Raw genomic sequence first — 457,695 nt, 5'->3', positions numbered from 1 at the left:
GAAGGGCCTACTTTCGCGAAGTGAGCACGACGCGTCGCCTTCCGCGAAGATCAAACACGTTCAGTGAACATGCGACCGATATCCGTGCCCACTCCCCGGCGGGATCACGCCGGAACAGGACAGAGCGCCCCTGTGGGTACACCCACAGGGTGTGGACAATCGCAACCTTTTTGCAGAAAATCGCTCGAAAGAACCAAACGACAGCGTACGGGGGAAGTCCGGTGCGAATCCGGCGCTGACCCGCAACGGTGAGCTCCTGTGAGCGAGCCCGAGAACCCGGCGCTGTCGCGGCAAGCTCCACGACCGTCGAGGACCGCGGCAGGGAGCCCGAGCACGACGCCCGTGAGTGCGCCGGAGCACGCGTGCTGGGCACCTCAACGCGGTCCGACCAGCGCAGAAAGGCACCGGCGTTGTGCGACACCACTCCGACTCGTCCGCTCCTCCGTCCACGGCGGAATCCGACTCGCCGGAGGACACGGCGGACCGGACACCGCTGAGTGTCCTCACCGCTCCGACGGAGGCCGGGAACCCGACAGAGCGGGAAACACCCGCCGAGGACCCGCCACGGCCGGGGACCGGGGAAGACCGGGAACGGACACGGCTGCCGCTGCTGTGCTCTCTGCTGACGGTACTGCTGCTGGCCTCGGTGGTCTGCGGCGTGGCCCTCGGTCCGACGAGCGTCCCGCTCGGCAAAACGGTCGAGCTGCTCTGGCAGGCGCTGCGTGGAGGTGTGATCCCGGCCGAGGACGCGGGCGTGTACTACATCGTCTGGGACGTGCGGCTGCCCAGGGTGCTGCTGGCCGCCGTGGTCGGAGCCGGACTCAGCGCCGTGGGCGTGGCCACCCAGGCGATGGTGCGCAACGCCCTGGCGGACCCCTTCGTGCTGGGAATCTCCTCGGGAGCCTCGGTGGGCGCCAGTGCCGTGGCACTGTACGGAGTGCTGGGGGCGCTGGGACTGTACGCACTGTCCACGGCCGCCTTCCTCGGGGCCCTGGCGGCCACCGTGCTGGTCTATCTGATCGCCCGCACCGCCGAGGGACTCACCCCACTGCGGCTGATCCTGACCGGAACGGCGATGTCCTACGGGTTCTCGGCCGTCACCACCCTGCTGGTGTTCCAGGCACCGAACGGCAACGCGGCCAAGTCCACGATGTTCTGGCTGCTCGGCAGTCTCGGCGGGGTCACCTGGAACTCGTTGCCCGTGGCCACGGTGGTTCTCGCCTGTGGACTGTGCTACCTGCTGCTGTCGGCCGAACGTCTCAACGCGCTGGCCATGGGAGACGAGACGGCCACGACTCTGGGGGTGGATCCGGGGCGGTTCCGGCGTGAACTGTTCGTACTGGCCGCGGCGGTCACGGGGGTGCTGGTCGCCGTCAGCGGGGCGGTCGGCTTCGTCGGCCTGATGCTGCCCCACCTGGCACGGCTGATGGTGGGAGCCGACCATCGCCGGGTCCTGCTGCTGGCCCCGCTGGCCGGAGCGGTGTTCCTGGTGTGGACGGACCTGCTCGCCAGGACGGTGGCCGCTCCCGAACAACTCCCCCTCGGTGTGATCACCGCGGCGATCGGCGTGCCCTGTTTCCTGCTGCTGATGCACCGCCGCAAGGCCACGTTGGGAGGTCGCTGATGGAACTGGAACTGGCGGGTGTCGGCGTGTCGGTGGCGGGTAAACGGCTCGTAGACGACGTGGACGTGCACGTCGGTGCGGGAAACCTCGTCGGTCTGGTCGGCCCCAACGGCAGCGGCAAGTCCACCACCCTGCGGTGTGTGTACCGCTCCCTGAGCCCCGAGCGGGGTGAGGTGCGGCTCGGAGGGGAGAACGTGACCGCGATGTCACTGCGGGAGAGCGCCCGCCGCATCGCCGCGCTCACCCAGGAGTCCCAGTCGGAGTTCGACTTCACCGTCGGCGAGGTCGTCGACATGGGAAACACCCCCCACCGTGTTTCCGAAAGGTCCGACCGGGCACGCGGGCGCAGCGCGGCGCTGCGGGCCGTGGGATGCGCGCATCTGGAGCAGCGCAGTGTGCTCTCGTTGTCCGGCGGCGAGAAACAGCGGGTGCTCATCGCCCGGGCGCTGGTGCAGCGACCGGAACTGCTGGTACTGGACGAACCGACGAACCACCTGGACGTCCGTCACCAGCTGGAGATGCTCTCCCTGGTGCGCAGACTGCGCCTGACCACCCTGACCGCACTGCACGACCTGAATCTGGCCGCGGCCTGGTGCGACCACGTCTACGTGCTCTGCCAGGGGCGCGTGGTGACGGGCGGCCCACCCACCGAGGTGCTCACCCCGGAGATCATCGGCGAGGTCTTCGGGGTCCGGGTGCACGTGGTCGACCACCCGGAGACACGTGCTCCCCAGCTGCTGTTCTCCCCCGTCGAGTCGGGGACGGATCCGTCGAAAGGACACCAGAGACCATGACCGTACTCCGGAACTCCCTGGTACGGGGAGTCTGTCTGCTGATGGCGGGAACGCTGCTCGGGGGGTGTGGGGCCCGCGTGGCCGAACGTTCCTCGGGAGAGGTGCCGGAACGCTTCCCCGTCACACTGACCAACTGCGGACACGAACGCACCTACCAACGGCCCCCGGAGAAGGTGGTCACCAACGACATCGGGATCACCGAGATCATGTTCGCCCTGGGGCTACAGGACCGCATGGCCGGTTACTTCCTGCGCGACGGCCAGCGCTCCGGGGTGCGGAGCTCGCCGTGGTCGGAGAGTTTCGAGAAGGTCCCGCACCTGGGCGAGGAGATCGACATGGAGGGAGTCCGCGCGGCGAACGCGGACATGGTCTTCGCCGGCTGGAACTACGGGTTCGGGGAGACGGCACGTTTCACTCCGGAGAGGTTGAGCGGAGAGGGGATCGACGCCTACGTGCTCAGCGAGTCCTGTCGCACCGGTTCCGGGGACAAACGCGGCATCATGCCCCCGCTGGAGGCGTTGTACACCGACATCCGCAACCTGGGTGAGCTGTTCGGGGTGCGGCAGCGGGCGGAGAAGCTCGTCTCCGAGTACGAGACCACGGTCGAGCGGGCCCAGCGGGACACGGGTGAACGCCCCACCGTCTTCCTGTACGACTCGGGGCGCAGCGAACCGGTCACCTCGGGCAACGGCGGCGCGGCCGACCAGATCATCGAGAAGGCCGGCGGCAGGAACGTCTTCCACGATCTCGACGACAGCTGGACCACGGTCAGTTGGGAAACGGTGCTGCGCGCCGACCCGGACGCCATCCTGATCAACGACTACGGGGACAGGACGTCCCGGGAGAAGATCGAGTTCCTGCGTAACCATCCCACCTTCTCCAAGATCGAGGCGGTCCGCGAGAACCGGTTCCTCACCCTGCCCTACGCGGCGCTCGTGGAGGGGCCACGCAACCCCTCGGCAGTGCGCAGGACGGCCGAGTTCCTGGACACCGTTCCCATCGACGAACAGGAGTGACGGTCCGGCCCGTCCGGGAGGGGACACCGGGATCCCGTCGGTGAGCTCCTGCCAGAATGTGGCCGCGACACAGCGGGTTCGGAGGGACGATGATCGACACTGGCAGCACCGGCGGTGCGGTGCGGCTGCGGCCGCCCCGCCACCGGGTCAGCCGACGCGCTCTCCCCTGGTGGGGCTGTCGCGCCGTGGGAGAGGTACTGGTCGTGTTGGCCGGGATGCTGCTGGCCGCGTGGTGGTTCTCGCTGTGGAGGGAGCTGTTCCTCCCGCTGTTGGTGGTCGCCGTCCTCGGATGCTGCTATGTGGTGGTCATGCCCTGGTGGCGCTACCGGGTGCACCGGTGGGAGACCACCGAGTCCGCCGTGTACACCGCCAGCGGGTGGATCAGCCGTGAATGGCGGGTGGCCCCGATGTCCAGGATCCAGACCGTGGACACCGCACGCGGACCCTTGCAGCGCGTTTTCGGGCTGTCCAGTGTGACCGTCACGACCGCCTCGGCAGCCGGGCCGCTGAGCATCGACGGGCTCGATCACCGGGTGGCCGCCGAACTGGCCGAGTTGCTGACCAGAACCACCCAGGCCACTCCGGGGGACGCCACGTGAGCGGGTCCGAGACCGACCGTGTCGAACACGAGGAGCACCCCGGCCGGCAGGACCTCTCCTGTTGGCAGCGGCTGTCCCCGCGAAGCGTGCTCGCCTCGTCCGGGATGTTGGCGGTGCCGCTGCTGACCGCGCTCGTGTTACGGGTGTCCACCTCCGAGGATCCGACGCGCGGGCTGTTCGAGGCCGCCGGCCTGCTGGCAGTGGCGGTTCTGGTGGTGGCCTCCGCCTGGTGGCGGTGGTTCTTCACCCGTTTCCGGGTCACCGAGCAGCGTTTCGAACTGCGTCAGGGCAATGTGGCCCGCAGTTTCCGGTCGATTCCCCGGGAACGCATCCGCAGTGTCGACCTGACCGCCCCGGTGTTGCACCGAGTGCTGGGACTGTCCGTGGTGCGCATCGGTACCGGACAACGGTCCGAGGGGGACTCCGAGCTCCGCCTGGACGCTCTGTCCACCCCGCGGGCCGAGCTGCTGCGTGAACTGCTGCTGCGGAAAGAACCGGCCACCTCCGACACGGAGGGCAGGGGAGCGGCCCCCCGTACGGAGACGCGAAGCGGTGTCGAACTGGCCGCGATGCGGCCCAGCTGGTACGGCTACAGCACCCTGACCGCCTCGCTGCTGCTGGTCACCTGGACCGCCCTCGCCTCGGCGCTGAGCAGTCTGAGTGACCTGTTGCGGGCGTTCGGAGCCACCTCGTGGGTGCTCGAACGGTTGCCCCACACGACGGAGCAGGCACTCTCCGGGGGCGCGCTGTGGGTGGGGGTGCTCGTGCTGCTGGGGGTGCTGCTGCTCGGCGGATGGCTCGGAGCCCTGGTGATCTCGGTGGAGATGTGGTGGGGATTCCGGCTCACCCTGGAGAACGAACACACGCTGCGGGTCCGGCGGGGACTGCTGACCACACGGGCGGTGTCGCTGGAGAAACGCAGGCTCCGTGGAGTGGAGCTGGCCGAGCCGTTGCTGCTCCGGGCCGCCCGTGGGGGCAGACTCGGCGCGGTGGCCACCGGCCTCGAATCGGGGGCTTCGGCCAGCGGGGACAACAAGGCGCTGCTGCCGCCCGCTCCGCGCCGGGTGGCGACCCGGATCGGTGCCGAGGTGCTCGACGGCAGGGTGGGGTTTCCGCCCGGGGAACGGCTGCGGGGACACCCCCGGGCGGCGTTGCGCCGGAGGATGGCACGGGCGGGGCTCGTGGTGGGCGGGGTACTGGCGGCGGGAACCACGGCACCTCTCCTCGGCCCACTGCCGTGGTGGTTCCCACCGGTGACGGCAGCCCTCGTGGCCGTGCCGGCCGTGTTGTTCGCCCGGGACGCCTACCGGAGTCTCGGACACGCGCTGTGTGGAGAGTTCCTGGTCACACGCTGGGGTACCGGGGTGCGCAGGACGGTGCTGTTGCAACGTGACGCGATCATCGGGTGGCGCCTCCGACAGTCGCCGCTGCAACGACTCTCCGGGGTGTTGACGCTTGCCGCCACCACGGCGGCCGGCAACGGCTGCTACGCGATCCGCGATGTGGACGGCGCCCGCGGGGTGGAGTTCGCCGAACGGGCCGTGCCCGGGCTGCTCGCCCCGTTCCTGGAGAGGCGGGACTCCGAGGACACGACACCCACCGGGGGCGAGAGGACCGCCCCTTCGGGGGAATGACCGCCCGTGTGGGACGGAACGCCACCCGTCCCACACCCGAGTGGAGGATCTCACCCCCGGCGGGAAGGCTGGTTCCTTCCGACACGTCCGGGAATTCCTTTGACCATGTCCAGAAACGCTTTCCACTGGGGGCGATCCACGGTCAGTTGACCGGCGGGACGGTTCTTGCTGTCCCGGAGGCCTATCCGACTCTCCGAGAATCCCACTTCGACGCACTGTCCCTGCCCCTGAGTGCGACTGCTACGACGCCATGAAAAGAATTCGAACATTTACAGTTCTCCTAGTCTTCCTCTGATCACGTCCAGCGACTCCCGCGGGTCGAAGGCGTGTTTGCGTAAATGATCCATCATGGCGTTGTAGTTCGACAGATCCTTCTCACTTTCGAGGTACAGACCTCCCGCGTGTGTTTCGAGGTAGACGATGTCCGGGTCCACACTCTCGGGGTAACGCAGAATGACGAAAGGTCCTATCTGGGCGGGATGGGCCCCCGCCTCCAACGGCATGACCTGGACGGTGATGTTCGGGTACTCGGCCAGCTCCAGCACGTGGTGCAGCTGGGAACGCAGCACCGACGCACCTCCCACCCTCCTTCGTAGGGCGGTCTCTCCGACCACGGCCCACAGTTCGAGCGGCTCGGTTCCGGTGATTCTGTGCTGCCGCCGTATCCGCAGTTCCGCCCTGCGACGAATCTCGTCCTCCGAGGCGTCGATCAGGGTTTCCTTCGTGATCGAGTAGGCGTATTCCTCGGTTTGCAGCAGACCGGGAACCGCCTCCAACTCGTAGGTGTACAGCGCCGAGGCCTCGGCCTCCAGTCCCACATAGGTCTCGTACCATTCGGGGAGGATGTCGCTGTAGGACTGCCACCAACCTCGTTTCCGCGCGTCCCGCGCCAGTTCGAGCAACTCCGGTTTGACGTGCTCCTCCACCTCGTAGAAATCCAGCAGTCTGGTCACGTCGTCGACCGTCGGGGACCGTTTCGCCGTCTCGAACCGTCCGATCTTGGCCTGGGTGCATCCCAGGTGTTCGGCTGCCTGCTGCTGGGTGACCCCCCGCGAGGTACGCAGTTTTCTCAACTCCGCCGCGAGTCTGCGGCGCCGGACTGTCGGGCTCCCTGTCATGTCCCCAGTCTGCTCATGTGAGCAGCACAACGTCACCACACTGTTACCGGTCGAACAGGACGAAACCGGCACTGCCGGGGGGAACCATCGAGGGGCAAGAACCCCGGGGACCTCAGCGTCCGGGAATGTTGCGCAGGTTGCTGCGTGCCAGACGGATCATCTTGCCCACCCCACCGGAGAGCACCGTCCTGCTCACGGCCAACGCGAAGCCCTTGACCTGGGCTCCGGTGATGTGCGGCGGCAGGGACAGGGCGTTCGGATCGGTCACCACGTCCACCACCGCCGGTCCCGGATGGGAGAAGGCGTCGTGCAGGGCCACCCGCACCTCGTCCGGACGGCGGACCCGCACCGAGTACAGCCCCAACGCCCCGGCTAGGGCGGCGAAGTCCACCGGTTCGTGGTCGGTGCCGTGGTCGGGCATCCCGTCCACCAGCATCTCCAGCTTCACCATGCCCAGCGAGGCGTTGTTGAACAGCACCACCTTGACCGGCAGCTCGTGCGTACGCAGGGTCAGCAACTCGCCGAGCAGCATGGCCAGTCCGCCGTCGCCGGCCATGGCCACCACCTGCCGGTCGCGGTCGGCGAACTGCGCCCCGACGGCGTGGGGCAGGGCGTTGGCCATCGAACCGTGGATGAACGAGCCGATCATCCTGCGCCGACCGTTCGGGGTGACATAGCGCGCGGACCAGACGTTGCACATCCCGGTGTCCACGGTGAACACCGCGTCCTCGGCCGCCACGTCGTCGAGGACGTCGGCCACGTACTCCGGATGGATGGGAACCTGGGTCTCCACGTCCCTGGTGTAGGCCTCCACCACCCGTTCGAGGATCTCGGCGTGTTCGCGCAGCATCCTGTCCAGGAACTCCCGGTCGGTCTTGGTGTTCAGGTGCGGCAGCACGGCACGCACGGTCTCGGCCACGTCACCCTGCACCGCGAAGTCCAGCACGGTGCGCCGCGCCAGGTGCGCCGGTTCGATGTCCACCTGAACAGTGTTGGCCTGGGGCAGGAAGTTGTCGTAGGGGAAGTCCGTTCCGAGCAGCACGAGCAGGTCGGCCCGGTGCATGGCCTCGTGACACGCGCCGTAGCCGAGCAGGCCGCTCATGCCCACGTCGAACGGGTTGTCGTACTGGATCCACTCCTTGCCACGCAGCGCGTGCCCCACCGGGGCCTTGAGGGTCTCGGCCAGCCGCATCACCTCGTCGTGGGCCCTGCCCGCCCCCGCCCCGCAGAACAACATCACCCGGTCGGCGGAGTTCAGTGCCTGGGCCAGTTGCAGCACCTGTGACTCCGGCGGCACCACGCTCGGAGGCTCACAGTGGACCCTTCCCTCTCCGGTGGGGTTCGCCGTGGAGCGTTCCGCCACGTCCCCCGGCATGACCAGCACCGACACCCCGCGCCTGCCCGCCGCGGTCTGTAGCGCGCTGCGCAGCAGGCGCGGCATCTGCTCCGGGTGGGAGAGCACCTCGCACAGATGGCTGCACTCGTTGAACATCCGTTCCGGATGGGTTTCCTGGAAGAAGCCGGTTCCTATCTGGGCCGAGGGGATCTGCGAGGCCAGTGCCAGCACGGGCGCGCCGCTGCGGTGCGCGTCGAACAGTCCGTTGATCAGGTGCAGGTTGCCCGGGCCGCAACTTCCCGCGCACACGGCCAGCCTTCCGGTGATCTGGGCCTCCGCCGCGGCGGCGAAGGCCGCGGCCTCCTCGTGGCGCACGTGCACCCACTCGATGCCGTCGGTGCGTCTGACCGCGTCCACGACGGGGTTGAGGCTGTCCCCCACGATGCCGTAGATCCGCCGCACCCCTGCTTCGACGAGTATCTCGATGAACTGGTCGGCCACTGTCGGCATCGCTGCTCCCACGACGAGGGTCCTGTTGGTGCTCGGATGGCGGGGCCTGTCGAGGCGTTCGACGAAGGCTCCGGTTGGTGACCGTCGCCGCAGCGGCGCGGGGGCGCAACTCGAGAAGGACCTCGCGGCGAGCCCGCTCCCACCATTCCTCCTATCGAGGGATGAACGGTAACGATTCCGAACCGTTCGACGATCTTGTCCTCGAAAGACGAAAAACGATCATGCGAAGGGACCTGCGGTGAACGTCCGCGTTTACACGTTGTCCGCCATAGCGGTGACGCTCTCCGCCGCCGCGGGGTTGTGGTTCGGAGCCGTTCTCGCCACCACCGATTTCGACGCGGAACGTGCCGGTTCCGAGCCAGCTCCCGAAGCGGCGGTGGTCTCCGAGGTGCGGGGACCCACACCGTGACCACAGGGTCATGGGCTAGCGTCGGGACATGACGGAAAAACTCTCCCCGGGCGACCTCGCCCCGGACTTCACCCTGTCCGACGCCGACGACAACCCCGTGACCCTGTCCAGCTACCGGGGTAGTCCGGTGGTCGTGTACTTCTACCCTGCCGCCGGAACCCCCGGTTGCACCACGGAGGCCTGCGACTTCCGGGACAGTCTGGCCGACCTGGAGGGGGCCGGTTTCGCGGTGCTCGGTGTCTCGCCGGACAAACCGGCCAAGCTCGCCGAGTTCCGCGACTCCGAGGGGCTCACCTTCCCCCTGCTGTCCGATCCGGACCACACGGTCATGACCCGCTGGGGAGCCTACGGCGAGAAGAACAACTACGGCAAGATCGTGCAGGGCGTGATCCGCTCGACGTTCGTGGTCGACGCCGAAGGCCGTGTCCAGCAGGCGATGTACAACGTCAAGGCGACCGGCCACGTCGACCGGTTGCGTCGTGAGATCGGGGTCTGAACGAATCGTTCGACCTCCGGTTTCGCAGCGGGGCCCGTTCCCGGCGCGGGCCCGACACGCACTCGGTTCCTCCCTCACCCGGCACGGTGACCGGGTTTCCCGAACAGCCCGCCCAGCGGCCTCACGCGGCCTCCCCTCCTCGCCGCTCCGGACCGGACGGGCACCGGCCCCGGACGACGACTAGTCCAACGCCATGTAGAGCGCCACAGCCGCCGCGATCACCACCACCGTCCAGCGCAGGGCCGCGGCGGGAAGACGCCGGGCGAGCCTGCCCCCGACCATTCCCCCGAGCAACGTGGTGGGCACCAAAGCAGCGACGGCGGCCCAGTCCACCGGAGCGAGCAACGCGTAGACCACGACGGTGACCAGGCTGCCGAGCAGTCCCAACAGGTTCTTGGCCGCGTTGAGCGTGCTCAGGGCGGCGTTGGCGGTCAGCACCAGGACGACCACGAGGATGATGCTGCGTGCCCCGCCGAAGTACCCGCCGTACACCGAGGCGAGGAAGATCCCGGCGGTGAGCAGCACGCTCCTGTCCGGGCCGTGTTGGTCGGGGTTGCCGATCCACCGGCGGATACGGCCCTGGAAGGCCATCAACACGGCCGACAGTCCCACGAGCGCGGGAACCACGGCGTCGAACACCGCGCCGGGAAGGCTGAGCAGCAGGGCGCACCCTCCGAGGGAACCGAGCAGGGCCGCCACGGAGATCGGAACCAGTCGACGCCCGTTGGCGCGCAGATCCCCCCGCTGACTGAACACGGCACCCACGAACCCGGGGAACTGGGCCACCGCGTTGGTCACGTTCGCCGCCAGCGGAGGCAGCCCCGTGCCGAGCAGCGCCGGGAACACCAGCAGTGAGCCGCCACCGGCGACGGCGTTGACACAGCCGGACACGAACCCGGCGAGCGCGAGCAGTCCCAGTTCCAGCCATTCACCCAGCACGGCGGAAACCTAGCGATCCGCTCGGGGGCTTCCCACCTCGGGGAGGGAATTGTCACAACCACCCGGCACGAGCCCCTCTGACGCGCGCCCTACGGGGACGTCTCCGCGCTCACCCCGCCAAGACACGCAGGTGCGGCAGCAGCTCACGCAGCGCGCGCCCCCGGTGCGAGTCCGCGTCCTTCTCCGCCGAGGACAACTCGGCCGAGGTACGGCTCTCCCCCTCGGGCACGAAGATCGGATCGTAGCCGAAACCGTTGGTTCCGCGGGGCTCGCGCACGATACGACCCGGCCAGGTGCCACGCACCACGGTCTCCGAGCCCTCCGGGGTGACCAGGGCGGCGGCGGCCACGAAGGCCGCGCCGCGCCGCTCGTCGGGCACGTCCCGCAGCTGCCCCAGCACCAGCTCCAGGTTGGCCTGGTCGTCACCGTGTCCGCCCGCCCAGCGGGCCGAGAGCACCCCGGGCATCCCGTTGAGCGCGTCCACGCTCAGCCCCGAGTCGTCGGCCACGGCGGGCAGTCCGGTGGCCCGGACCGCGTCGGTGGCCTTGGCCAGCGCGTTCTCCTCGAAGGTGGCCCCGGTCTCGGGGGCCTCCGGGAACTCCGGCACGGCGTCGAGGCCGACCACCTCGACGCCGCCCACCCCGGCGTCGTCGAGGATGCGGCGCAGCTCGACCAGCTTCTTCGCGTTGCGGGTGGCCAGCAACAACCTGCTCATGCGGCACTCCCCGGCAACCGTCCCGGGTACGGCTCGGCCAGCGCCTCGGTCTGCAACTCGCACAACCGCGTGGAACCGGCCAGCGCCACGTCCAGCATCCGGTCCAGCGTGGAACGCGGGAAGGTCGCCCCCTCGCCGGTGCCCTGCACCTCCACGAAGGTTCCGTGATCGGTGGCCACCACGTTCATGTCCACCTCAGCCCGGGAGTCCTCCTCGTAGGGCAGGTCCAGCCGCACCCGACCGTCGACGACCCCCACGCTGACGGCCGAGACCGCGCAGGACAGCGGTTTCGGGTCGGACAGTCGTTTGGCGGCCCGCAACCAGGTGACCGCGTCGGCCAGCGCCACATAGGCCCCGGTGATCGCGGCCGTGCGCGTTCCCCCGTCGGCCTGGATCACGTCGCAGTCCAGCGTGACGGTGTTCTCCCCCAGCGCGCTCATGTCGATGCAGCTGCGCAGCGAACGCCCGATCAACCTGCTGATCTCGTGTGTGCGTCCCCCGATCTTTCCCTGGACCGACTCGCGCACCCCACGCGTGTTCGTCGCGGAAGGCAGCATCGCGTACTCGGCCGTCACCCAGCCCAGACCGGAGCCGGCGCGCCAGCGCGGCACTCCCTCCTGCACACTGGCCGCACACAGCACCCGCGTGCGGCCGAACTCCACCAGTACCGACCCGGCGGGCCACTCCTGGTATCCCCGGGTGATGCGCACGTCCCTGAGTTCGTCGTCGCTCCTGCCGTCAGCTCTAGCCACGCGCCCCACCCTAGAACGTGGCCCGGTCACGCCGGACACCGGCGGAGGGTCCGGTTCACTCCTCCACCACCACCCATTCGAGCGAGGAAGGGCGTCGTCCCGTGGTCAGGAACTCCCGCAGTGCCTCGGCCAGCGCCTCCGGCCGTAGCCCGCTTCCGGCGGGAAAGGCCACGTCCGACTCGGACACGGCCGGGGACTCCGGTTCACCGACGGGCACGGCCAGGTCGTGTTCCACGTCGATGTAACTCAGATAGCCGTACCCCTCGCGGACGAGCACGCACACGTCGTGGTCGAGCATCTCGCTGCCCTCCTCGACGGGCTCCCTCCGCTCGTGCCACACCGTGGCCGCTCCCGCGGCGGGCTCGGCCAACCGGGAGACCAGCCCGTCCACCTCCTCCGGCTCGGTCAGGGTCAGACCGTCACCGTCGTTCGGGTCGTCCGGAGAGTCGATCGGCCACACCGCCGTGATCGTCATCACGCCCCCACCAGGATCCCTCGGATCGTCACTGTCCTCGCACCGCCCGCGGCGGGAGGACAAGTGTCGCACCCGGCGAACTCCGTCGGCGCGGCCACGGGTGCCGGTGGCGGGGGCTCACACCCGGTACGTCTCGCCCGCCGCCACCACGTCGACCGGCACCGAGGTGTGCTCCCGAGCCTCGGCGTGGATCGCCTCCCCGTCCGACCAGGGTTGCAGGTGGGTCAGCAGCAGCCTCCCCACCGCGCCCTTCTCGGCCACCTCGGCGGCCTGCCTGCCGGACAGGTGCAGCCCGTCCGGGTGTTCCGGGGAGTCCGGCCAGGAAGCCTCGGCCAACAGCACGTCCGCGCCGTCGGCCAGCTCGTCGAGCCTCCCGCAGGGGCCGGTGTCGGCGGTGTAGGCCAGCACCCTGCCCTCGGCGGTCACCCGGAACCCCCAGCTGGGGCAGACGTGCTCCAGCGGGAACGCCGTGATCTCGAACGGCCCCACCCGAACGGGGACTTCCGGCACCGCTCGGAAGTCGAACACGTCCGAGAGGTCGGTGGTGGCTCGTTCGGCCGCGTTCGACGCGTACAGGGCGGCCAGCCGGTCCGGGGCCTCCGGGGGAGCGAACACGGGAAGTCGTCGCTCACGCGGATCGTACGGCGGGACGGGATGGTAGCGGCGCAGCACGGTCAGCGCGCCGAAGTCCGCACAGTGGTCGGGGTGCAGGTGGGACAGCAGCAGCGCCTCCGGCCGGAAGGGGTCGACGAACCGCTGCAGCGTCCCCAGCGTGCCGTTGCCCAGGTCCAGCAGCACACCGGTGTCACCGGACTCCACCAGGTACCCCGAGGCGGGGGTGGTGGGGCCCGGGATGCTGCCGGAACAACCGAGGATCGTCAGCTTCACACAGCCGAGCGTGACACGTCCGCCGGCAACGCAACATCGGATGTGACGGACGGCCCGAGAAAACGCCGGGCGAGTCGGGCGAAGGGCTCGGCCGACCCGGTGGCCCGGAACTCGTGTCTCGGCGGCTCGGCGGAGTCGGGTTCGGCCAGCAGGTCCCGCTCGGTGAGCACGCGCACCACGTCCTTGGCGGTCTCCTCGGCGCTGGAGACCAGCGTCACCTGCTCGCCCATGACGATCTGCAACACTCCGCTCAGCAGGGGGTAGTGGGTGCAGCCCAGCACCAGGGTGTCGACGTCGGCGCGCTGCAACGGATCCAGGTAGGCCTGCACCAACCCGAGGATCTGGCGCCCCGAGGTGGTTCCGCGCTCCACGAAGTCCACGAACCGCGGGCAGGCCACGGTGTGCGGCCGCACCCCCGGAACCGCGGCGAGGGCGTCCTCGTAGGCACGGGAGCGCACGGTGGCACTCGTGCCGATCACCCCCACGTTCCCGTTGCGGGTGGTGGCGGCGGCGCGGCGGGCGGCGGGCAGCACCACCTCCACCACGGGGATGTCGTAGCGCTCCCGCGCGTCCCGCAGGCAGGCCGCCGAGGCCGTGTTGCAGGCGACGACCAGCATCTTCACCCCCTCCTCCACGAGGGAGTCGGCCACCGCGAGGGCGTGTCGCCGCACCTGGTCGATCGGCAGCGGCCCGTAGGGACCGTGGGCGGTGTCGCCCACGTAGCGCACCCGTTCGGCGGGCAGTTGGTCCATGATCGCGCGGGCCACGGTCAGACCCCCCACGCCGGAGTCGAAGATCCCGATCGGTGCTTGGGTCACGTTCCCAGTCTGCCGGGTGGGTTCCCGGGACGCTCCACACCGGCGGTGTGTCGACGGTCACCACGGGCCACCAGCCAGGCGGCCAGCATCCCTCCGAGCACCCCGAAAAGGTGCGCCTGCCAGGAGATCCCCTGCTGGCCGGGAAGCACTCCCCAGAGCATGCCGCCCCAGTAGAAGAACAGCACCACCGCCACCAGGATCTGGCCCGGACTGCCGGTGAAGAAACCGCGCACCAGCAAAAACATCAGCCATCCGAAGGCGATGCCGGAGGCACCCAGGTGCGTGGTGGTCTCCCCGCCGAACAACCAGGTTCCGAGTCCGCCGACCAGCCAGACCACCGCGGTGACCGCCACGAACTGGCGCGTCCCCCCGGCCATGCACAACCAGCCCAGCACCAGCAGCGGCAGCGTGTTGCCGATCAGGTGTCCCCAGCCCGCGTGCAACAGCGGAGCCCAGAGGATGCCGTCCAGCCCGTCCACGTCGCGGGGTTGGATGCCGTTGGCGTCCAGTCCGTTCACCCGTGGCGTGGGCGGGCCCACCTGGAAGAACAGCTGGTCGACCAGCTCCAGCAGGTACAGCAGGGCCACGAAGGAACACACCACCAGGGCAGCCCTGCCGGGGCGCGGCGGAATCACGCGGGGTTTCCGTCGCGGAGCGGGATGCGCGGAGGCCGAACTCACACCGCCGAGCCTACGCCGGGCGCCGAAACGGCGACCAGATCGGGAAGCATCGGGGAGCGGTCGATCACGTCACGGTTCACGGTCGGAGGTCAGGCCCAGAGCTGGCCGTCCAGCCGCTGTGCGGCCTCGTCGAGCGTGCCGCCGTAGGCTCCGGTGGACAGGTACTTCCACCCCGCGTCGGCCACCAGGAACACGATCTCGGCCGACTCCCCGGCGGCCACGGCCCGCTCGCCCACCGTCAGTGCGGCGTGCAGCACCGCCCCGGTGGAGATACCGGCGAAGATGCCCTCCTGCTCCAGCAACTGACGGGTGCGCCGCAGGGCGTCGTAGGACCCCACGGAGAACCGCCTGCTGAGCACGTCGGGGTCGTAGAGCTCGGGAACGAAGCCCTCGTCGAGGTTGCGCAGCCCGTAGACGAGCTCGCCGTAGCGGGGTTCGGCGGCGACGATCTGGGTGTCGGGATTGTGCTCGCGCAGCCGACGCCCCACCCCCACCAGTGTTCCCGTGGTGCCGAGTCCGGCGACGAAGTGCGTCACCCCGGGCAGGTCACGCAGGATCTCCGGGCCGGTCCCCCGGTAGTGTGCGTCGATGTTGGCCGAGTTCCCGTACTGGTACAGCATCACCCAGTCCGGGTTCTCCTCGGCGAGCTGTTTGGCCACGGCCACGGCCTGGTTGGAACCGCCCTCGGCCGGGGAGGAGATGATGCGGGCCCCGTAGGCCTGCAGGATCTGTCTGCGTTCCTCGGAGGTGTTCTCCGGCATCACGCACACCAGCCCGTACCCCTTCAGCGAGGCGGCCATGGCCAGGGAGATGCCGGTGTTGCCCGAAGTGGGTTCGAGGATCGTGCACCCCTGGGTGAGGGTGCCCTCCTTCTCCGCCGCCTCGATCATGGCCAGTGCCGGGCGGTCCTTGACCGAGCCGGTCGGGTTGCGGTCCTCCAGTTTCGCCCACAACCGCACGTCGGACGACGGCGACAACCGGGGCAGGCCGACCAACGGTGTGTCACCGAGGGTGTCCAGCAGCGAGTCGTAGCGGGCCACGTCGATCCCCTCTCCCGCGAGATACGGGTTCGTGCGAACTCCATCGGAAACGCCCGGGCGGAGCCCCGGTGGTGGCCTCCCTGGGACCGCCACGGCACCGGCGCCCGCACGGGCGTCCCCGGACGGAACTGTTCAGCGCGTACCGCCCGCGACGGCGGGCAGGATGGTCAGGTTGTCCCCGTCGGAGACCGTGGCGTCGAGCCCCCCGACGAAACGAACGTCCTCGTCGTTGACGTAGACGTTCACGAAGCGGTGCAGACCGCCGTCCTTGACCAGCCGGTCCTTGAGTCCCGAGTGCCTGGAGTCGAGGTCGTTGATGACCTCGGCCACGGTGTTGCCGTCGGCCTCCACCGACTTCTGCCCCCCGGTGTGACTACGCAGAATAGTCGGAATCGAAACACTGACTGCCATGGCGCAACCTCCTGTGAACCACACTGATTTCGCGACATCCACCCGACGACCACGACCGCGCGCCCTTCAGCGCGACGTGGGAGTTCAGCCTCGGTCGGGGACGTCGTCGCTGCCGGTGTGGGCGAACATGTAGGACTCGACGACCTCCACCGGCTCCTCGGTGACGACGCCGTCGACGATGCGGTAGGAACGCAGCTCGTATTCGTGCGGGTCCCTGGTGGACAGGAGCACGTAGTGCGCGTTGGGTTCGGAGGCGTAGGAGACGTCGGTCCGCGAGGGGTACGCCTCCGTGGCGGTGTGGGAGTGGTAGATCACCACCGGCTCCTCGTCGGCGGCGTCCATCGCCCGCCAGACCCGCAGTTGCTCGGTGGAGTCGAAACGGTAGAACGTCGGCGAACGTTCGGCGTTGGTCATCTCGATCACCCGTTCGGGGCGATCTGACCCCTCGGGGCCCGCCACCACACCACACGCTTCGTCCGGGTGGTCCCGTCGAGCATGCGCAACCATCGCATCCACGAGGTCGCGTCGGATCACCAGCACAGCCACCATCCTACGGGGTGAGTCACCGTGGTCCCATCATGTGAACCCGGTGAGCGGTCCTTTCACGGGTCGAAACGTCCCTCGACCGTGATTCATTCCCGTTCGGGATGGTAAAGGCGCCTGTAACAGGGCACCGCCGCCACCGACTCCGCCGCCAGCACCGCGTGCACGACGGAACGGGCGGTGACCTCGGCGGCGGCCGTGCACACCGCGTCCAGTTTCTCCACCCAACCGGCCTCACCCGCCGCCGGCGTTCCGGTGTTCTGCCCGGTGTCCAGGGCGAACACGGTGTCCCCGTCGGTCATGCCGTGGGCCGGACGCACCGCCCGGGCCACCCCGTCGTGGGCGGCCACGGCGATCCGGCGGCACTCGGGTTTGCCGAACCCCGCGTCGGTGGCCACCACACCGATCGTCGTGTTCAACGGACGGACGCCGGCGCCGGACCTGTCGGTGCGGACGTCCTGTCCCCGCGCCGCCTCGATTCGCTCCGTCGGGGGTGCGGGCAGGTCGAACTCGCCGGGCAGACCACTGGACAGCGCCCACGGCAGACCGGTGTCCGGACAGACCGTGCTTCCGGAGGAGTTCACGGCGGTCAGCGCCGCCACCCTGGTCCCGTCGGCGAGCACGACACTGGCGGTTCCCAGTCCGCCCTTGAGGGCTCCCGCCACCGCACCGGCACCGGCACCGACGTTGCCCTCCGCAAGTTCCTCCGAGGTTCGCGCCCGGCAGGCGGCGTATCCGAAGGTGGCGTCCGGCCGTCGTCCCCAGTCACCCATGGGCAGGTCGAACAGCACGGCCGCGGGCACGATCGGCACCACCTCGTGCGGTGTGGTGCCCACCCGCAGCCCGTGTCCCCGCTCGGCCAGCCAACGCATCACCCCGTCGGCGGCGGAGAGCCCGTAGGCGCTGCCTCCGCCGAGCAGGACCCCGTGGACCCGCTGGACCAGGTGGTCCGGGTCGAGCACGTCGGTCTCCCGCGTTCCGGGCCCGGCTCCCCGGACGTCGACCCCCGCCGCCGCCCCCTCGGGAGTGAGCACCACCGTGCTTCCGGTGGCCCAGCGCTCGTCGAGACGGTGGCGGTGGCCCACCGTCACCCCGGGCACGTCGGTGATGGCGTTGTGCGGTCCCGCACCGGGCGGGGGTGAATCGGCCATGACTGCCACCCCATCGGGCTCTCGTGGTCTCCGGGTCCGCCGGTCTCCGGAGCTGTTCAGGAGGTCAGGGCCTGGATCATGCTGTCCTGCACCCAGGTGAGCCACTGGTACACGTAGTAGTGCTCGCGCTGCAACTCGTCCCGCGGGGGCTCGTCCGGGAAGTCCTCGGAGATCCCCAGGGCCGTGCCGAGCGCGAGTCGTACGTCGTTGATCGCGGTGAGCCAACTGTCGGCCTGGTCCTCGGTCAGCGACACCGTCCCGCCCCGCTCGGGACAGGTCTCCAGCACGGTGGTCGCCACTCCGCTCTTGTGGTCGATCAGCTCGGGCTCGTGCAGCGAACGCAGTGCCCCAGCGGTGTCGGCCTCGCCGGTCTCCGGCTCGAACGTGTCCCTGTCGGAGCGGATGAAGTCCGGAAGCAGCCTGGCCAGCACGCCCTCCTCCGGCGGCGTGCTCGGCCCGGTGCGCATCCCGGTGAGTTCCGCCAGCTCGTCCTGGGGAGCCTGTTGTGCCCGGCCGGCGAGCATGTCCCTGATCTCCCCGACGAGTCCGCGGATCACGGCGGCCTCGTTCGGTTCGAGTTCGCTCACCAGCCGACCGTTGTCGCGTGTCCAATCCTGCACTGGGTTCGCTGTCCGTTCACGAGTCGTGCTGCATGGTCGCCCAGAGGCCCGCGGCGTGCAGTTTCGCCACGTCGCCCTCCACTTTCTCCCTGGAGCCCGAGGAGACCACCGCCCTGCCCTTGTGGTGCACGTCCAGCATGAGCTTGGTGGCGTGCTCCTGGCTGTAACCGAAGATCTTCTGCAACACGTAGGTCACGTACGACATCAGGTTGACCGGGTCGTTCCACACGATGGTCACCCACGGGCGCTCGGACGCGGCGGTCTCCTCCGGTTCGACCTGGGTGTTCTCCACTTCGGCGGGGGTGGTCATGCCTCCATTCTCACACGCCGCCACCGCCCGTTGGTGTCCACACGTCCCCCTCGGACACGTAGTCTCGCCCTATGAGCGATCCAGCCAGTACCGCGCTGCGCACCGACCACTACGAGCTGACCATGCTGAGCGGCGCACTGCGCGACGGCACCGCCGAACGCGAGTGCGTGTTCGAGGTCTTCACCAGGCGACTGCCGGACGGCCGCCGCTACGGGGTGGTCGGCGGCGTCGAACGGGTCCTGGAGGCCGTGGAGAACTTCCGTTTCGACGAGCCGACGCTGGAGGCCCTGGAACGCGAGCGGGTCTGCGACGAACGCACCCTGGAGTGGCTGCGGAACTTCCGGTTCACCGGCGACGTCGACGGCTACCCGGAGGGGGAGCTGTACTTCCCAGGTTCTCCGGTACTCACCGTGCGGGGGAGTTTCGCCGAGGCGGTGCTGCTGGAGACGGTGGTGCTGTCGATCCTCAACCACGACAGCGCCGTGGCGGCCGCGGCGGCGCGGATGTCCTCGGCCGCCAACGGCAGGCGGATCATCGAGATGGGCTCGCGGCGCACCCACGAGGAGTCGGCGGTGGCCTGCGCCCGCATCGCCTACCTCGCCGGGTTCACCGCCACCTCGAACCTGGAGGCGGGGGCGCGCTACGGGATTCCCACGGCCGGAACCTCGGCGCACTCGTTCACCCTGCTGCACGACAGCGAGCGGGAGGCCTTCGAGGCCCAGGTGGGCACGCTCGGGGCCAACACCACGCTGCTGGTGGACACCTACGACATCACCGAGGGGATCCGCACCGCCGTGGACGTGGCGGGCACCGAGCTCGGCGCGGTGCGCATCGACTCCGGGGACGTGGGGGTGCTGGCCCGGCAGGCGCGGGAACAGCTCGACGCGCTCGGTGCGACGGGCACGCGGATCGTGGTCTCCGGCGATCTCGACGAGTTCGCCATAGCGGGGCTGCGGGCCGAGCCGGTGGACGTGTACGGGGTGGGCACCTCCCTGGTGGTGGGATCGGGCGCCCCCACGGCGGGGATGGTGTACAAGCTGGCCGAGGTCGACGGCAGGCCGGTGGCCAAGCGCAGCTCGCACAAGGAGTCTCGCGGCGGGAGTAAGGCGGCGCTGCGCAGGCACAAGTCGACGGGCACCGCCCTGGAGGAAGTGGTCTTCCGCAACGGCCCCGGCTGCGAGCCGCCACCGGCGGGACCACACGACAGGTTCGTGCAGATCCCGCTGATCCGCGACGGTGAACGGGTCGAGGATCTTCCCGGTCTGGAGGACAATCGGCAGCGACTCCGGCACGCGCTGGTGAGCCTGCCCTGGGAGGGGCTCAAGCTGTCCGCCGGCGAACCGGCCGTGCCCACGGTGTTCGAGAACCACTGAGGACGAGCCGGTTCGACGGGGCGGGTGACCGAGCGCGACGGCAGCCGCGAGTCGACGGGATCCCACGGGAGGTGTGTGGCGATGGCCGAGGCCCTGATCGTCGTGGACGTGCAGAACGACTTCTGCGAAGGCGGCGCGCTGGCCGTGGAGGGTGGGGCGGAGATCGCCTCGCAGATCTCGCGGTATCTCACCTCCACCGACTACGACCACGTGGTGGCCACGCGGGACTACCACATCGATCCCGGTGAGCACTTCTCCGAGCACCCGGACTTCGTGACCTCCTGGCCGGTGCACTGCGTGGCCGGCAGCGCCGGGGCGGCCTTCCACCCCGAGCTGGACGTGGCACCGATCCAGGCGGTGTTCTCCAAGGGCCAGTACAGCCACGGCTACTCGGGTTTCGAGGGCAACGGGCTGGCCGAGTGGCTGTCGGCCGGGAACGTGCGTTCGGTGGACGTGGTGGGGCTGGCCACCGACCACTGTGTGCGGGCCACGGCGTTGGACGCGGCGGCGGCCGGTTTCGACACCCGGGTTCTGCTGGATCTCACGGCAGGGGTGTCGAGCGCGACGGTGGAACGTGCGCTGGAGGAGCTGCGCACCGCCGGGGTGAGCCTGTCCGGACAGCCGGTGGTCCGGTCGGGATGAGTCCGGCGGGGCGATCTCCGTCCCGGGAGGACACCACCCGGGGCGCGCGGGCGCTGCGGTAACGTCGGCGGACGTGTCGGCTTCCGCTCCCCACTGGTCCACTCCCGACGTGTTCGAACCCGACGGTTCCGAGTCGCTGCCCCCGGAACTGGCCGCCGAGGCCGACCGGGAACCGCGGGCGGCTCCCGTGGCGAGCGGAACGGCCGAGCGGACGCGGCAGGAGGCGGAGCCGGCTGATCTGGCCACCCTGTTGGCGGTGGCCGTGCGGGCCGTGGGTGGCGCGGAACGCGACGGGCAGCGGGCGATGGCCGAGGCGGTCGGCAACGCCATCGAGACCGGCGAGCACCTCGCCGTACAGGCCGGCACCGGCACCGGCAAGTCCCTGGCCTACCTGGTTCCCGCGCTGCGGCACGCGGTGGCCGCCCACACCACCGTGGTCGTCTCCACCGCCACCATCGCCCTGCAACAGCAGCTGGTCAACCGTGACCTGCCCCGGTTGGCCACGGCGCTGACCGAGGCACTGGGCCGCAGGCCCACTTTCGCCATTCTCAAGGGACGGCGCAACTACCTGTGTCTGAACCGGGTGCACGGCAACGCCCCCGAGGAGCCGGAGGAGGCGCTGTTCGACCGTTCGGCCGCCTCCGCCCTGGAACGCGAGGTGCGGCGGCTGCGCGAGTGGGCCTCGGAGACCGACACCGGTGACCGGGACGAGCTGGCACCCGGCGTGTCGGAACGCGCGTGGCGCCAGCTGTCGGTGAGCGCCAACGAGTGTCTGGGGGCACACCGCTGTCCGGTGGGCTCGGACTGTTTCGCCGAACGGGCCCGTGGCGAGGCGGGACGGGCGGACGTCGTGGTCACCAACCACGCGTTGCTGGCCATCGACGCGTTGGACGACCGGCCGGTGCTGCCGGAGCACGACGTGGTGGTGATCGACGAGGCCCACGACCTGGTGGACCGGGTGACCTCGGCCGCCGGTGGGGAGCTGTCCGCCTCGGCGGTGAAGCAGGCGGCCCGGCGATGCGGTCGTGCCGTGGACGAGGACGTGGCCGACCGGTTGAACGAGGCCGGGGAGGGTCTGGAGTTCGTGCTCGGCGAGTCCCCGGTGGGTAAGGTGGACGAACTCTCCGCCGAGCTCTCCGCGGCCCTGGCCGGGGTGCGCGACGCGGCCGCGGCCTGCGTGACCGCGCTGGGCCCGGAACACCGGGAGGACGCGGAGACGGGCAGCGTCCGCAAACTCGCGCTGGCCCCCACCCAGGAGGTCCACGACACGGCGGTACGGCTGCTCGACGCCTTCGACGAGCCGGAGGGCGAGCGGCGCGACGTGGTCTGGATCGGCACGGACGGCGGACGGGCGCCTTCGCTGAAGGTGGCTCCGCTGGGGGTGGGCGGACTATTGCGTCAGCGGTTGTTCGAGCAGCGCACCACCGTGTTGACCTCGGCGACGCTGGCCCTGGGAGGCTCCTTCGACACCTTGGCCGGGCAGTGGGGACTTCCGCCGCGGCGTTCGGCCGATCCGGCTCCCGACACCGCCACCGGCGCGGAGCCGCCCTCCGAGGGCGCCGCGCCGAGCTGGGTGGGGGTCGACGTGGGTTCCCCGTTCGACTACCCGCGCAGCGGCATTCTCTACGTGGCACGCCACCTGCCCCCGCCGGGACGGGACGGACTCCCGGAGTCCTATCTGGACGAGCTGGCCGAGCTGGTCACGGCCGCGGGCGGCCGCACTCTGGGACTGTTCTCCTCGATGCGCGCGGCCCGGCAGGCCTGTGACGAACTGCGGCGGCGACTGTCCACGCCGGTGTTGTGCCAGGGCGAGGACAGCACCTCGCAGTTGGTCGAGTCCTTCGCCGCCGATCCGCGCACCAGCCTGTTCGGCACCCTGTCGCTGTGGCAGGGAGTCGACGTGCCGGGGGAGTCGCTGCAACTGGTGGTGATGGACCGCATCCCGTTCCCCCGCCCGGACGATCCGTTGGCTTCGGCCCGACAGCGGGCGATCTCGGCGCGTGGCGGCAACGGTTTCATCACCGTGGCCGGTACCCACGCCGCCCTGCTGCTGGCCCAGGGCGCGGGGCGACTGCTGCGTTCCTCCGCCGACCGGGGGGTGGTGGCCGTGCTCGACCCGCGCCTGGCCACCGCGCGCTACGCCGGTTTCCTGCGTGCCTCGCTGCCCCCCTTCTGGAACACCTACGATCCCGAGGTGGTGCGCGGGGCGCTGCGCCGACTGGACGCGGCGGCCTCCGAGCGTTGAGAGCTCCCGAGCGATGTGGCAGGCCGGGCCCCACTCCCCCGAGGTTCCGAGGGGAACGGGACCTCGGGGCCGGTCACTGTCCGACGCCGGAGGCGGCCCGGTCGCTCTCGTGACGGCGGGCCGACTGCTCCGGCATGTCCGGGCGCGTCTGTTCCTCCAGCCGCAGAGCCACACCGAGGACGAAGAAGGTGGGAGCCCACTCTCCGATGAAGATGCCCCAGCGGTCCGCGCGGGCCAGACTCTCCCCCTGCAACCCTCGGGAGGCCGCCCAGGAGACCACCGAGAACAGGATCGAGGCCATCCCCGCCCCGAACATCTTGTCCGAATCCATTCCGTATTTGCGCAGCAACGACAGCATGGACCCACACCCTTTCCGATCACGTCGCCGCCCGAGAGGGTCCGGCGTTTCTCACGGTCTCCCCGAGGATTTCCCACACGGTTCCCGATAAACCCGGAAGGGACCGACCACCCGACTCCCGTCCGTCCGTACCGCGACGAGCGGAACCGTCCGGGCGGCCGGGGCCTCCCGGACGATTCCCACGCCGGGGAGGCGGCACCGCCCCCGCGAACGGGGATCACCTGCTCCACCGGGGACGTGCGACGGGTACGGCCACGTAGGCGGCGAAGCACTCCTCGCAGAAACCCCCGGACTTCTCCCCCGAAGGGGAGTCCGTCTCTTCGCTCGGGGAGACCAGCACCTCCCCGTGTCCGCCGAGGCTCGGGACCGGCCCGCCCTCCGGGGGCGGGGGAACCGTACTGGCGTGTTGACGGGAGTCGCCCTCGGCTCTGATCCAGAAGATCTCGGCGTGTTCGGTGTCCTCACCGAGCTCCGTCCGGCCACCGCGCGCCAGGACCTCCCTGGCGAGTTCGTGTCCGCTGCGCATCGCCGTCCACTCGGGACCTCGTTGTTCGTTCATCACCCACAGTTTCGGCACGATTTCCTCTCGTGCACAGTGGTGACCGCGGAAACGTTCCACCGACCGGGTGGCACGCGTCGGTGCTGCCCTCCGGGCGACGACCGCCCGCGTCCCGGCCGCCGAGTCCCCTCGGGACGGCGAGTCGCGGAACGAGCACCTCCCGTGTTGTGGGATCTCCACAACCGTGTCCGCTTTTTTCTGTATCCGGCGCGATCACGGTTAGGTTGTGCGCGGCGCTCCGGCCGGACAGCCGAGCGACGTCCCGAGACCGGGTGAGCTCACCCGCTCGGGTGGCTTCCCCCGACCGTTACTCAGGTACTCAGGAGAACAGCGTGACCGACCCCGTGCAGTCTCCGGAGAGGAACTCCGGTTCCGCGCAGCCGGCGGCGGATCTGGCCCGCATCGTGGTCTTCGCCGCGTTCACCGCAGTGCTCGGCACCTTCCCCGGCATCTACCTCGCGGGGGCGGCAGTGCCGATCGTGCTGCAGAACATGGGACCGCTGCTGGCGGGCAGCGTGCTCGGTGCCCGGCGCGGAGCCGCCTCGATGCTGTTGTTCCTGGCGCTGGTCGCCCTGGGACTGCCGCTGCTGTCCGGTGGGCGCGGCGGAATAGGACAGTTCTTCGGGCAGAGCGGTGGCTTTCTGGTCGGATGGGTGTTCTCGGCCCTGGTGGTGGGGCTGATCGTCTCCGCGGTGCGCAGACCCACCCTGCCGGTGCTGCTGCTGGCCAACCTCGCCGGGGTCGCCGTGGACTACCTGTTCGGCGTTCCCTTCATGGCCTGGATCCTCGAGGACGTGCGCAGTGCGGTGATCCTCTCACTGGGCTTCGTCCCCGGCGACCTCGCCAAGGTCGTGTTGGTCTCCCTGGTGGCCGCCGCCGTGCTCCGGGCCTTCCCGAACACGGTTCCCCGGAAAGGGTCCCGGCGATGAGCACGGCCTCCCGTCCGCGCGTTCCCCCGGTCCTGGCCGATGGACTCCCCCGGAACCTCCACGACGGGACCCGCTGGCTCGACGGCGCGGAGCTGCTGCGCCACGCGCACTCCGCGGCGGCGGAGCTCGCCGCGGCCGGGGTGGGGCCCGGCAGCCGGGTCGCCGTGGAAGCCGACACCGAGCCGGCCACCCGACTGGCCCGGATGCTCGGTGCCGACCTGCTCGGAGCGGCCACCCTGTTCGTCGACCCCGACTGGAACACCACCGAGCGCGCCGGGACCCTCGCCGACGCGGCCCCCCATGTGGTGGTCGGAGGCCGGATCCGGTCCGGCCACCCGCGCCCGGACCTTCCGGAAGCCGACGGAACCTCCCTGTTCTACCTGCCCACCACATCGGGCAGTACCTCCCGGCCCCGGGTGCTCGCCCGCACCCGCTCCTCCTGGTGGCACAGCTTCGAGGCCTTCGAGGTCGGAGTCACCGGGCAGGACACGGTGCTGGTTCCCGGTCCGGTCAGCTCCTCGCTGTTCCTGTTCGGGACCCTGCACGCCATGCACCTCGGTGCCGGGCTCCGGCTGTTGCCGCGATGGTCGGCCCACGCCGCCGCGCGGGCCTGCCGGGAGGCCACCGTGGTCCACATGGTGCCGTCGATGCTGTCCGCACTGCTGGCGGTGCTCGCCCGGCAGCCGCGGCTGCGTAAGGAGTGCCGCGTCCGGCGTTTCGTCTGCGGCGGCGCCGCCGTGGACGACGGGCTGCGGGCGGAACTGGAGCGGATCCTGCCCGGCAGCGAACTCGTGGAGTACTACGGCTCGGCCGAGCACTCCCTGGTCGCGCTGCGCGGCAACGACGGTGTGCTGCACCCCGCCCGTGCCGTGGAGACGGACATCCGTGGCGGGGAGGGTTCCGTGGCCACGGGCGAGACCGGAACCCTGTGGGTACGCTCGCCGCTGGCCTGCTCCGGCCGCCTGGAGGCCGGACGGCTGGTTCCGCTGCCCGAAGGCTTCCACACCGTCGGCGACCTCGCCGTCCGCCGGGACGGCGGGGGGTTCACCGTGCTGGGACGCGGCTCCGGCACCATCGACAGCGGGGCGGAGCTCGTGCCCGCCGAAAGCGTGGAGCACGTGCTGCGCCCGGTTGCCGGGGTTCGCGACGTGGTGGTCGCGGCCACCCCGCACCCCAGGTTCGGCTCCCTGGTCACGGCGGTGATCGAAACCGATCCCAGGCATCCGCCCGACGCGGCCGAGCTGCGCCGCGTCGCCAGACGGGAGCTGAACGGCAACCGGCGTCCGCGCCGGTGGTTGACCACCGAGGCCCTTCCCCGCACCTCCACGGGCAAACCCGCGCGCGGGCTGATCACCGAACGGCTCACCGCCGGGACCCTGGCCGCCGAACCACTGCGATGACCGAAGCACCCCCGAACACTCCCGTGATCACCGCCGCCCGGCGCACTCCCGTGGGCACGGCGGGCGGAGCGCTGCGCGACATCGAGCTCGACCGGCTGACCGCCCCCGTGCTGCACGCGGTGCTGGCGGACAGTGGTTTCGGCCACGTCGACGACGTGCTGCTCGGCAACACCCGGGGTCCTGGGGGCAATCCGGCCAGGGTGGCCGCGCTGCGGGCCGGGTTCGGTCACGCCGTGCCGGGAACCACGGTGGACCGGCAGTGCGCGAGCGGACTGAGCGCTGTCGTGCTCGCCGCCGACCTGGTCACCGCCGGGGCCGGGGAGTACTACCTCGCGGGTGGGGCGGAGAGCGCCTCCACCGCCCCCTGGCGGGCCCACCGCCCACGCGTCCCCACCGAACCGCCCGTCTTCCGCGAGCGCGCGCCCTTCGCCCCGCCCGAGATCGGTGATCCCGACATGGGCCCCGCCGCGGATCTGGTCGCCGCCGAGGCGGGAATCAGCCGCCGGCGCCAGGACCGGTTCGCCGCCCGCAGCCACCGTCGGGCGGTTCGGGCGCGTGAGACCGGGGAGTTCACCCCCGAACTCGTCACGGTCAACGGGGTGGGTACCGACGAGCGCCCCCGGGCCGGTCTCGACGAACGGCGCATGGCACGGTTCCCTCCCGCGTTCACTCCGCGGGGCACCGCGACCGCAGCCAACTCCTGCGGCATCGCCGACGGGGCGGCCGTGCTCGCCGTCACCAGCGAACGTCGTCGGGCTCGGCTGGGCCTGCCGGGGATCCGGTTGTCGGCCCGGTACACCAGCGGCACCGACCCCAACCGGCCGGGCACGGCGGCGGTGCCGGCGATGCGTGCCGTGCTGGAGGAGACCGGACGTGTTCCCGAGGTGGTCGAGTTCACCGAGGCGTTCGCCGGGCAGGTGCTGGCCTGCACGGACGCCTCCGGGATCGACGAGGGGACGGTCAGTCCGGACGGGGGAGCCATCGCCCTCGGTCACCCGTGGGGGGCCTCCGGGGCGATACTGCTCGTGCGGTTGTTCCACCGGATGACCCGGCACGGGCACCGGGTGGGGATGGCCGCGTTGTCCTCGGGAGGGGGGCTCGGTGTCGCCACCGTGTGGGAACTGGTCGACTGACCCCACCGGGAGGCGCCGGCTCCGCGCTCCCGGAGGAACAGTCTCGCGCACGTCGTCGTGGAAGGAAGACGGTTGATCGAGTTCGACGGAGTGGGCCACTCCTACGGCGAGCACACCGTGCTCGACCGCATCGACCTGCGCCTGGAGGAGAAACGGGTGGCGTTCGTCGGCGCCAACGGATCCGGGAAGTCCACCCTGGCCAGAACGATCAACGGGCTGGTGCGCCCGGCCCGGGGGCGGGTGCTGGTGGACGGGCTCGACGCGGTCCGCGACGGCAGGCGCGTCCGCTCCCGGGTCGGCTTCGTGTTCACCAACCCCGACTCCCAGATCGTCATGCCCACCGCCGGTGAGGACGTGGCCTTCTCCCTGCGCGGAAAAGGTCTATCCAAACAGGAAAGACAGCGCCTCGCCGAGGCCGCGCTGGCCGAACACGGACTGCAGGGCTACGCCCAGCACCCGGCGCAGCAGCTCTCCGGAGGGCAGAAACAACTGCTCGCGCTGTGCGCCATGCTGGTGCTCGAACCGGACGTGCTGGTCTGTGACGAACCCACCACCCTGCTCGACCTGCGCAACAAACGACTCTTCGTGGAAAGGCTGCAACGCCTCGAACAACAGGTGGTGCTGGTCACCCACGACCTGGAACTGCTGGAGAACTTCGACCGCGTCGTGGTGCTCGACCAGGGGCGGGTCGTCGCCGACGACGAGCCCCACGCGGCACTGCGCCACTATCGGGAGCTCGTGACATGAGTCGCCCCCTCGGCCTGTACCAGCCCGGCAACAGCCCCCTGCACCGCGCCCCGGCCGGGGGGAAACTCCTCGGCCTGCTCGTCTTCGCCACCGTGGTGATGCTGTTCGACGAGCCGGTCCCCCTCGCGGTCGCGGCCGGGGCGGTGTTGGCCGGGTTCGTCACGGCCCGCATCCGCCCCGACCGGGTGCTGCGGATGACGGGAACGCTGCTGGTGGTGCTGGGCGCGATCTTCGCGTTGCAGTCGTGGCTGCTGGATCCGAAAAGCGCGGCCGTGGTGTGCCTGCGACTGCTCACCGCGATCAGCGCGGCCAACCTGTTCACCCTCACCACCAGGATCGACGACCTGGTCTCGGCGGTGGAACGCGGGCTGGCCCCCGCCCGCCGGCTGGGACTGCGTCCCGAGACCTTCGGGCTGCTGGTGGGACTGACCGTGCAGGCGGTGGGAGTGTTGGCGACCATCGCCGCACAGACCCGCGAGGCCCAGCGGGCCCGCGACGCGAGCCGTTCCGTGTCCGCCTTCGCCGTCCCCTTCCTGATACGCACCCTGCGTCACGCCGACGAACTGGGCGAGGCCCTGGCCGCGCGCGGCGTCGGCGACGCACGGGAGGAACGCTCGGAATCTCCCCGGAACTGAGCAGGACCGGGACTGCGCCCCGGCCCCACTCGGATCCTCAGTCCCCGCCCGGCAGCGGCACCTCGGCGGAGACCAGTCGTTCCTCCCGCAGTTGACGCCAGAACCCCTCGGGAATCGGGGTGCGGGACAACTCCAGGTTCTCGCTCACGCGCTCGGGCCGTGACATACCCGGGATCGTGGCGGCCACCGCCGGGTGGGCCGTCGGGAACCGCAGGGCCGCCGCCTTCAGGTCCACCCCGTGGTTCTCGGCGACGTCCCGCAGCCGCCGCACCCGGTCCAGCACCTCCGCGGAGGCCGGCCGGTACTCGAAGTGCTCTCCCCCGGCCAGCACACCGGAGTTGAAGGGGCCGCCCACCACCAGGTCGACGCCGCGCTCCTCGCAGGTGGGAAGCAGCCGTTGGGCGGCGTGGGCATGGTCGAACAGGGTGTAGCGTCCGGCCAGCAGGAACGCGTCGGGGCGCGGTTCCTCCAGCCCCAGCACCAGTTCGCAGGGCTCGACCGTGTTCACGCCCAGGCCCCATGCCCGGACGACCCCCTGCTCACGCAGGCTCTCCAACGCGCGGAACGCCCCGGTGCGGGCCGCGGCGAAGGCGTCGATCCAGTCGTCGCCGTGGAAGTCCGGGGAGACGTCGTGTACCCAGGCGATGTCGATGTGGTCGGTGCGCAGCCGCCGCAGGGACTGTTCGACCGCGCGCAGGGTCCCGTCGTAGGTGTAGTCGTCGACTACCCTGTTCGGGAGTCCGTGCGCGAACAGGCCGTCCCCCTCCGGGTTCGGCTCGGCCGGTCCTCCGGTCTCCTCCTCGATCACCCGGCCGACCTTCGTGCTGAGCACGTAGTCGGAGCGGGGGTACTGCGACAGCACCCGCCCCAGCCTGTCCTCGGACAGCCCGGCCCCGTAGATCGGTGCCGTGTCGTAGTAGCGGATGCCCTCCTTCCAGGCGGTCTCGACCGTGGCCAGCGCGTCCTCCTCCGGCACGGCGCGGAACATGTTGCCCAGGGGGGCCGCGCCGAAACCGAGAGTGTGCTCGGCCACTAACGAGCGGATGCTCATGTGTACTCCTCTCCACGTCGTCCACTACGACGTTAGGGTGAGTTCGTGAGACTGTCTAAGACTCGCTGGGCGAAACTTGTTTCCGCGAAGGTCTGAACATGCTGGATCTGCGTCAACTCCACTACTTCGTGGCCGTGGCCGAGACCGAACACGTGGGCCGGGCGGCCGAGGCACTGCACGTCTCCCAGTCCCCGCTGAGTCGCCGGATCGCGGACCTGGAGAAACAGCTGGGCTGCACCCTGTTCGAACGCGACCGACAACGTCTCCGTCTCACCGCCGACGGTCGGGTGTTCCGCACCGAGGCACAGGCACTGCTGCGGCACGCCGAGAGGCTGGAGTCCCTCGGACAACGTCTGGGGCGCGGTGAGACCGGAGGACTGTGCCTGGGCTACGTGGGCCACGCCCTGCACGCCGGGGTACTGCCCCGTGCACTGCGTTCCCTGCGCCAGCAGCGCCCGGAGGTGCACGTGGCGCTGTACAACCAGCCCCCGGCCGAACAGCTGGAGGGGCTGCGGCGGCGCGGTCTGGACATCGCTCTGGTGGACACGCCCCCGGAGAACGACGATCCGCTGCTCGAATCCGCGCTGGTACTGGAGGACCCGCTCATGCTGGCCGTTCCGGACCGGCATCCGCTGGCCGAGCACACCGACATCCGCCCCGAGGACGTGGACGGGCAGTCCTGGATCACCGTGGCCGACGGCGATCCGCCCGGTGGCTCCGAGGGTTTCCTGTCCTCCTGCGCGGCGGCCGGGTTCACCCCCCGCATCCGCACCACCGCCCCGGAACCGCTCGCCGCGCTGGGGCTGGTCGCCTCCGGCCTGGGCCTGGCACTGATCCAGCGCAGTATGCGGGACAGCGCTCCTCCCGAGGTGAGGCTGCGCGAGATCGCCTGGCACCCCTCACCGGTGCGGCTGTGGGCGGCGTGGCACCACATCGACCTCCGCCCCCTGGTCACCGAGTTCCGCCACCTGCTGCTGTCGGGAACCGGCTGAACCGCCCACCACGGCACGGCGTCAGTCCCGTGTCAGCACGGTGTCAGTTCCGTCACCTAGTTTCCGACCCTGAACCGACCCGAACGGAAAGAACGGGGGAGAAACGGTGACCGGACGCTTCACGGACAAGACCGCGTTGGTGGTGGGGGGGTCGCGGGGGATCGGCTACGCCATCGCCGAACAGCTCGCCCGGGAGGGAGCCAACGTGGCGATCACCGCACGCGGCGAGAGTGCCCTGGAACAGGCCGCCCGCACGATCGGCGAGCGGACCGGGGCGAAGATACTCGCTGTACCCGGACACGCCAGAAGGCCCGAGCAGCGGGAGGCCACGGTAGAACGGACCGTTGCCGAGTTCGGCAGACTGGACCTGTTGGTCCACAACACCGCCACCAACGTCTCGAAGAACGCCCCGGTTCTGGACCTCGATCCCGAAGCCATGCTCAAGGAGTACGACCTGAACGTGCTCTCCGCCCTGGAGTACGTGAAGCTGGCCTACCGGGCGAGCATGGAAGAACACGGCGGCTCGGTGATACTGCTCAGCTCCGTGGCGGGTTCGGCCAATGTCCGGGTGCCCGCCTACTCGATGACCAAAGCCGCCCTGGAAGTGCTGTGTCGCAGCCTGGCCGACCAGCTCGCCCCCGGAGTGCGGGTCAACAGCGTGGCCCCCGCGTTCGTGGACACCGAGTTCGCCACGAACCTGCAACGTATCCCCCGGGAACGGATCGACTCCTCCTATCCCCTGGGACGTGAGGCCACCCCCGAGGACGTCGCGCGTGCCGCGGCCTTCCTCGCCTCGGACGAGGCCCAGTGGATCACCGGAACCACGCTGGTGGTCGACGGCGGCAAGTCCACCTCCCCCTACCGTCACGACATCCCCCATCCCGAGGTGGGACAGGTGCTGCACTGACCACGCGGGAGCCGTCCCTACCGAGGCCACTGGGCGAGCACGGTGACCGTGCCGGGGTCGATCTCGGTGAACCCCGCGTCGCGCACGGCGGCGATGCCTCGCCGCCGCCACGCCGTCGCCGGGTCCTCCGTAGGGGAGAGTTCCTTCCACTGTTCCGGCGAGGGGGTGCGGACCGCACAGCGGAAGCCGTCCTCGACCCATCCGCGCAGTTCCTGTTCGGCCCGGGCGGACCGTTGCCCTCCGGCGCACGCGTCGCCGTGCAGCAGGGCGGCCAGGATCATCGTCGCGTGTCCCACCTGGGCGGCGGCCTTGCCCGCGCTCATGTCGACCTCGGGGTTCAGCCACAGCACCGGAACACCGGCGGGCGGTTCCCCGGGGTCGTCGTGCGGCAGCTCGCTGCCCGAGATCTGTAGTCTGGTCAACTCGCGGGGCATCTCGGAGAGTCTGGTGGGCAGCAGCGCACGCGCCTCGGCTCCACCGACGGAGACCGTGATGCCGGCGAGCTCCTCCACCGCCCGCCAGTGTGACCCGCGGGCCCGGCGGGTGACCTTGCGGATCCGCCCACCGACCCACTCGGAGACGGCTGCGTGCCACGGGCCCGCCGGCGCGCTGCGCTCGTCCAGGCAGACGGACAGCGCGCAGACGGCGGCGGCCTCCAGCAAGGCGGTACGCGCCGGAGGGGCGCCGCGTTCGATGCGCAGCACCACCGGCATCAGCACCACGTCCTCGGGGTCCTCGTCCGAGGTGTCGGCCGTGAGGTGGTCCGGCAACGCCAACCAGGAGGCGTAGCGCTCGGTCAGCGGGTGCAGCACAGCGGCGGGATCACTCACGCCCCCATTGTCCGACACCACCCGCGACCGAGACCGCCGGGCCGCCCGCGGGTTCCGCACCGGCAGCGCCGGCGGGAACCCGCACCGCCGCTCAGACCGGCACGCGTTCCTCGCTGCGCTCGCCCACGCGCACGTTGCCGAGCCAGGCCACCAGCACCGCAGCCGCGGCGATGCCCAGGGCCATGAACAGCAGGTGCAGCAGCACCCCGTCGATACCGCCGACCGCCTCCGGACGCAGGAAGGGGTACGGGAACCATCCGGTCACCGCGCCCCGCACCAGCGCGTAGGTCACGTAGGCCAGGGGAACGAACAACCAGGACAGCGCCCGGCCGTAACCCACCCGCGCACGCGGCCGGACCACCAGCCAGTCCAGGAACATCACCACGGGAACCACCCGGTGCATCACGGTGTTGACCCACGGCAACGTCAGCCCGAGGTCCCCGTCGTCCAGCAGCAGGGCGAACACGATCCCGGTGGTCGCCATGTAGACGGTCATTCCTCCACGCAGCCACTCCAGCCAGACCCGGTTGCCCAGGCCCGGCGCGACTCCGAGCCGCACCAGCAGCAGCCCGGCTGCGATGTTGCTGAGAATCGTGAAGTAGCTGAAGAAGTTCACCGGCGAGAAACCGGGCAGCCAGACCTCGACGAGGAACTGTCTGCCCACGGCGACGATCGCCAAGGCCCCGAGCAGCACCCGCGCCAGGCGCACGAACCAGCCCCCGCTGGACATCATGTACCGGTCACCTCACGTCACGTTTCCAGCGGCACACGCGCCACGAACCCGTCCTCCGCGTCGGCGGCCTCCACCTCGGCTCTGGTCACCCCGAGCACGAACAGCACCGCGTCGAGGAAGGGATGGGACAGCGCGGTGTCCGCGATCTCCCGCAGCGCGGGCTTGGCGTTGAACGCCACGCCCAGTCCGGCCGTGGCGAGCATGTCCATGTCGTTGGCACCGTCACCGACCGCCACGCACTGCGAGAGCGGCACGTTGTAGGACTCGGCGAAACGTCGCAACGCACGAGCCTTGCCTCCGCGGTCGACGATCTCGCCGACGACACGGCCCGTGAGTTTACCGTCGACGATCTCCAGGTCGTTGGCCGCGCTGAAGTCGAGACCGAGATCGTCGACGAGGTAGTCAATGATCCTGGTGAAACCGCCGGATACCACACCGGTGTGGTATCCGAGCCTGCGCAGGGTGCGCACCGTGGTCCGCGCACCGGGGGTCAGGCGGAGCTCCTTGCCGACCTCGTCCAGCACCGAGGCGGGCAGGCCCTCCAGCACCGCCACCCTGCGCCGCAGGGACTCGGCGAAGTCCACCTCGCCACGCATGGCCTGCTCGGTGACCCTGCGGACCTCCTCCTCGCGCCCGGCCTTGGCGGCCAGCATCTCGATGACCTCGCCCTGGACCAGGGTCGAGTCGACGTCGAACACCACGAGTCGCTTGGCGCGGCGGGACAGGCCGGTGCGTTCCACGGCGACGTCGACACCGATGTCCTCGGACAGGTCGGACATCTCGGAGGTGAGCCGCTCGTCGGCCCGTTCTCCCGTCTCCTCCGAGGTCACGTGCAGCTGTAGTCCGGTGACCGGGTAGTCGGCCACCCGCTGGATGGAGTCTATGTTGACGTTGATCTCGGCCAGTTTGCGGGCCACTTCCGAGAAGCTGCGCGCGGTGACCGGCTGACCGAGCACCGTGACGACGTGGGTCGAACCGAGTTTGTCGGCCTGACCGTCCTCGGCGTCGATCTCCACCTCGACAGCCATCCCCACGGTCGCCATCGCCTGCTCGATGGACTCCTGGAGCTGCTCGGGATCCTGCTCGGTGGAAACGAGTACTCCGAGGACCAGTCGTCCGCGGATCACGACCTGCTCGACATCGAGCACGTCCACCCCGTGCCTGGTCAGCGCCGCGAACAGCACCGACGTCACGCCCGGCCGGTCCTGGCCGGTCACGGTCATCAGCACGGTGGTGGGATTCGACGTGGTCACGACTGACGACACTCCCTCGATATTCGGCTCTACGGTCCACCCTACGGGGTTCGGGAAACCGTCCCGAACGACACAGAGCCCCGGACCGGTCGGCGGCCGACCGGCCGGGGCTCCCCGTCGAGCGGGTTCACCGTGACACACCCGTGAAGGATGTCGTTAGGTCGAACGTCACTTCCCGTCGCTGTTGTGTCCCGCCGAGGAGCCTTCCACCTCGGAGGGGTTGCCGGCGCCGGCGTGCGCCAGCGGCTTGCCGGACAGGCCCACGTGGCTCTCCAGCCTCATCCGCTCGCTCATGTGCGGGTAGTGCAGCTCGAAGGCGGGCCGCTCGGAACGGATGCGCGGCAGCTCGGTGAAGTTGTGCCGCGGCGGCGGGCAGGAGGTGGCCCACTCCAGCGAGTTGCCGTGACCCCACGGGTCGTCGACCTCGGCGACTTCTCCGTAGCGGTAGCTCTTGAACACGTTGTACAGGAACGGCAGCATCGACGCGCCGAGCAGGAACGCTCCCGCCGTGGAGATGGTGTTCAACGTGGTGAAGCCGTCACCGGGCAGGTAGTCGGCGTAGCGGCGGGGCATCCCCTCGTTGCCGAGCCAGTGCTGCACCAGGAACGTGGCGTGGAAGCCGATGAAGGTCAGCCAGAAGTGCAGTTTGCCCAGCCGCTCGTCCATCATCCGGCCGGTCATCTTCGGGAACCAGAAGTAGATGCCGGCGAAGGTCGCGAACACGATCGTGCCGTAGAGCACGTAGTGGAAGTGGGCCACCACGAAGTAGGTGTCCGAGACGTGGAAGTCGATGGGAGGCGAGGCCAGCAGCACGCCGGTCAGCCCGCCGAACAGGAAGGTCACCAGGAACCCGACACTGAAGATCATCGGGGTCTCGAAGGTGATCTGACCCTTCCACATGGTGCCGATCCAGTTGAAGAACTTGATGCCGGTGGGCACCGCGATCAGGAAGGTGGTGAAGGCGAAGAACGGCAGCAGCACCGCACCGGTGGCGTACATGTGGTGCGCCCAGACCACGACCGACAGCGCGGCGATGCCGAGGGTCGCGTAGACCAGTCCGGTGTAGCCGAACAGCGGCTTGCGGGAGAACACCGGGAAGATCTCGGTGACGATGCCGAAGAAGGGCAGCGCGACGATGTAGACCTCGGGGTGGCCGAAGAACCAGAACAGGTGCTGCCACAGGATCACGCCGCCGTTGGCGGGATCGAACACGTGCGCGCCCATGTGCCGGTCGGCCAGCAGCCCCATCAGGGCGGCCGTGAGGATCGGGAAGGCCATCAGGATCAGCACACTGGTGACCAGGATGTTCCAGGTGAAGATCGGCATCCGCCACATGGTCATGCCCGGGGCGCGCATGCACACCACGGTGGTCACCATGTTGACCCCGCCGAGGATGGTGCCGAGCCCGGAGACGAGCAGCCCGGTGATCCACAGATCCGCCCCGATGCCCGGCGAGTGGACCGGGTTGGACAGCGGGGTGTAGGCGAACCACCCGAAGTCGGCGGCCCCGTTGGGGGCGAGGAACCCGCTGACCACGATCAGCCCGCCGAAGAGGTACAGCCAGTAGGAGAACGAGTTCAGCCGGGGGAAGGCCACGTCGGGGGCGCCGATCTGCAGCGGCAGGATGTAGTTGGCGAAGCCGAACAGCACGGGTGTCGCGTACAGCAGCAGCATGATCGTGCCGTGCATGGTGAACAGCTGGTTGTACTGCTCCTGCGACAGGAACTGCATGCCCGGCACCGCGAGCTCGCCGCGGATCAGCATGGCCATCAGACCGCCGACCAGGAAGAAGCCTATCGAGGTGGTCAGATAGAGAATGCCGAGCTGCTTGGGATCGGTGGTGCGCAGCAGTCCCAGCAGTGTGGATCCCTTGGACGTCTTTCGCACCGGATAGGGGCGCGAAGTGATCGGCTCTGGCGCGACGGCCGTCACGGTGCCTCCTGCACTGCCTCGAAGACGTTGTCGGCCCCGATCACGGGACCGCCCGGCCCCTCCCGGGCCGGCTAACCCTGGTTGGCAGGAGCACAACGGTGTCGGCGGGGTTCGCCGTCCCACCACTGAGCCACTGCCATCTGCGGATATTAGCTCTGTCGTTCAGCTCCGCTACGTCCGGGCCGTAGTCACCCTATTCATCACGAACTCGCCGAGCATCCCGTTGAGATCCATCCGACACCCGACCACCCGGGCAGGCGCTGTCGAGGCGACCCCTTAAGCTGACTGGGACCACCCGTGACGGTGGCACGCAACAGCGGTACGAAGGGCTCCGCAGGCGTGTCGACGTGTCCGGCACTCGACCTGCCCGGGGGAGGATCAGCATGTCCGGAGGCGAAGCAACGGTGCGCACAAGCACGATCATCGGCGTCCTGGGGGCCGCGGTCCTGGCACTGACCGGCTGCTCGCCGAACTACGAAGAAGCCAGCGAGCAGTCTCCAGCTCCGGGAACTCCCCCGCCGCCGAGCGCGATCGTCCCCGCGAAGGGTGAGGAGAAGGCCGAGGCCAACATCGACCTGGAGTTCGCCCGGCAGATGAAGGCCTACCACCGCGCCGAGGAACAGCTCGTGGAGATCGCGCTGAACAACTCCGCTCAGCAGCGTGTCACCGAGTTCGCCGAGCAACTCGAACAGCACGGGCAGTACCTCGAGCGGATCGACGAGTGGCTCGCCGAGCGGCAGGAGGGCGGCGCGGACTCCGGGGAGCAGCACACCTGGATGCCGGAGACCGACGTGGCCGGTGAGATCACCGAGCTGGAGGAGGCCCCGCGCGGGGAGTTCGCCACGCTCTGGGTCAAGGCCATGATCGACCACCACGACGCCGTGCTCGAGATGACCGACACCGAGATCGAACGGGGCTCCGACCAGCAACTGCGGTCGATCGCCCGACAGATCCGCGACTCCAGGCAACAGGAGCTGGACGAGCTCAAGCAGCTGCGCGAGCAACTGTGAGTTCCGCTACGGAACTCGGACGGAACCCGGCGGCGTTCGTTCCACGGTGAACGGCGCCGCCGGTTTTTCGCGGTCCGGATCCTCCGCACTCCGGGCGTGCCGCCTTCCGGGCGAGAGTCGCCCGGAGAGGCTTTCCCTCTCCCCACGCTCCTCGGTAGGTTCCGTGCGGTCGTGTCCCCGAACCGGATGGGATGTGCGGTGATGCGCCGGAGTCTCGTGTTCGACGCCGACGACACGCTGTGGGAGAACAACGTCCTGTTCGAACGTGCCGTCGAAGCCTTCATCGACCACCTCGCCCACCCGACCCTCTCCCGCGAGCAGGTGCGTTCCCGGTTGGACGAGGTGGAACGGGTGAACTGCCGGATCCACGGTTACGGGGTGGACAGTTTCGAACGCAGTCTCATCGAGTGTCTGGCGCGGCTGCGGGACGGACAGGGGGTCACCGAGTTCGACCGCGCCGAGCTGAGCAGGGCCTGTGCCCCCATCCGACAGCGGCGGGTCGAGCTGATCGACGGGGTCGCCGAGACCCTGCGGGAGCTGGCCACCCGTCACGACCTGTACCTGCTCACCAAGGGAAACCACGCGGAGCAGAGCGGAAAGATCGAGTCCTCCGGGCTGCGGGAGCTGTTCACCGGCGTCGGAATCGTCGCCGAGAAGGAACCGGAGACCTACAAGCACTTCGTCGTCGAGCACGATCTGGACCCCACGGTCACCTGGATGATCGGCAACTCCCCGGGCTCGGACGTGTGGCCCGCGCTGGACGCGGGGCTGAACGCGGTGCTCGTGCCGCATCCGCAGACCTGGTCGCTGGAGCGGCGTGAGCTTCCCGAGCGGCGGGACGGGTTCCGGGTGGTCGAGCGTTTCGCCGAGCTCGGCGAGCACTTCTAGGAGAGCTGCCGGACTCGGCTCGGTTTCCGGGCTCTCGGCTGCCGCCGCCGGGCCCGACACGGCGGAAACGGTGTCGACCTCCGGCCCCGCCCAGGCTGGGCCCGTTCGGTGTCACGCGAAGTGACCACCGGCACACCCCTTTACTTTACGAGCCAGTAACCTACTATGGGTAACCCAGCCGGTCCGTATCCGGTCCGGCCACCGCCGTAGCCAGCTCACCGAGTTCAGGGAGAGCCCATGCCCATGTCGATGTCCGGCAGAGTCGTTGCCATCACGGGCGCAGCCCGGGGGATCGGCGCCCAGACCGCCCGGCAACTCGCCCGCCGCGGAGCGCGACTGGCGCTCATCGGCCTGGAACCGGACGAACTCGCCGCCGTGGCCGCCGAACTCGGCGACGGACACGTGTGGTTCGAGGCCGACGTCACCGACCCGGAGTCCATCGGCACCGCGATCGAGAAGACCGCACAACAGTTGGGCGGCATCGACGTGGTGGTCGCCAACGCCGGAATCGCCCCCTTCGGCACGGTCCGCCACCACGACCCGAAGGCCTTCACCAAGACCATCGACGTGAACCTCAACGGGGTGTTCCACACCGCCCAGGCGGCCATGCCCCACCTGGTCGAACGCCACGGCTACCTGCTGGTGATCTCCTCCCTGTCCGCCTTCACCCCCATCGGGGGCATGGCCGCCTACACGGCCAGCAAGGCCGGCTCGGAGGCCCTGGCCAGCGCGCTCAGCTCCGAGACCTCGCACCTGGGGGTCGCGGTGGGAAGCGCCCATCCCTCCTGGATCGACACCGACCTGGTGCGCGACGCCTCGGCGGACCTGCCGAGCTTCCGCGCGATGCGGGCGAAGCTGCCGTGGCCGATGCACTCGACCACCACGGTCGAGGACTGCGCCCGTGCGATCACCGCCGGAATCGAACGGCGGGCTCGTCGGATCTACGTCCCCCGCTCGGTCATGCTGATGCACTGGCTGCGCAACCTGCCCTCCTCCCGCCTGGTCGAACTGCTGATGAAGCCGGTGGTGCGCAGGCTGCTTCCGCAGATGGAACAGGAAGTGGCCCGGCTGGGGCGGGGCTTCAGCGCACGCAACCAGAAACTCCAGTCCGGAGACTGACTCCGGCGGGAGTCGGGTCACCGCGCCCTGCGGGCCCTCCCAGCGGGGAGGGCCCTATCCACGGCGCCGGAACAACCACGGGATCGGGTCGTAACGCCTGTCGGCCAGGCGCTCCTTGAGCGGGATCAGCGCGTTGTCGGTGATTCGGATGTGTTCCGGGCACACCTCGGTGCAGCACTTCGTGATGTTGCACAGCCCCAGGCCGTGCTCACCACGGGCCTCCTCCGCACGGTCCCCGTCGTAGTCGTCCAGTGGGTGCATCTCCAGCTCGGCCACCCGCATCAGGAAACGGGGACCGGAGAAGGCCTCCTTGTTCTCCTCGTGATCCCGGATCACGTGACAGGTGTCCTGGCACAGGAAGCACTCGATGCACTTGCGGAACTCCTGGGAACGCTCCACGTCCCGCTGCCACATCCGGTACTGGCCGGGTTCCACCCCCGCCGGAGGGGTGAAACCCGGAACCTCGCGGGCCTTCACGTAGTTGTAGGAGACGTCGCAGACGAGGTCCTTGATCACCGGGAAGGTCCGCATCGGAGTGACGGTGACGGTCTCCTCCGGGTCGAACAGCGACATCCTCGTCATACAGGTCAGCCGGGGCCTGCCGTTGACCTCCGCCGAACACGAACCGCACTTGCCCGCCTTGCAGTTCCACCGCACCGCGAGATCGGGGCAGTGGGTGGCCTGCAGACGGTGCAGCAGGTCCAACACCACCTCCCCCTCCTCGGCCTCCACCTCGTAGTCCCGCAGTTCTCCCTCGTCTCCGCTGCCGCGCCACACCCGCAGCCGCACCCGTTGTCCCATCGCACCGTTCCTTCCACGCAGCGGCTCCACGTTCCCGACCGTGGCTGTCATCGCTTTCGGGACGGTTCCCCGAGCACGCCCAGCTCCTCGGCGGTGAAGTACTTCTCCAGTTCCTCCCGGGAGAACAGACGCATCAGGTCCGGACGCATCGGTTCCTGCGGCTGCTCGGAGAGCTCCAGCTCACCCCCGCGCAACACGCAGCTCAACAGTCGGTTGCGCCAGTTGGGGTCCATCCGGGGGTGGTCCTCCCTGGTGTGCCCGCCCCGGCTCTCGGTGCGCCGCAGGGCCGCCGCGGCGACACACTCGCTGACCAGCAGCATGTTGCGCACGTCCAGGGCCAGGTGCCAGCCGGGATTGAACTGTCGGTTCCCCTCGGGGACGGTCATCCGGACAGCGCGCTGCCGGATCTCGGTCAGCTGCTCCAGGGCCGAGCACATCTCGCCGCCGTCCCGGATGATGCCGACCAGCCGGTTCATCACCTGCTGCAACTCCGCGTGCAGGGCGTAGGGGTTCTCCCCGCCCCGGACCCCCGCCGCGTCGAAGGGTTCCAGGGCGGTGTGCACGGCCTCGTCCACCTCCCCGGCGGAGACCTCGGGGCGTCGTACCAGCCCCACGACGTACTCGGCCGCCCCGATCCCGGCTCTTCTGCCGAAGACCAGCAGATCCGACAGCGAGTTCCCACCCAACCGGTTCGAACCGTGCATCCCCCCGGCCACCTCACCGGCGGCGAACAGGCCGGGCACGGCCGAGGCGGCCGAGTCGGGATCCACCTCGACCCCGCCCATCACGTAGTGGCAGGTGGGGCCCACCTCCATACTCTGGGCCGTGATGTCCACATCGGCCAGTTCCTTGAACTGGTGGTGCATCGAGGGCAGCCTGCGCAGTATCTCCTCCGTGGAGAGTCTGCTGGCCACGTCCAGGTAAACCCCTCCGTGCGGGCTGCCCCTGCCCTCCTTCACCTCGTTGTTGATCGCGCGGGCGACCTCGTCGCGGGGCAGCAGTTCGGGGGGCCTGCGGTTACGGTCCGGATCCGTGTACCAGCGGTCGGCCTCCTCCGGGGAGTCCGCGTAGGACTCCTTGAAGACCTCGGGGACGTAGTCGAACATGAACCGCCGCCCGTGCGCGTCGCGCAGCACACCCCCGTCGCCGCGCACCGATTCGGTGACCAGGATTCCCTTCACACTGGGCGGCCACACCATCCCGGTCGGGTGGAACTGGACGAACTCCATGTTGATCAGTCGTGCCCCGGCGCGCAGCGCCAGGGCGTGTCCGTCCCCGGTGTACTCCCAGGAGTTGGAGGTGACCTTGAAGGACTTGCCGATCCCTCCGGTGGCCAACACGACCGCGGGGGCCCGCAGCACCGCGAACCTGCCGCTCTCCCGCCAGTACCCGACCACCCCGGCCATCCGGTCCCCCTCCCGGAGCAGGTCGGTGACCGTGAACTCGGCGAAGACCCGCAGCCCCGCCTCGTAGTCCCCGTGTTCGGCGTGGTCCCGCTGTTGCAGCGAGACGATCCGCTGTTGCAGGGTGCGGATCAGTTCCAGCCCGGTACGGTCCCCCACGTGCGCCAGCCGGGGGTACTCGTGGCCGCCGAAGTTACGCTGGCTCACTCGCCCGTCCGGAGTGCGGTCGAACAGTGCGCCGTAGGTCTCCAGCTCCCACACCCGCTGGGGGGCCTCCAGGGCGTGCAGCTCGGCCATCCTCCAGTTGTTGAGGAACTTGCCCCCGCGCATCGTGTCGCGGAAGTGCACCCTCCAGTCGTCCCCCGCGTTGACGTTGCCCATGGCCGCGGCGATCCCGCCCTCGGCCATGACGGTGTGTGCCTTGCCGAACAGCGACTTGCACAACACCGCCGTGCGCATCCCGCGCTCCCGGGCCTCGATCGCGGCGCGGAGCCCCGCCCCGCCCGCCCCGACCACGACCACGTCGTAGTCGTGCCGTTCCGTTTCGGCCATGACTGTCCGACTCCTCCCGAGGAAATCCGGGTCAGTTGATCAAGCGGGGGTCGGGGAACGCCCCGGAGGCCACGAGCATCACGTACAGGTCCACCAGCGCCACCGAGAACAGCGAGGCCCAGGCCAGCGACATGTGCCTGCCGTTGAGCCGACTGACCCAGGTCCACAGGCGGTAGCGCACCGGATGCCGGGAGAAGTGGTTGATCCGTCCTCCCACCAGGTGCCGGCAGGAATGACACGAAAGCGTGTATCCCCACAGCAGCACCACGTTGACGACCATGAGCAGCGTGCCGAGCCCGACCCCCACGCCGCCGTTCACACCGTGGAAGGCCAGCACGGTGTCGTAGGTCAGCACGGCAGCCACCAGCACGGCGGCGTAGAAGAAGTAGCGGTGCGCGTTCTGCAGGAGCAGCGGAAGACGGGACTCGCCGGTGTACCGGCGGTGTGGCTCGGTCACCGCGCACGCGGGTGGGGACAACCAGAACGCCCTGTAGTAGGCCTTGCGGTAGTAGTAACAGGTCAGCCGGAACCCGAACACGAAGGGCAGCACGAACACCGGAGGGGGAACCCACGGGGCCAGGTCGGGGAAGGGGGTTCCGAGGTGGCTGGCCCCCGGCACACACGCCTCGCTGAGGCAGGGGGAGAAGAACGGGGCGAGATAGTGCTGTTCCGGTGCCCAGTACCACGTGTTCATGAAGGTGCGCACCAGCCCGTAGACCACGAAGGCGGACAGGCCCAGGGCGGTGCCCAAGGGGGGCAACCACCACCGATCGGTGCGCAGGGTGCGGGTGCGTCGCGGACCGGACGTGGTCGTGGGAGCGGCCATGCTCTGCTCTACCTCTGGGGTCGCGGATGTCCTGACGATGGCTGGTCCGTGCTCAGTCCTGGTGAGCCGACTGGCCCCCCACCCCCTCGTCGTCCACTCCCCGCCACCAGGAGGGGTCGTACGGGGTGTCCGGGACCTCGACGATCTCCTGCCCCCCGGAGGGCCTTCCCGCGACGCCCCCGCCCCGGGAGGTGTCCCGGCCGCCGTGGGAGCGTTGGGACGGTGGACCGGGAGCGGCCGTCGACAGCTCGGAAACGTCGATCTCCAGTCGTTGCAGGTCGTTCTCCACACGCCGCACCACGGGGGTGTCCCCGTAACGCGCGTAGAGCTCGTCCACGCCGGTGCGCAGCTGGGCGAGGGCACGCAGCACGTCCCCCAGTTCGGCCGTCGAGGACATCTCCGCCACCTCTTCCGTGTTTCCGGCCCGTGAACATCACAACCCTGCACGGACAAGTATAAGTGACGAAGAACACGTGTCATCCACAACACGCTGGAATTCTCGGAAAAGCCCCTGAAAGAGGGCCGCTCACCCGGCGAACAGGTGACGCACGAAGGTCACCAGCGACTGGAGGACGAACACCACGCTGTCGAACAGCATCGTCGCCCCCTGGCGGACGAGGCCGGCGGAGCCCACCGGGTCCCGCACCACCAGATACCCCACGGCGAGCACGGCACACGCCACCAGAACGAGCACACTTCTGCGGTCCAAGCCAGGCCTCCGTGTCTCGAACGACCGCACACCGCAGGCCACCATCGCACGATCCGCCCCGTGGAGGGAGCGGCCATGCCGGGCCTGCACCGATCGTGCGACAAGGCTAGACCACACCACCCCGTCGCCGCGGGCGGTCGCGGGAAAACGCTCGCGAAGGACGCCCCACGGCTACGTAGTCTGGACGAGCGAGCGAGAAACACCGACACGGAGGCCTCGAATGCGGCAACGCCGACTGGGCAGCCAAGGGCTGCGGGTGAGCGAGCAGGGACTCGGATGCATGGGGATGAGCTTCGCCTACGCGGGCAGGGACGACGAGGAGTCCGTGGCCACCGTCCACAGAGCCCTCGACCTCGGCATCGACTTCTTCGACACGGCGGACATGTACGGCCCGTGGAGCAACGAGAGGTTGCTGGGACGCGCGCTGTCCGGTCGCAGGGACGAGGTGGTGCTGGCCACGAAGTTCGGCAACGAGGTCGACGACGACGGGAACCTGGCGGGCAGGGTCAACGGGCGACCCGAGTACCTGCGGGCGGCGATCGACGGCTCCCTGCGCCGACTGGGAGTCGACCACGTGGACCTGTACTACCAGCACCGGGTGGACCCGGACGTTCCGGTGGAGGAGACCTGGGGAGCACTGTCCGAACTGGTGCGGGAGGGCAAGGTGCGCTTCCTCGGGATCTCCGAGGCCGCGCCGTCCTCCATCCGGCGGGCACACTCCACCCACCCCGTGACGGCGGTGCAGACCGAATACTCGCTGTTCAGCAGGGATCCCGAGGACAACGGGGTGCTGGCCACCTGCCGCGAACTCGGCATCGGCTTCGTGGCCTACTCGCCGTTGGGGCGGGGGTTCCTCTCCGGCAGGATCCGCTCGGTCGAGGACCTGGACCCCGACGACTACCGACGCGGTGCCCCGCGTTTCCAGGGGGAGAACTTCCGCCGGAACCTGGACGTGGTCGAACGGGTGCACGAGCTGGCCGCGAACAAGGGGGTCACGGCCTCCCAACTGGCCATCGCCTGGGTCCTCGCCCAGGGCGAGGACATCGTGGCCATCCCCGGGACCAAACGGCGGCCTTACCTGGAGGAGAACGCGGGTGCCTCCGAGGTCACCCTCACCGAGGAGGACCTCGACGCCATAGAACGAGTGGCTCCCCTCGGCGTCGCCTCCGGTGAACGCTACGACGAGCAGCGGATGCGCAGCGTCTACGTGTGAGTGGGTCGCGTGGTGCCGCCCCGCCCCTCCCCGAACCGGGGCGGCACCGTCTCCGAGTGTGCTCCGGAACCTCCCGCGCTGTCCCGCCGCCACGCCCGACACGCCCCGGCTCGGTGGGCGGCGGTGTTGACGAGGGGCAGGGGAAGTTGATCGGCTCGTTCCGGTGCCCGCGGGTGTGGAAGGGCTCCGACGCGGGTACGCCGGTACAGAACGTTTCCCCTTCCGGAGAGGCAGTCATGACCCAGCGACACGTCGTTCCCGGTGGCGGCGGAGGAGGCTGGAAAGTGGTCGACGCGACCACCGACTCCGCCCAGTCGAAGACCAACACCCAGGCGGACGCGATCGACGAGGCACGCAGGCAGCTGGAGAACTCCGACGGAGGAGAGATCCTCATCCACGGGATAGACGGTTCGGTTCGGGACCGTCGCACCGTGCAGCCGACCTGACGGTCGTGGGACGACGTCCGGCGCCCTGGTCCGAGCGGGCTTCCCGGCGCGGCCCCGGAGGCGCGGGACGTCGCACCCGAAGGATTGCCCGAGACACGGGGAGACGGAAACACTCCGCTAAACGGACCTTGCTCCGCCGGTAACATCCCGCTCCCAGGATGTCGCCATGAGCGACTCGGAGTTCGTCCCCCGTGAGCACGCGGCCCGCCGATTCCGACCGACATCCCTGGTCGGGATCGGTGTCCTCGTCGTCCTGCTCGGTGTGGCCCACCGGGCACTGGCCTACTGGGACGCGGGGGGAGTGTTCACCCCCGCCCTCGTGTCCGTCGGAGGTGTCCTGCTGCTGCTCGGCGTGTGCCGCACGGCGGTGCGGCACACCGGAGAGAACTCTTCCCCGCGGGCGGGAGGAACACGTCCCGCCGAGTCGAGCACGGTCGCCTCGGCGCTGACCCCGTCCCGGCAACTGTGGCGGGTGCGGGCCTCTGTGGACGACACTCCCGGTGCGCTGGCCGCGGTGGCGAGTGAACTGTCCCGGTTGGACGCTGACATCAGGACGGTGCGGGTGCACCCGGTCGCCGACGCTGCGGTCGACGAGTTCCTGCTGGACCTGCCCGTGGCCACCACGCACTCCGAGCTGGTCGCTGCCGTGGCGGGAGCCGGTGCCGGCGGGGTCACCGCGGAACGCACCGACCCGCGCGAACTGGACGACATGCCCACCCGGGCACTGCGCCTGGCCAACGAACTCGTGACCGGCACCGTCGAGCCGGAACGCGCGCTGCGTGCCCTGCTCGGAGAGGTGACGTCGCGCAGCGCGCGCCATCCGGGAGAGGCCGGAATCGAGGGGGTCGAGGGGACCGTCATGCGGCTGACCGATCCCGACGGTGGCCTGCTCACGGTACGGCGCCCCCACGGGGAGTTCACCCCCGCCGAGTTCGCCAGGGCCGGTGCCCTGCTGACGCTGGTGAGCACCCGGCGGAGGTTGCTCGGCAGGCCCGTGCGGAGCCTGCGCACCAAGCACGGCAGGCCGGTCCTGCTGCGCACCGCCGACACGTGCGATCTCGACCTGGTGCGTGCCCTGCACGGGTGGTGTTCGGGGGCCGGTATGCACCGCCGTTACTTCGGGGCGGGAACCCCCACGGAGCGCGGGCTGAGACTGCTGCTCACCCCGGAACTCGGCAGATCGCTGCTGGCCTTCTCCGTCACGGGCGAGGTCATCGGCATGGGAAACCTCGGCTACACCGCCGACGAGGGGGAACTCGCCCTGCTGGTCCGCGACGACTGGCAGGGACACGGGGTCGGATCGGTGCTGCGGGACGCGCTGCTGGAACACGCCCGACAGCGTGGGCTGGACACCGTCACCGCGCTGACCCAGCTGGACAACACCCCCATCACCCGCACCCTGCGGTCGGCGGGGTTCCGGCACGCGGGAACGGACGAACCCGGCGAGTGGTCGTGGGTGTTCGAGCCGGGACGCGAGCCCGCCGGATGCCCGGACGCGGAGCCCTATCCATCCCCTCTCGTCGGGAGCGACTGAACGTCTTGCGTCCGCCCGTGGCTCACGGCAGCTCCTCCGGGGTGGTCTCGAAACCGGGCAGGGGGTCTCCCGCGACGTCCTCGCTGCGTTCCCGTGCCTTCATACGGGCCTCGTGGACGTGTCTGGCCCCGTCGAGCAGTTCCGTGCGCAGCCAGCGTTCCAGTTCCCGGAACCGGGACCAGTACCCGTCGTCGAACTCCTCCAGGGTCTGGAAGGTCCACCTGCCGGGCAGCACGTTCCTGCCGAACAGCTCCCGCTCCAGCCGGTCGGCGAGGTCGGGACGGTCGCAGGAGCGCAGTAGTCGGATGGCCTTCCCGACTCCGGCGTCGGCGGCCCCGACGAGCTGGTGCCACTCGTAGAGCGCTCCCCTGGCCCGTTCGATCTTCTCCAACGCCTCGGTCATCCGTCCCACGGCCGTCACGGCCGGTTCCTCGTCCTCGTTCCGCCACGGCTGTCCGGTCCCGTCGCACTCGTTCATGACCGGCACGCCCCCTTTCACACGGCACACTCCTCCGAGCGTGACCGGTCCCGGCACGCGACGCACGAGCGGCGAGCACGAGAAATAACGCGCTGTGTGGAACACGTTTCCCACAGTGTGTGATCCACACCAAAAACATGAAAGCTATTGCAATCTAGTGCCCTTTTGCTAAGATCAGCACGACGTCGACACCACGACGAGAAGACTGGGGGAGTTACTACGGTCCTTTTGGCCCCACAAGGGGCCAGAATCGATGTCCAACCTAACACCCGATGGAGCAACGACAGAATCTTAATCTAGATCAGACATCTTTCACTGGGCTTCGAACAGATGACTCGGAGGAATCTCGGTCCTGCGAGCATGTGGACGGTGCCCGGAAAACGTAGAAGCGTCGTCGACGACCGACGTCAGGAATCCTTTTTTCGCGTGGGAATCGGGTAGTCCGACGAGGACACTGGTTCCGGACAGTATTCCTGGAACGGCGATTTCCCTACCGTTCTGTGTCGTGAGCTCCCGTTCGGTCACGCCGACCATTCCGCATTGTCCGGAGTATCCCCCTTCCGGACAGCACGGTTCTCCGTGGATTTTCTGCGACGTCAAGCCGAGAACACCAGGAGAGGAGACTTCTTGTGGCCGACGAAATGGTCCGCAGAGCACAACGATTCGTGAATCGCACCTACGGCGGCGTGTCCGGCGTTCCGAATCTCACGGAAGACGGAATCACGGGCTGGAACACCATGAACGCGCTGACGCGCGCGCTTCAACACGAGGTCGGTATGACCCATCTTGCCGATGAGTTCAATCCCGTGACACTCGCGAGTCTGGAACAGAAGTACCCCAGTATCGACGCGGACGTAACAGTTCCGGCGAACGTGATACGTATCCTCCAGTCCGGACTGTACTGCAAGGGCTACGACGGTGGCGGGATAGACGGGAAATTCAACGACCGCGTTTCGTCCTCGGTCACCGACATCAAGTCCGACATGGGGGTGGCGAGTGTTTACCCCGGCGACGCGGTCATGCCGAAGGTGTTCAAGGGCATCCTCAACATGGACGCCTACGTCACGGTCAACGGCGGAACGGCCGAGGTCCGGGAAATCCAACGGTGGCTCAACGGCCGCTACACCAGGCGCGCCGGATTCTTCATCTCCCCCTGCGACGGAAGGTACACGCGGGACACCGCGATAGCCATGATGGTCGCGATCCAGTACGAGAGCGGCCTGCCCGACGAGAAGGTCGACGGCTTGTACGGACCGACGACGCGGGACGAACTCAAAAAGCACGAGCTGAGTACGGGATCGACGGGGCCATGGGTACGCCTGTTCACCGCGTTGCTGATCTGCAACCAACGCGGCGGGGCGGTTTTCACGGACACCTTCGGCTCACGCGAGTCGAAAATCACCCGTAACTTCCAGGAGTTCGTGAAACTCAGTGTCACCGGTACCGGAAACTACCGGACGTGGGCCTCGCTACTCGTTTCCACCGGGGATCCCGACCGCAGGGGGTCGGCCTGCGACGGCGTCACCGAGATCACTCCCGAACGGGCCCGGGCGCTGAAGGACGCGGGATACGAGTACATCGGACGCTATCTGTACAACCCCAGCACCACGTCGTTGCCGGAGAAGCAGATACAACCCGGCGAACTGGACACCATCGCGCGGTACGGACTGCGTTGCTTCCCCATATACCAGACCTACGGAAGAGGAGCGGTCTACTTCGACCGAGCGCGAGGACAAGAGGACGCGTACTCCGCCGTTTACTGGGCACGCCACCACGGCTTCAAGCCCGGCACCCGGATCTACTTCGCGGTCGACTTCGACGTCCTGGACCACGAGGTGACGTCGAACATCATCCCCCATTTCCGGGGTATCAACGAAGTGATCTGGCGGAACTCGGGGTACAAAGTAGGAATCTATGGACCTCGTAACGTCTGTTCCCGGGTTTCCGCCGAAGGGCTGAGCACGGCGAGCTTCGTCTCCGGAATGTCCACGGCGTTTTCCGGCAACCTCGGCTATCCCCTTCCCAGGGACTGGTCGTTCGACCAGATCGCCACGGTGACGATCGGATCCGGCGAGGGCGAGATCGAGATCGACAACAACATCGCCTCCGGCCGGGACGAAGGACAGGGAAGTTTCGATCCGAGCTACCCCGACGGAAAGCCCGATGTTCCCTTCGACTTCGCCGACAAGACGGCCATGCTCAAGGACATGAGGGCCTATCTGGAATCCATCGGTGTTCCGGAGACCGGCGGAGAAGGATGGGATGATGACTGGGCGACTCTCGGAAGCAACAGCAACACCGACTCCTTCAACAAGGTTCTGGAACACGACGAGCTGTTCACCAGTCTGGCCCGGACGCTCAACATTCGTAAAGCACTCGTCCAGGCCCCCGTGCTGTGGGAGATCCGCCAGTGGAACCCCACGGACAAGGCGAAGGACGAGGCCGTCATCAACGGTGTCAGTGACGACAGTTCCACGGGGCTCGGGCAGATATTCGGCAAGACAGCCATCGAGGCGTGGAACTACTGCGTCGACGCGGGAATCGTCAACGGCAGCAAACTCAGCAAGGAGAAAGACCTCAAAGGCGTATGGACTAAGCTTCGTACCGACGAACGGTACAACATCAGGTTCGCCGCATACGTGCTGTTTCACAGCGCCCATCTGAAGAACCTAGACCGCCCCACGCTGACGACCAGTGACTGCGACACCAAGAAGATACTGGCCCGCTACAACGGGACAGGAGACAACGCCCAACAGTACGGCTGTGATGTGCTCGGTGTCTACAAGGTCTTCGAGAAGTACTACAGCATACAGCGCGCCTGACCGTCACGACTCACTCCAGGATCCGAACAGCGCGGGAAAGGTGACCGCATGACACAGGAGATATCCCGGCGCGGCTTGTTGCGGCGCGCCGCCGCCGGCGCCGGAACCACCGCCCTGGCGGTGGTGGGAGCGAGCACCGTCCTCGCCCCGGCCGCCGCGGCCAGCCCCGCCACCGAGACGACACAGGGCACGGCGGGCTCGGAAAAGCGCCGAAGAACCAGCGTGAACGGCTGGGAAACGGTGACCTCCGTCGACTCCGGCGGACCGGTCTGGACCCAGCCGGTGGTCGGCACCGGTTGCGAGGTGCCGATGCGGGTCGGAGCGGTGGCCACGGTGCTGGTGCACGTGATCCGCCGGTTCCACTACGAAGTCCGTGCCCTCGCGGAGGGCGATGTGATCGGTTGGCGTTCCCCGTCCACCGTCCCGGCGGCGACTCCGGAGAACAACCAGGCGTCCGGTACCGCCGTCGCGATCCTGCCCGGCTCCTATCCGCCGGGGGCCCGGGGAGGGTATTTCCCCAACCAACTCGCGGCGGTCCGGAAAATCACTGAGGAGTGTGACGGTGTCGTCCGCTGGGGCGGAGACGAGAACCACCCCTACGAGGCCCTGTTCTCGATCGACGTCCCTCCCGGTGACCCACGGCTGCCCGCCCTGGCGGCGACGATCCGACACCGGGAGGAGCTTGCCGGCACCGGTGCCGGCAAGCCGCGGTGAACGCTTCCCCCGGAATCCGACGGTCCGCCAGGGGCGGGACGCGAGCACTCCCCTGATCCGACCCCGCGGCGTCCTGTCCGAAAAAACCGGACACCACCTGTTCCGCCCCAGACAGAAGGAGGAAAGATGCGTCGTATCAACAAGATCGTCGGCTGTGCGGCAGCCGCGTTCAGTGTCCTGCTGGGAGCTCCCCTGGTCTCGGCAGCACCCGCCCAGGCGTTGTCCTGCCCCTACCCGTACCTGTGCCTGTACGACCCGGACTCCGGGAACCGGGTGGGCCAGTTCCAGGACGTGACCAGCGGCTGGCAGTACATCACCGAGGACGACTACCTGTTCAAGAACACACGCAACGACGATGTCGTCTACTTCCTCACCAGTGGCGGAGACGTGTTCTGCATCCCGCCCAACCAGGATGGTTGGACCAAAGGAAGCGTGAAGGCACTCCGCATCAGCTGGGAGTCGGAGTGCAACGTCAGTTGATTCCGGGATAACACCGGATTCGCCGCGGGATCCCGGTGCCGGGGGAGCTGCCGTCCTGCTCTCCCGGCACCTTTCCGTGCGCGAGAAGGAGCAGGAGACCGCCACGGGAAACCCTGTTCACGGGGCCGGAATCCGCGGCGAACCGGCCCTGCGGGTCACCCGGAACGGATCAGGCGGTTTCGGCCTCCTCGGTTTCCTCGGAACTCCGCCGGATCGCGGCCAGCAACGGCGCCAGTCGCGGGTCCAGTTCGGCGTGGGCCAGTGCCTCGCCCAACGCCTCCTCGTAGACGGGAACGGCCGCCCGCAGGGTGGCCAGTCCGTGCTCGGTGATGCCGGTGTAGATCCCCCGGCGGTCGAACTCGCACATCCTGCGTTCGGTGAGTCCGGAACGCTCCAGTCTGCCCACCAGCCTGCTGACGGAACTCTGGTTCAGGTTGACCGCCTCGGTGAGTTCCTGCATCCGCATCTCGCCGTCCTCGGCGGAGGCGCAGGCGGCCAGGGCCAGGAACTCGGAGAGCCCGATCCGACAACGGCGGTGCAGCGCCTTCTCCACCACCCCGTCCACCTGGGCGTGCAGCGCGACCAGGCGGGTCCACTGTCTGCCGGTCGCCGAGATCCCCGCCAGGGGCTCCGTGGTGGCGGTGCTCGTTTCCGGATGTGCCATGTGCTCCTCCTCACGGGGCGGGCTGGGAGGGGCGCGACGCCCCTCCCGTCCAGAAGTGCCTGTTCGGCACAGCACACTCAGTGCTTTCACAGTACATGACACAAACATGTATTCGGTTATTCGCGTGCGAACAACCGCCCGTAGCCACGGACCTCGGCGGGGTCCAGCCCCACCGTCGTCAGCGCACGCCACAGCAGTACCTGGTTGGCGCTGAGCACCGGAACGCCCAGTTCCTCCTCCAGCGGGGCTATGGTTCCGACCGCGCGCAGGCCGTTACCGGCGATGAACACCCCGTCCACCTCGCGGGGGAGGCCGCGAACCCAGTCGAACATCACGGGAGGAGTGGCGTGCCGCTGGCCGCTGGGGATTCCGCAGGGCGCGTGATGCACCACCCGGAACCCCTGCTCGGAGAAGTACCGCGCGCCCAGCTCGTCCAGCTCGGTGTCGAACCACGGGGGGTTGACCAGCGCCAGCCGTTCGACCCCACAGGCCCGCAGGGCGTCCACCGCCGCCAGGGCGGTCGATATCACCGGTATCCCCCTGGAGCTCTTGTCCAGCCTGGCCAGGAACTCCCGCTCACCCTCCACACCGTGCTTGTACGCCGAACTGGTGAAGGCACAGGCGAGCACGTCCAGGGGAGCAGCGGCCAGCGCCTCCACGCACTCGTCCACCCCCGGGGGTTCCACGAAAGCGCGCACGGGATCGTGCGGAATCGTCGGGTCCATCTCCCCTCCGGCACGCATGGCTGAGAAGTGCAGGCGACTGGCGTGCACGGACAGGCCCGCGGGGGCCATGGCGTTGAGTTCGGACTCCGGGCCCACGTCGGCGTGGGGGACGACCACCCCGAGACGGGCCCGCACGTCCCATCCGTCGTTGTTGAACCGGGTGTCGGTGTTCATCTCGTGTTCCTTTCCAGCTGCCGTTCGCGCCACGCCGTGAAGGGGTCGTGGGAGGATTCCACCGGCCAGGTGCGTACCGTCATGCCGGCCCACTTCTCCGGTGGCGCCGCGAACAGCCGGTAGGAGTCGAGATAGTTGAACCCCAGGCGGGCCACTTCGTAGCGGTCCACCGCCGAGATCACGTCGGTGACGTTGGAGTAGAGCGCGTTGACGTAACACAGGGCGCAGGGCTCGCCGGAGGCGATCAGCAGGCGTCCGGTGGTACGCAGCCCCAGCGGGTCGCCGGTGGCCGCGCGCAACGCCACCACCTCGGCGTGTGCCAGGGGATCCCGGTCGGCCAGCACCCGGTTCACGCCGGTGCCCACCACGCCGCGTTCGGGGTCGACGACGAGGGCGGAGAACGGCACCCCTCCCTCGGCGACGTTGCGCAGCGACAGTTCCACCGCCTGGTTCACGTATTCGTCGATGTGTTCCTTGTCGAACAGGGCCGATGCCATGTGTTCGTCCCTCCGTGGGGAAGACGGTCGGGTCTTGCGGCTGTCCCCGGCCCGTCACAGGGGCCGGGGACAGCCTGGAGCGGGGAGTGCGGGTCACGCCCCGGGCGCGCCGGCGGTGGCCTCGGGGGCGGGCTCCCTGGAGACGATCTTCAGGCCGAGCACGCCGCCGATGATGGCCGCGAAGCAGAGAACCTTGACCGGTGTGATGGGCTCGTCGTAGAGGAAGGACCCGACGATGACCGTGCCCACCGATCCGATACCGGTCCAGACCGCGTAGCCGATCCCGACGTCGAGGGTGCGCAGCGCCAGGCTCAGGGTGAAGATCCCCATTCCGGCCGCGCCGGCCGTGATCAGGGAGGGAACCAGCTGGGTGAATCCCTCGCTGCCTTTCGTTCCGAGCGCGAAGACGATCTCGAAGACGGCGGCTATGAGCAGGAAGGTCCACGCGCGGCCGTGGGACTGGGTTTTCTCCGTCACGCCGCCGGCGGCGGGCGACTCCACGGGCGCCTGCTGTTCGATGGTCATTTTCGCTTTCCTATCAGAATGAGGGTTCGCACTGTCCGCATGAGGAATCCACGCGGAGTGTTCGAAGGTTTCTTCTCCGAGGAGAACGTGTCACGGAACGGTCGGTGCGGACGTGGCGGGACCGCGCGGATCACACGTTCCGAAAAAGAGAACAGTGCTGTCGAGAAAAAGCGGTGTCGGGAATGATTCGGTGGGGAGAACGGAGAACTCGTTCCTCCGCGTTCAGGCGGCTCCCGTCAGACGCAGTCCGACGGCTCCCGCGATGATCGCGGCGAAACCGAGCACCTTCTTCGCGTTGATCTTCTCTCCGAAGATGAGAGCTCCCATGAGCACGATCCCGATCGATCCCACTCCGGTCCATATCGTGTAACCGACCCCGACGTCGAGGGTGCGCAGCGCCAGACTCAGGGTGAAGATCCCTCCCGCCGCGGCGAGCAGGGTGAACACCGAGGGCCACAGGCGGGTGAATCCCTTGGTGGCGTTGGTTCCCAGCGCGAAGGCGATCTCGAAGAGGATCGCGATTCCCAGATAGATCCAGGCCATTTTCGTTCCTTTCCGCGTTTCGGTTTTTCGGTGTCGACGTCCGGTCCGTGAACGGACCGGCTCATCCCGTCAGGCTCCGTGTCTCGGACAGTGCCGCCCGGAGTCGTTGTCGGTCGGGCACGCCCTCGATGCGGTGTTCACCGATGATCATCGTCGGCACGCTCGTGATCCGCAGCTGGCGGGCGTGTTCCAGGGCGGCGCGGTGGGTGGCGGCGTGGCGACGTTCGTCCAGGGCCCGCCGGAATTCCGCCCCGTCCAGGCCCACTTCCTCGGCGAGGCCGGTGAGCACCTCGACGTCGCCGATGTCCAGGTCCCGTTGGAAGAAGGCCCGCAGCACCCGGTCGTTGTAGAGCTGGCCGACTCCCCGCTCCAGGGCGTACTGGTAGCCCTCGAAGGCGGTGCCGCTGTAGGGCTGCGGGGAGATCGTGGGCAGGGTTATGTCCACGTTCTTGCGGCGGGCCATGGGGTACACGGCCCGCTGCCAGATGGCGGGCAGGTACTCGTCCTCCGGGCGCAGCGTCCTCTCCGGATAGGGACGCAGTTCGAAGGGATGCCACGCCACGTCCGCCTCGTACTCCGCGGCGACCTCGACGATGTCGTTCTCCGCGAGCAGGCAGAAGGGGCACACGTAGTCGAAGTAGACGTCCACTGCGGCCATCACCAAACCTCCATTCAATGTATGTGCATGAATTTAGTAAGCACGGGGATGGGTGTCAAGCCCATCCCCGCACTCCGATCACGCTCGCTGTACCGGGGCCTCGTCGAGCAGGCTCCCCTCGCCGGCGATCCGGACCTCGGAGCCGAACATCGCGGGGTGCTCCCGTCTCATGAGCGCCATCAGGCCCTCGTAGTCGACGTCGTCGTACTCCCCGTAACTCGCCAGGAATTCCATCCGCTCCCCTCCCCGCGAATCAAAGGGGTGATACAGACTCTCGGACGTTCCGTCGAACTCCAGAGGGGACATCCCGTACAGGCGACAGAGCAGCCTGTTGAAAACCGGCGTCGCCCGCAGCCAACGACCGTCGATCCGAACGCTGGTCAACCAGTGGACGAAAGTGTCCCCTCCCACCAGGCTCCTCAAGCGGTCCGAGGCGAGGTGGTTCCGGACCTTGGTCACCACGATCCTGCTCGGAATCCCCACCGCCCGCACGGCCGCCGCGTACAGCACGGACTTGTGCACGCAGAAACCGCGACCGTTCTCGACGATGGTGCTGGCCCGCAGGCCGTGGCGGGACATGTCGCTTCCGTAGACCTCGTAGTCCACCCCGTCCCGCACGGCGTAGTACAGCCGGACGGCCTTCTCCCTGGAGGACTCGGCTCCCTCCACGGCACAGTGGACGAAATCCCGCACCGGACCGGAGTCATGGTCGAGGAACTCGGTTGGTTCCACGCTTCCATCCTGGTCGTTTCTTTCCACGAAAACCACGTCCTTTCACTGCCCGGGAAGTCCCATGAGGGCGGCTATACGATTTCGTTGTGTCTCCGAGGTTCCCGAGTACACGGTTCCGGAAAGGGAGTCCCGGACCATGCGTTCTATTCCGCTCTCCGTGAGATAGCCACGACCGCCGAAAATCTGCATGGCCTTCCGCGCGCTCGCCGAGTTGGCCTCGCTGGTGGCCAGCTTCGTGGCCGCCACCTCGAACGTGGTGTCCTTTCGGTCCACCATCCGCCGTGCCGTGTCGTGGAGCCACCTGCACGCCGTCTCCAGTCCCAGTCTCATCTCCACCAGGGAGTGCGAGACGGCCTGGTAGGAACCGATGGGACGGCCGAACTGGTGTCGCTCGGTCGCGTACTCCAGACAGCGTTCCAGGCGATAGCGCATCTCCCCGATCTGGATCGCGGAGACGCACAGGATCTCCCTGGACATCACGTGCCCCAGGATCAGGAACCCACCTCCGGGGTGGCCGAGCATCCGCTCCCGTGGGACCCGCACGTCCTCCAGGCGCACCTCCCCCAGGGGCGAGGTGCGCAGCCCCATCGTGCTGACCGGCTCCCCGAGGGTCAGTCCGGCGGTGTCCGCGTCGACCACGAAGGCGGTGACGCTGGCCGCGGTGCCCGCCGGGCCGGTGCGCGCGTAGACCACCACCTGGTCGGCGATCGGAGCGTTGCTGATGAACACCTTGTGCCCGTTGAGCACGTACTCGTCCCCGTCCGGCTCGGCCGTGGCCCCCATGGCCAGGGCGTCGGAACCGGCTTCGGCCTCGGTGATCGCGTGCGCCCCTATGGACTCACCCGTGCGGACTCCCGGCAGGTAGCGTTCACGCAGCGCGGCGGAGCCGAAGCGGAACACGGGCAGTCCGGTGCTGGCCATGTGCGTGGCCGCGGAGAAGCTCAGCCCGCTGTCCCGGCAGCCGTAACCGAGCCCCTCCAGGGCCGCCAGCGTCGTCAGTAACCGCCCGTCGGGCTTCTCCCCCTCCCGTATCGGTAACTCGAAGAGCCCCGTGTCGGCGAGGGTTCTCCACTTCCGTGGGCAGAACTCCTCGGTGGCGTCGTCGACCAGGTGATCGGCGCTGAGTTCCTCGCCCAGTCCGGCCAGTTTCTCGTACCACTCCCGCTGTTGTTCGGAAAGGTGGTCGGTGTCCACGATTACCTCCCTCAGTAGCTGGAGAATCCGTCGGGACTGAGCACGTGTCTCTCGGTGCCGTCGATCGGCGGGTTGAACACGCTGAGCAGATGCATGTCCGCCTCGTCACCGGCGATCAGCACATGGCGGTCGTGTCGGTCGAGCACGTACAGCACACCGGGTTCGAGCGAAAAAGCGAGGTCCTCGTCGGCGGAACGGATCTCACCCTTTCCCGAAATGCAGTAGCAGGCTTCCAGATGCCTGGTGTACTGCATCCGCGACTCGGTTCCCGCCTCGACCACGGTGTGGGCGACGGCGAATCCCATCCCGTCCGACTCCACGAGGAGCCGGTAGCTGTTCCCGTTTCCCCACTCGACTCCCGGGACCTCGTAACTGCTGCGCACGAACATCGTTCCTCCTCGAAACGGAAAAAGTCACTCTTTCTCGAAACCACGCACGAACGAACACATGGAGTTCACGGACCTGAAGTTGTCCGGGGAGACGTCGACCAGATCGACGTCGATCTCGTAGCGCTTCCCGATCCACGAGACCAGCCGAACCAGCCCCAGGCTGTCCACCACTCCGCTGTCCAGCAGGTCCATGTCGTACTCGAGTTCGTCCACGGAGACGTCGGAGGCGAACTCCTCCACCACGTGCTCGGCGATCTCCTCAGCCAGCGACATCGGAAAAACCCCTCTCCTCCTCCTGTTGTATGGCTTTGCGGTCTATCTTTCCGGTCGACGTTCTCGGAAGCGGGCGCTGCACGATCCGCACTTTCCCCGGAATGGAGGTCCGTGCCAGTCGCTGCCCGCAGTACTTGCGGATCCCCAGGGTGGTGAGTTCGGCGCGCGCCGCACCCTCCAACGGGGACACATAGGCGCATATCCGCTTTCCCGCCCACTCGTCGGGAACAGCCACGACCGCCGCTTCCCGGATCTGCGGGTGCTCGTTGATGACGTGTTCTATCTCCGCGAGATTGGTACGCACACCACGCACCTTGACGTGATAGTCGTCCCTGCCCTCCAGAAATATGGTTCCCTCTTCCGAACGGGTGACTATGTCCCCGGTTCTGAAATAGATATCCTCTGTCTGCCCGGCCGGATCGGGAACGAACTTCTCCGCCGTGGCCTCCGGGTCCAGGTATCCCTCAGCCTGGAAGGGGGTGGAGACGTACAACTCCCCCGTGCCCTCGCCACGAACCACACGCGAGGCGCTGTCCACGATCCGGGTGGAGACCCCGGCAGCCGGAAACCCGAGGGGCACCCTGCCGGAGTCGCCGAGCTCCGAGGTGTCGAACTCGTGGACCAGGCTGTCGTTCGTCTCGGTGCAGCCGTAGACGTTGAACAACCGCGCGTTCGGCGCCATCGCGCCGATTTCCGCCACCAGTGACTTCCGCACGGTGTCGCCGGTGATCAGCACGTCGGTGACCGCGGGGAGTCCGCTTTCGCCGACGTGGTCGGTGAGCATCCCGAACAGCATCGGAACGGACTGCACGAGGCCGACCTCGTGCTCGACGATCAGGTCCCGCAGGTACCGCCCCTCGGTGGCCCGGCGGGGGTCGACGAGCACGGTGGTGGCTCCCGAAGCCAGCGCGCTCCACACGTCGAGCAGGCTCAGATCGAAGTTCAGGGGTGCGTAGCTGAGCACCCTCCTGCCGGGTCCCAGCGAGAACCGGTCGCTGGCCCACCGGTGGAACTCCAGCACCCCGGTGTCCGACAGCGGCACCGTCTTCGGCAGACCGGTCGAGCCCGAGGTGGTCAGCAACAGCAGTGCGTCGGTGCCCGGGGTGGCGGGCGCTTCCTCCCGTTCTCCGGGGAGACGGCGCACCGCCACGGTGAAGCGTTCGTCGGGGGTCACCGCCGGTGTCAACAACACCGAACACCCCGCCCGGGCGGCCAACGACCCGAGCACGGTGCCGCCGAGGTCCTCAGAAGGCAACAGAACGCCGCGGTCCTCGGCCCAGCAACCCAACAACAGCGCCAGGGTCTCGACCGACTTCGAGGCGGGCACACACACCGGCCCGCTCGGCACCCCACGCACCGTCTCCCGCGCGCGGTGCGCCAGCCGGTCCAGCTCACCGTACGAACAGGTGCCGCCCGACCCGATCACGGCCGGACTGTCCGGGGAGCGCTCGACCCACCGGCCGAACTCCTCCAACAGCCGTCTGGAAGGCATGACAAACCTCCGTACTTCCGAAAAAGAACTCCCCGAATCCCTTCCGGGAGGAGAGCGGGAAAGATCCGACACGGGAACGGAACAAACCGAAAGCCCGGCCGCACCGACCCGATCATCGCCCTTTCCGGAGCGAATAATTCCTTTCCCGGAATCCCGTCGGGGACGATTCACATCGTGCGGAGACCGCTCGCGTTCCGGCAACCGGACGGTTTCACTTCGTCACTTCGCCGCGAACATGGGAGGAACCTGACCGAATTACTCCCACGGACTTCCACGGAACGGAGCGTCAGGAGTACCCGGAACGGGAATTCGGTGAAGCAGGCGTGCCGGGCCGGAGGAGACGGTGACGCCGGCCGGTCCGAGGGAAAAAGCCTCCGGCCCGGGGAATGCTTCTCCGAGCGCCCCACGCCGAGCGGCCAACCGACCACGCCGTCCTCGTCGCGGCAGCGGAACCCGGATCCCCGCTCCAGAGCGCGCGGAAGTGTCTTTCGTGACACTCTTTCAGCGCATCCGCCCCCGAGGAGGGAATCGGTAGAATCCGAATTCAGGGAAAACCTGACGAAGAAGACCGTGCGCCTCAACGCGGACACGCCTGTCCACCTACCATCGGAGGGCATGATCATCGGCCCGGAGAACGACCTTCTCGACCGTCTCACGGCCGAAGGGGTGACCCCCTGGCTGGTCGGAGACGTTCGTGGGACCTCCCGTGTCCCGGAGGGCATCCGAACGACGCTGAGCCGACACTCCTGGCTCGGAGCCCTGCTCCGCACGGACGCCACCTCCCACACCACGGTCCGCGAGGTGTGCGACGCGCTGCGCCACGTCCACGAGGCCAGTGCGGGCCGCGACGGATACGTCTCCGCGGCCGTGCTTCCGTGCCACGCCCACGAGACGGAGGCGCTGGTCGACACGGCCGCGTGGTTACACGCCACGGTGGACCGGCCGAACCTGCTGGTCCGCATACCGGCCACCGAGGCCGGTATCCACGCCTACCGGAAGTGTCTGGCCCGGGGGATAGGGGTGCACAGCACCTGCGTGCTTTCCCCGGAGCGTTACCGGCGCGTGCTGGAGGCCCACGTCGTGGGCTCGGAGCAGGCGATGGCGGCGAGTACACGTTTACACAGGATCACCGCGGTCGCCTCGCTGCCCGTCGGGCTGGTCGACGCGGAGGTCAACAGACGGCTGGACGCGCTGCGCACGGAGAGGTCCACACAGCTGCGGGACCGGGCCGGCACCGCGCTGGCCCGGCTCGCCTACCGCGTTCGGGAGACCCGGCTCGACGGGTGGTGGTGGCGCGTGCTCCGCGCCGCGGGAGCACGGCCACCCCGTCTGTTGTGGACGACGCTGCGCGCCCGACACGTCTCCCGGCTCATCGGGTGGAACACCGCCCAGGCCCTGTCCCCCTCCGTGTTGGAGAGCGCCGCCCGCCACCACCCCCCGCAGGGCGACACCATGCTGGAGACGCACACACGGGCCCAGCACACCCTGGAGGAGCTGTGTGAGCTCGGCGTCGACCTGCGAGCCGTGTTCGACGATCTCGAGAACCGTTGTTTCCGCACCTCGGAGAGTCCCGAGGAGCGGGGCCTCACCGACGGCTCACCGGCGTGACCGCCGGGGCGGCGCGGGCCGCGCGGGGGATATTCCACCGTGGTCCTCAGTCCGCGCGGCGCACCTCCAGCAGCAGGTGACGCACGGAGTCGAAGCCGTACTCGTCCTCGATCACGTCCCTGTCGGCCACCGTCCGCAGGCGGCGGCCGAGGGAGCCGGCCAGCCGTTCGAGTTCGCCCAGGTCCCCCCGGCTGCTGAAGTGCAGCAGGGCGGTCCCGTTCTCGGTCAACCAGGACGGAGCCTGTTCGAGGAAGTCCCGGTGGGCGCGGTAACCGGCGTCCACATAGGCCCGTTCGTGCAGGGAGCCGTACTCGTAGTCCTCCGGGCCGTACACGTAGTTGGAACTCCAGAATATCGTGTCGAAGCGCTGCTCGGGGTCCAAGCCGAGGAAGACGTCGCTGTGGACGGCCCGCAGCCGGTCCGCGACACCGTGGCGTTCCGCGTTCAGCGCGGTGTTGAGTACCGCGTTCGGATTGATGTCGGAGGCGACCACATTCGCACACCCGTATTTCGCAGCCAACACGGCCGCCAGTCCCGCACCGCATCCCATTTCGAGCAGAGATCCGCCGAAAGGAACACGATACTGCTCCAAAAAGTCCAGTCCCACTTCCGTGGAAGGTGAGTAGACCGGAGCGAACACCCCGTCGAGCAGATCCCACTCGAATCCGCGCATGGTGAACACCCGGGGCCGGTCCTTCCGCGTCATGGAAATCCTGCTGCGTTCCAGTGAACGGACATAGCTTTTGACTTCGGTCATCCCGTTCCTCACGACTGTGGAGTAGTCCTCGCTCAACGACTCCTCGACAGGATTTCGCAGCACACGACGTGCGGGAAGGTGATCCGACTACATTCCGTCCACAGAACGGCGGTGGTCCGACACCCGTGTTTTCGGTGAACGCCGTATTCTCTGTCAGGTCGTGGGGCCGAAGGAGTCCTGTTCGTCCGATTCGGTTGCTAATCTTGGAGTTCCGCAAGGAACGAGACTAGGGGGAACGACACCGGTGACCACGCAAGACGCCGTTCCGGGCGACGAACTGCTCGAACTCCTGGAACTGTTGGCGGAAGAGGCTTCACCGACCCTGCTGGAGCGCTGGGCGCAACGGCTGCGCCGCGAACACACTTCCGTGGGGATCCTCGAACACGTCGACCGGGCCAGGAATCTGGCGCTTCGGATACGTGGCTCGGCGGCGCGCCCCCAGCAGCGGGCCGCCGGCATGGCGGCCCTGGTCGACATCGCCCGGGAACTGGCGCTTCCCCACGAGCTGGGCACCCTGTTGAAGCTGATCACCAAGCGGGCCCGACTGCTGTTGAACCTCGACATGTCGTGGATCAGTCTCCACTCCGAGGACGAGGACTGCTCCTACGTCCGGGCCGCCGACGGCCACGCCTCCACCATCACCGTGGGATTCCGGGTTCCCTCCGACGGAGGTGTGGGCAACGAGGCCACCCGCCACTGTGCCCCCTTCTGGTCCTCGAACTACCTCTCCGACGACAGGTTTCCGCACTCCGGGGTCATCGACGAGGTGGTGCGCGCCGAGAAGCTGTGCTCCATCCTGGCCGTCCCGCTTCAGGACGTCAGCACCTCGCTGGGCTCGCTCTACGTGGCCAGCCGGGAGAGCAGGAGTTTCTCCACCGACGAGATCACCCTGCTCTCCTCGCTCGGTGAGCTGGCCACGGTGGCCATCGAGAAAACCCGCGCCCTCGACCGCACCCGGGCCGAGGTCTCCGAGCTGAGAACGGACACCACCGAAGCGGTGCACACCTCCCAGGCGATGCGCAGGATCTACGAGACGCACAGCGCGCTGTTGGACCTGGTGCTGCGCGGTGAGAGCGTGCACAGCCTGGTCACGGAGGCGGCGGAGAAGCTGGGGGGAACCCTGCTGGTCTCGGACACGGTGGGCAACGTGTTGGCCTCCACCGGCGACATCCCGGAGATCGCCGACTTCGAGCACCACTGGATCTCCACCGACGTCTCCGAGCAGCACCACCCCTGTCAGCCGATCACCGGAGTCTGGTCCTGTCCCGTGGCCGCCGGCTCCGAACAGTTCGGCACGCTGGTGCTACGGCCGAACGAGACGCCGGACGAACACGAGCTGCGGCTGCTGCGGCTGGTCGCGCAGACCGTCGCGATGCTGCTGCTCATCCAACGCAGCACCGCCGTGGCCGAAGGACAGTTGCGCGAGGAGCTCTTCGAGGACCTGCTCAGTTCCCCGTGGCTGTCCCCCCAACAACACGCCGAGCGGGCCCGACGGCTGTCGATCAACCTGAACGAACCGCACGTGATCGTGGTGGCCCGCCCGGAGGGGAAGGGACACGGCCGCGCTGCCGGGTGGGCGTCCTCCTACGCGGCGCGGTGGTCCGGCCTGAAGAGTGTTCGCGGGGACAACGTGGTGTTGCTGCTGCCCGGTGCGGAAGCGGGCGCGGTGGCCAGGTCCGTCTCCAGGGAGCTGTCCGAGCTGCTCGGTCACCCGGTGACGGTGGGGGCGGCCGGACCGTTCTCCGAACCGGCCCGCCTGCCGGACACCTACCAGGAGGCGATGCGCTGTCTGGACGCCCTCACCGCGCTGGGCAACACGGGGCACGCCGCCGCTGCCGGTGAGCTGGGTTTCGTGGGGATGCTGCTGTCCGACAACCACGACGTGGACGGTTTCATCCGCACCACGATCGGGCCGGTGCTGGACTACGACTCGGCGCAGTCCACCGAACTGGTCCGCACGTTACGGGCCTACTTCGAGTCGGGGTCCAGCCCCACCAACGCGGCGGAGGCGCTGCACGTGCATCCCAACACCGTTTCCCGCAGGTTGGAGCGCGTCACCACACTGCTGGGGCCGAACTGGCAGCATCCGGAACGCTCGCTGGAGATCCAGCTGGCGCTGCGCCTGCAACGCACCAGGCACACACTGCGCGGTCCCGAACAGCCGACCTCGTTGACCGGTCACGCGGGCAGCGGGGTCCGCTGAGCGCTCCGCCCCTCCTCGGCACGGGCGAGGGCCCGCGCTGCGTGCGCGATCGAGGCGAGGGTGACGTGGCGGTGCCAGCCGGGGAAGGAGCGTCCCTCGAAGTCGCGCATTCCCACGGCGTCGCCGATCTCGCAGGCGTCGGCGGCCACCCGCGCGGTCAGCCTGGTGCTGCGCACCAGGGTCTCCACCGGCGGGGTGTGGGCGTTGGTCAGCCACAGTCGTCGCGGGGGCCGCTGCGGGTCCTCCCACTCGCCGACCAACCGGAACGGGACCCGCCGGTCCGCGCCCCCACCCGTGCCGTGGTGGTGCCCGGCCACCAGGATCTTCGCCGACACCGCCGAGCTGGCCACCGTGGCGCCGGTGTCTGGATCGGTCCACTCGACGGGTCGGCGCAGCCCCCGCACCGAGTCGAGCAGGTACCCGGCGGAGACGGGACCACAGCCGTAGCCGGGAAGCCTCGCCTCGGCCACCGTGCAGCGCAGGGAGGGTGTCGTCCCCATCAGGAAGGGGAACTCGGCCCCAGCCAGTTCCCCGCCGGAGACCGCTTCGGCGGAGCCCACACCGTCGAAGATCACCGGCGCCCCCAGTGGACCCCAGCGGCGGACCGCTTCGAGCAGCACGCTGGTCGCGCACTGGGCCGGACTCTCCGGACGCACCTCGGTGGGGATGCCCGCCTGGTGGCGTCTGTCCTCGTCGGTCACCCACTCGGGGGCGAGGAACAACCTCCAGTTGACGGGCACACTGAATCCCGGGGTGACCATCCAGAGTCCGAAGGCGTACTGGCTGTTGGAGTTCGTGCTCACTCCCACCGAGTGTCCCCCGGTTTTCGGGATGGACAGGGGACGCACCACCCAGCCCACCGGACGCACCCGCTCGCGCAGGGCGCGCACCAGCAGGTCCCGCACCGTCATCCAGTCCCACGTGGAGCTGTGCACGAAGTGGTGCAGGCTCTGGGCCGCGGCGGCCCCGCCGAGAACTCCGGCGATGTTGCGGATCGAACGTCGCCCCCGGGTGGACAACAGTCCGTGCACGTACTGGTGGCCCCGTCGTCTCTGGTCGCTTCTGCGCAGTGCCGAGAACGCCGCCGAGCACAGCTCGTCGGCGAGCTCGGAGGAATGGACAGATGTCGTGTTCATGATGACCGCGCCCCTCCGGATACGGTGCTCGTCCTCGACCTGGTTGGCGTGGCACTCGCGGCGGAATCCAGCCCCTCCCGCCGGATGAGATCCGGCGCTGGGCCGCGAGCACCTTCCACGATGCTCGTCCGAATGCCGGGGACACGAGGGAACGCGGACACACCGTTCGCTCCGGGCGCGGTGGCCCGATCACCCCGACGGGCGCTAACGGCGGAATTCATCCCGGCGCTGTCCACACGCGGGGTGGTGGCCACACCACCATTGGAGTGAGTGCGCGATCACGGTGGTGCCGTTGTTTTCCCGCCACGGATCACCGTGCGCGAGCGTGTGGTCCCGCCCTTTCCTGATCCGTCCGTGTTCTCATCGTCCTCACGTGACCAGAATGTTCGTGAACTGCCAGGGATCGTCCCGCGCCGTGGCCGCGGCAGCGGCTCCGAACAGATCCCAGGAACCGCTGGCCGGGGTCCAGTCGGTGCGTACGGAGGGGCACTCGCCGAGATACGGTTCGGCGGCGGCGAGCACCTCCTCGTCGTCGAGGTCGTCCGGCACGCACAGTCCCCGCTCGGGATGTGCGAGCATCCACCGCAGCGCCCCCAGTGCCGAGGCGGCCACCTGCACGGTCGTGGCGTTCTGACCGGGCACCAGTGCTCTGGCCCGGGTTATGTCCAGTTGGCTCCCCGTCCACCAACCGTTGAGGTCGTGCCCCAGCAGCAACACCCCGAGTTCGTCCATCCCGGCGACGATCTCGGAGCTCATGACCCGCTGGGCGGACTGCATCCGGTATCCCCGCATCCGGCACTCGTGCAGCGAGGCCAGTCCCGCGTCGCTGGGCAGGTACGCGAAGTGCACGGTGGGCCGGTACACCACCCCGCCCGATCCGTCGTGGACGGTGAGGTGTTCGCTGATCGTGTAGGTCTCGCCGTGGCTGATCATCATGCCCAGCATCGGCCCGGTGGAGGGAACCCAGGAGCGAACCCAGGTGCTCATTCCCGTGCGCGCGAGATAGATCTGGTTGCCTGGACCGGTGGCGTGGGTGACCGCCAGCGGCGGAAGCTCCCGTTCGTGCGTTCCCCAGCCCAGCTCGGCCGGGGCGGTTCCCTCCTCGTGGCAGCCTTTGACCGACCAGGTGTTGACGAACTCGTCCACCTCCTTCGGGCGGTCTCCGCGTTGGGTGTCCCGTTCGGCGATGTGAACGGACCTGGTCCCGGTCCACAGGGCCAGCCGCGCGTGGTCGTCGTCGGACAGTGCCCCTTCCAGGCGTGCGCGCCGCGCGGGCTCGATCCGCCTTCCCCGCTCGTCGAGCAGGGCGCGGGCCACCTCGCGCAGCGCCCGTTTGGTGAGGTGGCTGACCAGCCCCGGGTTGGCGCCGTGTTCGACCACGGCCGTGGGGCCGTGGTGGTCGAGGTTCTCGCCGAGGGCGCGGAGGGTGGCGTGTCTGCGGTAGGTGGTCCGGTCGGCGGGAGTGGTCTCCGGGTCTCCGTCGGAGTTCCACGTCTCGATCGAGGTGTCCAGGTAGTGCACCCCGTTCCGGTGGCACCACTCGACCAGCGCGCAGGAGTCGACGTCCCAGGTGAGGTTGATCAGCACGTCACCGGCCCCGAGTTCGGCCCCCAGCGTTCCGGCGAAGTTCTCCCTGGTGAGGCGGTGCCGCACGTAGCGCGCTCCGGCGGCGAGGGCTTGTTCCACCCCCGCCGGTGGTTCGACGAAGTCCATGACCGTGAGCCGTCGCGGGTCCAGGTCGACGTGCCGCAGCAGCAGCGGCTGGAGACATCGGGACACGGCTCCGCAGCCGAGCAGCAGCATCCGCCCGGGAAACCGGATGCGCCAGTCAGCGTCCATGTCTCGTCTTCTACCCGCTTCCGCGCGGACCGGTCCACACCGCGCCGGGCAAGGCAATCCGATCGGCCCAGTGGAGGTCCGCGGTCTCCCGACTCAGGACCGAGTCTCTCCGGGCACGACGAGGTCCAGGAAGGAACGCAGCACCGGATGCGGGGCACCGCTGCGCCAGGCGATGGCGGTCTGGGCCTGTTCGGTGACGTCGTCCAGCGCGAGGAAGGCGACACCGGGGCGTTGCAGTCTGCGCACCGAGGCGGGCACCACCGAGACCCCCATGCCTCCGGCCACCAGCCCCACGATGGTCTGGATCAGCCAGACGTCGCGTTGCACCACGTGTGGGGTGAACCCGGCCCGTTCGCAGGCTTCGACCACGATCGCGTACAGCCCGGGCATGCTGCCGTGCCGTGCGGGCAGGATGAACGGTTCGGTGACCACGTCGGACAGCTCCACCCGCTCCCGGTCGGCCAGGGGGTGGGTCGAGGGTACGGCCAGCACGAGCGACTCCTCGGCCACCGGGCGCACGTGCAGGGCGGGGTCCTCGAAGGGCAGGTAGAACAGCCCGGCGTCGATCCTGCGGTCGTGCAGCCGCTCGACGATCTCGTCGGGGCGCATCTCCTGCAGGTGCAGGGTGACCTCGGGGTACTCGGCCTTGAACCGACGCAGGATGGGTGGCAGCACCGCGTTGGAGGCCGAAGGGATGAACCCGAGGGCGAGTCTGCCGACCAGCCCGCTGCCGACCTCACGGGTCATCCGCGTGGCCTGCTCGACCTCGTGCAGGATCCGCCGTGCCTCGTCCAGCAGCACTTTCCCCGCCTCGGTGAGCTGCGCTCCCCGGGTGGTGCGGTGGAACAGGGCGGTGCCGACCTCGCTTTCGAGTTTGCGCAGCTGCGCGCTGAGCGGCGGTTGGGCCATGTGCAGCCGGGTCGCGGCCCGGGTGAGGCTCTGCTCCTCGGCGATGGTCACGAAGTAACGCAAATGGCGTAGTTCCACGGTCCGCCCCTGTCACTGCGCAGCATCAGGCCATATGTCACGGATATGAGTACCGCCACGAGATGGTATTGGACATATGACGTGGGTCAAAGTCACGCTGACTGGCCGACGGCCGCGAGTGCGACGCACCACGAGCACACGGGGTGGTGCCGTGCACGGGACACGCCCCGGTCGGCGGTTGAGGATCGTCGCGGCCGTCGGCCACTTCGAGCCACGTTCACATCGAGGAGAGAGCTGTGTCGGGTGTTGGAACGACGGGCCGCGCGGGCGCCGGATGGGTGCTGCCGCTGTGTTGGGCGGCGGTGCTTCTCGACGGCTTCGACCTCGTGGTGCTGGGAACGGTGTTGCCGGTCATGCTCGACAACGAGCTGTGGGGGCTCGACCCGGCGAGCGCCTCGGTCGTCTCCACCGTGGGCCTGATCGGGATGATGGTGGGGGCGCTGACCATCGGGGTGATCACCGATCTCATCGGGCGCCGCCGGGTGCTGCTGGTGGCGGTGACCACCTTCTCGGTGTTCACGCTGTTGTGTGCGGTGGCGCCGTCCGCCTTCGTGTTCGGGTTGCTGCGTTTCCTGGCGGGCCTGGGTCTGGGGGGCTGTCTGCCCACCGCGATCACCCTGTCCACCGAGTACGCCCGTGGTAACCGGAGCGGGACCGCCACCACCACGATCATGACCGGCTACCACGTCGGCGCGGTGCTCACGGCGTTGCTCGGTATCGGGCTGATACCGAGTTTCGGTTGGCAGGCGATGTTCGTCGCGGGGGCGGCTCCGGCTCTGGTGCTGGTGCCGTTGATGGTGCGGTACCTGCCGGAGTCCGAGGTGTTCCGCAGGAGGGAGGAGCGCACCCGGCAGCAGTCCGGCGGCGCCTCGGTCCGCGAGAGCATCTCGCTGCTGTTCCGTAACGGCATGGCGGTGTCCACGGTGGCCTTCTGGGTGGCCTCCTTCCTGGGGTTGATCCTGGTCTACGGGCTCAACACCTGGCTGCCGGAGATCATGCGCACCGCCGGGTACCCGCTCGGCGAGTCGCTGGGGCTGTTGTTGACGCTCAACGCCGGTGCCGTGGCCGGGTTGGTCGTGGCGGGCAACGTGGCCGACCGCGCCGGGGTGAAGGGCTCCACGGTGTCCTGGTTCGGCGCGGCGGCGGTGATGCTGGCGCTGCTCAGCGTCAAACTGCCCGCCTTCGGGTTGTACACGGCGGTGTTTTTCGCCGGCTTCTTCGTGTTCAGCGCCCAGGTGCTGGTCTACGCCTTCGTGGGGCGCAGTTACCCGGTGGACAGCAGGGCGACCGGTCTCGGCTGGACCACCGGTGTGGGGCGGATCGGCGCCATCAGCGGGCCGCTGATCGGGGGCGCGCTGCTCACGGCCGGTATCGCCTACCCGTGGGGTTTCTACGTGTTCGGTGCGATCGGGGCGCTGGCCGCGCTGGCCGTGGGCACCGCCGCACGTCCGCAGGACGTCGAGGACTCACCCGAGGGCGCGGTGTCGGAACGGGCTGGCTCGGACGAGTCCGTGGCCACGGGTTGAGGACCTCCGACCCCGCCCGGGGTGTTCCGCGTCCGGGGAGTCGTCGGCGACGCGACCGGCGACTCCCGCCCGGCGGTGCCGCTCAGTTCCGGGGCAGCCGGTGCAGCCCGGCGAGCACGCGGCGCATCAGTGCCAGCTCCGGATGCTCCCGCTCGGGGGTGGTGTCGGTGCCGCGCTGCGTCACCGGTTCCGGCGCGGCGGTCTCGAACAGTCGGGGGTCTCGGTCGGGGTCGCACAGCGGCCAGCGGATCAGCTCCACCGTCGGCGGGTCCGGGTGGGCGGGCGGCTGCCACCGCACGGCGGCCAACCGCCACGCCGCCGGTCCGGATCCCCCGGCGTGACGGGGGGACGTCCCGCGTCGGGAGCGGATCTCGGCCACGACGGCAGCTCCGAACAGCACCACGAGGGTGCCCAGTATCCAGCTCGGGCTCGGGGTCACCACGGATCACCGTCCCGCTCGCCCAGCGCCCCGGTGTCGATGACTCCGGCGTCGATGACCCCACCGGTGAGGCCGCCGCCAAAGGACAGCGCCGCGCCGTGCTCCCGCAGCTGTCGCGCGGCCCGCTCCAGCACCCCGGCCGTCTCGGCGCACTGCCGCGCCGTGGCCCGACCTCCGGCCAGGTCGTAGGCCACCTGGTCCACCATCCACTGCTCGTGCGTGAGCAGCAGCGCCAATCGTGCCTGGTCACTGGTCACGGTCCAGCCTCCCCACCCGCCGCTCGATCTCGGACAGCGGCTCCAGACCGACGATCTCCCGTGTCCGCTCGTCGCACTCCCGGCAGGTGCGCCACAGCCACGACACCTCGTCCACCTCGGCGGACACCTCCGCGCCGCACAGTGTGGACACCACCGTGCCCTCCGGGAACTCCACACTGGGCGGTGGAACCCTGTCCTCGCTCGCGTGCCGAGCCCCACCACCCGGCACCCACACGAACGGATGCGGCATGATTCCCTCCTTATGCCAACAACGCTTATCGTTGCCAGCATCATTATGTGTTGCTAGCAACACTCCCTGCAATCACCTGATAGAATGAAGTAAGCACCATGAGGCGCGGGTTATCGTTGGCGCATGGGCGGCAACAGCCGAGGATTGCCCAAGACACGAACACTGGGCGCTGAACTGCGAGAAGCACGTGAGAAAGCAGGGCTATCCACACGAAAACTGGCGGAAAGAGTCCACAAACACCATAGCGTGCTCGCCCGTTACGAGAGCGGTGCCAAACGCCCAGAACCAGAAACGGTCGCGGCGATCTTGACCGCGCTCGGCGCCACCGATGCCGAGCGCAAACGGGTTGTCGAACTCGCCCGCGCCGCCGAAGACGCCAATTGGGTGGCCGTCGGTGACTCTTCGCACCGCGATATGACCACTCTCATCGAGTACGAACGCACCGCAAGCACCATCGCCGAAGTAGCCACTACGGTGATTCCCGGTGTCCTACAAACCCACGACTACGCGCGGGCGATCATCGCGACCTGGTCACCTCGAGATGCTGACATACGCACAGCCATTCGTCTCGGACGTCGCGACATGCTGACCAAGCGGGACGCACCCGAGTTCACGGCGATCATCACCGAAAACGCTCTTCGAGACCCCATCGGCGGGACCGAGGTGCACACAGAGCAACTACGGCACCTGTTGAAGATGGGTGAACTACCCAACGTCGAGATCATGGTCGTCCCCAGCCTCACTGGTCAATGGAACCCGACTCATGCGGGAAGTTTCATCTACTTCGGCTTCGACAAGGCAGCACCTATCATCTACATCGAACACTTCAGCTCGTTGACACTGCTGCATACCCCGAAAGAAGTACAGGCCTTCGAAAACGCACTCACCACCCTACGGAACACGGCGATGAGTCCCGAACGATCAGCCGAGCTCATCGCCACACTCGCTGACACAGAAGGAGCATCCAATGACACCTGAGCAACCCATGAACTGGCGCAAGTCCAGCCGCAGCTCCACCGGCAACGCCTGCGTCGAGGTCGGCGGATTCCCCGAAGGCGTGGCCGTGCGCGACACCAAGAACCGCGCGGCGGGCCACCTCGCCACCACCCGCACCCAGTGGACGGCCTTCCTCACCGCCCTCAAAACCAACCGCTTCGACTGAGCAACTTGTCTACATGCGGAAATGAGCTGAACTCCGGCAACGCGGAGAGCACAGCAGAGACATCAAACTTTGATCATAGAGAGCTAACTTCGAAGCAGCGCTACCACGACACCGGGGGGGCTAGCTCATAGAGCGAGTGATCGCCTACTCTAGTGAGAGTAAACGATCACCCCGAGTGAAGGATGCCGTGTCAGCGAGCGGCGCCAACCAACACCGCTGACACGGTCATCCTCCCTCTTGCATGTCCTCAGGAAGGACAATCATGGATAACCATAGCTCCCAGGTATCTCGTACGCACCGTGAGAACAACCTCAATCCAACTGTCCAGCTGATGACTATAACCCCGGAAATGGCTGGTCAGTGGCTGGAGACCAACGACAGCAACCGCAACGTACGCGAACGTCTGGTGGAGAAGATCGTAGGAGCGATACAACGAGGCGAGTGGCAGATAAACGGGGACACTGTACGGTTCGATGAGAATGACAGGTTGCGGGATGGTCAACACCGGCTGTTGGCCATCTATCGTTCCGGGTGCTCAGTGCAGTCGTTCGTGGCGTGGGGTATCTCCAGGGATGCGCAGGTCACCATGGATACCGGCGCGAAACGTAGCCTGGCTGACGTGCTACGACTGCGAAACGAATCGCTGGTGACCGAGTTGGCTGCTGCACTGCGGTTGTACTGGCGATACGAGCAGGGAACACTACGGTACTTCAAAATCGAGCCCACCTATGAGGAGCTGTTGACACTTCTGGAGGACTGTCCTGGTCTGCGGAAGTCTGTACAGCAGTCACAACCAATCAAAAAATTTCGCATGTCTCCAGCAGTCGCCGCTGTCTCTCACTTCCTGTTCTCTACGCTGGATGAAGAGGAAGCCGACTCGTTCTTCGACCGCTTGGCGGACGGGAGTGACCTGACACAAGACAACCCGATACGCCGCTTGCGCGAGTGGCTCATCAGCACGCCCTCGTCGAAACGAAACTATTCACAAGCTCATATCCTGGCGCTGTACATCAAGGCGTGGAACGCACATATCAAGGGTGAGGGCCTTCGTACCCTGCGATGGAGAGTGGGTGGATCCAACCCTGAGGCATTCCCGACTCCTCTGGACCCAAACGAGTTCTAAGTGCTTCCTCGCCAATGAGTCCCGCCCCTGAACGAGTATAGGGGAGGCGAGGTCGCTATGAGTCCGGAGGATTCTCTCGCACTCATCAGCGACATAGCCAACAGGATGGAGAACACGCCATGACGACACCGCGCAACTGGCGCAAGTCCAGTCGTAGTACGAACACCTCGAACTGCGTCGAGGTGGGGTGGTTAGCAGACGGGACGGCCGTGCGTGACACCAAGAACCGGGCGGCGGGCCATCTCACCACCACCCACGCCCAGTGGACGGCCTTCCTCACCGCCCTCAAAACCAACCGCTTCGACTGAAGGTTCCCGGCACGGCGTCCCCGGCGCCCACTGGGCCCGGGGACGCGGTCAGTTTCGGGTGAACTCGCCGGGCACCGGACTTCCGGCCTCCTCCCAGAGACGGGCGGTGATCCGCGCCGCCGGTTCCGCACTGGCGGCGCGGTAACCGGTGCCCGCCCACAGTGCCAGCCCCTCCTGGTCGGCCTGGCCCGCCGCCGCGGTCCGCAGGGGCTTGGTGAGCTGGTTGACCTCGGGGTAGGCGGCCGGGGCGGTGGCGTCATGCTCGTCGATGAACCGGTTGCGCAGGCCGCGTGCGTTCCTGCCGGAGAACGCCCGGGTCACCCGGGTCTCGGTGAACCTGGGGTCGGCCAGCGCGTCCTTATGGGGCTGGGAGGCCCCGGACTCGGGGCAGCGCAGGTAGGCGGTGCCCAGCTGCACCGCCACCGCCCCGGCACGCAGCGCCTCGGCGATGCCGGGGCCCTCGGTGATGCCGCCCGCCGCCACCAGCGGCAGGTCCGTGGCCGCGCGTACCCGGCCGAGCAGGTCGAGGGTGTTCACCCCGTCGTCGGGGGTATCGACGTCGAAGGTCGCGCGGTGCCCGCCCGCGTCGGAGCCCTGCACCGTGAGGGTGTCGGCGCCGTCGCGTTCGGCCCGCAGCGCCTCCTCCACCGTGGTCACGGTCGCCACCACGTGCGTGCCGACCTCGTGCAGCCGCCGCACGGCCTCCACCGGCGGCGGCCCGAAGGTGAAGGAGACGATCGGCACCGGTTCCTGTTCCAGCAGGTCCAGTTTCTCCTCGAAGCGGTCCCGGTCGGACGGGTCGGTTCCGGGCAGGGTGACCGCGTAGCGTTCGGCCTCGCCGGACAGCTCCGCCCGGTAGGCGGCGACCTCCTCCGCCCGCTCCGCCGGGGCGCCGGGAACGAACAGGTTCACCCCGAACACCCGGGTCGCCGCGCGCAGCCGTTCGATCTGCTCCCGCAGGGCTTCCGGGGTCTTGTAGCCCGCCGCCAGGAAACCGGTGCCGCCCGCCTCGGCCACGGCGGCCACCAGCTCGGGGGTGGAGGGGCCGCCCGCCATCGGCGCGGCGACGAGAGGGATCCGCAGCTCGGAGAAAGCGAACACCGCGTGCGCTCCTGGTCCTCGAGGATGATCGTGTCCCGGCCCGCGACGGAACACGTCCAACGGACCGGCAAGATCCACGGTCACAAAGCAGCGGCGGGCGCGCAACAGCGGCGCGAATGACATGCGGCACAGACGCGTGAACGAAATGTCCGTCAACGCGGCGGAGGTGAAATCCCGGCACCACCCCAGTAACCAACAGCAAAAATCCGTGGCTGACTCCCTGACGGGGCACTAGGATCCGGCCGGTGATCAGGAGAGTGAGCAGAGCACCGGCAGCCGAGGACCGCACTGCAACGTGGCTGCCGTGGTCAGCCCCGGAACCGGAAGGGTTCCGGAAGCCCGTGACTCGCCATTCCAGGAAGTAGGCAACGATGAGCTGGCCCGATCTCGTGCTCCACACAGAAGGCATCAGAGCGATATACGGCGATCACGTTCCCACGCTGGACGGCATAACACTGCGCGAGGTGGTCATTGATCACGAGCGCTCATCCACCATACTCACGTTCGACCTGCCGGAACTTCCGGAGACAATGCCGAAAAAATGGGCCCAGAAAGGCGCCGACTCCGTCCGGTTGAAACTTGACTTCTTCCCACCTTCTCCGAGGGTGGGACACCCGCGTGATAGTGGATCTGCATCTCACCGAGACACACGGAGGTCTTCGTTGCACGTTCGGATCGAGCATGACACAACTGCACATGACGGCGAAACACGCCCGCCTCGACAGAGTATCCGCATACCTACAGGGCGAAGGATGCTGCTTCTAGCATAGCACGAAAACCAGACATAACCACACCACCCGCAACACCACCCCATGCTCACACGAGGAAGTCACATCTTCCCGAACTCACCTCCACAACTAGCATCCCACCAAAATCTTACCTCGCGTTTATGAGATCACTGTCACGGGCAAAACCTGACCTCGACCGCAGAGGGCGGCACAGTAGGTGTGGGTATCGTTGACGGTAAGGATAGCGCGGCCCCGGTACGGATGCTGGTGACCAACCGCCCCCTCGGCGGGATGTGTCCCCGCCCCGACAAACAACATCAGCATCTAAAGTCTTCCGCGAAAGCTCCCCTCTCTACACCGTGTCCCCGGGAGAGAAATAGGACTGACCGACCGGAGACAAGTTGACAAAGAACTCCGGATCAATCTCGTCCAGCTCCGAATAAATATCACCGGACAGAACCGACACCAGAAAACGCGTCATACTACCAGGAAAATAAAACCATTCAAACTCCTCATCACGCAGCACGACAGGCCACTGATCCGGATCCTCCACCGGATCCATAAGCCAAAAGAAAGCATCAGAATTAGGAGTATACGCCCACGGCAGCAGAGTCCTCTCGGGATCAGAAATCCAAAAGGGAGTCGACACTTTTCCTTTCAAAAAAAGAAAAGCGTCTACTTCCCTCTTCCAGAGATCCAATAGATGTGAATCCTCCGAGGCCGAACGCGGATCAACTAGGATGATTTCATCATCGAAAGCTCCTGGCCCGTATGTTTCCATGAACTCTTTGTAGTCACTAGGCAGGGTCACTCCCAGGAAACGTTCCACCTCCGCCCAGTTCACCTCCGGCAGAGACACCTCAGGCAGAGCGACGAGACTCTTCAACCGTTCCACATACCGCGACATGACTCACCTCCACAACCAGTATCCCACCAAAACCTTACCTCGCGTTTATGAGATCACTGTCAACGAACTTGCTTCCATAAACATCCCACGCCTCCATCCGGATGGAATCCGGTAAATTGTTTCTTCCACTATACTTCGGGGTCACATTGTAGCGCACGGGCCCATCACCTCGTTCGACAGCCCGAATTACTTTCCGTTCCTGATCGAACATGCGGGGGAAGTTAACAGGATCGTGATAAATAGTAGTCAAATTCCTCAAGTCTTTCCCGCTGCCACCCAGCACCTTAGCCAACAAGTGTCCACGTGCGTGCCCGTAAGGTGATTTTCCGCTCACAAACCCTACAGGAGTTTTCCGAGCTCTACTTCCGGTATTGATCATACTCTTGGTGACTTTAGCGGTCATGCCGGTGGCGCGGCCTTGGTCGTCGAGCTCGCCGTACTGGACCCATCCCCCGTCGTCCCAGCACTGTGTGTTGCTGTTGTGGACGAGGGATTCGTCCTGGCCGTCGAGGGCGACGTAGTAGGTGTGGGTGTCGTCGACGGTGAGGTTGTGGACCCGCTGCAGCGCGGTCCAGGTACGGATGCTGGTGACCAGCCGCTGCTCACCCTCAGCGGTGCGTACCCGATCCCCGACCTGAAGATCCTGGGCCTGCACCCACTCGTCCCGGTCCGGCACCCAGAACGGGTGCTCCCCGGTCGCGGTCACCGACTCGGTCGCATCACCCCGGTCACCATCGACATCCACGGTCACCTCGACCAGGTGCTTCTCGCCCTCGCCGGTGATCGTGGCCGTCACCCGCTTGGCCGCGGTCTCCCCGGTCTCCGGGTCCGTGGCCAACACCCGGTCCCCGAGCTCGACCTCCTCGATCGCCTTCCGCGACCCGTCGGCCAACACCACCTCGGTGCCCGGCACGAAACTGTTCGGAGTGCACGTGCCACCGGAACCGGACGAGCCCGGTAACGGAGACGAACCACGATCGGGCAGGTCCGGCGTCGAACCCGGCCGGGAAGCACCGCCACGTCGGCTCAGTCCGCCCACGGCCCCCAACACGTCCGGCACGAACCCGGCTTCCTCGCCGGAGGAGTCCCCGGAAGCCGCGTCGGCGGCCAGCACACCCAGATCCACCGGATCCTGGGCGTCCAACTCGTCCAGACGACGCCGCACACTGTCCGAAATAGTCTTGGACGGATCCGGACGCGTGTGCCGCGTCATCGCGTCGTCGCGCACACGCTGACGACGCGCGGCACGGCGTGCCGCCTCCCGAGCCGCCTGGCGTGCCCGGTTGATCGCCGCCCGCGAAACAGCCCCTCCGACGGACGAACCGGCATTGACCACGGCCACCCGGCCACCGGTGCGCACCACGCCCTTGCCGACACCACGACGTGGTTTCCCACGTGTCCGCGACTTACCGCCGCCCTTCGACTTCTTCCCGCCTCCGCGGGAGACCTTCGACCGCGAGGGCACGTCGTCGGCGGCCTTACTGGTCTTTCTCCCTCGACGCCAGGTCTTGTAGCCCTTGTAACCGGCCTTGAACCCCTTGGCGATCTTGCCGAACGGCGTGAAGTTCGCCACTGTCCAGGCACACCCCGCCCAGGATCCGTTGGCGCACCGCTTGGCGTCGTTGTACCCGGACAGCTCCTTGGCGGCGTTCACCACCTTGTTCCAGAAGTAGCCCTGCGGATCCACCCTGGTCAGCGGGTTGCCGCCCGCGTAGGCGTACCGGTTGGCGTCGGTGGTGCTCGTCGGATCCAGCTCCGCCGCGTCCCGCGAGGTGAACGTGCCGGTACTCGGCCGGTACCAGCGAGCCCCCATGTTCACCTTGCCGCTGTCGGCGTCGGTGAACTGCCCCTGAAAGCCCAGATCGGGCTGCTCACCCTGCCGCTGGCTCACCTCGCCGAACGGTGAGAAGGAACGCCACCCGGTCACCGAGCCGTCGGTCGGCGAGACCGTGCCCACCAGGTCGGTGTGTTGGTTGGTCACCGCGATCCCCGCCGAGTCACCCTCGGCCACCCCGAGAGCACCCCCACCGGGGGTGTAGGAGTACTCGCTCCGCCCGTCCGAGGTCACCTTCAGCGAGTCACCCGCGTAGGACAGCGAACGCTGCCCGGCGGTGACCAGGCGGTTCAACGCGTCGTACTCGTAGGACTTGTCGCCGTCGGCGGTCATTTCCCCGTAGGCGTTGAACCGCACGTCGGTGGTGGTCCCGCCCGTGGTGCGGGCGGTCACCGTCCCACGTGGGGAGTACTCGAACTCGGTGCCGCCCCGGGACAGCAGCCGGTTGCGCTCGTTGAACACCGCCCGCTCGTCACCGGCCGAGACCAGGTTCCCGGCGTCGTCCCAGGAGTACTCGGTGAGTTCGGCACCGTTGTCCCAGGAGGTGATCCTGCCCGCCCTGTCGTAGGTGTAGTGCGAGCTCGTCGTGCCCGACTGGGTCGAACTCTTGCGGCTGACCAGCCGGTCCTCGACGTCGTAGCTGTAGGACAGCTCCGCGGTGACCGAACCGTCCACCCCGCGGACGACGTCCGAGGACAACCGGCCCAGCTCGTCGTAGCCGTACTCGCGGCGGGTGCCCCGCTCACCGTAGTCCACGCTGCTGCGTCGACCGGCCTCGTCGTAGCCGTAGGAGGCGGTGATGCCGGTCAGCGGATCCTCGGCCACGGCCAGCCTGCCCGCCGCGTCGTAGCCGAACACCGTCTTCCCCGCGGCGGTGGTGCTGGAGCTGAGCCGGCCCTCGTCATCGTAGGAGAAGGTGTTGGTGTAGCCCGTTCAATTCGGACAGATATGGAAAGAGGGAGCGTCGAAACCGACCGAAAAGGAGAGAAACGCCGACACGGCGCGTTCACGCGTTGTCGGTGCGTGTCATCCCGTCAGCACGACGTCGCCGCCACGGTCCCGGCGCACCCTGCGTACGGCCTCCCGGACGTTCGAGAGATCGAACTCCGCGACGCCTCCGCGCACGGTCTCCCCCTCACTCCCCTCCCCCACCCACGGCGACGACACGGAGAGCGAGCTCGTTCCGGTGCCGATGCGACAGGCCACCGAATCCGGCACCGGGTCAGCGAGCACGACCAGATCCGCGACGTCGACGGCCACGTACTCCTGCCAGGTGCCCGTCACCGGGGTCGCGACCCGCGTTCCGCACTCCAGCGTGACCTCTTCCCACACGGCGTCGACGACCCCACAGCCCCCGAACCCCGGCACGGTGGGAAACACCTCGACCGGACGTCGGTGCGTTCCCGCGACATAGCACAGGTCCGACGGACCGACCGGGCGAGCCCGCAACCGAATCCGCACCTGTCCCGGACCGAGTACGGGCACGGGCACGTCGACGAGCTCGAGCACGTCCTCCGCCGGACCGTGTCGGCGGAACACCACCACACGCACGGCATCCTCCTCCGAGCTGCCGGTCGGATCCCGCGCGGGATCCGCGTGGTGCGTTCCGGCACGATCGACAACTCCTCGGAAACTAGCAGAGCTTTCTGACAACGCGCTGACAATGTGCTGACCCGTGGTGGGAGAAACCAGCACCGGCCACAACAGAAGCCATGTGTCAGCACATTGTCAGCGTGACGTCATCGCGGATTGATACTTCGTGAAAGGAATCGCTCCACGAACGGGAGTGACAACAACGAAGTAATCGGATCCCGCTGAGCGGTCCAGTACGACCACACACCGCACGGGCCGATCCGGTTCTGCCACCGAGAAGGTGATTCTCATGAACGACATCCTCAAACTGACCGACTTCCTGATTCCGTGTGTCGACATCGAGAACGGCAGGGCGACAACCCCGGCGCGGATCCCCGGACTCAACGACCCGTGGGATCCCACGGAAATCGTTCGCGCCTACGCCGATATCGGGATCAGGCGGGTTTTCTTCGACGTTTCCGACGACTGGAGCGACATCGACTCCATCGTTCCGACAGTGCGGACGCTGCGCGAGTGGAACGTCGAGGCACTCGTGTCCATGGCCAACGGAAGACTACGGAGCCCTTCCGAAGCGGCTCGGTTGGTGGCGGAAGGAGCCCGGGCGATCTCGGTCAGCACCGGGGTGGTCGAATCCGTCGACCTCGTCGTCGACACGGCCAAGGCCGTCGGCGAGAACCACATGATGGGCGTCATCAACTCGCGGACCGAAATAACGGGTAAGAAGGCCTATATCCACGGGGGACGTGTGGCGACCGGACGTGAGGTTTCCGAGTTCGGACGTTATCTGGTGGATCTGGGCATCCGGCTGATCCTGGCCAACAGCGTGGACCGCGAAGGCACCGGCCTGGGATACGACCACGCGCTCACACGGCTGGTGGCCGAGAGAACGGGGGTTCCCGTCATCGCATCCGGAGGTGCGGGCTCGGTGTCCCACCTGTGCCGCGGCCTTTCGGAGGGCAACGCGACGTACGTGCTCGCCAACAGGATGCTGCACGACGGACACGTGCCGTTGGGCGAGATCCAGGGCCGCCTGCTCGCCCGCGAGCAGCGCGAAACCGTATAATCGATACGGTAACTCGACACCGGGGACACCGGACGGTGTGTACGGCAGGCCACGCTCCGCCGAACAATCCGGGATCGGCCGTGTCTCCACCCCGTATCCGGAAGTCCGCTCACGGTCATGCGAGCTCCACACCGCCGTCCTGAAGGACCGGAAACCCTCCAAGGGCGACAGCGCCGCGACGAACCAAAAGCGAAAATATTCATGTTCGACGCGCCTCGACGAAAACGGACCATCCCCAACGAGTGTGCTCATGATTTTTCACACGAAAAACAAAGGATCACGTACTCTGGAGACAGGGAAATCCACACGGAACCCTCGAAAAGAAGTCCAACGACCTCCCGGATACTCACAGGCCGAAAGGAAGGAACGCAATGCAGCAAAATTCTCACCCAGAAGAAATTTTCACGCAAGAAAAAGAGTGTTTTCGCTGGTCTACCACTGACCACCGACTGTCCCAGGTTCGTGGGCCCGACTTCGTGCGGTCATACGGGAGAATGACATGATCCACTTCCGCATTCTCGGAGGAGTGTACCTCTGTGATGACACGGGGGAGAGCTTCGAGGTACGCGGCACGCTCCGCAGGACACTGTTGGCGTTGCTGCTGGTGAACAGAGGCCAGGTCGTACCGCACGAACAGCTGGCCAACGAACTGTGGCCGGACAGAGTGCCGAGCTGTTATGTCAACGCGCTCGAGGCACACGTGGCGCGGCTGCGGCGTGATCTGGAGCGGGTGGGCACGAACCGCTCGGGCCACCAACTCATCGCCACCAACCGGATCGGCTACTCCATCCACCTGGACAAGGAGGAGCTCGACCTCGACGTGGCCAACTCGCTGCTGACGAAGGCCCACCGACTCGCATGTTCGAACCCCGAGGAATCCATCGCGCTGATGGAGCACGCCTTCGACCTCTGGAAAGGCCCCGCCCTGGCGGGCGTCAGCGAACTGAGCCAACGACTGCGCGCCCACGCCCTGCAGATCGAGGAACGCTACGTCCTCGAACTCGAAAAATACATCGACCTCCATCTCGAATGCGGACACGACGAGTACGTCATCGTGACACTGCGGGAGCTGACCACGCGATACCCGCACCGCGAGCGATTCGTCGAACAGCTCATCACGGCCCTCGGACGACAGGGCCGCAAAGTCGAAGCCGCCGACCTGTTCCGCAGTGTCCGCACGTGCATGATCAAGGACTTCGGCATAGAGCCCTCGAAAGACCTGAACCGAACACTGCAGGAGGCCCTGAACACCAGTAAGGGGTAAGGTCTTCCCACGGACGCGTTCCGAGAGGCGCGCGGCTTCAGCCCCGACGTTCGGCCTCCACCTCCTCCACGTGTCGCCGGATGGTGGACACCAGCGGACCGAGCACCGGCTCGCTCAACGCGTGCCCCATCCCGGGGATCTCGACGCGCTTGGCCCCACCGAGGGCTTTGGCCAGGTACTCGGCGTGCGGCGGCGGAGCCACCGGATCCTCGGGGGCCTCGATCACCAGTGTGGGGGTGGTGACCCCGAGCAGCTCGTCACCGCGATCCAACCCGCCGGGATCCGCCGAGGCATGAGCCCAGCTCTGGCGGTGGGTACCGGAGTGGGCCATGATCCGCCTTTCGAGCTCGCGGAACCAGTCCGGGTCGAACTCCAGCACGTCCCCGTTGAGCAACCGCCAGTGCTCCACCCGCCAGGCGAGTTCCTCCTCCGGAGACCGCTGCTCGAAGATCCGCTCCCACATGGTCAGCAGTCGGGGATCCACTCCGGGAAGTCCGTCCCCCTCCTGCGGGCCTCCGGCGAGCTGCACTCCCAGCGCGGCGCTGCCGAAGAGCGTGGCGCCGCGGAGTCGGTGCGGGTGGTCGAGCAGCAACAGCTGCACCAGCACCCCGCCCATGGACATCCCGACCACGTGCGCCCGCTCGACATCCAGCGCGTCCAGCACCGCCACCGCGTCGGTGGCCAGATCCCGGATCGCGTAGGGATGTTCGTCGAACACCCGGCTGGAACGCCCGGTGTCGCGGTGGTCGTAGCGGATGACGCGGTACCGCTCGGCGAGGTCGTCCACGAAGCGTTCGGGCCAGCCCAACCCGCTCGTGTTCGCCCCCATGACCAGCAGCACCGGAACGGCGTGTTCGTCGCCCCGGGACTGCACCCACAGCCGACAGTTCTCGTCGACCCGCACCGTCGTCTCCACGGGCGAGAGTGTGCGCACCCCAGGGGAGACTCGGCAACTTCTTTTTCCGGCCGAGCGCCCCCGCGTCGTTCGGCCCGCTCGCCGAAGCCCAGGAGCGAAGGCCCGACGGGGGGTGTGGAAGTCCCGAGGGCCAGCTCAGCTCGCCCCGGCCAGCGGAACACCGGACTCGGCGGCGTTGCCGAACAGGTCGTCGACGAGCACGACCGTGCGTCCGGCCGATTCCAGCAACGAAGCCGCCGCTGCCGCCCGGTAGCCACTGCCGCAGTGCACCCACACCACCCCGAACGGGATCTCGTCGATACGCCGAAGAAGTTCGTAGAGCGGAACGTGCACCGCCCCGGTGACGTGGGAGGCGGTGAACTCGTTGTTGGTGCGCACGTCCAACACGACCTCCGGGGCGGGCAGCCCGTCGAGGTCGTCGGCCAGGGCCGTGGCCAGCTCGGCGAAGGTCGCGGTCGGGGTGTCGCGCAACTGCTCGACGTCGGCGGCCAGTTCCTCCGGGCTTCCCGCTGCCGCGCCGGCGAACGTGTCGATGCCGATCCGGCTCAGCTCACGCTGGGCCGCACCGACCTGCTCGCGGGACTCGCCCAGCAGCGTGAGGGGAGCGCCCCAGTCGATCATCCATCCCAGCCAGGTCACCATCGGCCCGTCCAGTCCCAGACTGACCGTGCCGGCCAGGTGGGAGAGCACATAGGCCCTGCGCGAACGCAGGTCGACCACCCACTCCCCGTGCTCCAGACGCCTCCGCAGCTCCTCGGGGCTGGCCCGGCTCGGTTCGCGCAGGTCGACCGGCTCCGGCCCGGCGGTGTTGCGCACGCCCATGTGCGCGTAGTACGCCGGGTAGACGTCCAACCCCGCCAGGGTCCGCTCGACGAAGTCACGTTCGGCCAAGGTCAACGCCGGGTTGATCCGCTTCTGCTCCCCGACCGTGGCCGCCTCGCCCGAGGCCGGTGCGGCCGAGCAGAAGCTGCCGAAGCCGTGGGTGGGCCAGACCCGTGCCCCGTCGGGAAGGATCGCCGCCAGTTTCCGCGCGGAGGCGTACTGGTGACGGGCCAGCCGCCGACTGTGCTGCTCGCCCAGCAGGTCGGTGCGGCCGGTCGTGCCGAACAGCAGCGACCCCCCGGTGAACACGCCCACCGGTCCGGACTCCCCCTCCAGGACGTAGGACAGGTGGTGGAAGGTGTGCCCGGGTGTGGCCACCGCGCGTACCCGCATCCGCGGTGAGAGCTCCACCACCTCCCCGTCGGAGAGTGGGCGGCGCTCGAACGGCACCTCGTCGGCGGCGGCCAGGCCGTACTCGGCACCGGTCAACCGGGCCAGTTCCAGCCCGCCGGAGACGTAGTCGTTGTGCACGTGCGTGTCCAGCGCCAGGACGATGCGCACGCCCAGCCTCCCGGCGGCCGCGATCATCCGGTCCACGTCCCGCTGCGGATCCACCACCACGGCCACCCCGCCGTCAGTGGCCAGGTAGCTGCGGTCGCCCAACGAGGACGTCTCGATCACCTCGACCGCGAGGTCACCACCCGGCCGTTCCCGCTGTTTCGCCACGTTTCCCGCCGTCACGATCGCTCCCCCTTTCCGTGACGTCGTTCCACGCCGGTGTTTCCGCCACCGGCCTCTCCCACACCTCCGAAGGCCTCCCGCGCCCGGCCCGCCACGCACCGGTCACCAGCGGCTCCGCCCGACTGCTCTACCCTGACGTAACGGTAGATTTCTCCCCACGGAGCGAACCGGAGAGAACAGTGACGCAGACGCGGACCCCGGAGGAAGAGCACGAGCACCGGCACCTGGCCGAGACGATGCGACTGCTGAACACGGAACTGGAGCGCCTCACCGACTCCGTCGAGAAGTCCGCCAGCTTCATCGAAGCGCAGAAGAAACACCTGTGGGAGCACTGGCGGGACATGGACAGCTCCGAGAAGGCCAAGTTCCGCGTCGACGTGGACATGTCCGTGGCCCAGGGTGAGCACACGGAGCGGAGGCGACAGCGCGTCGAACGACTGCTACAGACCCCCTACTTCGGGAGGGTCGACTTCCACCCTCGGGACGAGGTGGGCTCCGGTGCGCACTACATCGGCGTGCACAACTTCGCCGACCCCGAGACCCAGGAGATCCTGATCCACGACTGGCGGGCGCCGGTGTCCAGCCTCTTCTACGACTTCGAGGAGGGGCAGGCCCACTACGAGTCCCCCGAGGGCACCGTCCACGGCGAGATCACGGGCAAGCGGCAGTACAAGATCCGCGACGGGAGCCTGGAGTACATGCTCGAAAGCTCGTTGAACATCGGCGACGACGTCTTACAGCGGGAACTGAGCCAGTCTGCCGACGACCGGATGAAGAACATCGTGGCGACCATCCAGCGGGAACAGAACGCCGTGATCCGCAACGAGACGGCACGGGTGCTGATCCTGCAGGGTGTGGCCGGTTCCGGCAAGACCTCGATCGCCCTGCACCGGATCGCGTTCCTGCTCTACCGCTTCAAGGACACCCTCTCCTCCGACAACGTCATGATCCTCTCCCCCAACCGGGTGTTCGGCGACTACATCGCCGACGTGCTCCCCGAACTGGGCGAGGAACAGGTCTCCGAGATCGACGTCGACAGGATCGCCCGCTCGTTCCTCGCCAAGGTCACCGACTACGAAACGTTCAGCGAACAGGTGGTCACGCTGATCGACCACGTCGACGAAGCCGCGGCCGAGCGCATGCGCTACAAGGCCACCCCCGAGTTCGTCACCCGCCTCGACGAGTGGATCGCCTCGCGCGCGGACGAGGAGTTCACCCCCCAGGAGATCAAGCAGAAGTACAACCGGCTCTCGGCCGAATGGGTGGCGGAGACCTTCGCCGAAGCGGCGAACCTGCCCCTGTTCGACCGACTCGATCACCTGGCCAACCGCGCCGTCTACCTGCTCAAGCAGCGGGTTCGCGACAGAGGCGGCAAGTGGACCTCCAGCGACGCCTCCTCCGTTCGCAGGCAGGTTCGTGCCATGTTCCCCCACAAGGACGCCTTCGCGCTGTACAAGGCGTTCTATCGGGATCCGGAGCGTCGGAGGATGTTCAAGCCGCTCGGCCGGAAGAAGATCGAGTACGCCGACGTCTTCCCGCTGATCTACACCATGATCAGAACGGCCCGGCAGGAGAAGTACGGCCACATCCGTCATCTCCTGGTCGACGAGATGCAGGACTACACTCCCGTGCAGTACGCGGTGCTGCGCGAGCTGTTCTCCTGCACCATGACGATCCTGGGCGACTCCAACCAGTCGGTCAATCCGTTCAGCTCCTCCTCGCTGTCGACGATCCACAGCATCTTCCCGGAAGCCGACTGTCTGGAACTGTGCAAGAGCTACCGCTCCACCACCGAGATCACCGAGTTCGCCCAGAACATCTCCCGCAACGACAGGCTCGTCCCGATCGAACGCCACGGACCTCCCCCTCGGGTTCTCGCCTGTGCGGACGAGGAGGACGAGCTGGCACGCGTCCTGGAGGTCATCGAACGACACGGTGACAGCGAGTACCGCTCCCTCGGCATCATCTGCAAGACCCTTCCCCAGGCGGAAAAGCTCCACCACGCCCTGGCGGAGGCCGGTGTGGAGCTGACCCTGCTCGACTACGACAGCACGGCGTTCGCGAGCGGCATCGTCATCACCTCGGCACACATCGCCAAGGGGCTGGAGTTCGACACCGTGATCGTCCCGCACGTGGACGAGGCGAACTACTCCGGCGAGATGGACAAGTGCATGCTCTACATCGCCTGCACCAGGGCCATGCACGAACTCCACCTCACCCATCGGGGGGGACTCTCGCGCTTCCTGGAGTTCGCCGCGGACTCCGGCAGCGACACCACCACGGAAGCCGCCGGAACACCGGACGGCCACGAGCACACCACCCGGGCACCGGTGGGGTGACCCTCGGCGTGGTGCCCTCCCCGGGTGGCCGCGGAAGGACCAGTCACCCGGAACGTCGTGCCGGGGCCTTCCGGAATCGCCGGAAGGTCACACTTGCCTCCGAGGTCCTGCTGGCCCAGGCTTGTGCCCGAGCACGCCGCCGGAACGCCGGAGGGAAGAACCATGTCGGAGACCGCTCTCGGAACGATCCTGACCGCGATGGTCACCCCCTTCGGAGCGGACGCCTCCGTCGACGAGTCGGCCTTCACGGCACTGCAACACCACGTGGTCGAACAGGGTTCGGACGGCGTCGTCGTGTGCGCCACCACGGGCGAGGCCCCGACCCTGAGCAACGAGGAACACCTGCGGCTGATCGAGCTGGCCTGTGCCGAACGGCCCCCGGGGTCCACGGTGATCGCCTCCACGGGCTCGAACAACACCAGGCAGGCCTGCGCCATGACCGAACGCGCCACCGAACTCGGCGCCGACGCGGTGCTGTCGGTGAACCCCTACTACAACCGGCCGAACCGCCGGGGACTGCTCCGGCACTACTCGGAGATCTCCCGAGCCACCGACAGGCCGGTGGTGCTGTACAACGTGCCGAAGCGCACGGGCTACGACCTGACCAACGAGATGCTGGCCGAACTGGCCCAGATCGAACGGGTCGACTACGTCAAGCAGGCCAACAACGCGAACCTCGCCCCGGTGGACGGTCTCGGCGTGTACGCGGGCAACGACGACGTCTTCGCGGCCACGCTCGACATGGGCGGATGCGGCGGCATCCTGGTCGCCAGTCACCTCGTCGGCCCGTGGATGCGGCGCATGGTGGAGGAACCGGCCCGCCGCGGTGAACTGGACGAGACGCTACGTCCCCTCTACGCCGCGCTCGCGGCCACCACCAACCCGATCCCGGTGAAGGCGGCGCTGAACCTGCTGGGCCACCCGGTCGGGCGCCCCCGGCTGCCTTTGGTGGAAGCCGACGTCGAGGAAACCGCGCAGGTGCGTGCCGCGCTGACCGGGCTGGGACTGCTCGACGGGTAGCATCCATCCCCACCGGTGGCGTGGCCGCACCGTCCCCCGGCCTCCTCGGGACCGTCGTTCTCCCGAGGCGGCTTCCGAGCCGGTGAGGGGCGCGGTCGCGAGTCCGCCCGGGCGGCAGCCGGCGTCTCAGCGCACGGCGGTGAGGAACTCCGAGAACAGGAAGACCGCGAAGGCCAGCAGGATCATCCCGGACACGCGTTCCACCCACACCCGCCGCCCGGGTGTCAGCGCGTGACGCACCGCCGCGCCGGCCACGGCGAGCACGCAGAACCACACCCACGAGGCACTCACCGTGCCCAGGGCGAACAGGGGTCGCTCCGCCGCTGCCTGGGCCGCGATCGCCGCGCCCAACACCCCCACGGTGTCCAGGATGGCGTGCGGGTTCAGCAGCGAGACCGTCGCGGTCTTCGTGGCCACGGCCCCCACCGAACTCACCGGCGAGCCCACGTCCTGAAGTTCCGACTCCCGCGCCCGGAACGACTGGACGGCCAAAAACACCAGGAAGACCGACCCGCCGACCAGCAGGACCGGACGCAGCCCCGGGATCGTTTCGAGCAGGGTGGAGGCCCCGAACGCACCGGCGAGTATCAGGATCGTGTCGCAGACCCCCGCCGCCACCACCGCGACGAACACCCTCGGGATGCCCACGGCGATGGCCTGGTTGATCACGAAGACGTTCTGGGCTCCGATGGGCAGGATCAGTGCCAGACCGAGCGCGAATCCGCTCAACAGGACAGTCATGTGTCGTGTTCGACAACCAGGTCGCGTTCGTGTGCGTTCAGGACGTGCTGGCCCACGGTCGAACAGTGCGGTTCGAGGAGTTCGCACAGCTCCTCGACGGCCTCCCGCAGCGCGGAGGACGGCACGGAGGAGTCGGCCCGTTCCAGCATGAACACCGCGGACTCCGTGCTCTCGTCCACACGGGTGGGATGGGCGTCGCGGTGGTTCCAGTGGCGCGTCAGAACCCTTTCCGAGTCGGCGTAGACGACCTCTCCCGGGGGAGGCTCCTCGACCTCCTCGGGGGATCCGAGGGGGACGAACTTGTCCCCCGACACGGCTTTGCGGAGCGTGACGCACGAACCGAGCTGTTCCAGGTCGAAGGCACCCGCCGGAACACCGTGCCGGACCGAGACGGCGTTGTAGGCGTCGACGGCCGGATTGATGCGGGGCAGCTGGCCCTTCTTGGCGATCCGGCGGCAGAGGGCGTCGACGCTGGGACGTTGACGGCGCGGGTTCGTCCCGAAGGCCCGGTACGCCCGTTGCCACGAGGCGAGTCTGGGGTCCTGCTCGCTCAGTGGTCGCAGGAGCCCCTCACGTGCCCGTGTCTCCAACTCCGTGAGACGGGTTTCGACCTCCGGCCATGCGTACGTGTTGCGCAGGCCGCTGACGATGACCACCCTGATTTCGAGATCAGGGTGGTCGGACACCACGTCGTCAGATAGTTGAATTTTTTTCACGTATTTCGTGTCCTCCCACACCGGATGATCTCACCGGATTCTGTCGTACGCCCGTCCTGTACCGCAATGTGGCCCCGTATCCCGCCGGGTCGTTGCGCACGAGAAACCTGTGCAGACGAGCGATCCGGTGATGAGGAACTCCCGGCCACATGTGATGCAGGGTGTGGTAGCCGTCGTTGTGCGGATGAAGCACAGCTCGCTGGAGAAATCCGATATTGCTGACGGTCGCGTCGAACACCGTATCGGCGTCCGAATAAACGTGTTCACTCGACTCGGCGATCATGCGCAGGAACGGCAGGAGGACGAGGAAACCGAGCGCCCAGGTCAGACCCGAGAGCCAGGCCGCGCCGAGCCCTCCCAGCACAGCGGAGGGAAGCACGATCAGCAGCAGGGCCCAACAGAACGGGGCCACGACCACATAAGGCCCCGAGGACACCTCCCGCAACCAACCGAGCTGGTAACGGCCGAAACGCGCGACGAGTCCCCGCAGATAGGCCGCCCTGCTCGACCGCTCTATGCCCTCCAGGTCCAACTCGACGTAGCGTGCCAGGTCGGGATCGGCCGAGGTGCCGAACTTCCCGTGATGCCTCAGATGCCCCAGGCGGTACGCACCGATACCGGCTCCGACCGGGACGGCGGCGGCGAGGACGAGCGCGTCGTTGAGACGGCGGTCGTGTCTGCTCCAGTTGAAGTGTGATCCTTCGTGGACGAGGTTCTCCAGCCCCCGACAGAACCGGGCCACGATCAGTGCCCCGACCACGACGAGAAACGGAACTCCCCAGAAAGGAATATGCGAACCGAGGATTCCGCACCCGATCGTGCTCGCCACGACGACCACGATGTCGAGTCCCGCCGTCGCCGCGCTGATCCACGGAGAAGTGCGGTGAGCCGCCTTGATCGCCGAACGAGCTGATTCGGGTGCCGTGTAACCCCGCTTGTACCGAGTATCCGCGGTCATACTCTTCTGCTCGACAGTATGCACCGGAACTCTCCTCAACAGCACCTATTGACTTGTGGATGGCGCACGAACGGTACGTAGCGACGACGAGCCGGAACAACCTCCGAACGAGGGACACGAGCATGGTGCTCAGCTCGGGATCACCGGCGTTTTCGGCGTGCCGAGCTCATCTACCACGACAGCAAGACGGTCAGCAGACCGAGGAAAACCAGGACCACGAGGTCGACGAGAAGCACGGTCCGCAGCACACTCCCCTGGTCCGCCGGGCGGGAGTGCACACATGGGGGCCGTTGAGGACTCCCGGTCGGTCCCTGCGCTTGCGGTAGGCGCGTGAGGGTGCCTCTCCAGCGCCTCCGAGATGCGATTCCGCTGGGTTAGGCGTTCTGCACGCCTGCCCAGGTTGCCAGGCGTACGACCGGATCGGCTCGGCGGCGGGCGCGGGCGAGGGTGCGGATGGTCTCGTGGACCATTGGGTGGTATTTCGCCTGCTGTGGCGCGGTTTCCTTGGCTTGGTACAGGCTGCGGGTGGCTTTCTCGTGGTCGCCGTGCAGCAGGAAGCCGCGCGCTACGTCGATCCAGTGGTGTCCGGCGCGCTCGCGCTGGGTGTGCGGCGGAATGTCGAACCGTTCGGCGCGCTTGACGGCCTCGGTGCCGTTCATCGCCTCGACGGCGAGGCCGACCGACCAGATGTTGACGTTGGTCGGTCCGAAGCACAGGCGGTAGTCGTCGCGGTCACTGCCGAGGCGCTGGGCTGCCTCGTGGGCTTCGTTCCAGTGGTCGTCTGCGGTAGCCAGATCGCCGGCTCGGGCGGCTGCGAGTCCGGACTTGAGGTGCAGGTTGCCCCACACAGCGATGGCCGGGGCGTCGCTGCCGCGAATGCGGTCGGCGATGCGTGTTCGGCTTTGGTCGAGCAGGCGCAGGGCACTGTTCCAGTCGGCCGCGCCGATCATTTCACCCGCGCGCTGGTAGTGCCCGACCAGCACGGCTAGCTCGTCGCCGCTTTGTTCGGCGGCCCACTCGTAGCGGTCCACGGCCAGCGAGGCTAGGTCGATGTAACCGAGCTTGTAGGCGGCCTGACTCGCCGCGTAGTAGGCCTCGGCCAGCAGCCAGTACGCGCGCTCCTGGTCGGCGTCGGTGCAGCTCCAGACCTTCGCGCGCAGCTCGGCCAGCAGGCCGGGCAGTTCCGCGCCGAGGGCATCCAGGTTCACGGCATGCCGGTGTTTGGACGCCTGACCGACAGCGGCGGTCAGCTCATCCATCGAACGCGGACGAATGACCTCGTCGGGCGGAATGGAATAGGCGGCCAGCTCGCGGCGCAGCGGCGGGATCGTGGCGTGTATCCGGTGTTCGGCGCGACTGCTGCGGTGCTCGAATGGCTGCCCCAGAAGGTCGGCAACCCCAGTGTTGAGCGCCCGCGCGACGGCGGAGACGAACGCGGGCGAGGCAGGAGCGCGCCCCTGTTCGACCTTGCGCACGAGCGAGGCGGACACGTTCGCCCGCTGGGAAAGCTGGTTCTGCGTCAGCCCAGCGAGCTTGCGCGCCTCGGCAACCCGCTGTGCTACACCGCCTTCCGGCTGGTCCATGCGCGCGACCTCCATCCCTCGGTCGTGTCCTGCACACGATGCTACGGAGTCAGTTCACCACCGTTGGCCGTGATCTCGGATCTTGTCACCTCTTTGTCACTTTGCGCAGGGACGTACCCATAGCGTCACCACCGTACACCGAAAGATCACAAATACGGAGGGCGCGATGACCACAGGAAGCCAGCCCAGTACACGGCTGCCTACCAGGCGGAATATTGGCTGCACCGACGGCTCCAAGCGTCCCAGGACGGTATCCCTCCACACCGAGCGTGGGGAGAGTGCGTGGTGCTGCTGGCCCCGCCCGGCGAAGCCGCGCTGCTGACTTCCGCCGCCGCTCGCGAGCTGGCGAGTCACCTGGACGAGCAGGCCCGAACGATCGAGACGCGACGGCACGCACGGGTACTGCCGTTCCCGCGCCACTGATGAACCCGCTCGACCGGGGCGCACCCCTGAACGGCCCGGCCGAGTACCAACGGCGGAGGCCCTGTCGCCGACCCCGACCTTTGACAGGACCTCCGCCTTCCACCAGGAAGCGACAGATGGATGACACCAACAGTGACCAGCGAGGAAACGCCCCACATCGCCGCGATCGAGCCCAGCATGAATGCCGGGTTCCAGTTCGTGAACCTACCCCCGATGGCGATGCGGTGGAGATCTACACGCTGCGGGGAATGACCGAAGCAATCGCGGCCCGGTTCCACGCCGAAGACTACCCAGAGGGAGACCCGCTGTGGGAAACGACCGGCACGGTCGCCGAGGTCATCACCGCGCTCCTGGAACTGCCTGCCCACGGCACGCCCAGCGCGCCGACACTGGCCCGGCCAGCCTCCAGCTCCCTCTGGGTGCCTGGTGCCCGGTGAAAGTAGCCATGAGTCCGCTATCCCCGCATACTGCCGAAGACTTGGGCCGACGCCTGCACGCCGAGGGCTTCCAGCCGCTCCCCGACGCCGACGACGGCACGTTGAGCGGTACCCGACTCTGGCGGGTGCGTGCCGCATACGTCGAGTACCTGGCGTTGCGTCTCCACGGCTTGGCTCACGCCGTACACGCTGAAGCGCGGTTCGACTACCACCACCCCACCGAGCGCGGCCGCATCGTGGAGCACCGATCCGGCTACGCGGTCAACGCCCTGGACTGGCTGCTGTCCACCAGCAACCCCCACGCCAGCTCGTGGCGCCGGCCCTACGTCGCCGCGCCTCCTGGTTGACCCACGGATGACGCGGACGGTCACTAACCAGCACGCCGTCCGCATCCAAGGCTCCGAGTGGCACTTGCCCGCAACGATGCGCGCATTCACCCACCGCCACTCGGTTCACAAGGGGCGGGGAAGTCCTTCTTCCCCGCCCCTTCCGTACTGCGGTCTCCGCCTAGTAACGCAAGGACGGACGCCATCCGTCGTCGGCTGCGGTGAACGCCACGGTGGCGGCGTCGTGTCCGGGCTGTCCCGCCTGCTCCCAGGCATCGCGAATGCCGCGCAGGGTGGCCATCGCTGCCGCTGCGCCGCACGAGACCACCGATCCGTCGCGCAGCACGAGCACGGCGCTGTCCGAGCTGATGAAGCCGAAGCCGGTGCCGGTACCGGTACTGGCGCTAATCGGCGTGCCGTCGCCGAGGGTGCCCAACATGTAGGCGGTGAACTCCCGCCAGCAGGCGGGGTCGATCCATTCTGGCTGCGGTTCGGCGGCGGCGAGTTGGCGCGTGATCGCGTTCGCCTGCTCGGGCGGCACGCTGTGACCGCTGATGCTGATCCACGCGCGCTCGCCCGCCTCGGTGGCCACGATGCTGTCCACGTAGCGCAGCGGCTGCCCGAAGTCGGTGACCGGCTCCGGGGTCATCTCGATGAAGCTGCCAGGCTGCGCGGTGGCGTCGACGGGCTTGCCGCGCTCGATCCGGCACCGGATGACCGCGTGCGCGTTGGCGATATCGGCGACCTTGACCGGACTCACGATGACCGTGCCGTGAGCGGATTGCTGTATCCAGTGTTCCGGCAGGACATGCGGGGTGGTCCAGCCGATGATCCGATCGTAGGGAGCCCCGTTTTCCCATCCCGTGGTGCCGTCGGCGTGGTGAATCTCGACGTGCGTATTTCCGGCGTGCTGGTGCAGTTCAGCGGCGCGGGTAACCAATTCTTGATCCACGTCCACCGATACCACATGGCCCGAGGTTCCGACTTTTTCCGCGAGCACGGCTGCGGTGTATCCGGTACCGGTTCCGATCTCCAGCACCCGCATTCCCGGATCAATATCAGCCAGCGCGACCATGTCCGCGATCCTGGCCGGGCTACTGCTTTGGGGAATGGTCTCACCGGTGTGGGCGTCGGTGGTCCAGTATTCGTAGTCAATCGCGGCGGTCACTGCGTGATTTCTCCTGTCTGGGCGGACGGTACGGTCAGAATCGTGCGGTAGGTGGGCATAGTGTCACTCTCAGCGATCGGGACTCCGGCCGTGTCAGCAAGCCAGGCATGCATGGCGATCGGGGGAGTCTGCCGCACGCCCAGGCACCAGGTCACCCGGTGGCGACGTCCCGCGAGCAGGATCAACCCAGCGAGTGAACGTTCCAAGCACGCGATGCGAAAGGGCAGCCAGACCGCTGCCGCGTCGACCGCGTGCAGCGCTCGCTCGGCCTCGCCTCGCGTGGCTTGTCGCCCGCCGTTGACGTGGCGGATCAACGCGGTGACCCAGCCGAACGGCAGCGTGGTCACAGCGGCGCGCACCACCGTGACCACGAGAGCGGCGGCGAGGGTGCGGGCGTGTCCGGGCCGGATCGCTGTCTGCGGTGAAGCCATCGGCGTACTCATGACTGCCACCGGATGAGCTGGGCGTGGCGCAGCGCGCCCGCCAACATGGCCAGGTCAGACCGGGCACGCTCGCCGGGAATGTCGTATCGGTTCGCGATGGCCTCGGCTACCTGATCCGCATCACCGTCCGATTCCACGATCGCGTTCCACATTGCCGCCGCTGTCGGATTCGCGCGGAACACTTTTCCCGTACGCGAGACCACCAGGAGGGAACCGTCATCGAGTGTGGTTGTATGCACGCCAGATTCGGTGATAATTCGCATGTCACGACCTTTCCCTGTCGCCATCTTCGTTAGCGCGCAGCCATAATTCTGTGCCGATTACCGCATCGAAAGCGGCGAGTCGAATGCTGTGTCCATTGATCCCACGGTCCAGCGCGGACCTCATTGTGTTTCGATCGAGAATCCCGACCTCGGCGAGTCGTGAATTGTGGATCAGCTCGCGCAACGTGTCGGCGTTGGCACGCAATCCCTGATACGCCGACGTAGTGTAGTCGCCTTTCGTCCGTCGCTCGAGCACGCTTGCCGGGACGGTGCCGTACATCGCGTGCCGAAGCAGCGGCTTGGCCTGCTCGGGCGTGGTCCGTCGCCACGCGGGCACCGCCCAGCACGCCCGGACTACGCCGTCATCCAGGTACGGGGCGTGATGGTTGACCGACCACTGTGCGGCCATGTCGGCGTCCAAGCGTTGCTGTCGTGCGAAAGCGTTCAGTGCGAGGAAAGCCGACGAATCCCCGAGGCCCATCTGCCCCGGGACGCTCGCGTGCGGGTAGGCGTCGGCGTGCTCGCGCAACATGCGCGCTACGACGGCGCGTCCCTTACGGGTTGCCCACTCGGCCGTCGCGCCGATCTGGAACCAGGAGACCAGCCCAGCCCATCCACGCCCCGCTCGTGTACCGGCGACGAGCTGGTCAGCGGCGACACGGCACGCCTGCCCGTAGCTGGTGCCACGCAACGCCACGGCCGCGCGGAGCAGAGCATGCGGCGCTTGGTGGCGCAGCCGCGCCCAGCCGACGGCGTGTCGCCACAACTCCCTTCCCTGTCGGGGAGAGACCAAGTCGGCGAGGTAGGCTGGGGTCGCCAGCAACACACCGTCCCCACCGTCGCCGGACAGGTGCAGATCGGAGCCCTCGGCGTGGACTTGCTGTATCCACCAGCGTTCCCGCGCGCTGGTCGCAGCGCCGAGCCACGGTTCGTCGGTGCACGGAACACGGTCCAGCTCCGCATACGGCAGCAACGCCGGAGGCTCGGCGACGACGTGATGCCGGAGGCTGGGCACCTCCTGTGCGGCTCGGGCCGCCACGTCGGCGTCGTCCACACCCTCGGTGACGACCGTCAACGCGGGCAACTCATTGACCAGGCACGAAGCCAAGACCGCGAGCGTGGACGAGTCCAAGCCGCCGGAGAAGTCCGCGGTAGGATGGCCCGCGGTACTGACGCGGCAGCGCACGGCGTTGTCCAGCGCCTCGGACAAGGCGGGGGCGCTGTCTTCGATGGTTCCCGATGGCGTGGGCAGCACCGTCCGGCACGCCTGCGTGGTTGTGCCGTCGCTGGCGATCCGCATCGTCCAGCCTGGCCGTAGCGCATTCACGCCCTGCCATGGCGTCCCCGTCCACCACACGTCCGCTGCCCCCGGCACAAGCAAGTGCGCCACCAACCAGTCCCAGTCCAGCCCAGCACTCCCAGCCAGCGGGCGCGCGTGCGAGCCCGCCACGAGACCATCGTGGGACACACGCGGGTAGTACACCGGGCGCTGACCAGCCAAATCGGCCGCGATCAGCAGCTCATCGCTTCGCGCCGCGAGTACGACGCGACTGCCGTCGACACGCTGCACGGCGTCCACCTGACCAGCGGCAATCTCACGAGCTACCCGGCGCAGCTTGGCATCGTCTGCCGGAGTGCAGCCGAGAACCACCAAGTCACATCCAGCAACGCTCACACGTCGTACTCCGTGACCGGGTGCGACCCGGCCGTGCCACAGTCGCCATCGCCTGGCGATGGTCAGGCACGGCCGGTCACACTCAGGCAGGGAATGCTCGTGTGAGCCGAGCATCCACCACATGCCGTCCCTCAGTAGTACCAGCGCTTGCGGTCAGCGGTGTCATCGAACGACGTGCCGTTGGTCAGCATGGCCACGTCGCCAACCTCTTCCAGCACGGGCGTCTCGTACCGCAGTGGCGTGCCCTCGAAACCATCATCACGCGGGTACTCCACGATCTCGCCATCCATCGCGGACTTTCCTTCCCGCGCGCATTCACCCGCATGCGACCCTGCCCGCCCCGAGCACGCCGCGCAAGATCAGTCCCCCAGATGGCCGCAAGCCGTCGAAGCCCTGCGGACCCACGGCAACTGGGCGGTCAACTCGCGAGTTGACCGCCCAGTTGCCGCCAGCGTGAGAACAACATCCCTGGTCACGGCACTATGGGCGAATTCGGCTCGTGCTCCGACTTCCTAGGGATGATTTCCCCCTACGGTCCGAGGCGCTGAGAGCGGGCGATCAGCGCGACGTCCGTGCCACGACGGCGCGCTTTTTGCCCTGGACTACTCCGTCCGTGTGAACATGGCGGTTTGTTGTCCAAAATCGACCCGATTTTCGGGCTTCGTGGAGTGCGAGGGTTCCTGGCACACCGAGGAGGCCCGTTGATCACGCTCACCGTCCGACGACGGGCATCACCAGCCACCCGACGACGTATCGGTAGTCACATTTTTCATGATCACGGCCGAAAACGGGGGTGTTTTCCGGACTTCAGGGGCGTTACAAGGTCCGGACGAGGAAGGTGGTGAGCATGGCCTTTCGCGGAAGCGACGACGTCCGAACCGCTGGGGCAGGCACAGCGGCACACGGGCTGAGGAGTCCGTGGCGGCCAGCGACGGCGGCGGAACAGTGGCGTGATCCGGGGTTCCCACTCATACGCTTACTCATCTTCCCGTCGATATTCCTGTTCATATTCTCGTCAGAGTTGTTACCCCGTGCGGCGGTCTTTTCGCAGGTCAAGCGCCGTAGCGAGGGGGATGAGCGTGCCAGCCTCGGCCAGGTTGGATGATCTCGACACGGTACGGGTCGGGATCTACATGCGCCGCTCCACTGACGACGAACACCAGCCCTACTCCATCGAGACCCAAGACGACCGGTTGGAGTCCTTGGTGGAGTCCCAATCCGGTTGGGAAGTGGCGCCTCGGTTCACCGATGACGCCTCCGGCGCCACCAGCGACCGCGACGACCTACAACGCGCACTCAACGCGGCGCGGACGGGGATGATGAATGTGCTGCTGGTCTACCAGGATGCTCGCTTCTCCCGGAACCTGCGGGACATGGTGACCCTGCTCGACGAACTCGACCAGTGCGGAGTGGCGTTCCGCTCCACCACCGAGCCATTCGACACCTCCACCCCGATGAGCCGGATGCTGGTCCAGATGCTGGGCATGTTCGCCCAGTTCGAACGCGACACCATCATCGACCGCATGATCAACGGCCGAGGCCACCGCACCACCACCGGCGGCACCTGGTCCGCCTACCAAGTCCTCCGCGTGCTCTCGAATCGGATCTACATCGGAGAACTCACGTTCCGGGAGATCACCGTGGACGACTGCCACACCCCGCTCGTGGACACCGAGACGTTCGAGGAAGCACAGCGGCTACTCGCCGAGCGCGGGGAGGACCACGCGCACCGCCACGCCACCGGGGCAGACTACCAACTTACCGGGCTCATGCGCTGCCCGAAGTGCGGCAAGGCCATGATCGACACCCACGCGACCAGCACGAACAAGGTCTACCGCCACTACACCTGCCTCACTCGGTCCCGCTACGACACCGCCAAGTGCGACGGGCACCGGCTCAACGCCAACGCGGCGGAAACCGCTGTGTTGGACGCGCTGGCCGGGTTCTACCGTGACCACCACACCCCGCTGACGCCGTGGCCGAGGCACAGCGCCAGCACCACGCCGGACACCACACCCAGCAAGCCGAACTCGCCTCGGTCGAGGCCAAGATCGCCGAGACAGGAGGCAAGATCGACCGCTACCTCACCGCGTTCGAGAACGGCACGATCGAAGAGGAACTAGTCGGCCAACGCCTCGCCGAACTCCGCGCCACCAGCAAGCAACTCGCCGCCCACCGCGACGAGTTGGCCACCGCGCCCGACGCCTGCACGCTGGCCGAGGTCGCCGACCACATCACCGAGATCATCGACTCCGGCACCGATCAGACCCGCAAAGCCTTGATCGAAACCCTCATCGCCAAAATCAAGATCACCGGACCCGGCACCCTCATCCCCGTCTTTCGCATCACCCAACCCCACACCGACGGGACAGCCGAGACAGCAGCAGACACACACGAAACCCTGACCAGCGAAAACACGCCAGCCAGGGCCTCGAAGGGAGGTGTTCGTGAATGACTAATTTGGTGGAGCTGACGGGACTCGAACCCGTGACCCCCTGACTGCCAGTCAGGTGCGCTACCAGCTGCGCCACAGCCCCTTTTTCCTTGTCCTTCCGGCGTTTCCTCTCGGCCCCGCCGTCCGTTGTGTCTATACTTTACAACAGGCACGAACCCCCTTTCGCACGGGGGGTGCCTTGTGGTGTTTTTCCTGCTCAAAGGCAGATTCTCTCGGTATCATCGCGCACCGGCCCCACCGGCCCGTGACGCCGGGACCCGTTGCTCTCCCGGCCCGCACGGAAGGGAACCGGATCGCGCGGAGGAACGGTCGGCTTCAGACACCGTGGCGCTCCCGGCGGGCCCCCTGTCGGGTACGACGCGGATCCACCTCCCGTTCGGGATGCCTGCGCAGATACTCCTGCTCCAGCTCGAACGTCCTGCGGGTGTGCTCCTCCAGGGCGTCGGGCGCACCGTGCAGGAAGGTCTCGTTGCGCGTCTCGTGCAGATGGCGCAGCTCCCGGCGCAGCGCCTCCTCGGACAGCTCGGTGGCCTCGATGCCGGTCTCCATCACGTCCTCCTCCCACCGGGTCCCCGCCGGGGTACCCACGCGCCGGGAGAACGACACCCCCACCGTTCAGTCCGCGGGAACCGTCCCCGCTGGGGCGACGGTCTCGTTCCGAGCGTTGCGCCCGAGGGTTTCGGGAGCCGCCAGCCACATCACCAGGGCCACGAGGGCGACGCTGCCCGTGAGCAGGAAGGCAGCCGTGAAGGACAGCGCGTCGGCCAGCGCTCCCGCCACCAGCGGCCCGAGGATCGCCCCCACGTCGGCCGACATCTGGAAGGTCGCCAGCACCGGGCCGCCCTTGGTCTTGGGGCCGACCACATCGGCTACGGCCGCACTCTGTGCCGGGGTCATCAGCCCCATGCCGACGCCACCGATCAGTGAGGAGGCCAACAGCCAACCCACCGACTCGCTGAGGCCCAGGGCGACACTGCCCACGGCGGCCACGGCCAGACCACCCAGCACCAGTGGTTTGCGGCCCCGTGAGTCGGCCAGCCGCCCCGCCGGCAGCAGCACGATCGCGTTGCCCACGGCGAACACGGAAAGCGCCACACCGGTCATCGCGTCCGGCAGCCGCAGCGCCTCCACCACGAACAACGGCACCAGGGCGATGCGCACCCCCTGGGCGGTCCAGCCCTTGCTGAAGTTCGCGAACAGACAGGCCAGATAGCTGCGGTCCCGCAGGGCGGTGCCGATCCGGAGCGTGTCCTCCTGCGACCGCTGCTGAGGGTCGGCCAGCGACGAACCACGCAGCATGAACCACCCGACGAAGGCGGCCAGGTACAGGGCGATTCCGTAGATCAGGAACGGCATCCGCAGCGAGATGCCTATCAGCACTCCGCCGAACAGCGGCCCCGAGATACTGCCGAGCAGAAAGCTCGTGGCCCACAGTCCCGAGGCCCTGCCCCGCAGATGTGCCGGGGACAGCCGCACCAGCAGTGCCAGCGCGGAGACGGTGAACATGGTCGATCCGGTTCCGCCCAGTCCGCGGAACACCAGCAGCTGCCAGTAGTTCTGCGCGAAGGCACAGGCGGTCGAACTCACCCCGACGATGACGATGCCGAGCACGTAGATCGGCCGCTCCCCGAAGAAGGAGACCATCCGACCGCTCGCCGGGGCGAACACCAACCGCATCAGCGCGAAGGAACTCACGATGAAGGCGGCCGCGGTCACCCCCACCCCGAAGCTGGTGGCGAAGGTCGGCAGGGCTGGCGAGACGATCCCCATCCCCACCGCGACGATGAACCCTCCGGTGATCAGCACCCAGATCTCGCGGGGCAGTTCGGAAAGCGAGCCCCGCCCGCCTCCGGAACGGCCCTGCGGGGCCTCGGCTGTCGTCGGTTGACTCTCCGGCACTGTGCCTCCTTCTCGTCCGGAAGGCACAAGTCCACGCGGGGGTGAAATATTCCCACTGTCGTGGGAGGCGCTGTGGCCGATTCAACGACCGCCCCTCCGGCCGCCCCGCTCCGGCGAGCCACTTCCTTCGGAGCTCAGTCGAACAGTTCCTCCACCCCTCGGGTGTAGACCGTCACCGGGTAGACGGTGTCGAAACCGCACGCCTCCGCGAAGCGCTGCGCCCGTCCTCCGTCCTCGGCGTGGGTGACCACGAACCGCATCCCCGTCCGCGCCGCTGTTTCCACCACCCCGGCCATGAGGGAACCACCCATCCCCCGGCCACGCCTGCCCGGTCGCACCGCGACGTGCTCGACCAACCCCACCTGGGCCTCCAGGAACCCCAGCACGAAACCGGCCGGACGCGGCACCTCGGGATCGTCGACGACGTAGAGCAGGCAACGCGGGTCGTCCAGCCGTTGGGCCAGTCCGCGCGGCAGCCTGCGCTCCGCACCGGCGGAGAGGTCCAGTTCGTCGGACAACAGCTCGGCCACCGCGTCCAGGTCCCCCTCCTCGGCGGGACGAACCGGGAAACCCGGCACGGACGGACGTCGCGCCAACCGCTCCCCGAGCGGATGCAGCAGGGCCACGTTCTCCGCGACGGCGTGCCAACCCGAGTCGTCGGCGATGCCCTCGATGTCGGCCACCGTGGTGGGGGAGGCGTGTACCACCGCCTCCGGGCGGCCGGCCTCCGCGAACACGCGTTCCAGGCGCAGCAGCGTGGTGGCCACCTCGGCGGAGGTTCCCCACAGCCCGCAGGCCCGGTTGGCCAACGCGAGCGGGTTCGCGGTGTTGAGCACCACATCGGCGACGCCCACCCTGCCGACGTGCCCGTCCCGAACCGCCCCGGAGGCCAGTTGGGCGCGTTCGACCAGCGTGGCCACCTCCCGGGCCTGTTCGGGAGTGAGCAGTTCCTCGTCGTCGGGATCGTGCAGCGGGTCCACACCCGTATTCTCGTAGCCCCCGAAAGCCCGCCCGCCTCCGGACCGGTGCGACTCAGGCCGCGGTGACGGCGGGCTTGCGTACGGGCAGGAAACGGTCGTGCAGCTCCATCAGATACCGGTAGGCGGGCTGTTCCACCATCCGGGTGAGCATCCAGCCGAGCAGCACGCCGGTGACGAGCATCCCCAGGGTCTGCACGAGGGTGGGGGCTCCCAGGTCCTGCAACCGCCGCACCACCATGTGCCCGAGCGACTGGTGCATGAGATAGACCCCGTAGGAAATACCGGCGTACCACTGGATCGGCCTGCGCAGCGCCTGCGGCACTACCGCGTCCCAGTCGGGACCGCGCGCCACGAACGCGATCACGCACAGTCCGAGGCTGACCCCCACGGAGGATCCCACGTCCGGGACGAGCACGCCCTCGGCGTTGGGAGCGAAGGTGTGCAGCCACTGGGCGAACATGCAGGTCGCCAGCAACACCGCGAAGTGCGCGTCGCTGAGCCGCCGTTTGATCGCCCAGAGCCAGATGGCGACCCCGGCCACGAACATGTGCCAGCGGTGCAGCCCGAAACCGTCCACCAGGATCCGGTACAGCGGCTCCGGGTCCGAGACCCGGATGGGCCACTGCAGTATCGGCAGCAGCACGGCCAGCCACAGCACCCACACGATCCGGTTGCCGTGCCCCCATCTGCCGCGGTACAGCAGCGCGGCGGCGGTGAATCCCATGAGCTGCAACGGGACGGTCCAGTGGGCGACGTCGATGAACTCGAACCGCTGCGGCGCCCAGTGCCACAGCATCAGCAGGTGCTCGACGAGGTCACGGGTGGTCGGCCAGTACCAGCCCTCGATGTAGTAGGCCCTGGTGAGCAGAAAGATGATCACGGAACCAGCCACGAAGGCGGGCAGCAGCCGCGCCAAGCGTCCCCACCAGTACCGGAACACGGTCCCCCGCCCGATCGTCACGCAGGCGAAGTACGCCGAGATCGCCAGCAGCAGACTGGCACCGACCTGGTAGGGGAAGTAGAACGTTCGCGGTTCGATCTCGGGGTGGAACTCCACGCTGACCGTGGTCGAGTGGTACAGCATCACCAGCGTGACGCATCCCGCCCGAACCAGATCCCAACTGATCTTGCGACGGCTCCCCTGGCTGGGGGTTACCACGGCTATCCACTCCCGTTGTCTCGACTGCACCGCTTACGCCCCGGTTCGATCGCCTCCGGTACGGAGCACGTTAGCGCACGGAAACCGAATGAGAGTCCGGTCACCCGGCCCGTCGTTCGTGTCCGGCACGGCGATGGGCGCGGTTGCGCAGTGCCAGCACCACCGAGGCACACAGTGCCGCGAGCAACGATCCCATGAGCACGGCCACCTTGACGTACTCGGCACGTTCCCCGGAGGTGCCGAACGCGAGCTCACCGATCAGCAGCGAGACCGTGAATCCGATGCCCGCCAGCAGGGAGACCCCCACAAGATCCCACCAGGACAGATCCGAGTCGAGCTGCGCCCGGGTGAACTTGGCCATCACGAAGGTCGACCCGAAGATACCGACCACCTTGCCGAGCACGAGCCCGGCCATCACGGCGGGCACCACGGGATCGGAGAGCGCGGCTCCGATGCCGCCGTCCCGGAGGGAGACCCCCGCCGCGAACAGCGCGAAAACCGGAACGGCGAGCCCCGCCGACACGGGGCGCCACCGGTGTTCCATCTGCTCGGCCGGGCCCGAGTGCTCCCCGCCACGGCCGAACACGGGCACGGTGAAGCCGAGGAGTACCCCGGCGATCGTGGCGTGCACCCCGGACTCGTGCACCAGCACCCAGGTGATCGCCCCCAGGGGCAACAGCGCCCACCACCAGAACCTGCGCAGCTGGACGAGCGCCCCGAAGGCCAGCACCGGCAGGACCGCCGCGAGCAACGGCACCGCGTGGAAGTCGTCGGTGTAGAACACCGCGATCACGGTGATGGCGAGCAGGTCGTCCACCACGGCCAGCGTCAGCAGGAAGGCCCGCAGCGCGCTCGGCAGGTGCTTGCCGATGATGGCGAGCACGGCCAGCGCGAAGGCGATGTCGGTGGCGGTGGGGATGGCCCACCCCCTCAGGGCGTCGCCACCGGCTCCGGCGGCGATGACGAGGTAGAACAGGGCCGGAACGATCATCCCGCAGACCGCGGCCACCACGGGCAGCACCGCCCTGCGTGGATTGCGCAGGTCACCGGCCACGAACTCCCGTTTGAGCTCCAGGCCCACCACGAAGAAGAAGATGGCCAGCAGGCCGTCGGAGGCCCAGTGGGCGAGGTTGAGGTCCAGTCCGAGGAAGTCCCCCTGAGGCCACGGCACGTACTCGGACACCGCCGTGTAGGAGTCTGCCCAGGGCGAGTTCGCCCAGAGCAACGCGATGACGGCGGCCACGAGCACGAGCACCCCGCCGACGGTCTCCGTGCGGAGAATGTCGGCGAGTGTGCGGCTCTCCTGGTTCGGTGTCGGAGCGAACAATCGACGCCTCTGTGTGCGTTGCCGGTCAGCAGCCATCAACAACCTCTGTTCGGATCATCACGTCCCCGTCGCCGACCAGCCTTCCCGGCACACCATTTGCCCGATTTTAATCATCCCTCCACCACCTTCCCCGCATAGCGCGGAGCGGAAGCTGCCCCCGCACCACACGTTTGTGCCTCCCTGCCCGGGAATGATGACTCACGGGCACGGAGAGGATCACCGCACGCAACACCCCCGATCCCTCGTAAGAGTGATAACTGTCACCGCACGTGGAGACTCTCGGCAGGATGCGTGTGCACCGTCGCGCCGGACAACCGGGGGAGTTCCGTGCGCAGCCTCTCCTCGGCCTCGTGGGCCACCTCGTGGGCCCGGGCCAGGGTGCTGCCGGCGGACACTGCGAGAGTCACCTCGGCGTACAACCGGTGCCCGCTCCAGCGCAGTCGTAACCCGTCCACGCCGCGCACCTCGGGATGGGAGCACAAGGTCCGGCGCGCCCGGTCCATCAGCTCGGGGGAGACCGAGTCCATCAGCCTGGCCACCACCCGCGCGGCGGCCGAGTACGTCACCAGCACGATCGCCGCGGCGATCGCCAGGCCCGCCAGCGGATCGAGCGCCGACCACCCCAGCGCGGCTCCCCCGGCGGCGAGCACCACTCCCAACGACGTCAACGAATCGGTACGGGCGTGCATCCCGTCCGCCACCAGGGCGGCGGAACCGATCCTCCGTCCGGTGTGGATCCGCACCCGCGCGGCCACCTCGTTGCCGAGGAACCCCACCACCCCGGCCGCGGCCACGACCAGCGGACTGTCCACGGAGTGGGGGACGAACAACGCCTCCACCGAGGAGGCCAGGGCCACCACCACCGAGGCCACCATGACGAGCACCACGACCAGCCCGGCCAGATCCTCGGCCCGGCCGTAGCCGTAGGGGAACCGCTTCGTGGCCGGGCGCCGGTCCAGCAGGAAAGCCAGCCCCAGCGGAACGGCGGTCAACGCGTCCACCGTGTTGTGCAGAGTGTCCGAGAGCAGCGCCACCGAACCGGCCAGGGACAGCACGGCTGCCTGCCCGAGCGCCGTGGCACCGAGCACCAGCAGTGAGATCCACAGTGCCCGGATCCCCGACCGGCTGTCCTCCAGCACCCGGTCGACGCGCTCGGCCGCGTCGTGCTCGTGCGGAACGAACGAGTGCACCAGCGAACGCGGCAGCCCCCTCGGTCCGGTGTTCCGTCCAGAACGGTGCGGGTGTCGGTGACCGTGTCGGGAACCGAACACGCCCATGGCCGATCCCTCCAGCACACGCGGTGTTGCGAGCGCTCGGCATTGTAGGTGCCCACAGGTGCCCGCGACGACGTCGCAACAACAGGACAGCGGCGACAGTCGGCGGGAGCGGATCACGTGTGGGGCGGGTGCGGCGCTCATCCGCCGGGGACCGACGCACGGAAGTCCGGGGGACGAGGCGGGGCTGGGCGCTACCGAAGGGCTGGCCACGAAAAAGGGTCGCTCCCGCCTGGCGGCGGAAGCGACCCCGAAACGGTTCGTAGTGCGATCACATCGGTGGAGGTGCCGGGATTCGAACCCGGGTCCTCTGTCGCCTCACCAAGGCTTCTCCGTGCGCAGTCCGCTGTGTCTCTACTCGGCTTCACCGGTCACGCGGACAAGCCGGTGTGACAAGCCCAGTCGCTGTGGGATGTCCCGCTGAACCCCGCGACCGGATTCAGCGGTGAGTCTCCTCGCTGATGCCGGGGTCCGGGTCGGAGACGCACCCGGTCCGACAGAGTCGCTACTCGCTCATGCGGCGAGAGCGAACTCGCGCTGACTCTTGTTGTCGGCGCTTGTTGGTTCACGGCGACGCTTTCGGTGGTCTCCCGCCTGCACCGGCACGCTTCCCTTGGCTCAACGGCCAGAGTCGAAACCGTTCACCCCCTTGTTCCGTTTTCCAACAGCACGGCGTCCGTTGCTACGCCCTCGTCCATCATAACGTCCCGGACGCCGGGGATCATTCCCGGATCCGGTCACGATCCGGACTCGGAACGTGCGGACGAACCGTCATCCCCGTCAACACGCCGAGGGCGGTGTCTGTTCCGGCTGCCTCAGCGCATCCCCTTACGGTACTGCCCGATCGCACGGGCCATCTCGCGTTCGGCGTCGCGTTTGGCCATGTCCCGGCGCTTGTCGTGTGCCTTCTTCCCCCGGGCCAGGGCCAGTTCGACCTTGGCCTTGCCGTCCGAGAAGTACAACGAGAGCGGCACCAGACTCAGCCCGCTCTCCTTCGTCTTGCCCATCAACCGCTCGATCTCGTCCCGATGCAGCAGCACCTTCCGGGAACGACGCGGAGAGTGGTTCGTCCAGGTCCCCTCGGTGTACTCCGGGATGTGCATGTTCCGCAGCCACACCTCGCCGTCGTCGATCGTGGCGAACGCGTCGACCAGCGAAGCACGCCCCTGACGCAGACTCTTCACCTCGGTACCGGTCAACACGAGTCCCCCCTCGTAGGTGTCCAGCACCGTCCAGTCGTGCCGCGCCTTGCGATTGCGTGCGATCAGGCTGTGGCCACGTTCCTTCGGCATACCGCCGAGCATAGCTCCGAGGCGGCGGGGGAAACGACACGGTTCCGTACCGACGGGCGGGCACCCGAGCGCCCGTGCCCGCCTCGTTTCCGACCTGCCCGCCGGTGGCCGCGGAACCGCCGCGCGAGGTCAGATACGGACGTACAACCTCAGCGTCAGGTACCCGGTCAACCCGGAGACCACCGCCGCGACCAGCACCAGGATCGGGGAGACGAAGGCGATGTCGGCGTAGCTGACCGGCGTGAGCAGGCCCGTGCCGGACAGGGGTTTCATGAGCCCGTCGAGGAAGGCCTCCTTGATCACCACGAGCAGACCCACCGCGACCAGGGAGCCGATGATGCCCGAGACCATCGCCTCCAGCAGGAAGGGCAGCTGGGTGTACCAGCGCGAGGCACCCACCAGTCGCATGATCCCCGTTTCCGTGCGCCGGTTGAACGCGGAAAGCTGAATAGTGTTCGAGATAAGCAGCAGGGCGGCGAAGGCCTGCAACGCGGCGATCAGGAAGGTCCCGTCCCGGACGTCGTTGAGCTTGCCGACCAGGCTCCGCACGAAGTCGGACTGGTTGTCGATATTGGCGACCCCGGGGCTGTCCCCGAACTGCCGCTGGATGGCAGCCGGATCGACCGTGTCGCTGAGCTCGACCCACATGGCCGCGGGCAGCGCCTCCGGACGAGCGATCTCACGCAGTTCCGGGCGGTTGTCGAACTTCTCGATCGCCCGCTCGTACACCTGCTGACGGCTCAGGTACTTCACCGAGCGCACACCGGAGGCCCGCTCCAACTCGGCACGCAAGCCGGAGCAGGTCTGTTGCTGGCACGCGGAGTCCTCGGCACTGACCTGGTCGTTCAGATACACCACGACGTCGGCCGCCTGACGCAGCGAGTCCTGGGCCTGGTCGACCTTGCGGACCACGACCAGGCCGCTGCCCAGCAGCGTGAGCGAGATCGCCGTGGTCAGGATCATCGCGATCGTCATCGACACGTTGCGGCGAAGGCCGTTGACGACCTCGGTGGATACGAAGCTCGCGCGCATCTTGAGTCAGCTTTCGGTGCGATCTGGGAGTGGGAGGAAGTCGGGAAAGGCTTGCGGGCCGGTCACCGGACCACGGGCCCTCAGCGGCCCACGCCGTACACGCCCCGGGCGTCGTCGCGGATGACCCTGCCTTCACTGAGTTCGACGACCCGTCTGCGCATGGAGTCGACGATCGAGTGGTCGTGGGTGGCCATGATCAGCGTGGTACCGGTGCGGTTGATGCGTTCCAGCAGGAGCATGATGTCCTGACTGGTGTCCGGATCCAGGTTCCCCGTGGGCTCGTCACACATCAGCACCAGCGGGCGGTTGACGAAGGCCCGGGCTATCGCCACACGCTGCTGCTCCCCACCGGAGAGCTCCGCCGGCATCCGGTCGGCCTTGCCGTCGAGCCCGACGAGTTGCAGCACCTCCGGGACCACCTTGCGGATGGTGTGACGCGGCTTGCCGATGACCTCGAGCGCGAACGCGACGTTCTCGAAGACGGTCTTGTTGTTCAACAGGCGGAAGTCCTGGAACACGCACCCCACGCGCTGCCGCAGCTTCGGGACGCGTCTCCTCGGCAGCTTCGCCACGTTCCAGTCGGCGACGATGACCCGTCCGCGGGTGGGGACCTCCTCGCGGAGCAGCAGCTGGAGGAAGGTCGACTTCCCCGACCCGGACGGCCCGATGAGGAACACGAACTCGCCCTTGTCCACGGAGACCGACACGTCGTCGAGGGCGGGCCGCGCCAACGTCTTGTACGTCTTTGACACGTGTTCGAGCCGGATCACGGTCGGTGAGCTTACCTGGACCCCTCAGCGGAAGTGTCACTCACCCGTACCAGCCGCCGGAACCGACGCGGTGCTGCACCGTGACCGGGCGACTACCGGGACGAGTGAACAGATGTCAGCTCTGCTGTTGCTGGTCCTGCTGCTGCCTGCGCCAGCGGATCCCGGACTCCAGCAGAGCGTCGATCTGCCCCTCCAGCACGCTCTCGGGATTGCCCATCTCGTAGCCGCTGCGCAGGTCCTTGACCATCTGGTAGGGATGCAGCACGTAGGAGCGGATCTGGTTGCCCCAGCCCGAGCCGCTGCTGTCCCGGAGCGCGTCCAGCTCGGCACGCTCCTGTTCGCGCTTGCGTGCCAGCAGCTTGGCCTGCAGCACGCGCATGGCGGCGGCCTTGTTCTGCAGCTGGGACTTCTCGTTCTGGCAGGAGACCACGATGCCGGTCGGCTGGTGGGTGATCCGTACCGCCGAGTCGGTGGTGTTCACGCTCTGGCCTCCCGGCCCGGAGGAGCGGAACACGTCCACCCGGATGTCCTTCTCCGGGACCTCCACGTGGTCGGTCTCCTCGACCACCGGCAACACCTCGACCCCGGCGAACGAGGTCTGCCTGCGCCCCTGGTTGTCGAAGGGGGAGATGCGCACCAACCGGTGCGTGCCCTGTTCCACGGACAACGTCCCGTACGCGAAGGGGGTGTCCACGCGGAAAGTGGCCGACTTGATCCCGGCCTCCTCCGCGTAGGAGATGTCGTAGACCTCCACGGGGTACTCGTGCCGCTCCGCCCACCGCAGGTACATCCGCATGAGCATCTCGGCGAAGTCCGCCGCGTCGACCCCGCCGGCCTCGGCGCGGATCGTCACCATGGCTGAGCGCTCGTCGTACTCACCGGAGAGCAGGGTGCGGATCTCCAGGTCGGCCAGGTCCCGCTTGAGCTGGGTGCGCTCCTGCTCGGCCTCGGCGACGCTGGCCTTGTCGTCCTCGTCCTCCCCGAGCTGGTACAACACCTCCAGGTCCTCGAGGCGCTGCCGCAGGCCGGTGATCTTGCGCAGGTCGCTCTGCTTGTGGACGAGCTGGCTGTTGATCCGCTGGGCGTACTCGACGTCGTCCCACAGGTCGGGCCGGGCCGCTTCCTCTTCCAGCTCGGCGATCCTGGCCCGCAACGCATCGAGGTCCATCACACGCTCGATGCCCTCCAGGGTTTCGGACAGGTCCTTGAGTTCGGCGGCGACGTCGGGGTTCACGGTTACCCAGCCTACTTCACACGCTCACGGCCGCCGACGTGGACCGGTCCCGCCCCAACCCGCGGGTCACTCGGGGATGGCGTCCAACATCTTGATGACCGCGCGGTTGTGCGCGACCGAGAAATCGGCGGCGGCCTTCTCGTACGGGTCCTCGGCCACCTTGGCCGCGCTCTTGGCCTCGTTGAGCTTCTCAACGTACTGCTCGCGGGCCGAGGCTACCAGATGGGCACGCTGCTTGGAGGTGAGCATGCCCGCGTAGCGCAGCCGCAGCAGCAGTGGACTCCGCACGTTGTCCGGGCCGGGTTCGGTGTTCAGCCACGACTTGAAGGCCCGTTTGCCGGCCGCCGTGATGATGTACTGCTGGCTGGAGCGCGGGCCCTGTTTCCCGAGACGCAGCATCCCCGCCTCGGCCAAGGCGGGCAGTTCCCGGTACACCTGGCTCCTGGTGACACTGAAGAAACCGCTGAACCGTTCGGTGGCTGCGGCCACCAGTTGTCCACCGGTCATCGGCCCTTCGTGAAGGAGCCCCAACAAGGCCGCGGAAGTTGCATTCAGGTCGGTCACGGCCCCTACGGTGCCACGATGCGCATATGGTGTCCACATTGGCCGTATGGCGTGTCCGTGAGCTGCGGGGTCGGAAGGGGTCGTTTCGAACACACAGCGCATCCACGAGGTGGCATCGGACAGACAAGTCGAGCACGATTCGTCTCCACCGCGAGGTCACCTCCGGAAAAGAGTCGGTTCGTACACTCACCGTCCGCCGAACAGGGATGATTTCTCCCCCAAAAGAGGGAATTCTTGGCAGAACACTGTGGAGATCCTTGTATTAAGGGCACCCTTCACAGTGGCCGCCCGCCAAGCGCGGCCGGACACCAGGACGGGTTCGTGCCCACCAACCCGCCGGGAAAGGGAGGTAGCACCGTGCATCGCAGTCTGTTGCGGACCAAACTCGCCGAGAGCCGGAGCAAGGTGACCAACCGCGTCACCCAGCGTGCGAAATCACTGGTGCCGATCCAGGTGGACTCCCCGCACAACTGCATCGTGTGTGGCCGCAAGATGCGGTCATGGCGCGGCGGAGGCGGTGACGGACGGGTCTGCTCTCCGAACTGCGCACGCAAGTGGGCCGACAGCTGAGTTCCGCTTTCGTCCGAGCGTTCCGGAAAAGGATTTCCCGGCCCGATCCCTCCCCGCTGTCGGGCCGGGTAGGACCTCGCCCCGGTACGGCCGGGACACCACGGACTCGGCCGAACGAGAAGCGGGCCCCGGGAGTACTCCCGGGGCCCGTCCTGGTAGCGGGGACAGGATTCGAACCTGTGACCTCTGGGTTATGAGCCCAGCGAGCTACCGAACTGCTCCACCCCGCGTCGTTTTCCGTTGTGGCTATACCGTAGCACCGCCCCGCACCCCCACCCACAAGGGGGGTGGGCACCCGTCCGAGGCGGCCCCTCGACCGGAGTGATCCCCGCCGGGCCCGAACGACGCCCCGATCCCACGGCACCCCCGGAGAGCCTCCGGCGGCGGAGCCCGGCAACGAAAACCCCCTCCAGGCAGTCCTGGAGGGGGTCGTGTGGTAGCGGGGACAGGATTCGAACCTGTGACCTCTGGGTTATGAGCCCAGCGAGCTACCGAACTGCTCCACCCCGCGTCGTTTTCCGTTGTGGCTATACCGTAGCACCGCCCCGCACCCCCACCCACAAGGGGGGGGTGGGCACCGCCGGACCGCGGGCGCGGGGACGAGCCCGCGCCCGCGGTGACGGATCAGTTTCCGCCGGTCACCCGCTCGTAGCGGTTCATGGCCTCCTCCAGGCGTTGGAAGGCCGAACCGAGCTCACCCAGGTTCCCCGACTGTTGGGCAGAACGGACCTGTTCGAGAGCGGCCTGCAGTTCCCGCACGGCCTGATCGACCTCGGGACTCTGGCCACCCTGCTGGTCGCCACCCTGTTGGCCCTCGTCCTGTTGTCCGTCGCCCTGCTGCTGGTCCTGACCGCCCTGGTCACCGCCCTGCTGCTGACCGTCACCCTGCTGGTCGCCCTCGTCCTCGGCGGTCTGGGCGTTCCTGCCCGCTCCCTCACCGAAGATCTGCTCCAGCGACTCCTGCAACGTGTCGGCGTAGCCGACCCTGTCGCCGTAGGAGGTCAGCACCCGGGCGAGCTGCGGGTAGGAGTCCTCGCTGTTCGGCCGGATGTAGATCGGCTCCACGTAGAGCATCCCGCCCTTGACCGGCAGGGTCAGCAGGTTACCGAACATCGCCCGCACACCGGGGTTGTCGAACAACGTCCGGTCCTCGGTGACCTTCGGAGTGGACTCCATCTTCCGCTGTACCTGACCCGGACCCAGCGTCTGGTTGTCCGTGGGCAGCTCCAGCACCGTCAGCTCACCGTAGTTCTCCGGGTCGGAGGAGGCCGAGATCCACGCGGAGAGGTTCTGCCGCTCCAGCGGGGTCATCGCGCTGGTCAGCTGGAAGGTCGGCTCGTCCTGCGTGGGGGCCTGCGCGATCACGTAGAACGGGGGCTGCTTCTCACCCGGACCGCCGCGTTGGCTCTCGTTCGGGTCGTTGGGAACCTCCCAGAAACCACGGGTGGCGTAGAAGTCACCCGGATTGTCCACGTGGTAGCGCGCCAGCAGCTGGCGTTGGACCTTGAACAGGTCGGCCGGATAGCGGAAGTGCTGGCGCAGTTCGTCGCTGATCTCGCTCTTCGGTTTGACCACGCCGGGGAAGACGCCCTTCCACGCCTCCAGCACCGGGTCCTTCTCCCCGAACTCGTACAGCGTCACCTCGCCGGTGTAGGCGTCCACGGTGGCCTTGACCGAGTTGCGGATGTAGTTGATCTGCTGGTTCGGCTGGGCGGGATCACTGGTGGAGTCGCTGGTGGCTCCACCGAAGGAGGTCAACGTGGAGTACGGGTAGTTGTCCAGCGTGGTGTAGCCGTCCACGATCCAGGTGATCCGCCCGTCGACCACGGCCGGGTAGGGATCGCCGTCCAGTTTCAGCCACGGTGCGACCTTCTGCACCCGCTCGCGCGGGTTGCGGTCGAACATGATCTTCGAGTTGGATCCGATGTTCTGGTTGAACAGGATGTTGCGCTGTCCGTAGTGCGCCGCGAACACGGCCCTGTTGAACCAGTTGCCGATGGCGACCCCGCCGTCACCCTGATAGGTGTACCGGGAGTTCTGCGTGTCGTACTCCCTCGGCTGCTCCCCCGGCTCGGCGCCGACGATGGCGTAGTCGCGGTTGAGCTCACCGTAGTAGACGCGGGGCTGCTCGACCGGGATCTCACCCTGGCCGTCGTTGGCCACGTCGCTCATGGAAAAGACCGGGTAGGCGCCGGTTTCGTCTCCCTCACCAGGAACGGTGTTCACCCGGTCGGCCGGGGCGGTGACGAAACCGTTGCCGTGGGTGTAGACCATGTGGCGGTTGATCCAGGACCGCTGGTTGTCCGCGAGCCCGTCGGTGTTGATGCCGCGCACGGCCACCAGGTAGTCCTGCAGATTCCCGTTCTCGTCACGGTAGCGGTCGATGTCCAACTCCTTCGGGAACCCGTAGAAGTTGAACTGCTGTTCCAACTGGGTGAAGGTCTCGGACAAAAGACTCGGGTCGAGCAACCGCACGTTGGAGATCGTTCCGGTGTCCTGGGCGACCTCCTCGGGGGTGACCTCCTCCCCGCTGCCGAAGTTCTCCTGGACGTTGATCTTGTCGTCGGTGATGCCGAAGGCCTGCTTGGTGGCGGCCATGTTCCGCTCGATCGAGGTGGACTCGCGCTCGTTGGCGTTCGGCTCCACCGAGAACTGCTGCAGCAGAGCCGGCCACAGGGCCCCGATGACGAGGCTGGACAGCACCAACAGCACCGTGGCCAGCGCGGGAATCTGCAGGTTGCGCAGGAAGATCACCGCGAAGAAGGCCAGGGCGCAGATCACCGAGATGCACAGCAGGATGACCTTCGCCGGCATCACGGCGTTGAGGTCGGTGTAGCTGGCACCGGTGAACAGCTCGCTGCGCTGGGACAACAGCAGGTCCCAGCGGTCGAAGAAGAAGTCGACCGCCTTGAGCAGCACGAAGATCCCGGCCAGTACGGCCAGCTGGATCCGGGCCGCCTGCGAGATCTGCCCCGAGCGCCCGGCGAGCTTGATGCCGCCGAAGACGTAGTGCGTGGCCAGCGCCGCGAAGAAGGACAGCGTGACCGCGACGAACGCCCAGGCCAGCAGCCACCGGAAGAACGGCAGCTGGAAGACGTAGAGACCGATGTCGTGGCCGAACACCGGGTCCTCGGTGCCGAAGGGCTGCCTGTTCAGGAACAGCTGCACCATCCGCCAGTCGCCGGTGGCGGCCAGTCCTCCGATCGCGCCCACCGCGACCGGGATCCCGATGCCGAACCACTTGGAACGCTGGGTGATCACGGTCCGGTAGCGGGCCAGTGGGTCGTCCTGGCCGCTGAGCGGCACGAACACCGGACGCGTCCTGTACGCGAGCCAGAGGTTCAGCGCCAGCACGCCTCCGAGGAAAACCCCCGCGCAGACGAACAGCGTGATCCGGGTCAGCACGATCGTGGTGAAGATCCCCCGGTAGCCCACACCGCCGAACCACAACCAATTGACATAGGTCCCGATCAGCCGTGATCCGACGATCAGCGCTACCAGCACCACCGCGCCCAGGATCAGAAGGATCCGGCTGCGCCGGGACAGTTTGGGTACTCCTACCGGCCTTGTGGCCACAGCGCACTCTCCTGGTGACGATCCGCGGTCAACGGGAACGGGTCACGGCAAGTGTCCCGGACTCCCGTGCGGTCAACTCTACGACCTTGTTCACCGTGTGGGGACGGTACCCATCAATTCGCCCGAAACGGACATCGCCCTCGCCACTCGACGGCCCGCCCGGTGGGAGGGCGCTCCCCTGCCGTACGAGAGATCCCGGAAACGGTGCGAGGATGGACCAATGGCCTCCGCTATCACCGACGAAATGATCACGGCGTTGCCCGCGGTCACGCGGGAGATCGAACAGTTCGCCGCCTCGGAGGGCTGGGACCGACCCGCCCGCATGTTCGCGCTGGTCGACACGGCGGAACTGCTCGAAGCCGAACCGAGCCTGGCCGAGCGACTCAACCAGAGCTCCCCCCTCACCCCCGTGGCCCAGGACGAGCTGCCCAGCCAGGACCTGAGCGAAGCGCTCGCCGGGATCAGTTGGCCGGAGCGGGTGCTCGGCTGCGCCCTGGTGCAGGAGATCCTGGTACTGCCGCCCCAGGCGGAGCAGGAACTGCCCGCCGAGGACTCGGCGGCACGGGCCACGGCCGCCGAGCACCCCGAGCGCCGCGAGGCACGGCTGGTGGCCGCCGTACTGCGCAGCGGAACCCAGACCTGTGTGCTGCGACTACGGCAGAACTCGCCGACGGATCCCACCGCGGAGGGTTTCGACGGCGACCCGGACGCCGAGGAGGGAGAGCTGGTGGAGGACAGCGCGCTGGCTCCGAACCTGCTCAACGCCCTGCACGCCACCTTCGAGGACTGAGGGTTCCGCTCCCCGGTGCCCCGTGCCGGAGGTCCGGGCGAGTCCCGCCCGTTCTCGGTGGCCGCGGGGCCCGGTGCGGAGTGGTCAGCAGCCCGGCGGGGTCTCGCCCGCCGCGATCGCCTCCAGCGCCTCGACCGCGTCCCGCAGGGTGCTCACCTTCACGAGCCGCAGTCCTTCCGGGGCCTGGGACTCGGCCGTCGCGCAGTTGCCCGCCGGAGTGAGGAAGTACCGGGCACCCGCCTGGTGAGCGCGGATCATCTTGAAGCCGATGCCGCCGATGCGTCCCACCTGCCCGGTGGGGGAGATCTCACCGGTGCCGGCCACGAACTTCCCCCCGTTCAGCTCACCGGGGGTGAGTTTGTCGACCACGGCGAGGGAGAACATCAACCCCGCCGACGGGCCTCCCACGTCGGGCAGGCGGATGTCGATGTCGAAGTCCACGTCCGGTCGCAGGGTCGGCTGGACCCCGAGGAAGCCCCGCTCCGGCTTGTCGGGGTGGTCGGCGAGCTCGAACTCGGTCCGCCGCGGCGGCTCGTCCTCGTGGCGGAACTCCACGGTCACCGTCTGCCCCGGTTCGGTGTCGGAGAGCGCCCGCACCAGCGAGTCGGGGTCGCTGAGTGACTCGCCCCGCGCGGAGATGAGTTCGTCGCCCGGGGCGATGACCCCGTCGGCCGGGGATCCGGACAACACCTTCCCGGCCACGAGTTTCGTGGGGTAGTCGAGCTGCCTCAGCGCTGCGGTCTCCGCCGCGGTCTGGGAGCTGCGGAAGGCACGGGTGTTGGTCCGTTCCACCTGTTCCTCGGTCTTGTCCGGGGGGAAGTACAGCTCGCGGGGGGCCAGCGCGTGGTTGCCGCTCATCCAGAAACCCAGGGCGTTGAACACGGACAGTCGGTCGGTGACCGAGACGGTGGTCATGTTCAGGTGCCCTCCGGTGGGGAAGGTCTCGGTGCCCTCGATGCGCACCACTTCCCTGCCCTCGTACGTTCCGAGGGTGTCGTGGGTCGGGCCGGGGCCCAGCGCCACGTAGGGCACGGGAACGAAAGCTCCGACCAGCCCGAAGACCATGACCAGGAAGGCACTCGTCAGCAGGGTCCAGCTTCGGCGACTCACAACAGGACACCCTACGGGTTGGCACGCCCCGATCCGGAGGGCGACCTGCCGCCCCGCCCGGGATGTCGGTTCCGTACGTTCCACCCCGCCTTTCCTCGAAAGGAGGATCGGTGGCAGCGCTGTTCGAGCAGAGCGAACAGCTTTCCGCTCCACCGGGGGACGGAACGGAGAGCACCAGGACACAGCGGCGTCGCGGCGTGCACCCCGCTGCCGGCCACTCCACGCGGACCCGGTGGGGTTCCGGTGGGCCCGCCTCGGAGCGCGAGGGCGCCCCGGCGCTCCTACAGTCCACCGCCGGTTCCGCGTACGCTGGAACCATGAGTGATGTGCCCTTCGGGTTCGGCCCCCAGGATCCCAACAACGAGGAGCCCGACGACCGCGACAAGGGTGGGTCATCGGGCGAGAACTCCGGGGGCGGCACCGGATTCTCCGGAGGAGCGGGTTTCTTCCCCGGCTTCGGCGGGATGCCCGGCCCCGGGGGCATTCCGGGCTCGGGTGCTACGCCGAACTTCGACATCGGCGCGCTCGGCCAGATGCTGACCCAGCTCGGGCAGGCTCTCAGCCAGTCCTCGAGCGGCACCACGGGACCGGTCAACTACGACCTGGCCAAACAACTGGCGCACCAACAGCTGCGCAGCGACGAACGACCGACGCAGCAGCAGACCACCGCCGTCGAGGACGGGGTCCGGCTGGCCGAGCTCTGGCTGGACCCGAACACCTCCTTCCCCACCGGAACGCACACCGTGCAGGTCTGGTCCCCGGGGGACTGGGTGAACAAGACCCTGCCCGTCTGGCAACGCCTGTGCGACCCGGTCGCCCAGCGGGTCTCCGAGGCGTGGTTGGAGGCGCTGCCGCAGGAGGCCAAGCAGGCCGCGGGCCCCCTCGTGTCCATGCTCGGCCAGATGGGCGGGCTGACCTTCGGTTCCCAGCTGGGGAACGGACTGGGGCAACTGGCCGGCGAGGTGCTCACCTCGACCGACGTCGGACTGCCACTCGGCCCGGACGGAACGGCCGCGCTGCTGCCCGCCAACGTCGAGAGCTTCGGCTCCGGGCTGGACCGTCCCGCCAGTGAGATCACCGTCTTCCTCGCGGCACGGGAAGCCGCCCACCACCGTCTGTTCAGCCACGTCTCCTGGCTCCGTCAGCAGCTGCTGGCCGCGGTGGAGGAGTACGCCCGGGGCATCCAGATCGACACTTCCTCGTTGGAGGACCTGGCGAGCAAGGTCGACCCGAGCGACCCGAGTTCGATGCAGGAGCTGATGAACTCCGGGATGCTCGAACCCCGTACGACCGAGAGCCAGCAGGCCGCGCTCGGACGACTGGAGAACCTGCTCGCGCTCGTGGAGGGCTGGGTGGACGTGGTCGTGGCCGATGCCGTGGGGGACCGGCTTCCCGGTGCCGAGGCGCTGGGGGAGACCATCCGGCGCAGGCGGGCCAGTGGCGGTCCGGCCGAACAGACCTTCGCGACGCTGGTGGGGTTGCAGCTACGTCCGCGCAGGCTGCGCGCGGCGGCCTCGCTGTGGCGGATCCTGACCGAGCGGCACGGGGTCACCAGCCGCGACCGGGTCTGGGACCACCCCGACCTGTTGCCCGACGCCTCCGATCTCGACGAGCCGCTGGACTTCGCCGAACGCTGGGGTGGCGGCAACGAGGACCTCGACGACCCCATCGCGGCCATCCGGCGTGCCGAGGCCGAGGAGAGTGGCCACGGGGACGGCTCCGACTCCGGTGAGGAGGACGCGGGCCGCGGTGACGACGACGAGGACTCCGGTTCCTCCGACAACGGTCGCTGAGCGCGCGAGCGGCCCGGTTCCCGGCCGCGGTCCCGGCGGCCCGTCCGTGTTCCGCCCAGGAGGTCCCGTGGAGTCTGACCACCGGCCCCGCCCGGGGCCGGTGTTGGCCCCGCTCGACCGGTGACACGGGGTCCTCGGGACGGGCGGGTCCGCCCCGCGGCCGCTGTCACGAGTCGACGTCGTCGAGTTCGAGCTGCCCGGCGGCGACCAGCCCCTCCAGGTAGCCGATGGCCCGCTCCGTGCGCGGGTAGCGGTTCACCCAGGCCCAGAAGTCCGGCCCGTGCCCGGGTACCAGCAGGTGGGTCAGTTCGTGCACCAGCACGTAGTCGAGCACCCAGCCCGGAACCTGCCGGAGCCTGCGGCTGACCCGGATGGTGCCCTCACCGGGGGTGCAGGAGGCCCATCTGGTGCGCATGGGTGCCACCCACCGGATCCCCTGGGGAACGGCCCGTCCGTCCAGGTACTGCTCCGAGAGTTCGCCGCACCGCCTCAGCAGGGCGGCGTCCGACTCCCGGGCGGGGGACTTCTTCCTGGTCTCGTTGCGTCGGAGCCTGCTGAGCATCTCCTCGACCCAGCTTCGCTCCTCGCTGCGGCTCATCCGTGCCGGGAGCAGCACGACCACCCGGTCCCCGTCGCGATAGGCGCTGACCGTTCTGTGCCTGCGCTTGCTGCGGCGCACCTCCACCCGCGGTTCCTCGGACACGCCCCGGGAGCTTAGCGAGTCTTTCGTGTTCACGGTGCGGGGCTGTGATCCCGGACGCAGATCGACTTTCCGGGGTTTTCGTTCCGGGACGGGTGTGCGCCACCTCGCACCAACACCGGCAGTGACCGAGACGGCCCCGTAGTTTCACACGAACTCGCGATACGGCACGCCCATGCGCGCCGTCCCGCCCACGGGTACCTTTTGCCCAGCGTAGTCCGGATCGACACCGACCGGTGTCCCGGGATCCGGAGTCCGGTTCGAAGGAGGCGACCGTGGCCGAGACCTACAACGGATACTGCGTGAAATGCCGTGCCAAACGGGACTTCACCGGTGAGATCTCCGAAACCAACGGCAGGAGAATGGCCAAGGGAACCTGCCCGGTGTGCGGAACGAAAATGACACGCATTCTCGGAAAGGCCCAGGACGGCCAACGCTGACCCCTTTCGGTCGGCCCTCGTCCTCGACACCGGAAAAATCGGGCACGGCCGCCGACGAACGCCCGCGAGGTCGGCGCTGCCGGCCGAGACCTCCGTACGACGCGGCGGACTCCCATCGCACCGACAGAAGAGAATTCGCCCGTGACGATCTTGTACACGGTTGTGCGAATACCTCTAACATGGCGGTGAACCCGTAGGCGTGTGTCCGAGGGTGGTTGCCACTCTCGTCACCTGCCGACCGAAGGGAGTTACCGTGACCGACGTTCCCCGCCGAGCGGCGCAGCGTACCGCCAAACTGGCCAGCCTGCCGCTGGGTGCCGCGGGAAGGATGGCCGCAGGGTGGGGAAGGCGGCTCACCGGTCAGGACGCGGCGACGGTCCAGGCGGACTTCTCCGCCCGCACCGCCGAGCAGTTGTTCGAGGTACTCGGACAGCTCAAGGGCGGGGCGATGAAGTTCGGCCAGGCTTTGAGTGTGTTCGAGGCGGCGGTTCCCGACGAACTGGCCGAACCGTATCGCCAGGCACTGTCCAAACTGCAGGCCACGGCCCCGCCGATGTCGGAGACGAGTGTGCGGCGCACACTGGACGAACAGCTCGGCAGTGACTGGCGTCGGCGCTTCGCCGAGTTCGAGGAGAGCCCGGCCGCGGCGGCGAGCATCGGCCAGGTGCACCGGGCGCTTTGGCACGACGGCCGCCCGGTCGCGGTCAAGATCCAGTATCCGGGAGCCGACGAGGCGCTGCGGGCCGACCTGCGTCAGCTGATGCGTTTCTCCCGGCTGTTCCAGTCCCTGCTGCCCGGGGCTGAAGTCAAACCGCTGCTCAACGAGCTTCAGGACCGCATGGTCGAGGAACTCGACTACCGGCTGGAGGCCGACCACCAGCGGGCCTTCGCCGCGGCCTTCGCCGACGACGAGTCGGTGCACGTGCCCAGGGTGGTGGCGAGTTCCCCCAAGGTCATGGTCAGCGAGTGGGTCGCGGGCGAGCCCTTCGCGGACATCATCGACCACGGCAGCAGGGAGCAGCGCGACCGCGCGGGCAGGCTGCTCAGCGAGTTCCACTTCTCCTCCCCGGCCCGAGTGGGACTGCTGCACGCCGATCCGCACCCGGGCAACTTCCGGCTGCTGCCGGACGGAAGGTTGACCGTGATCGACTTCGGTGCCGTGGCCCGCCTGCCGGAGGGGCTGCCTCGCACGCTGGGGAGGATGGTACGGCTGGCCCTGGAGGACCGGGCCGAGGAGCTCATGGAGCTGCTGCGGGCCGATCGCTTCGTGCACACCGATTCCACCCTGCGGGCCGAGGACGTGCAGGCCTATCTCGGCCCGTTCGTCGACCCGGTCCGCACCGAGACCTTCCACTTCACTCGTTCGTGGTTACAGCACCAGGCTGATCGCGTGGGTGACCTGCGCAGTCCCGAGTTCCGAACCGGACGGTCGCTGAATCTTCCCCCGGACTACCTGCTGATCCACCGGGTGACCCTGGGGGCTACCGGGATCCTCTGCCAACTCGACGCCGAGGTCGCCGCCAGGGAGATCGTCGCCACCTGGCAGCCGGGGTTCCTGGAGTGAACCCTTCCCCGGGGAGACCTCGTGGCGGGTCCGGCGCGAGACGAGGTCAGACCGGCCTGGTTCCCACGCAGACGGTGTCCGCGGAGAGGTAGTAGAGGTCGTCACGGTTGCCGGCGTAGTGCGGCCCCTGTTCGTCCAGCAGTTGTTCGAGCGCGTCGAAGTCGGCGGCCGAACAGCCGGTCCAGGCCACCGTACGCAGCGACTCCAGTCGACGCAGCACCACGTTGAGCACGTGGCCGGTGGCCGGGGCGGGCCAGTCCACCAGGTAGCTCCACGAGGTGACCTCGCGCAGGCCGATCTCCTTCAGCGCCGAGGTCCAGCCCATGGGCAGCCGCGCGGCCTCCGGCATCCCCTCCCGCATCTCGCGGAACTCCGCCTGCCGGGCCGCCAGCAGACGGTCCTCCAGACCGGGCCGCCCGACCCCCACGTCCCAGGGAAGCACGCGGGGCCACAGACCCGTCTCCACGACCACCAGTCGCCCTCCGGGGCGTACCAGTTCGGACAGTCTGCGCAGCCCGGCGAGCTGGTCCGGCAGATGGTGGACCACCAGGGAGGCGTACACCAGGTCCGCCTGGTCGACCACGGCGGACAGGTCGTCCGCGGCCACGTCGGCCCGCACGCTGCGCACCCGTACCCGGTCACCGGCCGCCTCGCTCGCGTGGCGGTGTGCCTCGGCCAGCAGTTCCGGTGCGGAGTCCACCAGGGTGAGTTCTCCGCTGGGGAGAGCGGAGGCGAAGGCGGCCGCCGCTCCTCCCGCTCCGGAACCGATGTCGACCACCGACCGGCAGTGTTCCCCCTGTGAAACCAGAGCCGCCGCGAGCCGCCCGATCTCGGCGGCGGTCAGTTCGTCGTTTTCCCTCAGTTGTCGTAGTCGGGTGTCCCAGTCGATGTCGTCGTAGGAATGGCCGTGCATGGCGGCGAGCCTACCCCGCCAGCCGGTGGGGCCGCTCCCGACGACGTGCTGCCGAACACGGTCCGTTCCCCCGTGCCCACGGACCGACCCGCGCGTTCTTTCCGGCCCCGCTCCGGAGATCCCTCGGTCAGCGCCGGAAGCATTTCCGGGCCACCGCCCTGATCATCGCGGAAAAGGCGCGCCCGGCACGGGAACGGACGGCGGGCGGGCCGTGCGCCGACCGTTCCCGTTCGGCCTCCGCGCGTAATTCGGCGGCCCGTAGTCGGGCCGTCTCCTCGGGAAACATTCGTTCTCGTCCTCCTACACTCGTTCCGCGAAATTCACCCGTTCAGAGGAATCAAGCCACCTTTTCGGCGCTGGTGGCATTCCTCCCCACGGGGGTGTCGGTTCTCGGATACTTACGCGGCCTGCCACGCGGCCGCTTCCGACTGACCACCGTTCCCTGTTCGACGATCTCGCCGCCCCAGACTCCCCAGGGTTCCCCGCGGGAAAGCGCTCCGGCCAGGCACTCGGTCCTGATCGGGCAGTCACCGCACAACCGCTTGGCCCTCTCCAGATCGGACGGTTTCTCGGCGAACCACAGGTCCGGATCCCTTCGACAGGGCAGGTACTCGTCGGTGCTGGGTACGGCACCGAGCAGGGCGGAAACGGTCTCCTTGGGGCTGCCGGTCTCGTCCCCGGTCACCACCGGGGCACCGCCGGTCGGCATGGATTCTCCTCCTGAGTCTTCGGATCCGTTCTCTTCCCCGTTCACATGTGAATCCACTATGGACAGAGTTACTCCTCGTGGGAACGCATCAAAAAAGCCGCGGACCCCACCGGGGTCCGCGGCCGAAAGAACGAGGCTACTCGACAGGCAGCTCAACCACTTCGTTCCGGCACGGACCACCCGTGGAACATCCATTGCTGGGCAGCACGACGGACGTGTCGTTTCGCACCGAGCACGCCCTTGCCACAAATCCACGCGAGGGATGTCACAACGACGTGGTAGCCCGACGACACGCGAGCACCCATCCTCGACATCGCGAGCCACCACCTTTCCCGAGTCCGCGCCGGATGCGAGAAGGTCGCACCGGCCTGTCCCGACGGAGATTATTCCGCGGAACCCACGCCGCGCAACCGATTTTTCACATCACCATGACCAGCGAAAAGATTCCACGCCGAACAACTCACCGCTACGCCGACCCGTTGACCAACGACAGCACGTCGGCACCGAACCTCTCCAGTTTGGTGGCACCGACCCCGGATATGTCCGCCAGCGCCTCGGTGTCGGTCGGACGCCGCTCCGCGATCGCCAACAGGGTCGAGTCCGGGAACACCACGTAGGCGGGAACCCGCAGCTGCCTGGCGCGTTCCCTGCGCCAGCTGCGCAGTCTCGTCAACAGTTCCTCGTCCGCGTCCGAGGGACAGTCCGCGCAACGCCCGGTCCGGGTCTCGGCCTCCGAGGTCAGCTCCGCCGAGCAGAGACGGCACCGGGCCGCCGCGGAACGGCGTCGCGTTCCGGAACCCGCACGGTTCCCGCCCCGTCCGTGGCCCGCCGCCCCGGAGGCCAGACCGGCCAGGAACCTGCTGGGTCTGCGCCTGCGGCCACCCCCCTGGCCCCGGGACAGCGCCCAGGAGACCCGCAGGTGCCTCCTGGCCCGGGTCACCCCGACGTAGAACAGACGCCGCTCCTCGGCCACGGAGGTCTCGTCCCCCTGGGCGTGCTGGATCGGAAGCGCCCCCTCCACCAGACCCACCAGGAACACCGCGTCCCACTCCAGCCCCTTGGCCGCGTGCAACGAGGCCAGCGTGACCCCCTCCATGGTCGGAGGGTGCTGGGCAGCGGCCCGCGTGTCCAGTTCGGCCACGTAACGCGGCAGATCGGCCTCCGGATCGGTCGCGAAGAGCTCGTCTGCCAGCTCGGCGAGCGCGTTCAGCGACTGCCACCGCTCCCGCGCCGTCCCACCGGTGGGGGCGGTCCCGGTCAGCCCCACCTCGGCCAGCACCTCACGTACCCTGCTCGGCAGTTCCTCCTCACGCCGGGCACCGTTCGCCGCCACGCGCAGCGCCGACATCGCCCGCCGCACCTCGGTACGGGCGAAGAAACGCTCCCCACCCCGGATCTGGTAGGGGATCTCTGCCTCGGCCAGCGCCTGCTCGTAGACCTCGGACTGGGCGTTGATCCGGTAGAGCACGGCCATCTCGGACAGCGGCACCCCCTCGCCCGCCAGCCGGGCCACCGCCCGGGCGAGACCCGCCGCCTCGGCCGCCTCGTTGTCGTACTCCTCGAAGCCGGGCGCCGGGCCGTCCGGACGCTGTCCGACCAGGGTGAGCCCGGTCGAGGTGTCGGCCGCCCCACCCGCGGCGATGACCCTGTTCGCGAGACCGACCACCTGAGGAGTGGAGCGGTAGTCCCGTTCCAGACGGACGACCTCGGCCTTCGGGTACCTGCGGGGGAACTCGACCAACCACCGCGGCTCGGCTCCGGCGAAGGAGTAGATGGTCTGGTTGGCGTCGCCGACCACGGTGAGGTCGTCCCGTCCGCCCAACCACACGTCCAGCACGCGCTGCTGCAACGGGGTGACGTCCTGGTACTCGTCGACCACGAAAGTGCGATACCGGGCCCGGAACTCCTCGGCGACCTCCGGGGAGTCCTCCAGCAACGCGGCGGTGTGCAACAGCAGGTCGTCGAAGTCGAGCACCTTCGCCGCGTTCTTGGCCCGCTCGTAGCCCTCGAAGAGCCGCACGAAACTCTCGGGGGGCACGGGACAGTCGCGCCCGCGCCGTGCGGCGGCGTCCGGATAGCGCTCCGGAGTGAGCAGGCTCGCCTTGGCCCACTCGATCTCGGAAGCCAGGTCCCGGACGGCGTCGGAGTCGGTGGACAGGCCGAGTCGACCGGCCGCCTGCGCCACGAGACGGAACTTGTGCTCGACCAGGGACCACAGTTCCTCCCCCAGCACGCGGGGCCAGAAGTACCGCAGCTGCCGGAACGCCGCCGCGTGGAAGGTCTGGGCCTGCACGCCGTCGGCCCCCAGCCCGCGCAGCCTCGTCCGCATCTCCCCGGCCGCACGGGCGGTGAAGGTGACGGCCAGCACCTGCTGCGGGACCACGAGTCCCCGCTGCACGAGATGGGCGATGCGGTGCGTGATCGTCCGGGTCTTGCCGGTACCGGCCCCGGCCAGCACGCACACCGGACCGCGCGGGGCGGTCACCGCCGCGCGCTGCTGCGGATCGAGTCCCTCCAACAGTCGCGCCCGATCGGTCATGTCGCGCATCCTCGCAGAGAGGTCGACTTGACCGGGGCCACACCCCGACCCCGAGGGCGCGTGTCCGGCCGCCGAACCGGGAAGGTGCTCTCAGTCCCGTCGCAGTACCCAGCCACGCAACATGCGGTGCGCGATGGATATCCCCGGGGGTAATCGGATGCCGCGCACCGGCCCGGACTCCTCCAGGGCCCGCCGAACCAGATCGCGGTGCACCCAGTGTGCTTCGGCGATCTCCCCGTCGGCGGGACACAACGGCTCGTCCGGATCGGCCTCGGCGGCGAAACCCACCATCAGCGACCGGGGGAACGGCCACGGCTGGCTGCCCAGGTACCGGATGCCAGAGACCCGCACCCCCACCTCCTCGCGGACCTCCCGACGCACACAGCCCTCCAGGGACTCGCCGACCTCCACGAAGCCAGCCAGCACCGAGAAGCGCTCACTCGGCCACCCCGCCTTCCGGGCGAGCAGCACCCGGTCGGCGCCGTCGTGGACCAGGCAGATCATCGAGGGGTCGGTACGCGGGTACTCCTCGTGCAGGCATCCTCCGCAGCGCCGGGCCCACCCGTTGCGGACCCGTTCGGTGCCCGCGCCGCACACCGCGCAGTACCGCGCCCGGTCGTGCCAGGCCAGCAGCCCCACCGCCGTGGTGAGCAACCCGGCCTCGGCGTCACCGAGCCAGTCCCCGAGCAGACGCAGGTCCCTCCACTCCGAACCGGAGTCACGCGCGGGGGTACGCACCGCCCAGCGCGCGAGCCCCTCGTGAACGCCCAGCAGCACCGCGTCCGGACGGTTCCCGAGTTCGGCGGAGTCCCACCACCGCAACGCGCCGGAGGGACCCGCGGGCGTACGGCCCCGTTCGTCCACCAGCAGCACTCTGCCGTGACGCCACAGTTCCGCGGCGGCCGCGGGATCGTCCCGCGGCGCGTCCGCGAGTTCGACCGGGGAACGGGACAACAGCGGTGAACTGTCCAGTTGGAAGTCTCCCCCGCCACCCGCGGGTCCGCTCACGGACCGGTCCGTACGGCTCGTCACGGCAGCGTCACACCACCGAGTCCGCGGAGCTGCCCGCCGAGCTGGTCGGCGTCGCCGACGACGACCCCGGTGAACGCGGTCGGGACGTACCACCGCGCCGCCTCGGCCACCTCGTCCACCGTGACCGCCCGCAGTCGGTCCGGGTGGGAAGCCAGCCACTCCTGTCCCAGGCCGAGCGCGGCCAGGTTCATCAGGGTGGAGGCCAGCCCCGCCTGCGAGGAGGTGGAGGTGAGCAGACCACCGATGGCGTACTGACGCGCCGACTCGACCTCGGCGGTCGTCGGCGGGTTCAGGGCCAACCGGCCGAACTCGTAACGGATCTCCAGCAGCGCCGCGGCCGTGACCTCGCTGGCCGTGTCCGCGTCGACCAGGATCGTTCCGTTCCCGGGAGTGAACTCGAACGTCGAGTGGGCTCCGTAGGTGTAGCCCTTGTCCTCGCGGATGTTCTCGACCAACCGGGAGGAGAAGTACCCGCCGAACACCAGGTTGGCGATCTGCAGGGCCGGGTAGCGCTCGTCGGTGCGGGGGACCGCCTGGGCGGAGAAACGCAACTGGGACTGCACCGCGCCCTCCCGGTGCACCAGTCGCACGTCTCCTCCCTCGACCGGAGGCAGCTCCGGCAGCTCGCGGGCGCTGCCCGTCGACTGCCAGCCGGAGAAGGCCCTGCTCACCGCGTCCACGGCCTCGTGCGGATCCACGTCGCCGACCAGCACCAGCGTGGAGCCGCGCGGCAGCACCGCCCGCCTGTGCAGCTCACGCACCTGCTCGGTGGTCACCTCGGCCACGTCGGCGGCCTGGGGGACCTCCCGGGCGAACGGGTGGCCCCCGTAGCGGTGCCGCTGCAACTCCTCCCGGGCGATGACACGGGGCTGCGACCGGGCCACGGTGATCCGCTCGACGAGTCGCTCCCGTTCCCCGTTCACCTCGTGCTCGGGGTAGGTGGCCCCGGTGAGCGCGTCGTTGAGCACGTCCAGCAGGGTGTCCATGCCGCTGGCGAGCGCGTCACCGGTGACGCTGAGCCGCTCCGGGTCCACGCTGGCCTGCAAGGTGCCGCCGACGGCGGCCAGGTCGGTGTCCATCCGGACCCGGTCGCGCCGTTCGGTTCCGGTGAGCAGCGTCTCGGCGAGCACCTCGGCGCGGGCGGGATGACTCGGGTCGTCCCCGGCGAAGGGGATGCGCAGTCGCAGTTCCACCATGGGCACCGAGCCGTGCCGGGCCGCGAGCACCCGCAGACCGTTGTCCAGGACGGTGTCCACCACCTCCGGCTGGCGTCCGGGGCGCGGCTCGCCCAGCTCCGGCAGCGGCCTCGGTCCCCGCTCGGTACGTCCGATCTCTTCGGCACTGCGGTGGGTCGCGCCGGTCATGCCGCACCTCCCTCGGAGTCGTTGGTCGGTTCGATTTCGAGGACGGCCCGCGTCTCCGGACGTAGCGCCTTCGCGGCGGCGGCCACGTCCTCGGCGGTGACCGCGCCGACCCGTTCGGGCAGTTCCCCGACCAGCTCGGCCCTGCCGTGCAGCAACTCGGTGCTTCCCAGGTCCAGCGTGCGCGAGATGAGTCGGTCGTGGTCCCGGTAGAGCTCGGCCGACCACCGCGCGGCCACCCGGGAGAGCTCCTCGGAGGTCGGCCCCTCGGTGGCCAGGCGGTCCAGTTCGGAGTCGACGGCCTCCATCACGCGCTCGGTGGAGACTCCGGGGCTGTGCGCCGCCGTGATGGTGAACGTGTCCGGGTTCCGCGCGTCCAGCGGAGCCCCCATGAGCCCGGCACCGGCGTGGATGTCGACGACCAGCGAGTCCCGGTAGACCAGCCGCTGTTGCAGCCGCGAGGCGTCCCCGTCGGTGAGGATCTCGCCCAGCACCACGTTGGCCAGATAGCTGTCGAGCTCCTCGACGGGATCGGGCAGACGGTACCCCAGCGCCACGGCGGGCAGCGGGGCGTGCGGATCCCGGTGACGGCCCCACTGCTGGGTCTCCGGGTAGGGCTCGTCGAAGGACGGGCGTTCCGGGACCGGCCGGGCGGGCACGTCACCGAAGTGCTTGTGCACCAGTTCGGCGGCGTGGTCGACGTCAATGTCACCCGCGACGGTGAGTACCGCGTTGCCCGGTGCGTAGTAGGTGTCGAAGAAGGCGGCGCAGTCCTCCACCGTCGCCTGTTCGAGATCGGTGAAGTCCCCGTAACCGTTGTGCGCGTTGGCGAAGGTCGAGTACAGCACCGGAGGCAACAGGATCCACGGGAAACCGCCGTAGGGGCGGTTGAGCACGTTGAGCCGGATCTCCTCCTTGACCACGTCCACCTGGTTGCGCAGGTTCTCCTCGGTGATCCTGGGGGCGCGCATCCGGTCGGCCTCCAGGAACAGTCCGCGTTCCAGGGCGTTGGACGGCAGCACCTGGAAGTAGTCCGTGTAGTCCTGGTGCGTCGAACCGTTGAAGATACCGCCGGAGCCCTGTACGTGGCGGAAATGGGCCAGCTTCTCCAGGCTCTCGCTGCCCTGGAACATCAGATGCTCGAACAGGTGCGCGAAACCTGTCCGTCCCTGCGGCTCGGAACGGAATCCCACGTCGTAGTGCACGCTGATACCGACCACCGGGGGCCCGCCGGGCGCGTCCGCTCCGGGTTCGGCATCCGGCGCCAGCACCACGCGCAGCCCGTTGGGCAGGGTGAGGCGATGCGGTTGCGGTTCGACCATGTCCTTCAGCCTACGTGCGTCCTCCGTCCTCGCGGTGAGCACCCTCGCGACCACCCGGTGTGTCCACGCTCCGACGGTTCGTCGCCGCCGGCACACCGCCTCGACGCTGCTCAACCCGGCAGACGCCCGCTCTTGTCCACCAGCATCAGCGCATAGCCCCCGCCCGCGACGGCGGCGAGTACCCCGAGCACCCACTCCAGGCGCCGCTCGAAGTCGGAGTCGGCCCGCTCGGCCGCGCTGCTTCCGGCCGGGTGCGCGAGGAACTCACCGCCCGGCCGGTCCGGAACACGCACCCGCAGCCGCTGCCCCTCGGGATGTCCGCACCCGTCGAACGGCACCCGGGTCGCCACGCCGTCGAGCCGCAGCCGCACCAGGTCGTGGGCGTTGTCGCCCCCGCAGTCGGCGCTGCGCACCACCGTGGCCGGCACAGTCCGGCCCCCGGAGAAACCGCCGAACTCGCCCAGCGGCCACCGGACGAACACGAGCGCCGTGGCCCCGAGCACCCCGAGAGCGAGCAGTGCCAGCAGCACCGACGTCGAACCACCCGTTCGCCCCACGGGGTGATACTCCCAGATCCCCGGCGGGTCGCCGCCGCGAAGTCCCGGGGGCGTGCACGGCGGAGGAGGACCCTCGGCGGGCCCGGATCAGCCCGCGGCCTCCGGCGGGGTCACCGGCAGGCTCAGGTAGGCGGTGAAGCACCGCTCGCAGAACGGGCGGGTGTGCCACATCTGGTACTGCCCGGGTTCCTTCCTGGCGGGAGCGTGCACCGGCTGGTGCCCTCCCAACACCTCCACCGGACCTCCCTCCTCGGGCGGCTCGCACAGCGTCGCGTGCTGCCGGACGTCGTCCTCCGGAGTCACCCAGAAAACACGGGTCCGTTCCACCGAGTGCGTGGTCACCGTTGTCACCTCGTCCGATCTCGCGATCCGCCCGGCGGTACCGTTCCGCCGGGGTCCGTGTGCCCTTTCCTCCCCCATCGGCACGGCACCGCGTGGACCCCGAGATCACGACGGTGTTGACTCGGTCCTCCGGACGGATGCCGGAAGCCGTCGAACACCGGCCACGGCGGAACCGGGACCACCCCGGCGGGGCGTCAGGAACGGTGGTACCCGTTCAGGAAGGCTCGCTCACCTTCTTCACGTACAACAGCCGGTCCCCCTCCTCGATCGCGTCCGCCTCGGGAGCGTCCACCCGGTAGAGCTGCCCGTCCCGCACCAGTCCCAACACGATGTCGGAGAGGTGCCGCGGCGAACCCCCGACCTCGGTGCGGTCCACCTCGCGCTCGGCGATGGCCAGTCCGAGATCCGGGCTGAGCAGGTCCTCGAACATCTCCACCACCGAGGGGGTCGAGGTCGCCATCCCGAGCAGCCGCCCGGAGGTCTCACTGGAGATGACCACCGAGTCGGCTCCGGACTGACGGAGCAGGTGCACGTTCTCGGCCTCCCGCACGGCGGCGACGATCTGGGCCTTGGGGGCGAGTTCCCGCGCGGTGAGCGTGACCAGCACGGCGGTGTCGTCGCGGGGTGGGGCGACCACCACGGCCCGGGCGCGCGGGATTCCCGCCACCCGGAGCACGTCCGAACGGGTACCGGAACCGTTGACGGTGACGAGCCCGAGCGAGGAGGCGGCCTCCAGCGCGGTGGGATCGGTGTCCACCACGACGATGTTGCCGGCTTCCAGCCCGTCCCCGAGCAGTGCCGTCACCGCCGACCTGCCCTTGGTTCCGTAGCCGATGACGACCACGTGGTCGCGCACCCTGGACCTCCAGCGTTGGATCTTCCATGCCTGACGGGACCGCTCGGTGAGCACCTCCAGCGTGGTGCCCACCAGCACGATCAGAAACAGTACCCGCAACGGAGTGATCACCAGCACGTTCACCAGCCGCGCGGAGGGGGACACCGGCGCGATGTCGCCGTATCCGGTGGTCGACAGCGACACGGTGGCGTAGTAGAGGGCGTCCAGCACGCTCAAGGGGGTTCCGTCGGTGTCGCTGTAGCCGTCCCGGTCCAGGTACACCAGCAGCACGGTGACCGCGAGCGCGAGGCAGGCACCGATGATCCGGCGGATGATCGACCGCACTGGTCCCACGGCCGTCGTGGGCATCCGGACCACCCCGACCAGCGCGTGATCCGGCCGGTCCGTGAGCCTGTCGGTCAGGGTTGACTCCGTGCGGCCTCCGGACAGGGAACGTCCGAAGCGGGTGGTTCGGCGAACGTGCTTGTCCACAGGCGAGCACCGTAACGTTCCCGGCACGGCCCGGACTCCGTACCCGCCCGTCGGTGGACCACGTTCACACCACGGCTCCCGCGCTCCCACACGGTCCGTCGTCGCGACACGCTCGGACACGAACCGCCGAGCCAGGTGCCCGTCGGCTACCCTGGACCGGCGAGCCCGTCCGGCATATGCCGGGACACCACTCGGTAACACTTTGACTGTCGAACGCGTGCGGAGTTGTTTGATCGTGAGCTGTTCTGCTTACCATTCCTCGGTGCAGCAGCTTGAGCACGCGGCTCGCGCCCTCGACTGGAACGGGCATCTCGTGTCCGACCTGGAGGTCCTCGGCTCCAGGTTCACCGCCGTGGCCCGACTGCTCTTCGACGTGCACCAGTGGCGCACCGCACACGGATGGCCGCCCGAGTCCGATCCGGCACGGATCCGTTCCTGGGCCGAGGAGGACACCCACGACCGGGTGCCCGTGCCCGCCGTGGAACTGGTCGGGCTGCTGGTACGCGTCTCGAAGGCACGGAAGGCCCCGCGGGCGTGCGGAACTCTGATCACGGTGGCCCCGTGCGCGGCGGTGCTTCCCGGCAACCACCCCTATCGCCCCTGGGCACTGACCGAGCTGGACTACTACGGCATCGGAGCGGTCACCGCACACCGGGGAGGGCCTGCCGAACTGGTTCTCGCCCCGGAGGACCGCAGAACCGAGTTCGGCACGTCCCTGTTCGAGAGGTGGCTGTGGGAGCTGCTCTACGAACGGCTGCTGCGGCACCACCCGGAGAACACCGGCAACGCGGGCGTGATCGTGGACGGCAACGCGGCCGCCCGTTCCGACTGAGCGCGGTGGCCGCCCCGCGCCGCACGGGTGCTCTGGGCGACGGAGCGGCCTTCCCCGCGAGCCGGACGCTCCGGGGTGCCGGTCAGACCGTCTCGTACTCGTGCCAGTTCAGGCTCTCCGGGTTCCACCTCAGCAGATAGCCGGACCGCACCGACCGCAGGGCGCGCATGGTGTGCGGCCAGCGCCGGATGACGTTGGCCATGGCCACCGAGGTCATCTCCTCGCTCGAACGGTTCTGCTCACCGACGCCGAGCAACGCGATCCTTCCGGAGGTGTACAGGATGTCGGAGAGCACGACCTGCCCGGACAGGGCGGTCTCCTCCACACTCACCAGCGCTTCCGGGTCCAGATCGGCGGGCCAGCTGCGGCGGTCCAGATCCACCGGAGCGGGCTGTTCGCACTCACCGCAGGTGCACTCGAACTCACTGGTCCAGCCGTGGTCGTGCCAGGACCAGATCGCCGACCTGCCCGGCTCCAGGTCCCCCAGGGCGGCCACGTGGGGCCAGGCGTTCACCACGGCACCGAGCACCGTCCGCACCGTGGAGTCCGAGCTCCCACCGGGCCCCTCGAAGAACCACGAGCCCTGTTCGTCCCGCCGTACCTGAACGAGCGGCGACCGCAACGCGAGCACATCCTCGTCCACGGACACCTCGGTTCGTGACGAGGCGTCGAGTTTGGTTTCCGTAATCTGCGACATCGCGGGCATGTTCCTGTGTGGACACACCCGAATACAAGCTACACCACACGAACGTGTGGTTTTCGGCGTCGCCTTCCCGCCCAGGACGGGACGACACCCGGCCTTGCTCGGGAACTCCCCACCCCGTTCCGGTGAACGCGACCACGGGCTTACTCCTCCGAGGGGACCGAGAGAATCAGCTTGCGCAGCCCCTCGGCGTCCAACGGGTCCGTGGGGTGCAGCGTCCGGTTGTGCCGCACGTAGTGCACCGCGGCCCGCACCCGCTCCAAGGGCGTCCCGGAGATCTCGGACCAGGCCAGCCGGTAGGCGGCCAGCTGCACCGTCGTGGCGGACATGCGCCGTTCGTCCGGAACCGCCCCCGTCTTCCAGTCGACCACCGTCCACCCCCCGTCCGCGTCGGAGAAGACGGCGTCCATCCTGCCGCGCACCACGACCCCCGCGATCCGGGTCTCGAAGGGAACCTCGGTGCGGTACGGCGTCCGATCGGCCCACTCCCCGGCGAGGAAGGCCTCGCGCAGCTGTTCGAACCGCTCGTCCCGCGTCGCGGTCTCGTCGGAGGCCCCGGGCAGCTCGTCCAACTCGAACAACGCCTCCGAGGTGAACCGCCGCTCCAGCCACGCGTGGAAGGCGGTGCCCCGACGCGCGACCGGATTGGGTGGGCTCGGCATGGGGCGGCGCAGTTCACGCGCGAAACGCTCGGGGTCCTCGGCCAGGTCGACGAGCTGGCTCACCGAGAGCTGGTCGGGCAGCCGCACCCGTTCCTCGTCCCGGGCTCCGTCGCGTTCGGCCAGCAGCACGTCCACATCCCGGCTCCAGCGGCGCACCTCCTCGTCGAGCTCCTCGTCGGGCTCGGCCTCCGCGGGGTCGACGACCTCCCCGCTTTCCTCCAGGGCCGCCCGCACCAGCTCGGCCCCCTCGGACACGGCCCGCCTGCGCTCCCCCAGCGGGTCGGCGGGCCAGCGCACGCTGTGCTGCCGTCGGCCCAGCGGATTCTCCGCCCCCTCGTCCGGCTCCGGGGCCCAGTGTTCGAGCGCCCCGACGGAGTCGTGCTGCCGCAGCACCTCGGCGGCCTCCTCCAGAAAGGCGGAGGGCGCCTTGGGGCTGTTCCCGCTCTCCCCCCAACGGTGGCCGGAAAGCAGCAGGGTGTGTTCGGCACGGGTGAGCGCCACGTAGCAGAGCCGACGCTCCTCGGCCAAACGCCGCCGCTCGAACTCGTCGTCGTGCTCGTCCAGCTCCCGCTGCACCTGCTTACGACCGGCTCCCTCCAGCCGGTCGAGATCCAGACGCGGCAGGTCGGGACCGTCCCCGCGCAGGTCCGGGGGCAGCTCCGGGGCGGAGCGCAGCCAGCAGGAGGACTTCCTCCTACCCGGGAACACCCCCGTCACCAGGTGGGGGACCGCCACCAGTCGCCACTCCAGCCCCTTGGCCGCGTGCACCGTGAGCACCTGCACCCTGTCCTCGGAGACCTCCACCTCCCCGGGTTCGAGACCGTCCTCGGCGTGTTCGGCGGTGGACAGGTAGTCCAGCAGCGCGGACAGCGTGGCCGTCGGGCTGGTCGTGGCGAACTCCGTGACCACCTCGGACAGCGCGTCCAGATGGGTCCTGCCCACCCCGTCGGGCCGGGCCATGCTCTCGATGTCCAGCAGCAGGGTGCGCTCCACGTCGGCCACCAACTCGGGCAGCGGCTGGTCCAGCCGCCTCCGCAGCGCGGCCAGTTCCCCGCCGAGCCTGCGGATCCGGCGGTATCCCTCCTCGGAGTAGTGTTGCCGGTCACCGGGATCGTCGATCGCGTCGACCAGCCCGGCCCGCTCGGACTGCTCCCCGGGCAGCGAGGCGGACAACGCGTCCTCCACTTCCTCCGGGGTCTGGTCACCACCGGTGGTTCCGAGTTCGGACGCCCGGGCGGACAGGGCGGCCAGGTCGGCGGCTCCGAGACGCCACCGGGAGCCGGTGAGCAGCCGCATCGCCGCGCTGCCGGCCAGGGGGTCGACCAGCACGCGCAGCGCGCTGACCAGGTCTCGGACCTCCGGTTCGTCCAGCAGCCCGCCGAGCCCGACCACCTCCACGGGCAGTCCCTGCTCACGCAGCGCCTCCGCCACGGGCGTCATGTCCGCACGCCGCCGCACCAACACGGCCGCCGTCGGCGGCCTCCCCTCGGCTTCCACGACGGCGTGCCAGCGGTGGGCCATCCGCTCGGCCACCCAGGTCCGCTCGGCACGCACGTCCTCCAGCAGGGCGAGGCGCACGTCGGCCTCGGGAGCGTCCGGTCGGGCACGCAGCCGCTCGACCTCCACCCCACCGTCCCGCAACGGCTCCGCGACGGTGTTGGCCAGGGCGAGCACTCCCCGCGGGTTGCGGAAACTGGTGAGCAGACCGTAGCGCCGCGCGGCGACGGCCCGCCCACCCTCGGCGCGGGGGAAGTCCGTGGCGAAGCGGGGCAGGTTCGCGGCGCTGGCACCCCGCCAGCCGTAGATCGCCTGCGCCGGGTCCCCCACGGCGGTCACCGGCAGTGGGGCCCGCTCGGCGGAGCCGAACAGCGCCCGTAGCAGCACACGCTGGGCATGGCCCGTGTCCTGGTACTCGTCCAACAACACCGCCCCGAAGCGGGACCGCTCCCCGTCGACCACCTCGGGGTGATCCCGCGCCAGCCGGGCGGCCAGCGACATCTGGTCGGCGAAGTCCATGGCCGCGTTCTCGCGTTTCCGCGCGGTGTAGGCCTCGACCAGGGGCAGCAGTGCGGCGCGCAGCCGCTGGGCGGCCACCATCCTCTGCAAGTGCTGGGACGGTTTGGCGGGTTGGCGCTTCTCCGGAGGGGCGTTCTCCACCAACGCCGCCACCCGTTCGGCGTGCTCGCGCACCCATCTCGGCTCGACCAGGTGCTCGGCCAGTTCCCCCGCCAGCGAGAGCACGTGCTCGGTCACCGTCGCGGGGACCTTGTCGGTGTCCAGATCGGCAGTCCACCCCGACACGACACGGTGGGCCAGCTGCCACGAAGCCGTCTCCGGAAGCAGCCGCGCTCCCGGCTCCACCGGCACGCGCAGGCCGTGTTCGGCCACCAGCCGACCCGCGTAGGCGTGGTAGGTCAGCACGGTGGGTTCCTCGGCGAGCACCCGCGCGCGCAGCGCCCCCGAGGGATCCACCTCCTCCAGCAGCCCCGAACCGGCCAGCCTCCGCAACCGGGCACGCACCCGGTCGGACAGCTGACGGGCCGCCTTACGGGTGAACGTCAGCCCGAGCACCCGCTCGGGGGTGACCAGCCCGTTGGCCACCAGCCAGACCACCCGTGCCGCCATCGTCTCCGTCTTCCCCGCACCGGCCCCGGCGATCACCAGAGTCGGTTCCGCCGGGGCTCCGACGACCTCGGCCTGCTCCCGTGTGGGCTCGGGCAGCCCGAGCGCCTGGGCGAGGCGTTGTGGTGTGATCACTGTCCGACCTGCCTTCCGGAGGAGTGCGCGGGGCAGCTGGTGCGGGCCGGGCAGCGCGGGCAGTCGGCGTTCTCCACCGCGAGGAACCCGGGGCCGGTGCTGGCGGCCGCGGCCTCGTGGACCACGTCGAGCCACACCCGGACCGACTCCTCGTCGAGAGCCTCCTGCACCCGCTCGGTCGCCGCCCCGCTGCGGGCCTCGGGTTTGGCCACGTAGACCAGCCGGGCACCGCCCGGACGGACCTCGTCCCCCTCGCCGAACGCTCCCAACGCCGCGGCGAGTTGGTACACCGCCAACTGGGGATGGTGCCGGGCCTGGTCCCTGCTCACCGGTTCCTTGGAGGTTTTCACGTCCACCACCACGGGTCTGCCGTCCCCGTCGGACTCCAGACGGTCCACCCTGCCGCGCAGCCGCAGCCACGGCCCTCCCTCACGGGCGGGCACCCGCAGGTCCAGCTCCCGCTCCACGGCGACCTGTTCGAGTTCGGAACGGGAGGAGTGCAGCCACCGAAGGAAGGACTCCAGCATCCCGCGCACCCGCTCCCGCTCCCGACGCGAGTACCACGGTGCCCCCGCGTCCACGGACTCCCAAGCCCGCTCCAGGGCCTCCTCCAGGCGGGTTCGGTCGGCCCCCTCGGCGGCGGCCTGCACGAGCGCGTGTACGACGGTCCCGGCCACCGAAGCCAGTTCGGCCGCGTCCCGACCTCCGTGGCGCTCGATCATCCACCGCAGTGGACAGGTCGACAGCACCTCCACCGTGGAGGGGCTGACCCGCACCTCGCCGCCCTCGGAGACCAACGGGTCCGAGGTGGAGGGCTCGGCGAGTCCGTACCAGCTGTCCGGATGGGCGCCGGGAACCCCGGCCGCGGCCATCCTGGCCAGCTGTTCGGCGGCACGGCGACGTCGCCGCGGCGAGGTGTCCGCCTCGGTGACCACCCGCCTGAGCTCGCCCACCAGTTCGGGCAGGCTGAGTCCCCGTTCGGGGCGGGACAGCGGACGCGGCTGCTCCGGGAACTCGTCGGTGCCGTCCAGTTCGTCCAGGAACCTGGAGGGCTGCTCCTCCTCCCCGCGCACCGCCGTCACCAGCAGCGTGCTCCGCGCCCTGCTCGCGGCCACCATCATCAGTCGTCGTTCCTCGGCCAACAGTGGAGCCGAGGCCGAGAGCACGTCGGGATCCTCCATCCCGGACAGCACGTCCACCAGCCGCTCGACGCCGAGCAGCGACCCCCGCAACCGGAGATCGGGCCAGATCCCCTCCTGAACGTCGGGAACGGCCACGACCTCCCACTCACGTCCCACCGCGGCGTGCGCGGTCAGCACGGAAACGGCCTCCCCGTCGGGGGCGCGCGGAGCCAGCGTGTCCCCCGAGATGTGCTGCTGCTCCAGATACCGGGCGAAGGAGGCGGGGTCCGTTCCCGGCAGCAGGTCCACGTACCGCGCGGCCTCGTCGAACAACGCCACCACGGCGTCCAGGTCCCGGTCGGCCCGCGCGCCGCCGACCCCGCCCCGGCGGGAACGCTCCGCGAGTTCCGACTCCAGGCCACTGGACTTCCAGACCCGCCACAGCACCTCCTCCACGCTGTCGCCCCGCTCGTGGGAACGCGCCGCCGTGTCCAGCAACCCGGCGATCCGGAGGGCGGCAGCGCTCGTCTCCTCCCCGAGCGCGGCGAGCCTGTCGACGTCCCACAACGCCTCGACCAGGGCCTCTCCGCTCGGACGGTCCCGCCCCGCGGCCAGCTCCAGCCTCCGGAGACCGCGACGCAGGCGGCGCAGCGCGAGCGAATCGGCACCGCCCAGCTGGGAACCGAGCAGGTACTCGGCGGTCTCCGAGTCCAACTCGTCCTGACGGGTCGCACAGCGCAACAGGGTCAACAGTGGACGCACCACCGAACGCCGGGCCAGCGGCACCTCCTCGTCCGTCAGCACCAGCGGCACCCCGGCGGCGAGCAACGCCCTGCGCAGCACGGGCAGGGACAACCCCGTCGACTTGACGATCACGGCCATGTCCGACCAGGGCACCCCGTGTAGTAGATGCGCCCGGCGCAGCCGGTCCGCGATCCAACTCGCCTGCTGGGCCTGCGAGGCCAGCAGGCGCACCCGCACGCTCCCACGCCCACCGTCGGCACCGTCCGGTTCACCCGCCCCGGGCTCGGTACTTTCCGGAGGTCCTTCCCGGACCCGACGCTGTTCACCGGCCCCGGGAAGTCGTTCGGACAGCCGGCGCACCGCACGCCACACCCGCCCGGACATGCGACGGCCGGTGTCGAGCACCACCGTTCGCGCTCCGGAGTCCGCTTCGGTCAGACACCGCGGATCGGCCCCGCGGAACGAGAAGACGGCCTGGTCGGGATCCCCGCACAGCAGGAACTCCTCGGCGGTCCCACCCACCCGACAACAGAGCCGGTACTGCTGGGGGTCCAGGTTCTGGGCGTCGTCGACCAGCAGATGACGCACCCGGCGGCGTTCGGCACGCAGCAGCTCGGGATCGGAGTCCAGCGCCCGCAGCGCGGTGGAGACCAGTCCGGCCGCGTCCAACAGCGGCGCCGCCCCACCGAAGGAACTGCTCAACCGGGTGACCCGCTCGTACTGCACCCCGAAGGTGCCGGCGGCCACCCACTCCGGACGGTCGTGCCGCCGCCCGAGTTCCCTCAGCTCCTCCGGGCCGATCCCCCGTTCGGCCGCACGCATCAGCAGGTCCCGCAGCTCGCTCACGAAACCGTCGGTGTGCAGTGCGGAGCGCAGCGACTCCGGCCAGTACTCGGCACCGTCTTCCAGGTCCCCGTCGAGCAGACTTCGGACGAACGCGTCCTGCTCGGGGCCGTTCAGCAGCCTCGGGGGCGCTTCGCCCTGCCGGACGGCCCGCAGCCGCAGCACCCCGAAGGCGTAGGAGTGCACGGTACGCACCAGCGGGGCACGTCCCGTGCTCATCGTGGCCTCCCCCGCCGACAGCCTGCTGTTGATGACATCGCGCATCAACGCCGCCGTCGTCCGGTTGGCCGTCAGCACCAACGTGTCGTCGGCCGTGGCCCTGCCGTCGATCAGCCGCGCGGCCACCGCCTCGGCCAGCAGGGTGGTCTTTCCCGTCCCGGGGCCTCCGAGCACCCGCAGGAAGCCGGTGTTCCCGTCGATGACGCGACGCTCCGCTTCGGACCAGTGCAGTCGTGGCGGGGTCCGTTCACCGGGACGTACGAGGAACGGGGCGGAGAAGGTCGACACTCCTCCGATGGAATCATGCCCTCCGGTGCCTCCCGAACACCTGGTGACAGGCGTGTCGCCCGCGCCACGCCCGGTGTGCGAGACTTCGCCGGTGGACGAACGGACCTGGGAACGAGTGCGGGACGTGGTGGCCTCGATCCCGCAGGGAAAGGTGCTCGGCTACGGCGACGTGGCCCGGCACGCCGGGATTCGTTCGGCCCGGCTGGTCGGACGGATCCTCGCCGAGGACGGAGCGGACCTCCCCTGGCACAGAGTGTTGCGTTCGGACGGCACGGTGGCCGAGCAGCTGCGTCACCACCAGCTGGAACGACTCCGGGCCGAGGGCGTGCTCGCCGACGGCGGTCGGGTGGACATGGCCCGCCACCGTTGGTCACCCACCCCCTGAACGACGCCCCGGAGGCCTCCGAGCACGCTCAGGACGCGGACGGCAGCCGCTCCGCCAGCGTCCGCACCAACGAGGTGTTGCGCGCACGCTCCGGCAGCACACAGGACAGTCCCGCCTCGCGCAGCGGCGCGGCCGTGACCGGTCCCACGCAGCCGAGCAGCACACCGTCGTGCAAGGCGGCACGCAAGCGGTCGAGACGGCCGGTGCGCTCGGCCCGCCCCAGCAGGTTCCGCGCGGCGGGGGCGCTGGTGAACGTCAGGGCGTGCACCCGCCCCGCGATCACCTCGTCGACGAGCTCGTCCAGCTTCTCCGGCTCCAGCGGGTCGGTCCAGCGGTAGACCGTCACGGCGAGCACCTCGGCACCCACCTCGGCGAGACGTTGCCGGAACCACGGCATCGGTTCGCCGTGCACCTGCACGACCACGCGCCTGCCCCGCAGATCCCGGGCGAGCAGGTAGTCCAGCACCTCCCGCGTCTCCTCCGAGGGAGCGCTCCAGGTCTCCCGGAGTCCGGCGCCGCGGACGGCACCCCGGGCCTTGGCCCCTCGGGCCAGCAGAGCGGCCCGCGACAGCCGCGCGCGCAGCGCCGCACCGTCACCGGAGGCGTCGGCGGCCTCCATCCACCCGCGAAACCCCATGCCGGTGGTCACGACCACGTAGTCCACCTCGGCCGCGAGCACCCGTGCGGTGGACTCGGCCAGTTCCCCGTCCGCCGGCAACGGGATCGTGTGCATCGCGGGCGCGCGCAGCACGCCGGCTCCCCGTCGTTCCAGCAGCGAAGCCAGCTCCTCGGCCTTGCGCTCGGCCGTCACCCCGACCGTGTAGCCCCGTAACGGTTCGTCCGTGTCACCCACAGTTCACCTTCCGTCGGTCGACGCAGTGCCCCCGCCCGAGTGTGGCCGCGAGACCGCGTGGGGACGCCGGCAGCCCCGTACCGGACGCAGAGTCCCGGAGGTTTCCCCGGCGGCAGGGCGCACTACAACAGTTCCAGCACGGTCTGCGAGGCGTGCTCCAGACCGGCCAGCGAGCTCTCCCCCGCACGCGGGTGCAGCGCGTGCAACGCCAACCGGAACAGCAGGGCCCGCAACAGCACCTGGGGCCATTCGGCCAGATGCGACCACCGCTCCACGATGGCCGGATCCGATCCTCCCCACGCCAGCGCGTCGATCACCACGACCGCCGCGGCCCACTCCGCCGGTCGCCAGAACGGAACGAAGTCGATCAGTCCGGGAGGGGCGTTTCCGGAGAACAGCACGTTCCCGAAGAGGTCGCCGTGCACCACCTGGGAACGCAGGGTGACGGGGCGACGCGAACCGGCCAGCACGTCGAACAGCCTGCCGCCGTTGTCCTCGGGAAGCACCACGTCCTCCTCTCCCCAGGCCACGCGGTCGGCGAGGGCGTAGATGTCCCGGCGGGCGTCCAGGAAACGCGGCTTCTCCAAGCCGCCGGTGGCGGAGTGCAACCGCAGGGACATGGCGACGACCTCGTCGTGCCGGGGTTCGGGACGGCCGACGAGGTCCCGCCGTGCCGACCATCCGGAAACCACCCACCTTCCGTCGGTGGAACGCAGCGGACGCGCCAAGCGCATCTCCTCGGGATCGAGCGTGTCCAGCACCCGGGCCACCCAGGCGGCCTCCGCGGTGTTCGCCGCCAGCTTGAGCAGCACACCCTCGTCCCCGCCGCACCGCCAGGCGAGTCCGCCCTCCAGAAGTTCGACCTCCTCCCCACGGGCACCGAACGCGGCACGCACGTGGGTGGGAGGTGGCTCGGCCGTAGCACTCACGCGCCAGACGCTACCCGCAACCCGAACGATCCCGGTGGAGGCGCTCCGGGACAGCACGAACTCAAGCGATCAAGACGACACGCCGACACCGTTCCGGGTCCACTCGGCGGTGGTACGGCCTCCCGGCGCGGGTGTGCCCACCGCCCGGGAGACCCCCGTTCCGCTCAGTAGGTCGGCAGGCTCGTGTCCACCTGGTTCGCCCAGCCGAGCACACCACCCCCGAGGTGCACCGCGTCCGAGAACCCGGCCTTGTGCAGCGCCGAGAGCGCCTCGGCCGAACGGCCTCCCGACTTGCAGTGCAGCACGATCTGCCGGTCCTGGGGCAGTTCGGCCAGCGCCTCGCCGGACAGGATCCGGTCCTTGGGGATCAGCTTCGACCCCTCGATGTGCACGATGTCGTACTCGTGCGGTTCCCGGACGTCGATCAGTTCGAACTTCTCGCCCGAGTCGAACTTGCTCTTCAGCTCCAGCGGGGTGATGGTGCTGTCGGCGGCGGCCTGTTGGGCGTCGTCGGAGACCACGCCGCAGAAGCTCTCGTAGTCGATGAGCTCGGTGACCTTGTCCGCGTTCGGATCCTTGCGGATCCGGACGGTGCGGTAGCTCATCTCCAGCGCGTCGTAGATCATCAACCTGCCGAGCAGGGTCTCGCCGATGCCGGTGATGAGCTTGATCGCCTCGTTGACCATGATCGATCCGATCGAGGCGCAGAGTACACCGAGCACGCCGCCCTCGGCGCACGAGGGCACCATTCCCGGCGGCGGGGGCTCGGGGTAGAGGTCGCGGTAGTTCGGACCGTAGGTGTCCCAGAAGACGCTCGCCTGGCCCTCGAACCGGAAGATGGAGCCCCACACGTAGGGCTTGCCCTGCAGGACGGCGGCGTCGTTGACCAGATAGCGCGTCGCGAAGTTGTCCGTGCCGTCCAGGATCAGGTCGTAGTCGGCGAAGATGTCGAGCGCGTTGTCCGAGGTCAGATGCGTCTGGTGCAGGTTGACCCGCACGAACGGGTTGACCTCGGCGATCGAGTCGCGGGCGGACTCGGCCTTGGAACGTCCGAGGTCGGACTGCCCGTGGATGATCTGACGGTGCAGGTTGGACTCGTCGACCTCGTCGAACTCGACGATGCCGAGTGTGCCCACACCGGCGGCGGCCAGGTAGAGCAGCGCCGGGCTGCCCAGCCCGCCCGCTCCGATGACCAGCACCCTGGCGTTCTTCAGACGTTTCTGCCCCTCCATCCCGACGTCCGGGATGATCAGGTGCCTGCTGTAGCGCGCGACCTCGTCCTTGGTCAGTTCCGCGGCGGGCTCCACCAGCGGCGGGAGCGCCGTGCCGTTACCGGCCGCTCCCTGGGGGGACGTGTTGCCGGTCATCTCCCAGCTCCTCCTGCGTTACCTGGATGTGCGGTTGACGTTCGGCGGCCACGGCTTGCCGGCCGGTAGGGCCACCCAGCCTGCCCACCGCGCGCCATCGCATCGTGTAACGCAAGCCTGGCCGATGGTCTTCCACCTCCCAAGACACTCCCACGGGGTGGGACAACTCCCGGGAGGTCACTTCCCCGCCTCCCCCAGCGGGAAGGGCCAGGCGTTGGGTTTGCACACGAAGCCGTTCTCCGGGATCTCCGTACCCTGGGAGACCCGCTCGTTCAGCCGGTGCAGCACGTCGTTGGACAGGCTGAAGGTCTGCTGCATCATCACCGGGGCGAGTTGCCCCTGTTCCGGACAGCCCACATGGCCGTTGCCGAAGAAGTGGCCGACTTCGTGATTGACGACATAGCGCCGGTAGGTGCCGATGTCCCCGTCGAAGGAGGTGGCTCCCCGCACCCAGCGGGCGGCGTTGATGTAGACGCGTTCCCCGATCCGGCAGGAGGAGTCGTAGGGCAGCCCCTCGTCGTACCCGCACACTTCACGGGCGGTGTGCTGGCTGACCAGGGTGACGCGGAAGTCGGGGGCGGGACCGTTGGCCCCGACCCTGCGCAGGGATATCCCCCCGGCCTCGGGGTTGGTCCAGCTGCGCGGATCGCTGAGGGTCTGCTCGGTCAGCCTGGCGAAGGAGTCGTTGCCCTCCAGCAGGCGTACACCGCTCTCCACCTCGACGGTGTACTCGTACAGCCGTCCCGAGCCCACCGCCTCGGTCCGTCCGGGCAGTACCTCGAACGTGCCCGAGCCCGAACGGGGGATCGGCGCTCCGGGCGGCAGTTCGGGCGGCTTCAACCCGGAGTCGTACTCGCCGTCCTTCGGCCCCTCCGTGACCACGGGGGCGGTGTCGTTCCGGGACGTCTGCCCGGCGCCGTCGACCGAACCGCTCCGCGTGCCGGGAGCATCCCTCGGCATTCCCACGACGGCGAACACGGTGAGCACCAACAGGGCGGGGATCGCATAGATTCCCCACCCGTAGCGCCGCACCCTCCTGGCACGGCGCCTGCCACCGGTGCCGCCTCCCGCGCGGTCCTCCCGCTCGGAACTGGGGTACCAGGAGGCCGCGAGCGGCTCGTCACCCCGGTGGCGGCCACCGTCCCCGGATCTCACGCGGTTCACCTCGAAGTGTCCTGTCGACTCGTCACACCGGCCGGGCCCGGTCCGCCCGAGCCGAACGCCCCATTCTCTCCCAGCCTGCCACAGTACGCGATTTGATCGACGAAGACGGGCACGCTATGTAGTCGGAAGACGCGGACGGCCCGGCCCCTCGCCCTCCACCGCTCCGCACACTCCCGTTCGACGGACAGACCACCGCCCGGGTGAACAGGTGAACAGCGCACAGGCTTTACCCGGAAGTAAAGTTGGGTAGCCCGGCCCGCAACAGACCGGGACCAGCATCTTTCGGTGGAGGCTTTGAGATGACCGAGACCGCGCAGCAGAGCACGGACCAGCCCAACCGCGGAGTACGGCTTCCGCGCGACGAACGAAGGGCGCAACTGCTCTCCGCGGCTCAGGAAGTGTTCGTGACCAACGGATACCACGCCGCGGCGATGGACGACATCGCCGAACGGGCGGGTGTGAGCAAACCCGTACTCTACCAGCATTTTCCGGGAAAACTGGAGCTGTACCTCGCCCTGTTGGAGACCCACGGCACCGAACTGGTCAACCGGGTGCGCGAGGCCATCGAGTCCAACCCCGACAACAAACAGCGCGTACGGGCGGCCGTGGGGGCGCTCTACGAGTTCGTGGACCGGGAGGACCAGGCGTTCCGACTGGTGTTCGAGTCGGACCTGCGGGGGGAACCAGCCGTCGAACAGGCCGTGGAACGCGCTTCCTCCGGCTGCATCGACGCCGTGGCCGAGGCGGTCACGGCCGACGCGGGACTGGACCACGAACGGGCCCGGCTGCTCGCCGTGGGGCTCGTCGGGCTGAGCCAGGTCACCGCCCGGGACTGGTTGGACACGCGGAACTCCATATCCCGGGAGGAGGCCGTGCACCTCATGTCCACCCTGGCGTGGAAGGGACTGTCCGGCTTCCCGCTCCAGCACGGCTGAGGTGCCGGGAGCACACGCGCGACGACCGGGGAACCAGCCGGAGAGGCGGAGGGCCGACCCGGGTGCCGGGGGCACCGTCTTCGGGGCCGAAAAGCATCCCGGCCGGGGTGCTTTTCGGTGGTTCCCCGCCACGAACCGGCGAAGACGGCCCTGCCGACAGCGGGACGAACTCTCTCAGCGGGACGGGCTCAGCGGCCGCGCTTCTTGCCCCCGACCGGAACCAACGGGGTGGAGGTGCACCGGCACTCCGCCTCCGGAACGACGACGGCGCTGATGGTCGGACCGTGGGACAGTCCCGTCGTGATCGTCTCCCCCGACTGGGCGAACTTGACCCACTGGTCCCACTCGTCGTCGAAGGAGACCTCCTCCTCGGACCTGCCCATCGCCGCCCGCAGCGTGCTCGCCAGCCACTGGGCCACCTCGTCGGGACTGTGCAGGATCTCCACCGCGTCGAGCTTGGTCAGGCGCTCGTGCGCGGGAAGGGCCTGGTTCAGCGGAGTGTCCTCGACATAGCCGTGGTGATGAATGCCGTTGGTGTGCTGTCCCACGGAGGTCCTTTCGTCCGGATGGTTCCGCTCCCCCGACGGTTCGCCCGACCGGAGCCGACCCGGCGAACCGTCCGGTGCCGCCTATCGGCCACGGTACCGAACGACCGGCCTTCGCCGGGCTCACGAACGGCACCGGACACGTGATTCACCCGGACGAACGCCCCGGGGCCCCGAAAGACCGGGAGCACACCACGGCACCGCGGGATCAGACGGAGACGGTTCCGCCCACGGAGGACTCCAACACCGAGCGTGTGACATCGGCTATCCGGCCGGTGACCTCGTCGTCCCTCTCCAGCGGCAGCATGTGCCCGGCTCCCGCGTAGACGAAGAGATCCGCGTGGGGCAGCCGTTCGGACATCACCCGCGCGTGGGGGAACGGACACAACCGGTCGCTCAGCCCGACCAGCACGACCGTGGGAACCCGGGGGAACTCCGCCAGCACGTGCGCGCGTTCGTGCGCGGCCAGCGACTCGCGGAACCCGGCGAAACTGGCCGGATGGCAGCGGGCCACCCATTCGGCGCTGGCGGCCACATCGGCCCTGTCCGCACCGCTGCCGAACAACAGCCAGCGCAGCCCCGGACGCATCCAGGCGGAGCGGGAACCGACCCTGCGCCGTGTGGAACGGGCCAACGCCGAGCGCAGCGCGCGTTCGCCCGCGTTGAACACGGAGGCGACCGACTTCGGCAGGCCGAGGTCCGGGGCCACGAGATCACCGCTGGAGGTCGCCACCAGGGCCACCCCGTGCACCCGCTCGGCCATCAGCCGGGGGTGACGCTCGGCCAGGGCCATGATCGTCATCCCGCCCATGGAGTGTCCGGCGAGCACGATCGGCCCCGTGGGCACGTGTTCGGTGATCAGCTCGGCCAGGTCGTCGGCGCACCGTGCGATCTCCGCCGTGCCGGTCGGGGCCGCGTCCGAGTCGCCGTGCCCACGGTGGTCGAAGCGCACGATGCGCACCGACCCGTCGACCGAGCCGGGCAGCCGTTCGGCCACCCGGTCCCACGTGTGTCTGGTCAGTGTCCAGCCGTGGATCAGGACCACCGTCACGGCGGCGTCCGGCGATCCGCTCTCCTCCACCGCGAGTCCGACACCGTCCGATGTGGTCAGTGTGTACAGGGCTTCCTCCCGTCCTCCGAGCTTCATCCGATCAGTCCCGCCTTCCGCCACAGCGGCATCCCCGGTTTGCCGACCAGTCCGACTTCGTCCAGGAAGGCCATGATCTTCTCACCGCTCCATCGGATGGTCTCCCACCAGTGGGGGTTCTCCATGGCCGTCCGGTAGGCCGTGGCGGGCCGCAGCCCCACCGCCTTGTAGACGTCCGGGTTGATCAGCGCCTTGATGATGCAGTACCCGACCAGCGAGGTCATGAACTGGTGATAGGCGCGTTGTGCGGGGTTGCACTCCCGCATCCCGCGGACCACCTCCTCCCGGGCGAAGGTGACGTGCCGGGCCTCCTCCATGACGTGGATGCGGTTGACCATGCGCACCAGCGGCTGGACCTGTTCGTCGAACATCTGGTCGCGCTGGATCCGGTCGAGGATCTCCTCCGCCACGAGGATGGAGGCGTAGGCCGAGGGCCCCTTCAGCACGGCGGGCAGGATCCGGCCGCCCTCGTGCAGGATCCGGAACGGTCCGTAGGCGGGGGCTCCGATCCGGTCGCAGGCCTTGGCGAACATCGTCGAGTGCCTGCACTCGTCGGCGACCTCGGTCAACGCGTACTGGGCGTGTTGGGTACGCGGGTCCCGGTGGTAGAAGTCCTTGAGCAGCATCTGCATGAGCAGCACCTCGAACCAGAGACCGTTCGAGGCGATGCTGGCGAACTCGTGCTTGGTCAGCTCGATGCGCTGCTCCTCGGTGAGCCGCTCCCACAGCGGAGTGCCGTACAGCGTGCTGCGGTGCAGCGGCAGGTAGGGTTTGTCCTCGGCCAGTGGCGCTTGCCAGTCGATGTCGACCTCGGGGTCGTAACTGTTCTTGGCCGAGGAACTCAACAGGCGTGAAGCGGTTTTCTCCCGGTCATTGACCTGGACCGTCCTAGTCATGATCAGCGATCACCCTCCCGGGGACCCGTGCCGAGCGTTGCGTGTTACCAGAAGTAACAGCTACCTTGAGTAGCGTGAGCCACATCTCCCGACCTGTCAAGGCCATACGCAACCAGGAGAACGCCGACGCCCGACGGGAACGCTGGCGCGGCCACCGGCAGGCACGCCGGGCCGAGTTCGTCGAGGCGGCCGTGCGCGCGATCGGCACCTACGGCGCCGAGGTCGGCATGGACGACATCGCGGCCGAAGCCGGTGTGAGCAAGCCGGTGCTCTACCGCCACTTCAGCGACAAGAGCGACCTCTACCTCGCCGTGGGCGAATGGGGCACCAAGCTGCTGATGGAGCGGATCAAACCCGCCCTGGAGGAGGGTGGCAGCGCACGCGAGCGGATCCGGCGGATCGTGAGCACCTACCTGAGCGTGATCGAGGAGTACCCGGAGCTGTACCGCTTCGTGGTGCGACGCAACTTCGCCGACCGCCCCGTGCACACCGACCCGGTCAGCACGGAGAAGACGATCATCGCCAACTCGTTGTCCCGACTGCTCGGCGAGTACCTGCGCAGCCTCGACCTGGACTCCGGCGGAGTCGAGGCCTGGAGTCACGGCCTGGTGGGCATGGTCCAGGCCAGCGGCGACTGGTGGCTGGAACGTCACTCCATGAGCAGGGACGACCTCACCGACTACCTGACGAAGATCATCTGGTTCGCCATCGACGGGGTCCTGCGCTCCGGAGGGGTCGTACTCGACCCGGACGAACCGCTGGAGTTCCCGCCCGACCTCGAACTCGTCGAGGGCGAAGGCCCCCGCTGAGGACGTGGTCGGGAACGTGGCCGAGGCACCGCGCCGTAGGCACCGAATCCCCGGCGGGTGGTGCGGCCACCTCGGGGAACGGAACCGGACACGCACCCGCACTTCGGGGACGAGCCGCACACCGGGACCTCAGAACACGACACCGCGCACCCTCCGGGAGGCGAGACCGTGCACGAACGAACCGCGACCACCGAGCACGAGCACGAGGAGCACGACTACCACGGTCCGGCCGTGGTTTTCACCGCCGAGCACCAGGCGCACGTGAGTGTGGTGCTGCGCGGGAACTTCCAACCCATAGACGGAAGGTTCCACTGGTACGGGCGGGTCGAACCGAGTCCGGATCTGGAGGAGCTGACGGCGGGAGGCAGGGCCGAGGTCGTGCTCCGTACCCCCCACGGAGAGGCGGTGGCCACCCTCTCGGACCCGGATCCGTGGCACAGGTACCGCGTCACCGGACTGGGGAGACCGCCGTTCCCGCTGGACGCCGAGCCGGCCGCCCCCGAGAGCCCCTGAGGGCAGCGGCGGCCCGCCGTCCCCGGGCGGAGCCGCCGACGAACCCCCGTGGTGGGTGGGGCCTTCGGCGACCCCACCTCGTGGGATCCGTTCCGGGCCCGCCGTACGGGCAGCCCCACGCCGGGCCCGACCGGGCGGCACTCGGGTCAGCCGACCCCGAACCCGACGCGGTGGGCCTCGGGAGCGCCGATCTCGACGTAGGCCACCTTGCCGGCGGGCACGATGTAACGCCTGCCCTTCTCGTCGTCGATCCGCAGCTGACCGGTGGTCCCGGCCAGCGCGTCCGCGACCAGCTTCTCGACCTCGTCCTGACTCTGGGCGCTGCTCAGCGTGAGCTCGCGGTTGCCCTCCGCGACTCCTATCTTGACCTCCACCGCTTACCTCCGTGAATATCGCCGGGTGAAGCCTCCGCGCTACAGGCTATCCTCCCGCCGGGTTCCGGGCCGGTGCGGCCGAACCGGAGCCCGCGCACGAGCACTCACGGAGAACGCCACGGGCTCATCCGAGTCCCAACCGCGCCATCCGCTTGTTCTGGTTGTTCTGGAGTTTGCGCATCAGGGCTCCGATTCCGGCCAGGTCCCCGGAACCACGGATGATCAGCTCGGACAGCGCGTCACGTTCGGCCACCACCCACTGGGCCTGGGTGACCGCCTCCCCCAGCAGCCTGCGTCCCCACAGGGTCAGCCGGTCACGCAGCGACTCGTCCTCGGCGCAGGCGGCGGAGACCTCGCGTTCGGCGAAGGCGGAGTGCCCGGTGTCGGAGAGCACGGTGAGCACGAGATCCCGGGTTTCCGGGTCCAACCAGTTGGCGACCTCCCGGTAGAAGTCGGCCGCCAGACCGTCGCCCACATAGGCCTTGACCAACGACTCCAGCCAGGAGTGCGGAGCGGTGGCCGCGTTGAAGGTGTCGAAGGGGGTCACGAAGGGCCGCATCGCCTCCTCCACGGCGATCCCGCGCTCGGAGAGCTTGTCCTGCAACAGCCGGAAATGTCCCATCTCGGCGGCGGCCATGCTCGCCAAAGCCGCCCTGCCGGTGAGAGTGGGCGCCGCGCGCGCGTCCTCAGCCAGACGGTCGAACGCGGAGAGCTCCCCGTAGGCCAGCGCGGCGAGCAGGTCCGTGACCCCGTCCTCGTAACCGGGGTAGGAAGGTGCTTCGCCCGACTCGGCGGTGTCCCGCACTCCGGAAGCAGCGGCACTCTGGTCAGCCTCGGTCATGCCGCGAGCCTACCGCCAGCCACAGCGGGGAGGTCGTTCCGTGCTGCTCGCCGACCATCGCGCACGGCAACGACACCACGAGCTCCACGCCTTCGGTCTTCCTTTTCCGGGTGGTGTTCGCCATCCGGCCCCCACAACGGGAGAGGTCACGGGTAGGCTGCCCGCAAGGGAGGTTTGTTGGCGTCGGAGAAGTACCCGCTGCGCCGTTCCCCCGACGGAGGGAACCGGGCCCCGGCGAGCGGCGTTTCGCGTGCGAGGGCCACTCGGCGGGAGTTAACGTGCCCGTGGCGGATGCGCTCGGCCTCCCGGTCACACCGGACCCACGGTCCGGGGAAGGGGGACGGGCCGGAGCATCCGGCGAAACGAGACGGGACCCTCCCTCCCCGGTTGGGGAAGCCGCTCGCGGTCGTTGCCCGCCCACGGGAAACGGTCGCCCCTTCGGACCTTCCCACAGCGAGCGCCGTCTCACGGGGACGAGCGGTACGAGACGCCCTTCCTCGGAGAAGTACGCCGCGACCGAACGGACTTCGTCGCAGCGGACGCGGCACAGCGGAATCGAGCGCCACCGCAGGACGGTGGAACGCGGACTCGGCCGATCGCTGCCGCGCGTCGCGCCGATCCCGCTTTCGGCACGCGAGCACAAACCGACATCGCCGCGCGGCCACGGGCCCCGCCCCGAGCACGACGTCGTGCGCGCGATCAGAAAAGAGGCGATGATTCTGACGAACAACGACAACCACGGTCCCGACCACACCGGCGTCGAGGAGACCGACCAGAGCACCCGGCAGCGACCGGACGCCGCTCCCGGCGCCTCCCCGGCGGAGGGCGAGTCCTCCCCCACCTTCGCCGAGCTCGGAGCCTCCGAGGAGATCGTCCGCGCCCTGCGGGAATCGGGGATCGAACACACTTTCACCATCCAGGAGATGACCCTGCCGCTGGCCCTGCGGGGGCTCGACCTGATCGGGCAGGCACGCACCGGCATGGGCAAGACCCTCGGTTTCGGGGTGCCGCTGTTGCAGCGGATGAGTCTTCCCGGTGACGGAACCCCGCAGGCCCTGGTCGTGGTGCCGACCAGGGAACTGTGCCTGCAGGTGACCAAGGACCTGGAGAACGCGGCCCGTTACCTCGGGGTGCGCATCCTCTCCGTCTACGGCGGACGCCCGTACGAACCCCAGATCGAGGGGCTGCGTGCCGGAGTCGACGTGGTGATCGGGACCCCGGGCAGGCTGCTCGACCTCGCCGACCAGCGGCACCTGGTGCTCGGCAAACTCAGCACCCTGGTGCTCGACGAGGCCGACGAGATGCTCGACCTCGGGTTCCTGCCGGACATCGAGCGGATCCTCGGCATGGTTCCCGAACAGCGCCAGACCATGCTGTTCTCGGCGACGATGCCGGACGCGATCGTCAAACTCGCCCGGGACTTCCTGAACCATCCGACGCAGATCCGGGCCGAGCAGGCCGACGAGAGCGCGGTGCACGAACGCACCCACCAGTTCGTCTACCGGGCCCACGCCATGGACAAGCCCGAGCTGTTGGCCCGTGTGCTGCAGGCGAACGGGCGCGGGCTGACCATGATCTTCAGCCGCACCAAACGCTCGGCGCAGAAACTCGCCGACGAGCTGACCGAGCGGGGCTTCGCCGCCGGAGCCGTGCACGGCGACCTGGGCCAGAGCGCCCGCGAACGGGCCCTGCGGGCCTTCCGCACCGGCAAGATCGACGTACTGGTGGCCACCGACGTCGCCGCACGCGGCATCGACGTCGAAGGAGTCACCCACGTGATCAACCTCCAGTGCCCCGAGGACGAGAAGACCTACGTGCACCGCATCGGGCGCACCGGACGGGCGGGGCGGACCGGCGTGGCGGTCACCCTGGTCGACTGGGACGAGGAAACCCGCTGGAAGGTGATCAGCAAGGAACTCTCCCTCGGCCTGGACGAACCCGTCGAAACCTATTCGACCTCGGCGCACCTGTTCAGCGACCTCGACATCCCAGCCGACGCCGGTGGCAGGCTGCCGCTGTCCCGACGCAAGCGCACGGGCCTGGAAAGCGAGCAGGAGGAAGACGCGGACTCCTCGCGCGAACGCCGGCACCGGCCCCGTAAGAAGAACCCCCGTGGGGACGGCCCGAGTGGGCGTTCCTCCCACACCGAGGACGCGGGCAGCAGGCCGAACGGACGCAGGAAACGCCGGCGCACCCGGGGCGGGAAGCCGGTCGAACAGACCCAGCACTCCCCCTCGACCACCGGTTCCGGCGAGCACGACCAGGGCGGAACATCCACCACACGGCGTAGGAGGACCCGCAGGCGCCGCGGCGGTGCCGGAGAGCAACGCTCCGAGGAGACGGCGAGCACGGCCGGACAGTGAACGCTCGGCGAACCGTTCCGCGACCGGGGGTCACGCCCGTACCGCGGGGCCTCCGGTGGCAGCGGCTAGGCTCGTGGGGAATCCTTCCGACGAGTGACTGAGCGACGACCGGGGTGAGAGTGGTACGGCCGGAGCGGCGGACGAAGGGCGACATCCTCGCGGCGCTGGTGCTGACCGTCGCCGTGCTCAGTGGCGGCGCCACCCTCTGGTGGTTCAGCGCCGCCCGGGCGACCGAGCTGGACACGGCGGACGAACCGCTCTCCCCCGTGGAACCGGCTCGACGGGTTCCCGACGCGCTGGAACGGGTGTGGCACACCCCGAGCAGCGCCACCCCCCGTCCCGTGGTGGCCGGTCCGGCCGTGGTCACCGGCGAGGGCGGCACGGTCTCCGGGCGTGACCCGGTCGACGGAAGGGTCCACTGGAGTTACCACAGGGACAGGCCGCTGTGCACCGTCGGTTCCGAGTGGCGACGTGCGATAGCCGTCCACCGGACGGGAGACTACTGCAGTGCCGTGACCTCCCTGAACGGCTCCGACGGCGCCCGCCAGCCGCAGCGCAACAGTGACGTGGGGCCGGCAACCAGGCTGCTGTCCGACGGGAACTACGTCACGGCCACCGGCCGGGCTCTCTTCGAGACGTGGCGTTCCGATCTCGTGCGGACCCAGCAGTACGGTGTCCCCGTCGACGTCAAGATCCCGGACAACAACCTGCGCCGCCCGGAGTGCGAGTACTCCGGATTGGCCGTGGGGGACCGCCGGGTCGGCGTCATCGCGGAGTGCCCCGGCACACGGCGGGACAGGGTGACGGTGCTCAAGGCCAACCCCGAGGACAACGAGCAGCCCGAAGAGGTGATGAGCACCGTGCTGCGCGGCGGACGGGCCAGTGTGGTGGCGGTGAACCGGGACAGGGTCGCCGTGGCGCTTCGCGGCGAACAACGACTGGTGATCTACGACATGTCCGGTGCCCTCCTGGAGGAACACCGGGTACGTCTCGGCCCGCCCCCGGACTCCGGGGCCAACGTGCTGATCGAGGCGACCCAGCGGGCCGGGGACGTCTCCTGGTACACCGGCAGGGACACCGTCACCCTCGACCGACGCACTCTACGTCCACTGTGGACTGTTCGGGACACCTTGGGCCCGGCGACGGCCATGGGGGGTAAACGGCTGGTCCCGGTACCGGCTGGACTGGCGGTGCACTCCCCCGACACCGGCGAGCGGACACGGGTCATCCCCCTGGACCGACGGGGCCACGACGGGCCGGTGTTCGACACGGTGGTGGGAAGGACGGTTCTGGAGCAGCAGGGCTCCGAACTCGTCGCCTACCGGTGAACCTCCGCCCGTTGTGGTTCCTCCACGAACACGACGGAACGGGCTCGCGCCGTCAGGACCACCACCACTGGACCAGTACCGCCAGTACGACTCCGAGCGCCCCGAGGGAGTACCCCACCACCGCGCCCCTGCGGTGGGAGCGGTCGGAGCGGAGCTGCGCGAACAGTGCCACCGCACTCCCGAGGGCGTGCCCGGCCAGTGTGCTCCAGCCCGGGCCGATGTTTCCCCGTCCGAGCCCCCAGAGCTGTACGCCGCAGAGCACCACGGTGAGCACCAGCAGCCCCGCGGTCAGCCCACCGCTCAGCCCACGAAGTGCTCTGCCCATCCTTCCCTCTCCGCCGGGAGACGGCCGCGTGGTCTCCGCGGGAGTCTCCCGCGGACGAGGACCGAGTGGGAGGGTTTCCTCACTGTCGAGGTGCTCTCCGGCCTCCTCCGCCGTTCCGTCGGCACGTCGAGCGGATGATGCCCGCATTACTCCGTCCTCACCGGTCTCGCTCGGTTGCACGCTTCACTCCCCCAGCAGGGCCCGGGGATCGACCACGGGAACCGCACGCTGCCCCTCCGGGCAGTGTCTCCGGAACTCGCACCCCGCGCACTGTCCGCCGGGGCGGGGTGGGAAAACCCGGTCCGGGGAGTCTCCCCGCCCGAGGGCGGCGGTCGCCTCCCGGGACTGCCGGGCCAGTCGTTCGGCCCGCTCGCGGTGTTCCGCGAGGGAGTCGGTGGTGTGCCGCCACCGCACCACTTCGGCGGTGCGCAGGTGGTGCAGCTCGACCTGGCGACACCGCACGTGCGACATGCCCCGCAACGCCAGTGCGTACAGCGCCAGGGCCAGGGAGTTCCGCGCTTCCTCCTCGTCCGGAGCCCGTTTACCCGCCTTGTAGTCGACGATCACGAACTCACCGTCGCGCTCGTCGACGCGATCCACACGCCCCTGCACGATGATCCTACCCGTGGTGGCGCTGACCCATTTTTCGACACCGACCGGTTTCGCGGTCGCCGCCACCCGTTCCACGTACTCGGACAGCCAGTCCTGGGCCCGGAGCAGGAACTCCGCCGAGTGCCGCCGGTCGGCGAAGCCGTCGTCCCTCCAGTGCCCGCGCACCAGCTCGCGGACCCGCTCTCCGGTACGCCGTTCGGGTGGTTCCTCGTAGAAGGCACGCAGCGCGTTGTGCAGGACCGCCCCGAGCGTGGTGTGAGCCAGGGCCGGTCCCCGGGGCGGACGGGGCCGGTCCACATAACCGAAACGGTAACGGCGCGGGCACGCCGACCACGCGGCGAGCCTGGCCGGGGTCACCCGCACCAGCCCCTCCGGCATACCGTCGAAGGCGAGCTGGAACCGCACGGCTCCCACACTACGCAGTTCGGCACCTTCCGCCGTCGGACCGGCCACCGCGCCCGGAACGCCCGGGAACGGGTACGGCTTCAGCCGATGATCTTGCTTCCCGTGCACTCGGCGTTGAGCCGGTCCAACACCTCGGGATCGGCTCCCCGACTACCGATCTCGATGCTCTTGTTCGTGCCGTGGTAGTCGCTTCCGCCGGTGACGAGCAGCCCCAGTTCGGAGGCCAGCCCCCGCAGTTCGCGTCGCGCCCGTTCACCGTGGTCGGGATGGTCGACCTCCACACCACGCAGTCCGTGACCGGCCAGTTCCGCGATGACCTCCGCGGTCACGGTGGTGCCCCGGGAGGCTGCGAAGGGGTGCGCCAGCACCGTGATCCCCCCGGCCTCGGTGATCATCTCGATGGCCTTCTCCACCGGCGTGTCGGTGCGCGGGAGGTAGTAGGGGCCGCCGGTGCCCAGGTACCTGTCGAAGGCCTCGGTGACGGTTTCCACGGTGCCGCCCTCGACGAGGGCTCTGGCCAGGTGCGGACGTCCTCCGGGGGAGTCCGGAGGCAGCGCCGCCATCAACCCGTCCGGGTCCACGGGGAAGCCGTCGGCGGCCATGCGGCGGGCCATCTGTTCCAGTCGCCCGCGTCGTTCGGAACGCAGCCTGACCTGCTCCTCCACCAGCGCCCGCGAGGAGGGGTCGAAGAGGTAGGCGAGCAGGTGGACCGTCGTGCTGCCCCCGCGCCCGTCGGCGCTGCTGCAGGAGAGCTCCGCGCCGGGAACGACACGGAAGGAGCGGTGACCGTGTTCCCGCACGGCCCGCTCGACCTCCGCCCAGCCCGCGGTGGTGTCGTGGTCGGTCAACGCGATGACGTCCAGACCGGCGTCGACGGCCGTCCGGACGAGTTCCGTGGGAGTCTCCGTCCCGTCGGACTCGGTGGAATGCACATGCAGATCTATTCGCACACCCGACAGTGTGACTCATGTTCCCGCTGCTCGGGAGCCGTCTCCGCGGAACCCTTCGCGTTCATTCGGCTATCTTGGTCTTGCCGCGCCCCACGGCGGCACGCCGTGCCTTGAGCATCGAGAAGCGGTCCTGTTGGGCCTTCTTCTCCCCGAAGACCAGGGAGGAGATGGCGTCGAAGACCTCCTCCGGGTTGGGCAGGTACTCGATCCGGTTGAGGGCCTGGATCTGCCCGGCCGACTCGACGATCAACGTGCCGTAGCCCAGCATCCTTCCCGGCACGCTGCGCGAGTAGGTCAGGTCGGTGACCTTGGTGACGGGCATCATCTGCACGGAGGTGGTGAAGATCCCCTCGGTGATCATGAACCTCTTGTCCGTGACCACGATCCGCTCCACGTACCAGTCCAACACCTGGTAGATGAAGCGCAGCAGGACGAACAACCCTCCGTACCAGAGGATGTTCTGCAGCAGCCAGTTCCCTTCGGGGAGCAGCACGGAGATCATCATGATCCCGAGCAGCAGGCCGGACGCCTCGAAGATGTCCCACACGAGGCACGCCCAGTGTCTACGAACCCGAATCACACGCCGTTCGGTGTCGAGCAGGTACTCACCCGGATCTCGCGGTGCGAACATGGAAACCACCCTCGTGGCTCGGTGTCTTGCTCTCGCGGGGCCGATGACGGTGTCGACACCGGCCCCGGAACCGGGCTCGCCTCGGTGAGCCGGACGTGGTCGGGCCGGACCTGTCCGATTCGGACGGGATCACGACCACGGACGCAGGCGCTCCCACCTACTGGAAGAGGTTCTGCATGAAGGTGATCACCGCCTCCGCCGCCTGACGCAGACTGTCGAGAATCCCGTTGACCACTTCACTCGCCTGGGACGGCGCCGAGATGAGAAAGAACAGGAGGAACGCGATCCCGGCCCATGTGAGGATCTTCTTGATGTTCACTGTTACCCACCCCGTCTGGACTGAACCTGTACTGGTGCTGGAACCTGCTGATCCGTTGTACCGCACTCAGTGCCTGTACGGCAGGTTTTTAGCGCACTCGGGTCAGTGTCGTGACACCGGTGCCCGAATCACTACCCTGTGTGTCCATGAGAGAGTCCGAGGCTCCGGTGATCCACTGCGTCGGCGCCGTCGTCCACGACCGACGGGGACGGCTGTTGTTGGTCAGGAGAGCCAACGCACCTGGGCAGGGCATGTGGTCCCTGCCGGGAGGGCGGGTCGAACCCGGCGAGGACGATCACGCCGCACTGCGTCGCGAGGTCGCCGAGGAAACGGGACTCGACGTCGTGGTGGGCGGGGTGGTCGGCCGGATCACGCGATCCGGATCACACGGTGTCTACCACATAGTGGACTACGCCTGCCACACCTCGGAGGAGGAGCTCCTCGCAGGTGACGACGCCGACGCGGCGATATGGGCCGACGGTGCGACATTCACCACACTGTCCGACTCCGGAGCGCTGACCGAGGACCTGCCCGAGCTGCTGCGCGAGTGGGGACAGCTCCCCCGCTGACATCCCGTCAGAAGGAAGAAACCCTCCTTTCGAGTGATGACACACAGGATTTCACCTACATGTCGTTGACATCGAAGGATGTTACTGATCACGCCTCGGCGGCGCCACCTCCGCGCCACCCATGAATTTCACCCGAAGGAACCAATAGTCACACAGTCCACACGCCCGGATTCTCGTTCGGGAAGCACCACCCCACGACCTCCGGGACCGGACGAGTAGGATGAATGAGTGGTCCACAAGGGCCGCCGCCCCGCAGCCGAGCTGATTGGAGGTGAGGGTACGTGCCGAGTTCCACGGAAGGCGCCAGCGGCGCGGACAGTGCCTCGCCGTGCAGTACCGGCCGCATCCCCGCCGGTGTGATCAGCCGCGCGAAGACCGGTAGGCCCCACCCGCGACCCTGATCCACGAACCCGCCGACCGTTGATCGCTGACGATCCGGCCGGGATGCGCATGTGACGCCCCCTCACACGACGCGTCCCGTCCCGGAGGTCATCGTGTTCAGCATCCCCACGCTCGGCCTGCGCAACAGGTCGCCCCGCGCCGGGAACCGGCGTCGTTCTTCCGTGTCCTCCTCCCCACGGGGATCCGCCTCCGTCGTGGACTGCGCCGTGTACGTGGACGGCGTACGACTACCCGGGGAGTGGACGCACGAGCAGGCGATGTCCGAAGTGCGTTCCCGGCGCAACGGTTTCGTCTGGATCGGACTGCACGAACCGGACCAGCGGCAGATCAACGGCGTGGCCGAGACCTTCGGACTCCACGAGCTCGCCGTCGAGGACGCCGTACACGCGCACCAACGCCCCAAACTCGAACGCTACGACGACACCCTGTTCATGGTGCTCAAGACGGTGCACTACGTCCCGGACCGAGCCAGGGCCACCAACAGCGAGATCGTGGAGAGCGGCGAACTCATGATCTTCCTCGGTCGGGACTTCGTGATCACCGTCCGTCACGGACGTCAGGCGGAGCTGACCAGGGTACGCAACGAGCTGGAGCAGTCCCCGGAACACCTGGCCCTGGGCCCCTCCGCGGTGGTGCACGGCATCGCCGACCACGTGGTCGACAGCTACCTGGAGGTCACCGAGTCCGTGCAGGACGACATAGACACCATCGAGACGGAGGTGTTCGCCCCACGCACCAACATCGACGCCGAACAGATCTACCTGATGAAACGCGAGGTCATGCAACTGCGCAGGGCGGTCATGCCGCTCTCCCAGCCCTTACAAAGACTCGCGGGGGGATACACGGCCCATGTTCCGGACCAGGTGCGTTCCTACTTCCGGGACGTGGAGGACCACCTCGTCACGGTGTCCGAACGCGTGGCCTCCTTCGACGAACTGCTGACCACCCTGGTGGACGCCACGCTGGCGAAGATCACCCTGCAACAGAACACCGACATGCGCAAGATCTCGGCCTGGGTGGCGATCATCTCCACCCCCACCATGATAGCCGGGATCTACGGCATGAATTTCCGAATCATGCCGGAACTCGAATGGGCGTTCAGCTATCCGGTGACGCTGTTGGTGATGATGCTCGCCTGCGTCACCCTGTTCAAGATCTTCCGCAGGAACAACTGGTTGTGATCGCGGAAGTAACACCGCGCGCCTCCGGAACGATGTTCCGGACAGGGCCGAAAGAACGGGTCCGGCGGAGCCTCCGGAAACCGTCGGACGAACCACCGAGACGACGACCGCTGTTGGGAGGGAAGAATGCGGAAGCCTCTACTGCCGGGGCCGCGGATCCTCCTGGACCGCCTTCCGGCACGGGCCTCGGCGACGGTCGCACGACGGGACCGAAACCCGCTGTTTCCGCGGCGGACCTCCCGCGACTCCAGGCATCAACGAAAACCCGGCGCGGTGTGGTACGTGGCTTCCGTGAGCCCCCGCGCCGCCGGACAGGCGCGCTGACTCCGGGAGAGCACACGGGCCACATCGTGCTGCGGAATCCACGCCCGAACAAACGTGTCCAGCGCATCCGAGCAACACGTTTCGAGCCGCACCTGGAGGAAGCATGTCCCGTCTCGTGCCCAACAAACTCGCCGTGCTGTGCACACTGATCAACGGATGGATCCTGGTGGTGTTCCTGATCATCGCCCATCAGATCTGAGTCGCGGTTTTTCCACCCGAACGAGTGTTCTTCCCGTGTCGCGCGTCCCTCGGTGGAGGTCGCGCGGCACGGTTTCGTTTCCGGCTGCGGTACAAACACTCCCGGACGTCGTGTACGGGCGAGCGAAGGAACGCGGATGAACACGAAACCGGGACTGATTCTGCTTCCCACCCTGATCAGCGCTCTGCTTCCGTTCCAGGGTCCCGCCGCCACCCAGGAACGCCACGAGCCGACCGACCGCACACACCGCATCGTGGAACTGACCAACCGGGCACGGCAGCAGGTCGGATGCCCGAAGGTCCACCCGAATCCACGGCTGACCAGAACCGCCCGCCTGCACAGCGCCGACATGGCCGACAACGGGTACCTCGGACACGTCGGCAGCCGGGGCCACCGGGCCGCGACCCGTGCCCGCGCGGGGGGCTATCCCTCCCGGTACGTGGGGGAGAACGTCGCTGCGGGCAACATCACCGCGGAGAAGACCTTCGAACAGTGGATCAACAGCCCCGCGCACCGGCGAAACATTCTCAACTGCGCGTTCACCGACATCGGCGTCGGACACTCCACGAACCCCGACAGCGAGTGGAAGCACTACTGGACCCAGATGTTCGGCCGCAGCATCCCCTGACCGGAGGAGCACCGAGTCGAACGGGCGGTCCCGTTCCGGACGGACACCTCCACGCGGACACGGGGCCGTCACTGCTGCGTGGCCGGACCTCCCATGGCGAGCCGGGCGAGCATGTCCCGGGCCTGTTCGGCGTGACCGGGCTGGCTCAACACGTCGTAGCGTCCCGCCACGATCTGACTCGACGAGGAGAAGTCCCGGCGTCCCCTGGTGGAGGCATAGGTGACCGCGGCGAACACGAGACCGAAGACGACACCGGTACCCAGTCCCACCAGCACCGGTCCCAACCAGGCGTCCTGGGCCGAGAAGATGCCCATGATCAGCCCGACGAACAGACCGAACCAGGCCCCCGAGGCGGCCCCGCCTCCGAGCACCCGGGCCCAGCTGAGCCTTCCGGTCACCCGCTCGACCAGCATCAGGTCCACCCCGACGATGGTCACCTCCTGCACGGGGAAGTCGTTGTCCGCGAGGTGATCGACGGCGCGCTGCGCCTCCTCGTACGTGCTGTAGGAGCCGACCGGCCAACCACTCGGCGGGGTGGGCAGACTGGGAAGTCCCGGATTCGACCGGGCACCACCGTAGAACGGGCTGCTCACCGTAGACACCTCCGTTACCACCGACGTTCTCGGCCGAGACACGTCGTTCACGCTGCACCACCGGCCCGGCACGGCCCGATGGGGATCCCGGCCCCGTCGACACCACCCCCGTCGTGGCCCGCCTCGGCCGAGCATGTCACCGGGGCATCACCATCGCTCGGCCCGAAACCTGCCGAATGTCCTGTCGCACCCAGTTTACCCCTCAGGACAGCGGGGCTTCAGCCCGTGAGGCCCGCGAGGGGCGCAGGGTGAGCGGATGGATCGGTGCCCTGCCGCCGACCACGGTAGCCACTCGTCTCCGCGTGGCCTCCCGGTCGACCAGCCACGCGTACACCAGCACGGCCACCGCCAGGGGCAGCACCTGCACGAGAGGATAGTTGCCGCTCTGCTCCAGGCCGGGAACGCCGTAGAGTCCTCCCACGACCAGGCTCAGCGCGTTGTTGCTGACGTGCAGCGCGATCGCCGCCTCCAAGCCTCCGGTGCGGATGCTGAGCCAGCACATGACCACCGCCATCAACAACAGCTGGCCCCACACCAGCGGGTCGGTGTAGCCGTGTCCGGACAGGAAGACCAACGAGGAGAGCACGATCCCCGGCCACGGCACCCGCAGCCACGCGTTCACCGTCTGCAGCAACAGCCCCCGGAAGACCACCTCCTCGGTGGCGCTCTGCAACGGCACCACGAGCACGGCGATCAGCACGATCGAGGAGTACGCCCACCAGCCCGGAAAGTCCCCAGCGGGAGGGGCCCCCGCCAACACACCCAGCAGCAGCCCCAGCCCGAAGGTCACACCGAACACGAGCAGCCCCCGCCACAGTGCGGCGCCGAACCAGCGCATCCGGGGAGCTCCGGCTACGCTGAACAGTCCCATGGGACTTCTGCGCTGGGGCCAGCGCGCGGCCAGCACCGCCGGAGGCAACAACGCGACCAGCACCACGAAGCCGAAGAACAGCACCCACAGCGGATCCAGCAGGCGCTGCGGTCCCAGATCCGGGTCCATCAACACACGAAGGACCCGAACCGGCATGGCGGCCAGCACCGTCCCCGCGAACAGCACCGTCACGACCACCAGCGAGACCGCCGCCGTGGCCGCGAAGACCGGCACCGTCAGGGCGGGCCGCCACCAACGGTGCGCCGGGGTGCGCGCGAGCATGTCGAACGGTGTCCCCGGCTCCGGGGGGACCACACCGCTTCCGGGAACGGAGGTGGACGGTTCGGGCCGGGCGCCCGGAGCGGGCCCGGTGGGACTGTACGGATCCGACACACCGGAATCGTAGAACCACCCGCCGGAACACACCCACCCAGTAAGGACGGAAGCCGACTCACTCGGAAGCGTGGCGTCCGGCTCATCCCGTCGGGACCCGGAAGTCTTCCGTGGCCTCCCGTTCGGACCCGGCCACGGCACCGGAGGAAGGAACACGCCGGTCCGTGTCGCCAGGGCGCGGTCGGGCAGGCAGCACGTCGACCGTGCTCAGCAGCAGAGTCTGTCCCACCGCGGTGCCGAGACCCGACCACAGCAGCCAGTCCGAAGGGGACCATCCGGCGGCCACGGCCGCTGCGAGCACGGCTCCGCACACCACCGCGGTGAGTACCGTGGCGGCGACACGTCCACCCCGGCGCAGGGCGAACCCGCCGTACCACGTGATCCACACCGCCGTCAGGAACACCCCGAGGGGCCCCAACCGTACCCCGGAGCCGAGCAGCCAGAGTCCGAGCGCGGCGAGCAGCCCACCCGCCGCCAGCCCTCCCAGCCAGCGGGTCCCCCGTCCGCTGGCTCGCGGGATCCGCAACCATCCCCACCGCACGGCCGCGAGCAACGCCAGTGGGACGGCCAGCACACCGAGGACACCGGGCGGGGTCCCGGAGATCTCGTAGATCCGCATCCAGTCCCAGAAACCCGCTCCGCCGTCCCCCGCCCCGGGTGTCCCGAAGCCACCCAGGGCCACGGCCGCGGCCCCGGAACCGACGCAGACGGCGGCCCGCCGGGGCGCGGCCATGCCGAAGGCGACCAGCAGGATCAACGGTTTCGCCACCGTGGCACCGAGCGCGGCGAGCGCGGTGCGGAACCCGTTCCACGGCGGAAACAGGGCTCGGTGCGCCACCAACGTGAAGCGCAGGGCCACCGAGGCCATCCGGTCCTCGGCGAGATCCTCGCGGCGCTGTCGGCCCACGTCGTAGTTTCGTACGGCGGTTTCCAGCCGACCCGGATCCCGTGTGGGGGCGACCTCGTCCGCGAACGGATCGGCACCGGAACGCACCGCCTCCACGAACGGCAGTTCCTCGGCCACCACGGTCCATTGCAGACGTTCCGTGACGGCCGCTCTGGTCTCGTTCAGCGCGTGTCCCTCGTGCGGGTTCGCGAACAGGGCGTCCAGTTCCGCCCGCACGGCACCGGCACGTTCGGCCCAACGTCGGGCGAGGAACTCACGCCACTGTCGGGCGGTGGACTCGTCCAGCTCCCCGAGTTCCGCGCCGGTGGGACGACTGAGGATCGCCTGCAGCCTGTCCCCCACTCCGGTCGCACCGAGGGAGTCGGCCTGACGGAGCAACCGCTCGGGGGCCAGCAGCAGGTCCACGAGTCCGCCCACGGCGTCGAGTCGTCCCCACATCCAGTCGTTCGCCCGCCACTTGGCCGACAGGAAGGCGGCGAAGTTGCCCATCCCCGACCCCCGCACCTTGTCCGGCACGGGGATCCGACCCGTCGGATCCCGCAGGGAGTCGAACGGCAGCGGACTCTGCCGGTCCCCGGCCACCCGGTGGAGGAGGACCTGCTTTCCCTCGTCGCCGGACACCCCCAGCGGAACGCCGAGAACCACCACCGTCCGCAGCAGCCGCGCCGTGTCCCCGTCGGAGGCCGTTTCCAGCAGGGCACGTGTCACCCCGTCCAGCTCACGCAGGTCCGTCTCCTCGACGACGTCGAGCAGTCGCGCCGCGATCCGGTCCAGCACGGCCCACATCTCGGACAGCGAGTCCGTTCCGGAAGCGGACGTCCCCTCGGCGGAGGACTCCACGGTGGAGGCGAGTTCGTCGGTGAACTCGGACAGCTGCCGCTGGAAGAGGGCGTCCACCCCCTCCTCCGTTCCGAGGACCCCGTCCAACAACGGCCGCAGTTCGGACTCGACGGGGGCGGGAAGGGCGTGTTGCAGTCGGTGGACACGGGTCCGGACCCGCTCGATCCACTCGTCCAGGTCCGTGGCGGTGAACACGGGCTCCTCGCGGGCGGCGTGGAACCAACAGCGGTCGAGGTTTCCCCGCAGCGTCTCCACGACCATGCGCAGCCGGTACAGCCCGCTCTTGGAGGGGCCGAAGCGTTCCACCCGGGACGGGCAGCGCGCCTGTAGACAGCGGACCCAGCGCACGCACTCGTCCACAGCGGACAGCAGGGTCTCCACGTCGTCGAAGGACTCGGCCGGACGATGGACCGCCGCCTGCCGGTGACGACGCACCAGGCGTTCGCGCAGCGCGGCGCAGGCGGTGGCGGACCACCCCTCGACGGCCTGACCGGCCAGCGGAGCCGCCAAGGGGGGCGTCACGACGTCCTCGGGCGAGGTCAGCAGCGTGTGCACCCTTTCGGCGCGCATCCGGGCGAACTGTTCGGCGTGCTCGGTGTACACCGCCCGGATCCGGGAACTCAGCCACTGCCAGCGCTCGGCCCGGGGCGTCGTGGCCAGTTCGGCGAACACGGAGTCCCGCCTGCCGGAGGACTGCCGGACGCGGTGGTTGTGCTCCTCGATCGCCTCGATGTCGGTGAGCAGGCTCTCCTGGCCCAGTTTCGCCCGCAGGGCCGTGGCGGTCACGGCCCGGGCGAGTCCGGCCGTGCGCTGCGACGGCTCGGGAGGATCCGGTTCGGGGTTGAGGTAGAGCAGCCTGCGTTCCGTGGGGCCGCGCGCCTCCAGACGCTGGATCGTGTCGAGCGCGGCCGTCACCGGAATGTTGTCCAGCACCCCGCCGTCCACGGCCCGGAAAACCCGGTCGTGGTCGGTGGCCGTCTCGGAGAACAACCCGTACATGTTCGGCGGGGCCGTCCCGGCTCCGGATCCCCCGCCCCGTTCCGTGGGGGGCACGGACCGGAAGGCGGCCGGTTCGAAGGCGAAGGGGAACGAGGAGGTGGTGCGGGCCGCCTGGGCCAACGACCGTGCCGTGTTCCGGGGATGCGCGGGGTCTCCGAAGTCGCTGAGCGGGTCGCCCGGCCGCCCTCGGTGGCTGAAGCGGAACACGGTCCGACGGCGTGCCTGGCTGAACTCCACTCCGGCGGCGTCGAAGCGTCGTTCGGTGAGCGGATCCAGCAGGGTCGCCGTGAGCAGCAGCTCCACCCGGGAGGCGGTGGACTCGGCGGAGCCCTCGGCGATCCCGTCGGCGAGCAGGGCGGCCAGTTCGCGCCGGAAGTACCCGTCCCCCTCCAGCAGGGATGGGGGGCGAGCCTGCCACGGTCGGGGGACGGGACGGGCCATCGCCTCCAGATCGGCCAGTCGTATCCACGCCCGACGCATCCTGCCGAAGGGCATTCCGTACACCAGGGAGGCCGACAGCAGGGTCGCGTTGAGTCCCCCGGCCGAGGTTCCCGCGAGCACGTCCACCTCCACCGAGTCGTATCCGGCCAGCTCGGCCAGTTCCGCCCAGGGATGGCGCTGCCCGTCGTCGGTCTCCCGTTCCGGACGTGTCCAGCGGCGCAGCCGGTCCACCTCGGCCACCGCGCCGCCGGTCCACACGGCCATGCTGGCCCCGCCACGCAGCGCCAGCGCCAGTCGCAGCTGCCCGTGGGGAGAGGACACTGGGGAGGGTTCGCTCGCTTCGTCGCTGGACACTTCGGACTCGCCCCTCGGTCGACTTGCCCGGTCGTGTGTGCAACCTACCCCGCCACAGCGGCGCACGGGAACTGCCGACCGGGCGACGTCGCCTTCCGCTCCGTGCGGTCACGCGAACCGGCGACGAGCCGAACTAGCCGAAGCGGCCGGAGATATACTCCTCGGTGGAGGTGTGTGCGGGGGTCGAGAAGATCTTCGGGGTCTCGTCGATCTCCACGAGCTCCCCGGGCTCTCCGGTGCCGCCGATGTTGAAGAAGCCGGTGTAGTTGCTGACCCGGGCGGCCTGCTGCATGTTGTGGGTGACGATGACGATCGTGTAGTTCTCCTTGAGCTCGGCCATGAGGTCCTCGATGGCGTGGGTCGATATGGGGTCCAGGGCCGAGCACGGCTCGTCCATCAGCAGCACGTCGGGTTTGACCGCGATCGCCCTGGCGATGCAGAGGCGCTGCTGCTGCCCGCCGGAGAGCCCGGAACCCGGCTTGTCCAGCCGGTCCTTGACCTCCTCCCAGAGGTTCGCCCCCCGCAGGGACTCCTCCACAATGCCGTCCATCTCGGACTTGCGCATCCGCCCGTGGTTCAGCCGCAGCCCCGCGGCGACGTTGTCGTAGACGGACATGGTCGGGAAGGGGTTGGGGCGCTGGAAGACCATGCCCACGTGTTTGCGCACCTCGACGGGGTCCATTCCCGGCGCGTACAGGTCCTGGTCGTCCATGACGACCTCCCCCTCCACACGGGCGGCGGGAACCAGCTCGTGCATGCGGTTGAGCGCCCGCAGATAGGTGGACTTGCCGCAGCCGGAAGGTCCGATCAGCGCGGTGATGGCGCACGGGTGGATGGTCATGGACACGTCCCGCACCGCCCGGAAGGAACCGTAGTAGATGTTGAGGTCCCGGACTTCGATGTGTTTGGCCATGCTCGGCTCCTGATCCGGTCAGAGGGTTCAGCTACGGGTTTTCGGGGCGAACAGCAGGGAGAACGACCGCGCCAGCAGGTTGAGCACCATCACGATGGCCATGAGCGTCAGCGCGGCGGTCCATGCCCGCTCCAGATAGGGTTCCGGCGGCACTCCCGGGCTCGCGTACTCGTAGTAGGAGAACACCGACAGGGTGGCCATCTGCCCGGAGAACGGGTTGAAGTTCGTGCTCGCCGTGGTACCGGCCGCGATGAGCAACGGGGCGGTCTCCCCGACCACGCGGGCCACGGCCAGGGTGACCCCGGTGCTGATGCCGGCGACCGCGGTGGGCAGCACCACCCGCAGGATGACCTTCCACTTCGGCGTACCCAGGGCGAAGGCCGCCTCGCGCAGATCGTCGGGAACGATCTTGATCATCTCCTCGCTGGAGCGCACCACGATGGGGATCATCAGCACGCTCAGCGCGATCGCCCCGGAGAAACCGTTGACCGTGCCCGGGCCGAACACGAGCGTGAACAGCGCGTAGGCGAACAGCCCGGCCACGATGGAGGGAATGCCGGTCATCACGTCCACGAAGAACGTGATGCCCCGCGCCAGTCTGCCCCGCCCGTACTCGACCAGGTAGATCGCGGTGCACAGTCCGATCGGCACCGACATCAGCGTCGCGAGCCCGCTCGTGATCAGTGTGCCGACGATCGCGTGGTAGGCACCTCCGCCGGCACCGACCACCCCGCGCATCGAGTGGGTGAAGAACTCGGTGTCGAACCGCTGGACTCCCTTGGAAACCACGGTGATCACCACCGAGACCAGCGGAGTCAGGGCGAGGGCGAAGGCCGAGGTGACCACGGCGGTGAACGCGCGGTCCGCCGCCTTGCGGGTGCCCTCGACCGAGCGGGACCACAGGAAGATCCCGGCCACGTAGCACAGGGCCAGGCAGAGGGCGAAGAAGATCAGGGAGAAGCCCGTGGCCACGACCGTCGGCACGGCGGCGAGGAGGGCGGCCCCTGCCAGGGTCGCCCACGGCGCCCAGCGCGGCAGCGAGCCACGAACCAGGCGTGTCCTGTCCCTCGGTGGCTCCGTGTCCGCGGAAGTGGGCCGGGTTTCGGTAGGGGTGCTCATCAACTGGCTCCGGAAAGGTCGGTGCGACGGTTGATGACCGCGCGGGCGATCATGTTGACGATCAGCGTGATGGCGAACAGCACCAGGCCGGACGCGATCAGGGTGTCGATGGCCACACCCGAGGACTCGGGGAACTCGAGCGCGATGTTGGCCGCGATCGTGGCGGGGTTGCCGGAACTGATCAGGTTGAACGTGACTCCGCCCGAGGCGGAGAGCACGATCGCGACGGCCATGGTCTCGCCCAGCGCGCGTCCGAGGCCGAGCATGGATCCGCTCAGGATGCTGGACCTGCCGAAGGGCAGCACGGCCATCCTGATCATCTCCAGTCGGGTGGCCCCCAGCGCCAGCGAGGCCTCCTCGTACAGCTTGGGGGTCTGCAGGAAGGCCTCGCGGATGACGGCGGTGATGATCGGCAGGATCATCACGGCCAGCACCAGCACGGTGGTGAACATGGTGCGTCCCGTGGTGGAGGCGGGTCCCGCGAACAGGGGGACGAAACCGAGGTTGTCCGCCAACCAGCCGGTGGGGGCCAGGGTCGCCGGGGCCAGCACCGTGAACCCCCACAGTCCGTAGATGATGCTCGGCACGGCCGCGAGCAGGTCGATCACGTACCCCAGGAACTGGGCGATCCTGCGTGGTGCGTAGTGGGTGATGAACAGCGCGATCAACACGGCCAGGGGGGCGGCCACCACCAGGGCCAGCGTCGCGGCCAGCAGGGTGCCGAACACCAGCGGCCAGATGTAGACGACGAGCCCTCCCTCGCCGGGGATCTCCGAGGCCGGTGCCGTGAAGGCAGGCCAGGCCTCGGCCAACAGGAACACCGCGACTCCGGCCAGCACCAGCAGGATCAGCACACCGGCACCGGTGGTGATCCCGCGGAATATCCGGTCGGCGGGACGTTTGTACGTACTGGGGCCTTGCACGGTGTTCTGCCCTGTCTTGGTCACGAACGGTCCCTCCGGGTTTCCGGGTGGGGCGGCGACGCTGCCGACGGCCCACCTTCGAACCGATCTCTCTGGTGGACGTCGTGCCCGGGCCGAAGCTCCGGCCCGGGCACGTGGTCCTCGGTCAGCCGCCCGATCCGATGGCCTCCACCGCCGGACGCAGCTTCTGCCGCAGCCCCTGGGAGATCGGGGCGGATCCGGCCGCCTCGGCGGCCTTCTGCTGGCCCTCCTCGCTCAGGAGGTACTCGAAGTAGGAACGGACCAGTTTCCCCGTCTCGGAGTCGTCGTAGTCGGTGCAGGCCATGCCGTAGGAGACCAGCACGATGGGGTAGGTTCCGGAAGACTGGGTGTCCCGGGCCAGGTCGTAGGCGAACACGTGCTCGCCCTGGTTCTCCTTCCGCTCGGAGACATCGAGCACCTTGGCCGCGGCCTCGGGGGAGTAGGAGACGAACTCCTCGCCCACTCCGACGGCCACCGTGCCCAGCTCGCCGACCTGGCTGGCGTCGAGGTAACCGATGGTGCCCTGACCGGCGTCGATGGCGTTCTTGACTCCGGAGGTTCCCTTGGCGGCCTCTCCGCCGGGGACCGGCCAGTTGCCGCTGACCTCGTGCGGCCACGCCTCGGGAGCCGCGGTGGACAGGTAGTCGACGAAGTTCTCCGTGGTCCCGGACTCGTCGGAGCGGTTCACCGGCGTGATCTGGGTGTCCGGCAGCTCGACGTCCGGGTTCGTCTCGACGATCTCGGGATCGTTCCACTGGGTGATCTTCTGGTCGAAGATCTTGGCGATGGTGGCGGGGCGCAGCTTCAGTTCGTCGACTCCGTCGAGGTTGAAGGCCACGGCGACCGGGGAGACGTACACCGGCAGCTCGACGAGACCGCCGCAGCGCTCCTTGGCGCCGGAGAGTTCCTCGCCCTCCAGTGCCGCGTCGGTGCCCCCGAAGTCGGTGGCGCCGGAGACGAAACGTTCCCGGCCACCGCCGGATCCGATCGGCGCGTAGTTGATCGTCAGATCCGGGTGCTTGTCGGAGAAAGCCGCACGCCAGGCCTGCTGTGCGGCCTCCTGGGAGCTGGCACCGGCACCGTCGAGGGTTCCGGACAGTCCGGATCCGTCACCGGCCGAGTTCTGCTCGTTGGCGGCACCGCACGCTCCGAGAACCAGGGTCAGCGCCGCTGCCGCCGTACCGGCGGCAGCACGTCTGACAGTACTGTGCTGCACAGGTAGCCCCTTTTCACGCTGCTGCGACCGGAGGTCACCGGCCGAGTTCTGCACTGGCGGTAATGACGTTAAACCGAAAAGGTGAAGCGGCGAATCAAGGAAGATGAACAACAATGAAATAAAAAACCACGAAAAACGTTCGCCACGGCGCGCCAGCGAGCGGGGCACGCAACGGAAAACTCACGAATCACGTGCTCACATCCGGCGCGCGAACCGTGAGAAAGGAAACCGGAAACGAACGAACACACCGATTCCAATCAAACACCCACAGTAATCACAAGAAACACGTCTCGCCCGGAAGGGTTTGCGAGCACGAAAATCCCTTTCCGAGAGGAGAAAGTCATTCAGGAAGTCGCGAACAACCGACTCGCCGTCACCCGCAGCGCCAACGCGCGGTCCATTCGGGAGAAAACAGCCTCCGCCCCGGCGGCCCGCAGGCGGGGGCCACTGCCCCCCGCCCCCGAGAAACCGAACGCCAGCACCCCCGCGCACCGGGCGCACCGGATCTCCTCCTCCGTGCCGCCCACCCGGGCCAGCCGAGGGTACTCCCGCGCCAGTCTCCGCAGCTCCGCCGTCTGATCCACCGCGTCGGCGATCACCACGGCCAGACCGTCGACGATGTCCAACCTGCGTGCCTCAGCGGCCACGTCCCCGACGGGGAGCTCGGTCAGCACGATCACCGGGATCCCCGCCCGCCGGGCTCCCCGCAGCGCCTCGGTCACACCGGCGACGGGTCGCACGCCCTCGCCGCCCCGGCACACGAGCACCCCGTCCCAGCCCAGCACCACAGCACGATCCGACTCGGCCAACACCGCGCTCTCCCGGTCCCGGCGAACGAAACACGTCCGTGTCCCTCCCGACGGGCCGGAAAGCTACTCAGTCGGATTGAACGAACGGCCAACACCGCGTGACCCGCACCGAAAAACCGTCCCGGAAACCGTCACCGGCAGGCGCGGCGTGGGCGTCCGACCGCCGGAACCCCGGCCGGGCGGTGCCCCGTCAACGCGGCGGCTGCCAGCGCTCGGTCCGGCTCAGCCCGGCGGCGCGTCCTTTCGCCGCCACCACCAGCGCCATCTTGCGGGAGGCCTCGTCGATCATCTCGTCCCCGAGCATGGCCGCACCGCGCCTGCCGCCCTCCTCGGAGGTGTACCAGGCGTAGGCGTCGAGAATGTTCTCCGCCCGGTCGTAGTCGCGCTGGCTCGGCGAGAAGACCTCGTTGACCGTGTCCACCTGGGAAGGGTGCAGCACCCACTTACCGTCCAGCCCCAGAGCGGCGGAACGCCGCGCCACCCGCCGCAGCCCCTCGGTGTCGCCGATCTGGAGATACGGCCCGTCCACCGCCTGCAGACCGTGGGCGCGCGCCGCGGTCAGCATCCGCATGAGCACGTAGTGGTAGGCGTCCCCCACGTCGTAGCCGGGCGGCTGCTCCCCGACCACCAGGGAGGGCATGTTGATCGAGGCCATGAAGTCGGCCGGGCCGAAGATCAACGCCTCCAGCCGCGCCGAGGAGGCCGCTATCGCGTCCACGTCGGCCAACCCCTTGGCGTCCTCGATCTGCACCTCGATCCCGATCGAGGACTCGGCCAGCCCGAGAGCCCGCTCCAGCTGGCCCAGGGTCAGATCCAGCCATCGGACCTGGTCGGGACCGGACACCTTCGGCAGCATCACGGTGTCCAGACACTGCCCGGCGCCCTCCACCACGTCCACGACGTCCCGGTAGGTCCAGGCGGTGTCCAGGGCGTTGACGCGGACGGTGCGGACCCTGTCCCCCCAGCCACCCTCGTTCAACGCCGCGACCACGGTCCGCCGGGCCTGGGCCTTGGCCAGCGGGGCGACCGCGTCCTCCAGGTCCAGGAAGAACTGGTCGACCTCCAGCCCCCTGGCCTTGTCGATCATTCTGGGCTCCGAGCCCGGCACGGCGAGACAACTGCGGCGGCAGCGTTGGGTGTCGACCACCTCGGGCACTCCTTTTCGCGGGACGAAAACCGTCGCGGAAGCGATCCGCGCGGCAGTATATGCCCACGACCGGTGAGCGACTCCGGTGAAGCGGGACACCGCCGGACCATCGGAAGCCACGGAGTCCCACGTGGTGGACACACCCGTCCGGAGAACCTCCGGGGCCCGCCGCGCTCCCGCCGAACCGGCCCACCCGCCGGGGAGACGGCGGTGACCCGCGTCTCCGGAGGACGCCCGTCGGACGGGTGAGCGGATACCGTGCGAGGCACCCCGGCGTACGGTACGGGTCCCGTGGGGACCACCTCGGGCCCGTGCCGGACCACGGGGCGGACGGAGACCCGGTCGGGCTGTGCTCCCGTCGTACTCACCCGTAACATGTGTGGTGGCACACCAGCTCAGGAAAGGTCGGTGTCGCGTAGCCGTGACCACAACGCAGCCCACCCCCACCGAGGACGCGGTGCGGCAGGCACTCGCCAAGGTGGAGGACCCCGAGATCCACAAGCCGATCACCGAACTCGGCATGGTCAAGGACGTGACCATCGGCTCCGAGGGGGACGTCAAGGTCGGTGTCTACCTGACCGTGCAGGGCTGTCCCATGAAGGAGACCATCACCCAGCGGGTCAGCTCCGCGGTCTCCGAGGTGAGCGGGGTCTCCTCCGTGGACGTCGAGCTCGACGTGATGAGTGACGAGCAGCGCACCGAGCTCCGCAAGCAGCTGCGCGGCGACTCCGAGGAGCCGCGCATCCCCTTCGCCGAACCCGGATCGCTGACCAGGGTCTACTGCGTCGCCTCCGGCAAGGGCGGCGTCGGCAAGTCCAGCGTGACGGTGAACCTGGCCGTCTCCATGGCCGAACGCGGCCTGTCGGTCGGTGTGGTCGACGCGGACATCTACGGGCACTCGGTGCCGCGCATGCTGGGCACCGAGGGCAAGCCCACCCAGGTCGAGAACATGATCATGCCGCCGCAGGCCCACGGGGTGAAGCTGATCTCCATCGGCATGTTCACCCCCGGCAACACCCCGGTCGTGTGGCGCGGCCCGATGCTGCACCGGGCCCTGCAACAGTTCCTCTCCGACGTGTTCTGGGGCGACCTCGACGTGTTGCTGCTGGACCTGCCGCCGGGCACCGGTGACGTCGCCCTGTCCACCGCACAGCTGATCCCCAACGCGGAGATCCTCGTGGTCACCACGCCCCAGCAGGCCGCAGCGGAGGTGGCCGAGCGCGCCGGTGCGATCGCCATGCAGACGCGCCAGCGCATCGCCGGGGTGGTGGAGAACATGTCCTGGATGGAACTTCCCGACGGACAGCGGGTCGAGGTCTTCGGATCCGGGGGCGGCCAGCTCGTCTCGGACTCCCTGACCCGCTCGGTCGGTTCGGAGGTCCCCCTGCTCGGACAGGTTCCGCTCGACCCGAGGCTCCGGGAGACCGGTGACAGTGGTTCGCCGCTGGTCCTGGAGGACCCGGAGTCGCCGGCGAGCACCGTGCTGTCCGACGTGGCCAGGAAACTCTCCACCCGTGCACGCGGACTGGCGGGTCAGCTGCTCTCGGTCTCCCCGGCCTGAGGGATCAGTCGCGGGCCACGGCGAGCAGGCCGCTGTCGATCGGCAGCGCCACCGGAACCAGCGAGGGGTCCGCGTGGATGGCGTGCAGCACCTCACGCGACATGCGCGGGCCCTCCTGGCTCCCGAAACACCCGTGCTCACCGGAACGTTCGAACGCGCCCTCCAGTACCAGGGTTCCTCCCGGCCGCAGCAGCGGTGCCGCCTTGTCGAGCAACGCGGCCGAGTCGCAGCCTCCGGAGACGATGTGCACCAGGTCGTAGGCTCCCTCGGCCAGCTTGGGCAGCACCTCCGAACCCAACTCAGTGATCATGCGCAGCCGGTGGGTGGGGAGTTCGGCCTCGGCCACGGCGCCACGGATGGCGCGCTGCACTCTGACGTCCAGGGTGATGCAGGTCAGGGTGCCCTCCGGGATCATCCCCCCGCAGAGGGCCAGCGCGCTGGAGGCGGAACCGTCGACCGCGACCACGGACTTGGCCCGGAGCACCGAGGCCAGAAAGCGCAACACCGCCTCGGAGGAACCGAACCGCTCGGTCTCGCTCCGCTCCGTGCCGTGACCGCTGTCGACCAGCTCCACGGGGCCACGCCCTGGGGTTCGAACACGACCGGACTTGCCCCCAACGGTGTTCCGGGACGACGGGGTGGCACCGCCCCCCGGCGCGGGGGAGGAAATTTCGGGTTGCACGGTTGAACAGGTTAGCGTCGCACCGCCCCCAGACCGGCGAGGTGGGTCACAACGATTTCGAAACACCTCGCGCCACACTCCGTAACACTCCGCCGCCGGCACGGCTCGGGCCGTCGGAGTTCTCAGAAGGTTCTCAGGCTCCTATCACGGTCAGCTCACCCGCAGAGGGGACAGTGGACGCGTCATGCCCGGTGATCCGGTCCCGGCTCCTACCGGAAGCGGGAACAAACCGACCGAAGCGATCGTTCTACGGGGCGCAAGCCGCCCGCAGGAGGTGCCTTCTCGTCACATGGCCACACACACGGCAGCCCCCGACTCGGTTTCGCCGCGCACCGCCGCCACCGGCGCGGACGCCCCGAGAAGCGTCCGCTCGGCGGGGGTGACCACGGCCGAGGAGCCGAAGGTCACGTCTCCCTCCGAAGCCACCGGGTCCTCCTGGGTGCCACCCTCCTGGGAGGAAGTGGTCCGGGAGCACGCCGACCGGGTGTACCGGCTGGCTTTCCGACTCTCCGGGAACAAGCACGACGCCGAGGACCTGACCCAGGAGACCTTCATCCGGGTGTTCCGCTCCCTGGCCTCGTACCGTCCCGGAACGTTCGAGGGGTGGCTGCACCGCATCACCACCAACCTCTTCCTCGACATGGCCCGGCGTCGTTCCAGGGTGCGTATGGAGGGCCTGCCGGAGGACACCGACCGCATCCCCGGCAGCGGGCCGAGCCCGGAACAGGTCTACCAGGAGACGCACCTGGACCCGGACCTGCAGGCCGCGCTGGAGGAACTTCCCCCCGAGTTCCGGGCGGCCATCGTGCTGTGCGACGTCGAAGGTCTCTCCTACGAGGAAATCGGCGCTACACTCGACGTCAAGCTCGGAACGGTGCGCAGCCGTATCCACCGGGGCCGCCAGCTGCTCAAATCGGCGCTGGAAGCTCGACGGGAGCTCGCTCGGGAGGAAAACGCATGACCGGTCTTCGAGGTCGGGGGATGTCGGAACAGCATCTGGCACTGGACGCGTTGGTCGCCTTCGTGGACGGCGAACTGAGCCCCAGCGCCTGCGACCGCGCCGCCGCCCATCTCGCCACGTGCCCGAGTTGTGCCGCCGAGGCGGAGTCCCAGCGTCAGGCCCGCTCCGCCATCCGCACCGCCGCCGCCCCGTCGATCTCCCCGCAGCTGCTGCGTTCCCTCCGGTCGATCCCGAGCACCGCGGAACTTCCCGAGCAGCCGGACAACCTCGCACTGAGCGAGGACGGACGACTGGTCACCACGAACAGGCCAGGTGAACGGGCGGGCTCCTCCCCACCCGGAGGAACCATCACACCGCTTGGTGAGGGGCGCGGGAGTCCGGATGCCTCCCAGCACACCCCGCTCACCACCGGGAACCAGCACTCGCGTCTCGGGGGACGCCGTGCCAAACAGGGCGCCGGGGTGGTGTTCTCCGGGCTCGTACTGGGGGCGCTCGCGTTCATGCACCCCCCCGCTGACGGAACACGCGGGCCGGTGACCACCGTGCCGGACCAGGCCCCCCGAGGCGGATCCGTGGAGGAGGCCAGCATCCCCACCGATCCCTCCTCCGCCCGTGACGACACCGCCTCCGCCACCCCCACGAGCACCAGCACCAGCCTCCCCTCCGAGTCCGCACGGCGGGAGGAGGCGCCCCTGCCCACCTCGGCCGAAGCCCACTGAGAAGGACCGCACGCCGCTGAGGCCCCCTCCTCTCCTCGTCGAGGCGGGATCCCGGGCCGACCACACCGCCCCCGCAACGACGACGCGACGGGCGACTCGGGCACGGATTCAGGTACCGGCGGGCACGAAGTCCTCTTCGTGTGATGCACTCACGGAAGTATCGGCCGAACCGACACGTGCACACAGCCGGGGAGCAATGAACGAGCAGCCGAGGACATCCGCGGAGCAGGGAACACCACGGGATCCGAACACGGATACGCCCGCTGCGAACACCGACCACGACCCTCGGTCCGACCGGGACACCTCCGGCTCGGACACCACACCGGCGCGGGGCGCTCGACCGGACGGCCCGCCCCTCCGGGTTCCGGAGGTCAATCCCGCCGAAGCCGCCGTGTTCGGCAGACCCCCGGGAGTGGTCGGCAGCTTCGACCGCCACGACCCTCCCGGACCAGCCCCACGGGTGGAGCAGGCTCCTCCCACACCGGAATCACTCGCCAAGGCCTTCGGACGCCCTCCGGGGGCTTCCGAGTCGTTGCAGCGCTCCCCCGCCGACTCCGTGCCCACCGGTGACACCTCCGAGGAGGAGCCGGTGTTCTGGGAGGGGAACGAACAGGACCCGTGGCGGGACCCCACCACCGGGGCCGTGCTGGGAGGTCCGGCACTCACCGAACCGCACGGCACCGAACGCTCGCGGGCGGAACACGCCCCGTTGCTCAGCGCCAGGGAAGTACTGTTCGGCCGCCGGGTGCGTCCCCGCTCACTGGCCGCCCTCGGAATCGTGGCACTGCTCATCGGGGCCGCCGGAGGGTTCCTGGGACGCCTGACGGCGGAGGAGGGCAATCCGCTGACCGATCCCGACGTGACGTTGGCCGCCGTCGAACCGAACAACGACCGCCCGGCCGGGTCCGTGGCCGGAGTGGCCTCCCGGGTGGTTCCCGCCGTCGTCTCCGTCGAGGTCCGGGTGGGCTCCCAGGGCGGAACCGGCTCGGGGGTGGTGATAGACGGCAACGGTTATGTGGTCACCAACAACCACGTGGTCTCGATGGCCGCCGACACCCCCGACGCCGAGATCTCCACGGTCTTCTCCGACGGCAGCCGTGTCCCCGCGCGGATCGTGGGGCGCGATCCCGAGACCGACCTGGCGGTACTCAAGGTCGAGGTGGCCAATCCCACCGTCGCCCAACTCGGCTCCTCCGAGGACCTCCGGGTGGGTGACAGGGTCGTGGCCATCGGTTCCCCGTTGGGACTGGAGAGCACCGTCACCAGCGGCATCATCAGTTCCGTCCACCGCCCGGTGCGGTTGGCCGGTGAGGGCACCGACACGAACGCGGTGATCGACGCGATCCAGACCGACGCGGCCGTGAACCCCGGCAACTCCGGAGGGGCGCTGGTGGACGAGAACGGTGCGGTCGTGGGGATCAACACCGCCATCCGAACGCTCGGCACGGGTGGGGAAGGCGGTTCGATCGGTCTCGGCTTCGCCATCCCGATCGACGAGGTCCGGCGGATCGCCCAGCAGCTCATCCGGACCGGCGAGGTCCGGCATCCCGAGCTCGGGGTCGACGTCAAGTCCGTCACCGACGGGACGGCGGACGGGGCCCGGGTGCAGAACGTGCGCGAAGGAAGCGCCGCCCAGCGGGCCGGGATCTCCGAGGGAGACGTGATCATCGAGGTCGGCGACCGCGAGGTGGGAGGAGCCGACGAGCTGGAGGTCGCCGTGAACGACCACGAGGTCGGCGAGCGGATTCCCGTCACCGTCGTACGCCGGGGTCGCGAACTCGTCCTGGACGTCACTCTCCACTGACGGGCGAACTCGTATACGCTGACCGGGGACGGCACCGGACGAGGATGCCGCTCCCGGGTAAGGACGTCGCCCCCGGAAGGAGTCGAGGTGTTCGATACCATCGGCTGGGGTGAGATTCTCGTTCTCATCGTCGCCGGTCTGTTCATCCTCGGACCCGAGCGGCTGCCTTCCGCGGCGGCCTGGCTCGGCAGGACGGTCCGCCAGGTCCGTGACTACGCGACGGGGGCTCGGGAGCAGATCCGTTCGGAACTGGGCCCCGAGTTCGACGATCTGCGCAAGCCCCTGCAGGACCTGCGCGAGGTACGTAACTTCGATCCGCGGCGCGCGGTACGCAAGCACCTGTTCGACGGGGAGAACCCCCTGGAGGACCTCAACGGCGGCGGTGGTCGTTCCCCCTCCGACGCTCGCCCCCCCTCCGCCCGCTCACGGGACCACCGTCCGCTGGAGAACGGAGAACGCCCTCCGTTCGACTCGGACGCCACCTGACAAACAGCGACGCCACGCGCACTCCGCGAGGTGGCGGCCCGGGCCGCCACCTCGCGCCGCTCAGTCGGCCAGTCCCTCGGCCAGTTGCACCAGGGTGCGCGCGGCGAAACCGGTGGCTCCGGCCACCACCTCGTCGTAGTTCTTCTCCGCTCGGGCGGGGCCTGCGATGTCCAGGTGGGCCCAGGGAAGTCCCCCGGTGAACTCGCGCAGGAACAGGGCGGCCATCACGGCCCCCGGCCCCTCGGGAGCCTGACGGACGTCGGCGTTCGTCCCGCGGACGTCGGCGACGTGGTCCTCGGGCAGCGGCATGGGCCACCAGCTCTCGCCGACGCGTTCCCCGGCCTGCCGCACCCGCTCGGCCAGGGACTGCTCGCTGCTGAACACGCCGCCGGTACGCAGACCCAACGCCACCTTCATGGCTCCGGTGAGGGTCGCGACGTCCACCAGCATGTCCGGGTGGTGTTCCCGCACCGCGTACCCGAGGGCGTCGGCCATCACCATGCGCCCCTCCGCGTCGGTGTTGGCCACCTCGGTGGTGGTCCCGTCGTAGTGCCGGACCACGTCGCCGGGACGGTAGGCCGAGCCGGAGACGTGGTTCTCGGCCATCGGCACCAGCGCCGTCACCCGCAGTGGCAACCCCAGTCGGGCGATGGAGGCCATGGCACCGATCACGGCTCCGCCCCCGGCCATGTCGGTGCGCATCATCTCCATACCCTCGGCGGGCTTCAGGGAGATCCCCCCGGTGTCGAAGGTGATGCCCTTGCCGACGAACAGCAGGTGGGGCGCGCCGCTCTCCCCGCCGTCCCAGTGCAGTTCCAGCAGACGCGGAGGACGGGAGGAGCCGCCTCCGACCGCGAGAACCCCGCCGAAGCCGTGATCGGCCAGCCACTTCTCCTCGCGCACCGTGGCCCGCAGGCCGGGGACGTGTTCGGCCGTCTTCGCGGCGGTCGTGGCCAACCAGGCTGGGTCCTTGATGTTGGAGGGAGTGTTGGCCAGATCGCGGGCCAGCGCGGTGGCCGCGGCCCATTCGCGTGCCTTCCGCGCGACCGGGCGCAGCCGCTGTGCGCTCTCCTCCGTCTCGGCGACGAGCAGCACCTTGCGCAGCCGGGGCGGCGCGGCCCGCTGTGTCACCCGGAAGCGGTAATCGCCGAGGGTCACCCCCAGGGTCAGCCCGCTCACGACCTCCTCGTCGACGTCGGTGGGCAGCCGGAACTGGAGGTACTCCACGTCCAGCGCCTCACCGAGGTCCTCGGGGGTGTTGCCTCCCTCGTCGGAGTCCTCCAACCGGGACCGGGCCGTTCTGGCCAGTGCGGCGCCCACCGTGCGCCACCGTCCCGAGGTACCGTCGCCACTGCCGATCGCCCACCCGAAACGCCCGCCGGAGAGCGGTACCGTGCGCACCTGTCCGAGCTCGGAACTCACGTCGAGCGCGCGCAACACCGCCGCGTCCACTCCGAAGGTCTCCAGGCAGGAACCCAGTTCCGGTTCACCGTCACCGTCGGGTACCGGCACGGCGGCGGGCAACCCGTCACGCCATCGTGCCACGACGTCGACTTCGACCAGGGCACTCGGAATCACGGGGAGGATCGCGTCTGCGTTCGACGTCGGAGTTGCGGAACCGGACACTACGGCACCTTCCTGCTCACTTCAGTTCGGCTGGTGTGCGGGACCCGAGCCGCCCCGGGGTCCCGGCGGGGGACAACCGCGGACCCGTTCACGAACGAGGGACCCACGCGGACACGCCGCCCCGTGAACCGTAACCCCGGCACCGTCCGAGGATGCCGGGGTCCGCTCGTCGCGTCGGGCCGGGATGCCCGTCGATCACCTCGCGGCGGCCTCAACCGGTGACCGAGTTCAGGGCCTCACTCAGATTCGTGGCCTCTTCCATCGTCATCTCGACGACGAGACGCCCCCCACCCTCGAGCGGGATGCGCATCACGACTCCGCGTCCCTCCTTGGTCACCTCGAGGGGACCGTCACCGGTCCGGGGCTTCATGGCCGCCATAGCGTGCTCCCTCCGTGAACTCATCCCACCGACTGGTCACCAGACCAGCCTTTGTCGTACATTCTCCCCCATCCGGACGCACCAGCGAAACCGAACCGATCAACTTCCGTCCGTTCTGCGCTGGTCGAATCCCGCCGCCGGGTGATTCTCACTCCGCCGTTCCTCCGTTGAGCAAGCGTGCCGACACGTTGAGTGCACTCCGTGGGAACGTTCCGGCGCACCCGGACAACGAACCATCCCTCGGTCGAGTTCTTCGTGAACACGCTCACCTCTCCCCCAGAATCCCGGGGAGACTTTCGACAAGCATCCCCTCGGCTGGCACGCTCAGCCCAGCCCACCCGACGAGAGGGTCTATCGTGGAGAGCACGTCTCCCACGAACGTGGCCCGCCTCACCCGACACGGCGAACGGTCGGATCGTTCCGCCGGACGAAGGGAGTTCCGTGACCGAGGTACTGTCGATCGAGGACGCGAACGGCGTGCGCGGAATCACACTGAACAGGCCGGACGCCTACAACTCACTCACGGTCGAACTCAAACAACGACTGATCGAGGCGTTGCGGGAGGCCGCCACCACCGACTCGGTGCGTGCCGTGGTGCTCACCGGGGCCGGTAAGGCCTTCTGCGCCGGTCAGGACCTCAAGGAGCACGTGGCCCAGCTGGAAGCCTCCGACCCGACGCCGCTGCGCACCGTCGAGGAGCACTACAATCCACTGATCCGCGCGGTGACCACCCTGCCCAAACCGATCATCGCCGCCGTCAACGGCGTCGCCGCCGGAGCGGGAGCCTCCCTGTCCTACGCCTGCGACCTACGGGTGGCCGCCGAGGACGCCAAGTTCGTGATGTCCTTCGCCGGTGTGGGGCTGTCCACCGACTCCGGTGCCTCCTGGACCCTGCCACGGCTGATCGGCTACGGGCGGGCCATGGAACTCTTCCTGCTCGGTGAGCCGGTGGAGGCACAGGAGGCGCTGCGCATCGGCATGGTCAACCGCGTGGTCCCCTCCGGGCAGGCGGCGACGGCCGCCACCGAACTCGCCGAACGACTGGCCTCCGGCCCCACCAGCGCCTACGCCCGCATCAAGGAGACGATGCTGGCCGCCGCCTCCGAAGGGCTCGACGAGGCACTCGCCGTGGAAGCCGGGGCGCAGAACCAGTGCGGCGGGACCCACGACCACCACGAAGCCGTCTCCGCCTTCGTCGCCAAGCGCAACCCCGAGTTCACCGGCACCTGACCCGGCTCAGGGAGGTTTTCGGGGTCACCCCGCCCGCCAGCACCCGCTGAGATGGTCGTCGACCATCCCGGTGGCCTGCATCAACGCGTAACAGGTGACGGGACCGACGAACCGGAAACCGCTTCGGCGCAGCTCCGCCGCCATCGCGGCGGACTCGAGGGTGCTCGCGGGGACCTCGTCCGTGGTGGCGGGACGCGGACGCGCGTCCCGCCGGGGAGCGAACGACCACAGCAGTTCGTCCAGCGGAGTGTCCAGTTCCAACACGGCGCGCGCGTTCGTGACCACCGCGTCGATCTTGGTGCCGTTGCGGACGATCGAACGGTCGGCCAGCAGCCGTTGCCGCTGCCGGGGACCGAACCGCGCGACCCGCTCCGGTTCGAACCCCGCGAAGGCCTCCCGGAAGGCCGGGCGTTTGCGCAGGATGGTCAGCCAGGAAAGACCGGCCTGGAAGGATTCCAGACACAGCCGTTCGAACAGGGCCCGGCAGCCGTGCACCGGATGCCCCCACTCCTCGTCGTGGTAGGCGCGGTAGTCAGCGGGTTCCGCACCCCACGGGCACCGTCCCAGGCCGTCCGCGCCGAGCACCGCCCTCATACCTTCGTCCTTCCTACGAACACACAGCGGTCCCGGAACCGCAGCAACGAGCGGTCGAGCCCCCACACGACGAACGGCTTCAGCAGCCACCACAGCGGCAGGAGCACGGTAGGCAGCTCGAAACGCTCCCACCACTCGAAACCGCTCTCGGTCTCGCCGCCGACGACCGTGAACCCCCCGCTGCCCCGGATCAGTTTCCCCTCGTGCCGCACCACGCAGCACACCGGGGGCTGCCACTGTGTGATCCGCATGGTGTCCACCACACCGATGTCACCGAAGCCGGTGAACGCCATGAGCTCCGAACCGGGCCCTTGTCCGTCCCCTCCGGTGACCCGCACGAACGTGCCGAGCATCCACCGCTGTTGACCCGCCCAGTCGGTGGCCGTCTCCCAGACGGTGTGCGGGGAGCACGGCACGCTCACCCGGGAGCGCACCTCCCCCACGGTCGTGCCGAACACGCCCCGGGCACGCCAGCGCGCCGAGAACGACCGGCAGACCTTCCCCCGCGGCCCGTCCGCCGCGCCGACGGTGGGTTCGTCCTCCCCGCTACTCCCGTGTCTCATCCCGGTCCTCGTCCCCTTCCGAGCCGTTTCCCGGTTCCCGCCGCCCGGGCCGGGCCCGCAGCTCGCGTTCCAACAGGGCCAGCCGCCGCCGGTTGTCGTCCAGCTCCTCGGCCATCCGTTCGAGAACCCAGTCCACTTCGGAACACTTGTACCCGCGAAAGACCGTCTGGAAACGCAACGAACGCACGTCGTTGCCCGTCAACGGCGAGGGAGGCAACCGGGTGGGGGTGGTACCGGGACGCAACGGCTCCAGCTCCTCGCCACGGCCGAAGACCAGCGCGGCCAGCAGATACACCACCGCGGCCACCGCGATCACGACCACGACGTAGATCAGCGCACTTGCCACAGCACCAGATCCTGGCACGTGCGGTGCTCCGGGCGTGCACCGCACACCGTCCCGCGCACCGGAGCCTCCGACCGGGCGGTACCGGCCACCCCACGACCGGTGGAGCGTGTCCGCACCGCCCGCTCACACGGCCGCGGCGGTGGTGCCGAGCACCCCTTCGATGGCGGCGGTGAACTCCCGCCACGCCCGCCGTTCCTCCTCCAGGGCACGTTTACCCGAAGGGGTGAGGCTGTAGGTGCGCCGCTGTCTTCCGCCGACCGTACTCCACTCGCTGCGGACGTGGCCCGACTTCTCCAGTCTGCGCAACGCCGGATAGACGGTTCCGGTCGGCAGGGACACCGCCCCTCCGCTGCGCCGCTGCAATGCCTCGATGATCGCGTAGCCGTGCAGTCTTCTGCCATCCAGGGTGGCCAGCAGCAGTCCGTCCAAGTGACCACGAAGGACATCAGCTTTCACGAGTAGCAACTCTACGTTCCGCCACGAGAGCTGTCACCGTCTTTGACACAAGAGACTTAGGTCCCTGGTTTTCCCCCGAGGCCGTCCCGGAAGTCCGCGGCGGAGCGCGGAACGGCGGCACTGCTCGTTCCGGGTGAATCTCGCCGGTTCCGCCCCACCACGGAGCGCGGAACAGCATGATCGGCGGGCGACCGTGACCGAGCCCCCCGACTCCGGAACCATCATGCGAACGAGTACCCAGGATCCCCAACAGCACGGATCCGGAACCCGTCCTCCGACCGAGACGGACCGCCACCTGGTGGCCGCCGTGCACCTCAAACCCGAGCTGGCCGACCGGATCATCGCCAACTACCTGCACACACCCCACGAAGCGCTACCCCCTCCCCAGGGCGTCGACGCCGTCCGCGTGCTCACCCAGGCCCTGGTCGCCCGCCGCAGACGGCACCTCCGCGACTTCCTGGTTCTCGGGCTGCTCGCGCTGGCCGGGGTGTTCTCCCTCCCATACAGCCTGTTCTTCCTGGTCGGTTGGGCCGTGGTGTGGCTGTTCTGGTCGCTGACCTTCGGCAGGAACGCGGTGTGGGGGACGAGAAGCAGTTCCCGCACCGACGAGGAGGAGATCACCACGGTGGGTCTGGTCACCACGGTGGCCTTCTTCGTGGGGTGGTTTCCCTACGCCTTTCTCTACGTCCGCACCAAGAACTGGTTCGCCTCCCTGACCTCCGGCGGTTACTCCCTGGAAGAACCCCAAGGGGAGTCGACCTCGACGTGGTCGTACCTGCCGCTGGTGCCGGTGCTGCTGTTCCTGCTGACCTTCGCCGTGATCCTCGTGGTGCTGTTGCTGGACAAGTGGGTGACTCGTTACCTGATCGCCGCGTCGGGGACCGCGGTCGCGGCACCGTCCGGACTCCTTGTGCCCACAGTGGCCACAATGCTCACCACGGCGGTCACCCGCCGCCACGTGGACCTGTTGGACGCGGTCGCCCGGCGAAGCGACGGGAAGACGGTCCTGTCCCACGTGGGGTGGCACGCCTTCCCCGGCTACGGACGCCGACTCAACGCCTGGACCTTCCCCCTGGTGCTGCGCGCCAAGGACCGGGACACCGAACCTCCCGTGCTGCGACCCAAGGAGCTCTACAGCGCCGTCACCGAGGAGCTCCACTCGATGCTGGACTCCGACCGGCTCGCCCCCGGTCGGAGACTGCGGGAACTGGCCGTGAGCCCGGTGGTGGTGGTCAACACCACCCAGCTGCACCGCAACCGGTTCTCCCCTATCGCCCGGGCACTGCTTCCGGAGGGAAACGAGCCCGGTGTGAACTCGGTGGACACCGAGACGATGGACCTGCTCATCGACGAGAACACCGAATGGGCGAGGCACTTCCAACAGAGCAGCGTACCGAGCTGGGACACCGAACTGTCCGTCACGACCCTGTTCAACATCGGTTGTGACAACCGCACGCTCTACCTGGAGTGGAACGCCTACTGCCTCTTCCCGATATCCCCCGACTACCGACTGCACGGCTCCGTGGCGAGCACTTTCGGTGACGCCTTCCCCGCCGCCTTGCTCGAATTCCTCCAGCTGCTCGGAAGCATCGCCTGGCGCTGGCGGACACTGGGCGGGCTGCTGCCACGGGAACGACTCCGACCCGTCCACGGTGAGGTACGCAGCATCCGGGAGACGGCCGCGAGCGAGGAGTGCGCCAGCGAGTTCCAGGACTTGGACGGACAGCGCCACATCACCCTGCTGGAGGAACGCACGCTCTCCGCAGTGCGCAACCACCTCGCCGAACGGGGCTTTCGCACCGAGGACCTGGAGCAACACACCACCCAAGTCATCAACAACACCAGCAACAGCTTCCACAACTCCCAGTTCCTGGGAGCCCAGAACTTCGGCGATCAGGGCACCGCCCAGGCCGCCGTCCTGCCCCATCCCCCCGGACGAACAACCAGGGAGTGACCATGAACGAACGGAAATCCGAATTCGACTTCAGCGGGGCCAACTTCACCGGCGCCCAGAACTTCGCCACCGGCGGCACGGCCCGGGTGGACCAGGTGTTCGTCGGCGACTCCGGCGGAGGCGAACTGGAGGAGTTGCGTCGGCTGGTCACGGAACTGGTGGGGCTGTTGGAACAGCACAGCAGAACCGACGTGGACAGCGCCCGGGCCCACGACCAGGCCACCGAACTGGAGGAACTGCTGCGGCAGCACACCCCCGACTCCGACGGCGTGCGGAAACGCTGGTCCAGGCTGCGGCCACTGCTGGACACCCTCGGACACACGGGATCGGTGGCCTCCATCGCGGGCCTGATCAGCAGCCTGTTCTGAACATCGCAGCTCAGGCCAGTGCGCGCAGCACCTCGGCCGGGGGTCTGGTCCCGGAGATGCTGGCGACCATGTCGAGCACGCGCCGGGTCTGGGCCACGTGATGGGCACGGAACACCCTGGCCCCGGCCCGGGCGCTCACCGCCGTGGCGGCCAGGGTTCCCTCCAGTCGTTCGTGCACCCCGACACCGAGCGTCTCGCCGACGAAGTCCTTGTTGGACAACGCCATCAGCACGGGCCAGCCGGTGGCGACCAGCTCGTCCACCCGGCGCAGCAGCTCCAGCCCGTGCCAGGTGTTCTTCCCGAAGTCGTGGGTGGGGTCGATCAGGATGCTCTCGGCGGGTACGCCCAGTTCCCTCATGCGTTCGGCCCGGCCAACCAGCTCCTGGCTCACCTCCGCGACCACGTCGGAGTAGCGCACCCGGTGCGGGTCGGTGCGCGGCGGCAGACCACCGGTGTGGGAGCACACCACCCCGGCCCCGAACTCGGCGGCCACCTCGGCCACCCTCGGGTCGGCCCCGGCCCAGCTGTCGTTGATGAGGTCGGCACCCCGCTCGCAGACCTCCCGAGCCACCTCGTGCCGCCAGGTGTCCACGCTGATGACCAGCCGCGGGTACCTGGCCCGCAGTTCGGCGACGAAGGGAGCCACGCGACGGATCTCCTCGTCCGCGTCGACCCGCTCCCCCTCTGCTCCGGCGCGCACCCCGCCGATGTCGACGATGTCGGCCCCCTCGGACACGGCCTGCTCCACCGCCCGGCTGGCCGGGCTCCGCTCGAAGGTACGTCCGCCGTCGAAGAAGGAGTCACGGGTGCGGTTGATGATGGCCATCACCAGGGGACGGTCCTCGGCCATGTGTTTGTCGCCGAAGCGGAGAGGCTGCACGCCACCATCCTGACACAACGGCACCTCCCGCCGGGCCGTCTCGTCACGCGGCGCAGGCGTCCAGGGCGGTGGCCACGTCGGAGGTCACCCTCAGCGCGTCCAGGGACTCGGGGGAGGCGAACCCGGCCTCGACCAGTCCCCGCAGCCAGTCGAGCAGCCCGCTGTAGTGCCCGTCCGGGTCGAGCAGCACCACCGGTTTGGTGTGCATCCCCAGGTAGCGGGAGGTCCAGATCTCGAACAGCTCCTCACAGGTACCGATCCCACCGGGTAAGGCGAGGAAGGCGGTGGCGTGGGCGTCCATCAGCCCCTTGCGCTCCCGCATCGTGTCCACCACGAGCAGTTCGTCCACCTCGGTGTCGGCCACCTCCCGTTCGACGAGGTCCCGGGGGATGACCCCAACCGTGCGGGCCCCGCCCGCCCGGGCGCGGCGGGCGACCTCTCCCATCATGGACACCCGGCCTCCGCCGGAGACCAGGCTCCACCCGCGCGCGGCCAGTTCGCCGCCCACCTCACCAGCCAGGCGTACGTAGCGCTCGGGCACCGGCCGGGAAGCGCAGTAGACGCAGACCGTCACTCGTCCCTCCCTCGGCGACGTCCCCTCCTGCTCCGTCACGGAACCTCCTTCAGTGCTCGTCGGCGACGGCCCGGCGGAAACGACCGGGCGGGACTGTCCCGGGCGGTGGAACCACCGACGCGCGGCGCTCGGCGGGCGCGGCCCGCCGAGAACGCTCCACGGGGACGGACGGAGCGGGTTCCGGTCCCTTCGGCTAGTGCGTGGCGTCCCACGCGGCGTAGGCCTCCTGGACGACCCGCACCGCGTCGTCCACGTCGTCGGTGAGATGCAGCAGCCCGAGTTCCTGATCACCTATCTTGCCACTGGCGTGCATGGTGTCCCTGATCCAGTCGTAGAGTCCCTGCCAGTAGGAGCGGCCGAACATCACCACCGGGAACTTGGTCACCTTCTTCGTCTGCACCAGGGTCAGCGACTCGAACAGCTCGTCCATGGTGCCGAAGCCGCCGGGCAGGCAGACGAAAGCCTGGGCGTACTTGACGAACATCGTCTTGCGGGTGAAGAAGTAGCGGAAGTTCACGCCCAGATCCACCCAGGGGTTCAGCCCCTGTTCGAAGGGCAGCTCGATCCCCAACCCGATGGAGAGTCCCCCGGCCTCGGAGGCGCCCCGGTTGACCGCCTCCATGGTGCCGGGACCACCTCCGGTGATCACGGCGCAGCCGGTACCGGCCAACGCGGATCCCAACCGCATCCCCTGGGAGTACTCCTCGTGGTCCCGGGGTGTGCGGGCGGAACCGAACACGGTGGTGGCGTGGGGGACCTCGGCCAACGCCCCGAAGCCCTCCACGAACTCCGCCTGGATCCGCAGCACCCGCCACGGGTCGGTGTGCACCCAGTCGGTCGGCCCCCGGGAGTCGAGCAGTCGCTGGTCCGTGGTGCTGGACTCCCCCATGCGGGAACGGCGCAGCACCACCGGCCCCTGTCTCCGCTCGTCGGGGTGCTCGTCCGCGAAACCCTCCGCGGGGAGAACGTTCGGGTCGGTCCGGTCACCGTCCGGGCCCTGCTGCCGCCGTCCGTCGATACTCATGCCCCAGAGCCTAGGCACCCGGCGTGAGCCCGGGGCGACGTCCCCGTCACGGGAAGCGGTCGCCGGGGTGGTTCGCGGGTGGCCTCTCGCGCGGGGAGCACCACGAGGCGTGCTTTCGGAGTAGCATTCCTGGCACGACCGCACGTACCGGGGACCGTCGTGCGGTCTCCGCGCGGTCGTCCAGCCGGAACCCTGTGTCCGGAGGCCGACATGATCATCGACATACTCGTCGCGGTCCTGCTGTTCGTGGCGGTGGGCACGGCCGCGAGCGTTCGAGTCATCAGACAGTACGAACGCGGCGTCGTACTGCGTTTCGGGCGCCTTCAGCACCGGATCAGAACACCGGGCCTGACGGCGATCGTGCCCGGCGTCGACCGGCTGCGGAAGGTGAACATGCAGATCGTCACCATGCCGGTGCCCGCCCAGGAGGGCATCACCAGGGACAACGTCACCGTCCGCGTGGACGCCGTCGTCTACTTCAACGTCACCGACCCCACCCGGGCGGTCATCAACGTGGAGGACTACCTGTTCGCCATGGGCCAGGTGGCCCAGGCCTCGCTGCGTTCCATCATCGGCAAGAGCGACCTCGACGACCTGCTGTCCGACCGGGAGAAGCTCAATCAGGGCCTGGAGGTGATGATCGACAACCCCGCCCTCAACTGGGGAGTGCACATCGACCGGGTGGAGATCAAGGACGTCTCGCTGCCCGAGGCGATGAAGCGCTCGATAGCGCGACAGGCCGAGGCCGAGCGGGAGCGCCGTTCGCGGATCATCTCCGCCGACGGCGAGTACCAGGCCTCCCGCAAGCTCTCCGAGGCCGCCTCGGTGATGTCCGACGCCCCGGCGGCGTTGCAGCTGCGGCTGCTGGAGACGGTCGTGGAGGTGGCCGCGGAGCGGAACTCCACGCTGGTGCTGCCCTTCCCCGTGGAGCTGCTGCGTTTCGTCCAGCACACGGGCGGCGGGGAACACACGTCGTCCGAGTCCGCCACGCGGGGCGACGGGACCGAACCGTCCCCGCGGGAACGTTCCGAGTCCCCCACGGGCGAGCAGACCCACGCCGAGATCGCCGAACGGCTGCGTGAGGCCCTCACCCAGCGAACACCCGAACAACGCACCGTCGAGGAGGACGAGGAGAAGCTGCGGATGAGCCCGACCTGACGGGGCCGGTTTCGTCCGAGCTCCGTCGGAACGGCCTGCCGGGGTGATCGTGGAAGAAACTCCGGGGCTCGCCTCAGCCGGATCCCAGGGCGCGGCGCAGCACCCCGGCGCAGTGGCGGATCTGGCTCGCCGCCACGTGCTCCTCCCTGGTGTGGGCCAGCGTCGGCGAACCGGGCCCGAAGTTGACCGCGGGCATCCCCCTGGCGGCGAACCGGGCCACGTCGGTCCATCCCAGTTTCGCCACCGGCTCCGTCCCGGAGGCCTCGACGAGTTCGGCCGTGGCCGGCTGGCTCAGTCCCGGATGTGCGGACCTGGCCGCGTCCACCACGGTCACCTCGAAGTCGTGGAAGATCTCGCGTACCCGCCGCTGTGCCTCCTCCAGCGAGGTGTCCGGGGCGAAACGGTGGTTGACCGTCACCACGCACTCGTCGGGCACGACGTTTCCCGCCACCCCGCCACTGATCCCCACGGCCTGTAGCCCCTCGTGGAAACGCAGCCCGTCCACTTCGGGACTGCGCGGCTCGTACTCGGACAGGCGGCGCAGGATCGGTTCGGCGGCGTGGATCGCGTTCGAGCCCATCCAGGCGCGCGCGGAGTGGGCCCGCCGCCCCTCGGTGCGCACCTCCACCCGCAGGGTGCCCTGACAGCCCGCCTGCACGGAGGCGTCGGAGGGCTCGCACACCACGGCCAGCCCGCCGTCCATCCAGTCGGGCAGGTCGCGTTCGATGCGGTTGAGCCCGTTGCGGTCGGCCGAGACCTCCTCGCAGTCGTAGAACACGAACGTCAGATCGTGGCGGGGCTCCTCCAGGGTGGCCGCCAGGTGCAGCATCACCGCGTCGCCGCCTTTCATGTCCACGGTCCCGCAACCGTGCAGTACCTCGTCCTCCCCGCTGCCGGTGCGGCTCAGCGGGAGGTTGTCGTTGACCGGAACCGTGTCGAGGTGGCCCGCCAGTACGACACGCGAGGGCCTGCCCAGGTTGGTGCGCGCCAGTACCGCGTTGCCGCTGCGGGCGATCTCCAGCCCACCGGCCCGCTCCCGCAGCGCCCGCTCCACGGCGTCGGCGAGGCGCTCCTCGGAGCCGGAGACGCTGGGGATGTCGACCAGGGCGGCCGTGAGTTCCACTGGGTCGGCGGTGAGATCCAATCGCGGCGTCACGGCGGGGACGATACTCCGTGCCGGGATCCGCCGACATCCTCCGTCGGGCCGCCACCCCCTGGGAGAGGATGGACGGGTTCCGACTACCGTTTGCACCATGAGCACCCCAACCACTCCCGATCCGCAGCACACCGGTGCCCACGGTGTGGGAATCGCGACCGTCACCGACGACGGGACCGTGCTCGACACCTGGTTTCCCACGGTCCGTCTCGGGGAACCGGAACAGGTCGGCAGCAGGCGGCTGACCTCCGAGGAGGCCGTCGAGGCACTGGGGACGACCGGGGCGGAACTGCTCGGGCGCGACGAGGCCCGCGGCGTCGAGGTCGTCGCGGTGCGCACCGGTATCGCCCGGCTCGCCGACACCCCCGCCGACACCCACGACGTGTACCTGCGGCTGCACCTGCTGTCCCACCGCATGGTGCGACCCCACGGCCAGAGCCTGGACGGGGTGTTCGGTCTGCTGTCCAACGCCGTGTGGACCAACCACGGCCCGTGCCCGGTGGAGGGGTTCGAGTCCACCAGGCTGCGCCTGCGGGCGCGCGGGGAGGTCACGGTCTACAGCATCGACAAGTTCCCCCGCATGGTCGACTACGTGATCCCGTCCGGGGTACGCATCGGCGACGCCGACCGGGTCCGGCTCGGCGCGCACCTGGCCAGCGGCACCACGGTCATGCACGAGGGCTTCGTCAACTTCAACGCGGGCACGCTGGGGGCCTCCATGGTGGAGGGGCGTGTCTCGGCGGGTGTGGTCGTCGGCGACGGTTCGGACGTCGGCGGCGGAGCCTCGATCATGGGCACGCTGTCCGGCGGGGGTCGTGAGGTGATCTCCGTCGGGGAACGCTGCCTGATCGGTGCCAACGCGGGGTGCGGCATCTCGCTCGGAGACGACTGCGTCGTGGAGGCCGGGCTCTACCTCACGGCGGGCACCAAGGTCACCCTGGAGGACGGCACCCTGACCAAGGCGGCCGAGCTCTCCGGATCCGAGGGACTGCTGTTCCGCCGCAACTCCACCACAGGAGCGGTGGAGGCCGTCGGGCGCACCGGCGGCAAGGTCGAGCTGAACGCGGCGCTGCACGCCAACGACTGATCCTCCACCAGGGGCGTCGCGCCAGCGCGCCCCGCACGGTGCCCCTCCGTGGCTTCCGGGGTGACACCGAGAACGTCCCGTCGAGGGCGGCGGAAGTCCGGCCGGGCGAGCTATTCTCACCGTGTGTCCTCGCCCGGCGCTCGAAACGACGGTCCGTCGGAGTGGAAGGACGCCGCGACCGTCCTCACCGGAGCCGGACTGCCCACCGACCCGGTACGGGCGAGCGGGGACCGGCCGTTCGCCGAGCACGTTCGGGCCGCGCTGGACCGGTGGACCCGCCTGCTGGCCGCTCGCGAGGCGGGGATCCTCCGGGGGCGGGATCCCGAGGACCTGCACCGGGGACGGGTGGCCGTGCGGCGGATGCGCGCGGTGCTCCGCACCGGCCGGGACTCGCTCGACCGCACGTGGTGTTCCGGGTTGCGCGCCGAGCTCGGATGGCTCGGCCGGGAACTCGGGCCGGTGCGGGACCTGGACGTGCAGCTGGCCGAGCTGGACCGCCTGCGCACAGAACTGGAGCAGGCCCGGATCCCGGCACTGGAACAGCTTCGCGCCGCGCTGGGCGAACACCGCGAGCACGCCCGTTCCGAGCTGCTGGAGGCCCTGCGTACTGAGCGCTACCGGGCACTGCTCGTCTCGCTCGCCACGGCCGTGCGGGACGGGGTCCCGGCGACCGGTGCCGCGGAACCCGGGGCGCGGGTCCTGCGGCGGAAACTGGGCGAGCAGCTGCGCGCGGTGCACGAGAAGGGCCGGGACATGCCGGCCGCACCGGAGGACTCCCGGTTGCACGGACTGCGCATCGCAGTCAAACGGCTGCGCTACTGCGCCGAACTGGCCGTGCCGGTGCTGGAGGAGGAGCCCCCTCGACGGGTGATGACCGCCGCCGAGCGGTTGCAGGACGTGCTCGGGCAGCACCAGGACGCGGTGGTCACCGAACAGTGGATGCGGCGGCTGGTCGGGGAGGGAACCGCGCCGGGGCGGTCCCGACGGCTCGGCCCCGAGTCCGTGCTGCTCGCCGAGGAAGTGGTGCGGCGGTGTCGTCTCCGACGGGAGCGGCTGCGGACGGGATGGGCGGAGCACTGGCGTGAGCTGGTGGACACGGCCGCCGCGTGGTCCGAGCACGCCCGTCGGCAGTGACCGGCTCGCCGTTCCGGAGTCCCGACACCTCGGATTCCGCGCTGTGTGGTTCCGGTGGCCGCCGCAACGCCGACTATCCGGGCGGGCGGCACCTCTCTCGACGGGCCGAGGGCCGTTTTCAGCCCCGCAGGCGCCGTACGGCCGCCTCGATCCGTTCGTCGGAGGCGGTCAGCGCGATCCGCACGTGCCGCTGCCCCTCGGGGCCGTAGAACGTGCCGGGGGCCACCAGGACCCCGCGTTCGGCCAACCACCGCACCGTCTGCCAGGCGTCCTCCTCGCGGCTCGCCCACAGGTAGAGACCGGCGACCGAGTGGTCCACCCGGAAGCCCGCCTCCTCCAGCGCGGGACGCAGCCGTTCGCGCCTGGCCGCGTAGCGCGCACGCTGCTCACGCAGGTGCTCGTCGTCGGAGAGGGCGGCGGTCATGGCGTCCTGCACCGGGCGCGGGACGATCATGCCCGCGTGCTTGCGCAGTTCCAGCAGTTCCCCCACGAGCGCGGGGTCGCCGGTGACGAACCCACCCCGGTAGCCCGCGAAGTTCGAGGTCTTGGACAGCGAGTGCACCGCGAGCAGCCCCTCGAAGGAGCCGCCGCACACCTCCGGGTCGAGCACCGAGACCGGTTCGGCCTCCCAGCCCAGGGCCAGGTAGCACTCGTCGGAGACCACCACGGTTCCGCGTTCCCTGGCCCAGTCCACGACCTTGCGCAGGTGTTCGGCCGGAAGGACCCTGCCCGTCGGGTTGGAGGGGGAGTTCAGCCACAGCACGGCCGGGCCAGCGGGACCCAGGGAGTGCGTGGCGTCCGTCCGGACGATCTCGGCCCCGGCCAGTCGGGCTCCCGCCTCGTAGGTGGGATAGGCCAGTTCCGGGATCACCACCGTGTCACCCGGGCGGGTGCCCAACAGGCTCGGCAGCCAGGCCACGAACTCCTTGGAACCGATCGTGGGCAGCACGTCCTCCGGGTCGACACCGTGCACCCCGTGACGCCGTGCCAGGGCCGCCGCGGCGGCGGCACGGAGCTGTGGGGGGCCGTGCGTGGCCGGGTAGCCGGGGGAGTCGTCGGCGGCGCGGAGCGCCGCGCGCACCACGTCCGGGACCGGGTCGACGGGCGTGCCCACCGACAGGTCGACGATTCCGTCCGGGTGCGCACGGGCCGTCTCCCCGGCCGTCGCCAGCGAGTCCCACGGAAACCGCGGCATCCCCCGGTGGCGGGATCCGTACGCCCTGCCACCGGTGTTCGCCGTACCCTCCGACGAACCCTCGGGACTCATTCGCCCTGTGGGGGAAGGCTGGCGATGGGCTCGACGTCCTTGTTCACCTTGCCGACCTTGGCGGCCCCACCCGGCGAACCGAGATCCTCGAAGAAGTCCACATTGGCCTGCGTGTAGGCGGCCCACTCCTCGGGCACGTCGTCCTCGTAGTAGATGGCTTCGACCGGGCAAACCGGTTCACAGGCCCCGCAGTCGACGCACTCGTCCGGATGAATGTAGAGCATCCGCCCGCCCTCGTAGATGCAGTCGACGGGGCACTCCTCGATGCATCCCTTGTCGAGCACGTCGACGCAGGGCTCGGCGATCACGTAGGTCACGGTAGCTCTCCTGCTCGGTACGTTTTCTCCTCCCGCGCCGGATCCGCGCGGCTGCCGCCCAGTATCCCTCGGAGGCGCCCCGCGCACACAGTCGGTTCCACAGCACGGGAGCGTGATCGAGGGTACGCGGCCGTGGGTGCGGAGGTAAACGGCACCTCCCGGCCGGGCCCCGGCGGGATCGCCCACCGGGTTGACATCCCGCCCTGCGGGTCGACCGGCCGCCGATCGAGGGGCGACCACGGCACGGACGGGAACGTTCTCCCAGGTGATCGGCGATGCCGGGAGCAACGGGGCCAGCTCCGTGCCCGTTCCGGCCGGCTCCGCCGGTGACCGCGGGTCCGATCCGGAGCGACCCCGCCACCGAGGACGTGCCGTTCGCCACACCCTCTCCCGAAGAGCCCGTGCTCAGCCCGGATACGAGTGTCTGCCGCGCACGATCCCCAGCATCGCCGCCGCCGGGAGGGTTCCGCCGCCGATGAGCAGATAGCTCCGCCAGTCCTCGGCGGGCAACAGCATGTCCCCACCGGGGCCGAGCGTGCCCAGCACGAAGACGGTTGCGAACCACGCCACCAGCGGGGCGGCGGCCGCCAGTCCGCCGGTGGAGAACCGCGCCGCGAGCGAGACCAGCATCGGATTGGTGACCACGGCCACCGCCACGGTCACGGGAAACTGCACACTGCCGAGGTAGGAGGGCAGGAAGAACAGTTCGAGCACCGCCAACAGCACCGCGTCCAGCACCAGCACCGCCAGCGTCACCCGGTCGGCCCACGTCCGTAGCCCGCTCATCGCCGCTCCAACGGGGGCCCGCCCGCGACGTCGAGCCCCTCGAACAGGTCGGTCCGGGGTGCCCCCGATCCGCTGCCGAGCACGTAGTACTCGCCGCCCAGCACCGGTTGACCGATGCCGTTGGACAGCGCGTAGGCCGCGGCGCCGGAACCCTCGTCGGTCCAGAGGCTCACCTGGGTGCGGTGCGCACGCAGGGCGTCGAGCTTGGCCTCCAGCACGGGAGTGATGTCGATCACCGTGTCCACGGTCGCGTCGTCCACGGTGGGCAGATCGTCCTCACCGGCCAGGGTGAACGGCACTCCCTCGACGGCGGCCAGTTTCCGCAGCCCCTCCCGCACCGCGGAGGCGGCGGGAGCGGCGTAGAACACCCTCTCCACGTCGGGGACCCGTTCGACGGCCGCGAGGGTGATCTCGTGGGCCCGAACGTGGTCCGGATGCCCGTATCCCCCGTCCGAGGCGTAGGTGACCACCACCTGGGGACGCACCTCACGCAGGATCCTCTCCAGCAGGGCGGCCTGCCGGCCGAGCTCGTCCGCCACCAGGGCCCTGGGGTGGGTGTCGGCGGTGGCCCCGGCGGTCCTGCCGTATCGCTGCCAGGCCATCCCCGAGTCACGCCAACGCCCCATGCCCCCGAGGAAACGCTGGTCGGAAATCCCCAGGGCGGCGCAGGCCGCGTTCAGTTCCCCGACCCGGTAGCCGCCGAGCTGGTCGGCCCCGGCGGAGTCGAGCCCGCGCAGTTCCGGGGGGATGACCTCCCCTTCCTCGCCGAGCGTGCAGGTGACCAGGGTCACCTGCACTCCGGCCGCCGCGTAACGGGCTATGGTGCCGCCGGTCCAGAGGGTCTCGTCGTCCGGATGCGCGTGTACCAGCAGTAGACGCGGTGCGGTCGTCAACGTCACGCTCCCAGCCTAGGACGGTCCCGTCGGAGTCCGTGCGTCCTCCTCCCACCCGGCGGGAACGGCACGAACCCCTCGGGGGTCGAGACAGCGCGGAGGCTCAGCGGAACGCGGCGGGTTGGTGCGAGGCACGCGAGGTCAACAGGGCCACCACGTCCCCCGTGCCGTTCCGACGCAGCCGCCGGGCGGCCACCAGGGAGGCGGCCGAGCTGAGTTCGGCCGCGAACCCGGACCTGCCCAGCTGCGCGGTGGCCGACCGGAGCTCCTCCTCCGAGCAGACCACGGCGGTGCCCCCCGACTCGCGCAACACGCGCAAGGACATCACCGTCGCCTGCGGGTTGCCGATGGAGACGGCCAGACTGTCCGGGTCGACCTCCTGCTCCGGCGGAAGCTCCAGCCCGTCCCGCAGCGCCACCGACAACGAGGGGTAGCGTTCCGCGGCGATCATGCGGGGCAGCCGGTCGATCACGCCGAGATCGTGCAGTTGGCGGAACCCCGCCCACAGTCCGGCGAAGCCGTCGCCGCGGGAGACCGGCACGGTCACCGCCTCGGGGGCGGTGCCGAGGTCCTCGACGATCTCGTAGGCCATGGTCTTGTAGCCCTCGATCCCGACCCACAGGCTGCTCACCGGAACCGCCGAGGTGTTCGTCAGCACCGCCCACCCCTGCTCCTCGGCCCGGCCGCGCAGGATCTCCCACCGCTCGGCCGCGTCGGAGGCGAACAGCATCCTCCCGCCGTGCAGTTCGACGAGCCCGCGCCAGACCTCCCCGATGTCCGGGGTGGCGACCACCACACACTCCAGCCCGGCCAGCGCTCCGTAGGCGGCCGCCGAGACCCCGGCGTTGCCGCTGGAGGCCAGCGCCACCGTCTCGTAGCCGTACCAGGCGGCCCAGGAGACCGCCGTGCTGTAGAAACGGTCCTTGAAACTGCCGGTGGGGTTGCGGCGCTCGTCCTTGACCAACACCCGCTCGGACCGGTGTGCCCCCTCACCGGGCAGCTCGACCAGGGGAGTCGCCCCCTCCCGCATGGTGACCACGTGTTCGGGAGGGATCGGCAGCAGCTCGCGGTAGGACCACATCCCTTCCCCACGCGCTCTCCATCGACGTCGTAGTGAGGCACCGTCCAGGCCGGACAGGTCGTACTCGGCCAGCAGCGCCGAGGGAATCCCCCGAGCGCGGCAGTCGAGGCAGCCCTCCGTGTCGTAACGCGGTTCGGTGCGGGCTCCGCAACGGACGCAGCGCAGCCCACGCGGCCACGTGTACCCGCCGGTGCCGAGCCCGGGCTCATCCGATTCGGTCACTGTGGACGACATGGGCGGGGCTCCCTTCCGGACCGGTGTGGTGTCCGCACAACAATGCACCACTTCCCACACCGGAGGCCATCGTTTTCCGGCCGCCGTGACACGGCGGGTGTCCGCGGGATCACCAGTCGTAGCTCTCCCCTGGGGTCCCGATCCACTCTCCCACCGTGCTGAACGGGGTGGCGAAACCGGGACCGTCCTCGACCCCACGCAGTTCGCGGCGGACGGCCAACACCCGGGTCTCCTGGTAGAGCGGCAACGCCAGCGCACTGGACCACACCACGGGCTCGACGCGCCCGGACGCCCGGGCGAAGGGGATCCGTCCCGTCGTGGCCGCCTCGATGGTGGGTTGCAGCATCCGGTCGCAGAAGCCGGTGGGGTTGAACGTGGCCGTACTCCCCGTGTCCGGGTCGACCGAGGGGCATCCCCACTGGGCGGCCAGGGTGGAGGCGGGATCGGCGCTCACCGGACGCGGCGCCACGGCCAGGTCGATCCCAGCGGACTCGGGAGGGTCCATGCGCCGCGGATCCGTGGGCAGCATCGTGCGGTAGAGCTCGTCTCCCTCGGGGGTGATCACCGTGGCCCCGATGTCCTGGGCGGCGAGCTGGTCGGCCACGGTGTTGGCCACGGCCTCGTAGGACTCCTCCTCGAACTGGGCGGCGATCACGAGATTCAGCGGGGTCCCGTCCCGCACCCAACTTCCGTCGGTGTGCTCGTAGCCCGCCTCGCGGAGCAGCGTCCGGACCCGCTGCGGGTCCGGTGAGTCGGAGAACTCGCCGGCGGGTTCGGTGGCTGAGTATCCGGGCTGGGAGGGGGCCAGCACCTGCGCGTGGGCACGCCGCTCCTCGTCCGGGCCCCCACCGGTTCCCGTGCTCACCAGGGCGTTGCGGTCCAGTGCGGCGAGCACGGCACGGCGGACCCGGACGTCGTTGAGCTGCGGACTGCTGCGCCGCAAAAACAGGGTACTGACGAGCGGCCGGGGCAGCGTGATCAACCGGACGTCCTCGCCCAGTCCCCGCAGGGCGCGCATGGTCTCCGCGTCCGGATCGAACATCCCCAGCTGCACGTTGCCGCTGCTCAGCGCGTTCAGGTTCGCCTGTCGGTCGGCGGCACGCACCACGATACGGTCCGACTTGGCCGGCTCCGCCCAGTAACGCTCGTTGCGCATCAGCACGATCTGGCCCCGGTCCAGGTCGAACTGACGTATCGCGAACGGACCTCCCGAGGCGGGATAGCCGTCGTCGAGGGTGTCCTCCCACCCGCCGGGGGCGTCCTTGACCAGGTGGGCGGGCAGCAGGTGGTCGAACAACGACTTCCACCCCGGGTAGGGACGGTCGAAGGTGACCAGCACGGTCTTGCCGCCCTGCTGGGAGCGCACGTCGGAGATCATGCGGTAGCCGACCGGGTTGACCACCCCGTCCTGGCTGCGCATCTGTTCCCAGAGGTACACGAAGTCCTCGGCGGCTATCGGCGCCCCGTCCGACCATCCCGCGTCGGTGCGGATGCGGTAGCGCACCGTGAACCTGTCGGTGTCCGGCACCACCTCGGCCGAGGTCATCAGCGTGGTGTTGAGCACCTGTTCCCCGTCGGGGCCGGGCACGAACACCGAAGGCAGCATGAGTTCGGACAACGCGTCGGTGAGCTGCGACTGGTCCGCCAGCGCGTGCGGGTTGAAGCCGCCTTCGAGTTTCTCGACCCCCGCCACGACCACCCGGGGCTGGGGCGGCTCGGTGGGGGGTTCGGAGGTCGGCTGCGGAGTGGTCGAGCTGACCAGCGGCGGCGGTGGCGCGTTCGTGCACCCGCCCAGCACGCTCAGAAACACCAGCACCAGTGTCGCGGCGGGGAACGGACGAAACCGGCTTCGGTACACGCTGGTCGAACCTCCGTTGCGGATCCGGCCGCATACCCCGGGCGAAGCGACCGCGGGGCCGGAAACGGCAGTGAATCCCCACGACCATCCCACACCCGGCTCGCCCTCCCGGAGCAGCCTCACCGCCCCGGCGGTCAGCTCTGCGCGTCCCGCGACTTGGCGCGGGAACGCTGCCTGCCGCGCTGGGCACCGTCCAGGGTCACCTTGCGTACCCGCAGGGCCTTCGGCCCGACCTCCACGCACTCGTCGGCCGAGCAGAACTCCAGGGCCTCCTCCAGGCCGAGTTTGCGGGGGCGGGCGAGCCGTTCAAGCTCCTCGGCCCCGGCCGAACGCATGTTGGTCAGCTTCTTCTCCTTGGTGATGTTGAGGTCGAGGTCCTCGGCGCGCGGGTTCTCCCCCACGACCATGCCCTCGTAGACCTCGTCACCGGGTTCGACGAAGAAGGTTCCCCTGTCGGACAGCTGCATCAGCGCGTAGGTGGTCACCTGTCCGGCGCGGTCGGCCACCAGCGAACCGCTGTTGCGGCTGCGGATCTCCCCCGCCCAGGGGGAGTAGTCCTCGAAGACGTGGTTGGCGATACCGGCGCCCCTGGTCTCGGTGAGGAACTCGGTGCGGAAACCGATCAGCCCCCGGGCCGGGATCACGTACTCCAGTTTGATCCGCCCGGTGCCGTGCCCGTCCATGGTCTCCATCCGTCCCTTGCGGGAGGCCAGCAACTGGGTGACGGCCCCCAGGTGCTCCTCGGGGATGTCCAGCCAGAGCCGTTCGAACGGTTCGCACAGCTTGCCGTCGACGGTCTTGGTGACCACCTCCGGCTTGCCCACGGTGAGTTCGAAGCCCTCCCGGCGCATGGTCTCCACCAGCACGGCCAGGGCCAGTTCCCCACGTCCCTGGACCTCCCAGGTGTCCGGGCGTTCGGTGTCGACCACCCGGAGGCTGACGTTGCCGACGAGTTCGGCGTCCAGCCGGTTCTTGACCAGGCGCGCGGTGACCTTGCTCCCGCCGTTGCGTCCCGCCGTGGGGGAGGTGTTGGTCCCGATGGTCAGCGAGATCGCCGGGGCGTCCACGGTGATACGGGGCAGCGGTTCCGGGTTCTCCGGATCGGCGATGGTGTCCCCGATGTTGATGTCGGGGATCCCGGCGACGGCCACCAGGTCCCCCGCCGAGGCCGACTCGGCGTTGACCCTGTCCAGGTTCTCGGTGACCATCAGCTCGGTCAGCCGCACCTTCTCCACGCTGCCGTCCTCCCGGCACAGTCCCACGGTCTGTCCCTTGCGGAGTTGTCCGGCGTGGATCCGGCACAGGCCGATGCGTCCCAGGAAGGAGGAGGCGTCGAGGTTGGTGACCAGGGCACGCAGTGGGGCCCGCGGGTCGCCTTCCGGGGCGGGGACGTGCTCGAGCAGGGTGTCGAACAGCGGGGTCAGGTCACTCTGCGGGACCTCGCCCGTCTCCGGGGCTTCGAGGGAACAGCGTCCGTCCCGGGCCGAGGCGTAGACGACGGGGATGTCCAGCACCGACTCGTCGGCGCCGACGTCGGCGGCCAGTTCGAGCAGCAGCTCGTGGGTCTCCTCGACGACCTCGGCCACCCGGGAGTCCGGGCGGTCGACCTTGTTCACGACCAGGATCACCGGCAGTTCGGCGGCCAACGTCTTGCGCAGCACGAACCTGGTCTGCGGCAGTGGCCCCTCACTGGCGTCGACCAGCAGCATCACGCCGTCGACCATGGACAGCCCGCGTTCGACCTCACCGCCGAAGTCGGCGTGGCCCGGGGTGTCGACGACGTTGATGGTGACCGGCCCCTGTTCGGTCATCCGGTGGATCGCCGTGTTCTTGGACAGGATCGTGATGCCCTTTTCCCGCTCCAGGTCGTTGGAGTCCATCACGCGGTCGACGGGTTCGGTGCGCTCGGAGAACGCTCCGGACTGCCGGAGCATGGCATCCACCAGGGTGGTCTTGCCGTGATCGACGTGCGCGACGAGCGCGATGTTGCGCAGATCGGTGCGGGTGCGCTGGTTCGGGCTGGCGACACTGGTGGCGGACACGCGGGAACTCCTGGCTTCGTACGGGTCGGGTGCAAAACGGCGTCGTTCGAGGAGCGGCCCGTGATTCGTGCGGCTGGAACCGGTGGGCCGCGGCCGTCGTGGGAATCGAACACGTGCGTGGCACGCCCGGCGTGCCCATCTCCGACGGCCGGATATCCCTCACCAGGGTAGTGCACCGTCTCCCGCGCGGTGTCGTGTGGCTCGCCACCACGCCGGAGACCTCCGTGTGACGCCCGTCCTGTCCGGGATGTCGTCACCCGTCCGGCACGGGCCCGTCGGCCGGGGCTCCTCACCGGTGTGCAACACCGGCGTGGAACGAGGTATTCCACGTTCCCGTTCGGAAGCTCATCCGGGAAAGGAGAGCCGGGAACGTCGCGAACCGGATGAAAGGCGAAAAAACGGCGACGGTCCGGACTTCTTCCGGGAGAACTCCGAACCGCCACCGTCGGGAACGGCCAATTTTCGAAATATTTTCGGATAACTCCGGAGCGGGACTCCGGATCCCGAAGCCACCCACCGGAGCGACCCGTTCCTCACTCCGCCGGAGTCAGGTGATCCGCGTAATCGGCCAGCTCCGGGATGGTCCGCAGCGCCTGGAACTCGATCACCTCGTGCTTGGCCACCCTGTGCACCACGAAGGGATCGGTGGCCAGCACCGCGTCCAACTGCCCCCGGGACATCGAACGCGCGATGATCACCCCTCCGGTACGGGGGTGCCGCCGACCGGAGGCGATGAACTCGCCGGAATCCTGATGATGCGCCAACCAGTCGGAGTGATCGGCCAGCAACGCGTCCACCTCTGCCAGAGGTGCGGTGTAATGAACCAGAACCACGTACATTCTTCGATGATATCCCCGTCGAAGATCCGTGACGAGCCGATGGAGCCGCGGAACACACCATCCGAGCAACGAGGGAACGCTTTTCCGGCAAATACGAAAAATGATCGCGACCCTTTTTCGCGAAATGTCCGGAAAATCCGCGCACCTTCCGGCCCCCACGGGGATCACTCCGACAGGGCCCGGCGCTGGTCCTCCTCCACCACCCCACGCATCGCGTCGAGCAGCAACCGGTCCGTGGCCAACCAGTCCACCTCGGTCAACCCCTCGGCATCGAGCCAGCGCACCGCGCGGTGCTCCACCGGCCACGGAACGGCGTGGGGATCCGCCAGGGTGGCCAGGTAACCGTGCAGCAGCATCCCCGGCTCGCCCGGGATCGGCACGTCGGTGCCGAACCTCCCCGCGACCCGCACGTCGACGCCCAGTTCCTCGCGGCACTCCCGCACCACGGCCGCCGCCTCGTCCTCGCCCGGTTCCACGCGACCACCGGGCAGTTCCCACCGCCCGGCGTGCCGGGCCGGATAGCACCGCTGCTGGGCGAGCAGCACCCCCTCCTCCACGACGGCCGCGCCCACCACCCGGGGACGGTCCGCCCACGCCTCGGCCAGAGCTCCGACCCGCTCCAGGTACGTCTCCCACCACGGCCGGAACGGGGAGGGGCCCTCCCGTCCCCGACAGCGCACGGTCACCCCGGCACCCGAGGATTCCGACTCCACCACGACCCCGAGTTCCTCGGCCCCCTCCGGCGCCCCCACCACCGTCAGGGACAACCCCGTCTCGTCGGCCGCCCGGACCGAGACCTCCCGCACCGGATCGGAGGCGGGGAACTCCTCCAGAACCAGCCGGTCCCCGACGACCAGCAACTCCCCCACCGCCGTCACGGGACGTCCCCGGAAGGCCTCCAACACGCTGCGGGTGTGCCGCACCGCGGCGGCCGCCGTACGCGGAGCGGCCGTCACACGAACACCGTGAACCGTCACGAACCACCATCGTGCCCGCCCCGGCCGGATCCCCGGAGACGGGGCGGCGGCTCACTCGGCCGAGCCCGCCGAGGGCCAGCGCACCTCGATGCGGGCCCCTCCCTCGGGTGCGGAGTCGGCACGCACCGCCCCACCCCGTCCCCGCACCGTTCCGGCGACCAGGGCCAGTCCCAACCCGGCACCGCCGTGCTCACCGGCCCGGGAGGGATCCACCCGGTGGAACCGGTCGAACACCTTCTGCCGGTGCTCCGGGGGGATGCCGGGTCCGTCGTCGTCGACCACCACCCGCACCACGTCCGCCGCCGGCAACACGCTCACCCGAACCAGCGCCCGCGCGAAGCGCGTCGCGTTGGCCAGCAGATTGTCCAGCACGGTGGACACCTCGGAGGGAGTCGCCAGCACCGGGGCCGTGAGGAACGGAGTGACCAACCCGATGCGGACCCCCTCCCGCCCGGAACGCGCCCGTTCCACGGCCGACCACGCCGCCGCGACCAAATCCACCGGTTCCCCCACAGGCCGGGCCCCCGCCTCGGCGCGGGCCACCGCGAGCAACCCGTCCACCAGCTCGGACAGCCGCAGCGCCTCCTCGGAGATCTCACGCAGTGTCTGTTGGGCCAGCTCCGGGTCGGGGTGCAGCACCGCCACCTCGGCCTGAGTGCGGATCGCACCGACCGGATTGCGTAGCTCGTGGGCGGCGTCTCCGGTGAAACGGCGCAGCCGCTCGGTGTCGGCGTCCCGCCGGTCCAGCATCTCGTTGGTGGCCAGGGCGAGCCCGCGCAGCTCGTCGTCGGCCTCCGGCACCGGCAACCGCCGGCCCGCAGGCAGTTCCGCGGCGGCCAGCCGCATCCGGCGCACCGGGCGCAGGGCGGCCCGCACCGCGGCCCAGGTGGCCACCGCGACGAACAGCACGCCGCACAGCGCTCCCGACACCAGCACGTGGTCCGCCGTCGAGCGCACGTCGTGATAGACGGCCAGCTCGCTGCGCGCCAGCACGAGCAGCGGCCTGCCCGAGGGGTCGGGCACCACCGTCCCCCGCCAGCGGACCCGGGAGGCGTCCCCGCCGGGAACGCCCCGGCCGGTGACCCCCTCACCGGTCTTCAACGTGTTGATCTCCCAGGGACGCAGGCCGGTGGGCCCCAGTCCGTCCACGGGCTCCCCGGCGGTGTTCAGCACACGAACACCACCGGGTGTGGCCACCTCCCGAGCAGCGGTGCCCGTGGACAGCGCGGAGGCGGCCCGCCGGGCCTCGGTACGCAGTCTGGTGTCGATCGACTCCAGGGACAGCCACCCCAACAACGTCCCGCTGATGACCACCAGCACGGTCACACCGACCAGGGCGGCCAGCGCGGCCACGAGGGTGACGCGGGCCTGCACGGTGCGTCGGTCCCACCAGCCCCGTACCGTCCGGACCACCGGGCGCCGCCGGCGACGCCCCGGACTCACGGCCGCTCCACCGTGTAGCCGTGCCCGCGCACCGTGCGCACCACCTCACCCGCCCCGACCGCGTCGAACTTCCGCCGGAGGTAGCCGATGTAGACCTCCACCACGTTACGGGTGACGTCCTGGGCACCGCCCCAGACCTCGCTCAGCAGCTCCTCCTTGGTCAGCACCGTCCCGGGCCGCGCCGCCAGCGCCACCAGCAGCTTGTACTCCCTCGGGGACAGGGCCACCGGCTGGCCCGCCCACCGGACCCGACGTCCGGAACGGTCGATCTCCAGGTCCCCCAACGTGAGCACGTCCGGCTCCGTGCCGGTCCCGCCTCGGCGGGCCAGCGCACGCACCTGGGCAGCCAGCACCACGAAGGAGAACGGTTTCACCACGTAGCCGTCGGCTCCCAGGTCGAACCCGTCGGCCTGGTCGAACTCGCCGTCCTTGGCCGAGACCATCAGCACCGGCGTGCGCACGCCGCGTTCCCGCAGCAGTTCCAGGACCCGGTAGCCGGACAGTCCCGGAAGCAGCACGTCCAGCAGGATCACGTCGAAGGCGCCGGTGGAGCCGAGCCGCAGCGCCTCGGTGCCCTCCGCGCAGCCGGTGACCTCCATCCCCTCCGCCGACAGACCGCGGCACAGCGCCGAACGCATCCCCGTCTCGTCGTCGACCACCAGCACCCGGGTCACCGCACCGTCCTCGTTCACGGCCACCAGCATGCCCGTCCTCGGGGCCGACCACATCGGGGAGAGTCCCCAGTCTCCCGGAGACCGCGACTCACGTGTCCTGGGCGCACGGCCACCCACTCGCTCTCAGCGCGATCTCAGTTCGGGGGGTGCAACCTGAGAGGTGACGTCCGCGAGGATGTCGGTGTGGGGACCTCCGGGGCGAACACCGCCCGGATGTCCCGCCGGCATCCGGACCTGTCGTGGCCCACGACACCAGGCAGGGGCGGAAACCGCAGAACCGAAGGGAAACGGATGAGACGCAGGAGCATCGCGCTGACCGCTTCGGCCGGGATCGCGGCCGGAGCCCTCGGGCTGACCTCACTGGCCTTACCCGCGGGCGCGCAGAATCCGCGCCTGCCCACCACCACTCCCCAGGAGCTGGTCGCCTCCGTGCTGGAGTCCGGGCGGGCCCCGGCGATGGCGGGCACGGTGACGGTGCACAACCGGCTCGGCCTGCCCGCCCTGCCCGGTACGGAGGAGGCGGGCGAGTTCCTCTCCGGCGGTCAGAAGTCCCTGCGGGTGTGGTCCGACGGGGAACGGGGCTACCGGATGTCGGTTCCCACCTCCCAGGGCGAGGTCACCGTGGTCGACGACGGCAACACGGTGTGGAAGTGGACCTCCTCGGAGAGGACCGTCGTCAAACACCACACCGGCGAGGGCGAGCCGGGGACACGGCGGGACGACACCCCGGCCGAGAACCCTGCCGAACTCGCCCGCGGGCTGGTCGGGAAACTGCGGGACAGCAGCGAGGTGACCGTCGACGGGACCACGAGGGTGGCCGGCGAGGACGCCTACGAGCTGGTGCTCACCCCCGATCCCGGCGAGCGCACCAAACTGCGCGAGGTCCGTGTCGCTGTGGGCGCCGAGCACCGCATCCCCCTGCGGGTGGAGGTCAACACCAACGGCTCCGGGGAACCGGCGCTGAGCGCGGGCTTCACCCGACTCGACTTCGGCCGTCAGGATCCCGAACTGTTCCAGTTCACCCCGCCGGAGAACGCACGGGTGCGCACGGCCGACCCCGAGGAGGGCAACCACCCGGAGGGGGAGCAACGACAGCGGGCGAACTCCACCAGCCGACTCGTCGGGGACGGCTGGGACACGGTCGTGGTGAGCGAGCTTCCCCGGCAGGCGACGCGGCAGGAGGACACGGCGGAGCGCGAGCACGCCGGCTCCCCCGAGAACCCGCGTGGCATCCTCGACACGATCGGCGAACCGATCAGCGGCTCGTGGGGCCACGGCAGGGTGGTGGACACCGCCGCAGGAACGGCCGTGATCACCACCGACGGGCGCGTGGCCGCCGGGGCCGTCCCCCGGCAGGTACTGACCGAGGCACTGAGGAACTCGTGATGGGCGAAGCCGTCGACACGGCTCGGGCGGGGGCCCACGAGGCCCCCGCCTCCGCGCGGGAGACGGAACCGGCACTGCGCACCAGATCGCTGCGCAAGACCTACGGACGCACGGTCGCCGTGTCCGATGTGAACCTGACCGTGCCCCGGGGAGCGGTGTTGGGGATGCTCGGGCCGAACGGCTCGGGCAAGACCACCACCATCCGGATGCTGCTCGGCCTGACCGAACCCACCTCCGGTTCCGTGGAACTGCTCGGACACCGGATCCCCGAACACACCGGACGCGCCCTCCCCCTGGTGGGGTCCCTGGTGGAGGGGCCCGGTTTCCACCCCTTCCTGTCCGGCAGACGCAACCTGCGACGGTGTGCCGCCGTCGAGCCCGGGCTGTTCGGCTCCGACACGGACACCGCCGTGGAGCAGGCCCTGGAACGGGTCGGACTCTCGGAGGCAGCCGAGCGCAGGTACCGCTCCTACTCGCTGGGCATGAAACAACGCCTCGGGCTGGCCGCGGCACTGCTGGTCCCTCGGGAACTCGTGGTGCTCGACGAACCCACCAACGGCCTGGATCCGGCGGGCACCAGGGAGATCCGCCGGGTCATCGCCGACCTGCACGCCGACGGGACCACGGTGATCCTGTCCTCCCACCTGCTGTCCGAGGTGGAGAACACCTGCACCCACGCCGCGGTGCTGCGTGAGGGCACACTGATCGCCCAGGGGGCGCTGGACACGCTACTGGAGTCCACGGGTCCCAGCCTGCTCGTGACCGTCGCCGACACCGAGGAGGGACTGCGCGCGTTGCGGGAGGCGGACCTGCCCGTGAGCCAGGAGAACGGGGACCTGCGTGTGGACCTGTCCGACAACCGGGCGCCGGAGGTGATCGCGGCCCTGGTCCGTGCCGGGGTGGAGGTCCACGAGGCCAGACGGGAACGCGCCGGGCTGGAGGACATCTTCGCCCGACTCACCGAGGGGGAAACGTGAACGGGATGGTATCGCGCGTCGAACCGCCCTCCGGTGTGCGCCGGAACGGGCCAGCCCCCTTCTGGAGGGTGGTGCGGTCCGAACTGGGATGGGTGCTGCGCAGGCCGCGCAATCTGCTGGCGCTGTTCGGCCTGGCGATGCTGCCCGTGCTCATCGGGACGGTGCTGACCCTGACCGACTCGGCCGGTTCCGGTCCGTCGTTGTTCGCCGCCATGGCGGGCAACGGGCTGGTCCTGCCCGTGTTCAGCCTGATGATGACGCAGAACCTGCTGCTTCCGCTGGTAACCGCCATGGTGGCCGCCGACGCGCTGGCGGGGGAGTCCGCCCACGGCACGCTGCGCGGACTGCTGCTCGCCCCGGTGGGGCGGGTGCGGCTGGTGACGGTGAAGGCGATCGGCGTGGCGAGCATGATCGTGCTCGCCGTCGGGGTGATCACTCTCAGTGGGGTGCTGACCGGACTGACGGTGGTGGGCGGCGACGGGCTGGTGACCCTGTCCGGAACCACCCTGCCGCTCGGTCCCGCCCTGGGGAGGGTGGCCCTGGCCGCCGGGTGGTGCGCGGTGCAGATGGCCGCCGTGGGCGCGGTGGCCCTGGCCGTCTCCGCGGCCACCGAACACCCGCTGCTGGTCATGGCCGTGACGGTTGGGGGACTGATCGTCTTCGGGGTGCTGGAGGCCTTTCCGAACCTGGAGTGGCTGAAACCGGTGATGCTCACCACGGACTGGTACTCGATCAGCGACGTGCTCAGCGATCCGATCCGTTCGCAGGACCTGCTCACCGGCCTGTGGCGGGCCTGCTGCTACATCCTCATCGGATTCTCCGCCGCCACGGCGCGGATGGCCACCAAGGACACCTGACCGTTGTCTCCCCGACACCACGCGGCCCGCTGGCCGGGTGCGTGTCGGGGGTCGGTGGCAGGCTCGTGGCGAACACCGCCGCACCGGAGGCGGCGGTCACCGAACCAGGAGTCGCACCGTGACATCACTGCTGCCCCGCCGTGTCACCGACGACCGCGACGGACTGCTGGCCTTCCTCGAACACCAGCGCGACGCCCTGCGCGCCGCCGCGCACGGACTGGACGAACAGCGTGCCGCGCAGCGCCCCACCGCCAGCGGACTGAGCATCACCGTGCTGGTCAAACACGTGCTACGCGTCGAGCGGCGCTGGGTCAACGTCCAGATCGGCGGGCGGGAACTTCCCGGCCTGTGGCCCATCACCGACTTCGAGAGGGAGTTCACCCTGGAACAGGACGAGTCACTGGCCGACAACCTCGCCGCCTACGCCGAGGTCACCGCCGAGACTGAAAGCACGGTCGCCGAGGTGGCCGACCTTGACGCCGAACTCCCGCTGCCTCCGGAGATGCGGGGCCGTACCGATCTGGAGCCGTTCACCACACGCTGGGTTCTGCTGCATCTGATCGAGGAAACCGCCCGGCACGCCGGGCACGCCGACATCATTCGGGAGTCCCTGGACGGCCGGAGGGCGGACTCGCTGCTGTCCGAGTTCGCCGCTGCCGCGAAGCCCCGCTGAGCACCGCCACGCCGACCGGGTCGAGACGCAGGGCGACCTCCTCGCCCTGCTCCGGGATCTCCGCCCCCTCGGCGACGGCCTCGACCCGGTTCACCTGTCCCTCTCCCGCGTCGACGAGCAGCCGCACGTGGTCGTGCCGGTGCATCCGCTCCACCACCCTGCCGGTGGTCTCCGCTCCGCCCGGGCACCGTCCCGCCCTGGCTCGCACGCCGACCGGACGCAGCCCGAGCCGCACCGGCCCGTCCGGCTGCTCCGGCGTCGACACCGTGCCCAGCGGCCCGGAGGCCAGACCGTCCGTGACGTGCGCGTCCAGGAAGGTGGTGCACCCGAGGAACCGCGCCACCCGTTCGTCGCGCGGAGCGCGCCACAGCCGACGCGGCTCGTCCGTCTGCAACACCCGGCCCTCGTGCAGCACGGCCACCCGGTCGGCCAGGGCGAAGGCCTCGTCGAGGTCGTGGGTCACCATCACGGCCGTTGGGCTGTCCTCGGCGGAGAGCAACCTGGCCAGGTCCACGGTGAGCCTGTCGCGCAGAGCCCGGTCCAGGCCGGACAGCGGCTCGTCCAGCAACAGCATCCGGGGTTCGGCCGCCAGCGCGCGGGCCAGCGCGACCCGTTGGGCCTGCCCGCCGGAGAGCTGCCGCACCCGACGGCGCTGGTAGCCGGCCAGTCCCACCAGCTCCAGCAGCCGGTCGGCCTCGGCGCGCCGTTCCTTCCGGCCGACGCCGCGCATCCGCAGCGCGAACTCCACGTTGCCCGCCACGTCCCGGTGCCCGAACAGCTGCCCGTCCTGGAAGACCATGCCGAAGCCGCGACGGTGCACCGGCACCCCGGACAGGTCCCGCCCGTCGAAACGGACCTCCCCCGCGGCGAGGCTCTCCAGCCCGGCGATGGTGCGCAGCAGGGTCGACTTCCCGCATCCTGAGGGCCCCAGCACGGCCAACACCTCGCCGCGCGGCACCTCCAAGTCCACTTCGGATAAAACGGTCGTGCCGCCGTAGCGCACCGTCACCGCGTTCATCCGCAACCCGTCGTCCGTGTCGGACGGTTCGGTCCCCCGAACGGCACCGGATCGCGCCACACCCATCAGAACTCCCCCGGTGAGTCCGTACGCAGGGTCTCGATCACCAGCACCGCCACGACCGTGACCACCATCAGCAGGGCGCAGACCGCATAGGCCATCTGCGTGGTGAGCTCTCCCGGTCGGGCGATCAACTCACTGACGGCCACGGGCAGGGTCGGACTCTCCGGGCGGGCCAGGAACCCGGTGGCCCCGAACTCCCCGAGCGCCACGACGAAACCGAACCCGGCGGCCGTGACCACCGCCCGCGCCGCCAGCGGCAGATCCACCTCACGCCGCGTGCGCAGCGGCCCGGCCCCGAGCGTGGCCGCGGCGGCCCGCAGCCGGTCGTCGACCGAACGCAACACCGGCAGGACCACCCGGATCACCAGTGGGGTGATCACCAGGGCCTGGGCCAGCGGCACCAACAACGGCGAGGTCCGCAGGTCCCCGGGAAGCAGGTGCAACGTGATCAGGTACCCGAAGCCCACGGTCACCGCCGAGACCCCCAGCGGCAGCATCAGGGCCGCGTCCATCAGTTCCGCAGCCCAGCGTCTGCGCGAGGTCACCAGCACCGCGCAGGCCAGCAGTCCCAGCAGCAACGCCATCCACGTGGCGTCGAACGCCGTGTGCGCCGAGTTCCACGCGGCCTGCCAGCCGGACACCTCCAGAGCGCCCTGCCCGGTTCCGGACAGGGCACGATAGCCGTCCAGGCTCCACCCGTCCCGGCTGCGCAGCGAACGCACCACCAGCGCCGCGATCGGCACCACCAGCGCCAGCAGCACGGCCCCGGCCGCGGCCACCGGCGCCCACTCCGCGCCGCGGGGTCGTCGTGTCGGAACCTCCGAACCGCTCACCCCGGCGGCTCCGCCCCGACGCCGGGCGAACGCGGCGACCGTCAGGGCGGCGAGCACGGCGGCCAGCTGCACCAGCGAGAGCGTCGCCGCGCCCGACAGGTCGAGCAGCCGGACGGTGCGCAGGTAGATCTCGGTTTCCAGGGTGCGGTAACGGCCGCCCCCCAGCACCAGCACCACCCCGAAGCTGGTGGAGCAGAACAAAAACACCACCGCCACGGCCGAGAACACGGCGGGACGCAGCGCCGGCAGGGTGACGGTGCGGAAGGTCCGCAGCGGCCCCGCCCCCAGGCTGCGGGCGGCGTCCTCGGCGCGGCGGTCCAACCGCGCCCACAGTCCCCCGACGGTGCGGGCCACCACGGCCACGTTGAAGAACGCGTTGGCCAGCACGATCGCGAACGCGTTCGGCTCGTCCGTGCCGAGCAGCGCCCGGAACGCCATCCCCACCACCAGCGTGGGCAGCACGAACGGCACGGTGACCAGCGCGCGCAGCAGCACCTTGCCCGGGATCCGCACCCGCGCGAACAGGAAGGCCAGCGGCAGACCCGCCACCAGCGCCAGGGCGGTGGAGGCCGCCGCCTGTCCCACCGTGAAGGCGACCAGCCTCCAGGTCTGCGGTTCGGCCAGCAGCCCGGGATCCGGGGTGGACAGTCCCCGGTGCAGGATGGCCAGCACCGGCCAGGCGAAGAAGACACCGAGGAACCCGAGCACCAGCAGGGCACAGGCCGACCAGCCCACCCGGCGCAGCAGAACCCCGTTGTCGGTGCCGACGTCCCGCCGCCCGGCCGACGGGGAGCCCCGCGGGGAGAGGTCCACCGTCATCGGCGGGTCAGCTCACGCCACTGGCTGATCCACTCGGCGCGGTTGTCCTCCACCCGCCGCGGATCCAGTTCGGTGGAGTCCTCCGGCCGGGGCGCCACCCGCTCCCAGTTCTCGGGAAGCTCCACCCCGAGCACGGTCGGGTAGACGTACATCTGCTCGGGGACCTGGCTCTGGAAGGTCCACGAGAGCAGGAAGTCCATCAACTCGCGCGCGGCCTTCGGATGCTCGGCTCCCCGCAGCACCCCCGCGTACTCCACCTGCCGGTAGCAGGTGTCCAGCAGGGCCTCGGTGCGCGCCCGCCCCTGATCGTCCACCTCGGCGGCGGGCGAGGAGGCGTAGGACAGCACGATCGGCCGCTGCCCGGATCCGGAGGAGCCGGAGAAGTCCTGGTTGTAGGCCTCCTGCCAGCTCGACGAGACACGGACGTCGTTGTCGACCAGCCGGCTCCAGTAGTTCTTCCACCCCTGGTCGGGGCCGAAGGTCGCCACGGTGTTCAGTAGGAACGCCAGCCCCGGTGAGGAGGTCTCCGGGCTGGGCACGGCGAACAGGCCCCGGTAGCGGGGTTCGGTCAGGTCCCGCAGGTTCCGGGGCGGTTCCACGTCGTGCTCGGCGAACCAGCGTTTGTCGATGTTGACGCACACGTCCCCGGCGTCGATCGGGGTCAGTCTGGTGTCGGCCACCGCGTACTTCACCGGGATGGAGGCGGAGCCCCGCGGGCGGTAGGGGACGAACACGTCCGCGTCGAGCGCCCGGGAGTAGAACGTGGAGTCCACTCCGAAGGCGACGTCGCCGATCGGGGCGTCCTTGGTCAGCACGAGCTCGTTGGTCAGCGCACCCGCGTCGCCCGTCTTCCTGACGCGCAGCTCGTAGCCGGACTCGCGTTCGAAACTCTCGCGGGCCTCGTCGCTGATGGCGAAGGAGTCGTGGGTGACCAGGGTCACTGTTCCGGAGTCCGCGGAACCACCGTCGGTTCCGATGAGCGAGCAGCCCGCGACCGAGAGCACTCCGGCCAGCGCCACCGCGGCACGCGTCCAACGTGCGGTGTGTCGTTTCAATGATCCTCCCGAAGCCACACCACGAGCAGCGTGACGCCGAGCCGATCACGTGCCTCCCTGCGCCGGCGTGACCCGGTTCAGGTGAACGGTCGAGGACCCCGTGCCCTCCTCTCAGCCCAGCGCGCTGGACTCCCGTGGCGGCTGGTCAGTGTACTCGACCACCGTGCTGCCCCGGCAGACTGTGTCCCCGGCGCTCCCCCCCGGACTCCGAGTCCGCTCGGAGCGGATCACCCCGACTCCGCCAGCGCCAATTCCGCCGCCTCCTGGGCACAGCCCCAGGAGACCATCACCCCGCTGCCCCCGTGCCCGTAGTTGTGCACCACGCGGGCCCCCGCGAAGTGCTCGGTGTGCAGCCGCACCGCGTCGCTGGTCGGCCGCAGACCGACGATCGTGCCGCGTATCCGCACGTCGTGCAGCAGCGGTTGGATCGCGCCGCACCGGCGCAGGATCCCCTCGGCGGCCCGGGAGTCCGGAGTCCGACTCCAGTCGTGTTCCACGGCGGTTCCGCCGAGCACGAGTCGCCGCCCGTGCGGCATGTAGCTCGCCCACTCGCCGGTGTCGCCGAGCTCGACGAAGTACTCCTCGATACCGGGGTTGTCCACGACCACGTGATGACCGGAAACCGGGCGTACCCCCGGGTCGCCCACCAGTTCCCGCGCCGCCACCCCGGTGCAGTTCACCACCAGCGGGCTCTCCTCGGCCGCCTCGGCCAGACCGGAGACCGGCCCGAGCACGAGGTCCCCGCCCGCCTCCAGGAAACGGTCGGTCAGGTACTCCAGGTAGCGCGGCATGTCCACCAGCGGAACCGTGGCCCGCAGGCCCACCACGAATCCCGAGGGCAACTCCCCGGCCCCGCACGGGCGGACACCGTCGAGCAGTCCCAGCGAGCCCGGTGGGGACTCGGGGAAACCGGTCCGGCTCGCCACCGTCCCCAGCGTCGAGTGCACCCCGGTGTCCGGCTGGGCGGCCAGGTCGAGGAAGACGGCGTGGGTCCGGGCCGCCCAGCGTCTCGCCCGCTCCACCGGGTGCAACGAGGTCGGGCCCCAGATCGCTCCGGCCACCGCCGAGGTCGTCTCCTGCGGGTGCTCGGCGGTTCTGATGCGCACCCGGCATCCCGACTCGGCCAGCACGACACCTGTGCTCAGCCCCTGCACTCCCGCCCCAAGCACCAGCACGGAACGCGACCGATCACTCACCGAGCCGACGGTAGCAACACCGCCCGAAAAATCCCACCCGTCCGGTGGGAACGGCCGCGGGCGGCGAACCCGCCCATCCCGGCACCGCCGCACTCAGTCGGGTGGCGCGGTGACCGGACGGACTCCCCCCAGGTCGGGGGCCAGCCAGTGCCGGGCCCGGGCCGCGAACTCCTCACGGGAGCAGGCACCAGCCCCCTCCTCGACCGCCCCCAGCAGCGGGACACCGGTCACCCACGGCAGGTCGGTGGTGTTGCAGTTCTCCACCGTGCCCGGCTCGCGCGGCCAGCTCCCGAACACCGTGCCGGGGCAGTGCAGTCCCCGCCGCAGCACCTCCCGCACCGTCAGCGCGGTGACGTTCAGCGTCCCCAACCCGGGCGAGCAGACCACGAGCACCGGCGCGGACAACCGCGCGGCCACGTCCAGCAGGGTGTTGCCGTGCTCGTCGAAGGGAACCAGCACTCCCCCGGCCCCTTCGACCAGCACGGTGGAGTACTCGGTGGACAGTTCCGCCAGCCTCCGGGAAACACTGTCCGGAGTGGGCGGGGGAGTTCCGGCCCGGCGCGCCGCGGTGGCGGGGGCCAGCGGCTCGGGGTAGCGCGCGAACTCGAAGGTGTCCACCCCGGGCACCAGCCGCGCGAGTTCGGCGGTGTCCCCGTCGTGCTCGTCGGTGCCGGTCTGGATCGGTTTGACCACAGCGACCGGCCGCGACGCCAGGGCCGCCACGGCGGCGGTGACCACGGTCTTGCCGACGTCGGTACCGGTGCCGGTGACGAACAGCGCAGCAGTGGACATGACTCACCCCACCCGTGCCGCGGCGACGGCCGCCTCCGTCACGCGCGCGAGGTCCTCCTCGTCGATGACGTAGGGCGGCATCGTGTAGATCAGGTCCCGGAAGGGGCGCAGCCAGACGCCGCGCTCCACGGCAGCCGCGGCGGCAGCGGCCGTGTCCACCGGACGGTCGAGCTGGATCACCCCGATCGCTCCGAGGACCCGCACGTCCCGCACTCCCGGCAGTTCGGCGGCGGGAGCCAGCCCGCTCGCCAGTCCCGACTCGATCCGGCGCACCCGCGCCCGCCAGTCGTCCCGCAGCAGCACCCGCAGCGAGGCGCGGGCCACCGCCGAGGCCAGCGGGTTTCCCATGAACGTGGGGCCGTGGGCGAGCACGGGAACCTCGCCGCCGGCGATGCCCTCGGCCACCCTCCCGGAGGCCACGGTGGCCGCCATGGTGAGGTAGCCGCCGGTGAGTGCCTTGCCCAGGCACAGCACGTCGGGGGCCACCCCGGCGTGGTCGGCGGCGAACAGCTCGCCGGTACGTCCGAAACCGGTGGCTATCTCGTCGAAGACGAGCAGCACCCCGTGCCTGTCGGCCAGTTCCCGCAGCCTGCGCGGGTACTCCGGGGAGTGGAAACGCATCCCCCCGGCCCCCTGCACCACCGGCTCGACGATGATCGCGGCCAGTTCCCCGGAGTGCCGCCGCAGCAGCCCCTCCAGGTGGTGGAGGTAGTCCGCGTCGGCCTCGGCGGAGAAGCCCGCCGGCGGTGCCTCGGCGAACACCTGCTCGGGCAGCGCGCCCCGCCACAGGTGGTGCATACCGCCCTCCGGGTCGCACACGCTCATCGGGTGCCAGGTGTCGCCGTGGTAGCCACCACGCCAGGTGAGCACCCGCCGTTTCTCGGGTCTGCCGAGCCCACGCCAGTACTGCAGGCACATCTTGAGCGCGACCTCCACCGACACCGAACCAGAGTCGGCCAGGAACACGTGGTCCAGCGAGGCCGGGGTTATCTCGGTGAGCGTCGCGGCCAGTCGCACGGCGTTCTCGTGGGTGAGCCCGCCGAACATCACGTGGCTCATCCGGTCTATTTGCGCGTGGGCGGCCGCGTCCAGTTCGGGGTGGGCGTAGCCGTGGATGGCGGCCCACCACGAGGACATGCCGTCGATGAGCTCGTCGACCCCGTGCACCGGTTCGGCCAACCGCAGTCGGACCCCCTCGGCCGAGTCGACCACCGGGTGTTCGGAGTCGGTGGGGGAGGTGGTGTAGGGATGCCAGACCCGCGCGCGGTCCAGTTGGGACAGTTCGCGCGGGGTCAATGGGGCGTCGAGGGAGAACACGTCGGGATGATCCTCCCCCGCCGGTTCACGGTCACAGTCGCGGAGCGGACAAAACGAGGCTGGCGCGGTTGTGCGTGTCGAACACTGCCGTCGTGCGGGCGGATCCACTCAGCATGGATCCATGACTCCGGAGAAACCCCCCGCCCCCAGCACCGCGCACCCGGAGACCGTCTTCGCCTGGGTCGAGCACCGGGACCGTCTGCGGCGGGAGAACGGACTGCACCGGGTCCTGCGGCCGCGTGCGGCCACCGAGGGCGTGCTCGACCTGGCCGGCAACGACTACCTCGGGTTGTCCCGGCACCCGGTCATCACCGAGGCCGCCGCCGAAGCGGTGCGGACCTGGGGAGCGGGTTCCACCGGTTCCCGGCTGGTCACCGGCACCACCGAGCTGCACGCCACCCTGGAGGAGGAGCTGGCGGCCTGGTACGGCACGGAGGCCGCGCTGGTGTTCTCCTCCGGTTACGCCGCCAACCTGGCGCTGGTCACGGCACTGACCGACGAGGGTTCCCTGATCGTCTCCGACCGGAACAACCACGCTTCCCTCATCGACGGCTGCCGGCTCTGCCGGGCCGAGGTGCGGGTGGTCGCGCACTCCGATCCGGACGCGGTGCGCGCCGTGCTGCGGGAGAGTCCACGCCCGGCGGTGGTGCTGACCGAGTCGGTGTTCTCCGTGGACGGTGACGTGGCCGCGCTGGACCGGCTGCTGACGGTCTGCCGCGAGCACGGCAGCGGATTGCTGGTCGACGACGCCCACGGGCTCGGCGTGCTGGGTGAGGGAGCCGGGGCGTTCTCCGCGTTCGGGCTGGGGGCACCCGCCGACGCCGTGGCCACCGTGACCCTGTCCAAGGCCCTGGGCGCCCAGGGGGGAGCCGTGCTGGGGCCGCGTCGGGTCGTCGAGCACATCGCCCAGACGGCCCGTCCCTTCGTGTTCGACACGGCGTTGGCTCCCGCCGCCGCGGCGGCGGCCCTGGCCGGGATCCGGTTGCTGCGCGGGCGGTCACACCTGCCCACGCGGGTGCGGGCCGTGACGCGGCAGCTGCGCGAGGAACTGCTCGACCACGGGATCGGCGTCGGAGAACCGGGGGCCGCGGTGCTGGGGGTTCCCGTCGGTGCCCCGGAGGCCGCGGTCGCCTGGGCGAGCCGGTGTCTCGAACGCGGGGTGCGGGTGGGCTGCTTCCGTCCCCCGTCGGTTCCCGACGCGGACTCCCGGCTGCGACTGACGGCACGGGCGGACCTGGAGGACGACGAGGTTCGGCGGGTGGCCCGCGTGATCGCCGAGACGGCACCGGAGTTCGCCGCCCCGGCGGGCGGGTGAGCCCACCCGACGAGGTCTCGACGGCCCGGCCCCTGCTCGCGGCGAGTCCCGGTGGACTCAGGGTTTGCGTCCCACCCCTCCGACGATGCAGTTCGAGACCTCGGGCTGCTTGCGCAGCCGGGGACCGTCGGGCCACCATTCGCAGCACAGCACCACACCCGGATCGATCATCTCCAGGCCGGGGAACATGGCCTCGATCTGCGCCCGGGTGCGGAAGGCCCCGGAGCCCATGGGACTGTGCAGGAAGACCTGCTCCATGCGACGGGCCAGGTCGCTGTAGTACCCGTCGTCCTCCGGGTCGAAGAAGTGGCTCACGGCCACCAGGGAGCCGGAGGGCAGCGCCCGCACGAACTCCTCCATGATCTCGGCGGGGTCCGCCCCCTCCACGTGGTGGTGCAGGGTGCCGAGCTGGAAGAACGCGATCGGTTCGGAGAAGTCGAGGTGGCGGTTGACCACCGGGTCGGAGAGCAGTTCGCGGGGGTCGAAGATGTCGGCCGCGCTGAAGTGGGTCTGTTCGTTCTCCTCCAGTAAGGCGCGCCCGTGGGCCAGCACCACCGGATCGTTGTCCACATAGACCACCGTGGACTCCGGGGCGATCCGCTGGGCCACCTGGTGGGTGTTCTCCGCGGTCGGCAGTCCGGATCCGCAGTCCAGGAACTGCCGCACCCCGGTCTGGCCCGCCACGAAGCGGGTGACCCGGATGAGGAACTCGCGGTTGTCCCAGGCGAGGTCGGCCGCCTCCGGAGCGACACGTTTGACGTCCTCGAACACCTGCCTGTCGATCTCGTAGTTGTCCTTGCCGCCCAGGAAGGCGTCGTAGACCCTGGCGACGCTCGCCTTGCTCGTGTCGAGGTGGATCGGGGTGGCGCTTTCCTGCAAGTGGCTGACTTCGGTCATCACAACCTCACGTGATCCCGGCGGACTTCTGCGGAAGAATCGAGCACGCGCCGTGGGAGGACGGACTCGTTCGGTAAATACAAGCACAGGGAGGTAACCTCACGAAACCGTTCAGCGGGATTCGGATCGGCCGAACGCGGGACGAACACGGGACACGTACGGGGCCGCCGGATCCACTCCGTGAGCACACGAGACCCTGCTGTCCACATCGAGGGGACGAGAACGAGGATGAGCACTGTCGATTCCGGTGACCAGCACGACGGGGTCGAGGATGGCCCGAAACCGACCGCGCGCAGGATCGTGCTCGGAACCCAGTTGCGTCGTCTGCGGGAGGCGGCCGACATCACCAGGGAGGAAGCCGCCGAGTCCATACGCGGTTCCGCGTCGAAGATCAGCCGTATCGAGTTGGCCAAGGTCACCGTCAAGGAACGCGACGTGGTCGACCTGTTGCGCCGCTACGGTGTCGAACCGCAGCACCAGCAGCCCTTCCTGGAGATGGTGCGCGAGTCCAACCAGCCGGGTTGGTGGAACCGCTACAGCGATCTCATGCCCGACTGGTTCCAGGACTACGTCGGCCTGGAGGAGTCCGCCTCCCGGATCCAGACTTTCGAGCTCCAGTTCGTTCCGGGACTGTTACAGACCGAGGACTACGCCAGGGCCATAGCCAGTCGCGGCAGGCCCGAGCTCGCCGACGAACAGGTGCACCGGCGGGTGGCGCTGCGGATGCGACGACAGAAACTGCTCAACACCCCGGACGCGCCCCGGCTCTGGGCGGTCATCGACGAGTCGGTGCTGCACCGCCCCATCGGAGGGCTGGAGGTGATGCGGGCACAGCTCGACCACCTGCTGGAGATGACCAAACGTTCCACGATCATCCTGCAGGTGGTGCCCTACCGGCTCAGCGGTTACGCGGCGGAGGGTTCGTTCACCATGCTGCGCTTCGCCGAGCCGGAACTGCCGAACCTGGTGTACGTGGAACATCTGGCCGGAGCGTTGCACCTGGACAAACCGATCGAGATCGAGAAGTACGGAAGGGTCTTCGACCGGTTGACCGTGGACGCGGAGACGCCGGAGAACTCCCGGAAAATGTTGCGGCGGGTGCGGGAGAGTATCGGGTGAGTTCCCCGCCGGAGCCGGTCACCTCCCGTTCGGGAGTCCCGGAGTTCGAGACGGACCTCCCGACTCGGCACGCGGCGTACTCGGAATCTCCTTCATCCCCCGAACGTGGCTAGTTCGCGCCGACACGACCACCTCGCTGAGTGAACTCCGGAGGAACGAGAGGGAAACAAACTCGCACGATCGGGTGGCTTTGTGCAGATGCACGTGCACATGCATTGTCAACGCCCCACCCCCTTGGCAAGATCACGTGCACGTGCACATGCACAGAGACCGGAAAGGTGGCCTTATGCACGAAGAACCTCGCACCAGCACCTCGGCGGCGCTGCTCACCGACGCACAGTGGCGCAGGAGCAGGCACAGCGGAGCGATCGGCAACTGCGTGGAGGTCGCCGCCCTCGACGAGGGCGAGGTCGCCGTGCGCAACTCGCGGGACCCCCAGGGCCCCGCCCTCCTCTACACCCGCGCCGAGATGGCCGCGTTCGTGGCAGGAGCCAAGGACGGTGAGTTCGATGACTTCCTCCGGTGAGCCCGAAGGCGGCTACGAGGCGCGCTTACTGCGGCTCGTCGCGCGTGGTTTCCAGTTCGTACAGTCCTCCGACGCCGCGGGAGAGCCCGAGGCGATCGTCGGAGTCCGCGGACACGACAATGTCATCGACGTGATCCAGCTGGAGTCGGAGGACCACGTGGTCGCCACCAGGATGCCCAGCTCGGAGGAGAACATCTACCGGCCGAACACGATCCTGTGGCGAACCAGCGGCACCGTCTACGAGGTGATCGACCGCCTGCTCGCACTCCCCGACGACCACACTCCCGGATCACTGCTGGTCGCCGCGGGAAGCTGAGCGGGGTCGAACGTCACTCTACCTCCCGACCCGGTGGGACGGGTACCGCCGTTTCCGCGCCCGGGACACCACGGACGGCCCCTCGCGGCGTGGGAGGCGGCGATCGCCGCCGCCTCCCACGACCCGCCCGTCCCCTCCCCACCACGCCGTCCATCCCGGTACGGCGCCCCTCCCCCGGGTTCGGACCACAACCACCCTCACGGTGACCCGAATCACTGATCACGGCTCCGTACCCGAATATCGTCGTCCGCACCGATTCCCACGAAGAGGCGGACGCATGACAGCGGAGCACCATCCCGACCACCCGGGCACGAACCACACCGAGGTCACCGACGAACAAGATCTACGAGAACTGATCGGAACCCCCTCACCCCGCACCCTGGACAAGGAACGGTCCGTCCCACACGAACCGGACAGGACGTGGCTGGCCCACTCCCCGTTCTGCCTGGTGGCCACCTCTGACGAACTGGGGAACCACGACGTCTCCCCAAGGGGGATCCGGCCGGTTTCACCCTGGTCCTCGACCAGCGCACGATCGCGCTGCCCGAACGCCCCGGCGACCGCCGCGCCGGCGGTTTCCACACCATCCTGCGCAACCCGCATGTGGGACTGCTCCACATGATTCCGGGACGCGGGGACACTCTTCCGCGTCAACGGAAGAGCCCGTCTCGTGCGCGAGGCCCCGTTCCTCGTGGACACGGAGGCGCGCGGACACCCCGTTGGAGGAACTGGAGCACTACTACGGGGACTCCTACGCGACCCGACTCTACCGAGGCTGAGTTGATTCCCGTCCCGCACACGACGGAACCGACACCGGAGTGACACACATGTCCCACCCACCCGGAGACGACCGCAATTCCCGGAGAGGTCCATCCGGCGGACTCCCCCTCTCCCCGGTCTGGAAGGCGATGTCCCGGCGACGCAGGACACTGTTCGTCACCGCACTGACGGCACCGAACCTGACGCTGGCGGCGCTGAACCTACTCGACGCTCCCCTGAGCGTGGCTCTGCCCGCCTTCCTCGCGGCCTCTGCCACGGGATTCGCCACGCTCCGCCGGATACCGGAGTTCTCCACTCCGCCGACGCCCTCCCCGCACTGGCGTCTCACCCCCCGACGCTGGCGGTTCGGCCCCGACGACTGGACGTTCGGTTTCCCGGACGGCACCACCTTCCGTGGAAGGTCCTCCCGCTCCTCCCACGACCGTCGGTAAGGGGCGGCGCCCGTGTCCGGGACTTCCGGGACCGCCGGAGCCAACCCCGCCCGTCGGGGGGCCACCGCGTGCCCGATAATCCCTCCCGGACCAGGCATCGACGGAAAGTGAGCATCCCGGTGGCGCGTGACCAGGGGAGTTCCCGCCCCAACCCCTCGTTTTTCGGCAGCATCGACCCGTTCTGCTGGATCATGGTGATCCCGCTGTTGCTGGTGGCGGTGTTCACCACTCTGGCGGTCTCGCTGACGGTGGGGTTGGGACTGGTGGCCCTGGGCGTGGTGGTGCTGCTGGCCGACGCCACGATCAACTGGCGCTGGTACCGCACCTGGGGGAGCAGACCCGTCTCCCGGGACTCCCGCCCCCGGAAACGCTGACCGTTTCCGGGGACAGCGCAGGCGCGTGACAGGGGTCCACCGCTCACCCGTCGGTCAGGAACTTCTCCGGCGTGAGCGGCAGCTCACGAACCCGGACACCGGTGGCGTGGTGGGCGGCGTTGCCGATGGCGGCGGCCACCCCGACGATGCCCACCTCGCCGATGCCCTTGGTCCCCATCGGGTTGACGTGCGGATCGTGCTCGTCGATCCAGTCCACCTCCACCGACCCCACGTCCGCGTGGGCGGCTATGTGGTAGCCGGCGAAGTCGTTGTTGACCACGTGACCGAACCGCCCGTCGACCACGCCGTGCTCGTGCAGGGCCATGGACAGCCCCATGGTCATCCCGCCCGCGAACTGCGAACGCGCGGTCCGGGCGTTGACGATGCGCCCGGCGGCGAAGACACCGAGCAGGCGCGGCACCCGCACCTCGCCGGTGTCGGCGTGCACCCGGACCTCGGCGAACTGGGCGCCGTAGGCGTTCATCGCGTACTTGCCCGCCTCCGGGTCGGGCTCGGACTTCGTGGTGGTCTCGGCCCCTTCCGGGGGATGCTCGCCGTGTTCGGCGCGGAAGGCCCGCGCCGCCTGGACGATCGCAGTCCCCCACGAGGCCGTCCCCGAGGAGCCACCGGCGAGGCTGGCCTTGGGCTGGGCGGTGCTACCCAGGTGCAGCCGCACGGCCGACAGCGGAACCTCCAGTGCCTCGGCCGCGATCTGGGTCAACGCGGTGCGGGCCCCGGTGCCGATGTCGGAGGCCGCGATCTCCACCCGGTAGTACCCGTCGGCGTAGCCGACGGTGGCCACCGAGCCGGGGATGGTGAAACTGGGGAAGCTCGCGGCGGCCACCCCGGTTCCGACCAGCCAGTCGCCCTCGCGCCGAACCCCCGGCCTGGGGTCGCGTTCGGCCCAGCCGAACCGCTCGGCCCCCCGGCGCAGGCAGGTGACCAGGTTGCGGCTGGAGAACGGCCGCCCCGAGGTGGGGGCGGTGTCGGGCTCGTTGTGGACGCGGAACTCGATCGGGTCCATGCCGCAGGCCTGGGCCATCTCGTCCACCGCGCTTTCCAGCGCGTACATCCCGCCGGCCTCCCCCGGAGCCCGCATCCAGGTGGGCACGGGCACGTCCAGCGCCACCACCCGGTTGGTGATCCGGCGGTTCGGCGAGACGTACATGTCACGGGAGGCCCCGGCACTCTGCTCGGCGTACTCCGCCAGCCGCGAGCTCTGTTCGAGCGCGGAGTGCTCGGTGGCGACCAGCCGCCCCGTGGCGTCGGTCCCCAGCCGGACCCGCTGGAAACCCGGCGGGCGGTAACCCACCAGCGGGAACATCTGCGCCCGGGTCAACGCGCACTTGACCGGCCTTCCGGGGGTCAACCGCGCGGCCATGACCGTGGCCACCACGTGCGCGTGGGGCATCCCCTTGGAACCGAAACCCCCGCCCACGTGGGGTGAGACCACGTGCACCCGTTCCGGGTCGAGACCGAAGATCGGAACCAGCACGTCCCGCACCACGTACGGTCCCTGGTTGGAGTCGTAGAGGGTGAGTTCCCCGTCCTCCCACACCGCCACGGTGGCGTGCGGCTCCATCGGGTTGTTGTGTTCCGGAGGGGTGGCGTAGGTGACGTCCACCGTGTACTCGGCGGCCTCCAGCGCCGCGTCCACGTCCCCCTGATCCAGGTCCTCGGTGACCATCGGGGAGGAGGTGTCCGGCGACTGGGCCCGGTGGTCGTCGACGCCGAACGTGGACTCGTGGGGGTGGCGTTCGTAGGTGACCTCCACGAGACCGGCCGCCTGGGCCGCGATCTCCGGGGTCTCGGCCAGCACAGCCCCGATCACCTGGCCGCGGAAGGCGACCTCCGGGGACTGCAACACGGCGAGTTCCCCACCGGCGTTCACTTTCTCCGCGTTCTCGTGGGTCAGCACGGTGTGCACCCCGGGCAGTGCCTCCGCCGCGCTGGTGTCCGTGCCGGTCACGCGTCCCCGGGCTATCCCGGCCTGCACCAGGTGCAGATAGCGCGGGCCGTCCACGGGCTGTTCGAAGGCGTAACGCGCCGTTCCCGCCACCTTGTCCGGACCGTCGAGACGCTGCGGGGCCCTCCCGGGGTCCTCGGTCAGCACGTCGGTCATGCTCTGTCCTCCCTGGTGAGCTCGCGCAGCACCGCGCACAGGGTGTTACGGGTCATGGGGATCTTGAAGGCGTTGTCCCGCAGGGACTCGGCCTGCTCCAGTTCCGCCTCGGCCGCCCGCCGGAAGTTCTCCTCGGTGGCGGGGGTTCCGCGCAGTTCCCGCTCGGCGGCCTCGGCCCGCCAGGGTTTGTGCGCCACCCCGCCCAGGGCGATGCGGGCGTCGCGGACGGTGCCCTCGTCCACCTCCATGACCGCGGCCACGGAGACCAGGGCGAAGGCGTAGGAGGCCCGTTCCCGGACCTTGCGGTAGGTGGAACGGGCACTGACCGAGGGTGCGGGCAGTTCCACGGAGGTGATCAGCTCGCCGTGTTCGAGCACGGTGTCGCGTTCGGGCTCGTCACCGGGAAGCCGGTGCAGCTCGGTGACCGGGATCCGACGTTGCCCGTTGCTGCCGCGCACCACCACGGTGGCGTCGAGCGCGGCCAGGGCGACCGCCATGTCGGAGGGATGGGTGGCCACGCAGTGCTCGGAGGCGCCGAGGATCGCGTGATGGCGGTTCCAGCCCTCCAGGGCGGAGCAGCCGGATCCGGGTTCGCGTTTGTTACACGGCGTGCTGGGGTCCTGGAAGTAGGCGCAGCGGGTGCGCTGCACCAGGTTGCCGCCGGTGGTGGCCAGGTTGCGCAGCTGCCCGGAGGCCCCGGCCAGCAGGGCCTGGGCCAGCACCGGATAGCTCTGCCGGATCACGTGGGAGGCGGCCAGCTCGCTGTTGCGGACCGTGGCACCGACGGAGACCCGCCCGTCCGGCAGTGTCTCGACGAAGTCGTAGGGCAGCTTGGTGATGTCGACGAGCTTGCCGGGTTCGGCCACCCCCAGTTTCATGTGGTCGACGAGGTTGGTCCCACCGCCGAGGTACGTCGCTGTGGGGTCGTCGCTGACGGTGGCGATAGCACCGTCGGTGTCGTCCGCGCGTTCGTAGTCGAAGGGTTTCACTCCGCGGCCTCTCGGATGGCTGAGACGATGTTGGTGTAGGCGCCGCAGCGGCAGAGGTTGCCGCTCATCCGTTCCCGGATCTCCTCGTCGTCGAGGTCTGGCTCCTCTTCGAGGTTCTCGGTGACGTGGCTGGGCCAGCCGGCCTTGACCTCGTCGAGCATCCCGACCGCCGAGCAGACCTGCCCCGGCGTGCAGTAGCCGCACTGGAAGCCGTCGTGCTCCAGAAAGGCCTGTTGCACCGGATGCGGACGATCCCCTTCGGACAGTCCTTCGGCCGTGGTCACCTCCGCGCCGTCCTGGGCGACGGCCAGGGTCAGGCAGCTGGTGACCCGACGGCCGTCGAGCAGCACGGTGCAGGCACCGCACTGGCCGTGGTCGCAGCCCTTCTTCGGCGAGATCACCCCAAGTCTCTCGCGCAGCGCGTCCAACAGGGTGGTTCGGGTGTCCACCGACAGCGTTCGCCGCTGCCCGTCCACCCGCAGTGTTATCTCCGCGTCCATTCGACGGGCGCCTTTCCTCGCTTCGTGGTGGGTAAGCAAGCGTTCGGTGATCATCCTACGGAGACAGCGGTGACGCCCACCACCACGAATTCGGGCGACCTCGGCGGCTCCCGGCGCCCGTGTGGGTACCGGGGAGCCACGCTGGTGCGACGCTAGCCGTCGTGCTCCACGGGCAGCCAGAGTTCGCAGGAGGTGTCAGTCTCGTCCGCGGAGAACTCGGTGCGCAGGATCTCCGGTCCGGCGACGCTGCGGTAGGGGTTGGACGGGAACCACTGGGTGAACACGTCCCGCCACAGGTACTGCGCGGCCTCGGGGGCCTTGCCCACCGTGTGGAACACGGCCCACTTCCCGGCGGGCACGACGCGCTCCTCCACCCCCTCCGGGGCGGAGGCCGAGGACACCACCCCCTGCATGTAGTCGACCAGGCTGCCCTCGGCGCGGGACGAGGCGTCGAGCGGTTCCACGGCGGAGACGACGCCGCGCGGTTCCTGGTCCGACAGCGGCTTCAACCGCGCCAACCGTTCGACGCCGACACTCGCGATGAACTCGGCGATGGCCTGGTTGTGTCCCTCGTGCACGATCGGCACCTCGGTGCGGTAGCCGAGCAGCCGGAACTCCGGCTTGTCGACGATCCGGTACTCCATCGGTGTGCTCCCTTCGACGGTGAGGTGAAACGTCATCCGTGGTTGGGAGGTCAGTGCCGTTCCGGACCGGCGTGCCTCGGCCGGGCCGACACCGTGCACGGCGCGGAACGCCCGCGCGAAGGCCTCGTTGGACCCGTAGCCGTAGGTGACGGCGATGTCGAGCAGGCAGCGCTGCCCGGCCAGCACCTCACCCGCCGCCAGGGTCAGCCTGCGCCTGCGCACGTACTCCGACAGCGGGATCCCGGCCAGGGCGGAGAACATCCGGCGGAAGTGGTGCGGCGAGGTGCGGGCGATCCTGGCCAGCACGTCGATGTCGACCTCGGCGGCGATGTGCCGTTCGAGGTGATCCATGGCCTCGTTGAGCCGGTCGAGCATGGTGGCCTCCCTTCCGCACTCGAAACTAGGGGTTCGCCACCACGGCCGCCCGACAGTTCGTGCCCGTTTCGGTCGGGGGAGCGGCCCTCACGACAGGGGCGGCCAATTTTGCCTAAGGGGTGCTTTCAGACTGCGGGGTGTTTGCGGGCGAGGATCATGCAGTGGTCGAGTGGGAGCAGGGCCTTGTGCATGTCGTCGCGGGTCTCCCACTGGATGTGGAGTGTGCGGGCTCCGTGGAGTCAGGCGAGGGCGGCTTCGACGACCCGGCGCAGCCTGCCGAGTCCGGACCCGTGGACACGTGTGCGGTTCCCGAGCCGGGGTGTGATGCCCTGACTGGTCAGGGCGTCACGGCAGGTGTGGGAGTCGTAGGCCGTGTCACCGAGCAGTTCGTCCGGTGTGGCCACCACAGCCGACAGGGTCTGCACCATCCCGGGCAGCTGTGTCAGATCGTGCCGACCGGCCCGGGGGAGCGCACTGCCCCCGGTGTGCCGACCGCCTCGGTGAGCACATGGTGTTTCGAGCCCGGTCGGCCTCGGTCAACCGGGCTCGGCCCCACTTGTGGGCTAGCACGTCCCCGCTTGGCCGGAACGGAGGACGAGTCCACCACCGCCCGGGAGACATCCAACCGATCCGCCGCCCGCAGCCGGGCCAGCAGCACCTCGTCCCACACCCAGCATGCCAACACACCCATTCTGCAAGGACCCCATAATCGCCAACCTGACTGACAAGTTCAAGCCATCCGACACAGCAGGCAGCAGGGCCACTCTCGGTTTCGTGGCCCTGCTCACCGCGTTTCTCATCATCTTCTCGCAAGTCATCGCAGCCGGAACCACTGCTCAATGGGCAAACATGCTCGCCCTTGTACTAACCATCATCGGTACTGGGCTACGGGTAGAGGCAGTCATTATTCGTCAGGAACGTTGATCGCTGAACCAGCGGTAGATCACTACACTGACGAGGCCGAGAACGTCCACCGCTGGCCTTCGACCATACGAAGTACCCCACACGGTCGAAGGTCAGCGGTGTGCCAGGCCGCAGCGGAATGAAGGCTTCTGGGGTGCGGGAATCCGAAGTATGTCCGTTCAGATCGCAATCCAGTCGGACTCAGCGCAGTGAAACCAACCTCGCGAGACGGCTCGGCACGAACAACGGGCCGGAGAGCGCCTAGTGGTCGCGCTGGGTGACGAGATGGGCGAGCGCGGTCAGTTCCTCGGCCCGGGCTGTGGGACCGGCCGCGTCGAGGTGGCCCAGGGCACTGGTGAGCAGCCGGTCGGCCTGGGTGTGACTCCAGGAGCGCCCTCCCGCGATGTCGACGAGCTCGGCGGTGGCGGTCAGGTCGGTTTCCGCGTTCGGAGGATGGTGGTAGTGCGCGGCGAGTCGCCGCCCGGCGGGGGTCTCCGAGTTCAGCGCGAACACCACGGGCAGGGTCTTCTTGCGGGCGTGCAGGTCGGAGTAGGCGGGTTTGCCGGTGGTGTCGGGGTCACCCCAGATGCCGAGCAGGTCGTCGACGTGCTGGAAGGCCAGCCCGAGGTCGTGGCCGAAGCGGCGCAGGTGTTCGGTTCGCCGTGGGTCGGCACCGGCGTACCGGGCCCCGAGTTCACAGGCGCTCGCCAGCAGCGCGGCGGTCTTGGCTTCGGCCATGCGCTGGCACTCGGCGACGTCGACATCATCACGCTGCTCGAAGGCCAGATCCGTGACCTGCCCCTGAACGAGTTCCTGGACAGTGGTGTTGAGCAGGCGGATGCCGGACAGGGCGGCCGGGTGCTCACTGTCGGCGAGTACCCCGGAGGCCAGCGAGAGCAGGGAGTCACCGGCCAGGATCGCCGCGCTGGCCCCGAACACGCTCCAGGCCGTGGGGCGGTGGCGGCGCGTGGCGTCGGTGTCGATGACGTCGTCGTGGATCAGCGAGAAGTTGTGTACGAGTTCGACGGCGACCGCCGCGGGCAGGGCCTGCTCGACGGTGCCACCGACGGCCTCGGCGGCGAGCAGAACCAGCGCGGGACGCAGTGCCTTGCCGCCGGAGGTCTCGCTGAGCCCACCGTGTTCGTCGATCCAGCCGAACTGGTACCGGGCGATGTGGCGCATGTCCTCGGGCAGCGTGTCGACGGCCGAGCGCAGCGCCGGGTCGACCCGGTCGCGCGCGTCGCTCAGGGCCTGGTAGGCCCGCCGGGCCGGGGCGGCGTGCGGGAACACCTCGGGGGTGGCCATGGGAGCGTTCCTTTCACCGGGCGATCTCGACGTTCTCCAACACGCCGAGCGCGTCGGGAGTGAGCACGGCAGCGGAGTAGTATGCGCTGACCAGGTACGACGTGACGGCCTGGCTGTTGATGCCCATGAACCGCACGTTGAGACCGGGGGCGTACTCGTCGGGGATGCCGGTCTGGTGCAACCCGACCACCCCTTGGTGTTTCTCCCCGGTGCGCAGTACCAGTACCGAGCTGGTTCCGGTGTCGCTGACGGGGATCTTGTCGCAGGGCAGCAGCGGAACGCCGCGCCAGGCGGTCATGCGGGTGCCGTGCACCTCGACGCTGTCCGGGTAGACGCCCCGGCGGGTGCACTCGCGGCCGAACGCGGCGATGGTCCGGGGGTGGGCGAGGAAGAACTCGGACTTGCGGCGCCGGGACAGCAGCTCGTCGAGATCACCCGGAGTGGGCGGACCGCCGGTGGTCTGGATGCGCTGGCGCAGGTCGGCGTTGTGCAGCAGCCCGAACTCGCGGTTGGTGACCAGGTCCGCCTCCTGCCGCTCCCGCAGCTCCTCGACCGTGAGTCGCAGCTGTTGGTCGAGCTGGTTCATCGGCTGGTTGTACAGGTCACTGACCCGGGTGTGCACCCGCAGCACAGTCTGGGCCACGCTGAGCTCGTACTCGCGGGGGGTGAGCTCGTAGTCGACGAACGTGCCGGGCAGCTCGGGCTCGCCGTCGTGGCCGGAGGCCAGCCACATGGCTGCTTCGCCGTGCTTGTTGTGCGCGGGTGGGGTGTGGTCGCGCACCCGGTCGAGGTGGGTGCGCAGCACCTCGGAGCGCTCGGTGAGCTCCTCCACGGCGCGACGGGACAGGGTCAGCACGATGCACGGCGTCAGCGCGGTGGCCGTGACGGGCCAGGTGTCCCGGCCGCCGGTGAGGACGTGTTCTCCGAGGTAGTCACCGTCGGCGAGCACGTCCCGCGAGGTTTCTCCCCCGTAGGGGCCGGGGGTGCGGGTGTTGACCTTGCCGTGGGCCAGCAGCACCAGCTCCTCGGCGGGCGCGCCCACGGTGGTGATGTTCTCGCCCGGGGCGTAGTGGTGCTGGGTGAACCGTTCGGCCAGCGCGGCGAGCACCGTCTCGTCGTCGAGCTCCCGCAGGCACGGGATTTCGCGCAACTCCGGGGGCAGCACGCGAACCCGGTCGCCGGTGTTGGAGAACGTCAGGCGTCCGTCGCCGAGCTGGTAGGTCAACCGTCGGTTGACCCGGTAGGAGCCGCTGGTGGTCTCGACCCACGGCAGCATGCGCAGCAGCCACCGTGGACTGATCGAGCGCATCTGCGGTGGGGTTTTCGTGGTGGTGGCCAGGTTGCGGGCCGCGGCCGTGCCCAGGCTGAGCCGCTCCCGGCCCTCGGGTTCCGGGGTGGCCGCCGCGTTCGGTGCGATCTCGGTCATGTGTCTCACTCGTCGCGTGTGGGGTCGGAAAGGAGGTAGTCGCCGACGGCTCACCCGGTCCCGGGCGGGCGGCGGCCCGTGGCCTCCGTGGGCGCGGCGATCCGGGCCGCCGCGCCCAGGCCGGTGGGTCCGGCCAGGCGCCGGCGCGGCGTGAGCGCTCCCTCCGGCCGCGCGGCCCCGAGAGACGGGGAGGGTGGTGTTCCCGTCCCGGCGGCCCACGGTGTGTGGTGGCGCCGCAGTTCGGCCTCGGTGTAGCGCACGCACTTGCGGTGCCACTCCAGGATCCCCGACATCCAGTCCTTGAGGGACTCGGCGTGGTTGACGAGCACCCGGCGGGCGGAGTCGTCGAGACCGAACTCGTCGAACATCCGGGGCAGGCGCTCGCCGAGGATCTGCCGGAACTGCCGCATCCGGGCGGTCATCACCTCCGCCACGACGTCGCGGGCCCGCCACCGGTCGACGTCGAGGAAGTACTGGGTGACCAGTACGAGGTTGTGGACCTCACCCTCGAACTGGATCTCCTTCTGGTAGGAGAACAGGTCGTTGGTCAGGCACGCGTAGTCCTGCGCGGCGGTTTCCATCTCCCGGACCACCGTGCTGCGGTACACCTCGGCGGGCACCGTGTCGAGATGGGCCAGCCGGGACAGGCTCATCGTCATGTCCGAGCCGAACGTCTTACGCCGCATCTCCAGATAGTCGACCGGGTCCGGCACCCGGTGCTGGATCTGGTTGGCCAGTTCCCACAGCCAGCTGGCGGTCATCTCCTCCACGGCGGTACGGAACTGGCGCCGCGCCTCGGTGCCCATGGGCCCGGCGGTGCGTCGCCACAGGTCGGCCAAACCCCGTTCGATCGGGTTGGTCGGCTCCGGAGTGGACTCACCGTGCAGGGGCATGAACGCCGACAGCCGATCGTTGCAGACCTTGGCCGCCGCGAGGTCACGGGAGGCGCCGAACACGGCGGGAAAGTAGTCGTCGCCGTAGGTGCCCCAGGCCAGCCAGTCCGAGGAGAGGTCGAGTGCCTCCGGGTTCGCGTCGGCGTGGATCATCGCCGCGCAGTGGGCGAAGTCGAAACCGACGAACCGGCGCTCGTCCCACACCCCGCCGAGTTCCACCCCGGGCACGGAGTCGAACATGCCCATCCGCCGTGCCCAGTCGACACCGTGCTCGCGGGCGGTGTCCACGTGCGGGCTCATCCGCACGGGATAGGGCATGAAGAACTCCGGCAGCGTCAGGTGCCCCACCTCCTGGAACGGCCGGTGGGACTGCTGTCGCGTCCGGCGCCGAACGCCGGGACGCAGCCGGGAGAACGCCCGGGCCGCCGAGGTGCCCAGGCCGGTGGGGCCGTGCGGGACGGGGGCACCGGACGTCGCGGTGACGTGTTCGTTCATGTACCGGCTGGACTGGGTGTGCCACTCGTGGCCACCGGCCTGCCAGTCCTGCAATCCCTTGACGTAGGCCAGCACCCTGGCCCGCTCGTCCGGGTCGAGGCCGTGCTCGTCGCACAGCGCGGGAACCTCGGTCAGGGCCGTGTTGTCGAACTGCTCCAGACGGGAGGTCAACAGATCGTTGGTCAGTTCGGCGGCCCGCTGCGTGCTGGTGGCGAAGAAGGTCTCCATGACCAGCACCCCGTTGTTGAGCTCGCCCTCCTGCTGAGTCTCGCGCTGGTAGGAGAACAGGTCGTTACGCAGGTGCACCCCGTCGGCGAAGGTGTCGGTGAGCACCCGCATCGGTCGGCTCGCGGCGATCCGCGCCGGGATCTCGGCCCGGGCGGCGAGTTCGACGAGCCCGGCCGACCAGGGCGCTCCGCCGACCTTGCGGCGCATCTCGACGTAGTCGACCGGGTTGGGCACCTGCCCCTGGGTGATGTTGGTCAGCTCCCACACGCAGTCCTCGAGCAGGTTGCGGGTGGCCTCGGCGAACCTGTTCCGCCAGTCGGTCGACATGCTCGGGGCCGTGCGGGACCACAGGTCGACCAGTCCCCACTCCACGGGGTTCCTCGGCTCCGGGACGTGCTCGCTCGGGTCGGTCGGCATGAACGCCGACAGCCCGGCCAGGTACCGCCGGGCCCCGGCGAGGTCGCCGGTGTGTTTGTAGTGCTCCAGGAAGTGGTCGTCGAAGTAGAACACCCACACGTACCAGTCGGTGATCAGGTCCAGGTCGGTCGCGGTGGCGTCCGGGTGGGTGTAGGCGCACAGCAGCGGGTAGTCGGCCGAGTCGAAGGTGGACTCGTCCCAGGCGAACTCCCCGCTGCTGCCCGGTGCCCCGCCCGGGGTGACCATCTCCATCCGACGGGCCCACTCCGTGGAGTGCTCACGCGTCCGCTGCAGATGCGGGTTCAGCCGGGCGGGCCAGGGCAGGTAGAACTCCGGAAGCTCGAACGGTTGGCCGGCCACGGGTCAGTCTTCCCTGCCGGTCTCGACGTCGTCCAGCACCGCCAGCGCGTCGGGCACCAGCACCGCGGCGGAGTAGTAGGTGGACACCAGATACGAGATCAACGCCTTCTCGTTGATGCCCATGAACCGCACCGACAGGCCCGGCTCGTACTCGTCGGGCAGCCCGGTCTGGTGCAGCCCGACCACGCCCTGGTTGGCCTCGCCGGTACGCATCAGCATGATCGAGGTGGTGCGCTGGCTGCTCATCGGCAGCTTGTTGCAGGGGAACAGCGGTACACCGCGCCAGGCGGGCACGTGGTGTCCACCGATCTCCACACTGGACGGGTACAACCCGCGACGGCTGCACTCGCGACCGAACGCGGCGATGGCCCTCGGGTGTGCCAGGAAGAAACCGGGGTCCTTCCAGACCAGCGACAGCAGCTCGTCCATGTCGTCCGGGGTGGGCGGACCGGTGCGGGTGTGGATGCGCTGGCGCAGGTCGGCGTTGTGCAGCAGGCCGAACTCGCGGTTGGTGACCAGCTCCTTCTCCTGCTCCTCGCGCAGTTCCTGGATGGTCAGCCGCAGCTGCTGCTCCACCTGGTCCATCGGCTCGTTGTACAGGTCCGCCACCCGGGTGTGCACCCGCAGCACCGTCTGGGCCACGCTGAGCTCGTACTCGCGGGGCTTGAGCTCGTAGTCGACGAACGTGCCCGGCAGTTCCGGTTCACCGGCGTGGCCGGAGGCCACGGAGACGGCGGCCTCGCCGTCGTCGTTGTGCGCGCCCCGAGGTTCGGCCTGGACCCGCTCCAGGTGGGTACGCAGCGTCTCGGAGCGGTCCACCACCTCGCGGGCGGACTGACGCGGCAGGGTTAACACCGTGCACGGTGTCACGGCCTTGGCGGTGAACCCCCAGGTGCCGCCGTCCTCGGCCAGCACGTGGCCGCCGAAGTGCTGTCCTCCGGCCAGTACTCCCAGTACCGTCTGGTCTCCGTAGGGACCGGTGCCCAGTTTGTTCACCTTGCCGTGCGCGATGAGCACGATCTCCTCGGACGGGCTGCCCTCCTCGGCGATGACCTCACCCGCCGCGTACTCGCGCTGCACGAAACGCTCGGCCAGGCCCTCCAGCACCGTGGTGTCGTCGAAGCCGCGCAGTGCGGGCAGTTCCCGCAGTTCGCCGGGGATCACCCGCACCGTCGCGCCGGTGTTGGAAAACGTCACCAGCCCGTCGCCCAGCTGGTAGGTCAACCGTCGGTTCACCCGGTAGGCCCCGCCCGAGGCCTGCACCCACGGCAGCAGGCGCAGCAACCACCGCGAGGTGATCGACTGCATCTGCGGCGGGGTCTTCGTCGTCGTCGACAGGTTCCGCGCCGCCGCCGTGCCCAGGCTCAACGGCGACTGCTCGGCACCGTCCATCGGACCGGGAACCGACTCCGTACTCGTCACCACACACCACCAATTAGCCGCATGTCACACATTCCTGCCCGCGCAGTCAGACCAGTCAGACACCCGCGTTTGGAACTCGCCCCAACGAACTCGCCCCAGTACGGCTTCGAACGTGATCGTGATCAGCTCGGAGGGTAACCACAGTCGATCGACCGATCAGGCGATCAACCGTCACCCGGTCAGACAAGCTAATTGATCAATGTGGAGCAGCACAAGACGTGGTTGGACAGTCACTCGTACCCGAGGGACCACCACGACACCGCACATCAGTGATGAATATCACATATTTTCTCGTGCCACCGGAGGCGCTCGCCCTCTCCTGGGGCCGCCGTCACGTGGAGGACGCACGATGCGACTCGTCTCTTCGTGCGAGCGGTCAGCGAGTTCATTGACTCCATATTCCCCGAATCACTAGTTTCGTCGCGAACACTGAAAGGCGCCGAAATCATCCCACAGACAGGAAAAGGAAAAAACGGAAAAATTCCACAGCCCTCCCGGGAAGCTCCCTTGTCTCATATACCTCACTCCCCACCTTCAGATCCGGGATCCAACAACTCCGCACATGGGTGTTTTCGACAGAAAAACATCAGAAAACCGCTTCACGTCGAAGTGTTCGACCTTTTCCTATACTCAACCGGGCCAAAAGGAACACGAAGTGAGATCCTACGTTGATCTGTTTCGGCAACAGTACGTCAAAAGGCTGCTGCCCAGTAATGTTGTCGGGCGGCTCCCGGAGGGTATGGGCCCGCTCGTCGTCGCTCTGTTCCTACGCGATCAGGGATTCGAGTACAGTCTGGTCGGCGTGCTCGCCGCGTTGTACGGGATTTCCGCCGCCGTGGGCACACCGATCCTGGGACGATGCGTCGATCTCTACGGCCAGGCGCGAGTGCTCACTGTGTGCATGCTGGCTTCCACGGCCGGGTTTCTGACCCTCTCGACCACCCCCTCGGACCAGGTTTTGCTCGCCGGTACGAGTATCGTCGCGGCCGGGCTGTTCACCCCGCCGCTCGAACCATGTCTGAGAAGCCTGTGGCCGCGGGTGCTTACGGGAGAACGCATCATCAAGACCGCCTACGCCCTCGATGCAACCCTGCAGGAGCTCATTTTCGTTTCGGGGCCGCTACTGGTCGTCGTGGCGGTGGAGGCGACGGGACCCGCCGGTGCCTTGGTCGCTACTGGGCTGCTCGGTTTGCTGGGAGCCATCACGTTCATCACCACCCCTCCGGTGCGGCGATGGCAGGCAGAACCACGCCGAGCGGACTGGGCGGGACCGTTGCGTTCGGCGACGCTGCGTCAGATCCTGATGAGCCTGATATTCGCGGGAGCGACGATCGGACTGCTGAACATTTCGGTCATCGCCTACAGCGAAGCCAATCACACGAATGAACTCTCGGGGATCATCCTCGCGACTAACGCCTTCGGGGCACTGATCGGTGGGCTCGTTTACGGTGGTCGCAGTTGGCCCGGCAGTTCCTATCGGCACTTCCAGTTCCTGATGTTCACGCTCGCGGTTGGATATGTACCGCTCGCGTTCGCCCCACCGCCGGTAGTGCTGATCCCGTGTGCGGTCCTCAGTGGTATTTCGCTGGCGCCGGCGTTGGCGAGCGCATTCGCCGTGGTCGGCAGCAGTGTTCCTGCGGGAACGAGTACCGAGGCGTTCGCGTGGCTGGTCACCATTTTCATGGCGGGCAACGCGTCCGGTTCGACCCTCGCCGGAACTTTGCTGCAGCACCTCGGGCTGCACGCCTCCTTCTGGGCGCTACCGACGAGTGCGCTGTGCGGATTCCTCGTGTTTACGGGGCTGTCGACCGCACGCAGTGCGATGCAACGGCGGCAGAGCGGTGAGTACAAAGTTGTGCGCTGACGAAGTGACGGTGGTGGCGACCGATCTCGACGGTACTCTGCTGAACTCACATGGAACGGTGTCCCCGTACAGTCGCGGTGTTCTCGCGGCCCTGAACGAGGCCGGATTCACCGTAGTCATAATGACCGCCCGCCCGCTCCGAGACGTCGTGGGACTCTATGGTCTCCCGGAAGGTGCCCTCGTCGCATGCGGCAACGGCACACTGATCCACGACCGATCTTCCGATTTCGATCTACATCGGAACTACATGACGGTTCGGAAAGTGAAGGAGGTAATCGACGACCTGCGCCGAATCACACCTGAGGTACGACTCGGAGGAGAGCTGAACCCCCAGCTCTTCTTGGAAGACGGGTTCCTGTTACCGGAGTCGGCGGAGCCGCCAACGGAAACAGCGCAGCGTCTCGAGGCAATACTCGACGTGCCAGAGCTGGCCAAGCTGATCGTCCAACTTCCCGGGTGTGCGACCGAATACCTCCGAACGCTGCGTTCCCGACTGCCGACAACATTCGAAGTCACCTGCTCCTCCGACTGGTTCTGCGAGATCACCGCGTCGGGTGCGAATAAGGCCGAAGCACTCAAGCTCGTTGTGCTGGCACGGGGGTGCACTGAGGTGATCTCAGCGACTTTCAAGTCTGTTGGTGTTCGAGGTGGGTGAGCACGAGTGCGGCTTGCATGATGCTGCTGATTTTTCTGGGGCTGGCGGTGATGCGGCTCAGGGTGCGCCAGCGGCCGGTGAGCAGGGCGAATCCGCGTTCGCCGAGGCTGCGTAACCCACGCAGCAGTGCGTTGTAGGCACGGTTGTCAACGTCGAGGATCTGGGTACCGGCAGGCTGCTTGACCGGGGTGTGCACCCCGATGCCGCTACCGTCGTAGCCACCGTCGGCCAGGGTGGGCAGACCACGCGAGGCGGCAGCGTACAGCGCTGGCAGCACGTGCTCCCGCGCTGCGGTGAGATCGTGGACACTGCCGGGTTCGACGTCGGAGGCCCACAGCGGGAACCCGCTTGGCGCGGACAGTGCTTGGATGGTGCCGCCGTGCTCGCCGGTCTTTCCGGAGTACCACAGATCGATGGTTTTTCCTTGCACACTGGTGGTTTTCTCCGCCAGTCGGTCGCTGGTGATGACTGTGCCGTCGAGGATCACGTAGGTCATGTCCTGCTCGTGGGCCTGCCGCAGCGCCTGATGCAGGTCCGGGGCCTGGTCGGCGAGCACCGTGATGACCTCGTCGAGGTAGCGATACGCCGTCGCCCGAGCGACCCCATGATCGCGGGCCAGTCTCGCCGGGTCGGTGCGGTCGCGAAACCAACGCAAACCGAGCACAGCCTGCCAAAAACAGGTCAACGCCCGCGTTCCGGCACGGGTACCGCGCCTGCGGCGCTCGAGCTGCAGCAGCCACGCCACCTAGCGGGCCAGCTCACGGGATACATCGAGGATGGCAGGATGCGCAATCACGGAGAGCCTTTGGGTATGGGGACTTGATCTTGTGGTGAGACCAGTCCTACCAGGGGCTCTCCGCCTCATCCCAGCGCATCCATGCCACCGATCTCAAGCGTCCGCTACGACCTCGCTGAGATCACTTCAGTGACACGGCGTGCGCGAGTGCGATGTCTCGCCACTTCAGGTACTGGTCCAGGTCCGGGTCTTCCAACTTGTCCACGTTGATCAAGGTCCCATCCGGACGGAAGTTGAGATCAACCACCGTCTCATCATCGAAGACCCAAAAATCCTGCGACGGAAGGGAAAGCTCAAGGTCCGTCAGGTCAAGGATACGGATGTCTTCCCCGGCTTCGATGTTGCCGGGAATGGCCCAATCCAGTTGGAACCGCTGGTACTCCGTGAGCGGCTGCCGGACGGTACGGACACGGCCGATGGTCTTCCCGGCGTTGACGGCCTTCCGCACGGTTTCGTGCCAGGTGGCGTTATGCCCCTCCGGCTTCGGCTCCCCAGCGCACCACCGGTTGAGGTTGTCTTGCTCGTTCGGCATGGCATAGGTCGGTTGCGTCTCGAACCGCCACGCCGTCCGCTTGTAGTCGGTGAGGTACTGACCGAACTGTTCACCGTCTAGGAGCATTTCAGAGCCTCCCTGAGCCGCTGGACCGTCTCCACGCTGCCGGACTCGGCGAACGCGGTCACTGCACCGAGAACGATGTCAGGGGGAAGCTCCACGGCCGTCTCCCCCTCCCCCAGCGTCAGCCCGTCCGCCGTGGGCACATGGCCGCCCTGCACCACCGCTGTTTGCCGGTCCGAGACGTACACGGCCGGGCACGTGCCGTTCTCACAGCCGGACACCCTCCGAAGTTTCATGGATACAGGTTCGAACACCGATGCGATCACGACAAGGCTTAGTCACGATCTCGCATAACTCCGTCGGACTCAGTGCGTTCCGTGACAGTCCTGCTTCCGGCAGTCTGAAAGGGACCGATTCCAAAACAGGAGGATTGAAATGGGGAAGCGAGACTCGGACCGGGATGGACAGGGCAACCCGCAGCCGGAGAAATGGGAGAACTGGGGCAGTAAGGACGACGGCAACAAACACGAGGACGACGAGAAATGAGGCGTCTATGATCATGACTGAATGGCACGAACGGCTGTCCGTGCCACGTGAGCCGTTCATCCCGCCTGTGGTGTGGGTCGATGATCCCGCTACCGGTGGATTCGCCGCCGTGTCTCGCGAAACCGAGGGCTCTCGGTGGCGTGAGCTGGTCAACGCGGATGAGCCAATCATCACGCAGGTGGACGATGGAAGAACCACATCCGGCGACGTGGGGCTACAACCGTCCAGTTCATGCAGTCAGCCATCGCTTGTGGCGAATATGCTCGACGCACTCGACGTACGCCAAGGACACCGGGTACTGGAGATCGGCACCGGAACCGGCTGGAACGCGGCCCTGCTGAGTGATCGTGCCGGTCAAGCTGAACGAGTCGTCTCGGTAGAAGTCGATCCACACCTGGCTGATTCCGCGCGCCACGCCTTGAAAAATGCTGGATACACCCCGTTGGTAGTGACAGCGGATGGAACCGAGGGGTATCCGCCGGAAGCTCCCTATGATCGCGTGATTGCCACCGCGTCCATCCACACGGTTCCACGAGCGTGGATCGAACAGACACGCCCGTGTGGGCTGATAGTGGCCCCATGGGGAACGGATTACTGCAACGGTGCTCTTATTCGACTGGAAGTCCATGAGAACGGTTCGGCGTCCGGCCGATGCGGGATGAACGTCGCTTTCATGCGTGTGCGCCAGCAACGTCGGTACTTCCTTGATCCGGACGAGATAGAGCAGCTCCAAGCGGACAGGACAACGACCGTACGCAGTGGCGCGGAGCTGTTCGACATGACCGCTTTTCCCCGCGCTGCGTTCACGATCGGGCTCCGGGTACCGCACTGCTACCTCACTACCGAGGAGCTGGACGACGATCACAGAATGATCGAACTGCACGACGTGCGTTCGGGCTCATGGGCTCAGGTCGCGATGGTTCGTGGTGCCGACTCGTTCGGGGTTCGCCAACTCGGCCCTCGCCGACTGTGGGATGAAGTGGACGCGGCCTACTCATGGTGGCTTCATGCGGACAGCCCTACACCGGACCGATACGGATTGACGGTGGCGCCAGACGGTACACACACGGTGTGGCTCGACACACCGAACAGTGATAATCGCTGGTCACTGGCGCATTGAACGAAAAAGCACTCCTCATTGAGTCTTCTGCCGGAAAGGACGTCGTCTCTCCGATGTTCGGTCAGCACCAAGTCAGCACGGGAGCGAGCAACAGCGGGGAACCGGAGCGACAAACCGGCTCGCCAGACGGTTTCGCACCATCGCTGACCAGCAAGTCCGACGCCCCCGAGCGGAAGCGACACAAGCCCCGGGACTACTGCCTCAGACGTTGAACCGAAACTCCACCACGTCGCCGTCCCGCATCACGTACTCCTTGCCTTCGAGGCGGACCTTGCCCGCCGAGCGGGCGGCGTTCATCGAGCCCGCCTCCACCAGCTCCTCGTACGAGATGATCTCTGCCTTGATGAAGCCGCGCTGGAAGTCGGTGTGGATGGCCCCGGCCGCCTCCGGCGCGGTCGCACCCTGCCGGATCGTCCAGGCGCGGGCCTCCTTCGGCCCGGCGGTGAGGAAGGTCTGCAAACCGAGGGTGTGGAAACCGGCCCTGGCCAGGGCGTGCAGCCCCGGCTCCTCCTGCCCCACCGACTCCAGCAGCTCGCGGGCCGACTCCTCGTCGAGCTCCACCAGCTCCGACTCGACCTTGGCGTCCAGGAACACCGCGTCGCCCGGGGCGACCAGCTCGCGCAGTTCGGCGATCCGGTCCTTGTCCGCCAGCACTCCCTCGTCGCAGTTGAACACGTACAGGAAGGGTTTGGTGGTCAGCAGGTTCAGCTCGGCCAGCTCGGGAACCTCACGGCCCTTGCCGGCGGAGAACAGGGTGCGTCCCTCCTCCAGGACCTCCTTGGCCGCCTGCACGGCCTCCACGGCGGGCCTGCGCTCCTTCTTGGTGCGCGCCTCCTTCTCCAGCCGGGGCAGCGCCTTCTCCAGGGTTTGCAGGTCGGCGAGGATCAGCTCGGTGTTGATCGTCTCGATGTCACTGGACGGGTTGACCTGCCCGTCGACGTGAACCACGTTTGAGTCGTCGAACACGCGGATGACCTGGCAGATCGCGTCCGCCTCCCGGATGTTGGCCAGGAACTGGTTGCCCAGCCCCTGCCCCTCCGAGGCTCCCTGCACGATCCCGGCGATGTCCACGAACGAGACCGTGGCCGGCACGGTGCGGGCGGACTCGAACATCTCGGCGAGCTTGTCCAACCGCTGGTCCGGCAGCGGGACCACACCGACGTTGGGTTCGATGGTGGCGAACGGGTAGTTCGCCGCGACGGCTTCGTTGCGGGTCAGCGCGTTGAACAGGGTGGACTTGCCCACGTTGGGCAGGCCGACGATTCCGAGAGTGAGGCTCACAGCTGTCCAAGTCTAGGAGCCCGCCCGCGATCACGGTCAGACGGTCGGGCCAACACCGGCGGCCGGGGCCCACACGCGAAACCCCGGCGGAGCTCAGTAACCCCCGTCGTCCTGCTCGCCGTCCTCCTGTTCCTGCTCCTGCTGTTCACCACCACCACCGGTGTCGTCGCAGGCCGCGCCGAGCAGCAGCGCCACGGTCGCCGCAACGGCCCCCACCACGCGTCTGACGTACATCCCCCTGGTCATGGTCGAAACGGTACGACCTTCCGGCCCGGCTCGCAGTCCGGCACGGCCCCGACCAGCTCCCGACTCCCGCCGGCGACGGCGTTTTCGCCCCTGTCAAGCGGATCTCCGAGAACTCACCCGCGCGGACAGCTTCTTCCCTCGAAAGCAATTCCGGTCATTCCCCTTCGGGTGATTTCCGGAAATCGCTCTCCCCCAGTGAGAAAGAACGGAACAGAATCATCCCGGAAGTTCCGCTCCGCCCGGCGGGAATCCGTCGGCGAATCACGATCATCCGAGCTTTCCAGGAGGTTCCCGTGTCCGCTCCCCGTTTCTCCGCCACGCTGGCCGCACTCGCCCTCTCCGGAATCACCGCGCTGGGAGTCCTCCCCGCGGCGACGGCCGCACCGTCCGCGCACTCCGCCGAAACGGCCGTTTCCGCGAAGGAGACCACCGCCCCCAAGTGCATCACGGACCGACAGGACAAGGGAAAGGTATACACCACGGTCTGGGTCACCAACGAGTGCAAGCGCTACCACCGGATCAAACTCATCATGGCCCGGGGCGCCGACAGCAGGTGCTTCTCCATCCGCCCGGGCCAGACACGCAAGAACGTCTCCCGAGGAGTCAGCCCCTATCTGGACCGGATCATCCTGTGCTGATCCGCTGAGCACGATCCCGCAACCACCGGCTACCCACCCGTGAACCACGCCGTCCTCGGTGCCGCGCCGAGGGCGGCCCCACCAACACCAGCGTGTCCGATTCCCGCCAGTACTTCCCCTCCGACGGTGGCACGATCGGAGACGTGCTGGTCACCACCGAACAGGCCTACCGGGCCGTCACCTCTCGCGACCCCCGGTTCGACGGCTGCTTCGTCACCGCCGTGCGCAGCACCGGCATCTACTGTCGACCCTCGTGCCCGGCACGCACCCCCAAAGCCGACAACATCGTGTTCTTCCCCACCACGGCAGCCGCCCAACAGGCCGGATACCGGGCCTGCAAGCGCTGCCTGCCCGACGCCGTGCCCGGCTCACCCGAGTGGAACCTGCGGGCCGACCTGGCCGGCAGGGCCGTGCGCCTGATCGACGACGGCACCGTGGACCGGGAGGGAGTGGGCGGGCTCGCCGCCCGACTCGGCTACTCCCCCAGACACCTCAACCGGGTGCTCACCGCGGAGCTGGGAGCGGGACCACTCGCCCTGGCCCGCGCGCACCGGGCCCACACCGCGCGGCTGTTGATCGAACGGAGCGGACTCGCCTTCGGCGACATCGCCCACGCCGCCGGTTTCGCCAGCCTGCGGCAGTTCAACGACACCGTCCGGGAGGTCTTCGCCGCCACACCCACCGAACTGCGCCGCGCGACGAAACGCCCCTCCACGGCAGGGGTTGCCGCCGGAACCCTGCGGCTGCGACTGCCCGCACGCCTGCCCTTCGACGGCCCCGGAACCCTACGGCGACTCGCCGCCCGGGCCGTGCCCGGAGTGGAGTGGGGATCGGCCGGCCACTACGGGCGCACCCTGCGGCTGCCCCACGGCACCGGGAGCGTCGAGCTGACCCCGGCTCCCACTCACGTCTCCACCACGCTGCACCTGACCGACCTGCGGGACCTCGGCAGCGCGGTGAACAGGCTGCGACGTCTGCTGGACCTGGACTGCGATCCGGTGGCCGTGGACGAGACCCTCGGTCGCGACCCGTTCCTGGCGGAGGCCGTGGCGGGCACCCCCGGAGCACGGCTGCTGGGCAGCGTCGACGGAGCGGAAGCAGCGCTGCGCGCGGTACTGCGTCAACAGCTGTCCCCCCGGCAGGCCCGGCGGCGGGCGGGCTGGTGGGCCGCCGAACTCGGCGAACCGGTGGCTACCACGGAGGGCGGCACGGCCAGGCTGTTCCCCACCCCCCGACAGCTGGTCGAGCAGGCGGCCCACCTGTTCCCCACGGCAGAGGACGAGCCTGCGCGCGAGCTGGCCGAGCGGCTCGCCGAAGGGCAGCTGCACATCCATCCGGGACGCGACGGCACGGAACTGCGTGCCGAGCTGCGGAACGTGCCCGGGCTCACCGCCCGCACGGCCGAACGGATCAGCGCCCGGGTGCTCGGGGAACCCGACACCCTCGTCCTCACCGACGCCGTGCTGCGCGGGGCGAGGCGGTCGGGACTGCCGACGGAGGCGGACCGCCTGCAACGGCACTCCCACGCCTGGTCCCCGTGGCGCTCCTACGCCGCCGAACACCTGCGCCGGATCGCCGACGAAGCCACGGGGGTGAGCACGCCGCCCGCCTCCCGCGCGGACACCGCGAACCCACCCGACGAACACCGTCCTCGCGAAGGGAAACCGACATGATCGCCCACTGGACCACCCACGACACCGACTTCGGCCCGTTCACCGTCCTCGTCGACCACCAGGGAGCCGTGCTGGCCTCCGGCTGGACCGCCGGGGTGGAGGAACTGCTCCCGCTGGTCGCGGCGCCGCTGCGCCCCACAGAACTCCGGCGGAGCACCGACCTCGGCGAGGTGAGCAGCGCCGTGACCCGCTACCACGCGGGAGAGCCGGAGGCCGTCGACGGGATCCCCGTGCGCCAGCGCTCCGGAGCGTTCCGCCAGCACGCCTGGGAGATCCTGCGCCGCGTCCCGGCGGGCAGCACCGTCACCTACGGGCGCTACGCGGAACTGGCAGGCAGCCCCCGAGCCGCACGGGCCGCCGCCGCTGCCTGCGCGAACAACGCGGCCGCCCTGTTCGTGCCCTGCCACCGGGTGCTGCGCGGGGACGGTTCGCTCGGCGGTTTCCGCTGGGGAACCGACCTCAAGGCGCGGCTGCTCGACCACGAACGGCGCTGACCCACCCCCGTGCGTGCCCACCCACGGGAGGCACGGGGCGTCTTCCGACTCACTCGCGCGTGGCGGAGACGTTGCCGATCTCGCCGTGCCGGAAGGCGTCCACGAACAGCCGGTAGTCGTCGCGCACCACGTCGGCGTACTCCATCGCGAACCGGCACAGCCACTCGGCGAACTCGTCCTCACGGCCGTCCAGTACCTTCAGGATCGCGTCCTCGGTCTGGAACGGAACCAGGGTCTGGTCGGAGTCCGAGTCGGAGACGCAGTGGATCTTGGCCACGGCCCGACCCAGGTAGTCCACCACGGGTCGGATCTCGTCCGGCTCGGTCAGCTCACTCCAGTCCAGGTCGGAGACGTACGGCGAGACCTCGGAGACCACGTAGCCCACCCCGTCGATGTCGGTGTAGCCGAGCAACGCGTCGGCGTGGGCCTGCAACGCCCGTTGGGACAGGGCGGTGCGCTCACCGTGGTGTCGGAAGTACCGCCGGATCCGCTCGTCGGGGACCACGGCGGCGGGGGCGGCCACGTTGGCCTGCTTCATGGACAGGATCAGGTCGTTCTCCAGCGCCTCGTTCTCGCCCTCCAACAGCAGGCTGTAGGCGGGCAGCCCGGCACTGCCGATCCCGAAACCGCTGCGGCCCACGATGTCCTTGACCCCGTAGGCGATCTCACTCATCTTCTTGTCCTGCGGGATGGTGGTGAGATAGCGCCGGTAGGCGTCGAGGACGCGTTCGTACTCCTGCTCGGAGAGCCTGCGCACGCCTGGGCCGTCGCGGAAACGGCGGTCGAACCCTTCGGTCTCGGTCTCCCGGTCCAGCAGACCCGACCTGCTGCGCAACCGCGCCTGTCGCAGCACCTCGCGGATCGGGCCGTCGGTGGTGCGCAGGTTCAGCGAGAACGCCGCGTCGTTGCCGCCCTCGACGAAACGACGCACCTGGTCGACGTAGGAACGCGTGGCTCCGGTGACGAAGCTCTCGATGTCGTCGTCCGGCAGCGCCTTGCTCCAGCCGATCAGTGCGAGACTGGCGGCGAAGCGTTGCAGGTCCCAGGTGAAGTGGCCCAGATACGCCTCGTCGAAGTCGTTGACGTCGAAGATGAGCACGCCCTCGCCGTCCATGTAGGTGCCGAAGTTCTCCGCGTGCAGGTCGCCCTGGATCCACACCCGCCCGGTGCGCTCGTCCGCCCACGGGTCGCTCATCCGAGCCACGTCGGAGTAGAACAGGCACGCCGTTCCCCGGTAGAAGGCGAACGGAGAGGCCGCCATCTTGCGGAACTTGGTGCGGAAGGCCGCCGGTTTGTTCCGCATCAGATCCGAGAACGTCCCGACGAGGGTGTCGACGATGCGCCGACGACGGGCGTCCGGATCGTGGATCTCCAGCATGGCGGACAGCTCGGACATGTCTCGACCTTTCCGACCCCACCACCGGGGTCCGCGTCGTTCGTTTCCTGCGCGAGCGGCGTTCACCGCGGCACGGGCGGGAAACCGGGGCGCTGCCGTGTGCACGGGGCCTTCCGGCTGCCGATCGACCGTGCTCAGGACTCGATCCCCAACGACGAACCGCTGCGGGACTTGCGCACCCGCAGCCGCACCGGGATGCGTTGCCGCAGCTCGTCCACGTGCGAGACCAGGCCCACCACCCGCCCCCCGGCGCGGAGTTCGTCCAACGCGTCCATCACCAGATCGAGTGTATCCCCGTCGAGGGTTCCGAAACCCTCGTCGATGAACAACGTGTCCAACATCGCTCCCCCCGCCTCGGCTCCGACCACGTCCGCCAACCCCAGCGCCAGGGACAACGAGGCCAGGAAGGTCTCTCCCCCGGACAACGTCCTCGTCGAACGGCTGCGCCCCGAGTAGTCGTCGCGCACCCGCAGGTCCAGCCCGCCCCGTTTGCCGTGCGGGCCCTGCTCGTCGGAGTGCTCGAAGGAGTAACGCCCGTCGCTCATGTGCCGCAGGCGCACGGTGGCCGCCTCGGCGACCTGCTCCAACCGGGCCGCGAGCACGTAGGAACGCAGGGTCATGCGGCGCGCGTTCTGCCCCCGCCCGTTGATCACGTCGGTCAGCGCGTCCAGTTCGGCGAACTCCGCCTCGACCGGTTCGAGCCGCGCGTGGACCCGGCGCAGTTCACCGCCGAGCTCGGCGATCTCGGTGGCGCGACGTTCCAGGTCGGCGGCCACGGTGCCCGCCTCCTCGGCCCGCAGCCGAGCCCGTTCGGCCTCCGCAGCGGCCTCCTCCACGTCCACCTCGGCCTCGGGGTCCACCCCGGCGAGTTCGTCCAACGTGGCCCTGGCCGCTGCCTCCCGGCGCCGCACCCGCGCCAGCCACTCGTCCACCTCGTCGATCCGCCGCCGCTCGCGGGCAGCCTCCAGGGCCTCCTCGGCGGTGGCGAACCCGTTCTCGACGGCCACCCGCTCGCGGGCCCGTCGTTGTTCGGCCTCCCGCTCCAGGGCCCGTTCGTGCTCGTCGCGGGCGGTGGCCACCCGGTCGAGGTGTTCGGCCCGGTCGATCAGGCTGTTCCGCCGCGCCGCGACCGTGTCGAACTCACCCCGCGCCGCCCGCAACCGCTGCCGCCGTTGTTCGATCGCGGCCAGCAGCGAGTCCCGCGCGGACCGGTTGGCGCTGATCCTGTTGGCGAGTTCGACCCGGTCGCCGTTCACCCGTTCGACGTCGGCCTCCAGCTCCGCGAGCCGTTCGGCGCGGGTGTGGCGCTGCTCGACCAACTCCTCCAACTCGGCCCGTTCGGCGCTGACCCGCTCGTACTCCTCCCGCAGCGGGGGCTCCGTCCTGTCGGACAGCTGTTCGCGCAGCCGTGCGCACTCCCGCTCGGCCTCCTCCAACGTCGCGCGTTCCTCGTCGCGGCGGCGCTGGGCGAGCGCCTCGGCCTCGCGGGCCCGCCGCTCGTCCTCGGATCCGACCGACTGCTCCGCCGGATCGGCCGGGTCCGGGTGCCGGGTGGCCCCGCACACGGGGCAGGCCGTGCCCTCGCACAGGTCCCCGGCCAGCTCGGCCGCCATACCGGCGAGTCGGCGTTCCCGCACGTCCTGGAGGTGTTCCCGCGCGGTCTGGTGCTCGTCCACCGCCCGCTGGGCCCGCAGTCGGGCCTCGGCGCACCGCGCGTCCGCCTCGGGAAGCTCCCGCGCCGCACGTAGCGCCTCCTCCAGCTCAGCACACCGCGCGGTGAGTGTCTCCAGCCGTTGTGGAGCCTGTTCCGCCTCCCGCGAGCGGGCACGGGCCCGTTCGATCTCCTCGGGCAGGTGGCCCTGCCGCTCGGCCAGTTCCGCGTCCGCGGCGGAGTCGGCGGCGATCTCCTCCTCCAGCTCGGCGACCCGGCGCTGGTCGTGGTGCTGCTGCTCGGCCTCGGCCTCCCGCTCGGCGAGCACGGCCGCCTCCTCCCGCAGCTCCACGGCCCACGCACGCAGCGTCTCCGCGGGCTCGGCCTCCCGCGTGGCGTCGACGTCGGGACACTCGGTGCGGGCCTGGCGCAGCAGTCGTTCGCACTCCCGCAGACGCCGGAGACCGGTCTCCCACTCCCGGTCGGCGTTGACCACAGCCACCGCCCGGCGGGCCGCGTCGAGTTCCGCCTCGCACCGCCGGACGGTGTCCTCCTGCCCGGAGAGTTCGGTGAGTTCGGCGGTGGCCCTGCGGGCTCTGTCCACCTTGTCCGCGAGTTCCCGTCGCGCCGTCAGGGTCCGCTCGGCCCCCTCACGCTCCCGGTCCAGCCGCCGGTGCTCGGCGCGGGCGTTCTCCCCACGTCGGACGAGGTCCTTCTCGAGTTCGTCCAGCCACCGCACCCGGTCCGCGTCGGCGTCCGGTTCCTCGCCCGCCACCTGGGTGATCCGCGCCACCAGCCGGTCGGCCTCGGCCCGGACGCGTTCCAGTTCCCCGCCGCGCAGCTGCCGGGTCTCCTTGAACCAACGTTCCACCTCGGAGTAGCGGCCCGTGCCGAACAGCTGCTCCAGCAGGTCGGCGCGCTGCCCGGCGTCGGCCCGCAGGAACCTGGCGAAGTCGCCCTGGGGCAGCAGGGCCACGTGGCAGAACTGTTCGGCGCTCATCCCCAGCAGGCGTCGCACGGTCTGCCCCACCTCCCGCGCGCGGGTCAACCCTTCCCGGGGTTCCCCCTCGGGGGGTTGGGACAGCCAGGACAGCGAGACACTGTGCTGCACGTCGGTGTGGCCGGAGCCGTCCCTCTTCAGCCTGCGGTACTCGGGGTTGCGTTCCAGCCGCAGCCGGTGTCCCCGCACGCTCAGCTCCAGGGCCACCCAGGTCCGCGCCCCGGGTTCGGCCGTGTCGCAGCGCAGCGCCTTGGCCTGGTTACGTGCCCCGGGCACCTCGCCGTAGAGGGCGAACACGATCGCGTCCAGCACGGTGGTCTTGCCCGCGCCGGTGTCCCCGTGCAGCAGGAACAGCCCGTCCGCGCCCAGTTCGTCGAAGTCGACCGCCTGCCGGTCCCGGAACGGGCCGAAGGCCGACAGCTCCAGCCGGTGCAGTCTCACCGCCGCACCTCCGAGGCCCCCACCTCGTCCAGGGCGCGGTCCAGCAGCGCGCACTCCGACTCGGACGGTTCCGTCCCCCGGCAGTTGGTCACGAAGTCCCGCACGATCCGCCGTTCGTCCCGTCCACGCACCGCCTCCGAGTAGCGCAGCGGCGCCCGGGCCCTTCCCTCGGCGGGGCGCCACTCCATGTGCACCGCGTAGGGGAAGCGTCGTCGCAGTCTGCGCATCCCGTCCAACGGCCGGGACTCGTCGGTGACCACGGCGGAGACATAGCAGTCCACGAACGGCTCGTACCGCCGGTCCTGGAGCAGGCTGTCCAACTCTCCCTCCAGGGTGGCCAGTTCCCGGGGCACGGGAAGCTCGTGGCGGCGCACCGGTCCCAACCCTCGCTCGTCCAGTTCGACCAGCCACACCGACTTGCGTTGCCGTGCCTCGGAGAAGGAGTAGGCCAGCGGGCTGCCCGAGTAACGCACCCGTTCGGACACGCGCTGCGGGCCGTGCAGGTGCCCCAGGGCCACGTAGTCCACTCCCTCGAACACGTGGGCGGGGACCCGGTCCACCCCGCCCACGGTGATGTCGCGTTCCGAGTCGCTGCTCTGCGCCCCGGAGACGAACGCGTGAGCCAGCACCACCGACCTCGTGCCCGGGCGGGTGGCCAGCTCACCGCGCACCCGGTTCATCGCCTCCCCCAGCACGGCCTCGTGCCCCCGGGCGATCTCCTCCTCGGTCACGCCGGGAGCCGGGGTGGTACGCAGCACCTGCCGCGCCGGATCCGGTTCCAGGTAGGGCAGCCCGTAGAAGGCCACCGGCCCGTGCTCGTCGGTGAGCACCGTGGGCTCGTGCAGCCGCGAGGTCCTGGTGTGCAGGTGCAGCCCGCCCGCCGCGGCGAACTCGGCGAACGCCCCGACACGCTGCGGCGAGTCGTGGTTTCCCGGGGTGACCACCAGCCGCGCCCCCGCCTTCCGGATGCGTTCCAGCACGTCCACGCACAGCTGGACCGCCTCGCCGGAGGGCACCGAGCGGTCGTAGAGGTCCCCGGCGACCACGACCACGTCCACGCCTTCGGAACGGACCAGCTCGGCCACCTCGGAAAGCACCCGCCACTGTTCCTCCAGCAGGTCGTGTCCGTGGAAGGTGCGGCCGATGTGCCAGTCGGAGGTGTGCAGCAGGCGCATGGCGGAAACGTTATCGACCGATCCCGGGGGCCGGAGACCCCGGTGGAACGCATCCCCGGAACTCACCCCATAGGGCGAAAGCGTCGGGCAGGATCGACGGAACACCGTCACGAAACGTTCTCGGCACCGAGAATCGGGCGGAAGGACCGACAACCACCATCGGCGAAAGCCGGAAGGAGTACTCGTGGGAACGGGATTTCTCGGAGTCGTGCTCGGCGTGGCCGTGCTGGTGCTGGCCGGGGCGCTGGTGATGCTGTGGCGGCTCTACACCGACAACGCGCGCCGCGCCGACGAGACGCTCCGGATGCTGGAGGCCGAACGTTCCCGCAGTGCCCAGCACCAGGAGGCCCTGCGCCGCTACGAGATCACGTTCTCCTCGACACAGGGGCGCGGCGAACTCGGTGAACAGGCGCTGGTGCGCACCGCGACCGCCCTGGGCCTGCGGGAGGGCATCCACTTCACCCAGCAGACTGACATAGCCGGTGGAGGGGCCGCACGTCCCGACCTGGTGCTCACCGTGGGCGGAGGTCGCCGTGTTCCGGTGGACGCGAAAGCCAGCCTGGCGGTGTGGACCGAGGCGGTGGAAACCGACGACCCCGAGGAGCGCGACGAGGCGTTGCGGGTGCACGCCAGGAACATCCGTGCCCGGGCGAACGAACTGGCCAACAAGGACTACCGTCGGTGGGCCGACGCCGTGTACGGGACGGTCATGTTCGTGCCCTCCGACGCGGCCGTGGTGGCGGCCCTGGACACGGATCCGAACCTGCTGCCGTGGTTGCTGGAGCGGAGGATATTCCTCTGTGGACCCACCGGTTTCGCCGTGCTCGCCTCGGCCGCCGTGTTCGCCGCCACGGAACACGCCCTGAGCGAGGACATCGAACAGGTCCGCGCCCAGGCGGTGCGCGCCCAACGGGCGGCCGGTTCGGCGGTGGAGGCCGTCAACCTGTCCAGCACGCACCTGCAACGGTTCGTCTCGGCGCGGCGCAGGGAACTGGACGCGCTGGAGAACTTCCGTGGGGCGGTCCAGCCGCTGGTGGAGCTCTCCGACGCGACCGAGACCGACCGGGTGAAGCGGGACACGGAGTCCATCGCGGTCGACGGGGCCGAAGGCAACTAGGACTCGGTCCGCTCCCGGCCATCACCCGACGCGGCGCTGCTGCGCGGCCAGGAAGTGCGCGGTGTCCACCGTGCTCTCGTACAGCTTCCGGTAGTGCCGGTAGAACTCGGCGTAGCGGGCGGTGGCGGCCTCGTCGGGTTCGACCGTGTCGACCACCGGGTTCCAGTTCCGCGGGTCCACCGCCGTGTTCGTGGCCACCCCGGCCAGCAGGGCGTCGCCGTAGCAGGCCCCGACCGTCTCCGCGGGGATCGACTGCGGCCTGCCGGTCACGTCGGAGACGATGCGGGTCCACAGCCCGCCGGTGGTGCCGCCGCCCACCGCGACCAGTCGTTCGGCCGGTGCCCCGGAGTCGGCCATGACCTCGAGGTTGTGCCGCACCCCGTAGGCGATGCCCTCCAACGCGGCCCGGTACAGCTCGCCACGTCCGTGCGCGGTGGTCAACCCGCACACCGTCCCCCGCGCGTCCGGGTCGAACACCGGTGTGCGCTCCCCCGCGAAGTAGGGCAGCAGCAACAGTCCCCGGCTTCCCGGCGGAACCTCGGCGGCGGCCCGCAGCAGTTCCCCGAACTCGCCGCCGAACAGACCCCGCATCCAGTCGGTCACCGCCCCCGAGGTCGCCATCCCGGCCGCCAGCGTGTAGGTGTCCGGGTAGGCGCCCCGGGTGCTCCACAGCGCCGGGTGGGCCAGCGGCTCACGCACCACCTGCACGAAGAACATCGTGGTGCCGTACATCAGCATCAGATCGCCCGGCTCCCGCACACCGACGCTGGCCGCCTCGGCCCAGGCGTCCACGGTGCCCGCGGTGACCGGCAGTCCCTCGGGCAGCCCGGTCTCGGCCGCCGCCCGCCGACCCACGTGTCCCACCACCTCGGTCGGCCAGGCGAGGTCGGGCAGCTCGACCCCGGGGGCGACCCGTTCGGCCCAATCGGGGAACCAGCGTCCGCCACGCAGGTCGTAGATCGGGTCACACTGGCTGGCCGAGTGGTGGTCGAGCACGTAACGGCCGGTGAGCCGATGCACCAGGTAGGAGCCACACATCAGCAGTTTGGACGTGTTCCGGTACACCTCGGGTTCGTTCTTGGCCAGCCAGCGGATCTTCGGTCCGATCGCCTGACTGCTCAGCGCGGAGCCCCCGTGCCGCAGGATCTCCGTGCCGCCCAGTTCCTCCTCCAGCTCGGAGATCTCGGTGGTGGCCCTGGTGTCGACCCCGTACAGGATCGCCGGGCGCAGCGGGGAACCACACTCGTCGGCGGGCACCAGCACCGGTCCGATACCGCTGAGGCCGAGTCCGGCCAGGGACCTTCCCCCGGCAGCGGGCAGCAGCTCGGCGATCAGCTCGGTGAAGTCGTTCCACCAGATCTCCTCCGGGTCGTGTTCCACCCACCCCGGCCGGGGGTACCGCGTGGCGTGCCCGCGTTCGGCCCGGGCGAGCACCTTGCCGCTGGCGGTGGTCAACACCCCCTTCGAGCCGGAGGTGCCGATGTCGATGCCCAACAGCGTCACGTCGGCCATCCGCGTTCTCCGTCCCTGGTGGTCAGTGCGTGGTTCCCGCTCGGCGCTCACCCACGGGTCCACTCCTCCAGTTCGATGTCGAGCTGCTCGGCCACCGCCCGCAGCTCCGCCCGGTGGTCACCGGGAACCGCGTGGATGTGGTTCGCCCCGAACCGGGACAGGAAGGTGTCGGCCGTGACGTCGAGTCTGGCGAAGGCGTGCGGCCACTCCGGTGTGGACAGGCGCATCAGCTCCTCGGTGGTCTCCGCGTCCGGCTCCACGAACTCGCCGAGCATCAGCTGCATCCGGTAGTCGCCGTCGCTGCGGGTGAGCCTGCCCAGGGTCATCGTGCCGGGGGCGGCCACGTGCCGCACCGAGGCGCCGCCCGCTGGGAAGAAGAACACCTCGGGGAACAGCTCGACCCTGGCCAGGTTGACGGCGGGATCGTCGCTGCGCGCCGCGAACCAGGTGGCGTGCTGGCCCGAGTTGCACAGGTCCCAGAGGTCGCGCTCGGAGTGGTAGTGCCGCACGTCGGCGAACAGCACCGGGGTGCCGGAGACGTGTCCGAACAGTTTCATGGTCAGCGCCCCGTCCATGTCGGCCTCGGTGGCGCAGACGTGCGGAGTCTTCGGCCCGTTCCAGTCGTAGGGGTCGTTGAGCAGGGCCTCGGTGACGTCCATGGTGGCGAAGTTCTCGGTCAGCTCCGGCTGGGCCTTGATCCCCGAGAAGTCCAGGCCCCGCTCGGCGATGATCTCCCGCACCGCCAGGTAGGAGCGGATCTGGCGTTCGAGCAGTTCCGGGGTGAGCTTGTCCCCGTCGTAGTGGACCGCGCCCACGTGCCGCTCCAACCACTCCCGCGCCGTGCCCACCTCCCCCTGGTCGGCGTGCCGCGCCCGCAGCACCAGCTCGTACTGGTCGATCTCCTCCACGTCCACCCCGAACAGCCGCTGCCACTGGTCGGTGTTGGCCACCGCCGTGTTCATGCCCATGGGGCGGCCACCGAAACGGCCGAACGTGCACCCCCGCAATCCCGCCACGGCGGAGGCGGCGGTGGCCAGCGCCCCGATGTCGGCCGCCAGCTCAGCGTCGTCCGGTTCACCCCAGAGTCGGTGGTGCCCACGCCCCACCTGGTCGAGCGCCCCTCCGGCCGCCAACATCCCCACCAGGCCGGGTTCGGTGGGGTCGGTGCTGGCCACCAGCGCCAACGGGGTCTCCAGCTCCCCGGCCGCGAGCATGGTGAACCGGGGAAAGGCCCACACCGCGTAGTACAGCACGGTGAGGTCCACCCCGGCGGAGGCCACGCGCCGCGCCGCGTCAGTGGCCCCCGGTCCGGAGGACAGCGGCTCGGACGTATCGACCACCTCGTGGCCGACCGAGCGCAGGGAGGCGACCAGTTCGGCCTGCTTGCGCCGGACGAAGTCCGCGTTCCTGGCGTGTACGTGATCCCTGCCGTCCGAAACGCTGAGCACGCCGATACGAGCCACGGCAACCCCAAACCCCGGTCGGAGACGACGGCCGTTCACCCTCGGGACACGAAACGATTCCGTTTCCGAACGACCCACGTGTCCTGGTAATCGTTTTCTCGGAAGTTATTCTCGTTCCGGGCGGGTGTCAACACGGCTCGCGGAAGGAGCGACGACTGTGACGACCATCAACGAGGTGGCCGAGCGGGCCGGGGTGTCCACCGCAACCGTCTCCCGCGTGTTGAACGGCAAGGACACGGTGGACTCCGAACTGGTCGCACGGGTGCTCACCGCCGCCGAGGAACTCGGTTACCGCCCCAACGGACCCGCGCGGAACCTGCGGAGGCAGAAGACGCCCGTACTGGCCCTGATCATCTCCGATGTGGAGAACCCGTTCTTCACCGCCATCTCCCGGGGCGTGGAGGACGTGGCTCACTCCGCCGGCTACTCGGTGGTGCTGTGCAACTCCGACGACGACCCGGACAAGGAGCGCTCCTACGTGTCCGTGGCGTTGCAGGAGAGAGTGGCGGGGATCCTGTTGTCCCCCACCGGACGGACCTCCGGCTCCGAGTTGCTCAGCTGCTCCCGGATCCCCTTCGTGGCACTGGACCGTCCGCTTCCCGACACCACCGGGGACACGGTGCTGGTGGACACCAGGTCGGCCGCCGAGCAGGCCACCCGTCACCTCGTCGAACGTGGGTACCGCCGCCCCGGGTGCATCACTGGCCCACGGGGAGTGCCCACCGCCGAGGAACGCCTCGACGGCTACCTACGCGGGCTGCGGGCCGTGGGACAACACGACTCGGAGCGACTGGTGCGCAGGTGTGAGTTCCGGGCGGCGGGTGCGCGCCGGGCGGCGCAGGAGCTGCTGGACACCGAGCAGCCCCCGGACTCGCTGCTGGTCGCCAACAACGTCATGGCCCTGGGGGTGATGGAGACACTCGCGGAGCGGGGGCTGCGCGCGGGCGGGGACGTGGGGTTGGTGGCGTTCGACGACGCCCCCTGGGCGGGGTTGCTGGACCCACCGCTGTCCGTGGTGGCCCAGCCCGCCTACGACATCGGAACGGTGGGCGCCCAGCTGCTGCTCGACCGCATCGGGGACTCCCGGCGCCGGAACACGACCACCACCCTCTCCGCGCGGCTGATCGCCCGGGCCAGCAGCCACCCCGGCTGATCCGTACCCCGGCGGGACGGTCAGTCGGTGTCGTGGGAGAACACCGTGTACCGCGCGGCCGACCACGGCGGCGCGTCCTCGGCCGGGGTCAACCTCACACGCAGCGAACTCTTCCCCGCCGTGAACTCGGCGGGCACGTCGAAGACGTCCTGCAACCAACGGTGGCTTCGGTTGCCGAGCGGCTGGGACCAGGTCCCCACCGTCCGGCCGTCGACCCGCACCACGGCCCGCTGGCCACTGTGGAACTGGTCGCTGAGGCGACGCAGCCGCACTCCGGTGTTCTCCGGGTCGATCCGGACCCGGAACTCGATCCCGCCGGTGGTCGAGGTGGTGGAGTGGCGGTGCGGACCCGGATCCACATCGCCCTCGAAGGTGGCGGTCAGCTTCCGCACCGACTCGCCCTCGGCCCGGTAGTGGTGCACCAGACGGTTGAGCCGGTCGGCGGGTTCCACCCGGTCGGTGACACTCGTGCTGGGGGCCGAGTCGCCGTACCAGTACGCGGTGGAGCTGTACACTCCCGGCTCGTTGTTGGCCGGGCCGTGCTCGATGCCCGCCAGCAGGTGCTCGCGGAACGGGACGGCGTCGGGCAACAGCAGCCGGTAGGCCCCGGTGCAGTCGTAGCGGCACCCGTCCCCGGAACGTTCGTAGGCCGGGCTGCCCGCCAGGGGCATGGTGAAGGTGGTGCCGCCTCGGAAGTACCAGCCGGACTCGTAGAAGTCCTCGGTGCCCGTGCCGTGCCACGAGGGGGTGGCCGAGCCGTCGACGTGGAACCGCTCGTCGCCCTCCAGATAGTTGCGCTGGTTCGCCCGGGGGGACGGCAGCGAGCGGGGTCGTTCCGCCCGCGCCCGCGTCCCGGGTGGGATCCGCCCGCGCATGGTGTGGGTGACCCCGTGGAAGGTTCCACTGCCCTCCACGTCGAGGAACGTCCAGTCGGATCCGGGTTGGGTGTGCCCGGCGCGGTGCGTGGCGTGGAAGTATCCCTCACGCGCCGTGCCCGCCGCCTCCCGTGCGGAGGTGGTGGCTTCGAGCGTGGCCGTGCGGATGGGGACCGATCCGTTGTTGACCAGTTCGATCTCCGCCTCGGTGCGGAACGGCATCGGCCACCAGGAGACGTACCACCCGCGCCCGGCGTCCACCGAGCTCATCAGCCTGCGTACGTCGTACTCCCCCAAGCCGGTGCCGAAGAACTCCCCGATCGGGGCGTCCACCGTGGTACGGCCGTCGAAGCTGACGCGCAGTCGGGTGTTGGCGAGGATCTCGTCGGAGGCGGTGACCTCCCGTTCGTCCACGGGGAACCGGGCCAGCAGACGGTCCCGGGTGAACACCTCGTTGTCGACACGGTAGTCGTGGGCCCGTTCCTCCCCGGGGTGGGCGGGCCCCAGGTCCAGCACGTCGGTGCGTGTCCACCGTCCGTCCACTCTGCTGTGGACCTCGTAGCGGAACTCGTTGACGTCCACCGCGGCCGAGCGGAACCGGTTGGAGATCCGCAGCCGCTCCCGTCCCGCGGTCAGCGTCTGGTCCACCTCGATACTCTGCCGTCCCCACTCGCCCGGACGGGCGGCACCGCTGCGCCACGTGCCCACCGGGGTACCGTCCACCAGCAGTTCCGCGACCTGCTCTCCCACGCCGGCGTCGTAGCGGCGGGTGATGCGCACCCCCTCGTTGTCGGGGGAGATCCGCGCGGTGAACGAGCTGCCCCCGCCGGAGCCGAAGGCCCTTCCGTCGTCGATGACCCGGGGTGCGGCGGTCACCTGCGGAATCCGCAGCCGCAGCTCGTCGATCGAGGCTGGTCCGCGCAAGGGGGACAACCGAACGCTCTCGCCCGGCCGCAACGCGAAGGTGCGCTGTCTGCGTTCCTGCTCGGCAGCGGCGGGTTTCGGGTCGGCCACCCCGAAACGCCGGAGTCGACGGATCACGTCCCGGGCCGGATCGGAGGGGTCGAAGGTGCGCACCCCGTGCGCGTCGGCGAAGGAACGGTATCCCACGTGGTAGAAGCGCGGGTTGTGCTCCACCGTGACGCGCATGGACTCGCGGTAGGGCATGGGAACCTTGATCACCGCTCCCCCGGCGGTGTCCCGGGCATCCCCCACCAGCGGCCACACGAAGGGCGCCCCGAGCTCTCCGGAGACCACATCGGACAACGGGGCCTCGAGCACGGTTCGTCCGTCGAGGTCGATCCGGATGTCTCCCGTGGCGCTGACGTCGCCCCACGGCTGTCGGGTGAACCAGAGCGAGGTGATCTCCCCGGGGCCGGTGTGCTCGGCGATGACGCATCCCCGCTCGGTGGTGCGCAGGCAGGAGTAGGTGCCCTCGAAGCCGTCGTCGTTGCTCCCGCTGCGGGAGAAACTGGAGAACTGGGCGCTGTGCTGGGCCGGACGCGGTTCGCCCAGCCGGTCCAGTCGGCGGTAGGTCTGCCACCCGACCGGTCCTTTCCCGACCGACGTCGCGGTGTCGGAGTGCGTCGCGGCGCGCGCCGAGCGCGGGGGCGGGCCGACGGCAGCCGCCGTGGCGGCGACCGTGGCGACGACCAGTGCCAACGCCGTCGTGGTCCTGTTCCGGAGGTGGGAACGGGAACGTGCCGTCACCGTCGACCCCGTCACCATCGTGCTCGCCTCCCGGGAAGGATCTCCACGCTGCCGACACGACCCACCGGACCGCGTCCCACGACGAGGATTGTCCTACGCGGACCACGGAGTGCGCACCGACATCGCCGTCGTCCGTTCGGGGACGATCTCCACCCGGACGGAGGCGGCGCGGAAGGAACCGGCCGGTGTCGGTGTCGAGTGTCACACCTCCGGAGGTGGAAACGACTCCCGTCCGGAAACGACGGGCGTGATCGGTCACCGTGCCCCGCCCGTCGTCTCCCACCGGGGGGTTCCGGCTGTGGATGTGTCGTTCCCTCCCCCACGGGGCAGTTACGGTGAAGACCGTGACCGCGACATCCGAGCACAAGATCCACACCCCCGGGCAGGAGCCGGTCCGCTGGTCGGAACGCTCCGCCCTGGGCGCCAGACGCGGCATCTCGTGGTGGGCAGCCGGCGTACTCCCCTTCGTGTTGACGGCTGTCTGCGTCCTGGTCGACCTGCTGAGAGGGGCCGGGGCAGGCATGTTCTTCGTCGCGGGCTACTTCCTCGGCTGCCTGCTGGCGGTCGTGCTGGTCCGGCGAGGGAACCTCTTCGGTCCCATGGTCCAGCCCCCGCTGATCGCCGCGGTCACCCTTCCGCTGCTGGTGCTGCTGACCGGAACCGGTTTCGACTGGGGAGGCGGCAGACGCAACATCCTGCTCGCCGTCGCCACGCCGCTGATCAACAGCTTCCCGGTGATGGCCACCACCACCGTGCTGGTGCTGGTCGTCGGTGTGCTGCGGATACGGGTGCTCGAACCCGACAGTGCTAACACGTCGACGGCCACGGGCACGCGTTCGGCGGGGGCCTCGACAACCTCCGAGCGGCGCGACTCCACGGGCACGCGGAAACGCGGCACGGCCGCTGGTCGGGCGGGCGAACGGCGATCCGGTCGCGACGGTACCTCAGCGCGGAACACGGACGGCGCCGCGAAGCGGGACTCCGGCGAAGGCGGGAAGGCACGCCCCGGCCGGGGAACGACGCGGGGTGCCACGCGCTCCGGAGAGGACACACCGCGCCCCCGCACCGGAACCTCCGGGGCAGCCGGTGGCCGCAAGGAACCCGGCGCGCAGCCCCCCACCTCCGGGCGTGGCTCCCCGGAGGCACCGCGCGGGGCGCGGCCGGGGGAGAAACGTGCGGCTCCCCCGGGAAGGTCCGCCCCCGGCTCCGCGGGGAAACCGACACAGCAGCCGGGACGTTCCGAACCTCCCGGACGTCCGCGCCGACCGCGTCGCGGGGACCGCTGACGGCCACGACAGGGTGGCAACGGACTCTCCCAACCAGGCCGCCTCGTCCGAACGTGGTGGGGCGGCACGGCGGCCGCTACGGGTTCAGCGCACTCCCTGGGGGCGCCCGTGGTTCTCGTCGAGGTCCTTGCGCAGCTCTCTGGGCAGCGCGAAGGAGACCTTCTCGTTGGCGGTGGTGACCTCCTCGACGTCCTCCCAGCCGTACTCCCGCAACCGGTCCAGCACCTGGAACACCAACACGTCGGGCACGGAGGCACCGCTGGTCACTCCCACCGTGCGCACCCCGTCGAGCCAGTTCTCGTCGATGTCGCTGGCGTAGTCGATCAGGTGGGCGGCCCCGGCTCCGGACTGCAGCGCCACCTCCACCAGTCGTTTCGAGTTCGAGGAGTTCCGCGAGCCGACCACCAGCACCAGGTCGCACTCGGCGGCCATGGCCTTGACCGCGACCTGGCGGTTCGAGGTCGCGTAGCAGATGTCGTCGCTGGGCGGGGCCTGCAGGTCGGGGAAACGCTGCTGGAGCTGTTCGACCCGCTCCATCGTCTCGTCCACGCTCAGCGTGGTCTGGGACAGCCAGACCACCTTGGACGGGTCGCGCACCTCGACGTCGTCCACGTCCTCGGGCTTGTCCACCAGCTGAACACGCTCCGGGGCCTCTCCGGAGGTTCCCTCCACCTCCTCGTGGCCCTCGTGACCGATCAGCAGGATGTCGTAGTCCTGCCGGGCGAAGCGGTTGACCTCCTTGTGCACCTTGGTCACCAGGGGGCAGGTGGCGTCGATGGTGCGCAGGTTGCGTCGTTCGGCGGCCTCCCGCACGGCGGGGGACACCCCGTGTGCGGAGAACACCAGCAGTGAGCCCTCGGGGACCTCCTCGGTGTCCTCGACGAAGACCACCCCGCGCTCCCGCAGGTTCCGCACCACGTGCTGGTTGTGCACGATCTCCTTGCGCACGTACACGGGAGGGCCGTACTTGTCCAGCACCCGCTCCACCGTGTCCACGGCGCGGTCGACACCCGCGCAGTATCCGCGGGGTTTGGCCAACAGGACCCGCTTGTGCGCGGTGTCGGCGGCTGCGTTCTCGGTGAACTCGGAAGCCTGCGGCGAGCTGCTCATACCGCCCAGGGTACGTTCCTCGACGGGACCGGTCAGCAGGCAACACCGTCCCCGACGGGTGACGTCCCACGCCTGTTCCCCGTCCCCGGCGGGAACTCCGTCACGGATCGCCCCACCGGGGGAGAACGGGAACGCCGCACCGAGATGACGGCGGACACACACGTGGGGCAAGCTTGACGGTATGCGATCGTTTCCTCTGCCGATCCGGGTGGCCGCGGGACTGGCGGGCACGGCCGTCGAACGAACCCGGCGACTGCCGGAGTGTCTGATCGGGCTGCCCGTGACGATGACCAGCCAGGCGCTGCAACTGTCCATGCGGATGCAGCAGCAGATCACCGAACTGGCCATCAAGGGCGACGACCTGCTGGCGGGGCTGAGTCGGCCGGAACAGCAGCCGGAGTGGGCCAGGTTCGACGAGGACGAGCCGGCCGAGGAACAACCGCCTCCCCCGACACGCCCTCCCCACGGATCCTCGGAACCCCCCGTCCACGCGGGCTCCTCCGAGCGGCCCTCACGAGACGCCCCGGAGGACGACGTCTCGGATCTGCTGCCCGGCTACGAGGAGATGACCCTGCCGCAGCTGCGCGGCAGGTTACGGCGGCTGAGTCTGCCGGAGCTGCATCGCCTGCTGCGCCACGAGCGCGCGCACGCGCGGCGCCCGGACTTCCTGAAGATGCTGTCCAACAGGATCGACAACCTGGGCGCCTCGGCCACCACGGACGAGTGAGTCCGCTTCTCCGGAGCCCTCCGGCGTGAGCCGTCCGGCCGGGGCGGTCGGGCTCCGGGGCTTCGCCGCACGACACACCGGTCCCGGCCCGCCACACGTTCCGCGACCGCCCCGAAGGAGTGAGTCCGCTGAGTTCTCCCCCCACGACCGCCGAGTCCCCCTGGCCGGTGCGCACGGTCGCCCGCAAGATCGCCGACTGGATCAACCGGCTCGGCACCGTGTGGGTGGAGGGACAGCTCACCCAGATCTCCGCCCGTCAGGGCGCCTCCACCGCTTTTCTCACGCTGCGTGACCCCTCGGCCGACGTGTCACTGACGTTGACCTGCCCGGCGAAGCTGCTGCGGGACAACGACCCCCAGCTGACCGACGGGACCCGGGTGGTGGTGCACGGCAAGCCCTCCTTCTACGTCGGCCGGGGGACGCTGAGCCTGCGGGTCGACGAGATCAGAACGGTGGGCATCGGCGAGCTGCTGGCACGCATCGAACGGCTCCGCAAGCTGCTCCGGGCCGAGGGGCTGTTCGAACCGGAGCGGAAACGCCCGCTGCCGTTCCTGCCCGAACGTATCGGGTTGGTCACGGGACGGGACTCCGCCGCCGAGCACGACGTGCTGACCAACGCCCGGCTGCGCTGGCCCGCCGTGCGGTTCGAGGTGCGCAACGTGGTCGTCCAGGGGTCCACGGCCGTGCCGCAGCTGCTGGAGGCGTTGGAGGAGCTGGACCGGGACCCGAACGTCGACGTGATCGTGATCGCCCGAGGTGGGGGAAGCGTGGAGGACCTGCTTCCGTTCTCGGACGAGACGCTGTGCCGGGCGGTCGCCGCCTGCGAGACCCCCGTGGTGAGTGCGATCGGTCACGAACCGGACTCCCCCCTGCTGGACCACGTCGCCGATGTGCGCAGCTCCACACCCACCGCCGCGGGCAAACGGGTGGTCCCCGACGTCGTCGAGCAGAGCCAGTACGTGGACCAGCTCAGGCAGCGGGCCAGACGCGCGTTGCGGGGTTGGGTCGACCGGGAGCAGGGACTGCTGGACTCGCTGCGCACGAGGCCGGCGTTGGCCGATCCGCACACTCCGCTGCGGCGGCGTTCGGAGGAGGTCGGGATGCTGGGCCAGCGGTGCAGAAGGGCCGTGCTCGCGGTGCTGACCGAGCAGCGTCACGAGCTCGCGACGATGAGATCACGCTTGACGGCGCTGGGACCGGCAGCCACGCTGTCTCGCGGTTACGCGATCGTGCAACGCGTCGAGGACTCCGGTTCGTCCGTTCTGCGTTCCACGGAACAGGTCGCCCGGGGCACGCGACTGCGGATCCGCCTCACGGACGGAACCGTGCACGCCGTCGTCACCGACGACGAGTAACCCACCGTTCGCGCCCGGCGGCCCGCCCGTCGTGGCAGCGGGCACGAACGGGTCACGTCGTGGCGCGGCGCGACCGGCGACGGCGCCCGGGCGAATCGAGCTCCCAAGGAGGTGTGCGGTGCTGAATCACGGGCGACAGCCCACCTTTCTCCCGCTCACCGTCGCCGTGACCGTCTCGGCGAGCACCGGATCGGGGCCCTCCGACGACGGAGCCCGCCTGGTACGTCGCAGGGCGGAGGAGGCCGACACGGCGGCGGCGGGGTGCTGGGCCGCCCTGCTCGGTGGGTGTCATCCTCCGGAACGGCGCGCGCTGCCGAGACAGCTCAGCGCCCTCGCCGAGGCGACCGCGCGGTACGTGGGCAACGGTTGGTGGACCGAACGGGGAAACGGATACCGGCGTAGGGTTGCCGAGGCGCAGCTACGGATCAACGACGCGGTGCGGGAGGGTGACGGCGCGGAGTTCGCCGAGGCGTTCGTCGGCTACGACCAGGCCGTCGCCACCGCCGTGGTGTCCGTACGACGCGAGCCGGAAAGTTCTCCCCGATAAAGGCGGCCGGACAGTGAGCAGCGAACAACCCGAGGACAGCACCCCCGGAACGGGAGCGGAGGGGGGCGTCGACCCCGAGGCGGACCACCCCGACGTCGCCGACCTCGGCTACGAGCGGGCCCGGGACGAACTGGCCGAGGTGGTGCGCAGACTGGAGGCGGGCGGTCTCTCGTTGGAGGAGTCGCTGGCGCTCTGGGAACGGGGTGAGGCACTGGCCGCGGTGTGCGAACGCAGGCTGGCGGGGGCGCGTGAGCGAGTGGACCGTGCGCTGGCCTCGGTGGAGCAGCGGGAGGACTCCGAGCGGGAGTGAGTCCGCCGTTTCTCCGCCCTCCCGACACCGCGAACGGGGCCACCGGCGGTCTCCCCGCCCGGCGGGTGCCGCACGCTGACGAGGGGCCTCACTCGGGCTGGACCGGCTCCGCCCGCAGGGCGGCCTCGGCCAGCACACGGAACTCCTGCTCGGTGCCGTTGCCGGTGATCAGCATCCGGACCCCGTCGTGGTCGGTCACCCAGGCGACCTCGGAGCGGATGCTGTCGTAGACCACCCACCGCGTTCCGGCCGCGTGCACCGTGCCGCGTGCGCGGGGTTCCCGCTCGGTCTCGAAGGCCACCAGATCGGCCTCGTCCGCGGCGGACTGCGACAGCCGGAGGTAGTGCGTCCGCTGGGTCAGCCATCCGACGCGCACGGCACTGTGCTGTTCCGTCACTCGGGCGACTTCGGCCGAGTTGGCCCGCCATCCCTCCGGTGGCCGGGGTCGTACCACGGGGAACCCCACGTCGGCGGCAGCCGCGTCGAGTTCGACGGAGACGTTCACGGTGGGAGCCGTTTCCGGGTCGTTCACCGGAGGGCCGACCGGGCTGAGCGAGCACCGACCGGTCAGTCCCGCGATCCCGAGCACGACGAGCACCAGCGGCAGCATCGCGAACAGCATGGCCCGAACACTGCGCGGGGCCGCCCCGGTGGAACCGTTCGCCCCCTCGTCTGCCGCCCCCTGGTTGCGCTGTTCAGCCACGCCTCGCATGCTCTCACCTGTCCCCGCAGAGGAACGACGCACCCGGTTCGGTCCGCACCCCAGTGGGCTGCGCCACTTCGTGGAAACCGAAAGGATTCGGATCTGCGAAGATCCGCACGTCACGGACGTGGTGTGCGGTTGTGTGCCGTACCGGGTCCTCGCCCACCACGACCGGAGCATTCGGACACGAACGAGCCGGCGAGCCAGTATCGCGCTTACGGGAGGCACCATGAACGCATCCGAGACCGACATCCACGAGGGCGCTCGCGGCCCCGAGGCTCCCGACCGCAACCTCGCGATGGACCTGGTGCGCGTGACCGAGGCCGCCGCCATGGCGGCCGGACGCTGGGTGGGGCGCGGGGACAAGAACTCCGGCGACGCCGCCGCCGTGGAGGCCATGCGCAAACTGATCAGCACCGTGGCGATGCGCGGTGTGGTCGTGATCGGGGAGGGCGAGAAGGACGAGGCCCCCATGCTGTACAACGGCGAGGAGGTCGGTAACCACCACGGTCCCGAGTGCGACGTCGCCGTGGATCCGATCGACGGAACCACGCTGTTGAGCAAGGGGATGCCGAACTCGTTGGCGGTGTTGGCCGTGGCCGAACGCCACGCCATGTTCGACCCGTCGGCCGTGTTCTACATGGACAAGCTCGCCGTGGGCCCGGAGTCCGCCGGGATGGTCGACATCACCGCTCCGGTCGCGGAGAACATCCGTCGTGTGGCCAAGGCCAAGCAGGTCGAGGTCTCCGACGTCACCGTCTGTGTGCTGGACCGTTCCCGGCACGAGCAGCTGGTCTCCGAGATCCGGGGGGCCGGGGCCCGGGTGCAGTTCATCTCGGACGGGGACGTGGCCGGTGCGATCGCCGCGGCCAGGCCGGACAGTGGCGTGGACATGCTGATGGGGATCGGCGGTACCCCGGAGGGGATCATCACCGCCTGCGCGCTGAAGTGCATGGACGGCGAGTTGCAGGCCCGGTTGTGGCCGAAGGACGACGCCGAGCGGGAGAAGGTCCGCGAAGCCGGTCACGACCCGGACCGGGTGCTGACGACCTCGGATCTGGTGAACGGGGAGAACGTGTTCTTCTGTGCCACGGGGATCACCGACGGGGCGCTGCTGCGCGGGGTGCACTACCGGGCGAACAGGTGCACCACGCACTCGCTGATGATGCGGTCGAAGTCGGGAACGGTTCGCTCCATCGAGGGAGCGCACAAGCTGGGCAAGCTCAACGAGTACGCGGATCTGGACTTCACGGGCGACGCCCCGACCAGTCGGTACGGTCTGCTGCCCTGAGGGACCTTTCCGGGTGTCGTGGCGGCTCGGGTGCCCGGTCCCGCGCGGACCGGGCTGTTCGGGGTGCGTGAGTCGGGTGTCCCGCCGCGACCGACTGGCGGGTCGCGCCGTTGCCGGCGAGGTGTCGACTCCCGCACCCGGCGTCCGTGGGGTCCCGTGGCCGCCACCCCCGGGAAAAACGTGAAACATACTTTCGTTCGATCCGTGTCCCGCCGTTCGCCGGTACCGGACCCCGCTCACCCACCCCTACCTTCCGCTCCCAACCGGGTCACGAGACCGGAAGGAACGGAAGGGACCACGACATGCGCAAACGCTCCTGTGTGGTGGGTGTGTTCACCGCCTTCTTCGCCGCGCTCGGCATGACCGCGCCGGCGAACGCCGCCGACGAACCGGAACCGATGATCGTCGGCGGCCACGACGCGACCCAGCAGTACTCGTTCATGACCTCCTTACAGTCGGGCGGCAGCCACCTCTGCGGTGCCTCGCTGATCGAGTCGGACTGGGTGGTCACCGCCGCTCACTGTGTCCGGGGCGGCGGCAACTACTCGGTGCGGATCGGCAGCAACGACCGCGCCAGCGGTGGGGAACAGGCCACCGTCACCGAGGTGATCCCCCACCCGAGCAGTGACCTCGCCGTGCTGCGTCTCGGCAGGCAGGTGAACGCCCAGCCGATCGACATCGCCTCCGAGGCCGGGGCGGTGGGCACCAGCACCCGCATCATCGGCTGGGGACAGACCTGCCCCGAACGTGGCGGCTGCGGTGCCCCGCGCACGCTCCAGGAACTGGACACCTCGATCGTGCCCGACCGGGAGTGCTCCGGGATCGACGGCGCCAACGAGATCTGCACGAACAATCCCGGCAACGACTCCGGCGCCTGCTACGGCGACTCGGGAGGACCGCAGATCAAGGGCTCCCGAGGGGACTGGAAGCTGATCGGCGCGACCAGCCGTGCCGGTAACAACAGCCCGTTGTGCGCCACGGCACCCTCCATCTACACCGACGTCACCGCCCACTCCGACTGGATCGAGCAGCAGACCTCCGGGGACGACGGAGGCGGCGGCTGGCCCTGGCCCTGGTGAGGACCCGAGCCCGCACTTCCCACCGGTGTGGTCGCCGTCTCCGGCGGCCACACCGGTCTGTCGCGAAAGTCGCCGGGCACCCCGTCGAAAAGGGACACTCAACCGAGGTTCGTGGAGTGTCCGGGGAACAACCTCGCCCGGGGATCCAGTTCCACCGCGATGTTGTTCACGGCGGTGGCCGCCTCGCCGAAGCCGGTGGAGATGAGTTTGACCTTGCCCGGATAGGAGACGATGTCGCCGGCGGCGTAGACCCGCTCACGCGCCGTACGCATCGTGGTGTCCACCACGATCGAACGCTTGTCCAGTTCGAGTCCCCAGTGCTCGATCGGCCCCAGGTCGGCGGTGAAACCGAGCGCGGCCACCACGGTCTGGGCCGGTAGTGTCCTCCGGCCCCGTGCCGTCTCGACGTCCACCTCCCGCACCCGGTACTGGTCACCACGGATCTCGGCCACCTCGGCCTCGGTGATCATCGGGACACCGAGCCGTTCCACCTCGCGGATGAGCCCCTCCTGGGCCCGGAAACGCGCCCTGCGGTGCACCAGGGTGACGCTGTTGGCCACCGGATGCAGGGCGAGCGCCCAGTCGAAGGCGGAGTCACCGCCGCCGACCACGACCACGTCGTGTCCACTGTGGTCATCCAGTTCGGGGATGAAGTGCACCACCCCCCGGTCGAGCCACCCGTCGGCGGCGGGCAACGGGCGCGGGGTGAACTCCCCGATCCCCGCCGTGATCAGCATCGCCCCCGCGTGCACCGTGGTCGCGTCCCCGAGTTCGACCAGCAGCCCTTCCTCCCGCTCGGTCAACCCGGTGGCGTAGCGCCCCAGCAGGTAGCGCGGCTCGTAGTAGGCGGCCTGCTCCACCAGCCCCGCGATCAGATCCCGTCCACGCACCTCGGGAAAGCCGGCCACGTCGAAGATCCGCTTCTCCGGGTACATCGCCGTCACCTGACCACCCGGTTCGGGCAGCGAGTCCACCAGGGCGGAGGACAACCCGCGGAAGCCGGCGTAGTAGGCGGCGTAGAGGCCGGTGGGGCCCGCCCCGACGATCAGCACGTCGACCTCGACCGGGTCCCGTTCCTGCGTTGCCGTGTCGGCAGTCATCCACACCCCTCCACGAGGCGCGAGGGACATCTCCCCACACCCTATACCGCTTCCCCACGGTGCGTAACCACGTCGAGGTGATCCCCCGTGCGCCGAAACAACACTGCTCCGAAAGGGCTAATACCATGCGGCGTTCGGCGGTACCTCGCGAGTAACAATGATCCTACGTTGCCGTGAAATCGATCACCGGCAGCGAAACGGAGAGCACCGTGCGAAAAACCGCCATGCTGGTGGGTGGGTTCGCCGCCCTGGCGATGGCCCTGGGCGTGACACCGGCCGCCACCGCCGATCCTCCGCCCGACGACCAGAACACGATGATCGTGGGTGGTGACCAGGCCACCGAGTCCTACGAGTGGATGGCCTCGCTGCAACAGAACGGCAACCACCGCTGCGGAGCCTCTCTCGTGGACGAGCGGTGGGCCCTCACCGCCGCCCACTGCGTCGAGGGGGTCGCCGCCGACGAACTCCGGTTACGCGTCGGCAGTTCCGACCACACCAGCGGCGGGACCGTCGTCGGCGTGGACAGCGTCGAACAACACCCGGACTACGCCACGGACTCGCCCCAGGGCGACATCGCACTGCTCGGTCTGGGCCGCGCCGTCGACCGGCAGCCGGTCGAGATAGCCGACCGGCCCGGTGCCACGGGAACCTCCACACGCATCATCGGCTGGGGGCTCACCTGCCGCACCCGGGGCTGCGGTCAACCTCCGGAACAGCTGCAACAGCTGGAGACCAACCTGGTCAGTGATCTCCAGTGCACCCTCGGATTCATCGACGGCTCCACCGAGTTGTGCACGGGCAGCGAGAAGATGCTGTCCAACGCGTGCTTCGGGGACTCGGGCGGTCCGCAACTACGGGGAGAGCCCGGTGACTGGAAACTGATCGGGGTCACCAGCAGGCTCGGCAGCCCCCTACCCGTCTGCGGGACCGCGCCCTCGATCTACACCGACGCCACCTCCTACCGCGAGTGGATCCTGTCACACACGAACAGCTGAGGCCGTTCCACGGGGCACGCACCGGGCGGAACCGTCCACAGCGACCCGTCGCGGCTCGGTGCGTGTCCTCCCGCGAGCCCGCGAGCCCAGCCGGAGACGACGTGGCCGAACCCATACTGACCTGCTCCACCGGCACGGTTCACACTCTGAGCATGAGTGAACAGCAATACCGCGTCGAGCACGACACGATGGGCGAGGTCCGGGTCCCCGCCGAAGCGCTCTACCGCGCGCAGACCCAGCGGGCCGTGGAGAACTTCCCCGTCTCCGGCCACGGGCTGGAGCGGGCCCAGATCCGGGCGCTGGGACTGCTGAAGGCCGCCGCCGCCCGCGTCAACGGCGAGTTCGGCGTCCTGGACCGGGACATGGCCGAGGCCATCGCCACCGCCGCCGACGAGGTGGCCGCCGGTCACCACGACGACCACTTCCCCATCGACGTGTTCCAGACCGGCTCCGGGACCTCGTCGAACATGAACGCCAACGAGGTCATCGCCACCCTCGCCACCCGTTCCCTCGGACGGGAGGTTCACCCGAACGACCACGTGAACGCCTCCCAGTCCTCCAACGACACCTTCCCCACCACCATCCACGTGGCCGCCACCGAGGCGGTGCTCACCGACACCATCCCCGCGCTGGAGCAGTTGGCCGCGACCATCGAGCGTCGGGCCGCCGAGTGGAGCGAGACCGTCAAGTCGGGACGCACCCACCTGATGGACGCGGTGCCGATCACTCTCGGCCAGGAGGCCGGGGCCTGGGCCTCCCAGGTGCGCTACGGGGTGGAACGCCTGCGCTCCGGGCTCGACCGTCTCGGCGAACTGCCCATCGGAGGCACCGCCGTGGGCTCTGGACTCAACGCCCCCGTCGGGTTCGGAGCTGCGGTCTCGGCCGAGCTCGCCCGGGTCACCGAACTGCCGCTGACCGAGGCACGCGACCACTTCGAGGCGCAGGCCAGCCAGGACGGCGTGGTGGAGACCTCCGGGAACCTGCGCACCGTGGCCGTGAGCCTCAACAAGATCGCCAACGACCTGCGCTGGCTCGGTTCCGGTCCGCGCACGGGTCTGGCCGAACTCGCCCTGCCCGACCTGCAACCCGGCTCCTCGATCATGCCGGGCAAGGTCAACCCGGTGATCCCCGAGGCCACCCTGCAGGTCGTCGCCCAGGTGGTCGGCAACGACGCGGCCGTCTCCTTCGCCGGCGCCCAGGGCAACTTCCAGTTGAACGTGAACCTGCCCGTGATCGCCAGGAACGTGCTCGAATCCGCCCGGTTGCTGGCGGCCGTCTCCAGGCTGCTCGCGGAGAAGGTCTTCGCCGGGGTCGAGGTCAACACCGAGCGCACCCGGGAGTACGCCGAGGGCTCTCCCTCCATCGTCACCCCGCTCAACCGCTACATCGGCTACGAGGAGGCCGCCTCCGTGGCCAAGCAGGCGCTGAAGGAACGCAAGACCATCCGGGACGTGGTGCTGGAACGCGGCTACGTCGAAGCGGGCAAACTGACCAGGGAGCAGCTCGACACGGCCCTGGACGTGCTGAGCATGGCACGCGCCGAGCGCTGAGAGCTCCTCGCGGCGGACCCGGACCAGGTCACCACCCGGACGGGTTCCCCGACGGCGGATCGGGAGCACGCCCTCCCACGGGCGGCGACACCGTCGTACGTCCCGCGGGATCCGCGGCCCCGGTCCGCCCGGGCGGGCCGTGGGGAGTGTGGCGTTCCGTCCTTCGAGGTAACCACCAGGGGGACCGGGGGAAGAACACCGGCGCGGACCGCACAGCTGCTGGTGACTGCCTTCACATTCGCATGGCACTATCGTGACGCGACAACAGCAGCCGGTTGCCACCGGTTGAACACTGCGGGGACAGGTGATGCAGGTTCCGGGAACGGACGTCGACTCCGCATCGGATTTCACGGACCGCTTCGAGCGGATCCGTGAGCTGAGCCGCACCGGGGACAACGCGGGGGCCATCGAGGTGGCCGACAGCGTCGTCGCCGAATCCGAGGATCCTCTCGTCACGTGCCGAGCCCTGGTGCTCAAACTCGGCAGGTTGTTCAACCTCGGCCGCACCGAGGAATGCCCGCCTGTGCTGGACCGGGCCTTCGAGAGCGTCGAGGGTGGACACGCCCCCGTGCTGCGGGGACACCTGCACGCCCTGGCCGGAATCATCGCCGCTCCCGACTCGCTGGAACGCTGCGTGCGCCACCTGGTGCAGGCGGGACGCGAGATCGACCTGGAACAGGGCCCCACCGAGGAGACGGTCATCGCCCACCACGACCTGGCCGTGACCTACTCCTACGTGGGCTTCCACGCCCAGGCGGTACCCATCGCCGAACGCTGCTACCAGGACGGGCAGCTCCTCGGGCTGCCCAGCGGTGACCACGCGCTCCCCGAGGTCGCGGTCCGCTGGGCCGTGTCCCTGGACCACCACGGCGACACCGACTCCTGTGTCACCATGCTGCGCCGGGTGCTGGAGACCTGGGCCGAGCGCGCCCACCCGCACGAGTTCTGGCCCGCCGAGCAGTACTACTACGGCTACGCGGCCGTGCGGCTACGGGCCCTGGGGGAGCCCGCCGAGTTCGACCCGATCCTGTTCACCGCCGAGGAACACGGCTGGGAGGTCGCCGACCTGCGGCTGTTGGCGGCGGCGTGCCGGGACATCTCCGAGGGGGACCCGGCGCAGGCGCTGAAACGGATCGAACACCGCTCCCCCCACCCGTACACACTCGGCGCGGCCGAGTCCGCCCGCATCCGGGCGCTGGCCCACGCCGCCCTGAACGACCACCGCGCCGCCCACGCGGCCGACCGGGAGGCCACCAGGATCGCCACCCGGGACCAGGGCCAGCTCAGGGACGGACTGGTGGACGGGACCAGGGCCCAGCTCGACCACGAGGCGCTGCGCCGGACGGTGGAGCAGTACGCTTCCGAGGCGCTCACCGACTCCCTGACCGGACTGCCCAACCGCAGACACTTCGACAGGTACGTCACCCGCCTCTCCGAGAGCGGGATCCACGCCGCCGTGGGGGTCATCGACCTGGACGGGTTCAAGGCCGTCAACACGGTCTACGGGCATCTCTCCGGCGACCTGGTGCTGCAACGGGTCGCGGCCATCCTCGCCCGCACCCTGCGCAAGGGCGACTTCGTCGCGCGCTACGGCGGGGACGAGTTCGTCGCTGTGCTGCCGCACACCGACGTGGAGGAGGCCCGGCACATCGGGAACCGGTTGGCCCGGGCGGTCGCCGACGGGGACTGGGAGGCGCTGGTCACGGGAACACCGGTGTCGATCACCATCGGCTGGGCCGAGCTGAGCGAACCGCTGCGGCTGTCGGCGACGCTGGAGGCCGCCGACCAGGCGATGCTCAGCGGCAAGGGGCGACTGGCCGGTTCGGTGTAGCTTCCCGCCACCGCTCGACGGCCCTACTCCGCCCGGACCAACACGGCGGTGCCAGACTGGGAGCATGAGCAACCGCGGCAGCGAACCGGAAGCCGACCGGACCCGCGACATGCCACCTCCGGTGGAGCTTCCCGAGGAACTGCTCGAGGAGGACAACCGCTCGGTCAGCATCGGGGGTCCGGCGGCGGTGGGCGCCGAGCGCGGCTCGGTGTTCGGCGACGCGGAACCGGAGCCCTACGTGGCGGTGCTGGTCACGGAGTCGACCTCCGACTCCGCGGACTTCCGGCCGCTGTACGAGGAGTCGTTCGTCCTGGTGACGGCCTCCTCCGACGAGGAGGCCGCGGAGAAGGCCAGGGAGTACGGCAAGCAGCAGGAGGTCAGCTACCACAACGAGGACCAGCAGCTGGTCAGCTGGAAACTCAAACACGTCGTGGAGGTCCGGCGCATCGAGGACGCCACCTTCGACGACGGCTCCGAGCTCTACAGCAGGTTCTTCCGGAACTACACGCAGTACAGCTCCTTCGAGCCGACGCTCGGTGGCGAGGAGCTCTAGGGCCCCTCCGCCCCTTTCGCCGGTTTCGGGCGGAACCGGCTGCCGGGTAAGCTGGAGGGTTGTGCGGTTCTTGAACGGGCAACAGCCCACCACTGACCTGACCTACGACGACGTGTTCCTCGCCCCGGCCCGTTCCGGGGTGGAGTCACGTTTCGACGTCGACCTGGCCACCGACGACGGCTCCGGGACGACGCTGCCGCTGGTGGTCGCCAACATGACCGCCGTGGCGGGGCGTCGGATGGCGGAGACGGTCGCCCGTCGCGGCGGGCTCGTGGTGCTGCCGCAGGACGTGGCCCCCGAGGCCGTGGCCGAGATCGTCTCCTGGGTGAAGTCCCGCCACACCACGTGGGACACGCCGCTGGTGCTGCACGAGGGCGACGCGGTGGCCGACGCGCTGAACCTGCTGCCGAAGCGCGCGCACGGCGCGGTCGTGGTCGTCGACGACCGGGACCGACCGTTGGGAACGGTCGACGAGCGGTGCTGCACCGGTGTGGACCGGTTCGCCCGCCTCGGAGAGGTGGCCGACCGTGAACCCGTGGTGCTGCCGCTGGAGACCAAACCGCGCGAGGTGTTCGACAGGCTGCACCAGCAGGGCAGGGAGGTCGCCCTGGCCACGGACCCCGACGGCGGGCTGGCCGGGATCATGACGCGGCGCGGGGCGCTGCGTTCCGAGATCTACACCCCGGCCGTGGACTCCTCCGGAAGGCTGCGGGTGGCCGCCGCCGTGGGAGTCAGCGGCGACGTGGCGGGCAAGGCCTCGGCGCTGCTGGAGTCCGGGGTCGACCTGCTGGTGGCCGACACCGCCCACGGACACCAGGAGAAGATGATCTCCGCGTTGCGGGCGATCCGCTCGATCGAGCCCTCCGTGCCGGTCGTGGCCGGCAACGTGGTCACCGCCGAGGGTGTGCGGGACCTCGCCGAGGCCGGTGCCGACGTGGTCAAGGTCGGGGTCGGCCCCGGGGCAATGTGCACCACCCGGATGATGACCGGAGTCGGACGGCCTCAGTTCTCCGCCGTGGCCGAATGTGCCGAGACCGCGCGTGGCCTCGGAAAACGAATCTGGGCCGACGGCGGGATCCGGCACCCGCGGGACGTGGCGTTGGCGCTGGCGGCCGGGGCCTCCTCGGTGATGGTGGGTTCCTGGTTCGCCGGGACCTACGAGTCTCCGGGCGACCTGCAACGCGACGAGCACGGCAACGCCTACAAGGAGTCCTTCGGGATGGCCTCCAAACGCGCGGTGACCGCGCGGACCCGCTCGGACAGTGGTTTCGACCAGGCACGCAAGGCGCTGTTCGAGGAGGGGATCTCCAGTTCCCGCATGAGGCTGGATCCGGCCGCGCCGGGGGTGGAGGACCTGCTCGACAGCATCAGTTCCGGATTGCGTTCCTCCTGCACCTACGCGGGAGCGCGGAACCTGGCCGAGTTCCACGAACGGGCCGTGGTGGGCATCCAGTCCGCCGCCGGTTTCGCCGAGGGACGGCCGCTTCCCACCGGTTGGTGACCGGACGGTTCGCGGGCTCCTCCCGGTCACGGGCACGGCCGGGAGGAGCCGGGCCCGGCTCGCCGAAACGGGTCACGGGGTCTCACAGCACGGTCAGGTCCGTGCCCTCGGTGTCCAGCTCGGCCACGGCACGGCTTCCCAGCGTGACCAGTTGTTCCAGCGTCGTCCGGTCCAGGCTGAGCACGAAGCTCTCCCGACCGCCGAAGGCCAGGCTCGCCTGCTCGTTGAGCCGGTCCACCTCACATCGGACGGCCACGCCCGGTCCCATCTCCACATAGGACTCCACCGACACCTCGCCCGCACGACGGAGACTCATGATCAGGGTTCCTTTCGCTCTGGATACGATGAACTGTGTGTGACGGTCTGACCGCCACCCGCAAACTAAGACTGACCGTCAGTCTTTGAATAGTCCTCTGATCGGGTGTACTTGGAGAAGAAGGCGCATGGGGCGAGCTCGCCAGACGTTCGAACGACGACAACTGGGGCTCACTCTGCGTCGGCTCCGGGAACAGGCAGGTTATTCACAACGAACGGCCGCCGAAGCGATCGGCAAGGCCCGGTCCCGCCTCGCACAGCTGGAGGACGGAGAGGGCACTCCCCCGTCGGACACCCTGGAGAGTCTGCTCGCTCTCTACGAGGTGGACGAGCAACAGCGGGAGACGACCCTGGCCCTGGCGACATCGGCCCGGAAACGCCAGAAACGCAGAGCCTACGTGGACACGCTGCCCGACGCCTACCAGCGTTTCGCCGATCTGGAGGCCAGCGCCACCGAGATCAGCGCGTTCGAACCGAGCATCGTCCCCGGACTGCTCCAGTCACCTTCCTACCTGCGCTCGGTCATCAGCGCATGGGAGGGAATCCTTCCGGATTTCACCCTTGAGGAAATCGAACAGCGCGTCGACTACCGCCTACACCGCCAAACCAGGACGCTGAACAGCGAAAACTCCGCACGGATTCGTGTCGTTCTCACCGAACACGCACTCCGGGACCTGTCCAACGATCCCGCGCTGCGAAACGAACAAGTGAAGCATGTGCTCTCCTTGACGGAGAAACACGACAATCTCACTGTGCACGTGTTACCGGTGGGAGTCCCCGCGAATCCCGCCTGCGGAGGTGGGTTCACCCTGTTCGGTTTCGGTGACCACGGTGATTCCGTAGCCTTCTCCTCAGTACTCTACGGACCGTCCGTCTATCTCGACGGAGACGAAGACACCCGCGTACTCTCCGTACTATTCGAGAGGATGTGCGAACTCGCTCTTCCTCCGGAAGAGTCACGAACCTTCCTCGAAGACACGCTCAAGGAGGTCTGATGTCCGACACCGGTTGGATCAAAAGCAGTCGCAGCTCCGGAGCCAGCGACAACTGTGTGGAGGTACGGCTCACCGGCACCGAGGTCGGAGTCCGCGACTCCAAGAACCCCACCGGAGCCGTACACACCTTCCCCACCAGCACGTGGCGCTCCTTCCTGACCGCACTCAAAACCGGAGACCTGCCGGAGGCACTCCACTAGCAAGGAACCAGCCCCTCCCCACCCGCCGGTCCCCGACACCGGCGGGTTCTTCGTGCCCAAGATCACCCCTCGCAAGGGACCCGCAACCGAACAAACCACCCCCGAATACGTGCCCTGTTGTGTACACTCCGCATCGGTCTTCACCGCCATGGGGAAACACGGAAGGGTGATGCTGGGGATGCCGTCCGCACGAGACACCCAGTCGGACACCGGAATGCGAGGGCTGGCCCCCCAGGCCGACGAGCTGCGGGGACAACAGCGGGGACTACGCGCTGCTGTCGACTCCGGCCGGATGGTCCTGGACGAGGACGCCGCCGAACGCCTCGCCAAGGTCTGGGAAGACAAAGCCGACGAACTCAGTTCCAAAGTAATTAACGTAGACCAGTACATCGCTCGTGGGGCCTACGGCGACTGCCGTATCGGGCGGGCCATGGACACCAAGATGGCCGACAAGATCGAACACCCCGAGGCCGGGGCGGTCGCGCTGATGGTGAAGATGGAGAAGATCATGCGGCAGACGGCCACCACGATCCGCGACGCCGCCCGCACCACCAGGGCCACCGACGAGGACAACGCCCGCGATCTCGAACGGAACCTGTGATCCGATGCGCCCCATGCGAACCACGCACACCGCGCTGCTGGGCACACTGGCCGCCGTCGGAATGCTGCTGGCCGGATGCGGCGGCGGACCCGACTCCGAAACCCACCCCACCGCCAGCGCCCCACCCTCCGAACCAACCCTGGCCAACTTCGACCCCTGCACCGCACTCACCCCCACAGAGCTGGACCAAGTCGGTATTGAAGACTCCGGAGAGAGAGTCGACAACGAGTACGGTTCATCGGGATGCGACTTTCCCGCAGAGAATTTTCTTTTCACCATTTACAAAAACTCTGGCGAAGACATGAGTACCTGGGACAGTCGCAGGAACAACTTCGCGGAGTACGAGCGGAACCGGGTCGGTGACCGAGCAGGCCGAAGCGCGGTCGTGAACGGCGCTCAAGGACAAGGACTCTGCCGCCAGATCATGGCAGCAGCCCAAGGCAGCGTCTCCGTTGTCGTCAAGTACGACGCCGACCAGATCCAGGGCAACGACCCCTGCACCAAAGCCAAAGAAATCGCCGAAACCATCGAACCCCGCCTGCCCGAACCCCAGAACTGACCCGGATCTACTGGCCACAGCAGCGGAGAGGGAGCGACCGTGGGCTGGAACCCGATCAGTCAGATACAACACGTCACTGAAGAAGTCGCCCGCGCCGGATACGACATCTACCAGGGGATGACCGGCGACGACACGCTGGCCGAACGAAGCGCCGAACATCAGGCGGCCCAGGCCCAGGCGGAAGCACAACGCGAACGGGCCCAACTCGCCTCCCAACAACGCTCCCTGAACGTCACCGAGTACGACAGCCCCTCGATCGAGGGTCACGACAACTGGGACACCTGGTCCCACGAACGGCTTCACTCCTTCCGGGACACCCTCAACACCGAGGAGATGTCCGAGAAGGGGCGGGCGGTGGAGTCCCTCGGCCAGGAGATCTCCGAACTCTTCGGAGACCTGGAGTCCCGCTGCCGGGCTGCCGTCGGGGAGGGTTGGCAGGGCACCAGTGCCGAGGCAGCCGTGGCCGCCGCGCGGCCGGTGCGGGAGTGGGGCGAGAGCTTCGGTGAGGCCATGCGGATGACCGGGTTGAAGATCCAGGAACTCGGCAGCACCGCCGAACAGACCAAGGCCTCGATCCCTCCACCCCCAGAAGCGAGCACCACACGGAAAGTCCTCGGTGGCACGGCCACGATACTCAGCAACGGCCTCTACGACGACGCACAGCAACGTGAACAGGAACGCCGGGAGGCGGCCCGCCAGGCACGTGCGGTGGTCAAGAACATCTACACCCCCGGCTACGACGAGGTGGACAACAGCGTTCCGGCACTGCCGCCTCCCCGGGATCCGCTGAATCCGAGTTCGTCCGGCGCAGACCCGGGTAGTTCCTCGCCCGCCACGTTCGGGTCGAGCGCGGGCACCGTCGGGGTCGGCGGCGGAATCTCCGGCTCGGTGGGCTCCGGCGGCTTCGGCGGGCAGCCCTCGGCGGGACACGGCGGAGGGAACGCCCCTGCCGGAACCGCGGGTGGCGGTGTCACCGGAGGCAACGACGCCGGAACCTCCCCGCACGTCCCCAACTCCCCGGCGGACAGTGTCTCCGCTTGGAACACGCCCCCCGCGACGGGCTCCGGAACATCCACGACACCGCCGGGTGCGGGCAAACCGGGCATCGGCGGATACGGCGCGGTGAGTGGACCGGCCCCCACACCGGGGGTGCTGGTCGGAGGTGGGGCCTCCGGTTCCGCTCTCCCCCCGGGCGGTGGCGCTCGTCCCGGACCGCTCCCCGGTCAGGGGCTGCGAGCCGGTGTGGGTGGCCCGAACCCGGCGGCACCCTCGCCCCCGCCGAACGCGGCCGGTGGACAGAGCCCCACGCGTGGCGTCCGGACGCCCCTGGCGGGAGCCGGGGCATCCGGACGTGGTCAGGACAGCGAGGACGAGGAGCACGAGCGTCCGAGCTGGCTGGTCGAGAACGAGGACGTGTGGCTCAACGACATGCCCCGGACCGCGCCGCCGGTCATCGGAGGATGAGCCCGCAGGTCAGTGACCGTGGCCCCGTCACTTCTCGACGGAGGAAACCTTCGGGGGGAAATCATGGCCGAACGGTGGGTGCTGCCACCGTGGTGGCTCGATCTGTGTTGGGACGTCGCCGGGCTCGACGAGCATCCGAAAGCGCTCGCACTCGGTTCCTGCGGGGAGACCCTCGAAGAACGAGCCGTGCTGCACCGGCGCGCCCGGGCGCAGTTGAGTGAGGCCGGACTGCTGCACGACGGGCACCTGGTTCCCGCCCTGTCCCGCGCGCTGGGTGCCCTGGCCGGACCGGGACTGTGGATCGAGGGGATATGGACACCGGACGACAGCTCCGCCGGGGTGGTGCGTCTGATGTGCGTGGCCACGCGGGACGGAGCGGTGCTGGCCGTGCAGGAAGCCGGTGACTCCGAGGAGCAGGGCGGCGATGTGGACATCTCGCTACACCGGGACTCCCTCACCGCGGCCACCCTGTTCGGTATGCCGCCCGCTCCTCCCGGGAACCGTCCCCGGGTGGTGGTACCCGCACGGCTCCTCCGGACCGAGGCGAACTCGGGGTCGCACGTGCTGGAGCAGGTCAGTGGCGACGCCGCCGGGCGGGGGCAGGCCGTGCGCGCGTTCCGCGACCTCGTCGAGGCACCGCACTTCCGGGACGGCCAGTTCACCGTCAACCTCCGGGACTCACTCGGAAACAGACATCGCTGCCGACCACTCGGCTGGTTCGACGCCCCGCCACCCGACGGGCGTTACACGGTGCGTCGCCAACAGCGCGGTTCGGAACCCGAACTCGTGCTCGCCCCGCTCGGGGCGGCCGACCTCAGAACCACACTCGACCGGCAGGTGACCGAACTCCGGACACGCGCACGCTGACGAGGACAGTGCCCACCCCGTGGTGGCCCAATTTTAGGCAAAATCGGGCCACCACGGCGGATACGGCGTCAGGACACGAACTCGCCCTCCAGCATCTCCGTGACCAGGGCGGCCACCGGGGAACGCTCGGAACGGGTCAGCGTGACGTGGGCGAACAGCGGATGCCCCTTGAGCTTCTCGATCACGGCGGCCACACCGTCGTGTCGGCCCACCCGCAGGTTGTCCCGCTGGGCGACGTCGTGGGTGAGCACCACCCGCGAGTTGGAGCCCAACCGGGACAGCACGGTCAGCAGCACGTTGCGTTCCAAGGACTGGGCCTCGTCCACGATGACGAAGGAGTCGTGCAGCGAACGCCCCCTGATGTGGGTCAACGGCAGCACTTCGAGCATGTCACGGTCCATGACCTCGTCGATCACGTCCTGGCCCGCCAACGCGCCGAGCGTGTCGTAGACCGCCTGGCCCCAGGGCTGCATCTTGTCGCCCTCACTGCCCGGCAGATAGCCGAGCTGCTGGCCGCCCACCGCGTACAGCGGGCGGAACACCATCACCTTGCGGTGCCGCCGCTGCTCCATGACCGCGTCCAGCCCGGCGCACAGCGCCAGCGCCGACTTGCCGGTTCCGGCTCGCCCGCCGAGCGAGACGATACCGACCTCGGGATCCAGCAGGATGTCCAGCGCGACCCGCTGCTCGGCCGAACGGCCGTGCAGCCCGAAGGCCTCGCGTTCCCCGCGCACCAGACGCACCGTCTTGTCCTCGGTGACCCGTCCCAGCGCGTTCTTCGTTCCCGCCAGCAGCCGGAGTCCGGTGTTGGCCGGCATCTCCCCGGCCTCGGCCACCTCGACGGAGCCCTCCTTGAACAACGCGTCCACCGTGCCCGGAGACACGTCCAGGTCGGCCATTCCGGACCAGCCCGTGGAGACCACGTCCTGGGCCCGGTACTCGTCCGCGTCCAACGCCACCGAGGCCGCCTTGACCCGCAACGGCATGTCCTTGCTGATCAGGGTCACCGGATTCCCCTCAGCGGCGAGGTTGAGCGCGCAGGCGAGGATCCGGGCGTCGTTGGAGTCGGTGCGAAAGCCCGGCGGCAACACCTCCGGGTCCGAGTGGTTCAGCTCCACGTGCAGGTGACCACCCGAGTCCCCCACCGGGACCGGCTCGTCCAACCGGCCGTACCGCACGCGCAGGTCGTCGAGCCCCCGCAGTGCCTCCCGCGCGAACCATCCGAGTTCGGGGTGGTACCGCTTGCCCTCCAGCTCGCTGATCACCACCAGCGGGAGGACGACGTTGTGCTCGGCGAACTTGGTGATCGCCCACGGGTCCGACAACAGTACCGAGGTGTCCAGCACGTAGCTGCGCACCTCCACCCCCTCGGACACACCCGGGGTGGACCGGTTCGGCGAGGGGGACTGCGCGGATCCGGAGTCGGGCAGGGACTCCGCTTGCTGGGAACGTCGTGTCATCACGGCTACTCCCTAACGGGTGCGGTCTTCGCACACCCGTTCGTCGGCGGGCCGGGCCGCCCTGCACCGAAGCAGTGGCCCGGGCACCAACCGGGTGGAGCCCGCTGGCGGCCTGCGCCACGGTGGAGGGCCTCCCCGGACGGACCGCACTGACACGGCCCGTCACAGCGGACGCTACCCCGGCTGGACGGGGGTTGGCAGGCAGCCACACAGGTGATTCAACGGATCGTCACCCGAAAGCCAGAATCCACACACCCGGGCGGCGCAACGCCGAAGGCGGTGCGCAGCGACGCGGCCGGTTCCGCCGTGCCCGCCGAAACCCGCACGATTTCACTCGACAGTGTGATCCCCGGCGGTGGCCGCGTGAGTGGCACGCACCGTACGCGGGACGTGCGGTTCCTCCAGCAACCGCAGGTAGTCACGCGCGGTCTCGACCACGTCGTCCCCGGTGATCCGGGAGGCGACCAGCCTCTCTCCTTCCGAACACACCACCGCGTGCGCTCCCGCGGTGGGATCCGACAACAGCTCCACCAACGCCGTGGCCCTGGTCTCGTCCAACAGCAGCCAGTGTCGTAGATAGGCGCACACCCGTTCACGGGAACGTCCGTGCTCGTGCAGCATGACGGCCGCGTCCCCACGCGCCCGCGAGAGCTTCCGCAACGCCCGGTCCACCCGCTCGGCCAGCTCGGCGTGCGGGAACCGCAGGGTCCCGCTCAACACCCGTCGAGCCCACCCGCCCCAGCCGGAACCGACCACCGCGTCCAACCCCTGTTCGGCCAGTCCTTCCGCCACGACGCACTCGGGGGTCTGTGCCAGGACGACGGCCCGTTCCGGTGCGCGCTGCGGGAAACGCTGTCGACAGTGCTGGACGTGGTGACCGGGATAGCTCTCGTGCGCGACCAGCCGGGGCAGGTTTCCCGCCCGGTGTGGGGCGGTGAGCCCGACCGACACCCGCGACCTCCCGTCTCCGAGGTAACGGTGCAGTCCACCGACCCGTGGGTCCGGGACGAAGCGGTAGTCCACCGACTCGCCTCCGGGCAGCCCCAGCACTTCGCGGCTGCGTTCCCGCAGGGCGGCTGACAGGGCCCGCACGCACGCCGGAAGCACCCGCCGGGGAACACGGTCGCGTTCCCGGAAGGCGGCCATGCGTCGGGACAGCGAGCCCGTTCCGGGAAGGATCGCGTCCAGTTCGGCGTGTGCCCGCTCGTACGGTTCCGGATCTCCCACGGCCGCGTCGAGCTGGAAGCACGCTCGCAGTCGAGCGCCGAAGGACGGTCGTGCTCCGGCCATCATCCGGCCCAGGCAGTCCAGGGCCGTGAGCTGGCCGAGCAGGAACTCCCCGCGCCGGGTGGGCAGGTCTCCGGAACGCACCAGACCGCGCAGCCGCCGCGCCTGGGCGGCCAGTTCGCGCGCGACGGGCGGTGGTTCGGAGTACACCTCGGACAGCAACCGTCCGTCCCCGGTGTAGCCGTGCAGGATCCGGGGGTCCAGCCTGCCGAAACGCGCTCCGAGCCTGAGGTACTCGGTCACCGTGGTCCGCTCGTCCACATCGGAAGGGTAGGCGAGCCGGCGGACTCCGCGCGACGGAACCTCGCCCCGCAGAAAACCAACCCGCTTTATACGAAATCTCCTCGTAAATGGATCAACCAGATCCTGGAGAACTTTAGGGAAGAAAGATCAGTTATACACAATAGTGTTACGCAGCTTTCCTCGTGATCGAACACTCGATAGCTTTTCTGCGTGTGCACGGCCACTGGGGAATTGCTGGGGTTCCACCGTGGTGGTCGTGTTCGGATCATCCGTGTACCGACAAGGAGCGAACAAGTGCTGAAGAAGGCAACTGCCGCCGTGGGCATCACCGCAGCCGGAATGCTCGCGATGGCTCCCATCGCCAGCGCCGACTCCAAGGACAACGACGGCATCAACCTCCTCAACGACAACAACATCAGCGCGGTGCCGATCCAGCTGTGCAACAACGACATCGCCGTGCTCGGTGCGGTTGTGCCGATCCTCTCCCCGAGCGGAGCCGAGTGCGTCAACGCCCCGATCGTTGACCACCCCAAGGCCTACTGAGTCCGAGCCGTCCCACGGCCAGAGCAGTCGGAGCCGGCCCCCGGAGAACGGGGAGGTCCGGCTCCGAGTTCCCCGAACCGTTGAGCGAGAACATCACGCAACGTTGTGCCCCACAGGCGAGCGACGGTAAGGCCAACGGTTTCGGAAACCAGTACTTTCACCGCTCCGAGTGATCCATCCGGCATGCGGTGATTCGTGAAAACCGACTTGTTCGACGTAGAAGGAGAGTGACCTCAAGTGCTGAAGAAGGCAACCGCCACCGTTGGTGTCGCCGCGGCCGGAATGCTCGCGATGGCCCCCATGGCCAGCGCCGACTCCAAGGACAACGACGGCATCAACATCCTCAACGACAACAACCTGAGCGTGTTGCCGGTCCAGCTGTGCAACAACGACGTCGCCGTGCTCGGTGCGGTCGTCGAGCTGCTCTCCCCGGAGAAGGCCAAGTGCGTCAACGCCCCGATCGTCGACCACGCCAAGGCCCACTGAGCACCGGAAACCACCCTTCGGTCGCGCCGAAGTACCGGTGACTCCGGACCAGGGGCGGGGTCGGACACAGTGTTCCGCCCCGCCCTTCGTCGTGTTCGGAGCCGGAAACCCCGACGGGAAACGGCTCCCCGGAAGGCGAGGATCAGCCGCCGAAGCGGCGTTGTCGGGCCGAGAAGTTGCGCAGCGCCCGCAGGAAGTCCACCCGGCGGAAGGCCGGCCAGTAGGTTTCGCAGAACCAGAACTCCGAGTGCGCCGACTGCCACAGCATGAACCCGGAGAGCCGTTGCTCCCCGGAGGTCCTGATCAGCAGCTCGGGATCGGGCTGCCCCGAGGTGTAGAGGTGCTCGGCGATGTGGTCCACGTCGAGGACCTCGGCGAGTTCCTCGATGGTGGTCCCGGCCTCGGCGTGCTGCTGTAACAACTTGCGCACGGCGTCGGCGATCTCCTGCCGGCCGCCGTAGCCCACGGCCACGTTGACCTGCATCCCGGCGCGGTCCTCGGTACGGCGGGCCGCCGCCGAGACACGCTCGGCGACCTCGGTGGGAAGCAGGTCCATCGCTCCCACGATGCGCACCCGCCACGGTGTTCCCGGCTGGGTGATCTCCTCGACGACCCCGGCTATGATCTCCAGCAGCGAGTCGACCTCCCTGCTGGAGCGTCTGAGGTTGTCGGTGGACAACAACCACAGCGTGACGACCTCCACCCCGCTCTCCCGGCACCAGCCGAGGAAGTCCGAGATCTTACGGGCCCCGGCCCGGTGGCCGTAGTCCGCGTCGAAACCGGCTTCTCTGGCCCAACGGCGGTTGCCGTCCAGGATCACGCCGACGTGCCTGGGACGCTGGGCTCCCTCCAGCTGACGCCGCAACCGCCACTCGTAGAGGTCGTAGATGAGTTCCCGTAGCCGAACCTTGAGCGCCACGTCCCCAAAGCCTACGCGGACAACGGACCGCCTCGTCAGGTGACCACGCGGGCACCGCGCCGAGGGCGCGCACCGTGACCGGACGGGGCGCCCTCCTCCCCGTGAGCACGCCCACCTACTCCCCCGTACCCGGGGTCTCCGTGTCGTAGGCTCGAACCGTGACTACCGCGAGTTCCTCCGGACACCCCACTCCGCCCGTGAAACCACGGCTGCGCGGGTGGATCCATCTCTGGTCCACGATGGTCGCGCTGGCCTCCGGGGCCGTACTCGTCGTCCTGGCCTCCGTGACGGTCTCCGCCCGGGCCGCGCTGGGAACCACGGTCTACGTGGTGACGGTACTGGGTCTGTTCGGGGTCAGCGCCCTCTACCACCGCCGAACCTGGCGCACGCTGGGCGCCAGAACCTGGATGCGGCGCCTGGACCACTCCATGATCTTCCTGTTCATCGCGGGCACCTACACCCCGCTGGCGATGCTCGCGCTGCGCCCCACCGTCGGAACCGTGGTGCTCGCCGTGGTCTGGGGTGGGGCTCTCGGCGGAGTGGTGCTGAAACTCGCGTGGCCCCACGCGCCCCGCTGGGTGGGGGTGCCGGTCTACGTGGCTCTCGGCTGGGTCGCGCTGTTCGTGCTGCCCGAGCTGCTCAGCAACGCCGGACTCGCCGTGCTGGTGCTGCTCGTGGTCGGCGGAGTGCTCTACACCGGCGGGGCCGTCTGCTACGCCGTCCGTCGCCCCGACCCGTGGCCCGAGGTGTTCGGCTACCACGAGTTCTTCCACGCGGCGGTCTCGGCCGCGGCGCTCTGTCACCACGTGGCCATCTGGCTGGCCCTGTACTCCTGAACAACCTCTCCCCCGGTGGAGCGCCGGGGCCACCCGCCCTCGCGGGCGGCCCCGGCACGGCGGTCACCCCCGCAGCGCCGCACGGACCTCCTCGGAGGTACCCACCGGACGCTCACAGACGAAGCCCCGGCAGACGTACACCGCCGGAGAGCCCTCCAGGGTTCCCCGGTCCTCCAACAGCGGGTTTCCCGCGGCACCGGGCTCTCCCACCACGGTGACGGCTCCGCCGGGTGCGTTCCCCCGCGCGACCTCGGCCAGCTCCGCGCGCTGGGGACCTTCCGGTCCCACCACGGCCACCTGCAACGGCCCGTGACGCGTCGCCTCGGCCGCCGACAACCAGTGACCGGCGAACCTCGGCGCGCGCCGGGCGAGCAGCCCGGCCCGGTTCAGCGCCCGCTCGGCGGCCGCACGGTAGCGCTGTGACCGCTCCGGACCGGTGAGCGCGGAGGCCGTCACCAGCGCCGAGGTCACCGCGGCGGCCCCCGAGGGGCTGGCGTTGTCCGTGGGGTCGGCCGGACGGTTGACCAGCCTTTCGGCGTCGGAGGCCGTGTCGTGGAAGGCCCCGGGGTGCTGCTCGTCGGAGAACAGCTCCAGCGCCGTATCCAACAGGCCGCACGCCAGCTCCAGCCAGTGTGGCCGCGCCGTGGCCTGGTACACCGCGAGCAGTCCCTCCGCGAGGCAGCCGTAGTCCTCCAGCACCGCCTCGGCGGTGCCCGCCACCCCGGCCCGGGAGTTGCGCACCAGCCTGCCGCCGCGCAGGTGCTCCTCGGTCAGCAGCCGGGCGGCGCTCTCCGCCGCACGCAGCCACTCGGGACGGTCCAGCGCGGTGGCGGCCTCCACCAGGGCCGTGATCGCAAGCCCGTTCCAGGCGGTGACCACCTTGTCGTCGCGGGCCGGTTGTCGGCGCTGGCGACGTGCCGCGAACAGTGCCGCCCGCACCCGGTTCCACCGGGAGGTGTCCTCGGGATCATGGGGCAAGCGGAGGGTGGAGGTCCCGCGTTCGAAGGTCCCCTGCTCGGTGACCCCGAAGACCTCGGCTGCCCAGGCGCCGTCCTCCTCCCCGAGCACCTCGCGCAGCTGCTCCGGGGTCCACACGTAGGTGGCCCCTTCCTCCCCGTCGGTGTCGGCGTCCAGCGAGGCGGCGAACCCTCCCTGCTCGGTGCCGAGGTCACGCAGCAGGAACTCGGCGGTCTCCACGGTCACGCGTTCGGCGAGCTCGGGTTCCCGCACCTCCGCCCCGGCGGCGGCGCGCCGGCTGAGGTGGGCGTAGACACGCAGCAACAGCGCGTTGTCGTAGAGCATCTTCTCGAAGTGTGGCACCGTCCAGTGGGCGTCCACGCTGTAGCGGGAGAACCCCCCGGCGAGCTGGTCGTGGATCCCGCCCCGGGCCATGGCCGAACAGACACTCTCGGCCATCTCCCCGGCGCGGTGCCCCGTGCCCTCGTCGCCGAGTCGTTCGTGGTGGCGCAGCAGGAACTCCAGCACCATGGACGGGGGGAACTTGGGGGCGTCGCCGAAACCGCCGTTGTCCGCGTCGAACTCCTCGGCCAGGCCGGTCATCGCCCCGGACAGCGCCTCGTCGTCCACGGGGGACTCGGGAAGCGCCGCACGCTGGCTCTCCAGGTGTTCCACCACCCGGCTCGCGCTCTGCCGGATCTCCTCGGTGCGCTCGTTCCAGGCGCTGGTCACCGCGTCGAGCAGCTGCCGGAACGACGGCATCCCCCGCATCGGGGACGCCGGGTAGTAGGTACCGCAGTGGAACGGCTCCCCCTCGGGGGTGAGAAAGCAGGTCATCGGCCAGCCGGCCTGGCCGGTCATCGCCTGGGTCGCCTGGATGTAGACCGCGTCGATGTCCGGGCGTTCCTCCCGGTCCACCTTGATGTTGACGAAGTGCTCGTTCATGACCGCGGCGGTGTCCGGGTCCTCGAACGACTCGTGCGCCATCACGTGACACCAGTGGCAGGCCGCGTAACCGACCGACAGCAGCACGGGCACGTCCCGCCGGCGGGCCTCCTCGAACGCCTCGGGACACCACGGCCACCAGTCGACCGGATTGTCGGCGTGCTGGAGCAGGTACGGACTGGTCGCTCGGGCTAGCCGCTGTGCCATACCCGCAGCCTCCCACGCCGAGGCTTCCGGCACCGAGAAGCCCCGCCGCGAGACGTCGTGCCGGAACTCGTGCGGGTGGCCGGTTCCCGTCAGCGCGGTCGGTGTTTCGCCGCATCGGGAACGACGCGCGAACCGCGACGGCGGCGGGCCGCTCCCACCTTTCCGGAGCGAGGGCCGTCACCGGAACCGGATCAGTTCAGTCGCGGCAGCTCCACCTCGGTGATCAGTCCCCTGTGGTCGGTGCCACTGATGTCGACCGTGCGGTAGTCGGCGGCACTGACCTCGCTGCCGCCGACGAGCACGTGGTCGATCGTGATCCCGAGGAACTCCGGCAGAAAGGACGGCCAGGTCGTGCTCAGTCCGGTACCGGCGGTGCGACCGACGTCCGTGCATCCGCCGGAGGTCAGTTGTCGTATCGGCCCCTGGTTCAGCGTGGAGTTGAAGTCCCCGGCGAGCACGAACGGCCGCTCGAAATCACAGTACTCCTTGAGCAGGCTGTGGCTGGCCCACCATCCCGAGGTCGCTCCCGGAAGCGGCGGTGGGGGGTGCACGGCGGCCACGTGCCAGGTCACCGCCGAGCCCGTGATCTTCGCATCGAGCGTGCCCAGCGATCCCGCGACTTTTTCGGTGTCGAACTCCGGCCGGAGTTCCTTTTTCACCAGCAGCGAGGTGGGGTACGGGCCGGTGCTCCTGCGGGTCGGGTGCTCGACGTCGCCGACCAGGGGGTTATCCGTCTCGGACACGTACTCGTTGCCGGTGCGGGCGAGCCTGTCGACCAGCTTTCCGGCATAGCCACTGGAGGCCTCGGGCAGCGAGACCACCTCCGGATCGGTGCTTCGGATCTGCCGGGCGATCTCGGCGAGATCGGCGCCGTCGGCGGAAACGTTGAACACCGCTATCCCGACCGAGCCGGAACCGGACGAGGCCGAACCGCTCGTCCCCCAGGTCGGAGGCAGCATCCCGGCCGTGGAAACCAGGGCGGTGACCAGTGTCAGTGCCGAGAGCACGAGGCGTCGCCGCCACAGCGGCACCACGGCGAGTAGGAGGACCAGCACGTTCAACTGGGGTCGCAACGCCGACAACTGTGCCCACGGGCTAAGCAGATCCATCCTGAGACTGCCCGCCCACAGCACCGAGGCCAGCCCGGCCAGCCCGCACAGGTAGAGCGCCGTTCGCAGTCTCCTCCCCCACGAGCGGCGGTTTTCTTCGGGGGCGGACTCTGCCCTCTCTTCCGTACTCGTTGAGGACGCTGTGACTCTCATGAAGTGAATTGTGTTTCACGACAGCCGGAACCACCCACGACGGTACGCACACCGAGACCGGGCTCGTCGGGAACGGGTGCGTACCGTCCCGCGGGGCGACCGGAGCCGCTCAGCTCCGGGGCTCGCCGAGCCGGGCGCGGAGTTCGGCGTTCTCGGCTTCGAGCCGCCGCAGCCGCTCGTGGAGCGGAGCCAGCTCCTCCTCGCCGTAGCGGCGCGGGATGTGCTTGGGGCAGTTCCAGTCGTAGCCCTCCACGCTGATGAGCACCGTCCGTTCGACCCGCCCGTCGGTGCGAGGGGCGGACAGCGTCTCGGCCAGCTCGGGATCCTCCTCCAGACCGCGCGTGGCGGCGTGCCCGAACAGCTTGAGCCGGGTACGACGGGGGTAGTCCATGAAGAACAGGGCCACCCGCCCGTCGGCCCGGAGGTTGCCGTTGGTGATGTACTCGCGGTTGCCGCGCACGTCGGCGTAGCCGAGAGTGTGCTCGTCGAGCACGTGCACGAAACCGGGCGGCCCGCCCCGGAACTGCACGTAGGGCCAGCCGGTCTCGCTGACGCTGGCGAGGTAGAAGCCGTCCCGGTTGGCGATGAACTCGGTCTCACGCTCACCGAGCGGATCGGGATGGCGCCCCACCGCCTCACCGAGGTCCCGGTACTGTCGCGGGCGCGTTCCCTCCTCCTGCTGGAGCAGTCGGACCGTCTCGGTGAACGCCAGACGTGCGAACCGACTCATCCGCCTTCCCTTCGGGGTCGATGCTCTCGTGCGGGCTCCACGGTGGGGTCAGGCCCCGTTCCCGTCCTCGGTGGTCTCCTCGGCCTCGACGGCGTCGGCGACCTCCTTGATCGTCTTCATGGTGTCGATCCCCACCGGCACGCCGGCGTAGACCGCGCTCTGCAGGGCGACCTCGGCCAGTTCCTCCACGGTGCACCCGTTGCGCAGTGCTCCGCCGACGTGCAGCCGCAGTTCGGCCGGACGGTTGAGCGCGGCGAGCATACCGACGTTGAGCAGGCTCCTGGTCCTCATGTCCAGCCCCTGGCGGGACCAGACGGTTCCCCAGGAGAACTCCGTGATCAGTTCGAGCAGGGGCTTGGCGGGCTCCCAACCGCGCAGCATCGTGTTCACGTACCGGTCACCGAGCACCTGCCTGCGGATCCGGTCCCCGGTGGCGTGGCGGTCCTGTCCGGTGTGCCCCTCGTCCGGTGCGGTCATCGCTGTTCCTCCCTCTCGGTCAGTCGGCGGCGAGCACCGGACGGGGTTGGTCGCCCGGTGCCCTGGTGTCGTGCTCGTCCGGGGACTCGTCGAGTCCGAGCACGGAACGGGCGATCGAGTCGGCGTCACCGAGGGTCACCGAGTCCAGGCCGGGGCGGACGCCCGCGGCGGTGGCCCAGTGCACCCCCTCGGTGGGAACGCCGAAGGCGTGTATCCCGGGATTGGCCCGCCCGGAGACGTCCACCAGCCGGTAGGGGCGGTCGGTGACCTCCAGAGCCCCCGTGACGTGCTCGGTCCCGCCCGTGCTCAACGTGTGCCTGCGGCCCGTTCCCGTGGCCAGCAGATGGCGCACGAGCAGGTCGTCGGAGCCCACCACACCCGGATCCGGAAGCCGGGCGTCGACGAGGACCTCGCCGGTGTACTCGGCTCCGGCCACCGACGGTGAGCCGCCGGTGAAGCAGCCGCGCGGGTCGCTCGTCGCCGTGAAACCGGGTCCGGCGATGGTCACCACGCCCGCCTCGATGAGCGCGATCAGTTCCGCGATCCGGCGTGGTGGCGGTCCGATGGAGACGAAAGCGTTGAGCGGGGTGTAGAACCGCGAGACGTGCTCGCGGTAGGAGGCCGCCGCCACCTGACCGTGGTCGACGACCTGGCGAACCTCGTTACGCAGGTCGCGCATGGCGTCCAGGGCGGCCTTGAGCGGATTGTCCACATTGCCGCCGTAGGCGTTGCGCAGGTCCTGGCGCAGGTAGTCCAGCAGCCAGTCGGTGAACTCGGCGGGCGAGGCGAACTCGCGGTCGCCGGTCGGCCGCGCGATACGGTTCCAGTCCCATTCCTCGTCGGCCTCGATTCCGTGCGCCCGTAACAGCGGGCGTAATCGGTCCGGGCGAGCCCGGAGGACGGTCTCCAGCTCGGCGACGAACGACTCGTGCTCGTTGCCGGAGACACGCTGCCGCGCCAGGGCTCCGTAGTAGACGTAGGCGACCTCGTTGGTGATCAGCGGCCAGACGTCCTCGTGGAAGTCGAGTCCGCCGCTTCGCCGCGCCCGCGTCCGCAGCCGTTCGATGGTGTCGGGATCGAGGAAGCGGGGTGTGTGCCGTCCGGTCACGCCCTTCTGGTTCGCCCCCCGGGCGTGGTACGGCACTCCGCGCCGGGAACCGGCGACGATCCTGGGCTCGGCCCCGGAGGGGTGGTACGTCAGCCCGCGCTCGGTCTCCACGAAACGTCCCCCGCGGGCGCTGGTCAGCAGGCACAGGTAGTCGAAGAAGTTCAGCCCGAGACCGTTCACCAGCACGGTGTGCTCACCGGTCACGTCGTCGAGGGACACGTCGGCCGGGTTGGCCGGGGGAAGGTAGTGCAGGCCGTGGGTGGTCGCGAACGCCCGCAGCCGTCGTTCCCGCTCCCCCAGACCGGCGGGCAGGTGTCCGAGGGCGAGCACGACCCTGTCCACGTTGATCGCCCTGTGGTGGTGGGACAGCACCACCGCATAGCGTCCGGACTCCACGACGGTGACGGCCTGGACCCGGTCGGTGTGGACGTGCAGCTCGACGTGCTCCGGCAGGTGGGACCGGATGTGGTCCAACACCCAGTGCAGATACCTGCCGTACAGCGCGCGGCTGGGGTACTCGTCGGCGGCGAGCGAGCGGGCCTCCGAGCGGAGTTCGGTGTCGTCGATCTCCTCGGCTCCGCCCTGTCGGATCCACTCGTACAGGCTCGGCCCGTCGACGATGGGACCGGCGCACCGCACGCTGGGGTCGGTGAACAGGGTGACCTGGGAGGCGACGGTGTTCATCAGCAGGTGGCGGGACTGGCTCGGACGCCAGACCGCGCCCGCTCCGGGGGAGGCGGAGTCGATCGCGTGCACCGCGACCCGCCGGTTCGGCCGGAGGCGGGAGTTCTCGACGATTCTCTCCAACACGGACAGTCCTCGGGGTCCGAGGCCGACGATGGCGATGTCGATGTCCTTGACCACGCTTGTCTCCCTCGCAGGGTGGGCAGTGCGATCGGTCGTGTGAACGGGTTCTTCTCGGGCACGACACGTTCGACACGCGTCGTTGGTTCGTCGACGTGTGGTGTGGGTTCGGGGGTTGGTGGTCTTCGGGGTCAGGAGGTGTTGTTCCGGGACTCTCCGTCGGCGGTCCGCGCGGTGTGTGAGGAGGTCGGCTCGGGCCACGCCGTCAGACGCAGCAGCAGCATCGTCACCGCACCGACCAGCAGCACGGCCCCGCCGACGAGCAGTGCGGGCTGGTATCCCGCCCCGAGGGTCGGCTGCACCACCAGCGGCCCCACGATCTGGCCGAGGCCGTAGGCCGCGGTCAGTGCCGCGGCGGATCCGGGGACGCCGAGTTGCGCTCCGCTGGCCAGTGCCAGCGTCGTGATCCCCATGAAGGTGCCCCCGAAGGCCACGGCCGAGACGGCCACCAACGTCGGTGCGCTCGTCAGTCCCGGCAGGGCCACGGCGACGGCCTGCAGCAGCAGCGCCGCCACCAGCAGGCTCGGCGCGGCGGTTCCCCGCGAGAAACGCGCCCACAGCACGCAGGAGGGCACGGCGGCCAGACCGACCAGTACCCAGGCCCCGTTCCCCAACCAGGCCAGCTCGGCACCGCTGAGGGCCGCCACCAGGAACGTCGCCGCGATGATGTAGCCGACGCCCTCCAGGAAGTAGCCGACCAGCAGCAGCCCGAACGCCCTTCCACGGCCCTCACCGCCGGTTCCCTCCCGGCCGGTCCGCTCCCGCGGCGACGCCGCGCGGTCCAGCAACGTCCACACGGGAAAACCGAGCAGCAGGGCCAGGGCGGCGCACAGCCACCAGGAGATCGACCAGGAGGCGGTCGTGCCCAGCAGCAGCACCGTGGCTCCGGAAACGGCGATCCCCAGCCCGACGCCACCGTAGGCCCAACCGGACAGATGCGGGTTACTCCGCAGGGTCCGCAGCACCGCCTGCGCCGACACGATGAAGATCACCGCGCTGGCCACCCCGGTCAGCAGCCGCAGAAGCATCCACACCGGCGGGCTGGTGGTCAGGGGCATCAGGGCGGTCGTGCCGACCAGCACGACGAACCAACCCCGGGTGAACGCGCGGGACACGGTCAGGGAGGAACGGAAGCTGAGCAGCAGCGCTCCCACGAGGTAGCCCACATAGTTGGCGGTGGCGATCTGCGCGCCGGTGTCGGCACCCAGCCCTGCCTGTCGCTCCATCAGCGGCAGGATCGGTGTGTAGGCGAAACGTCCGACCCCCATCGCCGCGGCCAGGGCCAACGCGCCACGCCACAACACCTGCCGTTCCTCGGAGGTGACCGGCGGCTCGGCCGTGCTCGTGGCGGTGTTCGGCAACAGTTCCTCCGATTCCGAAACGGATGTTCGACGACCGGAGGAGGACGTGCGGATCCACGTCATCCGACTTCGTGACCGGCCTGTCCATCCCCAGGACCTCGACGGAAAGCACTCTCGCAAATCCGGACGGTTCACACAACAATTCCAAAAATGACGTAAAACACAACGAGCGCGCTCGGACACGGAAAGTGAACACCCCAGGAGCATCGCCTTTCCGGCCACTGTCCCCGCTTCGAACAGGAAAAACATCCCCGTTTCGGACACCCCGAGACGGGCGCTGCCGAATCCCGACCCGTCGTCAACCCGATTTTCCCCGACGTACGAGAAAAATTATCCCCCGCGCAACACTCTGATTTCTTCCGTTTCCCATCCTCGGAAAGGAGACATCCGAGACACAGTCGGACCAACACGAAAAATCGGATTCACGACTTTTGTCGGGAATCGTGTCATCCCGGTGGCGGGCGTTCCACGGGGGTGTCCCGGGTGTGTCCGTGACCGGGCGGCTTCGGGATCCGCGCGGAGCCCGCGTGCGTGGCGGCCCCGTGGGCGGGCATCCTGGTGACCATGAACCCGAGTGTGTCCCGGAAGTACGGCCCTCGCGGATGCCGTCCCGGTCGGGCGCGTTCCCTCGCCGCGGAGCGGAAGCCGCGATGAACGACCGGCCCCTCGACCTGCCCTCCCCCGGCCTGGTGATGCTCATCGGCCCCTCCGGGGCGGGCAAGTCCACCCTCGCCGCCCGGAACTTCGCCCCCACCCAGGTGGTCTCCAGCGACCACTGCCGCGCGCTGGTCTCCGACGACCCGGCGGACCAGCGGGCCACCGGTGACGCGTTCGCGGTACTGCACCACCTCGTCGACGTCCGGCTGAGGAACAAACGGCTCACCGTGGTCGACGCCACCAACGTGCGGGAGCACGACAGACAGGGCCTGTTGCGGCTGGCCAAACAGCACGACCTGCCCGCCACGGCCGTGGTTCTCGACGTCCCCGCCGAGGAGTGCGTGGCCCGCAACGCGGGCAGGCAGGACAAACCGGATCCGGCGGTGACACGCCAGCAGCACGCGGAACTGCACAGGGCACTGGGGAAAGTGGAGAACGAACGGTTCCGCCGGGTCCACGTGCTGCGCGGCGCCGGGGAGGTGGACTCCGCGACGGTCCGGCCACACGGGCTACCCGTGGACCGGGCGCACGACCACGGCCCCTTCGACGTGATCGGGGACGTGCACGGCTGCCGTCGGGAGTGGGAGGAACTGCTGCGGCGGCTGGGCTACCGACTCCACCACGACGGGTCCGGACGAGCCGTCGACGCCGACCACCCCGAGGGGCGGCGGGCCGTGCTGCTCGGGGACCTGGTGGACCGGGGGCCGGACAGCGCGGGGTCACTCCGTCTGGCCATGGGGATGGTCGAGTCCGGGAACGCGCTGGCCGTCCCGGGAAACCACGAGCACAAACTGGTCAGGGCGCTGCGGGGACGCGGTCGTCCCTCGGGCGGGCTGGCCCGGACGCTGGAGGAGCTCTCCGCGTGGGGGGAGGAGTTCGAACACCGCGTGCTGGAGTTCTGCTCCGGTCTGCCCCATCACTACGTGCTGGCCGGGGGTGACCTGGTCGTGGCCCACGCGGGTCTTCCGCGGCACTACCACGGCAGGGACTCCGGGCGGGTGCGTTCCTTCGCGCTGTACGGAGCCCCCACCGGGGAGAGGGACGAGGCCGGGCTGCCGGTGCGCCACCCGTGGGCACGGGACTATCGGGGGCGGGCCGTCGTGCTGTACGGACACACTCCCGTGTCCTCGCTCGAATGGGTGAACCGAACCCTGTGCCTGGACACGGGATGCGTCTTCGGGGGCTGGTTGAGCGCGGTGCGCTACCCGGAGTGCACCACGGAGTCGGTGGCGGCGTGGCAGCGTTACCAGAGGCACCCCCACTCGGAGGAACTCGCCCCTGCCGAGTGACGAAACGACGTACCGCGCACGCCCGCCACCCGTTCACCGGCCCGTCTCGACCCCGTCCCCGGGATCGTCCCGCTGCTCGCCACCGGCGCTCTGCCCCGAGGGAGAGCCGTCGCCCTCGGTGCTCGCCGCCTCCGCCGAGGCCGCCCGGGCGGCCTCGGCACGTCGGACGCGCTTCGGGGCCGCCCGCTCGGCGCGCTCCTCGTCGAAACGCTGTCCCAGCCCGCCGATCCTGCGGCTCAACGAACGCCCCAACAACACCACGGCGATCAGCAGCAGCAGGATCACGAACAGCGCCAGCGGAGTCGCCTTGCCGGTGCCCTCACTCTGCACGCCGGGGCCGGAGTCCTGGGCCAGCACGGAGACCACCGGAACCTCCCCCGCGAGCACCGCCGGGTAGCCAAACAGCGTCATGCGTGCACTCGCTCCTGCACTCCGGAGAACAGGTCGTCCTCCGGCAACGTCGTGTCCACCAGCGACCGCACCAGCTCGTAGTCCTCCGTGGGCCAGACGGCACGCTGGATGTCCAACGGCACCGCGAACCAGCGACTGTTCGGGTCGATCTGCGTCGCATGGGCCCGCAGCGCCTCGTCACGGACCTCGAAGTAGTCCGCGCACTCCACCTGCGTGGTCACCCGCTCGTACGGATCGGGACGTTGTGACTCGTCCCACTTTCTCAGCCACTCCCCGTAGGGGGACTCCAGTCCCCGCTCCAGCAGGGCGTCGTGGAACAGCTGCATACGCTTGCGGGAGAAACCGTGGCAATAGTACAGCTTCAGCGGCTGCCACGGCTGCCCCTGCTCCGGGAAGCGGTCGGGGTCGCCGGAAGCGTCGAAGGCGGCCATGGAGATCTCGTGGCACCGCACGTGGTCCGGATGCGGATAGCCCCCGTTCTCGTCGTAGGTGACCACCACGTGCGGGCGGAACTCCCGCATCACCCGCACCAGCTCCGCGGTGGGCACCTCGATCGGCTGCCGGGCGAAGCACCCCTCCGGCAGCGGCGGCGGAGGGTCGCCCTCGGGAAGACCCGAGTCCACGAAACCCAGCCAACGGTGCTGGACCCCGAGGATCTCGGCCGCGCGGGCCATCTCCTCACGCCGGACCTCGGGCATGTTCTCGCTCACCCCCGGCCGGTCCATGGCCGGGTTCAGAATGCTGCCGGCCTCACCTCCGGTGCAGGTGACGACCATCACGTCGTTTCCCTCCGCGACATAGCGCGCCGTGCTGGCCGCCCCTTTGCTGGACTCGTCGTCCGGATGAGCGTGCACGGTCATCAGGCGAAGCTTCTCCGCCATGGCTCCGGAATCCTTCCGTCTGGTGGACGTCGACACCTGTACCGCCCCCACCGAGTACGGGCGGTACACCCCAGGGATACTCAACCGCAGGTGTTCCTCCATTGTTCCCGAACGACGCAGCCCTCGGGAGGCAGGTCCGGGGATCACCGGGCGATCCGTCAGGACGTCGGGAGGCGAGAGGCCGTGACGAATTCCCCCGAAACGATCAGAAGAGCCCCCGAGGGCCGGTACGGTTCCCGAGGCGGCGCTCAGCGGCGCTGGCCCGTCCGGTTGTCGGCCGGGCTGGTACTGCTCGCGGGAGTGCTGGTCGCGGTGATCGCCTACCGGAACCTCGGCAGCGCCCCCATCCAGGGCAAGGCCTCCTCCTTCGAGGTCGGCCAGGACTCGGTACGGATCACTCTGGAGGTGCGCAGGGACGATCCGGCCAAGGCGGCGGAGTGCGTGGTGCGCGCCCGGGCCCGCTCCGGGCGCGAGGTCGGACGTGGCGAGGTCTACATACCACCGGGCCAGCCCACCACCTACCATCGGACCGAACTGACCACCTCGGCTCCCCCGGTCACCGGTGAGGTCTTCGGTTGCTCCTACGAGATCCCGAGCTATTTGGAGTCGCGGGGGCGGCCATCCGGGTGAAGTTGACCTTCCCGCGCCTGTCGGACTGACGAAATCTCCCACAGCCCGCCCCGTCTCGTGTTATTGTCGCTACCAGCACGGCCCCGCACGGGCCGTGTTTTTCCATTCCGAGCTCTTCGGGGTGCGGAGGATATCGGCCCGCGGAGCGCGGAGCCGCAGTCGACGAGGAGTGGTGACCGTGAGCGATACCCAGGCGACCTGGCTTACCCAAGACGCTTACGACCGGCTCAAGAAGGAGCTGGACGAGCTCGTGGCCGAGCGCCCGGCGATCGCCGCGAAGATCAACGAAGCTCGTGAAGAGGGCGACCTGAAGGAGAACGGCGGCTACCACGCCGCCCGTGAGGAGCAGGGGCAGCTGGAAGGACGCATCCGCCAGCTACAGGAACTGCTGCGCAACGCCAAGGTCGGTGATGTGCCGACCGAATCGGGCGTGGCCCGCCCCGGCTCGGTGCTGACCGTCCGTTTCGAGGGCGAGAACGAGGAGGAGAAGTTCCTGCTCGCCAACCGCGAGGAGGGGGCACACGGAGACCTGGAGGTCTACTCGCCGAGCTCTCCCCTCGGACAGGCCCTGCTGGACGCCCGCGAGGGCGAGGTTCGTGAGTACGAGCTGCCCAACGGCGGCATGATGCAGGTGACCCTGATCAAGGCCGAGCCGTTCCAGGGCTGAGGCCGCTCTCGCCCGGTGGTCCGGGCTCCTTTTCCGTACGACCGACCCAGGAACGCGGTTGACCACGGGCACTCGTGTGTTCGGGCGGCTTTCCGCGCGCGTCCGCACGTGTTCCCTCCCCGGAGGGACGACGTGGCGGTTGCCGATCCCGTCGCGGCGTTTCCGACAGGGCCGTCCGGGGTTGTTCGGCGAACAACCCCGGAGGGCGGCCCGACGAGGCGGGTCACTGACCCTGGGCCATGCGTTCCAGCAACGGGCGCACCCTGGGTGGCACCGGCGTGGACAGCGCTATGGCCGTGGAGGTGCGGCGCACTCCCTCCACGGCCACCACGCGGTCTATGACGCGCTGTAGGTCGTCGTTGGAGCGCGCCACCATGCGCACGAACAAATCGCCCTGCCCGGTGGTGGCGTGCACCTCGCAGACCTCGTCGATGGCGGACAGCTGCTCGGCGACCGAGGCACGCCGCCCCTGGGCGATCTCCAACACCGCGAAGGCGGTCAGTCCGTAGCCGACGGCAGCCAGGTCCAACTCCGGGGGGAAACCGCGCAGTATCCCCCGACGCGTCATGCGGTCCATACGCGCCTGGACCGTCCCGCGCGCCACCCCCAACCGGCGCGAGCACTCCAACACCCCCAGCCGGGGCTCGTCGGACAGCAGAAGCAACAGCCTGGCGTCCAGCTCGTCCAGAGCTTGCTCACCCGCCGTGGCTGACATGACACACTCCCCACACTCGCCGGCGATACAGGATGAACAGTCACTCCCGGGCAAGCAGAGCACGAGTTGAGCATTTTGTACAGCGGTGAAACCGCCTGTTGCACAGGATGCCCCGTGCTCGCACGCTGAGGTGACACCAAGTCTCCGCGGACCGGGAGGTCGTCATGACCGACGTCACGAATCCGAGCACCACCGCCGAACGCGACGACGTGACCTTCGAGCAGATGAAGCAGCTCGTCGGGCTGGTCCAGCACGACCCGACCAAGGACCCCTTCCCCGTCAAGTCCATGGACGCGGTGGAGTTCGTCGCGGGTAACGCCACGCAGAGCGCGATCTTCTACCAGAACGCTCTCGGGATGCGACTGGTCGCCTACCGGGGTCCGGAGACCGGTGTCCGCGACCACAGGGCCTACGTGCTGGAGTCCGGATCGGCCCGGTTCGTGCTCAAGGGAGCCGTCGACCCGGACAGCCCCCTGGCCGACCACCACCGCGCCCACGGCGACGGGGTGACCGACCTGTCCCTCGAAGTGGCCGATGTGGACCGCTGCGTCGAACACGCGCGCACGCAGGGGGCCACCGTCCTGGAGGAACCGCACGACGTCTCCGACGAGTACGGGACGGTGCGGGTGGCCGCCATCGCGACCTACGGCGAGACCAGGCACAGTCTCGTCGACCGCTCGCGCTACTCGGGCCCCTACTTCCCCGGTTACGTTCCCAAGACCAGCGGACACCGCAAACCCGAGGGAGCTCCGAAACGGGTCTTCCAGGCGATCGACCACTGCGTGGGCAACGTGCCCATGGGCGAGATGGACCAGTGGGTCGCCTTCTACAACAGGGTCATGGGCTTCGTGAACATGACGGAGTTCGTCGGCGACGACATCGCCACCGAGTACTCGGCGCTGATGAGCAAGGTGGTGGCCAACGGCAACCACCGGGTCAAGTTCCCGCTGAACGAACCCGCCGTGGGCAAGAAGAAGTCGCAGATCGACGAGTTCCTGGAGTTCTACGGTCAGGCGGGCTGCCAGCACATCGCCCTGGCCACCAACGACATCATCAGCAGTGTCTCGGCGATGCGCGCCGCCGGTGTCGAGTTCCTCGACGTCCCCGACTCCTACTACGACGACCCCGAGCTGCGGGCCAGGATCGGGCAGGTGCGCTTCCCCATCGAGACCCTCAAGGAGCACGGGATCCTCGTGGACCGCGACGAGGACGGTTACCTGCTGCAGATATTCACCAAGCCCATCGGGGACCGCCCGACCATGTTCTTCGAACTCATCGAGCGGCACGGTTCCCTCGGGTTCGGGATCGGCAACTTCAAGGCGCTCTTCGAGGCCATCGAACGGGAGCAGGCACTGCGCGGGAACCTGTGATCCGGCTTCGCGCCGGATCCGGTGTCCGGGGCCGCCCGGTCGACCGGAGGCGGCGGTCCCGGACCCTGTCCGAGTCCTTCCGGGACGTCCTCGTCCGGAACGGTCACCCCAGTGCCGTGAACAGGTCCTCCAGCAGGTCGTCGACGTCCTCGATCCCCACCGACACCCGCACCAGCTCGGAGGGCACCTGCAACTGGGAACCGGCGACGCTGGCGTGGGTCATCCTGCCGGGGTGCTCGATCAGCGACTCCACCCCACCGAGGGACTCGGCCAGGGTGAACAGCCGGGTACGCGCGCACACGTCGACGGCGGCCTCCTCCCCGTCGGCGTGGAGGAACGAGACGATGCCACCGAAACGACGCATCTGCGCGGCGGCGATCTCGTGACCCGGATGGTCGGGCAGGCCGGGGTAGAACACCCTGCTCACCTTCGGATGCTCCCGCAGCGCCTGCGCGATCCGGGCCGCGTTGGCGCTGTGCTGCTCCATCCGCGCCGCCAGCGTCTTCACCCCCCGCAGGGTCAGCCAGGCGTCGAAGGGGCCGGGAACCGCACCCGCGGTGTTCTGGAGGAACGCCACGTCGGTGGCGATCCGCTCGTCGGAGGTCACCACCGCCCCTCCGACCACATCGGAGTGTCCTCCCATGTACTTGGTGGTCGAGTGCACCACCACGTCGGCACCCAGGGTCAGCGGTTGTTGCAGGTACGACGAGGCGAAGGTGTTGTCCACGACCAACCTGGTGGAGGTCTCGGCGGCGAGCTGGGCCAGACCGGAGAGGTCGGCGATGTTCAACAGCGGGTTGGTGGGGCTCTCGACCCACAGCACCCTGGTGTTCGGGCGGACGGCCGCCCGGATGGCGTCCGGATCCGAGACGGGGGCCGGGGTGTACTCCACTCCCCACTCGGTCAGCACCTTGTCGATCAGCCGGAACGTCCCGCCGTAGGCGTCGTCGGGAATGATCAGGTGATCGCCGGGCCGCACCAGGCAACGCAGCAACGCGTCGGTGGCCGCCATCCCCGAGGAGAACGCGAGCCCGTAAGCGCCGGACTCCAGGGCGGCCAGGCACTCCTCCAGCGCCGTGCGGGTCGGGTTTCCCGTCCGGGAGTACTCGTAGCCGGCACGCTGGTTCCCCACCCCGTCCTGGGCGTAGGTGGAGGTCGCGTGGATCGGCGGAATCACCGACCCTGTCGCGCTGTCGGGCTGCTGTCCTGCGTGGATGGCGCGCGTCGCGAAACCGTCGGTCATGCCGGGAACTCTACTCGTCACAGGCTCGTCCGAACGCACCCGCTTTCGCTCCTTCCGGAGACCCGTGGGCCGCCGGAAGGAGCGTTTGCGCCCGTTCCGTCACCGGACGTCGGCGCGCCGGGGGATTCCCCCACTGGCCGCTCAGCGTGGCCCGCCGATCCGCGGTGCTGTCCGTCCTGGGGTTGTGGTGGGCACACGTTCCTCCGCCCGATCCGACTACGGGCTTCGCGGTCACGGCGCCACCACAGTGCGGGCACGAACGGACGCGCCGCCCCTCACCACTGCGGCGGCTGCTGACCGGGCTGCTGCGGGTAGCCACCCGGTTGTCCGTAGGGCGGCTGCGGTTGCCCGTAGGGCTGGCCGTAGGGCTGTCCGTAGGGTTGCCCGGGAAACGGCTGCTGCCCGGGCATGGGCTGGCCAGCCTGGGGCTGTCCGGGCATGGGCTGACCCGGCTGCCCCGCCACGGGATACCCCGGGGGCTGTCCGGCGGGCATACCGGGCTGACCCGGCATCGGTTGTCCCGGCATCGGAGGCTGGCCGTAACCACCGGGAGCGGCGGGAACCGCCGCACCACTCAGGTAGGACCTGGTGGGAGGCAGCATGGCCAACACAGCGGGAACCGCGGCGAACAGGATGGAGACTATCCCGATTGCGGTGAACGTGTAGACGAACCAATTGATCACCACACCGAGCGCGAGAACCCCGGACCCGCCGACCATGACGAACGGGGCGAACTGCTTGCGCTGCAGGATGAGGATTCCGGCCACGACCAGCGCCAGGGAACCGACGAGTTGCAGCAGGCCGAGGGTGACGAACAGTCCGGTGGGCGGCAGATCCGGCATCTCGACCCCGTACTGCTCACTGAGCTGTTGGGAGGTCTGAGAGACCTGGTTGGCCATGCTGAGGAAGCCGAAAATCCCGATCAGTACGAGGATCGCGGTCAAACCGCCGAGCCCTATACCGGTCCAGGCCGCCCCCTGGGCCAGCCCCTTGCTGGAGGAGGACTGCTGCGGTCCGCCCGGAAACTGGCCGGGCTGTGGGGCGGGTGCACCGTAAGCACCGGGCTGTCCCGGGCCGGGAGCGGGGAAACCACCGCTCGGGGTTCCCGGCTGCCCCGCCATACCCGGTTGAGGCGGCATCCCGGGCTGGCCCTGCGCCCAGGGCTGTCCCGCCATGCCGGGTTGTTCCTGTCCCCACGGCTGGTTCGTCATACCCGGCTGGGCCTGCGCGCCGGGCTGAGCACCCAGACCGGGCTGCTCGTACATGGGCTGCGGCGGCTGCATCGACGGCGGAACGACCTGGGTCGCCCCGCCACCCTCCTGACCGGCCGGTGAAGGCTGGGAGTCCTGCTCCATCTGCCGCATGGCCTCGGCCGGATTGACGACCTGGGTGGAGTCCGAACCGGAACTGTGGTCGTTGCGCTGCCCCGCGTCCTGGTCCTGCGACTGGTGCGGATCCATGCGCGAGGAGATCATCTGCGTCGAGTTGGGAGTGGGCTCCTCGGTGTTGGCGGAGCCGGACTGCTGTTCCGCGGAGCCGTCCGGCTGCTGACCTTCGGGTGGCTGCGGGGAGCTCATCGGGTTTCTCCTATCCCCTGGGGCACGAACCTGGGTGTGTACACGCCTACGCTAACCGACCGCGCGAAGCGTCACGGGCGATGTGTAACAGAATCTCACCGCCCTGCGATAAAGGCGAGCACGTCCTGCCTGGTAACCACCCCGGCGGGTTTGCCGTCCATGAGCACCATCGCCCCGTCGGCGTTGCGCAGTGCCTTCATGGCCGAGGTGATGTCCTCGCCCGCGCCGATGCTCGGCAGCGGAGCCGACATGTGCGTCTCCACGCGGTCGGCGAGATTGGCTCTTCCGGCGAACAACTCGTCCAGCAGGTCCCGCTCGTTGACGGCGCCGGCGACCTCGGCCGCCATGATCGGGGGTTCGGCGTTGACCACCGGCATCTGGGAAACACTGAACTCGCGCAGAATGGCCACCGCCTCGGCGACCGTCTCGTTCGGATGGACGTGCACCAGTTCGGGCAGCGTCCCGTCCTTGCGCCTGAGCACGTCTCCGATGGAGCCGCCGCCGTGGTCCGGGGAGAGGAAGCCGTAGGAGGCCATCCACGAGTCGTTGAACACCTTGGTGAGGTATCCGCGCCCGCTGTCGGGCAGCAGCACCACGATCACGTCGTCCGGATTCGCCCGCTCCGCCACGCGCAGCGCCCCGAGCGCGGCCATACCGCACGAGCCACCGACCAACAGGGCCTCCCGCTGGGCCAACTCCCGGGTCGTGCGGAACGAGTCCGCGTCCGACACGGACACGATCTCGTCGCAGATCTCCCGGTCGTAGGTGGTCGGCCAGAAGTCCTCGCCCACCCCCTCGACCAGATAGGGGCGTCCCCTGCCTCCCGAGTACACCGAACCCTCCGGGTCCACCCCGACGATGCGGACCCTGCCGTCGGAGACCTCCTTCAGGTAGCGCCCGACCCCCGAGATCGTCCCGCCGGTTCCGATACCGGCGACGAAGTGCGTCACCCTCCCCTCGGTCTGCTCCCAGATCTCCGGGCCCGTGGAGTGGTAGTGGGACTCGGGGTTGGAGAGGTTGTTGTACTGGTTCGGCTTCCAGTGGCCCTCCTGGGCGGCCAGCCGGTCCGACACGCTGTAGTAGGAGTCCTCGTGCTCGGGGGGAACCGCGGTCGGGCAGACCACGACCTCCGCTCCGTAGGCCTCCAGCACGTTGCGCTTGTCCTCGCTGACCTTGTCCGGGCAGACGAAGACACAGCGGTAGCCCTTGCGCTGGGCGATCATCGCCAGTCCCACCCCGGTGTTGCCCGAGGTGGGTTCCACGATCGTCCCGCCGGGAGGCAACTCGCCGGAGGCCTCGGCGGCTTCGATCATGCGCTCGGCGATCCGGTCCTTGACGCTGCCGCCCGGGTTGAAGTACTCGACCTTGGCCAGCACCGGCGTGCTCAGCCCCCGCGTCAGCGAGTTCAACCTCACCAACGGTGTGTTGCCGACGAGATCGGCCACGTGCTCGACGTAGTCCACGGCGGTCCCTCCTAGACTCGGCGCCTCGCGCTGGGTGTCACCGGTTCCCCACAGGGACCGGCTGCTTCCCTGGCAGTCTCCCGATAGGCCCGCGCGTGCTCGCGCCGGGGTGCCCCCGACGGTCGGACCGTGCTCGTGCCCGGCTTGCCGAAACACCCTGGCGGCGGGTTAACCGGAGGCGGGAAACGAACGATGTTCCTAGCGGGGAGCACGATCTTCCTCCCCGCGACCCGGCTGCGAGCACGTGCGAAACGACCAGCGCGGAGTGACCATGCCGGGAAGCGGCTCGCGGGGTTTCCGCACGAACCGCAGGGAGGCAACGATGATCGCTGCGCGACTGTTGAGGGTCGCCGCCATCGGCGCCGCCTCCGTCGGCGGCCTGTCCGGAGCTCTCTACGGTCTGCTCAGTGGCCAGTCCAGGCACGCGCGCCGTGTCATCGGCCTGCCCACGGCGGAACCCCCGAACGCCGACGGAACGTACCTGCCCACCGACGCGACGGGACGGGCGCACGCCTCCTCGGAGCCCGCGCTGGATTTCGCCGTGCTGGGGGACTCCTCCGCCGCCGGTCTGGGAGTCGAACTTCCCCGGGAACTGCCCGGGGCTCGTCTGGCCGAGGGCCTGGCCGAAGAGCTGGAACGACCGGTGGTGCTGCGCACCCACGCGGTGGTGGGCTCCACCAGCAGAGAACTGGCCCGGCAGGTGGAGACGGTGCTGCGGGAGCCGCCCCGGCTGGCGTTGGTGCTGATCGGGGTCAACGACGTCACCACCAGGGTGCCGATCGGCACCAGTGTTCGCCTGCTGGAGGAGGCCGTGACCGAGATGACGCGGGCGGGCACGGCCGTGGTGGTGGGCACGTGTCCCGACCTGGGGGCCATCCGCCCCATTCCCCAGCCGCTGCGTTCCGTGGCGCGTCGTTACAGCCTTCTGCTGGCCAGGGAACAACGCCGGGCGGTGGAGCGCGCCGGAGGACACGCTGTCCCCCTCGCCGACCTGCTCTCCCCCGAGTTCCTCACCCGTCCGGTGGAGCTGTTCGGCCCGGATCGGTTCCATCCCTCCGCGGCCGGATACGAGATGGCCACCGAGCTGTTGCTGCCCACCCTGTGCGACGCGATCGGGGCCTGGCAGGGCGCCCCGGTGCCCAGTGCCCCCCGCCGGTCGGAGGCGGTGGAGGCCCGTCGGCCGACCCGTCGCCTCGTTGCCCGGCTGAACCTGCGCTGGGGATCGCGCACGAAACCGGCTGATTCCTGAACGATCCACCGAAGCACCTTTGAGCTGGCGTACCATCCGGTCGGTCAACGGGGGTAGGGTGAGTGCGGTCACCGTGACAACGGCGGATCACCGCCTAGGGTGAGCACATCCCCGTGTGGGACCGCACGGTGCTCGCCCTGGCCGCTCTGCCCTCCGAGCGTCCGGGTGGGCCCCGCCCTTTCGCCCACACGACACACCAGAGCACGAACACGACGCGAAGGAGTCACCCCATGCCCGAAGCAGTCATCGTCGCGACCGCGCGTTCCCCCATCGGCCGCGCGGGCAAGGGCTCCCTGGTGGACATGCGTCCGGACGACCTGACCGCCCAGATGGTGCGGGCCGCGCTGGACAAGGTGCCCGAACTGGACCCCGCCGAGATCGACGACCTGATGCTCGGCTGCGGGCTTCCCGGTGGGGAACAGGGATTCAACATGGCACGGGTGGTCGCGGTGCTGCTCGGCTACGACCACCTGCCCGGGACCACGGTCACCCGCTACTGCTCCTCCAGCCTGCAGACCACCCGGATGGCCCTCCACGCCATCCGGGCCGGCGAGGGTGACGTGTTCGTCAGCGCCGGTGTGGAGACGGTCTCCCGGTTCGAGAAGGGCAGCTCCGACTCCCTGCCGGAGACCACCAACCCGCTGTTCGACGAGGCCCAGCAGCGCACCAGGGAAACCGGGGAACAGGGCGCCGAACACTGGACCGACCCCCGCGAGTTCGACAAGCTCCCGGACGTCTACATCCCCATGGGGCAGACCGCCGAGAACCTGGCCCGGGCCAAGGGGATCAGCAGGGAGGAGATGGACGAGTTCGGGGTGCGTTCGCAGAACCTCGCGGAGAAGGCCATCGCCAACGGCTTCTGGGAGCGGGAGATCACCCCGGTGACCACCCCCTCGGGCACGGTCGTCAGCGCCGACGACGGCCCGCGCGCCGGTGTGACCAAGGAGTCGGTGGCCGGGCTCAAGCCGGTGTTCCGTCCGGACGGCCGGGTGACCGCGGCGAACGCCTGCCCGCTCAACGACGGGGCCGCCGCGCTGGTCATCATGAGCGACCGCAAGGCCGAGCGGCTCGGGCTCACCCCGCTGGCACGCATCGTCTCCACCGGCGTCTCGGCGCTGTCCCCGGAGATCATGGGACTCGGGCCCGTGGACGCCTCCCGGCAGGCCCTGCACCGGGCGGGCATGGGCATCGACGACATCGACCTGGTGGAGATCAACGAGGCCTTCGCCGCCCAGGTGATCCCCTCCTACCGGGAACTGGGGATCCCGCTGGAGAAACTCAACGTCAACGGCGGGGCCATCGCCGTGGGACATCCCTTCGGGATGACCGGGGCCCGGATCACCACCACCCTGCTGAACTCGCTGAGCTTCCACGACAAGCGGTTCGGTCTGGAGACGATGTGCGTCGGCGGCGGCCAGGGCATGGCCATGGTCCTGGAGCGCCTCGGCTGAGCCCGGCACGGGCCGTGACACACGACGGCGCCTGCCGACGTCTCACACACGTCGGCAGGCGCCGTTCTCGTCCGTCCGGGAGGTTCCCGCCCGGGAACCGGTCGTCGCCGGGGTGCTCCTTCGGGGCAGCCGCCCGACGACCACGGCTGAGCTTGGCTCAGTCGTTCTGCAGGTAGGACAGCAGCCGCAGGATCTCCAGGTAGAGCCAGATCAGCGTCACCATCAGGCTGAAGGCGATGTACCAGGAGACCCGGGCGTCCACCCCGCTCTTGATGGCCCGGTCGGCCTCGTCGAAGTCCAGCAGGAAGACGAAGGCGGCGATGCCGATGCACAGCAGGCTGAAGCCGATGGCCAGCAGCCCGCCGTCGCGGAGGCCGAGGCCGCCCTCGACGAAGAAACCGGCGACGAGGTTGATCAGCATCAGCGTGAAGGCACCCGCCGCGGCTCCGATGACCCACTTGGTCAGCTTGGGGGTCACCCGGATGGCCCCGGTCTTGTAGACCACCAGCATCGCGGCGAACACCCCCATGGTGCCGGCGATGGCCTGCATGATGATGCCCGAGCTGCCCACCAGCGCGGCGAACATGTAGCTGATCCCGCCGAGGAAGACACCCTCGACCGCCGCGTAGGCGATGACCAGCGCGGGGCTGACCTTCTTCTTGAAGACGTTGACCAGCGCCAGCACGAACCCGACGATCGCGGCGGGCAACACCAGCGCCATGGACTGCGGGCCGCCGATGATGTAGGTGGCCGCGGCCGTGCCGATCGTGATCGCCAGCGTGATGGCCGTCTTGGTCACGACATCGTCGATGGTCAGCGGACGTCCGGCCTGCGTGGGGGCCGTGGGCGCCTGTCCGCCACCGAACGAGCCCCCGGGGGGCTGGCCGTAGTTGAAGTCCGCGTACCCGCCCTTGGGCAGGTTCTTGAACGCGGGATTACTGCTTGTGCGCAACTCATCCTCCCGGGCGTGCCTACGCCGTCACCCGTCACAACGATCGGGATCCGTGATCGGTTCCCGACTCACGTAAAAAGCACTTTACTCTCGTTCGACCACAGGATCCCACAGTCCCACCCGATCGACGCGAAAGTGTCGAACATCACACGCGTCAACGGCGTTTCTTCTGGCCGCGTTGGCTGGCCCCCTGCTTGCCGGAGCGCTTCTTCTGCTGTGGACGTTTCTTCCCGGAGGAGCCACCGGCGGGTTTGTTGCCGCCCGCGGACGTCTTGCCGTTGGCCCTTCCGTCGGGAGCGGACTTCGCCCCGGAGGACTCGGACCGCTCTCCTTGCTCCAGGGAGGTCGCGGTGCCGTTCGCGGACTGCTCCTCGCCGTCGTCACCCCGCGAACCGGACGTGGCCCTGCCGGACCGGTCGGGTTTCTGGCCCGGTTTGGGACGGGGAGTCTCCTTCTTCGCCGCGAGTTCGCGTTCCTTCTGACGCTGTTCCTCCCGGTCCACCTTGTTGGTGAGGAAGTGCTGCTGGCCCAGCGTCCAGACGTTGTTGGCCAGCCAGTAGAACAGCACCGCGATCGGCAGGAACCACCCGGAGACCAGCGCACCGATCGGGGCGAGATACATCATGACCTTGCCCATCATCGCGCTCTGGGGGTTGGCCATGGCCGCGTCGGACTGCCGCTTGAGCGACATCCGCATGGTGAAGAAGGTGGCCACCGAGGCGACGATCATCAGCGGGATACCGACCGCGATCATGTCCGGCCTGCTGGTGCCGAACCGTTCCAGCACGCTCTCGGGCTGGATGATCGTGTTGGACAGCTTGGCCCCGAAGATGTCGGCGTTGATGAAGGACTGGACGCCCTCCTTGTCGAAGAAGAAGTTGCTGTCCGAGTCGGGGCTGAAGCTCCGCAGCACGTGGAACAGGCTCAGAAAGACCGGGATCTGCACGAGTGCCGGAAGGCAGCCGCCGAGCGGGTTCACCCCCTGCTCGGACTGCAGCTTCTGCATCTCCTGCATCATCTTCTGGCGGTCGTTCTTGTACTTCTCGCGGATCTTCTGCATCTGCGGGGCGAACTTCTGCATCTTGCGCCCCGCCCGGATCTGGCTCAGTGCCGGCTTGATCAGCAGAACACGAAGCGTGAACACCAGGAAGAAGACGGCGAGCACCCAGCTGATGCCCTGGTCCTTCCCGAACAGCGTGCCGAAGACCGCGTGCCAGAACCACAGGATGATCGACACCGGGTAGAGGATGAAGCCGAAGAAGTCCGCCACTCGTTCACTCCTGGTAGTCGCCCGGCGCGCTCCCGGGCCTCACCTGTACAACCGCCCCCCGTCCACAGGGCTCAGCCTGCCAGGATCCCACGGCCACGTCCGATCACGACGGGCGGGCGGTCTGCACACCGTGCAGAACCCGCGCCGGGTCTTCGCCGGGATGCGCGCGACGACCGTGCGGGACACGGTCAGCTTCCCCGGCGCGAGCCAGGCCTTCGACGAGACCGGCAGGCCGGTCGACGAGGCGGGCAGCGCCACGGCGGATGGCCACAGCGCGGGCCCGGTGTGAACGAGCCCACGGGGACGTTCACCCCCTGGAAGCGGTGCCCTGCTCCACCGGCTCCCCCGGCAGGAAACGGACCGAGGGACGGCCCTCGGGGCCGTCTGCGGTCACCTCGGCCCGCACGCCGTAGACCTCGGCGACCAGTTCGGGGGTGAGCACCTCGCCGGGGGTTCCCGCCACCACGGCACGCCCCTGCCGCAGCACCAGCAGCCTGTCGCAGAACATGGCGGCCAGGTTCAGGTCGTGCAGGGCCAGCACACTGGTGACCGGAAGCCGGACCACCAGCCCCAGCAGCTCCAGCTGGTGACGGATGTCCAGATGGTTGGTCGGCTCGTCGAGCAGCAGCTCCCGGGGTTGCTGGGCCAGCGCCCGCGCGATCTGGACCCGCTGGCGCTCCCCTCCGGAGAGGGTGTGCCAGCAACGACCCTCCTTGTCCGCCAGGCCGGTGCTTTCCAGCGCGGAACGCACCGCGCGTTCGTCCTCGGCCGTCTCCCCCGCCCAGGGGCGCCGGTGCGGGACCCGTCCGAGGCCGACCACCTCGTGGACCGTCATGTCCACCTCGGTGTCGGCCTGCTGCTCGACGACCCCGATCCGGCGGGCGACGTTCCTGCGCCCCACCCGCTGGATGGGGACGTCGTCGAGGGAGACCACCCCGGACGAGGCGGGGCGGACCCCGGACAACAGGCGCAGCAGGGTCGACTTGCCCGAGCCGTTCGGTCCGAGCAACCCCACGGTCTCGCCCTGTGCCGGCTCCAGACTGACCCCGTCGACGATGAGCTCACCGCCCACCCGCCAGCTGACCCGTTCGGCACGCAGTCCCACGTTGGCGCTCCTGTCAGGATCGACGTGTCTTGCGGCTGCGGTAGAGGACGACCGCGAAGGCGGGAACACCGATCAACGAGGTCATCACCCCCACCGGTATCTCCTGCGGATCGAGCATCGTGCGGGCGACGGTGTCGATCCACACCAGGAAGATCGCCCCCACCAGCACCGTGGTCGGCAGCAGCCTGCGGTGGCCCGGTCCCACCAGCATCCGGGCCGCGTGCGGCAGCACCAACCCCACGAAACCGATGGCCCCGGCCGCACTCACCAGGGTCGCCGTGAGCAACGCCGTGGCGATCAGCAGCGACGTCCTGGTCCTGGTCACCGACACCCCCAGCGCGGCGGCCGCGTCGTGCCCGAAGGTGAACGCGTCCAGGGCGGGGGCCTTGAGCAGGCACACCGCCAGCACCACCAGCAGCACGACCAGACAGGGCCACACCTCCTCCCAGCCGGTCCCGCCGAGCGAACCGAGCAGCCAGAACAGCACACTGCGGGTCTGCTCCGCGTCGGCGGCCGACATCACGATGAAGGAGGTCAACGCCGAGAACAGCTGCATGGCGGCCACTCCGGCCAGGATCATCCGGTCCGGGGCGCTGCCCACCAGGTGGCCGAACATCAGCACGAGGACGAACGAGCACAGCGAACCGAGGAAGGCCCCCAGCGAGAGGGTGGCCACCCCGCTGCCCACGCCCAGCACCACCACCGCCACCGCACCGGTGGAGGCCCCGGAGGAGATCCCGAGTACGTAGGGATCGGCCAGCGGGTTGCGCAGCAGGGCCTGCATCACCACTCCGCACAGGCCGAGCCCGGCCCCACACACGGCGGCCAGCACCGTGCGCGGCAGCCGCAGGTTCCAGATGATCCCCTCGCGGATCAGGGAGAGCCCGGAGTCGCCGAGACCGAGGTGCTCGCCCACCACCGCCCAGACGTTGCCCACCGCGATCTCGGCGGGCCCGATCGTGATGGTGAACGCCACGGACAGGGTGAGCAGCACCAGCCCGCACACCCAGAGCAACGTGGTGCCCACCCCGCCGGAACGGGTTCGGGACACGCTCATTCGACGAGCCCGAACTCACGCAGCCTGGCGGTCACCTTCTCGATCCCGTCGACGGTGCGGATCGACGGGTTCATCGCGGCACCGCTGAGCCGGACGTAGCGCTGCTCGCGCACGGCCTCCATGTGCTTGGTCACCGGGTTCGACTCCAGGAAGCCGATCTTCTGCGCGGCTTCCTCCGCGGTCTGCTGCTCCCGGGTGAGATCCCCGAGCACGAGCACGTCCGGATCGCGGGCCGCCACCGTCTCCCAGTTGATCTGGGGCCACTCCTTGTGCGTGTCGTCGAAGACGTTGCGCGCCCCCACCCGCTCGGTGATGACGCCCGGTGCCCCGCAACAGCCCGCCATGTAGGGCGACTCCTTGTTGGCGAACCAGTACAGCAGGCTCACTCCGGAGGCGTCGACGCCCTCGGTGGCCTCGGCGATCCTGCCGCGCAGCTCCTCCACCAACCGTTGTCCGCGTTGCCGCACGTCGAAGATCTCGGCCAGCTGACGGATCTCCTCGTAGACGAGGTCCATGGTCAGCGGTTCGTCCCGGATCCCGTCGCCGTCGCCCTCGTTGTTCTTGGCGCACTCGGAGGGGGAGACATAGGTGGGCACTCCCAGCCGCGCGAACTTCTCGCGCGAGGAAACCCGCTGCAGGACGCTCTCGAAGGAGGAGGTGACGAAGTCGGGCTGCTCGGCCAGCACCCTCTCGTAGGAGGGGATGTGGTCGGCGAGGCGCGGGACTCGGGAGTTGGCCTCCTCCAGGTGCTCCAGCACCGGATCGGTCCAGGTGGCCGTGCCCACCATGCGGTCGGCCAGCCCCAGGGACAGCAGGATCTCGGTGGTCCCCTGGGTGAGCGAGACAACCCGCTCCGGTGGGGACTCGACGGTGATCTCCCTGCCGCAGTTCTCGACGGTGCGCGGGTATCCGGCTGCGGCTTCCTCTCCGGAGGAAGGGGAGGCATCGCCGCCACAGGCGGTCAACAGACCGGACGTGAGCAGCGTGAGACAGCACAGGGACAGCGACCGGAACGGTCTTCGCATAAGGTCCTCTCCGTCGGAAGGCTCGGGCGCGGAGCCTCGCGGGCGTTCACCACCGCCGTCTCGGCGGGTGCCAGCAGGTTTTCGGGCTCGAGATCCTCCGGACGAGAAGCGCCTTCCCGGGACGTACCCAGTGGCCGTTGCTCCGCCCGTCCCTCACACCGCTGCGCGTCAGCTCCGGATTCGCACCGGATTCCCTGGCCCCCGGTGGGGTTGACTGGCGGCGGACAGCCTAACAGCGCGGCGACGGTTGTTGAACCGGTCGAGTGACGACGTGCCCGGAACCACACGATCCCCGGGCGGTCCCGGTTGTCGGCGTGCAGTCACCGGCCGTCGTGGACGGTTCGGTGCCACGCGGCAGGCCGGTGTTCGACCGCGCACCGGGACCGCTCACCCAGCTCGACCACCGAACCACGCTCCAACACGGCGTGCGCGCCGGCACTGTGTCTTGTCCCGCCCTCCCTCCTCACTGGGACGAAGCCCCGCTCGGACAGAGAGGTACGCTCTCCTCGACTCAGGGGAACCGCGCGGAACGACCGACTGAGCGCTCGGGCCCCGACGCACGAGTCGACACCTCAGCACCCGAACTTGCCTCGGGAACTCATCGATCCGTTATCGGTACTGACGGCGGCGAAGATCGCTGAGGGTTCTACATAACTCGAACCGTGTACCACCGGGTACTCACCTCGGCCGCCCGGGACCAGCGACGAGATCGTTCAAGAACGATATAACTTGGGAATAAAATCCACACCGATCCAAAAAAATCATCTTCACGAACTACGATTGCAAACGAATTTCCGATCCGGGAGGGAGGTCATGAATCTGGACAGCGATCGGCCCGCGGACCCGCATAGCTTCAACGGCATCCTTGACCACAAGATTATCGAAACTAACCTCGCCACCGAACTCGAAAAACTTCAACGGAACGAGGCGCTGACCGGGTTCCAACGGACCTTTCTGGTCCTGCCAGACCTTCGCCAGTATCGATGTTCCGTTAATTTCTGGATTGTCGAGCAACCACGCAGCCCAATCCTCCAGCGAGTAACCAATATGGCTACTACGCGCAGTCTCCGGATCGAACCTGACGAGCGCAGTCCCTTCCTGAATCGCATACTGCATCCCAAGAATATCCTGCCCGAAGCAGAAATACTTGTCAGCCAAGCCGTCAAACGCCTCCTTCCATGTCTCACGGGCGTTCCAGTAGGACAGTTCAGGACCGAATCCATCGCCGCCAGCGTGGAAAATCTGCACACCGGCATTGAACGCGAAGAAACCATTCATCTCGGAGAGCAGTTCAGCAAGCTCTTTCAAAGGAGTGTGCTCGTCGCCGAAGTCCACGGACACAGCCTGCCCGAGCGGGCCACGCGCCCGGCCGAGCAGCTCACGAAGTTTGGAACCAAGCATAGGAAATTTCTCCCGAAGTGTCGTTTCTCAACAGCCTACCAGGATTGGTTCATGATGGCTGATCCTTCTCGTATGGAGGCAGCCCCCAACTCTCATCGGCACCTTCGGGCTTGACTGGAACAACGCGGACTCTGGTACCATCCGGCAATCCACTGATGCCGTGATTCCACCACGAGGACCCGGACGCCTGGTTGTCCTTGGGTCCAGTGATCAACCGCACGCTGGAGTACTGCCCCTCTCCGCGACTCCCTCCTTCGTAAGTACGCGCTGGAGGATATTCGTCACGATCGAGTTGGGGTCCTTGGTGTTGTTCCTTGATTTTATCTGCTTCTTCCCCATGCAATTGATTAAAGCGAGAGAGCGCCTCGTCTCTCCTCGAGTCAGCGTTCTCTTTCTTGGTCTGCGAGTTGTCGATGGTGAGCACCTCTGGATGGCCAGCTTCTTGAGCATCCAAGATATGGCGAGTCGACTCCGGATACTTATCTCCGTTGAGGTACAACGTGTAAGTACCATCGTCGTTCTTGACTCGCACCGAACCTTTGCCATCGAATCTGATATTTCCATTTTTGTCCAGAGGTGGTTCGGTGAGTTCCTCACCTCCCCGCGCCTCGGCGTCCTCCGGCCTTTCGCCGGGGTCCGCTCCGTCTCGGGACGGGTGGAAGCCGTCCGCGCTGTTCGGGGAACTGCCCCCGTCGGGGTGGTGGGTGTCCCAACCGCCGTCCGGGGGCCAGGTGGGACGCCCGTCGGGGCCGATGTCGCTGGCGAACACCCGGCCGTTGCTGTCGGTCCAGGCCAGGCCGCGCGGGGCGGTGACCGGGACGTCGAGTCGGCGGGCCAGGTCCGCCGCGAAGTCCGCGGAGTCACAGACGATCAGCCGGAGCGGTCGCTGACCGTCCCACTCCGGCAGGCGGCGGAGAACATCGGACAGTTCCTCGGGCGAGTAAGCGCGGTCGCCGATGTGGACACGTCCGTCCGGTCCCATATGGGCGTCGAGCGTGAAGTGTCGGCCGTCGTCGGGCACGCGGTGCGCGAGATCCGCCATGTTCGGGTCGGAGTGACCCGAGATCCCGGCGTCGGTGCGGTTGCCGCGCAGCCGCTCGACCGCCTCGTCGATCTTGTGTTCGTAGTCCGGAGTGCCCGGCTCCGGCCGGTCGGGCTCCTCCCTCGGCGCGTCCGCGCCGTCGCCCTCCCTCGTGGTCGGGGACTCCGTCGGTCGCTGCGGACCCTGATCGGGCCCGTCCTGCCCGGTGTTCGGTCGCCGCGCGCCGTCCTCGGTGTCGCGCTGTCGTCCCGGAGTCTCCGTCCGCTCGGGGGAAGACCGGGGTGAGGCCTCGGGCGGGCGCGCCATGTCCGGCCCGCCGGATCCGCGTTCCGGGCCGCGTGGCGGGCCGCTCGGACCGGCGGACTCCGGCCGTGGGGGCGGGGCACCCTCGGGTCCCCGGCCAGGGGTGCCGGGGGGTCGTCCCGACCCCGCGGGCCCCTGGGAACGGCCGGGACCGTGGCCACCGGGGGAACTCGTGCCCAACGATCCGGACGTGCTCGTGTTCGTCGGGCTCCAGCCGTCCGGACGGCCCGCGGTGTCCCGGAACCCACGAGGTCCGTCCTGTGTGGAGGGAGGGCGACCGGCCGCTCCGGGTGTGCCGGGGGTTCCGGTCCAACCTCCTCCGGAACCGGGTCGGCCTCCGCCGCTCGGGCTCGTCCCCCCGGTTCCGCTGTGGCCCCCACTCGTCGGCGCGCCCCCCGGAGCCACAGATCCCTGGGGCGAGTTCGGAGGCTGGTCGGTACGCGGAGTCGTCGTGGGGCTCGTCGGTGTGCCGCCGGGAGCCGTGGGAGCACTCGGGGTGGAGGTGGCCGGGGCGGTGGTCTCGGACGGGCTGGTGCCGGAGGGAGCACTCGGGCTCTCCCCGAACGAGGGCCCGTGGTCGACGTCCGGGGTCGGGCCACCGGTCGGAGTTCCCACCGGTGAGGGGGTGGGGCCGGTGCCACCGGGTGGGTTCGGGATCGGTCCGGCGGGCCCACCCCCTCCGGTACCGGACGTGCCCGTCCCGTCGGAGAGGTCGCCGGAGAACGTCGCCGCCGGAGTCTCCGGAGTCGACGGCCCTCCCGGAGTGGAGGTGCCGTCTGCTGCCCCGTCACCGGGGCGGGGTGGTCCGGATCCACCCGCGTCCGTGTTTCCGGGGCGTGGCGGTGTCGGCTCGGGGTCGACGGGAGCCGAGGGGCCGCCGTCCGGGGAGAAGTCCGAGCCGGGATTCCCCCCGCCGGGTGAGGGTGAGTCCGTTCCCCCCGGAGAAGGGGAGAAACCACGGTCCGGGCCACCGGGTGAGCCCGGGGGCCGTGGAGCTGAGGGGGGCTCCACGGTGGGGTCGGCCCCCGAGGGACTCGCCGGCCGCGAGGAGGTCGGTGTGGTCCGGGGTGGCGCGGTCTCCGGTGCGGAGTTCGGGGCTTCGGGGGTGTGGTCGGAGGGAGTGAAGTCCGGCTCGGACCCGGCGTCCGGTCCGGAGGACGGAGTCGCCCGCGGCTCGGGGGAATCGGGGGAGGAGCCGGAGTCCGGCCCGCTGCCCGGCCCGGAGTCACCGAACCGGGACCGGTGCCCGCCGGTGACGTCGGTGCCGAAGGTCTCGTCGAACTTCTTCCAGGTGCTCGCGGCGAACCTGTCGGGGAGCCCGCTCACCGCGTCGGCCGCCTTCTTGCCGAGCCTGCCGAGCGAGCTCATGATCTCGCCGAAGACCTCGACCATCTTCGTCAACTTCGGCGAGACGTTGCTGATCGTCTTGACCAGCTTCTGGACGACCTCGGCGATCCTGGTGACGGTCTTGGAGACGAAGACGGTGGCCTGGGCGGCGACGACCGGCGTGCCGAGACCGAGGGTGCCGATCGCCTCCAGCGCGTAGGTGATCAACCGTGAGACGCAGTCGGCGACGAGGTCGCGGACCAACTCGCGCACGAACGAGACGACCTCACCCATGATCGTCACGACCGAGCTGATGGTGCTCGCCAGCTCGGCGGCGCCGGACAGCGCCTCACCTCGCTTCGCGGCGTGGTCGCGGTAGGCGTCCCCGGCGGCCCCGGTCCACTGTGTGATGTCGGTCTTGACGGCCCGACCGTACTGTTGGGCCGCGGCGGTGACTTCCTCGGAGACGTTGGCCCAGGTCTGCCCGTAGGCTCGGACCCCGTCGGGGTCGCCCGCGAACCAGTCCAGGGCCTCCTGGAGGGGCTCCACGTGCTCGATCAGCCACGACAGCCCGTACGACATCAGCGTGCCGACCGGGTCGACCGCGAGACTGGCCGCCTCCATCGCGAGCCCGCCGTAGGCCAGCCCCGACTCGACCCAGCTCGAACCGTCCTTGAGGCTGCTGACGTCGTTGACGGACTCGACGATGCCGATGCCGGTGCCCCACCCCGCTTCCCCGGTTCCTTCGGTGAGCGGGCCCGGCCCGTCGGGCGCCTGTTGTTCCTGCTCGACGAGGGGATTGTTCATGTCCGGATCTCACCGAGCATGTCGCTGTTGTCCTTGTCCACGGACTCGTAGGTCCCCGCCGCGTCCCGGAGGTTCTCGGCGGTCTCCCGCATTCCCTCGACTGCCTTCTTCAGGGTGTCGATCCCGTGCTGCTCCACCGGATCCAACATCCACGCGAAGGGACGGCACAGGATCCCGTAGGCGTCGTTGTCCAGGGAAACCTGCTGCGAGGCGTCCACGGCCGTGTTCAGCCGATCCACCACTTCATCCACTGTGGAGGCGTGTGCGCGCAGTTCCTCGGGGGTGACGTGTACTTGCTCGGACATCGGCGAACTCCCCTCGACGCGGAAGGATCAACGTAGGAAGGACCGGTTCTCGAAGTCGTCGTCATCGTCGTCGGGCTCCTCCGGCTGTGGCCGCGAGCGCGCGGAGCGTTCCGGAGTCGGCTCTGCTCCGTCCTCGTCCTCCGGGCCCAGGCGCATCTCCCGCACGCCGGGTCCGGGAGTCGGCGGCCCCTCGGGCGCGTCCTCCGCCGGAGGTTCCGGAAAGCTCTCGCGGGCCTTGCTCAGGACGTGCTGGACGGCCGGGTCCTCGGTGCCGACCGTCTCGGCGGCGGCCTGTCGCATGAGTTCCGGCAGCCTCGACCGCGCGCACCGCAGCACGCGCATGATCTCGGTGGAGAGCTTCGACATCGACCGGTTGGCGGCGTGTTCGGCCAGGTTCAGGTCCCGCAGGGTCCCGTCCGAGCCCACGGTCACCCGGACCGCTCCGTCCTCGGAGGCCTCGGTCACCGAGATGGCCTCGATCTCGGCTTGCATCCGGCCGAACCTCTCGGCTTTCTCGGTGGCGCGCTCCTGCCACTGCCGGACCATCCGTTCCGCGGCTCCGACCTCCGCGCCGAAGTCCTCGGGCAACCCGCCTCCTCGTCAGCAGCACCTTCCGTTCCGGGCAACGTAACGACTCCACAGCGGACTCCGCGGCGTTTTCCGATGAAAATGGACGAAACAGCCGTACACATTGCTCCGAACAGAGCAGAGGGGAAAGCGAAGACGTCGAGGGCCGTGTTCGGGTCCGAATGCCCTCGTTCGAGGAACGAGTCCAGTTTTTCACACGAACGGACCAAAACCGGTAACCAGTAACAGACAAGTTGTCGATTCCCCTGCCGACAACCAGCGAAAACACCCCCGGCACTCCGGTCTACACGGGCATCGGCTCCCGTCACTCCGGTTCAGCGGAGCTCCCGTGCGCTGTTTCCTTTGGTCGGGTGTGACGACAACCGGACGCCGAGGGCCGGATCCAGCGGTTCGTCCACCACCCGTCCGAGGGCTCTCACCTCTCCGTCAGCGAAACTCCCCACCGAACGGAGCATCCGACCAGCCGATCAGAGTCACGCTCCCCTCACACAGGTCTCCGCTCCCGCCGCTCCCCACAACCGACGAACACCGGTCACCGAGCACCACGAGCACCAAAAAAAACAGAACCCGGACGATCATGTGAAGCTTGATAGGTCACCGAACGCCCGGATACAGTCGCACTGTCTCTCTCAGCGATCAGACAATCTGGTCAACGGAAGGAGAACGAACACTGGGGACATGATTTTCTTCTCGTTCCGCCGTGTCTTCGGCCCGGAACGAGCACACGGCGAACCACGACCGTGCTCATCACGCCAGATCACCACTGACGTTCTCCCGTTTTCCGTCGATGCGTTCGAGCGATGAACCCGTTTCGCACACACACGCTCGTACCTACCGGAGAACACGAGAGAAAACACCCGAAGTGGTTCCATCCACCAATTCCAGTCACGAACAAAAGGATCAAGACGACGTGCAAAGAACTGCGATTCTCCGTCCCAGGCAGGAGTCACCGGTTGAACGCGGAAAACGGACACAGGAAACTCATCTCCCAGGACCAGGTCAGCGCAGGCACGGAAGGGTGGCACCGCGACGCGTTCAACGACATCGCGGCACGGTTGACGAGCAGGGATTTTCCGTGCATATTCTCCAGGAACGCCTTCAGGAAGCGGATCCTGAAGTTCGTCTTCGTGGAGGACCTCACGGAGAGCGGAATCCGACACCTGGCGGAAGGACTCACGGAGTACGTCGACATATCCGAGGAATGGGACGGAAACCTGGATACGTCTTACCCCCTCATCGTGGCCTTCTCTCCGGAGGTCCTGGAGGACAGGCACTCAGTCGCCGAGTACCACGCATTCGGATGGGAGGTTCTGCAAAAACTTCACGAGGTCGATCCCGCACCCTGGCCCGAGGAGGTCGGAAAGGACCCGGAATCCAGCACCTGGTCCATGTGTTTCAACGGAATTCCCCTGTTCTGCAACATGAGCAACCCCGGACACCGGGCGCGCCGCAGCCGCAACCTCGGCAGACACTTCACTCTCGTCATAAACCCGCGAGAACGCTTCGACATCTTCGCGGGGGACACCACGAGTGGACGCAACGTCCGTTCGAACATTCGTAACCGGGTGGAGCGGTACGACGGACTGCCCCACTCCTGGCAACTCGGCACCTACGGATCCGAATCCCTCGAATGGCAACAGTACGGACTGCTGGAGGAGAACGCGGAACGGACGGACAAGTGCCCCTTCAGGTTTCGGGGGCCCTGACCCGACCCCTCGGCGGGAACAGCTCCCGCCCACGACACCGAGACATCTGTACCACCACGTGAAGGACGAGGTTCACTGCTGATGTTCGACCTCATCGTCTCCCGGGGACGCGTAGCCGACCGCGAAGCGCGGATGCTCGAGGGCGCGACGCGCACCGCGCGCGAACTGGAAAGTCGTTACGGGGTTCGAGCCGAGTACGTCGGCACTCCCGCCCCGCCCGCTGACGACGACTGGAGCGTCAGCCTTCCGCAGGCCAAGGACACCCTCGACGGGTTGCGGAAAGCGATGGCCGACAGCGTCCGCAACGACGGCCTCACGGTCATGACGTCGAACACCTGCTCGGCCAGTCTGGCCACACTTCCGGTCGTGGCGCGGCAGTACCCGGATGCCGTGGTGCTCTACGTCGACGCGCACGGCGACTTCAACACCCCGGAAACGACGGACACCGGATACCTCGGTGGGATGGTGCTCGCCGGGGCGTGCGGACTCTGGGACAGCGGTCACGGCGCCGGGCTCCGGCCCGAGCAGGCCGTGCTGGTCGGAACGCGCGACATCGACGAGAAGGAACGTGAGCTCGTCGACTCGGCGGGGGTCCGGGTCATTCCCCCGGAGGAGGCGAACGGGAAGAACGTCCTCGACGCCGTCGACGGAGCACGAGTGTGGGTCCACATCGACTGGGACGTGCTCGACCCGAACGCACCGGTCCCGGCCGACTACAAGGTCCCGGGCGGCATGATGCCGGAACAGATCCGCGACATTTTCGAGTCTGTTCCCCCGGAACAGCTGCTGGGAATCGAGCTCGCCGAGTTCAACGCACCGACCGACGAGGAAAGCACCGAAAAGGCGGTGTCCGTCATCATCGACATGGTCTCCCCCGCGCTGGAGGCCACCCGCCCCTCCTGACCGGGAACCCCGCGTCCGGGACTGACCGTCGTCCCGCCGAACCCGTGGCGCGAGCGCACCGGGGGCAGTCCCGACACCGGGGATCCGATCCGTCTCGTCCCGGGACTCCACACGCATGGAATCGCTCAGGAACTCATCGGAACTTCGTTTCAGCAAGATGCACGGTGCGGGCAACGACTTCGTGCTGCTCGACCTGCGCAACGCGGACCCCCCGTCGCCGGAGGTGTGCCGGGCGTTGGCCGACCGTCACACGGGAGTCGGTTGCGACATGATCCTCGGTGTCCAGGCTCCTCGGAGCGCCGAGGCCGTCGCCTCCTTCGACATCCGGACGGCCGAGGGGGCGCCCTCGCGACAGTGCGGGAACGGAGCACGCTGCATCGCAGCCTGGCTTCTTCGGGAGGGACTGGCAGCGGGTCCCCGCTTCGCTCTCGACAGTCCGTCGGGTACGCACACGGTGGAGGTGCTGGACGAGTACACCTTCACCGTCGACATGGGCACACCACGGTTCGTTGCGGACCACCGCCGTGGTCCGGGTGTCGGGGAGGCCCACGAGGTCGACCTGGACGACGGTCCGCGCCTGCGTTTCACCGCCGTCCGCCTCGGTAACCCGCACGCGGTGGTCGAAGTCGCCGACGTCGACACCGCACCGGTCGCCGGAGCGGGATCGGCGCTGCAGAGATCACCCCTGTCCCCACCCACGGTCAACGTCGGGTTCGCCGAAGTCGTGACACGGGATCACGTCCGACTGCGGGTGTACGAGTACGGGGCGGGTGAGACCCGCTCGTGCGGCAGTGGTGCCTGTGCCGCAGTGGCGGCGCTGATACGACGCGGACTCCTCGACGGCGCGGTTTCCGTCTCCCTGCCCGGAGGAGAACTTCACGTCAACTGGCCGGACCCGGCCGCCCCGGTCCTGCTGACAGGCCCGGCGGCATTCGTCTACGAAGGACGGTTCCCTCATGCCTATCCATGACAGCATTCTCGACACGGTCGGTCGCACGCCCGTGGTCAGGCTCAACAGGATCGCCCCCGAGCACGTCACGCTCTATGTGAAGGCCGAGTCGTTCAATCCCGGTGGCTCGGTGAAGGACCGGCTGGCGCTCTCCGTCGTTCTCGACGCCGAGGCCAGGGGCGAGCTGGAACCCAACGGCACGATCGTGGAGTGCACCTCCGGCAACGTGGGAATCGCCCTGGCGATGGTGGCCGCCGCGCGCGGTTACCGGTTCGTGGCGGTCATGGGCGACACCTACTCGACGGAACGGCGCAAACTCATCCGTGCCTACGGCGGCAGGGTCATCCTGTTCCCCGGCTCCGAGGGCAGTGCGGGAGGCAATCGCAGGGCGGACGCCCTGGCGGAGAAACACGGCTGGTTCCGCCCCAGACAGTTCGAGAACCCGGCGAACCCGGCGTACCACAGGGAGACCACGGCCTCGGAGATCCTCGGTGACTTCGCCGGAAAGCGGTTGGACCACTTCGTCACCGGCTTCGGCACCAGCGGAACGGTGACCGGAGTCGGTCAGATGCTGAAACGCGCTCGCCCCGATGTGCGGGTCACCGCCTTCGAACCGGAGAACGCAGCGGTGCTGGCCGGCAACGAGTGGAACGTGCACAGGATCCAGGGTCTCGCTCCGAACTTCGTACCCGAGGTGCTCGACCCAAGCGTCATCGACGAACTGCTGACCTGCGACGAAGTGGTGGCCCGCGACACCGCTCGCCGACTCGCCGCGGAGGAGGGGATCTTCACCGGCATCTCCGCGGGTGCCACCGTCGCCACAGCGCTGCGTGTCGCGGAGAGCGCCTCCGAGGGGGCGGTCCTGCTCGCGATGCTGCCGGACACCGGCGAGCGCTATCTTTCCACGTTCCTGTTCGAAGGAACGAACGAAGGCTCCGACGACGAGTGGTTGGCCTCTCTCGACACCGAACCGCACGGATCCCGTCCCCGAGGGGGAACAGGCTTATGAAGGAATTCGTCCCTCCGGCCACTCGTTTCGTCGACCTCCCCGAGGGATTCGCGATGCGCCGGGGAGGAACCCTGCACGGCGCCCGGATCGCCTACGAAGCTCTGGGACGGCTGAACGCGGCGCGGGACAACGTCATCCTCATCCTCACGGGGCTCTCGGCCGACGCGCACCCGGCTTCGCACGCGGACGATCCCAGCCCGGGCTGGTGGGAGGCCATGCTGGGTCCGGGAAAACCCATCGACACGAACAGCTGGTACGTCGTCTGCGTCAACTCGTTGGGCAGCTGCAAGGGTTCCACCGGCCCGGCCTCGATCGACCCACGAACGGGCGAGCGCTATCGGCTCGACTTCCCGTCCCTGCGCATCGAGGACATCGCTGACGCGGCGGCCAGCACCGTGCACGCGTTGGGATTCGACCGTCTCGCCTGTGTCATAGGAACCTCCATGGGGGCGATGAGTGCGCTGTCCCTGCTGGCTCGACACCCCGGTATCGCGCGTACCCACATCAACGTCTCCGGAGCGGTGCACGCGCTTCCGTTCTCGATCGCGTTCCGGTCCCTGCAACGCGAGGCCATCCGCTGTGACCCACACTGGAACCGGGGTCACTACGACGCGGAGAGCTATCCCCGACACGGCATGCTCACGGCACGGAAACTCGGCATGATCACCTATCGCTCCCCACAGGAGTGGGAGGGCCGTTTCGGCCGGGCACGTACCGAGCGGGACCCGCGCACCACCGACGAGCCGTTCGCCCCGGACTTCGAGGTGGAGAGTTTCCTGGAATCACACGCCCACCGGTTCCTGCGTGGTTTCGACCCCAACAGCTACCTCTACCTGAGTTACTGCATGGACCAGTTCGACCTGGGTGAGTCGTGCGGGAGCACCACCGGTGAGGCTTTGTCCGGGATGAACCTGGAGAAAGCCCTGGTCATCGGTGTGGAGACCGACATCCTCTTCCCCCTGCGCCAGCAGCACGACATCGCCGCGGGGCTGAGTTCGGGGGGAACCGACGTCCAGTTCCTCCCCGTCGACTCCCCGCAGGGGCACGACGCCTTCCTCTCCGACCCGGACCGGTTCGGCCCCCCGATCTCCAAATTCCTGTCGGTGGGCTGACGAAAAAACACCTCACAGGCCTTCTGCTCCAACGAACGGAGGACGACGTGTCCGAGTACGGCCCGAAGACGGCTCTCGTGACCGGAGCCACCCGAGGAATCGGATTCGAAACCGCACGTCAGCTCGCGGAAAAGGGAGTTCGTGTTCTCCTCTCCGGACGCGCTCACGACCCGACCGTCGAAGCGGCGAGGAAACTGCGGGAATCCGGTCTGGAGGTCGAGCCCCTCGTGCTGGACGTGACGAGCGCGGACAGCGTTTCCGCCGCCGTCGCCGACGTCGAAGACGAACACGGCCGCCTCGACATCCTGGTCAACAACGCGGGAAGCCGCGTCGAGAAGTACGGCAGAAACCCCTCGGAGCAGCCGTTGCGTCAGTGGCGCGAGACGTTCGAGGTCAACCTGTTCGGTCTCGTCGGGGTCACCTCGTCCTTCCTGCCGCTGATCCGCCGGTCCGAGGCGGGACGTATCGTCAACGTCTCCAGTTTGCTCGGTTCGTTGACCAGGCACAGCGACACCGAATCCTACACGTACAGTTCCACGTTCAAGTCGCTTCCCGCCTACAGCGCCTCGAAGAGTGCGGTCAACTCCTGGACGGTGCATGTGGCCTTCGAGCTGCGCGACACGCCGATCAAGGTCAACTCCGTGCATCCGGGTTACACCAGGACCGACATGAACGAGGGCGGCGGGGACCTCGACGTCGCGGACGGCGCCGCGACGAGCGTGCGCATGGCACTGCTCGACAGCGACGGCCCGACCGGCAGCTACGTGCACATGGGAGAAACCGTGCCGTGGTGACTCGTTCCGTCACGGACTTCTCCGCCCGGAAACCACTGTTCGCCCAGGATTGGATCAGCCCATGAGAAGTGTCGCCCTGGTCACCGACCAAGAGAGTCTGCCGGTCGATTACGACATGCCCCTGTTGTCGGAGGCGTGTCAGGAGATCGGTGTGAAAACCGAGGTGTGTGACTGGAAAGATCCCTCCACCGACTGGTCCTGTTTCGACGCCGTCCTGCTGCGCTCCCCCTGGACCTACATGGACCGCCCCCGCGAGTTCCTGGCGTGGTGCGAACGGGTCACCGAGGTCACGCACCTGCACAACCCCCTGCCCGTCGTGCGTTGGAACTGTGACAAGCGCTACCTGACCGATCTCGCCGCCGGCGGGGTACCGACCGTGCCGACCGAGTTCGTCGGCCCCGGTGTGGACCCGCTGTCGGCAGTGCGGGAGTTCTTCTCCGCGCATCCGGGCACCGAGGAAATCGTCGAGAAGCCCACGATCGGTGCCTACTCGAAGAACGTGCGGCGTTTTTCCCGTTCGCAGGTCGTCGAGGCAGCCGCGCACGTCGAGCAGTTGGTCGGCAACGGCGGTCACGTCATGATGCAGCCCTACATGGACTCGGTCGACCGGAACAGCGAAACCAACCTGAGCTGTTTCGGGGGCGTCCACAGTCACGCCATCAGCAAGAGCGCCATGCTCCTGCCGGACGGTACGGTGAACGTGCCCACGTTCGAAAGTCGTGGGGCACGGCACGCCGACGAGGACGAACTCGCCGTGGCCGAAGCCGCGCTCCGTGCCGCGCAGGTGCACCTGGAGTTGGAGAACCCGCCGCTCTACGGGCGTGTCGACCTGGTCCGCGGGGACGACGGCAAGCCGCTGGTTCTGGAACTGGAGCTGTGCGAACCCTCGCTCAACCTTCCCTTCGCCGAGGGCAGCGCGCTGCGGTTCGCCCGGGCGCTGCTCGAACGTCTGCACACCCAGGTGTCGCGGGCGGGGGACTGGTGACGTGGGGCCGGGATCAGGGTGTTCCGAGCAGTGTCGCGACGGCTGCGCGCGCCTGACGGGCCGGGGCGGGGTCACCTCTGATGCCGGCCGTCACGATGGCTCCTTCGGCGAGCAGGAAAACCGGTTCGACCACCGGCATCCCGGTGGCGTGGACCCACGCCGCGATCTGGTCGTGGAATGCCTGCTTGTGTGACCGGACTTCGGCCAGCACCGCCTCGGACGACGGGCCCAGTTCACCGTTGACGTTGATCCAGGCACATCCGCGGAAGCCAGGTTCTGCGAACCACTCGGCAAGCCAGTCGAAGATCGCGAGCACACGCTCACGGGGATCCGCGATCGGCTCCACGCGGGCGGTCAGGCTTGCTCTCCACCGCTGGTCGCGACGTTCGAGCATCGCCACCACGAGGTCCTCCTTCGCCGCGAAGAACCGGTAGATCCGCTTCAGCGGGAGACCGGATGCCGCACGAACCTCGTCCATGCCGACCGCCTGGACGCCTTGCTCGTAGAAGAGCCTCTCCGCCGCGTCGAGCAGGGCCTCGCGGTCCAGACGGCTGAGGACGCATGGAACACCCGCGATCCGCACCGGGTGGCACCGGCCTACACACCGGACTCGACGTGGCGAAACCGGGAGACGTTCGTCCGCGGCCGCGAGGAGATCCTCGCTTTCCTGACGCGGAAGTGGGAGCGCGAACTGGACTACGCGCTGCGCAAGAGCCTCTGGAGTTTCCACGGGAATCGGATCGCCGTCCGTTTCCAGTACGAGTGCCACGACACGGAAGGCCAGTGGTGGCGCAGCTACGGCAACGAACTGTGGGAGTTCGACGAGCGTGGCCTCATGCGGCGCCGCGAGGCGAGCATCAACGACGTCGCCATCCCCGAAACGGATCGGCGCATCCACGGTCCCCGAACCGGGGACGAGTACGGCGTCGACATCCCGCTCGGGTAGTTCCCGGCACCACGCCCTCGCCCGGCGACAACGGTTCGTTGTCGCCGGTGAAGTCCTCCCCGACTTCCGGGGTGGTTCTCAACGGGAGAGGGTTTCGGCCCGGCTGGTGCCCGCCCTCGTCCCACGCCGCCTGATGGAGTCGAGGGCTCGCCGCGACCACTCCGAGTCCTCCCGCTCGTCGAGCCGCTCCTGACACACCCGGTGTAATCGCGTCCACACGCGGTCCTGGCTCCACTCCACGAAACGCCGGTAGACGGTGGGCCAGCACGCGCCGAAAACCGGGGGCAGCTGCCGCCAGGCGCAGTCGGTGACGGCCGCGAACACGATCGCCGCCAGCACTTCCCGGTCATCGGCGCGACGTCGTCCTCCGCCCTGCGGCCGTCTCACCACCTTCGGGGGAACGACCTCCCGGAACAGTTCCCAGAGCTCGTCGGGTACCAGACGTTCGACAAGACCCGGCATATCCCGTCAACACCTTCCTCGACCACGGAGTTCGACACCCACGGCACCGTGTTCCGGCCGACCCCGGAGGAGGCCGAACCGGAACTTCCGTCCGTTCCCGCGCCGCGGGACCAGCGGGATCACCGCCCGCGACACCGAGGGTGTCATTTCTTGACACGTTGCGTGACGACAATGCAGGTGAGCACGATTACTGTGGTCAGTGGTACGGCCGCGCTGAAGTGTTCACCGAGCAGGAGTACGGACCACACGAGTGTCAGCAGTGGCTGGGCGAGCTGGAGCTGGCTCGCCCTCGTCACACCGATGAGGCCCATACCTCGATACCAGACGACGAACGCCCCGAACTGCGACACGGCGGCGATGTAGGCCAGCCCGACGAGAGCCTTCGCCGTGAGGTGCACCGGTTCGGACGGCAGCGCCCACGCGGACACCACGATGTTGACCGGAGCGGCGAGCACGACTCCCCAGGCGATGACGCGCCAGCCCGGCATGTGCGCCGACAGGCGTCCTCCCTCGGCATAACCGGCCGCGCAGACGAGGAGGGCACCGAAGAGGTAGAGGTCGGCGACCGTCGGCTGCCCCCGGTTCTGCAGGAGCGTGAACACGATGACGGTAGCACCACCGACCCCGGCCGCGGCCCAGAACGTGGTCGGTTCGCGGCGGCGTGTTCGCAGGGCGGAGATCATCGCCGTCGCCATCGGGAGCGCCCCGATGACCACCGCCGAGTGCGCCGTGGACGCGGTCTGCAGCGCGAGGGTCGTCAGCAGGGGGAACCCGAGTCCGCATCCCCCCGCGACGACGGCGAGACCGGGCCAGTCGGAGCGGCCCGGCAGGGGTGCCCGCGTCGTCAGGAGAGCCACGGCCGCTATGACGGCGGCGAGCACACCGCGAACTCCGGTGGCGCTCCAGGGGCCGAACCCGTCCAGCGCCCACACGGTGCCCGGGAAACTCAGGGAGAAACCCAGGACGCCGAGCGCGGCGAACAGCGTCCCGTTCGGCTTCGGCAGTAGCGATACCGGCCGAGTGTCGATAGTGCTACGATACGTATCCATGTCCGATGATAGCAGTGCACACGAAATGGCCAAGACTCTCGCTCGTGAGATCGAGGAAATGCCGGTCGGTAGCCGCCTCCCGACGCATCGCGAACTCGTGCGGCGCTTCGGGGTCAGCGCTACTACGGTTTCCCGATCGCTGGCGCTGCTCACCCAGCGGGGACTCATCACCTCACGGCCGGGATCGGGCAGCTTCCGGGCCGAGACGCGGCCGAGCCCACGCACCGGCAGCACCTCGTGGCAGGAGGCGACCCTGGAGCTGACGAACCGTCTCGACTCCCCGACGGGCGCCGCCCGCGGATTCAAAACGGCTGCGCTGCTGGGAACGCTCGCCACCTCGGGCCCCGAGGTCGTCGACCTCAACGGCGGCTACCTACACCCCGAGCTGCAACCACTCACCAGACTCGGCACCGCACTGTCCCGAGCCGGACGACGTTCGCAGGCGTGGGCGTTCCCGCCCGTCGGAGGAATCCCCGAACTGCGCGACTGGTTCGTCTCCGACATCGGTGGAGGTCTCAGTCGCCACGACGTTCTCATCTGCGGCGCGGGGCAGAGTGCCCTGTCGACCGCGCTACGCGCCCTGTGCCAGCCGAACGACCCGGTCGTCATCGAGTCCCCGACCTATCCGGGAACGATAGCGGCCATCCGCGCCGCCGGCCTCCGGACGATCCCGGTTCCGCTCGACCGGGAGGGGCTGCGCACCGACTACCTGGACCAGGCGCTCGCCCGCACCGGAGCGCGTGTCGTCATCGTACAGCCCCTGTTCCAGAACCCCGTGGGAGTGAGCCTGTCCGAACGTCGCCGACACGAGATCCGAACCACAGCCCGCCACCACGCCGCGTTCGTCGTCGAGGACGACTTCGCCCGGCACCTCGCGCACACGGACTCCGGACAGCTTCCCCCTCCGATGATCGCCGACGACCCCGACGGCACCGTCATCCACGTCCGGTCACTGACCAAAGTGACCTCGCCGAATCTCCGCGTCGGCGCGTTGGCCGCCCGTGGTCCGGTGGTCACGAAGCTTCGCTCCGCCCACGTCGTCGACACGATGTTCGTTCCCGCCCCCTTGCAGTACACGGCGCTCGAAGTCATGACCGCCTCGGGGTGGAAGCGCGCGCTGAACACACTCAGCTCGGCCCTGCGGCAGCGCCGGGAAGTCGCCGTCGAGGCCGTGGAGGCGACATTCGGTCCGCACGCCCTGGCCGTTCGACCGCGCGGCGGCTACCACCTCTGGGTGTCGCTGCCGGGGCATCTGGACGGCGAACAGCTCACCGCCGCCGCGCTGGCAAACGGTGTCGCCCTCACCTGCGGAGACAACTACTATCCCACCGAGAGCAACGCCGCACGCGTCCGGATCAGTTACGTCGCCGCAGCCTCGGCCTCGGAGGTCGACACCGGTGTTCGCCGCCTGGCACCTCTTCTCGTGGAACAGTGACCGGGCGTTCTCATCGGAGTCGTCCGGGGCACGCCACCGCCCGAACGGGGGCGAAAAACCCGGAGAAAACCAATGACGGTGCGGATGGCCACACCCGCACCGTCCGCGATGTCAGAGTCGGATCAGCAGGTCACCAGTCGTTGTGACCGCAGTCCTCGAGGTAGGCGAACTGTCCATGCCTGAGATACTTGTATTTCACGCTGTTGCCGCCACTGACTGACAGGCACTGCGAGTCGGGCTGGTTGTTGATAACCATGCGGATGTCCATCTGTTCACCACACTTGTTCGTCACCGTGGTGGTCTGATCCCAGACGTGGATCTTCGTGTCGACCTTGAGGCAGTCCGGCCACGGTGCCGCGTTGGCCGCGGGGGCAGTGAAGGTCAGACTCCCCAGAACCAGAACCACTCCGGCGGCGAGTTTGGACAACCTGCCTAACAAGGGTGTGGTCTCCTCCTCTCCTTCGTATCTCATGTGGACGTTCATTACCCATACCCGAAAAGGACTTTTCGGTCAAGAGCCTCGTGGATCCCCGGTCTTCGCGGGCTTGCCGGGTACCGCGAACACGATCACGTGAGTGTCGTTGTCGACGACGGTGTTCCACCGGACACTGGGCGGGCAGCTTGTGGAGTGAGGAACGAGTCTCCCTCTGTTGTCAGGGCGAGTACTCCGGTGCCGGCCCCGGACGGCGAACGATCCCACGGAGAGCTGAGAGGATTACAGGTTCGCACGGCGCGATCAGGTCGTGGCGGTGTTGGTGAGAGGTCTCGAATCCGCCCTTTGGGGGCGCTTTTGCTCTTTCAGAGACGCAGCCGTCGTTGCGATCCCCGCCAGCCCCGAAGGGCTGGCGCCACGGCAGATGAGCAGGGATGTCCGGGGTATCCACACCCCGGCGGTGACCATCCTGTGACCGACACGCCGACCACACGCTGGGGAACCTCCCGGCGTGTCGGCACACACGTGCCCTCCCCAACCACCGAGCCCCCGTCCACGCGGGGGTGCGTGACCCGATTTTGCCTAAAACCGGCCCACCACGGCCCCGCGCCTGCGGGGAGCACACGGGGGAGACTGTCCCGGCCGGTCGGGGGATGAGAACCGGGGCAGCCAACGACCGCTCGCGGGTGAGCAGCCGAGTTCGGGGCTTCAGGAACGGACTGTCAGAACAGGCGCAGGATGGTGATACGCAGAGTCCGGTCGTGAATCAGGAACACGATCATGATGTTTCCGTTGTCGGCGGTGGTGGTCCACCGGTCGGTTTTCGTGTCGTAGCCGCTGCCGTCCTTGGGGTTCTCGGCGAGCTGGGTCATGCGTTTGTCCACGGCCCGTTGCTGTTTGCGGGGCAGTTTCCTGTAGGCGTCTTCGGCGACATCGACCCAACGGACGAAGTAGCGAGCCATCAGTTCTCCTCCGGGGTGGTGTTCGTTTCGACCTTTTCCCGCTTGCCGTCGGGGGTCTCCCGCCACAGGTCGCCGTTGTCGTCGGTGCGCCAGAGGTTGCCGTGTTCGTCCTCGCGCCACGACTGCCCGTGCTCGTCGATGCGGACCAGTCCGGAGAAGTCGCCGCGGTCGGCACGGGCTCTGATCGCTTCCTCTTTCTCGGTGGGTGGGTATTCGGCCAGGATGGCCGCGCCCCACCAGTCGTCGAGCACCTCCTCGATGTGGCCGGTGTCGTAGTCCTCGGCGACTTTTCGTAGCGCTTCCTGGAAGTCGCGGTCGAACTCGGCGCGACGTTGCGGGTCGGTGCGGTCCAGGGCCTCGCGGATGCACCGCGCCTCGCGGGGGAAGGGGGGAGCCAAACTTTTCTCCTTTCGTGGTCCGGTTGATGGGTACACGGCGTGGAGCACGAACGCCCGGACTCAGCGGCTCTGCTCCTCCAGCGGGATCCTGGTGCACTCCTGGCAGGTGGGGGCCTGGAACCAGTCGAGTTCACTGGGTTGGGTCATCGCGCACTGGACGTTGCACACCGACGTGTCGGCGCTGCGGCCGTCCCACTTGTGGCCGCGGAAGGCGTGGCGGGTCCAGCGGTAGCCGGTTCTGTCCGGGACGGGAAGCCAGTAGTGGTGGGTCTGGGTCGCGGTCATGGGAATCACTCCGTGGGTTTCCGGCGAGGGGTGGGGCCGGGCAGATTCAGGTAGGCGGCGAAGCACTCGGGACAGAACCGCTGGGTGTGCCGCATCCGGTCTCCGGAGTTCGGCGGTGCCTCGACAGGGCCGTGCCCGCCGAGGGTGTCGACCGGCCCGCCGGTTTCCGGGGGAGTCGTCAGCGTGGCGTGCTGTGCCCCGCCCTCGGCCGGGGTGACCCAGTAGACCGTGTGCCCGTTCTCCGGCGGGTCCACATCGAGCATGTCGCGCTCCACCGCCTCCAGCACCGACCGGGCCAGCCCCCGGCCGATGGGTGCTACTGCCGATCTCATTGAGCAAGCACTGTAGGCGATCTAAATCTTTGATACAAGATTTCGAAGTCCCTTTGGGTTGGCCCCTTTAGGTGATAGATGGTGACATGCCTGATCGACTACAGTGCTGTCTTATGGGACTCGGGCCAACAGCACGTAGACGACGGTTGGGCGCACATCTTGCCGAGCTGAGGGAGAAGGCGGGGTTGTCCTTCGCCGAGGTGGGCGAGCACATGGGCGCCTCGCCGCAGACCATCCGTAACTGGGAGAAGGGTCAGGCCAGCATGAAGAAGATGGAGCTGGCCGCCCTGATGGACCTCTACGACGCGCCCCACGAGGTGCGGCAGACGTTGGAGGACGCCCGACGGGAGGGATCCAAGCGCAGCTGGTGGTCGACCTACCGGCTGCCGGAGTGGTTCAAGCCCTACGTGGGGTTGGAGACCGACGCTGCTCTGGTGTGCAACTTCGAACAGGAGCTGATTCCCGGTCTGCTTCAAACCGAGGACTACGCTCGGGCGATCCACACCTCCGGTGGGCACATCACCGATCCCGAGGATGTCGAGAAACGCGTGGCCGCGCGGATGCAACGACAGCGTCGACTACTGGACAAGGACAACCCGCTGGAGCTGCGTGCGGTCATCAGCGAAGCCGCCCTGTACCGCAAGGTCGGCGGCAGAAAAGTCTGGAGTGAACAGCTTGAGCATCTGTTGGCCTTGGGCGAGAAGCCAAACGTGATGTTTCAAGTAATTCCTTACGAAGCGGGAGCGCACGCCAGCATGGCGTCAGGCTTCACAGTGCTGAGCTTCGCCGAACCCACTGATCCAGATGTGGCTTATATGGATGGCCTACTGGGTGGGCACGTCATCGAGGACAACTCGGACGTGACGCTGCTGAAGAACCTGTTCGACGAGCTGCGCTCCTCGGCGATGCCGCAGCGTGAGTCCATTGACCTGGTGCGTGAGATCGCCCCAGGTCAACCCCTGACCTCGTAGTCCGCCCCTGACCTGTCTCGCTAGCCTGGGGCCGTACGATGCACCCCGGCGAGATCGAGACTTTGTGAAAGGGGCGGCAATGGCAGACTTGTCGCGCGCGACCTGGCGAACCAGCTCGCGCAGCGCCAACGGCGGACAGTGTGTCGAGGTCGCGGTGACCTCGGACCTGGTAGGTGTTCGCGACAGCAAGGATCGTACGGCCGGTCATTTCACGGCGGCCCCGGCGCAGTGGCAGGCGTTCCTCGACGCCGTCAAGGCTGACCGCTTCGAGTGACTTAGATCAAACCCCCGGCCCGCCGTGGTCGGGGGCTTGGTGTATGGAGAGGGGCATGAGCCTGCGCCCCTTCCCCGCCGAGTCGGACTTCGGAAAGTGGGACGTGCTGCCCGCCGACCCGGCCGAGGAGGAGATCGACCACTCCCACCCCGATGTGGTCGACGCCCTCCAGCGTCGGGAACGCCTCAAGGAGAACTGGCGCGCCGACCTGGAGTACCCCCAAGGGGTCTGGAACGACGAGGCCATCGAAGCACACCCCTGGTGGGCCGAGGCATGGCGCAACTGGCTGCTACGCCGCTCCCACGAGGGCATCTCTCACATCAACGGCTGTATCCGCCGCTGGTCACAGGAGAGCACAGGCGCGCGGCACACCTCACCCTGACCGAGTGCCCCCGGTCGGACTCGAACCGACACTCCGACGATTTTAAGTCGTCTGCCTCTGCCGATTGGGCTACGGGGGCTTACCGCTGGAATCGTCACCGACGACACGTACGGCGACCAGCCCACACCCGGCTTTCTTAGGACGCTTCGATCGTGCCGTGGGTTCCAACTCGGCGGAAACCGCCATCTGGAGCAACAAGAGTAACTCCCTGTGCACGCCACCACGGTAGCTACTCCATATGAGCTAAGTTAACCACACTTTCAGGCGATACTCGTGGGGCGGATTCCAGAAGAAAGCCACGGAGGATCAACACCCCGGAAACGAACACACGAGGCCGCGCGCCGGACGATCCGACACACGGCCCCCTTCGCCACGAAACAGCCGCCCGGCCGACGTCAGCTGGCTGCGGCACGCTTGAAGTCCGCACGCGGATTGTGGATCTGTCCCATCGAGACGACCTCCCGCCGGAACAGGAAGGCCAACGTCCAGTCGATGATGATCCGCGCCTTGCGGTTGAACGTGGGCATCTTGCTCACGTGGTAGGTGCGGTGCATGAACCACGCGACGAATCCCTTGGCCTTGAAGCCGTAGACGTCGGCCACACCCTTGTAGAGGCCGAGCCCGGCCACCGAGCCCGCGTTGCGGTGGTAGTACTCGCCGGTCTTGCGGCCACGCAGTGAGGAGATGACGTTCTTCGCCAGTTGGTGAGCCTGGCGGACGGCGTGCTGGGCCGAGGGCGCACAGGTGGCGTTCGGATCCTCCTCCGCCTTGGACAGGTCGGGCACGGCGGCGCAGTCACCGGCAGCCCAGATCTCGGGGTTGCCCTCGACCTGGAGATGCGAGGTGGCCTTGACCCTGCCCCGCTCGTCCAGGGGCAGATCGCTGTTCTTGAGCACCGGGTTGGCCTTGACACCGGCGTTCCACACCAGGGTGTCGGTGTCGAACTCGGTGCCGTCGGAGAGCACGGCGTGTCCGTTCTCCACCGACTTCAGGAAGGTGTTCAGGTAGACCTTGATCCCCCGCTCCTCGAGGGCCTTGACCGTGTAGACGCCCATCTTCTCGCTGACCTCGGGCATGATCCTGCCCGCGGCCTCGATCAGCGACCAGCTCATGTCCTCGGGGGAGATGGACTCGTAGTAGCGGGTGGCGTAGCGGGCCATGTCCTCCAGCTCGGCCAGCGCCTCGGTACCCGCGTACCCGCCACCGACGAAGGTGAAGGTCAGCAGACGCTTGCGCAGCTCCGGATCGGAGGTGCTCGCGGCGGCGTCCATCTTCGCCAGCACGTGGTTCCGCAGATAGATCGCCTCGCCGACGGTCTTGAGGCCGATTCCCTGCTCGGCCAGACCCGGGATCGGCAGCAGACGGGAGACGGACCCGAGAGCGACAACGAGCACGTCGTAGCCCAGGTCACTGGAGACCCCCTCGGGATCCTCCACCGTGACCGATCGCTTCTCCTTGTTGATTTCCGTGACACGGGCGGTGAGTACGTGACACCGCTTCAACACTCGTCGCAACGGCGCTACCACGTGACGGGGCTCAACGTTGCCCGCCGCCGCTTCCGGGAGGAAGGGCTGGTAGGTCATATGCGGCTGAGGGTCGACGACCGTCACCGAAGCCTCACGGCGGCCGAGCTTGGACTGCAGACGCAGCGCGGTGTACATACCGACGTAGCCGCCGCCGAGAATGAGAATCCGGGTGGGATCGGATTTACCAGCCATGCCCCTATGGTCACACCATTAGGACAGCAGGCATCCCGGCGGCCCCCTCAAATGTGACACCGCTCGCGGGTGTCCCTGATCACAGTGAACGACGTGTGCACGCCCGTACGCACTGCGTCCACGACGCGCCCGGTGTGTTCCGAAGAACGCACGCCACGTGTGCACCGCCGTCTCGTCGAACGATCCGAACGGCGGTGGGATCGGCAACCCCACCCGCCTACGGAAACGACGAACGGTCCGAAGAAGTCGATCTCGCCAACATGTGTGTTCAGCATACCCGATGTCCGAACCGGGTGTCGCCACTCACCACCTCGGCGCGGTTCCGGACGGCACACGCCTCTCCCCCGAAGTCTCCGGAGAGGCACGCTCGCCGCGGTCCCGTCACTGTCTTCTCTCCCGACTCGCGCCGGTGAAGCACCCCGCGCGGCATCTCCGGGGCGAGCCCGCCGGTGAAGGTGTTCGCTCCCGCTGGTGCGCACGGCTCCGTGGACTCGCCGCCCGAAACCGAGCTGGCGCTCGAACACGACTCAACCGGTCGCCCGGTCGTACACGAACCCGGCGACCTGCCTGCGGTACTCCGAGTACGTGTCGAGCGCGAGCGGAACCGCGGCCGCGACGATGTCGTAGTTGATGCGGATGTACTCGTGCACGATCGCGTTACGCATGCCTACCGAAGGCTTGATCCTCCCGACGAGCTCCGCCGTCAACACGCGCGTCCGCTCCATCAGATCGAAGCTGTCGCGGTAGTTCTCCGGAGCACGTCCGAGGAGGACCGAGCTGATGTGCGTATTGATGTCAGCGGCCAGATCCACCAATCGACAGGTCAGTCGTTCGACGGCGGCCGCTGTCACTGGCTCGGAGCGCAGCCTGCTCGCATCCAACGGAGTGATACTCCGCAACGTCGTCGTCGCCCGGTCGATCGCGTCGAGCTTGCTGTGGAGAACGTCCACGTCCAGTCCGTCGCGTGTCATCGCCCGGCCATCAGCTTGAGGTCGAGCAGGCGGAGGTGTCGAGTCTCCATCTCCGTGGTCAACGCCGCCATCTGCGCCAGTGTGAACAGGCTCGGCTCCGCTTCGTACAACAACAGGCTCCGCGGCCCGAGCGCCCGGGCAGCGGCCACGACACCGGCGGTGTTCAGGTCGAGGAGATCGATACCGTCGAAGCCGGTCAGGTCCATCAGGTCATTGATCAACCCGATGGCGTCCAGCGCGACTCCCGGGCGATGCCGGCACGCGATGTCCAGGTCCGCCGGCGGTCGCGACGGCTCCCGCTCCACCGCGCTGCCGTGCCCGACGAGCAGATCGAGATCGTACCTGCGGCACAACTGCTCGACTTCGCCCGACTCCACGGCGGAGTGGAGTCGCCCGAGCGCTTGGCGCGTCGTCGTCATCACTGCTCAGCATAGCCGAGTGACCAGTGGGCAGCGATCACGCACCGAGCCCGCCGGTGAAGGTGTTCGCTCCCGCTGGCGCGCACGGACTCACGGGAGAGATCACTCGCGCTCCTCCCGTGCCACGTCGTCTTGACATGCAGCCTCATGGCTGCTTATTTTTGACAGGCAACCACGAGGCTGCCTAACTGAGAGTCACCGTAAGGAGCTATGGACGAGATCTTCAGAGCGTTGGCCGACCCGAATCGGCGTCGGCTCCTCGACAGTCTCAACTCCCGGAACGGTCAGCGCCTGCGCGAGCTGTGTTCCGGCCTGGACATGGCCCGACAGTCGGTCAGCAAGCACCTCGCGGTGCTCGAGGAGGCGAACCTGGTCACCACGGTCCGCAGCGGCAGGGAGAAACTGCACTACCTGAACGCCGCACCGATCAACGCGATCGCCGACCGCTGGATGCGCCGGTACGACCGGCGGCGCGCGGAGACCCTGGCCGACCTCAAAGAGGCATTGGAGTCAGCACCGACGAGCGACACCGCTTTCGTGTACACCACCTTCATCAAGACCACACCGGAGCGGTTGTGGCAGGCTCTCACCGATCCGGCGTTCACTCGTCAGTACTGGGGGGTCGCCTTCGAAACAGACTGGCGCCCGGGCTCCCCCATGGTCTGGGAGGAGAACGGTCAACGCACCGCTGATCCGAACCAGGTCGTGCTCGAGGCCGAGCCGTACCGCAGGCTCTCCTACACGTGGCACACACCGACCCCGGAATGGGCGGCCGCCGCCGACATCGACGAGGAGCTGCTGGCCACGCTCGCCGCCGAGTCCCGGTCGAAGGTCACGTTCGAGATCGAACCGTTCGGACAGACGGTCAAGCTCACCGTCATCCACGACGACTTCCCCGAGGGGAGCACGATGCGACAGATGGTCAGCACCGGCTGGCCGCAGCTGCTCTCCGCGCTGAAGACGCTGTTGGAGACCGGCGAGACACTACCGACGGTGCCGGACGAGACACGGCAGAGCTGACCACACCGTCCTACCGGGACGACAGCGGCCGTCTGCGCGCAGGGCGGTGTCCCGCCCATCCGACGTCACCGCGCCACGAGCACGCTGGGGGCAACCGGCACCATGCGGGATGAACGGCTTCACGGGATCCCGGCCGACTCCTTCGCGTTCCGAAGCACCCCGCGCAGCATCTCCGGCGTGAGCCTGCCGGTGAAGGTGTTCTGCTGGCTGACGTGGTAGCAGCCGAACAGGTGCAGCTCGTGGCCATCCCGGTCGCGCAGCGTGTGTCGCAGCCCGTGCCCGAACTTCGGCTTCGGCCGGGGAACCGCCCACCCACCGGCGGACAACACCGGCAACAGCGCCTGCCAGCCGTAGGACCCCAGCACCACCACGCTGCGCAGCGTGGGTCGCAGCAGCTCCAGCTCCCGCGCCAGCCACGGGCGGCAGGTGTCCCGTTCCGCCGGGGTGGGTTTGTTGGCCGGCGGAGCGCAGCGCACCGGAGCGGTGATCCGCACCCCGTACAACCGCAGCCCGTCCCCGGCGGACTCCGAACGCGGTGCCGAGGCCATGCCGACGTCGAACAACGCCCGATAGAGGAACTCACCCGAACGGTCCCCGGTGAACATGCGTCCCGTGCGGTTGGCCCCGTGCGCGGCCGGGGCCAGCCCGACGATCACCACGGACGCGTCGGCCGGGCCGAACCCCGGCACCGGCCTGCCCCAGTAGTGCTGGTCCCGGAAAGCGGCCCGTTTCTGTCCGGCCACCCGCTGCCGCCACTCCACCAGCCGAGGGCAGGCGACGCAGTCACACACCCGCTCGTCCAGCTCGGCCAGGGAGGACGCCTCCGGGGCGGCCCCGGCGGGGTCGGTCAGCGGCCGCCGTCGCGGCCCGGAACACGAGTCACACACCCGACCACGGTGACACGGCGTATCCCGGTTGTTCCGCGGGGCTAGGCTACGGGCCATGGCAGCCAGCGAGCAGACCGACAACACCGACGAACAGGTTCCACGGACGGAGACGAACCCCACCGCCGAACCGGCCGACGACCTGGTCAGCACGCACCACACGATCACGGCGGACGGCAGACAGCTCTCCTACACCGCCACCGCGGGCAGGTACGTGCTGCGCGAGGAGTCCTTCACCGACGGCACCTTCGACGGTCACGTTGCCAAGGCCGAGATGTTCGTGACCTCCTACGTGGCCGACGCCCCCGAGTCCGGGGAACGCCCCGTGACCTTCGCCTTCAACGGCGGCCCCGGAGCGGCGAGCGCGTTCCTGCACCTGGGACTGCTCGGCCCCCGCCGCGTACTCGCGGGGGACGCGGGACAACCGGCCGCCCCGCCCTACGGGCTGGCCGACAACCCGGAGACCCTGCTCGCCCACAGCGACCTGGTGTTCATCGACCCGATCTCCACCGGGTTCTCCCGCGCGGTGCGGGGCGGCAAACCCGGCGACTACCACGGGTACAAACGCGACATCGAGTCAGTGGGGGAACTGATCCGGCTGTGGATCACCCGCAACGGCCGCTGGCTCTCGCCCAAGTACCTGGCCGGGGAGTCCTACGGCACCCTGCGGGCCGCCGCGCTGGCCGAGCACCTGCAGAGCAGGCACGGCATGTACCTCAACGGGCTGCTGCTGATCTCGGCGGTGTTGGACATGGGCACCATCAACTTCGCCGAGGGCAACGACCTGCCCTACGGGCTCTTCCTGCCCAGCTACGCCGCCATCGCGCACTACCACGGCAAACACGGCGACCGGCCGCTGCGCGAGGTACTGACCGAGGCCGAGGAGTTCGCCGCACGCGACTACCCCTGGGCCCTGGCACGGGGGGCGCGGCTGTCGGCCGAGGAACGCGAGCAGGCGGTGCGGCGCCTGGCGGAACTGACCGGGTTGAGCACCGACTACGTGGACCGGGTCAACCTGCGCATCGAACACGTCCGCTTCTTCACGGAACTGCTGCGTGACCGGAGGTTGACGGTGGGACGGATGGACGGCCGGTTCACCGGCTGGGAACCCGACTCCGGAGGGGAACACTTCACCGACGACCCCAGCATCTCCGGACTCATGGGAGCGTTCTCCGCCGGGATCAACCACTACGTGCGCCAGGAGCTGGACTACGTCAACGACCTGCCCTACGAGGTACTCTCGGCGCGGGTGCACCCGTGGTCCTATGCGGACTTCGAGGGCATGCCCGTGACCGCCACGGACAAACTGGCCAAGGCCATGCGCACCAACCCGCACCTGCGGGTGCACGTGGGCTGCGGCCACACCGACGGGGCGACCCCGTACTACGCCACCGAACACAGCCTGGCCCAACTGGCCGTTCCGGACGAGCTGCGGGACAACATCGAGGTGCGCTACTACCCGGCCGGGCACATGATGTACGTGCACGAGCCCTCACGCATCAAGCAGTCCGCCGACCTCGCCGAGTTCGTCTCGGGCTGAGCACCGCGCCCGTGGAAGGTCGCCGCCACGACCTTCCACGGACCGAGCGCCCCGGTGGACCTCAACAAGCGGGTTCGACGTCGCTCCCCCGCGCCTCGGACCGGCGCATCCTGCGGCCCAGCACGAGTGTGCCGACCAGCACGCCGCACCCGAACACCGCCATGAGCAGCGCGGGCAGCGCCCCGGTGGTACTCGCCATCGCGGCGCCTCCCAACACGCTTCCGAGCGCGATCCCCACCCCCGCCACCGAGGAGGCGAGACCGAAGTAGGAACTGACCATCGCGGGGGGAGCGATGGAGGAGACCAGTAGCTCCACCCCGGGCAACGCGAGCACCTCGCCGAGGGTGAACACCACCACGCAGCCGAGCAGGGCCGGAAGGTTTCCCACCAGCACGGCGAACGCCACCCCGCAGGCCATCATGCAGCCCCCGAGCCCGAGCAGCGTGACCGAACTGAAGCGTTTGATCACCCTGAACGCGGTGAACTGGGAAACGACGAACAGCGAACCGTTCACCAGGTACAGCAGGGAGACCGTACGTGCGTCGGCGTCCACCCCTCCCTCGGCTATCCGTCCCGCCTGGGTGGTGAAGCTGACCACCAACTGGGTCTGCACCGCCCAGAAGAACAGCAGGGTCACCAGGAGAGGACGCAACCCCCGATCGCTCAGAGCCCGGGAGAACAGCGTCCGCACGTTCGGTCCACCGGAAGAACCCTGGCCGTGCAACCTCGGCAGGTACCGCGCGGCGAAGACCAGCACCAGCACGTGCATACCCGCCGCACCCCAGAAGGCGCCGGTGGAGCCGAAGACCAGCAGCGCGGAGCCGATCAGGGGACCGAGGGCGGCGGCCACGTTGGCCACACTCTGCCGTGTCGAGTAGAGAAAGGACCTGGTGTCCTCCTCGGCGATAACGGAGATGGCGGTGGGCAGCACGGGAGTCGCGAGTCCTCCTCCGACACTGGCGACCACCGCTCCCGCCACCAGCCACGGCAGCTTCCCGGGACCGGCCATGGCGGCGAAGCCCAGCGCGCGCAATCCGACACCGACGAAGAACACGGTACGACGATCGAACACGTCGGCCAACACGCCGCCGAACAGTGCGGTCCCCCGCTGGGTGACCGCCATCGCGCCTATGATGCCGCCCGCCACGGCCACACTGGCCCCGAGGCTGGAGGCGACGTAGCTGGTCAGCAGCGGAACGGCCATGAGATACCCGAGGCCGAGCAGGAAGGAGGAACCCAGTACGACCCATCCCGCCCTGGGGACCGCGCGGGCGGTGCCGAGCCAACCCCCACCGGCCGTCCCCTCAGTCAACGAGCACCTCCACCGCTTCGGAGACCTCGCGTAACCGGGCACGAACCTGTTCGGGGGACCATCCCGTGACCACGACATACCCGATACGGCTGCCCACTCCCCCCTGCTCGGGGGCGGCCACCTCCGTACCGGGGTCGAGGGCGCGGACCACCCGGTCGACCCACGGCCGCGTGCTGTGTTCCTCCGCCAGTTCGAAACCACGGAGCTTTCCGGCCGCGGGGGCGTAGACGAACTCCACTCCCGCGTAACGCCGGTCCTGTCCGGCTGGGCCCGTCTCGGTCGCCGAGACCTGGTCGCCCAACGCGACCCGCGCGTTCAACCGCGAGATGCTCGTCCCGGTCGCCCGGTCGACCAGATACCCGATCATGTCTCCGGCGATACGAGCTCCCAGCTCGATCATGGCGGGCCCGGAGGGGGTCAGTCGCACCTCGGCGTGCACCACCGTGTCCCGCAGCCCCAGGGCCCGCACGGCGGAGTCCACCACTTCGACCATCGGACGGTGCCACTGCTCGACAGGCCCCACCACATGGGCTTTCTCCTCGAACAGCGGCAGGGGGCCGGTGACCTTCTCGGTGACGGCCAGGGGAACCAGTTCCGTCCCGGAAACCACCGCCTCCACGCTGTACTCGGGCCCCTCCAGGTACTCCTCGACCAGGACTCCGGCCCCCTCCTCGACCGCGTAACGCGTCAGCCGGGCCCCGGCCGCCCGCGCGTAGGAGTCGGCCACCTCCTCGGGACCCTTCGCGAGACTGACTCCGGCACTGGCGGCGAGACTCCTGGGTTTGACGACCACCGGATACCCGAGTTCCTCGGCGGCCCGGACGGCCTCCTGCCCGCTCGCCACCAGTTCGGAACGAGCCGAACGAACCCCGGCGGTGTTCCAGACGGAACGCATCCGGTGCTTGTCCCTGGCCCGGTGCACGGCCTCGGGAGTGGGTCCAGGCAGGTCGAAGTGGCGCGTCAGGGAGGCGGCCAGCTCCACCGACTGCTCCTCGAACGTCATGATCCCGTCGACACGTCCGCGGGCCCACTCCTCGTGCAACGCCTCCACCGCCCGGTCGAACGTGAGATCGCTGACCACGTGGTCCTCGACGTAGCGTCCGCGCCATCCGGTCGGCCGGTCGTCGAGCAGACGGAGATCCACCTCCGCCGAGAGGGCGTCGAAAATGTACTCCCGGTAGACGTTGCGGCCACTTCCCACCAGCACCAGCTTCGGTTTCCTCGTCACCGGTCCGCCGTTCCCGCTCATCGACTCTTCTCCGTTTCCCGTTCCACGAGCAGCAGCAGTTTCTCCAGCGCCCGCTGCGCCGTCCGCACGGCTCCGAGGCCCTCGGCGCTGTGGGCGATCAGGTGTCCCACCCTGTCGCCGGAGTCGACGGGAGGCCGCACCCGCGCTCCCTCCTCACGACTGATCACGACGTCGTGCACACCGGGCATGGCCCGCACGGACTCCAGTCCCCGAACCTCGCGGAACGTCCCCTCGTGCTCCGCCATGAGGTACCTGATCACGGCCTCTCCTCCGCCACCGACCTCCGGCGTCACCCGTTCCCCCAGGGCGGCCCGGAGCGTGGCCGTGTACATGTCGAAACCGGTGACGAGTCGGACCAGGAGGGGAATATGGTCACCACCCAGCCGGTGGTTCACCTCGATCAGGCGGGGCGTCGACGACCCGTCGAGTCGCAGCTCCACGTGGGCGGGTCCCCACCCCGTGCCGAGACGCTCGGTCAGCAGGGCCAGGTAGGGCTCCAGTTCCTTCCGTTCGACGGCTTCCGTCCACGGCAGCACAGTGTGTCCACTCTCGACGAATCCGGTGTCCCCGGACAGTTCCTTGTACGACACCGCCACGGGAACTCCGTGGAACAGTTCCACGGAGAGCTCGCCGCCTGTCACGACGCGCTCCACCAACACGGGCCCCTCCAGGGGAACGCCCCTCTCGTCCGGGGCGTTCTTCCACTCGGCCACGTACCGGGCCAGCTCCTCGGATGAGGCGACCGAACGCACTCCCAGGCTTCCCCCGCTGGCGGCGGGTTTCGCCAACAAGGGGTACTCGGATTCGGCGATCCGCTCCACCTCGTCCGGGGTGTCCAACAGCCAGAAGTCGACGGGATTGCCCACCAGCTGGTTGCTCAACGCCCTGGCCCGGTGCTTGTGCAGCGTGTCCTGGGCGGCGACCGGGTCCGGTCCCGGCAGCCCGAGAATCCGGGCGACGGTGGCGGCCACCGGCAGCACCATCTCGTAACCCGCGAGCACTCCCGAACAACCGGGCCCAGGCAGCCGCCCCACCGTCTCCAGCACGGCGGGTACGGAGCGGGTGTCGCACCGGACCAGCTCCGCCCCCATGGAGCCCTGTTCGTGGAAACGCTCCGGCTCCCCGGCGAGCACCGTCACGGCCAAACCGTGCTCCAGGGCCGTGCGGACCATCTCCCTGCCGTAGCTGCCGTTGGACTCGACGAACACGACGTGACAACCGTTGCTCTTCATTCCCCGTCCTCGAAAGCGGTGCTGCTCATGAGCGAAGTCGACTCCGGAACGTCCAGGGTGCGCTGGAACTCGTCCATGCTCGGCCCCTGCCTGCACGGATCGAGATGCCACTGAAGTTCACCGCACCGACGCAGGAACTCGTCCATCCGGAGTTCGGTGGCCAAACCGCACTTCTTGAGCCACTCGTCGCTGTAGACGGTGTTCAGGTAGCGGTCCCCGCCGTCACTGAACAGGACACACACCTTCCTGTCCGGGGGTAGTTCGGAAGCCAGTCGCAGCGCGGCCACCAGCGCCATACCGCTCGAAGCCCCGGTCAGCAGTCCCTCGTGCCGGGCCAACATCCGACAACCGATGAAGGCCAGCTCGTCGGGCACCCAGAGCACCCGGTCCACCAGGGAGGTTTCCACACTGGACGGGGTCCATCCCAATCCCACTCCCGGTGTCGCGTACGCGGCCGGATCGGGCTGGAATATCCCGGAACCCACCGCGTCCGCGGCGATGATCTCTATCTCCCTGTTCTCCCCACGCAGTCTCCGGGAGATACCTCCCAGCTGGCCGCCGGTGCTCACCGTGGTCACCACGGCCGAGAGGCTGTCGTCGAACTGTGCGAGGATCTCCGAGGCGGTCCCCCGGTAGTGGGCCGCCGCGTTCAGCAGGTTGAAACACTGATCCGGCCTGAAGGATCCGGGGATCTCCCGGGCCAGCTCATTGGCGAGCTTGATTCTCGTCTTGTGGTAGCTGCCCGTGTCGTCCTGCTCGTGAACAACGATCACCTCCGCCCCGAAGGCTTCGAGGGCCGCTCGGTTCGCGTCCGTGGTCTTCGGGTCCACGAGAATGATCGCCCTGTACCCCTTGACCGCCGCTATCATCGCCAGCGATATCCCGAAGTTACCGCTGGAGGACTCTATGATCGTCCCTCCGGGGGAGAGCAGACCCATCTGCTCGGCCGTTTCGACGAGGTGCAGGGCGGGCCTGTCCTTGATGCTTCCCGCCGGATTGAACCTCTCCCATTTCGCCACCAGCTCCGGTCCGCCGCTCACCACCACGTCGCTCAACGAAATCAGCGGCGAGTTGCCGACCAGGTCCAAGACACCGGACAAAATAACACCCCACAGAAGAATGATGTTCAATCATTCCTTCTTCGCGAAAATTCAAAAAACCACGAGGAAGACGGATCAGGGCCGGTCGCGACGCGCCACCACGTGCATTCTCGGACCGGACACCGCGTCCCGGCTCCACTTCCGCCTGCCCCACTCCCGCGGCCAGTCCCCGTGCGTGGGTTCGGGGGCGCTGAACATGGAGAGCACGGACAGACCGGCCTCCTCCAACAGTTCCCGGAGGTCTCCCGGCAGCAACAGCCGCTGGCTCAGCTGCTCGACGACCCGCTCACCGTTCTCGAACTCCCAGACGTAGTCCCGGTAGAGCAGCCCTTCGGGCAGATCCAGGCGGTACACCAGTCGTGATCCCAGTCGACTGCCGTCGCCGAGCACGTGCACGTCCTCGTGCTCGGTCTCCAGGGCCCTCCTCCCCTCGGGGGAGAACCAGAATCCCCCGTTCCGGAGTTCCGCCACCAGGACTCCGCCGGGAACAAGGCTCGAACTCATCCCTTCGAGGGTTCTCCTCAGGTCGGCCAGGCTCCGGTTGTGCAGGAGAACGCTGCCCAGCGAGAGCACGAGGTCCCGGTCGCCGCCGCCGCGCAGCGCTCGTTGGTCCCCCTCGAGGAAGCGGATCTCGGGGAACCTCTCCCGCGCCCACGCCAACATCGCCTCCGAGGCGTCCACCCCGGTGACGCGGTATCCGCGCGCGGCGATCTCGGCGGCCTCCCTGCCCAGCCCGCACCCTACGTCCAGAACCGTTTCACACCGTCCCGGGAAGAAGTGCTCGGCGGCGTCCAGGGCGAAGTCCACGACCTTCGAGTGGTCAGCGGGCAGGAAGTCCGAGTAAAGGTCGGGGTTGGTGTGCATGAGATCGGTGGGAGCGACGTCCATGATCCGGGATCATTCTCCCTCGTAGACGAGATCGAGCTGTTTCAGCGCCTCCTGCGCGTAACGTGAGGCGTCGGACCCCTCCGGATCACGCGCGATCACCACACACATCCGCGCGGCGTTGTCCACGGCCCGTTCGACGTGCTCGGGCAGTTCGGCGTGCACTTCCACCCTCTCGACGTTGGTGTGGGCGGAGGCCGACTCGACACCCGCTATCTCCCGTACCGTCCCGGCCCTGTCGGGGATCAGGAAAGCCGAGGCGGCACTGCCGGTCCCCCCGTGGCGCACCGGTGGCTCGTAGTGTCTGCCCAGGGCCATCATGACCTCGGCCAACAGCAGGTCACAGCCCGTCACCGCGCGCACCAGGTCCACGATGTTCCCGCCGCCGGGCCTGCTGTTGATCTCCACGAGCCGTGGTCCCCGCTCCGTCATCGTCACCTCGGTGTGGGTGACGCCGTGGTCGTGTCCCACCGCCCGCAGGCAGTCCCGGGTGAACTCCTCGATCCTGCGCGTTTCGTCCTCCGGCAGCGGGGCCGGGAACTGGTGGCCCACCTCGATGAAACGTCCCCGGTCGTCGAGCACCTTCTGGGTGACACCGTGCACGGTGACCTTTCCGTCCACGGCGCTGGTCTCGACGCTGAACTCCCGACCGGTGAGCCACTCCTCCACCAGCACGGACGAGTCCCTGGGCTGTTCACGGAAATTCCTGGTGAATCCCGAAACGGCGAAGAACGCCGAGCGCAGTTCCTCCTCGTCACCGACTCTGTTGATCAACACGCTCGCCGCCATGTCGGCGGGCTTGCACACCACCGGATAGCCCACGCTCGCCGCGAAGGAGGCGGCCCGGTCGACGGAGTCGGTCAGCACGTATCGCGGATTCGGAATCCCCGCCTCGTCCAGCAGGGCGCGGGTGCGGGCCTTGTCGTGCACGGTGGAGGCAGCCCCGGGGTAGGCGCACGGCAACCGCAGTCGGTCGCACAGCTCGACCACGTGCGGGATGTAATAGTCACACACGGTGAAGATTCCGGTGCTTCCCGATCCGACGAGGTCGCGCACGTACGGCAGAGCCGTTTCCACCTCGTTCGTCTCGACCTCGATCACCCTGTCCGCACGGGAGACGATCGGGTGCATCCCGTGGGCGCGTCGGTAGTGCTCCTTCTTCCGGGTGACGAACGTCCACGAACACCCCAGCTCATCCAGGAGGGACGGAAGGTCACGTCCGTGCCCGTCCAGCCAACTCTCGTACACCACCAGGTGCGACATCCAAAAGTCCCCTCCCGAGACCGCGCGACCGAAACGGCGAAACGCCAGTACCACAGAGAACACAAAAACGGAAACGGACAAAAAAGCTAGAGAAACACCTCGAAAACAAATCTCCTCAACCGGGAACACTCTCGAAACCCGGGACTATTATTCACGCGACGAAAAGCCGCGTCAACACCCCGAAAAAGCATCGTATGTGGTGCAGAACACAGAAAACGAGATTGACAGAACGAGAAATCGAAACCACTTTCGAAAATTCCGTGAATACGACGGAAAAAGGAGTAGAAAAATACTCCGAAAAGGGCATTATCCGAGCGTCTCTTCAGAGCTCGGGGACACACGCGATCCTCCGCGCCACCCTGCTCCGAACACGAAAGGGGTCGTGCCCCGGAAGGCCGTTCCGGGACACGACCCCTGAGGCCGTCCTCCGCGCCCACCTGTCGCGGGCCGGGCCCTCCCCTCCGCCGGGGAGCTTCGAGGATCAGGAAATGACGTGCCCGTGCCGCTCGGCGAAGTGGCAGGCGCTCGGATGCCCCTCGGAGGAGGGGTCGATCTCCCCGCCGTCCAGGCGCACCGCCAGTTCCGGCGGCTGTTCGGCACAGATGTCCTGAGCCTTCCAGCACCGGGTGCGGAAACGGCACCCCGAGGGGGGATCCGCCGGACTGGGCACGTCCCCGGACAGGCGGATGGTCTCCCTGCGGTCGCGCACCGACGGATCGGGCACCGGCACCGAGGACAGCAGCGCCTGGGTGTAGGGGTGCTGCGGGTGCTCGTAGATCTCGTCCTCGGTACCCGTCTCCACGATCTTGCCGAGATACATCACGGCCACCCGGTCGGACAGGTGCCGGACCACACCGAGGTCGTGGGCGATGAAGACGTAGGACAGCCCGAACTCGGACTGCAACTCGCCGAGCAGGTTCATCACCTGCGCCTGGATCGAGACGTCCAGCGCCGAGACCGGCTCGTCGCAGACGATGACCTTGGGTTTGAGCGCCAGTGCCCTGGCGATGCCGATGCGCTGGCGCTGGCCGCCGGAGAACTGGTGCGGATAGCGCCGCACGTGCTCCGGGTTGAGTCCGACGATGTCCAGCAGCTCCTGGACCCGACGCTGTCGGTCCCCCTTGGGGGCGACCTCGGGATGGATCTCGAACGGCTCACCGACGATGTCGCCGACCGTCTTACGCGGGTTCAGCGAGGTGTAGGGGTCCTGCAGCACGATCTGCATGTCCCTGCGCAGCCTGCGCAGTTCGGCGGCGCTCTTCCTCCCGAACATGTCGGTGCCCTCGAACAGCGCGCTGCCACTGGTGGGCTGCACCAGCCGCATCAGCACTTGGGCCAGTGTGGACTTGCCGCAGCCGGACTCGCCGACCACGCCGAGCGTCTCGCCCCGGTGGAGGTCGAAGGAGACCCCGTCCACGGCGCGCACGTGACCGATGGTCTTCTTGAACACCACTCCCTTCTGCACCGGGAAGTGTTTGACCAGGTCACGAACTTGCAGAATCGGCTCAGTCACTGCTGATCAACTCCTCGGCGAAGTGGCAGGCGCTGCGGCGTCCCGCCCCGAGCTCGTGCAGCTCGGGGAGCTTCTCCCGGCACTCCTGCTGGGCGCGGTGACAACGCGGGTGGAACGGGCAGCCCGCCGGAATGGCCGCGAGGTTGGGCGGCAGTCCCTTGATGCTCGCCAACTGCTCGCCCTTCTGGTCCAGCCGGGGGATGGACGCCATCAGCCCCTCGGTGTAGGGGTGGGCGGGGCGGGCGTACAGCGACTCGGCGTCGGACTCCTCCACCACCCGTCCGGCGTACATCACCGCGATCCGGTCGGCGACCTCGGCGACCACACCGAGATCGTGGGTGATCAGGATCAGTCCCATGCCGCGCTCGCGGCGCAGCTCGTCCAGCAGGTCCATGATCTGGGCCTGCACCGTCACGTCCAGGGCCGTGGTCGGCTCGTCGGCGATGAGCAGGTCGGGATCCAGCGCCAACGACATCGCGATCATCGCGCGCTGGCGCATCCCACCGGAGAACTGGTGCGGGAACTCCTTGACCCGCTGCTTGGCGTTGGGGATCTTGACCAGGTCCAGCATCTCGGCGGCCTTGGTCATCGCGTCCCTGCGCGACATGCCCCGGCGGAAGCGGAACTGTTCGGCGATCTGGAACCCCACGGAGTAAACCGGGTTGAGCGCCGAGAGCGCGTCCTGGAAGATCATCGCCATGTTCTCCCCCCGGAGACCACGGCGCCGTTCCTCCGTCGCGGTGAGCAGCTCCTCACCGCGGTACCGGATCGAGCCCTTGGTCACGAAGCCGGGGGGAGTGTCCAGAATGCCCATCACGGCCTGGGCCGTCACGCTCTTGCCGGAGCCGGACTCGCCGAGCACGGCGAGGGTCTCCCCGGCGTCGACGTGGTAGCTCACCCCGTTGAGCACACTGGCCGTGGACTCACGGGTGCGGAACTCGACGTGCAGGTCCTCCACCTCGAGCAGGCGCGCACCCGGCGAGCCGCCCGTGTTGTCGTCGGTAGCCGACACAGCGGCCCTCCTCACTATTTCTGTTTCGGGTCCAGCGCGTCCCGCACCGCGTCACCGAGCATCACGAAGGCGAGCACGGTGATGACCAGGAACCCTGCCGGGAACAACAGCATGTGCGGGGTACTGATGATGTACTGCTGCGAATCCGAGATCATCATTCCCCAGGAAACGACCGGGGAGGTCAGTCCGAGCCCGAGATACGACAGGGTGGCCTCGAGCCCGATGAACTGACCGAGCGCGATGGTCGCGTAGACCATCACCGGGGCCAGGCAGTTGGGCAGCACGTGCTTGAAGATGATCCTGCTGTGGCTGGCGCCCAGTGCCTTGGCCGCGTTCACGTAGTCCTGTTGCTTGGCCGCGATGGCCGCCGAACGCATGATGCGCATGGAGATCGGCCAGGCCAGCACGCCGATGGTCAGGATCACCTGCGTCATCACTCGAACCGTTCCCGGAGAGCCCTCGATCCCGGCGTTGAACACCGACAGGATCACGATGGCACCCAGCACGAACGGCAGACCGAGGAAGATCTCGGCGAACCGGGCCAGGAAGCTGTCGGTCTTGCCGCCGAAGTAGCCGGCCAGCAGCCCGACGAACGAGCCGATGAGCACAGCCACCAGGGTGGACAGCACACCGACCACGATGGACGCGCGGGCGCCGTGGATCACCCTGGTGTAGATGTCCCTGCCCAGGACGTCGTAGCCGAACCAGGCCTGTGCCGAAGGGCCTTCGCGCGCCAACGACAGGTCCTGTGCCTGGGGGTCTCCCGGTGCGAACAGTCCGGGGAAGGCCGCGATCGCCAACAGCAGCAGGATGATCACACCGGATATCACGAACAGCGGCCTGCGGCGGAGATCGCGCCAGGCGTCCCCCCACAGCCCCACCTGTTTGGTGGACTGTCTGTTCTCCCGCTCGTCCGCCGCGGGGGCCTCCGGGGACGTGGTCCGTTCCCCAACGCTGCGGGTCTCGGTAGATTCAGTCATATCGGATCCTCGGGTCCAGAGCCGCGTAGAGAATGTCCACCAGCAGGTTCATCAGCAGGTAGACGAGCACCAGCAGGGTGACCACGCCGGTGACGGTGACCCCTTCCTGCTTGTTGATCGCCTGGTAGACCAGCCCACCGATACCGTGGATGTTGAACACGCCCTCGGTCACGATGGCCCCGCCCATCAGCGCGCCGAAGTCGGTGCCGATGAAGGTGATCACCGGGATAAGCGAGTTCCGCAGCATGTGCACCGAGACGACCCGGCGGGGGGTCAGCCCCTTGGCCGTGGCGGTGCGGATGTAGTCGGCCCGTTTGTTCTCGAACATCGCCGTGCGGGTGAGCCTGGCGATGTAGGCCATGGACAGGCTGCCCAGCACGAAGCCGGGGATGAGCAACTCACCGATCGTCGGATCCGATCCGACGGACGGGTTGATCCAGTCCAGCTGGACACCGAGCACGACCTGGATCACGAAACCGCTGACGAACACCGGGACCGCGATGAGGAACAGGGTGGCCGCCAGCACGAGGTTGTCCACGAAACCCTTGCCGCGCAGCGCGGTCAGGATCCCCGCCGCGATGCCGATGACCGCCTCGAAGACCAGGGCGATGGTGGCGAGCTTGATGGTGACGGGGTAGGCGTTCTGGATCAGGGTGCTGACCTCGATCCCGTTGAAGGTCTCCCCGAAGTTCCCCTGGAAAAGCTGTCCCAGGTAGAGCACGTACTGCACGGGCAGCGGCTTGTCCAGGTTGTACTGCTCGGTCATCTGCTCGACGAACGAGGGTGGGCAGCCGCGGGGGCCGCACAGCCCGGCGAACGGGTTACCGGGGATCGCCCAGACCAACGAGTAGATGATGAACGTTGTTCCGATGAAAACCGGAATCAACTGCAGCAGCCGCCGCAGTATGTATCGGCCCACCGAGCCTCCTCCTACAAGGACATGCCCGGCCCGTCGCGCTCGTGACGCAGGACGGGCCGGGCGGTGTTCCGCGAATCAGTTCACTGCGTCTGTTCGGCGACCTTGAGCGCGGTCAGCGCCGGAGTGTTACGCGGTGTCATCACGGCCTCCGAGAGCCGTTCCGACTTACCACCCTTCACCATGTTGGTGAACAGCGGAATGACCGGCATGTCCTGGCCGAGCTGCTTCTCGGCCTGCAGGTAGAGCTCGTTGGCCTTGTCCTCGGTGGCGGCCTGGTCGGCTTCGGCCAGCTTGCTGTCGAACTTCTCGCTCGAGTAGCCGGTGTAGTTGGCCGAAGCGTCGGTACCGTACAGCGGCTTCAGGAAGGTTTCCACGTTCGGGTAATCGGCGACCCAGCCGTAGCGGTACGGCCCAGGCATCTCCTGGTTGTCCATCTTGTCCTGGTAGGTACCGAAGGTGGGCACCGGGTTCATGTCGACCTCGATGTCGAGGACGTTCCTGATGTTGCCCGCCACGGCCTCCATCCACTGCTTGTGGGCACCGTCGGCGTTGTAGCTCAGGGTCATCGTCCCGTCGAAGCCACCGGCCTCCTCCAGCAGCTCCTTGGCCCTGGCGGGGTCGTGGGTGCACCACTCACCGCAGGCTCCGGGCTCGTAGCCGGGGGTGGAGGATGCGGCCCAACCCTCGGCCGCCGTGGCCGCGCCGTTGAAGATCTCCTTGACGATGCTCTCCCGGTCGATGGCCATCGACAGGGCCTTGCGCAGTTTCGGGTCCTGGAACTTCTCGTCGTAGAGCGGAAGCGCCAGTGTGGTGATACCCAGCCGTTCCCGGGAGATGGCCTGGTCGCCCAGCTCCTCCTTCCAACGCCCGCCGGCGAGGGCGGAGGTGGGGATCTCGTCGATCATGTCGAGGTTGCCCGACTGGAGGTCCTGGTAGGCGGTCTGGGACTTCTCGTAGACCACGAGTTTGATCGCGTCGACGTTGCCCGCGTCCGCACCCTGGTAGTCCTCGTAGCGGGTCAGCGTCAGGCTCTCGTTGGGGGTACGGCTCTCGAACTCGTACGGCCCGTTGCCGATCGGGTGCTCGGCGAAGCCCTCCTTGTCCTCGAAGAAGGTCTCCGGCAGGGGGGAGAAGGCCTCGTAGCCGATCGTCTCCGGGAAGATCGCGAACGGCTCTTTCAGAGTGATCGTGAAGGTGTGGTCGTCCACGACCTCCAGGCCGGACATCTTCTCGGCCGTGGGTTCCGGGGGCTTCTGCGGCCCGTCGCCGTCCGGATCGGCGGGGTGGACCTCGTCGTAGCCCTCGATGCGGTCGAAGAAGCTCGCCTGCTGCTGGCCGTTGGGGGCGTAGGCGGTGTAGTTCCAGGCCCGGACGAAGTTGTCGGCGGTGACCTCCTCGCCGTTGTGGAACTTCCAGCCTTCCTTGAGCTTGACCGTGTAGGTCTTCTTGTCGTCCGAACGCTCGATGGACTTGGCCATGGCGTTGCGGGGTTCGTACGTCTCGGGGTCGTACTCCACCAGGCCGGTGAACATCGCGTTGAGGACGGTGCCACCGTTCGTGTCGTTGCTGTTGGTGGGGACCAGCTCGGTCTGCGGTTCACCCCACTTGACGGTGATCGGGTCCTCGAGGGTTCCGGTTGCCTCGGTGACACCGCCGCCACCGCCTCCGCAGCCGGCGGCCAGCAGGGCCGCCGACAGCGAGGCCGCGACCGGCGCGACCATGCGTCGCTTGCGCATTCGATTCCTCCCGCTGTTTACGCGAGCTCTCGTCGATCTCCGAGAGAGTCGCCACGCCGACGACCTCGGGTCGTCGGATGTGTGCAGCGTAAACATAAGGGAGACACAGTTCACCACAATGCATTGTCACAAAGCCGTCACATTCTTTCTCGATTCAGCCCCAATATCACCCATTTGGCGGAATAGTTTGTCCCAAATTTCGGGAATTAGCTGATCGAAAGGGCTATACCGTCCAGTATGTCATGTTCACTCACAGTAATCTCATTGATCCCCGAGCGCTCGGCGAGCTCGGCCGCCAACACGCTCACGACCAACGCGCCGCCGCCGATCACGTCCACCCGCCCGGGATGCATCGGCCCGAGAGCCGCGCGTCGCTCGTGATCCATGCCCAACAGCTCCTCGGTGAGCCGGTCCAGCTCCCGCCGGGACAACCGCGAGAGGTGAATGGCCGCCGGGTCGTACTCCGGCAACCCCTGGGCCAGGGCCGAGAGCGTGGTCACCGTCCCGGCCACCCCGACCCACCGGCGCGCACCGGAGACGTCCACCGCCGCGAAGGCCTCGTCCAGGATCTCCCTGCTCAGGGCACGCGCGGCCTCCACCTCGGCGGGCACGGCCGGATCACTGGGCAGGCACCGCTCGGTCAGGCGCACACAGCCGATGTCGGCGGAGTACGAACCGAGGATCTCGGCCCGCCCGCCGTCCCAGGTGCCCAAGACCAGCTCCGTGGAACCACCGCCCACGTCGGCCACCAGGAACGGCCCCTCGGCGGGATCCAGATCCCCCACCGCCCCGACGAAGGAGAGCCGCGCCTCCTCCTCGCCGGTGATGACCTCGGCGTCCACGCCGACCGTCTCCCGCACCATCCCGAAGAAGTCCTCACGGTTGACCGCGTCCCGCGTCGCCGAGGTGGCCACCATGCGGGTGCTCTGCGCCCCGGACTCCCGGATGACCTCGTCGTACTCGTGCAACGCCTCCCTGGTGCGTTCCAGGGCCTGCTCGGACAACCGGCCGGTGGCGTCCACCCCCTGGCCCAGGCGCACGATCCGCATCCTGCGGTCCACGTCCCGCAGCTCGCGGGTGCCGTTCTCGTGCACGGTCACGTCGGCCACCAGCAGGCGGATCGAGTTCGTCCCGCAGTCGATCGCGGCCACCCGTGTCATGTCGGCGTCCTCCTCACGGTGTTCCGGCGCGGCGACCACCCGCCGCCCGCGTCGCCGGAACCGTTCGGAGAGGAAGGACCGACTCCCGGCGGCGGCCGGGCGCCGCCTACACGTCGCCGACCACGCTATTCGAGTGCCCACCACCCCCGGGGCTCGGCCCGGCGCTACTCGCCGGGGGCGACACCACCGTCGCCCGTGGACTCGGCGGGGGAGGAGGGCGCGGAGGTCTCCGGGGACGGAGGCCGCCGGGTGGTGGAGGTCTCCGGTGGCCGCTGCGACTCCGGTGACCGACCCGGTTCGGGGTCCGTGGTGGCCCTCGCCGGTGACTCCGCCGAGGAGGGCGCCGGGACCAACGGGGAGAAGGTCCGCGGGCCGGACTCCTCGGCCGGTTCCGGGGAGGGCGACAGCGGCGGGAGCCCCCGGTGGGGCGTGTCCCGCGAGGGTGTGGGCCGAGGCGCCGTGGTCCCCGGAGCACTGGCGGGAGCCGGGACGTCCACCTCCGGCACCTCGGCGACGAGCTCCACCTCGGTGGGACGGACTCCCGTGCGGTAGGCGGTGGCCCACCCCAGCACCTCACGTACGTAGGCCTCGGAGTGGTTGTAGCGGAACACCGCGCGCGCCAGTTCCCGGCCGTCGTGAAGTCGCCCTCCCCCCGCGCAGAGGTAGCGCGCCGCGGCCAGCGCGGCGTCGTGCACGTTGTGCGGGCTGCGTTCCCCGTCCCCGTTGCCGTCGGCACCGAACCTCGCCCAGGTGGAGGGCAGGAACTGCATCGGTCCCACCGCGCGGTCCCAGACCGGGTCCCCGTCCAATCCGCCCGCGTCGCTGTCCGGTACCGCGGCCACCTCCGGACCTCCGTCCAACCGGGGTCCCAGGATGGCGGTGGCGGTGGTCCCCCGTTCGTCCAACCGGACGGAGCGCGCGTGTCCCGACTCCACCCGACCGATCGCGGCCAGCACCGACCAGTGCAGCCCACAGGACGGGTCCGTCTCGGCGATCCGCCGGGCCGCACCCCGGTAGGCCTTCACCAGGGGCTCGGGAACCCCGAACCGCCCCTCGGGCACCCGCACGCCGTTCGTCGCGCGGGGATCATCCAGGCTGGCGCTGTCCCGCAACAGCCGCACGCTCGGTTTCCGCTGCCGGGGCAGTTCCCCCGTCACCCCCGTGCCGGCCGGGGCCGCCGTCCGCTTCGGAGTGTTGGCCACGTCGTCCTCGCCCCACCACGCCTCCGTGACGGCGTTGGCGCCTCCGACCACCACGAAAGGCACCAGCAGACCGAGCAGTACCAACAGCACCCCGCCGGGGGAAACACCGTTTCCCCGCCGTCCGGGAAGGACCCGTCGCCACCGCGGCCTCTCCTGCCGTCGGGAAGATCCTCGCTCCCTCCACCACGGTGCTGACCCGTTCCGACGCGGCACGTTCTGCCTCCCCCACCGTTCGCCGAGGCACCCTCGCCCCAGCGATTGCACACCATGCGCGTCCGCTCCGCCCGGTGATCACCCCACGGCAGCGGCGCCCGCTCGGTGTGCTCGTGGGGCCACATGCCGAAGACGCACCACTACTGTTCGGTAACAGGTATGCCCTACCCTGCCTCCATGACACTCGTCGGAGACCCGGATCACACCACCGCCCCCGTGGAGACACACCGCGTCCACAACCAGCCGCCTCCGTTGGAGGACTTCGATCCCATGGACTGCGACCCCGCCCTCCGGGAGGCACTGGCCGCGCAGGGAGCCGCCGACCGGGTCGAGGCCCTGCGCCCGCTGGCCCGCCTGGCCGGTTCGGCCACCGCCAGGGAACACGGTCGACTCGCCAACGAGAACCCGCCGAAGCTGCGCAGTCACGACCGTTACGGCCACCGCGTGGACGAGGTCGAGTTCCACCCCTCCTGGCACTGGCTGATGGAGCGGGCGGTCTCCCACGGCCTGCACGCCTCCCCCTGGTCACCGGAGGCTCCCCTCGGAGCCCACGTCGAACGCGCCGCCGGGTTCTACCTGTGGTCCCAGGCCGAGGCCGGACACGGCTGCCCCGTGTCGATGACCTTCGCCGCCGTTCCCGCCCTGCGCCACTCCCCCGAACTCGCCGCCCACTACGAACCCGGGCTGCGTTCCGGCGAGTACGACTTCGGGCTGCGCCGGGCCGAGGAGAAGTCCGGGCTGCTGGCCGGGATGTCCATGACCGAGAAGCAGGGCGGCTCCGACGTGCGCGCCAACAGCACCACAGCCGAACCGCTGGCGGACGGCAGCTACCGGATCGTGGGCCACAAGTGGTTCACCTCGGCACCGATGAACGACCTGTTCCTCACCCTCGCCCACACCCCGGAGGGGCTGAGCTGCCTGCTGGTTCCCCGCGTGCTTCCGGACGGGAGCCGCAACGCGGTCCGCCTGCAACGACTCAAGGACAAGCTCGGCAACAGGTCCAACGCCTCGGCCGAGATCGAGTACACCGGCGCGCTCGGCTGGCTCCTCGGCGAGCCGGGCCGGGGTGTGCGGGCCATCATCGACATGGTCTCGATGACCCGGATGGACTGCGTACTCGGCTCCGCGGCCGCCCTGAGGACCGCGCTCTCCGAGGCGACCCACCACGCGGCACACCGCCGCGCCTTCGACGAACGGCTCGACCGGACCCCCCTGATGCGCTCGGTGCTGTCCGACCTCGCCCTGGAGTCCGAGGCGGCCACCGCCCTCGGGATGCGGCTGGCCGCCGCCGTCGACCGGGGGCACCGTGGCCGAGCCGAGGAGACGGAGCTGCTGCGTCTGCTGCTGCCCGCGGCGAAGTACTACGTGTGCAAACGCACCCCCACCGCCGTGGGAGAGGCCCTGGAATGCCTCGGCGGCAACGGCTACGTCGAGGAGTCCGGGATGCCCCGGATCTACCGGGAGGCACCGCTGATGTCCATCTGGGAGGGATCGGGCAACGTGACCGCCTTGGACACGCTGCGCGCCCTGCACAAGCAGCCCGAGACCTCCCGGAGGCTGTTGGAGGAACTCTCCCCCGTCCTCGGACGGGACGAACGCTACGACGAGGCCGTACGCCTGCTCCGCGAGGAGCTGAGCGCACCCCAACCGGCCCGGGCCAGGCGGCTGGCCGAACTGGTCACCCTCACCACGCAGGCCGCTCTGCTGCTGCGCGGCGCCCCGGAGGAGGTGTCCGAGGCGTTCCTGGCGACCAGGTTCGGCACCCCGGGCCTCACCCCGGGATCGACGGGAGTCGGTTCGCGGCTCCTGCTGGACCGGGTCACCCCGGGCGCGAGACCCTGACCATCCCGCCGGGTACGAGCAGGCACCGGGCCTGCCCGCACCGGCGGGCCCGGATCACTGCGTTCCGAAGCGGAACAGCCCGGCCGCCTCCTCCGGCCAGCGCCGCGCGATGGTCTCCAGCGCCTCGTCCCCGAACGGGTTGACCCCCGGCCCCTTGGCCAGGGCGTGGGCCACGTGCACGTGCAGGCACTTGACCCTGCCGGGCATACCGCCCGCGCTCACCTCGGTGCCCAACGGTTCGAGCGCGTCCCGCTCGGCCAGGTAACTCCGGTGCGCGCGGCGGTAGCGCTCGGCCAGGTCCCCGTCGGTGGCCAACCGCTCGGTCATCTCCCGCATCACACCCTCGGACTCCAGGGTGGACACCAGGGTCACCAGCCGGGGAGAGGTCAGGTAGTACAGCGTCGGGAACGGTGTCCCGTCCGGGAGACGCGGGCTGGTGCGCACCACGGTGGGCTCACCGGAGGCGTCCCTGGTGACGACGTCCCGCAGCCCACGGGGCGGACGCCCGAGTTGCCGGTGCACGACCTGCCGGTCGTGTTCGGTCGCGGTGGGCTCACCGGGCGGTTCCACACCCGACACGGTCACTTCCCCTCTCCTCCGGTCAACGTGTTCCAGAGCCGCTGGTACCAGGGCCCGTCCTGCTCGGTGCCGTCCCGCTCCGCCGTGTCCTCGGGGGGTTGCGACGGCAGGTCGACGATGTAGGGCGTCTCCCCCGGGCGGACGTAACCGAGCCGCTCCCGCGCCTCGATCTCCAGCCTGCGCGGGTCGGACAGTTCGGTCCTGCGTTCGGCGAGGCGGTGCACCTCGCTGGACAGCCGATCCTCCTGGTTCTTCAGCTCGGCCAGCTCGTCCCGCTGGCCGAGATAGGTGCGCAACGGCACGGACACGCTCAGCGCCATGGCACAGACCAGGATCGCCAGCACCGCCGCCCGTCGGGTGGAGGAAAGTCTGAACGCACCACCGGTCCCGGCGGACGGCCGGGCCTTGCCGCCCGGTCGCCGCCGGGACGCGGTTCTGCCTCCCGGTTCCCCGCGCGGGCGCCGCTCACGCGTCGAGTCCGCGGGACGACGTGTGCTGCTCGTCCCGCCCCGCCGTCGATCACGTTCGCCGGCTCGCCCGGTGGGCATGGGTCACACCTCCGCAGTGAACCTGGGGAAGGCCAGTTCGCCCGCGTAGCGGGCGGCGTCACCGAGGTTCTCCTCGATGCGCAGCAGCTGGTTGTACTTGGCCACGCGCTCGCTGCGGGCCGGGGCTCCGGTCTTGATCTGCCCACATCCGGTGGCCACGGCCAGGTCGGCGATGGTGGTGTCCTCGGTCTCCCCGGAACGGTGGCTCATCATGCTGCGGTAACCGCAGGAGTTGGCCAAATTCACCGCGTCGAGGGTCTCGGAGAGCGTGCCGATCTGGTTGACCTTGACCAGCAGCGCGTTGGCGACCCGACGGTTGATGCCCTCCTCCAGCCGTTCCGGGTTGGTGACGAACAGGTCGTCGCCGACCAGCTGCACCTTCTCCCCGATCTCTGAGGTCATCCGAGCCCAACCGTCCCAGTCGTCCTCGGACAGCGGGTCCTCGATGGACACCAGCGGGTAGGAGTCCAGCAGCTCGGAGTAGTAGCCGATCATCTGTTCGGCGCTGCGCTTGGAGCCCTCGAACTGGTAGACCCCGTCGGAGTGGAACTCGGTCGCGGCCACGTCCAGGGCCAGCGCCACGTCCCGCCCCAGGGTGTAACCGGCCTTCTCCACGGCGCTGCCGATCAGGTCCAGCGCCTGGCGGTTGTTCGGCAGGTCCGGGGCGAAACCACCCTCGTCGCCGAGGCCGGTGGCCATGCCCTTGCTCTTGAGCACCGACTTGAGCGCCTGGTACACCTCCGAGCCCCACCGCAGCGCCTCGGAGAACGAGTCGGCACCGATCGGGGCGATCATGAACTCCTGCATGTCCACGCCGGTGTCGGCGTGCGCGCCACCGTTGAGGATGTTCATCATCGGAACCGGAAGCACGTGCGCGTTCGGCCCGCCCACGTAGCGGAAGAGTTCGAGTTCGGTGGACTCCGCGGCCGCCTTGGCCACGGCCAGGGAAGCGCCGAGCATGGCGTTGGCCCCCAGCCTGGACTTGGTGGGGGTGCCGTCCAGGTCGACCAGCTTCTGGTCGACCACGCGCTGCTCGATCGCCTCCAGGCCGACCAGCTCCGGACCTATCTCGTCCAGCACCCCGGCCACGGCCCGTTCCACACCCTTGCCGCCGTAGCGCTCGGCGACGCCGTCACGCAGTTCGACGGCCTCGTGTTCCCCGGTGGAGGCGCCCGAGGGCACGGCGGCGCGGGTCAGCGTTCCGTCGTCCAGGGCCACCTCGACTTCCACGGTGGGGGTACCGCGCGAGTCCAGGATCTCGCGAGCGCCGACCTGCTCGATGATCGCCACTTGTGCTCCTAACAAGCCTTGTGTACTCAAGACGTCCGTTCCACCGCGACGTCCCGTCGGTGTGTCACCGTCTGTTCCGGAGTCGCCGCGGACACGACGCCCGACGACCTTCTCCGAGCCTAACCGGGGGCTCGGCCCGCCCGCCGCAGGCTCGCGGTCGCGCTGCCCACACCCCGTTCCTCTTGACGGAAACGCTCCCTGGCGTGCGAGGCCACCCGGTCGCACCATGGTGAAGCAGCCGATCGGACCGTACTGTTGGTGTGGCCATGAGAACCGAAGGTACCGTGGAAGCCTTCCGCAGAGCGGAAAAGCTCGTGGCGCAACGGCGACCACTGGAAGCACTGCGCACGCTCGGACCGGTGCTCGACGAGGCGCCGGACAAGCCGAGCGTGCAACTGTTGGCCGGGCGGGCCTATCTGTTCTCGGCCCAGTTCCAGCGTGCCGAGCTGGCGTTCCTGCGGGTCATCGAACTCGACCCTTCCGACCACTACGCGCGGCTGGTGCTCGGCCGCACCCTGCAACGCCAGGGCAGGCTCGACGAGGCGCACACCCAGGTCCGGCTGGCGGCCACCATGTACCCGGATCCCGCCTACCAGGAGGTGCTCGGCGAGATCAGGGCGCACATCGCCCGAATGAACGACAGGGGCTGACGAACCGCTCCCGCGCGGACCGCGGCGAAGCCCCGTTCACTGGCGCCGCTGCCCCGCCTCCGCGTAACTCTCGGCCAGGGCGAACACCTTCCTGGCGTAGGAGACCGAGTTGTTGTAGGACAGGATCCCGTTCCACCAGCCCTCGCCCGTACGCATGTCCCGCCCGCCGGCGCACAGGTAGCGGGCCGCCGCCATGGCGGCGTCGTCCAGGTTGTGCGGATCCCCCACTCCGTCGGCGTTGCCGTCGGTGCTCCACTTCGCCCAGGTGGAGGGGATGAACTGCATCGGGCCGACGGCCCGGTCGTGCACCGGGTCCCCGTCCAGCGCCCCGCCGTCGGTGTCGGTGATGGCACGGACGTCCTCGCTGCCGTCCAGCGGCACGCCGATGATCGGATTGGAGGGCACAGCGTCGGCTCCCAGCCGACGTCCCCCGTACCGGCCGTGGTTCGACTCGACCCTGCCGATCCCGGCCAGGGTCGCCCAGTCGACGCGACAGTCGGGCTGTCTGCGGCGCATGGCCAGATCGGCCCGGACATAGGAGACCAGGGCCCGGGAGGGGACGTCGACCACGGCGGCCACCCGGTCGGCCCACTGGCGCACCGGATCCCCACCGTCGCCCCCCTCCTCTTCCGAGGTGGGCTCCGGCTGCGCCCCGCCCGGCGCGTCGGCGCCGGGACGCACGTCGGCCGGGGCTATCTCCCGTTCCGGAGGAGGGGCGGCCTGCGGTGCGGGAGCGGGCCGTCCCAGCGCCGAGACCAGCCCGACCCCCAGTCCCGTACCCAGCAGCACGGTCAGGGCGAGCGCACCGCGCCCGAGCACGGCCAGCACCGCCCGCACCGCGCGGGGAAGTGCGCGCCTGGACGAAGCGGAGTCGGTCACCGCAACAGACTAGGCGACCTGTCCAGAATCGCCGGAGGACGACCGGAGACGCGGACTCCCGAGGTGACGGGGCGGCCCCGTCGTCCACCGCTTCGTCCGCCGCCGGATCACTCCTCCGGAGACCGGTGTCCCTACTCCACGCGGAGCATTTCGCGGCTGCGTTTGCCGTAGTCGTCGGCGTGGTCGAGCACCTGTTGCAGGTAGTCGCCGCTGGCGTTGTACCGCAGCACCGCGTCCCGGAACTGCCCCGCGCGGCGCAGGTCCGTGTCCTCCGAGCACAGGTAATATCCGGCGGCGAGTGCCGCGTCGTCCATGTCGTCGGGATCGGCCACCCCGTCCCCGTCGGCGTCGCGTCCCCAGTCGCGCCAGGTGCCGGGGATGAACTGCAACGGCCCCACGGCGCGGTCGTAGGTTTCGTCGCCGTCCAGACGGCCGTCGTCGGTGTCCTCGATCAGCCGCACCCCCTCGCTGCCGTCCAACGGGACGCCCCGGATCGGCGGATCGGGTCGGCCGGTCTCGTCCAGGTCGGCTCCCCCGTAGCGGCCGTGCCCGGACTCCACGGCACCGATCCCGGCGAGCACGGACCAGCTCAGCCCGCAGTCGGGACGGGAACGACGCAGGGCCAGCTCGGCGTAGCCGTAGGCCTCCAACGCCACCAGCGGAATGTTCAGCCGCTCGTTCATGGAACCGGCCCACTCGGACAGCCGGTCCTGCGGCCGACCACTCCGTCCGAAGGCGGCGGTGCCCGGCAACACCTCCACCTCGGGAGGGTGCACCCCCGCCTGGGGCGGTGCCGTGGCCGCGGGCAACGCGCGCCTGCCGGACTCCTCGGGTTCGAGCACGGTCGCCAGCAACACGAGTACGGCGAACATCGTCAGACCGGCCACCAGACTCGTCGCTGGGCTGGCCGCCTTCCACCTACGTGGCACGCCCGGACCTCCCATCACCGCGTTCCAGTGTGCCCGCACCACGGTGTGCTCGTGGGGGTTTCGCTCGCTCCGTCCTTCGCCCACCACGGAACGCCGAACACGGTCGGGCGAGGCGGCCGCTCCGGTGGTTCACCGCCGTGGCCAGTGTTCGTGCCACTGCTGCCCGGACAGCGCGGCGGGGTCGAGTCCTGCGGCGCGGGCGTCGGTCTCGGCGGCACGGATCCGTTCGTCGAAGTCCCGTGCCACCGCGCGCAGCGCGTCCTCGGGATCCGTGCCGTGTTCCGTGGCCTCGGCGGCGAGGCGGAACAGTTCCCGCCCGACATCCCCTCCCCGGGGGAACAGCTCGCCGGGCACACCGGCCCGGCGGGCGCGCTGGGCCAGTTTGGCGGCCAGTGCCACGGCGGGCTGGCCCAGCGCCACCCCGTCCACGGAGGACTCCCGCCGCTTCTCGACCTGCTTGAGTTCCTCCCAACGCGCGTGCTGCGACTCCGCGTCGTGGACCGTGCCGTCCCCGGCGAAGACGTGGGGGTGGCGGGAGACGAGCTTGCCGACCAGTTCCGTGGCCACCGTGTCCACGTCGAACGGGTCCTCGGCGTCCTCGGCGGCCACCCTCGCGTGGAACAGCACCTGCAACAGCACGTCGCCCAGCTCCTCGCGCATCGCGGCACGGTCCCCGCGTTCCAGGGCGTCCAGCAGCTCGTAGGTCTCCTCCACCAGGTAGGTGCGCAGCGACTCGTGGGTCTGCTCGGCGTCCCACGGGCAGCCGCCGGGGGAACGCAGCCGGTCCATCACCGTCACGGCGTCGAGCAGTTCCACACCGGTGGGTGACTGGGCGCGTATCTCCGCGGCCCCGGCCTCCAACAGTGCCGCCGCCGGCGGGGAGGTCTCCTCCGCCGCGACCAGCACCACGGCCTCCCGCGCCGCCCGCTCCAGCAGCTCCCCGGGGTGCGGGGGTTCGAGTGCCTCCAGGCAGCGACGGGTGGATTCGGCGAGCCCACGGTCGGCGTAGACCACGGAAGCCGCGCGTAACGCCGGGAACGCCCGGGCGGGCACCGCGTCCCCGAGCCGGTCGTCGACGAGAACCACGGTGCTCCCGGAGGTCGCCGGGTGATGCTGACGAGCGCCGTTCATGGGCTCGATTGTTCCACCACCGCATCGCGACCGGAGGCCACCGGCCCCGAAAGCCCCCGACGCGGCGCCGGAACGGGCCCGCGCCGCTGGGATCTCCGGTCCGCGGAACGTCTCAGACCGAGTTCGAACGCGGCGGGATCCGGAATCCCCGGGTCTGGTCCTCGGCCGGAGCCGTGTTCACCCCCACCGGGTCCCACACGCCGTAACGGGGACTGATCTCGACCCCTTCCCGCTGTGCGGTCAGCCCGAGCAGTTGCACTCCGAAACCCCGGGCGAGCTGCTGTCGGACCCGCCGGTCCGAGTCGGTGTCTTCACTGCGGACATCGCGCTCGGTCACCCGCGCGACCATCCACCGCGTGGCGTCGCGGCCCGGCAGCCGGAAGGCCAGTGTGGTGCCGGGTTCGGCCGCGAACAGCGGGGTTCCCACGGCCAGCCGCGGGTTGCGGGCGGCGCGCAACGTCCGTCCCGTCGCCGCCGAGACGCCGGAGGAGCTGTCCTGCTCGACCAGTTCCTTCGCCCGTTCCGGGCCACGGGCCATGAGTTCCGCCTTGCGTTGGGCGTCGGCTCTGGTGGTGGCGCTGGTGTAGTCGAAACGCACCGAGGCTCCGGGCAGCGTGCTGCTTCCGAGCTCGCGCATCAGCAGCAGCGAGCGACCCACCGAACGGGCCTGGTCGGCGGCGAAGATCGTGCCGCGCATCGCCTCCTTCGGACCGCCCTGCTCGTTGATCCACTCGGTCACCTCCTCGTCGGTGACCCGCAGGTTCCTGCGTCGGGCGGCGCGTTCGGCCAGTTCCTGGCGCACGGTGAAACCGGCTATCCGGCTGGCCAGCTCGTCGGTGCGTTTCTCGTTCTCGAGCTGCTGACGCATCTGGGGTCTGCTGCGCAGCACGGTGTCGAAACGTTCCTCCACTGTGTCCAGTGGGATGGCGTGATCGCCGACTATCGCCGCCGAGCCCATCCGGGCAGGCTGGGAACCGCACCCTGCCAGCAACGCGACGGCGAGCAACGCGACGATCAACCGTGGGCCAACGATGACGGATCTCACAGTGGACACTGTCTCACGAACACCCCACCGCTGTCCGTAAGCCCGCCGTGATCACGGTGGCAACGTTCCGCGTGAGTTCCCGGGACGCGACGGTGTCCGCGACTGGCTGGCCTCGGCCTTCCGGCTCCTCGGTTCCTCCCCACCGCGGGTGGCCAGTTTTGCCTAAAATTGGCCGGCGGGCGCCAGCACGTTGACCGCACCCGGGACGCACTCGGCGGTCAACGGCAACCGTCGCAGCGGCTCGCCGTCGGCGTAGGCGGTCACGCCGGGTGTCGACACCGACACCCGCCGGGCCCGCACGGTGGTCACCTGCGGATACTCCACGTGTCCGCCCTCGTAGACGGTGGGCAGCACCCGCACCAGTCTCCGCGCGGCCACCGGCCCGATCACGGTGACGTCGAACCACCCGTCCGTCCAGGAAGCCCCGGGACAGATCCGCATCCCGCCGCCGTAGCTGGTGCCGTTGCCGACCGCCACCAGCACCGCGCTGGTCTCCCACCGCTCGCCGTCGAGTTCCAGCGCGTAGTCCAACGGTCGCAGCCTGGCGAGCTCGGCGAGCACGGCCAGGTTGTAGCGCCACTTGCCGCGCGGCCAGGACATGCGGTTGGTGCGTTCGTTGACCCTGGCGTCGAACCCGCACGCCAGCACGGTGCCGAACCAGTGCGCACCGCAGCGTCCGGCGTCGATCGCGGTGGTACCTCCCGCCAGCACCACCCGCGCGGCGGTTTCCGGATCGCTGCCGTGCAGTCCCAGCATCCGCGCGTAGTCGTTGCCGGTGCCCGCCGGGACCAGCCCGATCGGGATGGAGGTGCCCACGGCGGCCCGCAGGGCGAGGTTCATGACGCCGTCGCCGCCGCAGACGACCAACGCGTCCGTCCCCGCGACCACGGCGCGCTCGGCCAGCCGCAGCGCGTGCGCGGCGTCGGTGCCCACCAGTTCGGTGACGGAGGCCCCGTCCCGACGCAGCCGTTCGGCCGCGCGGTGGGCCGCCTGGCGGGCCCGCCCCCTACCGGAGGTCGGGTTGACGAGGAGGGCGATGTCGCGCACCGGCTGCTCCCTGCGGGTTTCGACGAACGAGTGAGTGGTCACCGGCGCGGCGGGATCAGCTTCCCCGGGTTGAGCACTCCCTCGGGGTCCACGGCGGACTTGACGGCGCGCAGCACGTCGAGCCCGAGCTCGCCGACCTCCTCGCGCATCCAGTCGCGGTGGTCGGAGCCGACCGCGTGGTGGTGGGTGATGGTGGCGCCGACCGAGACGATCGCCTCGCAGGCGGCGCTCTTGGCCCGCCACCACTGCGTGAGGGGATCCTCCGTCCGCGCACACGCCACGGTGAAGTACAGCGACGCGCCGGTCGGGTAGACGTGCGAGACGTGGCACATGACCAACGGTGGCGTGCCCTGGCGACTCAATGAGTCGGTGAGCGCGTTCAGCACCGCCCGGTAGGTTCGGTCCAAGTTGGACCACGTCGTCGCGGTTTCCAGCGTTTCGGCGAAGGCGTTGACGTCCAGCAGCGCGTCCCGCAGGTACGGGGCGTGGAACCGTCCTCGCTCCCAGGACAGCGCCGCCTCGGGTCCCAGCGGGGTGCCGCCCGCCGCGCGCAGCAACGCGGAGGTCTCGGCGTGACGGGCCGCGACGTGCTCGGCGGTGCCCTCGTAGGTGGTCACGGCCAGGCAGCCCCCGGAGGAGGCGTGCTCCCCCACCTCGGCGGTGGCCAGGTTCAGCCCGGTCTCGGTCTCGTCGGACAGCCGGGCCACGGTGGGAAGCGCTCCGGTCCGCGCCAACGTCCGCAGGGCCGCCGCCCCCGTGGCGAAGTCGGGGAAGGACCACGCCTCGTGCCGCGTCTCCTCCGGGACGGGGTGGATCCGCACGGTCACCTCGGTGACCACCCCGAACGCCCCTTCGGAGCCGAGGAAGAGCTGACGCAGGTCCGGGCCAGCCGCCGAGGCGGGCGCCCGACCCGGCCGGAGCGTGCCGCGTGGGGTGGCCACCCGCAGATCCAGCACCATGTCGTCGAACCGCCCGTAGCCCGCCGAGGCCTGCCCGGAGGACCTGGTGGCGGCGAAGCCGCCGATGGTGGCGTACTCGAAGCTCTGTGGGAAGTGTCCCAGCGTGCAACCGCGTTCCCGCAGCAGCCGCTCGGCCTCCGGGCCGCGCAGCCCCGCCTGCAGGGTGGCGGTACCGGACTCGGTGTCCAGGTCGAGCAGCCGGTCCAGCCGGGCGAGGTCGAGGGCCACCACCACGGACGAGGCCGAGCGGTCCGGGTTCACACCGCCGACCACGCTGGTGCCGCCCCCGAAGGCGACCACCGCGACCCGTTCCCGCGCGCAGGTCCGCAGCACCCGCTCGACCTCCTCGTGCGTGCCGGGCCGCGCGACCGCGTCCGGGGCCTCGTCCGCCTCCCCGGCCCGGCGACGGAGCAGATCGGGGGTGCTCTTGCCTCCGGTGTGCAGCAGCCGGGTGTGTTCGTCGGTGTGCAGGTGTCGCGTCCCGACGATCTCCGCCAACGCGGACGCGGCTTCCTCGGTGAGCGCGGACTCGCGGAGCCGCACCCGTTCCCTGGGGACGGGGGGAGTGTCGCGGCGGGGCACCCCGAGAGCGTCGGTGAGCAACGCGCGCAGGTGTTCCGGGAGCGGTTCGGCGTCGGCGGCCGTCCCCCACGCGTGCCACATCGGTTCCGGGGTGCGGTGCTGCGGTTCCGTCATGCGCTACAGTTTTACACATGGCGTCAAGTCGTAACGATACGGCCATTCTGGATGCCGCGCGCGAGTGCGTCCTCGCGATCGGACTCCGCCGCGCGACGCTGACCGAGGTGGCCCGGCGCGCGGGAGTGAGCCGCCCGACCGTCTACCGCCGCTGGCCCGACATGCGCGCCCTCACCGCCGACCTGCTCACCAGGGAGCTGCGCGCGCTGCTGCCCGACCCCGGCGAGCGGCCACACAACACGCGCGAGTACAGCGTCGACGGGATCGTCGACACCCTCGCCACGGTGCGCGAACACCCACTGCTGGTGAAGATCCTGGAGACCGACCCGGAACTGCTGACCACCTACACCTTCGACCGGCTCGGCACCAGCCAGCGCGAGATCCTGGACGTCTTCGAGACGGTCCTCCGACAGGGCCAGCGGGACGGTTCGATCGCCGAGGGAGATCCCGCCGAGATGGCGGCGACGATCCTGCTCGTGGTCCAGTCCGCGGCGCTGTCCTGGCGCGTGGTGTCCGACCGCCTGCCCGCCCGCCGCCTGGACGAACACCTGCGGACCATGCTCGACGGCTACCTGCGCCCCCGTCCCGACACGGAGGAACCCGGCACGAGTTCGTCCGGTGGGACGTAACCCACCACCCCGCCCCGGCGGGGGAGAACGGAACCACCCCGACAAGGAGCCGACCATGCGCGAGACCTCGCTGAACGCCGCCCGCAGGAACCGGGAACTGTCCGAACTGGCCGAGGACGACCGGGTGGACCTGCTGGTGATCGGAGGGGGAGTCACCGGCGCCGGAGTCGCACTCGACGCCGCCAGCCGGGGACTGTCGGTGGTACTGGCCGAGAAGCACGACCTGGCGTTCGGCACCAGTCGTTGGAGCTCCAAACTCGTGCACGGCGGGCTGCGCTACCTGGCCTCCGGCCACGTCGGCCTCGCCCACGAGAGCGCGGTGGAACGCGGCATCCTGCTGCGCAGGACCGCACCGCACCTGACGCGTCCGCTGCCCCAGCTCGTACCGCTGCTGCCCGAGACGGACACGCCCAGGGCCGCGCTGGTGCGGGCCGGGTTCCTGGCCGGGGACGTGCTCCGGCTGGCGGCGGGAACCGGCTCGACGTGCCTGCCGCGTTCCCGCCGGATCGGCACGGTCGAAACACTGCGCATGGCACCGCCGGTGCGGCACGAGGGGTTACGGGGCGGGCTGCTGGCCTGGGACGGGCAGCTCGTCGACGACGCCAGGCTGGTCACCGCGATCGCGCGTACGGCCGCCGGCCACGGGGCGAGGGTGCTCACCCGCTGCGCGGCCGAGCGGGTGCACGGTCGAGGAGCCGTGCTGCACGACCGCCTCGGCGGGCAGAGCGTGCCCGTGCGGGCCCGGGCGGTGGTCAACGCGACCGGGGTGTGGGCCGACGAGATCGCCCCCGAGCTCACGCTGCGGCCCAGCCGGGGGACACACCTGGTGGTCTCGGCCGACTCGCTGCCTGGCCTGGACGCGGCGCTGACGGTACCGGTTCCGGGCACGACCAACCGTTTCGTCTTCGCACTGCCCGCCGACAACGGAAGGATCCACATCGGACTGACCGACGAGGAGGAACCCGGCTCCGTGCCGGACGTCCCCGAAGCGGCGGCACACGAGGTGGACTTCCTGCTGGAGACGATCAACACCGCGCTGACCGAACCACTGCGCGCCGCCGACGTGCTCGCCACCTACTCGGGCCTGCGCCCCCTGCTGAGCGGCAGGGACGGCAGCAGCGCCGACCTGTCCCGCGATCACGCGGTGCTCACCGGACAGAACGGCGTGGTCAGCGTGGTCGGCGGCAAGCTGACCACCTACCGCCGCATGGCCGAGGACGCCGTGGACGAGGCTGTCCGGGCCTCCGGGCTGGACGCCGGGCCGTGCCGCACCGCCCGGCTGCCGCTGGTGGGGGCCGCCGACCGGGCGCGACTGTCCCGGGTGAACGCACCACGCGGGCTCGTGGCGCGCCACGGCACCGAGGCCCCCCTGGTGCTCGACCAGGCCGCGGGGGCTCCGGAGGGCACGGAACCGGTCGCGGAGGGCACCGACGTCACCCTCGCGGAACTGCTCTTCGCCGTACGGCACGAGGGAGCCCTGGACACCGACGACCTGCTCGACCGCCGGACCCGCCTCGGCGTGGTGGCCCGCGACCGCGAGGCCGCGCTACCCGCCGCACGAGAGGCGTTGCGCCGGGGCTGAAGGTGGCCCGGGCCGGACCGAAGGGATCCGGGCAACCGAGGACTCACCTCACCGCGAGAAGCCGCTCCACACGGGGTGCTGTCCACCGGCCGCCTCGGGGGCGGACGGGGAGTCGAACCGGTGACGCACCTCGGCGGCCACCTCGGTGTTGCCGGAGGCCTCGATCAGCCTGGCGAACCGGTTGGCGGTCAGATCACGCGTGGGATTGCCCCGGTGGAGACCGAGCTTGTCCAACAGCGCCCCCACCTGGTCGACGGCCGTGTGGGTCCCGTACACGAGCTTGCGGTAGATCCCCACCAGCACCAGCACCAACAACGGAACGGTCACCCAGGCGGGCCAGCCGAGCAGCAGGCCCAGCACGAGCGGCAGCACGAAGGCGACCGCCAGTCCTGCGAACAGAATCCGGTTTTCCTTGCTCACGGTCTCGTCTCCTCGGCGTTCGGCACCAGGGTGTAGGCGGCAGGATCGATCCCCTGGCGCTCGTCGATCAGGTGGGTGAGGCGCTCGGCCACGCGGGGATCGCCCTCGGCCGTGCGGCTCCAGTGCCGTGCCGTCACGTGCAGCGCACCGAGAGCACGGGGCTCGTAGTCAGCCGCCTCGGTGAGCAGACGCAACAGAAGGTCCGGGTGGCGCGACCGCCCGACCGCTGTCAACCACCTGTCGACGAGCCACCGGGCCGACTCCGCCCGGTGGATCATCACGGTGCGCAGCCCCAACACCAGCTGGGACCACACGACGGGTTCGGCGGCCAACGGTTTCGTCGTTCCGGTGTCCTCGGTCAGCCGCGTCGGGTCGAGCACGTCGACGAACAGGTCCAGATCCACCAACAACCACCGCTCATTCCGGCCATTCCGGAATTCGGCGGCGAACCTGGCGATCACGCGGCGCAACATGCCGCGCTCCTCCGCCAGCTTCCGCAGAGCCTGCCGGGCGCTCGGCTCGACGGACTCGCCTTCCCTGCGGGCACGCTGGTGCAGCCGCACGATCGCCTGCTCCGGGAAGTTCGGCGCGATCACCTCGGTGCACACGTGCACGATCAACTGGCCCACCTGCTGGGGCAGGTTCTCGTACCACGACCAGAGGTAGACGAGCCGGCGGAACGAGGCCGCGTGTTCCTCGTCGCGGAGTCCGGCCACGAGTGCCTGCTCGGCGAACCGCATCCAGTACCCGGAGTAGAGCTGCTGGTCGAGATTGCTCCATCGGGCGATCCGCTGGGCCACGTCGAGCACGCACCCGGTGCGCAACGCGTGGTCGAGCAGACGTTCCACCACCCGCTGCCGGTCCCGGTCGGTGAAGCTCGTCGAGCGGATCGCCTCCTCGATCCACGTACAGAAGGAGGACCGCAGGTCCGGATAGTTCTCCCAGAAGTGGGAACGCACCGCCCGGTCGTAGGCGAAGGAGGTGAAACCGACGGGCTGGCCGTGGTCGACGACGTCGACACCGACGAGGTCCCCGAGCTGGGCGAGGTGTCCGCGCTGCTCCAGGCGCGGGGCCTCCCGATCGGTCAGCTCCAACAGCTCCACGAGTTTCTGCGCGGCGAAGAAGACCGCGTCGGCGGAGGCGTCGTGGCACATCGCGGCGGCGAACAGCACAGCTCGCTGGCGCCCCTCCGACAGGTTCTCTACCTGCTTGGCGGCTTGCGCCCGACGCTCCGTGACCGCCACCAGGGCCTCGTGCAGCCAGGCGAACACGTCCCCGTCGGGGTGGCTCTGCCCGAGCCGCTCGACCAGCTCCACCAGCCTGTCGATGTCGCGAAGCGGGCCCTTCAGGTACCGCGTCAGCTCCTCCGGCAGGTCGTCCCGTTCGGGTGGGGTGATCTCCCGGGCGGCCAGGTGCCGCTGCAACACCAGGTGTTCCGAGGGGCGCCCTATCGTGACGACGTGCTCGGTCAGCTCCTCGTCCGCCCAGTCCCGCCGGTGGGACGGCAGCACGACAGCCAGGTAGGCGTCCCGCTCGTCGAGAACGGCACGAAGCGCCGGCAGCTCGCGGCGCCGGGCACGCAGGGTGTCCGCGTCACTGTGGGTCAGGTCCAGCAGAAGTCGCTGTCCCGGCTTGACCCGTTCCGGGAACAGCCCGTTTTCCGGGAACGCCGCTTCATCGGCGAACTCCGCGAAGGAACCGGTGTCCTCGGACAGCTCGTGCAGCAGCATCTTCGCCGCGCTGCGGCGGCCGCTGCCGACGGCACCGTGCAACAGCACCGTTCGTGTCCCGTTCAGCCGATCCCGGGCCAGCCCGAAGTGCTGCGGCGGCACGAAACGCCTCTTCAGCCACCGGAACTCGTCGTGCGGGATCAACCCGCTGGAACGCAGGTACTCGGTGGTCTCCCGCAGAATGTTCATGACCACGGTCGATCCGGAGTACAGATCCCCGGATCCGGTGTGTACGGGACCGTAGATCTCCTCGATGTCGGTTTCGCTCACTTGGCACGCTCGCGTTCGCTCGTCCCACCGAAGTTCTGGTTGATCCCGCCATGCACCGACCCGTTCACGTGGTTGGCCCCGTCACCGTGACTGGTGGTGTTGTACTGGGGACCACCCCCGGTTTGCACGTGTCCGTTGACGGTGCCGATGTTCGTCAAGTTGTTCTCGCGGACGTCGCGCGCCTGCAGCACCTGTCCGGCGGTGGTGTTGGTCACCGAGTTGCGGACCTCCGAGCGCTCGGTTTCCTGCCTGACGGTGCGGTCCTCCAGCCCGGGGACGAGCTCGGCGAGAGTACGGGCGATCTCGCCGAGATCGCGTTCGGCGCTTCCGCTGTCGTAGCGCAACGACTGGCAGTCCGCCAGCGGCGCCAGGGCCGGGGGCAGGTCGGTCGCGGACAGTCGGGGCAGGGTTCGCCCACACAGGACCGGGATGACCCGGGCCCCCGACTCCAGGGCGTTGAGGATCTCGGTGCGGGTCCAGTCGTCCTCTCTGTCCAGCAGCAACCGACCCTGCTCGTCGCGCGTGGAAAGCCACCGGTCGCCGATGAGCACCAGCAGCACCCGAGCGCCGCCGGAGGCCCGTGTCAACGCGTCCCGGAAGTTGTCGCCGGGCGGGATCGACTTGCTGGCACGGAACACCTTCTCGTCGCCGAAACGGTGGGACAGTTCCCGTTCGAGGGCGACGGCCGCGTCGTGGCAGTCGCCGTTGCGATAGTTGACGAAGATCTCGGCCACCGAGTTCTCCTTTCGGCACACGGGGTTCGTTCGCGTCACAGACGAGCTCGTAACGACTGGGTCAGGCGCGGAGTCAGTTCCTTCACCGCGGGGTTGTCACGGAACCGGACGAGGGTGTGGCGTAACCTCCGCAGATCGGTGGTGACGGTGGCGGACTCGATCGCGTCGACGGTGTCGAGGATCCGCTCGGTGAGGGCGCAGGCGTGCTCGACGTTGCCCTCCGCCGCGTGGGCGAGTGCGCGGCGAACGCCGTAGCGGGCCCGGGAGCGGGAGGCACGCACCGGCACCCGCTGGATCTCCCGGTCCAGCACCGGAATCGCCTCACCGGGACGTCCCAGGTCGTGCAGGCACCATCCGGTCACCATGGCGACGGGGTCGGCCAGGTTCGTACTGCCCAGGGCTAAGGCCGTGTCGGAGGAGGCGACCTCGTAGGCCTCGCGGGCGTGGTCCAGGACCCGCATACAGGAGTCGTAGTCGCCCGCCAGCGCGTGTCCCTGCGCCTCCCGTTGCAGGGCCAAGGCGCGGATCCGGGGCGGAATCCGGCCGTCGCGGGCCTGCTGGGCCAGTTCGATCGTCCGTCGCGCGTCGTTGCGGTAGAGGGCGAACAGCGCACGGCGCACCCGCGTGTAGTTCACCAGGTCGTGGTCCCCGGCGGCCTCGGCCATGTCGGCGGCTCGTTCGGTCCACCGCAGCGCGGTTCGTTCCTCCCCGGCTTCCTGGGCCATCCAGCCGGTGTACTCGGCGTACCGGGAGCCCAGAACCAGGATCTCGTCACGGTTGCCGGTGGTGGCGTTGTCGGCCAGTTCGCCCAAGGTGTGCGTGTGCGCCACGAGAGCGGGCAGGACCACCGCGTGATTGACCGTCTGCCCCAGTTCACGGAACTGACCGAACATGCTCCGGAAGGTCTCCAGCGACCTCTCCTCCACCGCCGAGGCGTTCCCCAGAAACATCCCCGGGGAGACCGCCGACACGGCCCCGGCTGCCAACAGGCCACGACGGTTCACCGTCGGCCACCGACTCGTATCGTCCCGATCAGATCCCATGAGCCACACCTCACCGTCTTCCTCCGAGCGTGGTGCTCCGGACGGGGGCAGCGGAACCAACTCGCTCAGCGTTCCACCGGCTCCGAGTCTGCTGTCGCAGACTCGCGCGAGTTCCGGTGACGGCCGTTTGTGTCCGGTTTCGACCTTGCTGAGATATCCCTTGCTGTAGTGCACCAGTTCGGACAGCTTGTCCAGGGAGATCCCGGCGGAGATACGCACCCGTCGAAGCTCCGTGCCGAACAGTCTGCCTTGCTCACTCACATGTGCCTCCGGGTTTCCCGTTGCCCGACGAGAAGGGAGACGGGAAACCGTTGTTCCCGATTTCCGTGAACGAACACGCTGTGGTGGCACGCGAGGAAACCGCGTCCGAAAGGGATGTCCCCGCCCACCGGACGGAACGCTAGGAGACAACGCGATCGTGAACGAAACGATTCACCGAGCATCACCCGATGAGAGCAGTGCGGACGACCGAAGTGTCCTTTCTTCGGCCGTTCGTGTGGTGTGTCCGGGGAAACACGGATGATTCCGGTGGAACCTCGGGAGCTGGTGGACACCCAGGGAACCGACAACCTGGACGAGCTCTCGCGCGGCTGGCTCACACACTCGGGCGTGGATTTCGACGGCAGGCACTACGCCTCGACGCGGCGGGAAACCACGGTGACCGTCTCCGAGGCCGCCCCGCGTGCGGCTCGCGCGGAACCCTCCCGGGACACACTGGAGAAGACCGCCCGGACCGCGTCGCCGCACTCCGGCCGTGAACCCGGTCCGGCTCCGGCCCCGCGCGGGCCCCCTACGCCGGTTCGGGACTGCCCACCAGCGAGGTCACCAGGCCGGAACACCACTCCAGCAGCGCCTCGTCCCGCAGCGGCGGAGCCCCGATGCGACCACCGGCTGCCCCCTCGGTGGGACGGGAAACCGACACGGTCCGCACAGTGGACTTGTACACCGCCTTCGGGTACAGCCGCTTCATCCGGATCTGGGCCGACTCGGGCAGTTCCAGCGGGGCGAAGCGCACCGAGGACCCCTGCAGGGTCACCTCGGTGACCCCGTGCGCCCGGCACACCTGCCGAAAGGCGGTCACCTTCAGCAGCCGTTCCACCGGTTCGGGCAGTGGGCCGTAGCGGTCGGTCAGTTCGCCGCGCACCGCCTCCAGGTCCTTCTCGTCGGCGGAGGCGGCGATCTTGCGGTAGGCCTCCAGCCGCAGGCGCTCGCCCGGCACGTAGTCGTGCGGGATGTGCGCGTCCACCGGCAGGTCCACCCGCACGTCGGTGAGTTCCTCCTCCTCGGAGTCGAGGCCGCCGTCCTCGCGGTAGGCCTGCACGGCCTCCCCCACCAGGCGCATGTACAGGTCGAAACCGACCCCGGCGATGTGCCCGGACTGCTCGGCACCGAGGATGTTGCCCGCGCCACGGATCTCCAGGTCCTTCATCGCCACGGCCATCCCCGCGCCCAGCTCGGAGTTCTGCGCGATGGTGGCCAGCCGGTCGTGGGCCGTGTCGGTCAACGGTTTGTCCGGCGGATACAGGAAGTAGGCGTAGCCCCGCTCCCTGGCACGGCCGACCCTGCCACGCAGCTGGTGCAGCTGGGCCAGCCCGAGGGTGTCCGAGCGGTCCACGATCAGCGTGTTGGCGTTCGAGATGTCCAGGCCGGTCTCCACGATCGTGGTGCACACCAGCACGTCGTACTCGCGTTCCCAGAACCCCTGGATGATCTTTTCCAGCCGGTCCTCGTTCATCTGCCCGTGGGCGGTGACGATCCGCGCCTCCGGAACCAGTTCGCGCAGATGTCGCGCCGTCTTCTCGATGTCGTGCACCCGGTTGTGCACGAAGAAGACCTGCCCGTCGCGCAGCAGCTCCCGCCGCACGGCCGCGGCGACCTGCTTCTCGTCGTAGACCCCCACGTAGGTCAGCACGGGGTGCCGCTCCTCCGGCGGGGTGAGGATCGTGGACATCTCGCGGATCCCGGCCATGCTCATCTCCAGGGTCCGCGGGATGGGCGTGGCCGACATCGTGAGCACGTCGACGTGGGTGCGCAGCTGCTTGATGTGCTCCTTGTGCTCCACACCGAAACGCTGCTCCTCGTCGACCACGACCATGCCCAGGTCCTTGTAGCGCACCCCCGTCTGCAGCAGGCGGTGCGTACCGATGACGATGTCCACCTCCCCGGAGGCGAGCCCGTTGACGGTCTGCTCGGCCTCGTGGGGATCGGTGAACCGGGACAGCCCCCGGATCGTCACCGGGAAGGAGTGCATCCGTTCGGTGAAGGTGTTCAGGTGCTGCTGGGCCAACAGCGTGGTGGGCACCAGCACCGCCACCTGCTTGCCGTCCTGCACGGCCTTGAAGGCGGCGCGGACCGCGATCTCGGTCTTGCCGTAACCGACGTCGCCGCAGATGACCCGGTCCATCGGCACCGAGTTCCGCATGTCGGCCTTGACCTCCTCGATGGCGGCGAGCTGGTCACCGGTCTCGGTGTAGGGGAAGGCGTCCTCCAGCTCGCGCTGCCAGGGGGAGTCGGGGCCGAAGGCGTGGCCGGGGGAGGCCTGCCGGGCGGCGTAGAGCTGGACGAGTTCGGAGGCGATCTCCTTGACCGCCTTGCGAGCCTTGGCCTTGGTGTTCTTCCAGTCGGTGCCGCCGAGCTTGTTCAGCGTGGGAGTCTCCCCGCCGACGTAGCGCGAGACCTCGTCCAGCTGGTCGGTCGGCACGAACAGCCGGTCCCCGGACTGGCCGCGCTTACTGGAGGCGTACTCCAGCACCAGGTACTCACGTGTGGCGCCGCCGACGGTGCGCTGCACCATCTCGACGTACTTGCCGATGCCGTGCTGCTCGTGCACCACGTAGTCCCCGGCCTTCAGCGCCAAGGGGTCGACCGACCTGCGGCGCCGCGAGGGCATCCGGCGCATGTCCCCGGTGGAGGTGCCGCCCCGTCCGCCCGTCAGGTCGGTCTCGGTGAGCAGCACCAGTCCCACGTCCGGGGCGGAGAGGCCGTCCTCCAGGTTCGCCCGCACCACGGTGACCACGCCCGGCTCGGGCTCGGCGGTCAGGCCCTCCTCCACGTACTTGGCGGGCAGTTCCGCCTCACGCAGCTGCTGCACCGCGCGCTGGGCGGTGCCGCCGCCGGGGACCACCAGCAGCGTGACACCGCCCCCGGCGGTGTGGGTCCGCAGGTCCTCGAAGGCGCGCCGCACGTCGCCGCGGTAGCGTTCGCTCTCCCGCAAGCCCAGCCGCAGCACTCCGTGCTCGGCGTCGCCGTCCCCCTCGCCGCTGCTGAACTGGCTCAGCGTCCACCACGGCAGCCCCAGTTCCCGGGTGCGGTCGGCCACCTCGGTCAGTCCCCGGTAGGCCGAGTCCCCGAGGTCGACCGGTGCCGAACCCCCTTCGGCGGCCACCATCCAGGAGGCCTCCAGGAACTCCTCGCCGGTGCGCACCAGGTCGGCGGCCCGGGCCCGGATCTTCTCCGGGTCGCTGAGCAGCACGTGTGTCCCCTCGGGGACCAGCTCGGTCAACAGTCGCATCCTGCCCGCGCACAGCGCGGGGATGAGCGCCTCCATCCCCTCGACGGGTATTCCCGAGGCGAGACTGTTCAGCATCTCCCCCAACTGGGCGTCGCCGGAGTGGTTCGCGGCGAGCTCGGCGGCCCGGGCGCGGACCTCCTCGGTGAGCAGGAGCTCCCGGCAGGGCGGGGCGTCGAGCTCCGCCGAGGACTCGGAACCGGCCGCCTCCCCCAGGGAACGCTGGTCGGTCACCGAGAAGGGGCGGATCTCGGTGACCTCGTCGCCGAAGAACTCCAGCCGCAGCGGGTGCTCCTCGGTCGGGGGGAACACGTCGACGATGCCGCCGCGCACGGCGAACTCGCCGCGTTTCTCGACCATGTCGACCCGGTTGTAGGCGAGCCCGGCCAACCGCTCGACGAGCTCCTCGAAGTCGTGCTCCTCGCCGACCCGCAGCCGCACGGGAACCAGTTCGCCGAGGTCGGGGGCCAACGGCTGGATCAGGCTGCGCACCGTGGTGATCAGCACCCGGACCGGTCCGTGCGGGTGCTGCTCCGGGTGGGCGAGCCTGCGCAGCACCGCCAGGCGCCGTCCGACGGTGTCCGCCCGGGGGGAGAGCTTCTCGTGCGGGAGGGTCTCCCAGGAGGGCATCATCTCGACCCCTTCCGGGCCGAGCAGGGTCGAGACGGCGGCGGCCGCCTCCTCGGCCTCCCTGCCCGTGGCCGTCACCAGCAGCACCGGTCGGTTCTCACCTCCCCAGTACTCCCCGGCGGCGAGGGCCGTGGCCACGAACGGACGGGAGGCCGCGGGCCCTTCCAGCGCGAGCCGGCCGGTGTCGACGGATGAAGCGACACGCCCCAACGCCGGATCACGGGACAGGGTCTCGAGCAGTCCCGCCAGGGGACCAGCCTGGGTCATGAACAACCTCGCACCGCGACGGAGGGAAACGCCGACGTCCCGCGGACAGTGGCCGCGCCGCGAAAACGACCTCGTGTCGCCGGGCGCGCGGAGCCGACTGGCGGGTACCTCCTCCAGAGTACGACTTTGCCCGCCGTCGACTCGCACGCCCCGAACGCGAAGGGGGCGAGCTGCTGGTGCGGAAGGATCGCCGCACGGACCACACAAGGTGGTCCCCACCTCACGGTCGCGTCGTGTGTCGCTGTTCACGGGGGTGGGCAGTTGCCCGCCCTCCGCCACACCCCTACTGTTACCCGCCAGTAACTTATGTGGTTCTCCGAGAGGAGCCGTCGATGAACATGCTGCTGCGTCTGCTGCTGGTCGTGCTCAAAAGCACGTTCCGGCCCCGGGTGGACCCGCTCGGCCCCTGCACCACGAACTTCCGGGTCTCGCCCACCGACCTCGACCTGCTCGGACACATGAACAACGGGGTCTACTTCTCGGTCTTCGACCTGGGCCGGATCGACCTCATGCTGCGTTCGGGCCTGCTGCGTCTGATGCGCTCCCGGGGCTGGCACGCGGTGGTCACCAACGAAACCGGATCCTTCCGCCGCCCGCTGCGCCCCTTCCGCGCGTTCACCCTGCGCACGCGGATTCTCGGTTGGGACGAACAGCACTTCTACCTGGAACACCGGGTCACCAGCGAGGGCAGGTCGACCACCACGGCCGTGATCCAGCTGCGTTTCCTCGCCCGCGACGGGGAGAAGATCACCCCCGAGCGGATAGTGGGGCTGCTGCCCGGCCCCGTACGACGCCCCGAGCTTCCCCCGTGGGTCCTGGAGTGGAGCAAGGCCAGCTACGAGCACCGTGCGGCCGAACCGGCCCCACGGGACTCCGATGGCTGAAGCCGCCGCCGGCTACCGGGTGCGCAGCCTCGGCCGGTGTTCCAGATGGGACAGACCGTTCCAGGCCAGGTTCACCAGGTGGGCGGCGACCTCGTCCTTGTCCGGCCGCCTGGCCTCCAACCACCACTGTCCGGTGAGCGCGACCATCCCCACCAGCGCCTGGCTGTACAGCGGGGCCAGCTCCGTGTCGTAGCCGCGCGAACCGAACTGCAACCCGAAGATGTGCTCGACCTGGCTGGCTATGTCGTTCAGCAGGCCGGAGAAGGTGCCGGTGGCGCTGGCCACGGGCGAGTCCCGCACCAGGATCCGGAAACCGTCGGTGGAGGTGTCGATGTAGTCCAGCAGCGCCCGCGCGGCCTGCTCCAGCAGTTCCCGGGGGTGACCGGCGGAGAGGGCCGAGACGACCGAGTCCAGCAGGGTCTGCATCTCGCGGTCGACCACCACCGCGTAAATGCCCTCCTTGCCGCCGAAGTGTTCGTAGACCACCGGTTTGGACACCTCGGCGCGGTGGGCGATCTCCTCGATCGAGGCCCCGTCGAAACCCTTCTCGGCGAACAGCGCCCGGGCCACCTCCAACAGCTGCCCGCGCCGTTCCTTGCCGCTCATCCGGACCCGGGCGGCGCCCCGGGCACCGACCTCACCCCGGGGGGCGTTGTCCCTGCCCCGGTCACCTCGGCGTGCCACCACGAGCCACCACCCTATCGTCGCCGGGGCGCCCCCTCCGCGAGCCCGCGCACGCGCCCCGTTACGCCCGCCCCTTCCCGGGCCCCCAATCCCCGGGAAGGGGCCGGGCCAGTGGGCCCGGCCCTGGGGCGTCCGACGCCCCCGGCCGGCCCGCCCGGGGGGCCGGAACCGGTCGGAGCCGGTCAGTGCCCCTGCTCGGTCGCCGAGATCCTGCTGAGCCGCTTCTCACTGGGCCAACGCACCTTCCAGGCCCAGCCCAGTTTCTCCAGCATCCAGATCGTCCGGGCCGAGATGTCCAGCTGCCCCTTGAGCACCCCGTGTCGGGCGCAGGTCGGGTCCGCGTGGTGGGAGTTGTGCCAGGACTCGCCGAAGGACACGATCGCCAGGGGCCAGAAGTTGGCCGCCCGGTCCCGGCTCTTGAACGGGCGCTCACCGATCATGTGGCAGATCGAGTTCACCGACCAGGTGACGTGGTGCAGCACGGAGACCCGGACCAGCCCGGCCCAGAAGAACGCGGTGAGCGCTCCCCACCAGGACCAGGTGATCAGCCCGCCCAGCAGCGCGGGCACCAGGAAACTGGCCAGCGTCCACACCGGGAAGAGCCTGTTGACGCGGGAGAGCACCCGGTCCTTGAGCAGGTCGGGGGCGAAGCGGTCGGCGTTGGTCATGTCCCGCTGGAACAGCCAACCCATGTGGGCGTACCAGAATCCCTTGGCCAGGGCCGCCGCCGAGCTTCCGAAACGCCAGGGCGAGTGCGGGTCGCCCTCTCGGTCCGAGTAGGCGTGGTGCCTGCGGTGGTCGGCCACCCAGTTGATCACCGGCCCCTGCACGGCGCTCATACCGGAGACGGCCAGCAGCACCTGCACGGTCCGGTTGGTCTTGAACGACCTGTGGGTGAACAGACGGTGGAAGCCGACGGTGACCCCCAGTCCGCTGACCACGTAGAAGAAGACGGCCAGCGAGACGTCCACCGGTCCCAGTCCCCACCCCCAGGCGGCGGGAACGGCGGCTACCAACGCGATCAACGGAACTATGACGAACACGTAGACCAGGGCCTGAGCGAGGTGGGGACGGCGTCCCGCCGTCAGGGCTTTGGGGGCCTGGCGGCGGGGCCGCTCCTCAGCGGCCGCGCTCTCGGTCGGTGCGGTCATTTGGTTACCTCTACTGACTTCTGAGAAGGGGGTTTTCGTAGTGGCTGTTCGAAAGCGGTCCACTCACCGCCTGGCATCCCGGTACGCCCGCCTGCCGGTCCGGACCGACCGGAATGCCCCTTTCAGCCTACGGCAGCGTAACCTACGGCGGCGTAGGTTTCCCGCGTTCCTTCGTCGTACCCAACCCTGGCAGCACCGACACCTCACGGCCAGTCGATCGGCGAACCGTACGGGAACCCGCCGTGGCCCACCGGCCACGCGAGGAAACCACTGGTGAGAGGACCTCTCACCACACTCGGACACCACAGGCTCCATCCGGATGTCGACGCCGAGAGGGGGCATGACATCATGACCTCGGACGCGACAGCGAGCGGCCGGACGTCGCCAGCACGCCGCGTGGTCGGTAAGCTGCGAAGTCGAGACCGCACCCCGTGGTGTGGTGCGGACAGTGCGATGTCGTGTCGTGCGATCCGCCGTAGTGTAAAGGCAGCACCTCGGATTTTGGTTCCGATAGTCCAGGTTCGAATCCTGGCGGCGGAGCGACCGACACCCCAGTTGACAACACGCGCCGACCGGACGGGTCGGCTCCGACAGGGGGTGTGTGCCGCTGCGCGACGACGTGGTTGACGCGCGGGAGGGAGCGGCTACTTCGCTCGGCGAGGTCTCCGACGCGTGGGTGATGGGACGCGCCCGCGAGTTGCAGGTCGTCGGTCAACACAGCGATCTCCAGGGACGACGGGCCGCCCTCCGCGAGGCCGACGAACTGTTGAGCGAGGCCCGGCGTCGGGGGAACCCCAGGATGGTCGGGCAGCTGCTGTGCTGCGGTTCGATGCTGCGGCTGTGCGCCCCGGGAATGGCCGAGCAGGCCGTTCCGCTGCTCGACGAGCTGCTCACCCACACCCGCCGACACCGGCTCGACGTGCTGCGCGCCGACGCCCACGCCCTGCGGGGACGACTGGCCCTGATCGACGGCAACGAGGACAACGCGCTCAACCAGGCGGCCGAGGCGCTGGTCATCCTCGACGACGACCTCGTCCCGGACGCGACCCTCGGCCGGCGCTCCTGGGAACGCCTGCTGGCCACCGCGCTGATCGACATCGGTCGGGTCCTCACCCAGCTCGGGATCTACGACATGGCCGACGAGGTCATGGCCCGCGCCCACCACCGCATCCGGGAAAGCGGCGGCCCGTACGAGATCGCCACGCACCTGATCAACCGCTGCCGGATGCTGCTCGGCTGGGGACTGCGGCTGGAACGGATCGGCAAGCAGGACGAGGCGCACGCGCGTTTCGGCACCGCCTCCCAGATCGCGCTCTCCATGGACGGCCGCTCCCAGGAGTCACTGTTCCCCCGCATCCCGGGTATGCAGGACGCCGACCGGCTTCCCGTGCTCGCGGCCGCCTCCGCCCTGGCACATCCGGACGCCGAACACGTCGCGCGCCTCGCGGAGATCTCGGAGGCCGAGCAGGACATGCCCACACGCGAGCGGATCGTGCTCGCCATCGCGCTGTCCCGCTGCCACCGCGCGGCGGGTGCCGCGGACAGGTCCACCGAGGTGCTGCTCGAAGCCAGGGACGCGATCGCCGAGGACGTCTCCGAACCGGGGCTGCGTATCTCGCTGGTGCGCGAGTACGCCCTGCACTCCGAGCTGTCTCCGGAGGAGGCCGCCCCCGCACTGCGGGAGTACTCCCGGGAGCTGGAGACGGAGCTGTGGAACATGCGGGCCTCCCGCAGCATCACACTGAAGGCCCGGTTGGACCGTCAACGGTTGAACCGGCAGCACCACGCGATCACGCGCCAGGCCATGCACGACCCGCTCACCGGGCTGCCCAACCGCAGAGCGCTGGACGCGAAGCTGGAGAGCCTGCTGCAGGAACCCGAGGCCCAGCCGCTCTCGGTCGCCCTGGTGGACCTGGACGGGTTCAAGGAGGTCAACGACCAGCGTTCCCACGCCGAGGGCGACGAGGTGCTGCGGGTGATCGCCCGCACGCTCAGCGACACCCTGCGGGCCGACGACCTGGTCTCCCGCTACGGCGGTGACGAGTTCGTGGTGCTGCTGCCCGGGGTTCCGTTGCAGGCCTCGGAGAGCGCGTTGGAGCGCACCGTGCACGCCGTGGCCGAACTGCCCGCCTCCCTGTCCCGGGGGGTGACGCTGTCCATCGGTGTGGTGGCGATGCAGCCCCACGAGGACGCCAGCGAGGTGCTGGCGCGGGCGGACATGGCCATGTACCGCGCCAAGCGGCTCGGGGGGAACCGGGTGGTCGCGGTCTCCACGGACTCCACCCAGGAGATCTCCTCCGAACAGCCCCTGTGGATCCCGCCGGAGGCGACCTGAGTCCCGTCGGGGACGAACAGGGCCGATGTTCTGCGGGCACACGCCGCACACGAGGGGTAACATGTCTCGCGCAGGCGCACCGGGACGTTCGTACGAGCCGGGGCAGCGGTCCGCTACGGCGTCCGGACGGTTACCCTTCACCCGATTGGACGTCACAGGCGCATCGTTCCTCCCGTGACCGCACGGGTCGGTTTCCGTGGAATCCGGCACCGCCTACGGACGGGTACGGTGTGTCGACGTCGAAACCGCTGGACTCCGAGGGAGAGCATCGATGCTCGAGGGCGTCACTGCCCAGCCGCCTTCGGACGGCATGTCCTCCGACCCGGTGAGTGTGCTCGTGCTGGCCGCGGGCGAAGGCACTCGCATGAAATCCGCGACCCCGAAGGTGCTGCACCGGATCGCGGGCAGACCACTGCTCGAACACGCGGTTCGCGCCGCGGCGGGTGTCGCACCCGACGAGTTGAGCGTGGTGATCGGGCACGGCGGACAGGCCGTCGGTGAACATCTCACACGACTGCGATCCGAACTCGACCGCGAGATCACCCCCGTGGTGCAGCACGAACAGCTCGGCACCGGGCACGCGGTCCGGTGCGCGACGGAACAGCGGAGACCGCGGGGGACCGTGCTGGTCACCTACGGGGACATTCCGCTGCTGGACGCCGAGACCCTGGAGAACCTGCTTCGCGAGCACCGCCGCCGCGGGGACGCGGTCACCGTGCTCACCGCCGTGGTCGAGGATCCGCACGGCTACGGGAGGATCCTGCGCGACCACGAGGGCGAGGTCACCGCCATCGTGGAGCAGAAGGACGCCACCCCGGAACAGGCCGCCCTCTCCGAAATCAACTCCGGGGTCTACGCCTTCGACGCGGAGTTCCTCACCGAGGCGTTGGGGCTACTGTCCACGGACAACTCCCAGGGTGAGCTGTATCTCACGGACGTGATCGGAATCGCCCGGAAGCGCGGTCGCGGCACCGGGGCGCTGGTGTGCGCGGACAACTGGCTCGTCGAGGGGGTCAACGACCGGGTGCAGCTGGCCTCCGTGGCCGCGGAGTACAACCGCAGGCTGCTGCGGCACTGGATGCGCGAGGGTGTCACCGTGACCGATCCCTCCAGCGTGTGGCTGGACAGCGGAGTCACCCTCGGCCGGGACGTGGTGCTCGAACCGAACGTCCAGCTGCGCGGGGACACCAGCGTCGCCGAAGGGGCTCAGGTGGGCCCGGACACCACGCTGACCGACTGCGCGGTGGCCACCGGTGCCCGGGTGGTACGCACCCACGGGGAGAGCGCCGAGGTGGCTCCTCACGCCTCCGTGGGACCGTTCGCCTATCTTCGTTCCGGCACCCGAGTGGGTGCCGAGGGCAAGGTGGGCACTTTCGTCGAGGCGAAGAACGCCGAGATCGGAGCGGGAAGTAAGGTCCCACACCTGAGCTACGTCGGGGACGCCACGATCGGGGAGCACAGCAACATCGGGGCCGCCACGGTCTTCGTCAACTACGACGGGGTGGCCAAGCACCACACGGTGATCGGTTCCCACGCGCGGACCGGTGCCGACAACATGTTCGTGGCTCCCGTGCGGGTCGAGGACGGTGCCTACACCGCGGCCGGATCGGTCATCACCGAGGACGTTCCCCCCGGTGCGATGGCGGTGGCCCGAGGGAGGCAACGCAACATCGAGGGCTGGGTCGCCGAGAAGCGTCCCGGCACCGCCGCCGACGAGGCCGCCCGGCGTGCGCTGGCCGACCGTGACCAGTCCGCCGAAACCGACGAGTGACAGCCGAGTCTTGCAGCGTCAACGGGAGGGGACGATGACCGTGAGTGCCATGTCTGCGACACCGAAGAAGAGTCTCAAGCTTTTCTCGGGACGCAGCCACCCGGAACTGGCCGAGGAGGTCGCCAAGTACCTGGACGTCAACGTCACGCCGCAGGCCGCCTACGAGTTCGCCAACGGCGAGATCTTCGTCCGCTACGACGAGTCGGTGCGCGGCTGTGACGCCTTCGTGATCCAGTCGCACAGCGACCCGATCAACGAGGCGGTGATGGAGCAGCTGGTCATGGTGGACGCCCTGAAGCGGGGCAGCGCCAAGCGCATCACCGTGGTCATGCCGTTCTACGCCTACGCGCGCCAGGACAAGAAGCACAAGGGACGCGAGCCCATCTCGGCCCGGCTGATGGCCGACCTGTTCAAGACGGCCGGTGCCGACCGCATCCTCACCGTCGACCTGCACACCGACCAGATCCAGGGCTTCTTCGACGGCCCGGTCGACCACCTGCTCGCCCAGACCGTGCTGTCCGACTACATCAAGGAGGCCTACTCCGAGGAGCCGATCACGGTCGTCTCCCCGGACTCCGGCCGGGTCCGGGTCGCCGAGAAGTGGGCGGACAACCTCGGCGGCACCCCGCTCGCCTTCATCCACAAGACGCGCGACCCCAGCAAGCCCAACGAGGTCGTGGCCAACCGCGTGGTCGGTGACGTGGAGAACCGACTGTGCGTACTGGTGGACGACATGATCGACACCGGCGGCACCATCGTCAAGGCCACCGAGCAACTCCTGCAGGCGGGCGCCAAGGACGTGATCATCGCCGCGACGCACGGTGTGCTGTCCGGACCGGCCGTGGAGCGGCTGTCCAACAGCGGCGCCAAGCAGGTGGTGCTGACCAACACGCTGCCCATCCCGGAGGAGAAGCGTTTCGAGAAGCTCACCGTGCTCTCGATCGCGCCGCTGATCGCCAAGGCGGTGCACCAGGTGTTCGAGGACGGTTCGGTGACCGGCCTGTTCAACGGCCAGGCGTGACGCTGCGAGTACGTCCCGGCCGGGGGGCGGTTCCACGCGGAACCGCCCCCGAGGGCGGCACCGCACGGGCCTTCTAGGTCAGGTAGCCGAGCAGTTTGTGCGCGGCCAGCACCGCGAACAGCACCAGGCACAGGCTCAGCACCACGTTGGACACCCAGCCGGAACGGTACGCCTCGGGCATGCGCCGCGAGTTCAGCAGGAACAGCAGCGTTCCCGCCAAAAACGGCATGAACAGCGCCCCGAGCACCCCGTAGAGGATCGTCAGCTGGAACGGCCGGTCGAAGAACAACAGACTCATCGGCGGCACCGTCAGCCACAGCACGTACCCCCGGTAGGCGGCGCTGCGCAGCAGACCGTTCCCGTGCTCCCCGCCGGAGGTCGTGGACGGCTCCGTCCGCCACGTGCGCCACCAGTCGGCGAACATCAGGCTCACCCCGTTCCACACCCCCAGCAACGAGGTGAAGGTGACGGCGAGGAAACCGATCAGGAACGGCAGCCGCGCCCACTGCCCGTACTCGGCGGCCAGCCGTCCGCCCAGTTCGAGCAGACCGCGGTCGTCGTCGGTGATCCCCTGCCCGAGCAGCAGCTCCGAACCGACGATCAACATGGCCACCACGAACACGCCCGTGGTGAGGTAGCCGACCGCGTTGTCGGTGCGCATGAAGGGGATCCAGCCGGGGCCGCGCCACCCCTTCGCCAGGGTCCAGTAACCGTAGGCGGCCATGGTGATGGTTCCGCCCACTCCACCTATCAGGCCGAGCACGTAGATCAGGGAGCCGTCTGGCAGCCGCGGCACCGCCCCTCCGGCCAGGGCGGTCAGGTCGGGGGCCACCAGCACGGCCGTGCCCACCACGGTGACGAACATGACCCCGACGAGCACGGTCATGAGGCGTTCCAGCGCCCGGTAGCGACCGAACCACACCAGGGCCAGGCCGACCACCCCGCAGAACATCCCCCAGTAGCGCACGGAGATGCCGGGGAACAGCGCGTTCAGCGGCAGACCGGTGGCGGACATGGCCGTCGCCCCGTAGACGAACCCCCAGACCACGACGTAACCGCCGAAGAACCACATCGTCCAGCGCCCGAGGGAACGCCATCCGGCCATCATCGTCCGTTTCGAGCCGAGATGCCACCGACCCACGGCCTCCCCCAGCCCGAGTTTGAAGACCGTGCCGAGCACGATCGCCCAGAACAGGGTGTAGCCGAAGCGGGAGCCGGCCACCAGCGTGGCGACCAGATCCCCGGCCCCCACTCCGGTGGCGGCGGCCATGATTCCGGGCCCGACTCGTCGTAACCGGCTGCCCCATCCCGTGTTCGCGGGATCTCTCTCCGTGGTCTCCGCACTCATGCCGGTAACGTAATATCCACCGAACGGGTGGGGAAGGCATTCGGCCGCGCACGGCGCGCGTGTCGGGACGCGGCGCGTGCCTCCGGGGCCGCCCCTGAGGGTGGAAATCCTCCGGGAGGCCGCCCAACCAGGGCCGAAGAGGGGAACCTACAATGGCATGGTTGCCTCGGCGAGGCCGGGTCACTCCCGGCGTTATCGGCGTGGCGGCTGGTGGTCACCGGCGACAGGCCGGTGCATCGACCCCGGTTCGGACTCCGGTGTGCGCTCGACGCCCCGTTCCAGCAGACCAGTCGCGCGTCGCGCCGCCGCAGGCCAGCGACTGACACACTCAGCCGAAGCCAAGGAGTACGTAACCGTGGCCGATATACGCCTCGCAGTGGAACAGCGCACCGAGTTCGGCAAGGGTGCCGCGCGCCGGACCCGGCGCGCCGGCAGGGTCCCCGCCGTCCTGCACGGACAGGGCATCGAGCCGAAGTACCTGACCCTGCCCACGGTGGAGTTCGCCAGGGTGATCAGGGAGAACGGCCGCAACGCGGTGCTGACCCTCGACATCGCGGGTGACAAGAACGAGCTCGCGCTGTGCAAGGAGATCACCACCCACCCGACCAAGAACTACATCGAGCACGTGGACATGATGCCGGTCAAGCGCGGCGGGAAGGTCTCCGTCAGCGTGCCGGTGGTGGTCACCGGCAACGCCGCGCCGGGAACCCTGGTCTCGCAGGACGCCAACGAGATCCAGATCGAGGCCGAGACCATGCACATCCCGGAGCACCTGGAGATCTCGGTCCAGGACGCCGAGGCGGGAACCCAGTTCCACGCCCCGGACGTGCCGCTGCCCTCCGGTGCCACCCTGCAGAGTGGTGAGGACGTCCTGGTGGCCAACGTCTCCGAATCCCCCACGGAGGCCGACATGGAGTCCGAGATCGACACCAGCGGCGCGGGTGTCGTCGAGGAGGCCTCCGAGAACGAGACCGCCAACGAGTGACCACCGGAGGAACCGGAAGAAGTCGTGCCGGGTGGCCGTGTGGTAGACGCACGGCCCCCGGCCATCACGTCAGGGAGGGCTCGTGACCCCGCCGGACGACAACGACGCCGGTCGGCTCGCCCTTGTCTTCGGGCTGGGCAATCCGGGGCCGCGTTACGCGGGCAACCGGCACAACATCGGTTTCCTGGTCGCCGACGAGCTGGCAGGCCGCCTCGGCAGCGGCTTCAAACGGCACAAGTCCGGGGCCGACATCGCCGAGGGCAGACTCGACGGTAGCCGGGTGGCGGTGGCGAAGTCCCGGTCGCTGATGAACCTCTCCGGGGGGCCGGTGGCCGCCGCCGCCCGGTTCTACAAGGTCCCGCCGGAGTCGGTGATCGTGATCCACGACGAACTCGACCTGCCCTACGGCCGGGTGCGACTCAAACGCGGCGGCGGCGAGAACGGGCACAACGGTCTGCGCTCGATCAGCAGGTCACTGGGCACCCGCGACTACCTGCGGGTACGGTTCGGCGTCGACCGGCCGCCGGGACGCATGGACCCGGCCGACTACGTGCTACGGGACTTCTCCAAGGCCGAACGCGCCGAACTCGGCTACTTCGTCGACCACTGCGCGGACGCGGTGCGGACGCTGGCGACCAAGGGCCTGGAGGCCGCGCAGAACGAGTTCCACTGACGGCGTTCGGGCCGGTCGTCCCCGCAGACTCTTCAGCCGGTTGCCCGTCCGTGACAGCATGAGTCGCGCTGTCACGACCGCCCTGTGACCGGATCCCGTAGGAGCGGGGAACCGGGGGCGATCGACCACACGGCCACGCTCCCCGGGCAGGCGTTCGGGTCTCATCTCCGTGGCTCCCCTCGGAGGGAACGACGGAAAAGTGTCCTCGATGCTCCCGGTCCCTTTTTCTTGCCGCCCTTCCCCGAAAGACGAACAGCGCGTTCTCCCCGAACAAAGTCACGAGACTCCCCCGGTGCCACACGTCATTTTCGGGGCACCACTCCGGCGGTGCCGAACAGGACGACAAAACGGAACACTTCGAACACCCCGGACAAAATTCCTCGTTCTCGGTTCCGCCGAAAATCCGCATCACGGACGAGTCAGCAGCAACTCCGTGTGACACACACCCCACCAATGAACTGATTCGTAATTCGCGACGAAACCCCACCAGGACGATTTTTCCCGGTTTTCCCGTTCCAGGTCCGACGTGACAGCGGAGTCGACAACCTCGTCGCACTACGTGTCGAACGCGGGGAGACCTTCACGGCAGAGCCCCGCCCACCTCGTCAGACACCACTTCAGCCCCCGACACACCAGCCTTCGCACCGGAAAACCGTCGCGACCTCGCGCCACCAAAACACGCACCCGAGTATTACGGTCAACCGAGAAAGTCAATGGTCCGGAAAGAATATCTCGCGAAGAAACACAGATCTGTTCCAGGGGTAGCGCGAAACCGACGTCATGACTACGCTCCACGCAGGTTCTCATGAGCAACCGTAGCGAGAGGAACTGGGGAAACAGAACGTCACCTTCTCGCTGTCACACGTTGACAGCCACAGAAAACTTCTCGGGAGACCAGCTTTTCAGGCCGCCCCGGAGTTCTGTGCGCCCACACTTGACCGAAGAGGTGCGCGAAGTTACATGGACGAAAAGGTCCTCGAAGCCCAGCGATGGGTGAACACCACCTACGGCGACATAGCCGGGTACCAGAAATGCGATGAGGACGGCCGGACCGGGTGGAGCACCATGTGGTCCCTCACGATGGGGCTGCAGCACGAGCTGGGCATCTCGCCGGTGTCGCGAACTTCGGCCCCGGCACCCTGGCCGGGGTGCGGGACCTCGGTGACATCGGGTTCGGGTGGGACGCCAACCCCAACATCGTGCGGATCATCCAGCACGCCCTGTTCTGCAAGGGCTATTGGGGCGCGAACAGCTACGGTGGCTACGGAACCGTCACCACCGAGGCCGTCAAGGAGATGCGGAGCGACATGGGCCTGCCGGAAGGCGGGACGGGAACCTCCGGCGGCCAGGTCACCCCGAAGATCTTCAAAGCGTTGCTGACGATGGACGCCTACATCATTCTCGGCGGTGGCAGGCAGGAGGTGCGGGAGATCCAGCGCTGGTTGAACGGCCGGTACTGGACGAAGCCGAACTACTTCATCGGCCCGTGCGACGGTCACTTCTCGCGCGACGTGCAGCAGGCGTTGATGAAGGCCCTGCAGTACGAGATGAACGTACCCGGCCCGAACGGAAACTTCGGTCCCGGCACGGAAGCCGGCCTGAAGCGGAACCCGCAGTCCGTCGGTTCCACCGGACCGGTCACCCAGCTGTTCCACGCCGCGTGCATCTTCAACGAACCGGTCCCCGGTGCACCGGCCGGCGTGGGGTTCCGAGACGACTACACCTCCGCGACGGCCACGTTCGTCAGGAAGTTCCAGGAGTTCTCCGCACTGCCCGTCACCGGCGAAGGAGACTTCACGACTTGGGCACAGTTGCTGGTGTCCACGGGTGATCCCGACCGCCCGGCCGACTCGTGTGACACGCGATTCACCATCACCGCTTCCCGCGCGCGGGCGTTGTACGAGGCCGGCTACCGCGCGATCGGCCGCTATCTGGCAGAGCCCCCAAGCAGCGACCTGGACAAAGAGATCAAGGACGGGGAGCTGCAGAATATCTTCGACGCGAGCCTACGGTGCTTTCCGATCTGGCAGTACAACGCTCGCGATCTGGCTGACTTCACCTACTCCGTCGGCTACCAGCACGGGCTGCAAGCCCACGAGCGGGGAGAGCACTACGGGTTCAACTGGGGAACCGTGATCTACTTCGCCGTCGACTACGACGCCACGGATCCGGAGATCACCTCGAACATCATCCCCTACTTCCAGGGGGTGCAGGGCGCCCTCAACAGCCAGGGGAACAGATTCATCCCCGGCGTGTACGGCTCGCGGAACGTGTGCGCCCGAGCCAGTTCCGAGGCGTACGTGTCGCACTCCTTCGTGTCCGGCATGTCCTGGGGATTCTCCGGCAACCTCGGTTTCCCACTGCCGCTGAACTGGGCGTTCAACCAGATCAAGGAGTTCGAGTTCCACAACGGCGACGACGTCTTCGACCTCGACCGGGTGGTACACCGCCCCGGGGCCGACTTCGGGGCCGACTCGATCAACCGCGACACCACTCCGGTGGACGACTTCCTCGCCTACCTGGAACAGGTCCACGAGCTGGCGCGTTCCTACGACTCGTCCCGCGCCTCCAAGCTCACGCTGGAGTGGATGCGCTACCCCAGGTACAACGACTGGAAGTGGCGCGCTAACTTCGAGCTCGTAGACGAAGGCTTCGTCGCGAAGTGCCGTGATGCCGGTCTGCGGACTTCCAAGCACCACAACTACCAGGATCCCTCCGCCGGGGTGACGATCCACGTGGATCACCTGTGCGCCACGGCGAACGCCTACCTCCTGGAGGGGGCGGGGAAGGGCGCCGAGATCGAACTCGGTGACCTGGGTGGTTGGTGCGGTGATCTGATCACCTTCTACGGCGAGTGGGTCCGGGCCGAGGACGAGAACAAGGACGGCCACAAGTACGCCATGGACCGGCTGGCGAAGTCGAACGTCCTGACGACGTTCATGCTCAACGACCTGGTCGAGGACGTCGACGGCTACCACATCGGCACTGCGGTCAAGGCGGGCGCGAACGTGGTGACCGAGTTCCGGAACCTGCTCAGTGATGGTGGGCACCAGTCCCGTTTCGGCAGATTCTTCTCCGAGCGGTACGGCAGTACGACGGAGGCCGTGAACGGTGCTGTGGAATGCTTGACCGGCGTGCCTGCCGCCCCGGACGACGCCGTGAAGTACGCGGCTTCCCGCAAGGGGCTGATCATCCAGCAGAGCGGCACGTTCGTCGAGCCGCTGTCGATAACCCAGTCCGATCTGCGTGCGTTCTGCCAGGGCTATGCCGACACGCTCAACTCGCTGCGGGGTTTGGAAGGAAACTGAACCGCAGCGCCGACCGAGGAGTGATCACCAGGCATGGAGGATTTCGCGATCGAGTTCACCACGCTGCTGCTGTTCGCCACCCCGCTGCTGATTCTCCTCAAGATTCTGCAGATGCTGGTGACACAGCGGCTACCGCTCGTAGCACGCGGCTCAGGGGGGGCGAAGGGCGAGCTCGTGGCCTGGCTGCTGTTGGCGACTCTGGACTCCCACACGGCCGCACTGTGGTCAGACTTCACGATCCAGCCTGAGGACAAATGCCAGAGATACGGATTCTCCTCGAACTCCCAAGTCTACATAGATGGCAGCTTTGTTCGACTATCCGGTCGTAACACGCTGCGTGTGGCCAGACGGAGACACGAAAACCCTGATTCCTTGGGGGCTCAACATCACCACTGCGGTTTTCTTTAGGGCAACGGTCGCCATCGTCGTACATGCCGCAGTTCGCGCCCATCGGCGTCGACGCACGAAGCACACCACTCAGTAGACACAAGTCCCCAACAACCACACAGCCGGATACATCCTCGGGAGACAGCATGATGAGAGACATCGACCGACGACACTTCTTCGCCCTGGGCGGCATGGCACTCGGCGCCGCCTCACTCACCTCCCTGCCAGGTACCGCACTCGCTTCCCCAGACACGTCGACGTGGCGACGAGGGAAGAGCGTCAACGGGTGGCCGATTCTCGACGGTAACGAGGCCGAGCGGTTCCGGGTGGAGGGCAGCGACCTGTCCGTGGGACTGGCCCCCGCCGCGGCACCTGTGCTGCTGTACGTGGCGCGGCGGTTCGTCTACGACATCGAGTCCCAGCTGCAGCCCGGGGAGATCACCGGACACACCACGAACACGAGCGTCCGGACCCCCTACGAGTCGACGTACCTCTCGGGCAGCGGCATCACCATCCGCCCGCTGTTCTACCCCGTGGGTGCGAAGGACGGGTTCTTCGAGGAGCAGCGGATCGTGATCCGCGACATCCTCGCCGACTGCGAGGGGATCGTGGCCTGGGGCGGGGACCTGGATCCGGTCAAGGAGTCCCATTTCCACATCACGGCCCCGCTCACCAGCGGCCGTTACCGCGCTCTCGCGGCCAAACTCGACGGCTGGGACACCGACCCGGGCAAGGGAGCGGGCAGCATCAACGCCTTCACTCCCCGACGGCTCGCACGAGCGCGGCCCAACTGACGGGCCGGAGGAGACCGGACGATTCCGCTCTCCCGACCTCGCCGGAACGAGCCTCGCCGAGACACTGTCTTCACTGGTTCCCTTCCCGGGGCCGAGTGCCACGAGAACACGTCGGCGACCCGCCCCGTTCGGATGGTGCGTTCCCCGTCCGAGGTGTAGTCGCCGGTCTCCGGACCGAGTGACGGTGGTGCCCGATAGTGGACCACTGTTTGCGGGAACGTCACGCCCTCGCCGAGGTCTCGCCTGTCAGCAGCACCGCGCGGCCCGAAAGCGAGGAAAAATCGTGTTGCGGAATCGTCGTGTGTTCCGCCGTGCTGTCGTCGGCGCGGCCGGGGTGGTCGCCCGACCTGATTCCGCTGACGGGATCGGTGACCATGGAAGGAGAAGCGCCGGTAACAACGGGGCAGACCACCATCATCGATATCAGCAACCTGAAAGGGCACTCGGTCCACCCCGATCATTCAGCCCCTCGACAGAACCGCTCCGCCCCGGACCGGCAGGACCTCGGAAAGGTCAGCGTCGAACAGACCACCAGCTCGGACAGTTCGCTGACCATGACGCGGCACATACCGCCGAGGTTCGAGCAGACCATGTTCCTCGACTTGCGCATCTCGCTCGAGAACCACCCGAAGGTCTGCGGGAACCGGCGGGGTCACGAGGTCAGGCGCAGAACGAACCTCTCGTCCTGACCACGAAGAAGCCGGTCGAACTGGTCGACCAGCTCGAGAACTTCCCCCACAGGGCGCACAGTACGAGAGAGAGGACTCGGTCGAGTTGGTCGACGTCGACGACGGGAACACCACATCCGGCGTCCTCGACGATCTCGACCCGCACATCGACGTCCTCTGAATCAACACGGTCCTCGTAGCTCGGTCCGATCTCCTTTCCACACCGACGAGATCAGGCCAGGCGCGTACGGACTGTCGTCGACGCGGAGCCCCTGCCCGGCCGGAACCGGACGGCGCCCGTCTCCGGGGCACCTCTCAGGGAGGTCTCCCACCTCCCGGCACCGTCTTCGGCCGGGAAATCCGGGCAGATCCCGTCTGCTCGTGTCGTACGGTCACGACATGACGTCGATCTTCGTGCGCTCGCTCGTCACCCCCTCCGCCGTAGCGGTGTTCGTGGTCTCCCTCGTCGTTCTCCTCCTGCTGAGTCACGTTCTGGTTCGCCGCGGAATCGGATTCGGAGCGCCGTTGTACGGGGCGTCGGTGGCCCTTTCCCCGGTTCTCGCCACACCCGTGCTCATCGAGACGACCCACATGCTCGTTCCCGCCCTGGGCCGGAGCTGCACCCTCCAGGACGTCTTCGACAACCTCACCGGAGGACTGCTGGGTATCGTGCTCGGTTTCCTGGTGCGCGGCGTTGTTCACGTCCCGGGCCGCACACGCGCGCCCACCCGATGACCCCGCATCCCTTTCCTGCCCACCTGCCCCGAGAAACCGCCGGGAAGTGAGCACGAGGCAACCAAAAGCCACCAAGACAGGCATACGGCGACCAAGCCCGCCGAAGAACACGTGACTCATCACGGCCAACCTTGTCCGACACAATCGGGCCATGACACGGATAGCTGGCGACCAGACCTGTGGCGTGATCCACGCCAACGGACAGGGCCGAGTGACGATCCCGTCGCCGTTGCGCCGGGCCACCGGCGTGGAGCCCGGCACCCCGTTGGCCGTATACGAAGAAGACGGCCGGGCGGTCATCGAGACACGAGCCCACCTGGCCGAGCGGATCCGCCGCGACGTGGCCGAAGCCTGGACCGGCGAGGGGTCGGCGGTCGACGAGCTGATCGCCGACCGCCGCGCCGAGTCCGCCCGCGACGACGCCGAGGAGGGCTCGTGAGCACCGTGCTGGACACCTCGGCAGTACTGGCCCGGCCGCGCGAGGAAGACGGTGCCGCCGTCGTCGATCCTGCTGGCCACCGTCGACCGAGCCTGGAGAGCCGTCGACGACCTACCTCTCGACGGTGACACGCTCCGGATCGAACTCCTCCGCGACTGAAGACACCGGAGATTTCCCGGGCGGACAGTGTGGGCATCTACAACACCTCGGGTTACCGTCGTCTCCGCCCTCGACCGGTTCGAAATTACGGAAACGGTCGCGATCGCCGAGCAAGGAGTGAGGATCTCACCGATCTGCTCGATCGCTTCGCATGGCGCGAACTCGAACCTGGACCTGCTGCTCGAGGCCTACGGAGGGTTCAACTGGGCCGAATTCCCGCTCACTGGTGGTGATGTCGGCGGGTTGAAGTACTTCGTCCCGTTCCTGCTGCTCCTGTGAACAGTGCGTAATATTCAATACACCCCAAACGCCTGAAAAACACTTTATTGGAAATTTTACAATTTTTCGCATAATGCCGATCGCGATATTTGAGTAGTGTTACCTATAGAATTGCACTATCCAGTCGGATAAAGTGAAAATATATGAAGAAGTTGCTTTACGTCGCATCCGTCCCGGCCGCGATGGCAGCTCTGTTCTTCAGCGCGGGCACGGCGAACGCGGCCGGAGTGCACATTGATGACGTGCAGCACGGGGTGAAACAACCCATCGCCCTGTCCGAGTGCCGGGCCGACGGATCCACCTGCACCATCGGCGCCGGGAAAACAATCGGCTCCACAATTTCGGGAAACAGTGGAGTCGACTTCGGGATCCTGAACGCCTCACTGGGAGGCACCTACCAGAAAACCTACACGGTGACCACGTCCTGCCAATCACCCCAGTTGAAGCGCGGCCAAGCCTACGTGATGTATCCCCGTGGTGACTTCGTGTTCTTCCACGACGGCGTCGGCAACAAGGGAACGGCCTTCCTTCCCACCGGGGTATTCTGCGAGGTGCACAGCGACTGGTGACAAAGGAGACGCCTTGATGAGGGCCAAGGTTGCGACTCTCGCGGTACTGGCATTCGCCACAGTTGTGGCGGTGTCCTCGTGTACCGGCAGTGAATCGCCGGACGACACCGCGGGGTCATCGCACCGGACACGGGCACCGCACGACCCGATCTTGGGCGTCGCCAATCCGCGCGATGGCAACCTCCCCGAGTGTGTCGATACCGTGGTGCACCGGGAAAAGAACGTCCCCACCGCGGAGTTCACCGTCACAGGCCAGCCAGGTGACGTCTTCTCTTATGAGATCCTCAAAAAGGACGGCAGCACGGTCACCGGCACGAGCGGCACGTTCGGATCGGACCAGCGAAAAATGATCTTCACTACAGGAGTTCCCAACGCCGAAATCAAGACCGTGACCATCTCAGCCCGCGGTCGTGTCGGCACTCCCGGAAAGTGCGTCATTACCACGATTGAATAACCAAATTCACCCTTGACCATGAAGATCCCGCGCTTCTCGACGTACCGAGAAGCGCGGGATCTTTTCACCGTATCCGAGGACGCTGACGCGCACACTGGAACACAGCACGGTACACACCAGGAGGTCGGATTTCCTCCCCGCCGTCCCGGGCTGCCCGGTCACTCCAGGGTCTCGGCGACCTCCATCCACCTGCTCTCGATCTCGTCCTTCTGCTCCCGCACCTGCTGCAGCTGGGCGTTGAGGTCCTGGAGCCGTTCCGGATCAGTGGCGGCCTCGGCCAACTGGGTGTGCAACCGCTGCTCCCGGTCGGAGAGCTTGTCCAGCTGGCGTTCCAACCGGGCCAGCTCCTTGCGGGCGGCCCGTTCCTCCGCCCCGGACAGCCCCTGGCTCTTGGGCGTGTTCTCCTGCCGACTCTGCTTGCCGACGTTCTGCTCGGTCGACTCCAGCAGCGACTGCCTGCGCCGCAGGTACTCGTCGATGCCGCCGGGCAGATGGGTGATGGTGCCGTCCCCGAACAGGGCCACCACCTGGTCGCAGACCCGCTCGACCAGGTAGCGGTCGTGCGAGACCACCACCAGCGTCCCGGCCCAGCCGTCCAGCAGGTCCTCCAGCTGCTGCAGGGTGTCGATGTCGAGGTCGTTGGTGGGCTCGTCCAGCACGAGCACGTTGGGCTCGCCCATGAGCAACCGGGCCAGTTGCAGCCTGCGCCGCTCCCCACCGGAGAGGTCCTCGACCCGGGTCCACTGCCTGCCCTTGCCGAAACCGAACCGCTCGGCCAGCTGCGAGGCACTGAGCTCGTACTTGCCGAGCTGGACGTGGGTGGCCACGTCCTCGATCGCCTCCAGCACGCGCCAGCGCCCGGGAAGATCGTGCAGCTCCTGGGTCAGATGGGCCAGCCGCACCGTCTTGCCCTCGATCCGGCGGCCCGCGTCCGGCTCGCGCTCGCCCGCCAGCAACCGCAGCAGGGTGGTCTTGCCCGAGCCGTTCACCCCGACCACACCGATCCGGTCGCCGGGGCCGAGCCGCCAGGTGACGTCGCTGAGCAGCTTGCGGCCGTCCACCGCGAGATCCACGTTCTCCAGCTCGACCACGGTCTTGCCCAGCCGCCGTTTCGCGAAGGAGACCAGCTCCACCGTGTCCCTCGGCTCGGGGACGTCCGAGATCAGCGCCTCGGCCGCCTCCACCCGGAACTTGGGTTTGGAGGTGCGGGCCTTGGCGCCGCGCTGCAACCAGGCCAGCTCCTTGCGGGCCAGGTTCCGGCGCTTCTCCTCGGCCTGCTGGGCCAGCCTCGCCCGCTCGGCACGGGCGTAGACCCAGTCGGCGTAGCCGCCCTCGTACTGCTCGACCCGGCCGTCGACGACCTCCCAGGTGCGGTTGCAGACCGTGTCCAGGAACCACCGGTCGTGGGTGACGATCACCAGGGCGCAGCGCCGCGCCAACAGGTGGTCGGCCAGCCAACGCACCCCTTCCACGTCCAGGTGGTTGGTCGGCTCGTCCAGCACCAGCAGGTCCAGTTCGCTCACCAGGGCCGCGGCCAGCGCCACCCGGCGGCGCTCCCCTCCGGACATCTCGGCCACCCGGGTCCGCAGGCCGAGCCCGGTGATACCGAGACCGTTGAGCACCGAGCGCACCCTCGGGTCAGCCGCCCACTCGTAGTCGGCGCCGAAGCCCTGCGGATCGAGCACCGCGTTGCGCACCGTGGCGTGCTCCGGCAGCTCGGTGCGCTGGGTGACCACCGCGCTGCGCAGGTCACGGGCCTGGCTGACCCGGCCCGCGTCCGGTTCCTCGATGCCGCTGAGCACTTCCAGCAGGGTCGTCTTGCCCCCGCCGTTGAGACCGACGACGCCGATGCGGTCGGTTTCGGTGACACCGAGCGAGACACCGTCCAGCAGCGGCCGGACACCATAGCTCTTCTCGACCGACTCCAGGTTGATCAGGTTGGACATCGAAGGTTGAGTCTCTTCCGTTCACGACGCGGCGGATGTAGCCGTGCGGCAGTGGCAGCCCGACGGGAGAACTCCCGTCTCAGGCGTGCACCTGTGGCGGAGTGGGCCGGTCGGCCTTGTCGTCGCCGACCAGTCTGGCCCCCGGCACCGGCCCCTGGGCCACACGCACCGTCCGGCACACCCCGGCCCCGGAGAGCTCGGCGGCCACGCGCACGGCCGCCTCCTCGTCGGTGCACAGGAACGCGCAGGTCGGGCCGGACCCGGAGACGATACCGGCCAGGGCCCCGGCGTCCACCCCCGCACGCAGGGTGCGCCGGAGCACCGGGCGCAGCGACACCGCGGCAGCCTGGAGGTCGTTGCCCAGCAGCAGCGCCAGCTCGCGCGGGTCGCCGGAGGCCAGTGCCTCCAGCACCGGCTCCACGTCCCCCACCCGGTTGGAGGAGGTCTGCCGCAACCGGTCGAGCTCGCCGTAGACGTCCGGGGTACGCAGCCCCTCCTCGTTCATGGCGATCACCCAGTGGTAGGTGTGCCGCGCCAGTACCGGCACCAGGCGTTCCCCCCGTCCGGTCCCCAGGGCGGTGCCTCCCTGGAGGGCGAACGGCACGTCGCTGCCGAGCCGACCGGCCACCTCGGCGAGCTCCTCGCGGCCCATCTCCAGTCGCCACAGCGAGTTCAGCGCGAGCAGCGTGGCCGCGGCGTCGGCACTGCCCCCGCCCATGCCACCGGCCACGGGAATCCCCTTGTTGAGCGACACCCGCACGCCGGGGTTCGCGGGGTCACGACCGCAGTGGTGCGCGAGTTCGGTGACCGCCCGCCAGGCCAGGTTGTCCGCCCCGGTGGGGGTGACCTCCGCGCCTTCCCCCCGCACGTCGAGGCCGGGCTCGTCGGCGGTCCGTATCGTGATCTCGTCGACCAGCGACAGCGCCTGGAAAACGGTCACCAACTCGTGGTAGCCGTCCGAGCGGCTGTCGCCGACCGACAGGTGCAGATTCAGCTTGGCCGGAACCCGGACGGTGATCGGGGTAGGTACCACGGACAGCACACCCACCAGGGTACGTGTCGACACGGCGCCGTGGTGCCCCAGCTCGCACGCGAGTCGTCCACCGTCCGGGTCCGCCGGGATCCTTCCAGGTCAGCTGGCGGGAATGACCGCCTTGCCGCCGTACTCGCGCTTGATGAAGTCCTTCACCTGCTGGGACCGCAGCATCTCCACGAGCTTCTCGACGCGGGGGTCGTCCCGCATCTCCGAGTTGGTCACCACCCCGTTGACGTAGGGGTTGTCCTCGGTGGACTCCAGGGCCAACGGGTCGTCGAGATCGGCCTTGAGGGCGTAGTTGCCGTTGACCACGGCCGCCTGCACGTCACCCAGGGTACGCGGAAGCTGGGCCGCCTTGAGCGTCCTGATCTCCAGCTTCTTCGGGTTCTCGGCGATGTCGCGCACCTCGGCCTCCTGGCCGGCGCCCTCCTCCAGCGTGACGAGGTCCTGGGCCTCCAGCAGCTTCAGCGCCCGTCCCCGGTTGGAGGGGTCGTTCGGGATCGAGACGGTCGCCCCCTCGGGGAGCTGGTCCAGCGAGTCGTGCTTCTCCGAGTAGATCCCCAGCGGCTCCAGGTGCACCGGGGCGATCCAGTGCAGGTCACCGCCGCGCTCGGACTTGTACTCGTTCAAAAACGGCTTGTGCTGGTAGTAGTTGGCGTCCAGCGAGCCGTTGGCCACCGCCGCGTTGGGCCGGTTGTAGTCGCTGAACTCCTGGATCTCGATCTTGACGCCCTCGTCCTCGGCGAGGTTGTTCTTGACGTACTCCAGGATCTCGCCGTGCGGCTGGGGAGTCACGCCCACCTTGATCGGCGCGTTGGGGTCCTCCTGGGCATCCGTGCCGCCCGAGCAGCCGGCCAGGGCCAGGCCGCAGACGGCGGTCAGGGCGGCGAGAACTCTTCTGGTTCGCATCGTGTCGTCCCTTCGGGATCATTTCGGGGTGGCACGGTGTGCGCACCGTTGTGCGGACCCGCACCGTGTCGGGGACGGCCGGGTCCGGTGTCGGAGGGTCGAAACGGCTCACGTGCTCCGCGAGGACCTCGCGGCTCAGACGTTGGCCAGGGCGCGGCGCCGGTCGACCAGCTTGGTCACCCAGTCGGTGAGCAGCTGCATCCCCCAGGCCAGTACGCCCAGCAGCACCACGGCCGAATAGAGCACCCGGTCGTCGTAGGCGTAGTAGCCGTTCTGGATGGCCATGGATCCCAGCCCGCCCCCGCCGATGGCTCCGGCCATGGCGGCGTAGCCGATCAGGGCGAGCATGGTCACGCCGACCGCACCGACCAGCGCCGCCCGCGCCTCGCTGAGCAGCACTGTCCGCACGATCCGCATCTTGCTCGCTCCGGTGGTGACCGCGGCTTCCACCACCGTGGAGTTGACCTCGCGCAGCGCGTTCGCGGCCAGCCGCGCGAAGAACGGGATGGCCGCGATGGCCAGCGGCACGATCGTGGCGGTGCTGCCGATGGCCTTACCGACCAGGATCCGGGTGAACGAGGCGACCACCACCAGCAGCACCACGAACGGGATCGAACGGACCACGTCCACCACGGCGCTGATGATCCGGTGCAGCACGGGCCTGGGGCTGAGCCCCACCGGTGAGGTCATGTGCAGCCACACCCCCAGGGGCAACCCTCCCACCACACCGATCAGCGTCGAGACCAGCACCATGTAGATGGTCTGGACCGTCGCGGGACGTGCCAGTTCCAGGACCTCCGACCAGGGGGTCACTTCACTCACGCGGCAACTCCATCAACGCTCACGGGAGCGCGGCGCACATGCGCGTCGCGCTCGATCATCCACTTAAGCGCGGACTCGGAACGTTCACCGGACAGGCCGACACGGAACTTGGCGACCGGTGTGTCCCCGAGCCGCGTCAGTCCACCGCCGAGGATCGACAGTTCCACTCCGAAACGGCTCGACGCCTCCGGAAGGAGGGCCCCCACCGCGGCGAAACCGACCAGCACGACCTCGGCGACCACGTCGTGACTCCGGTCGTTCGGGCGGAGAGGCTCCGCCTGGTCCGTCTCGGGAAGCAGAGTGGAGCTGATACGACTGCCGGGTTCGGAGACCAGGTCCAGGACCTTGCCGTGCTCGACCACGCTGCCTTCCTCCAGCACCGCCACGTCGTCGGCGATGCGGCGCACCACGGCCATGTCGTGGGTGACCACCAGCACGGTCACTCCCAGTTCGGACCGGGCCCGGTCCAGCACGGTGAGCACCGAGTCCGTCGTGGCCGGGTCCAGCGCGGAGGTCGGCTCGTCGGCCAGCAGCACCGAGGGCTTGGCGGCCAGGGCGCGCGCCACCGCCACCCGCTGGCGCTGCCCGCCGGACAGGTGGTCGGGATAGACCGAGGCCTTGTCGCTGAGCCCGACCAGGTCGAGCAGTTCGGCCACCCGGCTGCGCCGCTGCGCGGCCGGAACCTTGGCGGACTCCAGCGGGAGCGCCACGTTGCCCGCGGCGGTGCGCTGTCGCAGCAGCGAGTCACCCTGCGGCACCACCCCGATCCGGCGCCGGGCGGCACGCAGCCTGCTGCCGTCCAGCCCGACCAGGTCCGTACCGTCCACCCGGATCGACCCGCTGTCCGGCTTCTCCAACAGGGAGATGCAGCGCGCCAGGGTGGACTTGCCGGCACCGCTGGTGCCGACCACGCCGCAGACGGCGCCGTCCGGGACGTCGAGACTCACGTTGTCCAGCGCGGTGACACGACTGCCGTTCTGGGTGAAGGACTTGCTCAGGTTTTCGACTGTGATCACGATCGAACTCCGCTTCAGCTCACCCCGGCCTCAGACGTGCTTCGTCGCACGTGGCCGGTTTGGGAGGGAACCAAGGGCCGGTACGGGACTCAGACGTGGTGTCGACAGGCGGTCGTGGTCCGCCGCCCCAGATCGACGACACGGCGCTCCGTCAGGCCGAGGCGGGTAGCCACGGGCAGCGCCCTCGCGGTTGCGGTGGAACTCAGAGACAAACCAACTCCATCGTTCCTGGCTGTAGCACCTGCCCGTTGTGGGTGGTTGCTGCGGCGTCGTCGAGCCAGATCTCTCGGCCGCTCGGGATGGACTACGCATGAGAGTAGAACTCACGAAAGCGGAAACACGCAAGTTGATGTCAGTCACTTTCCGCTTTTTGTAGCATGAGTCACTCACACTGCGGAATGAATTGACATCGTGGATATCACGAAAAGTTTCGAGGGCAGCGCCTCATGCCACTCGAAGGAATGAATCATCGGGAGAGCGACAGCGCAGGAAACCGCCACCCGCGCACCGAGGCGGCACGGATCCCGCCCCACCTCCCCGGTCACTCCGGGCGGTCCCGCTCGGCGGCCGCGGCCACCGCCGCGAAGTCCGCGATGGACAACCGCTCCCCACGGGCGCCCGGATCCACCCCGGCCGCCCGCAACAGCCGCTCGGCCCGCTCCGAGGAACCGGCCCAGCCGGCCAGCGCGGAACGCAGCGTCTTGCGTCGCTGCGCGAAGGCCGCGTCCACCACGGAGAACACCCGCTCACGCGGCAACTCCGCCGGAGGATCGTGCCTGCTGAACGCCACCAGCCCCGAGTCCACATTGGGCACGGGCCAGAAGACGTTGCGCGAGACCGAACCGGCCCGCCGTACGGAGGCGAACCACGCCGACTTGGCGCTCGGCGCGCCGTAACAGCGACCACCCGGTGCCGCGGCCATCCGCTCGGCGACCTCGGCCTGCACCATCACCAGACCGTGCCGCAGTGTCGGCAGCTCGGCCAGCAGGTGCAGCACCACCGGTACCGCCACGTTGTAGGGCAGGTTGGCCACCAGCGCCGTGGGGGCCCGCTCACCGGTGCCCGCCTCCTCGGCGCTCAACCGCAGCGCGTCGGCGCACACCACGCGCAGCCGGTCGGCCAACCCCGGAGCGTGCTCCTCCACCGTGCGGGGCAGCCGCTCGGCCAGCGTCGAATCGACCTCCACCGCCGTGACGGAGCCGGCCACCGACAGCAGCCCCAGGGTCAGCGAACCGATCCCCGGACCGACCTCCAGCACCACGTCCTCGGGGCCGACCCCGGAAGAGTCCACGATCCGGCGCACAGTGTTGGGATCGTGCACGAAGTTCTGGCCCAGCTTCTTGGTGGGACGCAGTGCGAGCTGCTCGGCCAGTCCGCGTACCTCGGCGGGGCCGAGCAGACGCGCCGCGGCGGACTGCCCTTCCACACGGACGAAACTAGCAGGGCCACGACGACGTTCGGACGCGACCACGGACGACCCGTCGGGTCGGTGGCCGCCGGAGGGGCGGCCACGACCCCGCCGGAGGCCACTCAGAGCAGGCCGAGACTCGACGCACAGGCGGGCCAGGCACCGTAGCCACCCCGGGCGTCGCGCACCTTGGTGGCGATGGCGATCTGCTGCTGCCTGCTCGCCTGGTGCGGGTAGGCGGCGTACTGGCTGCCGCCGTAGGCGTCCCAGGTCGACTTGTTGAACTGCAGGCCCCCGTAGTAACCGTTGCCGGTGTTGATCGACCAGTTACCACCGGACTCGCACTGGGCGAGCTTGTCCCAGACTCCGCTGTTCGGCGGCTTCTTGCCGCCGACCCGTACGACCCTGGGCTCGGCCTCCTGAACGACCCGCTCGTCGATGGCCTCGCGCTTGACCTCTTCCCCGTTGTGCTTGGTCACGCGGAAGAAAACGATCTTCTCGCCGGGGCTGCCCTGTTGTTCGACCCTGCGCTCGCCCTGCAGCATCGAGTCGTCCACGATCTTCTCGACCGGCGGCTCGACCTGTTCGCGGACGTTGATCGTGGTGGTGTCGGTGCGGTCGATCCGCACCTCGGCCCCGTCGGTGATCCTCTTGTCCCCGCCGGGGGTGACGTTGTCGTTCCCGTCGACCGTGATGCCCTGGGCGCGCAGCAGCTCCTCGACGGTCACCGCGGTGGTGGTCAACCGCTTCGGTTCCTTGCCACCGTCCACCAGGGTCACGTCCTTGGAGGTCTTCACCTCCAGGTTCATGCCCTCCTCGGGGACCGGCATGGTGCGCTTCGCCGACACCCAGGAGCCGTCGGTGGGCACGCCGAGCTGGCGCAGTGCCTGGCCGACGGTCACCGAACGGACCCATTCCTCCCGGGTCTCGCCGTCGACGGTGAGCTCGATCTTGCGCCCCCGGTCGAGGGTGATGGTGTCGCCGTGCGAGACCTTCGAGTCGAGCGAGGGGCTCAACGCGTCGTGGCGGTCGACCTCGATGCCCTCGTCCTCGAGGACCTCACCCACGGTCGACTCGTAGGTGCTCACCTGGCGTTCGTTCCCGTCGACCTCGACGGTGACGGACTTGTCCATCGCGGCGGCGGCCCCGCCGGCGCCGCTGACCGAGAGCACCACGGCGGCGACCGCGCTCTTGAGGAAGCGGCGCTTCCAGGTGCCGATGGCCTCGGCGAACTCGGGTGAGCTCGGATCCTGCTGCGCGTCACCGGAGAGCGGCAGCGGGGGCATGACCGTGGTCTCGGCGTTGAGCAGCCGGATCAGCTCGTCGACGTCGAGACCGGCGTCGGCCATGAGGTCGTCGGCGTCGGACCCGAGGATCTCGTAGACGTCCTCCGGCGTGATGGCGAGCGCTCCCGGGGGGAAGCTCGGGTGGTCCTGAGCCGGATAGGGCGAGTCGGCCCACTGCTCCTCGGGGCGTTCCAGCACGCCCACCGAGGTGTGTGCTTCGGGTGCGACATCGGGGGCGAACCAGTCGGTTCGGTCGAGCGAATGCCCCCCGTCGTGGGAGTACCGGTCGTTCGACATGCTCCGACCGAGATAGTCGCTTTCGTTCACAGGGTCGTTACCTCCCGAAGGCCGGAAGACGTGTCCGTTCGGGCGCGCGGGAACACCACGAGGGTGTCACCGGCGCACGAGGGGCACGTACAACCTTCGTGCTTCGTGTCCGTATCCGACTCCCGTAGCCAGCGCCGCCCTGGTCGACTGTCGTGTCCGTGCCCCGTTGCGGGCCCGGACGCTCCGGCCGACCACCCCGACGTACACCGGCGAAGACTGCGGGCGTAACCCATGACCGTGGTCATCGGTTTACGAGTTCGAGACTCTAGCGTGATGATCTGCGCCCTGCCAAGGATCACGAAATCGGTGTGATTCGGGTTACCGTCCCGAAAACGGACACTCCATACGCGCTCGGTGTCCGAAAAACTCACTCGAACGAGTAAATTGCACTCCCGACGAGGGTTTCCGACCCCATTACGCGCAGATCTCGACACCACACGTGATCGGACTCGTCCGCCGCATAACACTTTTCCGCGCCCTCGCGGGCCCACCCGCTCGGCGTGTCCGCCGGACGGTGGTGCCCGACGGGAGCGACCGCGCTCGGGGCGCCCCACGGCACGGCCGCCACGCGCACCCCCGGAGGGACCGCTGCCCGGTGTCCTCCTCGGACCGTGACCAGAACTCAGCGGGCTTCCGCCTGACCGAGCCCGAAAACTCGCTCGGCCGTGTGAGTGGTGGCCGCTGCCAGTTCCGCGACGTCCTCCCCGCGCAGTTCCGCGAGGTCACGAACGGTGTAGTTCACGCAGTACGGCTCGTTGGGCTTGCCGCGGAAGGGATGGGGAGTGAGGAACGGGGCGTCCGTCTCCACCAGCATCTGCTCGGCGGGAACACGCGCCGCCGCCTCCCGCAGCCCTCGTGCGTTGGCGTTGCGGAAGGTGGCCGTTCCCGCGAAGGAGAGCACGTAGCCCGCCTCCACACACCGGCGGGCGAACTCGGCGTCACCGGAGAAGCAGTGGAAGACCACCGTCTCCGGGGGACCCTCCTCGTCGAGGATGCGCACGATGTCCTCGTGGGCGTCCCGGTCGTGGATCATCAGCGGCTTGCCGGCCTCCTTGGCCAGCGCGATGTGCCAGCGGAAGGCCTCCTGCTGCGGTTCCGGCGGGGAGAAGTCCCAGTAGTAGTCCAGCCCGGTCTCACCCACCGCCACCACTCCGGGGGCGTGGACGAGTTCGCGCAGCGTCGCGCGCTCGTGCTCCCCGAAGTCCTTGGCCCGGGTGGGGTGCAGCGCCACGGCGGCGTGAACCCGCTCGTCCCACCCGGCGGCCTCGACGGTCCAGCGGGCCGACTCGATGTCGTCGGCCACCGTCACCACCCGTCCGACCCCGGCGGCCTCGGCACGGTCCACCATGGCCCGGACCTGCTCGGCCTCCCGCGCCCCGCAGGCGTCGAGATGCGTGTGCGCGTCGACCGCCGGAGCGGGCAGCGGCTCCGGCGCCGGGGGCGGAGTTCGTTTGTCCTCTTTGCTCACGTCGGTTCCCTCGCAGACACTCCACGCCGCCGAGGCTGACCCCGGCGCCGACTCACACGATCAGGTGAAAATTCGGGGCGGTTTCCCCCGAGTACCCGGGCGAAGGCGTCGTTCGTCCTCGGGTCGCCGCCCGGCCGGGTGCGGAGGAAACCCCACCCGGCGGGCGGCGAACGACCTCAGTGCCGGATCGGAGCCCACTCCGGGCCGGTCTCGGCCAACTCGGGATCGAGCTTGCCGAACAACGGAGTCGGTTTGCTCAGGGGAGTCCCCACCCCGATCGGCCTGGACTCCCAGCTCGCCAGCTCCTCGGTGTAGTCACCCGTCAGGATCGGGTAACGCCGGTCGGCGACGTCCAGGTCGTCCACGTCCTCCAGCCGGGGTTGGGCGGCCCAGACACCGCTGCCCCCGAGCAGCTCGTACACCCGCTGGGAGGAATGTGGCAGGAACGGCGTGAGCAGCGTGTTGGCGTCCGAGACCACCTGAAGCGCGGTGTGCAGGATGGTGTCCCGCCGGTCGGGGTCGTCCTTGCGCTTCCACGGCTCCTGCTCGGACAGGTACTTGTTGGCCGCCGAAACCACCCGCATCGCCTCCTGCGTGGCGGCGCGGAACCGCGAGGCGCGCAGGTGGCCACCGACCACGTCGAAGGCCTGCCGCGCCGTGGACTTCAGCTCCTCGTCCACGGCCTCGGGAGCACGGGGCTCGGGAACCGCCCCCACGTTCCTGGCCGCCAAGGACACGGCCCGGTTGACCAGGTTGCCCCACTCGTTGACGAGCTCGAAGTTGATCCTGCGCACGAACTCGTCCCAGGTGAAGTCGACGTCGTGGGTCTCGGGACCCGCCGCCGAGATGAAGTAGCGCAGCGCGTCGGGACCGAACTCCCGCACGAAGTCACGGACGTAGATCACCGTCCCCCGCGAGGTGGAGAACTTGGACCCGGTCATGGTGAGGAACTCGCTGGAGGCGATCTCGGTGGGCAGGTTCAGCTCCCCGTAGGGCCCGGGCGTGCCTCCCCGGTCCCCCGATCCGTTGTGCCCCATCAACAGCGCGGGCCAGATCTGGGCGTGGAACGTGATGTTGTCCTTGCCCATGAAGTACACCCGCAGGGCCTCCGGGTCGTTCCACCAGGCGCGCCACGCCTCGGGATCCCCCGAGCGCCTGGCCCACTCCACACTGGCCGAGAAGTACCCGATCACCGCGTCGAACCACACGTAGAGCCGCTTCATGGACTGCTCGTCCCAACCGTCGAGCGGCACCGGAACCCCCCAGTCCAGATCCCGGGTGATGGGGCGCGGGCGCATGTCCTCGACGAGGTTGCGCGTGAAGTTCAGCACGTTGGAACGCCAGTCGGTCCGCGTGGCCAGCCACTTCCCCAGGGACTCGGTGAAGGCGGGCAGGTCGAGGAACAGGTGCTCGGTCTCCACGAACCGGGGAGTCTCACCGTTGATCCTCGACACGGGGTCACGGAGTTCGGCGGCGTCGAGCTGGTTGCCGCAGTTGTCGCACTGGTCGCCACGGGCCCCGTCGGAGCCGCAGATCGGACAGGTTCCCTCGATGTAGCGATCCGGCAGCGTCCGGCCCGTCGAGGGGCTCACCGCTCCCGTGGTGGTCCTCGGGACGATGTAGCCGTTGCGGTACAGCGCCAGGAAGATCTGCCGCACCACCTCGTAGTGGTTTCCGGTGGTGGTGCGGGTGTAGAGGTCGTAGCTGACCCCGAGGTCACGCATGTCCTCGGCGATCACCCGGTGGTACTTGTCCACCAGCTCACGCGGGGCGACCCCCTCCTTCTCGGCCTGCACCAGGATCGGCGTCCCGTGCTCGTCGCTGCCGGAGACCATGAGCACCTTGTTTCCGGACATTCGGTGGAACCGCGAGAAGACGTCCGAGGGGACACCGATTCCGGAGACGTGACCAATGTGCCGCGGCCCGTTGGTGTAGGGCCACGCCACGCCAGTAAGCACGGAGGTACTCATGGTTCACAGCCTACGTACCCCGGCCCGGCGGCCTCGAACGGGTTTCCCGCGGACCTCCCGGCGAGACCCGCCCGGGTGGGACCGCTTCCACCGAGGTCACGCCAGTTCGGCACGGAAGAGGTCGACGTTGTAGGACCACCAGTGGCTCACGGTGAAGTAGATCCGCGGCCGGTCGCAGCCGTGCGGGTGCTGGAAACCGCCGTACAGCGCCGGGTACTCCTCCGCCGAGACGAGGGTCTGCCCGTCCGTCCACGGCCCGATCAGGCTCGGGGCGGTGCGCAGCACGATCTCGGCCCGCCGTTCGTCCAGGTGGGTGGCCAGCCAGCGGCCGAAGAAGCTGTTGTAGCGCACGGACAGCTCGCCCACCGGCCCGCCGAGCACGGCAGCGGCGGCGCGGACCTCGGTCCCGAAGGAGCGACCGTTCCAGTACTGGTAGGCACGTGGTTCCAGCAGCGCGTCCGCCGGAGCCCGGGCCAGACGCCCGTCGCCGTAGCGCCCGTTGGGGGTCCCGAGCAGGTAGACCCACCCGTCGAGCACCCCGGCGAAGGCCACCAGCTGGAAGGGATGCGTGTTCCGCCGCCACGGGCGGCTCACCGGGCCGCCGCGCCGGTTGGGCCACACCGCTCCCCGTGGTTTGCTCCAGGTGCGTCCCCCGTCGTCGGAACAGGCCAGCCCCGCGTGCCACGTCCGCCACCTCCCCGGTTTCCCCCACCGGCGGACCGACATGTAGTGCAGGTACTCCCGTCCTCCCACGGAGATCCCCGAGGTGGGGATGACCGTGTGTTCCTCGGAGGGACGCCAGGGCGGTATCACCTGGGCGGCCGTGCCGTCGGGGCGTGCCACGAAACAGTCGAGGACGAGACCGGAGTCGAGACCGGCGTCGGTGCCGTGGGCCAGCACGTTGAAACGCCAGTCGGCCTCGGGTGGCCCCGGCCCGTGCCCGCCCCATCCGGCGCCGTAGGTGTCGCCGAAGGCCACGAGCACCCCACCGTCGCGGGCCCGCCAGGGGATCCCCAGGTCGGTGGCGTGGACACCGAAGCGGCTCGCGGTGTCGCGCACGGCGTGCGCACCGGTGATCCTGGCCAGCCGGGTGACGCTGGTGATCCGAACCATGCGACCGAACCTCGCGGGGTGGGTGGAGTCGCCCGCACCGGCGACCCGCTGGGTGGGGACTCCCCCGTTCCGGGGAGAAACCGACGTGGGATGGGTACTACACGAGATCGGACCTTGCTCGCCAGCGCACACACGGGACTCCACGGACTGTCACACGAGGGAGTCACGCAGAGCGCCGCGAGGCACCACCGAGCCGCGCAGCCCAGCAGGCCGGGCTGAAAGGACTCCTTAGACTGGGGACATGGCTCACTCGCCAAGCCGAACTCGCGGCTCCGCCGCCCCGGCACGGCTTCCCGCGGAACTGGCCGAGGCGGCCCGCGGCGGCAGGGCACTGGAGGGTTTCCTGCGCGGCCTGCCGGGGATCGACGCCGTCGGCCTCGAACAGCGCGCCGCCGCGTTGGGCGCACGCGGTGTCGGCAAGAACGCCAAACCGCGGGCCATCGACACCGCCATCGGCATGGTCGACCTCACCACTCTCGAAGGGGCCGACACCCCCGGCAAGGTGCGGGCGCTCGCGGCCAAGGCGCGGCACCCGGATCCGGGTCACTCGGCCACACCCCGCGTGGCCGCGCTGTGCGTGTACCCGGACCTGGTCGCCGAGGCCGTGGCCGCGCTCGGTGAGGTCCCGGTCGGGGTGGCCTCGGTGGCCACCGCCTTCCCCTCCGGACGCTCCTGTTCCCGGGCCAAGCTCGCCGAGGTGGAGCTGGCCGTGGACGCCGGGGCCGACGAGGTGGACATGGTGATCGACCGGGGCGCCTTCCTGTCCGGACGCTACGGGGAGGTCTTCGACGAGATCCGGGAGGTCCGGTCCGCCTGCGGCGGAGCCCACCTCAAGGTGATCCTGGAAACCGGCGAACTCGGCACCTACGACAACGTCCAGCGGGCGAGCTGGCTGGCGCTGCTGGCCGGGGCGGACTTCGTCAAGACCTCCACCGGCAAGGTCTCCCCCGCGGCGACGCTGCCGGTCACCCACGTGCTGCTGCGGACGGTACGCGAGTGGTACGACCGCACCGGCCAGTGGCGGGGGGTCAAACCGGCGGGCGGGATCCGCACCACCAAGGACGCGCTGCGCTACCTGGTCGCCGTCCGCGAGGTGGCCGGTCCGGAGTGGCTCACGCCCCGCCTGTTCCGGTTCGGTGCCTCCGGGCTGCTCAACGATCTGCTGATGCAACGGAGAACGCAACTCGACGGCCACTACGGTGGCCCCGACCACGTGGCGGTGGACCTGTGACGGATCCCGACTCCGCCCCGTGGGAGTACGTCCCCGCCCCCGAATCGGCCGGACTCGCCGGGTTGGCCTCCGAGTACCGGCTCTTCGTCGACGGGACGTTCTCCGCGGGAAGCGGCGAGAAGACGACCAGTGTGAACCCGGCCACCACCGAGGAACTGGCCACGGTCGCGGGAACGGCGAACTCCGATATGGACCGTGCCGTCGAGGCGGCCTCCGGGGCGTTCCGTGACCGGTGGGGCGGCCTCGACGGCTCGGCACGGGCCAAGTACCTCTTCCGGCTGGCGCGGCTGTTGCAGGAACGCGGCCGGGAGCTGGCCGTGTTGGAAAGCCTCGACACCGGCAAACCGGTGCGCCAGGCCCGGGAGTTCGACCTCCCGAACGCCGCCGCGTACTTCCTGCACCACGCCGGATGGGCGGACAAACTGGACTACGCCGGGTTCGGTCCCGACCCGGCCCCCTTCGGAGTGGTCGGCCAGGTGCTGCCGTGGAACTTCCCGCTGCTGACCCTGGCCCAGCAGGTCGCCCCCGCCCTGGCGTGCGGCAACACCGTGGTGGTCAAACCGGCCGAGACGACCCCGCTCAGCGCGCTGGTGTTCGCCGAACTCTGCCAGCAGGCCGACCTGCCGCCGGGCGTGGTCAACATCCTCACCGGCGGGGCGCACACCGGGGAGAAGCTACTCTCCCACCCGGGGGTGGCCAAACCGGCCTTCGTCGGCTCGACCGAGGTCGGACGACGGATCCGGCATCGGCTGGCCGGAACGGGCAGAACCCCGGTGCTGACGCTGGGCGGCAGCGGCACGAACATCGTCTTCGCCGACGCGCCCGTGGAACAGGCGGTCCAGGGAGTGGTCGACGGGGCCTTCTTCAACCAGGGGCACGTCCGGGGTGCCGGCTCCCGGGTGCTGGTCGAGGAGTCCGTGGCCGAGGAGTTCGTGGAGCGGGTGTGCGAACGGACCGCCACCCTGCGGGTCGGGGATCCGCTGGACCGCAACACGGACGTGGGCGCGGTCAACTCCGCCGCCGAGCTGGACCGGATCACCCGGCTCGTCGAGACGGGAGAGGCCGAGGGAGCACGACGGTGGAGCAGCCCGCACCCCCTGCCCGAGCGGGGCTACTTCCTCGCGCCCACCGTGTTCTCCGAGGTCCACCAGTCGATGCGGCTGGCCCGGGAGGAGGTCTTCGGCCCGGTGCTGTCCGTGCTGACCTTCCGCATCCCCGAGGAGGCCGTGACCAAGGCCAACAACACGCCCCACGGATTGGCCGCCGGGGTGTGGAGCGAGAAGGGTTCCCGGACACTGTGGACGGCGAACCGGCTGCGGACCGGGGTGGTCTGGGGCAACACCTTCCACAGGTTCGATCCCACGGCCCCCTTCGGCGGAGAACGCGAGTCGGGTTCCGATCGTGTGGGCGGGCGAGCCGGTCTGGAGGCTTATCTCGATGTCTGACGCCGAACAGCCCTCGAACGGGCGGGGGAGAGTGACGGTGCCCAGAACCCGCAAGCTCTACATCGGAGGGTCCTTCCCCCGGTCCGAGTCGGGACGGGTCCGCCCCGTGCGGGACGCCCACGGGGAGTTCCTCGCCAACGCGGCGCTGGCCTCCCGCAAGGATCTGCGCGAGGCGGTGGTCGCGGCCAGGAAGGGCTTCGAGAGCTGGTCGGGGGCCACCGCACACGGTCGTGGTCAGGTGCTCTTCCGCGTCGCCGAGATGTTGGAGGCCCGACGCGGCCAGTTCGCCACCGAGGTGGCCGACGCCGAGGGACTCTCCCTGCGCGCGGCGGCCGACTCCGTGGAGACCGCCGTGGACCGGGTGTTCTGGTACGCGGGCTGGACGGACAAGATCGGTGCCCTGTTCGGGAGTGTGAACCAGGTGTCCGGCCCCTACACGTGCCATTCGGTGCCCGAACCCGTGGGCGTGGTGGGCGTGGTCGCTCCCCGGGAGTCGGCGTTGCTCGGCCTGGTCAGCGTGTTGGCCCCGGTGCTGGCCGCGGGCAACAGCGCCGTGGTGCTGGCGAGCCCGGACCGGCCGCTGCCCGCGGTGACCCTGTGCGAGGTGCTGGCCACCTCGGACCTGCCCGCCGGGGTGGCCAACGTGCTCACCGGCGACCCGGGCGAGCTGGCCCCGTGGCTGGCCTCACACGAGGACGTGGACGCCCTGGATCCGAGCGGGGCGGAGGAGTCCCTGCGGGCCCGGCTGGAGGACGCCGCCGCCGAGACCGTCAAGCGTGTTCTGGACGTGCCCGTGCGGGAGCCCGACTGGAACGAACCGCCCACTCCGAAGCGGCTGCGGACCTTCACCGACCTGAAGACGGTGTGGCACCCCCTCGGGCGGTGACGGCGCCGGTGGTCCGGGCCGTTCTCCCGGGAAACCGGCGAGTGGACCGCCACCCCACGTTCACGGAACCCCGGGCCCGCCCGGCCCGGGATCCACGATCCGGTTGCCGCGGACGCCCCGAACCAGCAGGACCACCGTGGCGAGCAGGAATACCGCGGCGAGGGTGAGCGCGGACCAGCGCGGCATCGTGAGCAGCACCTGCTCCGCACCGACCAGCCGTTCGACCGCGTTCGCCGCGAACGGTGCGAGCACCAGCGTCGCCAGCGCCCCCAGCCAGAGCCACAGTCGTCGGGCGGTGCCACGGAGTTCGGTGGCCGCGCGCATCGCCAGCAGCAGCACCACCGCGAGCAGCGCGAGCAGGGCGACAACACCCACGAGCCCGCCGGTGGTCAGTACGACCTCGCTCGCGGCTGCTGCCGAGACCAACAGTTTCGCACCGCACAGCACCAGCGCCGCGACCGGCAGTACTCCGGGGCGAAGCACGGCACGCCGGGGGTAGCCCACACTCGCTCCGAGCTCCTCGGCCACGCGTGCGGCGTACTCGCCGGGGGCGCCGAACGCCTCCACCGGGTCCTGACCGGTTTCCGTCACATGGCTGTCCACTTCGGCCAGTACGTCGCCGATCCGGTCTCCCGGCACCTCGCGCATCCGCAGCGCGAACGTCAGCTCGTCGCGGTACTTCTCCGCGGAATCGGCGGTCATGAACTCATTCCCCGTTCCAGTACGGCGGTGGCGTTGCCGGCGAACTCCGTCCACAGTGGTCCCTGTTCGGCCAGTACCGCACGCCCCCGCTCGGTGAGCAGGAAGAACTTCCTTCCCGGGCCACCGGCACCGGCACGCCACTCACTGCGCACCAGCCCCTCCGAATCCAGGCGCTTCAGCAGCGGGTACAGCGTCCCCGGTTTCACCCCGGCAAGTCCCGCCTCGTCGAGACGCCGAACCAGCGTGTAGCCGTAGTCCTCCCCACTCTCGGCCAACAGCGCGAGCACGGCGAGGTCCAGGACACCGCGCAGCCACTGCGTCTGCCGCTCCACCGACTTCCTCTCCGACACGACTAGAAGCTAACACTGACTAGTGTGTCTCACCAAGTAGTAAGCGAGACAACCCCTCGATCCCCGACTCCTCGTGGTCTCCGATCACGGCGAGACCGACCTTGACTTTGCATCGCAAAGTAAGCGAAACTTTGCATCACAAAGTTCGATTCCACGCGGAGTCCGCGGGGAAAGGTCGCCGACGGTTGACGGGGCATCCGACTCCACCTCGGCGGAACCGTCCCGGTCGGACTCCCGGGACGGAGACATCCAGGAGGTAGAAGATGACCGAGAAACACGCCTCCGAGACCCCGAGCCCGTCACCGGCGGAGATGCTGGCCATCACCGAACAGCAGCACCAGCGCACCGAACGGGCCCTCGACGTCAGCCCGGGGCTGCTGTTCGGGGTCTGGGGCGCCGCCTGGGGACTGGGGTTCGGAGAGTTGTACCTGGCCACCGGACCGGACGCGGTGCTGGCCGTTCCGTTCTGGTACGCGCTGTGCGCCTTCTTCGGCCTGTTGGTCATGGCCGCCGTCGTCACAGCCTGGCATCTCACGAGCAGTCTGCGTGGGCTGCGCGGGCCCTCGCGACGCTCCGGAGCGATGTACGGGTGGGCCTGGGCGCTCGGCTTCGTCACGCTCGGCATGGTGATCGCCGCCACCGCACGACTCGGCATCTCCGACGACGTCTACGCCATGCTCTGGACCAGTGGCTCAGCACTGCTGGTGGGAGTGCTCTACCTGAGCGGCGGCGCGCTGACCGGGGACCGGCTGCACTACGGTGTCGGCGTGTGGGTCCTGCTGATCAACGCGACCGGTGGTTTCACCGGCATCCCGAACCACTACCTGGTCATGTCCCTGGCCGGCGGGGGTGGTTTCCTGGTGGCGGCGACGGTGTGCGCACTGCGCGGACGCGCACGACCCTCGCCACTGGCCGGTGGCGGTGGTGCCATGGCGGGAGGCCGGTGATGGACTCCGCCGACGTCCATCTCGATCCGATCATCCACGCCCAGGCCAGACTACGGGTCATGACCACCCTCGCCACCCTGCCGAGCGGAGACCGGATCGCCTTCGGGCGGTTGCGGGAACTGCTGGACATGACACCGGGGAACCTGATCACGCATCTGCGCAGGCTGGAGGAGGCGGGATACACCGACAGCGTCAAGACCGGAACGGGGCGCGGCACCACCTACGTGGCGCTCACCGAGGAGGGCCGCGCCGCCTTCGACACCTACACGCGGCAACTGCGGGCGCTGCTGGACCCCGTCACGGACGGAGGGGACCCGTGACGGGACACGCGCTCCGGGCGGAACGAGGACTCAGCGGATCTGCCAGTCCAGCCTGCCCTCGGCGGTGACGGTGGCGCGGCTGTAACCGGCCGAGGTTCCCTCGGTCAACGCCCGGTACACGTCGGTCAGCAGCGTGACCAGGTCCGGCCACATCGGAGGCCCCACCCGACGCGTCTCCTGCTCCCATGCGAGCACACAGCCCCGCAGGGGACCGGGTCTCAGGTCGATCACCAGCTCGTCGGAGAACCCGTCCCCCGCGATCGGGATCCAGGCCGGGTGGAAGCTGCTGCCCGCCGAGCCGGCGTAGTAGTCACAGGTGGGGCGTTGCCACCTGTCGCCCCAGAGTTCCCGGAAGCCGGACCACACCCGCCAGGACTCCGCCGCGCCGTAGGGCGTGTAGCACGGTGGGAACACCTCCACCAGCGTGTCCCCGTCCGCCCCGCCACAGCAGGACCACCACTGTCGCAGCTGCGACGGAAGCCCCACGGCGAAGCCCTCCTCGAGGGTGTCCAGGTCGGGAGGGGGCACCGCCCGTCTCAGTCCGGCCGCCGTGGCGGGGGCGTGCTCGGCGAGCCACACCGTGATCTCGGTCCACAGCAGGGTGACGTCCATCCGGTTCATGATCGTCCCGACCCGCCCCGCTGGGTACCGCCAACCGTGACCGATCGCCTCCGCTCCTCGCGAGCGGTGTGCCTCTCCTCCGCCCGACCACTTCCCGGAGGCTCTCCTCCCTACGGGGGGACGTGCTTCGGCGGCACCGTCGGAAGCGGCGATCCGACCGAAGGTAGCGTAGTGCGGACCGCTCTGACGCGGAGCGACACCGTACCGACGATCATTTCCCGTCCCGTAGGCTTCGGCAGCGTCTGCTTCGGCGACCGGAGGTAGCAAGATGGCGCAGGACATCGTCCCGATCGAGCTCGGGCTGCCGCAGGGCGATCTGGTCACCCTCTGGGCTCCCCGTTGGCGCGAGGAAGGTGAGGAATGGGAAGCCTTTCTCGGTCACGAAGAGAATCTGTACGCGTTCCCCGACCCCGCCCACCTGGCCGCGTTCGTCAGGTCCGGTGCGGCCAACGACCTCGACGACCACCCCGCCTGGCACGTGATTCCCGCCCTGTCCGCGGTGGATCTCAGCCCGGACGAGGAGCACCAGTACGACCTGGTCGGTGTTCCCGAGCTCGTCGCCGAGCCTCCGGACACCTGGACGCTCAACGAGCTGTCCGAGATCGTCGAGATGGCGCGGTCCCTGGCCGAGGTGTGCGAGCTGGAGACCGTGACCGAGGTCCTGGAGGCCGCCGAGGGATTCGACCTGCTCGGTGAGGGCACGATCGCCTTCAACGGCAGGGAGGGACAGCGGCGTTGGACCAAGCTGTGTCAGGTGGTGGCCGAACGCTGGGACGAGGTACTCGACGCCATCGACGGGGTCGTGGCCGTGCCCGAGGTCGATCCCACCGCGGTGGCCACCGCCGAGAGCGAACTCGGTGAGGCCCTGGAAAGCGACGACTCCCCCACGGGGTTGACCGACACCGCCGAGGTGGAACGGATCGACGACGAGGAGGAGGACGAGCGGGAACCGGGGTTCTGGCGCGAGATCGGGATCGACCCGATCCGGATCATCACCGGAGGCACGGAGTACTACTCGCTGCGCTGCTACCTCGACGACGAGCCGGTGTTCCTCGGTTCGGACGGCAGTGTGGACGTGTGCACCTCACCCCGGGCACTGGCTCGTTTCCTCGCCGAGGACAAGGCCGACAACACCGACCTCGCCCGGGTGGTCACCTGGCAGCGGGTCCGGAACAGGGCCACCTCCGGCGAGCTCGACATCGAGGTGGAACCGGACAACACCTACCTGCTCGACGGGCTGGACAACGACCTGGCCGAAGGTCCCACCGAGGTGGACCCGACCCAGCTCGACCTCGCCGAGGAGCTGCTCGTCGACGCCGCCGCCTGGGCCGGGGACGAGAGCGTGGAGGCCGCGTTGCACCCCTCGGAACGTCTCGGCTGGATGATCTCCTTCGTGCTGCGTCCCGACCCGAACCGGCTTCCCCCCACACCCCCGTTCGACGACGAGGTCGCCAAGTGGCGTGAACTGGTGGAGAACTTCGAGGCGAGACTGCGCGTGCACTGACGACCTCGCCGTCCGCGTACGGCACCGGTCCGCCGGTGTCGCACGCGGGGCGGGCACCCCCGGCCGTTCCCGGAAAGACGGAAGTGTCCCTCGTGGCCGCCCCTCTCCTCGTGCGGGCCCCTCCGGCGCGGTGCTACCCCACCCGCGCCGTTGCCGGAAGGTAGTACTGTGGTCACGTGTGGCTCGTGTCCGAAAACACCGGTCTCCGAGCGCGTCCTCGGCGGGTCCGTGCTCTTCCCTGCCCCACGGGAGGGGGACGGGGCGTTTCCGAGGGGTGCTCCCCGGCGAACGGCACTCCCCCGATTCGGCGGGGATTCGCGGAGTCCTCCTCGACCGGCGAAAAGACGCGGGCCGTTCCCCCGAAAGCAGGAATAACGACCACCGCGTTCGTGAAAAGTTCCGGGGGGTGTCTGACGCAGAGAAGATCTACTCGCTACGCTCCACTAGTCCTCTCCCTCCCCCTCGACGAAGGACGACCTTTGCCGTGAATGAGAACAGCCAAGACACGGTGTCGTTCGACCGTATGCGGAACATGCTGACGCGGGCAGCGGAGATCCGCGAAAGCGAACAACAGCAGATCTTCGACGCTCTCGACGAGATCAACGCCCGGATGTCGCCGCTGGAGTCCCTCGGCTCCGTACGCAAACGGCTGTCCGAGCTGCCCGATCGCACCGAAGTCAGCGTGCTCGCCGAACGACTCGACGAAGCACTATCCAAACTGGAATCCCAGGAGAACGCGATCTCCGGCCTGAACACCCAGGTCGAAGGACTCGCCGACAAACTCTCCAAGCCGTTCGCCCAGCTGGACGGCCGTCTCGACGGTATAGCGGGCCGTTTCGACGGGGTCACGGGCCGCATGGACGGGCTCGAGGACAAACTCGCGCACGTCCACAAGCGACTGGAGGAGCTGGGACAGCAACTGGACAAACAGGACGCCCGGCTCGACGAGGTCCCCGGCTCCGTGCAGGAGCCGATCCGGGAACGCCTCGAACAGATGGAGACCGGACTGCGCAGCCGGTTCACCGAGATCGACGAGGGCGTCCACGAACACCTCGACGGCACCAGGGAATCGTTGCAGCGGTCGGTCACCGAGGCCGCCCAGGAGATCCGCAACGGTGTCGGAGAGACCGTCTCCGAGAGTTCGGAGAAGATCAACGGGAAGCTGGACGCCCTCGCGGAACGTCCGGCGGTGGACCCCACCGAACGGCTCCAGCAGCTCGCCGAACGACTCGAATCGCTGGCGAACAGGCTGGACGAGGTCTCCGGGCGCATCGACTCCGTGGAGGAGAACGTCAACAACAGGCTCGACTCGGTCGAGAGCGGAGTCACCGAACGGATCGGGGACGTCGGCAGCACGCTGGGCAACGACCTGTCCCGGTTGCAGGGCAGTCTCGCCGAGCGTCCCGACGCGGAGGCGCTGGACTCGCTGGTTCGCAACGCCAACGAGGAGAGCGAACGCAAGCACGCGGGCCAGCTCGACGAGGCCATGGCCACGTTCGCCGAGCTGATCCTCGGCGGCGGAGCTCCCGCGAACAGCTCCTCGGTGTCCCCCCCGACCGCCCTGCCCCGGCAACAGCAACGGCGTGGTCGCTCCAAGAGCGCCAAGCGGGAGCCGGACAAGCAGAACGGCGAGGGTCCCGACGACGACTACACGGCCGACACGGCGTAACAGGCGCAGTAGGCTTCGTCACCCCGCACGCGGGGATTCACGGGGCGGAGCCGACACAGACTCCTCCCCGGACGCGGAGCCGGTGTCGAGCGGCACGGAGCGAGCGGACACGTCCCGCCGTCGGGACGACGGCGGGACCCGCCCTCATCGCTCGGAGACTCCGGAACGGTGCTCCAGCACCACCGGACGGGTCTCCACGGGGGAGTCGGTGACCCCGTAGGCCCCCTCCAGCAGCCACACCGCGTCCTCGACCGCCTCCGGATCGTCGGTGTGCAGCTCCAGCACCGGATCACCCTCGGTGACCCGGTCCCCCCGCTTGGCCAGACACCGCACACCCGCTCCGGGCCGCACCGCGTCCTCCCTGCGGAGTCGCCCCGCCCCCAGACGGCGGGCGGCCACTCCGACGGCGTGGGCGTCCGGTCCGGTCACGAACCCAGTGCGCGGCGCGTGGACGGTGTGCACGTGGGCGGCCTCCTCCAGCGCGGCGTCCGGGTCCCCGCCCTGGACGCGCACCAGGTCACGCCAGGTTCGGTACGCCGCGCCGCTGACCAGCTTCTCGGCGGGGTCGGTGTCGTCCAGCCCGCACAGCGCGAGCATCTCGCGGGCCAGCGCCAGCGTGAGTTCGGTCACGTCGGCAGGTCCCTCGCCGCGCAGCACCCGCACGGCCTCGGCCACCTCCAGGGAGTTTCCCACGTTCTCCCCCAGTGGAACGTCCATGTCGGTCAGCAGCGCGCTGGTACGCACCCCGGTGGCCGCGCCGAGGGAGATCAACGTCTCGGCCAGTTCCCCCGCCCGCCGCCGGTCCTTCATGAACGCCCCCGAACCGCACTTGACGTCGAGAACCAGCGCGGCCGTTCCCTCGGCGATCTTCTTGCTCATGATCGAGCTGGCTATCAGCGGAACGGACTCCACCGTCGCGGTGACGTCCCGCAACGCGTACAGCTTGCGGTCGGCGGGAGCGATCCGCTCGTCGGCGGCACGGATCACGGCCCCCACCTCCTCCAGGGCGTGCCACATCCGCTCGTCCGAGAGCCGACAACGCCATCCCGGGATCGACTCCAGCTTGTCCAGCGTCCCGCCGGTGTGTCCGAGACCGCGCCCGGACAGCTGGGGTACGGCCGCGCCGCAGGAGGCCACCAGGGGAGTCAGCGCCAGTGTGACCTTGTCACCCACCCCACCCGTGGAGTGCTTGTCCACCGTGGGGCGGCCCAGACCGCCCAAATCCACGGTGCGACCGGAGTCGACCATCGCCCTGGTCCAGTCCGCCGTCTCCCGCGCGTCCATCCCCCGCAGCAGCACGGCCATGGCCAGTGCCGACATCTGCTCCTCGGCCACCTCGCCCCGCGTGTAGGCGTCCACGACCCAGCGGATCCGCTCCCGTGAGAGTCGGTGTCCGTCCCGTTTGCTCCGGATGACCTCCACGGCGGTGTGCCGCATTCGTCCTCCCTCGGTCTCACGGGGTTCGGTCGTCGCCCGTGATTGTTCCCCTCGGAGATCCGGACGTCAGGGGGACGTACCGAAGGCGTGGGGCAACAACCGGCGCACCGGCAGGACCTCCTCGGGGGTGTCCACCAGGCACTCCGGCCCGCCCATCTCGTGGAGCAGCTGTCGACACCGGCCGCAGGGCATCACCAGCTCGCCCCGCCCGTCCCGGCACGAGACCGCCACCAGGCCGCCGCCTCCGCTCATGCGGAGTTCCCCCACCAGCGTGCACTCCGCGCACAGGGTCACCCCGTAGGAGGCGTTCTCGACGTTGCACCCGACGACCACCCGGCCGTCGGTACAGCGCGCCGCGGCCCCCACGGCGAGACCGGAGTAGGGGCAGTAGGCGTGTTCGGCCGCGAAGGTCGCCGCCGCACGCAGCGCGGGCCAGTCGACGGAACCGTCGTCGTCCATGTCCGGCCTCCCGCTCCTTCGAGTGGTCCGGTGGAATCCGCGGGCCTCGTCCACCGGACCGAACGCCCCTTCAAGATAGCCGCTCGGCGCGGACGGTGCCGCTCACGAACGGTGCCTCGCCCGACGGCCGACCACCGCACGGGAAGGGCCCCGCACACCGAAAAACGAATCGTTTTCCTTGACGGGGTGGGCTCGACACGGCTGCCCACCCCCCGCACACCCGCGAAGGAACACCGGAATACGATGCCGGTGACACATTTCTCGGACGTACTCCTTGACACCGGGGAAACGATTTCCCCCGCGTCCCGTGACGGCGCGACTACATCGATCAACCATCCCCGTGGGGCTGTCTGCTCGATCACAGCGAGCACATGCGAGTAGGACAGCCGAACAACGCGGGTCTAGCATCCCATGAGTCAAGGGTCCGTTCGGGTAATCGGCACTGGCGCGGGCACCGCGCCGTCACGGGGTCGATCCGCGCGAGCGCCGGGACGGATCCGGAGTCCACCAGCGACGTTGGAGGCCTTCCGTCATGGCCAGTACAACCGCCACCGCGGCGGAGGGAACCCCGCGTGAGGCCGTCAGGCCCCGCGCCAAGGGCACTCTCTACCGCGGCGACCTGGGCATGTGGTCGTGGGTCGCCCACCGCATCACGGGCGTGCTCACCTTCTTCTTCCTGTTCGTACACGTCCTGGACACCGCGCTGGTGCGGGTCTCGCCGAACGCGTACGACACGGTGATCAACACCTACAAGCACCCACTGATGATCGTGTTCGAGCTCGGCCTGCTCGCGGCGGTGCTCTTCCACGCGTTCAACGGAATTCGGGTGATGCTCGTCGACTTCTGGTCCGAGGGCCCGAGGTTCCAGCGGCCGATGCTGTGGACCGTTCTGGTGCTTTGGCTGGTGCTGATCATCCCGGCCGCCATCAGCATGATCACTCGTGCCGTCACGGAACTGTTCGGGGGCTAGTACCATCATGACCACGACCGAAGCACCACTTTCCGTCGACAAACCGCGTTCCTCGACGCGGCCCGCCGCCCGCCGCAGCAACTTCGAGCTCTACAGCTGGATCTTCATGCGGCTGTCCGGTGTCGTGCTGCTGTTCCTCGTCCTCGGACACATGCTGATCATGCTGTTCCTGGACGGCGGTGTCCACCGCATCAACTTCGCCTTCGTGGCGGGACGCTGGGCGTCCCCCTTCTGGCAGGTCTGGGACCTGGTGATGCTCTGGCTCGCGGGACTGCACGGCGGCAACGGACTGCGTACGGTCATCAACGACTACTCGCGTTCCGACCGTACCCGCTTCTGGCTGAAGATGCTGCTGTACTGCTCGATCGTGCTGATCGTGGTGTTGGGGACCTACGTGCTGTTCACCTTCGACCCGAACATCAGCTGACCAGCCCGGCAGGCGACGAGCCAAGGAGACCCCATGCAATTCCACAAGTACGACGTGGTCGTCGTCGGTGCGGGTGGCGCGGGTATGCGCGCCGCGATCGAGGCCGGTCAGCGCTCCCGCACCGCCGTGCTGACCAAGCTCTACCCCACCCGGTCCCACACCGGGGCCGCCCAGGGTGGGATGTGTGCCGCCCTCGCCAACGTCGAGGAGGACAACTGGGAGTGGCACACCTTCGACACCATCAAGGGCGGTGACTACCTGGTCGACCAGGACGCGGCCGAGGTCATGGCCAAGGAGGCCATCGACGCGGTGCTCGACCTGGAGAAGATGGGGCTGCCGTTCAACCGCACCCCGGAGGGGCGCATCGACCAGCGCCGTTTCGGCGGGCACACCAGGGACCACGGCAAGGCCCCGGTACGGCGCTCCTGCTACGCGGCCGACCGCACCGGCCACATGATCCTGCAGACGCTGTACCAGAACTGCATCAAGCACGGGGTCGAGTTCTTCAACGAGTTCTACGTGCTCGACATCACCATGACCCCCGGCTCCGACGGTACCCAGCACTGCACCGGAGCGGTCGCCTACGAACTCGCCACCGGGGAGATCCACGTCTTCCAGGCCAAGTCGGTGATCTTCGCCACCGGCGGTTTCGGCAAGGTCTTCAAGACCACCTCCAACGCGCACACCCTCACCGGTGACGGGATGGGCATCATCTACCGCAAGGGGCTGCCGCTGGAGGACATGGAGTTCTACCAGTTCCACCCGACCGGGCTGGCCGGGCTGGGCATCCTGATCTCCGAGGCGGTGCGCGGCGAGGGCGGCATCCTGCGCAACGCCGACGGCGAGCGGTTCATGGAGCGCTACGCCCCCACCATCAAGGACCTCGCTCCCCGGGACATCGTGGCCCGCTCCATGGCTCTGGAGGTGCTGGAGGGACGTGGCGCGGGCCCCAACAAGGACCACGTGCTGCTGGACGTCACCCACCTAGGCGAGGACGTGCTGGAGAGCAAGCTCCCCGACATCACGGAGTTCTCCCGCACCTACCTCGGCGTGGAGCCGCTGCACGAACCGGTCCCGGTCTATCCGACGGCGCACTACGCCATGGGCGGGGTTCCCACCAACGTGGACGCCGAGGTGCTGGCCGACAACGAGAACACCGTACCCGGCCTGTACGCGGCAGGTGAGGTGGCCTGCGTGTCGGTGCACGGCTCCAACCGGCTGGGCACCAACTCCCTGCTGGACATCAACGTCTTCGGCAGGCGCGCCGGCATCGCCGCGGCCGAGTACGCCAACCAGCACGACTTCCTGGAGCTGCCCGAGCAGCCGGCCAAGCTGGTCGAGGGCATGGTCGACCACCTGCGCACCGCCGAGGGCGGCGAGCGGGTGGCCAACATCCGCACCGCCCTGCAGGAGACGATGGACGCCAACGCCTCGGTCTACCGTACCGAGGAGACCCTCAAGCAGGCGTTGTCGGACGTGCAGCTGCTCAAGGAGCGGTACGGTCGGATAGCCGTCCACGACAAGGGCAAACGCTACAACCACGACCTCCTGGAGGCCGTCGAGCTGGGCTTTCTGCTCGACCTCGCCGAGGCCCTGGTCAACTCCGCGTTGGCCCGCAAGGAATCCCGGGGCGGGCACGCCCGCGAGGACTACACCACGCGGGACGACACCAACTTCATGCGGCACAGCATGCAGTACAAGCAGCTGCCCGAGGAGGAGGATCCGAACGCGCCGCTCGGTCTGACCGGATTCCGCTCGGACATCCGTCTGGAGTACAAGCCCGTCACCGTGACCCGGTACCAGCCGATGGAGCGTAAGTACTGATGACCGCCCCCACCACGAACAGCACCACCGCCGACCTTCCCTCGGACGCCCCTCCCGTTCCGGAGGGCGCCACGATGGTCACGGTCAAGATCGAACGGTACAACCCGGAGGTCGACGACGACCTGCACTGGGAGTCCTACCGGATCCCGGCGTTGCCCAGCGACCGTGTGCTCAACCTGCTGCACTACATCAAGTGGTACATCGACGGGACGCTGACCTTCCGGCGTTCCTGCGCCCACGGTGTCTGCGGCTCCGACGCCATGCGGATCAACGGCGTCAACCGACTGGCCTGCAAGGTCCTCATGAAGGACATGTTCGCCAAGAAGGGCGAGACCACCATCACGGTGGAGCCGATCAAGGGGCTTCCCGTGGAGAAGGACCTGCTGGTCAACATGGAGCCGTTCTTCGAGGCCTACCGGGCGATCAAGCCCTACCTGGTGGCCACGGGCAACGAGCCCACCCGGGAACGGATCCAGTCGGTCGCCGAACGGGAACGTTTCGACGACACCACCAAGTGCATCCTGTGCGCGGCGTGCACCACCTCGTGCCCGGTGTACTGGTCCGAGGGCTCCTACTTCGGCCCGGCGGCGATCGTCAACGCGCACCGGTTCATCTTCGACAGCAGGGACGAGGCCGCCGAGGAGCGGCTGGACATCCTCAACGACGTCGACGGGGTGTGGCGCTGCCGGACCACGTTCAACTGCACCGACGCCTGCCCGCGCGGCATCCAGGTCACCAAGGCCATCCAGGAGGTCAAGCGGGCCCTGATGTTCCGCAGGCGCTGAAGGCGGGCACACGATGCCCGCGCGAAGCGGTCGTTCCCGCGCGGAGACGGGCACGACCGCTTCGCGCGGGCTGTCGCCCGGTCTCGGCACGCGACGGCGCCCCGGGATTCAGTCCCGCCGGCCCGCCGCCCGGTAGCCCCGCCAACCGAGCACACCGATCGCGGTGCCCAGCACCAGCGAGACGACCCCGATCGCCAGGTGCACCCACAGGAAGCCCGTGGGGGAACCTCCCGACCAGGAGTTCTCGCTGCGGAGGATGTTCGTGAGGAAGGTCGGCCACAGCAGCCACGACCAGACACCGAAGAGGAGCAGCGCCAGCCCCGTACCACGTGTGATGCGCACGTTCCCAGTATCGTGCGTGGCCGCGCACACACCCGGACGGGGTCGTTCGGCGGAACACGGCACGGCGGTGAATGATCTAGGCTGAGGCGAGTGCGTACAGCTTCCGGACGTGTCCTACCGGTTCTCGCGACCCTGGTGGCGGTGTTCGCCGCGCTGGTCCTGCCCTCCCCCGCCCTCGCTCTCCGACACCAACAGGCCTCCTGCCCGAACGCCACCCTCCCTCCACCGCCGGTGGACAGCTCCGAAGTCCCCCCACCGGGGGAGTCCTCCCCGCCGCCGCTGCCGGTGCCGGAACAGGCGCTCGGCGGCCCACGTATGGGGGAGTGCGGCGTGGTCACCCCCGCACGGCATCCGGGGCCTCCGGAAACGGTCACCTCGGGCAGCTGGGTCGTGGCCGACCTGGACGAGGGGACGGTGCTGGCGGCGAAGAACCCGCACGGACGACACCGCCCCGCCTCGGTGATCAAGATTCTCACGGCACTGGTGGCGCTCCGCGAGCTGGACACCTCCGACACCGTCACCGCCACCCGCGCGGACGCGGAGACGGAGGGCAGCTCGGTGGGGCTGGAACCCGGGGTCACCTACACGGTTCGCCAACTGCTGTCCGGGCTGCTGCTGCAGTCCGGCAACGACGCCGCGCACGCCCTGGCCCGGAAGCTGGGCGGCACCACCCGCACCCTGCGGCTGATGAACGAGCTCGCCGAACGGCTCCGGGCCACCGACACCCGGGCGGCCACCCCCTCCGGGCTGGACGGGCCCGGGATGACTACCTCCGCCTACGATCTCGCGCTGATCCTGCGAGCGGCCATGAACAACCCCGAGTTCGCCCGGATCGCCGGGCAACACCGGGCCGAGCTGCCCACTCCACCCGGAGAGCCGCCGCTGCGGATCGCCAGCGACAGCCGCGTGGTCCGGAACTACCCGGGGGCGCTGTTCGGAAAGACCGGTTTCACCGACGACGCCAGACACACCAGGGTGGTGGCCGCGCACCGGGACGGGCACAGAGTGGCCGCGGTGCTGCTGCGTGGGGAACGCCGCCCGGTGGCCATGTCCGACCAGGCAGCCGCACTGCTCGACTACGGTTTCCGGCTGGCCGAGGGGTCCTCCTCGGTCGGTGAGCTCGTCGACCGCGTCCCCGAGGAAACCACCGGGACGGCACCCCCGTCGGAGCGGCACGACGCCGGGCAGACCGCCGGCTCCACCGAGACGACCCGGGGTTCGGTGCTGCCGAGGATCATCGTCACGACGGCACTGGGGGCCGTGGCGGTGCTGGTCGTCGTGCTGCTGTACCGCCGCAGGCCACGCTAGCCCGCCCCCGCGGGACCTCTCCTCATCGGCGCCGCCGGGTCAACCATCCGAGCAGCACGCCGACCCCGAAGACCCCCAGCATCGTCCGGGAGCCCCCACCCCGGGAGACCACCGGGGTGATCACCGCGCGCGCCGGGGGTTCCGGCGGGATCATCCGCAGGTTCTCCCCGGCCGAGGCCGTCCAGGCCGTGACGAACAGCAGGAACCGTGAGGTCAGATAGGCGAACACCAGCAGCCCGAGCACCGGCCCGAAAGCGGCCGCGGCGGGAGAACCGCTCAGGCTGTTCAGGTACACCACGCCCACCTGTTTGAGCACCTCGAAGCCGACGGCGGCGAACAACGCCCCCCACAGCGCGGTGCGCAGCACCACGGGTTGCCGGGGCAGCCTGGCCAGCACCCACAGGAAGACCAGCCAGCTGGCCGCCAGGGACAGCACCAGGGCCAACGCCCACAGCACCAGCGAGGCCAGGGTGGTGTGCTGGATCCCGGCCAGGCGGAGCAGCATCCGACCGACGCCGCCCCCGACCGCGCTGAGGCCGAAGGAGACGAGCATCGCCAGTCCCAGCCCGAGCAGCGCCAGCAGGTCGGCGAGCATGCGTCGCGGCAGGGAGAGGGACGTGGGTCCCTGCCCCCACTGGGCGGTGAGGGCCTCACGCAGGTTGCCCATCCAGCCGAGCCCGGAGTACAGCGCGGCCACCAGGCCGATCACGCCGACCGCGCCGGCCTGCTCGACGGCCTCGGCCACGATCCCGTTGACCAGCTCGCTCAGCTGCGCGCTGGGCACCGACTCGGAGATGGCCCCACGCAGCCGCTCCAGCAGCGCCGGGTTGCTGGCCAGCACCAGCCCCGCCGCCGCGAAGGCGATCATCAGCAGCGGGACCAGCGCCAGCACGCTGAAGTAGGTGATGGCCGCCGCGTAGTAGTCCCCGTAGTTGCGCTGGTACCGCTGGGCGGCCCGCACGAGCCGGTCGAACCACGGGTGACGCCTGCGGTACAGCTCGATCCGCCCCGGGGCGGGCTGCCGGTGCGCGGTGCGCGCTGGCTGACTGCGGTCGGCCACTGCTCACCTCCGCGCCGTACGGACGTCGGTGCGGAGATTACCCCAAAAGGATCAGTTCAGCCCACCGGAGGGAGGAAACCCACCCGGTCGTAGGCCGTGCGTACGGTCTCGGCGGCCACCGCGCGGGCCCGTTCGGCACCACGGCGCAGCACCTTGTCCAGCTCGGCCGGATCGTCCAGGTACTGCCGGACCCGGCTCTGGAAGGGCGTGAGGAAGTCGGAGAGCACCGCACCGAGGTCCTTCTTGAGGTCCCCGTAGCCGCTGCCCTCGTAGGCGGCCTCCAGCTCGCTCACGGACCTGCCGGTCATCCCCGAGTAGATCACCAGCAGGTTGCTCACGCCGGGCTTGTTCTCGGGGTCGTAGCGGATGTCGCGTTCGTTGTCGGTCACCGCGGAACGGATCTTCTTCGCCGCGCGCTTGGGGTCGTCCATGAACTCCACGACCCCCGAGGGAACCGACTTGCTCATCTTCGCCGTCGGGTCCTGCAGGTCGAAGATCCGGGCCGTGTCGGTGGGAATGTGGGCCTCGGGGACCACGAAGGTCCGCCCGAAGCGGGAGTTGAACCGCTGGGCCAGGTTGCGGCTCAGTTCCAGGTGCTGGCGCTGGTCCTCGCCCACGGGGACCAGGTCGGTCCCGTAGAGCAGGATGTCGGCGGCCATCAACGCGGGGTAGGTGAACAGCCCGACGCTGACGTGCTCGTCCTCCTGCCGGGCCGCCTTGTCCTTGAACTGGGTCATCCGGGCGGCCTCGCCGTATCCGGTCAGGCACTCCAGGACCCAGCTCAACCGGGTGTGCTCGGGAACGTGACTCTGCACGAACAGCGTGCTGCGTTCCGGGTCGATCCCCAACGCCAACAGCTGGGCAGCGGCGTTGCGGGTGTTCTCGCGCAGCTCTTCCGGTTCCTTGGGGATGGTGATCGAGTGCAGATCGACCACGCAGTAGAAGGCGTCGTGGGTGTCCTGCAGGGCTATCCAGTTGCGCAGGGCTCCGAGATAGTTCCCCAGCTGGAAGGAACCGGACGTGGGCTGAATACCGGAGAAGACGCGCGGACGCTTCGACGACGCGCCGCTCTCCTCGGTCACGGAACTCTCGCTGTGCACACCGTCGATTCTGGCAGAACGCCGCCAGGGGTTTTCGCCCGAGGGGCTGTGGGGCGGGAGGACGAGCGCCGGTGAGCGTGAGGACCTTTCAGCTCCTGCGCTGGTTCTCCGGTTGCACGGGGACCCGCTTGCGCCGCAGCGCACCCACGATCATGCCGAGGACACCGAACACCACCGCGATGACCCCGACCTGGGGGCTGAGGGTCTCCATCGGCCCCGCGGCGGCCCCTGACACCGTCTCGGAGGTGGCGGCACGGGCCACACCTCCGGTCAACAGGGTCAGCACCAGCGTCGACAGCGACACCGCCACGGCGGCCCAGTGTTCACGCACGAGCCGTGTCCTCCTTCGTCGGTTCTCTCGAGTCGCGATCGCGGCGGTGCCCCGGGCACCCCGCATGTGTCGCCCGAGCCCGCGCACCCCGAAACACCGCGTCACCGAAAAGCTGTGCGATGTTCCACGATCGTGTGGTGACCGCGAAGATCGTAAACGGTCCCGTCCCGCCGGACGCGCCGGGGCGGACACGGGTGCTCCCGCTCCACGGACACCGGTCGACGACCGGGGGACGTCCGAGTGGGGGACGAGGTTGCCCGCTACCGTGATGTTTCTTCCACCGGATCCCGCGGTGCGGGGCTCGTACGGTCACCGTCCCCCGGTTCGTCGGCGGTGACGGGGACGACTCCCCCGGATCACGACCTCCCGAGGAGCACCCCCCGCTCAGCCCAGCGATCCGAGCTGGACCACCGGGGCCGGGCCGTAGGAGGTGTCGCGCTGCCGCGCGTGTCGTCCGGCACGTCGTGAGACCTCGTGCAGCTGTTCGATCGTGCGCTGCGAACCGTGCTCGGAACCGGCCATCCGGCTGATGGTCTCCTCCATGAGCGTGCCGCCGAGGTCGTTGGCGCCGCCGCGCAGCACCTCGACCGTGCCCTCGTCGCCCAGCTTCACCCACGAGCACTGCACGTTGTCCACGCGCCCGTGCAACGCCAGCCGCGCCATCGCGTGCACCGCCCGGTTGTCCCGCCGCGTGGGTCCGGGCCGAGCCAGTCCGGCGAGATAGATCGGCGCGTTGCGGTGCACGAAGGGCAACGCGACGAACTCGGTGAAACCGGCGGCACCGTTCTCGCGGGCGGTGTCCTGCACCCCGGCCAGGGTGCGCAGATGCCCCAGCCAGTGTTCCGGGGTGTCCACGTGGCCGTACATCATCGTCGACGAGGAGCGGATGCCCAGGCGGTGGGCGGTGGTGACCACGTCGATCCACTCGGCGGCGGGCAGCTTCCCCTTGGTCAGCACCCAGCGCACGTCGTCGTCCAGGATCTCGGCGGCCGTGCCCGGGATCGTGTCCAGCCCCGCGTCCCGCAGCTCGGTCAGCCACTCCTCCACGCTCACGCCCGCCTTGGCCGCGGCGCTGACGATCTCCATCGGGCTGAAGGCGTGCACGTGCATGTCGGGCACCCGGTCCTTGACCGCCCGCACCAGGTTCGCGTAGGCCTCCACCGGAAGCTTCGGGTCGATGCCGCCCTGCATGCACACCTCGGTGGCTCCGTGACGGCGGGCCTCCTCGGCCCGGTCGGCCACCTCCTCCGGGGAGAGGCGGAAGGCGTCCGCGTCCCGCTCCCGCTGCGCGAAGGCGCAGAACCGGCAGCCCACGTAGCACACGTTCGAGAAGTTGATGTTGCGGTTGACCACGTAGGTGACGTCGGCGCCCACCACGTCGGCACGCAGCCGGTCGGCCAGCAGGGCCAGTTCGTCCAACCCGGCACCGTCGCAGGTCAGCAACGCCATCGCCGCCGAGGAGTTGGCCTCCTCCAACAGCGCCGCCGGGTTCCGCTCGGCCAGCCGGAGCCCTTCGGCCACCTCGGAGTCGAGTCGTTCCGGCACCTGTCCGGCGGGGAGCTTGGCGCGCAGTTCCTCCCAGTCGCCGTAGACGCTGTCGAAGTCGCCCCGCCGTTCGGTGCCGCGCCCCTCGGTGTCGATGCTGATGTTGAGATCGGTGCGTCCCAACGACTCCAGCCCACCGTCCGGCTCCTGCCACGGCATACCGACCGGGCTCACCCCGGTACGGGCCATCCCGTCGGGGTCGGCCAGCTCGGCCACGTGCCCGGCCACCCTCGGGTCCAGCCAGGGGATGCCGTCCCCGGCCAGTCCGGCCCGCACGTACCTCGGGTAGGCGGTCAGCCGCTCCCGCAGCTCGAACCCGCCCTCCGCCGTGCGTCGGGCGAGCTCGTCCAGGTGCGGCCAGGGGCGTTCCGGGTTCACGTGGTCCGGGGTCACCGGGGACACACCGCCCCAGTCGTCGATACCGGCCCGCAGCATCAGCCCGTGCTCCTGCCCCACCAGGTTCGGCGGGGCCTGCACACTCACCCCCGAGGGCAGCAACAGCCGGGCCACCGCGATGGTGGCGGCCAGGTCCTGGAGGTCGGCGTCCGGCATCCCACGCATGGCCGTGTCCGGTTTGGCCCGGAAGTTCTGCACGATGACTTCCTGCAGGTGCCCGTACTGCCGCGCGGTGGCCCGCAGTTCCATCAGCGAGTCGGCGCGTTCGGCCAGGGTCTCCCCGATGCCCAGGAGGATTCCGCTGGTGAACGGGACGGCCACACGGCCGGCGTCGGCCAGCACCCGCAACCGGACGGCGGGTTCCTTGTCCGGACTGGCGTAGTGGGGGTTGCCCGGCCGTGACCACAGCCGTTCCGCCGTGGTCTCCAGCATCATCCCCATGCTCGGGGCGACGGGTTTGAGCCTGGTGAGCTCGGACCAGCCGAGCACACCCGGGTTCAGGTGCGGCAGCAGGCCGGTCTCCTCCAGCACGGCCACGGCGCAGGCACGGAGGTAGTCGACGGTGGAGGAGTACCCGCGCTGCCGGAGCCACTCGGCCGCAGCCGACCAGCGCTCCTCGGGACGGTCGCCGAGGGTGAACAGGGCTTCCTTACAGCCGGACTCCGCTCCCCGCCGGGCGATCTCCAGCACCTCCTCCTGTTCGAGGAACGGCGCTTCCACCCGATGGGGGACGGTGGCGAAGGTGCAGTAGTGGCAACGGTCCCGGCACAAGCGGGTGAGCGGGACGAAGACCTTACGGCTGTAGCTGACCGCACCGGGTCTGCCCTCGGCGCGCAGGTGCGCGTCGCGCACCCGGCCCGCAGCCTCCAACAGCGTGTCCAGATCGGACCCGCGCGCGTGCAGCAGCACCGTCGCCTCGGTGACGTCCAGCGTCACTCCGTCGGCTGCTCTGCGCAACGCACGGCGCATGGCCGAAGCACTCGGTGGGGTTTCGGGCGGTGGAACCTCTGGATCGACCGACACGCCAAGACCCTAACGCCGCCACGGGCCCGAGAACACTGCTCGCCGCACACGATGACCACGTGTCGCTGTCAGCATCACAGCAGAATTACTCCATTACGACCTATCGGAGGGGGCCTTTCGGACGCAGACTTCCACATTCAGTAATGTCTTCCGCTTTGTGGAGGTTCAGTGTCACCCGAGAAACTGAGACTCACACCACTGAGGACGGTTGGTGCCGCTCTCGCGTTGACCATGCTCTCCCCCGTCGCCGCGACGGCTCCGGCGGTGGCCGCGGAAAGCGACCCGGCGCACTTCCTCGTCGTGGGCCCTTCCCACGGGAACCTGGATCGGACGGTCGCCTCGGTGCGGCAGTCCGGAGGAACGGTGACCCAGCAGTGGCCGGAGATCGGCGTGGTGCTGGCCGAATCCACGGATCCCGAGTTCGCCTCCCAGGTGCGCTACGAACCCGGTGTGTGGGCCGCCGGGGCCAGCCGCGACCTCGCCGAGAAGCTCCCCGAGGACGGGGACTCCTCGTCCGTGGAACACGGTGCGGAGACGACCACCGGGGCGGCCGTGACCGACGGTTCGGGCGAGGGCACGGACCCGCTGTCCGATCAGCAGTGGGACATGCGCATGATCGGCGCTCCCGAGGCCCACGAGACCTCCGGGGGAGCCGATGTGACGGTCGGGATCCTGGACTCCGGTATCGACCCGCGGCACCCGGACCTGGCCGCCAATGTGGACGCCAGCCGCTCGGTCGGCTGCACCGAGGAGGGGATCCCGGACCGCTCGGAGGAGGCCTGGAGGCCCAGCACCAGCGGCCACGGCACCCACGTGGCCGGAACCGTGGCCGCGGCCCGCAACGACGTCGGGATCGCGGGCGTGGCCCCCGAGGCCGACCTGGTCTCGATCAAGGTCGTCAACGACGAGGGCTTCATCTATCCCTCGTCGGCCATCTGCGGTTTCCTGTGGGCGGCCGAACACGGCGTGGACGTGACCAACAGCTCCTTCTTCGTCGACCCCTGGTACCTGTGGTGCCGGAACGACCCCGACCAGGCAGCCGTGGCCGAGGCGATGCGCCGCGCCGTCTCCTACGCCAGTGAGAATGACGTGGTCAACCTGGTCTCGGCGGGTAACAGCAACTGGGACCTGTCCAAGCCGATCCACGACACCAACAGCCCCAACAACGGTGGTCCCACCCAGGACCGCTGGGCGGGGCCCGGGTGTGAGGTGCTGCCCGCCGAACTTCCCGGCGCGGTGACGGTCTCGGCCGTCGGTCCCGAGCGGAGCAAGTCCTTCTACTCGAACTACGGGATCACCTCGATCGACGTGACCGCCCCCGGCGGCGACAGCAGGCAACAGGCGGACACCCCCTCCGGCAACGGTGCCGTGCTGTCCACGCTGCCCGGCGGTGAGTGGGGCTACGCGCAGGGCACCTCGATGGCCTCGCCGCACGCGGCGGGAGTGACCGCCCTGATCCGCGCCACGCACCCGGAGTGGAGCGCAGAGCGGGTGCGGTGGGCGTTGTCCGCGCAGGCCGACCGCATCCCGTGCCCGAAGAACTACGACACCGACGGTGACGGTGAACGGGACGCGAAGTGCCAGGGCGGACGCACCGGATCCGGGTTCTACGGATTCGGCCTGGTGAACGCGCTGCGCGCCGTGGAGGGCTGACTTCCGGAGGCGGGGCGGCCGAACACGATCCGGCCGCCCCGCACACGGTTCCCCGTACCGGTGAGCGGAAACCTCAGCGGTGCGCCGAGGGCCGGCTCCCCGCGCGGGCTCCACGGTGTCCCCGGACGTTCTTGTCCGGACAGATGCAGAAGTGCAACCCGCACACCGGGCATCTCGGCGGGGTCTTGTGCGCCAGCATGCAAACGCCTCCCGAAGCAGTGACACTGTCTCGTGTGTCGGACGACGTACCCTGTTCCAGGGTGGGTTGCGCTCCCGACAGAACCCCCGAAGGGACGAGCCCGACCCACCGATTATCACCTGTTCGGGGACAACCGGGGAATCACTCGCCCGGCGAGTGCGCGGGACACGGCTGGGGCCCGCCCGCTGACTCCGGCCAGTGTCCACCCCGGAGGTCTTCCGTACCACGGCACCGCCGGGAACGCGGCCAGCTCACCGGTGACCGGGTACCGGAACGTTGTGAACAGGCGGGAGTGACCCGCGTACTGACGCCGCCGTCCCCGGCCGGTCGGAGTGTCGTGGAGCGGAGTCCGGACCGGCACGAGGGGGTCATCGCCGACCCGCGGGAGAAGTGATCCGCTCTCGGAACTCCCCCGGAAAAATCCTTCGTATTCTTTCTTCGAAAATATTCCAAGGAAGAATTCACACTATCGTGAGGCACACGAGTGACCGTCGTGCGGAGCAGCACACGGTTCTCGTCTTATTCCGGAGCGGGACTGGACACTCAGATGGCTGATTGTCCCGCTGATGGGCAGCTCCTAGTGTCGACGAGCGGACCGACGGGAATCCGGACTCCACCGAGGAAGGATTCCTGTCGCCACCGTGTTGACCTTCTGGTTCTCTCGAGAGGAGAGTACATGCGTTTTCGACGTGCCACGCGAACGCTCGCGACTGTCGCGGCCGCGGCGCTGTTCATGGTTCCCGCAGTCGGAATGACCACCGGATCCGGTTCCGCCGAGGCCGTCATCCCGCACACGATCTGCGGTCCCGCCGGTAGTGGGGAGGTCACGTTCGATCCTCCGCTCGGACTCACACTTCGGCAGACGGACTTCGAGGGGTTCGGCAGCGCGATCAGCTGCCAGGGGGCGTTCAGCGGCTCGGTCGAGATTCCCCAACCGGACAAGCTCAAGGGCTCGGGGGAACTGATGTCCTGCGAAACTTCCTCCGGGCTCGACGGCTCCATCACGTTCACGTGGTCGGACGGGGCGACCAGTGAAAGCTCGATCACGGGATTCACCGTCAACCAGGTGAGCAAGGTCGTCATCGTGGCTTTCCGGGTGGACTCCGGGCGCTTCGCGGGTGATGACGGCAAGGTGACCTTCCAGTCGACCTCGGAGACGCTGGAGTGCGCCGTCGGCGGACTCGAGAAGATCACCGGGAAGTACCAGGTCGAATTCGGAATCTGATCCAGATTCTCGGACAAGCACGATGCCGGTGTGTTCACGGCCGAGTGAACACACCGGCCCCGAAGAACAACTCATGACGAACACTTTTCGCGGGATCCGCAGCGAATCACCAAAACCCGTTGAAATCCTGTCATTTCACGCACTCGGGGCGTCTCCCGGTTCGGGAAAACTCCCGGAGAGCTTTTCTGATCTCACCCACTGGCAACACGGCGGACCGTGGAAAGAAGTGCGGAGTCCCACCGTCAGTGAGTAGGTCCACAGCGGGCTCTTCGTCGGGATTCGGAGTAACGCACAGTTCGCCGTCTTCGGCCATGTCGACACACCGAATCGCGCCATAACCTTCCCGGGGATCCACGGCCAGGGTGACATCATGGTCTGGATACCAGTCTTCGTCGACCTCGTCGGGATCAACAGCTTCTTGGGTGAAGCTGATGTGAGACTCCCAGGAACCATGATCAGTACTGAGCAGCTCCTCGACAAGCGCTTCGGTTCGCTCTCCCGACTCCGCTTGCTTGAACTCCCGGTTCGCTACGGAAACATTCAACACCATTACTCGGCCACCCCGCAAATAACTGTCGGCTCTGTTTGATCTTTCTCGTAGACGGTCAAAGTCTACCCTCTCGGCAGGATGGCACGTACGGCACGACGACACCCGTAGTTCGCCATAAGCGACGAGATTTCGTTATTGATGACAACGGAAGCCGAGGTTTTCCCATCTTTTTTCATGAGCCAAGCCGTCCTGGTTTCAACATGTTTGACAACCTCCAGTTTTACACCAGGACGAGGAGGAAAACAGGAAGAATTAAGAAGATATTGATTGATTTCTTCAAAGTGCATGTCTGTCATCGCGTTTTCCTCCCAGAGCGTTTCGATTTCGCGGGCGCGCCGAGAACCTCACCCCATCCAAGACCGCGACCGGCTCCTGTTCGTCCTCGGAGTACTTGAGAAGGTCTCTCCGGGCTTACACACCCAGCGGCCGAACGAGAACCGGACGAGGAAGGTATTCCGGCACGAAACACTCCCGGACCGGGTATTCGAGCGCCAGGGGTGAACCCGGCTGCCCCGGTTCGGGAAGCCCGAGGATCGCGCGCAGCGTCCACAGTGGCGAAGCGTGGTACTGGTACGAGACGTGATCGGGATTGAATATCCCGCGATCGTCCAAGGTGGGTACTCGGTAGCCGCTCGCCTGCTCTTCACTCCGGAGGATCAGGACATCGGCACAGGACTGCCACCTGAACATGGCCGCCATGAGCTGCGGCTCATGTTCCGGTCCCCAACGGATGAGCGTCCACTTCCGTCTACGAAGCTCGTTCAGAAGGTCTTTCAGTTCGAGCGAGAAGGGCTCTCCGGGATTCTCCCGCTTCCCGGTCCACGTCGACATACACCGACCCTAGAACGGGCGATCACCCCGTTTCGATTTTCAGTCACCTTCTGGCATAAATTCCTCGGAAACCATGTCGAGAAGAGCCCTCGCGTCCGCTCCGGAGAGGGCTCGCTCTCGGAAGTACTCGAACACGTTCAGGTGATTTGACGGTCACGAGCCGTTCATCGTGGACAACGAAGATGTTCAGCGGGCTAGCTCCGACCAGAGCGGAGCCAGGAATGATCGCCAGGTCTACGTTCGGTCGCCGCGACACTTCGACCATGTGTCGGAGCTGATCAACCATGACACTATCAGCGGCGCGCTTAAGCCGTACGGCTTGTTCGGTCAGCAGGAAGTGAAACTGCCGGGTTTCATCGTTCAAAGCTTCTTGGCTTTCCAACCGCGCTTGCACGGCACGGTCTACGTCTCTAGCAGGATTTCCCTCGATAACCGGTGTTAGCGTCGCTCGGGCGTACTCAGCCGTTTGAAGCAGCCCTGAAGGAATGATCGGCAAGAAATGCCGGACCGTCGAAGACGACTCGCAAAGAGCCTTGATCTCGGCTTGCCTTCGCCAGATTCCCATACGGGCGGACGAACGCACCGAGGTGTATTCGATGTTGGCTGTCCTGGTGAGTGACAGCACTTCTTCCTTCGCTTCCGGAGACACTTCTAACGCGGTGAGAATCCGCTCTACGTCGGCAACGGTCGGCAAGACACGGCCGGACTCAACACGGCTGATCTTGGACTGGGACATGGCAGTACGCGCGGCCAGCCTCTCCCCGGAGAGCCCGGCCGCTTTGCGTAGCCGCCGCAGCGTGTCCGCCAGGTTCTTACGGTCACGCTTGCCGGTGTCAGGTTCGAGCATTGAACTCACTGAACGGCACGGCGTAGGCGAGTGCCGTGTCTCGCCACTTCCGGTACTGCGTCAGATCCGGGTTCTCCCACTGGTCTAGATTGAGCAGCGTCCCGTCCGGGTTGAAGTTGAGGTCAACCACGGTTTCGTCATCGAACAACCAGAAGTCGTGTGACGGCAGGTCAAGATCGAGAGCGGTCACGTCGAGGATGCGGATGTCCTCCCCTGCTTCGATGTTGCCGGGGATTCCCCAATCCAGTTGATACCGTTGGTACTCGGTCAGTGGTCGTCGGACAACGCGGACGCGACCGATCGTCTTGCCGTTCGCTACGTAGCTCCTGACACGCTCATGCCAAGCCGCGTTGTGTCCGTCCGGTTTCGGCTGTCCGGCACGCCATCGGCCGAAGTCGTCTTGTTCCCTCGGAATACTGTATGTCGGCTGGCACTCGAACCGCCAGGCTGATCGCTGACACTCCGTAAACTGTTGACGTAGATCGGACAGGATCACTGCTTGACCCCCCGGAGGGCTTGTACGGTGGCCAGGACCACTTCCGGAGGAAGTTCTACGGCTTTCTCCCCGTCCCCCAGGGTGAGCCCTTCTGTACCGGTCTCGACCGGGTTCCCCTGGACTACGGCCGTGCCACGGTCGGAGACGTACACGGCCGGACAGTTGTCGTCTTTGCACTCAGTGACCTTCTGAAGTCTCATGGTCACAGCTTCGGAGGGCCAGGTCGATCACGACAGGACCTACCCGCGATCCCGCATAAGACGGTCACGAGCCGAGTCACTCGTAGGAAACCGTCACCGGCGCGTGGTCGCTCCAGCGCTTGTCGTAGCTCGGAGCCTTCTCCACCACCGCACTGTCGGCGCGTTCGGCCAGTCCACCGGTGGCCACGTGGTAGTCGATCCGCCAGCCCGAGTCGTTGTCGAAGGCCTTGCCCCGGTAGGACCACCACGAGTAGGGGCCGGGCCCCTCGGGGAACAGCCGCCGGACCACGTCCACATAGCCGACCTCGTCGAACACCCTGCTCAGCCAGGAGCGCTCCTCGGGAAGGAACCCGGCCACCTTCCGGTTGTTCCTCCAGTTCTTCAGGTCGATCTCCTGGTGGGCGATGTTCCAGTCACCGCAGACCAGCGCCTCCTTGCCCGCCCGTTCGGCGCGGGAACGCAGCTCGTGCAGGTACGGCAGGAACCGCTCCATGAACCGTTCCTTCTCGTCCTGCTTGGGAGTCCCGGCCTCCCCGCTGGGCAGGTAGAGGCTGCCCACGATCAGTTGATCCAGTTCGATCTCGGCGTACCTGCCGCTGGTGTCGAACTCCTCCGAGCCGAACCCGATCCGACTGTCCACCGGCTGGTGACGGCTGTACACGGCGACCCCGCTGCGTCCCTTGTCCGCGCTGGGGGCCAGCAGCGTGTACCAGCCTTCGGGAGCACGCACCGCCTCCGGAAGCTGGTCGTACTCGGCCCGGGTCTCCTGCATGCACACCACGTCGGCGTCGGTGGCGGCCAGCCACTCGACGAACCCCTTCTTCGCGGCCGCCCGCAGGCCGTTCACGTTCACCGTCGAGACAGTCAGCACGCGCCCGAGGATAACGACACGGCCACACCGCTCTTCCGCAGGTGGACCCGGCGAGCGTCCCCGACCGTCACGGGCCGAAGCAGCCTCCCATCGGGTGATGTGATCATCCCCCTGTGGCGCCGGCGAGCGTGATCGACGAGAGTGATCGACTCGGAAGAGGAAAACCGTCGCTGGAGCCACATGCTGTCCACACACACGAGGAACCGAACGCGGCGTCCCGGTCGACGAGGCCGAATCCCGCGCGTCACGGGACTGGCCGCGGCGGCCCTGTTGACCGCGGTCTCGTTCCCCGTCCTGTCCACCGCCCCCGCCCGGGCCGCCGACTGTGCCCCCTGGGACCGGGAGTGCCTGGTGAACCAGTACCTGGACGAGATCCGTTCCCAGCCGGAGAAGCTCGCCGAGTTCACCCGGGCCATGCCCAAGGGTGGGGACCTGCACAACCACCTGTCCGGAGCGGTCTCCACCGAGTCGCTGATCCGCTACGCCGCCGAGGACGGGCGCTGCATCGACGCCGAAACCATGCAGTCCTCCCTCGCCCCCTGCACCGAGGGGCAGCGTCCGGCCTCGGACGCGGTGAGCGACCCGGAGTTCCGTCGGCAGGTGATCGAAGCCTGGTCCATGGAGGGGTTCGAACCCGGAGGTGCGGAGTCGGGCCACGACCACTTCTTCGCCACCTTCGGCAAGTTCTGGGCCGCCAACGAGGGCCGGGACGGCGACATGCTCGCCGAGGTCGCCGGAGATCTCGCCGAGCAGAACCAGTTCTACCTGGAAACACTGCTGTCCAGGCAGTCCGAGGCCCGCGGGGAACTGGTCGAGCGTGTCGGCTTCGACCCGCACTCCGAACGGGACTTCCGGCGGCTGCGGACGGTGCTGCTCCGCGAGGGACTGGACGAGATCGAACGAGCCGCCCGCGCGGAGACCGACCGGGACTTCGCCCGCTACCGGGACCTGCTGCACTGCGAAACCCCGCGGGCCCGCCCGGGATGCGACGTGGAGATCCGGCTGAACTACCAGGTCGCGCGGGCGAAGAGCCCGGCCAGCGTTTTCACCCAGCTGCTGCTCGGCTTCGAACTCGCCCAGAGCGACCCCCGCTTCGTGGGTGTCAACATGGTCCAGCCCGAGGACCACGAGATCTCGCTGCGGGACTACACGCTGCACATGCGGATGATCGAGTACCTGAGCGAGCAGTACCCCGAGGTGTCGGTCACGCTGCACGCCGGTGAGCTGGTTCCGGGACTGGTCAAGCCCGAGGAGCTGACCTACCACATCGACCAGGCCGTGCGGATCGCCGGAGCCGACCGGATCGGCCACGGCATCGACCTGCGTCACGAGGACGACTGGCGGGAGCTGGCCGACCACATGGCCGAGAACGACATCCCGGTCGAGGCCCCGCTGACCAGCAACTGCCAGATCCTGCGGGCCTGCGGCCCCGAGGAGCACCCGCTGCCGACCTACCTGGAGCACGACGTGCCGGTCGCTCTGGCCACCGACGACCCGGGGGTGTCGCGCAGCAGCATCACCGCCGAGTACCGGCGGGCCGCCACCGACTTCGGGCTGAGCTACTCGCAACTCAAGGACAGCGCGCGTGCCTCACTGGAACACGCGTTCCTGCCCGGTGAGAGCCTGTGGGCCGACACGGACTCCCACCGGATGAAACCGGAGTGCGACGTGACCACACCCGGCCGGGGCGCGCCGGTGCTGTCCTGCGCGAAGCTGCTGCGTTCCAGCCCCAAGGCCAGGGTGCAGTGGCGGCAGGAGGTGGCCTTCCACGCCTTCGAGACCCGCTACGCCTGGCGGGCCTGAGCCGGTCACCGCCGCTGCCGTGCCGGGAGCGGACTCCGTTCCCGGCACGGTCACGGTGTGGGGGTGCGGCCGTCGTAGACCAACAGACCGTCCTCCCGCACCCGCACACCCTCCATCGGCGCGTGAGCCCGCAGCGCGCCGTCGTGCATCAGGTGCACGACCTCCACGCCACGCACCAGACTCGCGTAGTCGGCGATCATCCGACGGTGACACCGCCACCACACGCTCTCGGCACACATCACCGCCACCTCCTGCTCGGCGGCCCGGGTCAGCAGTTCCTCGACGGCCGTACGGAACTCCTCGGTGCGCATGTGCGCGGCGTAGGCGCGGAATCCCTCGTGGCGGCAGGCCGTGTCGGGCGAGTCCGCCGGTGACTTGCGGAAACCCCCGAGTCGCTTGTCCCAGCGGTAGTCCACGCCGGACTCGGGCAGCCAGTTCCGGAGCTCCGAACGCGTGAAGTCGGGATTGTGTCTGCTGCCCGGGGCGCTGCGTACGTCCACCACCAGGGAGACCCCGGCCGTGCCCAGTAGCATGAGGAAACCGGCCCGGACGCTCGTGCCGTGCCCGACCGTGACCAGCCGCATCACCGCTCCCCACGACGACTCCCGCGTCCCGTCCGGCAGGCTAGCGCGTCGAAGCCAGCACGGCCGGGCGGCGAGGAGCGGCCACGGCGGCGCCGGTACCCGCCCCGGCGCCGCCGTCCATACTGCTCCGGAGCTCCGGAACGATCCGGCTTCAGTAGTACCAGGGGAAAGCCGACCAGTCCGGGGTCCGCTTCTGCAGGAACGCGTCGCGGCCCTCGACCGCCTCGTCGGTCATGTACGCCAGGCGGGTCGTCTCCCCCGCGAAGAGCTGCTGGCCGACCAGCCCGTCGTCGACGGCGTTGAAGGCGTACTTGAGCATACGTTGGGCGGTCGGGGACTTGCCGTTGATCTCCCGCGACCACTGCAACGCCGTGCTCTCCAGCTCGCCGTGGGGCACGACGGCGTTGACCATGCCCATGCGGTGGGCGTCCTCGGCACCGTAGGGGCGGCCGAGGAAGAAGATCTCGCGGGCGAACTTCTGCCCGATCTGCCTGGCCAGGTAGGCCGAACCGTATCCCGCGTCGAAGCTGCCGACATCGGCGTCGGTCTGCTTGAACCGCGCGTGCTCCGCGCTGGCGAGTGTGAGGTCACACACCACGTGCAGGCTGTGCCCGCCGCCGGCGGCCCAGCCGGGGACCACCGCGATGACGACCTTGGGCATGAACCGGATCATGCGCTGCACTTCGAGGATGTGCAGTCGTCCCGCCTGGGCGGGATCGACGGTCTCGGCGGTCTCGCCCTCGGCGTACTGGTAGCCGGAGCGGCCTCGGATGCGCTGGTCGCCGCCGGAACAGAAGGCCCACCCCCCGTCCTTGGGGGACGGGCCGTTGCCGGTGAGCAGGACGCAGCCGACGTCACTGGTCATGCGGGCGTGGTCCAGCGCGCGGTAGAGCTCGTCGACGGTGTGCGGGCGGAAGGCGTTGCGTGACTCGGGGCGGTTGAACGCGATGCGTACGGTCCCCCGGCCGGGGCCGTCCTCGACGCAACGGTGGTAGGTGATGTCGGTGAAGTCGAAACCCGCCACGGACTGCCACACGTCCGGGTCGAACAGGTCGGAGACAGGCTGCATGTGTGTCGTCACGACCACGACGATAAGCCACCCCACCCGTCGTGGGGCCTCTGGTCACGGACCGATCGCGCGTGCTCACCGCCGGGATCCGGGGGTCTGCCGAACCACCGGTGAAACTGAGTAGTATCGCAAAATCGGGTCGGTCCGGGACACTGACCGGAACGGACGCACCGTGGGGAAGGAACACGAATGCCACTGTCCTCTGTCAACGGGCACGAGATGTACTTCGCCGACACCGGCGGCGAGCACCGTCCCGCCGTGCTGTTGGGACACGGCTTCTTCCTGGACCACACCATGTTCGCCGCCCAGGCCGAGGCCCTCTCCTCCCGCGGATACCGGGTGGTGACCTGGGACGCGCGCGGGCACGGCAACAGCACCACCGGTGACGCACCGTTCACCTACTGGGACACCGCGCGCGACGTGCTCGGACTGATGGACCGGCTGGGCATCCGGAACGCGGTCGTCGGAGGGCTGTCCCAGGGCGGGTTCACCGCGCTGCGCACGGCGCTGCTCGCCCCGCACCGGGTCACCGGTCTCCTGCTGCTGGCCACCGAGGCGCACGCGCTCTCCGAGGAGGACCGCCGGAGCTACACCACCATGTTCGGCGAACTGAGCGAACGGGGTGCCGTGGACGAACTTCTCGTTCCGCTCTCCCACCAGATCATCGGAGAGCACCCGCAGGCCGAGCACTGGAGGCGGATCTGGAAAACCCGGCCGCTTCCCCTCGGTCTTCCCGCGCGGTGCCTGCTCGAACGCGACGACATCACCCACCGTCTCGGCGAGATCGCCTGTCCCACGCTGCTGCTGCGCGGTTCGAAGGACGTGTCCGTGCCCCGGGATCGTATGGAGTTCCTGCACACGGCCATCCCACGCACGAGCTCGCTGCACGAGGTGGAGGGCGCCGCCCACGCGCCGACCCTGACGCACCCGGAGGAGACCACCGCGCAGCTGGCGTCCTTCTTGGACTCACTGGAGCACCGGTGAGGCCCTACCTGGCCGGGATTCCCAGGTAGAGCTGCATGTGCTGGCTCGGGTCCGGGGTCGGATAGACCTGTGCCAGCAACTCGACCTCCCGTCCGCGGTCGAGGTCGTGAACCAGGAAGTGCGGCTTGTGACGGCCCAGGATCACCTCCTGCGACTCCCACATCCGCACGAACTCCGCCGAGCGCGAGAGCGTCTCCAGGATCTCGGCGAACAGGGGGTTGCCGGGCCGACGCGCCATGAGAGCACGCAGCCAGGCTACCGTCAGCCGCGCCTCGTGCTCCCACTCGACCATGACGGCCTTGGACTCCGGAACGTAGAAGAACCAGGTCAGCACGTTGCCGACCTCGGTGATACGCCGAAACATCCGCCGGTACTCGGCGTTGGAGTACAGCACGTTCCAGGCTTCGTCGACGTAGGCGGCCAGACTCGGGTGCAGCCCGTCGGCGGCTTCCCGCTGCACCGGGGTCACCTCCTGGCGGGAGACCTGCTCCCCGTGCTCGTTCCGCTGGGGGCTGGCCAGGTCGTGGAGGTGCTGTCGTTCCACCGAGGTGCTTCCGAGCGCGTCGGCCAGCCGGTCCACCACGGCGGGTGAGGGGTTGTCCGCGTGTCCCTGTTCCAGTTTCTGGACATAGCCCACGCTGGTGCGTGCCGCCGTCGCCAGCTCCGCCCGGTTCATCGCCGGACGCGGTGTCCGATAGGCCGGGTCGGGTGCGAACGCGGCCGGCGGAGCACCGGACCGCAGGTGGCGTAGGTAGCTGCCGAAACTCGGCGGTTCGATGAGCACGTCACGATTCTATGTCGAAACGCCCCGTGCACGGTGACAGGTTGACTACCGGCGGTGTTCTCGGTGGAGACCGAGCACCGCGCTGTCGGACAGGGGCACCCCCTCCGAACTCCACGAAGTCCGGACCCGCATCCACCCGCCGGAACGAACACCCACCGTGGTCGGTGTTCCTGACAGGGATACCCCCGCCGGGGATATCCCCGGCGGTCACAGTTGTCCGCAGGGGCCGCCGACACCCAGAATCCGAGGTGACAGCCGAACACGACACCACGGGGATCGCCGGGCCTCGCGACGAACCGCACTCGTTCCGGAGAGATCCACGGGGCCGTGGGTGGTCGCGAGCAGACCCGCCCCTGGGGGAAAGGTCTCGACACCACGTCGTCGAGACCGGCGGCCGGGGAGTGGGAACTCCCCGGCCGCGCTGGGGTTCCTTCGGGGCTGTTTCGGACGCGTTCGCACTTCGAGGACACGCCCGTTGCCCCACGTGAACAGCCGGTGTGCGAGAACAGGGAACGGAGAGGAGTCGTGACCCGCGCGCACTCCCGTGCCGTCGAGCGAGGTATGGCCGTCTCGGTGTTCACATCGGAGTTGTTCGGCGCCGGAAACGAGGGGGACAACCACGCCGCCGTCTGGGCGGTTCCGTGGGAAGAACTCGATCTGGTGGGACTGGACGTGCACGGACCGCGCAATGCCGTGGACAAGGTGGCCAGAGGAGCACGGATCCATCCCTGAGCTCTCGGCGCCCGGTGAACCGAAACGCGCCCCGCCCGGTGGGAGCGAGACATGGCGCTGTGAATGCACGAGCCCCGCGAGACGTCCGATGGTTCGTGTCGCGGGGCTCGCACTCATGATTGTGCGGCTCGGAAAACTCCCTTGGACCAGCAGTGCGACGAGAGCCGCGGACCACCGCTTTCTCCCGCCAGCCCCGGGATCGGTCGGCCACCGTTCGATGTCGGGCGCTCGCGGCGAGAGCCACACGGCATATTCCGACGAACGAATTCACCACGTGGGGCAGGACGATGAAGACCTACCGGACGCTGCCGTCGATGTAACGCCGCACGTACTCGTAGGCCAGGTCACCGAACTGCGTGCCGAAATCGATGGAGTCATCGGCCGACTTCGAGAAGTGCACCCCGCCCCACAGGCGACTGGTGCTGCCGTCCTGAACGAAGTCGGTCCAGGTCGCCCAGCGCATCTCGAGATCCCTGGCAGGGGTGATTCCCGGCTCCACCAACGACGATCCGGCGGGGTAAGTGTAGCTCCAGTTCAATGAGTCGGAGTTGAGGTAGCGGCGTGCCGCCTGCGCCTCGGCGGAGATTACCGTCGTGGAGGCGGACGGGTATTCGGGGTGATTTCCCACGTTCAGATAGCTGGTCCACTCGTTGGCGGGGATGTCGTTGACGGCCCCCACGCCGGGACCGCCCCACGCCGTCAACTCGGTGGTGCCGTACAAGTGTTGGACCGCGCTAAACGGGCGCACCGAGTCGTACTTGTTCTTGTAGTGCCAACAGGCGATCAGGCCGTCCAGCATCGCCACACCGGTCATCATGAGCAGCTGGACCCAGCCATCCAGGTCCAGTTCGTGGTTCTCGGCAGCGACGAGAGTCGACATGCCGACGCCGAGGAACTTGTTGTCGAAGAACTCCGACTTAACCTTCTGCTCGTCAGTGAGACCGGCTGAGACTTCCAGGACCTCGTCCACCGAGCGCTTGTAGTTGGCTCGGTCTGTGTGATCGCTGTGAGCAGGCGGAGAGAGGGGGAACTTGCTCGGGTCTTCGAAGGTGTAGGGCGTGGTCAGCCGCATCTGCGGGGTGGTGAAGACCTGGATCATGAACATGCCCTTGTCGCCGTCCCCCTGGCCGAGACGACGGCCGTGCTCCAGCAGTTCCGGTTGCCAACGCGAGGGGTTGCGCAGTTCGTAGGCGCTGTTCTCGGGCCGGTAACCGGTGTAATCCTCGTAGGACTTTCCGTTGTACCGGGCGCCCTCGTTGCCGAGCTGGTTCATACCGTCCCGCACGCGAGCCGCGACTACGGCCTTACCGGCCAGGTTCCCGATGCCGACCGGAGTGGTCGGGTCCTCCGAGTTGTCGTCAGGGTCCAGGCCGAACGAGTTCATCAGCGAGCGGAAGGTCGGCATCCCTGCCGGCACCACGCTTTTCATGACATGACGCCAGGCGTACAGCGCGGCGATGTTCTTGTTCCTGTTGGTGCGAGCTTCGCTGCGAGGGCGACGTTCGAGCTTTGAGTACACGCCGACCGCCGTCGGGTGGTAAGGCGCCAACGCGTCGAACCACGCGTTGTGCGCCATGCAGGTGTAGCGGATCAGGATGGTCACATCCATGGGGGCGATGAAGTCCGAGACTGCGGAAGTATCTGTGTTGTCAGACAGGTACTGGATGAAGTTGTCGGTGTCGAGGTCGAAACCGCAGCTCGACTTCGATTCCGATCGGGTGGCCTGACTGGCGGTAGCGGTACTGATGTTTCCCAGCGGGAGTAACACCGCGGTCGCCGTACCGGCGAGCAGTGATCTGCGCTGCAGCGAAAACGACGAGGCGGAAGAACTCTCGGAAGCCGTCATCGAAATTTACCCTTTCTTCGTTGAACAATCTACCGATTTCATCGGTACTGATTTCAGCCGCTGGTGTGGTGATCCCGGTGACGGATCACCACCCCGATCGCCTCAGGTGCGCCCCGCGGCTCCGTCGGCCGCGATGTCCTTGGGCGTGATTTCCCGCGTCCTGGTGACCAACTTCCGCTCCTGCCCCACAGGAACGGCGATTACCCGTGCTTCTCGTCTCGCCGGGAGCAGCGTCCGAACAAGCCCCGCCGAACTCAGAGCGACCCCTGCGCCCCACCAACGGACCAACGCCCCACCGCCATCTCAGCGGTAATGCCAGGACCAAAACCAGCGATCATCCCCGACGCCCCCACAGACGGCGCATCCTCCTCGAACAACCTCCGCAACGCATCGAGCACCACAGCACTCGCGACATTCCCGAAATCAACGAGAGTCGCCCAGCTGTGACGAAACATCTTCCGATCAACACCCAGAAACTCACCAAGATCGTCCAAAATCCGCGGGCCACCGGCGTGAATGACGTAGAAGTCGAGCTTGCGAACGTCCCAACCATGTCCAGCAGCGAACTCGTTCAGCACCGGGGCGAGCGGTTCCATCGTGCCGGGAACCCGACGGTCCAACCGGAAGTGAAATCCGGTGTCGCGCACGGCATAGGAAATCCAGTCCTCGGTGTCCGGAATGAGATACGAAGCGTTGCGCTCCAGCTCCACACCCATACCGCCACTTCCACGTACCACTGCCGCCGCCACCGCGTCACCGAACAACCCATCGGACAGCAGGGATCCGACGTCGTCGTCATCGGGCTGATAGCACAACGAGCACAACTCACACGAAACGATCAAGACATTGCTTTCGGGGTGAGCCGCGCAGAAGTCGTACGCACGATTGATCGCCGCACCGCCCGCCGCGCAACCCAACTGCGCGATGGGGATCTGCCGGGTGTCGGTGCGAAACCCCATGGTGTTGATCAACCATGCGGTCAGCGACGGCATCAGAAATCCGGTGCACGACACGTATATGATCGCATCGATATCATGTGTCGCCAGGTTGGCGTTTGCCAGAGCCTGTTCGATCACTTCGGGTGTGCGCTTCTTCGACTCTACCTCGTAGACGCTGTTGCGTTCCTCGAACCCGGGGTGCCGAAGCGTTTCCTCGATGGGACGCACCACATGTCTCTTTTGGACTCCCGTGTTCTGGATCAAGCGGCGCGCCAAGGAGAGCTGCGGCTTTCCGGCATGTGCTCTCTCGGCAAGATCCAGCGTCTCCTCCATAGTGATGACGTACTCAGGAACATTCACCGATGGTCTGCATAAAATTGGCATGACTGGAATTTACTTTCTGGTACACTGGCTCTGGTTCGTAATATACCTCGCGGTAATTTCGCTCAGGTCGGACTCAGGAGAAGGGGAAGCTGTAACGTCGCTCGCCAGACAGATCCGCTGTGGACAGCGCCTGCCGTGCGCTCCCGCTCAGCCCGACCACACGAAGGACGAGCTGACGTCCGTGACACCTCCCGACAAGCGAACCTGCTGCCCGTGGCCGCGGATTCGACTTCGATGAGCGTCGGGGAGACGTCGGATCCACGATCCATTGTCAAGTGCGTTTCGGTCCTCCTGAAGACCGCACTTCTGCCAATACGACAGCGGAGCCACTGTTCCACTCGCCACCACCCCGCAGCGTACTGAGAGCTTTCGGAAGGAATGTGACCAGGAGTGACCACACGATTCGGCCGCGAGAACATCAGCGGGCGACAACACCGACGAAAAAGTCGAAGCACGGCGATTACAATGAAGGTGTCGCCATTCGCACGACACATGCTACGTCGAGAACGACGCGGCCACAACCCCGGCCACCGAGGACGGAAGGAATCCCCTCCGCGAAATAACGCTCGGAGTAGCGTAATTCGACGGCGACGGAGACGAGTTTCCTCGTACTCACCTCCCGTCCAGGGGAGGCGATGAATTTCCTCCCGGGACGAATCGCACGATTCCTGTTACGAGCGCGAACACCGCACCGGTAAGGGGAGGACGAATACCGCGGCCACGTTCACCACACGATCAACACGTTGTTGAGCACGGTGCGGGAGACCGTACCGTGTAGTGTCACGCTAGGTACGTCCAGTTCGCGGAGCGATCCGCCCAGCAGGACCGCAGCGAACTGGTTTCGCGACATTCGTCCCCGAAGTGGGGCTGAGGACCAGTCATGTAAGCCGCGGTCACAACCGTGGCACCGGTTGTTCGCCCCGGCACACGGGTTCGGGAAATCCGTTGGCGACGGTGGCATGCGCGGACGGAAGAATTCCGACCACCTCGTATCGGACACCGTCCCGTCCGAGAAACGGGGCAACGTGATGCGGCACGAGAGCGAACTCCTCCACTCTCCCCGATGCGCACACCCGCTCTCCCACTGCCCCGCAGACCGGTCCCCCTTCAAGGTCCGGGAGCAGTCGATCAAACGGTGAAGGACTCGGGACCGAAGCGCCCCCACGCGATGAAGGCGGCCATGGCCAGATAGATCAGGTTCGCGACGACGGGTGTTTTCTCGTGACGACGAAGATGCGTGATCATCGCGCCGATCATCAGAAGAACCCAGCAAACCGCAGTCACCGGTACCATGATCGGCGCGATGCCGACTACGGCAGGAACGATGATTCCGATCGCCGCCAGAAGCTCCAGAGCTCCGAGACTCTTGACGAAACCAACGCTGAAGTCGTCGGTCCAGCCACCGTGGGCGGTTGAGGCCAGCTTCTCCTTCGGGACGAACAGCTTCGTAGTGCCGCCGACCAGCATCACGACGGCCAGCAGTCCGGTAACGATCCACAGAGCCAGATTCATAAGGTCTCTCTCCTCGAAATCGTAGGCGACCACGAGTTGTCATCGACGCGGGAGGCGTCACAGCACGACTGAGTGATGGATACCACTCTCCGATCCTGCTGCAACTCGGTGGGCCGGTGATTCCACGACTGTCCCGACCCGCCCCGTGAGCAGGGGGCTCCTCGACCTCTCGATTGCTCCGGTCCGGGACTTCTTCGTCGCCTGATAGTTCATGACCATAGTCCCCATATGAATGATTCCAACATCAACCACCTGATACATTTCTGTAACCAAGTGGACATAATGGACGCTCTCGCGTACCTGATGCTCGATGCCGTGAGCACGGGTGACAGGAGGACCGAGGGCTCCGGGAAACACACCGGGACGACCGCCAGGAGCCTCGGACGCGGCAGCAACTGTGGTCACGTGCCTCTCCGGCACGGGACATCGCTCCTCTACTGGAACACCCACCTACTACCGCACGATCCTCTACACATCACGCATCCCAATTCCGGAGAAATTTTATCACGTCCATTCCCCCGAGGACATCGCCAGCAGGCTCCGCACCACAGGAGAGATCTGGTAGTACGATCCGAAATTGAGGTACTCCCCGTCGGGGGACGACTTGATGGCCAAGATCTGTACCCGATCACCGGAGTACGTGTGCGGTGCGTTCTTCACGAATCGCTCGATCCTCGACCCGAGCCGCATGGGGAACGAGAGCGGATCCGGCGTTATCGCGCTGAAGGAGATCCGCTCTATCCTCGGGGATTCCCAACTCAGGGTGAAGTAGAGCCCAAAGGACTGCTCGCAGAGCTTCAACATCTGGTCACTCGGCTCGGGGAGCCCGATCTCTCGGTGCATCGACCGCACGGCCTCCGGCTCGAGGCACTCATCGGGCAGTTTGCCGAAGTACACGTTCACCGTTCTGCCGTAGTAGTCGATTCCGACCAGCCCCACCCTCTCATCCAGGCCGTAGCGGGAGAAGAAATCGACGTTGTCGGCCAGACTGCGGGGCATCGACGGCATGGCCACAGTCTCGACAGCGACTGGAAGTCACCGGCGGGAAAGAACGCCCAGATCTTCTTGAACCCGTCGACCACCCCGAAATCGACACCATAACTGTCGACGGGGCACCGCTGCTGGATCTCCGACAGCAGCCCACCGACGGGATGGCCGTCCTCCGAGATGAACCCCTTCAACGAAGCCATGGCGTACGGACCGACGTCTCGTCGGAACAGGATGCGGCAGTCGAGCTCGCCCTTGTCTCCCTCGGCGCTGGTCACCCTGAAGGCGATCATCGCCTGCGTGAGCATGTCCTCGTATGCGGTCAGTATGAACACCACCAAGCAGGTTGGGAGCGCTCTCGGCCTCGCCGCGCTCGTCGTCGTGGCCGGGAACCATCCGTCCACGGCGGAGGGATTCACTTCGAGTTACGGACGTGCGTTCTTCGCCATCGCCTTGCTACTGGGAATCGTTGCCGTGTTGGCACTGAGTCCTTCCTCGGTCGGAGGCACCACGCACGAGTGGATTCTTCGGAAGAGGAGTCCGCTCAGAGGATTTGAGCATCACGTTCGCACCAACGACGTGGGGTTACGCCCTGCCATCCGGAGATGACGCGGCACCCACTGGCAGCACTCGACAACTGGCGGCACAATCCGTAGTGGTCCCCAACCCACAAACCGGGCCACTCCGATGAGGTCCGTCCCGCAACTGGAGCAGCGGTATTGTCCCGCATTCGGCAGGTCACCAAGACCGCATCGCCGGCGGCGATGCGTGAGTTGACCGAACACATGCAGTACTGGGCCGCTGTCCCACGAAAAGATCCGGTGCGCGATGCTGGGATCGAACCAGCGACCTCTACCGTGTCAAGGTAGCGCTCTCCCGCTGAGCTAATCGCGCCGCTCGCGTCCCGAACGGACGTGCCACATCCTACCGGTCTTACGAACGAGCCCTGACACGGGGGCCTTCCGGCCCCACCGACGAAGAGTCCGCCCGGGCCGGGTCGGGTACCGCCACCTGAGAACCGTTCCCCGCGAGCCGCGGATCCCTTAGGCTTCCCGCCGTGTCCGAGTTTCCCGACCCACCACCGCGGCGTTCCGAGTTCACCGTACTGTGGCCGATCACCACCCGGTGGTCCGACAACGACGCCTACGGCCACGTGAACAACGTGGTGCACTACGCCTGGTTCGACACCGCCGTGAACGGGTGGCTGATGCACGCCACCGGCACCGACATCCGCGAACTGCCCGCGATCGGCGTGGTGGCCGAGACCGGCTGCCGCTACCTGGCCGAGCTCAGTTTTCCCGACGGGATCGAGGTCGGGATCGGACTGCGCAGGCTGGGCAACTCCAGCGTCACCTACGGGCTGGCCGTGTTCGGCAACGGCGACGAACAGCCCGCCTCGCTGGGCAGGTTCGTGCACGTCTACGTGGACCGCGTCAGCCGGAACACCGTCCCGGTTCCCGAGGAGATCCGCGCGGCGGTGGGGAAGCTGTAGCCACTCCGACCACGTCGGACGGAACGGCGGGGCCGTGGCCGAGCACGACCCCGCCCGCGAGGCTCAGTCGTCGAGCTCGTCGGTGAGCTCGCCGAGGTCCACGAACTTGAGGTTGGTGGCCTCCCGTGCGGGCTCGGACGGCGTCTCGTCGCCGTCCTGGACCACCAGCAAACCGTCCGGATAGGACTCACCGAGCGCGGCGTTGAGCACCGCCACCCCGTCGGTCTCCCGCGTGCCGTCCAGGGTGCGGGAGGCCGCGGTGACCCGGAATTCTCCCTCGTGTTCGTTGTGGTCCTCCAGTTCGCGGTCGTAGAGCACGAAGGTGCTGTCCCCCTGACTGGAGGCCACCACGTAGCCGTCGCCGTCGGACTCGGTCAGCAGCGTCAGTCCCTCGACGTCGGCGGCCAGGTGCTTCCCACCGAATCCGGGGTCCTGACCCAGCACACACTCGTCGGTCTCCGCGTCGTAGGTGCCCGGGACTCCGAACTCACGCACCCTGTCGACCAGCTTCGGCCTGCCGGTGAGGTCGGCGCGCAGGCGCCACACCCCGACTGTCTCCTGCGCCGCGTACAGCATCCCGTTCGCCGGGTCGACGACCATGCCCTCGACCTGCGGCGACTCCCCCGGGTCGGTGCACGGGCTCCAGAAGGACCCATCCGGCAGGCGGAAGGTCGACGGCAGCCACAGGCTACGGACCTGGCGGTAGTCGACCGTGCCCTCGGGGGGGCCCGTCAGTTCGAGCAACGTGACCCGGGTGCGCCCGCTGCGACTGACCAGGGCGTAGGACCGGTCGGTGCGCCGGTCGGTCCAGGTGGTCAGCCCGTAGGCGGTCATCTCCTCGTTGATCTCCCGCTGGCTGTCCGTGAAGATCGCGGGTACTCCGGCGGCCGTGACGTCGACGAGCGGGCCCTCCGGAGCGTGGGGGTCGACGCGGTAGATCCGGAGCCGGTCCCGGCCGCGGTCGCTGACCACGGCGAGGTTCGCCGGCTCCCGGCCGAGCCGCACGTCCTCGACGATGTCGACGTTGTTGAAACGCCCGGGTGCGTCGCCCGGCCCCGGCGGTGGGGGTGCGGGGATCGACTGGACCGGACGTGCTTGGAGGTCGTAGACCCGCAGCCCGCCCTCCTTGGCGGTGGCCACGACCAGGCTCCGCTCGGGATCGGCCGGGTCGCGCCAGATGGCGGGGTCGTCCGCGTCGGCGTTGCCGCCCCGCTCGTCGTCGAAGACGGCGGGGGTCTCCGCCTCGGGGGTCACGGCGGGTAACGCGGCACGCGGATCCTCGTCCGCCTGGGCGGGTACGGCGGCGCAGAACGCGCCGAGGGCCGTGGCCAGCACGGTCGAGGTCATCCGAGAGGCACGATGCTCACTCACGCGAAAACTCCTCCTGGGGTCGTGCGTTCGACGTGCCAGGATGAGGTCCTTTCGTGTCCTTGCACGAGCAGGAACGTGATCTTCGCGTGTATGACTGTTGAACAGGGAAAGAGTGGGAGCCGGTCCCGTGCCGAGCTCCCACCCCTGCCGTCGGGGCGAACCGCGGTGTCAGGCGGGCGCTTCCGCCGCCGTTTCTCTCCGGTGCGCCAGGCGGGCCATCCCGCCGAAGCTCACCGCCGCCAGCAGCGCGAGCAGCGGAACCAGGGCCTCGTATCCGAGAAGCACCTGCCACAGTCCCCACAGCACCCACAGCGCCACACCGGCGAGCACGGCCAGCACGAACGCGACGGCAAGTCCCGTCAACAGCACCGCACCGAAACCGACGGGACGGAGCAGTCGAATCATGCGGATCAGAAACCACACCTGCACCACCAGGAGCGCGGCGAGCACACAGTGGAAGGCCACGATGAGACTCGCGGGTTCCTGGGCTGCGGACATGCCGATTCCGAGCCAGGCGAGCCAGTAGTACATCCACACCGACCAGGTGACCAGCACGAGGTTGCCCCCCAGTACCCCGGCACCGAAGACCGCCGTCCCGGAACTCGGGCGGGGTGTGTCCGAGGAACCGTTGCCACGGAGCACGAGGCCCACCACCAGGGCGTGTCCGAACGCGGCCAGCGGGGGAAGCAGCAGCAGTTCCGTCAACCAGCCCGCGTTCGAGTCCACCAGGGAGCGCAGCAGTGCCCTGCCCGAGAACACGAGCACCGTGGACGCACCGAGACTCACCAGCGCACTCGGCACCGGCCGACCGATCCCGCTCAGCCGCAGTACCCGGACGGTGAACCACAGGTACCCCACCGCCACCACGGCGAGGAAACCGTGGAGGAGTCCGCGCACGACCAACTCGCCGAAGCCGGGCTGCGACATCGCCAACGTCTCGGACACCGTGTCCCGTTGCCAGAGCAGGTGCAGCGCGCGGACGAGCATCACGAGATTGGCCCCCAGTAACGCGGCGGTCACCACCGGATTCGGTGGAGCCGGTCTCGGTCTCTCGGAGTCGTCGTCGACATCGTGATCGTTCATGCCCGCCACCCGACCAGAACGCGGAGCGAACCGGACAGAGCGGAAATACTCACGATGGCCCGCGTCGGTTATGGGCAAAATCGGCCACGCGGACGCTCGCGCGGGTGCGGTGAGGTTCGCTTCCGTCTCCTCCGGACACACGATGGCCCGGTGCCGAAGCCCCCTCCGGCACCGGGCCACCCCGTTCACGCACCGCTCAGTGGGTCACGAGCCGACCCCGGCGTGCTGCCGCTGGCCGGAGCCGCTCTCGCCGTCGTCCTCCTCGCCCTCGGTGATCGCGGTGCCCTCCACGTCGAGGGCGGGCAACCACCGCAGCCAGCCGGGCAGCCACCAGGCGGCCCTGCCGAGCAGTGCCAGCGCCGCCGGCATGAGGACCATGCGGACCACGAAGGCGTCCACCAGGATGCCGACCGCCAGCGCGAAGGCGATGGACTTGATGGTCGCGTTGCCCGCCGGGACGAACCCGGCGAACACCGAGAACATGATCAGCGCCGCCGCGACCACGACCGGTGCCGCCTGCCGGAATCCGGTCACGATCGCCGCGCGAGGCGCGTGGCCCTTGTGGTAGGCCTCGTGCATCCGCGAGACCAGGAAGATCTGGTAGTCCATCGCCAGGCCGAACAGGATGCCGATCATCAGGATCGGGGTGAGGCTGATCAGCGGGCCGGTGTCGTCGAGGTTGACCAACTCGCTCAGCCAGCCCCACTGGAACACCGCCACGGTCGCGCCGAGCGCGGCCCCCAGCGTCAGCAGGAAGCCGAGCACGCCGACCAGCGGCACCAGGATCGAGCGGAACACCAGCACCAGCAGGATCAGCGCCAGCCCCACGACCAGCACGAGGTAGATCGGCAGGGCCTGGTCCAGCGAGTGGGCGACGTCGACGCTGACCGCGGTGGTGCCGGTCACGTAGCTCTCGGCCCCGCCGATGTCGGCCAGCTGCTCGCGCAGGTCGCCGACCAGCTGCTCGGTCTCCGTGCTGGCCGGACCGGACTCCGGCATGACGGTGACCATCGCCGCGTCGCCCGTCGCGTTGGGCGTGGGCGGGGTGACGGTGGCGACGTCGTCGAGCTGGGCGATCGCCGCACTGGCCCGCTGCGCGGTCTGCGGGGCGCCGTCCCCCTCGAAGTAGGCCACCAGCGGGCCGTTGACGCCCTCACCGAAGCTGTCGGCCAGCATCTGCTGCGCCCGCGCCTGCGTGGTGCCCTCGGAGGGGGTCTGCACCAGGGTGGTGTTCATGGACGCGGCCGGTACGGCCACCACGCCGAGCGCGACCAGCGAGATCAGCAGCGCCGGAATCCGGCCGCGGGTGACCGCGCCGACCCAGCCCGCGTAGACGCCGCGCTCGGAGGAGGTGCCGGCTTCGGCGGGGGCGGTGCGCTGCCTGCGCGGCAGCACCAGCCGTCCCAGGTAGCTGAGCACGGCGGGCACCAGGGTGATGGCCACGAGCACGGCCACCACGATGGTCGCAGCCGCCGCGAGACCCATCTGGGTGAGGAAGGGAATGCCGACCACCGACAGCCCGACCAGCGCGATGAACACGGTGATCCCGGCCGTCACCACCGCCGAGCCCGCCGTACCCACGGCGGTGGCCACGGAGGTCTCGACGTCGGTGCCCTGGCGTAGTTGCTGGCGGTGCCGGTTGATGATGAACAGGGCGTAGTCGATGCCGACCGCCAGCCCCAGCATCGTGGCCAGGATCGAGGTGGTGGACTGCAACTCCAGGAAACCGGTGGCGATGCTGATGCCCAGCGTGCCGATGCCCACCCCGACACCGGCGGTGACCAGGTTCATTCCCGCGGCGACCAGCGAGCCGTAGGTCAGGCTCAGCACCACCAGCGCGGCGATGACCCCGATCGCCTCCCCCGGGCCTCCGACGGAGGGGGTCTCGGTGACGGCCTGGCCGCTGACCTCGACGGTGAACGGGCCCTCGTCGGCCTGTTCGACGGTGTTCAGGATCGCCTCGCGCTGCTGCTCGGTGACCTCACCGATGCCGCCCTCGTAGGTGACCGTGCTGTAGGCGGTGGTCTGGTCGGGGCTGACCGTCGGGGCGTTCGGGTTCAGCGGGTCGCTGGCCGAGACCACGCCGGGCTGCTCGGACAGCTCGGCGACGAGGCTCTTCACCTCGGCGGCGTTGGCGGGGGCGGTCAGCTGCTGCCCGTCCGGGGCGCGCATCACCACCCGGGCCGTGGCTCCACCGCCGGTGTCGAACTCCTCCTGGAGTTTGTCCTGGGCGATGGTGGACTCCTGGCCGGGGATGGAGAAGCTGTCCGAGGTGGGCCCGGACAGTGTGGCCGCGCCCACGCCACCACCCGCGAGCGCCAGCAACCAGATCACCACGACGAGCAACCGGTGCCGCTGGGCACCGAGTCCCAGTCGGTATAACAGGCGTGCCATGTAGCAGTCAGTCCTCCAGCTGTCGGGAACCGGACGGGGACACGTCGGCACGGGAGTGGCCGAGTGCGTCGAAACAGGTGGCGATGATCCTGGGGCGCCACGTGGTCTTGTCGCCTTCGCGGTTGGCGGTCAGGGTGAGCACGGCCAACGCGCTCAGCGCTCCGATGATCCGCACGAGACGTTCCGAGTCGTGGTCGTCCGGATCGAGCACGAACATCTCGTGGAGAAGCATCTCCTCGTCGTCGAGCATCGCCGGGTGCTCACTCGGCGCCGTGATCGGACGGAACGCCAACGCCACCAGTCCGGGCCGGTCCAGGGCCACGTCGGTCAGCAGTTCCAGCACCCGCAGGTCCCGACTCGGACCGGGCGGCATCGCGGCGACGTCGTCGCGCACGCGCCGGGCATGGACGCTGCCCATCTCCAGCGCGGCCCCGTGGATGGCCTCCTTGCTCGGATAGTGGTGCAGCAGCCCCGCCTTGGACAGGCCGACCGCCTCAGCCAGCGCCTTCAGCGAGGTCTGGGCGAATCCGTGCTGGGCGAACAGTTCGGCGGCGCGGTCGAGGATCTGCTCGTCCACCTGCTCCCGGAAGGGTCGTGTCACGCCACCGACGCTACCGGAGTTACCGACCGGTTCGGTCGGGAAAGCGACCGGAAAGGTTTGTGAGCCTCCTCCCACTCCCGAGTGATAGGGGGCGCCGGGGCACCGTCCACGTCGGGACGGCGCCCCCGGCCTCTTCCTTTCCACGGACCTGCTCGGTTCCGACGCGGAAGCGTCGAGAGCCTCAAACCCCCGGTTCCGACCACACCAGCCGGGCACGGACACGAGTGCCGAGGTGGAACAACCGCACGGCCACCTCCGGACTCGACACCCTCATCCGGAGGTTCTCCTCCACGGCCACGACCTCGGCACGCCCCTCGAACGCGATCCCCCACGCGGCGATACGGGCATCCACCCGCTGCCCGTACTCCTGCACCACCGCGAACACCCGAGGAGCGTTCTCACTGACGAGCTCACGCACCAGCTCCACGAAACGCGACTCGTCCCCCAACGGCTCCAAACCCGCCGGGTCAGGCACCAACGCCTCCAACGGATGCTCGAACCGCTGATCCGGCCCGTCTTTGCCGGAGTGTCCCGCCGTTTCCTCCGCTCGGGACTCGAAACCCCCGGTGCTCACTACCGCCATGATCTCCTCCCATCGCCATCGGATAGTGTGATGCCAACCACATATGCCACTGCCAAACAAGTTACAGCGGAAATTCCGACGGAAAAACCCAGAATTTTGGAATTACTCCGTACGAGGGACAGTGGGAGTGAGAAGAGAGATGCGACAGACTGCTGCCGTGACCGAGGAAGATCCAGGGCCGGTGGTTCAGCGGATCCTGCTGGGCGCCGAACTACGGGAAGCCCGTGAACACAAGGGACTGTCCACATCCGAGGCGACCAGAGAGCTCGGTTGGTACGCGGGCAAACTCTCGAAGGTCGAGCAGGGCGACAAGAGTCTCACCGACAGGGAACTGACCAAGGCGATCGACGTCTTCGGCGTCGACGACCAACGCGCGGAGGTGCTCCGCAAACTCGCCGCCGAGGCCAGACGCAAACTGCCACCGGCACGGGTACCGGAGTGGGCGACCAAGTACGTCAACCTGATCGCCGCGGCGACCGAGATCAAGCTCTTCTTCCCGGACTCGTTCCCCGGAACCGTGCAGACCTTCGACTACGCCCAGGCGATACTGAACAGTGCCGTCATAGTCGCTCCGGCCGACGTCGATCGCATGGCGGAGGAACGCGCCAAGAGGGCGGAGTCACTGCTGAAGAACGAGACAACGCGGCTCTGGCTGGTCGTGGGCGAGGAGGCACTGCACCGCGAGATCGGCGGCAGCACCGTGCTGCGCACCCAACTCGAACGGAT

General features: G+C 68.8%; 436 protein-coding genes, 6 tRNA genes, 1 other RNA gene, 3 pseudogenes and 3 riboswitches. Of the genes and pseudogenes, 169 read left to right on the top strand and 277 right to left on the bottom strand.

Annotation, left to right across the window (positions count from 1 at the left end; genetic code table 11):
• Positions 1-164 precede the first annotated feature (164 nt).
• Positions 165-298, top strand: a riboswitch (cobalamin riboswitch).
• A 114-nt stretch (positions 299-412) separates the two neighbouring features.
• The 5 genes from ACTMO_RS0104145 (at position 413) to ACTMO_RS0104125 (ending at position 5,667) form a co-directional block, all read left to right on the top strand.
• On the top strand, positions 413-1,624 hold the full coding sequence (locus tag ACTMO_RS0104145; RefSeq protein WP_019853404.1) for a FecCD family ABC transporter permease: 1,212 nt from the start codon (positions 413-415) through the stop codon (positions 1,622-1,624).
• Positions 1,624-2,418 (top strand): ABC transporter ATP-binding protein, encoded by a 795-nt coding sequence (locus ACTMO_RS0104140; RefSeq protein WP_019853403.1) that lies wholly within the window; start codon positions 1,624-1,626, stop codon positions 2,416-2,418. The genes ACTMO_RS0104145 and ACTMO_RS0104140 overlap by 1 nt, the downstream gene beginning before the upstream one ends.
• Positions 2,415-3,434: an ABC transporter substrate-binding protein gene (locus tag ACTMO_RS0104135; RefSeq protein ID WP_019853402.1), complete on the top strand. Its 1,020-nt coding sequence runs from the start codon at positions 2,415-2,417 to the stop codon at positions 3,432-3,434. The genes ACTMO_RS0104140 and ACTMO_RS0104135 overlap by 4 nt, the downstream gene beginning before the upstream one ends.
• An 89-nt stretch (positions 3,435-3,523) precedes the next feature.
• The gene (locus ACTMO_RS0104130; RefSeq protein ID WP_019853401.1) at positions 3,524-4,033 is read left to right on the top strand and encodes a PH domain-containing protein; all 510 of its coding nucleotides are present in this window, start codon (positions 3,524-3,526) and stop codon (positions 4,031-4,033) included.
• A complete protein-coding gene (locus ACTMO_RS0104125) occupies positions 4,030-5,667 on the top strand; it encodes a PH domain-containing protein (protein WP_019853400.1) in 1,638 nt (545 codons plus the stop codon). Before ACTMO_RS0104130 ends, ACTMO_RS0104125 begins: the two co-directional genes overlap by 4 nt.
• Positions 5,668-5,717: 50 nt before the next feature.
• On the opposite strand, the gene ACTMO_RS22235 is transcribed toward ACTMO_RS0104125, so the two are convergent.
• From ACTMO_RS22235 to ACTMO_RS0104115, 3 genes are all read right to left on the bottom strand, one after another.
• On the bottom strand, positions 5,718-5,936 hold the full coding sequence (locus ACTMO_RS22235) for a DUF397 domain-containing protein (protein WP_084792047.1): 219 nt from the start codon (positions 5,934-5,936) through the stop codon (positions 5,718-5,720).
• Complete coding sequence (locus ACTMO_RS0104120; RefSeq protein WP_026448853.1) at positions 5,937-6,785, bottom strand: helix-turn-helix domain-containing protein; 849 nt, start codon at positions 6,783-6,785, stop codon at positions 5,937-5,939.
• A gap of 112 nt (positions 6,786-6,897) precedes the next feature.
• Positions 6,898-8,631 carry a pyruvate dehydrogenase gene (locus ACTMO_RS0104115; protein ID WP_019853398.1) on the bottom strand — a complete coding sequence of 578 codons (1,734 nt, stop codon included), beginning with the start codon at positions 8,629-8,631 and terminating at the stop codon, positions 6,898-6,900.
• Positions 8,632-8,869: 238 nt separating this feature from the next.
• Between ACTMO_RS0104115 and ACTMO_RS22790 the strand changes: the two genes are divergently transcribed.
• Positions 8,870-9,040, top strand: coding sequence for a hypothetical protein (locus ACTMO_RS22790; RefSeq protein WP_019853397.1), 171 nt, complete (start codon positions 8,870-8,872; stop codon positions 9,038-9,040).
• Between the two features lie 28 nt (positions 9,041-9,068).
• A complete protein-coding gene (gene bcp, locus ACTMO_RS0104105) occupies positions 9,069-9,536 on the top strand; it encodes a thioredoxin-dependent thiol peroxidase (RefSeq protein WP_019853396.1) in 468 nt (155 codons plus the stop codon).
• 180 nt (positions 9,537-9,716) lie between these two features.
• Here the strand turns inward: bcp and ACTMO_RS0104100 are convergent, their stop codons facing one another.
• From ACTMO_RS0104100 to clpS, 13 genes are all read right to left on the bottom strand, one after another.
• On the bottom strand, positions 9,717-10,475 hold the full coding sequence (locus ACTMO_RS0104100; protein WP_019853395.1) for a sulfite exporter TauE/SafE family protein: 759 nt from the start codon (positions 10,473-10,475) through the stop codon (positions 9,717-9,719).
• A gap of 109 nt (positions 10,476-10,584) precedes the next feature.
• Positions 10,585-11,190, bottom strand: a complete 606-nt coding sequence (rdgB, locus tag ACTMO_RS0104095; RefSeq protein ID WP_019853394.1) for an RdgB/HAM1 family non-canonical purine NTP pyrophosphatase — start codon at positions 11,188-11,190, stop codon at positions 10,585-10,587.
• A complete protein-coding gene (gene rph / locus ACTMO_RS0104090; protein WP_026448852.1) occupies positions 11,187-11,942 on the bottom strand; it encodes a ribonuclease PH in 756 nt (251 codons plus the stop codon). Before rph ends, rdgB begins: the two co-directional genes overlap by 4 nt.
• 55 nt (positions 11,943-11,997) lie before the next feature.
• The gene (locus tag ACTMO_RS0104085) at positions 11,998-12,417 is read right to left on the bottom strand and encodes an Imm1 family immunity protein (RefSeq protein WP_019853392.1); all 420 of its coding nucleotides are present in this window, start codon (positions 12,415-12,417) and stop codon (positions 11,998-12,000) included.
• A gap of 117 nt (positions 12,418-12,534) precedes the next feature.
• Positions 12,535-13,305, bottom strand: a complete 771-nt coding sequence (locus tag ACTMO_RS0104080) for an MBL fold metallo-hydrolase (protein ID WP_019853391.1) — start codon at positions 13,303-13,305, stop codon at positions 12,535-12,537.
• Positions 13,302-14,123, bottom strand: coding sequence for a glutamate racemase (gene murI / locus ACTMO_RS0104075; RefSeq protein WP_019853390.1), 822 nt, complete (start codon positions 14,121-14,123; stop codon positions 13,302-13,304). The genes ACTMO_RS0104080 and murI overlap by 4 nt, the downstream gene beginning before the upstream one ends.
• Entirely contained in the window at positions 14,120-14,758 is a 639-nt protein-coding gene (locus tag ACTMO_RS0104070) for a rhomboid family intramembrane serine protease (RefSeq protein ID WP_019853389.1), read from the bottom strand. The genes murI and ACTMO_RS0104070 overlap by 4 nt, the downstream gene beginning before the upstream one ends.
• Positions 14,759-14,892: 134 nt before the next feature.
• Entirely contained in the window at positions 14,893-15,843 is a 951-nt protein-coding gene (locus ACTMO_RS0104065) for a PLP-dependent cysteine synthase family protein (protein WP_019853388.1), read from the bottom strand.
• Between the two features lie 132 nt (positions 15,844-15,975).
• Positions 15,976-16,254 (bottom strand): MoaD/ThiS family protein, encoded by a 279-nt coding sequence (locus ACTMO_RS0104060; protein WP_026448851.1) that lies wholly within the window; start codon positions 16,252-16,254, stop codon positions 15,976-15,978.
• An 84-nt stretch (positions 16,255-16,338) separates the two neighbouring features.
• The gene (locus ACTMO_RS0104055) at positions 16,339-16,794 is read right to left on the bottom strand and encodes a M67 family metallopeptidase (protein ID WP_026448850.1); all 456 of its coding nucleotides are present in this window, start codon (positions 16,792-16,794) and stop codon (positions 16,339-16,341) included.
• 92 nt (positions 16,795-16,886) lie between these two features.
• On the bottom strand, positions 16,887-17,948 hold the full coding sequence (locus ACTMO_RS0104050; protein ID WP_019853385.1) for a P1 family peptidase: 1,062 nt from the start codon (positions 17,946-17,948) through the stop codon (positions 16,887-16,889).
• Between the two features lie 56 nt (positions 17,949-18,004).
• A complete protein-coding gene (locus ACTMO_RS0104045; RefSeq protein WP_019853384.1) occupies positions 18,005-18,568 on the bottom strand; it encodes a DUF2017 domain-containing protein in 564 nt (187 codons plus the stop codon).
• Positions 18,569-18,584: 16 nt separating this feature from the next.
• Positions 18,585-18,878, bottom strand: coding sequence for an ATP-dependent Clp protease adapter ClpS (clpS, locus tag ACTMO_RS0104040; RefSeq protein ID WP_019853383.1), 294 nt, complete (start codon positions 18,876-18,878; stop codon positions 18,585-18,587).
• A gap of 71 nt (positions 18,879-18,949) precedes the next feature.
• Here clpS and ACTMO_RS0104035 point away from each other — a divergent pair, with 71 nt between their 5' ends.
• From ACTMO_RS0104035 to ACTMO_RS0104025, 3 genes are all read left to right on the top strand, one after another.
• Positions 18,950-20,251, top strand: a complete 1,302-nt coding sequence (locus ACTMO_RS0104035) for a nicotinate phosphoribosyltransferase (RefSeq protein WP_019853382.1) — start codon at positions 18,950-18,952, stop codon at positions 20,249-20,251.
• A gap of 81 nt (positions 20,252-20,332) precedes the next feature.
• Positions 20,333-20,893, top strand: coding sequence for an isochorismatase family protein (locus ACTMO_RS0104030; RefSeq protein WP_026448849.1), 561 nt, complete (start codon positions 20,333-20,335; stop codon positions 20,891-20,893).
• Between the two features lie 238 nt (positions 20,894-21,131).
• The gene (locus tag ACTMO_RS0104025; RefSeq protein WP_033401701.1) at positions 21,132-23,138 is read left to right on the top strand and encodes a helicase C-terminal domain-containing protein; all 2,007 of its coding nucleotides are present in this window, start codon (positions 21,132-21,134) and stop codon (positions 23,136-23,138) included.
• Between the two features lie 73 nt (positions 23,139-23,211).
• On the opposite strand, the gene ACTMO_RS20265 is transcribed toward ACTMO_RS0104025, so the two are convergent.
• Positions 23,212-23,496, bottom strand: coding sequence for a hypothetical protein (locus tag ACTMO_RS20265; RefSeq protein ID WP_019853379.1), 285 nt, complete (start codon positions 23,494-23,496; stop codon positions 23,212-23,214).
• A gap of 217 nt (positions 23,497-23,713) precedes the next feature.
• Positions 23,714-24,055: a hypothetical protein gene (locus ACTMO_RS21865; protein WP_157062786.1), complete on the bottom strand. Its 342-nt coding sequence runs from the start codon at positions 24,053-24,055 to the stop codon at positions 23,714-23,716.
• Positions 24,056-24,387: 332 nt separating this feature from the next.
• On the opposite strand from ACTMO_RS21865, the gene ACTMO_RS0104010 reads away from it, so the two are divergent.
• From ACTMO_RS0104010 to ACTMO_RS0103990, 5 genes are all read left to right on the top strand, one after another.
• Positions 24,388-24,984: a biotin transporter BioY gene (locus ACTMO_RS0104010; RefSeq protein ID WP_019853377.1), complete on the top strand. Its 597-nt coding sequence runs from the start codon at positions 24,388-24,390 to the stop codon at positions 24,982-24,984.
• Positions 24,981-26,384, top strand: coding sequence for a class I adenylate-forming enzyme family protein (locus tag ACTMO_RS0104005; RefSeq protein ID WP_019853376.1), 1,404 nt, complete (start codon positions 24,981-24,983; stop codon positions 26,382-26,384). Before ACTMO_RS0104010 ends, ACTMO_RS0104005 begins: the two co-directional genes overlap by 4 nt.
• Positions 26,381-27,517: a thiolase family protein gene (locus ACTMO_RS0104000; RefSeq protein WP_033401489.1), complete on the top strand. Its 1,137-nt coding sequence runs from the start codon at positions 26,381-26,383 to the stop codon at positions 27,515-27,517. The genes ACTMO_RS0104005 and ACTMO_RS0104000 overlap by 4 nt, the downstream gene beginning before the upstream one ends.
• Before the next feature lie 72 nt (positions 27,518-27,589).
• Positions 27,590-28,264: an energy-coupling factor ABC transporter ATP-binding protein gene (locus ACTMO_RS0103995; protein ID WP_019853374.1), complete on the top strand. Its 675-nt coding sequence runs from the start codon at positions 27,590-27,592 to the stop codon at positions 28,262-28,264.
• On the top strand, positions 28,261-28,899 hold the full coding sequence (locus ACTMO_RS0103990) for an energy-coupling factor transporter transmembrane component T family protein (protein ID WP_019853373.1): 639 nt from the start codon (positions 28,261-28,263) through the stop codon (positions 28,897-28,899). The genes ACTMO_RS0103995 and ACTMO_RS0103990 overlap by 4 nt, the downstream gene beginning before the upstream one ends.
• 37 nt (positions 28,900-28,936) lie before the next feature.
• Here ACTMO_RS0103990 and ACTMO_RS0103985 read toward each other — a convergent pair whose 3' ends face one another.
• Positions 28,937-29,950 (bottom strand): aldo/keto reductase, encoded by a 1,014-nt coding sequence (locus tag ACTMO_RS0103985; RefSeq protein WP_019853372.1) that lies wholly within the window; start codon positions 29,948-29,950, stop codon positions 28,937-28,939.
• Between the two features lie 98 nt (positions 29,951-30,048).
• Here ACTMO_RS0103985 and ACTMO_RS0103980 point away from each other — a divergent pair, with 98 nt between their 5' ends.
• Complete coding sequence (locus ACTMO_RS0103980; RefSeq protein ID WP_019853371.1) at positions 30,049-30,942, top strand: LysR family transcriptional regulator; 894 nt, start codon at positions 30,049-30,051, stop codon at positions 30,940-30,942.
• Between the two features lie 106 nt (positions 30,943-31,048).
• Positions 31,049-31,849, top strand: coding sequence for an SDR family oxidoreductase (locus ACTMO_RS20255; RefSeq protein ID WP_019853370.1), 801 nt, complete (start codon positions 31,049-31,051; stop codon positions 31,847-31,849).
• A 17-nt stretch (positions 31,850-31,866) separates the two neighbouring features.
• On the opposite strand, the gene ACTMO_RS0103970 is transcribed toward ACTMO_RS20255, so the two are convergent.
• The 4 genes from ACTMO_RS0103970 to ctaD form a co-directional block, all read right to left on the bottom strand.
• Complete coding sequence (locus ACTMO_RS0103970; RefSeq protein ID WP_019853369.1) at positions 31,867-32,679, bottom strand: aminoacyl-tRNA hydrolase; 813 nt, start codon at positions 32,677-32,679, stop codon at positions 31,867-31,869.
• A 91-nt stretch (positions 32,680-32,770) separates the two neighbouring features.
• The gene (locus tag ACTMO_RS0103965) at positions 32,771-33,412 is read right to left on the bottom strand and encodes a Pr6Pr family membrane protein (RefSeq protein WP_019853368.1); all 642 of its coding nucleotides are present in this window, start codon (positions 33,410-33,412) and stop codon (positions 32,771-32,773) included.
• A 17-nt stretch (positions 33,413-33,429) separates the two neighbouring features.
• Positions 33,430-34,665 (bottom strand): phosphoserine phosphatase SerB, encoded by a 1,236-nt coding sequence (gene serB / locus ACTMO_RS0103960; RefSeq protein WP_019853367.1) that lies wholly within the window; start codon positions 34,663-34,665, stop codon positions 33,430-33,432.
• Between the two features lie 168 nt (positions 34,666-34,833).
• Positions 34,834-36,597 (bottom strand): aa3-type cytochrome oxidase subunit I, encoded by a 1,764-nt coding sequence (gene ctaD / locus ACTMO_RS0103955; protein WP_019853366.1) that lies wholly within the window; start codon positions 36,595-36,597, stop codon positions 34,834-34,836.
• Between the two features lie 383 nt (positions 36,598-36,980).
• Here ctaD and ACTMO_RS0103950 point away from each other — a divergent pair, with 383 nt between their 5' ends.
• From ACTMO_RS0103950 to ACTMO_RS0103940, 3 genes are all read left to right on the top strand, one after another.
• Entirely contained in the window at positions 36,981-37,607 is a 627-nt protein-coding gene (locus tag ACTMO_RS0103950) for a DUF305 domain-containing protein (RefSeq protein WP_019853365.1), read from the top strand.
• Between the two features lie 201 nt (positions 37,608-37,808).
• On the top strand, positions 37,809-38,495 hold the full coding sequence (locus ACTMO_RS0103945; protein ID WP_026448848.1) for an HAD family hydrolase: 687 nt from the start codon (positions 37,809-37,811) through the stop codon (positions 38,493-38,495).
• 243 nt (positions 38,496-38,738) lie between these two features.
• Entirely contained in the window at positions 38,739-39,614 is an 876-nt protein-coding gene (locus ACTMO_RS0103940) for an SDR family oxidoreductase (protein WP_019853363.1), read from the top strand.
• Between the two features lie 54 nt (positions 39,615-39,668).
• Here ACTMO_RS0103940 and ACTMO_RS0103935 read toward each other — a convergent pair whose 3' ends face one another.
• The 5 genes from ACTMO_RS0103935 to ACTMO_RS0103915 all read right to left on the bottom strand — a co-directional run bounded on the left by ACTMO_RS0103935 (position 39,669) and on the right by ACTMO_RS0103915 (position 43,905).
• On the bottom strand, positions 39,669-40,415 hold the full coding sequence (locus tag ACTMO_RS0103935; protein WP_026448846.1) for a succinate dehydrogenase/fumarate reductase iron-sulfur subunit: 747 nt from the start codon (positions 40,413-40,415) through the stop codon (positions 39,669-39,671).
• A gap of 47 nt (positions 40,416-40,462) precedes the next feature.
• Complete coding sequence (locus ACTMO_RS0103930) at positions 40,463-42,370, bottom strand: fumarate reductase/succinate dehydrogenase flavoprotein subunit (protein WP_019853361.1); 1,908 nt, start codon at positions 42,368-42,370, stop codon at positions 40,463-40,465.
• A gap of 31 nt (positions 42,371-42,401) precedes the next feature.
• A complete protein-coding gene (locus ACTMO_RS0103925; RefSeq protein ID WP_019853360.1) occupies positions 42,402-43,196 on the bottom strand; it encodes a hypothetical protein in 795 nt (264 codons plus the stop codon).
• A gap of 52 nt (positions 43,197-43,248) precedes the next feature.
• A complete protein-coding gene (locus ACTMO_RS0103920) occupies positions 43,249-43,593 on the bottom strand; it encodes a hypothetical protein (protein WP_033401696.1) in 345 nt (114 codons plus the stop codon).
• A 129-nt stretch (positions 43,594-43,722) separates the two neighbouring features.
• Positions 43,723-43,905: a hypothetical protein gene (locus tag ACTMO_RS0103915; RefSeq protein ID WP_019853358.1), complete on the bottom strand. Its 183-nt coding sequence runs from the start codon at positions 43,903-43,905 to the stop codon at positions 43,723-43,725.
• A gap of 220 nt (positions 43,906-44,125) precedes the next feature.
• On the opposite strand from ACTMO_RS0103915, the gene ACTMO_RS0103910 reads away from it, so the two are divergent.
• The 3 genes from ACTMO_RS0103910 (at position 44,126) to ACTMO_RS20250 (ending at position 47,098) form a co-directional block, all read left to right on the top strand.
• On the top strand, positions 44,126-45,118 hold the full coding sequence (locus ACTMO_RS0103910) for an aldo/keto reductase (protein ID WP_019853357.1): 993 nt from the start codon (positions 44,126-44,128) through the stop codon (positions 45,116-45,118).
• Positions 45,119-45,354: 236 nt separating this feature from the next.
• Positions 45,355-45,564 (top strand): DUF2188 domain-containing protein, encoded by a 210-nt coding sequence (locus ACTMO_RS0103905; RefSeq protein ID WP_019853356.1) that lies wholly within the window; start codon positions 45,355-45,357, stop codon positions 45,562-45,564.
• Between the two features lie 166 nt (positions 45,565-45,730).
• Positions 45,731-47,098, top strand: coding sequence for a GNAT family N-acetyltransferase (locus ACTMO_RS20250; RefSeq protein WP_051099017.1), 1,368 nt, complete (start codon positions 45,731-45,733; stop codon positions 47,096-47,098).
• A 22-nt stretch (positions 47,099-47,120) separates the two neighbouring features.
• Here the strand turns inward: ACTMO_RS20250 and ACTMO_RS0103895 are convergent, their stop codons facing one another.
• Entirely contained in the window at positions 47,121-47,576 is a 456-nt protein-coding gene (locus ACTMO_RS0103895; protein WP_019853355.1) for a hypothetical protein, read from the bottom strand.
• A gap of 629 nt (positions 47,577-48,205) precedes the next feature.
• Between ACTMO_RS0103895 and ACTMO_RS0103890 the strand changes: the two genes are divergently transcribed.
• From ACTMO_RS0103890 to ACTMO_RS20245, 3 genes are all read left to right on the top strand, one after another.
• A complete protein-coding gene (locus tag ACTMO_RS0103890) occupies positions 48,206-50,398 on the top strand; it encodes a glycoside hydrolase domain-containing protein (protein WP_019853354.1) in 2,193 nt (730 codons plus the stop codon).
• Positions 50,399-50,446: 48 nt separating this feature from the next.
• On the top strand, positions 50,447-51,112 hold the full coding sequence (locus tag ACTMO_RS0103885) for a hypothetical protein (RefSeq protein WP_019853353.1): 666 nt from the start codon (positions 50,447-50,449) through the stop codon (positions 51,110-51,112).
• 126 nt (positions 51,113-51,238) lie between these two features.
• The gene (locus ACTMO_RS20245; RefSeq protein ID WP_019853352.1) at positions 51,239-51,592 is read left to right on the top strand and encodes a hypothetical protein; all 354 of its coding nucleotides are present in this window, start codon (positions 51,239-51,241) and stop codon (positions 51,590-51,592) included.
• A gap of 169 nt (positions 51,593-51,761) precedes the next feature.
• Here ACTMO_RS20245 and ACTMO_RS20240 read toward each other — a convergent pair whose 3' ends face one another.
• From ACTMO_RS20240 to ACTMO_RS20230, 11 genes are all read right to left on the bottom strand, one after another.
• On the bottom strand, positions 51,762-52,256 hold the full coding sequence (locus ACTMO_RS20240) for a MarR family winged helix-turn-helix transcriptional regulator (protein ID WP_019853351.1): 495 nt from the start codon (positions 52,254-52,256) through the stop codon (positions 51,762-51,764).
• A gap of 116 nt (positions 52,257-52,372) precedes the next feature.
• Positions 52,373-53,155 (bottom strand): maleate cis-trans isomerase family protein, encoded by a 783-nt coding sequence (locus ACTMO_RS0103870; protein WP_019853350.1) that lies wholly within the window; start codon positions 53,153-53,155, stop codon positions 52,373-52,375.
• Positions 53,152-53,652, bottom strand: coding sequence for a tRNA-specific adenosine deaminase (locus ACTMO_RS0103865; protein WP_019853349.1), 501 nt, complete (start codon positions 53,650-53,652; stop codon positions 53,152-53,154). The genes ACTMO_RS0103870 and ACTMO_RS0103865 overlap by 4 nt, the downstream gene beginning before the upstream one ends.
• 93 nt (positions 53,653-53,745) lie before the next feature.
• Positions 53,746-54,177, bottom strand: coding sequence for a DMT family transporter (locus ACTMO_RS20235; protein WP_019853348.1), 432 nt, complete (start codon positions 54,175-54,177; stop codon positions 53,746-53,748).
• A gap of 222 nt (positions 54,178-54,399) precedes the next feature.
• Positions 54,400-54,720, bottom strand: coding sequence for a DMT family transporter (locus ACTMO_RS0103855; RefSeq protein ID WP_019853347.1), 321 nt, complete (start codon positions 54,718-54,720; stop codon positions 54,400-54,402).
• 61 nt (positions 54,721-54,781) lie between these two features.
• Entirely contained in the window at positions 54,782-55,378 is a 597-nt protein-coding gene (locus ACTMO_RS0103850) for a DsbA family oxidoreductase (RefSeq protein WP_019853346.1), read from the bottom strand.
• 78 nt (positions 55,379-55,456) lie between these two features.
• A complete protein-coding gene (locus tag ACTMO_RS0103845) occupies positions 55,457-56,110 on the bottom strand; it encodes a transglutaminase-like domain-containing protein (protein ID WP_019853345.1) in 654 nt (217 codons plus the stop codon).
• Between the two features lie 42 nt (positions 56,111-56,152).
• A complete protein-coding gene (locus ACTMO_RS0103840) occupies positions 56,153-57,304 on the bottom strand; it encodes an acyl-CoA dehydrogenase family protein (protein WP_019853344.1) in 1,152 nt (383 codons plus the stop codon).
• 11 nt (positions 57,305-57,315) lie between these two features.
• Positions 57,316-57,693, bottom strand: coding sequence for an ectoine synthase (locus tag ACTMO_RS0103835; RefSeq protein ID WP_019853343.1), 378 nt, complete (start codon positions 57,691-57,693; stop codon positions 57,316-57,318).
• Between the two features lie 24 nt (positions 57,694-57,717).
• Entirely contained in the window at positions 57,718-57,966 is a 249-nt protein-coding gene (locus tag ACTMO_RS0103830) for an acyl carrier protein (protein ID WP_019853342.1), read from the bottom strand.
• Positions 57,953-59,458 (bottom strand): AMP-binding protein, encoded by a 1,506-nt coding sequence (locus ACTMO_RS20230; protein ID WP_019853341.1) that lies wholly within the window; start codon positions 59,456-59,458, stop codon positions 57,953-57,955. The genes ACTMO_RS0103830 and ACTMO_RS20230 overlap by 14 nt, the downstream gene beginning before the upstream one ends.
• A 615-nt stretch (positions 59,459-60,073) precedes the next feature.
• Here ACTMO_RS20230 and ACTMO_RS20225 point away from each other — a divergent pair.
• On the top strand, positions 60,074-61,066 hold the full coding sequence (locus ACTMO_RS20225; RefSeq protein ID WP_019853340.1) for a transaldolase family protein: 993 nt from the start codon (positions 60,074-60,076) through the stop codon (positions 61,064-61,066).
• A gap of 46 nt (positions 61,067-61,112) precedes the next feature.
• On the opposite strand, the gene ACTMO_RS0103815 is transcribed toward ACTMO_RS20225, so the two are convergent.
• On the bottom strand, positions 61,113-61,823 hold the full coding sequence (locus ACTMO_RS0103815; protein ID WP_033401689.1) for a 50S ribosomal protein L11 methyltransferase: 711 nt from the start codon (positions 61,821-61,823) through the stop codon (positions 61,113-61,115).
• Between the two features lie 244 nt (positions 61,824-62,067).
• Between ACTMO_RS0103815 and ACTMO_RS0103810 the strand changes: the two genes are divergently transcribed.
• Positions 62,068-64,026 (top strand): helix-turn-helix domain-containing protein, encoded by a 1,959-nt coding sequence (locus tag ACTMO_RS0103810; RefSeq protein ID WP_019853338.1) that lies wholly within the window; start codon positions 62,068-62,070, stop codon positions 64,024-64,026.
• Here the strand turns inward: ACTMO_RS0103810 and ACTMO_RS20220 are convergent.
• The 3 genes from ACTMO_RS20220 to ACTMO_RS0103795 all read right to left on the bottom strand — a co-directional run bounded on the left by ACTMO_RS20220 (position 64,002) and on the right by ACTMO_RS0103795 (position 67,988).
• The gene (locus ACTMO_RS20220) at positions 64,002-65,162 is read right to left on the bottom strand and encodes an IS701 family transposase (RefSeq protein WP_019853337.1); all 1,161 of its coding nucleotides are present in this window, start codon (positions 65,160-65,162) and stop codon (positions 64,002-64,004) included. The genes ACTMO_RS0103810 and ACTMO_RS20220 overlap by 25 nt on opposite strands.
• Positions 65,163-65,531: 369 nt before the next feature.
• On the bottom strand, positions 65,532-67,001 hold the full coding sequence (locus tag ACTMO_RS0103800) for a saccharopine dehydrogenase NADP-binding domain-containing protein (protein ID WP_019853336.1): 1,470 nt from the start codon (positions 66,999-67,001) through the stop codon (positions 65,532-65,534).
• A 93-nt stretch (positions 67,002-67,094) separates the two neighbouring features.
• On the bottom strand, positions 67,095-67,988 hold the full coding sequence (locus ACTMO_RS0103795) for a LysR family transcriptional regulator (protein ID WP_026448843.1): 894 nt from the start codon (positions 67,986-67,988) through the stop codon (positions 67,095-67,097).
• Positions 67,989-68,224: 236 nt separating this feature from the next.
• Here ACTMO_RS0103795 and ACTMO_RS0103790 point away from each other — a divergent pair, with 236 nt between their 5' ends.
• The gene (locus tag ACTMO_RS0103790) at positions 68,225-69,514 is read left to right on the top strand and encodes an MFS transporter (protein ID WP_019853334.1); all 1,290 of its coding nucleotides are present in this window, start codon (positions 68,225-68,227) and stop codon (positions 69,512-69,514) included.
• Between the two features lie 82 nt (positions 69,515-69,596).
• On the opposite strand, the gene ACTMO_RS0103785 is transcribed toward ACTMO_RS0103790, so the two are convergent.
• Genes ACTMO_RS0103785 through ACTMO_RS0103775 form a run of 3 tightly spaced genes read right to left on the bottom strand, consistent with a single transcriptional unit; the run spans position 69,597 to position 70,460 of the window.
• Positions 69,597-69,953, bottom strand: coding sequence for a hypothetical protein (locus ACTMO_RS0103785; protein WP_157062785.1), 357 nt, complete (start codon positions 69,951-69,953; stop codon positions 69,597-69,599).
• Complete coding sequence (locus tag ACTMO_RS0103780; RefSeq protein ID WP_019853332.1) at positions 69,950-70,210, bottom strand: hypothetical protein; 261 nt, start codon at positions 70,208-70,210, stop codon at positions 69,950-69,952. The genes ACTMO_RS0103785 and ACTMO_RS0103780 overlap by 4 nt, the downstream gene beginning before the upstream one ends.
• Positions 70,200-70,460, bottom strand: coding sequence for an HC3 family zinc finger protein (locus ACTMO_RS0103775; RefSeq protein ID WP_019853331.1), 261 nt, complete (start codon positions 70,458-70,460; stop codon positions 70,200-70,202). Before ACTMO_RS0103775 ends, ACTMO_RS0103780 begins: the two co-directional genes overlap by 11 nt.
• Before the next feature lie 123 nt (positions 70,461-70,583).
• Between ACTMO_RS0103775 and ACTMO_RS0103770 the strand changes: the two genes are divergently transcribed.
• From ACTMO_RS0103770 to ACTMO_RS0103760, 4 genes are all read left to right on the top strand, one after another.
• Entirely contained in the window at positions 70,584-71,438 is an 855-nt protein-coding gene (locus ACTMO_RS0103770; RefSeq protein ID WP_033401488.1) for a helix-turn-helix domain-containing protein, read from the top strand.
• A complete protein-coding gene (locus tag ACTMO_RS0103765) occupies positions 71,428-71,622 on the top strand; it encodes a DUF397 domain-containing protein (RefSeq protein WP_026448842.1) in 195 nt (64 codons plus the stop codon). The genes ACTMO_RS0103770 and ACTMO_RS0103765 overlap by 11 nt, the downstream gene beginning before the upstream one ends.
• A gap of 262 nt (positions 71,623-71,884) precedes the next feature.
• Positions 71,885-72,745 carry a hypothetical protein gene (locus ACTMO_RS22785; protein WP_157062784.1) on the top strand — a complete coding sequence of 287 codons (861 nt, stop codon included), beginning with the start codon at positions 71,885-71,887 and terminating at the stop codon, positions 72,743-72,745.
• 119 nt (positions 72,746-72,864) lie between these two features.
• Positions 72,865-73,053 carry a DUF397 domain-containing protein gene (locus ACTMO_RS0103760; RefSeq protein ID WP_019853328.1) on the top strand — a complete coding sequence of 63 codons (189 nt, stop codon included), beginning with the start codon at positions 72,865-72,867 and terminating at the stop codon, positions 73,051-73,053.
• Between the two features lie 48 nt (positions 73,054-73,101).
• Here the strand turns inward: ACTMO_RS0103760 and ACTMO_RS0103755 are convergent, their stop codons facing one another.
• Positions 73,102-74,154: a nitronate monooxygenase gene (locus tag ACTMO_RS0103755; RefSeq protein WP_019853327.1), complete on the bottom strand. Its 1,053-nt coding sequence runs from the start codon at positions 74,152-74,154 to the stop codon at positions 73,102-73,104.
• Between the two features lie 371 nt (positions 74,155-74,525).
• On the opposite strand from ACTMO_RS0103755, the gene ACTMO_RS24165 reads away from it, so the two are divergent.
• The gene (locus tag ACTMO_RS24165) at positions 74,526-74,924 is read left to right on the top strand and encodes an Imm50 family immunity protein (RefSeq protein WP_157062783.1); all 399 of its coding nucleotides are present in this window, start codon (positions 74,526-74,528) and stop codon (positions 74,922-74,924) included.
• A 310-nt stretch (positions 74,925-75,234) separates the two neighbouring features.
• Here the strand turns inward: ACTMO_RS24165 and ACTMO_RS0103750 are convergent, their stop codons facing one another.
• The 3 genes from ACTMO_RS0103750 to ACTMO_RS21860 form a co-directional block, all read right to left on the bottom strand.
• Positions 75,235-75,789, bottom strand: coding sequence for an SMI1/KNR4 family protein (locus ACTMO_RS0103750; protein WP_019853326.1), 555 nt, complete (start codon positions 75,787-75,789; stop codon positions 75,235-75,237).
• Between the two features lie 34 nt (positions 75,790-75,823).
• Positions 75,824-78,481 carry a polymorphic toxin-type HINT domain-containing protein gene (locus tag ACTMO_RS24010; protein ID WP_019853325.1) on the bottom strand — a complete coding sequence of 886 codons (2,658 nt, stop codon included), beginning with the start codon at positions 78,479-78,481 and terminating at the stop codon, positions 75,824-75,826.
• A gap of 168 nt (positions 78,482-78,649) precedes the next feature.
• On the bottom strand, positions 78,650-79,174 hold the full coding sequence (locus tag ACTMO_RS21860) for an alcohol dehydrogenase catalytic domain-containing protein (RefSeq protein ID WP_019853324.1): 525 nt from the start codon (positions 79,172-79,174) through the stop codon (positions 78,650-78,652).
• Between the two features lie 331 nt (positions 79,175-79,505).
• Between ACTMO_RS21860 and ACTMO_RS0103735 the strand changes: the two genes are divergently transcribed.
• The gene (locus ACTMO_RS0103735; RefSeq protein WP_019853323.1) at positions 79,506-80,279 is read left to right on the top strand and encodes a HisA/HisF-related TIM barrel protein; all 774 of its coding nucleotides are present in this window, start codon (positions 79,506-79,508) and stop codon (positions 80,277-80,279) included.
• A gap of 499 nt (positions 80,280-80,778) precedes the next feature.
• On the top strand, positions 80,779-81,543 hold the full coding sequence (locus tag ACTMO_RS0103730; RefSeq protein ID WP_019853322.1) for an AfsR/SARP family transcriptional regulator: 765 nt from the start codon (positions 80,779-80,781) through the stop codon (positions 81,541-81,543).
• Positions 81,544-81,580: 37 nt separating this feature from the next.
• Here the strand turns inward: ACTMO_RS0103730 and ACTMO_RS20205 are convergent, their stop codons facing one another.
• On the bottom strand, positions 81,581-82,459 hold the full coding sequence (locus ACTMO_RS20205; protein ID WP_051099173.1) for an alpha/beta fold hydrolase: 879 nt from the start codon (positions 82,457-82,459) through the stop codon (positions 81,581-81,583).
• A gap of 135 nt (positions 82,460-82,594) precedes the next feature.
• Positions 82,595-84,022, bottom strand: a complete 1,428-nt coding sequence (locus ACTMO_RS0103720) for an MBL fold metallo-hydrolase (RefSeq protein ID WP_019853320.1) — start codon at positions 84,020-84,022, stop codon at positions 82,595-82,597.
• Between the two features lie 179 nt (positions 84,023-84,201).
• Here ACTMO_RS0103720 and ACTMO_RS0103715 point away from each other — a divergent pair, with 179 nt between their 5' ends.
• Both ACTMO_RS0103715 and dapA read left to right on the top strand, forming a co-directional pair.
• Positions 84,202-86,361: a HelD family protein gene (locus tag ACTMO_RS0103715; RefSeq protein WP_019853319.1), complete on the top strand. Its 2,160-nt coding sequence runs from the start codon at positions 84,202-84,204 to the stop codon at positions 86,359-86,361.
• A gap of 162 nt (positions 86,362-86,523) precedes the next feature.
• Positions 86,524-87,381, top strand: coding sequence for a 4-hydroxy-tetrahydrodipicolinate synthase (gene dapA / locus ACTMO_RS0103710; RefSeq protein WP_019853318.1), 858 nt, complete (start codon positions 86,524-86,526; stop codon positions 87,379-87,381).
• 126 nt (positions 87,382-87,507) lie between these two features.
• On the opposite strand, the gene ACTMO_RS0103705 is transcribed toward dapA, so the two are convergent.
• The 4 genes from ACTMO_RS0103705 to ACTMO_RS0103685 all read right to left on the bottom strand — a co-directional run bounded on the left by ACTMO_RS0103705 (position 87,508) and on the right by ACTMO_RS0103685 (position 91,379).
• The gene (locus tag ACTMO_RS0103705) at positions 87,508-88,122 is read right to left on the bottom strand and encodes a LysE/ArgO family amino acid transporter (RefSeq protein ID WP_019853317.1); all 615 of its coding nucleotides are present in this window, start codon (positions 88,120-88,122) and stop codon (positions 87,508-87,510) included.
• On the bottom strand, positions 88,119-88,811 hold the full coding sequence (locus ACTMO_RS0103700) for a B3/B4 domain-containing protein (RefSeq protein WP_019853316.1): 693 nt from the start codon (positions 88,809-88,811) through the stop codon (positions 88,119-88,121). The genes ACTMO_RS0103705 and ACTMO_RS0103700 overlap by 4 nt, the downstream gene beginning before the upstream one ends.
• Before the next feature lie 4 nt (positions 88,812-88,815).
• A complete protein-coding gene (locus tag ACTMO_RS20200; protein ID WP_157062782.1) occupies positions 88,816-89,820 on the bottom strand; it encodes a fatty acid desaturase family protein in 1,005 nt (334 codons plus the stop codon).
• A gap of 350 nt (positions 89,821-90,170) precedes the next feature.
• Positions 90,171-91,379 (bottom strand): helix-turn-helix domain-containing protein, encoded by a 1,209-nt coding sequence (locus tag ACTMO_RS0103685; RefSeq protein ID WP_019853313.1) that lies wholly within the window; start codon positions 91,377-91,379, stop codon positions 90,171-90,173.
• A gap of 285 nt (positions 91,380-91,664) precedes the next feature.
• Here ACTMO_RS0103685 and ACTMO_RS22775 point away from each other — a divergent pair, with 285 nt between their 5' ends.
• The 3 genes from ACTMO_RS22775 (at position 91,665) to ACTMO_RS0103670 (ending at position 92,586) form a co-directional block, all read left to right on the top strand.
• Positions 91,665-91,802 (top strand): hypothetical protein, encoded by a 138-nt coding sequence (locus ACTMO_RS22775; RefSeq protein ID WP_157062781.1) that lies wholly within the window; start codon positions 91,665-91,667, stop codon positions 91,800-91,802.
• A 248-nt stretch (positions 91,803-92,050) separates the two neighbouring features.
• Positions 92,051-92,239, top strand: coding sequence for a hypothetical protein (locus tag ACTMO_RS0103675; protein WP_211212904.1), 189 nt, complete (start codon positions 92,051-92,053; stop codon positions 92,237-92,239).
• Between the two features lie 41 nt (positions 92,240-92,280).
• Positions 92,281-92,586 (top strand): hypothetical protein, encoded by a 306-nt coding sequence (locus ACTMO_RS0103670; protein ID WP_019853310.1) that lies wholly within the window; start codon positions 92,281-92,283, stop codon positions 92,584-92,586.
• Positions 92,587-92,746: 160 nt separating this feature from the next.
• Here ACTMO_RS0103670 and ACTMO_RS21855 read toward each other — a convergent pair whose 3' ends face one another.
• From ACTMO_RS21855 to ACTMO_RS22770, 5 genes are read right to left on the bottom strand one after another with little or no spacing between them, the layout of a single operon-like run.
• Entirely contained in the window at positions 92,747-93,733 is a 987-nt protein-coding gene (locus ACTMO_RS21855; RefSeq protein WP_019853309.1) for a methyltransferase domain-containing protein, read from the bottom strand.
• On the bottom strand, positions 93,730-94,164 hold the full coding sequence (locus tag ACTMO_RS21850) for a lasso peptide biosynthesis B2 protein (protein ID WP_169509041.1): 435 nt from the start codon (positions 94,162-94,164) through the stop codon (positions 93,730-93,732). The genes ACTMO_RS21855 and ACTMO_RS21850 overlap by 4 nt, the downstream gene beginning before the upstream one ends.
• A gap of 8 nt (positions 94,165-94,172) precedes the next feature.
• Positions 94,173-94,439 carry a PqqD family protein gene (locus ACTMO_RS22230; RefSeq protein WP_169509040.1) on the bottom strand — a complete coding sequence of 89 codons (267 nt, stop codon included), beginning with the start codon at positions 94,437-94,439 and terminating at the stop codon, positions 94,173-94,175.
• A 1-nt stretch (position 94,440) separates the two neighbouring features.
• Positions 94,441-96,228, bottom strand: coding sequence for an albusnodin/ikarugamycin family macrolactam cyclase (locus tag ACTMO_RS0103650; RefSeq protein ID WP_245556284.1), 1,788 nt, complete (start codon positions 96,226-96,228; stop codon positions 94,441-94,443).
• A 17-nt stretch (positions 96,229-96,245) separates the two neighbouring features.
• Positions 96,246-96,404, bottom strand: coding sequence for a lasso RiPP family leader peptide-containing protein (locus ACTMO_RS22770; RefSeq protein WP_019853305.1), 159 nt, complete (start codon positions 96,402-96,404; stop codon positions 96,246-96,248).
• 783 nt (positions 96,405-97,187) lie between these two features.
• Here ACTMO_RS22770 and ACTMO_RS21640 point away from each other — a divergent pair.
• Positions 97,188-98,237, top strand: coding sequence for a recombinase family protein (locus ACTMO_RS21640; protein WP_051099013.1), 1,050 nt, complete (start codon positions 97,188-97,190; stop codon positions 98,235-98,237).
• Positions 98,238-98,575: 338 nt separating this feature from the next.
• Here the strand turns inward: ACTMO_RS21640 and ACTMO_RS0103635 are convergent.
• The 13 genes from ACTMO_RS0103635 to ACTMO_RS0103580 all read right to left on the bottom strand — a co-directional run bounded on the left by ACTMO_RS0103635 (position 98,576) and on the right by ACTMO_RS0103580 (position 110,043).
• Positions 98,576-98,651: transfer RNA gene (locus tag ACTMO_RS0103635), tRNA-Ala, on the bottom strand.
• Between the two features lie 233 nt (positions 98,652-98,884).
• Positions 98,885-99,118, bottom strand: a complete 234-nt coding sequence (locus tag ACTMO_RS0103630) for a DUF6158 family protein (RefSeq protein WP_026448841.1) — start codon at positions 99,116-99,118, stop codon at positions 98,885-98,887.
• 66 nt (positions 99,119-99,184) lie between these two features.
• Positions 99,185-100,468: an MFS transporter gene (locus ACTMO_RS0103625; RefSeq protein ID WP_019853302.1), complete on the bottom strand. Its 1,284-nt coding sequence runs from the start codon at positions 100,466-100,468 to the stop codon at positions 99,185-99,187.
• Positions 100,469-100,602: 134 nt separating this feature from the next.
• On the bottom strand, positions 100,603-101,448 hold the full coding sequence (locus ACTMO_RS0103620; protein WP_019853301.1) for a GNAT family N-acetyltransferase: 846 nt from the start codon (positions 101,446-101,448) through the stop codon (positions 100,603-100,605).
• Between the two features lie 52 nt (positions 101,449-101,500).
• Complete coding sequence (locus ACTMO_RS0103615; RefSeq protein ID WP_245556018.1) at positions 101,501-102,637, bottom strand: acyltransferase family protein; 1,137 nt, start codon at positions 102,635-102,637, stop codon at positions 101,501-101,503.
• Positions 102,638-102,707: 70 nt separating this feature from the next.
• The gene (nhaA, locus tag ACTMO_RS0103610; RefSeq protein ID WP_026448840.1) at positions 102,708-103,970 is read right to left on the bottom strand and encodes a Na+/H+ antiporter NhaA; all 1,263 of its coding nucleotides are present in this window, start codon (positions 103,968-103,970) and stop codon (positions 102,708-102,710) included.
• 224 nt (positions 103,971-104,194) lie between these two features.
• Positions 104,195-105,211 carry a cation diffusion facilitator family transporter gene (locus tag ACTMO_RS0103605; RefSeq protein WP_019853298.1) on the bottom strand — a complete coding sequence of 339 codons (1,017 nt, stop codon included), beginning with the start codon at positions 105,209-105,211 and terminating at the stop codon, positions 104,195-104,197.
• Positions 105,212-105,485: 274 nt separating this feature from the next.
• Positions 105,486-105,857, bottom strand: a transfer-messenger RNA (tmRNA) gene (gene ssrA, locus ACTMO_RS22225).
• Positions 105,858-106,023: 166 nt separating this feature from the next.
• Entirely contained in the window at positions 106,024-106,500 is a 477-nt protein-coding gene (gene smpB / locus ACTMO_RS0103600) for an SsrA-binding protein SmpB (protein WP_019853297.1), read from the bottom strand.
• 129 nt (positions 106,501-106,629) lie between these two features.
• Positions 106,630-107,532, bottom strand: coding sequence for a permease-like cell division protein FtsX (gene ftsX, locus ACTMO_RS0103595; RefSeq protein WP_019853296.1), 903 nt, complete (start codon positions 107,530-107,532; stop codon positions 106,630-106,632).
• Between the two features lie 80 nt (positions 107,533-107,612).
• Positions 107,613-108,302 (bottom strand): cell division ATP-binding protein FtsE, encoded by a 690-nt coding sequence (gene ftsE, locus ACTMO_RS0103590; RefSeq protein ID WP_019853295.1) that lies wholly within the window; start codon positions 108,300-108,302, stop codon positions 107,613-107,615.
• Between the two features lie 115 nt (positions 108,303-108,417).
• Positions 108,418-109,536, bottom strand: coding sequence for a peptide chain release factor 2 (gene prfB, locus ACTMO_RS0103585; RefSeq protein WP_019853294.1), 1,119 nt, complete (start codon positions 109,534-109,536; stop codon positions 108,418-108,420).
• A 66-nt stretch (positions 109,537-109,602) separates the two neighbouring features.
• Positions 109,603-110,043: a helix-turn-helix transcriptional regulator gene (locus tag ACTMO_RS0103580; protein ID WP_019853293.1), complete on the bottom strand. Its 441-nt coding sequence runs from the start codon at positions 110,041-110,043 to the stop codon at positions 109,603-109,605.
• Positions 110,044-110,457: 414 nt separating this feature from the next.
• Between ACTMO_RS0103580 and ACTMO_RS0103575 the strand changes: the two genes are divergently transcribed.
• The gene (locus ACTMO_RS0103575; protein ID WP_019853292.1) at positions 110,458-110,670 is read left to right on the top strand and encodes a hypothetical protein; all 213 of its coding nucleotides are present in this window, start codon (positions 110,458-110,460) and stop codon (positions 110,668-110,670) included.
• 153 nt (positions 110,671-110,823) lie between these two features.
• Here ACTMO_RS0103575 and ACTMO_RS0103570 read toward each other — a convergent pair.
• The 3 genes from ACTMO_RS0103570 to ACTMO_RS0103560 all read right to left on the bottom strand — a co-directional run bounded on the left by ACTMO_RS0103570 (position 110,824) and on the right by ACTMO_RS0103560 (position 114,246).
• Positions 110,824-110,900 (bottom strand) — tRNA-Met (locus ACTMO_RS0103570).
• 204 nt (positions 110,901-111,104) lie between these two features.
• Positions 111,105-111,181, bottom strand: a tRNA-Met gene (locus tag ACTMO_RS0103565).
• 113 nt (positions 111,182-111,294) lie between these two features.
• On the bottom strand, positions 111,295-114,246 hold the full coding sequence (locus ACTMO_RS0103560) for a UPF0182 family protein (RefSeq protein WP_019853291.1): 2,952 nt from the start codon (positions 114,244-114,246) through the stop codon (positions 111,295-111,297).
• A 220-nt stretch (positions 114,247-114,466) separates the two neighbouring features.
• On the opposite strand from ACTMO_RS0103560, the gene ACTMO_RS0103555 reads away from it, so the two are divergent.
• Complete coding sequence (locus ACTMO_RS0103555; RefSeq protein ID WP_019853290.1) at positions 114,467-115,036, top strand: PPA1309 family protein; 570 nt, start codon at positions 114,467-114,469, stop codon at positions 115,034-115,036.
• 84 nt (positions 115,037-115,120) lie between these two features.
• Here the strand turns inward: ACTMO_RS0103555 and ACTMO_RS0103550 are convergent, their stop codons facing one another.
• Positions 115,121-116,146, bottom strand: coding sequence for a YlbL family protein (locus ACTMO_RS0103550; RefSeq protein WP_019853289.1), 1,026 nt, complete (start codon positions 116,144-116,146; stop codon positions 115,121-115,123).
• A 317-nt stretch (positions 116,147-116,463) separates the two neighbouring features.
• Here ACTMO_RS0103550 and ACTMO_RS0103545 point away from each other — a divergent pair, with 317 nt between their 5' ends.
• Positions 116,464-117,939, top strand: coding sequence for a zinc-dependent metalloprotease (locus ACTMO_RS0103545; RefSeq protein WP_033401678.1), 1,476 nt, complete (start codon positions 116,464-116,466; stop codon positions 117,937-117,939).
• A gap of 166 nt (positions 117,940-118,105) precedes the next feature.
• Here the strand turns inward: ACTMO_RS0103545 and ACTMO_RS0103540 are convergent, their stop codons facing one another.
• Complete coding sequence (locus ACTMO_RS0103540) at positions 118,106-118,642, bottom strand: M48 family metallopeptidase (protein WP_019853287.1); 537 nt, start codon at positions 118,640-118,642, stop codon at positions 118,106-118,108.
• Positions 118,643-118,914: 272 nt separating this feature from the next.
• Between ACTMO_RS0103540 and ACTMO_RS23225 the strand changes: the two genes are divergently transcribed.
• The gene (locus ACTMO_RS23225) at positions 118,915-119,079 is read left to right on the top strand and encodes a DUF5679 domain-containing protein (protein WP_169509039.1); all 165 of its coding nucleotides are present in this window, start codon (positions 118,915-118,917) and stop codon (positions 119,077-119,079) included.
• A 253-nt stretch (positions 119,080-119,332) separates the two neighbouring features.
• The gene (locus ACTMO_RS0103530) at positions 119,333-120,643 is read left to right on the top strand and encodes an ABC1 kinase family protein (RefSeq protein WP_019853285.1); all 1,311 of its coding nucleotides are present in this window, start codon (positions 119,333-119,335) and stop codon (positions 120,641-120,643) included.
• A gap of 46 nt (positions 120,644-120,689) precedes the next feature.
• Here ACTMO_RS0103530 and ACTMO_RS0103525 read toward each other — a convergent pair whose 3' ends face one another.
• The 10 genes from ACTMO_RS0103525 to ACTMO_RS0103480 form a co-directional block, all read right to left on the bottom strand.
• Positions 120,690-121,556 (bottom strand): class I SAM-dependent methyltransferase, encoded by an 867-nt coding sequence (locus ACTMO_RS0103525; RefSeq protein ID WP_019853284.1) that lies wholly within the window; start codon positions 121,554-121,556, stop codon positions 120,690-120,692.
• A gap of 127 nt (positions 121,557-121,683) precedes the next feature.
• Complete coding sequence (locus ACTMO_RS22765; RefSeq protein WP_019853283.1) at positions 121,684-121,842, bottom strand: hypothetical protein; 159 nt, start codon at positions 121,840-121,842, stop codon at positions 121,684-121,686.
• A 51-nt stretch (positions 121,843-121,893) separates the two neighbouring features.
• Positions 121,894-122,265 carry a WhiB family transcriptional regulator gene (locus tag ACTMO_RS0103515; RefSeq protein WP_019853282.1) on the bottom strand — a complete coding sequence of 124 codons (372 nt, stop codon included), beginning with the start codon at positions 122,263-122,265 and terminating at the stop codon, positions 121,894-121,896.
• A 466-nt stretch (positions 122,266-122,731) separates the two neighbouring features.
• On the bottom strand, positions 122,732-124,804 hold the full coding sequence (locus ACTMO_RS0103510; RefSeq protein WP_019853281.1) for an ATP-dependent DNA helicase UvrD2: 2,073 nt from the start codon (positions 124,802-124,804) through the stop codon (positions 122,732-122,734).
• 90 nt (positions 124,805-124,894) lie between these two features.
• On the bottom strand, positions 124,895-125,836 hold the full coding sequence (gene nudC, locus ACTMO_RS0103505; protein ID WP_019853280.1) for an NAD(+) diphosphatase: 942 nt from the start codon (positions 125,834-125,836) through the stop codon (positions 124,895-124,897).
• Positions 125,833-127,200, bottom strand: coding sequence for a M16 family metallopeptidase (locus ACTMO_RS0103500; RefSeq protein ID WP_019853279.1), 1,368 nt, complete (start codon positions 127,198-127,200; stop codon positions 125,833-125,835). The genes nudC and ACTMO_RS0103500 overlap by 4 nt, the downstream gene beginning before the upstream one ends.
• Positions 127,197-128,519 (bottom strand): M16 family metallopeptidase, encoded by a 1,323-nt coding sequence (locus ACTMO_RS0103495; protein ID WP_026448838.1) that lies wholly within the window; start codon positions 128,517-128,519, stop codon positions 127,197-127,199. The genes ACTMO_RS0103500 and ACTMO_RS0103495 overlap by 4 nt, the downstream gene beginning before the upstream one ends.
• Before the next feature lie 110 nt (positions 128,520-128,629).
• Entirely contained in the window at positions 128,630-129,076 is a 447-nt protein-coding gene (locus tag ACTMO_RS0103490; protein ID WP_019853277.1) for a hypothetical protein, read from the bottom strand.
• Between the two features lie 87 nt (positions 129,077-129,163).
• Complete coding sequence (locus ACTMO_RS20175) at positions 129,164-129,418, bottom strand: hypothetical protein (RefSeq protein ID WP_033401676.1); 255 nt, start codon at positions 129,416-129,418, stop codon at positions 129,164-129,166.
• A gap of 214 nt (positions 129,419-129,632) precedes the next feature.
• A complete protein-coding gene (locus tag ACTMO_RS0103480) occupies positions 129,633-130,622 on the bottom strand; it encodes a potassium channel family protein (RefSeq protein ID WP_342670117.1) in 990 nt (329 codons plus the stop codon).
• A 385-nt stretch (positions 130,623-131,007) separates the two neighbouring features.
• Between ACTMO_RS0103480 and ACTMO_RS0103475 the strand changes: the two genes are divergently transcribed.
• Entirely contained in the window at positions 131,008-131,577 is a 570-nt protein-coding gene (locus tag ACTMO_RS0103475; protein WP_033401486.1) for a hypothetical protein, read from the top strand.
• An 82-nt stretch (positions 131,578-131,659) separates the two neighbouring features.
• Here the strand turns inward: ACTMO_RS0103475 and ACTMO_RS0103470 are convergent, their stop codons facing one another.
• The 3 genes from ACTMO_RS0103470 to ACTMO_RS0103460 all read right to left on the bottom strand — a co-directional run bounded on the left by ACTMO_RS0103470 (position 131,660) and on the right by ACTMO_RS0103460 (position 138,914).
• Positions 131,660-132,274: a hypothetical protein gene (locus ACTMO_RS0103470; RefSeq protein WP_019853273.1), complete on the bottom strand. Its 615-nt coding sequence runs from the start codon at positions 132,272-132,274 to the stop codon at positions 131,660-131,662.
• A gap of 149 nt (positions 132,275-132,423) precedes the next feature.
• A complete protein-coding gene (locus tag ACTMO_RS0103465) occupies positions 132,424-135,699 on the bottom strand; it encodes an ATP-dependent helicase (RefSeq protein WP_019853272.1) in 3,276 nt (1,091 codons plus the stop codon).
• A complete protein-coding gene (locus ACTMO_RS0103460) occupies positions 135,696-138,914 on the bottom strand; it encodes an ATP-dependent helicase (protein ID WP_019853271.1) in 3,219 nt (1,072 codons plus the stop codon). Before ACTMO_RS0103460 ends, ACTMO_RS0103465 begins: the two co-directional genes overlap by 4 nt.
• A gap of 91 nt (positions 138,915-139,005) precedes the next feature.
• Here ACTMO_RS0103460 and ACTMO_RS0103455 point away from each other — a divergent pair, with 91 nt between their 5' ends.
• A complete protein-coding gene (locus ACTMO_RS0103455) occupies positions 139,006-139,299 on the top strand; it encodes an MGMT family protein (RefSeq protein ID WP_019853270.1) in 294 nt (97 codons plus the stop codon).
• A 28-nt stretch (positions 139,300-139,327) separates the two neighbouring features.
• On the opposite strand, the gene ACTMO_RS0103450 is transcribed toward ACTMO_RS0103455, so the two are convergent.
• The 4 genes from ACTMO_RS0103450 to ACTMO_RS0103435 all read right to left on the bottom strand — a co-directional run bounded on the left by ACTMO_RS0103450 (position 139,328) and on the right by ACTMO_RS0103435 (position 143,603).
• A complete protein-coding gene (locus tag ACTMO_RS0103450) occupies positions 139,328-140,152 on the bottom strand; it encodes a uroporphyrinogen-III synthase (protein ID WP_019853269.1) in 825 nt (274 codons plus the stop codon).
• Between the two features lie 122 nt (positions 140,153-140,274).
• Positions 140,275-141,081: a TIGR02569 family protein gene (locus tag ACTMO_RS0103445; protein ID WP_084792037.1), complete on the bottom strand. Its 807-nt coding sequence runs from the start codon at positions 141,079-141,081 to the stop codon at positions 140,275-140,277.
• A 164-nt stretch (positions 141,082-141,245) separates the two neighbouring features.
• On the bottom strand, positions 141,246-142,448 hold the full coding sequence (gene moeZ / locus ACTMO_RS0103440; RefSeq protein ID WP_019853267.1) for an adenylyltransferase/sulfurtransferase MoeZ: 1,203 nt from the start codon (positions 142,446-142,448) through the stop codon (positions 141,246-141,248).
• 177 nt (positions 142,449-142,625) lie between these two features.
• Positions 142,626-143,603, bottom strand: a complete 978-nt coding sequence (locus tag ACTMO_RS0103435; RefSeq protein ID WP_019853266.1) for a DUF3152 domain-containing protein — start codon at positions 143,601-143,603, stop codon at positions 142,626-142,628.
• A gap of 308 nt (positions 143,604-143,911) precedes the next feature.
• Between ACTMO_RS0103435 and ACTMO_RS0103430 the strand changes: the two genes are divergently transcribed.
• Entirely contained in the window at positions 143,912-144,547 is a 636-nt protein-coding gene (locus ACTMO_RS0103430) for a TetR/AcrR family transcriptional regulator (protein WP_019853265.1), read from the top strand.
• Between the two features lie 188 nt (positions 144,548-144,735).
• Here the strand turns inward: ACTMO_RS0103430 and ACTMO_RS0103425 are convergent, their stop codons facing one another.
• The 3 genes from ACTMO_RS0103425 to ACTMO_RS0103415 form a co-directional block, all read right to left on the bottom strand.
• Positions 144,736-145,095, bottom strand: coding sequence for a hypothetical protein (locus tag ACTMO_RS0103425; protein ID WP_019853264.1), 360 nt, complete (start codon positions 145,093-145,095; stop codon positions 144,736-144,738).
• A 205-nt stretch (positions 145,096-145,300) separates the two neighbouring features.
• Positions 145,301-146,239 (bottom strand): alpha/beta fold hydrolase, encoded by a 939-nt coding sequence (locus ACTMO_RS20170; RefSeq protein WP_019853263.1) that lies wholly within the window; start codon positions 146,237-146,239, stop codon positions 145,301-145,303.
• The gene (locus ACTMO_RS0103415; protein WP_026448834.1) at positions 146,236-147,135 is read right to left on the bottom strand and encodes an AurF N-oxygenase family protein; all 900 of its coding nucleotides are present in this window, start codon (positions 147,133-147,135) and stop codon (positions 146,236-146,238) included. The genes ACTMO_RS20170 and ACTMO_RS0103415 overlap by 4 nt, the downstream gene beginning before the upstream one ends.
• A gap of 74 nt (positions 147,136-147,209) precedes the next feature.
• On the opposite strand from ACTMO_RS0103415, the gene ACTMO_RS0103410 reads away from it, so the two are divergent.
• Together ACTMO_RS0103410 and ACTMO_RS0103405 are read left to right on the top strand one after the other, a co-directional pair.
• Entirely contained in the window at positions 147,210-147,944 is a 735-nt protein-coding gene (locus ACTMO_RS0103410) for a TetR/AcrR family transcriptional regulator (protein WP_019853261.1), read from the top strand.
• Between the two features lie 168 nt (positions 147,945-148,112).
• Positions 148,113-148,457 (top strand): DUF4873 domain-containing protein, encoded by a 345-nt coding sequence (locus tag ACTMO_RS0103405; RefSeq protein WP_026448833.1) that lies wholly within the window; start codon positions 148,113-148,115, stop codon positions 148,455-148,457.
• A gap of 146 nt (positions 148,458-148,603) precedes the next feature.
• Here the strand turns inward: ACTMO_RS0103405 and ACTMO_RS0103400 are convergent, their stop codons facing one another.
• Both ACTMO_RS0103400 and ACTMO_RS0103395 read right to left on the bottom strand, forming a co-directional pair.
• Positions 148,604-148,831 (bottom strand): DUF3107 domain-containing protein, encoded by a 228-nt coding sequence (locus tag ACTMO_RS0103400; RefSeq protein ID WP_019853259.1) that lies wholly within the window; start codon positions 148,829-148,831, stop codon positions 148,604-148,606.
• A 124-nt stretch (positions 148,832-148,955) separates the two neighbouring features.
• Complete coding sequence (locus ACTMO_RS0103395) at positions 148,956-149,672, bottom strand: ferritin-like fold-containing protein (protein WP_026448832.1); 717 nt, start codon at positions 149,670-149,672, stop codon at positions 148,956-148,958.
• A gap of 713 nt (positions 149,673-150,385) precedes the next feature.
• On the opposite strand from ACTMO_RS0103395, the gene ACTMO_RS0103390 reads away from it, so the two are divergent.
• The gene (locus ACTMO_RS0103390) at positions 150,386-152,035 is read left to right on the top strand and encodes a DEAD/DEAH box helicase (RefSeq protein ID WP_019853256.1); all 1,650 of its coding nucleotides are present in this window, start codon (positions 150,386-150,388) and stop codon (positions 152,033-152,035) included.
• Positions 152,036-152,148: 113 nt separating this feature from the next.
• Positions 152,149-153,363, top strand: a complete 1,215-nt coding sequence (locus ACTMO_RS0103385) for an Rv3212 family protein (protein WP_157062779.1) — start codon at positions 152,149-152,151, stop codon at positions 153,361-153,363.
• 52 nt (positions 153,364-153,415) lie between these two features.
• Here the strand turns inward: ACTMO_RS0103385 and ACTMO_RS0103380 are convergent, their stop codons facing one another.
• The 5 genes from ACTMO_RS0103380 to ACTMO_RS23220 form a co-directional block, all read right to left on the bottom strand.
• Positions 153,416-153,688, bottom strand: coding sequence for a hypothetical protein (locus tag ACTMO_RS0103380; RefSeq protein WP_019853254.1), 273 nt, complete (start codon positions 153,686-153,688; stop codon positions 153,416-153,418).
• Positions 153,689-153,871: 183 nt separating this feature from the next.
• The gene (locus ACTMO_RS0103375; RefSeq protein WP_026448831.1) at positions 153,872-154,705 is read right to left on the bottom strand and encodes a RecB family exonuclease; all 834 of its coding nucleotides are present in this window, start codon (positions 154,703-154,705) and stop codon (positions 153,872-153,874) included.
• Positions 154,706-154,785: 80 nt separating this feature from the next.
• Positions 154,786-155,655 carry a PHP domain-containing protein gene (locus tag ACTMO_RS0103370; RefSeq protein WP_245556015.1) on the bottom strand — a complete coding sequence of 290 codons (870 nt, stop codon included), beginning with the start codon at positions 155,653-155,655 and terminating at the stop codon, positions 154,786-154,788.
• 61 nt (positions 155,656-155,716) lie between these two features.
• Positions 155,717-156,286 carry a PH domain-containing protein gene (locus ACTMO_RS0103365; protein ID WP_019853251.1) on the bottom strand — a complete coding sequence of 190 codons (570 nt, stop codon included), beginning with the start codon at positions 156,284-156,286 and terminating at the stop codon, positions 155,717-155,719.
• Positions 156,287-156,443: 157 nt separating this feature from the next.
• The gene (locus ACTMO_RS23220; RefSeq protein WP_019853250.1) at positions 156,444-156,605 is read right to left on the bottom strand and encodes a hypothetical protein; all 162 of its coding nucleotides are present in this window, start codon (positions 156,603-156,605) and stop codon (positions 156,444-156,446) included.
• A gap of 146 nt (positions 156,606-156,751) precedes the next feature.
• Here ACTMO_RS23220 and ACTMO_RS0103355 point away from each other — a divergent pair, with 146 nt between their 5' ends.
• The 3 genes from ACTMO_RS0103355 (at position 156,752) to ACTMO_RS0103340 (ending at position 159,908) form a co-directional block, all read left to right on the top strand.
• Positions 156,752-157,174, top strand: a complete 423-nt coding sequence (locus ACTMO_RS0103355; RefSeq protein ID WP_019853249.1) for an NUDIX domain-containing protein — start codon at positions 156,752-156,754, stop codon at positions 157,172-157,174.
• 494 nt (positions 157,175-157,668) lie between these two features.
• Positions 157,669-158,757, top strand: coding sequence for a magnesium/cobalt transporter CorA (gene corA, locus ACTMO_RS0103350; RefSeq protein ID WP_019853248.1), 1,089 nt, complete (start codon positions 157,669-157,671; stop codon positions 158,755-158,757).
• 659 nt (positions 158,758-159,416) lie between these two features.
• A complete protein-coding gene (locus ACTMO_RS0103340) occupies positions 159,417-159,908 on the top strand; it encodes a CAP domain-containing protein (RefSeq protein WP_019853246.1) in 492 nt (163 codons plus the stop codon).
• A 68-nt stretch (positions 159,909-159,976) separates the two neighbouring features.
• On the opposite strand, the gene ACTMO_RS0103335 is transcribed toward ACTMO_RS0103340, so the two are convergent.
• From ACTMO_RS0103335 to ACTMO_RS0103295, 9 genes are all read right to left on the bottom strand, one after another.
• Positions 159,977-160,501, bottom strand: a complete 525-nt coding sequence (locus tag ACTMO_RS0103335) for a YflT domain-containing protein (RefSeq protein WP_019853245.1) — start codon at positions 160,499-160,501, stop codon at positions 159,977-159,979.
• A gap of 202 nt (positions 160,502-160,703) precedes the next feature.
• Positions 160,704-161,765, bottom strand: a complete 1,062-nt coding sequence (locus ACTMO_RS0103330) for a CPBP family intramembrane glutamic endopeptidase (RefSeq protein ID WP_245556013.1) — start codon at positions 161,763-161,765, stop codon at positions 160,704-160,706.
• 82 nt (positions 161,766-161,847) lie between these two features.
• A complete protein-coding gene (locus ACTMO_RS20165; RefSeq protein ID WP_245556012.1) occupies positions 161,848-165,306 on the bottom strand; it encodes a patatin-like protein in 3,459 nt (1,152 codons plus the stop codon).
• Positions 165,307-165,439: 133 nt separating this feature from the next.
• Positions 165,440-166,219, bottom strand: coding sequence for a phosphate ABC transporter ATP-binding protein PstB (gene pstB, locus ACTMO_RS0103320; RefSeq protein WP_019853242.1), 780 nt, complete (start codon positions 166,217-166,219; stop codon positions 165,440-165,442).
• 27 nt (positions 166,220-166,246) lie between these two features.
• The gene (pstA, locus tag ACTMO_RS0103315) at positions 166,247-167,338 is read right to left on the bottom strand and encodes a phosphate ABC transporter permease PstA (protein WP_026448829.1); all 1,092 of its coding nucleotides are present in this window, start codon (positions 167,336-167,338) and stop codon (positions 166,247-166,249) included.
• On the bottom strand, positions 167,338-168,285 hold the full coding sequence (gene pstC / locus ACTMO_RS0103310; RefSeq protein ID WP_019853240.1) for a phosphate ABC transporter permease subunit PstC: 948 nt from the start codon (positions 168,283-168,285) through the stop codon (positions 167,338-167,340). Before pstC ends, pstA begins: the two co-directional genes overlap by 1 nt.
• 121 nt (positions 168,286-168,406) lie before the next feature.
• The gene (pstS, locus tag ACTMO_RS0103305; RefSeq protein ID WP_019853239.1) at positions 168,407-169,498 is read right to left on the bottom strand and encodes a phosphate ABC transporter substrate-binding protein PstS; all 1,092 of its coding nucleotides are present in this window, start codon (positions 169,496-169,498) and stop codon (positions 168,407-168,409) included.
• Between the two features lie 344 nt (positions 169,499-169,842).
• The gene (locus tag ACTMO_RS0103300; RefSeq protein ID WP_019853238.1) at positions 169,843-170,310 is read right to left on the bottom strand and encodes a hypothetical protein; all 468 of its coding nucleotides are present in this window, start codon (positions 170,308-170,310) and stop codon (positions 169,843-169,845) included.
• Between the two features lie 187 nt (positions 170,311-170,497).
• Complete coding sequence (locus ACTMO_RS0103295) at positions 170,498-171,454, bottom strand: HpcH/HpaI aldolase/citrate lyase family protein (RefSeq protein WP_026448827.1); 957 nt, start codon at positions 171,452-171,454, stop codon at positions 170,498-170,500.
• A gap of 421 nt (positions 171,455-171,875) precedes the next feature.
• Between ACTMO_RS0103295 and ACTMO_RS0103290 the strand changes: the two genes are divergently transcribed.
• Positions 171,876-173,015 carry an Mrp/NBP35 family ATP-binding protein gene (locus ACTMO_RS0103290; protein ID WP_019853236.1) on the top strand — a complete coding sequence of 380 codons (1,140 nt, stop codon included), beginning with the start codon at positions 171,876-171,878 and terminating at the stop codon, positions 173,013-173,015.
• A 4-nt stretch (positions 173,016-173,019) separates the two neighbouring features.
• Here the strand turns inward: ACTMO_RS0103290 and ACTMO_RS0103285 are convergent, their stop codons facing one another.
• A complete protein-coding gene (locus tag ACTMO_RS0103285) occupies positions 173,020-173,589 on the bottom strand; it encodes an O-methyltransferase (protein ID WP_019853235.1) in 570 nt (189 codons plus the stop codon).
• 397 nt (positions 173,590-173,986) lie between these two features.
• Between ACTMO_RS0103285 and sigE the strand changes: the two genes are divergently transcribed.
• The 4 genes from sigE (at position 173,987) to ACTMO_RS0103265 (ending at position 177,667) form a co-directional block, all read left to right on the top strand.
• Positions 173,987-174,658, top strand: a complete 672-nt coding sequence (gene sigE, locus ACTMO_RS0103280) for an RNA polymerase sigma factor SigE (protein WP_026448826.1) — start codon at positions 173,987-173,989, stop codon at positions 174,656-174,658.
• Complete coding sequence (locus ACTMO_RS0103275; RefSeq protein ID WP_211212902.1) at positions 174,655-175,377, top strand: anti-sigma factor family protein; 723 nt, start codon at positions 174,655-174,657, stop codon at positions 175,375-175,377. Before sigE ends, ACTMO_RS0103275 begins: the two co-directional genes overlap by 4 nt.
• A gap of 196 nt (positions 175,378-175,573) precedes the next feature.
• Positions 175,574-177,181 carry a trypsin-like peptidase domain-containing protein gene (locus tag ACTMO_RS0103270; RefSeq protein ID WP_019853231.1) on the top strand — a complete coding sequence of 536 codons (1,608 nt, stop codon included), beginning with the start codon at positions 175,574-175,576 and terminating at the stop codon, positions 177,179-177,181.
• 87 nt (positions 177,182-177,268) lie between these two features.
• Positions 177,269-177,667: a sec-independent translocase gene (locus ACTMO_RS0103265; RefSeq protein WP_019853230.1), complete on the top strand. Its 399-nt coding sequence runs from the start codon at positions 177,269-177,271 to the stop codon at positions 177,665-177,667.
• Positions 177,668-177,727: 60 nt separating this feature from the next.
• Here the strand turns inward: ACTMO_RS0103265 and ACTMO_RS0103260 are convergent, their stop codons facing one another.
• Both ACTMO_RS0103260 and ACTMO_RS22220 read right to left on the bottom strand, forming a co-directional pair.
• Positions 177,728-179,293: a leucyl aminopeptidase gene (locus ACTMO_RS0103260; protein ID WP_019853229.1), complete on the bottom strand. Its 1,566-nt coding sequence runs from the start codon at positions 179,291-179,293 to the stop codon at positions 177,728-177,730.
• Positions 179,294-179,504: 211 nt separating this feature from the next.
• The gene (locus ACTMO_RS22220) at positions 179,505-179,672 is read right to left on the bottom strand and encodes a DUF3117 domain-containing protein (protein WP_019853228.1); all 168 of its coding nucleotides are present in this window, start codon (positions 179,670-179,672) and stop codon (positions 179,505-179,507) included.
• 441 nt (positions 179,673-180,113) lie between these two features.
• On the opposite strand from ACTMO_RS22220, the gene ACTMO_RS0103245 reads away from it, so the two are divergent.
• A complete protein-coding gene (locus ACTMO_RS0103245) occupies positions 180,114-180,902 on the top strand; it encodes an enoyl-CoA hydratase-related protein (RefSeq protein WP_019853226.1) in 789 nt (262 codons plus the stop codon).
• A 24-nt stretch (positions 180,903-180,926) separates the two neighbouring features.
• Here the strand turns inward: ACTMO_RS0103245 and ACTMO_RS0103240 are convergent, their stop codons facing one another.
• The 4 genes from ACTMO_RS0103240 to ACTMO_RS0103225 all read right to left on the bottom strand — a co-directional run bounded on the left by ACTMO_RS0103240 (position 180,927) and on the right by ACTMO_RS0103225 (position 182,861).
• On the bottom strand, positions 180,927-181,496 hold the full coding sequence (locus ACTMO_RS0103240; RefSeq protein ID WP_019853225.1) for a DNA-3-methyladenine glycosylase I: 570 nt from the start codon (positions 181,494-181,496) through the stop codon (positions 180,927-180,929).
• Positions 181,493-182,059: an SRPBCC family protein gene (locus tag ACTMO_RS20160; RefSeq protein WP_019853224.1), complete on the bottom strand. Its 567-nt coding sequence runs from the start codon at positions 182,057-182,059 to the stop codon at positions 181,493-181,495. Before ACTMO_RS20160 ends, ACTMO_RS0103240 begins: the two co-directional genes overlap by 4 nt.
• Positions 182,043-182,405, bottom strand: coding sequence for a DivIVA domain-containing protein (locus ACTMO_RS0103230; protein WP_019853223.1), 363 nt, complete (start codon positions 182,403-182,405; stop codon positions 182,043-182,045). Before ACTMO_RS0103230 ends, ACTMO_RS20160 begins: the two co-directional genes overlap by 17 nt.
• A gap of 123 nt (positions 182,406-182,528) precedes the next feature.
• The gene (locus tag ACTMO_RS0103225; protein WP_026448824.1) at positions 182,529-182,861 is read right to left on the bottom strand and encodes a PadR family transcriptional regulator; all 333 of its coding nucleotides are present in this window, start codon (positions 182,859-182,861) and stop codon (positions 182,529-182,531) included.
• A gap of 193 nt (positions 182,862-183,054) precedes the next feature.
• Here ACTMO_RS0103225 and ACTMO_RS0103220 point away from each other — a divergent pair, with 193 nt between their 5' ends.
• Both ACTMO_RS0103220 and ACTMO_RS0103215 read left to right on the top strand, forming a co-directional pair.
• A complete protein-coding gene (locus ACTMO_RS0103220) occupies positions 183,055-184,815 on the top strand; it encodes a hypothetical protein (protein ID WP_019853221.1) in 1,761 nt (586 codons plus the stop codon).
• 2 nt (positions 184,816-184,817) lie between these two features.
• Positions 184,818-185,183, top strand: a complete 366-nt coding sequence (locus tag ACTMO_RS0103215) for a hypothetical protein (protein WP_033401485.1) — start codon at positions 184,818-184,820, stop codon at positions 185,181-185,183.
• 10 nt (positions 185,184-185,193) lie between these two features.
• Here the strand turns inward: ACTMO_RS0103215 and folP are convergent, their stop codons facing one another.
• From folP to ACTMO_RS0103200, 3 genes are all read right to left on the bottom strand, one after another.
• Entirely contained in the window at positions 185,194-186,063 is an 870-nt protein-coding gene (gene folP, locus ACTMO_RS0103210; protein WP_019853219.1) for a dihydropteroate synthase, read from the bottom strand.
• A gap of 43 nt (positions 186,064-186,106) precedes the next feature.
• Positions 186,107-186,676, bottom strand: coding sequence for an LOG family protein (locus tag ACTMO_RS0103205; RefSeq protein WP_211212901.1), 570 nt, complete (start codon positions 186,674-186,676; stop codon positions 186,107-186,109).
• 154 nt (positions 186,677-186,830) lie between these two features.
• Positions 186,831-187,661 (bottom strand): LOG family protein, encoded by an 831-nt coding sequence (locus ACTMO_RS0103200; protein ID WP_019853217.1) that lies wholly within the window; start codon positions 187,659-187,661, stop codon positions 186,831-186,833.
• A gap of 210 nt (positions 187,662-187,871) precedes the next feature.
• Between ACTMO_RS0103200 and ACTMO_RS20155 the strand changes: the two genes are divergently transcribed.
• Complete coding sequence (locus ACTMO_RS20155) at positions 187,872-188,819, top strand: slipin family protein (RefSeq protein ID WP_019853216.1); 948 nt, start codon at positions 187,872-187,874, stop codon at positions 188,817-188,819.
• Between the two features lie 73 nt (positions 188,820-188,892).
• Here ACTMO_RS20155 and dapE read toward each other — a convergent pair whose 3' ends face one another.
• Complete coding sequence (gene dapE / locus ACTMO_RS0103190) at positions 188,893-189,975, bottom strand: succinyl-diaminopimelate desuccinylase (protein WP_026448823.1); 1,083 nt, start codon at positions 189,973-189,975, stop codon at positions 188,893-188,895.
• A 97-nt stretch (positions 189,976-190,072) separates the two neighbouring features.
• Between dapE and dapD the strand changes: the two genes are divergently transcribed.
• Together dapD and ACTMO_RS0103180 are read left to right on the top strand one after the other, a co-directional pair.
• Complete coding sequence (dapD, locus tag ACTMO_RS0103185) at positions 190,073-191,062, top strand: 2,3,4,5-tetrahydropyridine-2,6-dicarboxylate N-succinyltransferase (protein WP_019853214.1); 990 nt, start codon at positions 190,073-190,075, stop codon at positions 191,060-191,062.
• A gap of 123 nt (positions 191,063-191,185) precedes the next feature.
• Positions 191,186-192,196: a CHAD domain-containing protein gene (locus ACTMO_RS0103180; protein WP_019853213.1), complete on the top strand. Its 1,011-nt coding sequence runs from the start codon at positions 191,186-191,188 to the stop codon at positions 192,194-192,196.
• Between the two features lie 118 nt (positions 192,197-192,314).
• Here the strand turns inward: ACTMO_RS0103180 and dapC are convergent, their stop codons facing one another.
• The 11 genes from dapC to ACTMO_RS0103120 all read right to left on the bottom strand — a co-directional run bounded on the left by dapC (position 192,315) and on the right by ACTMO_RS0103120 (position 204,637).
• Positions 192,315-193,391, bottom strand: coding sequence for a succinyldiaminopimelate transaminase (gene dapC, locus ACTMO_RS0103175; protein ID WP_026448822.1), 1,077 nt, complete (start codon positions 193,389-193,391; stop codon positions 192,315-192,317).
• Positions 193,392-193,459: 68 nt separating this feature from the next.
• Complete coding sequence (fdxA, locus tag ACTMO_RS0103170; RefSeq protein WP_019853211.1) at positions 193,460-193,780, bottom strand: ferredoxin; 321 nt, start codon at positions 193,778-193,780, stop codon at positions 193,460-193,462.
• A 405-nt stretch (positions 193,781-194,185) separates the two neighbouring features.
• On the bottom strand, positions 194,186-194,566 hold the full coding sequence (locus tag ACTMO_RS0103165) for a hypothetical protein (RefSeq protein ID WP_019853210.1): 381 nt from the start codon (positions 194,564-194,566) through the stop codon (positions 194,186-194,188).
• Positions 194,563-195,465 carry an N-acetyl-1-D-myo-inositol-2-amino-2-deoxy-alpha-D-glucopyranoside deacetylase gene (mshB, locus tag ACTMO_RS0103160; protein ID WP_026448821.1) on the bottom strand — a complete coding sequence of 301 codons (903 nt, stop codon included), beginning with the start codon at positions 195,463-195,465 and terminating at the stop codon, positions 194,563-194,565. Before mshB ends, ACTMO_RS0103165 begins: the two co-directional genes overlap by 4 nt.
• A gap of 97 nt (positions 195,466-195,562) precedes the next feature.
• A complete protein-coding gene (locus ACTMO_RS0103155; RefSeq protein WP_019853208.1) occupies positions 195,563-196,774 on the bottom strand; it encodes a threonine synthase in 1,212 nt (403 codons plus the stop codon).
• A 109-nt stretch (positions 196,775-196,883) separates the two neighbouring features.
• A complete protein-coding gene (locus tag ACTMO_RS0103150; RefSeq protein WP_033401670.1) occupies positions 196,884-198,584 on the bottom strand; it encodes an ABC transporter family substrate-binding protein in 1,701 nt (566 codons plus the stop codon).
• A gap of 182 nt (positions 198,585-198,766) precedes the next feature.
• Positions 198,767-200,674, bottom strand: coding sequence for a translational GTPase TypA (typA, locus tag ACTMO_RS0103145; RefSeq protein WP_019853206.1), 1,908 nt, complete (start codon positions 200,672-200,674; stop codon positions 198,767-198,769).
• A 533-nt stretch (positions 200,675-201,207) separates the two neighbouring features.
• The gene (locus ACTMO_RS0103135) at positions 201,208-201,513 is read right to left on the bottom strand and encodes a YciI family protein (protein WP_019853204.1); all 306 of its coding nucleotides are present in this window, start codon (positions 201,511-201,513) and stop codon (positions 201,208-201,210) included.
• Positions 201,514-201,677: 164 nt separating this feature from the next.
• Positions 201,678-202,469, bottom strand: a complete 792-nt coding sequence (locus tag ACTMO_RS23615; protein ID WP_019853203.1) for a (deoxy)nucleoside triphosphate pyrophosphohydrolase — start codon at positions 202,467-202,469, stop codon at positions 201,678-201,680.
• Between the two features lie 72 nt (positions 202,470-202,541).
• Positions 202,542-203,933, bottom strand: coding sequence for a sensor histidine kinase (locus tag ACTMO_RS0103125; protein WP_051099011.1), 1,392 nt, complete (start codon positions 203,931-203,933; stop codon positions 202,542-202,544).
• The gene (locus ACTMO_RS0103120; RefSeq protein ID WP_019853201.1) at positions 203,930-204,637 is read right to left on the bottom strand and encodes a response regulator transcription factor; all 708 of its coding nucleotides are present in this window, start codon (positions 204,635-204,637) and stop codon (positions 203,930-203,932) included. The genes ACTMO_RS0103125 and ACTMO_RS0103120 overlap by 4 nt, the downstream gene beginning before the upstream one ends.
• A 261-nt stretch (positions 204,638-204,898) precedes the next feature.
• Between ACTMO_RS0103120 and ACTMO_RS0103115 the strand changes: the two genes are divergently transcribed.
• The 4 genes from ACTMO_RS0103115 to ACTMO_RS0103100 all read left to right on the top strand — a co-directional run bounded on the left by ACTMO_RS0103115 (position 204,899) and on the right by ACTMO_RS0103100 (position 208,500).
• Complete coding sequence (locus tag ACTMO_RS0103115; RefSeq protein WP_019853200.1) at positions 204,899-205,993, top strand: LolA family protein; 1,095 nt, start codon at positions 204,899-204,901, stop codon at positions 205,991-205,993.
• On the top strand, positions 205,993-206,970 hold the full coding sequence (locus ACTMO_RS0103110) for an ABC transporter ATP-binding protein (protein WP_019853199.1): 978 nt from the start codon (positions 205,993-205,995) through the stop codon (positions 206,968-206,970). Before ACTMO_RS0103115 ends, ACTMO_RS0103110 begins: the two co-directional genes overlap by 1 nt.
• A gap of 5 nt (positions 206,971-206,975) precedes the next feature.
• Entirely contained in the window at positions 206,976-207,827 is an 852-nt protein-coding gene (locus ACTMO_RS0103105; RefSeq protein WP_026448819.1) for an ABC transporter permease, read from the top strand.
• A gap of 118 nt (positions 207,828-207,945) precedes the next feature.
• Positions 207,946-208,500 carry a DinB family protein gene (locus ACTMO_RS0103100; RefSeq protein ID WP_019853197.1) on the top strand — a complete coding sequence of 185 codons (555 nt, stop codon included), beginning with the start codon at positions 207,946-207,948 and terminating at the stop codon, positions 208,498-208,500.
• Here the strand turns inward: ACTMO_RS0103100 and ACTMO_RS0103095 are convergent.
• From ACTMO_RS0103095 to ACTMO_RS0103070, 6 genes are all read right to left on the bottom strand, one after another.
• Positions 208,424-209,584: an ABC transporter ATP-binding protein gene (locus tag ACTMO_RS0103095; RefSeq protein ID WP_019853196.1), complete on the bottom strand. Its 1,161-nt coding sequence runs from the start codon at positions 209,582-209,584 to the stop codon at positions 208,424-208,426. The genes ACTMO_RS0103100 and ACTMO_RS0103095 overlap by 77 nt on opposite strands.
• A complete protein-coding gene (locus ACTMO_RS0103090; protein ID WP_019853195.1) occupies positions 209,584-211,233 on the bottom strand; it encodes an ABC transporter permease in 1,650 nt (549 codons plus the stop codon). Before ACTMO_RS0103090 ends, ACTMO_RS0103095 begins: the two co-directional genes overlap by 1 nt.
• Positions 211,230-212,288: a thiamine ABC transporter substrate-binding protein gene (locus ACTMO_RS0103085; protein WP_019853194.1), complete on the bottom strand. Its 1,059-nt coding sequence runs from the start codon at positions 212,286-212,288 to the stop codon at positions 211,230-211,232. The genes ACTMO_RS0103090 and ACTMO_RS0103085 overlap by 4 nt, the downstream gene beginning before the upstream one ends.
• A 227-nt stretch (positions 212,289-212,515) precedes the next feature.
• On the bottom strand, positions 212,516-213,484 hold the full coding sequence (locus ACTMO_RS0103080; RefSeq protein ID WP_019853193.1) for an FAD-dependent oxidoreductase: 969 nt from the start codon (positions 213,482-213,484) through the stop codon (positions 212,516-212,518).
• A gap of 93 nt (positions 213,485-213,577) precedes the next feature.
• Positions 213,578-214,276: a dethiobiotin synthase gene (bioD, locus tag ACTMO_RS0103075; RefSeq protein WP_019853192.1), complete on the bottom strand. Its 699-nt coding sequence runs from the start codon at positions 214,274-214,276 to the stop codon at positions 213,578-213,580.
• 3 nt (positions 214,277-214,279) lie between these two features.
• Positions 214,280-215,593 carry an adenosylmethionine--8-amino-7-oxononanoate transaminase gene (locus ACTMO_RS0103070; RefSeq protein WP_019853191.1) on the bottom strand — a complete coding sequence of 438 codons (1,314 nt, stop codon included), beginning with the start codon at positions 215,591-215,593 and terminating at the stop codon, positions 214,280-214,282.
• A 121-nt stretch (positions 215,594-215,714) separates the two neighbouring features.
• Between ACTMO_RS0103070 and ACTMO_RS0103065 the strand changes: the two genes are divergently transcribed.
• The gene (locus ACTMO_RS0103065) at positions 215,715-216,908 is read left to right on the top strand and encodes an 8-amino-7-oxononanoate synthase (protein WP_019853190.1); all 1,194 of its coding nucleotides are present in this window, start codon (positions 215,715-215,717) and stop codon (positions 216,906-216,908) included.
• Between the two features lie 57 nt (positions 216,909-216,965).
• Here ACTMO_RS0103065 and ACTMO_RS0103060 read toward each other — a convergent pair whose 3' ends face one another.
• Complete coding sequence (locus ACTMO_RS0103060) at positions 216,966-217,805, bottom strand: SAM-dependent methyltransferase (protein WP_019853189.1); 840 nt, start codon at positions 217,803-217,805, stop codon at positions 216,966-216,968.
• 228 nt (positions 217,806-218,033) lie between these two features.
• On the opposite strand from ACTMO_RS0103060, the gene ACTMO_RS0103055 reads away from it, so the two are divergent.
• The 6 genes and pseudogenes from ACTMO_RS0103055 to ACTMO_RS0103030 all read left to right on the top strand — a co-directional run bounded on the left by ACTMO_RS0103055 (position 218,034) and on the right by ACTMO_RS0103030 (position 221,351).
• Positions 218,034-218,924, top strand: coding sequence for a helix-turn-helix domain-containing protein (locus ACTMO_RS0103055; RefSeq protein WP_019853188.1), 891 nt, complete (start codon positions 218,034-218,036; stop codon positions 218,922-218,924).
• Between the two features lie 286 nt (positions 218,925-219,210).
• Entirely contained in the window at positions 219,211-219,450 is a 240-nt protein-coding gene (locus ACTMO_RS0103050; RefSeq protein WP_019853187.1) for a DUF397 domain-containing protein, read from the top strand.
• The gene (locus ACTMO_RS0103045) at positions 219,434-219,766 is read left to right on the top strand and encodes a hypothetical protein (RefSeq protein WP_019853186.1); all 333 of its coding nucleotides are present in this window, start codon (positions 219,434-219,436) and stop codon (positions 219,764-219,766) included. The genes ACTMO_RS0103050 and ACTMO_RS0103045 overlap by 17 nt, the downstream gene beginning before the upstream one ends.
• Before the next feature lie 277 nt (positions 219,767-220,043).
• Positions 220,044-220,481: pseudogene (locus tag ACTMO_RS24000) on the top strand (pyridoxamine 5'-phosphate oxidase family protein); the annotation flags it as partial.
• Positions 220,482-220,674: 193 nt separating this feature from the next.
• Entirely contained in the window at positions 220,675-220,977 is a 303-nt protein-coding gene (locus ACTMO_RS0103035) for a hypothetical protein (RefSeq protein WP_019853185.1), read from the top strand.
• Positions 220,978-221,084: 107 nt separating this feature from the next.
• Entirely contained in the window at positions 221,085-221,351 is a 267-nt protein-coding gene (locus tag ACTMO_RS0103030; protein WP_019853184.1) for a hypothetical protein, read from the top strand.
• 43 nt (positions 221,352-221,394) lie between these two features.
• Here ACTMO_RS0103030 and ACTMO_RS0103025 read toward each other — a convergent pair whose 3' ends face one another.
• From ACTMO_RS0103025 to ACTMO_RS22210, 5 genes and pseudogenes are all read right to left on the bottom strand, one after another.
• Positions 221,395-223,473, bottom strand: coding sequence for a xanthine dehydrogenase family protein molybdopterin-binding subunit (locus tag ACTMO_RS0103025; RefSeq protein WP_019853183.1), 2,079 nt, complete (start codon positions 223,471-223,473; stop codon positions 221,395-221,397).
• Complete coding sequence (locus ACTMO_RS0103020) at positions 223,470-224,462, bottom strand: FAD binding domain-containing protein (RefSeq protein ID WP_019853182.1); 993 nt, start codon at positions 224,460-224,462, stop codon at positions 223,470-223,472. The genes ACTMO_RS0103025 and ACTMO_RS0103020 overlap by 4 nt, the downstream gene beginning before the upstream one ends.
• Positions 224,459-224,962, bottom strand: coding sequence for a 2Fe-2S iron-sulfur cluster-binding protein (locus tag ACTMO_RS0103015; RefSeq protein WP_019853181.1), 504 nt, complete (start codon positions 224,960-224,962; stop codon positions 224,459-224,461). The genes ACTMO_RS0103020 and ACTMO_RS0103015 overlap by 4 nt, the downstream gene beginning before the upstream one ends.
• Before the next feature lie 152 nt (positions 224,963-225,114).
• The gene (locus tag ACTMO_RS0103010; protein WP_019853180.1) at positions 225,115-225,981 is read right to left on the bottom strand and encodes an AraC family transcriptional regulator; all 867 of its coding nucleotides are present in this window, start codon (positions 225,979-225,981) and stop codon (positions 225,115-225,117) included.
• 125 nt (positions 225,982-226,106) lie between these two features.
• Positions 226,107-226,639: pseudogene (locus ACTMO_RS22210) on the bottom strand (transposase); the annotation flags it as partial.
• Between the two features lie 116 nt (positions 226,640-226,755).
• Between ACTMO_RS22210 and ACTMO_RS22760 the strand changes: the two are divergent.
• Positions 226,756-226,905 carry a hypothetical protein gene (locus tag ACTMO_RS22760; RefSeq protein WP_157062778.1) on the top strand — a complete coding sequence of 50 codons (150 nt, stop codon included), beginning with the start codon at positions 226,756-226,758 and terminating at the stop codon, positions 226,903-226,905.
• Between the two features lie 240 nt (positions 226,906-227,145).
• Here the strand turns inward: ACTMO_RS22760 and ACTMO_RS0103000 are convergent, their stop codons facing one another.
• The 4 genes from ACTMO_RS0103000 to ACTMO_RS0102985 are packed head-to-tail and all read right to left on the bottom strand — an operon-like array spanning position 227,146 to position 233,400.
• Positions 227,146-228,189 (bottom strand): family 2 encapsulin nanocompartment cargo protein polyprenyl transferase, encoded by a 1,044-nt coding sequence (locus ACTMO_RS0103000; RefSeq protein ID WP_019853178.1) that lies wholly within the window; start codon positions 228,187-228,189, stop codon positions 227,146-227,148.
• Between the two features lie 13 nt (positions 228,190-228,202).
• The gene (locus ACTMO_RS0102995) at positions 228,203-229,615 is read right to left on the bottom strand and encodes a family 2B encapsulin nanocompartment shell protein (protein ID WP_019853177.1); all 1,413 of its coding nucleotides are present in this window, start codon (positions 229,613-229,615) and stop codon (positions 228,203-228,205) included.
• A gap of 50 nt (positions 229,616-229,665) precedes the next feature.
• Positions 229,666-232,008 (bottom strand): family 2 encapsulin nanocompartment cargo protein terpene cyclase, encoded by a 2,343-nt coding sequence (locus tag ACTMO_RS0102990; RefSeq protein WP_019853176.1) that lies wholly within the window; start codon positions 232,006-232,008, stop codon positions 229,666-229,668.
• Positions 232,009-232,011: 3 nt separating this feature from the next.
• Positions 232,012-233,400 carry a family 2B encapsulin nanocompartment shell protein gene (locus ACTMO_RS0102985; RefSeq protein ID WP_026448814.1) on the bottom strand — a complete coding sequence of 463 codons (1,389 nt, stop codon included), beginning with the start codon at positions 233,398-233,400 and terminating at the stop codon, positions 232,012-232,014.
• 592 nt (positions 233,401-233,992) lie between these two features.
• On the opposite strand from ACTMO_RS0102985, the gene ACTMO_RS0102980 reads away from it, so the two are divergent.
• Together ACTMO_RS0102980 and ACTMO_RS22205 are read left to right on the top strand one after the other, a co-directional pair.
• Complete coding sequence (locus ACTMO_RS0102980; RefSeq protein ID WP_211212899.1) at positions 233,993-235,294, top strand: MFS transporter; 1,302 nt, start codon at positions 233,993-233,995, stop codon at positions 235,292-235,294.
• Between the two features lie 13 nt (positions 235,295-235,307).
• On the top strand, positions 235,308-235,949 hold the full coding sequence (locus ACTMO_RS22205) for an HAD hydrolase family protein (RefSeq protein ID WP_169509037.1): 642 nt from the start codon (positions 235,308-235,310) through the stop codon (positions 235,947-235,949).
• On the opposite strand, the gene ACTMO_RS0102970 is transcribed toward ACTMO_RS22205, so the two are convergent.
• The 3 genes from ACTMO_RS0102970 to ACTMO_RS20140 form a co-directional block, all read right to left on the bottom strand.
• The gene (locus ACTMO_RS0102970; RefSeq protein WP_026448813.1) at positions 235,921-236,694 is read right to left on the bottom strand and encodes a transposase family protein; all 774 of its coding nucleotides are present in this window, start codon (positions 236,692-236,694) and stop codon (positions 235,921-235,923) included. The genes ACTMO_RS22205 and ACTMO_RS0102970 overlap by 29 nt on opposite strands.
• A gap of 172 nt (positions 236,695-236,866) precedes the next feature.
• Positions 236,867-237,364, bottom strand: coding sequence for a DUF6879 family protein (locus ACTMO_RS0102965; protein WP_019853171.1), 498 nt, complete (start codon positions 237,362-237,364; stop codon positions 236,867-236,869).
• Positions 237,355-237,627: a hypothetical protein gene (locus tag ACTMO_RS20140; RefSeq protein WP_033401484.1), complete on the bottom strand. Its 273-nt coding sequence runs from the start codon at positions 237,625-237,627 to the stop codon at positions 237,355-237,357. The genes ACTMO_RS0102965 and ACTMO_RS20140 overlap by 10 nt, the downstream gene beginning before the upstream one ends.
• 227 nt (positions 237,628-237,854) lie before the next feature.
• Between ACTMO_RS20140 and ACTMO_RS22200 the strand changes: the two genes are divergently transcribed.
• On the top strand, positions 237,855-238,967 hold the full coding sequence (locus ACTMO_RS22200) for a methyltransferase domain-containing protein (RefSeq protein ID WP_033401483.1): 1,113 nt from the start codon (positions 237,855-237,857) through the stop codon (positions 238,965-238,967).
• A gap of 201 nt (positions 238,968-239,168) precedes the next feature.
• Here ACTMO_RS22200 and ychF read toward each other — a convergent pair whose 3' ends face one another.
• A complete protein-coding gene (gene ychF / locus ACTMO_RS0102945; RefSeq protein WP_019853166.1) occupies positions 239,169-240,248 on the bottom strand; it encodes a redox-regulated ATPase YchF in 1,080 nt (359 codons plus the stop codon).
• A 93-nt stretch (positions 240,249-240,341) separates the two neighbouring features.
• A complete protein-coding gene (locus tag ACTMO_RS22755; protein ID WP_157062776.1) occupies positions 240,342-240,494 on the bottom strand; it encodes a hypothetical protein in 153 nt (50 codons plus the stop codon).
• Between the two features lie 293 nt (positions 240,495-240,787).
• On the opposite strand from ACTMO_RS22755, the gene ACTMO_RS0102935 reads away from it, so the two are divergent.
• From ACTMO_RS0102935 to ACTMO_RS0102925, 3 genes are all read left to right on the top strand, one after another.
• Positions 240,788-241,132, top strand: a complete 345-nt coding sequence (locus ACTMO_RS0102935; RefSeq protein WP_019853164.1) for a hypothetical protein — start codon at positions 240,788-240,790, stop codon at positions 241,130-241,132.
• Positions 241,133-241,224: 92 nt separating this feature from the next.
• A complete protein-coding gene (locus ACTMO_RS0102930) occupies positions 241,225-242,805 on the top strand; it encodes a bifunctional transcriptional activator/DNA repair enzyme AdaA (RefSeq protein ID WP_019853163.1) in 1,581 nt (526 codons plus the stop codon).
• Positions 242,802-243,299 carry a methylated-DNA--[protein]-cysteine S-methyltransferase gene (locus tag ACTMO_RS0102925; protein WP_019853162.1) on the top strand — a complete coding sequence of 166 codons (498 nt, stop codon included), beginning with the start codon at positions 242,802-242,804 and terminating at the stop codon, positions 243,297-243,299. The genes ACTMO_RS0102930 and ACTMO_RS0102925 overlap by 4 nt, the downstream gene beginning before the upstream one ends.
• Before the next feature lie 49 nt (positions 243,300-243,348).
• On the opposite strand, the gene ACTMO_RS0102920 is transcribed toward ACTMO_RS0102925, so the two are convergent.
• The 3 genes from ACTMO_RS0102920 to ACTMO_RS0102910 form a co-directional block, all read right to left on the bottom strand.
• Positions 243,349-244,695 carry a DUF2252 domain-containing protein gene (locus tag ACTMO_RS0102920; protein ID WP_019853161.1) on the bottom strand — a complete coding sequence of 449 codons (1,347 nt, stop codon included), beginning with the start codon at positions 244,693-244,695 and terminating at the stop codon, positions 243,349-243,351.
• A 134-nt stretch (positions 244,696-244,829) separates the two neighbouring features.
• A complete protein-coding gene (locus ACTMO_RS0102915; RefSeq protein WP_019853160.1) occupies positions 244,830-247,787 on the bottom strand; it encodes an AAA family ATPase in 2,958 nt (985 codons plus the stop codon).
• The gene (locus tag ACTMO_RS0102910; protein WP_019853159.1) at positions 247,784-248,962 is read right to left on the bottom strand and encodes an exonuclease SbcCD subunit D; all 1,179 of its coding nucleotides are present in this window, start codon (positions 248,960-248,962) and stop codon (positions 247,784-247,786) included. Before ACTMO_RS0102910 ends, ACTMO_RS0102915 begins: the two co-directional genes overlap by 4 nt.
• 184 nt (positions 248,963-249,146) lie before the next feature.
• On the opposite strand from ACTMO_RS0102910, the gene ACTMO_RS0102905 reads away from it, so the two are divergent.
• Complete coding sequence (locus ACTMO_RS0102905; protein WP_019853158.1) at positions 249,147-250,079, top strand: DNA recombination protein RmuC; 933 nt, start codon at positions 249,147-249,149, stop codon at positions 250,077-250,079.
• A gap of 21 nt (positions 250,080-250,100) precedes the next feature.
• On the opposite strand, the gene ACTMO_RS0102900 is transcribed toward ACTMO_RS0102905, so the two are convergent.
• Positions 250,101-251,591 carry an FGGY-family carbohydrate kinase gene (locus ACTMO_RS0102900; RefSeq protein WP_026448811.1) on the bottom strand — a complete coding sequence of 497 codons (1,491 nt, stop codon included), beginning with the start codon at positions 251,589-251,591 and terminating at the stop codon, positions 250,101-250,103.
• Between the two features lie 47 nt (positions 251,592-251,638).
• The gene (locus tag ACTMO_RS0102895; protein WP_019853156.1) at positions 251,639-253,054 is read right to left on the bottom strand and encodes an L-fucose/L-arabinose isomerase family protein; all 1,416 of its coding nucleotides are present in this window, start codon (positions 253,052-253,054) and stop codon (positions 251,639-251,641) included.
• A 157-nt stretch (positions 253,055-253,211) separates the two neighbouring features.
• On the opposite strand from ACTMO_RS0102895, the gene ACTMO_RS0102890 reads away from it, so the two are divergent.
• A complete protein-coding gene (locus ACTMO_RS0102890; RefSeq protein WP_019853155.1) occupies positions 253,212-254,207 on the top strand; it encodes a LacI family DNA-binding transcriptional regulator in 996 nt (331 codons plus the stop codon).
• A 20-nt stretch (positions 254,208-254,227) separates the two neighbouring features.
• Here the strand turns inward: ACTMO_RS0102890 and ACTMO_RS0102885 are convergent, their stop codons facing one another.
• Positions 254,228-256,810 (bottom strand): glycoside hydrolase family 172 protein, encoded by a 2,583-nt coding sequence (locus ACTMO_RS0102885; RefSeq protein WP_019853154.1) that lies wholly within the window; start codon positions 256,808-256,810, stop codon positions 254,228-254,230.
• 326 nt (positions 256,811-257,136) lie between these two features.
• Here ACTMO_RS0102885 and ACTMO_RS21825 point away from each other — a divergent pair, with 326 nt between their 5' ends.
• Entirely contained in the window at positions 257,137-258,078 is a 942-nt protein-coding gene (locus tag ACTMO_RS21825) for a DUF6542 domain-containing protein (RefSeq protein ID WP_019853153.1), read from the top strand.
• Between the two features lie 84 nt (positions 258,079-258,162).
• Here the strand turns inward: ACTMO_RS21825 and ACTMO_RS0102875 are convergent, their stop codons facing one another.
• Positions 258,163-259,188: a 4-hydroxy-3-methylbut-2-enyl diphosphate reductase gene (locus ACTMO_RS0102875; protein WP_026448809.1), complete on the bottom strand. Its 1,026-nt coding sequence runs from the start codon at positions 259,186-259,188 to the stop codon at positions 258,163-258,165.
• 181 nt (positions 259,189-259,369) lie between these two features.
• On the opposite strand from ACTMO_RS0102875, the gene ACTMO_RS0102870 reads away from it, so the two are divergent.
• From ACTMO_RS0102870 to ACTMO_RS22195, 4 genes are all read left to right on the top strand, one after another.
• Positions 259,370-259,915, top strand: coding sequence for a lipid droplet-associated protein (locus ACTMO_RS0102870; RefSeq protein ID WP_019853151.1), 546 nt, complete (start codon positions 259,370-259,372; stop codon positions 259,913-259,915).
• Between the two features lie 119 nt (positions 259,916-260,034).
• Entirely contained in the window at positions 260,035-261,270 is a 1,236-nt protein-coding gene (xseA, locus tag ACTMO_RS0102865; RefSeq protein WP_019853150.1) for an exodeoxyribonuclease VII large subunit, read from the top strand.
• Positions 261,271-261,388: 118 nt separating this feature from the next.
• A complete protein-coding gene (locus ACTMO_RS0102860) occupies positions 261,389-261,817 on the top strand; it encodes a hypothetical protein (RefSeq protein WP_019853149.1) in 429 nt (142 codons plus the stop codon).
• 13 nt (positions 261,818-261,830) lie between these two features.
• Positions 261,831-262,127, top strand: a complete 297-nt coding sequence (locus tag ACTMO_RS22195) for an exodeoxyribonuclease VII small subunit (RefSeq protein ID WP_019853148.1) — start codon at positions 261,831-261,833, stop codon at positions 262,125-262,127.
• Positions 262,128-262,215: 88 nt separating this feature from the next.
• On the opposite strand, the gene ACTMO_RS0102850 is transcribed toward ACTMO_RS22195, so the two are convergent.
• A complete protein-coding gene (locus tag ACTMO_RS0102850) occupies positions 262,216-262,839 on the bottom strand; it encodes a DUF4245 domain-containing protein (protein WP_026448808.1) in 624 nt (207 codons plus the stop codon).
• Between the two features lie 220 nt (positions 262,840-263,059).
• Between ACTMO_RS0102850 and glpX the strand changes: the two genes are divergently transcribed.
• Together glpX and ACTMO_RS0102840 are read left to right on the top strand one after the other, a co-directional pair.
• Positions 263,060-264,121, top strand: coding sequence for a class II fructose-bisphosphatase (gene glpX, locus ACTMO_RS0102845; protein WP_019853146.1), 1,062 nt, complete (start codon positions 263,060-263,062; stop codon positions 264,119-264,121).
• Positions 264,122-264,423: 302 nt separating this feature from the next.
• The gene (locus tag ACTMO_RS0102840; RefSeq protein ID WP_019853145.1) at positions 264,424-265,200 is read left to right on the top strand and encodes a S1 family peptidase; all 777 of its coding nucleotides are present in this window, start codon (positions 264,424-264,426) and stop codon (positions 265,198-265,200) included.
• A gap of 98 nt (positions 265,201-265,298) precedes the next feature.
• Here the strand turns inward: ACTMO_RS0102840 and ACTMO_RS0102835 are convergent, their stop codons facing one another.
• On the bottom strand, positions 265,299-266,300 hold the full coding sequence (locus ACTMO_RS0102835) for an NAD(P)/FAD-dependent oxidoreductase (RefSeq protein WP_019853144.1): 1,002 nt from the start codon (positions 266,298-266,300) through the stop codon (positions 265,299-265,301).
• A 173-nt stretch (positions 266,301-266,473) separates the two neighbouring features.
• Between ACTMO_RS0102835 and ACTMO_RS0102830 the strand changes: the two genes are divergently transcribed.
• The 5 genes from ACTMO_RS0102830 to ACTMO_RS0102810 all read left to right on the top strand — a co-directional run bounded on the left by ACTMO_RS0102830 (position 266,474) and on the right by ACTMO_RS0102810 (position 272,730).
• Positions 266,474-267,295, top strand: coding sequence for a S1 family peptidase (locus ACTMO_RS0102830; RefSeq protein WP_019853143.1), 822 nt, complete (start codon positions 266,474-266,476; stop codon positions 267,293-267,295).
• Between the two features lie 152 nt (positions 267,296-267,447).
• Positions 267,448-268,845 (top strand): class II fumarate hydratase, encoded by a 1,398-nt coding sequence (locus ACTMO_RS0102825; protein WP_026448806.1) that lies wholly within the window; start codon positions 267,448-267,450, stop codon positions 268,843-268,845.
• A 307-nt stretch (positions 268,846-269,152) separates the two neighbouring features.
• Complete coding sequence (locus ACTMO_RS0102820; RefSeq protein WP_019853141.1) at positions 269,153-270,676, top strand: GGDEF domain-containing protein; 1,524 nt, start codon at positions 269,153-269,155, stop codon at positions 270,674-270,676.
• A gap of 64 nt (positions 270,677-270,740) precedes the next feature.
• Positions 270,741-271,229: a DUF4288 domain-containing protein gene (locus tag ACTMO_RS0102815; protein ID WP_019853140.1), complete on the top strand. Its 489-nt coding sequence runs from the start codon at positions 270,741-270,743 to the stop codon at positions 271,227-271,229.
• 61 nt (positions 271,230-271,290) lie between these two features.
• Positions 271,291-272,730 (top strand): GuaB1 family IMP dehydrogenase-related protein, encoded by a 1,440-nt coding sequence (locus tag ACTMO_RS0102810; protein WP_019853139.1) that lies wholly within the window; start codon positions 271,291-271,293, stop codon positions 272,728-272,730.
• Between the two features lie 82 nt (positions 272,731-272,812).
• Here ACTMO_RS0102810 and ACTMO_RS0102805 read toward each other — a convergent pair whose 3' ends face one another.
• A complete protein-coding gene (locus tag ACTMO_RS0102805; RefSeq protein WP_019853138.1) occupies positions 272,813-273,046 on the bottom strand; it encodes a hypothetical protein in 234 nt (77 codons plus the stop codon).
• Positions 273,047-273,173: 127 nt separating this feature from the next.
• On the opposite strand from ACTMO_RS0102805, the gene ACTMO_RS0102800 reads away from it, so the two are divergent.
• The 6 genes from ACTMO_RS0102800 to ACTMO_RS0102775 all read left to right on the top strand — a co-directional run bounded on the left by ACTMO_RS0102800 (position 273,174) and on the right by ACTMO_RS0102775 (position 277,731).
• Entirely contained in the window at positions 273,174-274,040 is an 867-nt protein-coding gene (locus tag ACTMO_RS0102800; protein ID WP_019853137.1) for a helix-turn-helix domain-containing protein, read from the top strand.
• Complete coding sequence (locus ACTMO_RS0102795; protein ID WP_019853136.1) at positions 274,040-274,240, top strand: DUF397 domain-containing protein; 201 nt, start codon at positions 274,040-274,042, stop codon at positions 274,238-274,240. Before ACTMO_RS0102800 ends, ACTMO_RS0102795 begins: the two co-directional genes overlap by 1 nt.
• A gap of 178 nt (positions 274,241-274,418) precedes the next feature.
• Entirely contained in the window at positions 274,419-274,841 is a 423-nt protein-coding gene (locus tag ACTMO_RS0102790; protein ID WP_211212897.1) for a hypothetical protein, read from the top strand.
• Between the two features lie 13 nt (positions 274,842-274,854).
• On the top strand, positions 274,855-275,400 hold the full coding sequence (locus tag ACTMO_RS0102785; RefSeq protein WP_211212896.1) for a DUF3558 domain-containing protein: 546 nt from the start codon (positions 274,855-274,857) through the stop codon (positions 275,398-275,400).
• A gap of 39 nt (positions 275,401-275,439) precedes the next feature.
• Complete coding sequence (locus ACTMO_RS0102780; protein ID WP_019853133.1) at positions 275,440-276,864, top strand: PPE domain-containing protein; 1,425 nt, start codon at positions 275,440-275,442, stop codon at positions 276,862-276,864.
• A 63-nt stretch (positions 276,865-276,927) separates the two neighbouring features.
• Positions 276,928-277,731 carry an ESX secretion-associated protein EspG gene (locus ACTMO_RS0102775; protein WP_019853132.1) on the top strand — a complete coding sequence of 268 codons (804 nt, stop codon included), beginning with the start codon at positions 276,928-276,930 and terminating at the stop codon, positions 277,729-277,731.
• 68 nt (positions 277,732-277,799) lie between these two features.
• On the opposite strand, the gene phoH2 is transcribed toward ACTMO_RS0102775, so the two are convergent.
• A complete protein-coding gene (phoH2, locus tag ACTMO_RS0102770) occupies positions 277,800-279,191 on the bottom strand; it encodes an RNA 5'-3' helicase PhoH2 (RefSeq protein WP_019853131.1) in 1,392 nt (463 codons plus the stop codon).
• 330 nt (positions 279,192-279,521) lie between these two features.
• A complete protein-coding gene (locus ACTMO_RS20125; protein ID WP_019853130.1) occupies positions 279,522-280,739 on the bottom strand; it encodes a DUF2268 domain-containing putative Zn-dependent protease in 1,218 nt (405 codons plus the stop codon).
• A 276-nt stretch (positions 280,740-281,015) separates the two neighbouring features.
• On the opposite strand from ACTMO_RS20125, the gene ACTMO_RS0102760 reads away from it, so the two are divergent.
• Together ACTMO_RS0102760 and ACTMO_RS0102755 are read left to right on the top strand one after the other, a co-directional pair.
• Entirely contained in the window at positions 281,016-281,264 is a 249-nt protein-coding gene (locus ACTMO_RS0102760) for a hypothetical protein (protein WP_026448803.1), read from the top strand.
• 237 nt (positions 281,265-281,501) lie between these two features.
• Positions 281,502-281,750 carry a hypothetical protein gene (locus tag ACTMO_RS0102755; RefSeq protein ID WP_019853128.1) on the top strand — a complete coding sequence of 83 codons (249 nt, stop codon included), beginning with the start codon at positions 281,502-281,504 and terminating at the stop codon, positions 281,748-281,750.
• Positions 281,751-281,892: 142 nt separating this feature from the next.
• Here ACTMO_RS0102755 and ACTMO_RS0102750 read toward each other — a convergent pair whose 3' ends face one another.
• Positions 281,893-282,669, bottom strand: a complete 777-nt coding sequence (locus tag ACTMO_RS0102750; RefSeq protein WP_019853127.1) for an isoprenyl transferase — start codon at positions 282,667-282,669, stop codon at positions 281,893-281,895.
• Between the two features lie 158 nt (positions 282,670-282,827).
• On the opposite strand from ACTMO_RS0102750, the gene trhA reads away from it, so the two are divergent.
• Positions 282,828-283,505, top strand: coding sequence for a PAQR family membrane homeostasis protein TrhA (trhA, locus tag ACTMO_RS0102745; protein WP_026448802.1), 678 nt, complete (start codon positions 282,828-282,830; stop codon positions 283,503-283,505).
• Positions 283,506-283,568: 63 nt separating this feature from the next.
• On the opposite strand, the gene ACTMO_RS0102740 is transcribed toward trhA, so the two are convergent.
• From ACTMO_RS0102740 to ACTMO_RS0102715, 6 genes are all read right to left on the bottom strand, one after another.
• A complete protein-coding gene (locus tag ACTMO_RS0102740) occupies positions 283,569-285,614 on the bottom strand; it encodes a thioredoxin domain-containing protein (RefSeq protein WP_019853125.1) in 2,046 nt (681 codons plus the stop codon).
• A 191-nt stretch (positions 285,615-285,805) separates the two neighbouring features.
• Positions 285,806-286,876 (bottom strand): endonuclease/exonuclease/phosphatase family protein, encoded by a 1,071-nt coding sequence (locus tag ACTMO_RS0102735; protein ID WP_157062774.1) that lies wholly within the window; start codon positions 286,874-286,876, stop codon positions 285,806-285,808.
• Between the two features lie 109 nt (positions 286,877-286,985).
• Entirely contained in the window at positions 286,986-287,606 is a 621-nt protein-coding gene (locus ACTMO_RS0102730) for a pyridoxamine 5'-phosphate oxidase family protein (protein ID WP_019853123.1), read from the bottom strand.
• 48 nt (positions 287,607-287,654) lie between these two features.
• Complete coding sequence (locus ACTMO_RS0102725) at positions 287,655-288,083, bottom strand: carboxymuconolactone decarboxylase family protein (RefSeq protein ID WP_019853122.1); 429 nt, start codon at positions 288,081-288,083, stop codon at positions 287,655-287,657.
• A 19-nt stretch (positions 288,084-288,102) separates the two neighbouring features.
• Positions 288,103-290,055 carry an FAD/NAD(P)-binding protein gene (locus ACTMO_RS20120; RefSeq protein WP_019853121.1) on the bottom strand — a complete coding sequence of 651 codons (1,953 nt, stop codon included), beginning with the start codon at positions 290,053-290,055 and terminating at the stop codon, positions 288,103-288,105.
• 131 nt (positions 290,056-290,186) lie between these two features.
• Positions 290,187-291,416, bottom strand: a complete 1,230-nt coding sequence (locus ACTMO_RS0102715) for a YbfB/YjiJ family MFS transporter (RefSeq protein WP_245556008.1) — start codon at positions 291,414-291,416, stop codon at positions 290,187-290,189.
• Between the two features lie 650 nt (positions 291,417-292,066).
• Between ACTMO_RS0102715 and ACTMO_RS0102710 the strand changes: the two genes are divergently transcribed.
• Positions 292,067-293,362: an AAA family ATPase gene (locus ACTMO_RS0102710; protein ID WP_019853119.1), complete on the top strand. Its 1,296-nt coding sequence runs from the start codon at positions 292,067-292,069 to the stop codon at positions 293,360-293,362.
• A gap of 33 nt (positions 293,363-293,395) precedes the next feature.
• Here ACTMO_RS0102710 and ACTMO_RS20115 read toward each other — a convergent pair whose 3' ends face one another.
• The gene (locus tag ACTMO_RS20115; RefSeq protein WP_019853118.1) at positions 293,396-293,773 is read right to left on the bottom strand and encodes a hypothetical protein; all 378 of its coding nucleotides are present in this window, start codon (positions 293,771-293,773) and stop codon (positions 293,396-293,398) included.
• Positions 293,770-294,654, bottom strand: a complete 885-nt coding sequence (gene mca / locus ACTMO_RS0102700) for a mycothiol conjugate amidase Mca (RefSeq protein ID WP_026448801.1) — start codon at positions 294,652-294,654, stop codon at positions 293,770-293,772. Before mca ends, ACTMO_RS20115 begins: the two co-directional genes overlap by 4 nt.
• Positions 294,655-294,837: 183 nt before the next feature.
• Here mca and ACTMO_RS22190 point away from each other — a divergent pair, with 183 nt between their 5' ends.
• Together ACTMO_RS22190 and greA are read left to right on the top strand one after the other, a co-directional pair.
• Positions 294,838-295,284: a DUF4307 domain-containing protein gene (locus ACTMO_RS22190; protein ID WP_211212895.1), complete on the top strand. Its 447-nt coding sequence runs from the start codon at positions 294,838-294,840 to the stop codon at positions 295,282-295,284.
• Between the two features lie 178 nt (positions 295,285-295,462).
• Complete coding sequence (gene greA / locus ACTMO_RS0102690) at positions 295,463-295,951, top strand: transcription elongation factor GreA (protein ID WP_026448800.1); 489 nt, start codon at positions 295,463-295,465, stop codon at positions 295,949-295,951.
• Between the two features lie 223 nt (positions 295,952-296,174).
• Here greA and ACTMO_RS0102685 read toward each other — a convergent pair whose 3' ends face one another.
• The gene (locus tag ACTMO_RS0102685) at positions 296,175-296,666 is read right to left on the bottom strand and encodes an Lrp/AsnC family transcriptional regulator (RefSeq protein ID WP_019853114.1); all 492 of its coding nucleotides are present in this window, start codon (positions 296,664-296,666) and stop codon (positions 296,175-296,177) included.
• A gap of 164 nt (positions 296,667-296,830) precedes the next feature.
• Here ACTMO_RS0102685 and hppD point away from each other — a divergent pair, with 164 nt between their 5' ends.
• Positions 296,831-298,036: a 4-hydroxyphenylpyruvate dioxygenase gene (hppD, locus tag ACTMO_RS0102680; protein ID WP_019853113.1), complete on the top strand. Its 1,206-nt coding sequence runs from the start codon at positions 296,831-296,833 to the stop codon at positions 298,034-298,036.
• 103 nt (positions 298,037-298,139) lie between these two features.
• Here the strand turns inward: hppD and ACTMO_RS0102675 are convergent, their stop codons facing one another.
• The 3 genes from ACTMO_RS0102675 to ACTMO_RS0102665 form a co-directional block, all read right to left on the bottom strand.
• Positions 298,140-299,279 carry a cystathionine gamma-synthase gene (locus tag ACTMO_RS0102675; RefSeq protein WP_019853112.1) on the bottom strand — a complete coding sequence of 380 codons (1,140 nt, stop codon included), beginning with the start codon at positions 299,277-299,279 and terminating at the stop codon, positions 298,140-298,142.
• A gap of 275 nt (positions 299,280-299,554) precedes the next feature.
• The gene (locus ACTMO_RS0102670; protein WP_019853111.1) at positions 299,555-300,856 is read right to left on the bottom strand and encodes a hypothetical protein; all 1,302 of its coding nucleotides are present in this window, start codon (positions 300,854-300,856) and stop codon (positions 299,555-299,557) included.
• A 95-nt stretch (positions 300,857-300,951) separates the two neighbouring features.
• Positions 300,952-302,319 carry a cystathionine beta-synthase gene (locus tag ACTMO_RS0102665; RefSeq protein ID WP_019853110.1) on the bottom strand — a complete coding sequence of 456 codons (1,368 nt, stop codon included), beginning with the start codon at positions 302,317-302,319 and terminating at the stop codon, positions 300,952-300,954.
• 322 nt (positions 302,320-302,641) lie between these two features.
• Here ACTMO_RS0102665 and ACTMO_RS0102660 point away from each other — a divergent pair, with 322 nt between their 5' ends.
• Together ACTMO_RS0102660 and ACTMO_RS0102655 are read left to right on the top strand one after the other, a co-directional pair.
• Complete coding sequence (locus ACTMO_RS0102660) at positions 302,642-303,568, top strand: SGNH/GDSL hydrolase family protein (RefSeq protein WP_019853109.1); 927 nt, start codon at positions 302,642-302,644, stop codon at positions 303,566-303,568.
• A 230-nt stretch (positions 303,569-303,798) separates the two neighbouring features.
• Positions 303,799-305,019, top strand: coding sequence for an acetyl-CoA C-acetyltransferase (locus tag ACTMO_RS0102655; protein ID WP_019853108.1), 1,221 nt, complete (start codon positions 303,799-303,801; stop codon positions 305,017-305,019).
• A gap of 157 nt (positions 305,020-305,176) precedes the next feature.
• Here ACTMO_RS0102655 and ACTMO_RS0102650 read toward each other — a convergent pair whose 3' ends face one another.
• Together ACTMO_RS0102650 and yidC are read right to left on the bottom strand one after the other, a co-directional pair.
• Entirely contained in the window at positions 305,177-305,971 is a 795-nt protein-coding gene (locus ACTMO_RS0102650) for a Bax inhibitor-1/YccA family protein (RefSeq protein WP_019853107.1), read from the bottom strand.
• A 154-nt stretch (positions 305,972-306,125) separates the two neighbouring features.
• Positions 306,126-307,241, bottom strand: coding sequence for a membrane protein insertase YidC (gene yidC, locus ACTMO_RS0102645; RefSeq protein WP_019853106.1), 1,116 nt, complete (start codon positions 307,239-307,241; stop codon positions 306,126-306,128).
• Positions 307,242-307,371: 130 nt separating this feature from the next.
• Between yidC and ACTMO_RS23215 the strand changes: the two genes are divergently transcribed.
• Positions 307,372-307,530 (top strand): hypothetical protein, encoded by a 159-nt coding sequence (locus ACTMO_RS23215; RefSeq protein WP_019853105.1) that lies wholly within the window; start codon positions 307,372-307,374, stop codon positions 307,528-307,530.
• 18 nt (positions 307,531-307,548) lie between these two features.
• On the opposite strand, the gene ACTMO_RS0102635 is transcribed toward ACTMO_RS23215, so the two are convergent.
• The 7 genes from ACTMO_RS0102635 to ACTMO_RS0102600 all read right to left on the bottom strand — a co-directional run bounded on the left by ACTMO_RS0102635 (position 307,549) and on the right by ACTMO_RS0102600 (position 316,200).
• Positions 307,549-308,346, bottom strand: a complete 798-nt coding sequence (locus tag ACTMO_RS0102635; protein WP_019853104.1) for an ABC transporter ATP-binding protein — start codon at positions 308,344-308,346, stop codon at positions 307,549-307,551.
• A gap of 13 nt (positions 308,347-308,359) precedes the next feature.
• Positions 308,360-309,403: a FecCD family ABC transporter permease gene (locus ACTMO_RS0102630; protein WP_019853103.1), complete on the bottom strand. Its 1,044-nt coding sequence runs from the start codon at positions 309,401-309,403 to the stop codon at positions 308,360-308,362.
• Entirely contained in the window at positions 309,400-310,428 is a 1,029-nt protein-coding gene (locus tag ACTMO_RS0102625) for an ABC transporter substrate-binding protein (protein ID WP_019853102.1), read from the bottom strand. The genes ACTMO_RS0102630 and ACTMO_RS0102625 overlap by 4 nt, the downstream gene beginning before the upstream one ends.
• Before the next feature lie 55 nt (positions 310,429-310,483).
• Positions 310,484-310,662: riboswitch (cobalamin riboswitch) on the bottom strand.
• Between the two features lie 540 nt (positions 310,663-311,202).
• Positions 311,203-311,829 carry a hypothetical protein gene (locus ACTMO_RS0102615; protein WP_019853100.1) on the bottom strand — a complete coding sequence of 209 codons (627 nt, stop codon included), beginning with the start codon at positions 311,827-311,829 and terminating at the stop codon, positions 311,203-311,205.
• 49 nt (positions 311,830-311,878) lie between these two features.
• Positions 311,879-315,307: a WXG100 family type VII secretion target gene (locus ACTMO_RS0102610; protein ID WP_026448798.1), complete on the bottom strand. Its 3,429-nt coding sequence runs from the start codon at positions 315,305-315,307 to the stop codon at positions 311,879-311,881.
• Positions 315,304-315,612 carry an ESX-1 secretion-associated protein gene (locus ACTMO_RS0102605; protein ID WP_019853099.1) on the bottom strand — a complete coding sequence of 103 codons (309 nt, stop codon included), beginning with the start codon at positions 315,610-315,612 and terminating at the stop codon, positions 315,304-315,306. The genes ACTMO_RS0102610 and ACTMO_RS0102605 overlap by 4 nt, the downstream gene beginning before the upstream one ends.
• A gap of 27 nt (positions 315,613-315,639) precedes the next feature.
• A complete protein-coding gene (locus tag ACTMO_RS0102600) occupies positions 315,640-316,200 on the bottom strand; it encodes a YbaB/EbfC family nucleoid-associated protein (protein WP_019853098.1) in 561 nt (186 codons plus the stop codon).
• A 953-nt stretch (positions 316,201-317,153) separates the two neighbouring features.
• Between ACTMO_RS0102600 and ACTMO_RS0102590 the strand changes: the two genes are divergently transcribed.
• From ACTMO_RS0102590 to ACTMO_RS0102560, 7 genes are all read left to right on the top strand, one after another.
• The gene (locus ACTMO_RS0102590) at positions 317,154-317,906 is read left to right on the top strand and encodes a YqcI/YcgG family protein (RefSeq protein WP_019853096.1); all 753 of its coding nucleotides are present in this window, start codon (positions 317,154-317,156) and stop codon (positions 317,904-317,906) included.
• Between the two features lie 81 nt (positions 317,907-317,987).
• The gene (locus ACTMO_RS0102585) at positions 317,988-318,809 is read left to right on the top strand and encodes an arginase family protein (RefSeq protein ID WP_019853095.1); all 822 of its coding nucleotides are present in this window, start codon (positions 317,988-317,990) and stop codon (positions 318,807-318,809) included.
• 115 nt (positions 318,810-318,924) lie between these two features.
• The gene (gene dapF, locus ACTMO_RS0102580) at positions 318,925-319,779 is read left to right on the top strand and encodes a diaminopimelate epimerase (protein ID WP_026448797.1); all 855 of its coding nucleotides are present in this window, start codon (positions 318,925-318,927) and stop codon (positions 319,777-319,779) included.
• A complete protein-coding gene (cysK, locus tag ACTMO_RS0102575; protein ID WP_019853093.1) occupies positions 319,766-320,767 on the top strand; it encodes a cysteine synthase A in 1,002 nt (333 codons plus the stop codon). Before dapF ends, cysK begins: the two co-directional genes overlap by 14 nt.
• Positions 320,764-321,879: a homoserine O-acetyltransferase MetX gene (metX, locus tag ACTMO_RS0102570; RefSeq protein ID WP_019853092.1), complete on the top strand. Its 1,116-nt coding sequence runs from the start codon at positions 320,764-320,766 to the stop codon at positions 321,877-321,879. The genes cysK and metX overlap by 4 nt, the downstream gene beginning before the upstream one ends.
• Positions 321,880-321,926: 47 nt before the next feature.
• Positions 321,927-322,673, top strand: coding sequence for an SDR family oxidoreductase (locus tag ACTMO_RS0102565; RefSeq protein WP_019853091.1), 747 nt, complete (start codon positions 321,927-321,929; stop codon positions 322,671-322,673).
• A 61-nt stretch (positions 322,674-322,734) separates the two neighbouring features.
• On the top strand, positions 322,735-323,658 hold the full coding sequence (locus ACTMO_RS0102560; RefSeq protein WP_019853090.1) for an ATP-grasp domain-containing protein: 924 nt from the start codon (positions 322,735-322,737) through the stop codon (positions 323,656-323,658).
• Between the two features lie 13 nt (positions 323,659-323,671).
• On the opposite strand, the gene ACTMO_RS0102555 is transcribed toward ACTMO_RS0102560, so the two are convergent.
• On the bottom strand, positions 323,672-324,241 hold the full coding sequence (locus tag ACTMO_RS0102555) for a TetR/AcrR family transcriptional regulator (RefSeq protein ID WP_019853089.1): 570 nt from the start codon (positions 324,239-324,241) through the stop codon (positions 323,672-323,674).
• Between ACTMO_RS0102555 and ACTMO_RS0102550 the strand changes: the two genes are divergently transcribed.
• Positions 324,146-324,604: a DUF1348 family protein gene (locus ACTMO_RS0102550; RefSeq protein WP_051099155.1), complete on the top strand. Its 459-nt coding sequence runs from the start codon at positions 324,146-324,148 to the stop codon at positions 324,602-324,604. The genes ACTMO_RS0102555 and ACTMO_RS0102550 overlap by 96 nt on opposite strands.
• Before the next feature lie 78 nt (positions 324,605-324,682).
• On the opposite strand, the gene ACTMO_RS0102545 is transcribed toward ACTMO_RS0102550, so the two are convergent.
• The gene (locus ACTMO_RS0102545; RefSeq protein ID WP_019853087.1) at positions 324,683-325,066 is read right to left on the bottom strand and encodes an IS5/IS1182 family transposase; all 384 of its coding nucleotides are present in this window, start codon (positions 325,064-325,066) and stop codon (positions 324,683-324,685) included.
• Between the two features lie 143 nt (positions 325,067-325,209).
• Positions 325,210-326,115: a DMT family transporter gene (locus ACTMO_RS0102540; RefSeq protein ID WP_019853086.1), complete on the bottom strand. Its 906-nt coding sequence runs from the start codon at positions 326,113-326,115 to the stop codon at positions 325,210-325,212.
• 25 nt (positions 326,116-326,140) lie between these two features.
• Between ACTMO_RS0102540 and ACTMO_RS0102535 the strand changes: the two genes are divergently transcribed.
• Entirely contained in the window at positions 326,141-327,550 is a 1,410-nt protein-coding gene (locus tag ACTMO_RS0102535; protein ID WP_019853085.1) for an aminotransferase class I/II-fold pyridoxal phosphate-dependent enzyme, read from the top strand.
• A gap of 130 nt (positions 327,551-327,680) precedes the next feature.
• On the opposite strand, the gene ACTMO_RS0102530 is transcribed toward ACTMO_RS0102535, so the two are convergent.
• From ACTMO_RS0102530 to ACTMO_RS0102510, 5 genes are all read right to left on the bottom strand, one after another.
• Entirely contained in the window at positions 327,681-328,034 is a 354-nt protein-coding gene (locus ACTMO_RS0102530) for a nuclear hormone receptor family protein (RefSeq protein WP_019853084.1), read from the bottom strand.
• A gap of 671 nt (positions 328,035-328,705) precedes the next feature.
• The gene (locus ACTMO_RS0102525; protein WP_019853083.1) at positions 328,706-328,945 is read right to left on the bottom strand and encodes a type II toxin-antitoxin system RelE family toxin; all 240 of its coding nucleotides are present in this window, start codon (positions 328,943-328,945) and stop codon (positions 328,706-328,708) included.
• Entirely contained in the window at positions 328,945-329,343 is a 399-nt protein-coding gene (locus ACTMO_RS20110) for a DUF6247 family protein (RefSeq protein WP_019853082.1), read from the bottom strand. Before ACTMO_RS20110 ends, ACTMO_RS0102525 begins: the two co-directional genes overlap by 1 nt.
• 60 nt (positions 329,344-329,403) lie before the next feature.
• On the bottom strand, positions 329,404-329,628 hold the full coding sequence (locus ACTMO_RS0102515) for a hypothetical protein (protein ID WP_019853081.1): 225 nt from the start codon (positions 329,626-329,628) through the stop codon (positions 329,404-329,406).
• Between the two features lie 5 nt (positions 329,629-329,633).
• Entirely contained in the window at positions 329,634-329,960 is a 327-nt protein-coding gene (locus ACTMO_RS0102510; protein ID WP_084792023.1) for a hypothetical protein, read from the bottom strand.
• 146 nt (positions 329,961-330,106) lie between these two features.
• On the opposite strand from ACTMO_RS0102510, the gene ACTMO_RS0102505 reads away from it, so the two are divergent.
• The 3 genes from ACTMO_RS0102505 (at position 330,107) to ACTMO_RS0102495 (ending at position 331,587) form a co-directional block, all read left to right on the top strand.
• A complete protein-coding gene (locus tag ACTMO_RS0102505; protein ID WP_169509036.1) occupies positions 330,107-330,931 on the top strand; it encodes a helix-turn-helix domain-containing protein in 825 nt (274 codons plus the stop codon).
• Between the two features lie 79 nt (positions 330,932-331,010).
• Positions 331,011-331,205, top strand: coding sequence for a DUF397 domain-containing protein (locus ACTMO_RS0102500; RefSeq protein WP_019853078.1), 195 nt, complete (start codon positions 331,011-331,013; stop codon positions 331,203-331,205).
• 55 nt (positions 331,206-331,260) lie between these two features.
• Positions 331,261-331,587: a hypothetical protein gene (locus ACTMO_RS0102495; RefSeq protein WP_019853077.1), complete on the top strand. Its 327-nt coding sequence runs from the start codon at positions 331,261-331,263 to the stop codon at positions 331,585-331,587.
• Between the two features lie 5 nt (positions 331,588-331,592).
• On the opposite strand, the gene ACTMO_RS0102490 is transcribed toward ACTMO_RS0102495, so the two are convergent.
• The 4 genes from ACTMO_RS0102490 to ACTMO_RS0102475 form a co-directional block, all read right to left on the bottom strand.
• Positions 331,593-331,666 (bottom strand) — tRNA-Leu (locus ACTMO_RS0102490).
• A 316-nt stretch (positions 331,667-331,982) separates the two neighbouring features.
• Positions 331,983-333,305, bottom strand: coding sequence for an NAD(P)/FAD-dependent oxidoreductase (locus tag ACTMO_RS0102485; RefSeq protein WP_026448793.1), 1,323 nt, complete (start codon positions 333,303-333,305; stop codon positions 331,983-331,985).
• Between the two features lie 527 nt (positions 333,306-333,832).
• The gene (hepT, locus tag ACTMO_RS20105; protein ID WP_019853075.1) at positions 333,833-334,276 is read right to left on the bottom strand and encodes a type VII toxin-antitoxin system HepT family RNase toxin; all 444 of its coding nucleotides are present in this window, start codon (positions 334,274-334,276) and stop codon (positions 333,833-333,835) included.
• A complete protein-coding gene (locus ACTMO_RS0102475) occupies positions 334,273-334,695 on the bottom strand; it encodes a hypothetical protein (protein ID WP_157062770.1) in 423 nt (140 codons plus the stop codon). The genes hepT and ACTMO_RS0102475 overlap by 4 nt, the downstream gene beginning before the upstream one ends.
• A 210-nt stretch (positions 334,696-334,905) precedes the next feature.
• Between ACTMO_RS0102475 and ACTMO_RS0102470 the strand changes: the two genes are divergently transcribed.
• Complete coding sequence (locus ACTMO_RS0102470) at positions 334,906-335,715, top strand: ArsR/SmtB family transcription factor (protein WP_019853073.1); 810 nt, start codon at positions 334,906-334,908, stop codon at positions 335,713-335,715.
• Positions 335,716-335,834: 119 nt separating this feature from the next.
• Here the strand turns inward: ACTMO_RS0102470 and ACTMO_RS0102465 are convergent, their stop codons facing one another.
• A complete protein-coding gene (locus ACTMO_RS0102465) occupies positions 335,835-336,602 on the bottom strand; it encodes a uracil-DNA glycosylase (RefSeq protein ID WP_019853072.1) in 768 nt (255 codons plus the stop codon).
• A 55-nt stretch (positions 336,603-336,657) separates the two neighbouring features.
• Here ACTMO_RS0102465 and ACTMO_RS0102460 point away from each other — a divergent pair, with 55 nt between their 5' ends.
• On the top strand, positions 336,658-338,139 hold the full coding sequence (locus ACTMO_RS0102460) for a S10 family peptidase (RefSeq protein ID WP_019853071.1): 1,482 nt from the start codon (positions 336,658-336,660) through the stop codon (positions 338,137-338,139).
• Between the two features lie 61 nt (positions 338,140-338,200).
• Here the strand turns inward: ACTMO_RS0102460 and ACTMO_RS0102455 are convergent, their stop codons facing one another.
• The 13 genes from ACTMO_RS0102455 to ACTMO_RS20090 all read right to left on the bottom strand — a co-directional run bounded on the left by ACTMO_RS0102455 (position 338,201) and on the right by ACTMO_RS20090 (position 353,792).
• Complete coding sequence (locus ACTMO_RS0102455) at positions 338,201-339,451, bottom strand: MFS transporter (RefSeq protein WP_019853070.1); 1,251 nt, start codon at positions 339,449-339,451, stop codon at positions 338,201-338,203.
• Entirely contained in the window at positions 339,444-340,700 is a 1,257-nt protein-coding gene (locus tag ACTMO_RS20100; RefSeq protein WP_019853069.1) for an ATP-grasp domain-containing protein, read from the bottom strand. The genes ACTMO_RS0102455 and ACTMO_RS20100 overlap by 8 nt, the downstream gene beginning before the upstream one ends.
• Positions 340,697-341,932 (bottom strand): ATP-grasp domain-containing protein, encoded by a 1,236-nt coding sequence (locus tag ACTMO_RS0102445; protein WP_019853068.1) that lies wholly within the window; start codon positions 341,930-341,932, stop codon positions 340,697-340,699. Before ACTMO_RS0102445 ends, ACTMO_RS20100 begins: the two co-directional genes overlap by 4 nt.
• On the bottom strand, positions 341,929-343,062 hold the full coding sequence (locus ACTMO_RS0102440) for a PLP-dependent cysteine synthase family protein (protein ID WP_211212893.1): 1,134 nt from the start codon (positions 343,060-343,062) through the stop codon (positions 341,929-341,931). The genes ACTMO_RS0102445 and ACTMO_RS0102440 overlap by 4 nt, the downstream gene beginning before the upstream one ends.
• 45 nt (positions 343,063-343,107) lie before the next feature.
• Entirely contained in the window at positions 343,108-343,920 is an 813-nt protein-coding gene (locus ACTMO_RS20095; RefSeq protein ID WP_019853066.1) for a class I SAM-dependent methyltransferase, read from the bottom strand.
• 9 nt (positions 343,921-343,929) lie between these two features.
• The gene (locus ACTMO_RS0102430) at positions 343,930-345,180 is read right to left on the bottom strand and encodes an ATP-grasp domain-containing protein (RefSeq protein ID WP_019853065.1); all 1,251 of its coding nucleotides are present in this window, start codon (positions 345,178-345,180) and stop codon (positions 343,930-343,932) included.
• Positions 345,181-345,661: 481 nt separating this feature from the next.
• On the bottom strand, positions 345,662-346,693 hold the full coding sequence (locus ACTMO_RS0102425; protein WP_019853064.1) for an ABC transporter ATP-binding protein: 1,032 nt from the start codon (positions 346,691-346,693) through the stop codon (positions 345,662-345,664).
• Complete coding sequence (locus ACTMO_RS0102420; RefSeq protein WP_019853063.1) at positions 346,686-347,705, bottom strand: ABC transporter ATP-binding protein; 1,020 nt, start codon at positions 347,703-347,705, stop codon at positions 346,686-346,688. Before ACTMO_RS0102420 ends, ACTMO_RS0102425 begins: the two co-directional genes overlap by 8 nt.
• A 14-nt stretch (positions 347,706-347,719) precedes the next feature.
• The gene (locus ACTMO_RS0102415; protein ID WP_019853062.1) at positions 347,720-348,685 is read right to left on the bottom strand and encodes an ABC transporter permease; all 966 of its coding nucleotides are present in this window, start codon (positions 348,683-348,685) and stop codon (positions 347,720-347,722) included.
• Complete coding sequence (locus ACTMO_RS0102410) at positions 348,678-349,604, bottom strand: ABC transporter permease (RefSeq protein ID WP_019853061.1); 927 nt, start codon at positions 349,602-349,604, stop codon at positions 348,678-348,680. Before ACTMO_RS0102410 ends, ACTMO_RS0102415 begins: the two co-directional genes overlap by 8 nt.
• An 80-nt stretch (positions 349,605-349,684) precedes the next feature.
• Positions 349,685-351,340, bottom strand: a complete 1,656-nt coding sequence (locus tag ACTMO_RS0102405) for a peptide ABC transporter substrate-binding protein (RefSeq protein WP_019853060.1) — start codon at positions 351,338-351,340, stop codon at positions 349,685-349,687.
• A gap of 206 nt (positions 351,341-351,546) precedes the next feature.
• Positions 351,547-352,500, bottom strand: a complete 954-nt coding sequence (locus tag ACTMO_RS0102400; protein ID WP_026448791.1) for a Ppx/GppA phosphatase family protein — start codon at positions 352,498-352,500, stop codon at positions 351,547-351,549.
• A gap of 164 nt (positions 352,501-352,664) precedes the next feature.
• Entirely contained in the window at positions 352,665-353,792 is a 1,128-nt protein-coding gene (locus ACTMO_RS20090) for a lytic transglycosylase domain-containing protein (RefSeq protein WP_019853058.1), read from the bottom strand.
• Positions 353,793-354,131: 339 nt separating this feature from the next.
• Here ACTMO_RS20090 and ACTMO_RS0102390 point away from each other — a divergent pair, with 339 nt between their 5' ends.
• A complete protein-coding gene (locus ACTMO_RS0102390) occupies positions 354,132-355,757 on the top strand; it encodes an isovaleryl-CoA dehydrogenase (RefSeq protein ID WP_026448790.1) in 1,626 nt (541 codons plus the stop codon).
• A gap of 54 nt (positions 355,758-355,811) precedes the next feature.
• Here ACTMO_RS0102390 and ACTMO_RS0102385 read toward each other — a convergent pair whose 3' ends face one another.
• The 3 genes from ACTMO_RS0102385 to eno are packed head-to-tail and all read right to left on the bottom strand — an operon-like array spanning position 355,812 to position 358,174.
• The gene (locus ACTMO_RS0102385; protein ID WP_019853056.1) at positions 355,812-356,342 is read right to left on the bottom strand and encodes a DUF501 domain-containing protein; all 531 of its coding nucleotides are present in this window, start codon (positions 356,340-356,342) and stop codon (positions 355,812-355,814) included.
• The gene (locus ACTMO_RS0102380; protein WP_019853055.1) at positions 356,339-356,884 is read right to left on the bottom strand and encodes an FtsB family cell division protein; all 546 of its coding nucleotides are present in this window, start codon (positions 356,882-356,884) and stop codon (positions 356,339-356,341) included. The genes ACTMO_RS0102385 and ACTMO_RS0102380 overlap by 4 nt, the downstream gene beginning before the upstream one ends.
• Before the next feature lie 3 nt (positions 356,885-356,887).
• Entirely contained in the window at positions 356,888-358,174 is a 1,287-nt protein-coding gene (gene eno, locus ACTMO_RS0102375; RefSeq protein ID WP_019853054.1) for a phosphopyruvate hydratase, read from the bottom strand.
• A 266-nt stretch (positions 358,175-358,440) separates the two neighbouring features.
• Between eno and ACTMO_RS0102370 the strand changes: the two genes are divergently transcribed.
• Entirely contained in the window at positions 358,441-358,824 is a 384-nt protein-coding gene (locus ACTMO_RS0102370; protein WP_019853053.1) for a tetratricopeptide repeat protein, read from the top strand.
• A 36-nt stretch (positions 358,825-358,860) separates the two neighbouring features.
• Here the strand turns inward: ACTMO_RS0102370 and ACTMO_RS0102365 are convergent, their stop codons facing one another.
• The 6 genes from ACTMO_RS0102365 to ACTMO_RS0102340 form a co-directional block, all read right to left on the bottom strand.
• A complete protein-coding gene (locus tag ACTMO_RS0102365; RefSeq protein ID WP_019853052.1) occupies positions 358,861-359,703 on the bottom strand; it encodes a lytic transglycosylase domain-containing protein in 843 nt (280 codons plus the stop codon).
• 131 nt (positions 359,704-359,834) lie between these two features.
• Positions 359,835-360,647, bottom strand: coding sequence for a lytic transglycosylase domain-containing protein (locus ACTMO_RS0102360; protein WP_026448789.1), 813 nt, complete (start codon positions 360,645-360,647; stop codon positions 359,835-359,837).
• Positions 360,648-360,761: 114 nt separating this feature from the next.
• Positions 360,762-361,763 carry a nucleoside triphosphate pyrophosphohydrolase gene (locus ACTMO_RS0102355; protein WP_019853050.1) on the bottom strand — a complete coding sequence of 334 codons (1,002 nt, stop codon included), beginning with the start codon at positions 361,761-361,763 and terminating at the stop codon, positions 360,762-360,764.
• A gap of 112 nt (positions 361,764-361,875) precedes the next feature.
• The gene (locus tag ACTMO_RS0102350; protein WP_026448788.1) at positions 361,876-362,808 is read right to left on the bottom strand and encodes a SurA N-terminal domain-containing protein; all 933 of its coding nucleotides are present in this window, start codon (positions 362,806-362,808) and stop codon (positions 361,876-361,878) included.
• A gap of 162 nt (positions 362,809-362,970) precedes the next feature.
• Complete coding sequence (locus ACTMO_RS0102345) at positions 362,971-363,897, bottom strand: diacylglycerol kinase (RefSeq protein ID WP_019853048.1); 927 nt, start codon at positions 363,895-363,897, stop codon at positions 362,971-362,973.
• Positions 363,894-365,510 carry an FAD-binding oxidoreductase gene (locus ACTMO_RS0102340; protein WP_019853047.1) on the bottom strand — a complete coding sequence of 539 codons (1,617 nt, stop codon included), beginning with the start codon at positions 365,508-365,510 and terminating at the stop codon, positions 363,894-363,896. Before ACTMO_RS0102340 ends, ACTMO_RS0102345 begins: the two co-directional genes overlap by 4 nt.
• A 17-nt stretch (positions 365,511-365,527) precedes the next feature.
• Between ACTMO_RS0102340 and ACTMO_RS0102335 the strand changes: the two genes are divergently transcribed.
• Together ACTMO_RS0102335 and ACTMO_RS0102330 are read left to right on the top strand one after the other, a co-directional pair.
• On the top strand, positions 365,528-366,139 hold the full coding sequence (locus tag ACTMO_RS0102335; RefSeq protein WP_026448786.1) for a TetR/AcrR family transcriptional regulator: 612 nt from the start codon (positions 365,528-365,530) through the stop codon (positions 366,137-366,139).
• 55 nt (positions 366,140-366,194) lie between these two features.
• The gene (locus ACTMO_RS0102330; protein WP_019853045.1) at positions 366,195-367,721 is read left to right on the top strand and encodes a glycerol-3-phosphate dehydrogenase/oxidase; all 1,527 of its coding nucleotides are present in this window, start codon (positions 366,195-366,197) and stop codon (positions 367,719-367,721) included.
• A 48-nt stretch (positions 367,722-367,769) separates the two neighbouring features.
• Here the strand turns inward: ACTMO_RS0102330 and ACTMO_RS0102325 are convergent, their stop codons facing one another.
• The 5 genes from ACTMO_RS0102325 to mfd form a co-directional block, all read right to left on the bottom strand.
• The gene (locus ACTMO_RS0102325) at positions 367,770-368,141 is read right to left on the bottom strand and encodes a hypothetical protein (RefSeq protein ID WP_019853044.1); all 372 of its coding nucleotides are present in this window, start codon (positions 368,139-368,141) and stop codon (positions 367,770-367,772) included.
• A complete protein-coding gene (locus tag ACTMO_RS0102320; protein WP_019853043.1) occupies positions 368,138-370,141 on the bottom strand; it encodes an NACHT domain-containing protein in 2,004 nt (667 codons plus the stop codon). The genes ACTMO_RS0102325 and ACTMO_RS0102320 overlap by 4 nt, the downstream gene beginning before the upstream one ends.
• Complete coding sequence (locus ACTMO_RS0102315; protein WP_019853042.1) at positions 370,138-370,875, bottom strand: toll/interleukin-1 receptor domain-containing protein; 738 nt, start codon at positions 370,873-370,875, stop codon at positions 370,138-370,140. Before ACTMO_RS0102315 ends, ACTMO_RS0102320 begins: the two co-directional genes overlap by 4 nt.
• A 35-nt stretch (positions 370,876-370,910) precedes the next feature.
• Positions 370,911-372,179: a helix-turn-helix domain-containing protein gene (locus tag ACTMO_RS0102310; RefSeq protein WP_019853041.1), complete on the bottom strand. Its 1,269-nt coding sequence runs from the start codon at positions 372,177-372,179 to the stop codon at positions 370,911-370,913.
• Between the two features lie 529 nt (positions 372,180-372,708).
• A complete protein-coding gene (gene mfd / locus ACTMO_RS0102300) occupies positions 372,709-376,323 on the bottom strand; it encodes a transcription-repair coupling factor (RefSeq protein WP_019853039.1) in 3,615 nt (1,204 codons plus the stop codon).
• 332 nt (positions 376,324-376,655) lie between these two features.
• On the opposite strand from mfd, the gene ACTMO_RS0102295 reads away from it, so the two are divergent.
• Positions 376,656-377,207, top strand: a complete 552-nt coding sequence (locus ACTMO_RS0102295; RefSeq protein WP_019853038.1) for a thioesterase family protein — start codon at positions 376,656-376,658, stop codon at positions 377,205-377,207.
• A 12-nt stretch (positions 377,208-377,219) separates the two neighbouring features.
• On the opposite strand, the gene ACTMO_RS0102290 is transcribed toward ACTMO_RS0102295, so the two are convergent.
• A complete protein-coding gene (locus tag ACTMO_RS0102290) occupies positions 377,220-377,813 on the bottom strand; it encodes a TetR/AcrR family transcriptional regulator (RefSeq protein ID WP_026448785.1) in 594 nt (197 codons plus the stop codon).
• Between the two features lie 260 nt (positions 377,814-378,073).
• Positions 378,074-379,042 (bottom strand): acyl-CoA desaturase, encoded by a 969-nt coding sequence (locus ACTMO_RS0102285; RefSeq protein ID WP_019853036.1) that lies wholly within the window; start codon positions 379,040-379,042, stop codon positions 378,074-378,076.
• Between the two features lie 469 nt (positions 379,043-379,511).
• Here ACTMO_RS0102285 and ACTMO_RS0102280 point away from each other — a divergent pair.
• From ACTMO_RS0102280 to ACTMO_RS0102265, 4 genes are all read left to right on the top strand, one after another.
• Positions 379,512-379,582, top strand: a tRNA-Gln gene (locus ACTMO_RS0102280).
• A 61-nt stretch (positions 379,583-379,643) separates the two neighbouring features.
• Positions 379,644-381,377 (top strand): GGDEF domain-containing protein, encoded by a 1,734-nt coding sequence (locus ACTMO_RS0102275; RefSeq protein ID WP_019853035.1) that lies wholly within the window; start codon positions 379,644-379,646, stop codon positions 381,375-381,377.
• Between the two features lie 271 nt (positions 381,378-381,648).
• The gene (gene glmU / locus ACTMO_RS0102270; RefSeq protein ID WP_019853034.1) at positions 381,649-383,148 is read left to right on the top strand and encodes a bifunctional UDP-N-acetylglucosamine diphosphorylase/glucosamine-1-phosphate N-acetyltransferase GlmU; all 1,500 of its coding nucleotides are present in this window, start codon (positions 381,649-381,651) and stop codon (positions 383,146-383,148) included.
• 49 nt (positions 383,149-383,197) lie between these two features.
• Complete coding sequence (locus ACTMO_RS0102265; RefSeq protein WP_245556005.1) at positions 383,198-384,169, top strand: ribose-phosphate diphosphokinase; 972 nt, start codon at positions 383,198-383,200, stop codon at positions 384,167-384,169.
• A 73-nt stretch (positions 384,170-384,242) separates the two neighbouring features.
• Here ACTMO_RS0102265 and ACTMO_RS0102260 read toward each other — a convergent pair whose 3' ends face one another.
• Complete coding sequence (locus ACTMO_RS0102260; RefSeq protein WP_026448783.1) at positions 384,243-385,517, bottom strand: Nramp family divalent metal transporter; 1,275 nt, start codon at positions 385,515-385,517, stop codon at positions 384,243-384,245.
• A 355-nt stretch (positions 385,518-385,872) separates the two neighbouring features.
• Here ACTMO_RS0102260 and ACTMO_RS0102255 point away from each other — a divergent pair, with 355 nt between their 5' ends.
• The 11 genes from ACTMO_RS0102255 (at position 385,873) to ACTMO_RS0102195 (ending at position 394,967) form a co-directional block, all read left to right on the top strand.
• Positions 385,873-386,502, top strand: a complete 630-nt coding sequence (locus ACTMO_RS0102255; protein WP_026448782.1) for a 50S ribosomal protein L25/general stress protein Ctc — start codon at positions 385,873-385,875, stop codon at positions 386,500-386,502.
• An 82-nt stretch (positions 386,503-386,584) separates the two neighbouring features.
• The gene (pth, locus tag ACTMO_RS0102250; protein WP_019853030.1) at positions 386,585-387,175 is read left to right on the top strand and encodes an aminoacyl-tRNA hydrolase; all 591 of its coding nucleotides are present in this window, start codon (positions 386,585-386,587) and stop codon (positions 387,173-387,175) included.
• A gap of 1,067 nt (positions 387,176-388,242) precedes the next feature.
• Positions 388,243-390,483, top strand: a complete 2,241-nt coding sequence (locus tag ACTMO_RS21625) for a glycoside hydrolase domain-containing protein (RefSeq protein ID WP_211212891.1) — start codon at positions 388,243-388,245, stop codon at positions 390,481-390,483.
• Positions 390,484-390,516: 33 nt separating this feature from the next.
• Complete coding sequence (locus ACTMO_RS0102240) at positions 390,517-390,891, top strand: hypothetical protein (protein WP_019853028.1); 375 nt, start codon at positions 390,517-390,519, stop codon at positions 390,889-390,891.
• Positions 390,892-391,019: 128 nt separating this feature from the next.
• Complete coding sequence (locus ACTMO_RS0102235) at positions 391,020-391,664, top strand: hypothetical protein (protein ID WP_211212890.1); 645 nt, start codon at positions 391,020-391,022, stop codon at positions 391,662-391,664.
• A 209-nt stretch (positions 391,665-391,873) separates the two neighbouring features.
• Complete coding sequence (locus ACTMO_RS0102230; protein ID WP_157062769.1) at positions 391,874-392,353, top strand: hypothetical protein; 480 nt, start codon at positions 391,874-391,876, stop codon at positions 392,351-392,353.
• 378 nt (positions 392,354-392,731) lie between these two features.
• On the top strand, positions 392,732-393,067 hold the full coding sequence (locus tag ACTMO_RS0102220) for a VanZ family protein (RefSeq protein WP_157062768.1): 336 nt from the start codon (positions 392,732-392,734) through the stop codon (positions 393,065-393,067).
• A gap of 151 nt (positions 393,068-393,218) precedes the next feature.
• Entirely contained in the window at positions 393,219-393,506 is a 288-nt protein-coding gene (locus ACTMO_RS0102215) for an AbrB/MazE/SpoVT family DNA-binding domain-containing protein (RefSeq protein WP_051099009.1), read from the top strand.
• 186 nt (positions 393,507-393,692) lie between these two features.
• Entirely contained in the window at positions 393,693-393,944 is a 252-nt protein-coding gene (locus ACTMO_RS23375; RefSeq protein WP_211212889.1) for a hypothetical protein, read from the top strand.
• A gap of 143 nt (positions 393,945-394,087) precedes the next feature.
• Complete coding sequence (locus ACTMO_RS0102200) at positions 394,088-394,513, top strand: hypothetical protein (RefSeq protein ID WP_019853020.1); 426 nt, start codon at positions 394,088-394,090, stop codon at positions 394,511-394,513.
• Between the two features lie 16 nt (positions 394,514-394,529).
• Complete coding sequence (locus ACTMO_RS0102195) at positions 394,530-394,967, top strand: hypothetical protein (RefSeq protein WP_019853019.1); 438 nt, start codon at positions 394,530-394,532, stop codon at positions 394,965-394,967.
• Positions 394,968-395,125: 158 nt separating this feature from the next.
• On the opposite strand, the gene ACTMO_RS0102190 is transcribed toward ACTMO_RS0102195, so the two are convergent.
• From ACTMO_RS0102190 to ACTMO_RS0102140, 10 genes are all read right to left on the bottom strand, one after another.
• Positions 395,126-396,913 carry an ABC-F family ATP-binding cassette domain-containing protein gene (locus ACTMO_RS0102190; RefSeq protein ID WP_019853018.1) on the bottom strand — a complete coding sequence of 596 codons (1,788 nt, stop codon included), beginning with the start codon at positions 396,911-396,913 and terminating at the stop codon, positions 395,126-395,128.
• A 79-nt stretch (positions 396,914-396,992) separates the two neighbouring features.
• On the bottom strand, positions 396,993-397,946 hold the full coding sequence (locus ACTMO_RS0102185; RefSeq protein WP_157062978.1) for a 4-(cytidine 5'-diphospho)-2-C-methyl-D-erythritol kinase: 954 nt from the start codon (positions 397,944-397,946) through the stop codon (positions 396,993-396,995).
• Positions 397,947-398,045: 99 nt separating this feature from the next.
• Positions 398,046-398,858 carry a MetQ/NlpA family ABC transporter substrate-binding protein gene (locus tag ACTMO_RS0102180; protein WP_019853016.1) on the bottom strand — a complete coding sequence of 271 codons (813 nt, stop codon included), beginning with the start codon at positions 398,856-398,858 and terminating at the stop codon, positions 398,046-398,048.
• Between the two features lie 135 nt (positions 398,859-398,993).
• Positions 398,994-399,680, bottom strand: a complete 687-nt coding sequence (locus tag ACTMO_RS0102175; RefSeq protein ID WP_019853015.1) for a methionine ABC transporter permease — start codon at positions 399,678-399,680, stop codon at positions 398,994-398,996.
• A complete protein-coding gene (locus tag ACTMO_RS0102170) occupies positions 399,677-400,696 on the bottom strand; it encodes a methionine ABC transporter ATP-binding protein (RefSeq protein WP_019853014.1) in 1,020 nt (339 codons plus the stop codon). The genes ACTMO_RS0102175 and ACTMO_RS0102170 overlap by 4 nt, the downstream gene beginning before the upstream one ends.
• 216 nt (positions 400,697-400,912) lie before the next feature.
• Positions 400,913-401,002: riboswitch (SAM riboswitch) on the bottom strand.
• 235 nt (positions 401,003-401,237) lie between these two features.
• Positions 401,238-402,122: a 16S rRNA (adenine(1518)-N(6)/adenine(1519)-N(6))-dimethyltransferase RsmA gene (gene rsmA / locus ACTMO_RS0102165; RefSeq protein WP_019853013.1), complete on the bottom strand. Its 885-nt coding sequence runs from the start codon at positions 402,120-402,122 to the stop codon at positions 401,238-401,240.
• 104 nt (positions 402,123-402,226) lie between these two features.
• Complete coding sequence (locus ACTMO_RS23860; protein ID WP_019853012.1) at positions 402,227-403,717, bottom strand: resuscitation-promoting factor; 1,491 nt, start codon at positions 403,715-403,717, stop codon at positions 402,227-402,229.
• A 622-nt stretch (positions 403,718-404,339) separates the two neighbouring features.
• Complete coding sequence (locus ACTMO_RS0102150; protein WP_019853010.1) at positions 404,340-405,185, bottom strand: TatD family hydrolase; 846 nt, start codon at positions 405,183-405,185, stop codon at positions 404,340-404,342.
• A 176-nt stretch (positions 405,186-405,361) separates the two neighbouring features.
• Positions 405,362-407,155 (bottom strand): methionine--tRNA ligase, encoded by a 1,794-nt coding sequence (gene metG / locus ACTMO_RS0102145; RefSeq protein WP_026448780.1) that lies wholly within the window; start codon positions 407,153-407,155, stop codon positions 405,362-405,364.
• Positions 407,156-407,251: 96 nt separating this feature from the next.
• Entirely contained in the window at positions 407,252-408,268 is a 1,017-nt protein-coding gene (locus ACTMO_RS0102140; RefSeq protein ID WP_019853008.1) for a glycoside hydrolase family 183 protein, read from the bottom strand.
• A 241-nt stretch (positions 408,269-408,509) separates the two neighbouring features.
• On the opposite strand from ACTMO_RS0102140, the gene deoC reads away from it, so the two are divergent.
• From deoC to ACTMO_RS0102125, 3 genes are read left to right on the top strand one after another with little or no spacing between them, the layout of a single operon-like run.
• A complete protein-coding gene (gene deoC, locus ACTMO_RS0102135; protein WP_019853007.1) occupies positions 408,510-409,499 on the top strand; it encodes a deoxyribose-phosphate aldolase in 990 nt (329 codons plus the stop codon).
• A complete protein-coding gene (locus ACTMO_RS0102130) occupies positions 409,496-410,944 on the top strand; it encodes an aldehyde dehydrogenase family protein (protein WP_019853006.1) in 1,449 nt (482 codons plus the stop codon). Before deoC ends, ACTMO_RS0102130 begins: the two co-directional genes overlap by 4 nt.
• Complete coding sequence (locus ACTMO_RS0102125) at positions 410,937-411,830, top strand: aldehyde dehydrogenase family protein (protein WP_051099007.1); 894 nt, start codon at positions 410,937-410,939, stop codon at positions 411,828-411,830. The genes ACTMO_RS0102130 and ACTMO_RS0102125 overlap by 8 nt, the downstream gene beginning before the upstream one ends.
• A gap of 60 nt (positions 411,831-411,890) precedes the next feature.
• On the opposite strand, the gene ACTMO_RS0102120 is transcribed toward ACTMO_RS0102125, so the two are convergent.
• The gene (locus tag ACTMO_RS0102120) at positions 411,891-412,532 is read right to left on the bottom strand and encodes a hypothetical protein (RefSeq protein WP_019853004.1); all 642 of its coding nucleotides are present in this window, start codon (positions 412,530-412,532) and stop codon (positions 411,891-411,893) included.
• Positions 412,529-412,882: a PadR family transcriptional regulator gene (locus ACTMO_RS0102115; protein ID WP_084792016.1), complete on the bottom strand. Its 354-nt coding sequence runs from the start codon at positions 412,880-412,882 to the stop codon at positions 412,529-412,531. Before ACTMO_RS0102115 ends, ACTMO_RS0102120 begins: the two co-directional genes overlap by 4 nt.
• 263 nt (positions 412,883-413,145) lie before the next feature.
• Between ACTMO_RS0102115 and ACTMO_RS20080 the strand changes: the two genes are divergently transcribed.
• A complete protein-coding gene (locus ACTMO_RS20080; protein ID WP_019853002.1) occupies positions 413,146-413,829 on the top strand; it encodes a hypothetical protein in 684 nt (227 codons plus the stop codon).
• A complete protein-coding gene (locus ACTMO_RS0102105) occupies positions 413,829-414,149 on the top strand; it encodes a transcriptional regulator (protein WP_019853001.1) in 321 nt (106 codons plus the stop codon). The genes ACTMO_RS20080 and ACTMO_RS0102105 overlap by 1 nt, the downstream gene beginning before the upstream one ends.
• 30 nt (positions 414,150-414,179) lie before the next feature.
• Here the strand turns inward: ACTMO_RS0102105 and ACTMO_RS0102100 are convergent, their stop codons facing one another.
• Positions 414,180-414,770 (bottom strand): SMI1/KNR4 family protein, encoded by a 591-nt coding sequence (locus ACTMO_RS0102100; RefSeq protein ID WP_019853000.1) that lies wholly within the window; start codon positions 414,768-414,770, stop codon positions 414,180-414,182.
• Positions 414,771-415,038: 268 nt separating this feature from the next.
• Between ACTMO_RS0102100 and ACTMO_RS0102095 the strand changes: the two genes are divergently transcribed.
• The gene (locus tag ACTMO_RS0102095; protein ID WP_019852999.1) at positions 415,039-416,274 is read left to right on the top strand and encodes a hypothetical protein; all 1,236 of its coding nucleotides are present in this window, start codon (positions 415,039-415,041) and stop codon (positions 416,272-416,274) included.
• A 484-nt stretch (positions 416,275-416,758) separates the two neighbouring features.
• Positions 416,759-417,943: a coiled-coil domain-containing protein gene (locus ACTMO_RS0102090; protein ID WP_026448779.1), complete on the top strand. Its 1,185-nt coding sequence runs from the start codon at positions 416,759-416,761 to the stop codon at positions 417,941-417,943.
• A 144-nt stretch (positions 417,944-418,087) separates the two neighbouring features.
• Here ACTMO_RS0102090 and ACTMO_RS0102085 read toward each other — a convergent pair whose 3' ends face one another.
• Together ACTMO_RS0102085 and ACTMO_RS0102080 are read right to left on the bottom strand one after the other, a co-directional pair.
• A complete protein-coding gene (locus ACTMO_RS0102085; RefSeq protein ID WP_019852997.1) occupies positions 418,088-419,380 on the bottom strand; it encodes a thymidine phosphorylase in 1,293 nt (430 codons plus the stop codon).
• 66 nt (positions 419,381-419,446) lie between these two features.
• Complete coding sequence (locus ACTMO_RS0102080; protein ID WP_019852996.1) at positions 419,447-419,839, bottom strand: cytidine deaminase; 393 nt, start codon at positions 419,837-419,839, stop codon at positions 419,447-419,449.
• Positions 419,840-420,371: 532 nt separating this feature from the next.
• Here ACTMO_RS0102080 and sdhC point away from each other — a divergent pair.
• From sdhC to ACTMO_RS0102060, 4 genes are read left to right on the top strand one after another with little or no spacing between them, the layout of a single operon-like run.
• A complete protein-coding gene (gene sdhC, locus ACTMO_RS0102075) occupies positions 420,372-420,809 on the top strand; it encodes a succinate dehydrogenase, cytochrome b556 subunit (RefSeq protein ID WP_019852995.1) in 438 nt (145 codons plus the stop codon).
• Positions 420,810-420,816: 7 nt separating this feature from the next.
• Positions 420,817-421,236: a succinate dehydrogenase hydrophobic membrane anchor subunit gene (locus ACTMO_RS0102070; protein WP_019852994.1), complete on the top strand. Its 420-nt coding sequence runs from the start codon at positions 420,817-420,819 to the stop codon at positions 421,234-421,236.
• Positions 421,237-421,269: 33 nt separating this feature from the next.
• Positions 421,270-423,060 carry a succinate dehydrogenase flavoprotein subunit gene (gene sdhA / locus ACTMO_RS0102065; RefSeq protein ID WP_019852993.1) on the top strand — a complete coding sequence of 597 codons (1,791 nt, stop codon included), beginning with the start codon at positions 421,270-421,272 and terminating at the stop codon, positions 423,058-423,060.
• Positions 423,060-423,845, top strand: coding sequence for a succinate dehydrogenase iron-sulfur subunit (locus tag ACTMO_RS0102060; RefSeq protein WP_019852992.1), 786 nt, complete (start codon positions 423,060-423,062; stop codon positions 423,843-423,845). Before sdhA ends, ACTMO_RS0102060 begins: the two co-directional genes overlap by 1 nt.
• Positions 423,846-423,953: 108 nt before the next feature.
• Here the strand turns inward: ACTMO_RS0102060 and ACTMO_RS0102055 are convergent, their stop codons facing one another.
• Positions 423,954-424,187 carry an SCO4848 family membrane protein gene (locus ACTMO_RS0102055; protein ID WP_019852991.1) on the bottom strand — a complete coding sequence of 78 codons (234 nt, stop codon included), beginning with the start codon at positions 424,185-424,187 and terminating at the stop codon, positions 423,954-423,956.
• A 90-nt stretch (positions 424,188-424,277) separates the two neighbouring features.
• Here ACTMO_RS0102055 and ACTMO_RS0102050 point away from each other — a divergent pair, with 90 nt between their 5' ends.
• Positions 424,278-425,495, top strand: coding sequence for a D-alanyl-D-alanine carboxypeptidase family protein (locus ACTMO_RS0102050; RefSeq protein ID WP_211212888.1), 1,218 nt, complete (start codon positions 424,278-424,280; stop codon positions 425,493-425,495).
• A 22-nt stretch (positions 425,496-425,517) separates the two neighbouring features.
• Here the strand turns inward: ACTMO_RS0102050 and yhjD are convergent, their stop codons facing one another.
• The 4 genes from yhjD to ACTMO_RS0102030 all read right to left on the bottom strand — a co-directional run bounded on the left by yhjD (position 425,518) and on the right by ACTMO_RS0102030 (position 430,950).
• On the bottom strand, positions 425,518-426,555 hold the full coding sequence (gene yhjD, locus ACTMO_RS0102045; RefSeq protein ID WP_019852989.1) for an inner membrane protein YhjD: 1,038 nt from the start codon (positions 426,553-426,555) through the stop codon (positions 425,518-425,520).
• 56 nt (positions 426,556-426,611) lie between these two features.
• Positions 426,612-427,655 (bottom strand): tryptophan--tRNA ligase, encoded by a 1,044-nt coding sequence (trpS, locus tag ACTMO_RS0102040; RefSeq protein ID WP_019852988.1) that lies wholly within the window; start codon positions 427,653-427,655, stop codon positions 426,612-426,614.
• Positions 427,656-427,743: 88 nt separating this feature from the next.
• Positions 427,744-427,986 (bottom strand): hypothetical protein, encoded by a 243-nt coding sequence (locus tag ACTMO_RS0102035; protein ID WP_019852987.1) that lies wholly within the window; start codon positions 427,984-427,986, stop codon positions 427,744-427,746.
• Between the two features lie 384 nt (positions 427,987-428,370).
• Positions 428,371-430,950 (bottom strand): bifunctional FO biosynthesis protein CofGH, encoded by a 2,580-nt coding sequence (locus ACTMO_RS0102030; RefSeq protein ID WP_026448776.1) that lies wholly within the window; start codon positions 430,948-430,950, stop codon positions 428,371-428,373.
• 168 nt (positions 430,951-431,118) lie between these two features.
• On the opposite strand from ACTMO_RS0102030, the gene ACTMO_RS0102025 reads away from it, so the two are divergent.
• Complete coding sequence (locus tag ACTMO_RS0102025; protein WP_245556003.1) at positions 431,119-432,603, top strand: S8 family peptidase; 1,485 nt, start codon at positions 431,119-431,121, stop codon at positions 432,601-432,603.
• 875 nt (positions 432,604-433,478) lie between these two features.
• Positions 433,479-434,027 carry a hypothetical protein gene (locus ACTMO_RS0102020; RefSeq protein ID WP_019852984.1) on the top strand — a complete coding sequence of 183 codons (549 nt, stop codon included), beginning with the start codon at positions 433,479-433,481 and terminating at the stop codon, positions 434,025-434,027.
• 130 nt (positions 434,028-434,157) lie between these two features.
• On the opposite strand, the gene ACTMO_RS22185 is transcribed toward ACTMO_RS0102020, so the two are convergent.
• The 7 genes from ACTMO_RS22185 to ACTMO_RS0101995 all read right to left on the bottom strand — a co-directional run bounded on the left by ACTMO_RS22185 (position 434,158) and on the right by ACTMO_RS0101995 (position 437,822).
• Complete coding sequence (locus tag ACTMO_RS22185; protein ID WP_084792014.1) at positions 434,158-434,577, bottom strand: Imm1 family immunity protein; 420 nt, start codon at positions 434,575-434,577, stop codon at positions 434,158-434,160.
• 62 nt (positions 434,578-434,639) lie between these two features.
• A complete protein-coding gene (locus tag ACTMO_RS22180; protein WP_084792013.1) occupies positions 434,640-434,873 on the bottom strand; it encodes a DddA-like double-stranded DNA deaminase toxin in 234 nt (77 codons plus the stop codon).
• Between the two features lie 115 nt (positions 434,874-434,988).
• Entirely contained in the window at positions 434,989-435,408 is a 420-nt protein-coding gene (locus ACTMO_RS0102015) for a hypothetical protein (RefSeq protein WP_019852983.1), read from the bottom strand.
• 43 nt (positions 435,409-435,451) lie between these two features.
• Positions 435,452-436,255: a Scr1 family TA system antitoxin-like transcriptional regulator gene (locus tag ACTMO_RS22175; RefSeq protein ID WP_211212887.1), complete on the bottom strand. Its 804-nt coding sequence runs from the start codon at positions 436,253-436,255 to the stop codon at positions 435,452-435,454.
• A complete protein-coding gene (locus ACTMO_RS0102005; RefSeq protein ID WP_026448775.1) occupies positions 436,242-436,751 on the bottom strand; it encodes a DUF6879 family protein in 510 nt (169 codons plus the stop codon). Before ACTMO_RS0102005 ends, ACTMO_RS22175 begins: the two co-directional genes overlap by 14 nt.
• Positions 436,748-436,951, bottom strand: a complete 204-nt coding sequence (locus tag ACTMO_RS0102000) for a hypothetical protein (protein WP_033401634.1) — start codon at positions 436,949-436,951, stop codon at positions 436,748-436,750. The genes ACTMO_RS0102005 and ACTMO_RS0102000 overlap by 4 nt, the downstream gene beginning before the upstream one ends.
• A gap of 76 nt (positions 436,952-437,027) precedes the next feature.
• On the bottom strand, positions 437,028-437,822 hold the full coding sequence (locus ACTMO_RS0101995) for an exodeoxyribonuclease III (RefSeq protein WP_019852979.1): 795 nt from the start codon (positions 437,820-437,822) through the stop codon (positions 437,028-437,030).
• A gap of 180 nt (positions 437,823-438,002) precedes the next feature.
• On the opposite strand from ACTMO_RS0101995, the gene ACTMO_RS0101990 reads away from it, so the two are divergent.
• Positions 438,003-439,625, top strand: a complete 1,623-nt coding sequence (locus tag ACTMO_RS0101990) for an adenosine deaminase family protein (protein WP_019852978.1) — start codon at positions 438,003-438,005, stop codon at positions 439,623-439,625.
• Between the two features lie 50 nt (positions 439,626-439,675).
• On the opposite strand, the gene ACTMO_RS0101985 is transcribed toward ACTMO_RS0101990, so the two are convergent.
• The gene (locus ACTMO_RS0101985) at positions 439,676-440,209 is read right to left on the bottom strand and encodes a DUF488 domain-containing protein (protein WP_019852977.1); all 534 of its coding nucleotides are present in this window, start codon (positions 440,207-440,209) and stop codon (positions 439,676-439,678) included.
• Between the two features lie 151 nt (positions 440,210-440,360).
• A complete protein-coding gene (locus tag ACTMO_RS0101980) occupies positions 440,361-441,278 on the bottom strand; it encodes a 1,4-dihydroxy-2-naphthoyl-CoA synthase (RefSeq protein WP_033401632.1) in 918 nt (305 codons plus the stop codon).
• A gap of 189 nt (positions 441,279-441,467) precedes the next feature.
• Between ACTMO_RS0101980 and ACTMO_RS0101975 the strand changes: the two genes are divergently transcribed.
• On the top strand, positions 441,468-442,262 hold the full coding sequence (locus ACTMO_RS0101975) for an alpha/beta fold hydrolase (protein WP_019852975.1): 795 nt from the start codon (positions 441,468-441,470) through the stop codon (positions 442,260-442,262).
• A gap of 4 nt (positions 442,263-442,266) precedes the next feature.
• Here the strand turns inward: ACTMO_RS0101975 and ACTMO_RS0101970 are convergent, their stop codons facing one another.
• A complete protein-coding gene (locus ACTMO_RS0101970; protein WP_019852974.1) occupies positions 442,267-443,046 on the bottom strand; it encodes a helix-turn-helix transcriptional regulator in 780 nt (259 codons plus the stop codon).
• Positions 443,047-443,571: 525 nt separating this feature from the next.
• Here ACTMO_RS0101970 and ACTMO_RS24220 point away from each other — a divergent pair.
• Positions 443,572-443,778 (top strand): DUF2000 family protein, encoded by a 207-nt coding sequence (locus ACTMO_RS24220; protein ID WP_211212886.1) that lies wholly within the window; start codon positions 443,572-443,574, stop codon positions 443,776-443,778.
• 295 nt (positions 443,779-444,073) lie between these two features.
• On the opposite strand, the gene ACTMO_RS0101960 is transcribed toward ACTMO_RS24220, so the two are convergent.
• From ACTMO_RS0101960 to ACTMO_RS0101930, 6 genes and pseudogenes are all read right to left on the bottom strand, one after another.
• Positions 444,074-445,624 (bottom strand): DUF6851 domain-containing protein, encoded by a 1,551-nt coding sequence (locus tag ACTMO_RS0101960; protein ID WP_019852972.1) that lies wholly within the window; start codon positions 445,622-445,624, stop codon positions 444,074-444,076.
• Positions 445,625-445,878: 254 nt separating this feature from the next.
• On the bottom strand, positions 445,879-446,895 hold the full coding sequence (locus tag ACTMO_RS0101950) for a type III polyketide synthase (protein ID WP_019852971.1): 1,017 nt from the start codon (positions 446,893-446,895) through the stop codon (positions 445,879-445,881).
• 775 nt (positions 446,896-447,670) lie between these two features.
• The gene (locus ACTMO_RS23855) at positions 447,671-447,796 is read right to left on the bottom strand and encodes a hypothetical protein (protein ID WP_019852970.1); all 126 of its coding nucleotides are present in this window, start codon (positions 447,794-447,796) and stop codon (positions 447,671-447,673) included.
• A gap of 278 nt (positions 447,797-448,074) precedes the next feature.
• Entirely contained in the window at positions 448,075-448,458 is a 384-nt protein-coding gene (locus ACTMO_RS0101940) for a DoxX family protein (protein WP_019852968.1), read from the bottom strand.
• Positions 448,459-448,962: 504 nt separating this feature from the next.
• Positions 448,963-449,738: pseudogene (locus ACTMO_RS23600) on the bottom strand (aromatic prenyltransferase).
• A 529-nt stretch (positions 449,739-450,267) separates the two neighbouring features.
• Positions 450,268-450,339 (bottom strand) — tRNA-Val (locus ACTMO_RS0101930).
• A 163-nt stretch (positions 450,340-450,502) separates the two neighbouring features.
• On the opposite strand from ACTMO_RS0101930, the gene ACTMO_RS0101925 reads away from it, so the two are divergent.
• On the top strand, positions 450,503-450,937 hold the full coding sequence (locus ACTMO_RS0101925; protein WP_019852965.1) for an acyl-CoA thioesterase: 435 nt from the start codon (positions 450,503-450,505) through the stop codon (positions 450,935-450,937).
• A 63-nt stretch (positions 450,938-451,000) separates the two neighbouring features.
• On the opposite strand, the gene ACTMO_RS0101920 is transcribed toward ACTMO_RS0101925, so the two are convergent.
• The 5 genes from ACTMO_RS0101920 to ACTMO_RS0101900 all read right to left on the bottom strand — a co-directional run bounded on the left by ACTMO_RS0101920 (position 451,001) and on the right by ACTMO_RS0101900 (position 456,969).
• Positions 451,001-452,284, bottom strand: coding sequence for a phytase (locus ACTMO_RS0101920; RefSeq protein WP_019852964.1), 1,284 nt, complete (start codon positions 452,282-452,284; stop codon positions 451,001-451,003).
• A 192-nt stretch (positions 452,285-452,476) separates the two neighbouring features.
• Positions 452,477-453,391 (bottom strand): hypothetical protein, encoded by a 915-nt coding sequence (locus tag ACTMO_RS0101915; protein ID WP_019852963.1) that lies wholly within the window; start codon positions 453,389-453,391, stop codon positions 452,477-452,479.
• A gap of 204 nt (positions 453,392-453,595) precedes the next feature.
• Positions 453,596-455,785, bottom strand: coding sequence for an MMPL family transporter (locus ACTMO_RS0101910; RefSeq protein WP_019852962.1), 2,190 nt, complete (start codon positions 455,783-455,785; stop codon positions 453,596-453,598).
• Positions 455,786-455,792: 7 nt separating this feature from the next.
• The gene (locus ACTMO_RS0101905) at positions 455,793-456,386 is read right to left on the bottom strand and encodes a TetR/AcrR family transcriptional regulator (protein ID WP_026448773.1); all 594 of its coding nucleotides are present in this window, start codon (positions 456,384-456,386) and stop codon (positions 455,793-455,795) included.
• A 181-nt stretch (positions 456,387-456,567) separates the two neighbouring features.
• On the bottom strand, positions 456,568-456,969 hold the full coding sequence (locus tag ACTMO_RS0101900) for a hypothetical protein (RefSeq protein WP_245556000.1): 402 nt from the start codon (positions 456,967-456,969) through the stop codon (positions 456,568-456,570).
• A 157-nt stretch (positions 456,970-457,126) separates the two neighbouring features.
• Between ACTMO_RS0101900 and ACTMO_RS20065 the strand changes: the two genes are divergently transcribed.
• A partial coding sequence (locus ACTMO_RS20065) for a Scr1 family TA system antitoxin-like transcriptional regulator (RefSeq protein ID WP_169509035.1) occupies positions 457,127-457,695 on the top strand: 569 nt, incomplete at its 3' end.

This window comes from Actinopolyspora mortivallis DSM 44261, from assembly GCF_000384035.1.
GTDB lineage: Bacteria > Actinomycetota > Actinomycetes > Mycobacteriales > Pseudonocardiaceae > Actinopolyspora > Actinopolyspora mortivallis.
This window is presented reverse-complemented; position numbering and strand designations above follow the sequence as displayed.

Coding starts and splice junctions, on each gene's coding strand:
- bioD (WP_019853192.1), bottom strand. CDS start 214,276: ATGTCCACTGCTGCGCTGTTCGTCACCGGCACCGGTACCGACGTCGGC.
- ACTMO_RS0102885 (WP_019853154.1), bottom strand. CDS start 256,810: ATGGTGACGGGGTCGACGGTGACGGCACGTTCCCGTTCCCACCTCCGG.
- ACTMO_RS0103630 (WP_026448841.1), bottom strand. CDS start 99,118: ATGGAGACCGGCATCGAGGCCACCGAGCTGTCCGAGGAGGCGCTGCGC.
- ACTMO_RS0103055 (WP_019853188.1), top strand. CDS start 218,034: ATGAGCACTGTCGATTCCGGTGACCAGCACGACGGGGTCGAGGATGGC.
- ACTMO_RS20220 (WP_019853337.1), bottom strand. CDS start 65,162: ATGAACACGACATCTGTCCATTCCTCCGAGCTCGCCGACGAGCTGTGC.
- ACTMO_RS0102085 (WP_019852997.1), bottom strand. CDS start 419,380: ATGCGGCACACCGCCGTGGAGGTCATCCGGAGCAAACGGGACGGACAC.
- ACTMO_RS0101990 (WP_019852978.1), top strand. CDS start 438,003: ATGCTGTCCACACACACGAGGAACCGAACGCGGCGTCCCGGTCGACGA.
- ACTMO_RS0103480 (WP_342670117.1), bottom strand. CDS start 130,622: ATGCCCACGACGGCCGTGGGACCAGTGCGGTCGATCATCCGCCGGATC.
- ACTMO_RS0102980 (WP_211212899.1), top strand. CDS start 233,993: ATGGGTGTTTTCGACAGAAAAACATCAGAAAACCGCTTCACGTCGAAG.
- ACTMO_RS20245 (WP_019853352.1), top strand. CDS start 51,239: ATGCGTCGTATCAACAAGATCGTCGGCTGTGCGGCAGCCGCGTTCAGT.
- ACTMO_RS0103850 (WP_019853346.1), bottom strand. CDS start 55,378: ATGGCCGCAGTGGACGTCTACTTCGACTACGTGTGCCCCTTCTGCCTG.
- ACTMO_RS0103340 (WP_019853246.1), top strand. CDS start 159,417: ATGAACACGAAACCGGGACTGATTCTGCTTCCCACCCTGATCAGCGCT.
- ACTMO_RS0102200 (WP_019853020.1), top strand. CDS start 394,088: ATGAAGAAGTTGCTTTACGTCGCATCCGTCCCGGCCGCGATGGCAGCT.
- ACTMO_RS0103855 (WP_019853347.1), bottom strand. CDS start 54,720: ATGGCCTGGATCTATCTGGGAATCGCGATCCTCTTCGAGATCGCCTTC.
- ACTMO_RS0102850 (WP_026448808.1), bottom strand. CDS start 262,839: ATGCGAGGCGTGGCTGAACAGCGCAACCAGGGGGCGGCAGACGAGGGG.
- moeZ (WP_019853267.1), bottom strand. CDS start 142,448: ATGACCGGCAACACGTCCCCCCAGGGAGCGGCCGGTAACGGCACGGCG.
- ACTMO_RS20155 (WP_019853216.1), top strand. CDS start 187,872: ATGATCATCGACATACTCGTCGCGGTCCTGCTGTTCGTGGCGGTGGGC.
- ACTMO_RS0104115 (WP_019853398.1), bottom strand. CDS start 8,631: ATGCCGACAGTGGCCGACCAGTTCATCGAGATACTCGTCGAAGCAGGG.
- ACTMO_RS0102725 (WP_019853122.1), bottom strand. CDS start 288,083: ATGACCGCACCGGACGAGGGGCACACCGGACAGGACCGCCACGCCACC.
- ACTMO_RS0102545 (WP_019853087.1), bottom strand. CDS start 325,066: ATGCCGGGTCTTGTCGAACGTCTGGTACCCGACGAGCTCTGGGAACTG.
- ACTMO_RS0104085 (WP_019853392.1), bottom strand. CDS start 12,417: ATGACGATCACGGCGGTGTGGCCGATCGACTCTCCGGACGACCCGAAC.
- ACTMO_RS0101960 (WP_019852972.1), bottom strand. CDS start 445,624: ATGACGGCTTCCGAGAGTTCTTCCGCCTCGTCGTTTTCGCTGCAGCGC.
- glmU (WP_019853034.1), top strand. CDS start 381,649: ATGCTCGAGGGCGTCACTGCCCAGCCGCCTTCGGACGGCATGTCCTCC.
- ACTMO_RS0103525 (WP_019853284.1), bottom strand. CDS start 121,556: ATGCACGGCCATTCCTACGACGACATCGACTGGGACACCCGACTACGA.
- ACTMO_RS0103555 (WP_019853290.1), top strand. CDS start 114,467: ATGGCCTCCGCTATCACCGACGAAATGATCACGGCGTTGCCCGCGGTC.
- ACTMO_RS0102235 (WP_211212890.1), top strand. CDS start 391,020: ATGAGAGACATCGACCGACGACACTTCTTCGCCCTGGGCGGCATGGCA.
- ACTMO_RS0102985 (WP_026448814.1), bottom strand. CDS start 233,400: ATGGACGGTGCCGAGCAGTCGCCGTTGAGCCTGGGCACGGCGGCGGCG.
- ACTMO_RS0102795 (WP_019853136.1), top strand. CDS start 274,040: ATGTCCGACACCGGTTGGATCAAAAGCAGTCGCAGCTCCGGAGCCAGC.
- ACTMO_RS0102825 (WP_026448806.1), top strand. CDS start 267,448: ATGAGTGAACAGCAATACCGCGTCGAGCACGACACGATGGGCGAGGTC.
- ACTMO_RS0103380 (WP_019853254.1), bottom strand. CDS start 153,688: ATGGGCAGAGCACTTCGTGGGCTGAGCGGTGGGCTGACCGCGGGGCTG.
- ACTMO_RS0102430 (WP_019853065.1), bottom strand. CDS start 345,180: ATGTCGCACCTGGTGGTGTACGAGAGTTGGCTGGACGGGCACGGACGT.
- ACTMO_RS20265 (WP_019853379.1), bottom strand. CDS start 23,496: ATGCTGTCGTTGCTGCGCAAATACGGAATGGATTCGGACAAGATGTTC.
- dapC (WP_026448822.1), bottom strand. CDS start 193,391: ATGCCGCGGTTTCCGTGGGACTCGCTGGCGACGGCCGGGGAGACGGCC.
- ACTMO_RS0104130 (WP_019853401.1), top strand. CDS start 3,524: ATGATCGACACTGGCAGCACCGGCGGTGCGGTGCGGCTGCGGCCGCCC.
- ACTMO_RS23855 (WP_019852970.1), bottom strand. CDS start 447,796: ATGTCGCGAAACCAGTTCGCTGCGGTCCTGCTGGGCGGATCGCTCCGC.
- ACTMO_RS0103800 (WP_019853336.1), bottom strand. CDS start 67,001: ATGGACGCTGACTGGCGCATCCGGTTTCCCGGGCGGATGCTGCTGCTC.
- ACTMO_RS0103925 (WP_019853360.1), bottom strand. CDS start 43,196: ATGGCCGCTCCCACGACCACGTCCGGTCCGCGACGCACCCGCACCCTG.
- ACTMO_RS0102965 (WP_019853171.1), bottom strand. CDS start 237,364: ATGCTCCTAGACGGTGAACAGTTCGGTCAGTACCTCACCGACTACAAG.
- ACTMO_RS0103065 (WP_019853190.1), top strand. CDS start 215,715: ATGACTCCGGAGAAACCCCCCGCCCCCAGCACCGCGCACCCGGAGACC.
- ACTMO_RS0103870 (WP_019853350.1), bottom strand. CDS start 53,155: ATGAACACCGACACCCGGTTCAACAACGACGGATGGGACGTGCGGGCC.
- ACTMO_RS0102685 (WP_019853114.1), bottom strand. CDS start 296,666: ATGTCAGCCACGGCGGGTGAGCAAGCTCTGGACGAGCTGGACGCCAGG.
- hppD (WP_019853113.1), top strand. CDS start 296,831: ATGACCGACGTCACGAATCCGAGCACCACCGCCGAACGCGACGACGTG.
- sdhA (WP_019852993.1), top strand. CDS start 421,270: ATGCAATTCCACAAGTACGACGTGGTCGTCGTCGGTGCGGGTGGCGCG.
- ACTMO_RS20250 (WP_051099017.1), top strand. CDS start 45,731: ATGAGCGACTCGGAGTTCGTCCCCCGTGAGCACGCGGCCCGCCGATTC.
- ACTMO_RS0102610 (WP_026448798.1), bottom strand. CDS start 315,307: ATGAACAATCCCCTCGTCGAGCAGGAACAACAGGCGCCCGACGGGCCG.
- ACTMO_RS0102870 (WP_019853151.1), top strand. CDS start 259,370: ATGCGATCGTTTCCTCTGCCGATCCGGGTGGCCGCGGGACTGGCGGGC.
- ACTMO_RS0103930 (WP_019853361.1), bottom strand. CDS start 42,370: ATGGCCGAAACGGAACGGCACGACTACGACGTGGTCGTGGTCGGGGCG.
- ACTMO_RS0104135 (WP_019853402.1), top strand. CDS start 2,415: ATGACCGTACTCCGGAACTCCCTGGTACGGGGAGTCTGTCTGCTGATG.
- ACTMO_RS0102625 (WP_019853102.1), bottom strand. CDS start 310,428: ATGCGAAGACCGTTCCGGTCGCTGTCCCTGTGCTGTCTCACGCTGCTC.
- ACTMO_RS0103865 (WP_019853349.1), bottom strand. CDS start 53,652: ATGGCATCGGCCCTGTTCGACAAGGAACACATCGACGAATACGTGAAC.
- ACTMO_RS0101980 (WP_033401632.1), bottom strand. CDS start 441,278: ATGCAGCCTGTCTCCGACCTGTTCGACCCGGACGTGTGGCAGTCCGTG.
- ACTMO_RS0103500 (WP_019853279.1), bottom strand. CDS start 127,200: ATGACCGGCGCGACCCACCGCAGTGCCGAAGAGATCGGACGTACCGAG.
- ACTMO_RS0103945 (WP_026448848.1), top strand. CDS start 37,809: ATGCGCCGGAGTCTCGTGTTCGACGCCGACGACACGCTGTGGGAGAAC.
- ACTMO_RS0103705 (WP_019853317.1), bottom strand. CDS start 88,122: ATGACTGTCCTGTTGAGCGGATTCGCGCTCGGTCTGGCACTGATCCTG.
- ACTMO_RS0103605 (WP_019853298.1), bottom strand. CDS start 105,211: ATGGGCGTGTTCGGTTCCCGACACGGTCACCGACACCCGCACCGTTCT.
- ACTMO_RS0102790 (WP_211212897.1), top strand. CDS start 274,419: ATGCCGTCCGCACGAGACACCCAGTCGGACACCGGAATGCGAGGGCTG.
- ACTMO_RS0103155 (WP_019853208.1), bottom strand. CDS start 196,774: ATGTCGTCCACAGTGACCGAATCGGATGAGCCCGGGCTCGGCACCGGC.
- dapD (WP_019853214.1), top strand. CDS start 190,073: ATGAGCACCCCAACCACTCCCGATCCGCAGCACACCGGTGCCCACGGT.
- ACTMO_RS0102510 (WP_084792023.1), bottom strand. CDS start 329,960: ATGAGATCGGCAGTAGCACCCATCGGCCGGGGGCTGGCCCGGTCGGTG.
- ACTMO_RS0102775 (WP_019853132.1), top strand. CDS start 276,928: ATGGCCGAACGGTGGGTGCTGCCACCGTGGTGGCTCGATCTGTGTTGG.
- ACTMO_RS22185 (WP_084792014.1), bottom strand. CDS start 434,577: ATGGTGTTGAATGTTTCCGTAGCGAACCGGGAGTTCAAGCAAGCGGAG.
- dapF (WP_026448797.1), top strand. CDS start 318,925: ATGGAATCGCTCAGGAACTCATCGGAACTTCGTTTCAGCAAGATGCAC.
- ACTMO_RS0103935 (WP_026448846.1), bottom strand. CDS start 40,415: ATGGGACAACGGGTGCGGCTGCGGGTGTGGCGCGGCAGCGGAGACGAG.
- ACTMO_RS0103905 (WP_019853356.1), top strand. CDS start 45,355: ATGACCCAGCGACACGTCGTTCCCGGTGGCGGCGGAGGAGGCTGGAAA.
- ACTMO_RS22770 (WP_019853305.1), bottom strand. CDS start 96,404: ATGGATGGCGAGATCGTGGAGTACCCGCGTGATGATGGTTTCGAGGGC.
- ACTMO_RS0103980 (WP_019853371.1), top strand. CDS start 30,049: ATGCTGGATCTGCGTCAACTCCACTACTTCGTGGCCGTGGCCGAGACC.
- ACTMO_RS0103010 (WP_019853180.1), bottom strand. CDS start 225,981: ATGCTCGACCGGCTCAACGAGGCCATGGATCACCTCGAACGGCACATC.
- ACTMO_RS0102355 (WP_019853050.1), bottom strand. CDS start 361,763: ATGAACGGCGCTCGTCAGCATCACCCGGCGACCTCCGGGAGCACCGTG.
- ACTMO_RS0102535 (WP_019853085.1), top strand. CDS start 326,141: ATGGCCAAGACTCTCGCTCGTGAGATCGAGGAAATGCCGGTCGGTAGC.
- ACTMO_RS22785 (WP_157062784.1), top strand. CDS start 71,885: ATGGATAACCATAGCTCCCAGGTATCTCGTACGCACCGTGAGAACAAC.
- ACTMO_RS0102815 (WP_019853140.1), top strand. CDS start 270,741: ATGAGCAACCGCGGCAGCGAACCGGAAGCCGACCGGACCCGCGACATG.
- ACTMO_RS0102080 (WP_019852996.1), bottom strand. CDS start 419,839: ATGGACGACGACGGTTCCGTCGACTGGCCCGCGCTGCGTGCGGCGGCG.
- ACTMO_RS0103430 (WP_019853265.1), top strand. CDS start 143,912: ATGACCGAGACCGCGCAGCAGAGCACGGACCAGCCCAACCGCGGAGTA.
- ACTMO_RS0102195 (WP_019853019.1), top strand. CDS start 394,530: ATGAGGGCCAAGGTTGCGACTCTCGCGGTACTGGCATTCGCCACAGTT.
- ACTMO_RS0102785 (WP_211212896.1), top strand. CDS start 274,855: ATGCGAACCACGCACACCGCGCTGCTGGGCACACTGGCCGCCGTCGGA.
- ACTMO_RS0104005 (WP_019853376.1), top strand. CDS start 24,981: ATGAGCACGGCCTCCCGTCCGCGCGTTCCCCCGGTCCTGGCCGATGGA.
- ACTMO_RS0103415 (WP_026448834.1), bottom strand. CDS start 147,135: ATGACTAGGACGGTCCAGGTCAATGACCGGGAGAAAACCGCTTCACGC.
- ACTMO_RS0102120 (WP_019853004.1), bottom strand. CDS start 412,532: ATGACCGCCGATTCCGCGGAGAAGTACCGCGACGAGCTGACGTTCGCG.
- ACTMO_RS0102740 (WP_019853125.1), bottom strand. CDS start 285,614: ATGGCACAGCGGCTAGCCCGAGCGACCAGTCCGTACCTGCTCCAGCAC.
- ACTMO_RS0103985 (WP_019853372.1), bottom strand. CDS start 29,950: ATGAGCATCCGCTCGTTAGTGGCCGAGCACACTCTCGGTTTCGGCGCG.
- ACTMO_RS0103135 (WP_019853204.1), bottom strand. CDS start 201,513: ATGTACGTGGTTCTGGTTCATTACACCGCACCTCTGGCAGAGGTGGAC.
- ACTMO_RS0102515 (WP_019853081.1), bottom strand. CDS start 329,628: ATGACCGCGACCCAGACCCACCACTACTGGCTTCCCGTCCCGGACAGA.
- ACTMO_RS0102125 (WP_051099007.1), top strand. CDS start 410,937: ATGTCTGACGCCGAACAGCCCTCGAACGGGCGGGGGAGAGTGACGGTG.
- ACTMO_RS0102605 (WP_019853099.1), bottom strand. CDS start 315,612: ATGTCCGAGCAAGTACACGTCACCCCCGAGGAACTGCGCGCACACGCC.
- ACTMO_RS0102295 (WP_019853038.1), top strand. CDS start 376,656: ATGAACATGCTGCTGCGTCTGCTGCTGGTCGTGCTCAAAAGCACGTTC.
- ACTMO_RS0102485 (WP_026448793.1), bottom strand. CDS start 333,305: ATGGCTGGTAAATCCGATCCCACCCGGATTCTCATTCTCGGCGGCGGC.
- ACTMO_RS0102140 (WP_019853008.1), bottom strand. CDS start 408,268: ATGGTTCGGATCACCAGCGTCACCCGGCTGGCCAGGATCACCGGTGCG.
- ACTMO_RS0103675 (WP_211212904.1), top strand. CDS start 92,051: ATGACCGAAGCAATCGCGGCCCGGTTCCACGCCGAAGACTACCCAGAG.
- ACTMO_RS0102445 (WP_019853068.1), bottom strand. CDS start 341,932: ATGAAGAGCAACGGTTGTCACGTCGTGTTCGTCGAGTCCAACGGCAGC.
- ACTMO_RS0103200 (WP_019853217.1), bottom strand. CDS start 187,661: ATGAGTATCGACGGACGGCGGCAGCAGGGCCCGGACGGTGACCGGACC.
- ACTMO_RS22755 (WP_157062776.1), bottom strand. CDS start 240,494: ATGACCAGGGGGATGTACGTCAGACGCGTGGTGGGGGCCGTTGCGGCG.
- bcp (WP_019853396.1), top strand. CDS start 9,069: ATGACGGAAAAACTCTCCCCGGGCGACCTCGCCCCGGACTTCACCCTG.
- ACTMO_RS20170 (WP_019853263.1), bottom strand. CDS start 146,239: ATGAAGCTCGGAGGACGGGAGGAAGCCCTGTACACACTGACCACATCG.
- ACTMO_RS20100 (WP_019853069.1), bottom strand. CDS start 340,700: ATGAGCGGGAACGGCGGACCGGTGACGAGGAAACCGAAGCTGGTGCTG.
- ACTMO_RS0103910 (WP_019853357.1), top strand. CDS start 44,126: ATGCGGCAACGCCGACTGGGCAGCCAAGGGCTGCGGGTGAGCGAGCAG.
- ACTMO_RS0103050 (WP_019853187.1), top strand. CDS start 219,211: ATGCACGAAGAACCTCGCACCAGCACCTCGGCGGCGCTGCTCACCGAC.
- ACTMO_RS0102265 (WP_245556005.1), top strand. CDS start 383,198: ATGTCTGCGACACCGAAGAAGAGTCTCAAGCTTTTCTCGGGACGCAGC.
- ACTMO_RS0101975 (WP_019852975.1), top strand. CDS start 441,468: ATGCCACTGTCCTCTGTCAACGGGCACGAGATGTACTTCGCCGACACC.
- ACTMO_RS0102015 (WP_019852983.1), bottom strand. CDS start 435,408: ATGTCGACGTGGACCGGGAAGCGGGAGAATCCCGGAGAGCCCTTCTCG.
- ACTMO_RS0102220 (WP_157062768.1), top strand. CDS start 392,732: ATGACGTCGATCTTCGTGCGCTCGCTCGTCACCCCCTCCGCCGTAGCG.
- ACTMO_RS0103000 (WP_019853178.1), bottom strand. CDS start 228,189: ATGGCCACCCCCGAGGTGTTCCCGCACGCCGCCCCGGCCCGGCGGGCC.
- pstB (WP_019853242.1), bottom strand. CDS start 166,219: ATGGCCAAACACATCGAAGTCCGGGACCTCAACATCTACTACGGTTCC.
- ACTMO_RS20095 (WP_019853066.1), bottom strand. CDS start 343,920: ATGGACGTCGCTCCCACCGATCTCATGCACACCAACCCCGACCTTTAC.
- ACTMO_RS0103580 (WP_019853293.1), bottom strand. CDS start 110,043: ATGACCGGTGGACAACTGGTGGCCGCAGCCACCGAACGGTTCAGCGGT.
- ACTMO_RS0102475 (WP_157062770.1), bottom strand. CDS start 334,695: ATGACGACGACGCGCCAAGCGCTCGGGCGACTCCACTCCGCCGTGGAG.
- ACTMO_RS0103775 (WP_019853331.1), bottom strand. CDS start 70,460: ATGCCGCATCCGTTCGTGTGGGTGCCGGGTGGTGGGGCTCGGCACGCG.
- ACTMO_RS0102190 (WP_019853018.1), bottom strand. CDS start 396,913: ATGTCCAACCTGATCAACCTGGAGTCGGTCGAGAAGAGCTATGGTGTC.
- ACTMO_RS0103965 (WP_019853368.1), bottom strand. CDS start 33,412: ATGATGTCCAGCGGGGGCTGGTTCGTGCGCCTGGCGCGGGTGCTGCTC.
- sdhC (WP_019852995.1), top strand. CDS start 420,372: ATGGCCAGTACAACCGCCACCGCGGCGGAGGGAACCCCGCGTGAGGCC.
- phoH2 (WP_019853131.1), bottom strand. CDS start 279,191: ATGACACGACGTTCCCAGCAAGCGGAGTCCCTGCCCGACTCCGGATCC.
- ACTMO_RS0102530 (WP_019853084.1), bottom strand. CDS start 328,034: ATGAACGTCCACATGAGATACGAAGGAGAGGAGGAGACCACACCCTTG.
- ACTMO_RS0103510 (WP_019853281.1), bottom strand. CDS start 124,804: ATGACCGATCGGGCGCGACTGTTGGAGGGACTCGATCCGCAGCAGCGC.
- ACTMO_RS0102875 (WP_026448809.1), bottom strand. CDS start 259,188: ATGAGCAGCTCGCCGCAGGCTTCCGAGTTCACCGAGAACGCAGCCGCC.
- ACTMO_RS0103920 (WP_033401696.1), bottom strand. CDS start 43,593: ATGTCCTCGACGGCCGAACTGGGGGACGTGCTGCGTGCCCTCGCCCAG.
- ACTMO_RS0103750 (WP_019853326.1), bottom strand. CDS start 75,789: ATGTCGCGGTATGTGGAACGGTTGAAGAGTCTCGTCGCTCTGCCTGAG.
- ACTMO_RS0103760 (WP_019853328.1), top strand. CDS start 72,865: ATGACGACACCGCGCAACTGGCGCAAGTCCAGTCGTAGTACGAACACC.
- ACTMO_RS0103060 (WP_019853189.1), bottom strand. CDS start 217,805: ATGACCGAAGTCAGCCACTTGCAGGAAAGCGCCACCCCGATCCACCTC.
- ACTMO_RS0101910 (WP_019852962.1), bottom strand. CDS start 455,785: ATGGCACGCCTGTTATACCGACTGGGACTCGGTGCCCAGCGGCACCGG.
- ACTMO_RS0102240 (WP_019853028.1), top strand. CDS start 390,517: ATGGAGGATTTCGCGATCGAGTTCACCACGCTGCTGCTGTTCGCCACC.
- ACTMO_RS0103215 (WP_033401485.1), top strand. CDS start 184,818: ATGAACGAACGGAAATCCGAATTCGACTTCAGCGGGGCCAACTTCACC.
- ACTMO_RS22220 (WP_019853228.1), bottom strand. CDS start 179,672: ATGGCGGCCATGAAGCCCCGGACCGGTGACGGTCCCCTCGAGGTGACC.
- ACTMO_RS0103025 (WP_019853183.1), bottom strand. CDS start 223,473: ATGACCGACGTGCTGACCGAGGACCCCGGGAGGGCCCCGCAGCGTCTC.
- ACTMO_RS22235 (WP_084792047.1), bottom strand. CDS start 5,936: ATGTTCGAATTCTTTTCATGGCGTCGTAGCAGTCGCACTCAGGGGCAG.
- ACTMO_RS0103545 (WP_033401678.1), top strand. CDS start 116,464: ATGAGTGATGTGCCCTTCGGGTTCGGCCCCCAGGATCCCAACAACGAG.
- ACTMO_RS0102180 (WP_019853016.1), bottom strand. CDS start 398,858: ATGCGAACCAGAAGAGTTCTCGCCGCCCTGACCGCCGTCTGCGGCCTG.
- ACTMO_RS0103685 (WP_019853313.1), bottom strand. CDS start 91,379: ATGGACCAGCCGGAAGGCGGTGTAGCACAGCGGGTTGCCGAGGCGCGC.
- ACTMO_RS0103270 (WP_019853231.1), top strand. CDS start 175,574: ATGAACGAGCAGCCGAGGACATCCGCGGAGCAGGGAACACCACGGGAT.
- ACTMO_RS22765 (WP_019853283.1), bottom strand. CDS start 121,842: ATGTTTCCCGAGGAGACGGCCCGACTACGGGCCGCCGAATTACGCGCG.
- smpB (WP_019853297.1), bottom strand. CDS start 106,500: ATGCCGAAGGAACGTGGCCACAGCCTGATCGCACGCAATCGCAAGGCG.
- ACTMO_RS0104120 (WP_026448853.1), bottom strand. CDS start 6,785: ATGACAGGGAGCCCGACAGTCCGGCGCCGCAGACTCGCGGCGGAGTTG.
- ACTMO_RS0103735 (WP_019853323.1), top strand. CDS start 79,506: ATGAACGACATCCTCAAACTGACCGACTTCCTGATTCCGTGTGTCGAC.
- ACTMO_RS0102335 (WP_026448786.1), top strand. CDS start 365,528: ATGGCGTCAAGTCGTAACGATACGGCCATTCTGGATGCCGCGCGCGAG.
- ACTMO_RS0103095 (WP_019853196.1), bottom strand. CDS start 209,584: ATGGGTGTGGCGCGATCCGGTGCCGTTCGGGGGACCGAACCGTCCGAC.
- ACTMO_RS0103650 (WP_245556284.1), bottom strand. CDS start 96,228: ATGCTCGGCTCACACGAGCATTCCCTGCCTGAGTGTGACCGGCCGTGC.
- ACTMO_RS0102105 (WP_019853001.1), top strand. CDS start 413,829: ATGGACTCCGCCGACGTCCATCTCGATCCGATCATCCACGCCCAGGCC.
- ACTMO_RS0103120 (WP_019853201.1), bottom strand. CDS start 204,637: ATGCTGGTGGCCGTGAACGAGGACGGTGCGGTGACCCGGGTGCTGGTG.
- ACTMO_RS0102370 (WP_019853053.1), top strand. CDS start 358,441: ATGAGAACCGAAGGTACCGTGGAAGCCTTCCGCAGAGCGGAAAAGCTC.
- ACTMO_RS0102285 (WP_019853036.1), bottom strand. CDS start 379,042: ATGACCGCACCGACCGAGAGCGCGGCCGCTGAGGAGCGGCCCCGCCGC.
- ACTMO_RS0102100 (WP_019853000.1), bottom strand. CDS start 414,770: ATGAACCGGATGGACGTCACCCTGCTGTGGACCGAGATCACGGTGTGG.
- ACTMO_RS0102835 (WP_019853144.1), bottom strand. CDS start 266,300: ATGACTGCCGACACGGCAACGCAGGAACGGGACCCGGTCGAGGTCGAC.
- ACTMO_RS20230 (WP_019853341.1), bottom strand. CDS start 59,458: ATGCCTTCCAGACGGCTGTTGGAGGAGTTCGGCCGGTGGGTCGAGCGC.
- ACTMO_RS0104035 (WP_019853382.1), top strand. CDS start 18,950: ATGAGCGATCCAGCCAGTACCGCGCTGCGCACCGACCACTACGAGCTG.
- ACTMO_RS0101920 (WP_019852964.1), bottom strand. CDS start 452,284: ATGACCTCGACCGTGCTGGCCACGGCCCTCGGCGCGTTCTGCGCCGCC.
- ACTMO_RS24165 (WP_157062783.1), top strand. CDS start 74,526: ATGAGCTGGCCCGATCTCGTGCTCCACACAGAAGGCATCAGAGCGATA.
- hepT (WP_019853075.1), bottom strand. CDS start 334,276: ATGACACGCGACGGACTGGACGTGGACGTTCTCCACAGCAAGCTCGAC.
- ACTMO_RS0103940 (WP_019853363.1), top strand. CDS start 38,739: ATGTCGATGTCCGGCAGAGTCGTTGCCATCACGGGCGCAGCCCGGGGG.
- pstA (WP_026448829.1), bottom strand. CDS start 167,338: ATGAGCACCCCTACCGAAACCCGGCCCACTTCCGCGGACACGGAGCCA.
- ACTMO_RS21850 (WP_169509041.1), bottom strand. CDS start 94,164: ATGGCTTCACCGCAGACAGCGATCCGGCCCGGACACGCCCGCACCCTC.
- deoC (WP_019853007.1), top strand. CDS start 408,510: ATGGCTCACTCGCCAAGCCGAACTCGCGGCTCCGCCGCCCCGGCACGG.
- ACTMO_RS22180 (WP_084792013.1), bottom strand. CDS start 434,873: ATGACAGACATGCACTTTGAAGAAATCAATCAATATCTTCTTAATTCT.
- ACTMO_RS0103275 (WP_211212902.1), top strand. CDS start 174,655: ATGACCGGTCTTCGAGGTCGGGGGATGTCGGAACAGCATCTGGCACTG.
- ACTMO_RS0102500 (WP_019853078.1), top strand. CDS start 331,011: ATGGCAGACTTGTCGCGCGCGACCTGGCGAACCAGCTCGCGCAGCGCC.
- ACTMO_RS0103770 (WP_033401488.1), top strand. CDS start 70,584: ATGGGCGGCAACAGCCGAGGATTGCCCAAGACACGAACACTGGGCGCT.
- ACTMO_RS0103090 (WP_019853195.1), bottom strand. CDS start 211,233: ATGACGGTGGACCTCTCCCCGCGGGGCTCCCCGTCGGCCGGGCGGCGG.
- ACTMO_RS0102415 (WP_019853062.1), bottom strand. CDS start 348,685: ATGACTGAATCTACCGAGACCCGCAGCGTTGGGGAACGGACCACGTCC.
- ACTMO_RS0103390 (WP_019853256.1), top strand. CDS start 150,386: ATGATTCTGACGAACAACGACAACCACGGTCCCGACCACACCGGCGTC.
- ACTMO_RS20235 (WP_019853348.1), bottom strand. CDS start 54,177: ATGACCATCGAACAGCAGGCGCCCGTGGAGTCGCCCGCCGCCGGCGGC.
- mfd (WP_019853039.1), bottom strand. CDS start 376,323: ATGACCCAGGCTGGTCCCCTGGCGGGACTGCTCGAGACCCTGTCCCGT.
- ACTMO_RS0102800 (WP_019853137.1), top strand. CDS start 273,174: ATGGGGCGAGCTCGCCAGACGTTCGAACGACGACAACTGGGGCTCACT.
- ACTMO_RS0104000 (WP_033401489.1), top strand. CDS start 26,381: ATGACCGAAGCACCCCCGAACACTCCCGTGATCACCGCCGCCCGGCGC.
- ACTMO_RS0102215 (WP_051099009.1), top strand. CDS start 393,219: ATGACACGGATAGCTGGCGACCAGACCTGTGGCGTGATCCACGCCAAC.
- ACTMO_RS0102340 (WP_019853047.1), bottom strand. CDS start 365,510: ATGACGGAACCGCAGCACCGCACCCCGGAACCGATGTGGCACGCGTGG.
- rdgB (WP_019853394.1), bottom strand. CDS start 11,190: ATGAGCAGGTTGTTGCTGGCCACCCGCAACGCGAAGAAGCTGGTCGAG.
- ACTMO_RS0102925 (WP_019853162.1), top strand. CDS start 242,802: ATGATCGCCCACTGGACCACCCACGACACCGACTTCGGCCCGTTCACC.
- ACTMO_RS0102095 (WP_019852999.1), top strand. CDS start 415,039: ATGGCGCAGGACATCGTCCCGATCGAGCTCGGGCTGCCGCAGGGCGAT.
- ACTMO_RS0102730 (WP_019853123.1), bottom strand. CDS start 287,606: ATGAGTCGGTTCGCACGTCTGGCGTTCACCGAGACGGTCCGACTGCTC.
- ACTMO_RS0102995 (WP_019853177.1), bottom strand. CDS start 229,615: ATGACCGAGATCGCACCGAACGCGGCGGCCACCCCGGAACCCGAGGGC.
- ACTMO_RS0102660 (WP_019853109.1), top strand. CDS start 302,642: ATGATCGCTGCGCGACTGTTGAGGGTCGCCGCCATCGGCGCCGCCTCC.
- ACTMO_RS20240 (WP_019853351.1), bottom strand. CDS start 52,256: ATGGCACATCCGGAAACGAGCACCGCCACCACGGAGCCCCTGGCGGGG.
- ftsX (WP_019853296.1), bottom strand. CDS start 107,532: ATGCGCGCGAGCTTCGTATCCACCGAGGTCGTCAACGGCCTTCGCCGC.
- ACTMO_RS0102380 (WP_019853055.1), bottom strand. CDS start 356,884: ATGCCCACCGGGCGAGCCGGCGAACGTGATCGACGGCGGGGCGGGACG.
- ACTMO_RS0103105 (WP_026448819.1), top strand. CDS start 206,976: ATGGTATCGCGCGTCGAACCGCCCTCCGGTGTGCGCCGGAACGGGCCA.
- ACTMO_RS0104050 (WP_019853385.1), bottom strand. CDS start 17,948: ATGGCCGATTCACCCCCGCCCGGTGCGGGACCGCACAACGCCATCACC.
- ACTMO_RS0103165 (WP_019853210.1), bottom strand. CDS start 194,566: ATGAGCGGGCTACGGACGTGGGCCGACCGGGTGACGCTGGCGGTGCTG.
- ACTMO_RS21640 (WP_051099013.1), top strand. CDS start 97,188: ATGAGCGTGCCAGCCTCGGCCAGGTTGGATGATCTCGACACGGTACGG.
- ACTMO_RS0102470 (WP_019853073.1), top strand. CDS start 334,906: ATGGACGAGATCTTCAGAGCGTTGGCCGACCCGAATCGGCGTCGGCTC.
- ACTMO_RS0102560 (WP_019853090.1), top strand. CDS start 322,735: ATGAGAAGTGTCGCCCTGGTCACCGACCAAGAGAGTCTGCCGGTCGAT.
- ACTMO_RS0102630 (WP_019853103.1), bottom strand. CDS start 309,403: ATGAGCGTGTCCCGAACCCGTTCCGGCGGGGTGGGCACCACGTTGCTC.
- ACTMO_RS0102540 (WP_019853086.1), bottom strand. CDS start 326,115: ATGGATACGTATCGTAGCACTATCGACACTCGGCCGGTATCGCTACTG.
- ACTMO_RS0102070 (WP_019852994.1), top strand. CDS start 420,817: ATGACCACGACCGAAGCACCACTTTCCGTCGACAAACCGCGTTCCTCG.
- cysK (WP_019853093.1), top strand. CDS start 319,766: ATGCCTATCCATGACAGCATTCTCGACACGGTCGGTCGCACGCCCGTG.
- ACTMO_RS0102460 (WP_019853071.1), top strand. CDS start 336,658: ATGGCAGCCAGCGAGCAGACCGACAACACCGACGAACAGGTTCCACGG.
- ACTMO_RS0103830 (WP_019853342.1), bottom strand. CDS start 57,966: ATGTCGCTGGCTGAGGAGATCGCCGAGCACGTGGTGGAGGAGTTCGCC.
- ACTMO_RS0102585 (WP_019853095.1), top strand. CDS start 317,988: ATGTTCGACCTCATCGTCTCCCGGGGACGCGTAGCCGACCGCGAAGCG.
- glpX (WP_019853146.1), top strand. CDS start 263,060: ATGAACGCATCCGAGACCGACATCCACGAGGGCGCTCGCGGCCCCGAG.
- ACTMO_RS0102655 (WP_019853108.1), top strand. CDS start 303,799: ATGCCCGAAGCAGTCATCGTCGCGACCGCGCGTTCCCCCATCGGCCGC.
- ACTMO_RS0103115 (WP_019853200.1), top strand. CDS start 204,899: ATGAGACGCAGGAGCATCGCGCTGACCGCTTCGGCCGGGATCGCGGCC.
- ACTMO_RS22200 (WP_033401483.1), top strand. CDS start 237,855: ATGATCATGACTGAATGGCACGAACGGCTGTCCGTGCCACGTGAGCCG.
- ACTMO_RS0103815 (WP_033401689.1), bottom strand. CDS start 61,823: ATGACCGAAGTCAAAAGCTATGTCCGTTCACTGGAACGCAGCAGGATT.
- sigE (WP_026448826.1), top strand. CDS start 173,987: ATGGCCACACACACGGCAGCCCCCGACTCGGTTTCGCCGCGCACCGCC.
- ACTMO_RS0102675 (WP_019853112.1), bottom strand. CDS start 299,279: ATGACCGACGGTTTCGCGACGCGCGCCATCCACGCAGGACAGCAGCCC.
- ACTMO_RS0101940 (WP_019852968.1), bottom strand. CDS start 448,458: ATGAATCTGGCTCTGTGGATCGTTACCGGACTGCTGGCCGTCGTGATG.
- ACTMO_RS0102820 (WP_019853141.1), top strand. CDS start 269,153: ATGCAGGTTCCGGGAACGGACGTCGACTCCGCATCGGATTTCACGGAC.
- ACTMO_RS0103895 (WP_019853355.1), bottom strand. CDS start 47,576: ATGAACGAGTGCGACGGGACCGGACAGCCGTGGCGGAACGAGGACGAG.
- ACTMO_RS0102840 (WP_019853145.1), top strand. CDS start 264,424: ATGCGCAAACGCTCCTGTGTGGTGGGTGTGTTCACCGCCTTCTTCGCC.
- ACTMO_RS0103110 (WP_019853199.1), top strand. CDS start 205,993: ATGGGCGAAGCCGTCGACACGGCTCGGGCGGGGGCCCACGAGGCCCCC.
- ACTMO_RS0102495 (WP_019853077.1), top strand. CDS start 331,261: ATGAGCCTGCGCCCCTTCCCCGCCGAGTCGGACTTCGGAAAGTGGGAC.
- ACTMO_RS0101900 (WP_245556000.1), bottom strand. CDS start 456,969: ATGGCGGTAGTGAGCACCGGGGGTTTCGAGTCCCGAGCGGAGGAAACG.
- ACTMO_RS0103395 (WP_026448832.1), bottom strand. CDS start 149,672: ATGACCGAGGCTGACCAGAGTGCCGCTGCTTCCGGAGTGCGGGACACC.
- ACTMO_RS20080 (WP_019853002.1), top strand. CDS start 413,146: ATGACCGAGAAACACGCCTCCGAGACCCCGAGCCCGTCACCGGCGGAG.
- ACTMO_RS0103835 (WP_019853343.1), bottom strand. CDS start 57,693: ATGTTCGTGCGCAGCAGTTACGAGGTCCCGGGAGTCGAGTGGGGAAAC.
- ACTMO_RS0101915 (WP_019852963.1), bottom strand. CDS start 453,391: ATGAACGATCACGATGTCGACGACGACTCCGAGAGACCGAGACCGGCT.
- ACTMO_RS0103515 (WP_019853282.1), bottom strand. CDS start 122,265: ATGCCGACCGGCGGTGCCCCGGTGGTGACCGGGGACGAGACCGGCAGC.
- ACTMO_RS0103495 (WP_026448838.1), bottom strand. CDS start 128,519: ATGGTCGAACCGCAACCGCATCGCCTCACCCTGCCCAACGGGCTGCGC.
- ACTMO_RS0102805 (WP_019853138.1), bottom strand. CDS start 273,046: ATGAGTCTCCGTCGTGCGGGCGAGGTGTCGGTGGAGTCCTATGTGGAG.
- ACTMO_RS0102060 (WP_019852992.1), top strand. CDS start 423,060: ATGACCGCCCCCACCACGAACAGCACCACCGCCGACCTTCCCTCGGAC.
- ACTMO_RS0103990 (WP_019853373.1), top strand. CDS start 28,261: ATGAGTCGCCCCCTCGGCCTGTACCAGCCCGGCAACAGCCCCCTGCAC.
- ACTMO_RS0102710 (WP_019853119.1), top strand. CDS start 292,067: ATGAACGACCGGCCCCTCGACCTGCCCTCCCCCGGCCTGGTGATGCTC.
- ACTMO_RS0104060 (WP_026448851.1), bottom strand. CDS start 16,254: ATGGCAGTCAGTGTTTCGATTCCGACTATTCTGCGTAGTCACACCGGG.
- ACTMO_RS0104140 (WP_019853403.1), top strand. CDS start 1,624: ATGGAACTGGAACTGGCGGGTGTCGGCGTGTCGGTGGCGGGTAAACGG.
- ACTMO_RS0103950 (WP_019853365.1), top strand. CDS start 36,981: ATGTCCGGAGGCGAAGCAACGGTGCGCACAAGCACGATCATCGGCGTC.
- ACTMO_RS0102525 (WP_019853083.1), bottom strand. CDS start 328,945: ATGGCTCGCTACTTCGTCCGTTGGGTCGATGTCGCCGAAGACGCCTAC.
- ACTMO_RS20160 (WP_019853224.1), bottom strand. CDS start 182,059: ATGAGACACGGGAGTAGCGGGGAGGACGAACCCACCGTCGGCGCGGCG.
- ACTMO_RS0103765 (WP_026448842.1), top strand. CDS start 71,428: ATGACACCTGAGCAACCCATGAACTGGCGCAAGTCCAGCCGCAGCTCC.
- ACTMO_RS20225 (WP_019853340.1), top strand. CDS start 60,074: ATGATCATCGGCCCGGAGAACGACCTTCTCGACCGTCTCACGGCCGAA.
- dapA (WP_019853318.1), top strand. CDS start 86,524: ATGTCGGAGACCGCTCTCGGAACGATCCTGACCGCGATGGTCACCCCC.
- ACTMO_RS0102920 (WP_019853161.1), bottom strand. CDS start 244,695: ATGTCCGAGCTGTCCGCCATGCTGGAGATCCACGATCCGGACGCCCGT.
- ACTMO_RS0103045 (WP_019853186.1), top strand. CDS start 219,434: ATGACTTCCTCCGGTGAGCCCGAAGGCGGCTACGAGGCGCGCTTACTG.
- clpS (WP_019853383.1), bottom strand. CDS start 18,878: ATGACCACCCCCGCCGAAGTGGAGAACACCCAGGTCGAACCGGAGGAG.
- ACTMO_RS0102670 (WP_019853111.1), bottom strand. CDS start 300,856: ATGAGCTCCCCGCAGCCACCCGAAGGTCAGCAGCCGGACGGCTCCGCG.
- ACTMO_RS0102910 (WP_019853159.1), bottom strand. CDS start 248,962: ATGCGCCTGCTGCACACCTCCGACTGGCACATCGGCCGCACCTTCCAC.
- ACTMO_RS0102405 (WP_019853060.1), bottom strand. CDS start 351,340: ATGCGCAAGCGACGCATGGTCGCGCCGGTCGCGGCCTCGCTGTCGGCG.
- ACTMO_RS0102615 (WP_019853100.1), bottom strand. CDS start 311,829: ATGCTTGGTTCCAAACTTCGTGAGCTGCTCGGCCGGGCGCGTGGCCCG.
- ACTMO_RS0103885 (WP_019853353.1), top strand. CDS start 50,447: ATGACACAGGAGATATCCCGGCGCGGCTTGTTGCGGCGCGCCGCCGCC.
- ACTMO_RS0101985 (WP_019852977.1), bottom strand. CDS start 440,209: ATGCGGCTGGTCACGGTCGGGCACGGCACGAGCGTCCGGGCCGGTTTC.
- ACTMO_RS0104030 (WP_026448849.1), top strand. CDS start 20,333: ATGGCCGAGGCCCTGATCGTCGTGGACGTGCAGAACGACTTCTGCGAA.
- ACTMO_RS0102000 (WP_033401634.1), bottom strand. CDS start 436,951: ATGAGACTTCAGAAGGTCACTGAGTGCAAAGACGACAACTGTCCGGCC.
- ACTMO_RS22175 (WP_211212887.1), bottom strand. CDS start 436,255: ATGCTCGAACCTGACACCGGCAAGCGTGACCGTAAGAACCTGGCGGAC.
- metG (WP_026448780.1), bottom strand. CDS start 407,155: ATGAGTACCTCCGTGCTTACTGGCGTGGCGTGGCCCTACACCAACGGG.
- ACTMO_RS0102020 (WP_019852984.1), top strand. CDS start 433,479: ATGCGTTTTCGACGTGCCACGCGAACGCTCGCGACTGTCGCGGCCGCG.
- mca (WP_026448801.1), bottom strand. CDS start 294,654: ATGGCGGAGAAGCTTCGCCTGATGACCGTGCACGCTCATCCGGACGAC.
- ACTMO_RS0102400 (WP_026448791.1), bottom strand. CDS start 352,500: ATGACACGGGTGGCCGCGATCGACTGCGGGACGAACTCGATCCGCCTG.
- ACTMO_RS0103035 (WP_019853185.1), top strand. CDS start 220,675: ATGTCCCGGCGACGCAGGACACTGTTCGTCACCGCACTGACGGCACCG.
- ACTMO_RS0102900 (WP_026448811.1), bottom strand. CDS start 251,591: ATGGCCGACGTGACGCTGTTGGGCATCGACATCGGCACCTCCGGCTCG.
- ACTMO_RS0103365 (WP_019853251.1), bottom strand. CDS start 156,286: ATGTTCGCACCGCGAGATCCGGGTGAGTACCTGCTCGACACCGAACGG.
- ACTMO_RS20115 (WP_019853118.1), bottom strand. CDS start 293,773: ATGACGCTGTTTGGCTACCCGGCGGTGCTCGCGGGGGAGGTTCCGGTG.
- ACTMO_RS0102330 (WP_019853045.1), top strand. CDS start 366,195: ATGCGCGAGACCTCGCTGAACGCCGCCCGCAGGAACCGGGAACTGTCC.
- nhaA (WP_026448840.1), bottom strand. CDS start 103,970: ATGGCTGCTGACCGGCAACGCACACAGAGGCGTCGATTGTTCGCTCCG.
- ACTMO_RS0103240 (WP_019853225.1), bottom strand. CDS start 181,496: ATGAGGGCGGTGCTCGGCGCGGACGGCCTGGGACGGTGCCCGTGGGGT.
- ACTMO_RS0103355 (WP_019853249.1), top strand. CDS start 156,752: ATGAGAGAGTCCGAGGCTCCGGTGATCCACTGCGTCGGCGCCGTCGTC.
- ACTMO_RS0102735 (WP_157062774.1), bottom strand. CDS start 286,876: ATGAGAGTCACAGCGTCCTCAACGAGTACGGAAGAGAGGGCAGAGTCC.
- ACTMO_RS0102260 (WP_026448783.1), bottom strand. CDS start 385,517: ATGAGTGCGGAGACCACGGAGAGAGATCCCGCGAACACGGGATGGGGC.
- metX (WP_019853092.1), top strand. CDS start 320,764: ATGAAGGAATTCGTCCCTCCGGCCACTCGTTTCGTCGACCTCCCCGAG.
- ACTMO_RS0101950 (WP_019852971.1), bottom strand. CDS start 446,895: ATGGAGGAGACGCTGGATCTTGCCGAGAGAGCACATGCCGGAAAGCCG.
- ACTMO_RS0103015 (WP_019853181.1), bottom strand. CDS start 224,962: ATGGACGCGGAGATAACACTGCGGGTGGACGGGCAGCGGCGAACGCTG.
- ACTMO_RS0103730 (WP_019853322.1), top strand. CDS start 80,779: ATGATCCACTTCCGCATTCTCGGAGGAGTGTACCTCTGTGATGACACG.
- ACTMO_RS22230 (WP_169509040.1), bottom strand. CDS start 94,439: ATGCGAATTATCACCGAATCTGGCGTGCATACAACCACACTCGATGAC.
- ACTMO_RS21865 (WP_157062786.1), bottom strand. CDS start 24,055: ATGAACGAACAACGAGGTCCCGAGTGGACGGCGATGCGCAGCGGACAC.
- ACTMO_RS0103470 (WP_019853273.1), bottom strand. CDS start 132,274: ATGTCGCAGATTACGGAAACCAAACTCGACGCCTCGTCACGAACCGAG.
- ACTMO_RS0102290 (WP_026448785.1), bottom strand. CDS start 377,813: ATGAGCGGCAAGGAACGGCGCGGGCAGCTGTTGGAGGTGGCCCGGGCG.
- ACTMO_RS0102360 (WP_026448789.1), bottom strand. CDS start 360,647: ATGGGAGGTCCGGGCGTGCCACGTAGGTGGAAGGCGGCCAGCCCAGCG.